The sequence below is a fragment of the Tindallia texcoconensis genome, from assembly GCF_055383815.1.
Window position 1 is genome coordinate 1,787,525 of the sequence record NZ_AP042431.1, and the last position, 461,373, is coordinate 2,248,897.

Annotated in this window: 414 protein-coding genes, 1 pseudogene and 7 riboswitches (2 of these 422 only partly in view); of the genes and pseudogenes, 328 read left to right on the top strand and 87 right to left on the bottom strand. The window is 40.8% G+C overall.

What is annotated here, in order from left to right:
* The 16 genes from ACZ47N_RS08030 to ACZ47N_RS08105 form a co-directional block, all read left to right on the top strand.
* Positions 1-1,558, top strand: partial view of a formate--tetrahydrofolate ligase gene (locus tag ACZ47N_RS08030; protein ID WP_464886039.1) — the 3' portion only. It extends 119 nt beyond the left edge of the window; the window shows 1,558 of its 1,677 coding nt (coding positions 120-1,677); its start codon lies off the left edge, out of view; its stop codon occupies positions 1,556-1,558.
* Between the two features lie 245 nt (positions 1,559-1,803).
* Positions 1,804-2,433: a cyclodeaminase/cyclohydrolase family protein gene (locus ACZ47N_RS08035; RefSeq protein WP_464886040.1), complete on the top strand. Its 630-nt coding sequence runs from the start codon at positions 1,804-1,806 to the stop codon at positions 2,431-2,433.
* Between the two features lie 81 nt (positions 2,434-2,514).
* Positions 2,515-3,366, top strand: coding sequence for a bifunctional 5,10-methylenetetrahydrofolate dehydrogenase/5,10-methenyltetrahydrofolate cyclohydrolase (locus ACZ47N_RS08040; RefSeq protein WP_464886041.1), 852 nt, complete (start codon positions 2,515-2,517; stop codon positions 3,364-3,366).
* Positions 3,367-3,780: 414 nt separating this feature from the next.
* Positions 3,781-4,629 carry a 3-methyl-2-oxobutanoate hydroxymethyltransferase gene (gene panB / locus ACZ47N_RS08045; RefSeq protein WP_464886042.1) on the top strand — a complete coding sequence of 283 codons (849 nt, stop codon included), beginning with the start codon at positions 3,781-3,783 and terminating at the stop codon, positions 4,627-4,629.
* Positions 4,630-4,713: 84 nt separating this feature from the next.
* Entirely contained in the window at positions 4,714-5,652 is a 939-nt protein-coding gene (locus tag ACZ47N_RS08050) for a hypothetical protein (RefSeq protein WP_464886043.1), read from the top strand.
* 112 nt (positions 5,653-5,764) lie between these two features.
* On the top strand, positions 5,765-7,006 hold the full coding sequence (locus ACZ47N_RS08055; RefSeq protein ID WP_464886044.1) for a Glu/Leu/Phe/Val family dehydrogenase: 1,242 nt from the start codon (positions 5,765-5,767) through the stop codon (positions 7,004-7,006).
* A gap of 131 nt (positions 7,007-7,137) precedes the next feature.
* Positions 7,138-7,950 (top strand): IclR family transcriptional regulator, encoded by an 813-nt coding sequence (locus ACZ47N_RS08060; protein ID WP_464886045.1) that lies wholly within the window; start codon positions 7,138-7,140, stop codon positions 7,948-7,950.
* A 92-nt stretch (positions 7,951-8,042) separates the two neighbouring features.
* Positions 8,043-9,266, top strand: a complete 1,224-nt coding sequence (locus ACZ47N_RS08065; protein WP_464886046.1) for a M20 metallopeptidase family protein — start codon at positions 8,043-8,045, stop codon at positions 9,264-9,266.
* 66 nt (positions 9,267-9,332) lie between these two features.
* Positions 9,333-10,469, top strand: a complete 1,137-nt coding sequence (locus ACZ47N_RS08070) for a TRAP transporter substrate-binding protein (RefSeq protein WP_464886047.1) — start codon at positions 9,333-9,335, stop codon at positions 10,467-10,469.
* A 77-nt stretch (positions 10,470-10,546) separates the two neighbouring features.
* Positions 10,547-11,224 (top strand): TRAP transporter small permease, encoded by a 678-nt coding sequence (locus tag ACZ47N_RS08075; RefSeq protein WP_464886048.1) that lies wholly within the window; start codon positions 10,547-10,549, stop codon positions 11,222-11,224.
* 15 nt (positions 11,225-11,239) lie between these two features.
* Complete coding sequence (locus tag ACZ47N_RS08080; RefSeq protein WP_464886049.1) at positions 11,240-12,517, top strand: TRAP transporter large permease; 1,278 nt, start codon at positions 11,240-11,242, stop codon at positions 12,515-12,517.
* A 119-nt stretch (positions 12,518-12,636) separates the two neighbouring features.
* Positions 12,637-13,368, top strand: a complete 732-nt coding sequence (locus tag ACZ47N_RS08085) for an aspartate/glutamate racemase family protein (RefSeq protein ID WP_464886050.1) — start codon at positions 12,637-12,639, stop codon at positions 13,366-13,368.
* A gap of 92 nt (positions 13,369-13,460) precedes the next feature.
* Positions 13,461-14,636: a M24 family metallopeptidase gene (locus tag ACZ47N_RS08090; protein ID WP_464886051.1), complete on the top strand. Its 1,176-nt coding sequence runs from the start codon at positions 13,461-13,463 to the stop codon at positions 14,634-14,636.
* A gap of 109 nt (positions 14,637-14,745) precedes the next feature.
* On the top strand, positions 14,746-15,264 hold the full coding sequence (locus ACZ47N_RS08095) for a GNAT family N-acetyltransferase (protein ID WP_464886052.1): 519 nt from the start codon (positions 14,746-14,748) through the stop codon (positions 15,262-15,264).
* 132 nt (positions 15,265-15,396) lie between these two features.
* On the top strand, positions 15,397-16,722 hold the full coding sequence (gene hisS / locus ACZ47N_RS08100) for a histidine--tRNA ligase (protein WP_464886053.1): 1,326 nt from the start codon (positions 15,397-15,399) through the stop codon (positions 16,720-16,722).
* A 29-nt stretch (positions 16,723-16,751) separates the two neighbouring features.
* Positions 16,752-17,321, top strand: a complete 570-nt coding sequence (locus tag ACZ47N_RS08105; RefSeq protein WP_464886054.1) for a GNAT family N-acetyltransferase — start codon at positions 16,752-16,754, stop codon at positions 17,319-17,321.
* Positions 17,322-17,367: 46 nt separating this feature from the next.
* Here ACZ47N_RS08105 and ACZ47N_RS08110 read toward each other — a convergent pair whose 3' ends face one another.
* Positions 17,368-17,826: an Lrp/AsnC family transcriptional regulator gene (locus ACZ47N_RS08110; protein WP_464886055.1), complete on the bottom strand. Its 459-nt coding sequence runs from the start codon at positions 17,824-17,826 to the stop codon at positions 17,368-17,370.
* 255 nt (positions 17,827-18,081) lie between these two features.
* Between ACZ47N_RS08110 and ACZ47N_RS08115 the strand changes: the two genes are divergently transcribed.
* Both ACZ47N_RS08115 and ACZ47N_RS08120 read left to right on the top strand, forming a co-directional pair.
* A complete protein-coding gene (locus ACZ47N_RS08115) occupies positions 18,082-20,667 on the top strand; it encodes a CheR family methyltransferase (RefSeq protein WP_464886056.1) in 2,586 nt (861 codons plus the stop codon).
* Positions 20,668-20,671: 4 nt separating this feature from the next.
* Complete coding sequence (locus ACZ47N_RS08120; protein ID WP_464886057.1) at positions 20,672-21,988, top strand: PAS domain-containing sensor histidine kinase; 1,317 nt, start codon at positions 20,672-20,674, stop codon at positions 21,986-21,988.
* On the opposite strand, the gene ACZ47N_RS08125 is transcribed toward ACZ47N_RS08120, so the two are convergent.
* The 3 genes from ACZ47N_RS08125 to ACZ47N_RS08135 all read right to left on the bottom strand — a co-directional run bounded on the left by ACZ47N_RS08125 (position 21,989) and on the right by ACZ47N_RS08135 (position 25,624).
* A complete protein-coding gene (locus ACZ47N_RS08125; protein WP_464886058.1) occupies positions 21,989-23,470 on the bottom strand; it encodes a phospholipase D family protein in 1,482 nt (493 codons plus the stop codon). It abuts the gene before it with no gap.
* Between the two features lie 142 nt (positions 23,471-23,612).
* Positions 23,613-24,353, bottom strand: a complete 741-nt coding sequence (locus tag ACZ47N_RS08130) for a TIGR03915 family putative DNA repair protein (RefSeq protein ID WP_464886059.1) — start codon at positions 24,351-24,353, stop codon at positions 23,613-23,615.
* On the bottom strand, positions 24,350-25,624 hold the full coding sequence (locus tag ACZ47N_RS08135) for a putative DNA modification/repair radical SAM protein (RefSeq protein ID WP_464886060.1): 1,275 nt from the start codon (positions 25,622-25,624) through the stop codon (positions 24,350-24,352). The genes ACZ47N_RS08130 and ACZ47N_RS08135 overlap by 4 nt, the downstream gene beginning before the upstream one ends.
* Positions 25,625-25,863: 239 nt before the next feature.
* Between ACZ47N_RS08135 and ACZ47N_RS08140 the strand changes: the two genes are divergently transcribed.
* The 43 genes and pseudogenes from ACZ47N_RS08140 (at position 25,864) to ACZ47N_RS08350 (ending at position 68,308) form a co-directional block, all read left to right on the top strand.
* On the top strand, positions 25,864-26,061 hold the full coding sequence (locus ACZ47N_RS08140) for a cold shock domain-containing protein (protein ID WP_464886061.1): 198 nt from the start codon (positions 25,864-25,866) through the stop codon (positions 26,059-26,061).
* Positions 26,062-26,333: 272 nt separating this feature from the next.
* Positions 26,334-27,824 carry a DEAD/DEAH box helicase gene (locus ACZ47N_RS08145; RefSeq protein WP_464886062.1) on the top strand — a complete coding sequence of 497 codons (1,491 nt, stop codon included), beginning with the start codon at positions 26,334-26,336 and terminating at the stop codon, positions 27,822-27,824.
* A gap of 132 nt (positions 27,825-27,956) precedes the next feature.
* On the top strand, positions 27,957-28,571 hold the full coding sequence (locus ACZ47N_RS08150; protein ID WP_464886063.1) for a 3'-5' exonuclease: 615 nt from the start codon (positions 27,957-27,959) through the stop codon (positions 28,569-28,571).
* Between the two features lie 235 nt (positions 28,572-28,806).
* A complete protein-coding gene (locus ACZ47N_RS08155) occupies positions 28,807-30,213 on the top strand; it encodes a sodium-dependent transporter (RefSeq protein WP_464886064.1) in 1,407 nt (468 codons plus the stop codon).
* 161 nt (positions 30,214-30,374) lie between these two features.
* Positions 30,375-31,187, top strand: a complete 813-nt coding sequence (gene kce / locus ACZ47N_RS08160) for a 3-keto-5-aminohexanoate cleavage enzyme (RefSeq protein WP_464886065.1) — start codon at positions 30,375-30,377, stop codon at positions 31,185-31,187.
* Positions 31,188-31,204: 17 nt separating this feature from the next.
* Entirely contained in the window at positions 31,205-31,849 is a 645-nt protein-coding gene (fsa, locus tag ACZ47N_RS08165) for a fructose-6-phosphate aldolase (protein WP_464886066.1), read from the top strand.
* A 118-nt stretch (positions 31,850-31,967) separates the two neighbouring features.
* Entirely contained in the window at positions 31,968-32,936 is a 969-nt protein-coding gene (gene glpX / locus ACZ47N_RS08170) for a class II fructose-bisphosphatase (RefSeq protein ID WP_464886067.1), read from the top strand.
* Positions 32,937-32,992: 56 nt separating this feature from the next.
* Positions 32,993-34,312: a transcription termination factor Rho gene (gene rho, locus ACZ47N_RS08175; RefSeq protein ID WP_464888422.1), complete on the top strand. Its 1,320-nt coding sequence runs from the start codon at positions 32,993-32,995 to the stop codon at positions 34,310-34,312.
* Positions 34,313-34,389: 77 nt separating this feature from the next.
* Positions 34,390-34,587, top strand: a complete 198-nt coding sequence (gene rpmE / locus ACZ47N_RS08180) for a 50S ribosomal protein L31 (protein WP_464886068.1) — start codon at positions 34,390-34,392, stop codon at positions 34,585-34,587.
* Positions 34,588-35,130: 543 nt separating this feature from the next.
* Complete coding sequence (locus ACZ47N_RS08185) at positions 35,131-36,480, top strand: dihydrolipoyl dehydrogenase family protein (protein WP_464886069.1); 1,350 nt, start codon at positions 35,131-35,133, stop codon at positions 36,478-36,480.
* Positions 36,481-36,533: 53 nt separating this feature from the next.
* Positions 36,534-37,412, top strand: coding sequence for a peptide chain release factor N(5)-glutamine methyltransferase (prmC, locus tag ACZ47N_RS08190; protein WP_464886070.1), 879 nt, complete (start codon positions 36,534-36,536; stop codon positions 37,410-37,412).
* Positions 37,413-37,504: 92 nt separating this feature from the next.
* Positions 37,505-38,575: a peptide chain release factor 1 gene (gene prfA, locus ACZ47N_RS08195; RefSeq protein ID WP_464886071.1), complete on the top strand. Its 1,071-nt coding sequence runs from the start codon at positions 37,505-37,507 to the stop codon at positions 38,573-38,575.
* 49 nt (positions 38,576-38,624) lie between these two features.
* Entirely contained in the window at positions 38,625-39,734 is a 1,110-nt protein-coding gene (locus ACZ47N_RS08200; RefSeq protein ID WP_464886072.1) for an L-threonylcarbamoyladenylate synthase, read from the top strand.
* Between the two features lie 40 nt (positions 39,735-39,774).
* Positions 39,775-40,251 (top strand): low molecular weight protein arginine phosphatase, encoded by a 477-nt coding sequence (locus ACZ47N_RS08205; protein ID WP_464886073.1) that lies wholly within the window; start codon positions 39,775-39,777, stop codon positions 40,249-40,251.
* Between the two features lie 2 nt (positions 40,252-40,253).
* Positions 40,254-40,697, top strand: coding sequence for a ribose 5-phosphate isomerase B (gene rpiB / locus ACZ47N_RS08210; protein WP_464886074.1), 444 nt, complete (start codon positions 40,254-40,256; stop codon positions 40,695-40,697).
* Positions 40,698-40,718: 21 nt separating this feature from the next.
* Complete coding sequence (gene upp, locus ACZ47N_RS08215; protein WP_464886075.1) at positions 40,719-41,348, top strand: uracil phosphoribosyltransferase; 630 nt, start codon at positions 40,719-40,721, stop codon at positions 41,346-41,348.
* The gene (locus tag ACZ47N_RS08220; protein WP_464886076.1) at positions 41,335-41,880 is read left to right on the top strand and encodes a deoxycytidylate deaminase; all 546 of its coding nucleotides are present in this window, start codon (positions 41,335-41,337) and stop codon (positions 41,878-41,880) included. The genes upp and ACZ47N_RS08220 overlap by 14 nt, the downstream gene beginning before the upstream one ends.
* A gap of 7 nt (positions 41,881-41,887) precedes the next feature.
* A complete protein-coding gene (locus ACZ47N_RS08225) occupies positions 41,888-42,916 on the top strand; it encodes an MraY family glycosyltransferase (protein WP_464886077.1) in 1,029 nt (342 codons plus the stop codon).
* Positions 42,917-43,174: 258 nt separating this feature from the next.
* Positions 43,175-43,756, top strand: a complete 582-nt coding sequence (locus tag ACZ47N_RS08230; protein WP_464886078.1) for a TetR/AcrR family transcriptional regulator — start codon at positions 43,175-43,177, stop codon at positions 43,754-43,756.
* Positions 43,757-43,818: 62 nt separating this feature from the next.
* Positions 43,819-44,478 carry an ABC transporter ATP-binding protein gene (locus tag ACZ47N_RS08235; protein ID WP_464888423.1) on the top strand — a complete coding sequence of 220 codons (660 nt, stop codon included), beginning with the start codon at positions 43,819-43,821 and terminating at the stop codon, positions 44,476-44,478.
* Positions 44,478-46,829: an ABC transporter permease gene (locus ACZ47N_RS08240; RefSeq protein WP_464886079.1), complete on the top strand. Its 2,352-nt coding sequence runs from the start codon at positions 44,478-44,480 to the stop codon at positions 46,827-46,829. The genes ACZ47N_RS08235 and ACZ47N_RS08240 overlap by 1 nt, the downstream gene beginning before the upstream one ends.
* Positions 46,830-47,323: 494 nt before the next feature.
* The gene (locus ACZ47N_RS08245) at positions 47,324-48,523 is read left to right on the top strand and encodes an efflux RND transporter periplasmic adaptor subunit (protein WP_464886080.1); all 1,200 of its coding nucleotides are present in this window, start codon (positions 47,324-47,326) and stop codon (positions 48,521-48,523) included.
* A 133-nt stretch (positions 48,524-48,656) separates the two neighbouring features.
* Positions 48,657-49,793, top strand: coding sequence for a non-hydrolyzing UDP-N-acetylglucosamine 2-epimerase (wecB, locus tag ACZ47N_RS08250; RefSeq protein ID WP_464886081.1), 1,137 nt, complete (start codon positions 48,657-48,659; stop codon positions 49,791-49,793).
* A gap of 120 nt (positions 49,794-49,913) precedes the next feature.
* Entirely contained in the window at positions 49,914-50,141 is a 228-nt protein-coding gene (locus ACZ47N_RS08255) for an AtpZ/AtpI family protein (RefSeq protein WP_464886082.1), read from the top strand.
* Between the two features lie 6 nt (positions 50,142-50,147).
* The gene (locus ACZ47N_RS08260; RefSeq protein WP_464886083.1) at positions 50,148-50,555 is read left to right on the top strand and encodes an ATP synthase subunit I; all 408 of its coding nucleotides are present in this window, start codon (positions 50,148-50,150) and stop codon (positions 50,553-50,555) included.
* A complete protein-coding gene (gene atpB / locus ACZ47N_RS08265; protein ID WP_464886084.1) occupies positions 50,556-51,266 on the top strand; it encodes a F0F1 ATP synthase subunit A in 711 nt (236 codons plus the stop codon).
* A gap of 45 nt (positions 51,267-51,311) precedes the next feature.
* The gene (gene atpE, locus ACZ47N_RS08270; protein WP_464886085.1) at positions 51,312-51,830 is read left to right on the top strand and encodes an ATP synthase F0 subunit C; all 519 of its coding nucleotides are present in this window, start codon (positions 51,312-51,314) and stop codon (positions 51,828-51,830) included.
* Between the two features lie 340 nt (positions 51,831-52,170).
* Positions 52,171-52,437 (top strand): ATP synthase F0 subunit C, encoded by a 267-nt coding sequence (gene atpE, locus ACZ47N_RS08275; RefSeq protein ID WP_464886086.1) that lies wholly within the window; start codon positions 52,171-52,173, stop codon positions 52,435-52,437.
* Between the two features lie 55 nt (positions 52,438-52,492).
* Positions 52,493-52,999, top strand: coding sequence for a F0F1 ATP synthase subunit B (gene atpF / locus ACZ47N_RS08280; protein ID WP_464886087.1), 507 nt, complete (start codon positions 52,493-52,495; stop codon positions 52,997-52,999).
* Positions 52,987-53,535, top strand: coding sequence for an ATP synthase F1 subunit delta (gene atpH, locus ACZ47N_RS08285; RefSeq protein ID WP_464886088.1), 549 nt, complete (start codon positions 52,987-52,989; stop codon positions 53,533-53,535). The genes atpF and atpH overlap by 13 nt, the downstream gene beginning before the upstream one ends.
* Positions 53,536-53,554: 19 nt before the next feature.
* Positions 53,555-55,057 (top strand): annotated as a pseudogene (gene atpA, locus ACZ47N_RS08290) (F0F1 ATP synthase subunit alpha); the annotation flags it as partial.
* A gap of 142 nt (positions 55,058-55,199) precedes the next feature.
* Positions 55,200-56,111 (top strand): ATP synthase F1 subunit gamma, encoded by a 912-nt coding sequence (atpG, locus tag ACZ47N_RS08295; protein WP_464888424.1) that lies wholly within the window; start codon positions 55,200-55,202, stop codon positions 56,109-56,111.
* Positions 56,112-56,154: 43 nt separating this feature from the next.
* Positions 56,155-57,552, top strand: coding sequence for a F0F1 ATP synthase subunit beta (gene atpD / locus ACZ47N_RS08300; RefSeq protein ID WP_464886089.1), 1,398 nt, complete (start codon positions 56,155-56,157; stop codon positions 57,550-57,552).
* A gap of 9 nt (positions 57,553-57,561) precedes the next feature.
* The gene (gene atpC, locus ACZ47N_RS08305; RefSeq protein WP_464886090.1) at positions 57,562-57,972 is read left to right on the top strand and encodes an ATP synthase F1 subunit epsilon; all 411 of its coding nucleotides are present in this window, start codon (positions 57,562-57,564) and stop codon (positions 57,970-57,972) included.
* Between the two features lie 135 nt (positions 57,973-58,107).
* Entirely contained in the window at positions 58,108-58,524 is a 417-nt protein-coding gene (locus tag ACZ47N_RS08310) for a NusG domain II-containing protein (protein WP_464888425.1), read from the top strand.
* Between the two features lie 180 nt (positions 58,525-58,704).
* Entirely contained in the window at positions 58,705-59,730 is a 1,026-nt protein-coding gene (mreB, locus tag ACZ47N_RS08315; protein ID WP_464888426.1) for a rod shape-determining protein MreB, read from the top strand.
* A 222-nt stretch (positions 59,731-59,952) separates the two neighbouring features.
* Positions 59,953-61,044 (top strand): flagellar hook-basal body protein, encoded by a 1,092-nt coding sequence (locus ACZ47N_RS08320; protein ID WP_464886091.1) that lies wholly within the window; start codon positions 59,953-59,955, stop codon positions 61,042-61,044.
* 290 nt (positions 61,045-61,334) lie between these two features.
* Positions 61,335-62,129, top strand: a complete 795-nt coding sequence (gene flgG / locus ACZ47N_RS08325; protein ID WP_464886092.1) for a flagellar basal-body rod protein FlgG — start codon at positions 61,335-61,337, stop codon at positions 62,127-62,129.
* Between the two features lie 199 nt (positions 62,130-62,328).
* Positions 62,329-62,688: a rod-binding protein gene (locus tag ACZ47N_RS08330; protein WP_464888427.1), complete on the top strand. Its 360-nt coding sequence runs from the start codon at positions 62,329-62,331 to the stop codon at positions 62,686-62,688.
* A gap of 425 nt (positions 62,689-63,113) precedes the next feature.
* Positions 63,114-64,277: a DUF3798 domain-containing protein gene (locus ACZ47N_RS08335; protein ID WP_464886093.1), complete on the top strand. Its 1,164-nt coding sequence runs from the start codon at positions 63,114-63,116 to the stop codon at positions 64,275-64,277.
* Between the two features lie 104 nt (positions 64,278-64,381).
* A complete protein-coding gene (locus tag ACZ47N_RS08340) occupies positions 64,382-65,992 on the top strand; it encodes a sugar ABC transporter ATP-binding protein (RefSeq protein ID WP_464886094.1) in 1,611 nt (536 codons plus the stop codon).
* Entirely contained in the window at positions 65,985-67,022 is a 1,038-nt protein-coding gene (locus ACZ47N_RS08345; protein WP_464886095.1) for an ABC transporter permease subunit, read from the top strand. Before ACZ47N_RS08340 ends, ACZ47N_RS08345 begins: the two co-directional genes overlap by 8 nt.
* On the top strand, positions 67,022-68,308 hold the full coding sequence (locus ACZ47N_RS08350; RefSeq protein ID WP_464886096.1) for an ABC transporter permease subunit: 1,287 nt from the start codon (positions 67,022-67,024) through the stop codon (positions 68,306-68,308). Before ACZ47N_RS08345 ends, ACZ47N_RS08350 begins: the two co-directional genes overlap by 1 nt.
* Positions 68,309-68,412: 104 nt before the next feature.
* Here the strand turns inward: ACZ47N_RS08350 and pdxS are convergent, their stop codons facing one another.
* Complete coding sequence (pdxS, locus tag ACZ47N_RS08355; protein ID WP_464886097.1) at positions 68,413-69,279, bottom strand: pyridoxal 5'-phosphate synthase lyase subunit PdxS; 867 nt, start codon at positions 69,277-69,279, stop codon at positions 68,413-68,415.
* A 163-nt stretch (positions 69,280-69,442) separates the two neighbouring features.
* On the opposite strand from pdxS, the gene pdxR reads away from it, so the two are divergent.
* From pdxR to ACZ47N_RS08480, 25 genes are all read left to right on the top strand, one after another.
* Positions 69,443-70,888 (top strand): MocR-like pyridoxine biosynthesis transcription factor PdxR, encoded by a 1,446-nt coding sequence (gene pdxR, locus ACZ47N_RS08360; protein ID WP_464886098.1) that lies wholly within the window; start codon positions 69,443-69,445, stop codon positions 70,886-70,888.
* 201 nt (positions 70,889-71,089) lie between these two features.
* Complete coding sequence (gene eutS / locus ACZ47N_RS08365; RefSeq protein WP_464886099.1) at positions 71,090-71,440, top strand: ethanolamine utilization microcompartment protein EutS; 351 nt, start codon at positions 71,090-71,092, stop codon at positions 71,438-71,440.
* A 13-nt stretch (positions 71,441-71,453) separates the two neighbouring features.
* Entirely contained in the window at positions 71,454-71,879 is a 426-nt protein-coding gene (locus ACZ47N_RS08370) for a EutP/PduV family microcompartment system protein (RefSeq protein WP_464886100.1), read from the top strand.
* 166 nt (positions 71,880-72,045) lie between these two features.
* Positions 72,046-72,615: an ANTAR domain-containing response regulator gene (locus ACZ47N_RS08375; RefSeq protein WP_464886101.1), complete on the top strand. Its 570-nt coding sequence runs from the start codon at positions 72,046-72,048 to the stop codon at positions 72,613-72,615.
* 16 nt (positions 72,616-72,631) lie between these two features.
* Complete coding sequence (locus ACZ47N_RS08380) at positions 72,632-74,038, top strand: sensor histidine kinase (protein ID WP_464886102.1); 1,407 nt, start codon at positions 72,632-72,634, stop codon at positions 74,036-74,038.
* Positions 74,039-74,151: 113 nt separating this feature from the next.
* Positions 74,152-75,591, top strand: coding sequence for an ethanolamine ammonia-lyase reactivating factor EutA (gene eutA / locus ACZ47N_RS08385; RefSeq protein ID WP_464886103.1), 1,440 nt, complete (start codon positions 74,152-74,154; stop codon positions 75,589-75,591).
* 15 nt (positions 75,592-75,606) lie between these two features.
* Positions 75,607-76,971: an ethanolamine ammonia-lyase subunit EutB gene (locus ACZ47N_RS08390; RefSeq protein ID WP_464886104.1), complete on the top strand. Its 1,365-nt coding sequence runs from the start codon at positions 75,607-75,609 to the stop codon at positions 76,969-76,971.
* Between the two features lie 21 nt (positions 76,972-76,992).
* A complete protein-coding gene (gene eutC, locus ACZ47N_RS08395) occupies positions 76,993-77,907 on the top strand; it encodes an ethanolamine ammonia-lyase subunit EutC (protein WP_464886105.1) in 915 nt (304 codons plus the stop codon).
* A 25-nt stretch (positions 77,908-77,932) separates the two neighbouring features.
* Complete coding sequence (eutL, locus tag ACZ47N_RS08400; RefSeq protein WP_464886106.1) at positions 77,933-78,586, top strand: ethanolamine utilization microcompartment protein EutL; 654 nt, start codon at positions 77,933-77,935, stop codon at positions 78,584-78,586.
* Between the two features lie 17 nt (positions 78,587-78,603).
* Positions 78,604-79,212 carry a BMC domain-containing protein gene (locus ACZ47N_RS08405; protein ID WP_464886107.1) on the top strand — a complete coding sequence of 203 codons (609 nt, stop codon included), beginning with the start codon at positions 78,604-78,606 and terminating at the stop codon, positions 79,210-79,212.
* Entirely contained in the window at positions 79,213-80,706 is a 1,494-nt protein-coding gene (locus ACZ47N_RS08410; RefSeq protein WP_464886108.1) for an acetaldehyde dehydrogenase (acetylating), read from the top strand. It abuts the gene before it with no gap.
* Between the two features lie 15 nt (positions 80,707-80,721).
* Positions 80,722-81,006 (top strand): ethanolamine utilization microcompartment protein EutM, encoded by a 285-nt coding sequence (gene eutM, locus ACZ47N_RS08415; RefSeq protein WP_464886109.1) that lies wholly within the window; start codon positions 80,722-80,724, stop codon positions 81,004-81,006.
* Between the two features lie 64 nt (positions 81,007-81,070).
* The gene (locus ACZ47N_RS08420; RefSeq protein ID WP_464886110.1) at positions 81,071-81,847 is read left to right on the top strand and encodes a cobalamin adenosyltransferase; all 777 of its coding nucleotides are present in this window, start codon (positions 81,071-81,073) and stop codon (positions 81,845-81,847) included.
* Between the two features lie 4 nt (positions 81,848-81,851).
* Positions 81,852-82,496 carry a phosphate propanoyltransferase gene (pduL, locus tag ACZ47N_RS08425; protein WP_464886111.1) on the top strand — a complete coding sequence of 215 codons (645 nt, stop codon included), beginning with the start codon at positions 81,852-81,854 and terminating at the stop codon, positions 82,494-82,496.
* Positions 82,497-82,507: 11 nt separating this feature from the next.
* Entirely contained in the window at positions 82,508-83,326 is an 819-nt protein-coding gene (gene eutJ / locus ACZ47N_RS08430) for an ethanolamine utilization protein EutJ (RefSeq protein WP_464886112.1), read from the top strand.
* 13 nt (positions 83,327-83,339) lie between these two features.
* Positions 83,340-84,017: a hypothetical protein gene (locus ACZ47N_RS08435; protein WP_464886113.1), complete on the top strand. Its 678-nt coding sequence runs from the start codon at positions 83,340-83,342 to the stop codon at positions 84,015-84,017.
* A gap of 18 nt (positions 84,018-84,035) precedes the next feature.
* Complete coding sequence (locus ACZ47N_RS08440; RefSeq protein ID WP_464886114.1) at positions 84,036-84,305, top strand: EutN/CcmL family microcompartment protein; 270 nt, start codon at positions 84,036-84,038, stop codon at positions 84,303-84,305.
* Positions 84,306-84,332: 27 nt separating this feature from the next.
* Positions 84,333-85,679: a 4Fe-4S dicluster domain-containing protein gene (locus tag ACZ47N_RS08445; RefSeq protein ID WP_464886115.1), complete on the top strand. Its 1,347-nt coding sequence runs from the start codon at positions 84,333-84,335 to the stop codon at positions 85,677-85,679.
* A complete protein-coding gene (locus ACZ47N_RS08450) occupies positions 85,676-86,224 on the top strand; it encodes a BMC domain-containing protein (protein ID WP_464886116.1) in 549 nt (182 codons plus the stop codon). Before ACZ47N_RS08445 ends, ACZ47N_RS08450 begins: the two co-directional genes overlap by 4 nt.
* A gap of 41 nt (positions 86,225-86,265) precedes the next feature.
* On the top strand, positions 86,266-87,369 hold the full coding sequence (eutH, locus tag ACZ47N_RS08455) for an ethanolamine utilization protein EutH (RefSeq protein ID WP_464886117.1): 1,104 nt from the start codon (positions 86,266-86,268) through the stop codon (positions 87,367-87,369).
* A gap of 31 nt (positions 87,370-87,400) precedes the next feature.
* Positions 87,401-88,549, top strand: coding sequence for a 1-propanol dehydrogenase PduQ (locus ACZ47N_RS08460; protein WP_464886118.1), 1,149 nt, complete (start codon positions 87,401-87,403; stop codon positions 88,547-88,549).
* Positions 88,550-88,817: 268 nt separating this feature from the next.
* The gene (locus tag ACZ47N_RS08465) at positions 88,818-89,531 is read left to right on the top strand and encodes an ATP-binding cassette domain-containing protein (protein WP_464886119.1); all 714 of its coding nucleotides are present in this window, start codon (positions 88,818-88,820) and stop codon (positions 89,529-89,531) included.
* Between the two features lie 17 nt (positions 89,532-89,548).
* Positions 89,549-90,661, top strand: coding sequence for a hypothetical protein (locus tag ACZ47N_RS08470; protein WP_464886120.1), 1,113 nt, complete (start codon positions 89,549-89,551; stop codon positions 90,659-90,661).
* Positions 90,662-90,676: 15 nt separating this feature from the next.
* On the top strand, positions 90,677-91,903 hold the full coding sequence (locus tag ACZ47N_RS08475) for an ABC transporter permease (protein WP_464886121.1): 1,227 nt from the start codon (positions 90,677-90,679) through the stop codon (positions 91,901-91,903).
* Positions 91,900-93,078: an ABC transporter permease gene (locus ACZ47N_RS08480; RefSeq protein WP_464886122.1), complete on the top strand. Its 1,179-nt coding sequence runs from the start codon at positions 91,900-91,902 to the stop codon at positions 93,076-93,078. The genes ACZ47N_RS08475 and ACZ47N_RS08480 overlap by 4 nt, the downstream gene beginning before the upstream one ends.
* A gap of 73 nt (positions 93,079-93,151) precedes the next feature.
* On the opposite strand, the gene ACZ47N_RS08485 is transcribed toward ACZ47N_RS08480, so the two are convergent.
* Complete coding sequence (locus ACZ47N_RS08485) at positions 93,152-94,531, bottom strand: alanine/glycine:cation symporter family protein (RefSeq protein ID WP_464886123.1); 1,380 nt, start codon at positions 94,529-94,531, stop codon at positions 93,152-93,154.
* 433 nt (positions 94,532-94,964) lie between these two features.
* On the opposite strand from ACZ47N_RS08485, the gene ACZ47N_RS08490 reads away from it, so the two are divergent.
* The 19 genes from ACZ47N_RS08490 to ACZ47N_RS08580 all read left to right on the top strand — a co-directional run bounded on the left by ACZ47N_RS08490 (position 94,965) and on the right by ACZ47N_RS08580 (position 114,129).
* The gene (locus ACZ47N_RS08490; protein ID WP_464886124.1) at positions 94,965-95,120 is read left to right on the top strand and encodes a Flp family type IVb pilin; all 156 of its coding nucleotides are present in this window, start codon (positions 94,965-94,967) and stop codon (positions 95,118-95,120) included.
* Between the two features lie 201 nt (positions 95,121-95,321).
* On the top strand, positions 95,322-96,023 hold the full coding sequence (locus ACZ47N_RS08495; protein WP_464886125.1) for a prepilin peptidase: 702 nt from the start codon (positions 95,322-95,324) through the stop codon (positions 96,021-96,023).
* A gap of 80 nt (positions 96,024-96,103) precedes the next feature.
* Positions 96,104-96,277, top strand: a complete 174-nt coding sequence (locus tag ACZ47N_RS08500; RefSeq protein WP_464886126.1) for a hypothetical protein — start codon at positions 96,104-96,106, stop codon at positions 96,275-96,277.
* 297 nt (positions 96,278-96,574) lie between these two features.
* On the top strand, positions 96,575-96,988 hold the full coding sequence (locus tag ACZ47N_RS08505; RefSeq protein WP_464886127.1) for a TadE/TadG family type IV pilus assembly protein: 414 nt from the start codon (positions 96,575-96,577) through the stop codon (positions 96,986-96,988).
* A gap of 28 nt (positions 96,989-97,016) precedes the next feature.
* On the top strand, positions 97,017-97,946 hold the full coding sequence (locus ACZ47N_RS08510; protein WP_464886128.1) for a pilus assembly protein TadG-related protein: 930 nt from the start codon (positions 97,017-97,019) through the stop codon (positions 97,944-97,946).
* 83 nt (positions 97,947-98,029) lie between these two features.
* Positions 98,030-98,788: a Flp pilus assembly protein CpaB gene (gene cpaB / locus ACZ47N_RS08515; RefSeq protein ID WP_464886129.1), complete on the top strand. Its 759-nt coding sequence runs from the start codon at positions 98,030-98,032 to the stop codon at positions 98,786-98,788.
* Between the two features lie 48 nt (positions 98,789-98,836).
* Entirely contained in the window at positions 98,837-100,027 is a 1,191-nt protein-coding gene (locus tag ACZ47N_RS08520) for a P-loop NTPase (RefSeq protein WP_464886130.1), read from the top strand.
* A 24-nt stretch (positions 100,028-100,051) separates the two neighbouring features.
* Entirely contained in the window at positions 100,052-101,419 is a 1,368-nt protein-coding gene (locus ACZ47N_RS08525; RefSeq protein ID WP_464886131.1) for a CpaF family protein, read from the top strand.
* 4 nt (positions 101,420-101,423) lie between these two features.
* A complete protein-coding gene (locus ACZ47N_RS08530) occupies positions 101,424-102,353 on the top strand; it encodes a type II secretion system F family protein (protein ID WP_464886132.1) in 930 nt (309 codons plus the stop codon).
* A 28-nt stretch (positions 102,354-102,381) separates the two neighbouring features.
* Positions 102,382-103,299, top strand: a complete 918-nt coding sequence (locus ACZ47N_RS08535; protein WP_464886133.1) for a type II secretion system F family protein — start codon at positions 102,382-102,384, stop codon at positions 103,297-103,299.
* A gap of 14 nt (positions 103,300-103,313) precedes the next feature.
* The gene (locus tag ACZ47N_RS08540) at positions 103,314-103,619 is read left to right on the top strand and encodes a DUF192 domain-containing protein (protein ID WP_464886134.1); all 306 of its coding nucleotides are present in this window, start codon (positions 103,314-103,316) and stop codon (positions 103,617-103,619) included.
* Positions 103,620-104,924, top strand: a complete 1,305-nt coding sequence (locus ACZ47N_RS08545) for a hypothetical protein (RefSeq protein WP_464886135.1) — start codon at positions 103,620-103,622, stop codon at positions 104,922-104,924.
* A 368-nt stretch (positions 104,925-105,292) separates the two neighbouring features.
* Positions 105,293-107,692 carry an AraC family transcriptional regulator gene (locus ACZ47N_RS08550; RefSeq protein WP_464886136.1) on the top strand — a complete coding sequence of 800 codons (2,400 nt, stop codon included), beginning with the start codon at positions 105,293-105,295 and terminating at the stop codon, positions 107,690-107,692.
* A 116-nt stretch (positions 107,693-107,808) separates the two neighbouring features.
* Positions 107,809-109,110: a hypothetical protein gene (locus ACZ47N_RS08555; protein WP_464886137.1), complete on the top strand. Its 1,302-nt coding sequence runs from the start codon at positions 107,809-107,811 to the stop codon at positions 109,108-109,110.
* Between the two features lie 61 nt (positions 109,111-109,171).
* Positions 109,172-110,035: a TSUP family transporter gene (locus ACZ47N_RS08560; RefSeq protein WP_464886138.1), complete on the top strand. Its 864-nt coding sequence runs from the start codon at positions 109,172-109,174 to the stop codon at positions 110,033-110,035.
* 28 nt (positions 110,036-110,063) lie between these two features.
* Positions 110,064-110,990: an HD-GYP domain-containing protein gene (locus tag ACZ47N_RS08565; RefSeq protein WP_464886139.1), complete on the top strand. Its 927-nt coding sequence runs from the start codon at positions 110,064-110,066 to the stop codon at positions 110,988-110,990.
* 188 nt (positions 110,991-111,178) lie between these two features.
* Positions 111,179-112,171, top strand: coding sequence for a signal peptide peptidase SppA (gene sppA / locus ACZ47N_RS08570; RefSeq protein ID WP_464886140.1), 993 nt, complete (start codon positions 111,179-111,181; stop codon positions 112,169-112,171).
* A gap of 17 nt (positions 112,172-112,188) precedes the next feature.
* Positions 112,189-112,695: an RDD family protein gene (locus tag ACZ47N_RS08575; protein WP_464886141.1), complete on the top strand. Its 507-nt coding sequence runs from the start codon at positions 112,189-112,191 to the stop codon at positions 112,693-112,695.
* A 132-nt stretch (positions 112,696-112,827) separates the two neighbouring features.
* Positions 112,828-114,129 carry a methyl-accepting chemotaxis protein gene (locus ACZ47N_RS08580; protein WP_464886142.1) on the top strand — a complete coding sequence of 434 codons (1,302 nt, stop codon included), beginning with the start codon at positions 112,828-112,830 and terminating at the stop codon, positions 114,127-114,129.
* 86 nt (positions 114,130-114,215) lie between these two features.
* On the opposite strand, the gene ACZ47N_RS08585 is transcribed toward ACZ47N_RS08580, so the two are convergent.
* Positions 114,216-115,706 (bottom strand): aspartate ammonia-lyase, encoded by a 1,491-nt coding sequence (locus tag ACZ47N_RS08585; protein WP_464886143.1) that lies wholly within the window; start codon positions 115,704-115,706, stop codon positions 114,216-114,218.
* Positions 115,707-116,162: 456 nt separating this feature from the next.
* Here ACZ47N_RS08585 and ACZ47N_RS08590 point away from each other — a divergent pair, with 456 nt between their 5' ends.
* The gene (locus ACZ47N_RS08590; protein ID WP_464886144.1) at positions 116,163-118,163 is read left to right on the top strand and encodes a methyl-accepting chemotaxis protein; all 2,001 of its coding nucleotides are present in this window, start codon (positions 116,163-116,165) and stop codon (positions 118,161-118,163) included.
* Positions 118,164-118,352: 189 nt separating this feature from the next.
* Here ACZ47N_RS08590 and ACZ47N_RS08595 read toward each other — a convergent pair whose 3' ends face one another.
* The 3 genes from ACZ47N_RS08595 to ACZ47N_RS08605 all read right to left on the bottom strand — a co-directional run bounded on the left by ACZ47N_RS08595 (position 118,353) and on the right by ACZ47N_RS08605 (position 122,026).
* Positions 118,353-119,015 carry an aspartate/glutamate racemase family protein gene (locus ACZ47N_RS08595; RefSeq protein ID WP_464886145.1) on the bottom strand — a complete coding sequence of 221 codons (663 nt, stop codon included), beginning with the start codon at positions 119,013-119,015 and terminating at the stop codon, positions 118,353-118,355.
* Positions 119,016-119,249: 234 nt separating this feature from the next.
* Positions 119,250-119,855, bottom strand: coding sequence for a 5' nucleotidase, NT5C type (locus ACZ47N_RS08600; protein WP_464886146.1), 606 nt, complete (start codon positions 119,853-119,855; stop codon positions 119,250-119,252).
* A gap of 185 nt (positions 119,856-120,040) precedes the next feature.
* Positions 120,041-122,026: a methyl-accepting chemotaxis protein gene (locus tag ACZ47N_RS08605; RefSeq protein ID WP_464886147.1), complete on the bottom strand. Its 1,986-nt coding sequence runs from the start codon at positions 122,024-122,026 to the stop codon at positions 120,041-120,043.
* 273 nt (positions 122,027-122,299) lie between these two features.
* On the opposite strand from ACZ47N_RS08605, the gene ACZ47N_RS08610 reads away from it, so the two are divergent.
* The 3 genes from ACZ47N_RS08610 to ACZ47N_RS08620 are packed head-to-tail and all read left to right on the top strand — an operon-like array spanning position 122,300 to position 125,584.
* A complete protein-coding gene (locus tag ACZ47N_RS08610; protein WP_464886148.1) occupies positions 122,300-122,686 on the top strand; it encodes a GntR family transcriptional regulator in 387 nt (128 codons plus the stop codon).
* The gene (locus ACZ47N_RS08615; RefSeq protein WP_464886149.1) at positions 122,683-123,585 is read left to right on the top strand and encodes an ABC transporter ATP-binding protein; all 903 of its coding nucleotides are present in this window, start codon (positions 122,683-122,685) and stop codon (positions 123,583-123,585) included. The genes ACZ47N_RS08610 and ACZ47N_RS08615 overlap by 4 nt, the downstream gene beginning before the upstream one ends.
* Positions 123,557-125,584, top strand: a complete 2,028-nt coding sequence (locus ACZ47N_RS08620; protein WP_464886150.1) for a DUF6449 domain-containing protein — start codon at positions 123,557-123,559, stop codon at positions 125,582-125,584. The genes ACZ47N_RS08615 and ACZ47N_RS08620 overlap by 29 nt, the downstream gene beginning before the upstream one ends.
* Before the next feature lie 14 nt (positions 125,585-125,598).
* Here the strand turns inward: ACZ47N_RS08620 and ACZ47N_RS08625 are convergent, their stop codons facing one another.
* On the bottom strand, positions 125,599-126,861 hold the full coding sequence (locus tag ACZ47N_RS08625; RefSeq protein WP_464886151.1) for an L-cysteine desulfidase family protein: 1,263 nt from the start codon (positions 126,859-126,861) through the stop codon (positions 125,599-125,601).
* A gap of 290 nt (positions 126,862-127,151) precedes the next feature.
* Positions 127,152-127,345, top strand: a riboswitch (cobalamin riboswitch).
* Positions 127,346-127,501: 156 nt separating this feature from the next.
* Here ACZ47N_RS08625 and ACZ47N_RS08630 point away from each other — a divergent pair.
* From ACZ47N_RS08630 to ACZ47N_RS08725, 20 genes are all read left to right on the top strand, one after another.
* Positions 127,502-128,008: a cob(I)yrinic acid a,c-diamide adenosyltransferase gene (locus tag ACZ47N_RS08630; RefSeq protein ID WP_464886152.1), complete on the top strand. Its 507-nt coding sequence runs from the start codon at positions 127,502-127,504 to the stop codon at positions 128,006-128,008.
* A 49-nt stretch (positions 128,009-128,057) separates the two neighbouring features.
* Complete coding sequence (locus ACZ47N_RS08635) at positions 128,058-128,216, top strand: DUF2292 domain-containing protein (RefSeq protein WP_464886153.1); 159 nt, start codon at positions 128,058-128,060, stop codon at positions 128,214-128,216.
* A gap of 119 nt (positions 128,217-128,335) precedes the next feature.
* Complete coding sequence (gene sucC, locus ACZ47N_RS08640; RefSeq protein WP_464886154.1) at positions 128,336-129,514, top strand: ADP-forming succinate--CoA ligase subunit beta; 1,179 nt, start codon at positions 128,336-128,338, stop codon at positions 129,512-129,514.
* The gene (gene sucD / locus ACZ47N_RS08645) at positions 129,514-130,416 is read left to right on the top strand and encodes a succinate--CoA ligase subunit alpha (protein WP_464886155.1); all 903 of its coding nucleotides are present in this window, start codon (positions 129,514-129,516) and stop codon (positions 130,414-130,416) included. The genes sucC (ACZ47N_RS08640) and sucD (ACZ47N_RS08645) overlap by 1 nt, the downstream gene beginning before the upstream one ends.
* Positions 130,417-130,678: 262 nt before the next feature.
* Positions 130,679-140,251 (top strand): leucine-rich repeat protein, encoded by a 9,573-nt coding sequence (locus tag ACZ47N_RS08650; RefSeq protein WP_464886156.1) that lies wholly within the window; start codon positions 130,679-130,681, stop codon positions 140,249-140,251.
* Positions 140,252-140,352: 101 nt separating this feature from the next.
* Positions 140,353-141,303 carry a DUF4430 domain-containing protein gene (locus ACZ47N_RS08655; RefSeq protein WP_464886157.1) on the top strand — a complete coding sequence of 317 codons (951 nt, stop codon included), beginning with the start codon at positions 140,353-140,355 and terminating at the stop codon, positions 141,301-141,303.
* Entirely contained in the window at positions 141,294-142,232 is a 939-nt protein-coding gene (locus tag ACZ47N_RS08660) for an energy-coupling factor transporter transmembrane component T (RefSeq protein ID WP_464886158.1), read from the top strand. The genes ACZ47N_RS08655 and ACZ47N_RS08660 overlap by 10 nt, the downstream gene beginning before the upstream one ends.
* Positions 142,169-143,824: an ABC transporter ATP-binding protein gene (locus ACZ47N_RS08665; protein WP_464886159.1), complete on the top strand. Its 1,656-nt coding sequence runs from the start codon at positions 142,169-142,171 to the stop codon at positions 143,822-143,824. The genes ACZ47N_RS08660 and ACZ47N_RS08665 overlap by 64 nt, the downstream gene beginning before the upstream one ends.
* 20 nt (positions 143,825-143,844) lie before the next feature.
* Positions 143,845-144,531 (top strand): ECF transporter S component, encoded by a 687-nt coding sequence (locus ACZ47N_RS08670; RefSeq protein ID WP_242870093.1) that lies wholly within the window; start codon positions 143,845-143,847, stop codon positions 144,529-144,531.
* 163 nt (positions 144,532-144,694) lie between these two features.
* A complete protein-coding gene (locus tag ACZ47N_RS08675) occupies positions 144,695-145,600 on the top strand; it encodes a phosphate ABC transporter substrate-binding protein (protein WP_464886160.1) in 906 nt (301 codons plus the stop codon).
* A 12-nt stretch (positions 145,601-145,612) separates the two neighbouring features.
* Complete coding sequence (gene pstC, locus ACZ47N_RS08680; RefSeq protein ID WP_176968353.1) at positions 145,613-146,497, top strand: phosphate ABC transporter permease subunit PstC; 885 nt, start codon at positions 145,613-145,615, stop codon at positions 146,495-146,497.
* A complete protein-coding gene (locus ACZ47N_RS08685) occupies positions 146,494-147,345 on the top strand; it encodes a PstA family ABC transporter permease (RefSeq protein ID WP_464886161.1) in 852 nt (283 codons plus the stop codon). The genes pstC and ACZ47N_RS08685 overlap by 4 nt, the downstream gene beginning before the upstream one ends.
* Positions 147,342-148,091 carry a phosphate ABC transporter ATP-binding protein gene (locus ACZ47N_RS08690; RefSeq protein WP_464886162.1) on the top strand — a complete coding sequence of 250 codons (750 nt, stop codon included), beginning with the start codon at positions 147,342-147,344 and terminating at the stop codon, positions 148,089-148,091. Before ACZ47N_RS08685 ends, ACZ47N_RS08690 begins: the two co-directional genes overlap by 4 nt.
* A 63-nt stretch (positions 148,092-148,154) precedes the next feature.
* Entirely contained in the window at positions 148,155-148,634 is a 480-nt protein-coding gene (locus tag ACZ47N_RS08695; protein ID WP_464886163.1) for an HAD family hydrolase, read from the top strand.
* Positions 148,635-148,719: 85 nt separating this feature from the next.
* Positions 148,720-149,265 carry a type 1 glutamine amidotransferase domain-containing protein gene (locus tag ACZ47N_RS08700; RefSeq protein ID WP_464886164.1) on the top strand — a complete coding sequence of 182 codons (546 nt, stop codon included), beginning with the start codon at positions 148,720-148,722 and terminating at the stop codon, positions 149,263-149,265.
* A 262-nt stretch (positions 149,266-149,527) separates the two neighbouring features.
* Entirely contained in the window at positions 149,528-151,213 is a 1,686-nt protein-coding gene (locus tag ACZ47N_RS08705; protein ID WP_464886165.1) for an ABC transporter substrate-binding protein, read from the top strand.
* 122 nt (positions 151,214-151,335) lie between these two features.
* Positions 151,336-152,307, top strand: coding sequence for an ABC transporter permease (locus ACZ47N_RS08710; protein WP_464886166.1), 972 nt, complete (start codon positions 151,336-151,338; stop codon positions 152,305-152,307).
* A 23-nt stretch (positions 152,308-152,330) separates the two neighbouring features.
* Complete coding sequence (locus ACZ47N_RS08715; protein WP_464886167.1) at positions 152,331-153,227, top strand: ABC transporter permease; 897 nt, start codon at positions 152,331-152,333, stop codon at positions 153,225-153,227.
* Between the two features lie 2 nt (positions 153,228-153,229).
* Positions 153,230-154,276, top strand: a complete 1,047-nt coding sequence (locus ACZ47N_RS08720) for an ABC transporter ATP-binding protein (RefSeq protein WP_464886168.1) — start codon at positions 153,230-153,232, stop codon at positions 154,274-154,276.
* The gene (locus ACZ47N_RS08725; RefSeq protein WP_464886169.1) at positions 154,273-155,286 is read left to right on the top strand and encodes an ABC transporter ATP-binding protein; all 1,014 of its coding nucleotides are present in this window, start codon (positions 154,273-154,275) and stop codon (positions 155,284-155,286) included. The genes ACZ47N_RS08720 and ACZ47N_RS08725 overlap by 4 nt, the downstream gene beginning before the upstream one ends.
* A 217-nt stretch (positions 155,287-155,503) precedes the next feature.
* Here ACZ47N_RS08725 and ACZ47N_RS08730 read toward each other — a convergent pair whose 3' ends face one another.
* Both ACZ47N_RS08730 and ACZ47N_RS08735 read right to left on the bottom strand, forming a co-directional pair.
* Entirely contained in the window at positions 155,504-156,370 is an 867-nt protein-coding gene (locus tag ACZ47N_RS08730; protein WP_464886170.1) for a Mu transposase domain-containing protein, read from the bottom strand.
* Positions 156,371-156,544: 174 nt separating this feature from the next.
* The gene (locus tag ACZ47N_RS08735; protein ID WP_464888428.1) at positions 156,545-156,649 is read right to left on the bottom strand and encodes a hypothetical protein; all 105 of its coding nucleotides are present in this window, start codon (positions 156,647-156,649) and stop codon (positions 156,545-156,547) included.
* 403 nt (positions 156,650-157,052) lie between these two features.
* On the opposite strand from ACZ47N_RS08735, the gene ACZ47N_RS08740 reads away from it, so the two are divergent.
* The 5 genes from ACZ47N_RS08740 to ACZ47N_RS08760 all read left to right on the top strand — a co-directional run bounded on the left by ACZ47N_RS08740 (position 157,053) and on the right by ACZ47N_RS08760 (position 163,804).
* Entirely contained in the window at positions 157,053-158,321 is a 1,269-nt protein-coding gene (locus ACZ47N_RS08740) for an amidohydrolase (protein WP_464886171.1), read from the top strand.
* A 74-nt stretch (positions 158,322-158,395) separates the two neighbouring features.
* Positions 158,396-159,928 (top strand): AbgT family transporter, encoded by a 1,533-nt coding sequence (locus ACZ47N_RS08745; protein ID WP_242870090.1) that lies wholly within the window; start codon positions 158,396-158,398, stop codon positions 159,926-159,928.
* Positions 159,929-159,975: 47 nt separating this feature from the next.
* Complete coding sequence (locus ACZ47N_RS08750) at positions 159,976-161,169, top strand: M20 metallopeptidase family protein (RefSeq protein ID WP_464886172.1); 1,194 nt, start codon at positions 159,976-159,978, stop codon at positions 161,167-161,169.
* A gap of 451 nt (positions 161,170-161,620) precedes the next feature.
* The gene (locus ACZ47N_RS08755; RefSeq protein ID WP_093313745.1) at positions 161,621-162,919 is read left to right on the top strand and encodes a helix-turn-helix domain-containing protein; all 1,299 of its coding nucleotides are present in this window, start codon (positions 161,621-161,623) and stop codon (positions 162,917-162,919) included.
* Between the two features lie 102 nt (positions 162,920-163,021).
* Positions 163,022-163,804 (top strand): MBL fold metallo-hydrolase, encoded by a 783-nt coding sequence (locus ACZ47N_RS08760; protein WP_464886173.1) that lies wholly within the window; start codon positions 163,022-163,024, stop codon positions 163,802-163,804.
* A 27-nt stretch (positions 163,805-163,831) separates the two neighbouring features.
* Here the strand turns inward: ACZ47N_RS08760 and ACZ47N_RS08765 are convergent, their stop codons facing one another.
* The 4 genes from ACZ47N_RS08765 to helD all read right to left on the bottom strand — a co-directional run bounded on the left by ACZ47N_RS08765 (position 163,832) and on the right by helD (position 169,182).
* The gene (locus ACZ47N_RS08765) at positions 163,832-164,878 is read right to left on the bottom strand and encodes a GGDEF domain-containing protein (RefSeq protein ID WP_464886174.1); all 1,047 of its coding nucleotides are present in this window, start codon (positions 164,876-164,878) and stop codon (positions 163,832-163,834) included.
* Positions 164,879-165,046: 168 nt separating this feature from the next.
* Positions 165,047-165,487, bottom strand: a complete 441-nt coding sequence (locus tag ACZ47N_RS08770) for a hypothetical protein (protein WP_464886175.1) — start codon at positions 165,485-165,487, stop codon at positions 165,047-165,049.
* A 105-nt stretch (positions 165,488-165,592) separates the two neighbouring features.
* The gene (locus tag ACZ47N_RS08775) at positions 165,593-166,879 is read right to left on the bottom strand and encodes an MFS transporter (protein ID WP_464886176.1); all 1,287 of its coding nucleotides are present in this window, start codon (positions 166,877-166,879) and stop codon (positions 165,593-165,595) included.
* Entirely contained in the window at positions 166,876-169,182 is a 2,307-nt protein-coding gene (gene helD, locus ACZ47N_RS08780) for an RNA polymerase recycling motor HelD (RefSeq protein ID WP_464886177.1), read from the bottom strand. Before helD ends, ACZ47N_RS08775 begins: the two co-directional genes overlap by 4 nt.
* A gap of 261 nt (positions 169,183-169,443) precedes the next feature.
* Here helD and ACZ47N_RS08785 point away from each other — a divergent pair, with 261 nt between their 5' ends.
* On the top strand, positions 169,444-170,940 hold the full coding sequence (locus ACZ47N_RS08785) for a protein adenylyltransferase SelO (RefSeq protein ID WP_464886178.1): 1,497 nt from the start codon (positions 169,444-169,446) through the stop codon (positions 170,938-170,940).
* Here ACZ47N_RS08785 and ACZ47N_RS08790 read toward each other — a convergent pair.
* The 4 genes from ACZ47N_RS08790 to ACZ47N_RS08805 are packed head-to-tail and all read right to left on the bottom strand — an operon-like array spanning position 170,937 to position 175,453.
* Positions 170,937-172,007, bottom strand: coding sequence for a sensor histidine kinase (locus ACZ47N_RS08790; protein WP_464886179.1), 1,071 nt, complete (start codon positions 172,005-172,007; stop codon positions 170,937-170,939). The genes ACZ47N_RS08785 and ACZ47N_RS08790 overlap by 4 nt on opposite strands.
* A complete protein-coding gene (locus ACZ47N_RS08795; protein ID WP_093313729.1) occupies positions 172,004-172,675 on the bottom strand; it encodes a response regulator transcription factor in 672 nt (223 codons plus the stop codon). The genes ACZ47N_RS08790 and ACZ47N_RS08795 overlap by 4 nt, the downstream gene beginning before the upstream one ends.
* Positions 172,676-172,692: 17 nt before the next feature.
* Positions 172,693-174,702 (bottom strand): FtsX-like permease family protein, encoded by a 2,010-nt coding sequence (locus tag ACZ47N_RS08800; RefSeq protein ID WP_464886180.1) that lies wholly within the window; start codon positions 174,700-174,702, stop codon positions 172,693-172,695.
* Complete coding sequence (locus ACZ47N_RS08805; RefSeq protein WP_464886181.1) at positions 174,686-175,453, bottom strand: ABC transporter ATP-binding protein; 768 nt, start codon at positions 175,451-175,453, stop codon at positions 174,686-174,688. Before ACZ47N_RS08805 ends, ACZ47N_RS08800 begins: the two co-directional genes overlap by 17 nt.
* A 390-nt stretch (positions 175,454-175,843) precedes the next feature.
* Here ACZ47N_RS08805 and ACZ47N_RS08810 point away from each other — a divergent pair, with 390 nt between their 5' ends.
* From ACZ47N_RS08810 to ACZ47N_RS08835, 6 genes are all read left to right on the top strand, one after another.
* Entirely contained in the window at positions 175,844-177,934 is a 2,091-nt protein-coding gene (locus tag ACZ47N_RS08810) for an ABC transporter substrate-binding protein (protein WP_464886182.1), read from the top strand.
* Positions 177,915-178,703 carry a Na-translocating system protein MpsC family protein gene (locus tag ACZ47N_RS08815; RefSeq protein WP_464886183.1) on the top strand — a complete coding sequence of 263 codons (789 nt, stop codon included), beginning with the start codon at positions 177,915-177,917 and terminating at the stop codon, positions 178,701-178,703. Before ACZ47N_RS08810 ends, ACZ47N_RS08815 begins: the two co-directional genes overlap by 20 nt.
* 322 nt (positions 178,704-179,025) lie before the next feature.
* Positions 179,026-180,390, top strand: a complete 1,365-nt coding sequence (locus ACZ47N_RS08820; RefSeq protein WP_464886184.1) for a uracil-xanthine permease family protein — start codon at positions 179,026-179,028, stop codon at positions 180,388-180,390.
* 2 nt (positions 180,391-180,392) lie between these two features.
* Complete coding sequence (locus ACZ47N_RS08825) at positions 180,393-181,232, top strand: FAD binding domain-containing protein (protein WP_464886185.1); 840 nt, start codon at positions 180,393-180,395, stop codon at positions 181,230-181,232.
* Positions 181,229-181,735, top strand: coding sequence for a (2Fe-2S)-binding protein (locus ACZ47N_RS08830; RefSeq protein WP_464886186.1), 507 nt, complete (start codon positions 181,229-181,231; stop codon positions 181,733-181,735). Before ACZ47N_RS08825 ends, ACZ47N_RS08830 begins: the two co-directional genes overlap by 4 nt.
* Positions 181,725-184,046, top strand: coding sequence for a xanthine dehydrogenase family protein molybdopterin-binding subunit (locus ACZ47N_RS08835; protein ID WP_464886187.1), 2,322 nt, complete (start codon positions 181,725-181,727; stop codon positions 184,044-184,046). Before ACZ47N_RS08830 ends, ACZ47N_RS08835 begins: the two co-directional genes overlap by 11 nt.
* A 144-nt stretch (positions 184,047-184,190) precedes the next feature.
* Here the strand turns inward: ACZ47N_RS08835 and ACZ47N_RS08840 are convergent, their stop codons facing one another.
* The 4 genes from ACZ47N_RS08840 to ACZ47N_RS08855 form a co-directional block, all read right to left on the bottom strand.
* The gene (locus ACZ47N_RS08840; protein ID WP_464886188.1) at positions 184,191-184,733 is read right to left on the bottom strand and encodes a cupin domain-containing protein; all 543 of its coding nucleotides are present in this window, start codon (positions 184,731-184,733) and stop codon (positions 184,191-184,193) included.
* 192 nt (positions 184,734-184,925) lie between these two features.
* On the bottom strand, positions 184,926-186,029 hold the full coding sequence (locus ACZ47N_RS08845) for a M24 family metallopeptidase (protein ID WP_464886189.1): 1,104 nt from the start codon (positions 186,027-186,029) through the stop codon (positions 184,926-184,928).
* Between the two features lie 34 nt (positions 186,030-186,063).
* On the bottom strand, positions 186,064-187,446 hold the full coding sequence (locus ACZ47N_RS08850; RefSeq protein WP_464886190.1) for a sodium:solute symporter family protein: 1,383 nt from the start codon (positions 187,444-187,446) through the stop codon (positions 186,064-186,066).
* A gap of 194 nt (positions 187,447-187,640) precedes the next feature.
* Positions 187,641-189,053 carry a YfcC family protein gene (locus ACZ47N_RS08855; RefSeq protein WP_464886191.1) on the bottom strand — a complete coding sequence of 471 codons (1,413 nt, stop codon included), beginning with the start codon at positions 189,051-189,053 and terminating at the stop codon, positions 187,641-187,643.
* Positions 189,054-189,517: 464 nt separating this feature from the next.
* Here ACZ47N_RS08855 and ACZ47N_RS08860 point away from each other — a divergent pair, with 464 nt between their 5' ends.
* The 5 genes from ACZ47N_RS08860 (at position 189,518) to ACZ47N_RS08880 (ending at position 194,624) form a co-directional block, all read left to right on the top strand.
* Entirely contained in the window at positions 189,518-191,317 is a 1,800-nt protein-coding gene (locus ACZ47N_RS08860; protein ID WP_464886192.1) for an Ig-like domain-containing protein, read from the top strand.
* 40 nt (positions 191,318-191,357) lie between these two features.
* Entirely contained in the window at positions 191,358-192,626 is a 1,269-nt protein-coding gene (locus ACZ47N_RS08865) for an FHA domain-containing protein (protein ID WP_093313705.1), read from the top strand.
* 196 nt (positions 192,627-192,822) lie between these two features.
* On the top strand, positions 192,823-193,095 hold the full coding sequence (locus ACZ47N_RS08870; RefSeq protein WP_464886193.1) for a hypothetical protein: 273 nt from the start codon (positions 192,823-192,825) through the stop codon (positions 193,093-193,095).
* A gap of 187 nt (positions 193,096-193,282) precedes the next feature.
* Complete coding sequence (locus tag ACZ47N_RS08875) at positions 193,283-193,720, top strand: hypothetical protein (RefSeq protein ID WP_093313701.1); 438 nt, start codon at positions 193,283-193,285, stop codon at positions 193,718-193,720.
* Between the two features lie 28 nt (positions 193,721-193,748).
* Positions 193,749-194,624 carry a DUF4198 domain-containing protein gene (locus ACZ47N_RS08880; protein ID WP_464886194.1) on the top strand — a complete coding sequence of 292 codons (876 nt, stop codon included), beginning with the start codon at positions 193,749-193,751 and terminating at the stop codon, positions 194,622-194,624.
* 158 nt (positions 194,625-194,782) lie between these two features.
* Here ACZ47N_RS08880 and katG read toward each other — a convergent pair whose 3' ends face one another.
* The 3 genes from katG to ACZ47N_RS08895 form a co-directional block, all read right to left on the bottom strand.
* Positions 194,783-196,981, bottom strand: coding sequence for a catalase/peroxidase HPI (gene katG, locus ACZ47N_RS08885; RefSeq protein ID WP_464886195.1), 2,199 nt, complete (start codon positions 196,979-196,981; stop codon positions 194,783-194,785).
* Between the two features lie 132 nt (positions 196,982-197,113).
* Complete coding sequence (locus tag ACZ47N_RS08890) at positions 197,114-199,936, bottom strand: bifunctional diguanylate cyclase/phosphodiesterase (RefSeq protein WP_464886196.1); 2,823 nt, start codon at positions 199,934-199,936, stop codon at positions 197,114-197,116.
* 62 nt (positions 199,937-199,998) lie between these two features.
* The gene (locus tag ACZ47N_RS08895) at positions 199,999-202,041 is read right to left on the bottom strand and encodes a methyl-accepting chemotaxis protein (RefSeq protein ID WP_464886197.1); all 2,043 of its coding nucleotides are present in this window, start codon (positions 202,039-202,041) and stop codon (positions 199,999-200,001) included.
* Between the two features lie 256 nt (positions 202,042-202,297).
* Between ACZ47N_RS08895 and ACZ47N_RS08900 the strand changes: the two genes are divergently transcribed.
* Entirely contained in the window at positions 202,298-203,347 is a 1,050-nt protein-coding gene (locus ACZ47N_RS08900; RefSeq protein ID WP_464886198.1) for a helix-turn-helix transcriptional regulator, read from the top strand.
* 69 nt (positions 203,348-203,416) lie between these two features.
* On the opposite strand, the gene ACZ47N_RS08905 is transcribed toward ACZ47N_RS08900, so the two are convergent.
* Entirely contained in the window at positions 203,417-203,956 is a 540-nt protein-coding gene (locus ACZ47N_RS08905) for a PDC sensor domain-containing protein (protein WP_464886199.1), read from the bottom strand.
* Between the two features lie 303 nt (positions 203,957-204,259).
* Positions 204,260-204,434: riboswitch (cobalamin riboswitch) on the top strand.
* A gap of 138 nt (positions 204,435-204,572) precedes the next feature.
* On the opposite strand from ACZ47N_RS08905, the gene cbiQ reads away from it, so the two are divergent.
* The 6 genes from cbiQ (at position 204,573) to ACZ47N_RS08935 (ending at position 208,337) form a co-directional block, all read left to right on the top strand.
* Positions 204,573-205,334, top strand: coding sequence for a cobalt ECF transporter T component CbiQ (gene cbiQ / locus ACZ47N_RS08910; protein ID WP_464886200.1), 762 nt, complete (start codon positions 204,573-204,575; stop codon positions 205,332-205,334).
* Complete coding sequence (locus ACZ47N_RS08915; RefSeq protein WP_464886201.1) at positions 205,322-206,113, top strand: energy-coupling factor ABC transporter ATP-binding protein; 792 nt, start codon at positions 205,322-205,324, stop codon at positions 206,111-206,113. Before cbiQ ends, ACZ47N_RS08915 begins: the two co-directional genes overlap by 13 nt.
* A 61-nt stretch (positions 206,114-206,174) precedes the next feature.
* A complete protein-coding gene (locus ACZ47N_RS08920; protein WP_464886202.1) occupies positions 206,175-206,660 on the top strand; it encodes a hypothetical protein in 486 nt (161 codons plus the stop codon).
* A 31-nt stretch (positions 206,661-206,691) separates the two neighbouring features.
* Complete coding sequence (locus ACZ47N_RS08925) at positions 206,692-207,297, top strand: CbiM family transporter (protein WP_464886203.1); 606 nt, start codon at positions 206,692-206,694, stop codon at positions 207,295-207,297.
* A gap of 22 nt (positions 207,298-207,319) precedes the next feature.
* Complete coding sequence (locus ACZ47N_RS08930; protein WP_464886204.1) at positions 207,320-207,736, top strand: hypothetical protein; 417 nt, start codon at positions 207,320-207,322, stop codon at positions 207,734-207,736.
* 130 nt (positions 207,737-207,866) lie between these two features.
* A complete protein-coding gene (locus ACZ47N_RS08935; protein ID WP_464886205.1) occupies positions 207,867-208,337 on the top strand; it encodes a hypothetical protein in 471 nt (156 codons plus the stop codon).
* 10 nt (positions 208,338-208,347) lie between these two features.
* On the opposite strand, the gene ACZ47N_RS08940 is transcribed toward ACZ47N_RS08935, so the two are convergent.
* The 3 genes from ACZ47N_RS08940 to pflB are packed head-to-tail and all read right to left on the bottom strand — an operon-like array spanning position 208,348 to position 212,066.
* Positions 208,348-209,070, bottom strand: coding sequence for a Crp/Fnr family transcriptional regulator (locus ACZ47N_RS08940; RefSeq protein WP_464886206.1), 723 nt, complete (start codon positions 209,068-209,070; stop codon positions 208,348-208,350).
* Positions 209,016-209,816 (bottom strand): pyruvate formate-lyase-activating protein, encoded by an 801-nt coding sequence (gene pflA, locus ACZ47N_RS08945; RefSeq protein ID WP_464886207.1) that lies wholly within the window; start codon positions 209,814-209,816, stop codon positions 209,016-209,018. Before pflA ends, ACZ47N_RS08940 begins: the two co-directional genes overlap by 55 nt.
* Before the next feature lie 3 nt (positions 209,817-209,819).
* Entirely contained in the window at positions 209,820-212,066 is a 2,247-nt protein-coding gene (gene pflB, locus ACZ47N_RS08950; protein ID WP_464886208.1) for a formate C-acetyltransferase, read from the bottom strand.
* Between the two features lie 712 nt (positions 212,067-212,778).
* Between pflB and ACZ47N_RS08955 the strand changes: the two genes are divergently transcribed.
* From ACZ47N_RS08955 to ACZ47N_RS08995, 9 genes are all read left to right on the top strand, one after another.
* Positions 212,779-213,723, top strand: coding sequence for a hypothetical protein (locus tag ACZ47N_RS08955; RefSeq protein ID WP_464886209.1), 945 nt, complete (start codon positions 212,779-212,781; stop codon positions 213,721-213,723).
* A 183-nt stretch (positions 213,724-213,906) separates the two neighbouring features.
* Complete coding sequence (locus tag ACZ47N_RS08960; RefSeq protein WP_464886210.1) at positions 213,907-216,036, top strand: ATP-binding protein; 2,130 nt, start codon at positions 213,907-213,909, stop codon at positions 216,034-216,036.
* A 110-nt stretch (positions 216,037-216,146) separates the two neighbouring features.
* Positions 216,147-217,052 (top strand): SIR2 family protein, encoded by a 906-nt coding sequence (locus ACZ47N_RS08965; protein ID WP_464886211.1) that lies wholly within the window; start codon positions 216,147-216,149, stop codon positions 217,050-217,052.
* A gap of 181 nt (positions 217,053-217,233) precedes the next feature.
* Positions 217,234-217,953 carry a hypothetical protein gene (locus tag ACZ47N_RS08970; RefSeq protein WP_464886212.1) on the top strand — a complete coding sequence of 240 codons (720 nt, stop codon included), beginning with the start codon at positions 217,234-217,236 and terminating at the stop codon, positions 217,951-217,953.
* Positions 217,954-218,255: 302 nt separating this feature from the next.
* Positions 218,256-218,564 (top strand): hypothetical protein, encoded by a 309-nt coding sequence (locus tag ACZ47N_RS08975; RefSeq protein WP_464886213.1) that lies wholly within the window; start codon positions 218,256-218,258, stop codon positions 218,562-218,564.
* A gap of 29 nt (positions 218,565-218,593) precedes the next feature.
* Positions 218,594-219,025: a PD-(D/E)XK nuclease domain-containing protein gene (locus ACZ47N_RS08980; RefSeq protein ID WP_464886214.1), complete on the top strand. Its 432-nt coding sequence runs from the start codon at positions 218,594-218,596 to the stop codon at positions 219,023-219,025.
* 194 nt (positions 219,026-219,219) lie between these two features.
* Positions 219,220-220,692 (top strand): potassium channel family protein, encoded by a 1,473-nt coding sequence (locus ACZ47N_RS08985; protein WP_464886215.1) that lies wholly within the window; start codon positions 219,220-219,222, stop codon positions 220,690-220,692.
* A gap of 263 nt (positions 220,693-220,955) precedes the next feature.
* Positions 220,956-223,052, top strand: a complete 2,097-nt coding sequence (locus tag ACZ47N_RS08990; RefSeq protein ID WP_464886216.1) for a hypothetical protein — start codon at positions 220,956-220,958, stop codon at positions 223,050-223,052.
* Between the two features lie 178 nt (positions 223,053-223,230).
* A complete protein-coding gene (locus tag ACZ47N_RS08995; RefSeq protein WP_464886217.1) occupies positions 223,231-223,986 on the top strand; it encodes a putative phage abortive infection protein in 756 nt (251 codons plus the stop codon).
* Positions 223,987-224,134: 148 nt separating this feature from the next.
* On the opposite strand, the gene ACZ47N_RS09000 is transcribed toward ACZ47N_RS08995, so the two are convergent.
* Entirely contained in the window at positions 224,135-224,485 is a 351-nt protein-coding gene (locus ACZ47N_RS09000; protein ID WP_464886218.1) for an integrase core domain-containing protein, read from the bottom strand.
* Positions 224,482-224,733, bottom strand: a complete 252-nt coding sequence (locus ACZ47N_RS09005; RefSeq protein WP_464886219.1) for a transposase — start codon at positions 224,731-224,733, stop codon at positions 224,482-224,484. The genes ACZ47N_RS09000 and ACZ47N_RS09005 overlap by 4 nt, the downstream gene beginning before the upstream one ends.
* 157 nt (positions 224,734-224,890) lie before the next feature.
* Here ACZ47N_RS09005 and ACZ47N_RS09010 point away from each other — a divergent pair, with 157 nt between their 5' ends.
* The 7 genes from ACZ47N_RS09010 (at position 224,891) to ACZ47N_RS09040 (ending at position 229,180) form a co-directional block, all read left to right on the top strand.
* Positions 224,891-226,246 (top strand): SIR2 family NAD-dependent protein deacylase, encoded by a 1,356-nt coding sequence (locus ACZ47N_RS09010; protein ID WP_464886220.1) that lies wholly within the window; start codon positions 224,891-224,893, stop codon positions 226,244-226,246.
* Positions 226,247-226,615: 369 nt separating this feature from the next.
* A complete protein-coding gene (locus ACZ47N_RS09015; protein WP_464886221.1) occupies positions 226,616-226,825 on the top strand; it encodes an integrase core domain-containing protein in 210 nt (69 codons plus the stop codon).
* A gap of 327 nt (positions 226,826-227,152) precedes the next feature.
* Positions 227,153-227,737, top strand: coding sequence for a hypothetical protein (locus ACZ47N_RS09020; RefSeq protein ID WP_464886222.1), 585 nt, complete (start codon positions 227,153-227,155; stop codon positions 227,735-227,737).
* Entirely contained in the window at positions 227,730-228,128 is a 399-nt protein-coding gene (locus tag ACZ47N_RS09025; protein ID WP_464886223.1) for a hypothetical protein, read from the top strand. Before ACZ47N_RS09020 ends, ACZ47N_RS09025 begins: the two co-directional genes overlap by 8 nt.
* Before the next feature lie 274 nt (positions 228,129-228,402).
* A complete protein-coding gene (locus ACZ47N_RS09030) occupies positions 228,403-228,696 on the top strand; it encodes a hypothetical protein (RefSeq protein ID WP_464886224.1) in 294 nt (97 codons plus the stop codon).
* The gene (locus tag ACZ47N_RS09035; protein ID WP_464886225.1) at positions 228,666-228,902 is read left to right on the top strand and encodes a ribonuclease domain-containing protein; all 237 of its coding nucleotides are present in this window, start codon (positions 228,666-228,668) and stop codon (positions 228,900-228,902) included. Before ACZ47N_RS09030 ends, ACZ47N_RS09035 begins: the two co-directional genes overlap by 31 nt.
* A 2-nt stretch (positions 228,903-228,904) precedes the next feature.
* Positions 228,905-229,180, top strand: coding sequence for a barstar family protein (locus ACZ47N_RS09040; protein ID WP_464886226.1), 276 nt, complete (start codon positions 228,905-228,907; stop codon positions 229,178-229,180).
* 23 nt (positions 229,181-229,203) lie between these two features.
* On the opposite strand, the gene ACZ47N_RS09045 is transcribed toward ACZ47N_RS09040, so the two are convergent.
* From ACZ47N_RS09045 to ACZ47N_RS09060, 4 genes are all read right to left on the bottom strand, one after another.
* A complete protein-coding gene (locus ACZ47N_RS09045; protein ID WP_464886227.1) occupies positions 229,204-229,716 on the bottom strand; it encodes a DUF4143 domain-containing protein in 513 nt (170 codons plus the stop codon).
* On the bottom strand, positions 229,717-230,643 hold the full coding sequence (locus tag ACZ47N_RS09050; protein WP_464886228.1) for a hypothetical protein: 927 nt from the start codon (positions 230,641-230,643) through the stop codon (positions 229,717-229,719).
* Between the two features lie 103 nt (positions 230,644-230,746).
* Positions 230,747-230,831: riboswitch (cyclic di-GMP riboswitch) on the bottom strand.
* 130 nt (positions 230,832-230,961) lie between these two features.
* Positions 230,962-231,390 (bottom strand): hypothetical protein, encoded by a 429-nt coding sequence (locus ACZ47N_RS09055; protein WP_464886229.1) that lies wholly within the window; start codon positions 231,388-231,390, stop codon positions 230,962-230,964.
* Between the two features lies 1 nt (position 231,391).
* Positions 231,392-231,709 carry a helix-turn-helix transcriptional regulator gene (locus tag ACZ47N_RS09060; RefSeq protein WP_464886230.1) on the bottom strand — a complete coding sequence of 106 codons (318 nt, stop codon included), beginning with the start codon at positions 231,707-231,709 and terminating at the stop codon, positions 231,392-231,394.
* Between the two features lie 320 nt (positions 231,710-232,029).
* On the opposite strand from ACZ47N_RS09060, the gene ACZ47N_RS09065 reads away from it, so the two are divergent.
* Together ACZ47N_RS09065 and ACZ47N_RS09070 are read left to right on the top strand one after the other, a co-directional pair.
* Positions 232,030-232,731, top strand: a complete 702-nt coding sequence (locus tag ACZ47N_RS09065; RefSeq protein WP_464886231.1) for a lysophospholipid acyltransferase family protein — start codon at positions 232,030-232,032, stop codon at positions 232,729-232,731.
* 213 nt (positions 232,732-232,944) lie between these two features.
* On the top strand, positions 232,945-233,379 hold the full coding sequence (locus tag ACZ47N_RS09070; protein ID WP_464886232.1) for an N-acetyltransferase: 435 nt from the start codon (positions 232,945-232,947) through the stop codon (positions 233,377-233,379).
* 472 nt (positions 233,380-233,851) lie between these two features.
* Here the strand turns inward: ACZ47N_RS09070 and ACZ47N_RS09075 are convergent, their stop codons facing one another.
* From ACZ47N_RS09075 to ACZ47N_RS09085, 3 genes are all read right to left on the bottom strand, one after another.
* On the bottom strand, positions 233,852-234,628 hold the full coding sequence (locus ACZ47N_RS09075; protein WP_464886233.1) for a hypothetical protein: 777 nt from the start codon (positions 234,626-234,628) through the stop codon (positions 233,852-233,854).
* A gap of 80 nt (positions 234,629-234,708) precedes the next feature.
* Positions 234,709-235,932, bottom strand: coding sequence for a copper amine oxidase N-terminal domain-containing protein (locus ACZ47N_RS09080; RefSeq protein WP_464888429.1), 1,224 nt, complete (start codon positions 235,930-235,932; stop codon positions 234,709-234,711).
* Between the two features lie 66 nt (positions 235,933-235,998).
* Positions 235,999-236,358 (bottom strand): hypothetical protein, encoded by a 360-nt coding sequence (locus ACZ47N_RS09085; RefSeq protein ID WP_464886234.1) that lies wholly within the window; start codon positions 236,356-236,358, stop codon positions 235,999-236,001.
* Positions 236,359-236,551: 193 nt separating this feature from the next.
* On the opposite strand from ACZ47N_RS09085, the gene ACZ47N_RS09090 reads away from it, so the two are divergent.
* Positions 236,552-238,276: a sensor histidine kinase gene (locus ACZ47N_RS09090; RefSeq protein ID WP_464886235.1), complete on the top strand. Its 1,725-nt coding sequence runs from the start codon at positions 236,552-236,554 to the stop codon at positions 238,274-238,276.
* Here the strand turns inward: ACZ47N_RS09090 and ACZ47N_RS09095 are convergent.
* Entirely contained in the window at positions 238,269-238,916 is a 648-nt protein-coding gene (locus tag ACZ47N_RS09095) for a response regulator (protein WP_464886236.1), read from the bottom strand. The genes ACZ47N_RS09090 and ACZ47N_RS09095 overlap by 8 nt on opposite strands.
* On the bottom strand, positions 238,909-239,889 hold the full coding sequence (locus ACZ47N_RS09100) for a hypothetical protein (protein ID WP_464886237.1): 981 nt from the start codon (positions 239,887-239,889) through the stop codon (positions 238,909-238,911). The genes ACZ47N_RS09095 and ACZ47N_RS09100 overlap by 8 nt, the downstream gene beginning before the upstream one ends.
* 409 nt (positions 239,890-240,298) lie before the next feature.
* Between ACZ47N_RS09100 and ACZ47N_RS09105 the strand changes: the two genes are divergently transcribed.
* Positions 240,299-240,739: a GyrI-like domain-containing protein gene (locus ACZ47N_RS09105; RefSeq protein ID WP_464886238.1), complete on the top strand. Its 441-nt coding sequence runs from the start codon at positions 240,299-240,301 to the stop codon at positions 240,737-240,739.
* 172 nt (positions 240,740-240,911) lie between these two features.
* Here ACZ47N_RS09105 and ACZ47N_RS09110 read toward each other — a convergent pair whose 3' ends face one another.
* Positions 240,912-241,799 (bottom strand): acetamidase/formamidase family protein, encoded by an 888-nt coding sequence (locus ACZ47N_RS09110; RefSeq protein ID WP_464886239.1) that lies wholly within the window; start codon positions 241,797-241,799, stop codon positions 240,912-240,914.
* A gap of 105 nt (positions 241,800-241,904) precedes the next feature.
* Complete coding sequence (locus ACZ47N_RS09115) at positions 241,905-243,263, bottom strand: MATE family efflux transporter (protein WP_464886240.1); 1,359 nt, start codon at positions 243,261-243,263, stop codon at positions 241,905-241,907.
* A 302-nt stretch (positions 243,264-243,565) separates the two neighbouring features.
* Here ACZ47N_RS09115 and ACZ47N_RS09120 point away from each other — a divergent pair, with 302 nt between their 5' ends.
* The 9 genes from ACZ47N_RS09120 to ACZ47N_RS09160 all read left to right on the top strand — a co-directional run bounded on the left by ACZ47N_RS09120 (position 243,566) and on the right by ACZ47N_RS09160 (position 256,821).
* On the top strand, positions 243,566-243,874 hold the full coding sequence (locus tag ACZ47N_RS09120; protein ID WP_464886241.1) for a hypothetical protein: 309 nt from the start codon (positions 243,566-243,568) through the stop codon (positions 243,872-243,874).
* A 119-nt stretch (positions 243,875-243,993) separates the two neighbouring features.
* Entirely contained in the window at positions 243,994-245,664 is a 1,671-nt protein-coding gene (locus ACZ47N_RS09125; protein WP_464886242.1) for a hypothetical protein, read from the top strand.
* A 68-nt stretch (positions 245,665-245,732) separates the two neighbouring features.
* Positions 245,733-245,825: riboswitch (cyclic di-GMP riboswitch) on the top strand.
* A gap of 7 nt (positions 245,826-245,832) precedes the next feature.
* A riboswitch (cyclic di-GMP riboswitch) is annotated at positions 245,833-245,960 on the top strand.
* Between the two features lie 122 nt (positions 245,961-246,082).
* Complete coding sequence (locus ACZ47N_RS09130; RefSeq protein ID WP_464886243.1) at positions 246,083-247,360, top strand: GGDEF domain-containing protein; 1,278 nt, start codon at positions 246,083-246,085, stop codon at positions 247,358-247,360.
* Between the two features lie 55 nt (positions 247,361-247,415).
* Positions 247,416-248,027: an ECF transporter S component gene (locus ACZ47N_RS09135; protein ID WP_464886244.1), complete on the top strand. Its 612-nt coding sequence runs from the start codon at positions 247,416-247,418 to the stop codon at positions 248,025-248,027.
* A complete protein-coding gene (locus tag ACZ47N_RS09140; RefSeq protein ID WP_464886245.1) occupies positions 248,028-248,561 on the top strand; it encodes a DICT sensory domain-containing protein in 534 nt (177 codons plus the stop codon). It begins immediately after the preceding gene.
* A gap of 220 nt (positions 248,562-248,781) precedes the next feature.
* Positions 248,782-251,865, top strand: coding sequence for an EAL domain-containing protein (locus tag ACZ47N_RS09145; protein ID WP_464886246.1), 3,084 nt, complete (start codon positions 248,782-248,784; stop codon positions 251,863-251,865).
* A 251-nt stretch (positions 251,866-252,116) separates the two neighbouring features.
* Positions 252,117-254,126, top strand: coding sequence for a methyl-accepting chemotaxis protein (locus ACZ47N_RS09150; RefSeq protein WP_464886247.1), 2,010 nt, complete (start codon positions 252,117-252,119; stop codon positions 254,124-254,126).
* A 272-nt stretch (positions 254,127-254,398) separates the two neighbouring features.
* Complete coding sequence (locus ACZ47N_RS09155; RefSeq protein WP_464886248.1) at positions 254,399-255,592, top strand: hypothetical protein; 1,194 nt, start codon at positions 254,399-254,401, stop codon at positions 255,590-255,592.
* A 41-nt stretch (positions 255,593-255,633) separates the two neighbouring features.
* Complete coding sequence (locus ACZ47N_RS09160) at positions 255,634-256,821, top strand: metal-dependent hydrolase family protein (RefSeq protein ID WP_464886249.1); 1,188 nt, start codon at positions 255,634-255,636, stop codon at positions 256,819-256,821.
* 69 nt (positions 256,822-256,890) lie between these two features.
* Here ACZ47N_RS09160 and ACZ47N_RS09165 read toward each other — a convergent pair whose 3' ends face one another.
* The 5 genes from ACZ47N_RS09165 to ACZ47N_RS09185 form a co-directional block, all read right to left on the bottom strand.
* A complete protein-coding gene (locus tag ACZ47N_RS09165; RefSeq protein ID WP_464886250.1) occupies positions 256,891-257,274 on the bottom strand; it encodes an FMN-binding protein in 384 nt (127 codons plus the stop codon).
* A gap of 106 nt (positions 257,275-257,380) precedes the next feature.
* Complete coding sequence (locus ACZ47N_RS09170) at positions 257,381-258,853, bottom strand: flavocytochrome c (RefSeq protein ID WP_464886251.1); 1,473 nt, start codon at positions 258,851-258,853, stop codon at positions 257,381-257,383.
* Between the two features lie 185 nt (positions 258,854-259,038).
* A complete protein-coding gene (gene rsiV / locus ACZ47N_RS09175; RefSeq protein WP_464886252.1) occupies positions 259,039-259,941 on the bottom strand; it encodes an anti-sigma-V factor RsiV in 903 nt (300 codons plus the stop codon).
* On the bottom strand, positions 259,941-260,447 hold the full coding sequence (locus ACZ47N_RS09180) for a sigma-70 family RNA polymerase sigma factor (protein ID WP_464886253.1): 507 nt from the start codon (positions 260,445-260,447) through the stop codon (positions 259,941-259,943). Before ACZ47N_RS09180 ends, rsiV begins: the two co-directional genes overlap by 1 nt.
* 119 nt (positions 260,448-260,566) lie before the next feature.
* A complete protein-coding gene (locus tag ACZ47N_RS09185) occupies positions 260,567-261,211 on the bottom strand; it encodes a helix-turn-helix domain-containing protein (RefSeq protein ID WP_464886254.1) in 645 nt (214 codons plus the stop codon).
* A gap of 354 nt (positions 261,212-261,565) precedes the next feature.
* Here ACZ47N_RS09185 and ACZ47N_RS09190 point away from each other — a divergent pair, with 354 nt between their 5' ends.
* The 6 genes from ACZ47N_RS09190 (at position 261,566) to ACZ47N_RS09215 (ending at position 269,486) form a co-directional block, all read left to right on the top strand.
* Positions 261,566-262,480: a glycyl-radical enzyme activating protein gene (locus ACZ47N_RS09190; RefSeq protein ID WP_464886255.1), complete on the top strand. Its 915-nt coding sequence runs from the start codon at positions 261,566-261,568 to the stop codon at positions 262,478-262,480.
* A 4-nt stretch (positions 262,481-262,484) separates the two neighbouring features.
* The gene (gene hypD, locus ACZ47N_RS09195; protein WP_464886256.1) at positions 262,485-264,866 is read left to right on the top strand and encodes a trans-4-hydroxy-L-proline dehydratase; all 2,382 of its coding nucleotides are present in this window, start codon (positions 262,485-262,487) and stop codon (positions 264,864-264,866) included.
* Between the two features lie 52 nt (positions 264,867-264,918).
* Positions 264,919-265,713 (top strand): pyrroline-5-carboxylate reductase, encoded by a 795-nt coding sequence (gene proC / locus ACZ47N_RS09200; RefSeq protein WP_464886257.1) that lies wholly within the window; start codon positions 264,919-264,921, stop codon positions 265,711-265,713.
* 190 nt (positions 265,714-265,903) lie between these two features.
* Positions 265,904-266,506: a xanthine phosphoribosyltransferase gene (locus tag ACZ47N_RS09205; protein ID WP_464886258.1), complete on the top strand. Its 603-nt coding sequence runs from the start codon at positions 265,904-265,906 to the stop codon at positions 266,504-266,506.
* Between the two features lie 174 nt (positions 266,507-266,680).
* Complete coding sequence (locus ACZ47N_RS09210; RefSeq protein WP_464886259.1) at positions 266,681-268,495, top strand: heme NO-binding domain-containing protein; 1,815 nt, start codon at positions 266,681-266,683, stop codon at positions 268,493-268,495.
* Between the two features lie 139 nt (positions 268,496-268,634).
* On the top strand, positions 268,635-269,486 hold the full coding sequence (locus tag ACZ47N_RS09215) for an undecaprenyl phosphate translocase family protein (RefSeq protein WP_464886260.1): 852 nt from the start codon (positions 268,635-268,637) through the stop codon (positions 269,484-269,486).
* 8 nt (positions 269,487-269,494) lie between these two features.
* Here the strand turns inward: ACZ47N_RS09215 and ACZ47N_RS09220 are convergent, their stop codons facing one another.
* A complete protein-coding gene (locus tag ACZ47N_RS09220; protein ID WP_464886261.1) occupies positions 269,495-271,522 on the bottom strand; it encodes a sigma-54 interaction domain-containing protein in 2,028 nt (675 codons plus the stop codon).
* Positions 271,523-271,763: 241 nt separating this feature from the next.
* On the opposite strand from ACZ47N_RS09220, the gene ACZ47N_RS09225 reads away from it, so the two are divergent.
* The 3 genes from ACZ47N_RS09225 (at position 271,764) to ACZ47N_RS09235 (ending at position 274,975) form a co-directional block, all read left to right on the top strand.
* Entirely contained in the window at positions 271,764-272,948 is a 1,185-nt protein-coding gene (locus ACZ47N_RS09225; RefSeq protein WP_464886262.1) for a M20 metallopeptidase family protein, read from the top strand.
* Positions 272,949-272,988: 40 nt separating this feature from the next.
* The gene (locus tag ACZ47N_RS09230) at positions 272,989-274,407 is read left to right on the top strand and encodes a YfcC family protein (RefSeq protein ID WP_464886263.1); all 1,419 of its coding nucleotides are present in this window, start codon (positions 272,989-272,991) and stop codon (positions 274,405-274,407) included.
* Between the two features lie 175 nt (positions 274,408-274,582).
* On the top strand, positions 274,583-274,975 hold the full coding sequence (locus ACZ47N_RS09235) for a hypothetical protein (protein ID WP_464886264.1): 393 nt from the start codon (positions 274,583-274,585) through the stop codon (positions 274,973-274,975).
* Positions 274,976-274,980: 5 nt separating this feature from the next.
* On the opposite strand, the gene ACZ47N_RS09240 is transcribed toward ACZ47N_RS09235, so the two are convergent.
* Positions 274,981-276,765, bottom strand: coding sequence for a sensor domain-containing diguanylate cyclase (locus tag ACZ47N_RS09240; RefSeq protein WP_464886265.1), 1,785 nt, complete (start codon positions 276,763-276,765; stop codon positions 274,981-274,983).
* Between the two features lie 236 nt (positions 276,766-277,001).
* On the opposite strand from ACZ47N_RS09240, the gene ACZ47N_RS09245 reads away from it, so the two are divergent.
* The 6 genes from ACZ47N_RS09245 to ACZ47N_RS09270 all read left to right on the top strand — a co-directional run bounded on the left by ACZ47N_RS09245 (position 277,002) and on the right by ACZ47N_RS09270 (position 285,214).
* Entirely contained in the window at positions 277,002-278,696 is a 1,695-nt protein-coding gene (locus tag ACZ47N_RS09245; RefSeq protein ID WP_464886266.1) for a tetratricopeptide repeat protein, read from the top strand.
* 47 nt (positions 278,697-278,743) lie between these two features.
* A complete protein-coding gene (locus ACZ47N_RS09250; RefSeq protein ID WP_464886267.1) occupies positions 278,744-279,226 on the top strand; it encodes a zinc ribbon domain-containing protein in 483 nt (160 codons plus the stop codon).
* 23 nt (positions 279,227-279,249) lie between these two features.
* Positions 279,250-280,743 carry a hypothetical protein gene (locus ACZ47N_RS09255; protein WP_464886268.1) on the top strand — a complete coding sequence of 498 codons (1,494 nt, stop codon included), beginning with the start codon at positions 279,250-279,252 and terminating at the stop codon, positions 280,741-280,743.
* Positions 280,744-280,763: 20 nt separating this feature from the next.
* The gene (locus ACZ47N_RS09260; RefSeq protein ID WP_464886269.1) at positions 280,764-282,200 is read left to right on the top strand and encodes a zinc ribbon domain-containing protein; all 1,437 of its coding nucleotides are present in this window, start codon (positions 280,764-280,766) and stop codon (positions 282,198-282,200) included.
* A 362-nt stretch (positions 282,201-282,562) separates the two neighbouring features.
* Complete coding sequence (locus ACZ47N_RS09265; RefSeq protein WP_464886270.1) at positions 282,563-283,735, top strand: NAD(P)-dependent malic enzyme; 1,173 nt, start codon at positions 282,563-282,565, stop codon at positions 283,733-283,735.
* A gap of 81 nt (positions 283,736-283,816) precedes the next feature.
* On the top strand, positions 283,817-285,214 hold the full coding sequence (locus ACZ47N_RS09270; protein ID WP_464886271.1) for a DEAD/DEAH box helicase: 1,398 nt from the start codon (positions 283,817-283,819) through the stop codon (positions 285,212-285,214).
* On the opposite strand, the gene ACZ47N_RS09275 is transcribed toward ACZ47N_RS09270, so the two are convergent.
* Entirely contained in the window at positions 285,215-286,108 is an 894-nt protein-coding gene (locus tag ACZ47N_RS09275; RefSeq protein WP_464886272.1) for a sensor domain-containing diguanylate cyclase, read from the bottom strand.
* A gap of 178 nt (positions 286,109-286,286) precedes the next feature.
* On the opposite strand from ACZ47N_RS09275, the gene ACZ47N_RS09280 reads away from it, so the two are divergent.
* A complete protein-coding gene (locus ACZ47N_RS09280) occupies positions 286,287-287,339 on the top strand; it encodes a DUF2399 domain-containing protein (protein ID WP_464886273.1) in 1,053 nt (350 codons plus the stop codon).
* Between the two features lie 14 nt (positions 287,340-287,353).
* The gene (locus ACZ47N_RS09285; protein WP_464886274.1) at positions 287,354-288,931 is read left to right on the top strand and encodes a hypothetical protein; all 1,578 of its coding nucleotides are present in this window, start codon (positions 287,354-287,356) and stop codon (positions 288,929-288,931) included.
* Positions 288,932-288,999: 68 nt separating this feature from the next.
* Here ACZ47N_RS09285 and ACZ47N_RS09290 read toward each other — a convergent pair whose 3' ends face one another.
* Entirely contained in the window at positions 289,000-290,598 is a 1,599-nt protein-coding gene (locus tag ACZ47N_RS09290) for a hypothetical protein (RefSeq protein WP_464886275.1), read from the bottom strand.
* A 287-nt stretch (positions 290,599-290,885) separates the two neighbouring features.
* Between ACZ47N_RS09290 and ACZ47N_RS09295 the strand changes: the two genes are divergently transcribed.
* From ACZ47N_RS09295 to ACZ47N_RS09325, 7 genes are all read left to right on the top strand, one after another.
* Positions 290,886-291,671, top strand: coding sequence for a DUF6063 family protein (locus tag ACZ47N_RS09295; protein ID WP_464886276.1), 786 nt, complete (start codon positions 290,886-290,888; stop codon positions 291,669-291,671).
* Entirely contained in the window at positions 291,628-292,347 is a 720-nt protein-coding gene (locus tag ACZ47N_RS09300) for a hypothetical protein (RefSeq protein ID WP_464886277.1), read from the top strand. Before ACZ47N_RS09295 ends, ACZ47N_RS09300 begins: the two co-directional genes overlap by 44 nt.
* Complete coding sequence (locus tag ACZ47N_RS09305; RefSeq protein WP_464886278.1) at positions 292,344-292,715, top strand: hypothetical protein; 372 nt, start codon at positions 292,344-292,346, stop codon at positions 292,713-292,715. Before ACZ47N_RS09300 ends, ACZ47N_RS09305 begins: the two co-directional genes overlap by 4 nt.
* 180 nt (positions 292,716-292,895) lie before the next feature.
* Entirely contained in the window at positions 292,896-294,089 is a 1,194-nt protein-coding gene (locus ACZ47N_RS09310) for an S-layer homology domain-containing protein (RefSeq protein ID WP_464886279.1), read from the top strand.
* Positions 294,090-294,532: 443 nt separating this feature from the next.
* On the top strand, positions 294,533-295,456 hold the full coding sequence (locus ACZ47N_RS09315; protein ID WP_464886280.1) for a copper amine oxidase N-terminal domain-containing protein: 924 nt from the start codon (positions 294,533-294,535) through the stop codon (positions 295,454-295,456).
* A 95-nt stretch (positions 295,457-295,551) separates the two neighbouring features.
* Positions 295,552-295,773, top strand: coding sequence for a hypothetical protein (locus ACZ47N_RS09320; protein WP_464886281.1), 222 nt, complete (start codon positions 295,552-295,554; stop codon positions 295,771-295,773).
* Positions 295,774-295,904: 131 nt separating this feature from the next.
* Positions 295,905-296,084: a hypothetical protein gene (locus tag ACZ47N_RS09325; protein ID WP_464886282.1), complete on the top strand. Its 180-nt coding sequence runs from the start codon at positions 295,905-295,907 to the stop codon at positions 296,082-296,084.
* Between the two features lie 112 nt (positions 296,085-296,196).
* Here the strand turns inward: ACZ47N_RS09325 and ACZ47N_RS09330 are convergent, their stop codons facing one another.
* Positions 296,197-296,946 carry a rolling circle replication-associated protein gene (locus tag ACZ47N_RS09330; RefSeq protein WP_464886283.1) on the bottom strand — a complete coding sequence of 250 codons (750 nt, stop codon included), beginning with the start codon at positions 296,944-296,946 and terminating at the stop codon, positions 296,197-296,199.
* 627 nt (positions 296,947-297,573) lie between these two features.
* Between ACZ47N_RS09330 and ACZ47N_RS09335 the strand changes: the two genes are divergently transcribed.
* From ACZ47N_RS09335 to ACZ47N_RS09350, 4 genes are all read left to right on the top strand, one after another.
* Positions 297,574-299,001, top strand: coding sequence for an alanine/glycine:cation symporter family protein (locus ACZ47N_RS09335; protein ID WP_464886284.1), 1,428 nt, complete (start codon positions 297,574-297,576; stop codon positions 298,999-299,001).
* 392 nt (positions 299,002-299,393) lie between these two features.
* Positions 299,394-300,632: an ATP-binding protein gene (locus ACZ47N_RS09340; protein WP_464886285.1), complete on the top strand. Its 1,239-nt coding sequence runs from the start codon at positions 299,394-299,396 to the stop codon at positions 300,630-300,632.
* Position 300,633: 1 nt separating this feature from the next.
* Positions 300,634-301,470: a DNA-binding domain-containing protein gene (locus ACZ47N_RS09345; protein ID WP_464886286.1), complete on the top strand. Its 837-nt coding sequence runs from the start codon at positions 300,634-300,636 to the stop codon at positions 301,468-301,470.
* A gap of 46 nt (positions 301,471-301,516) precedes the next feature.
* The gene (locus tag ACZ47N_RS09350) at positions 301,517-302,803 is read left to right on the top strand and encodes a glycine/sarcosine/betaine reductase component B subunit (RefSeq protein WP_464886287.1); all 1,287 of its coding nucleotides are present in this window, start codon (positions 301,517-301,519) and stop codon (positions 302,801-302,803) included.
* A gap of 38 nt (positions 302,804-302,841) precedes the next feature.
* On the opposite strand, the gene ACZ47N_RS09355 is transcribed toward ACZ47N_RS09350, so the two are convergent.
* Entirely contained in the window at positions 302,842-303,681 is an 840-nt protein-coding gene (locus ACZ47N_RS09355) for a hypothetical protein (RefSeq protein WP_464886288.1), read from the bottom strand.
* 232 nt (positions 303,682-303,913) lie between these two features.
* Between ACZ47N_RS09355 and ACZ47N_RS09360 the strand changes: the two genes are divergently transcribed.
* The 11 genes from ACZ47N_RS09360 to ACZ47N_RS09410 all read left to right on the top strand — a co-directional run bounded on the left by ACZ47N_RS09360 (position 303,914) and on the right by ACZ47N_RS09410 (position 312,489).
* Positions 303,914-304,489: an anthranilate synthase component II gene (locus ACZ47N_RS09360; protein ID WP_464888430.1), complete on the top strand. Its 576-nt coding sequence runs from the start codon at positions 303,914-303,916 to the stop codon at positions 304,487-304,489.
* 46 nt (positions 304,490-304,535) lie between these two features.
* Positions 304,536-305,906, top strand: coding sequence for an aminodeoxychorismate synthase component I (gene pabB / locus ACZ47N_RS09365; protein ID WP_464886289.1), 1,371 nt, complete (start codon positions 304,536-304,538; stop codon positions 305,904-305,906).
* Positions 305,907-305,952: 46 nt separating this feature from the next.
* On the top strand, positions 305,953-306,768 hold the full coding sequence (locus tag ACZ47N_RS09370; protein ID WP_464886290.1) for an aminotransferase class IV: 816 nt from the start codon (positions 305,953-305,955) through the stop codon (positions 306,766-306,768).
* 25 nt (positions 306,769-306,793) lie between these two features.
* The gene (locus ACZ47N_RS09375; RefSeq protein WP_464886291.1) at positions 306,794-307,531 is read left to right on the top strand and encodes a hypothetical protein; all 738 of its coding nucleotides are present in this window, start codon (positions 306,794-306,796) and stop codon (positions 307,529-307,531) included.
* Positions 307,532-307,565: 34 nt separating this feature from the next.
* Entirely contained in the window at positions 307,566-308,132 is a 567-nt protein-coding gene (gene folE, locus ACZ47N_RS09380; protein ID WP_464886292.1) for a GTP cyclohydrolase I FolE, read from the top strand.
* Positions 308,133-308,260: 128 nt separating this feature from the next.
* Complete coding sequence (gene folP / locus ACZ47N_RS09385) at positions 308,261-309,073, top strand: dihydropteroate synthase (RefSeq protein WP_464888431.1); 813 nt, start codon at positions 308,261-308,263, stop codon at positions 309,071-309,073.
* Between the two features lies 1 nt (position 309,074).
* Positions 309,075-309,440, top strand: a complete 366-nt coding sequence (folB, locus tag ACZ47N_RS09390) for a dihydroneopterin aldolase (RefSeq protein ID WP_464886293.1) — start codon at positions 309,075-309,077, stop codon at positions 309,438-309,440.
* Entirely contained in the window at positions 309,433-309,909 is a 477-nt protein-coding gene (gene folK, locus ACZ47N_RS09395) for a 2-amino-4-hydroxy-6-hydroxymethyldihydropteridine diphosphokinase (RefSeq protein ID WP_464886294.1), read from the top strand. The genes folB and folK overlap by 8 nt, the downstream gene beginning before the upstream one ends.
* 78 nt (positions 309,910-309,987) lie before the next feature.
* A complete protein-coding gene (gene citC / locus ACZ47N_RS09400) occupies positions 309,988-311,028 on the top strand; it encodes a [citrate (pro-3S)-lyase] ligase (protein WP_464888432.1) in 1,041 nt (346 codons plus the stop codon).
* A gap of 38 nt (positions 311,029-311,066) precedes the next feature.
* Positions 311,067-311,576, top strand: coding sequence for a citrate lyase holo-[acyl-carrier protein] synthase (citX, locus tag ACZ47N_RS09405; protein WP_464886295.1), 510 nt, complete (start codon positions 311,067-311,069; stop codon positions 311,574-311,576).
* The gene (locus ACZ47N_RS09410; protein WP_464886296.1) at positions 311,569-312,489 is read left to right on the top strand and encodes a triphosphoribosyl-dephospho-CoA synthase; all 921 of its coding nucleotides are present in this window, start codon (positions 311,569-311,571) and stop codon (positions 312,487-312,489) included. The genes citX and ACZ47N_RS09410 overlap by 8 nt, the downstream gene beginning before the upstream one ends.
* Positions 312,490-312,492: 3 nt before the next feature.
* Here ACZ47N_RS09410 and ACZ47N_RS09415 read toward each other — a convergent pair whose 3' ends face one another.
* Positions 312,493-314,109 (bottom strand): methyl-accepting chemotaxis protein, encoded by a 1,617-nt coding sequence (locus ACZ47N_RS09415; RefSeq protein ID WP_464886297.1) that lies wholly within the window; start codon positions 314,107-314,109, stop codon positions 312,493-312,495.
* Positions 314,110-314,410: 301 nt separating this feature from the next.
* On the opposite strand from ACZ47N_RS09415, the gene ACZ47N_RS09420 reads away from it, so the two are divergent.
* From ACZ47N_RS09420 to ACZ47N_RS09460, 9 genes are all read left to right on the top strand, one after another.
* The gene (locus tag ACZ47N_RS09420; RefSeq protein WP_464886298.1) at positions 314,411-315,073 is read left to right on the top strand and encodes a GntR family transcriptional regulator; all 663 of its coding nucleotides are present in this window, start codon (positions 314,411-314,413) and stop codon (positions 315,071-315,073) included.
* 251 nt (positions 315,074-315,324) lie between these two features.
* A complete protein-coding gene (locus ACZ47N_RS09425) occupies positions 315,325-316,371 on the top strand; it encodes a tripartite tricarboxylate transporter substrate binding protein (protein ID WP_464886299.1) in 1,047 nt (348 codons plus the stop codon).
* 135 nt (positions 316,372-316,506) lie between these two features.
* Positions 316,507-317,007, top strand: coding sequence for a tripartite tricarboxylate transporter TctB family protein (locus ACZ47N_RS09430; RefSeq protein ID WP_464886300.1), 501 nt, complete (start codon positions 316,507-316,509; stop codon positions 317,005-317,007).
* Positions 317,008-317,058: 51 nt separating this feature from the next.
* Positions 317,059-318,564: a tripartite tricarboxylate transporter permease gene (locus tag ACZ47N_RS09435; protein WP_464886301.1), complete on the top strand. Its 1,506-nt coding sequence runs from the start codon at positions 317,059-317,061 to the stop codon at positions 318,562-318,564.
* A gap of 77 nt (positions 318,565-318,641) precedes the next feature.
* Positions 318,642-320,960, top strand: coding sequence for a hydratase (locus tag ACZ47N_RS09440; RefSeq protein ID WP_464886302.1), 2,319 nt, complete (start codon positions 318,642-318,644; stop codon positions 320,958-320,960).
* A gap of 81 nt (positions 320,961-321,041) precedes the next feature.
* Complete coding sequence (gene citD / locus ACZ47N_RS09445; RefSeq protein ID WP_464886303.1) at positions 321,042-321,320, top strand: citrate lyase acyl carrier protein; 279 nt, start codon at positions 321,042-321,044, stop codon at positions 321,318-321,320.
* Positions 321,317-322,213: an HpcH/HpaI aldolase/citrate lyase family protein gene (locus ACZ47N_RS09450; RefSeq protein WP_464886304.1), complete on the top strand. Its 897-nt coding sequence runs from the start codon at positions 321,317-321,319 to the stop codon at positions 322,211-322,213. The genes citD and ACZ47N_RS09450 overlap by 4 nt, the downstream gene beginning before the upstream one ends.
* The gene (gene citF, locus ACZ47N_RS09455) at positions 322,206-323,762 is read left to right on the top strand and encodes a citrate lyase subunit alpha (protein WP_464886305.1); all 1,557 of its coding nucleotides are present in this window, start codon (positions 322,206-322,208) and stop codon (positions 323,760-323,762) included. Before ACZ47N_RS09450 ends, citF begins: the two co-directional genes overlap by 8 nt.
* A 107-nt stretch (positions 323,763-323,869) precedes the next feature.
* The gene (locus ACZ47N_RS09460; RefSeq protein ID WP_464886306.1) at positions 323,870-324,967 is read left to right on the top strand and encodes an AbrB family transcriptional regulator; all 1,098 of its coding nucleotides are present in this window, start codon (positions 323,870-323,872) and stop codon (positions 324,965-324,967) included.
* Between the two features lie 69 nt (positions 324,968-325,036).
* Here ACZ47N_RS09460 and ACZ47N_RS09465 read toward each other — a convergent pair whose 3' ends face one another.
* A complete protein-coding gene (locus ACZ47N_RS09465; RefSeq protein ID WP_464886307.1) occupies positions 325,037-326,386 on the bottom strand; it encodes an alanine/glycine:cation symporter family protein in 1,350 nt (449 codons plus the stop codon).
* 350 nt (positions 326,387-326,736) lie between these two features.
* Here ACZ47N_RS09465 and ACZ47N_RS09470 point away from each other — a divergent pair, with 350 nt between their 5' ends.
* The gene (locus ACZ47N_RS09470) at positions 326,737-327,348 is read left to right on the top strand and encodes a superoxide dismutase (protein ID WP_464886308.1); all 612 of its coding nucleotides are present in this window, start codon (positions 326,737-326,739) and stop codon (positions 327,346-327,348) included.
* 69 nt (positions 327,349-327,417) lie between these two features.
* On the opposite strand, the gene ACZ47N_RS09475 is transcribed toward ACZ47N_RS09470, so the two are convergent.
* Complete coding sequence (locus ACZ47N_RS09475; protein WP_464886309.1) at positions 327,418-328,044, bottom strand: TetR/AcrR family transcriptional regulator; 627 nt, start codon at positions 328,042-328,044, stop codon at positions 327,418-327,420.
* Between the two features lie 227 nt (positions 328,045-328,271).
* Between ACZ47N_RS09475 and ACZ47N_RS09480 the strand changes: the two genes are divergently transcribed.
* Both ACZ47N_RS09480 and ACZ47N_RS09485 read left to right on the top strand, forming a co-directional pair.
* Positions 328,272-330,083 (top strand): flavocytochrome c, encoded by a 1,812-nt coding sequence (locus ACZ47N_RS09480; RefSeq protein WP_464886310.1) that lies wholly within the window; start codon positions 328,272-328,274, stop codon positions 330,081-330,083.
* A 1,246-nt stretch (positions 330,084-331,329) separates the two neighbouring features.
* The gene (locus tag ACZ47N_RS09485; RefSeq protein WP_464886311.1) at positions 331,330-332,286 is read left to right on the top strand and encodes a hypothetical protein; all 957 of its coding nucleotides are present in this window, start codon (positions 331,330-331,332) and stop codon (positions 332,284-332,286) included.
* Between the two features lie 340 nt (positions 332,287-332,626).
* On the opposite strand, the gene istB is transcribed toward ACZ47N_RS09485, so the two are convergent.
* Complete coding sequence (istB, locus tag ACZ47N_RS09490) at positions 332,627-333,352, bottom strand: IS21-like element helper ATPase IstB (RefSeq protein ID WP_464886312.1); 726 nt, start codon at positions 333,350-333,352, stop codon at positions 332,627-332,629.
* On the bottom strand, positions 333,349-334,815 hold the full coding sequence (istA, locus tag ACZ47N_RS09495) for an IS21 family transposase (protein WP_464886313.1): 1,467 nt from the start codon (positions 334,813-334,815) through the stop codon (positions 333,349-333,351). The genes istB and istA overlap by 4 nt, the downstream gene beginning before the upstream one ends.
* A 226-nt stretch (positions 334,816-335,041) precedes the next feature.
* Here istA and ACZ47N_RS09500 point away from each other — a divergent pair, with 226 nt between their 5' ends.
* The 9 genes from ACZ47N_RS09500 to ACZ47N_RS09540 all read left to right on the top strand — a co-directional run bounded on the left by ACZ47N_RS09500 (position 335,042) and on the right by ACZ47N_RS09540 (position 346,981).
* A complete protein-coding gene (locus ACZ47N_RS09500; RefSeq protein ID WP_464886314.1) occupies positions 335,042-335,953 on the top strand; it encodes an SMEK domain-containing protein in 912 nt (303 codons plus the stop codon).
* A 239-nt stretch (positions 335,954-336,192) separates the two neighbouring features.
* Positions 336,193-337,143, top strand: a complete 951-nt coding sequence (locus ACZ47N_RS09505; RefSeq protein WP_464886315.1) for a hypothetical protein — start codon at positions 336,193-336,195, stop codon at positions 337,141-337,143.
* Between the two features lie 120 nt (positions 337,144-337,263).
* Positions 337,264-338,661, top strand: a complete 1,398-nt coding sequence (locus ACZ47N_RS09510; protein WP_464886316.1) for a hypothetical protein — start codon at positions 337,264-337,266, stop codon at positions 338,659-338,661.
* A gap of 250 nt (positions 338,662-338,911) precedes the next feature.
* Positions 338,912-339,018: riboswitch (TPP riboswitch) on the top strand.
* Between the two features lie 62 nt (positions 339,019-339,080).
* Complete coding sequence (locus ACZ47N_RS09515; RefSeq protein ID WP_464886317.1) at positions 339,081-339,677, top strand: YkoF family thiamine/hydroxymethylpyrimidine-binding protein; 597 nt, start codon at positions 339,081-339,083, stop codon at positions 339,675-339,677.
* Positions 339,678-339,695: 18 nt separating this feature from the next.
* Positions 339,696-340,322 carry an ECF transporter S component gene (locus tag ACZ47N_RS09520; protein ID WP_464886318.1) on the top strand — a complete coding sequence of 209 codons (627 nt, stop codon included), beginning with the start codon at positions 339,696-339,698 and terminating at the stop codon, positions 340,320-340,322.
* Positions 340,297-342,006, top strand: coding sequence for an ABC transporter ATP-binding protein (locus tag ACZ47N_RS09525; RefSeq protein WP_464886319.1), 1,710 nt, complete (start codon positions 340,297-340,299; stop codon positions 342,004-342,006). The genes ACZ47N_RS09520 and ACZ47N_RS09525 overlap by 26 nt, the downstream gene beginning before the upstream one ends.
* Entirely contained in the window at positions 341,999-342,805 is an 807-nt protein-coding gene (locus ACZ47N_RS09530) for an energy-coupling factor transporter transmembrane component T family protein (protein WP_464886320.1), read from the top strand. The genes ACZ47N_RS09525 and ACZ47N_RS09530 overlap by 8 nt, the downstream gene beginning before the upstream one ends.
* A gap of 229 nt (positions 342,806-343,034) precedes the next feature.
* Positions 343,035-344,729, top strand: coding sequence for an HD-GYP domain-containing protein (locus ACZ47N_RS09535; RefSeq protein WP_464886321.1), 1,695 nt, complete (start codon positions 343,035-343,037; stop codon positions 344,727-344,729).
* Positions 344,730-345,067: 338 nt separating this feature from the next.
* Positions 345,068-346,981 carry a stalk domain-containing protein gene (locus ACZ47N_RS09540; RefSeq protein ID WP_464886322.1) on the top strand — a complete coding sequence of 638 codons (1,914 nt, stop codon included), beginning with the start codon at positions 345,068-345,070 and terminating at the stop codon, positions 346,979-346,981.
* 32 nt (positions 346,982-347,013) lie between these two features.
* Here the strand turns inward: ACZ47N_RS09540 and ACZ47N_RS09545 are convergent, their stop codons facing one another.
* Complete coding sequence (locus ACZ47N_RS09545) at positions 347,014-348,300, bottom strand: Na+/H+ antiporter NhaC family protein (protein ID WP_464886323.1); 1,287 nt, start codon at positions 348,298-348,300, stop codon at positions 347,014-347,016.
* Between the two features lie 355 nt (positions 348,301-348,655).
* Between ACZ47N_RS09545 and ACZ47N_RS09550 the strand changes: the two genes are divergently transcribed.
* The 5 genes from ACZ47N_RS09550 to ACZ47N_RS09570 all read left to right on the top strand — a co-directional run bounded on the left by ACZ47N_RS09550 (position 348,656) and on the right by ACZ47N_RS09570 (position 355,062).
* Entirely contained in the window at positions 348,656-350,446 is a 1,791-nt protein-coding gene (locus ACZ47N_RS09550) for an SLC13 family permease (protein WP_464886324.1), read from the top strand.
* Positions 350,447-350,489: 43 nt separating this feature from the next.
* Entirely contained in the window at positions 350,490-351,941 is a 1,452-nt protein-coding gene (locus ACZ47N_RS09555; protein WP_464886325.1) for an MBL fold metallo-hydrolase, read from the top strand.
* Positions 351,942-351,956: 15 nt separating this feature from the next.
* Positions 351,957-352,463, top strand: a complete 507-nt coding sequence (locus tag ACZ47N_RS09560) for a YeeE/YedE thiosulfate transporter family protein (protein ID WP_464886326.1) — start codon at positions 351,957-351,959, stop codon at positions 352,461-352,463.
* 42 nt (positions 352,464-352,505) lie between these two features.
* Complete coding sequence (locus tag ACZ47N_RS09565; protein WP_464886327.1) at positions 352,506-353,045, top strand: YeeE/YedE thiosulfate transporter family protein; 540 nt, start codon at positions 352,506-352,508, stop codon at positions 353,043-353,045.
* Positions 353,046-353,343: 298 nt separating this feature from the next.
* A complete protein-coding gene (locus ACZ47N_RS09570) occupies positions 353,344-355,062 on the top strand; it encodes a sigma-54 interaction domain-containing protein (RefSeq protein ID WP_464886328.1) in 1,719 nt (572 codons plus the stop codon).
* A 69-nt stretch (positions 355,063-355,131) separates the two neighbouring features.
* On the opposite strand, the gene nhaC (ACZ47N_RS09575) is transcribed toward ACZ47N_RS09570, so the two are convergent.
* Positions 355,132-356,559, bottom strand: coding sequence for a Na+/H+ antiporter NhaC (gene nhaC / locus ACZ47N_RS09575; protein WP_464886329.1), 1,428 nt, complete (start codon positions 356,557-356,559; stop codon positions 355,132-355,134).
* Positions 356,560-357,132: 573 nt separating this feature from the next.
* Here nhaC (ACZ47N_RS09575) and ACZ47N_RS09580 point away from each other — a divergent pair.
* Positions 357,133-357,471, top strand: a complete 339-nt coding sequence (locus ACZ47N_RS09580) for a glutaredoxin domain-containing protein (protein WP_464886330.1) — start codon at positions 357,133-357,135, stop codon at positions 357,469-357,471.
* Between the two features lie 48 nt (positions 357,472-357,519).
* Here ACZ47N_RS09580 and ACZ47N_RS09585 read toward each other — a convergent pair whose 3' ends face one another.
* Entirely contained in the window at positions 357,520-357,891 is a 372-nt protein-coding gene (locus tag ACZ47N_RS09585) for a metallopeptidase family protein (protein WP_464886331.1), read from the bottom strand.
* Positions 357,892-358,054: 163 nt separating this feature from the next.
* Here ACZ47N_RS09585 and ACZ47N_RS09590 point away from each other — a divergent pair, with 163 nt between their 5' ends.
* The 6 genes from ACZ47N_RS09590 to ACZ47N_RS09615 all read left to right on the top strand — a co-directional run bounded on the left by ACZ47N_RS09590 (position 358,055) and on the right by ACZ47N_RS09615 (position 366,125).
* Positions 358,055-358,852: a DnaJ domain-containing protein gene (locus tag ACZ47N_RS09590; protein ID WP_464886332.1), complete on the top strand. Its 798-nt coding sequence runs from the start codon at positions 358,055-358,057 to the stop codon at positions 358,850-358,852.
* A 28-nt stretch (positions 358,853-358,880) separates the two neighbouring features.
* Positions 358,881-360,071, top strand: coding sequence for a coenzyme F420-0:L-glutamate ligase (locus ACZ47N_RS09595; RefSeq protein ID WP_464886333.1), 1,191 nt, complete (start codon positions 358,881-358,883; stop codon positions 360,069-360,071).
* 53 nt (positions 360,072-360,124) lie between these two features.
* Positions 360,125-360,946, top strand: a complete 822-nt coding sequence (locus ACZ47N_RS09600; protein ID WP_464886334.1) for a tRNA threonylcarbamoyladenosine dehydratase — start codon at positions 360,125-360,127, stop codon at positions 360,944-360,946.
* Between the two features lie 18 nt (positions 360,947-360,964).
* Positions 360,965-361,294 (top strand): tRNA-binding protein, encoded by a 330-nt coding sequence (locus ACZ47N_RS09605; protein ID WP_464886335.1) that lies wholly within the window; start codon positions 360,965-360,967, stop codon positions 361,292-361,294.
* Positions 361,295-361,802: 508 nt separating this feature from the next.
* Positions 361,803-363,011 carry an efflux RND transporter periplasmic adaptor subunit gene (locus tag ACZ47N_RS09610; RefSeq protein ID WP_464886336.1) on the top strand — a complete coding sequence of 403 codons (1,209 nt, stop codon included), beginning with the start codon at positions 361,803-361,805 and terminating at the stop codon, positions 363,009-363,011.
* Between the two features lie 3 nt (positions 363,012-363,014).
* Positions 363,015-366,125 carry an efflux RND transporter permease subunit gene (locus ACZ47N_RS09615; protein WP_464886337.1) on the top strand — a complete coding sequence of 1,037 codons (3,111 nt, stop codon included), beginning with the start codon at positions 363,015-363,017 and terminating at the stop codon, positions 366,123-366,125.
* Between the two features lie 29 nt (positions 366,126-366,154).
* On the opposite strand, the gene ACZ47N_RS09620 is transcribed toward ACZ47N_RS09615, so the two are convergent.
* Entirely contained in the window at positions 366,155-366,910 is a 756-nt protein-coding gene (locus tag ACZ47N_RS09620; RefSeq protein WP_464886338.1) for a GTP pyrophosphokinase, read from the bottom strand.
* Positions 366,911-366,954: 44 nt separating this feature from the next.
* Positions 366,955-367,650, bottom strand: coding sequence for a zinc metallopeptidase (locus tag ACZ47N_RS09625; protein ID WP_464888433.1), 696 nt, complete (start codon positions 367,648-367,650; stop codon positions 366,955-366,957).
* 276 nt (positions 367,651-367,926) lie between these two features.
* Here ACZ47N_RS09625 and ACZ47N_RS09630 point away from each other — a divergent pair, with 276 nt between their 5' ends.
* Complete coding sequence (locus ACZ47N_RS09630; RefSeq protein ID WP_464886339.1) at positions 367,927-368,610, top strand: response regulator transcription factor; 684 nt, start codon at positions 367,927-367,929, stop codon at positions 368,608-368,610.
* A complete protein-coding gene (locus ACZ47N_RS09635) occupies positions 368,607-369,920 on the top strand; it encodes a sensor histidine kinase (protein WP_464886340.1) in 1,314 nt (437 codons plus the stop codon). Before ACZ47N_RS09630 ends, ACZ47N_RS09635 begins: the two co-directional genes overlap by 4 nt.
* Here the strand turns inward: ACZ47N_RS09635 and ACZ47N_RS09640 are convergent.
* Positions 369,904-370,278 carry a permease gene (locus ACZ47N_RS09640; protein ID WP_464888434.1) on the bottom strand — a complete coding sequence of 125 codons (375 nt, stop codon included), beginning with the start codon at positions 370,276-370,278 and terminating at the stop codon, positions 369,904-369,906. The genes ACZ47N_RS09635 and ACZ47N_RS09640 overlap by 17 nt on opposite strands.
* A 100-nt stretch (positions 370,279-370,378) precedes the next feature.
* A complete protein-coding gene (locus ACZ47N_RS09645) occupies positions 370,379-370,948 on the bottom strand; it encodes a permease (RefSeq protein ID WP_464886341.1) in 570 nt (189 codons plus the stop codon).
* 58 nt (positions 370,949-371,006) lie between these two features.
* On the opposite strand from ACZ47N_RS09645, the gene ACZ47N_RS09650 reads away from it, so the two are divergent.
* The 9 genes from ACZ47N_RS09650 (at position 371,007) to ACZ47N_RS09690 (ending at position 379,498) form a co-directional block, all read left to right on the top strand.
* A complete protein-coding gene (locus tag ACZ47N_RS09650) occupies positions 371,007-371,162 on the top strand; it encodes a hypothetical protein (RefSeq protein ID WP_464886342.1) in 156 nt (51 codons plus the stop codon).
* Positions 371,163-371,221: 59 nt separating this feature from the next.
* Positions 371,222-373,045, top strand: a complete 1,824-nt coding sequence (locus tag ACZ47N_RS09655) for a thiamine pyrophosphate-dependent enzyme (protein WP_464886343.1) — start codon at positions 371,222-371,224, stop codon at positions 373,043-373,045.
* Positions 373,032-373,622, top strand: coding sequence for an indolepyruvate oxidoreductase subunit beta (locus ACZ47N_RS09660; RefSeq protein ID WP_464886344.1), 591 nt, complete (start codon positions 373,032-373,034; stop codon positions 373,620-373,622). Before ACZ47N_RS09655 ends, ACZ47N_RS09660 begins: the two co-directional genes overlap by 14 nt.
* Before the next feature lie 298 nt (positions 373,623-373,920).
* The gene (locus ACZ47N_RS09665) at positions 373,921-375,969 is read left to right on the top strand and encodes a methyl-accepting chemotaxis protein (RefSeq protein WP_464886345.1); all 2,049 of its coding nucleotides are present in this window, start codon (positions 373,921-373,923) and stop codon (positions 375,967-375,969) included.
* Between the two features lie 129 nt (positions 375,970-376,098).
* Positions 376,099-376,386 (top strand): 30S ribosomal protein S6, encoded by a 288-nt coding sequence (gene rpsF, locus ACZ47N_RS09670; RefSeq protein ID WP_464886346.1) that lies wholly within the window; start codon positions 376,099-376,101, stop codon positions 376,384-376,386.
* Between the two features lie 13 nt (positions 376,387-376,399).
* Positions 376,400-376,840: a single-stranded DNA-binding protein gene (locus ACZ47N_RS09675; protein WP_464886347.1), complete on the top strand. Its 441-nt coding sequence runs from the start codon at positions 376,400-376,402 to the stop codon at positions 376,838-376,840.
* 42 nt (positions 376,841-376,882) lie between these two features.
* Positions 376,883-377,113 (top strand): 30S ribosomal protein S18, encoded by a 231-nt coding sequence (gene rpsR / locus ACZ47N_RS09680; RefSeq protein ID WP_464886348.1) that lies wholly within the window; start codon positions 376,883-376,885, stop codon positions 377,111-377,113.
* A 22-nt stretch (positions 377,114-377,135) separates the two neighbouring features.
* Positions 377,136-378,806, top strand: coding sequence for a glycoside hydrolase family 26 protein (locus ACZ47N_RS09685; RefSeq protein WP_464886349.1), 1,671 nt, complete (start codon positions 377,136-377,138; stop codon positions 378,804-378,806).
* A gap of 47 nt (positions 378,807-378,853) precedes the next feature.
* Positions 378,854-379,498, top strand: a complete 645-nt coding sequence (locus ACZ47N_RS09690; protein WP_464886350.1) for a 50S ribosomal protein L25 — start codon at positions 378,854-378,856, stop codon at positions 379,496-379,498.
* Between the two features lie 52 nt (positions 379,499-379,550).
* Here the strand turns inward: ACZ47N_RS09690 and ACZ47N_RS09695 are convergent, their stop codons facing one another.
* Entirely contained in the window at positions 379,551-380,192 is a 642-nt protein-coding gene (locus tag ACZ47N_RS09695) for an N-acetyltransferase family protein (protein ID WP_464886351.1), read from the bottom strand.
* 168 nt (positions 380,193-380,360) lie between these two features.
* Here ACZ47N_RS09695 and ACZ47N_RS09700 point away from each other — a divergent pair, with 168 nt between their 5' ends.
* The 7 genes from ACZ47N_RS09700 to ACZ47N_RS09730 all read left to right on the top strand — a co-directional run bounded on the left by ACZ47N_RS09700 (position 380,361) and on the right by ACZ47N_RS09730 (position 386,774).
* A complete protein-coding gene (locus tag ACZ47N_RS09700) occupies positions 380,361-380,651 on the top strand; it encodes a metal-sensitive transcriptional regulator (protein ID WP_464886352.1) in 291 nt (96 codons plus the stop codon).
* Between the two features lie 55 nt (positions 380,652-380,706).
* Entirely contained in the window at positions 380,707-383,193 is a 2,487-nt protein-coding gene (locus ACZ47N_RS09705; RefSeq protein ID WP_464886353.1) for a heavy metal translocating P-type ATPase, read from the top strand.
* 18 nt (positions 383,194-383,211) lie between these two features.
* Complete coding sequence (locus ACZ47N_RS09710) at positions 383,212-383,427, top strand: heavy-metal-associated domain-containing protein (protein ID WP_464886354.1); 216 nt, start codon at positions 383,212-383,214, stop codon at positions 383,425-383,427.
* A 425-nt stretch (positions 383,428-383,852) separates the two neighbouring features.
* Positions 383,853-384,818 (top strand): rhodanese-like domain-containing protein, encoded by a 966-nt coding sequence (locus ACZ47N_RS09715; RefSeq protein WP_464886355.1) that lies wholly within the window; start codon positions 383,853-383,855, stop codon positions 384,816-384,818.
* A 97-nt stretch (positions 384,819-384,915) separates the two neighbouring features.
* Positions 384,916-385,983 carry an FMN-binding protein gene (locus ACZ47N_RS09720; protein WP_464886356.1) on the top strand — a complete coding sequence of 356 codons (1,068 nt, stop codon included), beginning with the start codon at positions 384,916-384,918 and terminating at the stop codon, positions 385,981-385,983.
* Positions 385,984-386,108: 125 nt separating this feature from the next.
* The gene (locus tag ACZ47N_RS09725; protein ID WP_464886357.1) at positions 386,109-386,351 is read left to right on the top strand and encodes a hypothetical protein; all 243 of its coding nucleotides are present in this window, start codon (positions 386,109-386,111) and stop codon (positions 386,349-386,351) included.
* A gap of 66 nt (positions 386,352-386,417) precedes the next feature.
* Positions 386,418-386,774 (top strand): C-GCAxxG-C-C family (seleno)protein, encoded by a 357-nt coding sequence (locus ACZ47N_RS09730; protein ID WP_464888435.1) that lies wholly within the window; start codon positions 386,418-386,420, stop codon positions 386,772-386,774.
* 127 nt (positions 386,775-386,901) lie between these two features.
* On the opposite strand, the gene sdaAA is transcribed toward ACZ47N_RS09730, so the two are convergent.
* A complete protein-coding gene (gene sdaAA / locus ACZ47N_RS09735) occupies positions 386,902-387,783 on the bottom strand; it encodes an L-serine ammonia-lyase, iron-sulfur-dependent, subunit alpha (RefSeq protein ID WP_464886358.1) in 882 nt (293 codons plus the stop codon).
* A gap of 38 nt (positions 387,784-387,821) precedes the next feature.
* Entirely contained in the window at positions 387,822-388,490 is a 669-nt protein-coding gene (gene sdaAB, locus ACZ47N_RS09740) for an L-serine ammonia-lyase, iron-sulfur-dependent subunit beta (RefSeq protein ID WP_464886359.1), read from the bottom strand.
* Positions 388,491-388,681: 191 nt separating this feature from the next.
* Here sdaAB and ACZ47N_RS09745 point away from each other — a divergent pair, with 191 nt between their 5' ends.
* Positions 388,682-389,725, top strand: coding sequence for an EAL domain-containing protein (locus tag ACZ47N_RS09745; protein ID WP_464886360.1), 1,044 nt, complete (start codon positions 388,682-388,684; stop codon positions 389,723-389,725).
* Positions 389,726-389,833: 108 nt separating this feature from the next.
* Positions 389,834-391,747 carry an LTA synthase family protein gene (locus tag ACZ47N_RS09750; protein ID WP_464886361.1) on the top strand — a complete coding sequence of 638 codons (1,914 nt, stop codon included), beginning with the start codon at positions 389,834-389,836 and terminating at the stop codon, positions 391,745-391,747.
* Between the two features lie 45 nt (positions 391,748-391,792).
* Here the strand turns inward: ACZ47N_RS09750 and ACZ47N_RS09755 are convergent, their stop codons facing one another.
* The 3 genes from ACZ47N_RS09755 to ACZ47N_RS09765 are packed head-to-tail and all read right to left on the bottom strand — an operon-like array spanning position 391,793 to position 395,758.
* Positions 391,793-393,133: an ABC transporter permease gene (locus ACZ47N_RS09755; RefSeq protein ID WP_464886362.1), complete on the bottom strand. Its 1,341-nt coding sequence runs from the start codon at positions 393,131-393,133 to the stop codon at positions 391,793-391,795.
* Positions 393,126-395,135, bottom strand: coding sequence for a COG1361 S-layer family protein (locus ACZ47N_RS09760; protein WP_464886363.1), 2,010 nt, complete (start codon positions 395,133-395,135; stop codon positions 393,126-393,128). The genes ACZ47N_RS09755 and ACZ47N_RS09760 overlap by 8 nt, the downstream gene beginning before the upstream one ends.
* Positions 395,132-395,758 (bottom strand): ABC transporter ATP-binding protein, encoded by a 627-nt coding sequence (locus tag ACZ47N_RS09765; protein ID WP_464886364.1) that lies wholly within the window; start codon positions 395,756-395,758, stop codon positions 395,132-395,134. Before ACZ47N_RS09765 ends, ACZ47N_RS09760 begins: the two co-directional genes overlap by 4 nt.
* 324 nt (positions 395,759-396,082) lie before the next feature.
* On the opposite strand from ACZ47N_RS09765, the gene ACZ47N_RS09770 reads away from it, so the two are divergent.
* Positions 396,083-396,676, top strand: a complete 594-nt coding sequence (locus ACZ47N_RS09770; RefSeq protein ID WP_464886365.1) for a DUF3793 family protein — start codon at positions 396,083-396,085, stop codon at positions 396,674-396,676.
* Between the two features lie 84 nt (positions 396,677-396,760).
* On the opposite strand, the gene ACZ47N_RS09775 is transcribed toward ACZ47N_RS09770, so the two are convergent.
* Complete coding sequence (locus ACZ47N_RS09775) at positions 396,761-397,480, bottom strand: TVP38/TMEM64 family protein (protein WP_464886366.1); 720 nt, start codon at positions 397,478-397,480, stop codon at positions 396,761-396,763.
* A 185-nt stretch (positions 397,481-397,665) separates the two neighbouring features.
* Between ACZ47N_RS09775 and ACZ47N_RS09780 the strand changes: the two genes are divergently transcribed.
* From ACZ47N_RS09780 to ACZ47N_RS09835, 12 genes are all read left to right on the top strand, one after another.
* Positions 397,666-397,851, top strand: a complete 186-nt coding sequence (locus ACZ47N_RS09780; protein WP_464886367.1) for a hypothetical protein — start codon at positions 397,666-397,668, stop codon at positions 397,849-397,851.
* 92 nt (positions 397,852-397,943) lie between these two features.
* Complete coding sequence (locus ACZ47N_RS09785) at positions 397,944-398,777, top strand: ABC transporter ATP-binding protein (protein WP_464886368.1); 834 nt, start codon at positions 397,944-397,946, stop codon at positions 398,775-398,777.
* A 21-nt stretch (positions 398,778-398,798) separates the two neighbouring features.
* The gene (locus ACZ47N_RS09790) at positions 398,799-399,689 is read left to right on the top strand and encodes a substrate-binding domain-containing protein (protein ID WP_464886369.1); all 891 of its coding nucleotides are present in this window, start codon (positions 398,799-398,801) and stop codon (positions 399,687-399,689) included.
* Between the two features lie 15 nt (positions 399,690-399,704).
* Complete coding sequence (locus tag ACZ47N_RS09795; RefSeq protein ID WP_464886370.1) at positions 399,705-400,328, top strand: class I SAM-dependent methyltransferase; 624 nt, start codon at positions 399,705-399,707, stop codon at positions 400,326-400,328.
* A complete protein-coding gene (locus tag ACZ47N_RS09800; RefSeq protein WP_464886371.1) occupies positions 400,328-401,332 on the top strand; it encodes an ABC transporter substrate-binding protein in 1,005 nt (334 codons plus the stop codon). The genes ACZ47N_RS09795 and ACZ47N_RS09800 overlap by 1 nt, the downstream gene beginning before the upstream one ends.
* Positions 401,333-401,349: 17 nt before the next feature.
* On the top strand, positions 401,350-402,375 hold the full coding sequence (locus ACZ47N_RS09805; RefSeq protein WP_464886372.1) for a FecCD family ABC transporter permease: 1,026 nt from the start codon (positions 401,350-401,352) through the stop codon (positions 402,373-402,375).
* A 22-nt stretch (positions 402,376-402,397) separates the two neighbouring features.
* Complete coding sequence (locus tag ACZ47N_RS09810) at positions 402,398-402,541, top strand: hypothetical protein (RefSeq protein WP_464886373.1); 144 nt, start codon at positions 402,398-402,400, stop codon at positions 402,539-402,541.
* Between the two features lie 24 nt (positions 402,542-402,565).
* Entirely contained in the window at positions 402,566-403,555 is a 990-nt protein-coding gene (locus tag ACZ47N_RS09815; protein WP_464886374.1) for an ATP-binding cassette domain-containing protein, read from the top strand.
* A gap of 95 nt (positions 403,556-403,650) precedes the next feature.
* Complete coding sequence (locus tag ACZ47N_RS09820) at positions 403,651-403,776, top strand: hypothetical protein (RefSeq protein ID WP_464886375.1); 126 nt, start codon at positions 403,651-403,653, stop codon at positions 403,774-403,776.
* 66 nt (positions 403,777-403,842) lie between these two features.
* The gene (locus tag ACZ47N_RS09825; protein ID WP_464886376.1) at positions 403,843-404,181 is read left to right on the top strand and encodes an ArsR/SmtB family transcription factor; all 339 of its coding nucleotides are present in this window, start codon (positions 403,843-403,845) and stop codon (positions 404,179-404,181) included.
* Positions 404,182-404,220: 39 nt separating this feature from the next.
* Positions 404,221-405,180, top strand: a complete 960-nt coding sequence (locus tag ACZ47N_RS09830) for an ABC transporter ATP-binding protein (RefSeq protein ID WP_464886377.1) — start codon at positions 404,221-404,223, stop codon at positions 405,178-405,180.
* Positions 405,173-405,907: an ABC transporter permease gene (locus ACZ47N_RS09835; protein WP_464886378.1), complete on the top strand. Its 735-nt coding sequence runs from the start codon at positions 405,173-405,175 to the stop codon at positions 405,905-405,907. The genes ACZ47N_RS09830 and ACZ47N_RS09835 overlap by 8 nt, the downstream gene beginning before the upstream one ends.
* Positions 405,908-406,004: 97 nt before the next feature.
* Here the strand turns inward: ACZ47N_RS09835 and ACZ47N_RS09840 are convergent, their stop codons facing one another.
* On the bottom strand, positions 406,005-406,175 hold the full coding sequence (locus ACZ47N_RS09840; protein ID WP_464886379.1) for a DUF362 domain-containing protein: 171 nt from the start codon (positions 406,173-406,175) through the stop codon (positions 406,005-406,007).
* A gap of 348 nt (positions 406,176-406,523) precedes the next feature.
* On the opposite strand from ACZ47N_RS09840, the gene ACZ47N_RS09845 reads away from it, so the two are divergent.
* The 4 genes from ACZ47N_RS09845 to rocF all read left to right on the top strand — a co-directional run bounded on the left by ACZ47N_RS09845 (position 406,524) and on the right by rocF (position 410,696).
* Positions 406,524-407,159, top strand: coding sequence for a tetratricopeptide repeat protein (locus ACZ47N_RS09845; RefSeq protein WP_464886380.1), 636 nt, complete (start codon positions 406,524-406,526; stop codon positions 407,157-407,159).
* A 70-nt stretch (positions 407,160-407,229) separates the two neighbouring features.
* Positions 407,230-408,630: a Na+/H+ antiporter NhaC gene (gene nhaC / locus ACZ47N_RS09850; protein WP_464886381.1), complete on the top strand. Its 1,401-nt coding sequence runs from the start codon at positions 407,230-407,232 to the stop codon at positions 408,628-408,630.
* 112 nt (positions 408,631-408,742) lie between these two features.
* Entirely contained in the window at positions 408,743-409,705 is a 963-nt protein-coding gene (locus ACZ47N_RS09855) for a threonine ammonia-lyase (RefSeq protein ID WP_464886382.1), read from the top strand.
* Positions 409,706-409,790: 85 nt separating this feature from the next.
* On the top strand, positions 409,791-410,696 hold the full coding sequence (gene rocF, locus ACZ47N_RS09860; RefSeq protein WP_464886383.1) for an arginase: 906 nt from the start codon (positions 409,791-409,793) through the stop codon (positions 410,694-410,696).
* A 52-nt stretch (positions 410,697-410,748) separates the two neighbouring features.
* Here rocF and ACZ47N_RS09865 read toward each other — a convergent pair whose 3' ends face one another.
* Positions 410,749-411,609 (bottom strand): ATP-grasp domain-containing protein, encoded by an 861-nt coding sequence (locus ACZ47N_RS09865; RefSeq protein WP_464886384.1) that lies wholly within the window; start codon positions 411,607-411,609, stop codon positions 410,749-410,751.
* A gap of 158 nt (positions 411,610-411,767) precedes the next feature.
* Positions 411,768-411,951: riboswitch (cobalamin riboswitch) on the top strand.
* A gap of 297 nt (positions 411,952-412,248) precedes the next feature.
* Between ACZ47N_RS09865 and ACZ47N_RS09870 the strand changes: the two genes are divergently transcribed.
* From ACZ47N_RS09870 to ACZ47N_RS09905, 8 genes are all read left to right on the top strand, one after another.
* Positions 412,249-413,157: an ABC transporter permease gene (locus ACZ47N_RS09870; RefSeq protein ID WP_464888436.1), complete on the top strand. Its 909-nt coding sequence runs from the start codon at positions 412,249-412,251 to the stop codon at positions 413,155-413,157.
* A gap of 22 nt (positions 413,158-413,179) precedes the next feature.
* Complete coding sequence (gene nikC, locus ACZ47N_RS09875; protein WP_464886385.1) at positions 413,180-414,127, top strand: nickel transporter permease; 948 nt, start codon at positions 413,180-413,182, stop codon at positions 414,125-414,127.
* Positions 414,128-414,190: 63 nt separating this feature from the next.
* Positions 414,191-415,765, top strand: coding sequence for an ABC transporter substrate-binding protein (locus tag ACZ47N_RS09880; RefSeq protein ID WP_464886386.1), 1,575 nt, complete (start codon positions 414,191-414,193; stop codon positions 415,763-415,765).
* Positions 415,743-416,558, top strand: a complete 816-nt coding sequence (locus tag ACZ47N_RS09885) for an ABC transporter ATP-binding protein (protein ID WP_464886387.1) — start codon at positions 415,743-415,745, stop codon at positions 416,556-416,558. The genes ACZ47N_RS09880 and ACZ47N_RS09885 overlap by 23 nt, the downstream gene beginning before the upstream one ends.
* Positions 416,551-417,321 (top strand): ABC transporter ATP-binding protein, encoded by a 771-nt coding sequence (locus ACZ47N_RS09890; RefSeq protein WP_464886388.1) that lies wholly within the window; start codon positions 416,551-416,553, stop codon positions 417,319-417,321. Before ACZ47N_RS09885 ends, ACZ47N_RS09890 begins: the two co-directional genes overlap by 8 nt.
* 179 nt (positions 417,322-417,500) lie before the next feature.
* Positions 417,501-417,929, top strand: coding sequence for a flavodoxin (locus ACZ47N_RS09895; protein ID WP_464886389.1), 429 nt, complete (start codon positions 417,501-417,503; stop codon positions 417,927-417,929).
* A gap of 235 nt (positions 417,930-418,164) precedes the next feature.
* Positions 418,165-418,656, top strand: a complete 492-nt coding sequence (locus ACZ47N_RS09900) for a MarR family winged helix-turn-helix transcriptional regulator (protein ID WP_464886390.1) — start codon at positions 418,165-418,167, stop codon at positions 418,654-418,656.
* Positions 418,657-418,669: 13 nt separating this feature from the next.
* Entirely contained in the window at positions 418,670-420,091 is a 1,422-nt protein-coding gene (locus ACZ47N_RS09905; protein ID WP_464886391.1) for an MATE family efflux transporter, read from the top strand.
* A gap of 562 nt (positions 420,092-420,653) precedes the next feature.
* On the opposite strand, the gene ACZ47N_RS09910 is transcribed toward ACZ47N_RS09905, so the two are convergent.
* The 3 genes from ACZ47N_RS09910 to ACZ47N_RS09920 all read right to left on the bottom strand — a co-directional run bounded on the left by ACZ47N_RS09910 (position 420,654) and on the right by ACZ47N_RS09920 (position 422,659).
* Positions 420,654-421,016, bottom strand: coding sequence for a hypothetical protein (locus tag ACZ47N_RS09910; RefSeq protein WP_464886392.1), 363 nt, complete (start codon positions 421,014-421,016; stop codon positions 420,654-420,656).
* 110 nt (positions 421,017-421,126) lie between these two features.
* On the bottom strand, positions 421,127-421,342 hold the full coding sequence (locus tag ACZ47N_RS09915) for a hypothetical protein (RefSeq protein WP_464886393.1): 216 nt from the start codon (positions 421,340-421,342) through the stop codon (positions 421,127-421,129).
* Between the two features lie 285 nt (positions 421,343-421,627).
* Positions 421,628-422,659, bottom strand: a complete 1,032-nt coding sequence (locus tag ACZ47N_RS09920; protein ID WP_464886394.1) for an IS1595 family transposase — start codon at positions 422,657-422,659, stop codon at positions 421,628-421,630.
* Positions 422,660-422,884: 225 nt separating this feature from the next.
* Here ACZ47N_RS09920 and ACZ47N_RS09925 point away from each other — a divergent pair, with 225 nt between their 5' ends.
* The 11 genes from ACZ47N_RS09925 (at position 422,885) to ACZ47N_RS09975 (ending at position 429,109) form a co-directional block, all read left to right on the top strand.
* Positions 422,885-423,190, top strand: coding sequence for a DUF5320 domain-containing protein (locus ACZ47N_RS09925; protein ID WP_464886395.1), 306 nt, complete (start codon positions 422,885-422,887; stop codon positions 423,188-423,190).
* Between the two features lie 26 nt (positions 423,191-423,216).
* The gene (locus ACZ47N_RS09930; RefSeq protein ID WP_464886396.1) at positions 423,217-423,573 is read left to right on the top strand and encodes a DUF134 domain-containing protein; all 357 of its coding nucleotides are present in this window, start codon (positions 423,217-423,219) and stop codon (positions 423,571-423,573) included.
* 31 nt (positions 423,574-423,604) lie between these two features.
* The gene (locus ACZ47N_RS09935) at positions 423,605-423,973 is read left to right on the top strand and encodes a NifB/NifX family molybdenum-iron cluster-binding protein (protein WP_464886397.1); all 369 of its coding nucleotides are present in this window, start codon (positions 423,605-423,607) and stop codon (positions 423,971-423,973) included.
* A 1-nt stretch (position 423,974) separates the two neighbouring features.
* A complete protein-coding gene (locus tag ACZ47N_RS09940; protein ID WP_464886398.1) occupies positions 423,975-424,829 on the top strand; it encodes a nucleotide-binding protein in 855 nt (284 codons plus the stop codon).
* Positions 424,807-425,676, top strand: a complete 870-nt coding sequence (locus ACZ47N_RS09945) for an ATP-binding protein (RefSeq protein ID WP_464886399.1) — start codon at positions 424,807-424,809, stop codon at positions 425,674-425,676. Before ACZ47N_RS09940 ends, ACZ47N_RS09945 begins: the two co-directional genes overlap by 23 nt.
* Before the next feature lie 20 nt (positions 425,677-425,696).
* Positions 425,697-426,500, top strand: a complete 804-nt coding sequence (locus ACZ47N_RS09950; RefSeq protein WP_464886400.1) for a P-loop NTPase — start codon at positions 425,697-425,699, stop codon at positions 426,498-426,500.
* Positions 426,497-426,856, top strand: a complete 360-nt coding sequence (locus ACZ47N_RS09955) for a NifB/NifX family molybdenum-iron cluster-binding protein (protein WP_464886401.1) — start codon at positions 426,497-426,499, stop codon at positions 426,854-426,856. Before ACZ47N_RS09950 ends, ACZ47N_RS09955 begins: the two co-directional genes overlap by 4 nt.
* The gene (locus ACZ47N_RS09960) at positions 426,834-427,106 is read left to right on the top strand and encodes a hypothetical protein (RefSeq protein ID WP_464886402.1); all 273 of its coding nucleotides are present in this window, start codon (positions 426,834-426,836) and stop codon (positions 427,104-427,106) included. The genes ACZ47N_RS09955 and ACZ47N_RS09960 overlap by 23 nt, the downstream gene beginning before the upstream one ends.
* 80 nt (positions 427,107-427,186) lie before the next feature.
* Positions 427,187-427,960 (top strand): type I 3-dehydroquinate dehydratase, encoded by a 774-nt coding sequence (gene aroD / locus ACZ47N_RS09965; RefSeq protein WP_464888437.1) that lies wholly within the window; start codon positions 427,187-427,189, stop codon positions 427,958-427,960.
* Between the two features lie 86 nt (positions 427,961-428,046).
* Complete coding sequence (locus ACZ47N_RS09970) at positions 428,047-428,736, top strand: Pr6Pr family membrane protein (RefSeq protein ID WP_464886403.1); 690 nt, start codon at positions 428,047-428,049, stop codon at positions 428,734-428,736.
* A gap of 22 nt (positions 428,737-428,758) precedes the next feature.
* A complete protein-coding gene (locus tag ACZ47N_RS09975; protein WP_464886404.1) occupies positions 428,759-429,109 on the top strand; it encodes a response regulator in 351 nt (116 codons plus the stop codon).
* A gap of 61 nt (positions 429,110-429,170) precedes the next feature.
* On the opposite strand, the gene ACZ47N_RS09980 is transcribed toward ACZ47N_RS09975, so the two are convergent.
* The gene (locus ACZ47N_RS09980; protein ID WP_464886405.1) at positions 429,171-430,079 is read right to left on the bottom strand and encodes a DMT family transporter; all 909 of its coding nucleotides are present in this window, start codon (positions 430,077-430,079) and stop codon (positions 429,171-429,173) included.
* 86 nt (positions 430,080-430,165) lie between these two features.
* A complete protein-coding gene (locus ACZ47N_RS09985) occupies positions 430,166-431,326 on the bottom strand; it encodes an MFS transporter (protein ID WP_464886406.1) in 1,161 nt (386 codons plus the stop codon).
* Positions 431,327-431,440: 114 nt separating this feature from the next.
* On the opposite strand from ACZ47N_RS09985, the gene ACZ47N_RS09990 reads away from it, so the two are divergent.
* From ACZ47N_RS09990 to ACZ47N_RS10010, 5 genes are all read left to right on the top strand, one after another.
* A complete protein-coding gene (locus ACZ47N_RS09990) occupies positions 431,441-432,706 on the top strand; it encodes a TraB/GumN family protein (RefSeq protein ID WP_464886407.1) in 1,266 nt (421 codons plus the stop codon).
* A gap of 126 nt (positions 432,707-432,832) precedes the next feature.
* Positions 432,833-434,860 carry a sigma-54 interaction domain-containing protein gene (locus ACZ47N_RS09995; RefSeq protein WP_464886408.1) on the top strand — a complete coding sequence of 676 codons (2,028 nt, stop codon included), beginning with the start codon at positions 432,833-432,835 and terminating at the stop codon, positions 434,858-434,860.
* A 282-nt stretch (positions 434,861-435,142) separates the two neighbouring features.
* Entirely contained in the window at positions 435,143-436,540 is a 1,398-nt protein-coding gene (gene dcuC, locus ACZ47N_RS10000) for a C4-dicarboxylate transporter DcuC (RefSeq protein ID WP_464886409.1), read from the top strand.
* Positions 436,541-436,665: 125 nt separating this feature from the next.
* On the top strand, positions 436,666-437,787 hold the full coding sequence (locus ACZ47N_RS10005) for a M20 family metallopeptidase (RefSeq protein WP_464886410.1): 1,122 nt from the start codon (positions 436,666-436,668) through the stop codon (positions 437,785-437,787).
* Positions 437,788-437,836: 49 nt separating this feature from the next.
* Entirely contained in the window at positions 437,837-439,144 is a 1,308-nt protein-coding gene (locus tag ACZ47N_RS10010; RefSeq protein WP_464886411.1) for an amidohydrolase, read from the top strand.
* Positions 439,145-439,413: 269 nt separating this feature from the next.
* Here the strand turns inward: ACZ47N_RS10010 and ACZ47N_RS10015 are convergent, their stop codons facing one another.
* The 3 genes from ACZ47N_RS10015 to ACZ47N_RS10025 all read right to left on the bottom strand — a co-directional run bounded on the left by ACZ47N_RS10015 (position 439,414) and on the right by ACZ47N_RS10025 (position 441,781).
* The gene (locus ACZ47N_RS10015; RefSeq protein ID WP_464886412.1) at positions 439,414-440,241 is read right to left on the bottom strand and encodes a peptidoglycan-binding domain-containing protein; all 828 of its coding nucleotides are present in this window, start codon (positions 440,239-440,241) and stop codon (positions 439,414-439,416) included.
* A 110-nt stretch (positions 440,242-440,351) separates the two neighbouring features.
* On the bottom strand, positions 440,352-440,963 hold the full coding sequence (locus ACZ47N_RS10020) for a stage II sporulation protein M (RefSeq protein WP_464886413.1): 612 nt from the start codon (positions 440,961-440,963) through the stop codon (positions 440,352-440,354).
* A 14-nt stretch (positions 440,964-440,977) separates the two neighbouring features.
* Entirely contained in the window at positions 440,978-441,781 is an 804-nt protein-coding gene (locus ACZ47N_RS10025) for an alpha/beta fold hydrolase (RefSeq protein WP_464886414.1), read from the bottom strand.
* Positions 441,782-441,988: 207 nt separating this feature from the next.
* On the opposite strand from ACZ47N_RS10025, the gene ACZ47N_RS10030 reads away from it, so the two are divergent.
* The 3 genes from ACZ47N_RS10030 to prxU all read left to right on the top strand — a co-directional run bounded on the left by ACZ47N_RS10030 (position 441,989) and on the right by prxU (position 444,366).
* Positions 441,989-443,251, top strand: coding sequence for a DNA polymerase Y family protein (locus tag ACZ47N_RS10030; protein ID WP_464886415.1), 1,263 nt, complete (start codon positions 441,989-441,991; stop codon positions 443,249-443,251).
* 16 nt (positions 443,252-443,267) lie between these two features.
* Entirely contained in the window at positions 443,268-443,543 is a 276-nt protein-coding gene (locus ACZ47N_RS10035; RefSeq protein ID WP_464886416.1) for a hypothetical protein, read from the top strand.
* A 106-nt stretch (positions 443,544-443,649) separates the two neighbouring features.
* A complete protein-coding gene (gene prxU / locus ACZ47N_RS10040) occupies positions 443,650-444,366 on the top strand; it encodes a thioredoxin-dependent peroxiredoxin (RefSeq protein WP_464886417.1) in 717 nt (238 codons plus the stop codon).
* A gap of 47 nt (positions 444,367-444,413) precedes the next feature.
* Here the strand turns inward: prxU and sucD (ACZ47N_RS10045) are convergent, their stop codons facing one another.
* Together sucD (ACZ47N_RS10045) and sucC (ACZ47N_RS10050) are read right to left on the bottom strand one after the other, a co-directional pair.
* Positions 444,414-445,280 (bottom strand): succinate--CoA ligase subunit alpha, encoded by an 867-nt coding sequence (gene sucD, locus ACZ47N_RS10045; protein ID WP_464886418.1) that lies wholly within the window; start codon positions 445,278-445,280, stop codon positions 444,414-444,416.
* Complete coding sequence (sucC, locus tag ACZ47N_RS10050) at positions 445,280-446,455, bottom strand: ADP-forming succinate--CoA ligase subunit beta (RefSeq protein WP_464886419.1); 1,176 nt, start codon at positions 446,453-446,455, stop codon at positions 445,280-445,282. Before sucC (ACZ47N_RS10050) ends, sucD (ACZ47N_RS10045) begins: the two co-directional genes overlap by 1 nt.
* 161 nt (positions 446,456-446,616) lie before the next feature.
* Between sucC (ACZ47N_RS10050) and ACZ47N_RS10055 the strand changes: the two genes are divergently transcribed.
* The 10 genes from ACZ47N_RS10055 to ACZ47N_RS10100 form a co-directional block, all read left to right on the top strand.
* Positions 446,617-449,544, top strand: a complete 2,928-nt coding sequence (locus ACZ47N_RS10055) for an AAA family ATPase (RefSeq protein WP_464886420.1) — start codon at positions 446,617-446,619, stop codon at positions 449,542-449,544.
* A 96-nt stretch (positions 449,545-449,640) separates the two neighbouring features.
* Positions 449,641-451,164 carry a histidine ammonia-lyase gene (hutH, locus tag ACZ47N_RS10060; protein WP_464886421.1) on the top strand — a complete coding sequence of 508 codons (1,524 nt, stop codon included), beginning with the start codon at positions 449,641-449,643 and terminating at the stop codon, positions 451,162-451,164.
* A 156-nt stretch (positions 451,165-451,320) separates the two neighbouring features.
* Positions 451,321-452,634 (top strand): Na+/H+ antiporter family protein, encoded by a 1,314-nt coding sequence (locus ACZ47N_RS10065; RefSeq protein ID WP_464886422.1) that lies wholly within the window; start codon positions 451,321-451,323, stop codon positions 452,632-452,634.
* Between the two features lie 110 nt (positions 452,635-452,744).
* Positions 452,745-453,587, top strand: a complete 843-nt coding sequence (locus ACZ47N_RS10070; protein WP_464886423.1) for a hypothetical protein — start codon at positions 452,745-452,747, stop codon at positions 453,585-453,587.
* A gap of 126 nt (positions 453,588-453,713) precedes the next feature.
* Entirely contained in the window at positions 453,714-454,196 is a 483-nt protein-coding gene (locus ACZ47N_RS10075) for a (2Fe-2S)-binding protein (RefSeq protein ID WP_464886424.1), read from the top strand.
* Positions 454,193-455,071, top strand: a complete 879-nt coding sequence (locus ACZ47N_RS10080; protein WP_464886425.1) for an FAD binding domain-containing protein — start codon at positions 454,193-454,195, stop codon at positions 455,069-455,071. Before ACZ47N_RS10075 ends, ACZ47N_RS10080 begins: the two co-directional genes overlap by 4 nt.
* Complete coding sequence (locus tag ACZ47N_RS10085; RefSeq protein WP_464886426.1) at positions 455,061-457,352, top strand: xanthine dehydrogenase family protein molybdopterin-binding subunit; 2,292 nt, start codon at positions 455,061-455,063, stop codon at positions 457,350-457,352. The genes ACZ47N_RS10080 and ACZ47N_RS10085 overlap by 11 nt, the downstream gene beginning before the upstream one ends.
* A gap of 1 nt (position 457,353) precedes the next feature.
* Positions 457,354-458,856 (top strand): HAL/PAL/TAL family ammonia-lyase, encoded by a 1,503-nt coding sequence (locus ACZ47N_RS10090; protein WP_464886427.1) that lies wholly within the window; start codon positions 457,354-457,356, stop codon positions 458,854-458,856.
* A gap of 69 nt (positions 458,857-458,925) precedes the next feature.
* Entirely contained in the window at positions 458,926-460,623 is a 1,698-nt protein-coding gene (locus ACZ47N_RS10095) for a BCCT family transporter (protein ID WP_464886428.1), read from the top strand.
* A 160-nt stretch (positions 460,624-460,783) separates the two neighbouring features.
* Positions 460,784-461,373 carry the 5' portion of a BTAD domain-containing putative transcriptional regulator gene (locus ACZ47N_RS10100; protein WP_464886429.1) on the top strand. Its footprint extends 2,479 nt past the window's final position, so the window shows 590 of its 3,069 coding nt (coding positions 1-590); its start codon is at positions 460,784-460,786; the stop codon falls past the right edge of the window.

A 461,373-nucleotide genomic window follows, 5' to 3' on the forward strand; every position in this document is an offset into this window, starting at 1 on the left:
ATCTGGAGAACATGTAAAAAAAGCCAAAGAATCAAAGAAAGCCAAGTTGATCCTGACCACGGCTATTAATCCCACTCCAGCTGGTGAAGGAAAAACCACCACTACCATTGGTGTGGCCGATGCTCTGAGCTATTTAGGCAAGAAGACCATTGTGGCCCTGCGTGAACCTTCTCTGGGACCGGTATTCGGTGTTAAAGGCGGCGCTGCTGGTGGAGGATATGCTCAGGTGATCCCGATGGAAGATATTAACCTACACTTTACTGGCGATATTCATGCCGTAGGTACGGCTAATAATTTATTGGCTGCTCTTATTGATAATCATATTCAACAAGGCAATAAGCTAGGCATCGATAATCGAAAAATTACCTGGAGACGAGCCATGGATATGAATGATCGCCAGCTGAGAAACATGGTGAATGGCATGGGCGGCAAAGGAAATGGCGTCCCACGAGAAGATGGATTTGACATTACAGTAGCTTCAGAAGTCATGGCTGCCTTTTGTCTAGCCACGGACTTGAAAGATTTGAAAGAGCGATTGTCCCGCATGGTAGTAGCCTATACCAGAGACGATCAGCCTATCACCGCAGGTGACCTCAATGCTGCTGGTGCTTTGACAGCTCTATTAAAAGATGCCTTAAAACCAAATCTAGTACAAACCTTAGAAGGCACCCCTGCCTTTATCCATGGGGGTCCTTTTGCGAACATTGCCCATGGGTGCAACTCTTTAGCCGCTACTCAAACCGCCATGCACTTTGCCGACTATGTTGTGACGGAAGCAGGCTTTGGAGCGGACCTAGGTGCGGAGAAATTTATTGATATCAAGTGTCGTCAAGCTGGGATTCAACCGGATGCGGTGATGATCGTTGCCACCGTAAGAGCTCTGAAATCCCACGGCGGCGTGAAAAAAGCTGACCTCAACGAAGAAAATCTAGAAGCCCTGAAAAAAGGAATACCAAATTTGATGAAGCATGTAGAAAACATGACCGACGTCTTTGGCCTACCTGTAGTTGTAGCCATTAACCGATTCCCTCTTGATACAGAAGCGGAATTGGCCATGGTACGTGAAGCGTGCCAAGCACAGAACGTCAATGTAGCTCTTTCGGAAGTTTGGGCAGAAGGCGGAAAAGGCGGCGTAGAAGTAGCCAAAGAAGTACTTCGTCTTATTGAAAACAATGACGGTTCAAGCTTTAAATACACCTATGAATTGGATCAGCCTATTGCCAAGAAAATTGAAGCCATTGCTACTCGCATATACGGCGCCGATGGCATCACCTTGGCTCCGGCTGCTGAAAAAGAAATTGCTAAATTAGAAAAACTAGGGTTTGGTAACCTACCTATTTGTATGGCGAAAAGCCAGTATTCCTTATCTGATGATCCAACGAAACTAGGCCGACCAGAAAACTTTACCGTAGCCGTTCGGCAGGTAAAAGTATCTGCTGGTGCTGGCTTTATCGTGGCCTTGACGGGAGACATCATGACCATGCCTGGTCTGCCCAAGGTTCCTTCTGCAGAGCTGATTGATGTGGATGAAGACGGCATGATTCAGGGATTGTTTTAAAGGAGTAGAAAGCAGAAAAGTGGAAAGTGGAAAGCAGAAAAGTGGAAAGCAGAAAGTAGAAAGTAGAAAGTAGAAAGTGGAAAATAAGAGGTACTAGGAATGAGATAAAACCCATAAAAGGGCGGGGAAATCCCCGCCTTTTTTGAAACCAAGGAAATAGTAGAAAAATAGATTGGAAGCTTCTTTGTTCTGCAGGAAGCTTCTGATATTTGTTAAAAAGTTAACTAGACGAGGGGGAAAGAGAGATGAAATGGATTGATCGAAGCGTCAATGATTTTGTAACAGAGTTAGGCACCAAATCGGCGGTTCCTGGTGGTGGTGGAGCGGCAGCCTTGTTAGGCGGGGTTGGTGTGGCTTTGGCTGGAATGGTAGCCAATTTGTCTTCAACTAAAAAGAAAACCGATGAACAAAAGGCAAAAATTGCAGAGCTGTTAGAAGAAAGCAAGAAACTGCAGGATCGATTTCTGGAACTGACAGATTTGGATGCAGAAAACTTCCTTCCTTTATCCAAAGCCTATGGATTGCCAACGGAGACAGAGGAACAAAAGCAGGAGAAAGAGCGAGTCTTAGAGAGTGGACTAAAAAAAGCCTGCGAAGTTCCTTTGGAAACCGTGATCATTTGTTATAAAGGAATTGAGATTCATCACCAACTGGTGCACTTAAGCTCTAAATTGGTGATTAGTGATGTTGGTGTAGGAGTCCAGGCTTTAAAAGCAGGGATGCTAAGTGCGGAATTGAACGTACAGATTAACTTAAAATTAATTAAAGACCAAGCATTTATCCATACAGCTCGGAAGCAGATAGATCCGCTGATTCCGCAGGGTATTAAAAAGGCGGATCAGGTATTTGAAATCGTTAGCAATGCCATCAAGTGATTTGGGAGATGAAACTCCTTCCTAAGCAGCTATATAAGGAAGCATTACTGTTCACAAAAGGAATTGAAAGGATGGTTGAATATGAGTGAATTATTAAAAGGAAAACCTGTTGCAGATGCCATTGTAGAAGCGTTAAAGAACGACGCTACGGTGTTGGAATCCAAGGATATTAAACCTTGTTTGGCTCTGATTCGGGTAGGTGAAAAAACCGATGACATTGCCTATGAGCGTGGAATTATCAAACGCTGCGATGCCGTTGGTATTGAGACTCAAAAAGTAGAACTGCCAGAGAACATTAAGCAAGAAGCCTTTCTAGAAGCCTTGGAAAAAATCAATGAGGATCAGGGCGTTCATGGCATCTTGATCTTTAGGCCACTGCCCAAGCAGCTAGATGAAAAAGTCATTGAAACCCATATAGCACCACAGAAAGACGTGGATTGTTTGCATCCAGAAAACACAGCAAAACTTTTGACAGGAGATGAAAGCGGATTTGTTCCGTGTACGCCCATGGCTGTAATGGAAATATTTAAGCATTATCAAATTCCACTGGAAGGAAAAAATGCCGTAGTATTAGGGCGTTCCATGGTAGTAGGGAAACCAGCAGCATTATTGTTATTGCAGGAAAATGCAACAGTGACAGTAGCACATTCTAGAACCCAAGAATTGGAGAAAATTACCTCTAGTGCAGACATTTTAGTGGCAGCCATTGGCCGTTCAGAATTTGTAAGAGGAGCCCATATTAAAGAAGGTGCGGTGGTAGCAGACGTGGGCATCAACGTAGATGAAGACGGGAATATGACAGGAGATGTTCACCAAGAAGAAGTCAAAGCCAAAGCAGGTGCTTTTACACCTGTGCCTGGAGGCGTAGGTTCTGTCACCACAGCGGTCTTAGCAAAACAAGTGATTAAAGCTTGCAAAATGCAACATGAATAAGATCCAAGTGTTATGACCGAGTTCAAATTGCTTTGTCTATAACCTGAAACCGCCTAGGGCGGTTTTTTTCTGTCAAGAATCTAAGTTCCTTGGGGATAGGATTTTTGAGTCTTCTTCTGTCCTTGAATAGGAGCAAATTGTCCGCCTAATCAAAAAAATTGGATTTATCCAAATTTATTCCGAAAAACCATTGACATAGGGACAGAATTATCATATTATTTAATCATTAGAACGGCGTTCCAAAATAACGGAGAATGCCTAAGGGCTTTATGGGAACCGGAAAAACTTTCGGGACCAAGCCGCTGGACCTTTTAACAACTAATATCGGGATGTTTCGGAGAAACAAGGGGCATTCTGAAATGAAAAGGTGTTCTGAAAGAAAACGTTTACAGGAGAAAAAGGAGGAAATCATCAATGGCAAAAAAGAAAAGTATTCTTGATCTGATGAAGATGAAGAAAGCAGGAGAACAGGTGGCATGGATCACCGCCTATGATTACCCCACCGCGATGTTTGCGGAAGCAGCCGGCATGGATATGTTGCTGGTAGGCGACTCTCTGGGAATGGTTACTTTAGGATACAACGGCACGATTCCGGTAACCATGGAAGATTGCATCTCCCATTGTCAAGCTGTACGAAGAGGTGCGCCGAACACTTGGATCATCGGAGATATGCCTTTTGGCTCTTATCAGGCATCTGATGAGCAAGCGGTTAACAATGCAGTTCGTTTTATGAAAGAGGCGGATACGGATTGTATCAAGCTAGAGGGTGGCGTTCGAGTTCAGAGTCGAATTAGAGCCATTACGGATGCAGGCATACCCGTTATAGGGCATATTGGATTAACGCCACAAAGTTCTGGTCAATTAGGAGGCTTTAAAGCTCAAGGAAGAACTGTGGATAATGCCAGAGGCGTTATTGATGATGCCTTGGCAGTCCAAGAAGCCGGTGCCTTCGCCATTCTGGTAGAGGCAGTACCACCAGAGTTAACAGAATTTATCACGAAAAAATTGGATATTCCAGTTTATTCCATTGGCGCTGGTGCTTGCGATGGACAACTGCTTATCAGCAGTGATATGGTCGGGAAATTCCAAGCCTTCACTCCCAAGTTTGTAAAGAAGTATGCGGAAGTAGCAGAAGTGGAAACCAACGCCTATAAAGAATACATCAAAGACGTAAAAGAAGGCGTCTTCCCATCCGACGATTATGTATACCACATTACAGATCCTATAGAAGCCTTTGAAAAACTTTTCAAAGAATACGAATAGAAAGATAAACAGCAGGAACAGTGTATCTGATCCCATGCCTACTCAACAGAGAGGCACCAACCCAATTCTAAGGAGGAAATAATAATGACAATGAAAGCCATCGAAAAATATATTCAAGAAAAAACAGTATTTCCATTGAAAGATCTTCATGACATGCCTTCTTCAAAAGTAGCCTTTGAAGGTGGAGCTCACTATCGAATGGAAGTACCTGGAATTGAAAACGCAGCCAACTTTGAAGTATTGGTAAAAGAAGCACAAGCAAGAAAGCTACCGATTCATCGTGTGATTGGAACCGTAGGTGGCTCAGCTGTACTGGATAAGCAGGAGCTAAAGCATTACGCGCAAATTGGTGCAGATGCGAAAATGGAAACTCTTGTTAACCCAGTTCCAACAAGAGCATGGGATACTGGGAAGCAATATGGAACTCCAGAAGGTTATGTTTCTGGCATGCGTGTACGAGGTCAAGACAACCTTTATATGTGGCTTCGAGAAGTAAGTCGATGCATCGATGCTGGGATCCGTGGATTTCTGATTCCAGATGAAGGCATGCTTTATTTAGCTCATAAACTGCGAGCAGATGGTGTGATTCCTGCCGATGTTAAATTCAAGGTTTCCGTGTTTGCTGGCCATGGAAATGCCGTAGGCGCTAAAATGTTGGAAGAGATGGGAGCAGACAGCTTTAATCCTTTGGCGGATCTTTCTCTGGCCATGTTTGCTTCCATTCGAAGCGTCACGGACATTCCATTGGATGTATACATGAGCATTGTGGATTCCATGGGTGGAAACCAACGTCACGTAGAAGCCGATGAAATAGCTCGAATTTGTTCGCCGGTATACTTTAAGTTTGAGCCGGGTAAAAACGAATGCGATCTTTATAATGCATGGCATGATGATGCCACCTTAAATCACTTGGTGAAAGTAAAAGTAAGAATGGCGCAAGTGTGTAAAGAATGGTGCGATGAAAGCGATTACGACCTTAAATTCAATGATTACACAGAGGACCTTGCTATTCCAAAACCATAGCTTCAAGGAGATAAATAGAAAGACTTTTTATTAAGAGATTCTTCACACCGCTTCATGGCAAAAGTGCCGGGGAGCGGTGTGAGTACCCTAGACCCAAGATTGGAGTGATTTGATGAGCAAAAACCCTTTTGAAACAGCCTTGACTACATTAAATGAAGCCGCTAAAATGGCAGATGTTGAGCCAAATGTCATAAAAATCCTCAGCCAGCCTAAACGAATTTTTGAATTTACGATCCCGATGAAAATGGATAATGGGGAATTGGAGATTTTTACGGCCTATCGAGTGCATTACAACGACGCTTTAGGGCAAGTGAAAAACGGACTTCGGTTTGTGCCGGATCTGGATCTGGACACGGCTAAAGCCCTTGGTTTCTGGATGACGATTAAACATGCCGTGGGTGGGATTCCTGCTGGTGGAGGGAAAGGCGGCGTTCGTGTGGATGCTGGCAAACTTTCTGAAGGTGAATTGGAAAGACTTTCTCGAGCTTATATTCGAAAACTGCCAATGAAAGGAGCCTGGGTGGATGTTCCTGGTGCAGATATTGGCACCAGCGCCAAGACCATGGCTTGGATGTTGGATGAGTACGAAGAGATTAATGGATTTCATAGCCCAGCGGCCATTAATGATAAACCAGCTGAAACCAGCGGTACTGTAGGTAGTATGGAAGCTACGGGAACAGGCGCCTTCTTTGTGACCATGGAAGCAGTGCGTGATTTGAATATACCAAAAGGGTCCACGGTAGCGATTCAAGGATTTGGAAATGTAGGCCGAATTGCGGCACGGCTCCTTCATCAAGAAGGGTATAAGATCATTGGTGTAGCGGATTATTTTGGTGGTGTCTATGATGCCAATGGTATTGATATCTCTCAGTTGGAAGCCCATGTAGATAACCATCCAAATCGTTCCGTAGAAGGGTTCCCAGGACAAAAAGAAATCAACAAAGAAGAAGTCTTGGAATTAGAGTGTGATATCCTGATTCCGGCGGCAGTCCAGAGTGTTATTCATGAGGAAAATGCTAAGGATATTAAGGCAAAACTCATTATGGAAGCAGCCAATGGGCCGGTAACACCAGGAGCAGAAAAAATGTTACAGGAAAAACAAGTGCATATTGTACCTGACGTGCTGACCAATTGCGGAAGTGCCATTGTATGTTCTTTTGAGCGAACCCAAGGCCTGACGGATAGCTACTGGGATATAGAGACCATTAATTCTAGATTGAAAGAACAAATTACAAAAGCGTATCGGGATACCATGGATACGGCTCAAGCAAAAGATACGTCTATGCGCAACGCTGCCTGGATCAATGCCCTTCAAAAACTGGCTAAATCCATGAAAGCCAGAGGCTGGGTATAGGATAAAACTGAAAAAAGGTTTTCTGAAAAGAGAACCTTTTTTCGTCCCTTCTTCAGTAAGTTCATTGGCGGGCAAGAGGTGGCTCTATGCATTGTTAGGTTAGAATAGCCTTCTAAAGGAATGGTGATGAAATGAGTCAGGAAAAAACACATCAAACAGCTCGATATCCGGTGCAAACCATTGATAAAGCCCTGGAACTTTTGGAGATATTAGCGGATGAAGGATTTCAGGAAGGGCTGGGAGTCAGTGAACTCAGCCTTCGCTTAAATATTGGGAAAAGCACGGTGCACCGGATTTTAGACACGCTGATGTCGAGGAATTACATTGAACAGTGTGAAGACAGTAAAAAATATCGACTTGGATGGAGGCTTTTTGAAATTGGCAATATCATCCCCCGGCAACGAAATTTATATAATTTCGACGTGGCCATCCTTCAAGATCTGTGTAACCAATACCAAGAAACAGTAAACCTTGGGGTGCGGGTGGATGATAGCGTGGTGACGGTTTCGAAAGTAAGTCCCAAAGCGTCCTTGATCGCTAATCTGCAAATTGGTTCTCGGGAATCTCTTCATGCCACCGCCATGGGTAAAGCGTTGATTTGTGAAATGACAAAAGAAGAAGTGCTTACTATTTTTGGAGATCGAGAGTTGGAAGCCTATACATCCGCCACTATTACAGATATGGATGCCCTGATGCAAGAATTGGCCCGTATTCGAAAACAAGGCTTCAGCGTTGATGATGAAGAATTCTGTGCTGGTTTAACCTGTGTGGCCATGCCTGTACGGGATTTTAAAAATGAAATCGTAGCAGCTATTAGCGTGAGTGGGGCCAGCATTCGACAAACCTACTCTAAAATTCAATCCATCAAAGCGGGTTTGAAGGAAGCTTCCGATAAATTATCGACCTTTCTTGGGTGGCAGGGGGACAGTGAAGATGTAAAATGAGTCCTCCCAAAAGCCAAGGGCTCCAAGGTTTAAAGAAGGAAGAAACATGGAATCGTAGTTATTTTGAACACGTCTAAGGGGGGGCCAGGATAATGGATCCCATTAAAAATGAAATAGCAGCCTTGAAACAAGAGTTAATTGCTCTTCGAAGAGATTTTCATGAATATCCAGAGTTAGGGTATCAAGAACATCGGACGGCACAAGTGGTAGAAGAATACCTACAAGCACTGGGGATAGAAACCTGTCGAATGACACAAACTGGTGTGGTTGGGATGATTGAAGGAAAAGCAGAAGGTCCTGTATTAATGTTACGAGCCGACATGGATGCATTGCCTGTTCAGGAAGAGAATAAACTTCCCTACGCATCCAAAACACCGGGCGTCATGCATGCCTGTGGCCATGATGCCCATACGGCCATGCTGTTGGTAGCGGCCAAGGTGTTGGTGGGGATGAAAGACCAGCTGAATGGAAGCATTAAACTGGTGTTTCAGCCTAACGAAGAAAATGCTGGGGCCCTGCCCATGATCAACGAAGGGGTGTTGGAAGCCCCGAAAGTAGATGCCGCCGTAGGGGTTCATATTTGGGCGCCGTTGCCATCGGGAACCATTGGCTTGTCGGCTGGTGGCGTTATGTCAGGACTGGATATTTTTAAAATTTTAGTGCGTGGGTACGGTGGTCACTCTGGATATCCGGAAACGGCTATCGACCCTATTATAGCCGCATCAGACATTGTACTATCGGCACAACGGGTTCAAACTCGGGAGATTAGTTGCATGAAACCAACCACCATGTCCTTTGGGAAAATAGAGGGGGGGACAAAAGCCAATATCATTCCAGATTTTGTTACCATTGAAGGATCCATTCGAACCCTTTATGACGATGGAGACGACAAAGCCGTCATGCGGTTAAAACGAGTGGCTGAGAAAGTGGCAGAAACCCATAGTTGCCAATGTCAGATGGAATGGTTCCGTGAAAATATTGCACTTATCAACGACGAAAGCATGGTAAAGGTCATGATGGCAGCAGCCAGAGAAGTTGCGGGAGAAGACGAAAAAGTGGTCCCCCATTCCAATATGGCCAGCGAAGATTTTTCAGAGTTTACCGCCTTGGTGCCTGGGGTATTCATATTTTTGGGTACCGGTAATGAAGCAAAAGAAACACATTATCCTCATCACAATCCCAGGTTTAACATCGATGAAGATGTGATGCCACTGGGTGTGGAGTTGTTCGTGAAGGGCACCCTTTCTTACTTTAAACAGCAAGCTGCTATTAGCAAAAGAGAAGAAGAGGAAGAAAACCTGGGATCGAGCAATTGATAATTCCAAGGATTGACAAGCCGGGAAAAAGTGAAAAAACCAGAAAGAAAAAGAGGAGGAAATTCAATGAAGAAGAATTGGAAAAAGAAATTACTGGCATCGTTACTGAGCTTGGTACTGATAAGCACTTTGGGACTGGCTGGTTGCGGCGGTGATACGGCTCCTGCAGATGATCCAGAAGAAGCCCCTGCAGAGCGAACAGGAGAAGAAACCCTTGGCGAACTTTTAAATGCACCACTACAGCCACGATTTGCGTCTGAAGAAATAGAAGGCGACTTTATGACGGTATGGGCAGAGCATTATGCAGACCATATGAGAGACGTAACAGATGGGATGTATGATGTAACGGTATATCCTTATGGAACCCTTGGAGATACGCGGGACATCAATGAGTTAGCTCAGCTTGGTGTGGTGGAGTATGTATTCACAGACTTTGCTTGGATTAGTGCCTTCGTTCCAGAAGCTCAAGTGTTGGCGCTTCACTATTTATGGCCACCAGATCATATGCCAGAAACCTTGGATTGGGTTGTTCGAAACGGAGATTTTATGGACGTGTTGGAAGAAGCCTTCCGTCGGAATGGTTTGGTACCCCTGAGTGTGCTTTATGAAGGATGGCAAACCATCAGCTCCAATAGACCCATTAGAACCGTAGAGGATATGCAAGGATTTAAAGTGAGGGTAATGGGATCCGCATTGTTGGTAGAAGATTATTTAGCCTATGGAGCAGCTCCTACCCCTATGGCCTATGGTGAAATATACGGTGGTTTACAGACGAATTTGATCGATGGACAAGTAAACCCCATCTTTGCCATTAGAAGCATGAATTTTTATGAAGTACAAGACTATTTGACAGACATTTTTGCAGAACCGTTTACGGGAATACCAACGGTGAATATGCAGTTCTTTGATTCCTTGCCACCAGAAGTGCAGGAAGAAATGAGAACGTGGTGGGTAGAAGCCATTCTTCCTTCTGCAGAGTGGATTGATGAGCGTCATGAAGAAGATTTGGCTTATATGCTAGAAGCTCGACCAGATATGGAATACCATGAAGTAACAGGAGAAGAGCTAGAAGCATTTAAAGAAGCAGCACTACCGGTTTATGATGAGTTCCTTGAAATTGGTGGACCTCAGGCAGAAGAAATTCTTGAAACGCTGTTGAATGACATTGAAAATGCCAAAGAAGCCCTTGGTATAGAAGACTAATGAATTCTCTGAAATGAAGGAAGATGGTTCCCTGCGGTGCTATGAGCACCGCAGGGATTTTAGAAAGGAGCGTTGATATGGAAGCCAATCAAAAGACAGGCTCCACCACTCTGATTCAGAAATTGGGAAAAAGCGTGGAGTACTTTGAAGTCGTTGTGCTGTCTGTTTCGGTCTTTGCCATGGCTGCTCTGGTTATTGCAAATGTTTTTGCTCGAACTTTTTTTAGTAGTATTTACTTTGCGGAAGAAATAACCGAGTTATTTACCATTCTAATTACCTTTGCTGGGGTAAGCTATGCGGTTCGAAAAGCTCGGCACATACGGATGGGCGCTTTTTTCGATGCAGCCCCCTTGAAACTTCAAAAAGCAATGATTCTTGTTATTTGTACCATCAGTGGTCTGGTTATGTTTATGATGGCCTACTACTCCTATGGCTATATGGCTCAGGCAAGAAATATGAGCCATGTGACACCGGCATTAAGACTACCTTACTGGACTTTTTTAGCGATTATTCCCTTAGGTTTCTTTTCTGCAGGTGTTCAATACCTTCGAACCATCATCAAGAACATCAAAGAAAAGGAAGTTTGGCTTTCTCCTGAACAACAAGGGGAATACGAAGCCGAAGAATTACAGCAAATGGCAGAAGAGTACCAAGCAGTAGGAGAAAAGCTGAAAGCCGAAACCATGGCGGAGGATGGTGGAGAGGACCTAGACTCTGAAGAGGACGCTGAACTGGACGAAGAAAAGAAACCCTAAAAGAGAGGTGGTTTTATGCCATTATTAGTTGGTAGTATGATCGTTAAGCTTTTGTTTGGGTTTCCTTTCATGGTGGTATTGTTAGGATCCCTATTGCTTTATATTTTAGTGTATATGCCAGGATTTAATATGAACGTCATCGTACAGCAGGTGGTAACGGGAATTATCCCTCCTTCTCTGGTGGCTGTCCCTATGTTTATCTTGGCTGCCAATATTATTACGGCTGGTCAGGCAGCCCGTAGATTGATTCGGATGGTCAAAGCGTTTCTGGGACATATTCCAGGAGGCCTTGCCATTACCACCAATGCAGCCTGTACCCTTTTTGGAGCTGTTTCCGGATCTACCCAGGCAACGGTTGCAGCCATTGGCGGTACGATGCGGCCTATGTTATTAGAGGCTGGGTATTCCAGTTCCTTTACCCTTGCATTAATTATCAATTCCAGTGACATCGCTTTTTTAATTCCGCCTAGTATCGGCTTTATTGTCTATGGAGTAGTCACAGGAACTTCTGTAGGAAAGCTATTCCTGGCAGGCGTGGGTCCAGGATTACTGATATTTTTCCTTTTTTCAGTGTATGCGTTTATTTATTCCAAGCGAAACGGCATCGCTGGAGCGCCAAAGGCAGACTGGCAAGAACGAAAAGATGCCATGAAGAGCGGTGTGTTAGTTCTTGGATTTCCTTTAATCATTATTGGTGGGATTTATGGTGGTATCTTTAGCCCTACAGAAGCGGCGGCGGCATCCGTGGCCTATGCACTTTTCTTAGAAGGATTGATCTATAAGACCGTAACCTTTAATGCCATGATCGATCACTTTCTTCAAACTGGTGTTATTACCGGCGTGGTATTTGTACTGGTTGGTGCTGGCAATGCTTTTTCTTGGTTGCTATCCTTTCTTCGAATTCCTCAGACCTATTTACCCTTGGTGTTTGGAGAGGACCCAAGTCAGTTGTACGTTGTCTTTGTAGTGGTAGCCGCTTACTTTATTGCATGTATGTTTGTGGATCCTATCGTAGCCATTTATGTATTGAGTCCGGTATTTGCCCCTTATGTACTGATGACGGGCATAGATCCCATCCTACTGGGGGTTCTGGTGGTTTTACAGGCGGCCATTGGATCCGCAACTCCTCCTTTTGGATGCGATATTTTTACAGCACAGTTGATATTCAGAAGGCCTTATTTAGAAATTATCAGCCATACCCCACCTTTTGTGTTTATTTTGCTTCTTGTTACGGTATTGCTGGTGTTCTTTCCACAAATCGCTTTGTTCCTTCCTAATGCAGCCTTGATTTAAAAGGAAAAAAAGTTAACCAATGCTTCGACAGAGGTACTGGGGGTACGGAGGTTCTTAAACCTAGTTTTTTTAGGGAAAACACCTCCGTGCCACTGTTATTCTTGGAGGGGGAGAAGGCTTTGATCTATCATGTTAAACCGGGACAAGTTAGTTATGGAGAATCCATAGGCATTCTTCTTATAGATAGTGAAGCTCCTTATATTCCAGGAGATGTGGCCAATGCCACCACTTACGATTTTCCCGTTCGATTTCAGCGGGTTTCAGGCCTTACGGTAGATCGGATTTTAAAACACGATATGACAGCCTTGAAGGATGTTGTGGCGGCTGGAAAGGAACTTCAAAAAGAAGGAGTTAGAGCCATTACTTCGGATTGTGGATTTATGATTTTGTATCAAGAGCAGTTGGCCAGGGAGTTAGAAGTTCCAGTATTTCTCTCTAGCATGCTTCAGATTCCCTTTATGCAACAAATCTTACCCCAAAGAGCCAAGGTAGGAATTCTAACGGTAGACTCGGATTCATTAACAACCGATATATTGGAAAAGACAGGTTCCACAAAACTAGATCAGTTATGTATCCAGGGTTTGCAGGAAAAACCCTTCTTTTCTGATGCGTTTCTTCGAGAAACAGGAACCTTGCATTATAAAGAAGTGGAGAAAGAAGTGGTAGAGGCTGCGGTAAAGCTTCAGCAAGCCCATGGGGATTTGGGTGCCTTGTTGCTGGAATGCAGCGTATTGCCGCCATATGCGGCGTCGGTGCAAGAAGCCACCGGATTACCAGTTTTTGATTTTGTGACCATGATCCGATATATGCATCTTGCTGTCCTACAAGAAAGGCGAAAAGGATCTATGTGAAAAGTCAGGTAAAAGTTGTAAAAGCTGTAAAAACTGTAAAAGCTGGGAAGAGTTGGTATTTAAATTCATAAGAATTAAGGGAGGGGAAGGCCATGCATGTGTTCAGCAGAGAAGAGTATCTGGAAAGAGTTAGAAAAACCAAAGAAAAAATGGCTGAATGGGGAATAGAATTATTGTTCATTTCTCAGCCAGCCAATATGAATTACCTGACGGGCTATGATGGATGGAGTTTTTATGTGCATCAGTGTTTATTGGTATCCTTAGACCAAGAAGAACCCGTCTGGATTGGTCGGGGAATGGATGCCAATGCAGCTCGGATCACGAGCTTTCTTTCGGATAGGAATATTTACCAATATGCCGACGACTATGTACATTCTCTGGTAAAACATCCCATGCATTTTATGGCAGATGTCATCAAGGAACGAGGATGGGATAAAAAGATCCTAGGCGTAGAAATGGATCAGTTTTACTACCCTCATCGAGCTCACCTAGAGTTGGAAAAATCTCTTCCTAATGCCACTTTCAAAGATGCGAATACCTTGGTGAACTGGGTTCGAGTCATTAAATCAGAAAAAGAAATCCAGTTTATGAAGATTGCAGGAGAAATTGCATCTAAGGTAATGGCAACGGCCCAGAGAGAGATTGCGCCTGGTGTTCGAGAGTGCGATGTAGCCGCTAAAATTGCTGAAGCTCAATATGCTGGAACGGCGGAACATAGTGGCGATTACCCAGCGATAGTTCCCTTAATGATGGCGGGAGAGGCAACAAAAACCCCACACCTTACCTGGACAGAAAAGAAATATGAGAACAATGAAGCGGTGCTCCTAGAACTTTGTGGTGTGTATAAGCGGTATCATGTGCCAATTGCCAGAACCATGTACTTGGGAGAAGACCCTCCTCAATTGATGAAGGATACAGGTAAAACCGTCCTAGAAGGATTGGCAGCGGCACTGGAGATGATTAAACCAGGAGTGCTGGTGGAAGATATTGAAGAAACATGGCGTAAAACCATTGCAAAAACAGGCTTGGTGAAAGAATCTCGGATTGGTTATTCCATAGGAGTCAACTATCCACCAGATTGGGGTGAGCAAACCATTAGCGTTCGTCCTGGGGATAAAACCCTTGTGGAGAAAAACATGGCACTGCACCTGATTCCAGGTATTTGGTTGGATGATGTTGGTTTTGAAGTAGATGCATCCTTCTATGTAACAGATACAGGTATTTCCCATTTCTTTGAGGATTCTCTGGAAATCTGCGTAAAAAAATAAAGACATTGAAAAACTTCGGCTTTCTGCCTTTTTAAACTCATTGTAAGGGTATAAGAAGAGTAAGAGTCGGGGTTTTTTTAAAAGAAAAAAAAGAAAGGAGTTCTAAGGGATGTCAATCATAGTGATCGAAAATGAAATCCTTCGCCTTCGGGAAACAACACCAGAGGATTTAGAGCTGGTATTGGCCATAGAAAGACATGAAGAGAATCGAAGGTATGTTTATAATTGGCCTAAAGAGAGGCATTTAGAAGCCATTGAATCTGAAGATGAAAAACATTTTATGGTGGAGGAGCAGGAAAAGGGCCAAGTGGTAGGGTATATTATCTTGTCTTCCATCACAAGCCCTCATCATGTCATTGAATTTGACCGTATCACCCTATCGGAAAAAGGAAAGGGCTATGGGAGACAGTGCCTTCGACTGATTAAAAAACTTTGTTTTCAAGCATACGGATGTCATCGTCTATGGTTGGATGTGTTTGATGATAATCCCAAGGCTCGAAAACTCTACGAATCCGAAGGTTTTATTTTTGAAGGGACCCTTAGGGAATGCAAAAAGTATGCAGAGGGGTATCGCTCCATGCATATCCTTTCGATGCTTTCTTATGAATATGAAAGAGTAGGGGAATAGGGAATAGGGAATAGGGAATAGGGAATAGGTTATAGGGGATAGTCTTGTCTTATCAGCTTGGTTTCCCTTGCAATTTACCCATCAAATGATAAAATGAGGGTATCTTTAAATGGAAAACAGGGAGGCAGGCATATGGCTGAGAAGAATAAAATTGTAAAACCCTCAACATTACCAGGATTTATGGAACTTCTGCCAGCGGAGCAGATTAAGTTCAATCAAATGCGTGATACCATAAGAGAAGTATATGAACGATATGGGTTTATCCCTTTGGATACACCAGTGATTGAAAAATCTGATGTGTTGCTGGTGAAAAGCGGCGGTGAAACAGAAAAGCAAGTATATCGGTTTATGAAAGGCGATACGGACGTGGCAATGCGGTTTGATTTAACCGTGCCTTTGGCTCGTTATGTTGCCCAGCATATGGCGCATCTAACGTTTCCTTTCCGTCGATATCAGATTGGAAAAGTTTATCGGGGTGAAAAAAACCAGAAAGGCCGTTTTCGAGAATTCTATCAGTGTGATATCGATATAATTGGTCGAAACACCTTGGAAGTAGTGAATGATGCAGAAATTCCAGCCATCATCAACGACGTTTTTACAAAGCTAGGGCTGCCAGAATTTATCATACGGATCAACAATCGAAAACTCATGAATGGACTTTTCCAACACTATGGATTAGATGGCCGGCCAGAAATACTGAAAGCCATCGACAAGTTGGAAAAAATCGGATTGGAAAAAACGCGACAAGAGTTGATGGATGCAGGGATAGAAACACAAGCCATTGACGCGGTTTTGAATTTTATACAGTTGAAAGGGAGCAATGACCAGATTCTGGAAGGTTTGAAAGAAGCCGCCATAGAGAATGAGCTTTATCAGACAGGGCTTCAGGAATTAGATCGAGTGACTCGGTTGATTCGAGCCTTTGGCGTTCCAGAAGAGCATTTTAAACTGGATTTAACCATTGTAAGAGGGTTGGATTACTATACTGGTACGGTGTACGAAACTTTATTGAAAAACTATCCAGAAATTGGATCTATTTGTTCCGGTGGACGTTACGATAACTTAGCAGAACACTACACCAAGGAAAAACTGCCGGGAGTTGGAATTTCCATTGGATTAACTCGACTTTTCTATCAGTTGAACGAAGCTGGACTATTAGGGAATATGAAGGAACAGGTATTAACCCAATTGCTAGTGGTGCCCATTGGCGATACCTTGGAAACCTGTGCAGCCATTGCCAGACGATTCCGAGATGCGGGAGTTGTGACGGAAGTGTTTTTGGAAGAAACAAAAATTGGAAAGAAGATGAATTACGCGAATAAACAAGGGATTCCTTGGGTAGTCTTAGTAGGAGACGAAGAAGTGAAGGATGGCTTGGTAGTCTTGAAAGATTTTGAGAGTGGGGATCAGATTCGGATGTCTTGGGAAGAGGCCCTAGAGAAAATAATCGGATCCTAATAGAATAGATAGGGAAGGGGGCGACAGTAATGGAAGACCGGAAATGGGAAGAGGGATTGATCCTAAGGCCTGAAACGAAAAAAGAACATAGAAGGATTCGACAGCTGGTTCAGGAGGCCTTTGATCCAATGCCTTTTAGCACAGGCAAGGAATGGCAGCTAGTGGAAGCCATTCGATCTAGCCGTGGCTATGTACCTGAGTTGGCCTTAGTGGCGGAGTTTGATGGCCAAATCATAGGCCATTTAATGGTATCGGAAGTGATTATCCATAGAAAAAGTCATAAGATTCCAGCCTTAATCTTGTCTCCGGTGTCTGTCTTGCCCCAATATCAACGACAAGGTGTTGGTCAAGTCTTGTGTCAAAAAGCCGTGGAGGAAGCTTGTAAAACCGACTATCCTGTGATGATTGTTATCGGAGATCCCAATTATTACAAGCGATTTGGATTTAGGCCAGCAGTACCAGAGGGAGTCTATTTGCCCTTTGGTTTTGAAGAAGAATACCTTCAAATGATGCCGCTGCAAGATGGAGCCTTGGAAAAGGTGTCTGGTGCTATACAGTTTCCATCCTGGTTTTTTGATGCAAGAGGCGAATTATTATAAGTTTGATGAAACATTAAAAACTCCCTTAATAGGGAGTTTTTTTTTTCTAAAAGTCCCATCCATAATCTCTTTTTAAATAATCCATCACTACAGACGTATCCGTGTGGGTAACGCCGTCGATTTTCCAGATTTGATTTTTCAAGAGACTTTGCAATTCAAGGATGTTTTTTACATACACCTCTGCATGAAAGGTTGAAGCACCAGTAGAGAGGGTTATGTACCAGAGGGCTTCGATTTTTTTTAGTTCCGTGGCTACGTGATCCGCCTTTTGTATATCCACATGAATCTTGATGGAAGCGGCGATATCCAGTCCCAGTTTAAAGGGGTCGGCTACGGCGACGATTTGGATGACGTCCTTTTCAATAAGCCGAGCAATACGGTTACGAACCGTTGATTCTGAAACGTCCAATGATCGAGCGATATCCGTATTGGGGGTCCGACCATCACGCTGCAGAATTTTGATGATCTTTAGATCAACATGATCCAGCCCGTAGGTATTTTTCATAAGCACCTTCCTTTGCAAAAAATTGGTGGATTCTGACGGTTTCATTATAACCCTAAGAGTGCCATGAATCAATGAAAAAGGCTGAATTTTTAAAAAATGCATCTTTGAAACCTATTGCAAAAAGAGACTAAGCCAAGAATCTGCAAAAAATAGAAAATTAAAAGAAAAGACGAAAAAAATGAAAATACCTAAAAAGGATGGGTATTAAGTATTCTAGAAAGATAGATTTTATGGTCGGAGAGGAAGGAAAGAACCATGGGAAAATCAAAGGAAAGATCAACGGTAAAGCCTGTCTATTACGTAGGGGTAGGGGCTTCTGCCGGTGGGTTGGAAGCGCTGCAGGATTTTTTTAAGACAATGCCGGACGATACGGGAATGGCCTTTGTGGTGATTCAACATCTTTCGCCAGATTATAAAAGCATGATGGATGAGCTCTTGGCACGGCATACAAATATGCCTATTAATATTGCTGCGGATGGGATGGATGTATGGGCAAACACCATTTATCTAATTCCACCTCGGCATAACTTGATGATTTTTCATGGAACACTTTATTTGGAGGATCAAAAACCAAAAAAGACCCTTAATCTTCCTATTGATATCTTTTTTCGCACCTTGGCCACGGATCAAGGAAAAAAAGCCGTAGCCGTGGTACTTTCTGGTACGGGAAGCGATGGCACCTTAGGCATTCGAAGCATCAAAGAAGCTGGCGGCATGATTATGGTCCAGGATGAGAAAAGTGCAAAGTTTGATGGAATGCCTAGAAGTTCTGTTTCTACTGGGCTGGTAGATTATGTTGTACCACCGGATAAAATGGCGGAGGAATTATTAAATTTTATCAAACATCCATTTATTCAAAAAAGCAAATCCCTTGAAGAGACTTTGCCGGAAAATTTGGATACCTTTGCTAAAATCACCCTCATTCTACGAAATTATACGGGAGTTGATTTTTCGTATTACAAGGAAAATACCATTGCCAGAAGGTTGGAACGGCGGGTTAGTATCAATCGGTTTCAAAAATTGGAAGATTATTTGGCGTTTCTATCGGAATCGGATCAAGAAAAGGAAATTTTGTATCGGGAGCTATTGATTGGAGTCACCAGTTTTTTTCGGGATGAAGAGGCCTTCAAAAGCCTGAGAACAGATGTATTGGCTAAGCTTGCCAAGAAAGAAACCCTTCGTATTTGGTCCGCAGGTTGTTCGACAGGTGAAGAAGTATATACGCTGGCTATGCTGTGCCTAGAAGAAATACGCAAGAAAAATCCAGACTGTGAGATTAAAATTTTTGCCACGGACATCGATCGACATTCCTTAGATGTAGCCAGTCAAGGATTTTATCCAGACAGTGTTCTTTCGGATGTGGACCCGGAACTGCTGTCTAAGTATTTTACAAAGGTAGACCATGGATATCAGGTCAATGAAGAAGTGCGGAAAATGGTGGTGTTTGCTACGCATAATTTGTTGAAGGAACCCCCTTTTTCCAAGCTGGACTTGATGGTATGTCGAAATCTATTTATTTATTTCAAACCAAGTATGCAGCAAAAAATCCTTAATATGTTTTATTACGCCCTTAATCCTGGTGGGTTTTTATTTATGGGGAACAGTGAATCTCTGGGAGAGATGAGTGAAGGGTTTACGACCATCAACACCAAATGGAAGATTTATCAATATAAGGAGGGGTATCGACCTCCTGTTACCAATGAAATCCAAAGCCTAACAACACGTAGCAGTGATCCCGTGGGCACACGGTTGTTGGGAGAGGAAAAGGAAAAAAGCCGGCGAACAGGTCGCATTTTTGAAGGGGTACTGCAGGCTGCCTTGCCACCCTCCGTAGTCATTGATGCCCAGGATCGGATTTTGCAGGTGATCAACGATATGAGTCCTTTTTTTGAATTTAAAACAGGGCAATTTTCTCAAAATCTATTCAGCAACTTATCCTCGGAATTATCGGTTTATGCCAGTGGGTTGGTCCGTCGCTTACGCCAAGGACAACAACAACTTGCCTACGAAAACCTTAGCCATATGAATCGGTATCCAGGGGAACAAATCACCTTGGAAGGAAGAAGTATTCTAGTGGATCATACTCGTTACTACTTGATTTCCTTCGTGAAAAACCCTTTGGCGAAGAGTATTTCCAGTGGGATCTCTGCTGATGAGTCCTGTCTTCAAGGAGAAATGAATCAACGGATTCAAAAATTGGAAAAAGAGCTGCAGGCTAGTCGAGAAAACCTGCAGGCTACGGTGGAAGAGTTGGAAACCTCTAACGAGGAACTCCAATCCTCTAATGAAGAGCTGGTGGCCTCTAACGAAGAATTGCAGAGTACCAATGAAGAATTACAGTCTGTTAATGAAGAACTTTATACGGTTAATTCTGAATATCAGTTGAAAATAGATGAATTGGTCCAATCCAATAATGATCTAAACAATCTATTGAAGAATACAGAAATTGGTGCCATTTATTTGGATCGAAAACTATGCATTCGTCGGATGACGCCGGTGCTATCACAGATGAGCCACATTAGGGAGTCGGACATAGGGCGCCCCTTGGCTCATATTGCGATGATGCCTAATTATCCGGAAATGATGGAAGATGTGGAAACGGTTGTAGAAACACTCCAAAGCATTGATCGGGAAATACGAGCAGAGGATGGAAGGGTCTGGCTTGGGAGGGTTAGGCCGTATCGAACCGCTTACCATGCGGTAGAAGGGATTTTGATTACCTTTGTAGATATTTCAAAACTAAAAAACATGCAGGCAGATTTGGATGAAGTGTGTCGAAGCTTGTATGAGGAAAAAAAGATTGGAACTGGGAATGGATCTAAGAAAGCTTCTGAGGAGTGATGGCATGGAGCAAAACCATGAAAACAGAGTGAAGTTACAGCAGTCCATTGAAAAAGTATTGGAAAGTAGAGAAATTGATGAATCTTTCATCAATCAAAAAAGCTTGGATGAAATTCTGGAGGAATTTAGTATTTATCATCAAGAGCTGGAATATCAAAATGAGGAATTAAGAAGAATTCAGGCGGACTTGGAACAATCAAAGGACCATTATGCACAACTTTTCAATGATGCACCAGTGGCCTATGTCATGGTTAATCGTGATCAAGAGATACTGGAGGCAAATCATCTTTTTTGTGAGTGGACTGGGATAGAAGAAGGATTTTTAAAGAATCGAAAAATTCAAGAGTGGATTAGTCCGGAAAGTCAAGATCCCTTTTATTTTCATATGCGTACTGTTTTTCAAACCGGTAAGAGGAGAGGGCTAAAGCTTATGATGGCAATGCCAGATGGAAATAAACCTGTTAAAATCCAAAGCAACCGGATGAAAAAAGACATAGAGCAGGAGTTTGTTAGGATCGCCATAGTGGATGTTAGCAGGGAAAAACAAATGGAAGAAGCAATGCTTCGACAAAACAAGGAACTAGAAGTGGCAAGAAAAAAAGCAGAATGTGCCAGTCAAGCAAAATCTCAGTTTTTAGCCAATATGAGCCACGAAATCAGAACGCCTCTCAATGGAATGGTAGGCTTTCTTCAATTGATGCAGGAAACAAAAATGGACTCGGAACAAAGAGAGTATTTAAGTTATATCCACTCTTCAGCCCAAAGCTTAGTCAAATTGTTGGCGGATATTTTGGCCCTTTCCAGTATCGAAGCCAAAGAAGCCATGATGTATCATCAGTGCTTTAGCATAGTGGACCTACTCTTGATGATCACTGAAAAACACCGCTACGATATTGCGAACAAGCAAGTAACCATTGATCTCCATTATGATGAAAAGATTCCGGAGGAGGTACTAGGGGCTCAGAGCTATTTGCAACAGATTCTCAATAATCTTATGGAAAATGCCCTTAGATTTACGGAAGAAGGAAAAATAATCTTGGAGGCTAAGGTGTTAGAAAGGACAAAAGAGCAGGTTGTCGTAGAATTTTTAGTCAAAGATACGGGCATAGGGATTCGGGAGGAGGATCAGCATTTGATTTTTGAATCCTTTACCCAAGTGGATAATTCCAATACCAGAAAGTATGGCGGCAGTGGATTGGGGCTGACCATTAGCAAAAGGCTGGTGGAAGTCATGGGAGGCTCTATTCGGATAGAAAGTCAGGAAGGTGTCGGCAGTTGTTTTGCCGTCACCCTTCCCTTTGAATCAACCGTGTCCTGTTAATTAAAAGGTGGAAAAACCGCTCCACTCTTGAAAACGATATAAAAGCCTTTTGGGGAAAGAACTATGGCCAAACTCAGCATAATCCAAGGTATACTGGCCTTCTTGATTTTCCCAAAGTCTTAAAAAATACCGATGAACCTCCTGTGAAAATTCGTGATCCGCAGGTGCTAGGATTCGAATACAGGTTTCTAGGTTTTTGTCCTGGATATTGCGGGAGGTAAAATTAGCAGAGCCGCCAAGGACTTGGATCTCTTGACCTCCAGATAAAAAGATAAGTTTGCTGTGATACTGTTCTCCTTGGGTGTTATACCAACGTACATGGATTTGATCCGGGGAATGACGAACCAGTTCTGTGGCTACAGGTCGATTGGGTATACCAATCTTACGCATTCCAAAAGCATCTCGATTTGGATCCAAGATCATTCGAATTTCCACCCCTCGATGGGCTGCGTTTTTTAGGGCTTGGATGGTTTTGCGGTCGCTTATATAAAACTGACCTATCCAAAGTGTTTGGTCGGATTCTGCCGTGTCAATGATATCCAGCAGCCTCTGCTGGATTTTCCCTTCTGTTAACACCTGGGCTTGGACTTCTGTGGTTTCCAAAGCCATGGAAGGGGAACGCAGATCCGGAAATTCAAAGCCAGAAAATCCAGCTACGGCCTTTTCTGTTTCCAACAAATCTCCTAGGATAGGCCCATTGAGCTTAAAGCCAATATTGGAATGGAAGGCACTGGCGTCATGGGGATTTGCAGAGGTGACCAGAGCTCCATTCTCAGTAAGAAGCACTTTTCGGTGATTTGCTTTGAAGTTCAGAAGTTTTAAGGTGGCATTTAAGGTAACTCTGGGCGAATCTGGACTGAAAGGATTGGGGAAAATACCAGGGCCCGTAGGGTCTAATCGGTGAAAAAAACTTCGCCATATTCCGGTATACAGAGGGTTAGAGTTTCCAATCTGATCTAAATCCGTCAGAATCACAGAGATTCCAGCATCTCGCAGTGTGTCCAAGTGGGAGGCGGTGTAAGCGCCATAAAACTCATTTATTTCATCTGTGATGAGGATGATAGGCATGTCTGGTGACTTTCTACGCTTATCCAGCAGGGCTTCTGTTAACTGGCGGGTAAGATCCGGGAAAGTAAAACTTCGATCGTAATCATCATTAAAGAGGAAAAAGTCCATGACAATAAAAGATTCTGCTTGGGAAATCATAGCTAATTTTTCATCGAATAGTTGCGGTTCATGAACGGTTTCACCTCGTTGCTGATAGGTGAGGTCATAAAGAAATTCGATATGGGGGACTCGGCGCATGGGTCCTTCAAAAGAAGTCCCTTTAGGAAGGGAAGAACTCCATCCATTCATAAGAATCACTCCTGCTAATAAAATGAGTATGAGGGCGATGGCTGGTCTTTTGCACCGCTCTTGCCAACTTTGTTTTCGTGGAATAGTTTCTAAAAATAAACGCTTATTATCGCTGAATTGTTGCATGGTTCGGCCTGCCTTTCCTGCGTTAGTGATGAATGAAACAGTAGTAAGGATACAAGATGTATGCAAGAACATAAAACGCGTATGAATGATCTTGGATGTAAAGGATGAATTAAAGAATACCATAGTGGAAGCAGGCTGACAATTATTCCGTGAACTCTGTTAGGTGCTGTCGATATTTTTTGGGAACAAATTGTTGTTGGAGCTTAAGATTTTCTCGTTCTTGGATCGAAATATGCTTAACATATTGGCGCCATAATCCTTGGAAATGATGCTCTGATTCGGATAGCTGAAGCTTTCCATCTTTGGATAAGGGGGAAAGAAACCACTTGTGAGTATCCCAAAAAGCCGCTTGTTCTCGTTGGCAATCATGGATGATCCAAGGCAGATGGGAGAGTCGGCGGGAAAAATGGCCTGCCAGCAAAGGGGTTAAATGAGCATCTGGGCTATAGGTAGCATAATGGGTTTTGTTTTGAAGGCACTGAAATCGTAAGAGACCAGTCATACGATGGTATTCTCGAAGTACCTGACGACAGGCTTTAAGGACTGGATATACCACTGGATCTGTAAGGTGTTCATTAATACGAGGGCCTAGGCGAAATCCTTTAAGAAGGTAAAGATAGCTTAAAGTGCCTACATTCCCTGGCTCTGACAAAAAAAGATGGTACAGGTTTTCAAGGCTTTGTTGGGAAATTCGGCGAGGAATTCCTTGATACATGCGTTGGCTCAGTTGGAAATCTGTAGCCACAGCCATGGGCTGAGAGAATAAATCTGGTTGGTATTGGCTGGTGACTTCGATGGTATTCTCTGGGTTTCCATCGCTTAAGGCGTGATACAGAGCCGTTAAAAGGCCGTCAAAGGAGCCGTCATAGAGAAAGGTTTTCATGAGAGAGATCCCTCCTTCCAGTCTTCCATAGACATTTGATACCCTGGGGAAGGGTTGATGGTTAACCGATGCTCTCGGCGTAACACTTGATAAATTCGATCTGGTTGAAAATCACGGCCAGCTTCATAGCGACCCTGACAAGTAAGAAAGTAGCGTGCTCTCTTTAGCACTACACCGGTACGGCTGAGATCCTCATAAGAGAGGGTGCTGGTTTTTCTGGCAGTGACAATCCTTCTGGCAGAAACCGGTCCTACCCCAGGAACTCGCAACAATGTTTGCAGACTTGCTGTATTTACTTCCACTGGAAAAAAGCCTGGATTTCTAAGGGCCCAGATGCATTTAGGATCTAAATCCAAATCTAGATCTGGATTTTCTGGTTGGAGCAGTTCTTCTGCACGAAAACCATAAAAACGAAGAAGCCAGTCTGCCTGATAGAGTCGATGTTCCCGTAATTGCGGCGGTGGGCTGGTTGGAAGCGGTAGCCGCCCATGGGTATTGACAGGAACATAGGCAGCATAATAGACTCGTTTCAAGCCAAATCCTTGATAAAGGCCTTGGCTGAGACGAAGGATCTGGCGATCATTTTCTGGGCTGGCGCCAATCATCAATTGGGTGCTTTGGCCAGCCGGGGCAAAATCTGGGGCCGAAGAAAACCGTCGTTTTTCCTGTTGAAACTGGAGGCTTTGTTGGTGAATTTGCTTCATAGGTAGCAGGATGCTTTCTCTTTTTTTCTGTGGTGCTAAAAGCTGAAGGCTTTTTTCTGAAGGGAGCTCAATATTGATGCTGATTCGGTCTGCCAAGAGGCCAGCTTGGTGAATCAGGCGGGGGTTGGAGCCGGGAATGCCCTTTATATGGATATAGCCATTAAATTTATGTTCTTCCCTTAATAACCGAAGGACTTGATTCATTTTCTCCATGGTTTGATCTGGATGTTCCTCGATGGCCGAGCTTAAGAAAAGGCCTTCTATATAATTTCGCTGATAAAAACCTATGGTAAGGGTCGCTAGTTCTGAGGGCGTTAAGCTAGCTCGAGGGAAATCATTGGATCGTCGGTTTGTGCAGTAGGCGCAGTCGTATTGGCAGTTATTGCTCATGAGAATTTTTAACAGGGAAATACAACGTCCATCCGCAGACCAGGAGTGACAAATACCAGCTTGTGCCGTGTTGCCCAGACCGCCAGTGATATTTTTTCGTCGACTTCCACTGGAAGAGCAGGAAACATCATATTTGGCGCTTTCGGCTAAAATGTTGATTTTCTCAGAGAGTTCCATTTTGATCACCTCCATTTCAGTATAGCATAAAAAGAAGGAGCCTGAACATACGTTCCGAACAAGAGGATGTGAAAAATATTTCTGCAGAAAGCTTGCATTCCGTTAAAATCTGTGTTATATTAATCCTGTAGTTAAAAAGTAAAAGAACAAAAAGCATTTGAAGGCCTCTTGTAAGAAGGCAATATCAAAGTCTTAGTAGTTTATTTTGCTTTTAACAGAATGAAAAAGGAGGCCAACAAATGACTGGCAAAGTAAAATGGTTTAACGCAGAAAAAGGTTTTGGATTTATTGAAAGAGAAGACGGTGACGATGTGTTCGTGCATTTCTCAGCTATCCAGAGCGACGGTTTCAAGACTCTTGACGAAGGTCAAGAAGTTGAATTTGAAGTAGTGGATGGAAACAGAGGTCCTCAAGCTTCTAACGTAACCAAGCTGTAGTTATAAAAAACAGACCGAAAAAAAGGCAATCCGTTCTGCGGAATTGCCTTTTTTTATGGCGGTTTGAGGTGCAGGGTAGGTGAAGAAATTGGGAATGATGAATTAAGCATGGAGAATGCTTGTATTTTCAAAGAAGAGCATTCTTTGTTCCTAATTCATTATTCCGATGCTGTGTGTGGTTAAGATTGAAACTTTCCCTGTAACAGGAATGCTTGAGACCAGTGAAGGATTATTTTCTAGGAATGAACATTAAAAGGAGATGAATGTTTTAGATGAAATTATTTAAAGAACTAGGTGTAGGAGAAAAAACGTTAAAAGCGTTGGAGAATATGGGATTTGAAGAATCAACACCGATTCAGGAATCAACCATCCCATTATTACTAGAAGGAAAAGATGTTATTGGACAAGCGCAAACAGGTACTGGTAAGACAGCGGCTTTTGGGGTGCCTATGGTAGAAACCATGAACCCAGCGGAAAGTATGGTCCAGGGACTAGTAGTAGCCCCTACCAGAGAATTGGCAGTTCAAGTGGCGGAAGAAATTAATCGAATAGGCCAAATTAAGGGAATTCGAGCATTGCCGATTTATGGTGGACAAGATATAGGTCGACAATTGCGATCTCTGAAAAACAAGCCGCATATTGTGGTGGGGACACCAGGAAGACTCATGGATCATATGCGTCGGAAGACGATTCGATTGGAGAAAATATCCATGGTGGTGTTGGATGAAGCCGATGAAATGCTAAACATGGGCTTTATTGAAGATATTGAAACCATTTTAAAAGAAGTGCCAGCAGAGCGACAAACCTTATTGTTCTCGGCTACTATGCCAAAACCCATACAACGACTTGGCGAAAAATTCATGACAAACCCTGAGTTGATTCGGACCAAAGCCAAGGAAATGACCGTAGATCTAACAGAGCAAAGCTATATTGAAGTGATGGAACGGAAAAAGTTTGATATCCTATGCAATTTATTGGACATTCAATCTCCAGAACTGGGCATTGTTTTTGGAAGAACTAAAAAACGAGTGGATGAAGTTCATGAAGCCCTGCAAAAACGTGGTTATTCTGCAGAAGCGATTCATGGAGATTTAAATCAATCTAAACGAGATCAGGTGATTAGTCGTTTCAAGCAGGGATTGGTAGAGATCTTGGTGGCTACAGATGTGGCGGCTCGTGGCTTGGATATCAGCGGAGTGACCCATGTCTATAACTTTGACGTGCCTCAGGATCCTGAGAGTTACGTTCATCGAGTAGGTCGAACGGGGAGAGCGGGAAAAACGGGAGAAGCCATTACCTTTGTGACTTCTCGTGAAATGGATCATCTGCGAATCATTGAGCAGAGCATCAAAAAGAAAATTCAGCGCAAGTCGGCTCCAACCTTATCGGATGCCTTGGAAGGCCAGCAACGGGCAGCTGTGGACGGATTGTTGAGAATCATTGAAAATCAAGAATACTTGTCTTATCAGGAAGTAGCCAGAGAGATGTTGGAAGAGCATGATTCCACATTAATGGTGGCGGCTGCCTTGAAAATGATTACCAAAGAACCCGTAACCACGCCAGTAAAGATTACGGAGCAGGACCCATTGAGAAAAGGACGTAAATCTAGTGGGGGATACAAAGGGAAAAGTAGTTATGGCAGCGGAAACAAAGGGGGCTACAAGGGAAATAAGCCAGGCGGCAAGAGCCGATGGAATTCCAGCGGTGGTCGTAAGAACGACAAAGCCCGCGGTCAGTCCCAGTCCAAGAGCAAATGGCAATAAAGACCCAAGCCTTCTCAGTTTTGAGAAGGCTTTTTCTTTTCAAAAAAGAGGTCATGAGATACAATGGATACGTAGAAAAAACAAGAAGAACAGAATCTCCTTTTGTTGGGAGAAAAGGAAAAGGAGTCGAAGATGAAACGAATTATATATGATCTGGAGTTTAATACGGCTTTTTCAATTGACAAAAAAACAAAGCAACTGAAAAAAGGAAATGCCCATCCAGCATGTCCTCAGGAAATCATTGAAATAGGGGCGGTAAAAGTAGATGAAAACCTTCAGATAGAAGATCTGTTTCAAGTGATGGTAAAACCATCCTTGTATAGGCGCATGCATCCAAAGGTGAAACAAAAAACGAAAATTACTCGAGAGATGCTGGATACAGGGATTCCTTTTCCTGAGGCCATAAATCTTTTTAGAGAATGGATGGGAAATCAAGAAAAAAGTTTGTGCTCTTGGGGGATAGATGATTACCATGAACTCAAAAGAAACTGTCAATACCACGAAATGGAGTTGACTTGGGCAGATAATCCATGTGATATCCAGAAAATGTGTATGACTTTTTTAAAGACCCCAAAAGGCCAGCAAATAGGGTTGAAAAAAGCAGTGCTTCAATTGGGGGTAGAAACAGATGGACGTTTTCATAGTGCCTTAAATGATGCTATATATACGGCAAAGGTGCTGGAAGCCATGGAACTTCAGAGGAAGTGTCAGAAAGAAGAAAGTCTTGTCCCTATCCTTGGACAATAAAGGGGATAGGGAGGAGGTTATTTGACAAATGATTAACAAATTAACTGGAAATTAAGACGATTTAGAATAGTCCTTGTTTAGAAAGGGTTTCTGTGGTATACTTTATTTAATTTTATTGAATTTTTAACGGAAAAGATATCTCATTTTTCTGACACAGAGTTCTTTGGGGGGTGCTTAGCAAAATAGCGTAACAGTAGAAGGATGGATAAAACGTACATTTTAAAGGAGGTATCTTATGAAACAGAGAGAAAATTGGGGATCGCGTATTGGGTTTATCATGGCAGCGGCAGGTTCGGCTGTTGGGCTTGGTAATATTTGGCGTTTCCCGTACATGACGGGTGAAAATGGTGGCGGTGCATTTATTTTAATTTACTTAGCATTTGTATTTGTAATTGGTCTTAGCGTTATGATTGCTGAATTTGCCATTGGTCGACGAACCGGATTAGCGGCGGTAGGTGCGTATAAGAGTTATAGTGATCGGTGGACCTTTGCCGGTGTGATCGGAGTTGTTTCTGCTTTCTTTATTATGGGTTTTTACCCTGTGGTAGGTGGTTGGTCACTGGCCTATGTGTTTAAATCTTTAACAGGCCTGCTGGGAGATCCTGCAGGTATTGGAGATGTATTTGGTGGGTTTATTACTGGGTCTGTAGAGCCTTTGGTTTGGATGTTGGTCTTCCTTGTGATGAACATTCTGATTGTTGCTAAAGGCATTGCAGGAGGAATCGAAAAAGCAGCTCGTGTTTTGATGCCTGCCCTTATTATTCTGTTAGGTTTAATCACCATCAGAAGCGTTACCTTGCCAGGTGCCAGTGAAGGACTGGAGTTCCTTTTTAAGCCAGACTTTTCCATGGTGACGGGTCAAACCCTACTAGGAGCATTGGGACAGGCTTTCTTCTCTCTTAGTCTTGGTATGGGTTGCATGATTACCTATGGTAGTTATTTGAGTAAAAAAGAAACACTTCCTAATAATGCACTAATTGTAACGGCTTTGGACGTAGGGGTGGCCTTGTTGGCAGGACTTGCTATTTTTCCTGCACTCTTTGCCTTCGGCATGGAACCAACAGCAGGACCAGGACTTGTCTTTGTAGTAGTTCCTTCTATCTTTGCAGAAATGGGTGCCATTGGAACGTTGTTTTCCGCCATTTTCTTTATTGCCTTAACCGTGGCGGCGCTGACGTCTTCAGTGTCCTTGCTGGAAGTTGTAGTAGCCTATCTGATTGATCAGCGGGGAATGGAAAGAAAGAAATCCGTTTATTCAGCAGGCGGGATTATGGTGGTGACAGGGATTCTTTCTTCCTTATCTCTTGGCGTCATGGCTGGATTCACCATTTTAGGAGTGGGAGTCTTTGACTTCTTTGATATCCTGACAGATAAAATTTTCTTGGCCATTGGTGGAATGTTGCTAGCCATCTTCGCTGGATGGGTGGTTAAAAAAGAAGATTTATATAATGAACTAACCAATGAAGGTCAGAAAGAGTTCGGATTGTTTAATATTTGGTATAATCTTATTAAGTTTGTCATTCCAGTAGCCGTTGCTATTGTAGCGGTTATGGGGATTTTAGACATCGAGCAAACTGGGCTAATGTTGTTTGGACTAGGCGTTATTGTCGTATTGGCTATTTTTTCGCCAAAGCTCTCTTAAGAAAAAAGAAAGAAGAAAAGACACAAAAGAAACCCCCTTCTCTTCGGAGGAGGGTTTCTTTTATGTCGATGTTCCTTTTAAATGCAGGGGAATCCTGTTATAATAGAAAAAGCATAGGATACTTAAAGGACTGGAGCTATAAGGGTGAAAGGAGAGATCTTTTGGAAAAACTAATTATTACGGCGGCCTTAACAGGTGCGGAAGTAACCAGAGAAAATCAGCCGGCATTGCCATTGACTCCGGAGGAAATAGCGGCGGAAGCCAAGGCTTGCTATGAAGCAGGAGCCTCTATTGTGCATATTCATGCCAGAGACAAGGACGGGAATCCAACCCAGGACAAGGAGATCTACGGTCAGATCAAAGAAAAAATCGAGTCCTGTTGCGATGTCATCTTTCAACCATCTACGGGAGGGGCTGTGTGGCATAGTCCGGAAGAACGATTACAACCTGTGGAGCTAAATCCAGAAATGGCTAGTTTGACCAGTGGTACCTGTAACTTTGGGTCCGAAGTCTTTATGAATACAGAAAGTATGATGGAGCAATTTGCAACCACCATGCTAGAGAAAAATGTGAAACCTGAAATTGAAATATTCGAGCGTGGATTTATTATTAATGCCCTGAAGATGCTAAAAAAAGGATTGTTAAAGGAACCTATTCACTTTGATTTTGTGCTTGGGGTACCAGGGGCCTGCCCAGCAACACCAGAAGACTTGATCGCAATGAAAAATGCTATTCCTGAGGGTTCTACTTGGACAGTGGCTGGCATTGGACGGCACGAGTTGCCCATGTCCGTAATGGCCATTATTCTGGGAGGTCATGTGCGAGTAGGATTTGAAGATAATGTATTTTATCGAAAAGGGGAACTGGCCACATCAAATGCTCAGTTAGTAGAGCGTGTGGCACGGATCTCTAGAGAGATGGGCAGAGAAGTGGCTACGCCTGAAGAGGCAAGGGTCCTACTGGGAATTAAATAGAATGAGGAGATGATGGAATGAAGCTCTTTATCGATACAGCCAACATGGATGAGATTAGAGAAGTGAATAGTTGGGGGGTTTTGGAAGGGGTGACAACCAACCCATCCCTAATTGCCAAAGAACAAAGAGATTTTAAACAAACAGTTCAGGAAATTGCTGAGTTGGTTGATGGCCCTATTAGTGCAGAAGTAGTCAGCCTAACGGCGGAGGAAATGGTGGAAGAGGCCAAGGATTTAGTTGGGATTCATCCCAACATTGTGATTAAAGTGCCAATGACGGAGGAAGGCTTGAAAGCAACCCGTATTTTTTCTGAACAAGGTATCAGTACCAATGTGACTTTAGTTTTTTCAGCGGCCCAGGCCTTACTGGCAGCGAAAGCAGGAGCGTCTTACGTGAGTCCATTCTTGGGAAGGTTAGACGATGTAGGACATAATGGCATGGCCTTGATTACGGAAATTGTGGATATTTTCGATCGTCACTTAATTGATACGGAAATTATTGCGGCCAGCATTCGTCGCAACACACATGTGACAGAAGCGGCTGTGGCAGGGGCACATATTTCTACTATTCCCTATGCTGTCTTTAAGCAAATGGTCAAGCATCCCTTAACAGATCTAGGGGTTCAACGGTTTCTAAAAGACTGGGAAAATGCGGTGAAATAAAGTAATAAAGTAATAAAGGAATAAAGGAATAGAGCATGGATGATTGTAAACATGAGTATTCCATAGGAATGTTTCATTCATTGCTCTTAAGGTACTAGGATACAGGAGGTGTGACCATATGGATCGAAATCTGGCCTTAGATTTGGTACGAGTAACAGAAACTGCGGCCATTAGAGCGGCTAAGTTTATGGGACGTGGTGATAAGAATGCAGCAGATCAAGCCGGCGTTGATGGAATGCGGCGCATGTTCGACACCGTGGATATCCAAGGTGTGGTAGTGATTGGGGAAGGGGAGATGGATGAAGCCCCGATGCTTTACATCGGTGAAGAAGTAGGAAAAGGGGGTCCCAATGCACCAAAGGTAGATATTGCCGTGGACCCAGTAGAAGGAACAGAAAGTGTAGCCAATGGGATGCCCAATGCCATTGCGGTTATTGCTATGGCGCCTAGAGGTACGATGCTCCATGCCCCAGATATGTATATGGACAAAATTGCCGTGGGTCCCAAAGCCGCCCCCTATATTCATTTGAACGCTCCTGTAGAAGACAATCTAAAGGCAACGGCGGGTGCTTTGGGAAAGAGCATTCAAGACCTGACGGTGGCGATTTTACATCGTGATCGACACGCGGGAATTATTGAGGAGTGTCGTCGTGCGGGAGCTCGCATTAAACTTTTTGAAAATGGCGATGTAGATGCTGCCTTAGCCACCTGTGTAGAAGAAACCGGTGTGGATATGCTGCTGGGCATTGGCGGTGCTCCGGAAGGGGTTATTGCAGCGGCGGCGATCAAGTGTATGGGTGGCAATTTTCAGGGGCAATTGGTTCCTTTTGAAGAAGAAGAAGGGCTTCGTTGTCAAAAGATGGGAATAGATGTGACGAAAATATTAACCCTGGATGATTTGGTGAAGGGGCCTGAAGCTTATTTTGCAGCAACAGGTATTTCTAATGGAGCCCTATTAAAAGGGGTAAACTTTACTGGAAACGGAATGGGAAAAACCCATTCTGTGGTTATGCGATCTGAAAGCGGCACCATCCGTTTTGTTGAAGCTGTGCATAACTTTAATAAAAAGCCGCTATATGCGTTTTAGGAGGTGTCGGCTTGGACCGAAAGGGACTTGAAGACAAGAAGCTCCAGGATTTGCGCATGATCGCAAAAACCATGGGAGTAAAAAACTTAGCTCGTTACCGAAAACAAGAATTGGTGGATATCCTTATGAATATCCACCAGGAAACAACACCGGATAAAGAAACAACACCGGATAAAGCAACAACGCCGGATAAAGAAATAGCGGTGAAAACAGAACAATCTGATTTACCTCAACATCTTTCGGAAGAGATTCCAGATGGGGAAGAGGCGAATCAAGCCCAAGGCATTTTAGAAATCATGCAAGATGGGTACGGATTTTTACGAAGTGACAACTATCTTTCTGGAGATGCAGATATTTACATGTCTCCCTCTCAAATTCGTCGCTTTAACATGAAAACCGGAGATTTGGTGACGGGGGTGACGCGTCCACCCAAATCAGGAGAAAAGTATAAAGCCTTGCTATATGTGCGAAAAATCAATGGATTTGATCCAGACGCCGCCAGAAAACGTCCCTCCTTTGAAGAATTAACTCCCATATATCCCCAAGAAAGGTTAAACCTTGAGATACAAAACCGTGACTTATCTACCCGCCTCATAGACCTTATGGCGCCTGTCGGAAAAGGTCAACGTGGCCTAATTGTTTCTCCCCCCAAAGCAGGTAAAACCATTTTACTTCAAAAAATTGCTAATAGCGTAGCCATCAATAACCCAGAAGTGGATATTATTGTTTTGCTGATAGATGAACGGCCGGAAGAAGTGACAGATATGAAGCGATCCATCAAAGGGGAAGTTATCTACTCTACTTTTGATGAAATGCCAAGCCACCATATTAAAGTGGCAGAAATGGTGCTGGCCAGAGCTCAACGATTGGTGGAACATGGAAAAGACGTATTGGTCTTGTTGGATAGCCTGACTCGTTTAGCTAGAGCCTACAACTTGACGGTGCCAGCCTCTGGCAGAACTCTTTCTGGTGGGTTGGACCCTGCGGCACTGCATCCGCCTAAAAAGTTTTTTGGTGCAGCGCGAAAATTGGAAGAAGCAGGAAGTCTTACTATTATGGCGACAGCCCTTGTGGATACAGGAAGTCGGATGGATGATGTGATCTATGAAGAGTTCAAAGGAACTGGAAATATGGAACTTCATCTGGATCGGAAACTTTCGGAAAAACGAATTTTCCCAGCTGTGGATATTAATCGATCTGGTACAAGAAGAGAAGAATTACTGCTAAGCCAACCAGAGTTAGAGACCATTTGGCGTATTCGAAGAGCCCTTAGCAGTAGCTCTACTCAAGAAGTGACAGAAACTGTTATTAAGCTGATGACAGACAGTCGAAACAATCAGGAATTTATTGACATGGCTGGTAAGAAGCTGTTATAATGGTAGCGTTCTTTTCAAACCAATTCGCCCTGAATTGGCGGGGCTTTCAAAGTACCATTAGGAAAGAGGTGAAAGATATGAAAAAGGGAATTCATCCAGAATACAAAGAAGTAAGTGTGCATTGCGCCTGCGGAAATGATTTTACAACTAGTTCAACCAAAGATGAAATTCGTGTTGAAATTTGTTCAGATTGCCATCCTTTTTACACAGGTAAACAAAAAACCATGGAAAAAGGTGGACGTGTGGAAAAATTCAAAAAGAAATACGGTGTATAAACAACATCGAAGCCGACTGGAACTTTCAGTCGGCTTTTCTTTTATGGATAAGGAAATAGGATGCGTTAAAAAAGGTTAAAAGGTTTTGAGATAGTTTGAAAAAAATTCAAAAAAATGTTTAAGAAAAGCATTGGGTGGTATGATAGTAATACAATAGATTTCGGTAGCTTCCTGCCATTCGCAGAAGACACCTAAAATTGTTCTGATGAATCCATCAGACAACAAAGCGGTATAAAGCCTCGAGACCTAAGTCCGAGTCCAAGGAAAAGCAAGAAATCAGAAAGACCTTTATGGAAGAAGGATTCCAAATATCTGTTGAAAGGCGTTGGTCTATGAAATCAGAGCAGAGTCCACCACCAAAGCATGAAAGAGAATGGCATAGCTACTTCCGAATCTATTATGGATAACGAGCTTCTCACTTAAAAAGTGCAGAGGCTCGTTTGATTTTTTGTGGTATAATTTTACAAAGCGATAAAAGCAGTAAAACCTAGGAGTTATTTCCTAACATAAAGGAATAAAAAAGAATCCATAGGAGGGAAAAGGATGATCGAAATAAAAGCAGATGTGATTATTTTGGGTGGTGGTACTGCAGGTTATGCCTGTGCCTTAGAGTGTGCCAACCATGGATTAAATACGGTGATGGTGGAAAAGGATGGAGCACTTGGAGGAACTGGTCTTCGGACCGGATGTCTGCCGGTGAAATTCCTGTTGGATCAAGTGAAAACATGGATTAAAGCAGAAAGAGCTGGAATGAAAAGGGATTTTCATGGCCATGAACTGTTTGGAGAATGCAGAAAATACATAGAAGAAAACAGCAAGCGAATGGAAAAAGAGTTGAAAGCCAAAGGGGTTCAATGTTTTTTTGGAGAAGGACATTTTGTAGATGAATACACCTATGTATTGGAACAGAAGGAAGGGGAAAAGCGTCTTGTAGCGGATAAAATCGTTGTGGCTACAGGGACACGTCCAGGACACCCTGATGCCTTGAAACCAGATGGAGATAAGATGATTACCCATAGGGAAGTGGCTGCCATGGAAAAAGTCCCAGAAACTCTATTGGTCCTTGGTGGCGAGGTGGAAGGGTTAGAATATGCTTCGTTATTTTCAGAACTTGGCAGTCGTGTCACGGTATTGGAAATGATGCCAGGATTTTTAGCGGGGATGGATAAAGATTTGAGGGACCCTTTGCTCTGTCGGCTGAAGAAGAATGGGGTGCATCTCCGGAGTGGATGTCGGGTGGTGAGGGCGGATATCCAGGAGGATGTTGTGGTTATTGGCACCGACACCGGGGAAGAATTTAGAGGAGAAAAAGCCCTGGTGGCTATGTCTCGGAAAGCCAATTTTCCTAAGGGTATAGAAGGCCTTTCTTTGGAAATAGAGGAGGAGCGGTTAAGGGTCAACAACAATTGTCAGACCTCCGTCAGGAGTATTTATGCCATTGGCGATATCAATGGGAGAATGGAAATGGCCCATACGGCTTGGCAGCAAGGCGTGTTCTTGGGGCGACATTTGGCTAGGGGAACGGAAATTCCCTGGGAATACGACGCCCTGCCTCGAGCTATGTTTACCATACCGGAAAATGCAGGTGCTGGAAAACAAGAAATAGACTTGAAATCAGAAGGAATTCCCTACCGAAAAGCCATGGTGCTTTGGAAGGATACCTGGCGAGGGGCCGTTCAGCCATGGGTAGAAGGGCATGTTAAAGTATTGGTAGGAGAAGACCATCGGTTGCTTGGAGTCTGGATGACGGGTCTGGATATTGGGGAGCAGGTAGGATTTTTGGGAATGATCATTCAACAAAAAATGAAGATTCAGGACTTGGAAAAGCATTTGGTCATCCATCCAACCTTGTCAGAAGGAATCTTACAGGCAATTCATAAGAGTGGGCTTTAATAGATCCCCTCTCCCTAGACAGGAGAGGGTTAGGGAGCGAGGTGCATTAAAAAGTGACACGGAATCAATGGATTCAATGGGCCACCAAACAATTGGCGGCATCGGCCATAGAAACTCCAAGACTAGACGCAGAGATTTTATTAGCCTACATCCTTGAGATACAAGCCATACAACTTCATATGTATCCAGAAAAACCAGTGGAACTGGAAGAGGGAGAAAGATATAAACAACTAATCGACAGGCGTCAGCAACATTGTCCTGTCGCCTACTTGACGGAAGAAAAAGAATTTATGGGTTTACCCTTTGGAGTTTCTCCGGCGGTGTTAATTCCCAGACCAGACACAGAAACCTTAGTGGAATTCCTGCTTCGGTGGGTGGAGGAATGGCGAAAAGGGGAGAAGCTTCTGATGGCGGACATTGGAACAGGCAGCGGGGCTATTGCTGTGAGTCTTGCTTATTATGCCCCTGAAATCCAGGTGTTGGCCACGGATATATCGGCAAAAGCATTGGAAATAGCAAGGAATAATGCACAGCGAAATAATGTATCTCACCGAATCACTTTTTTGGAGGGAGATTTACTGGAGCCCATCGCTCATAAAATAGCAGGGTTGGATGCGTTGATTTCCAATCCGCCTTATATAACGGAACAAGAAATGAAAAGCCTACCAGTGTCGGTTAGAGAGTACGAACCTAAGATGGCATTGGAGGGAGGGGAAGACGGATTAGATCCTTATCGAAGGATTTTGCAAAAGGGGATACCTCTGTTGAAACCTGGGGCGTTGGTAGCTTTTGAAATGGGATGGCAGCAGGGCGAGGCTCTAAAAACCCTGATGGAAGCCTCTGGATTGGTGGGGCTCCGTATTCTACAAGATTTGGCTGGATTAAATCGGGTGGTCATAGGCTTCAAAAAGAACTGGAAATCTGAAGATTGATTTGATATAATGACTCGATGGGTAATACGCTGTGTCTCAATAGGAAATAGGGATTCCGTAATGAACGGATTGAAGGAAAAGGTGATGAAAAAATGTTAGATAAGCTCTCGTTCATGGAAGATAAGTACGAAGATTTAGGGAAGAAATTAAGTGATCCAGAAGTCATCAATCAGCAGGATTTATGGAGAAAGCTAATAAAAGAACATGCAGAATTAGAAGAGATCGTGATGGTTTCTAGGGAATATAAGGAAGTGCTTCAGGGCTTGGAAGAAACCAAGTCGATTCTTTATGATAAAAGCAGCGATGAGGAACTGAAAGAAATGGCTCGTGGAGAATTAGACGAGCTAGAAGAAAAAGAAGCTACCCTGCGGGAAGCAATAAGGGTAATGCTATTGCCTAAAGATCCCAATGACGATAAAAATGTAATTGTAGAAGTTCGTGCTGGAACAGGTGGCGATGAAGCGGCTATTTTTGCAGCGGATCTTTTCCGGATGTATTGCCGATTTGCAGAAGATCAAGGCTGGAAGGTGGAAATGGTTAGTGCCAGTGAAAGCGGCGTAAATGGATACAAGGAAGTTGTTTTTATGATCAAAGGAAAAGGAGCTTATTCCTTGATGAAATTTGAAAGCGGCACACATCGAGTACAGCGGATACCAGCAACCGAGTCTAGCGGGCGAATTCATACATCGGCGGCGACTGTGGCCGTACTACCAGAAGTAGATGATGTGGAATTTGATCTTAGTCCCAATGATGTAAGGGTAGATGTTTTTCGGGCTTCGGGCCATGGTGGACAAAGTGTTAATACAACGGATTCTGCCGTTCGAGTGACACATTTGGAGACTGGTGTGACAGCCAGTTGTCAAGATGGAAAGTCTCAGCTGAAAAACAAAGAGAAAGCCATGAAAATATTGAAAGCTCGTCTTTACGATAAAGTGGCCCAGGAACAGGAACAGTCCATTGCGGAAAATCGGCGTAGTCAGGTGGGTTCTGGAGATCGAAGCGAACGTATTCGTACCTACAACTATCCCCAAGGCCGTGTGACGGATCATCGCATTAATATGACCCTTTATCAGTTGGATTCTTTTATGCAGGGAGATATTACTCAAATGATCCATGCCTTAATCACAGAAGATCAAGCGGAACAAATGAAAGAAATGGCGTAAAGGAGCGGATTCAAATCTCTGCTCTTTTTTGCTGCCCCAAGGAGAAAAAATGAAAAATACACTCATTGCATCCCTAGATAAGGATGCCTTTCAAGAAGAAACATTAAAACCCTTTGCGAAGATGCTAAAACAAGGAAAAACCGTAGCCTTCCCAACAGAAACCGTATACGGATTAGGGGCGAATGCCCTGGACCCTCAAGGAGTGAAGGCTATTTTCAAAGCAAAGGGACGCCCTTCAGACAACCCTCTCATTGTTCATGTGGCCTATGAGAAAGATCTGGAATCACTGGTGGAGGAAATAACCCCCCTAGCTGCAAAATTAGCCAAGGCTTTTTGGCCAGGACCTTTGACGATGATTCTCAAAAAAAAGTCCGTGATCCCCGCCTCTGTGACGGCAGGTTTGGATACGGTGGCGGTTCGAATTCCATCCCATCCCATAGCCCGGCGTCTTATTGCCTTGGCAGGGGTGCCGGTGGCGGCGCCTAGTGCCAATTTATCAGGGAAACCAAGCCCTACCCGGGGGAGTCATGTGATCAAAGATTTGGATGGTCGAGTGGATGGCATCATAGACGGCGGCATGGCCATGGTGGGTTTGGAGTCTACTGTGGTGGATGCTACGGGAGAGCATCCGGTGATCCTGAGACCAGGTGGAATCACCCAAGAACAAGTGTGGGCAGCGGTGAATTTGCCAGAAAAAAAGCAAAGGACCATATCCAAGACGATCCTAGAAAGCGCCCAAACAACAGCCCCCCTTTCCCCAGGGATGAAGTATGCTCACTATGCACCAGAGGCTCCGGTATTGCTTGTGGAATCGTCTGAAGAGGGTATAGAGGAAGTTATCAAAGGTCGAGCCAAGCTGTTTCAGGCAGATGGAAAACGCGTAGGCATCCTCTGCACAGAAGAGACCCTAAGAAAAGCATGGCCTTTGTTGTGGAAAGATGGAGACCCTGAGATACAGCGAGTAACGCCTGAAGGCATTCGAATTGTATTGATGGGTAGTCGGGAAAAACCAGAAACCATGGCAGCAAGATTGTTCGATGCACTTCGATCCTTTGATGATACGGATGCAACGGTGATTCTAGCAGAGGCAATCTCGGAAAAATCTCTGGGACATGCCATTATGAATCGTTTGCTAAAAGCATCTGGATCCCAAGGGTAGGTGGGGAGAGCGGGATGATTTTCAGGAAGGAGGGGATAGGATGAAACGAATACTCTTTATCTGTACTGGGAATACGTGTAGAAGCCCTATGGCGGAAGCGTTGACTAATCATTATATTCAACAAAACCATCAACTGAAGGACAAAATAAAAGCCAGTTCAGCCGGTATTTTTGCTTCTGAAAGTGATAGGGCAGCTTATGCATCCCTTCAAGTTATGAAGAAAAAAGGCATTGATTTAATGGGTCATAAAAGCCGTCGGCTGACTTCTAAGGATCTTGCAAAAGCCGATGTGGTATTGGGTATGACAGGAAACCATAAAGAATCCGTATTGCTGATGGAACCTCGGATGGAAGGAAAAGTCTTTACGCTACCGGAGTATTTAGGTTTGGAAAATGAAAAAGATATTCCGGATCCTTTTGGCCAAGGCCAAGAAATATATCAGAAAACGGCAAAGGAATTAGAAGGATTCATTCTTCAGATGATAGAAAAATGGAAAGAGGAAACAGAGGAGGCATAAGGATGAAAATTGCCATTGGAAGCGATCACGGAGGCTATGCTTTAAAAAAGTTAATTTGCGAAAACTTGGCGAAAAAAGAAATAATGGTGACAGACTTTGGAACAAAAGACGAGACTTCCACGGATTATCCAGATTACGCAAAGCAAGTTTCCGAAGCTGTGGCGGCCAAGGAATATGATTTAGGTATTTTAGTTTGCGGCACAGGCATTGGAATGAGCATTGCAGCCAATAAAGTGAAAGGCATTCGTTGTGCGTTGGTGTCGGATTGTTTTTCTGCCAGAGCTACTAGACAGCATAATAATAGCAATATCCTAGCCTTGGGCGGTCGTGTTTTGGGACCGGAACTGGCGTTGGAAATTGTTGATATTTGGTTGGGAACAGAATTTGAGGCTGGACGACATCAGCGAAGAATTGATAAAATAACCGAGATGGAAAACAGGGATTAGGAAGAATGAGGAGGAAGGGATATGGGGAAAGTAGCAGTGATGGATCATCCGTTAATACAACACAAATTAACAATGCTTCGAGACAAAAACACAGGATCTAAAGATTTTCGGGACTTAACCAAAGAAATAACCATGTTGATGGCTTATGAAATGACACGAAGCCTTAATTTGGTGGAAGTAGAAATTGAAACGCCTATGTGTAAAACAAAAGCAAAAGCCTTATCGGGAAAAAAACTTGGGATTATTCCCATTCTTCGTGCTGGTCTTGGCATGGTAGATGGGGTACTACAATTGGTGCCAGCTGCCAAAGTAGGCCATATTGGCCTATATCGAGATCCGGAAACGCTTCAGCCAGTAGAATACTATTGCAAGCTTCCTTCGGACGTGGAAGAAAGAGAATTGTTTTTACTAGATCCCATGTTGGCAACCGGAGGATCTGCTAATGCAGCGATTCAGTTTATCAAAGATCGAGGGGGTGTCAATATACGGTTAGTGTCTCTCATTGCAGCACCAGAAGGTGTAAAAACCGTTCAAGAGGCCCATCCGGATGTGGACATTTATATTGCTGGAATGGACGAAAAGCTCAATGAAAAAGCCTATGTGGTACCAGGCTTAGGAGACGCAGGGGATCGGCTTTTTGGAACTAAATAGATCAAAACCGACGGAAGACCCTAAAGAGTTAAAAGACCCTTCGCCCATGGCGGGAGAGGGAAGGGGGGATTGCATGAGACCAGATTGGGACAGTTACTTTATGGAAATGGCAATGGTGGCAAAAAAGCGATCTACCTGTCTTCGGAGACAAGTGGGGGCGGTTTTGGTGAAGAATCATCAGATTTTAACCAGTGGCTACAATGGAGCGCCGGCAGGTCTTTCCCACTGTCATGAGACCGGATGTCTTCGTCAAGAAAGAAATATTCCCTCTGGAGAAAGACACGAAATTTGTCGAGGCCTTCATGCAGAACAAAATGCCATTATACAGGCAGCCCAGTATGGAGTCTCCGTCAGAGAAAGTACTATGTATATCACCCACCATCCTTGTGTGATTTGTGCTAAAATGATGATTAACGCTGGAGTGAAAGCCGTGGTATTTAGTGGTGATTATCCGGATGAATTATCAAAAAAAATGTTAGAAGATGCTGGGATTAAGATGAAATGGTGGAATCCGGCAGATTCTTGGGAGTGAATAAAGCGTGATTCAGCGAATGATACTGGCTCTGATTGTATCTGGAGCAATTTCTTATTTAACAACCCCTAGAGCCCTAAAGATTTCCCACAAGTTGGGGGCCATCGATATCCCAAAAGACAATCGGCGCGTTCATAAAGACCCCATTCCAAGATTGGGTGGTTTAGCTATTTATGCAGGCTTTACCCTTAGTTCTTTATTGCTATTGAATTTGGATCGAGAATTAGCCGCACTTTTGGTGGGAGCCACCTTAATGATGGTTCTAGGTGTCATTGATGATTCTCGAAGCCTTTCCGCCAAGGTGAAACTGGCAGGACAAATTTTGGCGGCGATGATTGTGATTTATAGCGGCATACGCATTGAGTTTATCACTAACTTTCTTTCGCCAGCTAAGAATATTTTAGCACTGGGTTGGTTAAGCGTTCCTATCACTTTATTCTGGATTGTTGGCATTACCAATACCGTTAATCTCATCGATGGATTAGACGGCTTGGCGGCAGGGGTTGCTACCATTGCCTCCTTATCCTTGGCAGCAGTAGCTTACTTAAACGGAATGCCGGAAGTGACCATGATGTTATTGATCCTAGCTGGGTCTTCTATGGGTTTTCTACCCTATAACAGTCATCCAGCTCGGATTTTTATGGGAGATACCGGGTCTCTCTTTATAGGTTTTGTACTGGCGGTAATTTCCATTGAAGGCGTTCTAAAAAGTGCTACTACCATTGCCGTAGCCATTCCAGTGATGGCTCTTGGAGTGCCTATTGTGGATACTACGTGTGCCATAATACGTCGATTGTTAAACAAACGACCTATTATGGAAGCGGATAAAGGCCATCTACATCATCGATTGTTAGAGCAGGGATATTCCCATCGTCAAACCGTATGGATCCTCTATGGGATGAGCCTATTTCTTGGTCTGGGAGCCATCTTTATTTCTGATGCGGACAGGATTCCTTCCATCATTGTATTATTCATGGTGGTGGCGGTGGTAATGACTGCTTTGGTTCGAATAGGCCTTTTGAGGAAAACATCCTAAACAAGTTATTGGGAGACCCTAAAATAAAATAGTCTAAGAGAATGTCCATAGATGAAAAACCCCTGAAGCAAAGTGCTTCAGGGGTTTTTCTGTCAATAGCGTCTTTCGTATGTTTTTTCTTGACAGAAGAGAGGGATTCATAGATAATTAAAATGGACTATAAAAGTAAAAAAGTAAAAAGATGAAATAGTATAAAATCTTAGGCGAAAACCACTACTAAGGGGAAAAAGAGAAAAAGGAAGAATGGAGGGTATATTGATGGCAACTCAGGCAGAGATTAAATACCAACGGCTAATGGAGCAGGCGGAAACCCTGTTTGTTACCCAAGGATTTAAAAATGTCACCATGGAAGCAATAGCCGCTGCAGCTGGAATAAGTAAAATGACCATTTATAATCACTTTGATTCCAAGGAGGATTTGGTAGAAAAGATTATGGTGGATATGATTGGTCGCTTTAATCAGGAAGTAGACATGTTGTTAAATAACGCCAAGGATACCTTTGAGAAATTGGAGATCTATTTTGCCGAAGGGCAGCGAATTTCTGAGGATTTCTCAGCAGCTCTCTATAAAGATTTGTACGAATCGCCATACTTGCTGGAACGCATTGGGTCATTTAAGAAAGAAACAACCTTAAAAACCTTGTGGAATATTTTGGAAGAAGGAGCAAAGAAAGGAGAAATACGAAAGGTAGACCAAGGGTTTATGGTGATGCTGTTGGATATTATCAGCGCTGGGATGGTCCAATCGATGCATCAGTATGAGGAGGAAACAATGCTCCACTTTAATCACCAACTAACAGAGTTTATTAAGCGGGGATTGATGTCGACGGAAGGAAGGTGAAAGGATTGGGAGAAACAGCAGATGTCTTAATAAGGGCAGAGAACCTTAGTAAGGTTTACGATATGGGAGAAGTGGAAGTACAGGCGCTAAAACAGACTAGCTTTGAAATTTTAAAAGGTGAATTTGTGGTGATTCTGGGTCCTAGTGGTTCTGGAAAAAGTACATTGCTCAATATTTTAGGGGGGATGGATAGTCCTTCCTCAGGTAAAATTTTAGTCCAAGGACAGGATATCACCAGCTTTAGGGATAGACAGTTAACCCAATATCGAAGAAACAAGGTGGGATTTGTGTTTCAGTTTTACAATTTAATGGCGAATTTAACCGCTAGAGAAAATGTTGAATTGGCAACAGAAATCTGTGACACATCCCTGGATTTGGATGAAGTCATGGAAAAAGTTGGGCTGGCAGAAAGAACCAGTCACTTTCCTTCTCAACTTAGCGGAGGAGAACAACAGCGGGTGGCCATTGCCAGAGCCGTGGCGAAAAATCCATTGTTGTTGCTTTGTGATGAACCGACAGGAGCCTTAGACTTTGAAACAGGTGTTAGAATCTTAAAATTGCTAAAAGAAGTGAATCGAAGCTATGAGAAAACCGTAGTGATTATTACCCATAATATGCCAGTGGGCGCAATGGGGGATCGTGTCCTACGGATGCGAAGTGGAGAAATCACAGATAGGACCATCAATAAAAATCCGATAGATCCTGAAAGGATTGAATGGTAATGAGTCCTCTAACACGTCGATTGTTTCGAATGATGGTGAGTATGAAAGGTCAGGTTATTTCCATTGTGGTGGTCATAGCTCTGGCACTAATGTCCTTGATCTCCACTCATATGACAGCGGTGAATTTGGAAAACTCCATGAATCGCTATTATGAGGAAACCAATCTGGCGGATGTTCAAGTGGAGGTAATCCGTATTCCGTCTTCTGCCATTTATGAGGTGGAGAGATGGCCGGAGATTGATAGGGCACAAGGAAGGATTACGAAGGAAGTGCCTTTGGTGGTGGAGGATCCAAAGGAGCGAGTGCGGGTGAAGCTGGTTTCTGTGCCAGACAAAGATAGAAGCCTCAATGCCTTGTATCCCATTGCTGGTAGCATGGTGCGACGAGAAACCAACTACGTCACTGTATTAGAACAGTTTGCCGTTGGAAGGTCAATTGAAATAGGGGATCGAATGACACCGTATATCAATGGACGGGAAGTCCCCTTAGAAGTCTTAGGGATCGCTGGACAGCCAGAGTTTGTTTACTTAATGGAGGACGAACAAAATTTACTTCCAGATCCCACTGGGTATGGGGTTTTGTTTGTTTCGGAAGAACTGCTGGCTGGATTAACTGGTTATAGGGACAGCTATAATGAGGTCTTGATTACGCTAAAACCAGGGGTAGATCCAAAAGTAATGGCAGATCGGCTGGAGGATGAATGGGATCGATACGGCCTTCGTAGAGTCCTCCAACAAGAAGATATGTTGAGTTACAGCATGATGGAAGAAGAACTCAATCAAGTTCGAGGGATGTCTAGGGTATTGCCAATTCTATTTATGTCTGTCGCTGCATTGATCATCTATATTGTTTTATCAAGAACCGTGAAAAACGATCGAATGGGAATTGGTATTCTTAAAGCTTTAGGATATTCTCATATACAAATATTGATGCACTACGTCCAGTTCTCTCTTTTATTAGGGCTGGCTGGAGGGGTTTTGGGAATTATCAGTGGGACTTGGGTTTCGGCAATTTTTATTGGGCTCTATATTCAATTTATGAATATTCCAGTCCTGGAAATGCGAATATTACCAGAATCCTATGTCATGGCCTTGGCGGCGACTATGGGTTTTTGTACTGTAGCAGGAGTGGTAGGAGCAAGAAAAACCTTGAAAATTCATCCTGCGGATTCCATGAGGCCAGAGCCACCGGTGGATGGACACCGGCTTTGGATAGAAAGAGTAGCTTTTGTGTGGAATCGGATTGCCTTTAGCTGGAAAATGGTTCTACGAAACTTATTTCGGAATAAACGGCGATATATCACCTTGGCCTTGGGAATTACCCTGACCTTTGGGGTGACCATGGTGGCCATTAATATGGGTGGCGTATGGCAAACCTTGTTTGAACAGCAATATGGGCAAATCTATGCCATGGATTATAACGTAGATTTTGATGGGATGAAGAGTTATGGTGCTTTGAGAGAAATACAGCAGATGGCCAAAGTGGATAAGATAGAACCACGGCTTGAAATGCCCGTAGAAATACGTCACCACCGAGAACGAAAGTCCCTTAGCATTATTGGAGTTCCTAGAGAAAGTCAGATGTATCATTTAGAGAGCCAACCTGGGGAAGCTTTGGAAATGAAAGACGGCCTGCTCTATATCACAGAAGGCTTGAAAAAGACCATGAACATTCAACAAGGCCATCAGGTATTAGTGCGGAATTTTTTGCCGGAACGAGATGATTTTTGGATTGAAGTAGGGGAGCCTGTTCTGCAATATCTTGGGTTTAATGGCTATATGACCCTCAAGACCATGGAAGAACAGATCGCATTGCCACATCATATCACAGGCGTATCCTTAACATCAGAAGAGGATATAGCAGCTACTCTGGAAAAGGCTGATTTGGTTCGGCAGGTTCAGTCTGTGGGTCAGATGAAGGAAATGTTTGAAGAATTCTCTGAGATGATTGTTGTGACCATAGGGATTCTGGTGATCCTAGGCGGTATTATTGGTTTTGCCATTGTTTATAATATTACCTTGATCAGCATCAATGAACGGATAATGGAGTTTTCCTCTTTACGAGTATTGGGCTTTCACCGTCGTGAGATTTTCCGAATGATAAGCCGTGAAAACGCACTGGTGACCAGTCTAGGCATTCTACTAGGAATTCCTTTTGGCAGAATACTGGTGAAAGCCATGATGGAAAGCATGGCCACAGAGGTTTATTATATGCCAGTGGAAGTAGGGGGAGGAGTGATCATACAAACCGTAATAGCGGTGGTCTTTTTTGTGGTCATAGCCCAATTGGCTACTTTTGTAAAAATAAGAAACGTGAGTTTTATAGAAGCCTTGAAAAACAGAGTAACTTGACATTCTCCCCACCACTAAAGTAGGGGGATTCTTGAGTGATGAAACACCAGTCTATTTCTAGTAGGTGAGTATGACCTCAAGCTTGGGGGATGCCATTGCCCTCCTAGAACAGTACCTATAATACCCTAGGCTGATAGACTGTTACCACCTATCACAGTCTGTTTATTGACGGCTGACTAACGTCTAGCATTGAATATTTTACGTTGAGAATGGCTACTCCCAACAACCACCTATATTCAGCTTTAGCGTTTTAGAGTCTTATGCTTGACTATGAGAGCAATATAGGGTTTTCAAAACTAATGATCAAGACCTTGCCTTATATCCCCATTGTTAAAACTAGGGGCTTTAGGGCAAAACTGGTAATAGAAGTAGAAAGTAGAAAGTGGAAAGTGGAAAGTGGAAAGTGGAAAATGGAAACGTGCAAGGTGATGGGGTTGTCGGTTTGGTGGCTGGTTGGAAGAAATGAATGTGGGATAAGGGCAGGAGGAGCAGGGATGAAAAAAAGAAAAACAGCACCTTATATAATGGGAGCATTACTAATCCTATTGGCAACGGCAGTCTATTTTTGGTTGAGTCAGCCAGAGCTGGAGCCATGGACGGAAGAAGTTCAGCGGGAAAGAGTAGAAAGCTTAGTAGAGGAAATAGGCGAAATTAATGCGGAAAATCGAAGGAAGGTAGTTGCGAAACGTGGTGGAGAAATAAGAAAAATGGTCGTTGAAACTGGGGATTTGGTCGAAAAAGGAACTGTTTTGGTAGAAATTGACAGCGATGATTGGCGGACTTCTATTCAACAACGATCCGATGAAATTTCAGCCCTTAGAAACGAATATCAGCAGTTTTTAGACCGTGGGGCAAGGGCAGAAGAAGTTGAACAAAAAGTTTTGGAATTAGCAGAAAAACAACTGGAAGAAGAAAGGGATCAGCTAGAGCGTATCCAAACCTTGTATCAGGCAGGTGCAGAGACACTTCAGCAATTAAAGGCTGTGGAGTTGGAAGTGGCCCGTCTTGAGAATGCGGTCCGGCAAGCTGAATTAGCATTAAAAATTGCAGAAGAAGAAACATCGCCATCGGCACAGGAAAGTTATCTGGCAAGGATTCGACAGTTGGAACGGGAGAAAAATCAGCTAGAGAACCGATGGGATGGGTACTATGTCCAAGCTCCTGTGGCAGGCACTGTTCTAAGAAAGCTTGTGGAAGAGGGAGACTATATACAACCAGGTCAAGCACTCTATGAAGTGGGAGATCTTAGGAATTTATATGTAACAGCAGAGCTTTTGACCAGGGAAATGCAAGGAATAGAGCTGGGGATGCCGGTGAGGATTATTCATCGAGATTTAGGCATAGAGCCGGTGTATGGGACCCTTCGAAAGATTGATCCCTTAGCCGTCCCCATTCTTTCGGAACTGGGAGTAGAACAGAGACGAGTCAAGGTGGAGATTGTCCTAAAAGGACAAGTAGAATCTTGGAAACCAGGCTATGAAGTGGACGTGGAGATTATAAAACAAGTCCAAGAAGAAGCAATGGCAATTCCGGAGCCTTCGATATTCTGGAAAGATGAAAAACCCTATGTACGGATATGGAAGGAAGGGAAAGTCAAGGAGAGAGCAATAGAGACAGGACTGGAGGGGCAAGGACGAATAGAAATAATCTCTGGGCTAGAAGTAGGAGATTTAGTGATAATGGATTCTTTCTGAAGAAGAAGGGGGTGGAGTCCCATGGATTTATCTTGATTTTTTCTTTAAAAACGGTTAAAGTAGTGTGGTAGATCAAAACACTATTCTTTCCATAGATGGAATTGACAGAAAACAGAGACGAAAGGAAATTTCCATGAATAAAAAGAAAATCAAAATAATGAGTATTTTTGGAACAAGACCGGAAGCTGTTAAAATGGCTCCCTTGGTGAAAGCCCTGGAAGCGGAAAAGCAAGTCCATTCAATGGTTTGCGTCACAGCCCAACATAGAGAAATGTTGGATGCTGTTCTAGAACTCTTTCAAATAACGCCGGATGAAGACCTGGATATTATGGAACATGGACAAACTATTACAGACATCACTGTCAGAGTCCTAAAGGGACTGCAAGAAATCTTGCAAAAAACAAAGCCGGATTATGTATTAGTACATGGAGATACAACGACTACCTTTGTAGCGTCCTTGGCAGCTTTTTATGAAAAAATACCCGTAGGCCATGTAGAGGCCGGTTTAAGGACGGGGAATCCATATTCCCCGTACCCGGAAGAGATGAACCGGAGGTTGACCGCCGACATCGCCAATATACATTTTGCGCCTACGGAAAAAAATCGGGACTATTTGATTAAGGAAGGCATTCCAGAGCAAAAGATTCATGTAACCGGCAACACGGTTATTGATGCCTTGTTAAGGGTGGTAGATCCAGAATATGTTTTTGAAGAGCCGCTTCTCAATGATCTAGTACGAGAGGCAGAACAGAACCCTCTTGTGGTGATGACCTGCCATCGTCGAGAAAACTGGGGAAAACCCATGGAACAGATTTTCCATGGAGTTAAAGAAATCGCCAGAAGTTATTCAAACCATCGGTTTGTTTATCCAGTACACATGAATCCAGCGATTCGAGAGATGGCGACAACCATTATGGGCAAGGAAGATAATATTTTTCTAATAGAACCCTTGGATTATGCGCCTTTTGCAAATTTGCTGGCTAAAGCTCGATTGATTCTCACGGATTCCGGTGGTATTCAGGAAGAAGCACCAGCCTTAGGGGTACCTATTCTGGTATTGCGGACAGAGACAGAACGCCCAGAAGCCGTAGAGGCGGGGACAGTTCGTGTGACAGGGGTTCGAAGGGAAGATATTATTCGGGATACAGCTCAGCTTTTGGACTCTGAAACTGCGTGGAAAGCCATGGCCAACGCCGTAAATCCATATGGCGATGGGACTGCCTCTCAAAAGATTGTGCAGGCTTTAATAAGGGAATTATCAGAAGAGTAATCAGAGTCCCATTAGTGAAGGATATTAGAAAAATCAGGGTTCAGTGAAAATTGATAAAAAAATAACAACTCCTATGCCCCATGGCTATAATTTATGATATAATAAAGGCGGATTTGTATAATGAGAAGAACTGGAAGCGCGTTAGAAAACTTAGCCTTGGTAAGTTACATAGGCATTGCCATGATGGTTCCCATCCTTGCTGGAGTATATGGGGGGCGTTGGATGGATCAACGATTTGGTACAGAACCCATCTTATTGTTTCTCTTGATCTTTGTAGGGATAATCGTTGGATTTCGAAATGTTTATGCCATTACGACCCGCAATTTACCACCCCGAAGAAGAAGGTGAAGCCGGATGACAGATGTAGAGCGTACCCAAAAGGAAATCCAGCGGCAGGTCTTAGCCATCAATATGACTGTCGGATTGATTGGAAGTATTTTTATTCGTCCCGTGCTACCCCTATGGATGGGGCTTGTATTTGGAACCGTGGTTTCTCTTCTAAACTTCAGGCTTTTATACCTGACCATCAATCGTGCCGTCACCATGGCACCAGGAAAAGCACAAAAATATACAACGTCACGCTATATGATCCGTTATTTTCTAACGGCAGCGGTTATCGTTGTTTCGCTTAAATCTTCAGATATAAATCCACTTGGAACCGTCATTGGTCTGCTGATGATCAAGGCAGTAATTTTAAAGCAGAATCTTTTCAATGACGCCACATATTTCAAGAATATATTTTCAGGAAAGGAGGAAAAATAAATGCAGCCAATTGCCTTTGGCCCACGGGTGATTTTTGAATTGCCCTTTCTGGATGGAATTCCTGTAACAGAAACCGTCGTCAACACCTGGTTAATTATGATTGTTCTGGTGGTCCTTTCAATTCTAGGAACCAAAAAATTCGAAAGCGTACCAAAAGGAAGACAGAACGTGACAGAAATTGTTGTAGAGGCTCTGAACAAGCTGACCATTCAGACCATGGGCGAAGACAAAAAAGCCTTTGCACCGTACATGAATACCCTTTTTCTGTTATTGCTCTTTATGAATTTACTGGGACTCTTAGGGCTCAGACCACCTACGGCAGATCTGAATACCACTATGGGGATGGCCGTGATGACTTTTTTCTTAATTCATGGTTCCGGAATTTGGAAAAAAGGAGCATGGACTTACATGAAAGGGTACGCAGAACCTTTTGTTTTTATGGTTCCCCTCAACATTATGGGGGATCTGGCGACGCCTATTTCCCTGTCCTTCCGTCTTTTTGGGAACATTGTAGGTGGTGTTATTGTTATTGCACTGACCTACAGTGGGCTGATTGCCTTAAGTGAATCCTTAGGATTAGCCGCATTACCAATATTCCAAGGAGGGATTCCTGTAGTCCTCCATGCGTATTTTGATATTTTTGCAGGGGTGCTTCAAAGCTTTATCTTTGCCATGCTGACCATGGTTTTCGTCGCACTGGCAATGGAATAAACAACGCTTATGTTTCAAGAATTTTGTAAAGAAGGAGGAATTTCAATGGAACATTCAATTGACGCCCGAGCCATTATTTTGGCAGCCTCAGCCATTGGCGTCGGATTTGCCATGATTGCCGGAATTGGACCGGGAATCGGGCAGGGTTTTGCGGCAGGCAAAGGCGCTGAAGCCGTCAGCATCAACCCTAAAAGTGGGAAGCAGTCTACTATGATTATGCTTTTGGGAGCGGCTGTTGCTGAGACCTCCGGTATTTTGGCCTTGGTGGTAGCATTGATTATGTTGTATGCCAATCCGTTGATTGGTATGACTACAGGAGTAATTGTAGTAGCGGCATCGGCCCTTGGTGCAGGCTTAGCCATGATCGCTGGGATTGGACCTGGAATTGGTCAGGGTTATGCGGCAGGCAAAGGAACCGAAATGGTAGGAAAGAGACCGAGCCTGCAAGGACCAATTGTACGAACGATGTTTTTAGGTCAAGCAGTGGCTCAAACCACAGGGATTTATGCATTAATTGTGGCCTTGGTGTTACTGTTTGCCAATCCACTGATCAGATTGCTTTAAAAGCAGTTGAGAAGCAAGTGAAATGCAGTTAAGAGTTAAGAGATGGAAAAGCAGTTGAGAAACAAGTGAAATGCAGTTAAGAGATAAGAGATGGAAAAGCAGTTGAGAAGCAAGTGAAATGCAGTTAAGAGTTAAGAGATGGAAAAGCAGTTGAGAAACAAGTGAAATGCAGTTAAGAGTTAAGAGATGGAAAAGCAGTTGAGAAGCAAGTGAAATGCAGTTAAGAGTTAGAAAGAAAGAAAAATAGTACAAAAGTAAGCAATGAGTTAAGCATAACAAAAAGAAGATGGGTAAGACCAGGCAATACCATTATATTGAATGATAAAGGAGGAAACATCATATGGAACCAATCACAGGAAAAGCATTAATTTTAGCTGCTTCCGCTATTGGAGCAGGATTGGCTATGATTGCAGGAATTGGACCCGGAATCGGGCAAGGCTATGCAGCTGGTAAAGGGGCAGAAGGGGTTGGACGTCAACCGGAAGCTCAAGGAGATATTGTAAGAACGATGTTGCTGGGAGCGGCTGTAGCAGAGACTACGGGGATTTATGGGCTAATTATTGCATTGATATTGTTGTTTGCCAATCCTTTGATAGGCCTGCTGTAAACAAAAAGCCAAATCAAGGCATGAACTGCCTAAAGCAATGAAAGGAGGCAACGAGATGCAGCAGGGACTGGTGGAACTGAACTGGACCTTTGTTTTTCAGATTGTAAATACCCTTGTGATATTTCTGCTGTTGCGGCACTTTCTGTTTAAGCCAACAACGGAGTTTATGGACAAGCGAGCCCAAGGGATAGAAAAAGAAATCCAGGACGCTGAGCACATGAATGAAGAAGCCAAAGCTTTAAAAGCCAACTATGAGGAAAAACTGGCCAATATTAAACAGGAACGAAGCGATATGATGAAAGAAGCTTCTCGTAAGGCGGAAGAAAGAGCCGATGGAATTATTCGAGAAGCACGGGATGAAATTAGAAAAATGGAGGAACGCTCTCGAATTGATCTGGAGCGAGAACAAGCGAAAGCCATTAATGATTTTAAAAATCAAATTTCCGAACTGGCAGTACTGGCGGCTGCAGAAGTAATGAAGCAGGAACTGGATGCAAAATCACATGAAAAAATGATCCAGGACTTTATTGAACAGGTAGGAGAAGAACAATGGCGGCATTAGTAGAAAAAAAATATGCCAGAGCCTTATTTGATGCAGTGCTGGAATCCGATGGGTTGGAACCGGGTGCAGCACTGGAAGAACTAAATGCCATTACCGCCAGTTTTGAAGAAGTGCCAGAATTCTATAAGCTTTATGTATCGCCAGTGATCAGCGACGATGAAAAAAAGAAAATGCTTGGAACTATTTTCAAAGAAAGAGTAGCGCCGGAAATCTATCATTTTCTGTTGGTGCTGATTGATAAACAACGGGAAATACATTTTTTAGATATTCGGAATGTCTTTCAGAAACTGACGGAAGAGCATCAGAAGCAAATGAAAGCCACGGCGGTAACCGCTGTTCCCTTAAGCGAAGAAGCTTTTCAGAAGTTGAAACAAACCCTAAGCAAAGTCACTGGTAAAGAAGTAGAACTACTTAACAAAGTGGATGATTCCATTATCGGAGGCGTAAAGCTTCAAATGGGGGATCAGATCATAGATGGAACCTTGCAACGAAGGCTTAACATCATGAAAGACCAACTAACGCAAATCATTGTATAAGAATAGGGGTGATTGAAAGATGAATCTCAGACCCGAAGAAATATGTTCTGTGATTAAGGAACAGATTAAACAATATGAAAACCAGCTGGATTATCAAGAAGTGGGAACTGTTATTCAGGTTGGAGACGGAATCGCACGGATTCATGGGTTAGAAAAATGTATGTCCGGTGAACTTTTAGAGTTTCCTGGAGAAGTATATGGGATGACGCTGAACTTAGAGGAAGACAATGTAGGCTGCGTTCTGATGGGATCCGACGAACATATCAAAGAAGGCGACACGGTGAAACGAACTGGTCGTATTGTTGAAGTACCAGTAGGAGATGCCATGCTGGGTCGCGTAGTGAATTCCCTGGGACAACCAGTGGATGGAAAAGGACCTATCCAATCGGATAAATTTCGAATGGTGGAACGAGTAGCCCCAGGCATTATTTCCAGAAAGTCTGTAGAAGAACCTTTGCAGACCGGGTTGAAAGCCATAGACTCTATGATACCAATTGGTCGAGGCCAACGGGAACTCATCATTGGAGATAGGCAGACAGGGAAAACAGCGATTGCCATCGATACGATTATCAACCAAAAGGACACAGATGTGATCTGTATTTATGTGGCCATTGGTCAGAAAAATTCAACGGTTGCACAAATCTATGATGTCCTTAACAAACACGGCGCCATGGATTATACCACCATCGTAGCTTCTTCTGCCAGCGAAATGGCACCACTTCAGTTCTTAGCACCTTTTGCTGGATGCGCCATCGGAGAAGAATTTATGGAAGAAGGAAAACATGTACTGGTGATTTATGATGATCTTTCCAAGCATGCGGTGGCTTACCGTGCCATGTCCTTGTTGCTGAGAAGACCACCAGGACGCGAGGCTTATCCAGGAGATGTTTTCTATTTACATAGTCGTCTTCTGGAACGGGCTGCAAAATTAAGCGATGAATTGGGTGGAGGCTCCCTGACGGCACTACCGATTATCGAAACCCAAGCAGGGGATGTTTCAGCGTATATCCCAACCAATGTGATTTCCATTACAGATGGTCAGATTTTTCTGGAAGCGGAACTTTTTTACTCTGGTGTACGGCCAGCCGTTAACCCAGGAATATCCGTATCTCGTGTAGGTGGAAATGCACAGATAAAAGCCATGAAAAAAGTAGCTGGAAAGTTACGACTGGAGTTAGCTCAATATCGTGAACTGGCAGCTTTTGCTCAGTTTGGTTCCGAATTAGATCCAGAAACCCAGGCAAGATTGGCCCAAGGGGAACGTATTCTTGAAATTTTGAAACAACCACAGTATAAACCCATGTCTGTAGAAGAACAAGTGATGATGATTTATGCCGTGACCAATAAATTCCTAGTCGACATTGAAGTAGAAGATGTAGTGGAATTTGAAGCGGAATTCTTGGAATACATGCGTAATAACTTTAAAGAAGTAGGCGAATCTATTGTTGCAGAAGGAAGCATGAACGAAGTAACAGAAGAAAAGCTAAAGAAAGCCTTAGAAGAATTTAAGCAAGAATACAAGCGGGAACGGGATCATTATCAAGAAGAAGAAATCCTGGAAGAAAAAGAAGCAAAAGAAGAAAAAGCCGAAAAGCCTGACCATGAGGCAGAAACGGCCTAATGCTGGCTGAAGAAGTAAACCTGGAGGTGATCCATTGGCCGGAATGGGCATGCGGGATATAAAACGCCGCATAAAAAGCGTCGGAAGCACCAAACAGATTACCAAGGCGATGGAAATGGTGGCTTCGGCAAAATTAAGAAAGACAAAGATGCGCCTAGAAGAGTCCAGACCATTTAGTTTGGCATGGAAAAGGGCACTTCTCAGTTTTCTGGGGGATTTACAGGGTGTGGAGCATCCTATGATTACCCCCAGAGAAAAAATACGAAAAAGCGGGTATATCGTTATTACAGGTAACCGTGGTTTATGTGGTGGCTACAATACCAACGTGATGAAGGCAGCCTTAGAACATATGAAAACAAAAAAAGCTGCCTGCGTAGTAGCCGTGGGACAGAAAGCCAAAGACTTTTATAGTCGCAGAGGATATGACATACCGAAAGCCTACCTTGATTTCTCTGAAATGCCAGATTTTATGGATGCCAAAGATATACGTCGATTCTGTGTAGAGAAATACATGGAGGAAGAAGTGGACGAAGTCTATTTAGTCTATACCCAATTTGTCAGTACCATTAGTCACAAACCAAAGATTGTGAAATTAATACCATTAGACGATGAAGCCATTGATAGCTGCGTGGCCAGCGATGAAAGTTTAAAACATCCTAAAGTCTTGGCAGAACAAGCCAAAGAAGAAAAGATTCATGAAGTAATGAATTACGAGCCTACAGTTCCTCAAGTACTGAATTTGGTAGTGCCCAACTACTTTGACAGTATGATCTTGGGAGGGTTGTTAGAATCCTCCGCCAGTGAACAAGGGGCTAGGCGGGTGGCCATGGAAAATGCTACCAGTAATGCGGAAGAAATGATTGAAAGACTGCAGCTTCAGTATAATCGAGCACGTCAGGCCGCCATTACCCAAGAAATATCTGAAATTGTTGGCGGAGCTGAAGCGTTGAAATAACCACTGATTTGATTGCAGTGATGAAACTGAAGGAGGGTAAGGAATGCCCAAAGGAAACATAGGCAGATTGGCACAGATTATTGGGCCGGCACTGGACATTCGGTTTAAGTCTAATGAGTTGCCGGAACTAATGAATGCCATTGAAATTTATAACGGGGAAGATCGAATTATCGCCGAAGTAGCCCAACATTTGGGAGATGATACGGTTCGTTGCGTTGCAATGAGTTCGACAGAAGGATTGGTACGAGGAATGGAAGCTACGGATACAGGGGCTCCCATTACCGTACCAGTGGGAAAAGCTACCCTGGGAAGAATTTTAAATGTACTAGGAGAAGTGGTCGACGAAAAAGAACCAGTTGTATCAGAACATAGGTTACCGATTCACCGTCCTGCTCCTAGTTTTGAAGAACAGGAAACCTCAACTGAAATTTTGGAAACCGGCATCAAGGTAGTGGATCTGATAGCACCTTATGCAAAAGGTGGAAAAATTGGACTCTTTGGTGGTGCTGGTGTTGGGAAAACCGTTATTATTATGGAGCTTATTAATAATATTGCCAAGGAACACGGTGGCCTTTCGGTTTTCTCAGGAGTTGGGGAGCGAACCCGAGAAGGGAACGACCTATATTATGAGATGATAGAATCTGGTGTTATTGATAAAACCACCTTGGTTTACGGGCAAATGAATGAACCGCCTGGGGCTAGAATGCGTGTAGGCTTAACAGGTCTGACCATGGCCGAGTATTTCCGGGATGAAGAAGGCCAAGACGTACTCTTGTTTATCGATAATATCTTCCGATTTACCCAAGCAGGCATGGAAGTTTCAGCCCTGCTAGGCCGTATGCCAAGTGCCGTTGGATATCAGCCAACCTTGGCAACAGAGATGGGGGTATTGCAGGAACGAATTACTTCCACGAAAAAAGGATCCATCACATCCGTGCAGGCCGTTTACGTGCCAGCGGATGACCTGACAGATCCAGCTCCGGCCAACACCTTTGCCCACTTGGATGCTACAACGGTTCTTTCTAGACAAATTGCCGAACTAGGCATCTATCCAGCCGTGGATCCCTTGGATTCCACCTCTCGTATTCTGGATCCAGCCATTGTGGGACAGGAGCATTACGATGTAGCACGTGGAGTGGAATCTGTGTTGCAGCGGTATAAAGAACTTCAGGATATTATTGCAATTCTGGGGATGGATGAATTATCAGAAGAAGATAAGCTCACGGTTTCTCGAGCTCGAAAAATCCAACGATTTTTATCCCAGCCATTCCATGTTGCCGAGCAGTTTACAGGGATGGAGGGAAAATATGTCCCGTTGAAAGATACCATCCGAGGATTCCAGGAAATTCTGGACGGCCAACATGATGACTTGCCGGAATCCGCTTTCCTTTTCGTAGGAACCATTGAGGAAGCACGGGAAAAGGCAAAATCCGGAAAGTAGGTGACGGAAATGGCAAATAAACTGCATCTTGAAGTAATCTCTCCAGATCAGATTTTTTGGGATGATGAGGTAGATACGGCTGTTGTCCGAAGCATTGAAGGCGACGTCGGCTTAATGAAGGATCACCTGCCTCTGGTTTCACCACTGGCGGTTGGTCGGATCAAGATTATTAAAGATGGAAAACCTCGAGAAGCCTCTTGTGCAGAAGGTGTTATTAAAATAAGAGGAGACCACGCTCTGGTTATTACAGAAGCCGTAGAATGGATTGATGAAATAGATCTCCATCGGGCCAAGAAAGCAAAGGAGCGAGCCGAGGAACGATTAGCGGCAAAAAAGAAAGATGTGGACTTGGATCGGGCAAATATTGCCATGACCAAAGCCCTAAATCGCATCAAACTCTATGAGCGATCACAAAAATAAGGATGCTTACATTCCTAAAACCCGCCGGAAAAAACGGCGGGTTTTTTCTTGCGTGGACACCGTAGAATCAGATATAATCAAGATGCAAAGGGAATAGGAATAGAAAGAGGAAGGAAGCAAAAAAACGTGAAAAATATGATGAAAATAGGCGATTATGTAGTGATACTGCTGGTAGTTGTTTTAAGCATCACTGCTTTTTTAGCCATACCAAGGCTGCTGACTCAGGAAGCAGAAGAACAATATATTGTAGTGACCATGGACGGGGAGGAAATCCATCGTTTTCCAATGGAAGACAGAGGAGCCCCCTATTTTATCGACTTCCCTTTTGAATACGGCGGAAAAACCTATACTGGAAGATTGGAAGTGGACGATGGAGCTGTTCGTCTTCATCGATTGCCAGAAGAAATCGTACCCTTATCCATACATGCGGATATGGGATGGATTCGCGAAAGCTATCAAATGATCGTATCCTTACCAGTCCGCATGTATATAAGCCTTGAAGCCCAAGAGGATGCTGAAGATCATGGGGATATAGATGTGTTTGCTTTTTAAAGACAGATGCTGATAAATATGGAAAATTCAAATGGAAAGATGCTTGGCAATAAGGATTAGAATCTGTTATACTTAGGGATGTAGTTCAACAGGAAATTAGGATAAAAGACAAGGGACAAAATTACGGATCGATTAAGATACGATCACAATGAAATTACGATAAAGAGGTGGAGCAAAATGATGGGATTATCTCCAGATATTGGCATCGATCTTGGGACAGCTAGTGTGCTGGTTTTTGTGAAAGGAAAAGGAATTGTGCTACAGGAGCCTTCTGTGGTAGCCATTGATAAATACACCAATAATGTGCTAGCCGTAGGAAGGGAAGCAAGAAGAATGTTGGGAAGAACCCCAGGAAACATAGTGGCTATTCGTCCCTTAAAAGATGGTGTGATTTCTGATTATGAAATCACAGAAAAGATGCTGAAATATTTTATACAAAAAACCGTTGGAAAAAAATTGTTTTTCAAACCGAAAATCATTGTATGCGTTCCTAGTGGTGTAACAGAAGTAGAAAAAAGAGCTGTTATAGATGCCACCAATGAGGCTGGGGCACGCACCACTTACTTAATCGAAGAACCCATTGCAGCTGCCATTGGTGCAGGACTGGATATTACACAGCCTATAGGTCATATGATTGTCGATATTGGTGGTGGAACAACGGATGTGGCAGTGATTTCCCTAGGAGGAATTGTGGTAAGCAATTCCATTAAAATAGCAGGGGATAAATTTGACGAAGCCATTATCCGATATATGCGTAAGAGTCATAATATCATGATAGGGGAACGCACGGCAGAAGAACTTAAAATTAATATCGGTGGAGCCATCAAACGCACGGAAAAAGTCACCATGCATGTTCGGGGACGAAACCTAGTATCTGGCTTGCCAGTCAATATAGAAATCACCAGCGAAGAAATTATGGATGCATTGGAAGAAAACATTGCTAGTATTTCCGACGCGATCCATTCTGTGTTGGAAAGAACGCCACCAGAAATGGCCTCAGATATTGCGGATCAGGGCATTATTATGACTGGTGGAGGAGCCTTGTTGCACGGCTTAGACGAATATGTTCAAAATAGAATGGGAATTCCAGTTACGGTGGCGGAAGATGCCATTAGTTGTGTAGCAAAAGGGACAGGAAAAGCACTCAACTCTATTCACGTGTTGGCACAAGCTCGTGGTCAACGCAGTCGACAAACAGATCGTTAAAAGTAGTTAAATCCTAAGCGTGATCATAAAAGAGTAGAACATCAAGGATTTTTCTCTCTTAATAGAAGAAGATGCTAAAGCATACAACAAAAGTGCCGATAACCTTAGAGAAAGGTCTATTCGGCATTTTTTTGTCTTGACAAGGAAATAGCAGAAGCGCCCTATTTCCAAGGTGCAAGATGCTCAGCGTCTGAGTTCTTGGCTTAAGAAAGGATGAAGTTTATGTTCAGAGGCTTATACAACGCCGTGTCTGGAATGCAGACTGCAGAAAAGAGATTAGATGCGGCTTCTAATAATATGGCAAACACCAATACCACTGGATACAAACGGGATTTGGTGATTACGGAAGCTTTTCCAGAAGTCTTGATCAGTAAAATCAACGCAACAGAGCCAGCTTTTCCTCATAGTAGAAATTTAGAAGTGGAAGTAGAGGAAGATCAGGAAGGATTTCGACTTTCCACTGGAGGAGGTTTTTTTGCGGCTTCCACCCGTACAGGAATTAGCTATAATAAAACCACAGCTTTTGCCAGAGATGAAGATGGATTCTTACGAACCTACGAACGAGATGGAACCGGAGCCATTACCACTCGATATGGAAATCGAATACTAGATGCTACGGGACAACCGGTACAGGTAGAGAATGAGGATTATGAAATTGATAATCAAGGACGTGTCTTGGATAACGGCCAAGTGGTGGCCAATTTAGTGCGGCGTACCGGTGGCAATGTTATCGGAACCATGAGCGCTGGAGTTCGATTAGAAAAATTTGCTACAGATTTTACTCAGGGTTCTCTGGAACAGACAGAGAGTCCCTTGGATTTTGCTTTGGAAGGAAGCGGTTTTTTTATGGTGTATGATCCAGAGGATCCAGAGGCAGACCCTTTGTTTACTAGAGATGGTCATTTTACCTTGAATGATAATGGAGATATTGTAACGAGAACAGGTCATTTTTTAGCTGGTGTCAACGAAACGTCTATTATGGTAGATGGAGAAGACTTTCAAGTAAAACCAGATGGTAGAATTCTTGTGGATGGTCAGCTTCGAGATGAAATTGCAGTCTTGGACTTTGCAAATACCCAAGACATGAGAAAAGTAGGACAAAGCTTGTACCGTTTTGAAGAGGGCTTTCAGCCAGAAGCCATTGATTTTCAAGGACGAGTAGTACAAGGATTTGTAGAAAACTCCAACGTAGAGGCAGTGGATCAGATGGTGGAAATGATCAATGTGATGCGAGCCTATGAATCTAATCAAAAGGTGGTACATACCTACGACGAAATGCTACAAAGAGCCGTGAATGATATTGGTAGAGGATAGAAGAGCAGGTTGAAATAGAGCAGTTAAAAGTTAAGAGTTAAAAGTTAAAAGTTAAGGGTTAAGAGTTGAATCCCTTCTGTATGGGCCAGAATTGTACTTGCATTGGATATGATTGCAGCAATCCCCTCTCCTCCGGCGGGAGAGGGTTAGAGTGAGGGGACACCCTGTAGACAATGTGATATTCAATGGATCATGACCCACGTAGCTTAGTGATATTTAGGATAGATGTACGTTTGGGCTAGGGATAAAAAGTAAAATTAACGATAAAGATGAAAGAGGAGGACTTTCCAATGAGAGCCTTATGGTCAGCAGCAACCGGAATGAAATCTCAGCAGATGAATATGGACACCATCTCAAATAATTTGGCCAACGTCAATACAACGGCCTATAAAAAGCAAAAACTTGAGTTTAAAGACCTTTTGTATAGCAATATTCGTCGTAATCATCTTTTGGAAGGAGAAGGCAGCCCGGTACATCTTCAAATGGGTCATGGAGTGATGCCTATTGCAACTTCTAGGTTATTTTTGCAGGGAAGCATGGAAAATACGGATAATCCATTGGATGTGGCTTTACAAGGGCCTGGCTTCTTTGAAATAGAAGGACCGAACGGCGAACTGTCCTACACGCGAGATGGTTCTTTTAAGCTTAGTGTGGATGGAGATGAACTGGCCCTCGTGACTTCTGATGGTTATTTTGTCATGTCAGAATTTGACGATATCATCGTTTTTGGTGAAGAGGTTGGACCCCTAAGCATTTCAGAAAGCGGCATGATAACAGCAGAAAATGAAGATGGAGAAATTGAAGAATTAGGAACGTTGAAAGTAGTCCAATTTTTAAATCCTCAAGGATTAGAAGCTAAAGGACAAAATTTGTTCAAAGCAACAGCAGCTTCTGGAGAAGCCATCCCTGAAGAAAACGAAGAAATGGATACGCGAATTCGGCAAAACTATTTGGAAACTTCCAACGTTCAGATTGTCGATGAAATGGTTCGGATGATCACAGCCCAACGGGCATACGAAACCAATTCAAAAGCAATTCAGACTTCGGATGAAATGATGAGCATGGCCAACAACCTGAAACGATAAGGAACAAAATAATTGATAATTGACAATTGATAATTTAGGTCAAAAGAGTAAAGGCAAGGGATGATGGATCATTAAGGTTAAAAGAGTAAAGGCAATTGATAATTGACAATGGATAATGGATGATGGATTATTAAGGTCAAAAGAGTAAAGGCAAGAGATTAGGCCACAAGTACAGGTGAGGTGAGCTAAGGTGAAGGCGATGAATATGAATGAAGCCATGATGCGAGTACAGTATGACAACCAACAACCATCTGTAAACTCGCAACAAGGTTTAAAGGGAAAAAAAGATGAAACCTTAATGGCGGCTTGCCGAGAATTTGAGTCTATTTTTTTACATATGATGATTCGGCAGATGCGGAACACCATTCCAGAGAATGATTTGATAGAAAAGAGTCATGCCAGAGAGATTTTCGAAGACCTGCATGATGAAGAGTTGGCTAAGAACATGGCTGAAGGCCAAGGGATTGGCCTAGCAAAGCAAATGTACCAACAAATGTCTCGGAGGGAAAGTCCCGTTGTGAGTCAGGAAATATCCAATAATAAGGACGAAGATCAATGATGTCAACCTCAAAACCGCCTATGGCGGTTTTTTTATGTCTAAGGAAATAGCATGCGCATTTAACTTGTGGATTATTTTGTGACTTTGACTTTGCTTTTCCTTTCCAACGAACCAACTTTCCAACTAACAAGACGCGAAGCGTCTTGTTTATGTCTAATCTAAGGAAACAGCAGGTACCTAGCGGTTCTATGGTCAGGCGTTAAACTAATGGGAATAAACTTATGACATCCGCTTAGAAGGCGAAACAAAGGCATTCTGGAACAAATGTCAGAATAAAAATATTACTTGATTTTTTTGAATCTTTAAAGTAAAATTGTATAAGGACGCGTGTAACATTTGATAAATAGATATATGAAGAAAATTCATCTTCATAATCGATATCGGAAGCGTCCACAGGTGTCCACTATCTAAAGGGAGGAATTTGAATGAAAAAAGCATTGGCACTATTGTTGGCATTGATGATGGTTTTAAGTCTTGTGGGATGTGGAGGCACAGAGCCAGCTCCAGAACCAACAGAAGGCGAAGAAGTGGAAACAGGGGAAAATGGAGAAGAAGCAGCTTCTAATTACAAAATTGGTATTATGACAGGTACGGTTTCTCAAGGAGAAGAGGAGTTTCGTGCAGCAGAAAATATGAAAGAGCGATATGGCGATATGATTGTATTATCCACGTATCCAGACCGCTTTATGCAAGAACAAGAAACAACCATTACCAATATGATGGCAATGGCATCCGATCCAGACGTAAAAGCCATTGTAATGGTGCAAGCAGTTCCAGGAGCAGCAGCAGCCATTGCTCGTGTTCGAGAAATAAGAGATGATATTTTGATCGTATTAGGCGTTCCTGGGGAAGATCCAGATGTTATTGCAGATTATGGTGATGTGATCATTCAAACAAATGACTTAGCAAGAGGACCACAAATTGCCCGACAAGCACAAGAAATGGGAGCAGAAGTGTTGGTTCACTACTCCTTCCCAAGACATATGTCTTACGAAATGTTAGCATCCAGACGTGATTTTATGAAAGAAGAAGCGGAAAAAATCGGTTTAACTTTTATTGAAGAAGATGCACCAGATCCAACTGGAGATGCAGGAGTTCCGGGAACGCAGCAGTTTATCATGGAAGATGTGCCTCGGAAAATAGCAGAATTTGGAGAAAACACAGCTTTCTTTGGTAGTAACTGTGCCATGATGGAGCCTATGATTCGACAAACCGTTGAGCACGGTGCTCTTTATCCAGTACAGTGTTGTCCATCTCCATATCATGCATTGCCAGCAGCCCTTGGTATTTCAGTTTCGGAAGAACAAGCTGGAGACTTGGATTATATTCTAAGTGAAATCGGAGAAAAATGTTCTGAAGCTGGTATGGAAGGCCGCGTAGGAACTTGGTCTGTTCCTGTTAACATGATGTATGTAGAAGCAGGCGTTGAGTATGCCATTGAATACTTAGAAGGCAATACGGATGGCATGGTAGATGCAGCGGTATTAACATCCATTATGAGTGAAATTGCTGGAGGGGATATTGAGTTAACCAACTACGAAGGCTACGAGCATTTCTTCTTATACTTGGGAGCACCAATCATTTTTTAATAAATAAACTTAAGAAGGAATAAGGATGTGAGATAAGTGTGCAAGGTTCCTTTCCTTGCACACTTTTACATGATGGGAACTCTTTAATATGGGAGGTAGGCTCTTTGAACAATTCAGAATATGTTCTCGAAATGAAAGGCATTGGCAAAGAATATTATGGAACTCGTGTTTTGGAAGATATAAATATTGCTTTAAGGCCTGGAGAAATTCATGCGGTGCTTGGTGAGAACGGAGCTGGAAAGTCCACCATGATGAATATTTTGTTTGGGATGTCTGTGATTCATAGTACTGGTGGCTTTGAAGGTCAGGTCTTAGTAGAGGGTCAGGAAATCCAAATAAAATCTCCGGTGGAAGCCATGCATAAAGGCATTGGAATGGTTCATCAAGAATTCATGCTTATTCCTGGATACTCCATAACGGAGAATATAAAACTAAATCGAGAAATCACCAATCCCAGCATTTTAAGTCGGTTTGCTGGAAAGCGGTTGGAAGTGTTAGACTTTGATGCTATGAATAAAGATGCTCGGAAAGCATTGGATAAATTGGGGCTTAATGTAGAAGAATGGGTTCGGATTGCAGGGTTGCCAGTTGGTTATATGCAGTTTGTAGAAATAGCAAGGGAGTTAGATAAGAAAAACCTCAAAGTCTTGGTTTTTGATGAACCAACAGCCGTATTAACAGAAAACGAAGCCCAGCGTTTGTTGGAATCCATGAAACTCATTGCTTCGGAAGGAATCGCTATTTTATTTATTACCCACAGACTAGATGAAGTGAAACAAATTTCAGACCGTATTACGGTCTTGAGAGATGGGAAGCATGTCATCACCAAAGACACCAAAGACAGTGATGTCATGGAAATGGCGAGCCTAATGGTAGGTCGAGAAATAAAAATGGATCAAAACATTGCCCAAAGTCAAAAAGATGGAAAAGTCAAACTCTCGCTTCGAAATCTATATGTGGATATGCCTGGAGAAGAAATTAAAGGCATCGATTTAGATGTGTATGAAGGGGAGATTCTTGGGATTGGAGGCCTTGCAGGCCAAGGAAAAATTGGACTTGCCAATGGGGTCATGGGGCTTTACCAGACAGAGGGGGAAATCGTGCTGGATGATCAGCCCATTAAGCTCTCAGATCCTTGGGAATCCTTGGAACGTGGCCTTGCCTTTGTATCCGAAGATCGACGGGGCATCGGGCTGCTTCTAGACACCTCTATCGAAATGAATATTGTGGTAACAGCCATGAAAATTCAACAACAGTACTTAAAACAATATGGTCCTTTTTCCCAAAAGGATACGAAAAAAATTCGTGAACATGCTTTGAAAATGATTAAAGAGTTGGATATTCGATGCACAGGTCCAGAGCAACCAGTCAAGCGATTAAGTGGTGGAAATCAACAAAAAGTATGTATTGCCAGAGCCTTAACCCTAAATCCAAAAGTCCTTTTCGTATCAGAACCTACACGTGGAATCGATGTTGGTGCAAAAAAACTGGTACTGGATACATTGAAACAATTAAACAAAGAGTTTGGAATTACAGTGATTATGACGTCTAGTGAGCTGGCAGAACTTCGTCTCATTTCTCATCGCATTGCGATTATCAATGAAGGCAAGTTGGAAGGAACACTTTTACCAAATGCTCCTGATGTTGATTTTGGATTGATGATGGCTGGAGAATATCACAAGGTAAGAAGCGGGGAGGTGGAGAGTGGTGAATAAGGCAAAAGACTACATCAATAAAGTAGGATTACCTCGTGTCATTATTGTAGCATTTCTGATATTCCTCTGTGGTGCTGCCATCATGCTGGAAATACCCATTACAGATCTGTTTTCAGATGCTTTGGTTCGTACGGGGATGAATGGTGTGTTGGTACTGGCAATGGTACCAGGGATTTTGGCTGGAATTGGCCTGAATTTCGGAATTCCCATTGGGATTGTGTGTGGGCTCCTTGGAGGACTCATTGCAATCGAAATGGACTTAGTAGGCTTTACGGCCTTTTTTGCAGCCGTTGCTATTTCAATCCCCCTGTCTATTGTTGCAGGGGTGTTATATGGTCTTTTGCTGAATCAAGTAAAAGGGTCGGAGATGACCATTGCCACCTATGCAGGGTTTTCTATTGTATCCCTTATGAGTATTGCTTGGTTGGTACTTCCTTTCAAAAGTGAAGACATGCGATGGCCTATAGGAAGCGGATTGCGTACGACAATTACACTTCAAGGACGCTATGAACGAATTTTAAATCAGTGGGCCTCTTTTGATATTATGGGCGTAACGATTCCCACAGGTTTGCTGTTGTTCTTTGGAGCTTGTTGTTTTTTAATGTGGCTTTTCCTTCGAAGTCAGACGGGGATTTCTATGAAAGCCGTTGGGGACAACCCACGATTTGCCATGGCTTCTGGTATTCATGAAAATAGGATGCGGATTGTTGGAACCGTGCTATCAACCGTACTAGCGGCGGTTGGGATTGTGGTATACGGACAAAGCTTTGGCTTTATTCAACTGTATCAAGCACCTATGTTTATGGGTTTCGCAGCTACGGCAGCGGTTTTAATTGGTGGTGCATCCATTAAAAAAGCAAATATTTCCAATGTGGTTATTGGAACTTTTCTCTTTCAATCCTTGCTGGTGGTGTCCCTCCCTGTGGCTAATAAAGTGATGACTTTAGGCAGTTTAGCCGAGATTACACGGATTATTGTGAGCAACGGCATCATTCTTTATGCCCTGACGCAAATAGGAGGTGGCGAATAATGGAAAATGAAAAAAACATCATACCACCAGCACTAACTGGGCCACAAAAACTGAAACAATTTATAGTAGGCAATATGGTTACGATTCTCTTTGTGATTATTTGCTGGATTGGATTTCTGTATTCTGGGCTAACGTTTTCATTTCTATTGGATGATGTCATTACTCGGATGGTTCGAAATAGCTTTTTGGTATTAGCCTTGCTATTGCCTGTTATGGCTGGTATGGGGTTGAACTTTGCCATTGTACTGGGGGCCATGTGTGCTCAAGCAGCTGTGATTATGGTAACTCACTGGGGAATTCCAGGGATGAAAGGGATTCTTCTGACGGTTTTACTGACCACTCCCTTAGCCATATTATTAGGGTACTTAACAGGAAAACTATTTAATCGAACCAAAGGCCAAGAGATGATTACAGGCTTGATTTTAGGATTCTTCTCCAATGGGATTTATCAGTTTATTTTTCTTTTGCTACTAGGGTCGGTTATTCCATTTGAGAATGAAACCCTGGTGCTTAGTTCAGGGGTTGGCCTAAGAACAACGATTGACTTAGCTGGTGGCTTGCGTTACGCCATTGATGATGTCTGGTACTTATCCTTTACGGCAACGGCTATTTTATCCGGTATTGCCGCCTTAGGCCACGGGATATATCGATATCTCAAAGGCATTCCTGGGGGAATTCAAGAACCAGGTGCAAAGAAGTATTTAGCTTCTGCTGCCTTAGGCATTTTGCTCATCGGATGGTGTTTGTATATCCGAAGTACAGACTCCTACATTAATTTCATTACGGTTCCAGTATTAACAGTAGCCCTTATTGCTTTGCTTTGTGGCTTTACATCATTTTTTGCTCGGACTAAGCTGGGACAAGATTTTCGTACCGTAGGACAGGATATGCATATTGCTAAAGTATCTGGGATTCATTCAGACAATACCCGACTATTAGCCATGATTCTTTCTACCACTTTAGCTGCTTGGGGGCATATTATTTTCTTGCAGAACTTAGGGACATTTAGTACCTATGGAAGTCATGAGCAGATTGGTCTGTATTCTGTAGCCGCATTACTTATTGGTGGAGCATCTGTCACCAACGCTAAAATCAGCCATGCGCTGTTGGGGACGTTTTTATTTCATACCCTCTTTATTGTATCGCCGCTGGCAGGCCGAAACTTATTTGGAGATGCCCAGCTTGGTGAATACTTCCGTGTCTTTGTAGCCTATGGCGTGATAGGTTTGTCCTTAGTGATGCACGCTTGGAAAAAACAACTACAAACACGCAAACGCTTAAGCTAAATAAAAGGTAAGGAAAAACCATAAGGAAAAAGGGCTTCTCGTGAAGGATTCGAGAAGCCCTTTTGTTGTAGGTTTTTCTTATGGGGACTCATGGGATAAAGGGATTAGCGGACAGCCATTTGAATATCCAGTTCCGAGGCGTTGATCCCAACCATGGCTTCCCCTAAATTAGCCGAAACGCTAGCCAGCACCTTGGGATCTTTATAAGCAGCAACCGCTTGAACAATAGCGGAAGCACGTTTTTCTGGATCGCCAGATTTGAAAATACCAGAGCCGACAAAAACACCATCTGCCCCTAATTCCATCATCAAGGCTGCATCTGCAGGTGTTGCGACTCCGCCAGCCGCAAAATTTACTACTGGAAGTTTTCCTGTGTCATGAACAGTTTTTAAAAGTTCATAAGAGACTTGCATGGTTTTGGCCATATCATATAATTCATCTGGTTTTAAATGAACAACCAATTTGATTTCTTGTTGGATTTTTCGCATATGCTGGACAGCCTGTGACACATCCCCAGTGCCGGCCTCGCCTTTGGTACGAATCATGGCAGCACCTTCAGCAATACGTCGTAAGGCTTCGCTTAAGCTTCGAGCACCGCATACGAAAGGTGCTTTAAATCCGTTTTTGTCGATGTGATATTGATGGTCTGCAGGCGTTAAGACTTCGCTTTCGTCTATCATGTCAATTCCAAGGGATTCTAATATATGGGCTTCTACAAAATGACCAATGCGAACTTTAGCCATAACAGGAAGGGAAACTGCTTCCTGGATACCTTGAATCATGGCGGGATCACTCATTCTGGAAACTCCACCACTGACTCGAATGTCAGCGGGAATACGTTCTAGGGCCATGACGGCACAAGCACCAGCTTTTTCAGCGATATGTGCTTGTTCCTCAGTGGTGACATCCATAATAACGCCGCCTTTTAGGGTTTCACCTAATTGTTTGTTAAATTCTTTTGATGAATGCATCTTGATCGACTCCTTTGGGATGATAGTGTGTGTTTTCTCTATTCCTAGTGTAAAGGAAATCTGATATCCTTGTAAGCATCAGAAAAAAATGTTTTAATGGTATCAGATTACCGTGATATAGAATGGTTTAGGGAAAAAAGCAAATACAAAGGAGTGAAGGAGCATGAGAGAAAATTGGGATTCTTTAAAACTGGATGCAGCTGCAAAGCAACCATTATATCAACAGTTATATGAATACCTAAGAACTCATATTTTGGAGGGGCGAATAGAGGCAGGAAAGAAACTTCCTTCTAAACGAAAATTTGCAGCCCAGCTAGGGATTAGCCAAAATACGATTCAAACAGCTTATGGCCAATTGTTGGAAGAAGGATATATCTATTCCGTAGAAAAAAGCGGGTTTTTTGTGGAATCCATGGATCATATCCTCCATTGGAAAACAAATTGCAATAAAACCATTGGTTACGAAGAGCGAGAGAACAAGCCTATGATTGATTTTTCTTATTACGGAGTTGATCAGGAAATAAGTCCCTTTGGAGTGTTTAAAAAATTAAGCAAAGCCGTCATAGAAGAACAGGATGTAGGGTTTTTAAAACGGGTGGAAGCCCAAGGATATGTAGGACTTAGGAAAGCCATTGCTACGTATCTTCGTTTCTCTAGAGGCATTAAAGCCACACCAGAACAAGTGGTGATTAGTTCTGGCACGGAATTTTTATTTCAAATCCTATTCCAACTTTTACCAGCAAAAAGCATCTATGGCATGGAAAATCCTGGGCCAGAGCGTTTGCCTAACTTATTTAAGAATCATAGCGTAGGCTTCTCTCCTATTGCTGTGGATTCAGAAGGAGTGGAATTAAAAGCCGTGGAAAGATCTGACGTAGATATTCTATGCATTACACCATCTCATCAATTTCCCACAGGCGTGATTATGCCTGTGGGAAGACGTGCTGCCTTGTTGAAATGGGCAACGGCCAAAGAGGGCCGTTATATTGTGGAAGACGACTACGATAGTGAGTTTAAGTATAAAGGGATGACCATTCCTGCACTACAAGGGTTGGATAGTCAGGAAAAGGTGATTTATATGGGGTCTTTTTCCAAATCCATATCCCCAGCGGTACGTATTAGCTATATGATTTTACCAGATCATTTACTGCAAGAATACCATGAAAAAATGACATATCTTGTGTGTCCAGTTCCTTTACTAGATCAAAAGATTATGGAAGCATTTATGGAAGGCGGATATTTTGAAAAACATATCAATCGAATGCGAACCTGTTATAAAAAAAAGCGGGGCGTTTTGATAGAAGAGCTGGAAAACTTAGGAGACATCATAAAAGTATTAGGAGCAGATGCTGGCCTGCATCTAGTGTTAGCTGTGCACAACGGAATGTCCGAAGAAACATTGGTAAACAAAGCGGCTGCGGTTGGTGTAAAAGTATATGGCATGAGCCACTACGATACGGAGAAGCCACATAACTTTGGGTGGGCTCCTCCGAAAATAATGATGGGATTCGCTTCATTAAAAGTAACGGAAATCGTACAAGGGATCGAAAAACTAAAACAGGCCTGGCTAGATGAAACGAGGCATTGTTCTGATTTTTCAATAAAATAAACATAGAGCATTGCAGAATAATCGAAAAAAAATGTAAAAATCCTTGTCAAGAAAAATTAATTATGATAGTATTAAGAAAATTGGTGGTCGCACAACGGCGTGCGATTTTACAAAGCGATGAAGCTTACAAAACAAAAATGGTATTTTTGTTTGTGAGCTTTTTTTTGTTCTTCTATTTTTATGGAGAAAAGGAGCATGGATATGCCGACGGAAGAAAAACAAAGGATGGTTCAAGAATATGTGCCGGGTAAGCAGGTAACCTTAGCACATTTAATTGCTCATCCACAACAGAGTATTTACAAAAAACTTGGATTGGTGGAAGGTCAATACGATGCCATAGGGATCTTAACCATTACGCCTAGCGAAGCCGCTATTATTGCTGCAGATGTGGCAACTAAGCTGGCCAGCGTTGAAATTGGATTTTTAGATAGGTTTAGTGGTTCCTTAGTGATTACAGGAGATGTTTCCAGTGTAGACACTGCCTTACAGGGAATCATAGATTGTTTAAGCCAAACCTTGAATTTTACTCCCACAACCATTACACGCACATAGGATGAGGCGAATCATGAAAAAAATTATATTAATTGGGAAAACAGAAAATGGAAAAACAACCCTTCGGCAAAAACTAAATCAACAAGCAGTGATGTATCAAAAAACCCAATCCATGGAATACGAAAATTCAATTTTGGATACGCCGGGTGAATATATGGAAAACAGAAGATTTTACAATGCCTTGATTACAGGATCTGTAGATTGCGATGTCATTGGACTGGTACAGGCAGCAAACGAAACTTATCTCACCTTTCCGCCTGGTTTTGGAAGTATGTTTAATAAACCCATTATTGGGATTATTACTAAGGTGGATTTAGTGAAAGAAATCACAGAGACAGAAAAACATTTGAGACAGGCGGGTGCAGAACGTATATTTCTATTTAGTGCAGTAACCGACGAAGGGTTGAAAGAAATACAAGCCTATTTACAGAAAGCCTAAAAAGGGCTAGTATGATAGAAGACCTATACATAAAAGAATCCAGATAGACACAAGTTTTAGGAAGTGTTATGTCAACAAGCAATTGTGAAAAGGTTTGCATAAACGGTTAATCGGTTTTGATGGTAATCAATGAAGATTACTTGGCGATAATGAAGGAGGAAAATCCATGGGCAATAGAGTAGTGATAGTCGATGATGAACCTATTACTAGGATGGACATAGCGGAAATGTTGGTAGAGGAAGGCTACGACGTTGTGGCAGAAGCCTCGGATGGATTTGATGCCATTGAGTTATGTCAAAAGCATAAACCAGACTTAGTGCTGATGGATGTGAAAATGCCTTTATTAGATGGATTAAAAGCTGCTGAAATGATTCACCAAGATAAATTAGCCAGTTGTATTGTGCTGATAACGGCCTATAGTGGCAAGGAATTTATCGAGAAAGCCAAAAAAATCGGTGTCATGGCCTATGTAGTGAAGCCTATTAATGAAAAAAACCTGCTTCCTACCTTGGCTGTAGCCTTATCTAAGAGTTTAGAATTTGAAGAAATGGAAAAAGAAATTGAAGAAACAAGAAACAAACTGGAAGATCGAAAACAAATCGAAAAAGCAAAGGGTCTTTTAATGAGAAATGAAGGTATGTCTGAAGAACAAGCCTATAACGAAATTAGAAGCTTGAGCATGTCTAAAAGACGTTCCATGGGAGAAATAGCAAGAATTATTACAATGAATCGATAACCTAAGAGGTGAGCAGATGCTTCGAGAACTGTGCAAAACCTATACACAATTATCTGAAGAAGAAGTACTGGTTTTAGAAAAAATGGAAACGGCATTGCCACTTATTTCCAGATCGATTCAAGGAGATGTTTTCATTGATTGTCTAACCAATATTCCGAATATCGCCATAGTGGTTGGGGAAGCAAGACTGGGTAAAGGGCAGTCCATGTATCAAGAGTCGGTATTGGGAGAATTTGCTTTAAGAGAAAATGAGCCAGCGGTGTTGAGGACATTACAAACCGGAGTTGCTTCTCGAAATCTAAAGGCTCGGACCCAAGAAGATAAACGAGTCAGCCAAATAGTGGAGCCTATTCGAAATGCAGAAGATCAAACCATAGGGGTACTCATTATTGAGCAGAAGAGTTTGAGTGCTATACAAGCAAACCAAGACATTAAACAGTTGCTTGAGCCAGTAGAGAGATCGTCTCAACAAGAAAAAATATTTAATGTGCCAGAAACCACAATTATTCATCATGTGAAAGAAGCTATTATTGTTTTTGACCCACAGGGGATGGCAACTTATTGCAATCCAGAAGCAAATCGGCTGTATAAAAAAATGGGATATCAAGATGAAATTATTGGCCTTTCCCTTCATAACTTGACCCTGGGAAAAGTAGACTTTGATGGGGCTAGTGAAGATCAACTCATCAACACCACAGAAATTAGAGCAGGCGATTTATCCTTAAGAGTCAAATATTTAAGAATGGATGACAAGGACCAAGTCATTGGGTTTATTATGATCATTGATGATATGACAGAAGTAAAAGAAAAAGAAATGGAATTAATTTCAAAATCCGTAGCCATGAGTGAAATTCATCATCGAGTGAAGAATAATTTGCAAACCATTGCCAGTTTATTAAGGCTTCAGGCTCGGCGAGTTGAGGATCAAAAGGTAAAAAAAGCCTTTGGAGAGAGCATTAATAGGATTTTAAGCATCGCCATTACCCATGAACTATTAGCACAACGAGGACTAGACGATGTAGATTTAATGACCATCCTAGAAAAAATACGAGAAAGCGTTGTGGGGTATGTACTATCATCAGAAAAAAACATCAAGATACACATCAAAGGAGAAACAGTACTGGTTAATTCGGATAAAGCAACATCCATTGCGTTAGTAGTCAACGAATTATTGCAAAACTCTTTGAAGCATGGATTTGATGGAAAAGAAACTGGTGAAATAAATATTGAAATTTTCAAAGGAAAAGTATGCACAGAGATTACGATCCAAGACAATGGCGTTGGGTTTGAGGGAGAGGATATAAAGAATGACAGCCTAGGCCTACGCATTGTTAAAAGCATTATTCGAGAAAGATTGTATGGGAATTTTCATATCAATAAAGTAGAGCAAGGAACCAACATAAAGTTTAGTTTTAAAAATTAATAAAAAAAGTACAACGGCGTACTTTTTAAGGCGACGAGGCCAAAGATCTATGTGTGGGTACACATGGGTTTTTGGTCTCTTTTTATGAGTATGCTGAGGGAAAGAGGTGGCGTATGCGAGAAAATATGTTGAGTGTGGGAATTGATATTGGAACGTCAACAACCCAGTTGGTGTTCAGTAGATTTTCTATCGAAAATACGGCTTCGAGTATGGCGATTCCCAAAATCCAAATCATTGATAAAGAAGTGGTTTTTCGTAGTCCGATCCACTTTACACCGTTGCTATCTGAAACAAGAATAGACGGCGATGGAATTAAAAACATCCTGGAATCAGAGTATAAAAATGCAAATATTTCTTTTGGAGAAGTGGATACTGGTGCCGTCATCATTACTGGAGAAACCGCTCGAAAAGAGAATGCCAACGAAATTCTAACGGCTTTGAGTGGCATGGCTGGTGACTTCGTAGTGGCAACGGCTGGACCAGACTTAGAGAGCATTATAGCAGGCAAAGGTGCTGGAGCAGGGAAAATATCACGAGAAAAAAATGCATGTGTGGTTAATTTAGATATAGGCGGTGGCACCACCAACATCGCCGTATTTAAAAAAGGTGAAGTGGTGGACACCACCTGCTTAGACATTGGTGGTAGGTTGATCAAGTTCGAGAAAGACTCTTCAGTCGTAAGGTATATTTCCAATAAAATGAAGATTTTAGCCGAAGAAGTAGGAGTAGACCTTCGGGTTGGAAAAACCTTGTTAGCAGAAGAAATGGATCGGATATGTCAACGAATGGCCTCTATATTAGCAGAAAGCATAGGATTGATTCCAGAAACACCTTTACTGGAAAAAATGATTACCACCAAAGGTCTAAAACAGTCTGTGGAGATAGATTACCTTTCTTTCTCTGGTGGAGTGGCGGATTGTTTATTAAATAAAGGAGATAAACTTCCTCTTGAATACGGAGATATTGGCGTTGCATTGGGAAGAGCAATTTATGGATCTTCTTGGGTTCAAGAAACAAAAGTAGTGCTTGCGGCAGAAACCATTGGCGCTACAGTCGTAGGGGCAGGAACGCATACCACAGAAATTAGTGGAAGCACCGTCACCCTGGCGCCTTCCTTGTTGCCCATGAAAAACATTCCCATTTTAAGGCTAAATCCCGAAGAAGAAGCATTAGAATACCAAGCCTTGAGCCATAGGATTTCGGAAAAATTGGACTGGTTTTCCTTAGAACGAGATAGTCAGCAAGTGGCATTAGCCATGAAAGGCATCAAAAATCCCAGCTTTAGCCATATTCAAGGATTGGCAAAAGCCATTATTAAGGGCATGGCATTGAAATTAGAGAAAGATCAGCCTATGATCCTTGTCATTGAAAAGGACATGGCTAAGATTTTAGGCCAAAGCATTAAAGCTCATTTGGAAGAAAAAAGAGAGGTTATCTGTATTGATACCATCAAAGTGGATAATGGAGACTATATGGATATAGGGAAACCCATGGCCCATGGCAAGGTAGTGCCAGTGATTATCAAAACACTTGTATTCAATGATGAAAAATAGAAGGGAGATAAAACAATGCGATTAAAGACAAAGGTTTTTGGCACTGTCTATCAGTTTAACAGTGTAAATGAAGTGATGGCCAAGGCGAATGAAGAGAGGTCTGGAGACAAGTTGGCTGGACTGGCTGCAGAGTCAACAACAGAGCGAATTGCCGCCAAAGAAGTCTTAAGCCAATTAATGCTAAAAGAAATTCGAAACAACCCAGCCGTTCCTTATGAAACAGATGAAGTGACCAGAGTAATTCAAGATGGCATTAATGAACGCATTTATGCGGAAATTCAAAATTGGACGGTGGCAGAGCTTAGGGAATGGATTTTAAAGGATCAGACTACCGGAAGCGATCTTCAAAGAATTGGACGAGGATTAACCAGCGAGATGGTGGCTGCAGTGGCCAAGCTTATGTCCAACTTAGACTTGGTGTATGGAGCTAAAAAAATCATTGTGACAGCCCATTGCAATACGACGATTGGAGAGAAGGGAACCCTAGCCTATCGCCTACAGCCCAATCATACGACGGATAATATAGAAGGCATCAAAGCCTCCTTATTTGAAGGACTGAGCTATGGAGCTGGAGATGCGGTTCTGGGATTAAATCCTGTAAACGATACCGTCAGCAGTGCCAAACGAGTAATGGAATTATTTGAAAGTGTCAAGCAAGAGTGGAAAATTCCAACTCAAACCTGCGTTTTAGCACATATAACGACACAAATGGAAGCCGTGAAACAAGGTGCTCCTACAGACATGATTTTTCAGAGTATTGCTGGAACCGAAAAAGGAAACGAAGCCTTTGGAGTGGATGATGCCTTATTGGGAGAAGCACGGGAACTGATGCTTAAAGAAGGAACCTCTACAGGCCCTAATGTGATGTACTTTGAGACAGGCCAAGGATCCGAATTGTCTTCTGACGCCCATATGGGAGTGGATCAAGTAACACTAGAAGCAAGATGCTATGGATTAGCCAAAAAGCATAAACCATTCCTAGTCAATACGGTAGTAGGGTTTATTGGTCCAGAGTACTTGTATAACAGTAAACAAGTGATTCGAGCAGGGCTAGAAGATCACTTTATGGGAAAACTTTCCGGAATTCCTATGGGAGTTGACGTATGTTACACCAATCATATGAAAGCGGATCAAAATGATATTGAAAATTTGAGCATGATGCTAGCCAATGCCGGATGTAACTTTTTAATAGGAGTGCCAGCCGGGGATGATATTATGCTTAACTATCAAAGTTCGAGTTTTCATGATGCAGCTACCTTGAGGGAATTATTGAATTTGCAACCTATTCAAGCATTCAAAGAATGGTTGGAAAAAATGGGGATTTATGAAGGCGGCAAACTTTCCAGTCGAGCTGGAGATGCATCGATTTTTCTAAAATAATAGACAAGGGAGGCAATTCTATTGATTTCTGAAGAAGCAGTTAAAGGGATGGTTCGGCAAATAATAGAGCAATTAGCGACAGAGAACGCAGAAAATTCCAGAGAGAACACAATGGAAAAGAGCAAAACAGAGAATCAACCCAAAGAAGCCATGGGAATAGATGGCATAGAAGATGGAGACCTACATGATTTAACGGATGTTCGCATGAAGGATTATTATGAAGTTCCAGATCCAAAAGCCAAAGAAGCTTATATGGATCTTAAGGAAAATACCCCTGCCAGGGTAGGGATTTGGAGAACTGGATCTCGGTATACAACGGATACCTTGCTGAGATTTAGAGCCGATCACGCCGTAGCCATGGACGCAGTATTTACCTATGTATCAGAAGATTTATTAAAAGAAATGGAGTTATTCTCTATCAATACCTTGTGTCGTGATAAAGATGAGTATATTACAAGACCAGATTTAGGTAGAAAATTTAGCGAAGAAAGCCTTAAATGCATCAAAGACAAATGCATTCAATCTCCACAGGTACAGGTATATGTATCCGACGGATTGAGCTCAACGGCCATCGAAGCAAATATCAAAGAAATTTTGCCTTCTCTAATGCAAGGATTGGAAAATGAGAATATTAAAGTAGGAACCCCATTTTTCGTGAAACATGGAAGAGTACCTGCTATGGATACTATTTCGGAAGTATTGGATGCAGAGGTGACGGTGGTCTTGATTGGAGAAAGACCAGGTCTGGCTACAGGAGAGAGTATGAGTTGTTATATGGCCTATCGAGGAACCGTAGGGATGCCGGAGTCTAGAAGAACCGTTATTTCCAATATCCATAGTGGAGGCACATCCGCTACAGAGGCAGGGGCACATATAGCGGAACTTGTGAAAGAAATGTTAAAGCAAAAGGCCAGTGGCTTGGATTTCAAAGCATAAACATTAAAAGAATGGAGTGAAAAAAATGAAGAATGATGCATTACGTGCCTCGGTGTTAAGCATAAAAGTGATCCCAAACGTATCTACAGATTTAATAAAAGAATTAAAACTGGAGTCAGGCCATCGAAGCATCGGCATTGTCACGGCGGATAGCGATGATGTTCTTTACACCGCCTTAGATGAAGCCACCAAAACTGCAGATGTAAAAGTAGCCTATGCCAAATCTTTTTATGGTGGTGCCGACAACGCAAATACCAAACTAGCAGGAGAAGTGATTGGCATTATCTCTGGACCTAATCCTGCAGAAGTACGAAGTGGTATCGATTCCGTTGTCTACACCGTAGAAAACGATGCATGCTTTTATAGTGCCAATGAAGATGATTCTATTATTTACTATGCTCATTGCATCTCTAGAACGGGTTCTCATTTATCAAAAGAAGCTGGTATTAAGGAAGGAGAAGCCTTGGCCTACTTAATTGCCCCTCCTTTGGAATCCGTATATGCCTTGGATGCAGCCATGAAAGCGGCAGATGTGGAAATGGTGAGTTTCTTTGGTCCTCCTTCAGAAACAAACTTTGGTGGCGGTTTGCTAACAGGAAGCCAATCTGCTTGCAAAGCAGCCTGCGAAGCTTTTGCTGAAGCAGTGGTATTTGTGGCAGAAAACCCTAAAAAATATTAAAGTGAGTTGGTGATCAAATGAACCAAGCATTAGGGTTATTAGAAACCTATGGATACCTAGCGGCGATTGCAGGCTTAGATAGTGCATTAAAATCTGCTAATGTGGCATTAAAAGAAGTGCAACGATCCGGTGGCGGGTTAGTGACCATCATCCTAGAAGGGGATGTAGGGGCTGTGCAAGCTTCCGTTGAAGCTGGCAGTGCGTCTATTAATACCCTAGGCACCCTTGTTTCCCAACATGTGATCCCCAGGATCGATGCACAAACAGCCATTCTTTTTGGAAAAACAGAAATCTGCCAAGAAGCAAGTTCTATGGATCCGCCGGAAACCATTTGTGAATCAGAAACCATTCAAGCATCAGAAACCATTCAAGTATCTGGAACCATCGGTGAATCGGCTACCCAGGAAAAAATGAAAGCCTACGAAAAAAGCTTGGTGGAAAAATTCCAAGAGAAAAAAGCAGGGGGATCTTCTAAAAAAGAGCTTCATGAATTAAAGGTGACAGAATTAAGGAGAATTGCAAGGAATCTCCATCCCTTTTCCATGAAAACCACAGCCATAAAATTTGCAAATAAAGCCCAGCTGATTACAGCCATAGCAGCACATATTAAAACGGAGGTGGAATAATTGGCATTGCAAGATAAAGACTTACTTTCCATACAAGAAGTACGAGATATGGTTCAAAAAGCCAATAAAGCACAAAAAGAGTTTGCGGCCTTTTCGCAAGAAAAAATAGATCGGGTTATTGAAGAGATGAAAGAAGTAGGCTATCGACAAGCTGAGTATCTAGGCCAAATGGCTGCAAAAGAAACAGGATTTGGAAAATGGCAAGACAAGAAAATTAAAAATGAACTTGCCAGCCTTGGGGTGTATGAGTATATCAAAGAGATGAAAACCGTCGGCATTATTAAAGAGGAAGAAGAAAAAGGCATTGTTGAAATTGGTACACCAGTTGGCACAATTGCAGCTTTGATTCCCTCGACCAATCCAACGTCCACGGTAATTTACAAAGCTATGATTGCGTTGAAATCTGGAAATGCCATTATCTTTAGCCCACATCCCAGTGCGTTGAACAGCATTTTGAAAACCGTTGAATTACTGAATAAAGCAGCTATAAAAGCAGGAGCACCCAGCGGTTTAATACAATCCATGACCGTTACAACCTTAGAAGGAACTAGCCAGCTGATGAAGCATCAAGGGGTAGATTTAATTCTGGCCACAGGGGGATCGGCTATGGTAAAAGCGGCTTATAGCTCTGGAACCCCAGCTTTGGGAGTGGGTCCTGGGAACGTACCAGCATTTATAGAAAGAAGTGCGGATATTCAAGACGCGGTTGCAAAAATAATCTCCAGCAAAACCTTTGACCATGGCACCGTCTGCGCTTCGGAGCAAGCCATCGTAACCGAAGATTGCATTGAAAAAGAGGTCAAAGAAGAGTTGAAACGACAAGGGGGATACTTTTTAACAGGCGAAAAACGTGAAAAAGTAAAAGCCATTATGGAGACAGCCAGCGGCGGCATGAACCCCAAAATCGTGGGACAGTCAGCCAAAGCAATTGCAGAGATAGCAGGCATTGAGATTCCAGAAGGGACTATCCTCCTGTTGTCTGAAGAAACAGAAGTAGGCAAACAGATTCCATTTTCTAAAGAGAAACTTACGGCATTACTGGCATTCTATAGTGTCGAAGATTGGAAGCAAGCCTGCACATTGTCTTATGATCTTTTGAAAAATGGTGGCCTTGGCCATACCCTAGCCATTCATTCTCATAATCAATCTGTTATTAAAGCCTTTGCCTTAGAGAAACCAGTATCAAGATTTTTAGTGAATACGCCGTCTACCCACGGAGCTGTTGGAATCAGCACCCACTTAGCGCCATCCTTCACCTTAGGTTGCGGGGCTATTGGAGGCAGTGCCACGTCAGATAATGTAGACCCAATGAATTTGATTAATATTCGAAGAATGGCTTATGACAAACACGATTTAGAGAGAAAAGAAGTGGCTCAAAAGGTAGTAAGTAAAAAAGAAGATACTTCTGGAGAAACATCAGAAACCTTAAGCAAAGAAGCCATTGATCAGATTACACAGTTGGTAATGAAAAATTTAAATAATAACACAAACTAAAAGGAGGAATTTCAAATGGCAACATTAAATGCGTTAGGAATGATCGAAACAAAAGGATTAGTAGGTGCAATTGAAGCAGCAGATGCAATGGTGAAAGCAGCCAACGTAACCATCGTAGGAAAAGAACAAGTAGGTGGTGGTTTGGTAACCGTGATGGTACGAGGAGATGTAGGAGCTATTAAAGCAGCAACAGATGCTGGTGCAGCCGCAGCAGAAAGAGTAGGAGAACTATTATCCGTACATGTGATTCCAAGACCTCATGGAGAAGTAGAATCCATCCTTCCACAAATCAAAGAGTAGTTTTCGTTTCTTCCCAGATCTCTTGGAGATCTGGGAAGGTTAAACGACCTAAAGGAGGGAGTCTATGAAGGTTTTAACCGAATCGGGACTTCGAATGGAGTTTAAAAATAAGTTTCCCCAACGCTATGTGGTGAGTCCTAAAACCATGGTGACGCCATCGGCAAAAGAATTTTTAAAACAAAAAAAGATTGAATTGATATACGAAACAGAAACAGAAACAGAAACAGAAACAACCCAGCAGGCCACTAGCCTGTGGTCAACAAAAGAGCAACCCAAGGAGAAACGATATAAGGATTATTATCATGGCGGATATTTTCAAGAAAAACCGGAACATTTAACCCAACTTTACGGCAATGTCTTGGTGCGTAAAGATGATTTTCGAATACAACTTAGAGGTAAACTGGATAGTTTTCAAGCCCAAGTCTTGGAAGTCCAGATCTTTCTGGAAAAGGAAAAGGAAAAAAAGTTATTGGAAGAATTAACAGAAGTCCTAGATTTTGCCAGAAATATTTTGCGGGCCGAAGTGTTAGAAGAACCCTTTGAGCAGTGGGAAATAGCAGGGATGGATCAAGCTTTCTTGCGAAAAGCATCCCATCATCCTCAGAAGTATCTTCAGGTAGAGCATATTTTACCAGATTACAGCATGGGGCCTGTGCTCATCAAGTTGAATACCTTGCGTAGTTTAGCAAGGGAGTTAGAAATTATTGGAATACAAGCCTTTGCTACCAAAGAAGGAAAAATCCAGCGGCAAGACCTTCTCCAAGCGTTAAATCGTTTGAGTAGTGGCATCTATGTCATGATGTGTCGATGGAGAGGAAATTATTATCAAAAAAGGGGGTGAAGCCATGATAAACGAGGCTATGGTGGAAAAAATCATCCATGACGTGATAGCAGAAATTCAAGGATCCCATAAAAATGCTGCAGAGATCCCAGTAGAGACATCTGCAAGGCATGTGCATTTAAGCAAGGAACATATCGAATTCTTGTTTGGAGAAGGACAAGCCATTCATGTACTGAAAGAATTGTCTCAACCAGGACAATTTCAAAGCGATAAGCGAGTCACCTTGGTAGGTCCCAAGGGAGTCATTCATAATGTCGCTATATTGGGACCTGCCAGAGAAAGAACTCAAGTAGAGATATCCTATACAGATGCCAGAACTTTAGGCATTCAACCGCCATTAAAAGAGTCGGGTAAACTCCAAGGATCGGAAGGCGTTATTATTGCGGCAGGCAAAAAGGCTTTAACCTTAGAAGAAGGCGTTATTGTAGCCCAAAGACATATTCATATGACCAGTAAAGATGCAGAAAACCTAGGAGTTCAGGACGGACAACAGGTAAAGGTTCGCATCAAAAGTAAAAGGCCTGCTGTTTTAGAAGACGTCTTAGTGCGAGTGAAAGACACCTATCGTCTTAGTATGCATATAGATCATGATGAAGGAAATGCCACCGCCTATACCCCAGGGACGATGGCGGAACTTATAAAGGAGTAGGAGGGAAGGCCGTGGATTTTACAAAAGTGAACCAGCAGATCAAAGAAGTGGAAAAATCACTTGATGAAACCGGCACCTTCGATCCTGAAAGCCAACTTCTTTTAGGTGTAGATCTTGGGACGGCTTATATCGTCCTAGTGTTATTGGATCAGCAGCATCGACCCATTGCAACAGAGATGGCCTTTGCTCAAGTAATCAAAGATGGCTTGGTGGTAGACTATCTGGGAGCCACCGCCATTGTACAATCCTTAAAAGAAAAAATAGAAGCAAGAATTGGAAAAAAACTCATGAAAGCGGCTATTGCCGTACCACCAGGAACAAGCGAAAAAGACAGTAAAACTCATGGCTATGTGGTAGAGGCTGCTGGGTTAGAAGTAGTAGCCCTGGTGGATGAACCTACGGCAGCCAATCATGTGTTACAAGTGAAAAATGGGGTTATTGTGGATATTGGTGGAGGAACTACTGGTTTATCGATTCTTAAAGAGGAAGCCGTCGTGCATACCGTAGACGAAGCCACAGGGGGCACCCATATCAGCTTGGTCCTTGCAGGAAATTATGGTGTCTCCTTTGAAGCAGCAGAAGCTTTAAAAAAAGACAAATCCAAGCAAGGGGAAGTACTGCAGGTGGTAAGGCCGGTGATTCAGAAAATGGCTTCCATTGTAAAGACCCATATAGTTCATCATAATATTGAGGCTGTGTATTTAGTAGGCGGTACTTGTTGTTTAAAGGATTTTGAAAAAGTCGTTGAAAAAGAATTAAAGATTTCCACGTATAAACCGTTGAATCCATTTTTAGTAACCCCCTTAGGGATTGCTATGAACTGCAGATAATAGGAGTGAAACCATGGAGATAGAAACCTTAGTAGGAAAAATCACTCAAGAAGTTATGATGCAAATAAAAAAAATGCAGATAGAGCCTGGTCATCCTAGAAAGGCCCTTGCCATGATTTGGGGGGGAGAATCATCTGTAGATCAAAACCGCATTAACTCTTTTTTACAGCCTCGGGGCATACAGAGTCATTTTGTAACCTCCTACACCATCCAAGACCTGATGACTTCAGATTTCCTTGTGATTCCTGCGTTATCCGTATCTAGTTTGGCATGGATTGCACAAGGTATTAAAGGCGATGAAACATCGACCTTCGTCCTGGAAGGCCTCTTGCATGGAAAAAGAGTATTGGTTTTAGAAGATGGACTGGAATATAAAAGGTTTAAACAAACTTGTCCTTCTGGCCTCTATGCACTTTATGAATCTTATGGGGAAAAGCTAGGAGTCTTGGGGGTACGAATTGGAGAATTAAAAGAACTGACAGAAGGAAAAACCCTTTCTACCCCAGATGTCTGTGGGGATGAGGAACAAAGAACACCCATCAGAATGGAAGAGAAAGTGATTACGGAAAAAAAGTTAGAAGCCCTAGATTGTCAAGACCGTAGTCTTGTTTCCATCCCAGCAAAAGCCATTATTACTCCAATGGCAAAGGATTACATTCGAAAGAAGCATATTCAAATAGCAAGGGCTTAGCCAGGAAGGAAGAGGCTATTGATCATTGGCGAAGTAGTAGGAAATGTATGGGCCACCCGAAAAGATGAAACCCTAAACGGATTAAAACTATTGGTGGTTCAAGGAACCAATCAAGAAAACAAAAAAATCGGAGACCCTTTTGTAGCGGCGGATAGCGTAGGGGCAGGATTTGGAGATCAAGTGCTGATTGTCAAAGGAAGCGCTGCAAGAAAAGTTCTGGGAAAAGAAGCCCTAGCCATTGATGCTACCATTGTGGGAATTATTGACGAAGTGGAAGGTAGATCCTAGAACCAAGGGAAAACAAGGGGCGGTAAGATGGATATAATCAATCAAATTAAAGCGGCAGGGGTGGTAGGAGCCGGTGGTGCTGGATTTCCAAGTCATGTGAAATTTAGCGGGGAGGCCGAGTACTTCCTCATAAATGCAGCAGAATGCGAACCTTTATTAGGAACGGACAAATATTTAATGCGGCACAAGAGTCGAGAAATAATTGAAACCATTGAACTACTAGGAAAGCACCTTGGTGTAAAAAAAGCCATCATAGGCATTAAGAAAAAAAGCACCCAAGAGATTCAAGCTTTACAAGAGGCCATTCAGCATCTAGATGCATCTGTTACCATCCATGAGGTGGAAAACTTCTACCCTGCTGGAGATGAGCATATTTTAGTATATGAATTGGTAAAGCGACAAGTGCCGCCTGCTGGAATCCCCAAAGACGTAGGCGTTGTGGTATCCAATGTAGGGACTCTCCTTAGCATCAAAGAAGCATTGGAAGAAAAACCAGTCACCCATAAATTGGTCAGTGTAGTGGGAGAGGTGGAAAATCCTTCCTTATGGGAGGTGCCGATTGGTACTTCTGTTGACACTTGTGTGAAGATGGCAGGTGGAGCCACCCTTTCAGCCTATAAAGGTATCTTAGGTGGCCCAATGATGGGAAGGATTTTAGAGGCAGAAGAGCTTAAAACCCAAGTAATTACCAAAACCACAGCCGCTATTATTCTATTACCTTCGGATCACAGTATTTTCAAAAGACAGGAACAAAGTTTTGGTCAAATGATAAACAGGGCTCGTTCCGCCTGCATCCAATGTTCTTTATGCACAGATTTATGTCCTCGCAATATGATTGGCCATCCTTTAAGGCCTCATAGAATTATGCGATCCTTGGGGATTGATTATCAGCAAAAAGAAACCTTAAAAGAAGCACTCTTGTGTTGTGAATGTGGAGTTTGTGAGAGTTTTGCCTGTCCCATGGGTCTTTCGCCTCGAAGGATTAATGGAGAAATCAAAAAAATGCTGATGGAAAAAGGCATCAAAGGATGGGATCCCCTTGATTTATCAGAGATACATCCTATGCGAGGGTATCGACAAGTGCCTGCGGAAAGGCTGATGGCTCGATTAGATATTTTGGGATATGAAGCAGAGCTAGAAGATTGCAGTTGGCTACTAGAACCTAAGGAGGTTCGAATTCCCCTAAAACAACATATTGGAAACGTAGCCACGCCGGTGGTAAAGGTGGGAGACTTGGTTGAACAAGGCCAACTGATTGGAGATATCCGTCAAGATAGCTTAGGAGCCAAGGTTCATGCCAGCATTAGTGGACGGGTTACCAATATAGAGGAAGCAATTTGTATTGAGGTAAAAGAGAAGGTGGGAGTTTCATGATTAAAACCATAGGATTTATAGAATTGAATAGTATTGCAAAAGGCATTGAGGTAGCCGATGCTATGATGAAAATAGCGGAAATTCAGCTATTAAAAGCCCATTCTGTATGCCCTGGAAAGTACATAGTGCTACTATGTGGAGAAGTAGGAGCTGTTAAAGCCGCCATAGAAGCAGGGCAAAATACAGGCAAGGCTTATGTGGTAGATCACTTACTGCTTCCCAATGTACATCCTCAGCTTATACAGGCCATTGAAGGTCTAAGCATAGTACCTAAGAGAGGAGCCTTAGGGGTATTGGAATTTTTCAATATTGCAACCTCCATTGTAGCGGCAGATGCTGCTGCAAAAGCGGCTGCTATCACGCTGATCGAAATTCGATTAGGGCTGTCTATTGGCGGAAAATCCTTTATGACCTTCTGCGGAGATACCAGCTCGGTGCAAGAAGCGGTACAAGTGGGGGCTTCCATTGCCAAGGAAAGAGGAATGCTTGTGGAAAAAACCATGATTCCTTCTCCTTCCAAAGCGCTATTTGAAACATTATTATAAATCCTGCATGGATTTTAAAATTTAAAGAGAGAGGTGTTTTGATGAATATTAATGATATTATCGTATATATGATGGTCTTTTTTATGATCTTAGGAGCCTTGGATAAAATTATTGGCAATAAATATGGATTAGGAGAAAAGTTTGACGAAGGAATTATGGCCATGGGGTCACTGGCTGTGGCCATGGTAGGGGTGGTTTCTTTGGCACCAGTGCTAGCCACTATCCTAGAGCCAGTGGTGGTACCCGTATATACTTTTTTAGGTGCAGATCCAGCGATGTTTGCAACAACCTTGTTAGCCAATGACATGGGTGGTTATCCTTTGGCCATGCAATTGGCACAAACCCAAGAAGCTGGTTTGTTTGCAGGATTAATTGTAGGCGCCATGATGGGGCCAACCATTGTATTTACCATTCCTGTAGCCTTGGGAATTATTCGGAAAGAAGACCATAAATTTTTAGCCACGGGAGTATTAGCAGGGTTGATTACGATTCCCTTTGGAGCTTTAGTTGGCGGATTAGTGGCAGGATTTAGCCTTGCCATGATCTTGACCAATTTAGTACCGATTATTATTGTGTCCTTATTACTTTCCTTAGGACTATGGAAAATGCCTCAACAAATGATTAAAGGATTTACTGTTTTTGGTAAAGGGGTTGTAGTGGTGATCACTGCAGGCTTAGCCGCTATTATTGTAGAGACATTAACAGGATTTGTGGTGATTCCTGGCATGGCACCAATTTCTGATGGGATAGAAATTGTTGGAGAAATTGCCATTATGCTAGCAGGAGCCTTTCCTATGGTGTACGTCGTTACAAAAGTATTCAGCAAGCCATTGATGAAAATGGGGAAAGTGCTGGGAATGGGAGATGTGGCAGCAGCAGGGATGGTAGCCACCTTAGCCAATAGTATTCCAATGTTTGGTTTAATGAAAGACATGGATCAACGAGGAAAAATCATCAATGTTGCCTTTGCAGTAAGTGCTTCCTTTGTATTGGGAGATCATCTTGGCTTTACGGCTGGCGTGAATCAAGATATGATTTTTCCCATGGTAGTAGGAAAAATGGCCGGAGGAATAACGGCGGTCATGGTAGCCTTATTTATTGTGAATAAAACCATTGGAAAAAACGGTGAAGAAACTCAAGGGTAATCGGATTTTTTAGGGAAAAGGTGGTGATAAGATGAGGAGATTCAAAGAAAAGACGGACATTATCCATGGCATGGATGCTCTTCAGTATCTAAGCGGGTTGAAAGGGACACGGGCTTGCATTGTGACGGATCCTACTATGATAGAGCTGAACATGGTAAACAAAGTGACGTTGCTATTGGAGGAAAAAGGCATTGAGTATGAAGTGTTTTCCGAAGTAGAGCCAGACCCTTCTTTTGACATTGTATACAAAGGCCTAGGGCATATTTTAGAATATAAACCAAGCATATTAATTGCCCTTGGCGGCGGATCAGCTATTGATGCTGCAAAAGCCATTATGTATTTTTGCATGAAGATGAAGGAAAATCTAACAGGCATCGAGACGGTTAAAAAGCCATTCTTTGTGAGTATTCCAACTACCAGCGGAACAGGATCTGAAGTGACTGCCTATTCCGTGATCACAGATAAAGAAAAACAGAAAAAATACCCTATTGTGGATGAGGTCATGGTGCCAGATGTGGCCATATTAGATCCAAGTTTTACAAGTTCCATTCCAGCCGCTATTACGGCCGATACAGGAATTGATGTGTTAACCCACTGTTTAGAGGCGTATGTGGCCAAAGATGCATCAGATTTTACGGATGCCTTGGTAGAAAAATCCGTTGCCTTTGTGTTTGAATATTTATTACAAGCCTATGAGGCAGGCAGTCATATAGAAGCACGAGAGAAAATGCATAATGCGTCCTGTATGGCAGGCATCGCCTTTAATAATGCGGGATTAGGTATCAATCATAGCTTAGCCCATAGCTTGGGAAGTTACTTTAAAATTCCTCATGGCAGAAGCAACGCCTTGCTACTTCCTTATATCATGACGTTTAATAGCAAGGGAGATGCTAGGGTCAAGCAAAAATACGCACAATTAGCAAGAAAAATAGGCTTTCCCGCCAGCACCGAAGATCAAGGTGTCTTAAGCCTTATTCAAGGGATCAAGGTATTAAAAGAAGCTATGTCTCTTCCACAAAAAATTCAAGACTTAGGGATTCAGCAAGAAGAATTCAGTCAAGTAGTGGAAGAAATGGCCCAGGTGGCACTACAAGATATTTGCACTGGAGGCAATCCCATACAAGTCACCCAAGAAACCTTAGTGAGTATTTATTGGGAAGCCTATAGGGGAACCGTGTAAGGATATAAAAAGCCTTGGAAAACCATTTATGAAGCGAAAGAAAAAACATGATCCATCGGCTAAAGAATTTTTAATTCTTAGGAAAAAAGCCGGTGGGTCATGTTTTGTTTTAAAAAGAATAAAAAAACGAATCTCAAAATAAACTAAATTGACTAGTTAACGTAGTAATAAAAGGTGGTATAATTGTTATTTGCCTAAGCGAATAAAAAATTATCCGCTTTTCATAGTATTAAAAGAAGATGGCGGGTTAAGGAAAGGAGGTGGAAAATTGAAAGCACTGGAACTGAGAGATGTAAGCTATTCTTACGATGGAAAGCACAACATCATTGATCAAATCAGTTTTGGTGTTGAGCTTGGTGAAGTGGTCAGTCTAATGGGTTTAAATGGAGCAGGAAAGACAACGTTGTTGAATATAATTGCTACCTTAAAAAAACCAAGGAGTGGTCGGTGTTTCTATTTTAATGATGGAGACATGCCCGTATCACAAATTAGAAAACAAATAGGCTATGGATCACAGGAAGTGGCACTTTATCATCACTTTAGCATAGAAGAGAATCTTCATCTTTTTGCAAAACTGTATGGATTATCCAAAGAAAAAAAGAAAGAGCAGATGGACAAGTTGTTTCAATGGCTGAAACTGGAAGGACAGGAATCCGTAAAAATTAAGCATTGTTCTGGAGGAATGAAGCGAAAAGCCCATTTAGCGGCGGCGTTATTGCACCAGCCTAAGCTGTTGCTATTAGATGAACCAACAGCCGGTATTGACGCCCCAACGGCCATGCAAATCATTGAATCCCTACGAAACTTGTCCAAAGAAGGGGTTGCTATTGTCTGTGTTGCTCATTCCTTTGAGGAAGTCCTGGCATTAGGTGGAAGAGTCCTTTGGTTAAAGAATGGTCGCAAACACCAAGAAATAGACTTAGAAGATGTTTCCGTTAACGGAAAAGAAAAAATAAAAAGCATGTTTGCAGAGAGCATATAGAATAGGAGAGAATGAATATGAGAAAAAAACAAATAATAAGCTTGATCCTTTCCATCTTTTTAGTGATGGGCGCCGTAGGGTGCAGTTCCCCCTCGGATGAAACACCAAGAGAAGCTTTGGAAAAAGCCTTTGAAAAAGAATTGGAAGTAGTAACCAGCGATACAGAACTTGACTTAAATCTGTCTTTTACAGCAGACGATGCTTCAGGACTTGATCCAGAGGCAGCCATGATGTTAGGGGCTATGGAAGATCTGCGGCTTAATATGAGAATGCAAGGCGATATGGAAGCTGGAAAAGTGGCGATGCAAGCAAAAGCCTATGCCGCTGGCATGAATGTGGATTTCGACTTGATCATCACAGAAGAAATGATGGTGGCTCAGATCCCAATGTTAGCCATGGTTTTACAAGAACCTATGTTAAGAGACGGATATATTGTTCTTCGATTAGATGAGTTAATGGATGATTTAAGTGCCCTTACTGGTGAAGACATGGGAGACATAGCCGAAGAATTCAATGAATCCTTGACGTTTTTTCCAGAACATGAAGAGATAGAAGAGATTACCCGAGTTGCCTTGGATCTTTTGCTAAATGCCTTGGAAGATGAAGCTATGGAGAATTTAGGAGACGTTGAAATTAGCATAGATGGAGAAGCAACTTCTGCTACACAAATTACCATCACCATTGGAGAAAAGGAAATAAAAGCCTTAGGGGATATGATGGTAGATTTATACGAAACAGAAGAAATGAGAGACTTTATGTTTGAGATGTCGGGACAGTTTGAAGCAGACTTAACCCGAGAAGCCTTTGAAGAAGAAATGGATGAAATCACCCAGGAAATGCGGGAAGATATTCATATGTTTATGGAAGAGGTAATGCCATTAATGGACCATGAAGCCTCTGATATAGCATTAAGTTTTTACTTGGACGGAGATTATCAGATTATCCGAACAGCAGTAAATAGTTTGATCGTATTGGAGCCAGAAGAGGAAGTGCGTCTCACCATGGATGCAAACTTTACAGTAGATGCCATTACGATTAATGAACCTGTAGAGATTGAAATTCCAGAATTAACAGATGAAAATTCTATCGATTTGATGCAATTGATTTTCCAGATGATGTTTGCATTTTAATCAGGAGTGTTGATGATGTCCAAAGTACTCGGCCTTGCATTATGCCACCTAAAACAAAAAATAAAACAGCCAGGATGGTGGCTGGCTGCTATGGTACTTCCCATCTTAATGATGTTTTTGTTAGGAGCAGGCTTCGCTGGATTTTTTGAAGAAGGCGTTTGGCTGGATCCCTTCGATGTCATTTTGGTGAACGAAGACGATCACACCATTATGCAGTTAACCCAGCAACAAATTCTTAATGATGAGGCACTGAGTCGCTTAGTAACCATTAGCTTAGCCCAAACAGAGGCCCAAGGCTACGAGTTGATGGAAGAACAACAAGCAGCAGCCTTAGTGCTGATACCAGAGGGAATGATCCGAACCTTGGAAGCTGGAGACAACAAAGAATTATTATTGGTGCTGGATCCAGCCCAGCCATTTGAAGGACAGCTTGTTAAAACCATTATGGAACACTCAATGAAAAGCGTTTCTGGAGGTCAATCTGCAGTCTATGCAGTATGGAACTATTATGAAAAACTCGGATTTTCTCAGGCTCAGCGGGAAGAAAAAATAGTGCCAGTGATGGAAGAAATCACCTTTCGTGCCTATCGCATCCGAAATCAATTGCTAGAACCCCTCGTTATAGAAGACATGAGGGGTTTTGGCCCTATTCAATATTATGGGACAGCCATGCTTGTGCTGTTTTTGCTTTTTTTAGCCGTTGCAGAAAGTAGAGAATGGTTGCGAGAAAGAGCAACTGGAATAACCCAGCGGATTTTACTCAGTGGCATGAGCACTTGGCAGTACATGGGGGTTCAGTTCTTTCGTGTGTTTTTTGCAGCGATTCTACAGAGCCTTGTGATGGCTGGTTTTTTATGGCATCTTTTATCAGCGGAAGCCAGTATGTTGATTTGGTTTGTAGGGTTGTATGTCTCCTTCCTGGTGTTGTTGAGTAGCCTTAGTTTACTTGTAGGGGTGTGTATTCAACAAGAAGAGACATATCAAACGAGCTTAACAGGTATTTTACTCATTAGTGCCTTAGTGGGGGGAGGTTTAATTCCCTTGCATTATTTGCCGGATTTTTTAAGACCATTTTCTTGGCTTACACCCCATTATTGGATGCTGACAGCGAGTTTTCAGTTTCAACTAGGGAATGTAAGTGATGTACAAAAAATGGCCCTTGGTTTTTGCTTGCTGGGTGGTGCTATGGTCTTTCTGGCAGGCCGTCTCTTTCGTAACAAACAGGAGGTGGAAGCTTCATGAAGGGTCACTTAATGGGAGCTATGGGAAGCAGGTTGTTTTATCAACCAGGCTTTTTTGTGATGATACTAGTGTTGCCGGTGTTGTTGTCTGCTGTCATGGGATTTGTCTATCAACCACAGCAAGGTGGTGCCATCCCCATTGCATGGGTGGATGAAGACCAAAGTCAGGCCTCTGTTTTTCTGACAGACCTAATGCGTCAGGAATTTATGGTGCGATTAGTGGAGACAGATCGTGATGATGCGATGGATCGAGTTCGAGGCTATGAAGTTGAAGGTGCTTATATTCTTCCTAAAGGCTTTGAAGAAACCATGAAGAGAGAATTAATTCCAACCATACAAATCCATCGTTCTGCCAGTTCTCTTGGAGCCGATGCCGTAGGGGAGTTGATGGCTTCTGGTGTGATTCGGATAGCTAGTCATCATCGTGCAGCAGGGATTATTATACGAAGCTATGAGGAACAAAACCTTAAGGTAGAAGACAAAGAAGCCTTGCGGAATGAAATCATAGAACATGCCGAAACTTATTGGGAAGATGGACCGCCGATTCCATTGAAAGTCAAAGAGGAAAGCAGAGGATTTGGAGAGCCTCAGCAAGTGCCAAGAGGAATCTTGGCAGCCCCTTACGGTGCATTAATTGCCATGATGACTTTTTTTGCAGCCAGCCTGCCTATGGTGATTCAGCATGAAAAAAGAGCAGGTACATGGCAACGTGTGATGTTGATTACAGGAACAGAAAAAGCGGCTTATATGGCTACGCTGTATCTGTATACCCTAATTCAAGGGGGAATGGCCCTTGTGACCCTCTTAACCTTGGATACGTTTTTTGCCCTAAGGTTTTGGGGAACCGCAGGGATCGCTGTGTTTGTGTTGACGATGTATGGTTTTTTGACAACCTCCCTTTTCATCTTTATAGATAGGTGGGGAAACATTGCCAAGTATAGCGGGAGTACAACCTTTGTTGTGTTATTGTTATGTTTGGTGGGAGGATGTTTTTGGACAACGGCGATTTATCCTGCTGGGATTCAATCTGTTATAATGATTTTGCCACCAGCCATGGCCATGGCCATGATGGAAAAAGCCCTCATTAATGATTTCTTCCCTGTTGGGATAGGGATGCTACTTTGGCTAGGCCTAGGAATGAGCCTTGTGAAAAAAGGCTTAAAGACTAGGATATAGAAGAAACACGAAGATGGTAGAAACCCCCATGACAGCCAATGAGCGCTGTTATGGGGGTTTTTCTATTAAAAAGTTAAAGTCTTTCCTTGTTATTTTTTAGATATAATTGTTTTTCAGCGACTAAAACACCAGAAAGCAATAATAATGCTACTAGATTTGGAGCAATCATTAACCCATTAAGAGTATCGGCGAAACGCCAAACAGCTTGCAGTTCAAAATTTGCACCAATATATAGAAAAAGTAAAAAGAATATGCGATAAGGCAATACAATTTTTTTGCCAAATAAATATTCCCAGCTTTTTTCACCATAATAACACCACGTTAGCATGGTCGTATAGGCAAAAAAGATAATGGAAATCAAAATGATATAGCCACCTGGTCCAGGCAAGCTATGATAAAAGGCTGCGGCAGTAAGTTCAGCGCCTGTATGTCCAGAGTCAAGGACGCCGGTAGTTAAGATGACTAAGGCCGTCATAGTACAAACAATCATCGTATCAATGAAAACTTCCCAAAGCCCCCAGAATCCTTGTCCTATAGGTTCGTTTCTGGCTTGAGCATGGACAATAGAAGAACCACCAAGGCCAGCCTCGTTAGAAAAAACACCACGGGAAACGCCGTATCGAACTGCATGTGCAACTGTAATACCAACCCCACCAGCACCAGCGGCATAAGGATTAAAAGCATAATAAAAAATACTCTGAAAGGCTTGGGGGATAGCGGAATAGTTAAGCAATAGAATCGTAAAAGAACCAGCAAAATAGATGAGGGACATGGCGGGAACCACCATCTCGGCAGTTCTGGCTATCCGTACAATTCCACCAAGGGTTACAAGTCCCACGAATAGAACGATGGCAATTCCAGAAATAGTTGGAGAAACACCAAACTCCTCTAATGCAACGGCTACAGTGTTAGACTGAACCATGTTTCCAATGCCAAAGGCAGCCAAACCAGCAAATAAGGCATATAAAACGGATAACCATTTGAAATGGTGGCCGATACCGTTTTCAATGTATTGCATAACACCTCCAGAGAAAGAGCCATCTGCATTTATATTTCGAAATTTAACACCTAAAGTTGCCTCTCCAAACTTAGTGGCCATACCGACTAATGCAGAAACCCACATCCAAAAAATAGCACCTGGACCACCTAACACGAGGGCAGTGGCAACACCTGCAATATTTCCCACTCCTATGGTGGCTGCCATAGCAGATGTCAAGGATTGGAAAGAAGTAATAGCTCCGCTGTTGTGATCATCTGCATCTTTGCGGAACATTTTTCCGAAGGTTTTGTTCCATGCAAGCCCCATGAGCGTAAATTGAAGAAATCCAAGACGAATCGTTAAATAAAGACCAGTTCCTATCATTAATAAAAGAAAGGGAGTTCCCCAAACCAAGTTTCCAATATAGGAATTGGCTTTTGTTAAAAAAGTAAGAATATGATTCAGAATATCCACAATAATCGCCCCTTTGATAGTTTGTTTTTTCTAAATTATCAATAGTGTACCAATAATTTAGAAAAATGTCACAATTCAAGACGATTAGCCAGGTCCTAGAGAAAAGGAAGCACTATAGAGCTTGGAAATAGAGAAAACATACTTTAGCACAGAAAGTAAAACAGGAAAATCCCTAGAAAAGTCCCGAAAATAATGGGGACTATAGAACTAGAAAAGGACAATAAGCAGAAAAATACGACAAAAATTGTGAATCAAAATGACAAAAATCGTCCAGAAAATCGAATCCTCCTATGCTATTATTTATGAAGTCAGCTGACACTATTTGGACTCCTAAGGGATAGCGTAATGTTATGAAATGGAAGTAGCATTGCCCCGAACGGTTAGCTAAAAATGCAGAATGTTCAAAATAAACGAAGCAAAGGAGGTGAAGAGAATGAATTGGTTATTACAGGAAGAATCTGGACAAGGGATGGTAGAGTATGGATTGATTTTGGTACTGATCTCTGTTGCTGCTATTGGAACAATGACTCTAGTAGGAGACTCACTATCAGATATGTTTGATTCAATCAAAGATACACTCACTCCATAAGCTGGAGTCCTAACTCCTAAGATGTTGAAGTCAAAAGTTCGTAAGGGAGGGATGGTGCACCCTTCCCTGCGAACTTTCCAGAAAACACTATGTATAAGTACGAATTATTGTTGGAGTGTTTTAAAATAGCACATGATTGGAAACGATTGGTAGGAAGAATCTACATCTACTCTAAAAATAACGAATAAGGGCTGGGTGATTATGGAAAGAGTGTTAGAGGTGCTTCTGTATTTTTTCGTTGTTTTTGCAGGCTGGAAACTTGGAAAGAACATTTCAGTTTTGACTAATTGCATCATAAGATGGAAACAAAGGAAAAGGACAGAAGCATATAGAACGTTTCGAAAAGAAAAACCTTTTGATAAAATAATCGACTCAATTCTTATAACTGTTGGGATTGTAATAGCAGTTACATATATGCCAATGACGGAAGCTGTATTCACTTCATTAATGACTGGGATGGCATTGTTATTGGTACGAATAGACCAACGCATAAGAATTATTCCCAATGAACTAGTATTACTCTTGTTATTAGTTGGTTGCATGAAACAAATAGCACTTAAAGGAATAATCGGTTTGGGTGAAGGACTTATAGCTGCACTGATAACGATGAGTATCATGTTACTCGCGGCATTTTTGAATAAACTGTTTTCAGGTGCAATGGGCGTAGGTGCTGGAGACATAAAATTGATGATAGCGTTGTCGATGATGATAGGGATTCATCAATTACCCAATTTGTTTATAGGGATCAGTACTACGTTGCTTTTATACCTAGTGTATTTAAAAATAACAGTGGGGTTTTTTTTGAAACAAAGCTTTCCGATGGCGGTGCAGATTATGGGTGGTTTTATTCTAGCAATGCACCATACGTTGTTAATAGACATGATAAAAATCGTGATTAAGTAAAGGCTCGATTGGTTTTATTGTGTAGCAGACAAAACAAGAGGACCTGTGAAAAGTGAAACTGACGATATGGAGGGTGATGAATGGGAATGAAGTTGTATGGAGCAAATGCTGTATATAAAAAAGAATCGGGACAAGGTATGGTGGAGTATGGACTGATACTGCTTTTGATCACCTTGGTGACAGTAGGAGCACTAAGTGGTGTTGGTGATATAGTAAAAAACTTCTTTGATGTTGTGGACTATCTTAATCCATAATGATCTGACTAAATGTTTGATTTTGATCTTTAAAAACACAAAAGGTTGCAAGAATAAGAGGATACCTTGGATAAAAAACATCACGTCTTTTGTAGACAAGCTTTTGAGTAGGTTTAGATGTAAATTCAAAAAAGCTAGATACTTCTTCGAAAATAATACGGTACAACCTATTTTCAACATTGATAATTAAACCTATTAAGTAAGATTAAATTGAGCAAATTTTGAATACCCTACAAATGGTGCGAATTAGCTTGTGAATAGATTTAATTCTGAAATTTTTTTTAAGGAGATATAGATATGATAAAAAATAAAGGGACAATAAGTTGTATAAAGAATAGAAAGGGACAAGCTATAGTCGAATTGGCCTTGATATTGCCTATTCTCGTGCTCTTGATATTCGGTTCTATGGAGTTTGGTAGGGTGTTTCATTCTTATATCAACGTAACAAGTGCTGTACGAGAAGGCGCAAGATTGGGAGCGGTAGGTGGTGATAATAGCGAAATTGAAGATAGGATTCGAGATGCTCTAACTTTAGATGAATCATATCTTAGTATTGAGCGTATATACCCAGTCAGCCAAGATGACCGAACGCCTGGCACTAAGTTGGAGATAGAGATTTTATACGAATCACCACTAGTGGTTCCGTTACTGGAAACCATTCTACCTAATCCAGTACCCTTAAGAGCTTCAGCAACCATTCGATGTGAATGAAGCCGTATAGATGAGAGGTGTGTATAAGATGAAGTATGTGCAACAATCGAATCAAACCCTTCTAAAGGAAGATGGAAGTGTATTAGTCATATTCACGATATTTCTGATAGTGCTATTTGGGTTTGCAGCACTGGTGATAGATTATGGCGGTTTAAAGCTTGAAGAACGGCGACTAGTGAACGTAGTAGACGCTGCAGCACTGGCAGGAGCTTGGGAACTGCCCAATCAGAATCAGGCAGAAAATGTTGCGAAGGAATACGCTGAATATAACGGTGCTTCAGATCAAGAAATCACTGTTACCTTTCCTAATCATGGTGAGATTCAAGTGGAAGCTCGAAGGGAAAAAGAGTATTTCTTTGGAAGGGCTATTGGAACGCCTGTAGGAAACGCTAGAGCGGTTGCTACAGCAATTCGTGGATCTGTTAGTAGTGCGAAAGGGATAGCTCCTTTTGGTATTCCAGAGCAAATACTAGACTATGGGGTAGAATATGAACTGAAATCTGGAGACATTAATAGTCCTGGGAATTTTGGAGCTCTGGCGCTTGGTGGTAGAGGAGCACGTATTTATCGCGATAATATTAAGTACGGCTATGGAGGCATTGTCAGAATAGGAGACACAGTTGAGACACAACCTGGAAATATTTCTGGACCAACGAGTCAAGGTGTGAACTATCGAATTAACAGGTGCACACATACGCCTGCTTGTACCTTTGATGAACATCATAGGGAATGTGAAAGAATCATCATAATTCCTGTTTATGAACCACAAGTCAGCCAAGGAAGAGATGAAGTGGTCGTTTCTGGATTTGCGGCATTCTTCCTAAAGGGGGTTGATGGTCAGGGAAATCAAAGTATTGTCAGGGGGAACTTTATCGAGATGGTACCAGAAGGGTACTACGTTGAAATAGATCCGGATCAAGACTCATACGGAATGGAAAAAGTTAAGCTAATTCAATAAAAGCACATTAAACAAAACTGTTGAACTATGCGACTGAATAGAATCGCTAAGAAATAAAAATGAACAGAAAGCAGGGAGTAAAGATGAAGATAATAAGAATAGCAGCGTTGTTGGTGGCAGTATTGGCTTTCGGTTATGTCCTTGTTTTTACTGGTAGCAATGAAAAGGCTGATGAAGTGGCAACTACCGTTGAAGTTTACATAGCGGCACAGGAAATTCCAAAGCAAACGACCATACAAGAAGAAATGGTGACAATGGGAGAAATAGAAGCTGACAAAATAGAAAATTATTACATAAGAGATAAAGAATCTATTGTTGGCAGTGTTGCGTCAGAGAATATTTACCAGGGTGAACTATTTCGGGCAGAAAGAATTGATAATACTGGTTATATGAGCACTGGACTTGGCTATATGGTTCCAGAAGGAATGAGGGCCATAACCATCAATGTCCATTACAATACAGGGTTGGCAGGACTTTTAGAAGTTGGGAATAAAGTGGATGTTGTCTCAGTCTTTGAAGCAGATGAAATAGAGGGCATGGATGCTCATGGGAGACCCCATTTTGCTGATGACGGCGAATCAGCGGCGGCTGCCATGACCTTACAAAACAGAGAAGTAATAGCCCTTGATCAGAATATAGCCACTGATCATGAGTATATTGGCAGCGAATATGTCACCGTGACCTTGTTGGTGACGCCGGCAGAAGCCATTGAAACAGCCCTTTTTCACACGGTTGGAATGAGTAATTGGTTGGTAGCAAGAAATCAGGAAGATCCAGAGATATTGGATACAAATCTCATTAAAAATGTGTTGCTTCGAGAGATACCTTTTCACAACAGGTAAGAACGTATAAGGTTGGATTTCACTAAAAATTATAGGTAGGAGGATCTTATGGCTGCGAAATTAATGATCTTTGCGGATGGCGAAACGTCACAATATTTTCAACAATTGTTGACGGATGAGGAATTTCAGATTGTAGGTACAACCGATGATGAAAGTCAGGTATTAGAAAAAATAACGCAAACGAAACCTGAAATAGCCATTATAGCGGCTAATCAGTTGAGTACTACAACGCGGGTAGCTCAACAGATATATTTGTTACGTCCTAACGTAACACCTGTAGTCATTACAAAAGAATACAATTACGAAGTGATGCAACAAGTAATGCAAGCCGGTATTCATTATATCTTGCCTTTTCAGGCAGAAAAAGACTCTCTGATGGCTCAGCTTAAGGGAATCCGAAGCAATGAAATGTCCCGATTGGCAGCTTTGCAGCATACGACAAGTAGTAATTACAAATCAAGAGTGATTACGGTATGCCGTTCCAAAGGAGGTGTGGGGGCAACTACTATGGTGGTGAACTTAGCCACAAAACTTGCCCAGTTAAAGCGAAGGGTAGCAATTTTAGATTTTGATCTTGAATATGGTGAAATAGCGTATGATATGAGGATGAATCCAGAAAAAACCATTGCGGAGCTGTTGGAAGATCAACCGACGCTAAATGCGGATAATGTAAGAAAGTATATGGGGACACATACTTCGGGTGTTAGTGTATTAGCTGCTCCTAATAGCCCAGAATTTGTAGAAAATATTTCTTCTTCTCAAACAGAAAAAATAATATCTTTACTGCGAACTTACTTTGATTATATTCTTATCGACACAAGTATTGGATTTAATTCCGTCAACTTATCTTGCTTTGATCTGTCTTCTTCAATTCTATTTGTAACGGGCATGGACTTAGCCTCTTTACAGAGATCTAAGAAAGGCTTGTCAATTGTTCATTCTCTCGTACCCGCAGAAAAACTTAAACTAGTTGTGGGCAAAGAGGAAACTGGGCGTGTAAAACTCCAGGATGTGGTTAAAACCTTAGAATGTCCAGTGTTTACTTCCATCCCTTATGATCAAAAAGTTGCCAACGAAGCCGTCAATCAGGGAAGACCCATTGTGATGGAAGCACCTAGCTCTAAAATTGCAGAAGCCTATGAATCCATGGCGAAGGAAATAGATAATACTGGTACAGAAGATTCCTCCGAAAAGAAAGAAAGTGGAAGAAAAAAGAAAAAAATTGGTTTTTTCAAATGATAAACAAGGAAAGGAGGTAACGGGATGAATTTATCTGAAAGATTAAAACGTGCCAAAGCAGGTGGAGACGCTTCCAATGCCATTACGGATATAATGGATTTCACCAAAACATCAGAGGCGCTTAAACAGTCGGAAGAATTAGAAGGATATAAACAATCCATCCATCAAACAGTTATCGATGAGTACAATCGACAAATCAGAGAAAACGATGGGGATGATCAGGCTGTAGATGTACGCTTAATCATATCCAACGCTATAATAGACTCTGGGAAATCCTTTACTAAGGCAAGGCAAGAGATCCTTATTCAGGAAATCTATGATGATGTGATGGGATTAGGTCCGCTAGAATCCTTGTTAAGAGATAACAACATTTCAGAAATCATGGTCAATGGACCCAAAGATATTTATATCGAAAATAAAGGGAAAATTGAAAAATCTGGCATAACCTTTAAAGACGATCAACATGTACTTCGAATAATCAATCGAATTGTATCGCCTATAGGAAGGCGTTGTGACGAAGCTACTCCCATGGTTGATGCCAGACTCATGGACGGATCACGGATCAATGCCATCATTCCTCCTGTAGCCTTGAATGGACCGACAATAACCATAAGAAAATTCAATTCGGTCCCTTTTCGAGTCAAAGATTTAATTGATTTCAATACCCTGTCTTTTGATATGGCATCTTTTCTAGAGTCTTGTGTCAAAGGAAAATGCAATGTCATGGTTTCGGGAGGAACGGGAAGTGGAAAAACAACCTTATTAAATGTACTTTCTAGTTACATACCAGGAAATGAAAGAATTGTGACGATAGAAGATGCGGCGGAATTAAAACTTATGCAGCAGCATGTGATTCGTTTGGAGTCAAGACCTCCTAATATAGAAGGAAAAGGCCAAGTAGCCATTAGAGATTTGGTGAAAAACTCATTGAGGATGAGACCGGATCGTATTATCGTAGGTGAGGTTCGTTCAGGCGAAGCTTTAGATATGCTACAGGCAATGAACACCGGCCATGATGGGTCTTTGGCTACAGCACATGCCAACAACCCGAGAGATATGATTTCCAGATTAGAGACAATGGTTTTGATGGCAGGCATGGACTTGCCGATTAAAGCCATAAGAGAACAAATCACATCTGCCATTGACATCATTGTTCAACAGTCACGTTGTAGGGATGGGTCGAGGAAAATAACAGCGATTTCCGAAGTTACAGGTATGGAGGGAGACGTGGTAAGTTTGCAGGATATATTTGTGTATAAGCAAGATGGGTATGATGCTTCTGGACGGATACGTGGTAAGTTTGTGGCAACGGGAGTTCGGCCTTATGTGGTGGAGGGCTTAAAAGAAAGTGGAATCATGATAAAAGACGAATGGTTCTCGAAAACAGGGTGATAGGATGAAAATATTAATTGCTTTTCTATTAGCTTTTTTAGTGTATATTGCAGTAGATGCGTTGATTAAAGTGTTTTATTGGCGCATATTAAATTTTAACCACCGCCGTACAGAAATACAAAAGTTGAGCTTAACAGGCTATCAGGGACAGTCTACTTATCTTAGTAGGAAGAAAAAAAATAAACTACCTGTACCAGAGAAAATAAGAAAAAGTCTTGTTGGTGCTGGGATACATCTGAAGCCAGAGGAATTTCTAAGTTTATGGATAGGATTGACAGGGGTGATCTCGATGGTATTGCTTATTGCACAAGCACCTATAATGACGGTAGTAACTATTTTGATTCTTGTTTCACTTGCGCCGCCGATATTTGTCAGCATTAAAAGCAAAAAAAGAAGAGAAAAATTTAGCGTTCAGTTAAAAGATGCCCTCATGGTTCTCTCCAATAGTCTACGTGCGGGTTTCACCTTTGAACAAGCTATTAGCACTGTCTCTTATGATTTACCAGATCCAATAGGAACAGAATTTAGACAGGTGTTCAGAGAGGTTGAATTAGGAGATACGATAGGGGCATCCTTAGATAGGGTAGCAGAGCGGATGGAGTCAAAGGATTTAGAAATGGTGAATATAGCCGTGGCCATTCAAAAGAAAGTTGGAGGGAATTTGGCCACTATTTTGGACAATATTAGTGAGACACTTCGCGAAAGGATGCTGATGAAAAAAAAGATTAATGCATTGACAGCACAAGGGAGAATTAGTGGACTAATTGTGGCATTGATTCCTGTTTTTCTGTTAGTAGTAGTAACACTTATAAATCCATCTTATATGGAGCCGATGTGGACTACAACCTATGGGCATGTGTTATTAGGCATAGCCCTTGTGCTTGAGATTCTAGGTTACGTAATTATTCGAAAAATGATTAATATCAAACTATAAGAAATAAACCCGCAGGGGGTCTGGAACAGTGGAACACGGAATAGTTAGAATTATAGGGATTATCAGTGTAGTGGTATTTGTATATTCCTGGATCAAAGGAATGGAGAGTCGGGGACAAGTATTTAATAAAAGATTGATGGAAATAAAAAACTTCAATGTACCTAAAAGACATATGATTAAAGATACCATGGATTTAAGTTTTAATGAACGATTTTTACAGCCTATGGCCCTGGGCATCATAAGAGCTATAAGCTTGGTGATGCCCTTTAGGGAAAGTACACAACGAGAATTAGGGAAGAAATTGGCTAAAGCGGATATAAGAATGAATCCCAAGGATTATCGTTCTATGAATCTTGTTATTATTCTTGGTTTGGGAATCCTTTTTATGATATGTACAAGTGGCGGCATAGGGCATAAGATTTTGAATTTCATCATAGGTGTGTTGGCTGGATATGTTTATAGAAGATGGGCCTTGGAAAGCGTCATTACAAAACGAAAAAATATGATAAAAGGTCAACTACCAGAAACGATTGATTTATTGAACGTTTGCGTTGTCGCTGGCTTAAGTTTTGATCAAGCACTAACCTATATTCTAGAAAAAGCAGAAGGACCATTGATTCATGAATTTAGTGTTGTTAAAAGAGAAATAATGCTGGGGAAACGTAGGAAAGACTGCTTGCAAGCAATGAGTGAACGGTGTGAAGTTGATGAAGTATCAAATTTGGTGAATGCCATCATCCAAGCGGAGGCGTTGGGGATTTCTTTGCAAAATGTACTGGACACCCAGTCACGTACCATACGGGAAATCTATAAACAAGACATGGAAGAGCGAGCTGGAAAAATCCCTATTAAAATTCTCTTGCCAATGATTGCGTTTATCTTCCCGGTTATCTTTATTGTTTTGTTAGGTCCAGCGGTACCAGTGCTAAAAGCAGCCTTTCAGTAGGGAGGTATCCAATAGTGAAAATAATAGTTAAAGAAGCTACTACATTTAAACAGCGATTAAGAGGACTTATGTGGAAAAAGGAGATGGACCACGAAGGCCTCTTACTCAGAAACTGCGCTCAAGTGCATACTTGTTTTATGAAATTTGAAATATGCATCTTGTTTTTGAATGAAAAGGACGAGGTCTTAGATCACCAAAGGCTCCAACCCTGGGGAGTCAGCAAAAGAGTAAGGGGCACGAAGCATATTTTGGAAACGATATGGAATACAGAACAAGCCAAAGGAATGGCTGGCAAATCAATCGAAATGGAGGTGCTTTAAATGTATTATAAAGGATATGGAGTAGGCGATTTATACGATAAAAAAGAGGAAGATAAAAGTCATGTTGAAAGATTGTGTGACAGCGGGACGCTGAAAAAAGTAATGGGTGGCTATTCGAAAAAAAGTGTTGAAGAGTATATTAACTCCTATAAAGAGACAGCAGAGCAAATGAGGGAGAACTTAGAAGACCAACTGAATCATACCTTGTCGGAAAAAGAAATGCTTCATCAAGAAAACGAATTATTAAAGAAACAATTTGAAGACGTGGAAAAACGTGTTTATAGCTTGAAAGAAGAATACGATCAAGCAGTACAAGAGAATACAGAACTGCAGAGCAATCTTCAAAAAGAACAAAAAGAGGCTCAGGAAGTATTAGAAAAATTAAATAGTCAAGATGAAAGAATGGAACAGGCGATCAAAAGTAAAGAAGACGAAATAGAGCAATTGGATGCAAAAATGATAGCCATTGAAGCTGATTTAACCGAGTCCAAAGCAGAAATGGAACGGCTCAGAGTACTTCTAAAAGAAAAGGAAGAGCTACTCCAAGCTAAGGATACCCAGATCCAAGAATTATCTGAAGCGATGCAGGAGAAGGACAATGAAATCCTTGTGTTGGCAGAGCAGTTACAGAAAAGTGAAGACCAACTTAATGTTGCAAATCAAACTTTAGTAGAGTACCAGCAACAGCTTGAAGATTTACAAAAACAACTGAATGAAGCTGAAGTGCCTGATAGTGCTGTCAATGAGCAAATTGCGGCAATGGAACAAGAAGTAGAAGAACTCCAGAAGGAACGAGATCATATTAAAATGGAGAAGGAACGAGCTTTGCAAAGCTTTAAGCAGAAAGTAGATGAGGTAACAGAAAAGCTACAAGAGAAAGAAGCCCAAGCCAATGAATTGCAAAACTCAGTGAACAGCATGCAGGAAGAGCAAGAAACATTAGAAGTAGACATTCAAATGCTACAAAATAGATTAGATCAAAATGAAATAAATGAACGGGAATATTTATTACAGAAAAGAAAAATAGATGGCTACAAAAGTCAGCTAGAATCTATGGAAACATACCTACAAAATTTACTTGAAGAAATTGGAATCAAAGAAAAAATGATTAAAGAAGCTATGGAGCAACATGAAAATGATCAAGCGAAAATTCGAAACTTAATGGAAGAAAAGATAAAACTAAAATCTGAAAACATCGAGATGCTAGATGAAATTGATTCATTAAAAAACGAACTAACTGAATATAAAGGAAGTGAAGCCAATGATATTATTAAATTCTCAGCCAAAAAGGCAGCAGAACGTTAGCAGGTAGAGTATCTGCTGGTTACTATGATACCATTGAAATAGCAAATAAATTCTTAATATACTGAACAGACTAAACTAATTTGGATAATTTTTAGAGAATAGGTGAGAGTGGAAAATGGGGAGAGGAACAGTAGTTAAAGATGGACGCCTTATACTACTGTGATCCAGTGGCGTAACCGACAGATAAGATTAATCTGTCCTTTTTTGTATAGAATCTGTTTTTGACGGAAGTGTGATTGACAGCAAGGATAGTAGGCTGAAGGTAAGGGTGGATCCTGTATGAGTCTTTACTGTGTAGTAGGGTTGTATAACCTTCCGGAAATTTAAAAGCATTCTAAAAGAGGCAGCAAACTAGGAGGGGGAGATGCATGTTGATGGATGTCAAAATGAACACCTCTGAGGACGCCTTTAGTATTATATCAAGCAGTATGGATTTTTTAGTAGCGAAAAAACAACACTCATATAAAGCTTCTTTAGTACAAATTCAGCAGGAAGTTTTTTCTGTTCATCAGGAAGCAGAAATATTGTATATTGTGAGAGGAACTATAAAGCTTCAAACGAAGTTAGGTGAAAGGGTTCTTAATCAAGGAGATCATTGTTTAATTAAACAACGAGCGGCACATAAAGTAATACCAGTATCAGAAGACAATATTGTTTTTGTTTTTCAAATGGATGACGAACAAATTAAGGATATTGGTTATAAAGATGTGTGTGCACATAAAATACGAGTAGATTCAAAGGATACCCATAAAGTGCTTTTTGAAAAAATTGCTGAATTATACTTATGGCAAATTAGAGGTAACGGTAAAGATATTAATATAGATCAAAATGTTCATATGGTAGGGCACTGCGTAAACAAGCTTCTTAAAAGGCGTGCAAGTTCTTCAATTGAAGGGAATGATGAGAGTATACAGACTGTAGTTTTTGATGTAGCAGAAACCTATATTAGGCAATCTGATTTTGAAAAAACATTAGAAGAAGTGGCTGTAGAATACAAACTTAGTTATTCGTACCTTTCGAGAATGTTTCGCGAGGTGACGGGTTTAAGTTTTACCCGATTTGTAACGAGAGTAAAGCTCTCTTTGGCTGCAGAAAAAATTCTAAGCACAGAGGATCCAATTGTTGAAATAGCATATCAGTGTGGCTATAAGGAATCACGAACGATGAATCGAGATTTCAAGTTATTTTTAAATATCGCACCACTTTCCCTAAGAAACAAATACAAAAAATTGCATTTAGATGCGGATGAGTGCTGTTTGCAAACGATACCAGAAGTAAAACCGTTTATCAAAGAAATCGAAAAAAAAGGCTTTCTGAAAAGCGAAAGTTTTATGAAAAGAAGAAATCATACGATTCATACGGAGAAGCCCATAGGCATTATGCAAATGAAATGGGGCGTCGTCGCCGATTTTGAGAGCTGTATGATGGATCGGGAAATAGATTTTAACGAGTCGATGATAAAATGTGTAAAAACCCTATCGAAGGAGTTGTCGACGCAATTTATTCGATTTAAACTTAAGTATAGTGATGAAAAGTTTTATGTATCCCTTGCTAATGATGAAAAAACACTATTTGATGAAGAGAATATCAAAACATTAATGATATTAGCTGGACAGTTATCGGTGACACCGATTTTCTCCATTGATTTTGGGGTTAATTATGACCAGTGCGAACAGCCTCCTATAGGTGATAAAGAAAGATACCTGGATCTGCTTGGGAAGTTTGACCTCTTATTTAAACGTATAACAAAAACGCAACTGCGCCAATGTCGTTTTGAACTGAATTTAGAAGGGTTTAACTCTATTTTTAGTGAAGACTATTTGGAGACAATGGATCAAGCGATTCAGTGTTTCGTTGAATTGATAAAAGGGAAGGTATGTCAAGACATACAGTACAGAGGGTTACATATAGGTGAATATGTCATTAGTAACCAACGACTAAGGGGTCGATGCTTGAAGGTTCTAAAATACAAGTTAAAGCAATTTGATTTTTTCAGTGCACGCTTCATATATCAAGAAAAAAGTCCAGATATAATGTCTGATCCTGAAGGCATACAAGAACAATACACTGCAGCAGAGGAAAAAATAAGTAAACTGCTGCCTAAAACATCCAATAGTGATAATCCTCACCTAATCGTTGATTTAACATATGAATTCCAAAAGAATCTTAAAAAACACACCAAAACAATGATGGGCTACCATATTTTGCTGGAAACTGCTTTATCAAAGACATGCAAAGCTGCATCAGTCGTTTCCTTATTTCAAATTAGATGGACAGAAAATGGCCATAAAAAATGGCGTGACTTTGGGCGTATTGATAAAGCATTCAGAAGACCCTTGTACTACTTGTTAAATCTTTATCAATTCCTTGCAGATAGCGAAATACTTGTAGAAGAAGAAGGATGCGTAATTTCTCAAAAAAAAGATAGTATTTTTGGTTTTTTTTATTTAGGACAGAAAGGTCGTTGGGAAGCAACTGGATTACAGAGCATACCAAAGAGTAGGCAATATCAAATTGTAATTCCTAAGAGTATGAAGAAATACAAAGTGTCGGAATACACTTTTAACGAAAGCGTTTGTAGTGAAAATCAAGACTACACCTCTTTTACAGGGGAAGGTTTTTTAAAAGAAGAAGAATATCATTATATTCAAAAAACGATGATGCCAGAATTAGCAATAGAATGTAAGGAGTATGAGGATGAAACATTCCATACGGTTAATGTTCAGCCTCATGATATATGTATTGTTAGAATCGATAAAATGGACTGATATGGCAGGGGATTTGGTGGAAATTACGTTGACAAAGATCAGGAAATATAGCGAAGGGCTTCTTGAAGTAAAGAGGTTGTAGAGCGTTAAATTAGAATGAAGAGGAGGGCGATGAAATGAAATACGTAATAATAGGGATAGGAGCTTTAGTATTAGCTATATTTCTTGTGATTTTGAGACGAGCCAAAAGGATAAAGAACAGGAAAGAAAAGCATATTCTTTCTGACAAGCTTGAGCAGCCATATCGTGGCGTATATTCTGAAGGAAGCGTTGAAAAACATCTTGGGAATTATATTAAACAAACAGAAGAAATGCTTAAAAGCCTTAAAAATCAGTTGAAAGAAGGCCGTGCTGAAAAAGTATTAGCTTTTCATGAGAATAAACTTGTGAAAAAACAGTTAAAAGAAGTAGAAGAATATGTACTGACTATAGAACAAGAGTACGATATGATGTTGGGGAGTACACTGGATAATACGGGTGAATTAGCAGCAGAATGGGGAAATCAAAGGGATTCTATAGATGAATTTGAAAAGTCTGTAATGGAGAATGAAAAAATAGAAACGATGAATCAAATGTTACAGCGACTGCGTGTGTACAACAATGAATTAGCTTCGTTTCGGGATTGGATTGAGGAAAAAAGCATACGGTTGGCGCTAAAGAATAAAGAAGTGGATACATTACGAGAAGCTATTCAAAATAAAAATAATGAAATCAAAGCCTTAAAAAAGGATGTACACTATACGGATCAGGCAGCGAATGAAGTGCATAGTAGGCTTATAGACTACGAAGAACAAATAGAAAAATTAAAAAAATCCGCAGGAAGTAAGGGATTAGAATACGCGGTTTTGGACAAAAATAAAAGACAATTTCAAGGAGTATTAAGAAAATTAAAACAAGAAAAAGATTCGTTTTTAAGCATTAAATCGAAAGCAACGCAAACCTATAGAGGAAGAATTAAGTTAATCCAGACAAACGTAAAGGATAAAAATGATGCGATTGATACATTGAATCAAAAAATAGAATTCATGAAAGAAGCACGTCAGTTTTATGAAGTTGATCTACAAATCCTTCAAGAGAGAATAAGAAAAAGTGAAAAAAACCGCTATCAATTTGAATACCTCTCTCGAAAAAGAAAAGCATATCGGCACAAGGTGAACCTTGTCAAAAATTTTGTTAATGTAGTAACAGAACAAATTAGAGATAAAAATGAGTGCATTGAAGCCTATCGCTTTAAATCACAGAAAGAAAAATCTTTAATTAATGAATTGATAGAAGAGAATACTGCATTGAAACTGGATAACACGCTTATGCAAGAGGAAATAGAAGAGCTTAAACATTTAAAATCAGTTCAGGATAAAGAACGGCTCACCCAAGAGGAAAATCAGGCTAATAAAGGATCTGAAGAGTATTCAGCCTAGGTACCGTTACGTATTAGTACACTAGATTTAGCCTATGCCGTTAAGAGTAGGAGGATAATGGATGATTATAATTGGATTTTTAGCTGTTCTTGGTGTCATGACATTTTTGTATATTATAAAATGGGGACAATCGCTCTTTCACTATTTTGAAGGTTTTCCATCGGTGCATATGATACTAATAGGGTTTGTTACAGATTTTTTTGATTCTTTAGGAATAGGGAGTTTTGCTCCAACGGCTTCTTGGTATCGACATACGAAGTTAGTGAAAGATCGGATTATACCTGGAACAATGCTAGTAGGGCATACATTGCCAGTGGTTACAATGGCATTTATATTTATACGACGAGTAGAGGTAGATCCCATAACACTCATACTGATGATTTTGGCAGCTGCAATAGGAGCTCACCTAGGGGCGGATATTGTTTCTGGACTTTCAGAAACTAAAGTTCAATTTGGAATGGGTTTTGCGTTGATCATTACAGCGATTATCATGATATTGGGAACAGATGTGATTCAAGCGATGCCTTCTGCTGGAAATCAGATCGGGTTAAGTGGAGGGTCTCTGCTGATTGCTGTGATGGGCAATTTTGTTTTAGGAGCGCTTATGTCGCTGGGAGTAGGGTTATATGCTCCGTGTATGGCATTAGTTTATTTATTAGGAATGGATCAACTGGCGGCATTTCCAATTATGATGGGTTCCTGTGCATTTCTTATGCCAATAGGAAGCATAAAGTTTATCAACCATGCAGCCCTCGATGCCAGAGCGGCACTGGGTTTGGCCCTTGGCGGCGTTCCAGCAGTCGTCCTTGCTGCTAATTTCATATCGGAACTTCCTATGGAAGTACTTACATGGTTGGTAATTGCGGTTATTAGCTACACGGCGTTTAAGATGCTAAGAGCGGCCTTACCCAAAGAACACTTTTGATGAGAATATGGACAGAAGGAGTAGTCTATTGGATAAATACATTGATGAGCTCACTATGACTGGAATGCATAAGCAGAACATGGCTTTTGATCAAAAGGATTTACTAAGATTGATAAATGTTGAGGAAGATAAATACATCAAAGATCGGATTTTCAGGATATTAACTCTCTTTTGTTATGAAAAAAGCGTTTTCAACTCTGAAAAAAAAGCAAGATCCCTTTTAAATGGAAAAGAATTTGGAGTTGACGGGAATATTTGGGCTTTCGTGGTTGAAGCAATGAATTCTATGGATCAAGAACAGTTGAAAGGGCTTTTGCCTAGGGATCAGTATCAAAATAGCGGGAACCTAATTGTTCTGTGTCAAGAAAACCATAGGGTTAACGGGATACGTCGAAAAAAAAAGTTATCTCCGTTGGATTGTATCAACATTTTACTTAATGAAATTGATCCTGAAGTGTTAAAGCATAGCACTAGAATGAATAAAATGGCTATACGATTTGGGAAAGAACTGAATTTAGAGGGGATAGAACTAAAAAAAGTAGCTTTGGTTGCAGAACTGCATGATTTAGGAAAAATTGGGGTAGAAAAATCTATTCTTCAAAATATAAATGGGTTGACTGACTGTGAATGGGAAGCATTAAAAAAGCACACAATAGTTGGATTTCAAATAGCAAAGCAGATAACGAAAATTCCAGGAGTGGCTGAAGGCGTGCTTACTCATCATGAAAAATGGGATGGGAGTGGCTATCCACTTGCTCTAAAAGAAAGGAATATTCCTTTTTTAGCAAGGGTGATAGCAATTATAGATGCCTTTGATGCAATGACCTTTGATAGGAATTATAGAGAAAAATGTAGTCCCAAGGAAGCAAAGAAGGAGTTAGAACGATGCTCTGGTTCTCAGTTTGACCCTGAATTAGTTGAAGTGTTTTTAACAAAAGTGGTTGCGTTGGCATAACCATGTATAGGGATAAAAAGGTGAAGTAGAAAAAAACGATGGTTTTTTGGAAACTAACGTTTAAATGTGATAAAATCGGATAGGAAATCTCTTTTTATTTTCTTTTGGGTTGATGGTATGATTCGGAAGAATAGAAAGAAGAATGGATCAAAAGAGAGGATTAACATTTTGAGGTCAGGGAGGTTTATATGAATAAAAAAAGGTGGATTGCTAGTGGATTGTTTGTAGTGATTCTGATGATTTCCGTGGTGATGGAAACATCAGGCAGTGTGGATAAAAAATTATTGGCAGATGAAGAGTGGGAAGAAGTAACGCTTGAAAAAGGATCTGATGCTGTGGTGGCAGTACTAGAAGTCACAGGAATCATTACTTCTCGAGATACAAGTGGGGTTTTCGATGAACCAGAGTATCAGCATCATTCATTTCTCAAAAGACTAGAAACTGTATATGAAGATGAGAAGGTGAAAGCTATTGTTCTGTACGTGAACTCACCAGGTGGTGGAGTTTCTGAGAGCGATGAAATCTTTCAGCGAATTATGACTTTAAAAGAAGAAAATGAAAAACCCTTGGTGGTCTTTATGGATCAGGTAGCTGCATCTGGCGGTTATTACATTGCGGCACCTGCGGATCATATTATGGCGACTCGAAACACGATTACTGGATCTATTGGTGTCATTATGCAGAGTATTAATTTGCATCAATTAGCAGAGCGTTGGGGGGTAGAGGATGCAACCATCAAAAGTGGGGACCTGAAAGACTTGATGAACCCCTTAAGACATATGGAACCTGAAGAGCGAGAAGTGATGCAGAGTATTATTGACGAAATGCATCAGTATTTTGTAGAAGCAATTGTAGAGGGCAGAGGGATGGAGTCGGAGAAAGTAGAAAAGTTAGCCGATGGCAGAATCTACAGCGGAGCTCAAGCTTTGGAAAATGGGTTAATTGATTCTTTAGGGATGTTTGAAGATGGGATTGAAAAAGCAAAGCAGATGGCGGATCAAGAAGATGCAACCGTGGTTATTTTAAGACAACCAAGTTCTTTTAGCTGGCAAAGGCTCTTAAATTCAAATCAGCGTTTATCCATGCTTGAACAGTGGTTTAGAAAAGAGTCGAAGTCCAGTTATCCCATTCCTTTGTCCATAGACAGTCCTCCAGTTCCCATGTACTTATGGACAAATTAAAGGAGGCGAATCAATAAATGGATACATCAATGATTGACCAAGAAACCCACTCTTTGGAAGAGCCTTCTGATTGGGAAGAATATAGGATTGCACGTATTTCGGATCGAGTAAAGGCCTATCTGATTGATATGGTCATGATAAGTGGAATAGGGACCATATTGGGAGCCGTTACTGGTGGTATTTTATTGGAGATCCCATTGTTTGCAATGCACTTGATGACAATAGGAGTCGTAGGAGCCATTTATTTTTCTGTTTTGACAAAAATATGGGGACAAACCATCGGAAAAATGATGGTGGGAATACGAGTTGTTCAAGAAACGGCAACGCCGCTTACTTGGAAAACCGTTTTTCTCAGAGAAGTTGTAGGGCGAACCGTAGCTCAATTCTTGGGGACTCATTTTGGGTATATGTGGGGAGTCATCCATAAAAAAAACCAAGGGTGGCATGATATCTTGATAGACACCTATGTGGTTGAAGATCCGGAAATCCAAAGCCATCGGATGCTTCGGATTCCCAAACAGTAAAAACAAAGACATTACTAGGATCATTAATAAGTGAGAGTGTCTGTTGCATCGAACAACTGATAAGTTGCATTCCTTTGATATAATGATATAGGTAAGCTATGGAAATTAGAGGAAGTAAAAAGGAGCGGTTTGATGAAACAGCAACATGCAGAAAAAGGTTTTAAAGGAATTACAGGGTCCCTTACACTTAAGTTTATTGTGGTCATAGTCATTGCACAGCTGATTACCCCATTTCTGGCAGGCTTTATTAACCAACAAATTGAGAGAATGGGTGTTGCGAATATCGGCATTATAACAATGATCACCTCGTTTACCAATTTGATTATTCTAACCATATTTATGACCTTTGCCATAAAATGGATTATTTTAAATCGGGTCAGTGCATTACAAAAATTTGCAAACAACGTTGCAAATGGTGATTTAAGAGAAAGACTAGACATAACCAAAGAAGATGAAATCGCTAGTCTTGGGAGAGGGATTAATGATATGGTAGACAGCTTGTCAGAGATGGTAAGGCAGTCTACGGTTTCATCAGAACAAATGGAAGCTGCCAGTCAAGAGTTGAGTAGCAATACGGAATTAATTTCACGAACCATGGAAGGAATAAAAGACCGTACGGATAATATTGAAAGAGAAGTTGGAAACACCATGCAGGCAGTGGAGAAAGCATCTCAGGATTCTGAGTTGCTGAAGAATCGTAGTGAAAAAATCATGGCCTCTTCTGAACGGATTTTGGAAAGATCAGAAGATGCAAGAGTTCTAGCTGAAGAAGGTCAGAATGCGGCTCAGGGCGTAGAGGATAGAATTCATAACACCACTGCATCCTTTGAGCGTTTGGCAAAAACCACAGAGGTGTTACAAGAATACTCAGAAAAAATCACCCTAGTCACAGAAACCATTCAGAAGATTTCACAGCAAACAGGAATTTTAGCCATTAATGCTAAAATAGAAAGTGCCCGAGCTGGAGAAGCAGGAAAGGGATTTGCCGTTGTAGCCGATGAGGTAAATTCCTTAGCAGAGGAAACTGGATCTTCGGTGGAAGCCATTGAAAAAACAATGGAAGCTTTAAAAACCGGCATTATGGAGTTGGGGAATGAAATGAAAGAAGCTTCCGAGACTTTAGGTGAAATAAGAGATGCTTCGGATAGGACGAAACAAACATTGACAGGCATTGTTGGTCAAATTGAGAATGTAGATCATCGAATTCATGATATAAATGAAATCAATCAAGAGCAGGCTGATTTTTCCCAGGAGTTTGGCCATCTGATTTATCAGATTACCAATAAAACAGAGTCCATCAATGAATCTGTTCAAGCCACCAATGAACTGGTGGAAACTACTAGTGGTACTTTAATAGGAATTAACAAATCTACTGATGGGATGACCGCTCAAGCTACGGCTACCAAAGAAAAACTGATGAAAATAAAGATCTAGAAAAAAATCATCGAATGCGAAGAAAACCCCTTGTTATGGCATGTATCCATAAGAAGGGGTTTTTAGTGAAAGGAAATTTAGTTTTTTTATGCTTGGCGAAGGCCTATGCCAATGAGATGCTTTCCTGCGATACCAGGCTCCGTCATTTCTTTTGCTTGTAGAATATCATCTAAGTCAGACTCACTTAACAATCCTTTTTCTAAGGTGACCTGGCGAACGCTATTCTTTGTTTGGAGCACTTCTTTGGCAATTTCTGAAGTGGCTTCATAGCCCAAGTGTGGATTTAAGGCAGTGGCTAAAGCAACGCTGGATTGAACTTTTTCATGACAGGCTTCTTTATTGGCTGTGATGCCTTTAATACATCGCTCTGCAAAAGCTTCTGCTCCATAAGTGATGATATCTATAGATTCAAATAAATTCTTGAACAGAACAGGCCCCATAACATTAAGTTCAAATTGACCTGCACCAGAGGCCAATGAGACAGTATGATCATTTCCTTGGACTTGGAAACAGATTTGGTTTATCATTTCTGCCATGACGGGATTAACTTTTCCAGGCATGATAGAAGAACCAGGCTGTACGGGAGGAAGATTTACTTCCATTAATCCGCAGGAAGGACCAGATGCTTTCATCCGCAGGTCGTTAGCCATTTTGGACATACTAAGGGCACAGTTTCTTAGGGCACTAGACAAATGAATATAGCCATCGGTATTTTGCGTTCCGTCCACCAAGTGTTCGGCTACCTGTAGGTCTAATCCTGTTACAGAACGAAGCTCATCAATAGCCGCTTCTATATAGGCAGGGTCTGCATTAAGGCCAGTTCCAACAGCCGTGGCACCTAAATTCACAGTATGCAGAGATTTCATGGCTGCTTGAATCCGTTCTATATCACGACGGAGCACACGAGCATAAGCACCGAATTCTTGACCTAGTCTTATGGGAAGAGCATCTTGCAAGTGAGTGCGGCCCATAACCAATACATCATCAAATTCCTTTTCTTTTGCTTCGAGTTCCAGACAGAGCTTTTCAAGGTTATCAATTAACTTTTTCTCCATGGATAGAACCGAAACTTTAAAAGCCGTCGGCACCACGTCGTTGGTAGATTGTGCCATGTTAACATGGGTATTGGGAGATACAACATCATAGCGGCCTCGCTCTACGCCTAAAATTTCAAGGGCACGATTGGCTAATACTTCATTGACGTTCATATTAATAGAAGTACCAGCACCACCCTGAATGGCTTCTACAATGATCTGATGATCAAATTCTCCATTGATCAGTTCAACACATGCTTTTTTGATAACGTTTCCAATTTGCTCTGGAATAGCATTGGTTTCAAGGTTGGCAGCAACACAAGCATACTTTACTTGGCCCATACTTTGGATCAACTCTTGATGGACCTTACCCACTGGCAGGGGAAAATTTTCTTGAGCTCGCTTGGATTGGATGCCATAGTAAGCCTTTGCAGGGATTTCCATAGTCCCTAAAGAGTCTTTCTCAATACGCACCTCTGGGGCAGCGGTGCGATCGGCTACTTTTTGAAGCGTGTTAATTTTATTCATTTTGGTTTCGAACATGTAAATACCTCCTATTCATCCTAATTTATGTGTTGGTTACGAGTACGATACAAATGACAAAAGGATTCATGAACGATGCTCCAATTCAGATTGATAACATTTTAACATAATTGATTAAAAAAATAGTAGAATTAGTTTTGGGCATTGTTAATATGAACCTACTATTAGTATAACATGAATATAGAAAAAGCCAATATACGAAAATATAGTCGGAAGATTCTAACGATAATTTGATATCGAGGTCGTAAAATCCGCATGGTGGGAAAATAAAAAGTTAAAGAATTAACGAAATAAACCCTAGAGGAGGTTTGACGCTTACAGAAGCATTTGTTATTATTGTGCTTTAGGCCATAAAAGATCCATAAGAAAGGAGTGGTTGAGAAAAGGACAATCCCTTCATTTAAGGTTGCTTTGAATTATGGACAGCGTGAAAACAAACAGAAAAGGGGGACTATGATGAAGTTTCGAGGAAGATTAACGATGATGCTTTTGCTGGTTTTTGCAATGATTATTACAATTACTTCTGTCATGGGGTATACCAACGCAAGAAACAATTTGCAGGAAAGTGTTTATGCAGACGGAGAGGCTGAAACCCAGGCGATGGTAGACTATATTGAAGCTTGGCTGGGACAAAAGGTGGCTTCTGTTGCTACGGTAGCAGGCATGGCAGAGGATCCTTACATAATGGAACGGGTATTAGAAAATCCATTAGAGAACGAGTATTTAAAACCAACTGGATATGATGAAGATATGGTCCATTATTATTTGGGTTTTGTGGACGGTACCTTTATTACAGGCAGTGGATGGGTGCCACCAGAGGATTACGATATGACGGATCGGCTTTGGTATCTTGCAGCCAAGCAGCAAGGAAAGCCAACGGTTACAGAGGTATATCAGGATATGAATACAGATCAGTATATGGTATCGGCAACGGCTCCTTTTTACGGATCAAGTGGAGAATTTATGGGTGCAGCCGTAAGTGATATTTATTTGGATACCTTAACAGCCACCATTGATGATATGGAAATGGGTGAGTCTGGATATGGATTTTTAGTTGCTGAGGATGGTACCGTCATGGCCCATCCATCAGAGGAACTGGTGAATACCAATTTTAATGAACATTCTTTTTTTGCGGAAGTGTATGGAAGAGCACAAGAGAAAGAGCGGGGCCTTCAGTATTATCATGAAGGAGGCATGGATAAAATTCTGTTTCATCAGGAAGTTCCATCTACTGGTTGGACCCTGGGAGTAGTTCTGGACGAAGAAGAAGTATACCAGCCATTAGCCAGCCTTCGGAATCAGTACTTGTTGATTGGCGCCGTTGGGATGATCATTGTGGTGTTGCTATCCTTTCTGATTGCACAAAGAACCGTTACCCCGATTAAAAACATTTCGGAAATTATTGATGGATTGGCAAATTATGATCTCACTATGGATAAAAAGAGTAAATTGGGAGCTCATTTAAGTCGAAAAGATGAAATAGGAGAGATGGCTCGTTCCTTAGGAATTATGCAGGAAAGTTTTGCGAAACTAGTACAGGATATCACAGGGCATTCACAACAACTGGCTACGTCGGCAGAAGAGTTAACTGCCACGAGCCAACAATCATCTACGGCTTCTCAGGAAGTGGCTAAAACCATTGAAGGCATAGCAGAAGGTGCAACAGAGCAGGCGGAAGAAGTGGAAACCGCAGCACAAAATGTGAAAGAGATGGAACGTTCATTAGTTCAAAACAATGAATATGTTCTGTCGGTTAAGCGTATTACAGAAGAAATTCAGCGACAAAAGGATCAAGGAATTAAGGTGATGGATGAATTATCAGGTCTGATGGAACAAAGCAGCCGCCTAGTGGGAGTTATGGGGGAAGCCGTTCAGAGCAATCAAACCAGCGCCGATAAAATTGATAATGCTAGCAGCATGATTCAAAACATTGCAGATCAGACCAACTTACTGGCCTTGAATGCAGCCATTGAAGCAGCCAGAGCTGGAGAAGCGGGTAGTGGATTTGCAGTAGTAGCCGAAGAAATACGCAAATTGGCAGAGCAGTCCACTACCTTTACTGGGGAAATCAAAGGGATTATTGAAGAACTCAAAGAAAAATCCAATACCGCCGTTGAGGCCATGAAAGAAATCGATCAGGCTATGGAAGTGGAGAAAAAGAGCAAACAACAAACCGAAGGCCAGTTTTCTAAAATTGCAAATTCAGTTGAAGAAGCAGGCCAATTAGTGGAAAATCTAACAAAATCCAGCAAGATTATTGAAGCCAACAAGGATCAGTTAGTGACCATTATGCAAAATTTAGCGGCTATTTCCGAAGAAAATGCAGCAAGCACAGAGGAAGCTTCTGCTTCTGTGGAAGAGCAAACAGCGTCTATGGAAGAAATTTCCAGTTCCAGTGAAATGCTAGCAAATATGGCTTCAAAAATGGACGAAGCTGTTAAAGTGTTTAAGATATAAGGAACCTATGGCTTTAGAAAGCGAAAGTTTGCATGAGAGGGTGAAGACAAGACCCTCTCATGCAAGTAAAAAAGGAACGTCTCCTTCTATTTCAGCGGAGAGGTTCCTTTTTCAATGAAAGAAAGTATTTTTAAGGGGAGTGCATATCACATACCCAATAGATAGTTTCTTTTGTTTATAAAAGGGCTTCTAATGGGATAGAATAAGGCGAAGCATTTCTTCTGCAGGATCAATAATAGGAAGAGAGGTATGAGCAGCCAAGACATCCTGCAAATATGGGAAATGGGTACAGCCCAGAATAAGGGATGAAACGCCAACGGTTTCAAAAAAACGAAGAAGAGGCAAAAGGCCCTGTTCTTTGAAAATGACAGTGGGAAGAGCACCGGTTTCAATGTGAATAACCAGTTGGAGCAAAGCAGTCCCCACTACTTGAGCAGACTCGTTGGATTCATGAATAATTCTTTCAATGCCTCGTAAAGACTGGCAATTAGCCGCCAGCAACCCAACTTTTTGAAATTGACCTGCAGTTTTCCGATAAACATCTAAGGGGGTAACAATGGGAAGTTTTGTTTCTTCTTCAACTTCCTCGACACGAATAGCAGCACTAAGAGAATTACAGTAAATACAGATGGTGTTGACCTGTTGTTCTTTTTTCATACGCAAGACTTCCTTGACTACGAGTCGTTGAAGTTTAAAAGGGTGAAGTACCTGGAGAGTGGTGGCTTCCTCTGGTGTGTGGGAGATGCCAATGCCAACGGGTTGTAAACCTTGTTCCTTGAAATAATGAATGCCCATTTGAGCATCCACGTGGGTGCCACCAATAATTCCAATTGGATAGGATTGCGTTGTCATAGGACTCCTCCTTTAAGGCTTCCGTTTTTGTAACCCATGTGTGAAGATCATTCTATCCCAAGTCTACGTGAAAATCAATTAAAAGATGGAAACGGATCTGCAGCTACTAAAACAGTTGAAACAGCTCCTGCAGGAGAAAATGGAACTGGATTTCAAGTGGTGCAAAGGAAGTTCGTTTGCTTTCGGATGAAATAGAAATATCTGTTCAACAAATTGTAGAGTAAAAAAAGCCTTCTACGCAATAATGCGATGAAGGCTTTTAACGCCATTTTTTTCCATAAAATGGATGGCGGTTTGGACTTGCTGCCAGTTTTCTACGCGTTTCATATTAGGAAGCATTTCTAATCCTCGGTTATAGGTACAGTCCATGAGTAAAACATCTATGCCTGTTTCCGCAATGGCCCTAGCGTTTTCATACCGGTCTTCTACGAATAAATCACATTCCAGTTCCTGTGCTTTTCCTACTTTGTCGTGGCTTCCGAGTAGATGTAAGCCATGGACAGGGATGTCATGACGATTCAGCCAGTTCTCTGTGACGTGTTGCAGTTTAGGATGGCGGGCTGTGATATAGTATAGCCGATGATTTAAAGCTAAGCCGTGGAGAATACTAGGTGCTTCTTTTCGTACGGGACTGTATTCATGAATCGCTTCACCATATTGATTGTAGAATTTCAAATACTCTTCTTCCGTAATCCTCAGAGAATCTGCTAAATCGTAGCAGGTGATGTCTTCTGGCTTTTGGTTCAATCCAAAGTGTGCATTGGTCCAGGGCAACCAGTAATAAGGTTCTGTTAATGTGGCGTCAATGTCGATGCCGATATTAAGGGAATGTATTTTCATAAAAACCTCCTTGTAAACCTTTGTGTTTTCTTTCCTTGTAAACCTTTTTGTTTAGGTCCTATGAGATGTTTTTGTTGGGTAGGCTTGGCTTTATTATATCAAAGGAGGTCAACTCTGTGTTATGGATAAATGAATTCTAGGTAAAGTTTTTTTAATGACGGCGTTCATCCACTGGTGATGCCCTCTTATAACTTGAACTGTTGAATGGCTTGATTCATTTCTTCTGCTAGGGTAGAGAGATGGTGGCTGGCGTTGGCGATTTCTGTCATAGAAGCCGTTTGTTCTTCTACGGCAGCCGAAGCTTCTTCAGTACCTGCTGCATTTTCTTCTGCAATAATCGATATTTTTTCAATGATGTTAAGCATATGCTCTCGCTTTTCCTGCATAATCTCACCAGAAGCGTTCAAATCCTTTAGAGACAGTTTCATCTCTTCTAACGAGCTGGCAATTCCCTGGAAATGTTGGCTGGTTGTTTGCACTTGTAGTTCTTGTTTTTCTCCCACTTCATTAACGTGAGTCATGGTTTTAACTGCATCCTCTACTCGATCTGTTAATTCAGAAATGACGGTGGCAATCTCATCTGTGAAGTTGCTGGATTGTTCGGCTAATTTTCTTATTTCTTCAGCCACCACTGCAAAACCACGGCCTGATTCGCCTGCCCGTGCAGCTTCAATGGCTGCATTAAGGGCCAGTAAGTTGGTTTGCTCGGCAATGCTGCGGATCATTTCGCTGGCCGTATCAATTTTCTCCGCACTGCTTTGTGTTTCGTTAATGACTCCCTGAACGCTTTGTGTGGCGGAACGGGTATCGGAAGTGGTTTTCAAAAGACCTGTCATAGATTCATGGCCTTTGTGCTGATAGCCTTCTACTTTTAACAGTTCTTGGTTTAAGGCTTTTAAACAAAGCTGATTTTCGCTGATTACCTGATTTAAATCACCAACAGCTTGAGCTCCTGTGGTGGTGTCGTTGGCTTGTTGAGTGGCACTTTTGGCCATGTCTTCAATGGTTTTAGCTACTTCGTCTGCAGCTTGAGAGGACTGTTCGCTGGTGGTATTCAAGTTTTCTGAGGAGGTGGCTACATTTTTAGAAGCCCCAAGGACGCTTTGCAATAGCTCAACGATATTTTCTTGCATACGGGTGCTAGAACGAATCATATCACCAATCTCATCAGGACGTTCCTGATAAAGGTTTATGGCATCTTCGGGTAACGTTCTTAAATCGTAAGCTGCCATTTTTTCAAGTTTTTCAGCGACGGCTTTCACTGGTTTAATGGTGTTTCCACTAATCCAAAGACCAGCAAGGCCACTTAGGAGGATGGCAACGACCATAATACCCATAACGGTACTTCGGAATGTAGCTAATCCAGAAAGTAGTTCGGCTCTGGAAACCTCGACCATTAGGTGCCAACCAGGCGTTCCTTCGATAGGAGCATTGAGCAAAATCATGGACTGTCCATGGATATTTATTTCCTGTGAATCTGCCACTCCCATCTCAATAGAGGAGGCGTCTAAATGCTGATACGCATCGATAGAAGATAAAGAGTTTCCAAGCATATCTTCGTCTGGATGAGCTAAAACAGTGGCATTGTCTGAAAGAATCCATCCAAAACCAGCATCGCCGATAGAGATGGATTCAACAATTTCGGTGATTTCTGAAAGATAAATGGAACCAGAAATAGCACCTACTCGATTACCAGCCATGTCATCAATACCATGAGCAATAACCGTTAACATTCTTCCGTCAATGGAACTGGGAAAAGGATTGGTAACGTAATGGTTGACCCCCTGTTTGAAAATGGGATCCATGTAGGCACTGGAACCGAAATCATATTGTTCTAAATCACTGTCGAAGGCCGTTCCATCTGGAAAGACCATGGACAGTGTACCGAAATCCGACTGCTCCAGAATCTTTGTCATAAATGGTTGTGCAGATTCTGGATCCATGTTTTTAACGGCTTCCTGTTCAGAGATAATCATGGCCTCGGAAATTTTTCTTTCTAATAAAGATTCAATATTATGAGAAAAGCTGCCCATCATTTCTTCATTTAACTCTCCAGCTACCTTGCTCACCATGGTGGATGCTAAAGAGTATAAAATGATGCCTGCACCTAATAGGAGTAGGATGCTGGTTGCCAAAAAAGTCATCATCATCTTTGTTTTTAAACTTTTCATATACGGGTGGCCTCCTCTTTGAATCTAAGGTTTGGTGAAACACAGTTATCTGTTAGAAACATTCTAATGGAAAAAGTAATAGGAAACAAGGTTTTTTAACTAAGAGTAGAAAAATAGGGAGTGAACACTAGAAGCATCAAAGAAAACAAGAAAAATATAACTTGACAAGTTGAAGTGAGCTGATTATACTAAGAGCGTACTAACTGTACTACTTTTAATAGTACAGACAATTCACCCAAGGAAATAAATGAAAATGCGAAACGAGGTGAAGCGATGTTTGAATTGGATTTAAGGAGTAGGATTCCCATCTACGAACAATTAATAGACAAAATTAAGGAGATGATTATTACGGAGCTACTTGCTACAGATGAACAGCTGCCATCGGTTCGATCCTTGGCGCAGCAGCTCACGATTAATCCGAACACCATTCAAAAAGCATATAGAGAGTTGGAAAAGCAGGGCTATGTGTATACGGTGCAAGGAAGGGGGAATTTTGTAGCGCCAGTGATGGAAAAAATGCAAAAGGAAAAAAAGGAACAGTTACGAGGGCAAATCAAAAAATTGGTGACAGAGGCATTGTTTCTTGGAATGAATAAAGAAGAATTAGCAGAGATCCTTCAAGAAGTGGAGGATCAGCAAGAGGGGAGGCGATCAGTATGATCAATATCAGTGGTTTAACCAAACACTTTGATGATATAGAAGCATTAAAAGGTTTAAGCATGCAGGTGAAAAAAGGTTCTATCTATGGGTTGCTGGGATCTAATGGAGCTGGAAAAACAACGCTGCTAAAAACCATCGCAGGTATTTATCGGGAAGATGGCGGAGAGGTGCAGATAAAGGAAGCCTCTGTTTTTGAAAATGAAGCTTTAAAACAACGTCTCATCATGATACCAGATGCCTTATACTTTTTTCCAGGTTTTACGGTGGAAGAAATGGCTGGGTTTTATCGAGAAACATACCTACATTGGAATGAAGAACGATATCGACAGATGGAATCGGTTTTTGGTATTGACCGAAAGCAAAAAATCCAAAAACTTTCCAAAGGCATGCAGCGACAAGTTGCTTTTTGGCTGTCCATGGCAGCTATGCCAGAGGTGATGATTTTGGATGAACCGCTGGACGGGTTGGATTCTGTGATGCGTCAAAAAGTAAAAAATTTGCTGGTCCAAGACGTAGCAGAGCGAGAAATGACCATTATTATTTCTTCCCATAACCTGAGAGAAATGGAAGATTTTTGTGATCATGTAGGGATTTTACACCAAGGTAAATTGTTGTTGGAAAAAGATTTGGATGAGTTGAAAAAAGATATTCACAAGATTCAAGTTGCTTTTAAAAAAACGCCGCCAGAAGAATGGCTTCAATGGATGAACGTACTTCATGTCGAAAAACGGGGAAGTGTTCATCTCATGATTATTCGGGGGGAAAAAGAAAAACTAATGGAGGATTTTAAAGTGTTTCAACCAGTGCTACTGGACATCTTGCCATTAACCCTAGAAGAAATATTTATTTATGAAATGGGGGATCACGCATATGAAGTGGATCAAATCATTTTTGCATAAAGGAATTATAGGGGTTGCATTAAAACGCTTTGTATGGGTAGGCGGAAGTTATTTTATGGCACTGATGCTCCTATTACCTCTACGGATCATGATGCGACTACCATCCCATGAAGAACCTCATTTTTACCCAGAAACATTTACGAGAATGTATGAATTTAGTGGAGAGCCTTTTCAGATGTTTTTAATGCTGACGGTGCCTTTTATTACGGCAATCTTAGTATTTCAGTATTTACAACAGAAATCATCCTCAGACTTTCTGCATAGCATTCCAATGACAAGAAAAACTATGTTTTGGAGCCATCTCATCAGTGGTGTATTGTTGTGGGCCTTGCCCGTAGCCTTAATAGGTGGCATCAGTTTTCTTATCCGAAGCCTGACAGTGCTTAACCAGTACTTGGCAGTAGAAACTATTTGGCAATGGATGGGTACCACATTATTGATGAATTTCGTCATCTATCTTTCCACCGTAACCGTAGGAATGTTTTCCGGTGTGGTATTGGCCCAAGGGATTTTTGCGTATATTCTATTGCTATTACCAGCTGGAATGCTGATCCTAATGGCATATAATCTCAACATTTTACTGTATGGATTTAGTGGAGATTTTTTAATGCAGGAAGAATACTTGGTTTTTTCACCGATCATTCGGATCTTTGGATTGTATGCAGAGTCCTTAAGCTTCTCGGAAGTGAGAGGATATTTGGTAGCCTGCGTTCTTTTGCTTGTTGCTTCTCGAACTCTTTACCAATATCGGCGGATGGAAAGATGTCGTCAAACGGTGGTATTTAATGGAATAAACACTATTTTTCTATTAGGGATCACCTTTTGTGTGATGCTCACTGGAGGACTTTACGCCGAAATCGCTAGTAGGGGCAACGTATTTTGGATTTTGATTGCTTACGCTCTCTTTGCAGTGATCGGTCATTATATAGCCTTGGCAGTATTGAATAAAAGTTTTAGAGTCTTTAATAGGAAAAACCTTAAAAGTTTTGCCATCTATGCAGCCATCACAGGGATGATCATGACAGGAATTGTAACGGATGTGACTGGTTATGAGCAACGAATTCCCAAGGTAGACGACATTGAAAAAGTTTATTTTGACGGAGCTTTTTGGCGGTATGAAAACTGGAAGACTGCTTCTGAGCAAGAGGAGTGGGATTATTTTTATCGTCAATCCCAGAGTATAGAAAGAATTCTAAAACTGCATGAAGCGATTATTCAGGAATCCAATTGGTTCCGTTTTAAAGGCAATCAATATAATTCGGATACAAGGAGAGTGGCACTGGCGTATCATTTAAAAGACGGAAGTCGTCAAGTTCGTGAATATAGGGTGTCTCACCATGATTTCGAGGAATATTTTCAATCCATCCAGGGTCTTATGGAAGACAAAGAAATGGAATTCCCAGTACTCCGATTACAGCCAGAAGACGTATCTCATATAGAATTTAGAGCTGGAGAAATGGACAAAAGAAAGATCTTGCAGCAGGAAGAAGCAGAAGAAGTCCTAAGTATTATTCAGGAAGAAATCAAAAGAGCGGATTATGATACGTTATATGGTCCAAGTGATTCAGAAGGATCTATTCGTATTCATTTAACAGATCGCAAACAAAAATCAATGCCTCCCTATTATGGTGATCGCGGCCAGTTATATGTTGATCGAAACCGTAATTTTGAAGCACTAGATCAGTGGTTAAAAGACAAGGATCACTATGATGAGGTTACGGTAGTTCCAGAAGATATAGCCCAAGTATCTGTACGGATGGTGGAGTCGGAAAATGAAATGGAAGTCATAGAGCGAAATGGGTTTATAGAAATAGGAGATGGGATTTCCACCAAGGATGTAGAGGAAATTGAAGCAAGCTTAAATCGCTCTTCATCTTTCTGGAGAGCCCGTGAATATTATCCTGTGTATGTAGTTGGTTTTTTTGATGAATTTGACAATCAATTATTTATAAGAGCCTTTGAACCAGGTCAACTACCAGAATTTATTTATATGCAGTAAAAAAATCCTGAAGATCAGGATTCAATCATGATCTTCAGGATTTCTACATCGGTTTCTTTCATTCCAATTTTGGCCATTCGGCAAACACTGCGAATGGTTTCTTCAATATCTTCTTTAAGGAGGCCATCACCGGCTTCAAAGTACTGATCTTTTTCAGCCAAGCGGAATGATAATATAGCTGCATCGACAGAACAAGCAATTTTAGCGGCACAAGAAGCTTTGGCACCATCGCAGACAATACCAGAGGTATTCGCCAGCGTATTTGCAATAGATCTTGTTATTACAGGAAAGGGAGCTTGGTGTAAATAGGCAATGGCAGCCGTTGCACCGCAGGAAGCACTGACAGCACCGCAGAAAGCAGATAACTTTCCAATACCTGTTTTGATATGAATCGAAATAAGGTTGCTTAGAGCTAATGCTCGATACAAGACTTCCTCCGAAACATCTAGATATTCGGCAAAAACAATAACCGGCAAAGAAACCGTTAAGCCTTGATTCCCGCTACCAGAGTTGATAACTACAGGCTTGGAACAGCCGCTCATCCGAGCATCAGATCCAGAGGCAGCATAGGCTTTAGCCTTATTATCTACGGCATCACCATAGAGTTCCAGCAGTGTTTTTCCCACGTTGGCTCCATAGGGGTTTGCAAGTCCATCTTCAGCGATGGCACGGTTCATGGTTACTTGATCTTCTAAAACAGGTTTTAATGTTCCAGCATCTACGGTTTGAATATAATCGTAAATCCCTTGGATGCTTAAAAAGCTTCTGTCCACTTGTTGTTGGGTGGCATGTACATCAATCGTGGATTCCTTTTCAATAATTTGTTTGTTTTTAGTGATTTCAATAATACCCGTATGGCAATCTTTTAAAGTAACGCTGGCTTCATCATTGGCAGCCTTAACAAACACTTTAATATAAAGACCTTCTACTCCTTCTGCTAATGTGACTTGGCAAATTTTCTGTTCCAAGAATTCTTTTGTTTTGAGAATATGTTCCTCCGTAACAGCCGTTAACACTTCTAATTTCCTGGAAGAATCTCCTCCGACGGCTCCAAGAATAGCACTAGCTTCAATGCCTTTCATGCCTGGAGTCATAGGAACCGTAACTCCTTTTACATTTTTGATCACATTTCCGCTGGATTCAATCTGGATGGACTCGGGCATTTGCCCCAGCACTTCTCTGGCTTTAGCGGCGGCATAAGCAATAGCAATAGGTTCTGTACATCCAAGGGCTGGCACTAATTCTTCCTTTAAAACTTCGATATATACATCCTTCAATGGGATAACCACCTTTCCGTTAGGGTTCTTCCTTCTATTCTTATACAAATAAAGGAGCCTGTCAATAAATAGAAGCAAACTCATGTACTACAAGGTGCTTCTTCGCCATAGACCATTGAAAAACCTCCAAGAATCAGTAGGGTCTAGGGGATGATAGCCATAGAATTAGAGGCATCTAGATACTAATCCCAGGGAAAACAAAAGCAAATGAGAGGATGAGGGAGATAAAAAGGAACTAAGAGGATATAGCTTGAATTGGGTATAAAGATATGCTATGCTTATGTTGATAGAATTGAATATTATTTTATGGTGTCTGTTTGATTACGAGAACAGATTAAAAGGGAAGATGGGTGTAATGCCCACGCGGTCCCGCCACTGTAATGCTGAGCCACCAATCATATCCACTGTTGATGAACAACAATGGGAAGGAGATTGGTATGCAATGAAGCTAAGCCAGGAGACCTGCCATAGAATACTCTGGATTTCTCACGGGAGATGGGAAGGAGACTGAGTGGATACAGAAAGTTCCTAAATATCTGTATGCTCTGAATGCAATCATTCCGATAAAACTTCTCCCTGAATTCCTGGAGAAGTTTTTTTATGCCAATAGACATGAAAGCCACAGTAGGAGGGATAAAGGATGAGGATTTATACACGGAGCGGAGACGGCGGAGAAACGAGTTTGTGGGATGGGCAACGAGTGACAAAAGATGAAAGTCGAGTAGAGTGTTATGGAACGGTGGATGAGTTAAACAGCTTTATCGGCGTGGCTAGGGCAACTATTGAGAATCAGGCAGTAAAAGAAGTTTTGGAAGAGATTCAAAAGGAACTTTTCGTGGCAGGTGGAGAGCTTGCTACTCGGGACCCAGAAAAGCTTCGAGAACAGATCACAGAAGAACATATCAAGAAGCAAGAAGGGTTTATCGATGCATATATGGAGAAACTGGAAAAGCCCTTAGGTTTTGTAGTGCCTGGGAACAATCTCTCTTCAGCCAATTTGCATGCGGCAAGAACCATTTGTCGTCGCCTGGAACGAAGAATCATATGGCTTATGCGAGAAGAAGAGGTGAGTGAGTGCTTGTTGCGATATTTTAATCGTTTATCCGACACTTTGTTTGCACTGGCTGTGGCGGAAGAAAATCGTTAATGGTGGGGAAACGTCCCATGGATAAAACATACCAAAAGGAGGAAGCGATATGTTAGCGGAAAGAAAGATGGGAATAGAGGAGTTGTCACAAAGAGAACGAAAGCTGCTGAAAATGATTCGTGAGACAAGGCATGGAGAAATGCGTTTGGTGTTCCAAGACGGACAGGTAGTTCGTGTTGAAGAATGGAAAGAGTCGATAAAACTGTAAACGTGATCAATTAAATAGTGTGAGAACTGACTGGAAAACCAGAGGTCCTTTAAGAGCAAGTCTTAGGGATTTCTGGTTTTTGTTTTTGGAGAAAATAGGCAAAGAAAGGAGGTTGAAAGATGAATATTCATGAATATCAGGCAAAAACTTTATTAAAGCAGTATGGGATACCCGTTCCCAAGGGGTTTGTTGCCGGAACTTTAGAAGAGGTGGAAAAAGCAGGCTGGAGCATAGAAACAGACAAAGCTGTTGTCAAAGCACAAATACATGCTAGAGGCAGAGGAAAAGCTGGCGGGGTAAAAATGGTCAGTAATTTGGCGGATTTGAAAACTGAAGCCGCACATCTTTTGGGAAAAACTTTGGTGACCCACCAAACGGGTCCAGAAGGTCGAGTAGTAAAAAAACTGCTGATTGAAGAAAGCTGCGAAATATGGAAAGAGTACTATATAGCCATTACGCTGGATCCTGAAGCTGCAAGGGTGATGATAATTGCTTCAGAACAAGATGATGCCCATATCAAGAGCTTTGCAGCGGAAAATCCTGATAGAATCCATAAGGAAATCATCGATCCTGTAACAGGACTGGCGGAATTTCAGGCACATCGAATCTGCCATGGGATTCAAATACCACCAGAGCAACTTCGAGATACCGTAGACCTAATGAAAAATCTGTATCGATGCTTTATCGAACAAGATGGCTCTATGGCAGAAATTAATCCATTAGTCATTTCGAAAAGTGGAGAGGTACAGGCCTTAGATGCAAAACTTAGTTTTGATGACAATGCTCTTTTTCGTCAGCCTCACCTAAGGAAATATTTGGATCTCAATGAAGAAGAAGAAAAAGAAGTGGAAGCGGCATCTCATGGATTGGCATATGCTTCTTTGGAGGGCAATATTGGCTGTATGGTTAATGGAGCAGGTTTAGCCATGGCCACGATGGATATCATCAAGCATTATGGTGGCCATCCTGGGAATTTTCTGGATATAGGAAGTGGAGCCACAGAAGAAACAGTTAAAGCAGCTTTCAAAATCCTTATGTCAGATTCAAAGGTATCAGGAATTTTGGTCAATATATTTGGAGGCATTATAAAATGTGATGTGATTGCCAAAGGCCTTCTTAATGCAGTAAAAGACATAGAGCTTCAAGTGCCTATAGTCCTTCGCTTGGAAGGAACGAATGTAGAGGAAGGTCTTAAAATTCTCAAATCCTCTAACTTGGAAATTGTAACAGTGGCTAATATGAGCGAAGGTGCTCAGAAAATTGTTGAATTAGTGGAAGGGAAAAGAGGTGCGGCTTAATGGGGATTTGGGTGGATGAAAAGACAAAAATCATTATTCAAGGCATTACAGGAAAAACAGCCCAATACCATACAAAGCTTATGCAAGACTATGGAAGCAACATTGTTGGAGGCGTTAGCCCTGGAAAAGAAGGCCAAGCACTGTTGGGAGTCCCCATCTTTAACACAGTGGAAAAAGCCGTTGCAAAGACATCGGCAAATACTTCGGTGGTATATGTCCCCGCCCCCTTTGCAGCCGACGCTATTTTAGAAGCCGTACAAACAGAATTGGATTTAGTGATTTGCATTACAGAACATATTCCTGTGATGGATATGATCAAAGTAAAAAAATATATGGAAGGCAAAAAAACTCGTTTAATTGGCCCGAATTCACCTGGTATTATTACGCCTGAAACATGCAAGATTGGGACTATGCCAGGATATATTCATCAAAAAGGAGAAATAGGGGTCGTTTCTCGCTCAGGTACCCTTACTTATGAAGCGGTTTATCAGCTTTCTCAGCGAGGAATCGGACAATCAACTGCCGTAGGAATTGGTGGAGATCCGATTCAGGGCACCAATTTTATCGAGGTGCTTCAGGCTTTTAATGAAGATAAAGAGACGAAGGCAGTTGTGATGATTGGTGAAATTGGAGGGAAGGAAGAAGAAAAGGCAGCAAAATGGATTAGAGCCAATATGAAAAAGCCAGTAGTAGGATATATCAGTGGTGAAACCCTACCAACCAGTAAACCCATGGGTCAAGCTGGAGCTATTATTGATGATGGAAAAGGAAGGGCTAGAGAAAAAATACAATCCATGAAAGAAGCAGGTATCTATATGGCAGATAAACCCACGAGCATCGGAAAAACCTTAGTGGAAGCTTTAAAACAAGAAAACCTATGGGTGAATCAATACGAATCCTGAAGGAGGAGGAGCAAAGTAGAATTTTTCTTACTGGCGGCAACGCCAGCGGGGCTAAAAGCTCATGTATCCGATGATTATCATCGTAAACCATTTTTAAAAAGGAGATAAGCGGTGTTGCGTTTTTGGATAACAATGAGTTTTTAGCTACCTCTGGTTTTTTATATATAGCATCATCTGAATTACATAGAGGAAAGGGGCGGATGTAGGAAGCGGTGCAAGGATAAGGGCAAGAAAGAACAGCAAAAGAAAAGGAGGCATAAGAATGTCAAAAATGGTATGGAAGCAACGTATTGCGTTGCTAGTAACCTTAAGTATGGTACTACCTTTGTTTAGTCCATTTGTAGCATGGGCGGAAAAAGATTTGGTGGAGAAACATACTGAATCAACGAAAACAACAGTTACGGAAAAGGTTTACCAAGAGGTGGATCAAATCCCTGAAACGAATGATTCGGATGATCAGAGTGATAGGAAACATCTGGATACAAAGGAAGAAAAGCCAGAAGAAAAACAGGAAGATGCAGCTTATGAGGAAGCGAAAGAAACAGAAGAGACAGAAGAAATAGAACAAATAAAAATGCAAAGCAATGATGAATTTGAGTTTGATGAAGAAAAAGGAATTATTTTAGGATATCGAGGAAAAAATCCACCAGAAGAGTTAATCATACCATCTACTATTAACGGAGTGGATGTGAAAAAAATAGGTGAAAAAGCTTTTCACTTCTCTTCTTTTGGCGGAAGTATTAATAGTCAGATTAAAACACTTGTGCTACCAGAAGGGCTTGAAGAAGTAGGTCCATGGGCATTTCAGGGGAACTTGATTGAAGAACTGAAATTGCCTAACACCTTGAAAACAGTAGAGAAACGAGGGTTCTGGGGGAATCAGATTAAAGAAATTACCTTCTCTGATCATTTGGTGAAAATTGGAGAGGATGCTTTTGAAGGCAATAAGTTGAAAGAAATTCACCTTCCTGAATCCTTAAAAGAAATAGGAGCTATGGCTTTTAAGGATAATGAACTGGAGCATGTGACGTTATCTTTGGGACTTGAAAAAATTGGACAGCAGGCATTTACCTTCAATGCCCTGGACGAAATTATTTTGCCTGATAGTGTGAAGGATTTTCCATCCAATGGAAGAATTTTCTGGCGGAGCAATACAAAGAAAGAGGATGGAATCCAGCGATATACAAAGATTTATAATAATGGGGATGCAACAGACTTAAATACTCAAGGAATTGTTAATCCTGCTTCTCTGACGATTCATTATGTAGATGAACAGGGGAAAAGCATCAAGGAAACGGAAGGGATTACAGGTCAGGAAAAGCATGCTGTATGCGATGAAAGCTGGAGTCTGGTAGTGGGTAACCAACGCTACTTGAAAGATTATAGAACCAGTACGGGGAATTTTAGGGACTATAATTTTACAGAATCCTTGGGAGAAAACTATTTCCGAATAGGAGATACGATCACCTTTGTACCAAAAGAAATTCCTGGGTATCTAGCTCCAGAACCTATTGAAATAACACTAGAAGAAAAGCATAACGAAAGCAATGTTGTTTATCAGGAACTTGGCTCTATCGCTTTGTCGTTGGAAGGTGAAGGTGTTAAAAGCCTGCCGGAATCCGGCACTATAGGGATAAATCAAGACGTAAGGATTTATGTCATTCCTCCGGAAGGCAAAGAGATTGATCAGTTTTTAGTCAATGGTGAAGACAAGCAAGAAAGGTTGGAGTATAGGAATTTACGCTATGAATATTCGTTTAAAGCGATAAAAGATACAGATGTAGAAGTAACTTATCGTAGCGTTGGAGAATCGACCCAAGAATTGGAGATAAAAGTAGAAGAAAAAGCTTTTTTACTTGGAGAAAAGGCCCAGATCACATTAGCCTATCGGGGTGAACTGGTAGAGCCACCGTTTGACGGGATTCAATGGAACGTTGATGATGAATCTGTGGCATATCTTGATGAAAACACTGGAGAAATAATAGCTCTTAAATCGGGTACATTTATTTTAACAGCTATGTTAAAGGATGACAGTACCCGTCAGGATCAAATAGAAATAGAAGTATTATCTTTTCCCTCATCGATCCGGATAGAAGCGAATGATCATACGATGGTGCCGGAAACAGAGGTAGAGATTTCTTCCTTAGATCTAAGTCAATATGGCATTAGTCGAGAATTTGACGAAGTACGGCCTATTCATGTTATTATTGCCGGACTGGAAAGTGTTGGCATAGATTGTAGTGATAGTCAAAAGGGACTTAATCATAATAATGGTACCTACATTGATATGATTGATGGATTAGCTACCTTTAGTACCGGCCCTGGAGATGGGTGGATGTATTATGTGGACCATCAATGGGCCAATTTAGGGGTAGATAATTATCCCATCCATCCAAACCAGGAAATTGTTATGTTCTTTGTGGAAGACTATATGGATAACACCTATAGCTGGTTTGAAGAAAAAAGGATCTATACATCAACAGGAGAAGCAACAGAACTGGTGTTGACTGGATCTCATTATGATATGTGGACAGATGAAACAACCACCGGACCTGTAGAAGGTGCAAAGATTCTACGGGAAGAAGAAGCTTTAGAAATAGATGGCGAAACTTTTACCACCGATGAAGATGGAAAAGTATCCATCGTTTTTGCCAAGCCGGGAACCTATCATCTATCGGCTGAAAGATTTTCGACAGAAGGTAAACGAGATATTTCCAGACCTTATGTAAAAGTAATGGTGGAAGGAGAAGAAAAAGAGCCCACCCCCTTTGAAGTGGAAATCAAAGGGTTGACAAATCCCTCTTATCAGTCAAAAGTTACAGCTGAAGTGGAGTATCGGGGCGATTTTCAGAAGCCGGTATCGGTTCAGTTAGAATATGATGGTCAAATCATAGAAGCTGAATCATCAGGCGAATATGTGCTGAATCTGGCGGAAGGCATCAATGTGATTACGGCCAAAGCTACCGATAACCAGGGGAATGAAGTAACTGATAGAAAGATAATAAACTATAGCCAGATCAAGGTAGTGGATTTTAAACCAGCTCCTGGCCAGTTTACCAATACAAACTGGACAGATGCCAGTAAGCTTCGCTCTGTTCCGGATGCGGGTATTTCACTGGGTGCTTTTGGCGGATATGTCATTGTCGAATTTGAAGAACCTGTGAAAAATGATCCAAGAAATCCATACGGCATGGATTTTACAGTGTTCGGAAACCCCTTTGAAATAGCAGGACAACCGAATATCTACAATCAGGAACCAGGTATTGTAGAGGTAAGTAACAACTTGGAAGGACCATGGTACGTACTGGCAGGTTCGGAGCATGATCAGGAAGATACGTACCACGATTATCGGGTGACCTATACAAATCCGAAAAAAGAAAAAGCTACCAATGTTCCATGGCAGGACAATAAGGGAAATCAAGGCCATGTGAAAAGAACGATTTATGATAATCCTATGTATCCTGAGGCTGAAGCCTTTCCAAACATTGATCAGAATCAATATACCCTGACAGGCGTATCGATTCTTAATAATTTGGCAGGAACGGAGGTAGGAACCAAAGCGTATCAGGTAGGATTTGGATATGCGGACAGCACTCCTACTGCTTCTGGTGCAGATTTTCAAGGCCCTCCCAACAATCCTTACCGATTGGGCATTCAAGGGTACGGTGGCGATGCCATGGACCTTCGTTGGGCTGTGGACCAACAGGGAAATCCGGTAAAACTAGATGAAGTTCGGTACGTAAAAGTGTATACAGGACTGATGAAGCATGCCGGAGGATTTGGCGAAATTTCCACAGAAATAACCGGAATACGTCCCAGCACTCCGGTGGAAAACAAGGTTCATCGCATTGAGATTGCAGGAGATTTAGAATTAGAGCCTGGCCAGAACAGTCAGCTATACGTAAAGGCTTTTGATCAAGCAGGAAAGGAAACCATTTATCAGCAAATAGACTGGAGCATTGAGGATAGCAAAGTAGCCGATATCCGAAAAGAAGCTGGGCTTGTAACCGGTTTGCAGGATGGCAAGGTTCAAGTAACCGCTACTTTAGCAACAGATCCAACGGTGCAGGATACTGTAGAGCTGGTAGTTGGGTCGCCGGAAACGGTTATTCCTAAAAGCCTTCACATCACTAATCCAACAGGAAATAACACCCTACAGGTGGGTGGAAAAACACGGCTTACACCGGTAGTATACGATGAGGCAGGTCATATCATTGAAGGAATTGAAGACGATGCCTTTGTTTGGGAAAGTCAGGAAGAGAGTATCGCTTCGGTAAAACCATGCTCCATATTTGAAGGACGGTGGGAAGTTGAGGGCCACAGTGTGGGATACACGACTATCCAGGCTGTTTATGAAGGGATAGAAGGCTCGGCCGTCATTCGGGTCCTTGAAGAAGAACTTAATGTACGTACGGATGATAATCGCAGGATTGCCGAAAACGCTTGGAAAAACGCTTTGAAAAATGCAAAAACCTTGCAAAGTGAAAAAGTATATTTAGGCGTTATCAATACGAAGCGTGACCGGGAAGGGGAGATTCTTCGAATACCGGTGGCATTTTTGCAACAAGCAAAAGAACAAAAAGTCACGTTGGTAGTAGAGGCTAAAGATTATGGTCTGGTCATTGATCCAAAAGCCTTTGATCTGTCGCCCTATGAAGCAGATTCTGCAGAACTGCGGATTAGGACCAGCATGATAGAAGCTGAGAGCCTACCAGCTTATCAGGGAAAAGAAACACTGGGAAGAACCTGGAACCTGGCAATGAGCTTTTATGATGGAGAACAGATCCTAGAAGAAATCAGCCAGTTTTCCGCAGGCACAGAGGTTCAGTGGAGGATGAAATACTGGGGTCATGAAGGGGCAGATCAGGAAGCCAGCCGCATGCATCCCTATATTTTGGAAGATAATCAAGAGGCTTATATTGGACATTCCGAATATCATACTGAATCGCAGCAACTTCGATTCTCCTTAAGAAAACCAAGTACCATAGGGACTGTTTTAGGAGAGTACGAACCAGACAAAGAGCCAGAGGAAAAGCCGATAGAAGTCGATAAAACCCTATTGCAATCAAAGTTAGATGAAGTTGAATACGTTGGGGTATCAGAAAATGGCTTGGATATCGAGACGGATCAGCAATGGACAACCAAAAAAGATAGAGAAATATTTGAAGCTGATGTCAAGAAAGCCCAAGCTGTACTTGAGGACGATGATGCAACACAAGAAATGGTAGAAGAAGCGATTCAAAGGCTTAAACATGCCATAAATATCTATGAAACAGCAAAGCAAGAAGGAATAGAGTATGTAGAGCCAGGAAGCGTAGAAGAAGCTACCCAACAATTGGTGTACTACTATCGGAACCAGCAACCCAACAGTCCCACCAACGATTGGGAAGCCTTTGTAGGCCTTTGGGGACTTGGGGAAAATTTCCGGCAAGCGCCATGGCCAGTCTATGGATGGCAAGAAAAAGATCCAGGATTTGACGCCATCACCTTCGGAAACGCCCATATTCATCATATATACAGTCTGTTAGGAACCGGGCACAATCCAGCAGAAGCTTTTGAAACCAATCGAAATCTTTTTTCAGAACTGGCCCAACAGCAAAATGAAGATAGCGGTTATTTCGGAAATCTTGGAAAACATATCTGGGCGATGGTAGCTCTGGATATTGGATTAGATATTGATGCTGAAATACCGGAATGGAATGCAGCGGCAAGGCAAAAAGCTATTGACGCTTTGCTGGCTCAACAAAATACAGACGGCAGCTTTGGCCGATTTAGTCATATTGACTATACCGGTTGGGCATTAATACCACTTTCTCGGTCAGAGGGTGTTGCTGTAGAAAAAGCCATTCAAGACGCTAAAAGCTACCTGAAATCCATGCAGGAATCTGATGGAGGTTTTGGTGGCACAGGTAGTTGGGATGTGGCCAACTCCAACAGTATTGCATGCGTTATTCAAGGGTTGATAGCCCTTGGAGAAGACGTTCAGAATCCAGAAGGCCCATGGGCTAAAAATGGCAATACACCAGTAGATGCTTTGCTGAAATATCAACGAGAAGATGGGGCTTTTAATTGGAAAATGGATGATGAAGGCTCCATTGGCATGGCAACCAAACAAGTATCCGTAGCTTTATCGGACTTGAAATCAGAAAGATCTACTTGGTATCAAATGGGCACAATCTCCTTTGAAACCGTTGATGATTCAGGCCTTACAGCCCTCATTGAAGAAGCAGAGGAAAAAGAAAACGGGCAATATACTGCTGTTTCCTGGCAACGAATGAATCAAGCATTGGAAGAAGCGAAAGAACTGGTGAAAAACCAGTCGGCAACACAGGAAGCCGTAGATCAAGCGGCAGAAAAATTACGGGAAGCCCTTCATCTGTTGGTCAGACGAGTAACCCTGTCCCAGGAGGAAGGAAGCCATCGGATTAGCCTGGAAGACATGGAGGAAGAAGTAGAAATAGAAATAAGTCCAGCCGATAGTCATAAGGAAGTAGAAATTCTGCTTTCTTCGATAAAGCCGGCAAGAATGAACCTGCCAGCCGACACTCCCCTTCCTGGGATAAGGGCAGAAAACGGGAAAAGCGTTTTTGAGATAGAAAAAGGAACACAGATCACAGAGGGAGACAGCTCTCGATTTGACCTGTTAATTGAAAGACCGGAAAAAGAAAGCGAGATAGAATCGCTTTTGAAGAAACACTTAACCAGCAACGGAAGTCGTTCTTCCATAAAGACTGTTGGGAAGGCTCTATCTCTTGGAAATGAAGAAAGAATAACCTTAGATCAATACGCAACCCTTACGTTTCAGGGCGAAAGTGGCAAAGAAGTAGGTTATCTTCAAAATGGCACTCTGAGTCTTGTTGAAAAAGTAAGCAATATAGAAGAAGCTGAAAAGCAGGGCATGGAAATCTTTGCTTATGATAACGGAGAAAACCTCTTGCTTCGCACCACGCACTTTACAGATTTCTTTGTGTACAGCTTGGAAGAAGATGAGGAAGATGAAGAGGACACCGGCTCAGATCAGGAAGATGAAGAGGACACCGGCTCAGATCAGGAAGATGAAGAGGACACTGGATCAGATACCGGATCAGATACTGGCAGTGGTGGCCCAGGTGGTGGCGCTGGCGGTGGTGGCGGTGTGGTTCCAAAACCGGAAAAAGAAACCGTAACCATCTCTATTGATAAAAAAACCATAGATAAAGGATATGTCCTTCGTCCTGTCGAAGTGGAGTTAAAAAAAGGAGATTCAGCCTGGGACGTATTAAAACGGGAAATGGATCGACGATCCATAGCCTATCGGTATAGCTTCTCCGAACAATACAATAGTGTTTATGTAGAATCCATTGCAGGAGATGGCGAGTTTGACCATGGTGAGTTCAGTGGATGGATGTACAATGTTAATGGATGGTACCCTAACTATGGTGCCAGCCGATATGAGTTAAGGCATGGCGACAGAATGCAATGGCGCTATACCACCGACTTGGGAGAAGATCTTGGAGAGGATTTAAGCAAGTGGGAGAATGATGGCGACAGCGGCCATACGGTTGAAATAAGAGCAGGTGAGAAAAAGCCGGTTCTTCAGATTCCGGAAGATATTAAAGAAAAATATGTGATTAAGATTGATGAAAAATTAAAAGATATTGAAGTTCTTCGCATTGAAATACCAGAAACAGAGGAAGTAGTAGCACTTAACCTGGCGGAAAGCAAAGACGCCCTGCCAGCCATGATCGCTGTTAAGGAAGACTGGGAGTTGGAAATCGAAAAAGATACGGCTTTGCTTTCAGAAGAAACAGAAGTACAACTCTTTAGCTTGGTAGAGCAAGAAGCCATTGAATGGCTGGAAAATCAGTGGGTAAACTCAGATACAGAAGAAGAAAAAGTAGTTAAAAAAGCGGTGATGATGGGACATCCAGAGAAAAAGATATCCTTCAGCATACCGGTTACGCTTAGTTTGAAAAATGGCCGGAACTTACAGGTCGTCGTAAAGAGTGAAGAAACCTTAAGAGAAATTCCTGTCTATGAAACAGAGGAAAAAGCCAAAGAAGCATTAGCGGAAGAAAAAGAAGGTAAAGAAGCATATGCCTATTTGGAAGGAGATACCCTTCGGGTAAAAACCCTTCACTTTAGTGATTTCTTCTTTTATCAACGGGCAGAAGAAGTAGAAAAAGTCGAAAAAGTTGATGAAGCAGCTGAAGCAGAGAAACGGCGACAAGAAAGACTAGAAGCCCTGCTTCTATACGAAGATGAGGCGCAAATATCAGATTGGGCTAGGGAAGCCATGGCAAAAGCCGTAGATACGGGAGTGATGCGAGGCTATTCACAGCAACTTCGGCCACAGGATGCGGTAACCCGGGCAGAGTTTGTTACATTGCTGACAACGGTTGTAGAAACCGCTGATCAGCAAAGAAGCCTTCATTTTCATGACGTTGCATCGGATCATTGGTACTATCAACCGGTGATGAAAGCCGCCGGTAGTGGATGGGTATCTGGTTATGGCGATTCCTTTAACCCCCAAGCCCCTATTAGCCGTGAAGAAATGGCAGTAATGCTGGCGAAAGCCATCGAATTAGAATACTGGAATTCAATCGTTGACACTTCTGACGCTGAACTGGTTTCTCCCTGGGCAGCAGAATCCGTATCCGCAGTGATGGCACATCGTTATATGAATGGAAATGGCCATCAGTTTATGCCAAAAGAAATCACAACCAGAGAGATGGCTGCGGTTGTGGTCATGAAAGCCTTTGACAGAGAAACAGAGAGGGAGCAAAAGAATATCAGTGCTGCTTCTGACCTGACAGATCCAGTAGAAGAGGAAGAAGCGAAGGAAGACGAAAAGGTACAAAAGGAAAAAAGGAAGGAAGATAAAGACAAAGACAAAGCAAAAGAAGCAAGTGAAGAAACAACCATAGGACGGCGTGAAGCCGTCCTCCAGAAAAAAATAGAAGAGACCGCTTCTTTTATGAAAATCATGGTGCCAGATCCCCAGGTAGCCAGTGTAGGTGGAGAATGGACGATTTTTTCCATTGCTAGATCCCATGTGGAAGTACCAAAGACCTATCAAGAAAAATACCTGAAAAACGTGGAAAATACCATGAGAGAAAAGGAAGGGATTCTTCATCCTATTAAGTATACCGAGTATGATCGGGTCATTCTGGCCCTTACTTCTCTGGGAATACCCGTAGAAGATGTGGCCGGCTATAGCTTATTAGATCCCTTAGCAGATTTTGAAACCGTATTAAAACAAGGGCTGAACGGGCCTATTTGGGCATTAATTGCCCTAGATACTGGCGGCTATACAATTCCTCAAATTCCAGATTTTCCTACCCAAACCAGCAGAGAAAAGTTGATTAAGGAAATACTGGACCGGGAGTTACCTGGAGGTGGCTGGTCGTTGACAGGAGATTTGCCGGCAGATACGGATATTACTGGAATGGCTATTCAAGCTTTGGCACCTTATCAAGATCAATCGGCGGTGAAAAAAGCTACTGAGAAAGGATTGGATTTTTTATCTCGGGAACAATTAGAGGATGGGAGCTTTCAAAGTGCCTGGGGCAACGAAGCCAGCAGCGAAAGTATTTCTCAGGTTATTGTGGCATTAACGGCTTTGGGGATCCATCCAGAAGAAGATCAACGTTTCATTAAAAATGGGAACAGCCCCGTAGATGCCTTGTTAAGCTTTTACGTGGAAGGTGGAGGATTTCGCCACATTCAATCCGGAGAGGTAGACCCCATGGCAACGGATCAGGGAATGTACGCATTGGTGTCGTATCATCGATTCTTAAAAGGATTGCCAAGGTTGTATGATATGACTACTGTTACTAGGGACGGAAAAGAATGAAGAAAGCGTTGTTTAAAGGAAAAAGAACCCTTTTAGATAAAAGAAAATAGAAAACAGGCAGGGGCATATAATGTCGCTGCCTGTTAGTAGGTGGTGAAAAAATGATCAAAAAAAGATGGAAATGGTTGTTGGCAGTGGCTGTGATACTGAGTGCTTCTTTTTTGATAGATGATTTTCAGGCCTGGCGTTATGAAATAGCACCCCGGGTAACCGTGGAAGATTTAGAAAAAAATCCGGCACCGGTGATGCCCCATGAAAAAACAGATCAGGAGGAAGAATCATTTTCGGATCAACTTAATAAAGGAAATGATGCATCCGATGAAGAGGCAGAAGAGCCGAAAGAAGAGCCGAAAGAAGAAAAGGTAGAAAAAGCTTCGCCAGAAACGATAAAAAAAGATGAAAAAGAAATACAAGAAGAAGTGACGGAAGAAAAAGCAAAAGCAGAAGAGAAGGACAACTCAAAAGCAGAAGAGAATGAAATAGTAATAGAAGAAGATAAAGAAGAGAAAAAAGAAGTAGAAACAAAAAAAGAGGAAAAGAAGCGAAGAACCGAGCAAGATCAGTACCTTACGGATCCAGTGCCAGAAGGAAAACCAGAACCTGTTGAGTGGCAAGAAACACAAGTAGATTATGGAAAGAAGAAAACTGTTATCCTGTCGGTCACTTGTCATACTATTTTGGAGAATTTGGAAATATTTAATCCAGACAAAATGGAGGTACTTCCAAGGGATGGCATCATTTTTCCGGAAAAGGAAGTTGTTTTTTATCCCGGAGAATCTGCCTTTGATGTGACCCATCGGGAACTAAAAAATGCAGGCATTCATATGGAGTTTAGCATGACTCCGATGTACAACAGCAACTATGTGGAAGGCATTCACAATCTTTATGAATTTGATACGGGTCCGTTAAGTGGTTGGATGTATGCGGTGAATGGCTGGTTTCCCAACTATGGTAGCAGTCGTTATTTGTTGGAAGCCGGAGATAAGATTGAATGGAAATATACTTGTGACTTGGGAAGAGACTTAGAAGGAGGCGCTTCCTCATGGAATTAGCAAAGAATCACGGTTTTTCCAATAGCCATCCTGTTGTCTTAATGACTTTCTTTATTGGGGTACTGGGAGTAACCATGTTTCACATGCATCCAGTATTCTTGCTAATGTCCCTGATTACTGGTTTTATCTATAACTGGAAACTCAGAGACCGGGCTTATGTGAAAAAGCAAAGTGTTTTTCTGGTAGTGATTATGGTGACCACGGCCCTTATGAATCCAATGTTTAACCATGCTGGCGTAACCATTTTGTTTTATACTAGAAACGGAAATCCTGTTACCGCCGAATCCATTTTTTATGGCCTAGCATCGGCAGTAATGTTTGCTGCCGTTATTTTATGGTTTTCCTGTTTTAATGCCGTCATGACTTCAGACAAACTAGGCTACTTATTTGGAAAACTTTCTCCCGCTCTCGGGATGATTTTTTCCATGGCATTACGATTTGTACCTCTTTACCAGCATCAAATCAAACAAATTGCCATGGCTCAAAAAGGGATCGGTAATGATTTTACCCAAGGCTCCTGGATTCAGAGGGGAAAAAATGGCATTAAAATCCTATCCATTATGGTTACCTGGGCCTTGGAAAGCGCCATTGAGACGGCAGATTCAATGAAAGCCAGAGGCTATGGAACCGGAAAAAGAAGTCATTTCTCTATTTATTCATGGAGTTTTCGGGACAAGGTTTTATTGACATGGATTGTCCTGTTTTTCTTGGCGATGCTGGCAGGTGGTGTGGAAGGATATGTGCAAGTCCGTTACTTTCCCAGCTTTCGCTTGGCAAGCTTTAATGGAGTTCATAGTCTTCTTCTCATATGCTTTTTTTGCCTGTGCAGTTTGCCAATTTTTGTCACCAGATGGGAGGAATATCAATGGCGTTGTTTGACATCCAGAATATCAACTTCTGGTATCCCGGACAAAATCACCCAGCTTTAAAGGAAGTAAACCTATCCATTGACGCAGGAGAAATGCTGGTTCTTTGTGGTGCGTCTGGTTGTGGAAAAACCACCTTGTTGCGGCAATTAAAGCCAGTCTTAACGCCCCATGGCAAGAAAGAAGGCGACATTCTTTTTAAGGGAGAGTCCTTAGCATCCTTAGAAATGAAAGACCAGGCAACGGCTATAGGCTACGTGCTTCAAAGTCCAGAAAATCAAATAGTGACGGATAAGGTGTGGCATGAATTGGCCTTTGGCTTAGAATCTTTAGGTGAAAAACAGGAAGTGATTCGCCTCAGGGTAGCTGAAATGGCCAGCTTTTTTGGAATCGAAGACTGGTTTCACCGATCGGTACATCATCTCTCTGGGGGACAAAAGCAATTACTAAACCTGGCGGCTGTTATGGTGATGCAACCAGAAGTGTTGATTCTGGACGAACCCACAGCACAGTTGGATCCTATTGCAGCCGTTGAATTTTTAGAAACTGTTCAAAAAATAAACCGGGAGCTGGGAGTAACCGTTCTCTTATCGGAGCATCGGCTGGAAGAGGTGATTCCTATGGCAGATCGGTTAGTTTTGATGGAAAAAGGAGAAGTTAACTTGAATCTTTCTCAGGAACTACTTCGAAAAAATAATTTCACCAAAAAGCAGAAAGACTATGTGACAACGACAGCAATGCGGATTTATGGAGAGGTAAGATCTTCGGAGCAAGGAATGGAATACGGTCCGGTTACAGTGAAAGAAGGGCGGCAATGGCTGGATACAATCCAAAGACAGGTATCGGCAGACTTGGGAAAAAAGCATTCAAATTCCTTGAAAAATAAAGAGAATTCCTTGGATAATAAAGAGAATTCCTTGGAATGTCAGGATCTTTGGTTTCGTTATGAAAAAGGTGGAAAGGATGTGTTAAGGAGTTTTAATCTTTCAGTTAAAAAAGGAGATTTTCATTGCTTACTGGGAGGCAATGGAGTTGGCAAGTCTACTTTTTTACTTTTGGCAGCAAAGATCTTGGAAGCTTATAGAGGAAAATTCAAAAGGAAGGATAAAAGAATCGCTTTATTGCCTCAAAATCCTAAAAATCTTTTGGTGAAAAAAACCTTGATAGAAGATCTGGAAAGTATGGAAATAGATGGAGGCCCGCCATCTTCCCAGCAAATAACTAGCATGCTGGAGTTTATGGGCTTATCAGATCTGACAAAGGCTCATCCATACGATCTGAGTGGTGGAGAAATGCAACGGGCGGCTTTGGCAAAAATATTAATGATATCACCGGATTTACTGCTGTTGGATGAACCTACGAAAGGCTTGGATCGTCCCTTTAAGGAAGCCTTAGCGAAACGGCTGATCGCCTTAAAAGATCAAGGGATGACGGTTCTAATGGTTTCTCATGATATTGAATTCTGTGCCCGCTATTCGGATACCTGTTCGCTTATTTTTGATGGGCAGGTGGTTAGCACAGAACCATGTTACCAGTTTTTTGCTGGAAACCGATTCTATACCACAGCAGCCAATCGCATGGCACGTCATGTAATGCCGGCGGCCATTACGGAAAAGGATGTGATTCAAGGATGCAAAGCTCTTTTTTGTCCCTGAAGAAAGCTAGGTGGCGCCTAGTGATATCAGCCGTAATGATCCTGCTATTGATTCCGGCCACCATTCTGTTGGGAGTGATGTACTTAGAAGATCGGAAGTATTATTTTATTAGTATGTTAATCATATTCTACACCTTACTTCCTTTTGCTCTTATTTTTGAAGAAAGAGAACCACAGGCCAGAGAGCTAATGATTATTGCAGTACTAACCGCTTTGGCAGTAGCAGGAAGAGCTGCTTTTTTTATGTTGCCTCAGTTTAAGCCGGTGGTGGCGATTGTGATTATTGCCGGCATCAGTTTTGGTGCAGAGTCTGGGTTTTTGGTAGGGGCCATGGCTGGCTTTGTTTCAAATTTCTACTTTGGTCAGGGTCCATGGACGCCTTGGCAAATGTTTTGTTTTGGGATCATAGGATTTTTGGCTGGTCTTATTTTCTTTAACGGGAAAATACGAAAATCAAAAAAGAATCTATGTATTTTCGGGGTGTTGGCAACCTTTTTTATCTATGGAGGGATTATTAATATCGGTGCCCTGTTTATGTTTATGCCTGTATTTTCTTTGGATGCTTTACTGGGAATGTATGTAACCGCCTTTTGGTTTGATGTGATTCATAGCATTGCTACCGGTTTTTTTCTGTTTTGGTTGACGGATCCGATGACGGAAAAGTTGGAACGGGTAAAGACAAAATATGGTTTGTTGGAAGATCGGTAAAGGAGAAGTGTGGTTGTGAAAGTTGATTAATAGACATTCTCTATCGAAGTGAACGAATAAATAGAGAATATCTATTGGACTGATATTCCTTCTTTCTGCTATTATTAGGTGTATTGGACAAATGTCAGATAAGCATACATATCAAGTAAAGTGAGGGATTAAGATGAAAAAAATGGCAAAGATAGTAGTAATAGGATTGATGATGGTGACCATGGCTGCTTGTGGCAATGGAGGTGGCAGCGGTGATACAGCCGCAGAAGATCAAAACTTCGACGGAGAACTGCTTTTTACTGGCTCCTCTACCCTGGCACCTACGATTTCTCAGATAGCCGATGAATTTCAGAATGAATTTGGAACCTGGGATCAGGTAGAGGACTCCTTGCCGGCGGAAACCATTCAGATCAGTGTATCTACTGGTGGATCCGGTGCTGGAGCAAAAGCTGTATTGGATGGAACAGCGAACATAGGAATGTTGGCTCGTCATGCACGGGAAGAAGAGAGAGAAGCTTTAGAGGAATATCAGGAAGCCATTATCGGCATGGATGCATTACTGATGGCCGTTAATCAGAATAATCCCCTAGGGCAGAATCGTTCTGAAATTACAGCGGAAGAAGTGCAAAATATTTTCTCAGGCGAATGGACTCATTGGAACCAGGTAGATGAAAACCTGCCAGAAGAAGAAATTGTGCTATTGGTTCGTGATGTAGGCGGCGGTGCTCATGGAGTGTTTCAAAATGCTATGATGGGCGAAGTGGATGTGACCGAAACGGCCATTGAAGTTCCTTCCATGACAGGGTTAGTGGATCGATTGATGGATAACCCATTAGCCATGGGATATGCTTCTTTTGGTGTGGCAGAAATGCATCAAGATGATTTGGTAGCTTTTGTTTTGGATGGAGTGGAGCCAAGTCTTGAAAACATCCTTGATGGAACCTATCCAGTAGCCAGACCTTTAGTATTGGTATGGAATGGAGAATTGAATCCAGCAGAAGCTGCATTTATGGAATATATTAAATCTGAAAAAGGCATCCAGATTCTTGATGAAATGGGATTTGTGCCAGTTCAATAAGGAATGAAAAAAATGTTCTATCATCGATTGGAAAAACTTTTTGCCACAACGGTACGTGCCTGTACTGTTGTGGCAGTATTCATATTAGCCCTGGTGATTTTTTTGATTTTCCGGGAAAGCCTGGCGATTTTTCAGGAGGTGTCGGTGAAGGATTTTCTCTTTGGAGCCGAATGGAGGCCTGTGTCTCACCATCCTAGGATTGGTCTGAGGCCAATATTGGCAGCAACTTTAGCCTTGCCACTGGTGGCTCTTGTGCTGGCACTGCCGATGGCGGTGGGGGCCGCTTTGTTTTTTGCATATCTTTGTCCCGGGCCTCTAAGAAGACCATTACGAAGCCTTATTGATATCATGGCTGGTATCCCCTCGGTTATTTATGGAATGCTTGGTTTGGTATACCTAATTCCTCTAATGGAAAATCTTTTCTCCATGAGTTCCGGAGATTCCTTACTGGCCGGTGGTGTGTTATTGGCGATTATGGTACTTCCCTTTATGATTTCTGTTATGGCAGAAAGCATGGAAGCAGCAGGCAGTCAGTATCTGGAGGTTTCTAAAACCCTGGGCGTTTCCCATTTGTATATGTTACGGGAACTTATTTTACCCTTATCCTTAAAAGGGATGATTGCCGGAGCTGTTTTAGGGACTTCTAGGGCTATGGGAGAAACCATGGCGGTGATGATGGTGGTAGGAAACTCACCCCTGATGCCAGATTCTTTGCTGGGCAGAGTCAAGCCGATTCCCTCACTTATTGCTCTGGAGATGGGGTCCGCACCCTTGGGAAGTCAGCACTACCATGCTATTTTTGGAGCCGGTTTTGTATTGCTGATGTTGCTTTTAGGGATCAACCTTCTTTTTTACTGGCTGCGCAGGCAAATAGAAAGCAGAGGTGAAGTTTCATGAAAGAAGGTGTGAAGAAACATTGGAAAGACTATGTTCTTCAGAGCTGGATCTATGCTTCTCTTTTGGTGGTTATGGCCGCAGCCGCTTTTATTTTTGGAAGCATTTTTATCCGGGGGTTTTCAGCGATTGATATGGAATTTTTAACCGCGTCACCGCAGGGAAGGCCACTAGGCAGTGAAGGCGGTATTTTCCCCGCCATGATGGGTTCTTTAGCCTTAGGGCTGATCAGCACCTCTTTGGCAACTATCTTAGGGTTGTCCGTAGCGGTCTACCTTTTCTTGTATAATCAGTCTGGTAAAATAGATGCCTTTGTCCGGCTGATTGTTCAGTGCATTGCTGGAATACCTTCTATTATTTTAGGATTGTTCGGATATACCTTTTTTGTAGTTCTTCTTGGATTTGGCCATTCTTTGCTGGCTGGCGGACTGACCTTATCCATCATGATTTTTCCGGTCATCGTGATTAATACGGAAAAAGCTTTGCGGGAAATGGTTGCTCATCAAATGATGGCTTCTCATGCCCTGGGGGTGTCAAAATCCTATAGTTTTTTTAAGTTGGTATGGCCGGCACGAAAAAAAGATATTCTTTCCGGAATCCTGCTAGGGACGGTTTATGCCATGGGAGCGACAGCGCCTATTATTCTAACAGCGGCGGTTGTATCCGCTTCTGTACCGAACTCCTTGTTTCGTCCAGTCATGGCCTTACCCTATCATTTGTACTTTATGGCAGCAGAGCGGATCTCCATGGAAAACGCTTTTGGAACCGCCTTGGTGCTGCTGAGTATGTTTTTTATAGCCTATGGGATTTCTTTTTATTTATTTCAGGATAGGAAGGAGGAAGAAAAATGACCCAGGCCATCGCTATTAAGAACTGGCATGTTCATTATGGAAAAACAGAAGTATTGCAAGATATTTCTTTAGAAATACCAGAAAAAAAGATTACGGCTCTGATTGGCTCCTCCGGTTGTGGCAAAACCACTTTGCTGAAATCCATTAACCGACTAACAGAAGAAGAGCCGACAGCTACTACTCGAGGAGAAATCCAGTTAAAAGGAACTTCCATTCAAAGCCTGCCTCTGGAAATCCTTCGACGACGTATAGGGCTGGTATTTCAAACACCGACACCCTTTCCCTTTTCTATCAAAAAAAACATGGAATATGGCATTCGATACCATGAAAAATTAACGGCCAAAGAAGAAGTCATGCTGATTGAAGAAAAATTGAAAATGGCTGGGCTTTACGAAGAAGTAAAGGATCGGATGAACTTGTCGGCCGTAAGGCTTTCAGGAGGACAGCAACAGCGTCTTTGCATTGCCCGTTCCCTAACCTTAAATCCGGATGTATTGCTGTTGGATGAACCTTGTTCTTCTTTAGACCCAAAATCCACGGCTGTTATTGAAGAAACCTTGAGACAATTAGCAAAGGAAGTGAGCATCGTTATTGTAACCCATAACATGGCTCAGGCCAAAAGGATCGCTGATTATACCGCTTTTATCAATAATGGAGTTTTGGTGGAGCGACAAGAAACAGAAGCTCTTTTCAAGCATCCCCATCAAGAAGAGACCCGTCATTATTTGGAAGGATTGGTAGGGTGAAAAACCATAGAACACCAATCAGAAAGCCAAGGAGCATTAATAAGCTGGGAAGGAATGAAAAATATGTCCATTAATTTAAAGATACCAGGAGATCAAACCTATGAAATAGAATATATTGTATGCGACCTGAATGGAACCCTTGCAAATGGTGGAAACTTACTAGATACAACCGTAGAAAAATTAAAGAAGCTGTCAGAAAAGGCGACGCTTTATATTATTACAGCCGATACCCATGGGACAGCACCTCTCATTGAAAAACGTCTGGAAGGTGCGGCTTCCGTAAAAGTGGTGAGTGGCTCTCAAACGTCCGAAGACAAGGAAAAATTTATTGAATCATTGGGAGGTTCTTGTACGATTGCCGTTGGGAATGGAGCCAATGATGTGGAAATGTTTAAAAAAGCAGCCATCTCCATTGCGATAATTGGAAGAGAAGGAGCCTTTGCGCCTCTTTTATCCGTGGCAGATGTAGTCGTTACACAAATAGAGGATGCCTTGGAATTGTTGCTGGAAACAAAAAGAATGGTGGCAACATTGAGAAGATAACCCTGTCCAAGGCATTGAAATATAAGTCAAAATTTAAGATTAGTAAACCGAGTCAGCGGGTAGACTTAAACCAGGAGGTGCTAAAATGAATCAAGAAATTAAAAAAGGTAACATACTCCAACTGGTGGAGGAAAACTTTGAAGACTTGGAGCTTTGGTATCCAGTGTTAAGAGCCAGAGAAGCAGGATATAACGTTGTGCTGGCAGGAAAAGAAAAAAACAAACAATACATGGGGAAGTATGGAGTGCCGGCTACCACAGAGATCAGTTTTGCGGAAGTGAAAGCTGGATCATACGATGGCGTATTGATTCCCGGTGGATGGGCACCGGATAAACTGCGGCGTTATCCTGAGCTATTGGAAATCATCCATCTGATGGAAAAAGAGAATAAAGTCATGGCTCAAATATGTCACGCGGGATGGGTATTGGTATCGGCAGACATTTTGAAGGGGAAAATCGTAACCAGTACCCCTGCCATTCGAGATGACATGGTAAATGCTGGTGCACATTGGAAAGATGAGTCTGTGGTTGTTGACGATTACCTTATTTCAGCCCAAGGGCCAAGGGATCTGCCAGATTATATGAAGGCAGTCTTGGAAAGGTTGGAAACAAAACACGCTAAAAAACTTTGAAAAACAGTATTATGCATATATGAATAATGATAAAACAGGGCATAAGCACTAGAAAAACTGGTCTTTAATGAAAGAGACCAGTTTTTCTATGCATAAAAAAAGGAGGAAACAACGGAAAATTGCGAATTTCGCAAACAAAGCATTTTGTATAAATATACACCGCAGGAATAAAAGATAATTTGACAGAACTGACTGAAAAATGGTAGAATAGCCGTGTTACTAGGAAAAGTAAAAATACATAAGATGGAGGAGGAAGGCAAGGATGAAAAGATTAAAGCAAAAAAAAGCATGGCTAAGCTTGTTGTTGGCGGCTGCATTACTGCTCAGTGCGTGTGGGGGCGGAGGAACATCAGAACCAGCAACACCTGCATCAGACATTCCAGATGAAGAGATGGGAGAAGTTGTACCGTCCATTACCATTTATAGTTCCCTACCAGAAGACAATATGGTTAACTATGAAATGGCACAGGAAGTAGCAGAAGAGCTTCAGAAATTAGGAGTCGATGCTGTTTCTCAGCCAATGGACTTTGCCGTATTATTGGATGTACTATATGGAGAAGATAGTGACTTTGATGCCTATACCATTGGTTGGTCTGGACGAATCGAACGTTTGGATCCGGATATGTTCATCCATTCCATCAATCATTCATCAAACGCTGAACCAGGTGGCAACAACACCAACCGATATCGGAATCCTGCATTTGATGAGGTAGCTGATGCCCAGCGTCGTGAAATGGATTTGGAGCAACGAAGAGAGTATGTTTTTGAAGCACAGCGAATTTTAGCAGAAGATGTGCCTAAAATAACACTTTATTCAAGAGCTAACATGCAGACATATAACAAAGATTTATTTGAAGATGTCATCAATATTCCTGGTGAAGGGCTTTTTAATGAGTGGACTCCTTTCTCCATCAAGCCTAAAACAGACAAAACCATCTTAACGGTAGCCAGCAATGTGAACATTGACGACATGAACCCAATGAGTTCGAGAAGTGTTTATGGATGGAGAAATCTGCGACTCATCTACGATAAATTGGTGCGAATCTCGCCTGATATCGAGCCAGTGCCTTGGGCTGCCGAAAGCTGGGAAGTCGTAGAAGATCATATTATAGATGTGGTCCTACGAGAAGGAATGACTTTCCACGATGGCCAGCCAGTTACTGTGGAAGATGTGAAGTTTTCCTATGAATTATTTATTAATGAAAATGTAGAGTACTTTGCTTCTTTTACAGATCCAATTGAAAGCATTGAAATTACGGAAGAAAATACAGTTCGATTTATCTTGGAAGAGCCTTATGCACCTTTCATTACCAATACTTTGGCACAAATACCAATTTTACCCAAGCATATTTGGGAAAACATTGAAAGTCCGGTGCAATATGGCAACGAAGATGCCATTGGAAGTGGTCCTTTCAAGCTGGATCGGTTCCAGACAGGCGAAGAGCTAGTGCTCTCTAAGTTTGATGATTATTTTGAACCGGTACACATTGATGGATATATTTTCCAAATCTTTGCTTCTCCAGAAGGCGTCTTGACGGCTTTGGAATTAGGTAATGTAGATATGGTATCTTACGATTTAGTTCCTGCTCATACGGAGCAAATAGCCAATAATGTAGATGGTCAATACGATCATTTGGAATTAACAGAAGCAGATGATATTGGTTTCTTCTACCTTGGCATGAACTTGGATCGGCAGCCATTCGGTAATAAAGATTTTAGAATTGCCATGGCCCATTTGGTAGACTATGATCTAGCTTTAGATGTACACTTAAATGGATATGGTGCTCGTGGTGGCGGTGGATTAACCATTGTGGAAGCCAATGAATTTTGGCATAATCCAGATGTGCCTATTTATGACACCTATGACCCAGAAAAAGCTAAAGACATATTGTTGGAAGCTGGCTTTACTTGGGACAGCCAAGGGAAACTTCGAATGCCTGTAGAGTAACAAGGATAAGAACTTAAAAGTGCTAGTAATCAATAGTAAAACAACATGAAAGTCGAGAAATCGGCTTTCATGTTTTACATAACAGAACTTTATAAAGGAGTTCAAAGAAAGAAGGTGGCGAATTGTTAAAATATTTTGTGAAAAGGCTTATCGTGATGCTGATGATGATCTTTTTAGTGTCGACCATGATTTTTTTCCTTTTCCGAACGATGCCAGGAGATCCAACGGCTTTTGTGGTAGATCCATCCATTCCATCGGAAGCAAGGCAACAATTATTAGAACGCTATGGATTAGACGGAAGTCTCTGGGATCAATATAAAGTCTTTGTATCTGACTTAGTACGATTGGATTTTGGTGATTCTTTCTTTTATAATCGTCCAGCTGTTGAAATTATCCAAGAAAAGTTGGCAGCAACATTGATTCTTATGTTGACAGCCATGGTCTTTGCCTACACCATTGGAGTTTTTGGAGGTGCTTGGATGGCCTGGCGTCGTGGCTCTCGATTGGAGTCCTTGGGAATTACGATTTCCCTTATTTTTCGTTCAGCACCCACATTCTGGGTAGGCCTTATGATGATTATGCTCTTTTCTGTTCGATTGGGCTGGTTCCCAGCTCAGGGAATGCGTACTGCCGGAACAGGCGGTGGAAGTTTAGCAGAAATGTTTTTAAACCTTGACTTTCTAAAGCATCTGATTTTACCAAGCTTAGTGGCAGGTCTTTACTTCATAGCAACGCCTATGTTGATTATGAGAAACAGTATGTTGGAAGTAATGTCTGAGGACTATATTGAGATGGCCCGGGCTAAGGGCACAAAAGAGCGCCATATTCTTTATCGACACGCAGCTCGAAATGCATTGTTGCCTGTGGTGACAGCTGGAGCCCTCTTTATTGGCTCTTCCATCGGTGGGCAAGTTTTGATAGAAGTGGTCTTTAGCTGGCCAGGATTAGGTAGAGAAATTGTTACAGCCGTGACTCGTCATGACTACCCCTTGGCTCAAGGATGTTTTATTATTATCTCAGCCATGGTGATGTTTATGAACTTGGTTGCAGATATGCTTTATGCATTCTTAGATCCACGTATTTCTTATAAATAATTTAGAGGAGAAGAGGTGAATATATGAACGTTGCAGCATTAGAAAAAAAGGGGAACAGTAAAAGTGTCTTTCGATTGTTTTTCAAGAACTTACGCCGCGATAAATTGGCACTTATAGGAGTTGTCTTACTCATATTCTTTTTAACCGTAGCAGCTTTTGCAGATGTAATCGCACCACATGGCCCTCGAGATCGGCATTACGATGAAGAGGGAAGCATCCGGCGTTTGGAAGCCCCATCAGCCGCCCATCCCTTTGGAACTACAGACGTAGGACGAGATATTTATTCCCAGGTAGTACTGGGAACCAAAACGGCATTAATGGTTGGTTTATTGGCAGCCCTACTAGTAACTGTAGTAGGATCCGTGGTAGGGATAGTTGCAGGATTCTATGGAGGATGGGTAGATACCCTGGTTATGAGGGTGGTTGACTTTTTTTACGCAATTCCCTTTATTCCCTTTGTGATTGTACTCTCGGCGGTGCTGAGTCCCAGTATATGGAATGTTATTTTAGCGGTGTCCCTCTTATCCTGGCGAACCGTAGCCAGACTGGTGCGTTCTCAGGTTTTATCAATTGCAAAAAGGCCATATATAAAAGCTGGTAGGGTAGCGGGAGCCAGCAATATTCGATTGATGTTTAAATATATTTTGCCTAATGTTGTTCCATTGATTTTACTGGAAATGGCCTTCATGGTGAATTGGGCAATTGCAGCGGAAGCCAGCATAGCTTTCCTTGGATTTGGAGATCCTTCGGTGCCTAGTTGGGGACAAATTCTTCATATCGCTTTTAGTACCGGCAACTCACGAGTTGCTTGGTGGTGGATTACAGCTCCAGGTGTAGCGATTGTGCTCCTCCTGCTGTCCATCTTTTTCCTGGCTAGAGCCCTAGAAGAAGTAGTAGATCCAAGATTGAGGAGGCGATAATCATGGCGTTGCTGGATGTGAAAAATGTAAGCATTGAATATACAACAGAAGAAGGCGTGTTAAAAGCGGTGGACGATGTTTCTTTTTCTCTGGAAGTTGGAGAAAGCGTAGGCCTTGTTGGAGAGAGTGGATGTGGTAAAACCACGATGGCCAAATCTATTATGAGGCTTCTTTCCAAAAACGGCAGAATAAGTGAAGGACAAATGATTTTTAAAGGAGAAGATTTGGTAACAAAAAGTTCAGAAGAGATACGAAAATTGCGTCTGACAGAAATCGCCATGGTTGCCCAAAGTGCCATGAATGCTCTGAATCCTGTGCAAACCGTAGGAGATCAGTTGATCGACGGCATTCAGATTCATACGGATATGAGTCGGGAACAGGCCAAAGACCGAGCCATTGAAGTCTTTAAAATGGTAGGATTAGAAGCCAAGCGACTAAAAAGTTATCCGCATCAGATGAGTGGCGGCATGAAGCAGCGAGCGATTATTGCCATGGCCTTGACATTAAACCCATCCTTGATTATAGCAGATGAACCAACCACCGCCTTGGATGTAGTGGTGCAAGATCGGATCCTACAACAAGTGATTGATATTCAGAAAAAAATAAATAGCTCCATGATTCTTATTACCCATGATATTTCTGTTGTGTCGGAAACCTGCGAAACGATTATCGTTATGTATGGTGGTAAAGTGATGGAAAAAGCTTCTACCAAAGCCTTTTTTACAAAACCAATGCATCCCTATTCCCTAGGGCTTAACAACGCTTTTCCGAGTATTCATGAAATTGGGGAGGAATTAATTTCTATTCCTGGTGCACCGCCTAATTTGATGGTGAAACAGACTGGGTGTCGTTTTCAAGAGCGCTGTCCTTTCAGAGAAACCATTTGTCAGGAAGAAGTTCCAGAACTGGAAGAAGTAACGCCGGGTCACTGGTCCGCCTGTCATTTCAATACAGAGGTAGAAAAGTTTAGGGAAGCGTGTCAAAAAAGAGAAACTTGGGAAAGCGTGCGAGATCGCATTATTGAAGATTTAAGGAGGGATGTTTCATGAGTGGAAGCCCTTTAATTCAAATAGAAGGCCTAAAAAAATATTATCCGGTCAACAAAGGATTGAAAGATATTTTCAATAAAGAAAAAGTCTATGTAAAAGCCATTGATGGGATTAACCTGACTATCGACAAAGGAGAAATCCTAGGATTGGCGGGGGAAAGTGGTTCAGGGAAAACCACTACTGGAGAAATTTTGGTAAGGCTTCAAGATGCTACAGAGGGAGACATTACCATTGATGGACATCCTTTAAACATAAAGGACAAGGCATCACAGAAGAGCTTTCGAAAAGAAGTGCAGATGATTTTCCAGGATCCATACGAAACCTTGAATCCGCGTTTTGATGTTTTTGAAACCATCGCAGAACCCCTTCGAATTCATGGGCTGAAAGATAAAACAAAGCTTTATGAGCGAGTGTTGGAAGTATTGGAAATTGCAGAGTTGAAACCAGCAGAGCATTATGTACACCGATACCCACATGAACTATCGGGAGGCCAGCGGCAGAGAGTGGCCATTGCAAGAGGGATTGTGGTAGATCCCAAGGTGTTAGTAGCAGACGAGCCTGTATCCATGTTGGATGTTTCTATCCGAGCGGATATTTTGAACCTTTTGAAAGACTTGAGAAAAAAAATGGGCTTAACCATGCTCTATGTTTCACATGATCTTTCTACGATCAAGTACTTATGTGATCGTATTGCCATTATGTATCTGGGAAAAATCATGGAAATTGGGCCTGTGGATGAAGTAGTGAGAAATCCTCAGCATCCCTATACCCAAGTGTTATTATCAGCGGTACCGGTAGCAGATCCAACCTATGTCAAAGAACGAATCCTTATTGATGATGAAGCACCGGATCAAATCAATTTGCCAGAAGGTTGTCGTTTTGGGCCACGTTGTCCTTACGTCAAGGAAGCGTGTAAAACCTGTAATCATGATTATACGGAAGTATCAGAAGGTCATGAACATGCCTGTATTTTTGCCAAAGAAGAACAGATTAAAAACGAAGACCACTAAAAAGGGCTATCATAAGAAAGAGGAAAGAGATGGTCTGAACTGACCATTGTCAAGTAGATAAGTAATTGAAAAAAACTATGATATTAGTGCTTGGCTTCGATCTCCACTGGAGCTAAGCGCTTTAGGCTTTTTTGAAATCTGTTTTGTTTGTAAAACTTAAGCTACAGACTCCGATAAATGAATCAGTTTAACACTTAATACAAGCTTTGAAAAAAACTTATTCATAGCCGCATGTTCTGGTATGTCTAAGTGTTTTAACATTATCATATAGTTCTAAAAGGTCTATGAAATCCTTGGGATTTTCGGTATAATGATAATTGTATATGGATTGAAGCGTGGGGTTCATTTGTTGCATGGCTGTGCTCGAATGAAGGGACCCAGGCTTCTTTTTTATGGTGTTGAAGTAATGCTGGATATTGATACTCCAGGTGTGTGCACCATAGCTTCGCAAATGTTCGGCTACCAGCTTTTCCTGATGATACAGTAAGATTTTTTCCGGATATACTTTAGCAAAAACAAACCGGCCCACTAAGTCATCGGGAACAGAATATTTGTTTTCATCGATACTGACCACGGCGTATTTATTGACTCTTAGTTCAGAGGTCCTTGCCGTATCATAACTTGGCCTCCATTCAAGCAGATAGGGCTTTTCGTTCCCACTGCAAATATTGCAAAACTGATATTGAAAGCCATAGTACAGCGATAACTTTAACAGATCTTCCGTCTCTTTCTTTTGAGTTCCACTGATAAATCTTTTGACCGCCACCTTCATATTGTCATAAACCACCGTCTGGTAAACTCCTTCAATCTCATTAAAGAATTTCACATGCACATCAAAAAAATTCTCTATCTTTTGACTGTGATACAAGTTCGCATACCGATAATTGCCTTTAGCGCTAGTAAAAGCGGCCATTTGAACCGTCCTAGGTCTTCCATCAATCGTTAAGTGAACATACCCACAATCAAATTCGCAGATCTCTCCTGGCTGATATTCCTGCCTGACATAGGCTTCCTTGACAGTCTCCGTATGTTTTTTAATGTAATTACAAACGGTTGTATAGTTAATGTCAAACCCTTCATCCACTAAACACTCATAAATATCAATTTTCTTCTTCTGCTGTTTGCTCCTTCCTATTGATTTTTTCTTTGCATTCTCTCTTATGAAAAAGTGAATGCGATCAATGATTTAATCCGTCAGCTTCTTTCGTACACGATTGCTACTATAATATTTAGGTGGTGCCATAAAGTCATTGATGATTTATTTATCTTCTGGATCTCCCTCAAAAACTCTTTGTTTTTGTTCTTTATATTTTTGAATATACTTCCGGATCGTCTTTCTGGAAATATCTGTTTCTCTGCTAATATCTCTCTGTGATTTCCCTTCCCTAAAATGTTTTTAATATGATTTCCTGTTTTTGCACTAAATGGATCATCCTCTTAGCCCCTTATGAAATGTCATAGGGTTAATTGTACTTCTTCTGGGGAATTTTTTAACTAATATGGTGGGGTGCTTTTAGATTATCATAAACATGTGAAAAATACGTTTGAAACCTTATTGAAAAAATAAAGTAAAAATAAAAATAAAATAAAAATAAAAGAGGAATTTCAAAATAAATGTCGAATATTAAGATACATAAGGACATTTCCATAAATAGACCGTAAATGAACAACCTTATAGGAAGGGGGACAGGTTTAAAAAACATTATAAATTGGTAAGGGAAAAAAGAAAGTATTTTAGGTTGGATGCCAGAAAGGATGTGATAGAAGTGGAAGAAAAAGTTATTGGCTATAGGAGGGAGTTCCATCTTTATGCAGAATCGGGATGGAAGGAATTTCGAACAACATCCAGAATTATTGAAATATTAGAAGAATTAGGATTGGAAGTGAAGTATGGCAAAGAAGTTATTCATATACCAATGGTGATGGGAAGGGACGCTGAGCAAGAAATTTCAAATCATATTGAGCGTGGTATAAGACAAGGTGGAAACTCAAAGTTTATTGAAAAAATGGAAGGGTATACGGGAGCTGTTGGAATTTTAAAAACTGGAAGGCCCGGACCAGTTATTGCGATTCGTTTTGACATAGACGCTAATGACGTGATTGAGCGAAAAGATTTGGAGCATAGACCTACAAAAGAAGGGTTTGCGTCTGTCAATGAAGGGATGATGCATGCCTGTGGACATGATGGTCATACCGCTATGGGACTAGGTTTAGCAGAATTGCTGATAAAAGAAAAAAAAAACCTAACGGGTACTATCAAACTTATTTTTCAACCAGCGGAAGAAGGCGTAAGAGGTGCTAGAGCGATGGTAGGGAAAGGTTTATTAGAGGATGTGGACTATTTTCTAGCTGGGCATTTGGGGTTTAATCTTCAAACTGGATTCATTGCCCCTAAAACGACAGGTTTTTTATCTACGACTAAGATGGATGCATATTTTTATGGAAAAGGATCTCATGCAAGCAATGCACCAGAAGAAGGAAAAAATTCACTTTTGGCGGCGGCTACGGCAGTGCTTAATATTCATGCGATTTCACCTCATAGTAAGGGTACAACTAGAGTTAATGTAGGGGTGATGCAAGGAGGAGTAGGGCGCAATGTCATTCCACCAGCAGCTACTTTGAAAATTGAAACTCGTGGTGAGACACCTGAATTAAATGATTATATGTATGATAAAGTCGCTGGAATACTGAATTGTGCTGCAAAGATGTATGGCAATAGCGTCTCTATGAAAAAAGAGGGCGAGGCACTTGCGGCTGATTGCGACGAGGCATTAGTTGATATTGTTAAAGAGGTAGCACTGGAAAATAAAGAAAGAATCACAGGAGTCATTAATGAAAAGTATTTGGGTGGAAGTGAAGACGCGACTTTTATGATGAAATCAGTGCAAGAGCGGGGCGGCTTAGCGACTTATATCTTTTTTGGTGCTGAAACGAAAGCTGCTCATCATAACGAAGGATTTGATTTTGATGAAGCAGTTTTAATGAAAGGGATATGTCTTTATAAGGATGTCATACTCAAAATAGCAGGAAGGTAGAGAGGTCGAGAAATATTTAGGACGAAAAGTTGTACTTGTAGCAGATAAAAATAAGATTTTAGGAGGTAATGCCAGTGAAGGTACAAATAGAGCAAAGATCTATGCTGAACAAATTTCTTGATTTTGTAGAAAGGTCTGGGAATAAATTACCACACCCTTTTACTTTATTTGTTATACTATGTGTCGTAGTTATGATGATTTCTTTGGTTGCCAGTCATATGGGCATTTCTGTTATCCATCCCATTGATGGTCAAGAAATAATAGTCAAAAATTTACTGTCTGGTGATGGGCTGCAATGGATGGTATTGAATTTGATTAGCAACTTTACGGGTTTTGCGCCCCTGGGACTTGTGCTGACGATGGTACTGGGGATAGGGCTTGCTGAAAAAGTAGGTTTTATGTCAGCCTTTATGAAGAAGGTTATGTTAGGAGCACCTGAAAAACTATTACTATTATCAGTTTTTTTTATCGGGATTGTAGGAAATATTGCGTCTGACGCGGCTATTATTATTGTGCCACCCTTAGCAGGAGCGCTTTTCTATGGAACGAAAAGAAACCCTTTAGTGGGTATAGCGGCTGGATATGCAGCGGCATGTGCTGGCTTTACAGCAAATATTTTTATTGCTGGTACGGATGCGTTGCTTGCTGGGATTACTGAGGAAGCAGCACAAACTATACAACCTGGTATTGAAGTTTCACCAGCTGTTAATTATTATTTTATGATTGCATCCACATTTGTTCTTACGGTGGTAGGGGCGTATATTACAAAAAGGTTTGTTGAGCCGCAAGCGGGCGAATATATACCTGAAGAAGATTTTGAGTTGGCAGAAGATGAATTTAAGGTCTCGGCGATTGAAACAAAAGGTCTTTTAAGATCAGGAATTGCAAGCTTAATTTACTGGATGGCAATAGTGATAATGTTGATTCCCCAAGACTCTCCTTTTAGAGGGGAAGGTGGTACCCTTGTGCCGTCACCATTTTTAAGAGGGATTGTACCCTTCATACTATTCTGGTTTATCGTTATAGGTGTGGTTTATGGAATAACGGTGGGTACTATTAGATCTGAATCAGATGTTCCGAAGTTAATGACAAAGGCAATGGAAGGGATGGCTGGGTATATCGTATTGGTTTTTGTCATTGCTCAATTTGTTCAGTATTTTAACTGGACGAATATAGGTATGATCTTAGCGGTCAGTTCGGCAAATCTGATAGAAACATTGGGCTGGTCCGGATTACCGATGGTATTAGGAGTTCTTTTGGTGAGTACTGTGGTCAATATTTTTATTGGAAGTGGTGCTGCCAAATGGGCATTGCTGTCACCAGTGTTTGTGCCAATGTTCATGCTGCTAGGATACTCACCAGAGTATGCTCAGCTTGCTTATAGAATTGGTGATTCAGTAACAAATGCGATTACGCCTATGTTCCCGTATTTTCCAATTGTTTTGGGATTTTTTGCTAAATATGACAAAGAAAAAGCTAAAATCGGGACGGTTATGTCTATGGTCATGCCTTATACAATTGCATTTATGGTAGTATGGATGATTATGTTATCGGTATGGCATATACTTGGATTGCCGTTAGGTCCAGGCGGAAGTATTCTGTTGTAAGTACGATTGGTTAAAGATGGACAATATTAAAAAAGAGGCTGATAAATATGAATGAAATTGTTAGAGACAAAATAGAAGCGAACGAAACATGGATTATTAATCATCGAAGAGCTCTTCATCAGATCCCTGAAAAAAGTAAGGAAGAATGGAAAACAAAAGAATATATTAAAAAGTCATTAACAGACCTGGGAATTGAAGTTAAGGAAGGATATTACAACACTGGTTTAGTTGGAGTAATCTACGGAGAGCAGGCAGGACGTACCATTGGAATTAGGTTTGATATGGATGCGTTGGAAATGGAAGAAAAGGTAGAAACTGAATTTAAGTCATTGAATAAGGGGCTTATGCATGCTTGTGGGCATGATGGTCATATGGCTATGGGACTCGGCTGTGCCAAAGTCTTAAATGAGATGAAAGATCAGATATGTGGTGTTGTGAAGCTTGTGTTTCAACCAGCCGAAGAGGATGCTACGACAGGTGGTGGTGCACAACATATGATAAAAGATGGTGTGCTTTCAGATGAGCCTAAAATAGAAGCTATGGTGGGAATGCACATATGGCCTAAATTGAAAGTAGGGGAAGTTGGATCGCGAGTGGGTCCCATAATGGCGGCCTCAGATCCATTCAATGTAGAAGTTGTTGGAAAAGGGGTTCATGCATCACTCCCCTATATGGGAATCGATCCTATTATAACGGCTTCGCAGATTATTGTTAATCTTCAGTCTGTGATTAGTCGAAATATAAGTCCTTTCGAACAAAGCGTTATGTCGATAGGGATTATGCAAGGTGGAACTCAGTACAATACTATTCCGGAGAGGGTGCACTTTTATGGAACAGTACGAAGTTTCAACGAAGAAACACGTCTTCGAATTCATGATCGAATGAAGACTGTCATTGAAAAAGGTGCTGAGGCAATGAATGCAAAAGCAAAATTTAACTATACCTTTGGATATCCAGCTGTGATAAATAATGAAAAAATGGTAAAAATTGCAAAGTTTTCCACTGAGGAAATGCTTGGTGAAGGATCCTATATAGAAGTAGATCAACCTGCTCCGGGTGGAGAAGACTTTGCTTTTTTTGCTAAAGAAGTTCCTTCGGTTTTTCTTTGGCTAGGATACGGAGAAGAGGAAGAAATTCATCCACCCCACAGCCCACATTATGAGTTTAATGAAGCAATACTGGCTTTAGGGACAAAAGTTCTTTGTAAGACAGCCTTAGAGTGGTGTCGGTTAAATAAATAATAAAAAAACCCTTTTGAACCACTATATGTGGTTCAAAGGGTTTTTTTTATAAGGAAATATCTGAAGAAGTGTAATGAAAACCTGATTAGATCTTCTCTAAGTGGATAGAATAATAGAGCTCATGTATTCTAGTAAAAGATGATGGAAGAACATAAAATGATGTATAATAAATCAACAGTAAGGTACTGTAAAGGAGCACATGAAAACCGAGAAAACAAAAATTCAGAAACAATTAGAGCGAGAAGCAATTGATTAATCATAATGAGATGGCATATAATTGTAACCATAGTGACACCCTTTCTTTTTGGTAGAGGTTTACTTGTGGTGACTCAATTATACTGCCTCAAAGGGGGTGCCACTATATTTTTGTAAAACTCGCTAAAAGCAATAGATATATGAAGTTTGAAAGTGATTTAGGTTACAATACGAACAGTAAAATGAGGTGGTAACATTGAAATTTACAATTGGATTAATTGGAGCAGAGGACTCAGTAACGATAATGGATAAAGTTTCGAAAGAATATGAAAAAGAAGCAGTGTTTATTCCTCTGCCGTATAGATGCAAAGAAGATGCTATATGCCTGGCAGAACAACATATCGATAAAATGGATGCAGTTATTTTTTCAGGGCATGTACCATATTACATTGTGATGAAAAAAATGAAAATGGAAATTCCTAGTCTTTACTTACCGCATAGCGGAACGAGTATTTACCAAGCGCTTCTGAAAATGAAGAATAGTGGCAGGAACATTGAAAAGGTGAGTTTTGATAATGTTTCAACAACAGAAATGAATGAAATTTACGAAGATTTGGAGATGTCCAGTAAAAATGTTTTTATAAAAGAATATGAGCAAAATTTAAAGTATCAAGAGTGGGCAGATTATCATACGAATCTATTTAGAAATGAAAAAACCGAAGCAGCTGTAACCTGTCTGAAAGAAACAAGCAAGATTTTACAAAGGGAAGGGATACCAGTGTACAGAGTATTAGTAACTCGCCCTCTAATTCGACAAGTAATTGAATCAGCGCTATATGAGGTTAAAGCTAGAAAACTTAGACATAATCAAATTGCTGTGTTGGTAGTAAATATAGATGAATTCAAAAAAGAAATCAAGAAATTCCCTTCAGAATATGGAGTGCAAAAGCTTAAGCTAGATTTTCATAGAATTCTTTTAGACTATGCTGAAGAAACTAAAGGTAGAATTTTCTCAATGGGAAATGATGAATACTTGATTTTTACTACGGGTGGATCTTTAGAAAACTCTTCAAAAAACCATGGTGAAATAACACTCTTAGATATAATCCGGAAAAAGCTGAAGATGAGAGCAAGTGTTGGTATAGGGTTTGATACTACTGCCTATGATGCTGAGCATAATGCACGAATTGGTCTTGAACATGCAAAAAAATATGGAGGGGATTGCCTTTTTATAGTTGATCAAAATCATAGAATCAAAGGACCGCTTGGAAAGGAGCATCAGCTTGAATACAGGCTGGCTTCGCTTGAGGAAAAAATTATATCTGTAGCTGAAAAAACAAAATTAAGTGTAAAAAGTGTTAATCGAATTGTTGCTATGATGGATAAACATGGATGCAAAGTTACGGCAAAAGAGTTTGCCCACTATTTGAGAATGACTGAACGCAGTGCTCGTCGAATTTTAGGTGCTTTAGAGGAAAAGGGATATTCTAAGATTGTTGGAGAAGAAAGTGAAGGAAAAGGAAGGCCTAGAAAGATATATGAGCTACAATTATAGCACAGAGACACTTAGATTATGTTGATCGATATGCAAATAAAGCCTTGTTGGTATTATCATAGAGAAAGGTTGAATAATCAGAAGGAAACGAGAGGTGAAAGAATGCGTTCTTGTGATTGGCAGGAAAAAACAGAAAGGATTCAATATATTGCAAATTCAGGAGTATTAGTGGAAATAGGGAGTAAAAGGATCCTCATTGATGCCTTGACTAAGTCGAAGATTCCCATGTTTAAAAGTACGCCGGAAGATATTTATCAGCAACTACTGAATCAGGAACCACCTTATGATCAGATCGATTTTTTGCTAGTGACGCATCAGCACAGCGATCACTTTGATGTAGAGCGGGTGCTTTCTTTTTTAAAAAATAGTCAAAAAACCAAAGTCATTGCACCGGAAGAAGTGGTTTTTGCCCTTAGGAAAGAGGCACCAGATGTTTTGTCAGAAAGATTATATGGAATGAATCCTGCTTTGGGACAGAGCGAAACCATCTACTTAGAAGGGCTTCGAATAAAAGGGATGGCCATGCGGCATGAAGGGGAGACGGATACGGTGATCTTTCACTTAGCCTATCTGATTGATGGAGGAAAAAAAGTACTTCACTTAGGAGATGCAGCCCCAGTTTCGGAAAACTTTGAAGGCTTTCATTTGAGGGAAGAAAAGATCCAGGTCTTGTTGGCGAACTTCCCATATGCTGGGATTCCAAGAGCCAGACAAATAATTCGAGACTTTATTGAGCCACAAAGAATGGCCGTTATTCATTTACCGGATCCCAATCAAGATAGATGGGGATGGATTAAGGCGACACAGAAAAGTTATCAGCGAAATAGGAAAGACTTTGTTTCAACAGACTTTTTAAAAAATACGGGAGACTGGATTCTGGTTTAAAGGGAGATACATAAGAGGGGTGGCAGATTATTTGATGGAGGCCACCCTTTTTTTAGAAGCATCTTTGTTGTTGTAAAGGACATCATCGGCTAACTTGATGACTTCGTCCGCTGTTTCAGAAGAGCAGGTGGCTTTGCCAAAACTCACGGATAATGGAATAGTAGGATATTTTAGGCAAATAGGATGAAAGAGGTCTTTGATTCGATTTTCAACCAAAGTAATGCCTTCCTCATTGGTATCCATTAAGAGCAGTAAAAATTCATCTCCGCCAAATCGTATCACGATATCGTTTTTTCTAGACGCCGTTTCTAAAACCCTAGCAAATTCTTTTAGAACAAAATCTCCTTCTGGATGGCCATATAAGTCATTAACTTGCTTAAAGTTATCTAAGTCCATCAATAGAAGAGAGTAGGAAATAGGAGAAATCATATTGTTCTCCATAATACGGGTAAGAAAGTGATGTAAATACCTGCGATTGTATAAATTCGTGAGTGGATCCGTAATGGAAAAACGGTAAACACGGGCATGTTCATCGGAGAAAGAGTTGTTTAATATAAATATGAGTGCAAATAGAGTAATTGAAACCAAGAGGAAATTCAAGGATAAATCGAAAGCTCGATGCTGAGGGTCTGTATAGAAAGTATACTGATCTGGCCGGAGAAGCTCCATATGAAGAAGTAGTATGGTGGTGATGGTGAACAATATTGGAAAAAGGTATTCCCATGTTTTTTGGATTACAATGTAACAAATAAAAAGCAAGAGTACCGCATAAAAAGACATGGCACTGTAAGAGCCAGGAGAAGTGAGCCAGGCAATGGGTAGATATCCAACGCATAAGAAGAGTAAAAAAACCAACCGAACAAGGTTTTTGTTGCAAGAACGGTATAGATAATCCAAAATAAAAATGAAAACGGCAGCAATCATAGGATAAACAATATTGATGAATGGCCGGTTGTTCAGCAGGTTAACAAAAGCTCCCATAAGAAATGCAGCAGTTGAAATTCGGAGTATGGTAAGAAAAATACTATTTTTCATTTTAGTGAGATGATCGTTTTGGGGCATATGCCAGTTCATGCCCATTCCTCCAATGAAAGATAAGTGTTCCTGTGGTTAACGGATGCCTTCATAAATATAGTACTATTATACTATATTTTCTATATATAGCAATGATAAAGTAGTATTTTTATAATGGAATAGTAGGAGTAGAATGTGGGCAAAGAACAAAAAAATTCCTGAAACGACCTAAGTTCGTTTCAGGAATTTTTTAATGGACTGAAAGTCCTTGGAAGGATAATACTGGGTCTGTTTTCCATTTTTGACCTTAAAGCGAAGTTCTGTCAAAGATTTTTTTTCTACACGTAGGTCCTCTAAATCCTCCCATTTTTCGATTTTTCCCAGCAAGGTGACACCGGTAAAACGGAGAATGCCATTTTCATGGATCCCTGCAGTCATTACACTCGAAAGGATATAGACGCTAGCAGCCAATACCAACAAGTAATTGGTCCAAAAGTGACCGGTGGTATAGGTGATTCCAAGGAAGACAAGAGAAGATAGGCCTACGGTGGTGAGATGTTTTTGTGTCAGCACACTTCGATAAACACAGCTTCGGCGTTTTCTGAAATTCTTAAAACTACCAGCCATAAAGGCCAACAATAAAACGAAGAATAAGGGTAAACTTTGCATGATGAAATCCTCCATTCTCTCAAATAAAATTCATTTTGCTATTCATAAAACAGCGTGACGGATGGTTTCTGAAACCTAAGGCTTAAAAATAACCGATGTTTATTTTTAGGATTGTTGAGGAGGCGGTGAGATAAGAGCAGCACCAAAAGCTAAAAGGGGAAAAAGAAGCATGGTTAACAAAATAAACTGATAGTCGCCAAAGGTATCGTAGGCAAAGCCAAAAGGCAATGGTCCCAAAGCCGAGCCAATGACCATGGCAGTCATGCCCATTCCTCGAATGGTGGCCAGATGCTTTCGACCAAAATTCCCAGGCCACCAAGCGCTGGTGCTGACATGGTCGGCACTGATGGAAATGCCGTGAATCACCGCATAAAGAATCAAAAATGGCTTTGTGGGGCTATAAAGCAACAATAAAATAGCGGCGGCCATCAACAGATAATTAAAGGCTTTTAATTTGTAGACAGGAAACCGATCGCAAGCCCAGCCAATTAAAAAAGTAACTGGTAGTTGTACCGTTGCCGTGATACTCAAGATCAAGGCTGCGAAGGTCACAGGAAATCCCTTTTCACTGATGATAGAAACAATATGAAAGGTGATCCCTGTTGTAATCATAGAGGGGACCAGCATACAATAAATCATCATCCAAAAAGTTCGGGTCTTCGTCGCGTCTCCAGGTTCCCAATCCGGGGTCATAGGGGCCGTAGGATTTGTCTCTTTAGAGGAAGTGATGTCTTTGGAATCTGCTTCATAAGCCATTCTGCCATCGGGTGCCATGCCGATATCTTCTGGCCGATTCCGAATCAACAAGGCGGCCAAAGGTACCATCAAGGCTAAAAGCCAGAAAGCCCAGAAACGCCAGGCAAGGCTGGCACCGTAATGGAGAATGAGATAAGTACTGATGATGGGAATTAAAGCAGGACCAGCGACGCCGCCTAAGGAAGCAATGCTAAGAGCAATGCCTTGCTTTCGATGAAACCACTGTGGTGTCAGAGTCGTGGAAAGCAGTGTCATAGAGCCTTGCCCAAACAGTCGGATCATTACAAAGCCCAGTACCAACATCCAAGGGGCTTGCATAAAACTCATCCAAAAACAGGCTAGAGCAAGGGATCCAGCAATAACTGGTGTCATAAAACGATGGCCTTTCTTGTCGATCAATCTGCCAGAAAAAGGCATTAAAAGACCTGCCGTTAAAGTGGCGGCAGAATAAAATCCAGAAATGGCAGAGCGACTCCAGCCTTCAGATTCAATGTAAGAGTCGATAAAAACAGAAACATTATACGTTTGGCCCGGACCAGAGAAAAAAAGGATTAGGCCACTGAGGAGGACAATGATCCAGCTATATCCAGGAAAAGCCAGTTTGCTTTTAGGTTGAGTATTTGTGTGGGTTTTCATAAAAGCTCCTTAGGGTGGTATGAGTCAATAGAATAGTCTAGGGTTCCTTCTGTATAGAAGAAAGATAAACGGTGCAGAGCTCTGGTCATGGCAACATAAAGCAATTTCGCATCCAAAGCCTCTAGGGTAAATCGATCTTCTAGGGTCGTAATGATAACGGCATCGAATTCCAGTCCCTTGGATAGATGAGCGGGAATGACAAAAATGGAATGGTCAAAATGAAGGGTTTTTTCCGTCACCAAGACCGGCTTCAAGTCAGTTTTCTTCACAAGTCTTTTATGAAGGTTGGTGGCTTCTTCTTGAGATTTGGTAATAATGGCAATGGTGGTAAAAGACGCTTCCTTTAGGGACTTCACCTGCTCATGGATGGCATGAATCACTTGAGAAGTTTCTTGGAAACCCTTTATTGTTGGCTCTTGGCCGTGGCGTACCACTGGTTTGGCTTTAAGCAGGTGCTCTGTAGCCGACTGACTTAGTACCCAATTGGCCATATTCATGATTTCGATGGTGGTTCGGTAGCTTTGCTCCAAGGTTAAATAATTGGCTGGGTCTTGAAAAACATGATGTTGAAGGTAAGACCAATCCGTGATGGATCGGTACATATGAATTCCTTGAGACAGATCACCCAGGATCGTAAATTGATCTGTTCCTAGAACTTCTCGAAGCACATGGAACTGAAAATCACTGAAATCCTGGGCTTCGTCTATGACGGCATACTTTATGTCCAAATCTTCCTTTAGGCCGAAAAGCTGGTAGTGAAGGTAAGCCATAGGAGCTAAATCTTCAAGTTCCAGCTTGTTGCTGGCAAAAATTAAGTTGCTTTCCTCCAATAGGGAGCCAAGGGTTTCTGGATTTGAAAAAGTAGTGGCTTTTTCCCATAAAAGATTCTGGGAAAAAAGAGATTGATAGAGATTCAGCAAGGTGTCTTTTGGAATTTTTTTAATGTAGTGATTGGCAGCATTTCGAACCTCTTTTTTAAGAGCCTCCAGTTTTTCGTCCCTTTCATTCATGAGGGATACCAGTTTATCTGTCCGTTGATCCGACGGTTCTTCCTGGCTACGAATACGGTCTAGGAGGACATCATACTCATGTTCTAAAGAGGCTAAGATTTTTTTTGAGACATTTTTCGCTTCCTTGGAAAGCATTTTTTTTAGGCGGTCAATTCGTTTATAAAGAGGTAAGTAGGAAAAATCCTCATGGACCATCTGGTGAATCGATTGACGGGTGAGCAGAACCTTATCCCCTATACAAAAGTCTTCTTCTGGCAGGAGAGTATCCTTCAATTGTTGGATATAAAGATCCAACAATTTCTTCATGTCCATGGAATTTTTGAAGGCGGCGGCTTCTTGCATGGATTTTTTGGCGGAAGCCAGATCTCCGGCAGGGTCATTTTTTACCAAAAATCGTAGTTTTTCATTGGAATCCGTCAGTCGATGTTTCTTACCAAGGATGGAAAACATCAAGTCGATATAAGTGGTCTGATGTACCCGTTCTGCTCCCAGCTCTGGTAAAACCCCAGAGATATAATCCAAGAACAGATGATTGGGAGCTATAATCATAAAGTCTTCTGGTACAAAAGTATCCGAGTAGGTGTAGATCAAGTAAGCAATTCGATGAAGGGCAATCGTTGTTTTTCCACTGCCGGCAACGCCTTGTATAATCAGTGGCTTTGTGATATCAGCTCGAATAATGGTATTTTGTTCCTCTTGAATCGTGGAAACAATATCCTTTAATTTTTCACCAGCATGATTTTCCAAAGAGGCCTGTAGAAAAGCATCTGATGTAGAAATATCTACGTCCATATACTCCTGCAGGTTTCCTTCTTCAATGGTGTACTGGCGTTTTTTATACAAATCGATGGCATAGGTACCGCCGGAGGCTTTGTAGCTGGTTTCTCCAAGGCGACCATCGTAATAGACACTGGCAATAGGAGCTCGCCAGTCCACTACCAGAGGGGTGTCCATGGTTTCGTCAAATAAAGAGACTTTTCCAATATAAAAAGCTTCTGTTTGCTCCTTGCCTTTTTGTTTCAAATCCATTCGTGCAAAATATGGTTTTTGACGAGATTTCATTAAGAGGGCAAAATTCTTTTCTAATTCATCCAGCATCTTTGAATTAAGCATAATACTGGAATAACTTAAACTGCTGTCTAGAAAATCTAAATGAAGATAAGCATCTTTTATTTCTTCCTTGAATTTTTCGCGGCTGTTTAAAAGGGTTCCAATGGTTTGCTCTAAATAATCTTTCGTTTCTTCTAAACGTTGTACTTCTTGGGGAAAATCTTCTTTATGGTCTTTGGGCATGAATAAGTCTCCTTCTGTAGTTTCCATTAGCCAAAGGCAAGAAAAAGCTGCTTCTCATTAAAAAACGAAGCAGCTGCCTTTTGAGAAATGGCTTTACCGTACTAATTGTACCCGATACAAAGGATTATTGTCAACAAAGGAACCTTTTATGCCCAAGTTGTTCAGGGTGTTCAATATTTCAATGGGAGAAAGGGTATCTATTAAAAAAGAAGCCTGGGTAGGATCCTTGACCCTAGGTGTCAGAAAGAGAAGGTGAGAGAGATGACCAAGAAAAAAAAACAGAAGGAACTACTTGGATGGAAGCTAGAAAATAGTTATGCTACATTGCCGGAAAGCTTTTACACAAGACTGAAACCAGAGCCCGTCCCTTCCCCGCAGATGGTGATGCTCAATAAAACATTAGCAGCGGATATTGGATTGAACCCAGAAGAATTGGAAAGCCAAGAAGGAATCCAAGTATTGGCAGGAAACCAGATTCCAGAAGGTGCGACTCCTGTAGCTCAAGCTTATGCGGGCCATCAGTTTGGTCATTTTACCAGGTTGGGAGATGGTCGGGCAGTGTTGCTAGGGGAGCAAATCACTCCAGAAGGAAAGAGGGTAGACTTACAATTAAAAGGATCGGGACAAACGCCGTATTCACGAAAAGGGGATGGACGAGCGGCCTTAGGACCAATGCTACGGGAATATATCATTAGCGAAGCCATGCATGGTCTCGGTATTCCTACAACAAGAAGTTTAGCCGTGGTGAGTACAGGGGATCCAGTGTTTCGGGAACATCGACTTGCTGGTGGGATTCTGTGTCGAGTGGCGGCTAGTCACATACGAGTAGGTACCTTTGAATATGTGGCTAAATGGGATACAAAGGAGCATTTAAGACAACTGGCGGAGTATACGTATCATCGTCACTATGCTGGTTTGGAGTCGGTGGAAAATCCGTATCTTTCCTTGTTGAAACAGGTGGTAAACAGCCAGGCAGCATTAATAGCTAAATGGCAGCTGACAGGTTTTGTTCATGGTGTTATGAATACAGATAATATGGCTATTAGCGGAGAAACCATCGATTATGGACCCTGTGCTTTCATGGATACCTATCATTCATCCACAGTCTTTAGCTCCATCGACTACTATGGTCGATACGCCTACGGAAACCAGCCCACTATGGCTGGTTGGAATTTAGCTCGATTTGCAGAAACCTTATTGCCCTTATTGGATCCGGATGAAAAAAAGGCCCTTGAAGTGGCCCAAGAAGTGCTGGCACAATATCCGGTTTTATTTCGTCAATATTGGCTGGATGGGTTTCGGAATAAACTGGGAATAGAGACCGGGTCGCCACAGGATATTAAACTGGTAGAAGATTTACTTCAATTAATGGAAAAAAACCAGATGGACTTTACCAACACCTTCCGTAATCTGACGTTAAACATAGCGAAGGAAGAAGCCAATATTGGAATCACTCCAGGAGAAAAGAAAGAAGAATTTAATCAATGGCTTCAGCGTTGGAGAAGACGGATAGCCCATCAAAGGATTCCTTTACCTCAAATAGCTACCAAAATGAAAGAATCCAATCCTTCCGTAATTCCTCGGAATTATTGGGTGGAAAAAGCCTTGGAAGCCGTAGTGACACAGCAGGATTTCACCCTTATGGAATCCTTGTTAGAAGCACTTAAAAATCCTTATGCGTATACAGATGACCAAGAAAAATATGCCCAAAGTCCACCGCCCTTTGACAAGCCATACAAAACGTATTGTGGCACCTAAGAAGAGGAATTCCCCTCTTCTTGGGTTCTGTTATTAGGTTGATTGAACTCCAACAATACCTCTGTTCGTTTTTTATCCAAGGGGAACCCCAGCATTACTGTAGTACCTTCCATGGGCTTGGATATAATTTCCAAGGAAAGGCCCAATTGAAGGCATAATTTTTTGGAGAGATAAAGACCCATGCCAGTGGCGCTGCCCAAACGTCTGCCATTTTCTCCTGTAAACCCTTTATCAAAAACCCGATTAATATCACGTTCATTGATTCCAATACCAAAGTCTTTAATCATTAAAATCAGCGCGTTAGGCCGTTCTTCGCAAAAAATCTCAAGTCGCCCACGGTTTTCTTTACTGTAATTGATAGCATTGATGAGAATCTGTTGAACAATAAATTCTACCCACTTATAATCGCTATAGACAATATAATCTACTTCTTTCATGTCGATGGTTATTTTTTTTGCGATAAAATCCTTGGAATTATTTTTTAAGGCGGAAACTAATAAGGATTTCAGGGGAAAGGCTTTAATCAAATAATCCTCTCGTACGGTGTTGCTTCTGGCGTAGTAAAGAGCTTGCTGTACATAGCCTTCAATTTTTTTGAGTTGACCTTCGATTTTTTCTGTGGTGGGATTTCGTTGGTTTTCAATAATTAATTTTGAAGAAGCAATGGGGGTTTTAATTTCATGGACCCATCCCTCAATATACTCTCGATATCCCTGTTGCTTATCTCTGTGATTCTTTACCTCTTCATGCATATCTCGACAGAGGACCCCTAAAATGTCATTCAGGATTTGCCCGGTGATAAAGGTGCTTTTTTCCATTACTTCAGGCAATAAGTAGGTGGAATCCAATTCCTGTAAAGCGGTTTGGATCTGGTCATAATATCTTTTGAGCTTGATGGCTTCTAGCAGCATATGAGAGGTGAGAGGTAGAAACCATAAAACAAATAGCAATAAGATGAGTTGTGGATTTAATCCTCCGATGATCATGATCATGGTTAAGACAAGGAATAGAAGGAAATTAACCATCAAAAACAAGGCTTTATCTTTCATATACGCATAGAGGGTCATTGGATGAGATACCCCATTTTTCGTTTGGTTTCGATGATTCCTTCTTTACCAACTTCCGTTAGTTTTTTTCTTAATCTAGTGATGTTTACGCTTAAGGCAGCATCATCCACAAAGGAATCTGTACTCCAAAGATACTCCATAAGGGTTTCTCTGGAAACAATCTTTCCCACATTGTTTAAAAGATAGGAGAGGATCCTGATTTCGTTTTTTGTAAGTTCTACTTGGGAATTTTCATAGCTCAGAACAGCTGTGGATAAATTAAGCTGTAATCCGTCATGATGGATCATTTCCTGCTGTTGCATTTGTTTTTGACTTCGCTGAAGAATGGCGGCAATTCTAGCCAATAAAATCTGTGTGTTGTAGGGCTTGGTGATAAAATCATCTGCACCTAAGTTCATGCTCATCAGCTCATCTCCTTCGCTATCTCGACTGGTGACTACCACGATGGGGGTATCTATTGTTTTTCGAAGTTCTCGACAAATATGATAGCCGTCGTAATAAGGAAGGTTGATATCGAGTAGGATCAAATCTGGCATTTCTTTCTTTATTTCCTCCACTGGATTTTCGAAAGAATCCATAGCCTTAGGATCATAGCCATATTTACGCAAGAATATTTCTAGTTCTTCCCGAATAACCTGATCATCTTCGACAATGATAATTTTTTTCACCAGAGCACCTCCAGTTCTTAGTTGTTGCTATGAATAATAGTTCGATACCCCATATAAGTAGCCATAAAATATCCGCTATAAATCACTATAAACAACATGGCTGTAATCAAGGCACTTTTTCCTATGTTTACAGGATAAAAAAGTGCAATAAAACGATTCATCACATGGATGGCAATAAAGGAGTGAAGGATAGCGACTATAAGGGGCAATGCAAATTGGATACTAATTTGTTGGAAAATACTTTGATGGATCATTTGATCCGTTGCGCCTATTTTTTTCAAGGAACGATAGCGTTCAATACTATCTCCAGCTTCTGAAACTTGTTGAAGGCCTAAAATCGCCATGCTGGTTACGAGGAACACGATGCCTAAGTAGATTCCAAGAAAAAGAACGATCGTTGTCAAGCCAGTGTTAGAGATCAACATAGATTCTCTGGTGTCTCCTATGATAAAGCCAGAGGTCTTTTCTTGGAAAGTACCGTCTTTATACTTGGAAAAGATCTGTCGATATTTTTTTTCGGATATTTCCTGATAGTCCTCATGATACATGATGTTGAAGTGGCGTTCTTGAATGGGCAGACCTTCTATTTCTTCATCATGAAAGACAAGGGTTGGGAATAAAGATGGCATAGGAGTATTGACCAGATTATCTTCTAAAAGCACTTGGTTTTTCAGTGTATATATTTGTTGAGGCAGTGTTATGGTCGTTTCTTGATCCATATATTGTTGTAATACCCCTTTTACTTCAGAAAAGTTACCTAATAGCAATACTTCATTTTTTTCTAATTCCATTGGTGCCTTTCCTTGTAGTGTTCTTCCTTTATTATACTCTGAAAGCTTGACGGCGGATACCTCTAGATCATAAAGGCTTAAGGCGTTGGAGCCATCCTCTAATGCGAATACTTCCATGGTTGTTAGGCCGAGGCCATATACATCGATCATGCTATATTGTTCCTGGTGATCCAAGCGTAATCCTACCTCTTTTAAAGAAGCGTGAATATCCGTGATTTCCTCTTCCGTCCTATAAGCCGATGCACTGGCGTCAAAAGGTGCGGATGTTTCAAAACTCTCTTCCATGGCTTTATGAAAGCTTAATCCAGTGGAAAGGACAGAAATGGTAATCAAAAGCATGAAAGTAATCATGGACATAGCTAAAAAGTTTGTATTCACTTTACTGCTTAGTTGTTTGATTGTAAAGATATTAATTCCTTTCAAATAAAATAGTGTACTTTTTCGTAAGATAAAAATCATCAACCCAGAAAAACTAAAGAAAAAAAGGATTGTTCCAAGAATTCCCAGGGCTAAGGAAAGAAGGAAGCTTGTTTCCATGGGCCGAAAACCTACGGTTAAGACTAGTTTGTAAGCCTTAAAAAGGAGGGCGATGGATGTCAAAAAAAACAAGATATATAAGGGGGAACTTTTGATTTTCATTTCTTCATTGATCTTAGAAGCCCTTAGAAGTTTAAGGACACTTACCTTGGATAAAGAACCTATGGTAAATAGAAGAGACACAAGAAACACAATCCCAAAATAAAAGAAGGTTTTCTTCATGGCTTCCAAAGAAAGCACAAAGGCATAGTCCTTCATAGGGATTTCAAATAAGATGGTGGTAAAAAGAGAGATACCTTGGGACACGAAGAGGCCTAATATTAATCCGCTCATAAGGGAAGCCATGCCAACCATTAAGGTTTCAAAAACCAATATTGTTGATACCTTCCACTTGCTCATGCCTAAAATCATATAGGTTCCAAATTCTTTTTTTCGTCGTTTAATCAGAAAGCGATTGCCATAAATCACCAATCCTCCTACGATAAAAGATATAAAGATGGAAAGATATCCAATCATAGCGGTCAAATCAGCAATGATATCCATTTCCATTCCTTCTAGGGAAGCAAAAGCTTTTTGAGAACCAATGGAATTAAAGCTGTAGAATATGCAGACCGCTAAAGTAAGGGTCATAAAATAAATAGAATAATCTTTAAAACCCTTTTTCACATTTTTTAACGCCATCTTAAAGTACATGCTCATCATCCCCTCCTAACAAGGTCATCACCTCTATAATCTGTTGAAAAAAAGCCTTTCGAGATTGATTTCCTCGAAGGATTTCACTAAATAAGGTACCGTCTTTAATAAACAAAATTCTTTGGGCATAACTAGCAGTAAATGCATCATGAGTGACCATTAGAATGGTGGAATTTAGGTCTTTGTTAAGGCTTTCAAAGCATTCTAGTAATAATCGTGCGGATTTAGAATCCAATGCACCTGTAGGTTCATCTGCTAGAATTAAGGATGGGTCTGCGATAATAGCTCTTGCAGAAGCCACCCGTTGCTTTTGTCCACCTGATAGTTGATAGGGATAGTGTTTTAGCACAGATTCGATGGCTAAATATTTTGCGACTGCTACGGTTTTATCATGGATAAGATGACTTTTTTCTCCCTTGATGGTTAAGGCTAAGGCTATATTTTCATAGGCGGTTAATGTGTCTAAAAGATTAAAATCTTGAAATATAAATCCTAATTCATTTTGGCGAAAATGGTCCATAGCCTTGGCCTTAAGCCGTGTAATATCTTGTCCCTTGACGTTAATACTTCCAGTGGTGACTTGATCAATGGTTGAGATGCAATTAAGCAATGTCGTTTTTCCACTGCCTGAAGCACCCATAATTCCAAGAAATTCCCCTGCTTCTACGTCGAAACTGATACCATCCAAGGCTTTTGTCACATTGCCTTTATTGCCATAATATTTTTCTGCATTTTGGACACTTAATAATGATTTCATATGGATCCTGCCTCCTATTTCTTTTCCTTGTTATAAAACAGTATCCCTAAGGACACGTTAGTCATGACGATGAGTAGGTTCCTACCCTCATAGGCTTATTATACGTTGCTTTGGAAATACCTGCCATGGATTTACCTTACAGGAAGCTTTCATTTTTGTAAGGTTTCTGTGAGCTCCTTGGTGGTTTCTGTGAGCTCCTTGGTGGTTTAGGATGGTGACTGGTTTGTCATAAGGAAAAAACCAAAAAAATCACATGACTTCCCCCTAAAATAGGAGCCAAAGGAAAAAGAGGATATGGAAGAGTTTTGTCGAAGAATGCTGGAGAGAAAGAAGCCTTCCATAGATCCGTCAAAGATATTTTGGTTTAAAGGCAGCAAAGGAGGGACCCAAATGGCCGCTGATTTCAAAGAGTGTTTAAGGAAAGAAGAAAAGCTCCTTATAAGAACAGTAGCCTTGTTTCTTAGGGTAGTGGTATTCATCCTAGGAGTGGGGATAATAGGAGCGATCCATGTATCTACAGAGACAGCCTTTGGCTTTTATCCTGAAATACCACATGGCTATGAATTGGAAACCAGAGAGAGCGCAGAAGAAACCATGGAACATCCGTCACCTTCTGCAAATAAACAATCCGTTGTTCTGCAACTTCGATGGGAGCCTCAATTTCAGTTTGCTGGCTATTATGCGGCTTTGTGGCAAGGGTATTACGAAGAAGCTGGTTTGGATGTTACCATTCGTTCTGCTTTTGATGAGACAGGCAATATCCGGCAAGCTACAGAAGAAGTACAAGCTGGAAGAGCGGATTTTGGTGTAGGAGCTGTGGATATTCTGTTTGCCAACGAGAACGGAAAACCGTTGTCGGTGGTAGCCGCTATTTTTCAGCGAAGTGCCGTAGCTTACTATCGGTTGGAAGAAACTAAAGTCAATAACGTGGTGGATTTATTAGATCGGAAGGTAGCCCGGCGTCATTTAGACCTGTTGGATGTAGAACTTCAGGCAATGTTGATCGCTGAAGGCATTGATCCGGTACAGTTGCCCTATACGGATAAAAAAAGAAGCTTTACACTGGAAGATCTGACCAGTCGTCGCTATGAGATTGTGCCATCCTATCTAGACAGCATTTTATTGGAGGCTCGGGAAGCGGAAGTGGCGGTTTCTGTCCTTCGACCACTGGACTATGGAATCGATTTTTATGGAGACTCGGTGTTTACAACGGTAAGGCTAACACAGGAAGATCCGGAAATGGTAGAAGCTTTTCGGAAAGCTACGCTGCAAGGATGGCGTTATGCTTTGGAAAATCCCTTGGAAATGGCAACCCTCATTACAGAAAGCTTTGAGCATACCAGGATTGATCAAGGTTACGCCAGCGGTCATGCGGGGTATGATTACTTCATGTATCCCAGCGAATTTCTGGAATATAACAAATTTCAGGCACAGCAGGTCATGGAATTAACCTATTATCCGGTGGTAGAACTGGGAAATCTTCATCCTTTCCGATGGGAAGAAACCCATCAGGCACTCAGTCAACTCGGTTTAATCACCAAACCTTTAGATAGGAACTCCTTTATCTTTGATTATGAAACTTTGGAACAGGAAAAACAGCAACAACGGCAGCAGCGGCTTTTATTCTTATTACGACTGGGTCTTTTACTACTTATAGGATTTTTGCTGGTGGCGGTGTCTTTTCGAAGTGCAGCTCATCGAATGGAAAGACTATTTCAGCAGGAGCGGGAAGAAAACCATCGTAAAGAAGGGTTAATGCTTTATCAAGCAAGAATGGCGGCTATGGGTGAAATGGTAACGCATATTGCCCATCAGTGGAGACAGCCTCTTAACAACTTGGGGCTGGTGTTAGGAAACTTGGAAGATGCCTATTGGCATGGGGAACTAGATGAAAAACAACTGACACATTCCGTAGACAGCAGTCGAAAACTAATCCACCGTATGTCTAGTACCATAGACGATTTTATGCAGTTTGCTAATCCTAAGATTCAGCGTGATGTTTTTGATGTAGAGAAGGCAATTCAGGAAGTCTTAGATTTAATGGAGGAACGATTTCGTGCCCATGGGATTCGAGTCGTCATGGAAGCAGAAGAAAGGCTATTTGCCTACGGATATCGAAATCACTTTTCTCAGGCTGTTTTTAATCTAGTAGCGAATGCGGTGGATGCTTTGATGGAGCAGGAGTCCACCAAGAGAGAGATTCGGATTGGTATGGAGGAGGATTCGACTCAAATGCATATTTCTATTGGGGATACGGGTGGTGGTATTCCGCCTTCTATAGGGGAGCGTATTTTTGAACCATACTTTAGCACAAAACCACAAAAACAAGGCACTGGCTTAGGTCTTTATATGACCAAGACCATTGTGGAAAATAGCCTAAAGGGCATTCTTTCCTGGGAAAATAAAGGACAGGGTGTGACTATGACGATTTCGATTCCTGGAGCAAAGGAGAGAGTACTTCATGACAGAGAAAAAGCCTAAAGCATCTACCGTCTTAAATCAGTTGTATGTTCTTTATGTAGAAGATGATCTAGAAACACGTCACCAGCTGGCCATCTATTTGAAACGACGGGTAGGTCGTCTTGGATTGGCGGCTAATGGCATAGAAGCCCTTCGTTCCGTAGAGGAGCTGCCACCAGAGTTAATCATAACCGACTTAAAGATGCCAGAAATGGATGGCCTAAGGTTGGTAAAGGAAATTCGTCAGATGGGATTAGATATTCCAGTGATTATTACGTCGGCTCTTTCAGACAGCGATACGCTTATTCAAGCAGTGGGAGTGGGAATTGTTCGGTATATCGTAAAACCTATTGATCTAGAAGAATTGTTGGAGCAGATGCATCAGGTGGCCCAAGAAATTGTGAAAAAAGAAAATTGCTTAGTGGTATTAGGGGAAAAGTGTTTGGCAAATGCCGACGAACTGGCAGAAATGGAGATGAAAATCAAGCGGGAAATGACTTATTTTATGAAACAAGCCATGGGGAAAGGCCCCAGAGATCTTCATGTTTCTCTTAGTGCTGGTGCCATTGAGATTCGAGCTAGAGGATGCCTAACTCGATTGGAAGAAGGGATTTTGATCAATCGTCGACATTACAGTTTGGTAGATTATCACCGCCGTCTCTTTTATACGGAAAATCAACAGGCCTTGATAAGTTGTTTGTCCCAAGTAACGGAATGCTCTCTGCGTCTTAGGGAAGTAGCCTGCGATAGCAGTAAAAATCAAGAAAAACTGGTGCTGGAGATAAAATAAAATGCAAAGGATTTCCTTTCTGTGTTGCCAGAAAAAGAGGAGTATGATAAACTGATGTCAGAAACTTAAGAGTATTCTACCTTAGGGGACGGAGCGCCTACTGAGGAGCTATTCTATCAGACAAGATACAACTAAATAATGCGGACGGTAGAGACAGAAGATCATTGTTAAATGACGCTTCAAGTAGCCGGCACCATGAGGGAAAATCCCTCGGTTTGTGCTGGCTTTTTTGTATGCCAAAAATCAATGAAAAAGCCTTGGTACAGACCAAGAAAACAGGCAAGGTCAATGGATAGGGAAGGAAGAAAAAGGAGGAAAAACAATGGAAAAAGCTGTCAACAATCAATCGACACGCAACACCTCTGTTTTTGATGTCAATGGAATTCCTACCATGGGAAAAGCAGTTCCACTGGGATTGCAGCACGTTTTGGCCATGATTGTAGGAAATGTGACCCCAGCCATTATTATTGCCGGAGTAGTGGGGCTTAGCTCATCAGATCGTACGCTACTTGTGCAGTGTGCCATGTTTATTGCGGGCATAGCCACCCTATTGCAACTATATCCTATTGGGAAAGTGGGATCCGGTTTACCTGTGATAATGGGCGTAAGTTTTGCTTATGTGCCTACGATCATTGCCATTGGTGCTCAGTATGGCATAGCTGGTATTTTTGGTGCTCAGCTGGTAGGTGGTGGAGTAGCTGTGGTAGTAGGGATTTTTATTAAGCATGTGCGGCAATATTTTCCACCTTTGGTGGCAGGAACCGTTGTGTTTACCATTGGCCTTTCTTTATATCCCGTGGCCATTAACTATATTGCTGGAGGGGTTGGTTCTTCCACATATGGGTCTTATGCCAATTGGTTAGTGGCTATAGTAACCCTTTCTGTAGTACTCTTTTGCAATCAGTTTACAAAAGGATACTTTAAACTGGCGTCCATCTTAGTGGGCATTGTTGCTGGATATATCATTGCTTTTTTCTTTAATATGGTTAGCTTTGCACCAGTAGCAGAGGCTTCCTGGTTTGCCGCACCGAGACCACTGCATTTTGGGATTGAATTTTATCCACCAGCGATTCTGAGCATGGTGATTATGTATATTGTAAACTCTGTCCAGGCCGTAGGCGACCTATCAGCCACTACCGTAGGCGGCATGGGACGGGAAGTAACGGAAAGAGAATTATCTGGTGGAATTATTGGGAATGGTGTTGCCAGCATAGCCGCTTCTTTATTTGGTGGATTGCCTACGGCCACCTATAGCCAGAATGTAGGGATTGTAGCCATGACCAAAGTGGTTAGTCGATTTGTACTGGGCATTGCCGCCGCATTTATTCTCTTAGGAGGCTTTGTACCGAAATTTGGTGCTGTGATGACTACAGTCCCACAGAGTGTTCTGGGGGGAGCTACGATCACGGTTTTCGCCATGATCACGATGACAGGGATAAAGCTTATTATTCAAGATGAACTGTCTGGTCGAAATATGTCCATAGTGGGTCTTGCCGTAGCTTTGGGAATTGGGATTACACAGGTGCCTGAGTCTTTAGCACTTTTTCCTGACTGGGTCATGATGGTTTTTGGGCAATCGGCGGTTGTGATTGCCACGATTGTTGCCTTTACCCTTAACTTAATATTGCCGCAAAAAACCCTGGCAGATGAACAACAGGAACGAAAAGAAATGGAACAGGAGGGCTAGAGATGATCACCGTTCGTAAAGTCGTCACACCTTCAACGACGAAAGAAGCCTTTGAAGCCTTGCAACAAAATCGGTTTGCTACCCTCTTGGGCGGCGGTGGATTTTTGCGGATGGGAAGCAAAAACATTACCACCCTCATCGACCTTTCTCATTGTGGATTAAATAAGATTATCGAGCATGATCATTACTGGGAAATCCGAGGGATGGTAACCTTAGGAGAGTTGGAAAGGCATCAGGAGTTAAACCGCCAGTATGATGGATTGTTGGCCGCCGCCGTCCGAGAAATCGTAGGCGTGCAGATGCGGAATGTGGTGACGGTGGGAGCCAGTGTTTACGCTAGATATGGGTTTTCGGATCTGATCACTGGACTACTAACCTTACCAGTAACCCTTGGACTCCACCAAGGAAAAGAACCATCTTTGGAAAGCTTTTTACTGGAGGGAACTGAAGGAAAAGAGTTGTTGGAAGCTATTTTTATTGAAAAAGGCCAATGTAAAGCCAGTTTTACTTCTTTTCGAAAAACCGCTGGAGACTATGCGGTACTTAACACAGCATCCGCTGTGGTGAAGGGACAGTTGAAAATCAGCGTAGGAGCCCGACCTGGTCGGGCGGCCTTAGCCCATAAAGCCATGGCATTTTTGCAACAAGGCATAGAACAAGTGGGAGATTCTTGGCGGATTCATTGGACGGAAATGGATATGAAACAGGCAGCCGAAATGGCGGCTGAGGAATTGAGGTTTGGCACCAATAGTCGTGGCAGTAAAGAATACCGAAGGCATCTGTGCAAAGGGCAGGTAGAAAAGGTTCTTCAAAGGAGCAGGCAAGGAGGCGATCTAGTATGAAACTGAATACTACCATTAATGGAGTGTCTAAAACCATGGAGATTTCTCCAGATGCCTATCTAGTAGAGGTGCTAAGGGAAAATGGGTATATAGGCGTGCGACAAGCTTGTGATACGGGAAATTGTGGTGTATGTACGATCCACTTGGATGGCAAAGCAGTTCTTTCTTGTGTTTTACTGGCCATCAAAGCCGAAGGCAGAGAAATAACCACCATAGAAGGCGTTCCAGAGAAAGCAAAGACCATTGCCAGATTTTTTGTAGAAGAAGGAGCAGATCAGTGTGGCTACTGCACGAGTGGAACCGTGATGAATATCCTTTATCTGGAAGCCCTTCAGCCACAACCCTCCACCTTAGAAATCACGCATCATTTAAAAGGGAATTTATGTCGCTGTACAGGGTATGCTAGTCAAATGAGAGCCATAACAGCCTATTTTGAATCCAAAGCAAATCTACAGCAAAAGAAGGTCCTTCTAAAGAAAGGAGGAGAATCCTATGACCTTTAAAATGGTTAAGCAAAGTGTTCCTAAAATGGATGGCATGAGCCTAGTCACGGGGAAAGGCGTATATACCGATGATCTGGCACCTAGAGATGCTTTGGTGGTGCGGGTGTTACGTAGTCCCCATGCCCATGCGAAAATAACGAAGATCAATAAAGTCCAAGCTGAAAAAGTGTCTGGAGTGGTATGTATTCTGACCCATGAAGAGGTGGGGCGGAAGGCTTTTACTCGTGCAGGACAATGTTACCCTGAGCTTTCTCCTCACGATAAGTTTTTACTGGATCATACCGTGCGTCACGTAGGGGACGATGTAGCCATCGTCGCAGCAGAAAGCCAGCAGGCAGCAGAAAAAGCATTGAAACTCATAAAAGTCACCTATGAACCACTGCCGCTGGTGTTGGATATGGAAAAAGCCGAAGAACAGCCGCCTATTCACCCAGAACCAGAAATTCTGGCAAAAGCAAACTTTGGATTTGATCCACAACGCAATATTGCCGGAACCGTAGACTTTGAACTGGGAGAAGTGGATGAGGTGCTATCAGACAGTGAAGTAGTGGTCACTCATACCTATGGAACCCAAGGCCAAGCCCAAGCCATGATGGAAAGCCAACGGAGCTTCAGTTATTTAGATGTTTATGGTCGTCTGGTGGTGGTAAGCTCTACCCAGATTCCCTTTCATGTACGTAGGATTTTAGCCAATGCCCTAGAGATGCCGGCTTCTCAAATTCGTGTCATTAAACCACGCATAGGAGGTGGCTTTGGCTCTAAACAGACAGTACACTCAGAATTTTATCCAGCGTTGATTACTATGAAAACAGGTAGGCCAGCTAAAATTGTATATACTCGTAGAGAAGTGTTTCAAGGAACCACGTCTCGTCATGCCATGTCTTTTCAAATAACCCTGGGTGCCTCTAAGGAAGGCAAGATAAACGCCATTGATATGAATGGCATATGGGATACAGGTGCCTACGGCGAGCATGCATCCACCACCTTAGGAAGTGCAGGGAAAAAAGTATTGACTTTGTATAATCGAGTTAAAGCCTGTCGCTTTCGTGGCAAAGCCGTGTATACCAATCATGTGCCAGGTGGTGCCTTAAGAGGGTATGGCGTGACCCAGGGAATTTTTGCCTTGGAATCGGCCATCAATGAACTGGCTCATCAGTTAAATATAGATCCAGTGAAGCTGCGAGAAAAAAATATGATTCGTCAGGGGGAAACTACTCCTTTGTATAACATGGTGACAAAGGGCGCCGGGAAAGAACCAATGATTATGGACAGTTGTATGCTGGAAACCTGTGTGAAAAGAGGGAAACAACTGATAGACTGGGAATCTAAATATCCTCGCCGTAAAATGGATGATCAGCGAATTAGAGGAGTAGGAATGGCTATTTCTCAGCAAGGATCAGGATTACCCAACATCGATATGGCTGCTGCTAGCATCAAACTTAATGAGGATGGTTTTTTCAGCCTGATGCTGGGAGCTACGGATATTGGAACAGGCTCCGATACCATACTGACCCAGATAGCAGCAGAAGCCTTAGGGGTTTCCATGGAACAAATCCTTCTGTATACGGCAGATACAGATATTACCCCTTATGATAGCGGAGCCTATGCATCTAGCACCACATATACCACTGGGAATGCTATTTTAGATGCGGCGGATAAAATGCTAAAAGAAATAGTGAAAATCGGCGCCGAATACTTTGATACAGAGGAAGAAAATATTGATTTTGATGGAAAGAATCTCATTTGTCGAACCCCCTATGAAACCATTAGCCTACAAGAGTTTTCTAGAAAAATTATGTATCAGGTCATTCATAAACAATTGTCGGTTACGGGATCCTTTGTGCCTAAAAAAGCAGCCCCTCCCTTTATGGCTGGATTTGCAGAAGTTGAAGTAGATTTGGAAACAGGACAGGTAAAGGTAGAAGATTTTGTAGGGGTAGTGGATTGTGGGACTCCTATTAACCCCATGTTGGCGAAAGTACAGGCAGAAGGTGGGATTGTCCAAGGCATAGGCCTGGCTCTTTACGAAGAAGCCGAGTATACCGAGAAAGGCAAATTAATACAGGATACGTTTATGCAATATAAACTGCCAGGACGGTCGGAGGTAGGAAACCTGAAGGTAGAAATTCTAGAAGGTTTTGATGATACGGGTCCTTACGGGGCTAAGTCTATCGGTGAAGTCGTAGTCAATACCGTAGCGCCTGCTATTACAGAAGCCATTTACAATGCCTGTGGGGTTCGAATAAGAACCTTACCTGCCACTCCAGAAAAAGTGTTTCGTGGCTTGAAGGAAGCTTCAGAATCGATGTAGAGGAGCTGCTATTAAAAAATTTCCATAGAGTCAGAAAAAAGATTGAGTAAAAAAATCCGATGGCATACAGGGCCATCGGATTTTTAGAAAGCAGCCCATAGAATGAAAGGTACGGAGAGTTGAATCTAGTGGGAATTGCTTTACCTATAAGACGATTGGTGTCAGCACACATAAAAAAGTAGTCTTTTGATCCAGTAAATTCGTCCAAAAATGAGGCTTGCCAGAAGGATAATGAATCGAAGAACCTGCATTTACCATGTATTCCTCTCCATCAATCATTACGGCTAAGGAACCGTGCAACACATATAGAAATTCTTCGCCTTGATGACTAAATTGGTGGCCGTGGGATTCTTTAGGTTGCAAGGTGATCATTAAAGACTCTAACACTCGATCTTGAAAAGTACCACTCAGCTTAACATATTCCGTCGAAGCACCTTCTATCAAAAAAGGCTTTTGTTCTTCTTTGGAGACTAAAAAATGTTCGTTATCATAGGCCTTGAAAAAGGTGGTAATGGGGACATGCAGAGAGTCTGCAATTTTCTTCAGGGATGTAATAGCAATGGATGACGTTTCTCTTTCTACTTGAGATAAGAAACTAATGGAAAACCCTGTCCGCTGACTTAACTCTTTTAGGGTTAGATTTCGCTCTTTTCGTAATTCCCGAATTTTTTTTGACACTTCTTGCATGAAGGCACCCCCATCATGTTTATTGGATAAGAAAATAGCATACACAGAATACTGTGAATAGCTTGAAACAAAAGGTTCTCACTTGTTGTAGGTTGTTATGATTTATCATTGGATGGTTTGTTTTTGAATTTAATTATCCAATAGCACAATAGCAATGCTTAAGGATCCATTACAATAGCCGCGAGCGTCTTTTTATCTAAGGCATGGATTTTTTGTAAATTGGTTTAGGACTTGGCATCCAGTATCTGTTACCAGGACAATATCTTCGATACGAACACCAAATTTGCCTGGCAGGTAGATACCTGGTTCGATGCTAAAGAGCATGCCTGGTTTCAGTATCCCATCGTTTCCAGCAACGATATAAGGGGTTTCATGGACTTCCATGCCAATACCATGGCCAGTTCGATGAATAAAATAATCCCCATAGCCATTGCGTGTAATTTCTTCACGAACAATAGCATCAATAGATTCGGCGCTGACATTAGGACCCACGGCTTCTATTCCTTTTTTTTGTGCACCCAGGACGATTTCATAGACTTTCATAAATAATTCGTCTGGTTGGTTTCCAAGAAAAATGGTACGAGACATGTCAGAACAAAAGCCATTCCAAATACCACCAAGGTCCATGAGCAAAGGCTGGTTTTCCTTAATGGAATCCAAGCCGGTTTTGTGATGAGGCGATGCACTATTAGCCCCAGAGGCAATAATCGGACTAAATGAAGGCCCTTCCATGCCGCTGCGTTTCATTTCATATTCCAATTCTGCTGCAAGTTCTGCTTCGCTACGTCCGATAATCTCCTTCTCTAGTATAACTTTTTTTAGAATATTATCAATAATATGAGCAGATTTTTTTAACAATTCAATTTCAGCGTTATTTTTAATTTCTCTCAAGTCTTCAAAAAGATGGTTGGCTAATCCGAAGGTTGTGGCAGGAAGCTGTGCTTGCAATGGTACTATAAAAGCCGCCGGCATACTGTTTTCTGTAGCAATGGAACCAGATGCCATGCCACATTTTTTCATTTCCCTCAGCACGATTTCATGGGGATTGTCTTGATCTTCCCAAAAGACTTTATGATCAATGGGGGTAGTGGCAACAAAAGCTTCATAAAGCTTTGGTGCCACAAAAACAGGTTCTCCTTTTGACGGAAGAATCAATAAAACCAGTCGTTCATCCATTTTTGCTTCGTAACCCGTAAGGTACTTTAAATTGATAGAGGGGGATAGGAAGAGACAATCAATCCCCTGGCCGATCATTTTTTCCTGCACTTTTTGAATCCTGTTGAAGTAGATGGACATAGGCTTCCTCCTAAGGTCTTTTTCTTTTGGCAACTTACTCCTTGGCAGTGAGCAAAGAAGTGATAATCAACACAGCAAAGGCAACCGGGATGGATACTACAGAGCTATTAAGATCAAAGGGTTGCTTTAACACAATTTCCCATACTAATGTGGTGATCACTCCAGCAGACATGGATGCAAGCCCACCTGCCTTGGTGACTTTTTTCCATAGGAATACGGCTAAGACGGCTGGCGTAATGCCGGCGGCATAAACCGTATAGGCATACATTTGTACAGATAGAATGGTGGGAAAGTACCGAATAAGGGAATAAGAGAGCAACCCTAAAACCGGGATTAATATTCTGGTAAAAAGTAACTTTTGTTTATCCGTTGCATTGGGATTGATGTATTTTCCATATAAATCATAGGTGATATTGGTAGAAGCAGATAATAAATAGGAATTGCCTGTGGTGATAATAAAAGCCGCCGCCGCCGCTAAAAGCAATCCACCAATAAACGTTGGCAAAATAGTGGTAGTAGCGATTAATGCCATTCCAGGATCAATATTTGGAAAGGTTACTCTTGCTGAAAAAGCAATAATGGAAACAGCGGGATAAATAAATAAAACACCTATTAACCATCCAACAGATCCAATTCGAGTAGCTCTACCGCCACTGGAAGCTGCCAGGCGTTGGTACATATTTTGATCCCCCAGCAACAGAAACAAAGAAGGAATCAAATAGCCTGTAAGCTGAAGCGGAGTAAGGCCCCCTAAGACTTCAAGACTTGAGGGAGGGACTGTTTCAGTAATGTTGGTCCAGCCGCCAGCAGCACTAATGGAAAAAGGAATTCCTACCCCTAAGCCAATGAGAATGACAAAGGCTCCAATAGCGTCGGTGGCAGCGACGGCTTTTAGACCGCCAGCCGCCGCAAGGAAAACAATGAGTACGGCTGCGATGATGGTTCCAGTATGTACGGGAATCCCAGTTGTTACATTTAAGACAAAGCCAAATCCTTGAAACTGATAACTAACAATGCCTACATAGGCCAACACAATGATTACAACCGAAAGCATTCTGGCAGATTCTCCGTACTTAGTTTCTAAGATTTCACTGATGGTGTATTTACCAAAGCTTCGTATTCGTTCTGCAATGAAAAAGAGTAATCCAATGCCAATAACCGCAGAAGCACTTTGTAACATGGCTGGCCAAATGCCAAAGCTATAGGCGAGGGAGTTGCTTCCACCTGTAATGGTACCACTGCCTACCCAAGTAGCAATAAGGGTTCCCATGAGTACAACGGCTCCCAGAGACTTGCCTGCTAGAATAAAGTCTTCACTGGTAGAAATTTGCTTTGAATAAAAAATTCCCATTGCTAACATAATGACCCCATACCCTGCCAAAAACCATAGTAGGGTGGGGTTGTGCGTTAATTCCATTGTTATAATTCCTCCTTGAAATATAAGATTGATTCATTAATTACCGTAATTGTTACACCAATACTGTAATTAATGTGTAAAAAAAAGGTGCGCACCTAACTTTGTTTAAATTGTAACATAGTCTGGGAAGAGAGTCTATCTGGAAAAAAAGCGCCTCTCGGTTATGAGAAGCGCTCAGAATCAATAAAATGACATTAAAAGGGTCCTAGCTCTATTGTTTGTGCAATAACGATGAAAACTCCAGCGGTAATGGTCCAGAAGAAAAATAATGGTAAAAAGAATCTGGCCCATTTTCCCCAAGAGATACCAGAAGCAGCCAACACTCCCATTAGAATTCCATTGGTTGGGTATAGGTAGTTGGTAATCCCATCTCCTAATTGGGAAGCCAGGCAAGCTACCTGACGGGTAATGCCACCCATATCAGCAAGCGGAATAATAATTGGCATGGTAATCATCGCCTGGCCACTGCCGGAAGGTACGACGACGTTAATGATGGTCTGTACCACATAAATCATAAGAGCCGATACATTTTTAGAAGTTCCCATAATTAAGTAAGAAAGGTTGTGGATAATGGTATCGATAACCATGGCATCTTCTAATACTACCAAAATGGATCTTGCAAAAAGAATGATCAGTACCATTCCTAGTACATGCTGAGCCCCTTCAAGAAAAGCCTGACAAATTTTATTTGTATTAAAGCCAGCAATGTATCCTACGATAACAGTTTTTGCTACAAACACGCCAGAAATTTGAGGGAAACCAAACCCAAACTTAAGGGTACCCAGAATCATCAGTCCAAATAAAAGTAAAAAGGCAATACCGGCTGCTTTTAGCCGTGGGGTCATGGTTTGAACTTCCATAGAATTTTCGTGTTCAGATGCGTCAAAATTTATTTCTTCGTCAGCCACTAAACTTAAGGAAGGATCTTTTTTTACTTTTTTTGCATATCTGGTTACATACCATAATCCGGTAAACAGAAAAACAATGGTAATTAATCCCCGGTAAGCAATGGCAGAATAAATAGGCAGCTCAGCAATTTGATGAGCAATACCGGTAAAAAATGGATTAGCCACAGCAGGAGCAAAACCGGCAGCTGATCCAACTAGGACAATACCTAGGGCTGTCATTGAGTCATAGCCAAGTTTTAACATAATAGGAATCAGCAGCATAATAAAAATCATATCCAGTTCCCTCATGCCGGTAAAACCACTGTTAATAGCAATAACCGTCATGACCGCCAAAGCCAGCACACCAATTCCCTTATCTTTCAGTTTTTCAGTCAATCCCTGGACTCCTAAATCGAGTAGTCCGGATTTTCTTAAAACACCAAAGGTTCCTCCGATAAAGACGATGAGCGCCATAGCGCCAGCGCCTCTTTCAAAACCATAATAAAAAGACTGGAAAAAATCGCTGATGCTAGTAGGGTTGCTTTCTACATACTGAAAACTGCCTTGTTCCACGATGGTTCGGCCATTGACTTCTGTTCGCTCAAATTCTCCTGCTGGAATAAAATGAGTTGCAATGGCCACTAGAATAACCATGATAATGAGTGGTAAAAATGGATGTAGACTCTCTTTCTTTTTTGGTTCATTTACAGATGTCGTCATGAAAAGCCTCCTATATTAGTTAGATTTTAAACCAAAAATGCCTCTGATGTCCCTCCTTTAGCCTTGGATATAATAAATTGATGCATACTATGTAAGCCATTGGGTTCAATGGGTTACAATAATAGAATATAAAGAAAATTCTACATACAGCAGGATCCTTAGGGGAGCATGGTGGATAGAATAAAGCAAAGCCATGCCAATAGAACAAGAAAAGAAAGGAATAGGAATTATTACCGTCACATTTTAAAAAATGTCTATAATTGAAGTGATGCTTTAACACACAAATCCTATTCTACCATCTTTCTTTGGAAAATGTCTATGGCTTTAACAAGCATTTTTGAATGTATTTTAGAAAAAACAAGATATAATTTTCTGAAAGATTGCAATTTAACGAAAATAACAGTAAAATAAAAGAGATACGGTGCTCAAAACAAAAGAGATGGGCCTGGAAAGGGTGTGCTGTTATGAAGGGTTTCAAGAAAGCGTTGGTCTTGGTATTACTGATGAGCATAATGAGTCATGCAATCTTTCCGGGCTTTACGTGGGCAAATGCAGACCAACCTGGAATGAATTGCAGAATTAGCTTGGATGCTGGCTCGATCATTGTGATGCAAGGTTTGCACACGGAATTAAGAGCTACAGCTTTGCCGGTGGATAGATGCTCACAACAGTTCATCTACGCTTCGGCAGATGAAAGGGTTGCTAGGGTGGATACCCTTGGTGGTGTTGGATATGTATGGGGAATGACACCAGGACAAACACAAATTACTGTGTCTTCAGCAGAAAACAGGAGTGTTGTTACACGGATTGATGTTATGGTGATCCGATACGAAGGCATAGGCCAGGCTGAAATTCAAGAAATAGAGCAGGGCGGCGGGCCAGAATGGGTTCAAGGACCATCTCCTTGGGATCGCCCCTTCAGAGTAGACAAAGAGGCAAGAGAAGGAGCCAATTGGATTGACGATAAAGTAGCAGATTACTTGATTCCTTACAAAAACATATTCAATGCATTTAAGGAAGTGTTATGGAGAGACGATGTTCCGCTGCCAGTTCGGCTTTTGAATGCGGTGAAAGAGTTGGGATTTGGTCTTTTAGGGGCAGCAGGAACGTTCTTGGATCATGTCCTCCAAATTACGGTTGGGGAAGACTGGTTTGCGATGCCCTATACCGTTATGATGGATCAAATGGATTATGTTGGTCAAATGATCCAACAATTTCTACAACAGTATGCAAATCCGACGGTCAGCATTCATGGAGAACGAGAAATAAATAAGTTAGAAGGGACATACACCTATACGGCTTCTGCTACACCAGCTAGAGAGGATTATATATATATTTGGAGGATAGGAGATCGGGAATATAGCGGCTCTTCCGTAGACATCGATTTTAGCAATCATGTATCCGTCCTTTCCAATAGAGCCGAAGTCCTTTTGACCCTTCAAGTGAAAGGCTCTGCAGATGGAGAGGTGCTGGATTCAGAAGAGGCCGTCATTCGGATCAATAGAGTTTATCCCATCATACTGGGCGAAAGGGAAATTAGACATAATTTGGAAGAAGGAGATGTGGTAGAACACTCTTTTGCAGCTCAGGCTAATATTAGCGGTGATTACACCTATGATTGGGATTTTGGTGATGGAAGAAGCTGGAGCCATAGTCCAGGAGTTGGGGCGAATTCTAGTGGGACCGTAACCTATGATTATGATCATTTTGATCAAAGTACGATCTTATACTTACAGGTCAGGCTTAAGAGTAGAACGAACCCAGAAGAAGTTTATGGCAGCGATTTGGTACCCATTAATATTCTTCTGGATGAGGAAGACGATGAATTTGAAGACCGAGAGGATGCCATCGAAAGGTGCAATGAGTGGTATGAGTCTGGCAGTGGTGGAGCAGGTACAACAAGAACCAATTACGATATTAGTATGTTGCCAGTAGGAGCCAGTTTTGATATGAGATTTAATGCTTATGGAATTCCAGATCGCTTTATTGTGGAATACGAAGGAGCAGAAGTATATAACTCCGGTTGGCGTGGGAATCCAAACAGAGCAGCCTCTAAGCCGGATTTGTATCCTGGAGGAGTCTCAGGGCCTGGATCTGGCAGTGTTATGGGAATGTTTGCTAAAAACCAAGAAAATCATTTTACCGTAACGGTAATAGGACCTGAATCAGGAACTGCCTGGGAATATGCCATTCGGGCTAATTGCATCATGATGGAAGAAGTAGAAAGGGTCCCAGAGGCTGATGAAGCCATGACCCTGGAGTAGATGTAAACCCAGACAGGGAAGAGGGAAAGGAGGATCATCCATGAGCTGGTATATAGAGGTAAGGGAAGGCTTTGATCAAGGAAAAAAAATTACATTAAACAATGGACCCGTGGTCATCGGCAGAGATCAAAGTCGATGCAACCTGATTCTTTCGGATGAGAATATTTCACGAGTACATGCCAGAGTGACAATGGATATTGCTGGGAGTATTGTAATTGAAGATTTAGGAAGTACTCATGGAACCCATGTGAATAGGCAGCAAATTCATGAACCAAGGGTTATTACAGCGGAAGATTCTCTGGTTCTGGGAGGCTGCAGCATTGGATTAGTTTGGGAATCATCCGTAGAAACAGAAAGAACAGAAGGAGGACAGAATCCTCCACTAGATGTTTTTCTGATTGGACGTGATCCATCCAATCAGTTGGTGATTGATGATCCAAAAGTATCTCGAAGTCATGCCCGTATTGAATGCCGACCAGAAGGCTATTACTTGACAGATAGCAACAGCACTTATGGTACCAGCCTTAATGGAAAGAAAATAAGCGGCACTGTACTACTTCCCATGGCATCATGGATCAGCATTGAGAAGTACCACTACTATTTTGATGGCGAAAAATTGATGACAGAAAAAGGAGAGACAGTAGCGGTATTGAATCCTAGGGTTCGTTCTTCCTCAGAGATGTTGATGTTTTCAGAGATTATGGCAATACCTTTTAAAGCAACAGACGTACTAAAGTGGGGAATCGGATGTCTGCTGTCCATGATTCCAATTATTTCTTTTTTCGTTAGTGGTTATCGATACAAACTCTATCAAAATGGTATGAAGGGTTCTCTTGAGATGCCAGAATGGAACGACTGGAAAAATCTTTTTGTGACTGGATTCTTTTTTTCTCTTATCAAGTTTCTCTATTTTTTGCCGCCGACCCTTTTATTACTCGCCATGACCTATATAGCCGCTAGTAGAGTAGACTTTACGACAACAAGGTTTATTATTGCTATTATTCCAGGGAGTTTGGCATGCCTTGGCATGGGGCTGATGCTGCCGATGGGATGGGGTCGTTATGTAGATAGTGGAAAGCTTGGAGATGCCTTTCGTTTTACGGAAATAATAAACGGAATTAGAGCGGTTTCTACCCACTACCTGAGAGGAGTAGCAGTGGTGATAGGGATGTTAATAATCATGGGTATGCTCTCTTGGATTCCCTATTTTGGAGCCGTATTGTTGGTCGTAAGTTCTTTCTTTCTTATGGTTTTTTCCGGTATTCTCTTTGGAAATCTCTATCGCCTTAGTCAGCAATACCTACCATAAACCAGATCTCATTATGAAAGAGAAAAGGAAACCTTAAAGATCCAGTGAATCCATTATGAAAATTTTGGACAGGCGGATTGGAAAGGTTTCTTTTTTATGGAGTTGTCCAAGATTGGATAGACAAGGGACACCCGAAGAGATATAATTCGTGTTATTGATAATGAAAATCAATAACACATTTGAGAGGATGGATAGAATGAAAGCACTAGTAAAGAAACAAGTAAGTGGTAAAAGAATAGTGTGCCTACTATTGGTGGGTATGATTCTTATGATGGTAATAGCCCCTTCAGCATATGCTCAATTAACCTTTGACCAAGGGGAAGAAATCATTCATGAGCTGGAGGAGATAGCCCATGAGCTAGAGCATGTGGAAGAATGGCTTCAGTTAATGATGATTGCCAGTTTTGGGATTTTAGTTGTTTTAGCAGGTCAATTGGTAGTTCAATACATGGAGTACAAAAAGAAGTAGGAGTCATTATAAATAATTCTAAGGTTTTGGTACAGGTAAGTACCTATAGATATACGGATGGAGAAACAGGAAATTACAGATTGATTGGAAGGTTAGGAAAAGTGAGGCAAGAAATCCACAGTAATTAAAGGGATTCTGATAGGAACACTGGTGATGAGTGTACTCAGGCTAAAAAAGGAGTATGTTTATGAAGGCTAAAAAACAATTGATACCAATTTTAAGTTTAATATTTATTTTATTACTGACATCAACTGCGTTTGCTCATCGTATGTTGATAGAGATTGAAAATGAAGGCTTATTAAAAGTAAAATACGATGACAATACTTCAGCTGGTTTTGCAGACGTTCAGCTATTCGATGAAGATAATCAATTGCTTTTAGAAGGAAAGACCGATGAGAATGGTTATTTTCAGTATGACACAGCGATAAAGTTTTATCGGTTAGTAGCAGACGATGGGCTAGGTCATCGTGCTAGATGGCGAGACGGGCAGACGGAGTCACTGCATGGTGTGCCTATTTGGATGAGTACATTATTAGGAATATCCTTTTTTCTATTAATTGCGGCGATCATTCATTATCGCAGTAATCAAGGAAGGAAAACTCCTTCTTACAAAAGTAAAGTATAAAACATAGCATTCAAAGGAGATGTTGGAAATGAAAAAACAAATAAAAATATTGATCATGATGTTCGTATTAGTAATGGCTTTTAGTATTACAGCTTCTGCACACGAATTATGGATCGAAACAAATGAAGTTGGAGATGGAGAAGAAATAAAGGTTGAAGTGCTTTGGGGACACAGAGGAGATTTTTTAGATAATGCAGATCATGAAAACTATCGATTATTTGTGAGATATCCGAATGATACAGTAGAAGAATTAGAGTTAGAAAGAAGAGGAGTACAACCAAGAAGCTTTATAGTACCTACAGAAAAGGGTGAATATGTATTTTGGGCCGAAAGAAAGCCAAGCGCTTTTACACGAGAGGATATAACAACTTTAAGTGTCCAAATGGCAAAAAATGTGTTTAGATTTGGGGAAGGAAATACAACATTAGAACAGCCTACGGATATGCCGCTGGAAATTATCCCATTAAGTAATATTGATAGGGGAAACTTTAAGGGGAAGGTTTTGTTAGAAGGTGAAACAGTCGAAGGTGCATCAGTTAGTGCTTATGGACCTGGAGAATCAACAGTTATGACTGAAAGTAATGCGGAAGGAATCTTTGAAGTAGACATTAGAGAAGCAGGCAGTTGGTTAGTGAAGGCTAACATAGCAACAGAAGAAGAAGGGGAAATGGAGGATACAGCGTATACTCAAGTAAGCCGAACGACAACTTTAGTGTTTGATATAGAGCAAGAGGAGTTAGTAACAGATACTAATTCTGAAGCAGTTGCTACTGATGAAAGTATAATTAATACAAGTAATTCCAGCACAAATATGATATTTCCTGGAGTTATAGGATTGTTTTTAGGGGTTGCTGCTACATTAGTGTTTACGAAAAAAAAGAGCATGAGTAATATTGATAAGTAATTAAATTTGTCAATGGAAAATTAAAATATAATGCTTGAGAATCCATTCTCAAGCATTATATTTTTAGGTAAATTGATTCTTATCCTTTTTGGGGACCACTTTTTGTGATGATAGATCTAAAAAACAGTAAGACAGTATGAGATTCATTTGAAAAAAGGCTAAGACAAATCAAATCGATCTGCATTCATTACTTTGTTCCAAGCGGCCACAAAATCTTCAACAAACTTCTCTTTGGCGTCTTCACTGGCATATATTTCGGAAAGAGCTCTCAGTTCAGAATTAGATCCGAAAATTAAATCTACACGAGTACCTGTCCATTTTATTTCGCCAGTCTTACTGTCACGACCTTCGAAAACATCTGCATCTTCATGGCTTGGCTTCCAGACCGTTTCCATATCCATCAAATTGACAAAAAAATCGTTGCTAAGTGTTTCAGGCTGATGGGTGAAAACACCATGGGGAGATTGGTGGTAATTAGCATTTAAGGTGCGCATGCCACCAACTAACACGGTCATTTCTGGAGCGGTGAGCCCCAGTAGCTGGGCTTTGTCTATCAACATTTCTTCTGCTTTGATGCTGTACTTTTTCTTTGTGAAATTACGGAAACCATCGGCTAGTGGTTCTAAGACAGAGAAACTATCTATATCGGTTTGATCATCCGTGGCATCCGTACGGCCTGGTGAGAAAGCTACGGAGATAGGATGTCCTGCATCTTTTGCAGCTTTTTCAATAGCGGCGCATCCGCCAAGGACAATTAAATCTGCCAAGGATACTTTTTTGTTACTAGATTGAGGACGGTTAAAGTCTTCCTGAACTTTTTCCAAGTTGTTTAGTACTTTCTCTAGTTGATCTGGTTGGTTGGCTATCCAGTTTTTTTGGGGTTCTAGTCGGATACGGCCACCGTTGGCACCGCCTCGTTTGTCGGAACTCCGGAAGGTGGAAGCAGCAGACCAAGCCGTGTAAACCAAGGCTGGAATGCTTAACCCAGTGTCCAGGATTTTGAGTTTAAGATCTGATATATCATTTTCATCGATGAGTTCATAATCCACAGAAGGGACAGGATCCTGCCAGATCAAGGATTCTTCTGGAACTTCTGGCCCCAAGTAACGGCTGACAGGGCCCATGTCACGGTGGGTCAGCTTAAACCAAGCTCGAGCAAAGGCATCTGCAAATTCCTCTGGATTCTCTTGAAAACGCTTCGCTATTTTTTTGTATATTGGATCATACCGCAAAGTAAGATCTGCGGTGGTCATCATGGTTTTTACTTTTTTAGAAGAATCATGGGCTTGAGGGGCTAAGTCTTTTTCATCTGGCTCCACAGGAACCCATTGATAAGCACCAGCGGGGCTTTTTTCCAGATTCCAGTCGTACTTAAATAAAAGATCTAAATAGCTATGATCCCATTTGGCAGGAGTTGGCGTCCAGGCACCTTCGATTCCGCTGGAAATGGTGTCGTCGCCTTTTCCAGATCCATAGCCACTTTTCCATCCAAGGCCCATCTCTTCCAGAGGAGCGGCCTCGGGCTCTGGACCAACGTGTGTAGGGTCAGCGGCTCCATGACATTTACCAAAGGTATGGCCTCCAGCGATGAGTGCTACGGTTTCTTCATCATTCATGGCCATACGGGCGAAGGTTTCTCGAACGTCTCTGGCAGATTCTAATATGTTAGGCTCGCCATTGGGTCCCTCTGGATTAACGTAGATGAGTCCCATTTGGACAGCAGCCAGCGGATTTTCTAGATCTTCTCTTTCGCCTTCATAGCGTTTATCACCAAGCCATTCGCTTTCAGCGCCCCAGTAGATGTCTTCTTCTGGCTCCCAAATATCCTCTCTGCCACCGGCAAAACCAAAGGTTTGAAAGCCCATGGATTCCAGTGCGCAATTTCCAGCTAAAATCATTAAATCGGCCCAGGATATTTTTTTTCCGTATTTTTTCTTGATAGGCCATAGTAATCTTCTGGCTTTATCTAAATTAATATTGTCTGGCCAGCTATTTAGGGGTGCAAATCGCTGAGATCCTGATCCGGCACCACCACGGCCATCGCCCATACGGTAGGTTCCTGCACTATGCCAAGCCATTCGAATAAAAAGACCACCATAATGACCATAATCTGCAGGCCACCAGTCTTGGGAGTCGGTCATTAGTTGGTATAAATCCTCTTTAATCGATGGAAGATCTAGTTGTTGAAATGCTTCTGCATAATTAAAATCTTCTCCCAAAGGATTTCTGCTCGGTGGGTTTTGATGGAGCATTTTAAGATTTAGCTGATTAGGCCACCAGTCACGATTGCTGGTTCCTCCACTTGTTACAGTTGGATTGGTCATGCCAGTTACGGGACATTTTCTTTCTTCGCTCATAAAATTATCCTCCTTCTTAATCGGGCCAACAACGATAAAGTACGCTCACAATAGTGCTTTCGCTAATAAAGTATAAAAGCACAGCTATAGTAGTTGTACCCTTTATGAAAGAGTTGAAAACAATAAAATAGATTACTTCTTACTTTTCAATTTTTGGAGTACTTCCTCTTTCCCTAGAGGTTTAGAATAATAATATCCTTGGGCGATGTGGCAACCTTCTGCGATTAAAAAAGAATTTTGAGCTTCTGTTTCCACGCCTTCAGCTACAACTTCCATTTCCAGGGATTCTGCCAGTTCGATAATGATTTTAGCAATGGTGCCATCATCATCCCTGGGAATATCTTTGACAAAAGAGCGGTCAATTTTGATTTTATCTACCTTAAATTTCTGTAAATAGGAAAGAGAAGAATAGCCTGTACCAAAATCATCGATGGAAACTTTAATGGATTTACTCCGCAGTTCTTCTAAGAGCTTGGTTCCTTCTTTTTCGTTGTTCATCAAGAGGCTTTCTGTGATTTCCAATTCGATGTATTTGGGAGAGACACCAGTTTCCTCCATTATTTTTTCCAGTATTTGAATCAAGTAGGGATAGGTAAACTGCATGACAGATAAATTGATGCTGACGGTAATGGGAAGCTGTTCTTGCTGAAGAATGCGGGCAAAACTGCAGGCTTCTTTGAAAATCCATTCTCCAAGAGGTAAGATCAGCTCCGTTTCTTCTGCCAGAGGAATAAAGATATCTGGTGGCGTCTTTCCGTCCTGGTTTTTCCAGCGAACCAGCGCCTCTAACCCTACCCATTGATTGGTGTGCATATTGATGAGCGGCTGGTACTCCAAATGAAATTCTTTGTTCTCTAGGGCTTCAGAGAGTTTGTTTCGCAATTCAAATCGCTGAATAGAACGTCGATTTAATGTTTCGTTAAAAAATTGAACCCATTCCGAACCCATTTCCTTAGCGTGATTCAAGGCAGAAGTAGCGCCGGTGATGAGACCACTATAGTGTTTTGCGTCATCTGGATAGATAGCAACGCCTATGGCAACTTTGAGTTCTACTGTTTCATCGCCGATCCAGAACCGTTTTTGCAGTTCATCGCTAAGGCCTTTGACACGTCGAAACAACTGCTCCTTTTGATCTGCCTCGCTGATGAACAAAGCGAATTCATCTCCGCCTACTCGCCCGAGGATATGGGTTTTGTGGGTGCTTTTTTTCAAATGGTCTGCAACTTTAATTAAAACTTGATTGGCGTAATGATGGCCTCGTGCTTCATTAATGTGTCGGAATTCTCGAATGTTAATCAGTAGATAGGCGAAGGATTGATCAGGGTATTCCTGAAGGGTTTCGATGATTTTGTTTTCTAGGTAGGAAGTAGTATATAGTTGGGTCAAGGGGTCTATATTCTGAAGCTGAAAAATAGCCTTAGCCTGTTTTTGTTCTTCGGTGATATCTACTAGGTACCCTAAGTAGTAAACGGTGTTCATAAACCATAGGGACTCGATCCCCAGATGAAACAGAATTGGATCAGACTCTGATTGGTGCTTCAAGGTCACTTGAGCTTGGTATAGTCCATGACTTGTCTTAGACGGCAATTTTTTGGCATCGATATTAAAAAAGGTTTGGAGAATTTCTTGGCTTTCTAATGTATCTGGTGATTGCTGAAGGGTCTTAAAAAAAGCATCATTGCCATAAAGAAGGGTTCCTTCTTGGGTTAAAATAAAAGTGGATTCCTGGGTGCCGGCTAAGAGTTGTAGAATGAGTTCTAGTCTTTGCTGGATTGTTTTTCGGTGTTCTGTCTCGTCAATCAATTCTTCGTTTTGTGCCTGCAATTCTTCTGTGTATTGGCTGATGGTATGGCTCATATCGTGAAGTCCGCGTACTAGATGGCCTAGTTCATCTTTTCTCTGATAATAGGTGGATGGAAAGGACATCATATGTTTTTCGTGTTCATATTGGTTGATTTGTTCTGTGATGGTAGTAATAGGCTTGGACAGCCGGTTACTAATCCATAAAGCCATGAATACCGCCAGGCCCATGATCCCAGACATAAGCAGATAATAGCGGGATTGCAGCGCTTGAAGCGGAGCCATCACTTCTTCCTTTGGCATCATTAAAACCACTTGCCAAGGGAGATTCTCCAGGGAAGTATTGGCAAAATACCAGAGTTCATCTTCCTTATGAAATTGCCTCACAGCAGGAGGCTCAATGAGTGCAGCAGCAAAGGAGTTAGGGTAAAAGGCTTCTAAATCATACTGACCTGGCATGGATAATACTGGTAGATCAGGATGGTAAATAACTTCTTCCTCATGAGAGGCAATGAGGGCATAGCCATGGGACCCTATCTGAAAAGAATCCATTAGGCTATAGAGGCTTTTGATTTCCACATTAAGGGCCATTGCGCCCAGTGCTTTGTCCTGGTCACGGATGACTCTAGCAATAGAAACGATCATTTCGCCAGTAACAAAGTCTAAATAAGGTGAGGTAATGACTGTCTCCAGAGAGGCAAGGCTTTCTTGATACCATTCTCGGCTTTGGAGATCATATTGAGGACGAATAAAGTAATGATACCGGTCTGTAATTAAATCGTTGGCATCAGCCAAGCCTAAGATTACCAAAGAAATATGGGGCCTTTGTCTTTGGAGGGATTGAAGCTGTTGAACTACCTGTTGATAGAGGGGGTGATCCCTCTTGGCATAGCCATCCTCCACTTCCTGTAAGATAGTGAGAAAATCCTGGTTGGTGGTCATGGTATCCACCATGACCAGGTATTCCTTAAACCAGGCATCTAGGTCCTTTTGAAGATTGGTAACCTCTGTCATGAGGCGGTGGTAGTTTTCTTCACGCAGATGTTCTGCTGCTTGTTGTTTCAAAACGGCTCCTGCAGACCACAGAAAACCCAGCAATAACACCATCATTAATAAGGCTATTTTTCTTGAAATTCTAGTTTGGAACCACTTCATGTTACCACCACCTCGGGGGTATTTTAAGTTGTTAATGGTAGAATATAGGTTCGGAGATTGAACTAATGAACTTTAAAGTGATTAATACTTTCCTGCATGCCTTCTGCTAAGGTGACAAGATCATGGCTGCCATCAGAAATGCCGTTTATCGTTTCAGATTGTCCTGTTACAGAGGCCGTAGCTTCTTCTGTGCTGGCGGCGTTTTCTTCGGCAATGGCCGACAAGTTTTCTATTACGAGGACGATCTCATTTCGTTTATCCCCTATGGCAGTACTGGATTGATTTAAATCTTCCATGATAGAGAGCATTTCTTTTAAAGCCTCTGAAATGCCATCGAAATTAGTATTCGTAGACTGAACCCCTTGGGTTTGTTGTTGGCTTAACTGGCTAATTTCATCCATTTTTTCGACGGCATGGGAGGTGATTTGATTCAGGGTAGTGATAATGTGATTAATTTCTTCTGTAAATGAATTGGAGTCTTCAGCAAGCTTTCTGATTTCTTCTGCTACCACCGCAAATCCTTTGCCTGCTTCTCCAGCTCGTGCTGCTTCAATACTAGCATTCAAGGCTAATAGATTGGTTTGTTCAGCAATGCTTTTAATACTGGTACTTTTTATCTGGATTTCTTTAGCGCTTTCGTTTGTCCGAGTAATAATATCTTGGATTTCTTGAGCAGCTGAATTACTAGAGGCTGTTTGCTCTACTAATTGAGAGACGGTCTTCACGCCTTGTTCTTTCATTTGATTTATTTTTTCCGCCGCCTGATTTAATCGACTTCGATGTTGATTATCGGATTCGATCAACTGGCTGATTTCCTGGATATGTTGAGAACCGCTGGAAGTGTCGTGGGCTTGGCTTTCTGCTCCTTTGGCAATTTCTTCAATGGCACCAGCTACCTGGGATGCGGCTCCAGAAGCTTCTTCGGTGGAGGCCGTTAACTCTTCGGAGGATGCGGCCAATTGATCGGCTCGATCCATAATATCGCTGATTAGGGTTACCAAGTTTTCACGCATTTCTTGAAGTGCCTTGTTAATTTGGCCAATTTCATCAGAGGAATTGGTATCAAAAGCAACCATCAAATTTCCTTGGCTCAAGCTCTTCACGCCCTCGAGGGTTTGAGGAACCGATTTAAGAGAGCGTTTAACGGAAAAGACCATGGCTAAAAGCAGCAAAACAATGGTTCCCACCAACATCCCTTGGTTTACAGTCATAAAGGCCCTCACGGGAGCCATGACCTCATTGCGTGGAATCATAGTGGCTACAGACCATCCTACAGATTCTACAGGTGTATAGAATATCATTCGTTGGGTTCCGTTAAATTCATATTCTGCAAATCCAGATTCCCCAGCCACCATGTGTGTGCCTGCCTGTCCTAGAGCCCCTTCCATATCAAGGATATTGCTTTCCATAATCATAGTTTCATCCGGGTGGTAAACCGTTAGCCCTTCATGGTCTACCAAAAAAGCATACCCGGTATCACCCATTTGGTATTCTCCCATAATATTTTGAATTTGATCAATGTAGATGTCAATGGATACGCTGCCTAAGTCCCGGGATCCTTGCATAACAGGAGCCGCCGCTGTAACGACTAATCCACCAGTTACAGCATCCAGATAAGGAGCGGATACATAAGGACCACCTGCGCTAAGGGTCTCCTGATACCATCCTCGGCCCCTTAATACATAGTCTGGCGCAGAATCGTAGTCATACACGTCAGCAAAAAGGTCGCTGGCTTCTGCCAGACCTAAAAAAACAAAACCTATAGTGTCGTCCATTTCATTAATAGCCACCAACTGTTGGTGCACGCGCTGGGTAAGGGGATGTTCTCTTTTCATGTCTCGAGTGGTGACATCCCTCATGTACTCTACAAAATCTTGGTTGGTTTCCATTTGCTCAACAATGGTTAGGTATCGATTCATAAAGTTATCTAATTCGGATGCAATATGAGCCGCATCCCCTTGCATTTGTTCTCTGATTTGTGCTTCGAAAAAATGGCTCACCTGTCGGTTCAGTGTAACGCCATAGACACCGAAGGTGACCAAAATCACTACCAATAGAATAGCCACTAGCTTTCTTGCCAGTCCTGATTTAATCCAATTCATCATATGACTTCCTCCCCTTTCTGATAATGGATAAGGTAAAAGTGAAATAAGATCTTATCCAAAGAGACCTTCAAAGTACTAGCAATGGATATAGGATTTATTACCCAAATTCAAGGAGGAAAAACCTAAAAATTCAGATAACTATATAAGGGAGTAGATTTAATGGGATTCAATGAGTGACATTGCCCTAGAGCGGGTAAAGGATTATAATGAACTATAAAGAATAATTTGAAATTTAGAGAAACAAGAAAGGAACCCTATGATTATTCGATGTGGTATTATTGGACATGCCTATGATAGTTGGATGGACGAGTGGTTTTCCCATTATAAAAGTGTTGTCTTTAAGAGAAGTTATATGGATTTTTCTAGCGATGAAATGGAGGATGCGTATTGTAAACGTCTTGCCAATCGCTATGATTTAATTATGATGGAAGAAGAAGTCTACTTTTCTGTGGAGCCACAGTACCGATGGTTTCTGGCGGCGAATAGCACCTTGATTATTTCTGGAAATACCATGGATTACAAACGTGTCAGAAGGGTATTTCTAGATGGCTGTTTTGATTATATAGAAGAAACCATGGATTCCTCAGAGTTGCAAGCATTGATCATGCGTTTATCAGAGCATTTTCTTCAAGATGAGCGAAAAAGGATTCAATTGGCAAAGGCCATTGCAGAAGAAATAGCGGCGGTGTATCCTAAAACGGAAAAACTATTTTTAGAATATTGGACGCAAATAGATGCTCAAAAGCAAGGGGCGGAGTATCATCAAAATGATTACGCTAAAGCCATGGAGAGATTGATTGAGTTTTTGCCTTTGAAGCCAATACGCTTGCCCTTAATAGACTTGGCTCAAGGGGCAGCAGAATGGATTTGTCAGGCAGCGTACTCTCAGGAGCGTTTTATGGCGACGATGATTTTTATTCAGCAATCATACCGGGATGTGTTTCTTCCTCACTGTAAACACCCTTTGGTGCGTCGTGCCATAGAATTGTATCTAGATGAACAGTTTGATGTGGAAACTGTGCAGGATCTTGCGGATCATCTCTATGTAAATCGAAGTTATTTAAGCAAAACCTTTATTGCGGAGAGTCAGACGGACTTAACGAGGTATATGATGCGTACTAAGATGTACGGTGCCCGATTATTATTATTAGACCCTAGGTTAAGCGTTTATGACGTGATGGAGTACCTTCGATATACGGATTATGGACACTTTAGAAAAATCTTTAAAAAATATACTGGCATTACTCCCAGTGAATATGTGGCTACTTTTCGAGAACGATTTTCCGTAGAAGTAGCACAAAAATAAATCCGCCGGCGGGAAGCATTTCCTTGCAGGCGGATTTTATTCTGGGTGTAGGGGGCTGAGGACCGTTTTTTAATTGGCTCTTCTGGAGGCGAAAAGAACGCCTGCTAAATTATCCTTAAGATAAACAGGAGTGGCATAAACAACAATGGATTCTCCTGATTCTTTGCTAACTAAAACATCTGAAACATTAGGCTCTCCAGCCAAGGCATTTTGGAAATACTGGCGGTCTGCTACATCGAATGCGGTTCCCTGTTGATCCAGGGCAAGGGCTTGTCCCTTCAAGTCAGCAAATCGAAAGCCGATGTATCCAGCTTTTTGAGCTTCTGCTTCAAAGAAAGCCATTTTCTCTTCGTGTGGAACCTGATCATCCAACACAATTGGATGTACAGATACAGCATTTAAATAAACTAGTTCTGCGGCATCGAAGGAAGAAATAGGAACTCGCTGTGTTTCATTGGAAACCGTGGCTTGACCATGGGCCTGACTAGTAAGGTTTACGTTAAGGGTTTCACCGATGGATGCACCCAGGCTGGTGGTTGTCATGATGACAGCCAACCCTAAAATAGCAGCAGTGGATAGTAAAGTTGATTTTGTGTTCATTAATTTCATTGAAAACACTCCTTTTCGAATTAGATTCATGGTAAACAGTAGGGGATTCGTCGGATTCACCTCATTTCGGATCTATTGTTATTTCCGAGAGTTTGATTTTCCTAACCGCTAAGGTGACGTGAAACGTCTTTATTGGCGGCCTCATACCACTTATGATTCTACAGGTTTAAAAAAGTTTTACCATGGGTTTTTGTTGGGGCTCATAGAGGGTTTTGTTGGCAGTGAACCAGGACCTTACGCCCCATTGGGTTGACATAGAAAAACTTTAGTGTCATAATCATTATGAAGTAAGTATCCAAAATAATTTCATAGATCCATTCAGGTGCCCGTAAGGGAGAATAGGGAAATCGGTGAGAGTCCGATGCGATCCCGTCACTGTAAGCAGGAACCAACCTCGCAATACCACTGGCCTTAAGCCGGGAAGGAGAGGAAGGTGAGGACTGCAAGCCAGGAGACCTGCCTGAATGCTGATGCGTTACCCTTCGAGTGAAAGGGCTGGTCGCGATCCATGCACTTGCTTTCTATTTAGTGTGAGACAAGTGTTTTTGTGTGGACAATTCCGGTACTTCATGGCGAAGTCCGGAATTATTTTTTGAAAAAAAGGAGTTTAATACCCATGGGCGGCCACCACTCTTCAGCATCAAGGTTTAAAAAAGAAGATTTTAATGCAGCAAAAAACCTATGGAATCCACGTACCAAGTTGATAGCTGGTTTGATTTATGTATTTGGAGTGATTAGTTTAGGCGATGTAGGACTTCTAGTGGTAGCTTTGGTTTTTGCAGCTTTTTATGCACTCTGGGCTGGACTTTCTGGCCTTCAGTTGCTAAAAAAATTATCCGTGCTCATGCCTTTTTTGGCGCTGATGAGCCTTCCTCTTATTTTTAGTGGAGGAATTCCTCCGGCAGCGGATCGGATTGAATTTGCGGCTCTGATTGTGCTGAAAGCATTAACCGCCATGACCTTCACCCTATCAGTTTTCATCAATCAGCCTATCGAAGAAATGCTAGAAGCTATGGAACACCTTAAAATGCCAAAAGTGATTACCACCACCATTTATCTGGCTTATCGGTATGGATTTCTCTTTATTCAGGATGTGCAGACAACCATGAGAGCTCTGAAATCCAGACTATTTCAAGCCCAAGCCAGCCGATACTCCCTTGGTATCTATGGAGAAGTATTTGGGGGATTGTTCATTAAATCCATTAATCGTTCAGAAACAGTGTATCGAGCCATGGTATCTCGGAGTTTTCAAGGGCAAATTCCCATTGGGAAGCCACGAAACATCACGGCTGCGGACTGGATACGGGCTAGCATTCCTATTGTATTCATGATCGCATTAATCAGTATAGACCAGGGGGTGCTTTTATGTTTGCCATAGAAACCGTTGGCTTAAGCTATGTTTATCCAGATAAAACACCAGCCTTTCAGGATATTAATTTGCAGATCAAAGAGAAGAAAAAAACTGCTATCCTAGGGGTGAATGGCAGCGGAAAAACCACCCTTATTTACCATTTGAACGGTGTTATTCCAGCCCAACAAGGACACGTAATCCTCCAAGGAGTATCTGTTGAAAAGAAGCATATGCAAGAAGTACGAAAAAAAGTGGGATTGCTTTTTGATAATCCAGATGATCAGCTTTTCTCTACGACCATCTTAAATGATATCGCCTTTGGACCTAGAAACTTAAAATTGGATGCAGAAACAGTTCATCAAAGAGCCATGGAATCTATGAGTCGAGTGGGTATCGAAGACCTAGCAGAAAGACCACCCTATAGCTTGAGTCTGGGTCAAAAAAAGCGGGCCGCCATTGCTGGTTTATTAGCAATGAAACCAGAAATACTGGCTTTTGATGAACCTTTTTCCGGCTTGGATCCTGAAGCAGCGGTTCACTTTAGAGAGATCTTAGATCAATTGGTGCAAGAGGGTGCTACCTTGGTATACAGCACCCACGATGTGGATGTGGCCTATGGATGGGCAGATGAAGTGGTGATTATGAAAAGTGGAAACATACTAGATTGTGGAGGATATGATTTGCTGCGGAATGAAGCGGTTCTCCAGGAAGCTTCTTTGCCTATGCCAACCTTAGCAAAACTATTTGGGCATTGGGAGAAACCACCACGAACCGTGGAAGAAGCACAAAAACGCTTTGTGCTTTAAAGAGATGTTGAGCATGGAAAATGCTTAATATAAACTAAAAAAAGAAAGAGGAGGATGTAGGATGAAAGGAACAAAGAAAAGTATCTTTATAGGGGTTGTTTTATTCGTAGGGCTCCTTATGTTTACAGGTTGCTCTGGAGAGACAGAAGCAACAACAGTGGAAGAACCAGTAGTAGAGGTGGAGCAAGAAGTGGTTGAAGGCATTAATGTTTTTGAAATTATTGATCGAAGAGAAGATGCAGTTGTTGCAGACATGCACGACGACCATTGGCATGGAAGTCTTCCTGAAATCCCACTAGGAGAAAACATTTCTCTAGGCGCTTATATTGAAGAAAATGGGGAAGAAGAAGTTTTGGATGGAGAGCATCATGCATTAGGCGTTGCACTGGCAGAAGGTGCCGAAGAAGGGATTGTAAGCATTGACCTTCATGGCGACCATGCTCATATTACTGGAGAACAAGAAGGTACTACTCAGGTAGTATTCCAGTTTATCCACGATGGAGAGATAGAATTTGTTACGCCTGCAATAGAAGTACACGTGCAATAGAAAGGTATAGAGACAGAAAGAGGTTGATGAAATGCATATTTCTGATGGAGTCTTAAATACACCTGTGGCGGTAGGAACTACCGCCATTACGGCGATTACCCTGGCCTATGCGGTGAAGGGAATGAAAGAGGAAGAAATACCGAAAACCAGCTTGATGGCCGGCGCTTTTTTTGCCGTAGCGCTGATCAGTATTCCTATTGGTCCCTCTACCATTCACCCGCTTTTTTCTGGCCTGATGGGAGTCATGCTAGGGAGAAGAGCCCCCTTGGCTATTTTTGTTGGACTGTTGTTACAGGCAGTTCTTTTCCAGCATGGTGGATTAACTTCTCTAGGTGCTAATACACTAATGCTGTCGGTTCCAGCACTCTTATCTTATAAACTTTACCATAGGATGGCAAATTCTTCGGTATTTATAAGAGGTGCCATAGTAGGGGGCTTATCTGTGGCCATTACAGTGGTACTACTCATTATCTTATTATTTTTAACAGATGCACGCTTTGGTGAAGGCGCTATGTCTGTGATTAACCTTTTGGTGGTAGGACATATCCCCTTGGTATTGATTGAAGCAGTGGTAACCGGATCCGCCCTTCAACTAATACAAAAATCCAAACCAGAAATGCTAATACACCAAGCATAACATACACAAAGAGGTGATAAAAATGAAAAGGAAATTTTCTGTAATCTTAAGCATTGCCATGGTCATGGCCATTCTTTTTTCGTCTGTTTTCGTATTTGCCCATGCCATGATCATTGAAACCGTCGAAGAAGGGAAAGTTAAAGTTGTCTTTGATGACGGTTCACCAAACCGTCATGCAGAGGTTACGGTCTTCGATGAAGAGGAGAATGAGATTGCCCATGGAGAAGTAGATGAGGAAGGTTACTTTAGCTATGATCCAACAGGTGCAGTTCTTTTGGTAGCTCAGGACAACATGGGTCATCGGGCGGAATATGTAGTCGGGGAAGGCATGCGTCGTTCCTTGCCTCGTGTCCCCACTATTGGTGCAGCTTTGCTTATTTTTGCTCTTGTTGCCGTTGTTTTCCGGTATCGGTCGAAAAAACGAAGTGTCACCGAATAAGAAGTTTTATAAAAAAACACCCTAAGGAAAGCTAACTAGGGTGTTTTTTTATAAAGAAAACTCTTGCTGTTATGTCCTGGGCTATAATGGTAAAATGGTGGAAGCAGCATAAAAGCGAAGGAGGAAAAGGATGAGTACAATAAAGAGGAAACTCCTAATAGCAATGGTGGCAGCCTTGTTTTTGGTGGCTTGCGGAGGTGGTTCAGTGGTAGAAGAACCAGTCGTTACTGGTGCAAATGAAGAGACCAGTACCACTGCTTACGAGTTTCAGATCATCAACACTCAGGAACATGACGTAGTGGCATATGTTCATGGAGACCACTGGCACGGTGGAATTCCCTGGATTAAAGAAGGTGACAATGTGTTGTTGGCCGCCTATGTCGAAGATGCGGAAGGGAAGACCATGAATGTGGATGGAAGTCACTACACAGTGAATGCCAGCCTAAAGGAAGGATGTGAGGTGGTAAGTTTTCAATGCCATGGAGACTATTTTCATCTGGCAGGCGAAGCGGTGGGAGAAACACAAATCGTATTACAACTACTACAGGAAGACCAAGTCCTTTATGAAACGCCGTCCATTGCTGTTCGGGTCATCGAATAACAACGAAAAATTATTCTTCGTTCAAGATAGAACGCAGCGCCTCCAGGTCTTTAATAAGAACCTGCCGGGCGCTTTTTAATTGAATATAGCCTAGTTCATCAAACAAGTGAAGTTTTCGACTCATGGTTTCACGGGCGATGCCGGAATAACTGCCCATATCCTCTCGGCTCATGGTCAGTTTCAATAGTATTCCTTCCGAGGTATGGGTTCCGAAATCTGGCACCATATTAAGAAGAAGACCAGCCACCCGGGCATCCAGGCTGGAAGTGGATAACCGTTCAATAAGGGTTTCCAGCTTTCGGATTCGTTCGTAGGCTTTTTCAAAGACCTTGAGGGTGATCTCTGGATGTGAGAGGATAATGCGGTCAAACTCAGACTTAGACAACATACTGACCTGGCTGTTGGTTAAGGCTTCCGCCGTAGCGTCAAACCTGTTTTCCTTCAATAGATTAAAGGCACCGAAAAAATCGCCGCCTTTTAAAATATAGAGTATTTGCTCCCGTCCTTCAGGGGTATGGCTTACTAATTTGACTTTTCCACTGCAGACAATATAGAGCTGGTCGGCTTTCTCACCAGCTCGAAAGAGGATCTCTCCCTTTTGGAAAGTTTTAAAGGAAACACCAGTAGAAATCTTTGCGGCTTCTTCATCCGTAAGGCTGGATAGCAAAGGAATTTGGTTTAAGCAAGTGGTGCCCTCGCAAACTTCGCAGCGGCACTCTGGTGTTCTTGGCACAATAATAACCTCTCTTTCTCTTGGAAGGCTCTCAATCGATGCATTAATTGAGTCTCCCATAGTTCAGCCTGCTGAGGGTCCATTTCTGGGATGCCAGCCAGTGGATCCAGAATCCCCAGCTTTGAATATTTTTCAAGGCCCTTCTTATGATAAGGCAATAGCTGAACTTTTTCAACCGCTGGAAGCTGACAAGCAAGTTGAAAGAGATTTTCAAGATTTTCTTGGTGATCTGTAAATTCTGGAACTACCACATGGCGCAGCCAAACAGAACCGTGATAATTGGTTAATCGTTTCCAAAAAGCATCTCGGCCGCTGATGGGCTTTGCTGTCAGTTCCAAGTGGGTAGATTCATCCGTGGCTTTAATATCCATGAGAACACAGTCGGTTACGTCTAAAAGGGAATCCATCCAGCTTTCTGGTCCAAAACCGCAGGTGTCCATGGCGGTATGAAAGCCTTCCTGTTTAAGGAGTGCCAGAGCTTCATGCAAAAATTCGCTTTGCATAAGGGGTTCTCCCCCAGAAAAGGTGACACCTCCTCCAGTTTTTTTGTAATAAGGTTGGTATCGTTTGGCAATGCGAAGCACTTCTTCAGCAGACATGGCATGACCGCCACAACCGGACTGTGAGTCCGGATTGTGGCAGTATTTGCATTGGAGAGGACAGCCCTGCAGGAAAAAAACCGTTCGGATGCCAGGGCCATCCGTAAGTCCCAGGGTTTCCACAGAATGAATTTTTCCTAGTTTCATGGCTTACACCGCCTCATGGAAGGTTCGCTGAATCACTTCTTGCTGCTGTTCTTCTGTTAATCGGTTGAAGTGCACTGCATAACCAGAAACCCGAATGGTCAGGTTGGGATACTTTTGGGGATGTTTCATGGCATCTAGCAGTTTTTCTCGGGATAGGACGTTGATGTTCAGATGAAAGGCTCCCTGGGAGAAATAACCGTCTAGAATGCCAGCCAGATTTTGGTAACGAGTTTCGGAATCTTTTCCTAAGGTTTCCGGTGTGATGGAAAAAGTATTGGAAATACCATCTTGGCAAACATCTTTGTACTTCAGCTTAGCTACAGTGTTAAGAGATGCCAGAGCCCCCATTTGATCTCGGCCATGCATGGGGTTGGCGCCGGGTGCAAAGGCTTCACCTTTTTTTCGGCCATCTGGTGTGCTGCCGGTTTTCTTTCCGTAGACCACGTTGGAGGTAATGGTCAGAATGGACAGCGTATGCTCTGATTCACGATAAATGGGGTTGGATTTCAGCTCGTTGCTGAAGTACTCAATCACATCGACCGCCATCTGATCTACCCGATCATCATCGTTGCCATAGGCAGGGAAATCTCCCTCAATCACAAAGTCTTCTGCAATGCCAAAACGATTTCGGATAGGCTTCACCCGGGCATGTTTAATAGCACTAAGGGAATCCGCCACAATGGAAATACCAGCGGCGCCGAAGGCCATAAACCGGTGAACAAAGGTGTCATGAAGAGACATTAATCCAGCTTCGTAGGCATACTTATCATGCATATAATGAATGGTGCTCATGGTATCGGCATAGAGTCGAGCCAAATAGGTAAGGACTTTTTTGTAGTTTTCCATAACCTGATCATAATCCAGCACTTCCCCCTTTAGGGGCTCAATGCCTTCCACCAGTTTGTAAGGAGTTCCGTCGGCCTTGTACTTAAGTTCATCCATGCCACCATTTATGGCGTACAGCAAGGCTTTTGCCAGATTGGTTCTGGCGCCGAAGTACTGCATCTGTTTGCCAATGGCCATGGCAGATACGCAGCAGGCAATACCATAATCATCGCCATAAATTGAACGCATCAGCTCATCGTTTTCATATTGTAGAGCACCAGTTGTTTCCGATTGCTTCATGCAATATCGCTTAAAGGCTGCAGGTAGATTTTCATCCCACAGAATGGTCATATTTGGTTCTGGAGCAGGGCCTAAATTGGTTAAGGTATGCAGAAAACGGTAAGCCGTCTTGGTGACATGATGGCGGCCGTCTAGGCCAATACCGCCGATGGATTCCGTTACCCAGGTGGGATCGCCGGCAAATAAGGCATTGTAATCTGGTGTCCGAAGGTGGCGAACCATGCGAAGTTTAATCACCAGTTGATCAATTAGTTCTTGAGCTTCCACTTCTGTCAGGTTGCCTTCCTGCAGATCCCGCTGGATATAAATATCCAGAAAAGCCGTATTGCGTCCCAGAGACATAGCGGCTCCGTTGTTTTCCTTCACTCCTGCCAGATAAGCAAAGTAGAAGAATTGCACCGCTTCCCTAGCATTGGTTGCCGGCGCTGATAAATCCACGCCGTACTTGGAGGCCATGCTTTTGATAGCCTTAAGAGCACGAATTTGTTCACTTACTTCTTCCCGCAACCGAATTCTGCTTTCCGTGGCAGTTCCATCCAAAAGCTCCTTCTGATCTCGTTGTTTTTCGGCAATAAGAAAATCCACTCCATACAATGGAATACGCCGGTAATCGCCAATAATACGGCCACGTCCATAAGCATCCGGCAGCCCAGTGAGCAGACCGGCAGAACGAGCTTCCTTCATTTCCGTGGTATAGGCATCAAACACTCCCTGATTATGAGTTTTTCGTACCTGTTGAAATACTTCCGCCAACTCCGGATTCATCTCATATCCATAAGCATCCAAGGAATCCTGTACCATTCGATAGCCACCATAAGGATTGACAATCCGCTTCAGGGGTGCATCGCTTTGAAAACCAAGGATCACTTCGTTTTCCTGATCCATGTAACCAGGTTCAAAATTGTCTATGCCGGAAAAATGCTCTGTATCCACATCCAGCACACCTGCTTCAATCTCCTGTTGAATCAACTCATCTGCTTGGTTCCATAGCTTCTTGCTCTTTACAGAAGCTTCTTCTAAGAAATCTTCATTTCCGTCATAAGGTTCGTAATTTTGCTGAATAAAATCTCGGACATCCACCTGTTTTTGCCACTCGCCATTTTTAAAGAGCCTCCAAGGCTTCATGCGATCCACTCCTTTATCTGATTCATTGTATTTTATGGTTATAGCTTCAGTATACAGAAGAAAAAGAGAATTGACTGTGACGGCGAGCACAAATGGAAAAAGAAGTAAAAAGAGCGAAATACTTGCAAAATTCAAAAGGATTTTTGGGGCTGGTGTCGAAAGAGATGGGAGGGGAATTTAGTATAGGTTAGAGAGATTTGTGAAGGGAAAAGTATACTCCCTGGATAGTCTTTATTTTCCGGAAGCATAGGTGGTGAAAACTTTTTCAATTTCTTCGAAGAATAACATGATTTCTTGACGAATTTAAACAGTGAATGTTCTGTCCTTTCTCTGTGAGGTGTGGTTATTCTTATGGAAAAAGCTGATCATTTTTCAAGGTTTTTAGTCATATTTCAGTTTGTCTTGACGCATAAACCATTGACCTACGAAATACCAAGACCTAAAAAAGGGAATAAGCTTCCTGAAGTCTTGAATAATTGAAGAAGAGATTGCTCTTTTAAGCAAAGTGAACAACAGGAGTCTTAGAAAAATTCAGAGTCCGTTGGATAGGTTGTTGGAAGACAGAAGTACAATGGGTTTGTATTGCTAGTGATTACAGCAAGAAGTCGATATTAGCGAACCAAGGTTCGCAAATACCTATTGAAATGGAAGAGAAAGCGAACTGAGTGGCGGGAATAAGACGTTAGGCGAAATAAAAATTATGGAGGGCAGAATGAATAAAATATTAAAAGTCAATCAATGTGCGAGTTTTACAGACTTGGAAATCATTTTAGAAAATATTGATGAGAAAATTCTATTTGGTAGTGAACATGGGTTAAGGCATCCGAAGGCTATTTATACAGTATCCTCTACGAAGGTATATAAATCATTCAATAATTTTTTTGATGAATTCAATAAAGATAGTTATGATAAGAAGAAATTGTGTGATTGCCACAAAGAGATTACTGACGCTCTGATGGCATATTGTGATGACATTTATCATATTGCGAAATGTTTTACACCTAAAAGTGACAATACGAAAAATGATATATTTGCAGATAAATGGATTTCGAGAGTTTACTCAAAAGAAATTAAAGATTACAAGGAACGAATTTCACCATACAGAGAGAGAATTGCAAAAATAAATAACAGAATTAAGCATAACCATGGACGATATTCTATAGTAGAAATGAAACCCAATTATGGTAGTGTAATTGGCTATTTTATAGACGGTGTTGATCAAAGTGGCGCAATAGTTCCTTTTGAAGACATACATCCAAAACATGAGGGCAAACATACAGCCACGTCGTTTAATAAAGAAATCGCCGATTTTGTTTTATCATTTGTTATGATTTCAAATTTTGCTAAACGTCTGATTTACAGCATTGTGAAGAAAAAGCACGGAGTTGAATTGATAGAAAAGAATCCTGTTGAAAATAAAAATGGAAAAACTTTATATGAAATAATAAGCAAAGTATCAAAAATGAAAAAAATGTATTTTCCGAATGAATATAGTAACTTAGTTGAATTACATATTAAAGAGAAAGATATTGAGTTTGTAATGCCTGCTAGACAATCGTATGTTAAGAAGATTCCTCGAATTACTAGTGCTAAATTTTCAACAGAATTTGTAGCTGATGGAGTCAGTAGAACATGGGGATTGCCATACTTTGGGTAATTCTTACTTCGCCTAACAAAACATTTGCATAAAGGTGCTGGCAGCACGTTTTTCGGGCAGGTTCAGCACCACACCTTCTCACTGGGAGCGGAGCTCCGCTATGGGGTATTCCTATATGGTCCAGTTCGAAGGCGTTGCAAATGCAAAACGTTAGCTGAAATTATTCTAATAGGAGGAATCGAGATGAAGCTAAATATTAGACAAAGGGTAGCAACATTTATAATCTATTTAGTAGCATCGTATTTTTTGTTCGCTTTTATTACAGAGAATTGGTTAATTAAGACAGGAAATAATAGCGTTTGGTTTGTAAGTGTGGTGGCATATTTTTTATATTATCTATTTGTTACCTACTATTTTGTAAAACCACAAGATTCTTTAGCTACTTCAATTACGACATTTTTCATCTTAGTCACTTTAGATATAGCGGATGTTAGCTATAATGCTATAATTCTAAGAACCATAGGAATAGTTATTTCTCTAAGTATTATTATGATTTCAATTTTAAACATTACAATTCATAAATCAGAGAAATGGTTAAGGTTAAATAAAGTCACTTACAAAATTTGTCAATACATGGGTAATGGAGAAGTATTATTTTTACCAATTTTATTATTTTGCAGCCTAACTTTTACTAATATAGATGCTGTTGTTTGGTTGAATAGTTATTGGTTTTTCATAATCATGTCAAGACCAATTGAATTATTATTCATAATATTTGAAAAAGTTAATAAAAATCAGGAAGTATCAATTGGAAAGATAACAAGAGTTGATAGTCCAAATCTAGTGCGTGTAGAGTTGAACTACGGTTGCGAGTGGGAACATGATAATTATATTTCGCAACTTCCGAATGAAAAATGGATTAGAATTATGCCGGTGGATAAGCAATTTCATAGTAATAAATTGTTGGGGACAGGAATATATTGCGAGTGCCCTAAACCAGATGACAGCTACATTATTAATATGAATATGTTAGGAGAAGTATGCAGAGCAACTGATAGAAAAGAAGTTGCTGAAATAATCCTCGGTGAGAAGACAAAAGACATAGATTATTTAGGTTTTATTATAGAAAATTCAAGTATTTCTACTGTGAATATTGAAATTACAAATGATGTTGATGTTGAAGAGGGTTATATTCTATTTGTAAAGCAACGGAATTGTTGTATTTACTATCAAATAATTGATGGCATTACAACTGAGGAAGTATTTGCTAACAATCCTAAAGGAAAGACAATTATTAGAGCGTTTCAGTTAGGGGTGTACTCTAATACAAACGGATTTAGTAAGTATTCGTGGGTTCCAGCTATGAACACACCTGTATTTCTAGTGAAAAACCCCAATAGCGCAAGACAAGAGCTTCAAACTAATGAAATAGGAATTATACCAAATTCTAATATGAGGATAAAAGTAGATTTAGATGATTTGGTTACATATCATTCTGCAATATTAGGTGTTACAGGAACTGGCAAAACGGAGTTAGCTTTCGACATAATCAAGAAGAATATTAACAGAGGAGTAAAGGTGTTTTGTGCTGATTTTACAGGTGATTATAAGGTTAGGTTAAAAGACCTTGAACCAACGATAATTAGTCTTAAAGAATCAACTTGTGAGGAACTGAAAGGACTTATCGAAAATGTTGAAACTGGTAAGTATGGTGGTAGCGATGAAAAGAAGAAACTTAATCAATATTTATCAAAATTAGGTCCGTTTATTTATAAACAAGTAATTGATTACATTGATTCATCTAGCAATTTAGCGATTATTGAATTACCTGAGATTTCAAATACTAGAGCATCATTAAAAATTACTGAAATGTATTTATCAAGTTTATTTAATTGGGCTAAAAATAATCGGAATTCAAAAATCATACAAATTGTGCTGGAAGAGGCTCATACAATCATTCCAGAAAATAATATGTTTAAATATGATAAAGTTGATACTGACTCAGTAATTGGTCGGTTATCTCAAATTGCTTTACAGGGGAGAAAATATGATGTTGGATTAATGTTGATTTCTCAAAGAACTGCATTGGTTAGCAAGACTATACTATCTCAGTGCAATACTTTCTTTACGTTTAATCTAATAGATAAAACAAGTTTAGATTTTTTAAGTAACGTATATAGTAATGACCATGTTGACACAATAAAGAATTTAAAAAAGCTACAACTGCTGACTTGTGGAAAAGCCATTAAAAGTGAAAACCCCGTGATAGTTGAAATACCATATGATACTAAAAAAGAGGAAGCAAGTAGAAATATAAGTAATAAAGAAGTTGTGAATACTGAAGAAACTGTGGCAACGAATAACATCAGCTAACAGAGGCTTATCAACATCGGTAAGAGGGGTTTTGCAGGAAAGTCCGACGTCGCTAAGCCTCGAGACGTTAGAAGAAATTTTTAAGTCAAAATAGATATGGAGGTTATAATATGAAAAATACAGTACTAATTGGCAACGGTTTTAATAGATGTGAAAAATCAAATAAATCTTGGGATGATTTACTTATCTCTTTATCTTCAGAATATGGAATTAGAATTAATGATGAAATAAAGCAGAATTTATATACCTTCTTTTATGAAAGAGTTGTATTATCCTCAAATCATAATGACGAATTGCGTGCGAAAGAAGAAGATATTAAAAAGAAAATTGCAGCTGAAATGGAGAAAATGGTTTCAAGTGACTTGTATGATAAATTACATGAGTTGAAAATAGATAATTACATAACAACTAATTATGACTATTGTATTGAGAATACTTTAAAACTAAAAAAATTTGAAAAGAAAAATAATGATGCGAGCGAAAATATTTACAGTATAAGAAGAAATATAGAGTTTGAAAATAACTCTGGAGAACAACGTAAAATTTGGCATGCTCATGGTGAAATAAGTTATCCTAGAACTATTATGCTTGGATTAGATCATTATTGTGGTTCTATTGCAAAAATGGATTCCTATGTAAAAGGAACTTATTCATTTAAAAACAATGGTAAGGATGTAAGAACTGAGAGTATTCTTTACAAGCTAAAGTCTAGGGAAGCTGAGTATGATAATTTTTCGTGGATTGAACTCTTTTTCAATTCTAATGTTCATATAGTAGGATTTGGACTAGATTATTCAGAAACGGATATATGGTGGATACTAAATAGACGGGCAAGAATCATAAAAGAACTGAAAATGAAATCAGAAAATATTATTTACTACTATGGAAGAATTGATAAGACCAAAGCCAATTTATTGAAAGATTTTGAGGTTGAATATATAGAAGTTGAATTAAAAGACAAATCTTATTATGAACAAAATTTGAAAATACTTAAAGAGGTCACAAAACGAATATGAAACTTAAAAACTACTTCTAACACGCCGATTACCTAAATCACTCTAATGTCACAGCCCTTGCGGAGCAAGGACGGCGCCACTTTTACCGCTAAGGCGTTAAAAGAGAGTGACTTCGGTAACCGCGGAAACGTTAGGTGAAATTCATGTCTTGTTAGAAAGTTTAAATTGAAAGCGGTGAATTATGGAAAATACAGACTGGAGTATAAAAGAATTTAATGCGATTTCTAAAAGACAACTATCTTCTGATAAGGTAGAAAAATTAAAATTACCAACCGTTTCTATACCATGGAAATATAGGATATGTCGCTATCATATTGAAGAGTATGAGCGGATAATGAAAGAGTCTATTACTGACGGACCAGGTGATGATATAGTACAAGCTGTTGGTAAAATCCTTAAGCAAGCTGCTGGTACAGATGAAGGTCATGACTTTATGATAGCACAATTTACAGCTGAAGCACATGTTATAGCTTTTGCACAAACACTTCATTCTACGGCAGATATTCTTGCTAATATTTTGTCTATAAGTCTTGATATAAAGCCTACAAAACAGCGTAATATAACACTACACAACGTCAAAGAAGAAATGAAGACACAAAAAATTGCACCTATTGTATATAAACAAGTGGAAAAATTTTATGACTCTGATGAGTTTCTATATCTTGCTGCGTATGTAAACACTGTTAAACATAAGAGTTTAGTTAAGGCAAATTATAGTGTTAAGTTGAATCTTGGAGAAGAGTATCACGGTCTAAAAATCAAATCATTTAGCCGAAACTCAAGAAAATGGAATAGTAAATGGACTGATGAATTTGTAGATAAAGATTTTAAAGAAATTTCTAATATGTTTGGATCAATTGGGTGCGCATTAAACAACTACTTGGATAATGCTGAAATATAAATTCGTTTGTCAGAAATATGTGACATCAGTACTATTGTCCTAGGTTGCCAGAATAAGAGAGAAAAATTAAGGATTTTGAATCTAGTACAAGAAAGTAAGATAGTTTCCTATAATTGCCATGAGAACATCACCTAACAAAACATTTGCATAAAGGTGCTGGAAGTAAGTGTCAAGGGAAAGGTCAGGCACCACACCTTCTCACTGGGTGCGAGCACCGCCAAGACGGTCTATCTTTGGGGTCCAGTTCGAAGGCATCGCAAATGCGAGACGTTACAGGAAATTTTTTTTGAAAGGAAATTTAAATGGACAAAATTGAGAGATTAAAAAACTTAATTGAAAAAGGTAACGGAGTTCTACACAGTCATAAACCAAATTCACCAGGAGTAATAGGATTTCCAACATTAGACCACGGTATGTTCACGTCATGGAAATCACAAGTTTTAAATTTTTTAAAAGACTTTATTGGTAATGAACATGAATATTATAAGGCTTTTAGCGAAAGTGTAGATAGAGGATATCAATCATCTGCAAAAGCTGGAATTGAAATTCTCAAAAATATCAAAGAAGATTACAATAATGGATATATAATTTTGATAAACAAAAAAATTTAGAGATAAATCATTTTGAAGTTTTAGAATTATTGTTTAATAGATTTCATTATGTAGTAAAACAATTAAGAAATAGGTATGACGAACGAGATTCTTTTGAAATCAATGATGAATATGATGTACAAGATTTATTACATGCTTTACTAACAATTTACTTTGAAGATATTAGAGCAGAAGAATGGACTCCTAGTTATGCAGGAAAGTCAAGTAGAATGGATTTTTTATTGAAAAACGAAAATGTTGTAATTGAGGTAAAAAAAACTAGAAAATCACTAAAAGCAAAAGATTTGGGAAGTCAATTAATTGAGGATATAGCAAGATATGAAGTTCATCCTGATTGCGATTATTTAGTTTGTTTTGTATATGATCCTGAAGGATGGATTTCAAATCCAAAAGGAATTGAAAAAGATCTTTCAAAGAGTAATTCAGAAATGAAAGTGAAAGTTATGATTAGACCAAATTAAAAAAACTTCCTATAACACGTCAGTTACCGGAAATTCATCTAATGTCATAATCCCTGCGTGGCAAGGATTACGCCACTTTTCCCCTAAGGGTGAAAAGGATGAACTTCGGTAACTGCGGGAACGTTATCGGAAATTGGTCGTTATGGCAATGGCGTCTTGGCGCGGTTATAGCAAATTGTAGGAGAGGATTGCATATGAAGAAAATTGTTATAGAATACATTGATAATGATGATAAGATATTTTGGATTAATGAACAAAAAATATCAAACATACACGAGGGAAGAATTTATCCTACAAAAGTATCTGACATTATTACTTTAAAATCAGTTGCAATTTACAGCGTAAGTGATGTCGGTAATAAGGTGCAGATTGCTCAACTAGCATGTGTTGATTATGAACTGCTTAAAAAGAAATACAATTCAGGAGAAGTAATTAATCTCAATTACTGTTATATTGACGATTTCTCCTGGTACGGAACAAATAAACTTTATGAAGTTGATGAAACCAATTTTAGAGAAATCTTAGGTATTACTGCTTGTTGTTCATTTTGGAATGCAGATAATTCAGAAGATAATTTAGTAACGTTAATGCAGTTAAATGTAATAAATAGCGATGTTGAATTCAATTACTCGATTTTTTATAAAACAAGATTTTGTTTAACGAATATAAATATACTTAAAGGTAGTCTATGGTTTGATTATGCTAAGTTTTGGGGTGTGGATGTAAGTTTAATGTCAGTAAGTTGTAATAAAACTAATTACTTTAATCAAATGGTCTCATTCAATTATACAGAGTTTAGTAATTCATCCATTGACTTCATGTTAATGAAGAACAATGTTGATATTAGCTTCCTTCTAACAAAAATGAGCAATACAAAAGTAGATATTAACAATGCAATGAATAATATTGGAAATATTTGTTTAACTAGATCAATAATTGATAAATTTGAAATAAGTCATTGTAAAGTTGATGGAATTGATGCAAGGGAATGTCAGGTCAGTTTGTTATGTTTTAAGGGTTGCGTTTTAGAAGGTTTGTGTGAAATTGAATTAAAAACTAGGTCAGAAATATTTTTTGAATCTTGTATACTTAATTCTACACTAAAGCTTGATAGTTTAATTGAACCCCAAACAATAAGTTTTGAGAATACTGTAAATAATGGACGAATATTTTTTAATAACTTTCAGAAAATGTACAATGCTATACTTGAAAGTGTTAATGAATCTAAAGATATTAATCAATTATTGATGTTAAAAGAGAATTTTCGAAGTATAGGTGAATATACAAATGAAGATATATGTTATTCAAAGTATAGAGCGATACAAAATAAACTATATGAGAAAAATAAGTTTAAAAAATTTGGTAATTTCTTAACATCTTGGATTAGTGACTATGGTACAAAGCCGGCAAGAGTTTTCTTATTTATAATTATACTAATCCTAGGATTCTCTATTTTTTATTACTTGTGTCCATTAATCTCATTTAGCAACATGGATTCTTTTATTGATTATATCTATATTAGCGGAATAACTTTCTTTACAGTTGGTTATGGTGATATTCTTCCTCTTAACTCAACAACAAAGTTAGCTGTACTTGCAGAAGCATTTCTCGGAGTTGCTACAATGAGTTATTTTTTAGTTATTTTATCAAGGAAGATTATCCGGTGAAATACAAAATGGTTCAAAGGGGTAAACTCCTGTGGCGAACACTCTGAGGGCGACCAACTTCACTTAACAATACATTTGCATAAAGGTGCTGGAAGCACGTGTCACGGGAAAGGTCAGAGCACCACACTCTTCTCACTGGGTGCTAAGCACCGCTAAAGTGTTTCGCTTTGGGGTCCAGTTCGAAGGCGTTGCAAATGCCAGAACGTTATATAAAACTTTTAATCTATACACACTCAATATAAAATTATACGGAGGGAATAAATATGAGCAACGCATTAGAATTAGTAGCAATGTCAGAAAGAATTGAGGAAGCATTTAAGTCATTAATTAAGAGCGGTCGTCCTGATATTGTAAATGAAAACTCTGAAAGTATGATTAAAGACTTATACGTGGATATATTTGACAATGAATATGCATTAAAACAAGTCTTGGATGATAATCATCTGCTCTTAAAAGGCAGAAGAGGTACTGGGAAATCAACAATATTTCTTAGAGCAGAGGAAATACTTCTGGATAAGGAAAATCATATTCCCATCTACTTAAACCTACAAACTATAAGCGCAGAATCACCAGATGCCGCAACAGATAAAGGTAACGAAGAGTTTATATACTACAGAACATACATGAATTTTATGCTTGCAATTCTCACAATGATAAAAGAAGAAATTGAGAAGAAAGCTAAATGGGTCGACAATGACAAATTAAAAAAAATATTTGATGATGTAGTAAACGGAATCCATTATGACAAAGATTTTGAAAGCAGTATTGAAATAACTTCTACTAAAAAAAGTGGTCGTACATCTAAATTGGAAGGTGCATTAAGCACTGTAGCTGCTGCTTTTAGGGGAGAGTATGGAGAAAGTCACACTAATGAAGAAGTAACTCATGAAGTTAAAACAGAAAAACGAATATTTTCTATTCATCAAACTTTGAATGATTTAGTGGCTTTACTAAAACGTGAGAATGACATAAAAATATACTTGTTACTTGATGATTTTAGTGAGTTAGATGAAAGTGCACAAAAAATTGTAATTGATAGCCTTGTAGCCCCAATTATTTCGTCATACAATAAGTATTTTAAAGTAAAAATTGCTGCCTATCCAGGTCGAGTTTATATTGGAAATATTGATACAACAAAGCTACCATCATTATCTCTTGATTTTTATGATGCTTTTGAAAGAATTTTACATCATAATAAGTATACAGAAATTGAAAAATTTGCAATGGATTATATTGAAAGAACATTAAGAAAAAGAATTGATGTATATACAGACTATAGTATTTCATTAGAAGAAATATTTGATGAAAAAAAAGGTGATCTAAATGAGTATATGAAACAAATGTTTTATGCTACAGCATGTATTCCAAGAGCGATGGGTTTCATTTTGAATTACTGTTATTTGAGTTCTATTAACAGTGGAATACGTATTACACCTACTCACATTGAGAATGCAGCAGTTAAGTATTTTGAAGAAAATATACTTAATGATTTCCAAAATGACATTAGATTTAAACAATCATTTTATGATGATGATGAAATACTAAATCATTTTGCACAAATAAATCTAAAAAATAAACTTGTAGAGAAATCGAAAAATATTAAAAAAGAGATTGTACAACTCTATAGAGATGGCAATGCTAATAAATTATTTGCGGAAGTATTAGATAAAAGAGTCGGAAGCTCGTATTATTTCCCTACATCACACTTCTATATAAATACAAAAAGAGAAAAATTGCTTAAAACTCTTGAACTGTATTTTATAGTTTCAAAGTTCAATCAAGGAAGTTCAAGAAATCAAGGTGAAAGAGAGTCATTTTATGCACTAAATTATGGGTTGTGTATGCTTGAGAAAATTGATTTTGGTAAACCAGAAAACATGCGACGTTCTTACGATTACTGGAGACAAGAAGAATTTGATTATAATGAGTACATCACTACTTCACTTAGTTTAATAGAGGAAATAAGATGTGTTGAATGTGGTGATCAATACTCTGAACTTGAATATGAAATTTATCAGAAGAGGAATAACTGTCTTGAGTGCGGTGAGCATGATAGTGTAAAGAAAGTAAATAAGTTTGCTGCTAAGTTTAAAGAAAAAATTGAAGAGTGGAATAAATATGCAATGCCAGATTCATATATTGAAATTCTACGTGTATTATTTAATAATCGAGGTAAAAAACTTTCTGCTTATGAAATTGCATTACAAATTGACAAACACCATGCAACTGTAACTCACGCTGGCAATTCATTGAAGTCTAAGGGGTTACTTACGTATACCGTTTATGATAAAAGATACTACGAGATAACGGATATTGCTATTTCGCATTTTTTCACAAAGGAGCTTAGTATAGTCGATTAAAAGCATCATATAACACGCCATTTTCCTACATTTCTTCCGATGACACGGTTTTTGCGAAGCAAGCACCGCGCCATTTTTTCCGCTAAGGCGGAAAAAAGAAGGAACGTCGGAAACTGCGGGAACGTTATATGCAATAACGATATCAAATTGAAAGAATACTAAGTTTGGGGGTTTCAGAATGAAAAATATTAAAACATCAAAGATATTAATTCGGTTAGCAATACTTACTGCAATAATTGGAATTATTATACCTTTTTTTATGCATTATATGAATTTTAGTACAAGCGAAAAAGAAAATATTTTGTCGTGGGTTGGTAGCTTTAGTATGCCATTTCTTACTTTTTCAACAATTCTAATATTAATAGGTACTATGTGTTCTCAAAAGGAGGAAACTAAGTTTCAAAAATTCGAAAATACCTTTTTCAAATTAATTAACTATAATCATGAGATAGTAAATTCTATTGATATTAAAGGTGAATTCAGTGGAGAACGTAAAGGAAGGCAGTACTTCATGAAAACTTATTATAATTTTAAATCTTTTTGTGACAAGAAAATAGGTGGAATGGGATATGAATTCATAATAGACTCTAAAGGATATTTAGATATGAAGGAGCAAATTATTAAGGTTTATGAAGAATTTTTTGACATGGAAGATGGAAATTTAGGACACTATTTTAGAAATCTATATCATATTTTTAAGTTTATTGATAAGCAGACAATATTAGATGAAGAAGAGAAGCTATACTATGCATCTCTTGTAAGAGCTCAATTATCTGCATACGAACTATTATTATTATTTTACAATGTTTTGTCAAAACATGGAGTATCAAAGTTTAAACCTTTAGTTGACAAGTATGATGTATTACAAAATATGAACCCAAATAAGCTAATACATATAAAGCATTTTGAAATCTATAAACGATATGCAAAATGATAGTGTTCATTTGTTACTGCCGGTAATTGTCAAGAAAGATGTCGCATTTTCCAACTAAAATTCAACTGAGTAAACCGTGCGTTTAAGTGAACATAAATTAAGTGTCGATGTGTTCCTATACAAATAAATAGTTTTCACGAAAGGTTGATTATGATGTCTTTACGGCTTCATCTTCCTCCTTTTTCACCGGGTTCAACCAGACTCTTTCCGGCAAGGACCAATCTCTTGTTTTACCAGTCCAACGCTCTGGATGCTCTGCTTTGGCTTTCTCATAGGTTTTTATGCGTTTATCCAGAATGGCCTGGGCTTGGCCGGTATGACGCTCATTCGGACTAAGAAACTGGATACCACTGTGTTTGTGCTCATGGTTATACCACTTACTGAAACGATGAGTCCACTCTCTTGCTTTTTGAAGGTTGCTGAATCCTTTGGATGGAAACCCGGGGTGATACTTGTAAGTTCGGAAGATGGATTCGGCATAAGGGTTATCGTTGCTCACTCGTGGTCGGCTTCGTTAAGGCTGGCTGTTTCCAGTACCACCTGAAACTTATCCTGGGTGCTCCATGCTTGTGCATTAGGTTCACCATCCGGGATGACGATGCCTTTAGCTTTGGCTTCTTTTTTCCACTTATATAAAGTGCCTTCGGACATGCCAGTTTCTTGAGCTATGGTGGATACTTTCTGATTTTCAGGCGGCATCATCTTTTGCATGATGGACATTTTAAATGATTCGCTGTATCGGGCCATGTTTGTCCTCCTCCAACTCTTCTTGGTACTTACTATACTTTAGTTGGAAGGCTATGACAACTATCCTAACACAGGGGGAAGGTTGAATGCCACACGTCGCTAATACGCACCACGTTAGGCGAAATCTGTAAAATAATTTGAGGTTGGGGGGAATCGTATGAGTAATTATCAAGATTATAAAGAACGAGCTATGAATGAAATCTCAACAGTTTTAGAGGAAATGGAGTGTTTACCGATTCTTTTTGTTGGAAGTGGATTGTCAAAGCGCTATTTCAATGCACCAAATTGGGATGAATTATTATCAATTATGGCTGAAAAAAACCCGAAATCTCGCAAATATGCTTTTTATAAACAACATTATGGAGATAGTTGTGATATAGGGTCTCAACTTGCTCAAGAATATAGCGAATGGGCATGGGAAGACGGGAATGATAAATTTGATGAGGCATTATTCTCTGAAGAGTGTAGGTTAGATGTTTTCCTAAAAAGCAAGGTTTCAGAATATTTTATTGATATTACACCTAAAACATTAGATGCTGTTTTCGACGAATTTCAGAATGAGTTAAAGTTATTACGTGAAATTAGTCCTCATGCAATAATTACAACAAATTATGATACATTTTTAGAGAATATATTTTCAGATTACGAATCTATAATTGGACAGCAAATACTTAAAACTCAATATCAAAGCATTGGTGAAATATTTAAGATTCACGGATGCGTATCAAAAATAGAAGATATGATACTCACACGTGAGGATTATAATGGATTTATTAAAAAGAAAAAATATTTATCAGCAAAATTATTAACCTATTTTCTTGAGCATCCTATTTTTATTTTTGGGTATAGTGTTAATGATCCAAATATAAAAACTATTCTTTCGGATATTGATGAAATACTTTCTAGTAATGGGGAGTTAGTGCCAAATATTTTTCTAGTTGATTATAAGAAAGAAATAAATGAAGATAGAAGTTATCCAAATGAGAGCCTAATTCACTTAGAAAATGGAAAGAGTTTAAGAATTAGAACTATTATAGCTTCAGAATTTGATTGGATTTATAAAGCTTTATCACTTGATACCCCTATTGAGAAAGTTAATCCGAAATTACTAAGAGCCTTATTATCACGTACTTATGAGTTGGTTAGGACAGATGTTCCTAGAAGAAGTGTGGAGATTGATTATGCGGGTTTAAAAAGTGCATTAAGTGATAGGTCAGAGGTAGGTAAAATATATGGTATTACTACCTTAACAAACCCAAGTGCTTTTAATTTGAGTTATCCTTACAGCCTTACAGATGTAGGCAAAGCTATAGGTTATGATAATTGGCACTCTGCAAATTGGTTGCTCGATGTAATCAAAAAAAATGATGGAGTATGTATCAAAGAAAGTGATAATAGATATCATATAGCGATTATGAATGGTGATACTATTGTTGCAAGAAAGTATTCTGAGGAAATAATAGAATTATTGAAGAAAGTGAAAAGTGGTGAGCCATACTCTGTTGAGGTATAGACTCCGCCTAACAAAATGTTTTTGCAGGGGTGCTGGTAGGCGTGTTCAGAGAAAGGTCAGCGCACCACATCCCTTCACCGGGAGCGGAGCTCCCCCAAGTAGTAGGGACATGTGAGTCCGGTTCAGGGACGTCGCAAACACGGAATCGAATTCGAATCAACCAGGCAGCTGAGCAGAGCCCTTGGTGTTTACATAGATGAATACACCACGTATCGACCGCATTCATCCCTTGGTGGTTTATGCCCAGAGGTATTTTACCAAAAAACCAGCTAAACCTTGTTTCACAAAAGTCACAAATCTGGAAAGGAGCTTAACTTAAATAATTCCATTTTGTGTCTTGACAATGGGGTGCATTATATCCGTATTTCCATGGATGGTAAAGGTCAAGCACTGGATAACGTTCGAACAGAGCGATTCTTTCGGACTCTGAAGTACGACTTGATTTACATTAGTGAATTCGAATCACCCAGGCAGCTGAGCAGAGCCCTTGGTGCTTACATAGATGAATACACCACGTATCGACCACATTCATCCCTGGGTGGTTTATGCCCGGAGGTATTTTACCAAAAAACCAGCTAAACCTTGTTTCATAAAAGTCACAAATTTGGAAAGGAGCTTAACTTAAATAATTTTATTTTGTGTCTTGACAATGTGGAGCATTATACTCTATGAGTTCCAAAAGCTCTCGGTACTTAGTCATTTGATCAACCTCCTGATACATAATTTGTACAGTGTTGTACATGGATTCATTATATATCAGGTTGCTCTCGTCAGGACCATCGTGGCTCCTTATGACGAACATGGTGGCTCTATTTTGTCACACATGTGGCTCATTTTGAAAATATTACTCAGGAATTGTGGGAACGTTATCTGAAACAAAAATCTAGTATACGAAAGGAGAAAAGTATGACTATTAGCTTAAAAATTGAATTGAAAGAGGAAGAAAAGAATTTATTGAAAGAGATATTTTCATGTTCAGAGGCTGAAATCATGAATAAAATCGAAAGTTTCTGTTTGGCAGCGGCTGAGGAGTATCTTAGAATGTTTTTGGGGCAAAAGATATTTACTCGGGGATCTGATATGAAAGAATATCGTCTTTACTTACTTATTAGACATCTTTTTCATGGAAGTATACCAGATGAACAAACGATTACTACACTTTTCCAAACAACTAGTAGTGAGAGTAAATCATTATTGAAGTCAGTACTAGCAAAATATCAATATGAGTTGAAGAGTAGTATTAGCAATACTATAAAAGACATACTAGCAAGACAAGTTCATTATGATGAGCAACTTGATTTGCATCTCGTTTCAAATATATCAGTAAATATTGTAGAAGAGATGAATAAAATTTTAAGTGGGATAAATGGTGCTTTGAGTCAGATTTCTAGAAAGAGAGGTGCTCTTCAAACGTTTGAAATAAAACCTTCTTCTTATAACGAATTAATGAACCATTTTAAGTTAGATGTTGAGGAGAATACTGATGAGTGATATTCTTACAGTTTTCGGAATACTTTTAGCGGTTTTTACTTATATTGAATCACTTTATCATGCAGAGATTAACTGGGTTATCAATTTAGTATATGTTGATTCAAAAATTAAGAGAAATAACAAATCGAATTATGAAAAAGCTAAAGCAATATTAATTAATAATCAAATACCACTATTGATTTTATCGTTGGTTATTTCATTTTTAATGTTACCTGAGTCCATTAGGCTGGTTGTTGGTTCTTTTAAATATATGACAAATGGTACGGCTGAGTATGATGTCGCTATAGCAGCTATTATTTTTATAAATGTATGTTTTGCTGTTATATCAGCGGTGCAAATTAGAAAGACTATTGATGTAGCTAGAAAATTAAAACAATTACGTTATGAGTAACAGTTTTTGCATCAGATAACAGTCAATTACCAAAATGGCTGAATATAATGAACCCATAGAGTGAGACACATAAAAACGAAATTTAAGTTATACTGTACTTATGAGAAAAAGAACCCATTATTCAGCCGAATATAAAACCAAAGCAGTTCTTGAATTCCTCCGAATATAGCTGTTCTTTTTTATTGGCGGTCACCAGGTAGGTAGGTGATGGGGATGCCGTTGGTTCAGGTGAAACCAGTGGCATATCCAGTGGAAAGTGAGGATTTAACAAATAATGATAGAACTAATCAAGTGGAATAATCGAAGTAGCATCCTATTCTTTTTCTTGGCATTGATGATGGCCATTTCTCTGTTGTCGGGATGCAGTTTTGATAGCATTGATAGCAGTGGAGAAGAAGAGATAATCTCCATGGAAGAAGTGATGCTGGATCTGGAGGGATCCTATACTGCTGTAGAGGAAGTGGCGCTATACCTTCATCAATATGGAGAACTACCCCCAACTACATTACCAAGTCGGAAGCCTCGCAGCGTGGGTGGGTGGCCAGTGAAGGAAATCTATGGGAAGTAACAGAGGAAAAAAGTATTGGAGGAGACAGATTTGGAAACCGGGAAGCCCTTCTGCCGGATAGGAGGGGCCGGCAGTACTACGGGTGCGATGTCAACTATGATGGTGGCTACCGTGGACCGGAACGCATTGTCTATTCCAATGACGGTCTGATTTATTATACAGCGGACCACTATGAAAGCTTTGAGCTGCTTTATGGGGAGGAATAATCATGCGAGTTGTTGTCCTTAACGGAACTACCATTGAATCCATAGAAGAAGCCCATCTTCGGATACAAAAAAACCTTCGGTTTCCCGATTATTACGGAAAGAATCTGGATGCTCTGTATGATCTGCTGTCGACGGAAGATCGACGGACAATGATTTTATTCTTTGACACCAAAGGACTGGTTAAAAAATTGGGAAAAAGAGGAGAGATGCTGCTCCACACTTTCGAAGAGGCTGAGATGGATAATCAGCAGCTATCTTTTCTGCGTATTGAAAAATAGGAATAAACACGAAAGGTGGAAGGCTATTCAAGCAAGAAATCGATGATGTTTTTAACCTTAATTCCGGCATAGTCGTTAAAGATGGTTTGATCCATGGTTAAGATATATTTAGGATAGTTATCCGCGATGGCTTTTAGAGGGCGCAATTCTCGTTCTCTGGTGGCTTCATCCATAATGGTGGAGGAAACTTGGTAATAGATTCTTTCATTGGTTTTAGTCGCGACGAAATCAACTTCTAACGTACCGATTTTACCAATGGTAACCTCGTATCCACGCCGTAGAAGTTCCAGAAACACAAGGTTTTCTAAAATATGCCCATAATCCGTATTGCGGAGTCCTGTGAGCTTATTGCGAATGCCAATGTCAACAATGTAGTATTTTTCCAGGGTCTTAAGAAACATCTTCCCTTTCAAGTCATAGCCCAGAAGAACGTAGTGCAGTGTTGAACTATTCGGAAGATGATCTATCGTCAAAAAATAAATAAAGCGGATCATCCACATATTGATGATCCGCTTTGTTTTTACTGCAAATTTCAATTAACGATTGTTGCCTCTACCTCTGTTACCGCTATTTCCTCTATTGCCGCTGTTGCTATTGTTACCGCTGTTTCCACTGTTACCGCTGTTGCTATTGTTACCGCTGTTTCCACTGTTTCCATTGTTACCGCTGTTTCCATTGTTGCCGCTGTTGTCACGGTCACTGTTATCTGCTTCTTGTTGAACTGTTTGGGTGAGGATTTCCATCTCTGTGTCTTCTTCCTCGTCTTCTGATGCAGCCTGTCGATCAGCTTTGCGCTCTGCATTCACCGCTGCCATGATTTCTTTGACTGACTTATCCGCCCAATCTGCGTAATCGATTTGAGCTTCGTCACCGTAACCTTTTCCCAGTTTTTCCAGCAGGTTCATTTTACCTGGCGTTATTTCCAGTTCCTCAGCCATGGCAAAACGCTGGGCCAGGGGATGAGTGGAATCCATTTCTTCAATTGACTCCGGTTGTAGCAATTCGCTGTAGTGTTCATCAAGGAGTTTTTCTAACTCGGCGATGAATTCTTGGTTTTCAGAGTCAATGACGATGACATAGCCTTCTGTCTCTTCCGGGTCCAAAAGCTCTTTTAAATCGTCGATTAGGGATTCGCCCACCAAATCCGCCAGAGAATCATTTTCTTCGGCTTCCTCGGGTTCCTCTTCAGTAGGTTCCTTAGTCTCCTGGTCATTATTCACGTCTTCATCTTCTTCATCAGCTTCATCTTCTTTGTCTTCCTCGGTTACTTCTTCGTTCTCTTCCAACTCACTTACATATTCCGCTGAGAGGATATTTCCTTCTGCGTCAATGGTCAGCAAAATGCCACCATCTTTTTCAAGATAAATGGTTGCTGTTTCTTCGGCTGCAAATCCTGTGATAACCATCATTAATACCAGCAGTATTGCCAGGGTGACTGTCGTTAAACTGCGTTTGTGTTTCATCAAAATTCCTCCTTCATGTTTTTTTCATCCGAAGGGCATGAGAAAAGCTCAAATAAAAAAATCTCCCACCCATAAGGCAGAAGATACAGATTAGCATGCTATCTTCGACAGCTGGCTGCCACTTCAATACGAAGGAAGGCCCTTTAGCTTTGCGTCCCAGGTTTTCACCTGGTTTGCCATTATCGGTTGATTTTTATTTTATCACAGTTTTGAAGGAATGTCCAGATAAATTGACAGAAAAATCAAAAGAGTAACGCCTTCGTTTTGAATAAAGGAACATTAGATCCAGAATTAATGAGAATCGCTTATATAAATCAATTACTCAGCCAAACGTTTTTCCCAAAAATATATGATGACGCTGTATATCAAAAATAGAACCAGCGTGCCAAGGAATGCACCTGCGAAGCCACCTAGTATACGGTTATAGGGCACATCATCCTTCAAAAAATACAGAATTATGGCGGTTAGAGTTCCGGTGGCGAAAGGAAACAGAAAAACAAAATAAAGCTGTTCTTTTTTATTGGCGGTTATCGGGTAGGTGATGGGGATGCCTTTGGTGGCCAAGGTGAAAAATTGGGCTAAGGAAGCGGCCATCCAGACTAGAAACACATCCAAAACCTCCATTAGGCTTTGGTTTAGGTGAAACCAACGATACAGAAGAAGGGCAAAAATACCAAACCAGAAAACAGAATACCCAAGACTTTTTGATTTCTTCACATCAGTATGAATTCTTTCATCATGATTCATGTTAATCCTCCTCTAACCAAAACAGTTGATCCAGCGACTTATCCAGAACTTGACACAGTCTTAAACACAACGCAATGGTTGGATTGTACTTTTCTTTTTCAATTAATCCAATGGTTTGCCTGGTAACACCTGCACTTTCAGCAAGGACTTCCTGTGTCATTTCTTTTGCAATACGACTCTTCTTAAGGCTGTTTTTAACGATATGAATCCCCCCTTCGACCCAGGACGATGCAACATATATATTCCATATAAGTGTAATATATATATTGCATTGTGTCAAGTTTAAAAACGGTTGTTTGAAATCGTGACGAAGGAGCATATGATTCTTTTTCTTAGCATTTATGATGGCCGTTTCTCTGTTGTAGGAATGCAGTTTTGAGAAGGTTGATAGCAGCGGAGACGTAGAAATAATTTCTATGGAAGAGGAAACTCTGGATCCGGAGGGTGCCTACATTGCTGTCCTCCTGTGTTCGTGTAGTTGTCATAGGACTCCAACTAGAGTATAGTGTGTACCAAGAAGGGTTACAGGAGGGAAATATGCCCCGTTACAAAGACGGTCTGATTTATGATACAGCGGACCACCAAGAATTAACTGGAAGACATAATTTTAAACATAGATCCATTCAGGAGGAATAAGGAATGATATCCACAACAACAGCAAAAATAATTAATATTTTACCCGATCAATTTGTCACTTATGTTTCTAAAAGAATTGTGGACAGATACTTAAAAAAATATGCTAATATTAGCATCGATGGGAAAGAAAACCTCAAGGGAATTGCAACACCCACTATTTTCATATGTAATCATTTAAGCAATTCTGATGGATTGGTATTAGATAAGGCTTTAAAAGAAATCGATCCCACTTTTGTTGCTGGTGTGAAGCTTTCAAGTAACGCTATTACAAGTATAGGGGTTCATGTACTTAAGACTACCAATATAAAACCAAATACTGCTGATAAAGAGGGCCTTAAGAAGATCAATCAGCTTGTTAAGCAAGGGGAAAGCTTATTGGTTTTCCCGGAAGGGACCAGAAGTAGAGATGGGAGTTTGATAGAAGCAAAGAAAGGGATTCTTCTTATAGCAAAAATGACAGGAGTACCTATTGTGCCTGTTGGATTATATGGGACAGAAAAACTGTTGCCGATCAATAAAGAAGGAGACATGAGTGCAGAAACCTTTAGCGATGCAGATGTGCACATTAATATTGGGAAACAATTTGAATTTCCAAAGAAAGAAAAAGAGCAAGATAAAAAGGAATATGAAGAGTTTGCCGTAAACTATATGATGAAGAAAATAGCAGAACTATTACCTGAGAAATACAGGGGAGTATATAAGTAGGTAGCACGGGAGTCCCGCCATCTAATTCATAAGAGGAGATTAAAGAAAAACATTGAAAAGCTGGAGATGGATATTGAGAGAATACGTGAAAAAGATCCTAGGCTTTCGGAAAAGAGATTTGTTCCCAGATCGGTGATTGAAATGGAAGCTCACAATAACCGTCCGGTTATCGTCGGGGAGCACTGGACGGAAAAATTAGAAGGAGGCAGACTATTGATACGAAGGTTTAAGAAAAAGGATTTGGAAAGCATTATGAAAATATGGCTTGAATCCAACATTCAAGCACATAGCTTTATAAATGAACAGTACTGGAAAGACAACTACAAAACAGTAAAAGAAATGATGCCAGATGCAACTCTATTTGTTTACGAGGAAAGTGGAAAGATCAAGGCATTTTCTGGATTGATCGACAATTATATTGCAGGAATATTTGTTGTTCCTGACTCCCAAGCACAGGGAATTGGCAGATCGCTTCTACAACTCATGAAAGAAAAATACACGGAACTATCCCTGCGTGTTTATCAGAAAAATAATCGTGCAGTGGAGTTCTATCGAAGAGAAGAATTTATTCTTTCAGCGGAAGAAATTGATGAAAACACAGGAGAATTAGAACTCGTTATGGCCTGGAGAAAAGATGGAAAAGTATAAGGAATTACTTTTTCTGGTTTGAATGGATGCACTATAAGATTTTCCGAGAAAAGGAAAAGGTGTTCAAGGATGAAGAAGAGCTATTCATGGAGCAAAAAAGAAAATGTGCAGATGAAGGAAAAAACAAGTTTGATAGGATCCTGGACCAGGAAATGGCAGATGGTATTCGACAAATGGCATAAAATTCGCTGGATAAAAGGATTCTTATTAGGGAAGCCTTCTTGGGTATGTTCCAAAGCATTGGTGAAGCGCCAGTGGTGAAAATAAAAGGCAATCATGAAGCATTATTTTTTGATCCGGAAGGGTATGCAAAAGCACTTCTTCAATGTTTATAAGAAAATGGGACTCATAAAGAGCCTTGGTGGCGGATGCGGCTTAATGTGATCCGAAGGAAGGGTTGGAAGAATTATATTGGAAGAAATAATCAGGACGAGAGAAATTTTCTCTCGTCCTGCCCTCGTCCTAACATTTTTTATTGAGCATCTGCTTCGGTTTTTTCATAAAGTGCTCTTAAGGCATTGCCATCTACCGGTCCTCTGGATAGATAGGTATAAGTGGTTTCTGACGCCTGACCGCTGTTCATGTAAGGAGTAGAAATGCTTAAGCCTTCTAACAACCCATCTACAATGATGAAAGTTTCTACCGTGGGGTCTTGTTTGGAGTTTGGCAGCTGGGTTTTAACCGTGACCTCTGTTGATCCACCTTCCTGGTTCATGGTCACATCCAGGACTTCCCACTGAGCAGATGCACTGTCTTCATACAGACTTCCGGAGGAATGGGCCTCCAGCATGCCCATCAGATATTGCAGGTATTTTCCCGCCAGATCCAGGCCAGCGTCCGGCATTTCATTGTCATAAATTTCCGAGACTTCGCCTTCCACCATGTTGACATGGTAGTTTTTCTCTCCCATCAGTCCGATGTTGTAGGTGACCATGAAGCCCTCCGCGTCAGGATCTCCGGACATGACATACTGTCCCTGGCGGGTGATGGAATCCAGGCCTCCCCACATGCCTTCACCCTGGTAGTGGTAGCCCTTTTCCACAGCTGCCAAAATGTCATTGGCCAAGGCCTGGTATTCCGATGATAAGCTCTGTGATGATTCTGTTGAAGTACTATTCTCGGTAGTCTGAGATTCCTGATCAAGCTGATTTTTTGTATCATTTTCCACCTCGGATGCATTGCCGCCACAAGCTGTCAAGAATAGAAATCCCACAACTATAAACATTAGTTTTTTCAGTTTCATGTTCATTTATCTCACTCCTTTTACCCATAGTTTGCGATTTATTCATGAAAGAATTTCTCTTTCTGTGATAATAGGATGGTTCTATGTTATTTAGTATAGACGATAACAATTTCTCGGGTACTGTTGATCCAGTCGGCTTTGGCGTCCAGGTTTTCTGAAGCAAAACGTACTGGGACAAAGGTACGTCCCCCTTGAGAAACGGGTTCTACATCCATTTGAGCGGACACTCCGTTACGTCGGACTTCTTTATTGTTTAGCCACATTTCCACGGATTGACCCCGTGCATTCAAGCTGATTTTGCTTTCACTGCCTTCCCAACCCACATTACCACCCATGGTTTCTACGATGGCTCTAATAGGCACCATACTTCTTCCGGAGATGACAATGGGGCTAGTGCCACGCCCTGGATCAATTTCTTGTTCTTCACCATTTACAACCATCATCGGATTGTCCAACTGCAGAATAATAAACTTTTTTTCACTGCCCGCATGGGTAATCTTGGTGCCAGTTCTTCTGGAAAATTTGGCAATGGCATTTCCTAACTGCTCTTCAATTCCTTCCATTGGTCTTGCTTCTGCCAATACTGGCAGCACCGTATAATGATATTCGGTATTCGGTGCTACATTTACGTCCACAAAGCGTGTGGCGGTAATGTAAAAGTCGGTGACAGAGATGCCCAGGTCTTCTCGACTGGTAGATCGAAACACCCGATATCCCATAGCGTTGGCTTCACGGGACCATCCCATCCGTACCCCTGAGTCAAAAACTTCATTGTTGGTGTCTACCGGCTCAGTGACGGGTTGGGTAGGCTCTAGTTCTTCTTCCGTAGTTTCCGTTACTGGAGGAATGGGATCTTCCTCTATTGGTGCAGGTGCGTCACCCAAACGTTGGTAAGTACTAGTTCCTCTTTGTTTCTTTCCCGTAAATGGATGGACGGTGATGGAATTGATGACTATTGATTGGCCGTCATCCCGAAGGGTCAGTGTAGCTGTTTCTGACCATTCTACACGACGGTTCCCGGCCTGCTGAAAATACCCCAGGGAATCAAGGGACCATTCATATTCACTACTTCGGACGATATTTCGTAACTGTTGATCCCCCACCGATACAGGGTATATCCGCCAAGCCGAGTTGTTAATTTCCTGAAAAAACCCTTCGTCTCCTGTAATGAGAAGCACCTGCCCATCATTTCGCTCCCACAACCCATCAAGGGGCTGAGTGTCGGCTGATGCAATCATAAAACCTCCGCCAATCAGGAAGAGAGATGCCATTACAGCCACCAATAATTTCCATCCATATTTTTTATTCATCACTTTCATCCTCCTTTTTTCACTTGTTGAATTTTTTTTCATAATCATCCTAGTACCACCCTTGCATTAGGTTAAGTCAATAATTTTCGATATCTTCGAAGTCATTTTTAGTGCAACAATGGCTTCTTGACAAGCTTTCATTGTTTGGAATGGCATACTAGTCATAATCAACCCCCCTTTCACTCCATACACATGAAACGTATAATGACAAAAGGAATCTTCTTTGATCAGGAAACATGGGTAAGACAAACTTGTATCATCGACAATGATTTCAGAAATGTCACTGAATTTTCGAAGCTGGACAATACTGTCTTCCAATAATGATCGTTCCACATAGCTTTTTGATACAATGCAAAATTGATCTCCCTCTAAAAAAACAAAGTAGAATAGACCAGATGGATTCATTTTAATTTGAAAGACTCCCATTCTGATGGATCACCTCTTCCACGAAGGTTTGTGATTACCCATAAAGAAGCTATCTTTTCTGACTAGTTTCCCTTATAATAAGAATATAGAATTGCGTGTCATTTATATAGTGCCTATTGGCATATAAAAAGTCACACAATAGTAGCAGTAGTCATGTTTATGCTACTATTTTGTGACTCTAACGAGGTGACTGATGACTTTTACCCCTGCTCAAACCTTTGGAAAATATACGAACTTATCGGCAAACCTTTTGGCATCCATCGCAATGGTTATGGTAGTGTTGTATTTTTATTACCGTTCTAAGAAATCGCCCCTTCTTTTTGCCTACTTGTCAATTCTCGGTCTGTTGACTCTTTGGACTGTTTCTAAAATATTTAAAACCGTGACACCCAACGTAACCCTTCGTTGGTTTTTTGTAGTTATTCAGTATTTTGGCGTGCAATTTTTAGGATTTGCTATCCTTCTCTTTGCCATCCTTTATGCTGGCTATCCTATCCCTGGAAAAAAATGGATTAGCCTCCTTTTAATTCACCCTTTTGTCAGTTTTCTGATTGTTTTAACCAATCCTCTCCATATGAGCTTTTATTCTGTATTTACTTACAATCGTACCCGTTTTGGCTTCTTTTTTTTACCCAGTCAAATCATTCTTTATGCGTATATTATTATTGGAATGATCTTACTGGTTCGCAGATCATTCGAACCTAGCTTTCATCGAAAAAAAAGAATCATCAGCCGAATATTTGCTTCCTTGGCGATAGCGCCTCTGTTTATTAATTTCTACTACATTACTTTTAAACTCACAGATATCCCGTGGATCTTTCCTTTTCGTCCCTTTGATATAACACCAATAGCCATGGCTTTATCGATCACTCTTTTTGCTATTCCTGCCATAAAGTACAACTTTCTTGATATTTCCCGTTTGTCATATCATCATCTCTATCAACATATGAATCAGGGAATTATCCTCTTCAACCATCACCTTCAAGTGTTGGATATGAATCAGCTAGCAAAAGAAACCTTTCCATGGCTACAAACAAATGAACACCTATCCATTCTTTCTAACAAATTGTTTGGAAGGAATCAGCCCCATATAGAGGAAGCCTTGAACACTTTTATGGCACAAAAAGGCAAAAACCAACCCCCTCTCCTTACCTCGCATAATCAACTTTTCTATAAATGGCGCATAGAAGCTCTGGACGATAAGACATTTGCTTTACTCGTTATTGATATCAGCGAAATAGTCAATTTGCAACATGAGTTGGAAAATTTACAAGAAAATTTAGATAAGATTCACCAAGAATTGTTACTGTTGACAGAAAAAGAAAAAGCGCTGGCTATGTTTCGAGCCCGCGCAGTTATTTCTCAAAATGTACATGATATCGTTGGTCATAGTCTTACGGTTGTTATGGGAACTTTAGAGCTTGCTTTGCTAGAAAAAACCCTAGAAGGAATTGATGAAACACTTGCTCAAGGAAAAGAACTATTGCTGAACAGCCTATCCGATCTTCATCATTCTCTGTCTAACAGTGCTTGTCCAGACATCCCCAATCTTCTGGAAGCCATTATGAGTTTGGAAGGAACCGCATTGGCCTTGGATCTAAATTGCCATGGAAAACCGTTTCCCTTAGATTCCATGAAAAACCATGCGATCTACAGACTCTGCCGAGAAGCTGTTACGAACACCATGAAACACAGCCAAGCTACAACCATCCATATTTTCTTGCGTTACCAGCCAGACCAAGTTGAGATCTATGCTATTGACAATGGCGGTGGTTGCTCTTCCATCCAAGAAAGCCTGGGATTAGCAGGGATTCGGGAAAGAATCACCTTGCTTGGAGGAGATGTCTCTTTTGGAACAGTTCCAGGCAGCGGTTTTCATATCCATGCGAAGCTGCCCATTGGTGCACCATCTAAATAATTTGGTTCTTTAGTGCATAAATAGATATTTGAGTTCGGTCACTAAGACCAGTTTTTGACAACAATTGTGAGACTCTGTTTTTTATGGTTCCTTCACTGTAATTCAGTGCTATAGCGATTTCTTTGTTTGTTTTTCCCTCTGCAATGAGTTTGATCACTTGAATGTCGATGTTGGTGAATCGAGTCCCTTCTACTTCCATTTGAATACTCGAATTACAACTATGCTTATTCTCGATATTGAGTCCTGTCTCATAAATTTCTCGATGAACCACCATCATCTCATTAGCAACACAGTAAATAGAGGATAGGAGAGCTGCTGGCTTCATATTTTTGAGTAAGTAAGCATCTGCTCCAGCTAAAAATGCATTGTTGATACTAAAAGGATCTTCAAATGTTGTCAGCATCATAACTTTAACCTGTGGGTTAGCCAGCTTGATCTTCTGTAACGCTGAAAGGCCATCCATTCCAGGCATCCGGATATCCATCAAAACAACATCTGGGTGAAGTGTATCCACCCTCTTTAGGGCTTCCAACCCATTTTGAGCACAGCCTACCAATTCAAACCGCTCATCTGCACGAATGACTTGTTCCAGCATGGTTAAAAAAAGGATTTGATCATCTACTAATAACACCTTAATCATCTGAAATCACCTTATCTTTCGTAAGCATTTGCCTGACTACTTGTCGTATTTCTTTGTATAAGGAGCTTACTCCATCGATAAGAGAAGCCACTCGTTCTTTTTTTTCATCAATGTTCATCAGCGGATCTTTTTGTATGATTTGTATTTCTTGTATATACTGATGAATCCCTTCCACAATGCTCTGATTTACCTCTCTCAGCAGCAGATCTTTTTCTTTCTCAAATCCAAATTGATCCAATTTTTTTAGAGATGCATCTAGTTGATGGTTTAAATCAGAACGTCGCTTGTTGTGGCTTTTAATGGATTCAATTAATTCAATTTCATCGATTGCCTGATGGATCAACATAACAGTACCCACCCAATCCTTATCTTTATTAAAAACCTTGGATAATATAACATAGCTTTTATAGCTGGGGATTAATAACTTAAAATGATTGAAGGCTTGTTGCTGCTTGGGATGCTGAAAAAAATCATTCAGTTCTCTTTCTTGCGCCGCTGTCATTACAGATGCATGACCATTCAAGTATTCTTTCAAATTGGGCTTTTCTTTGCCCACAAACCCTTTCAATTCTCTTTCATTATCTTCAACTAAGCTAAAATCGCTATCATAGATATATACTCGATCTTGTATGGAATGAAAAACAGCTTTCAACATATCTGTTTTTTCTGATTTTATTGAAGGAAATGGCTGTTCTTTTCGATAAGCGATTCCCGCCATCCCATAAGCCATCATCGCCACTAGCAAAGAAAAGATCTGGATTTTTTGATGGGCGGTCCTCATCGGCAATTCCAACAGAACAATGATCATTAAGTGCATCATTAAAGAAATCACCATGGCAATAGAACCCAGATGAAACCATTGTAACCACTTTAAAGATCCATATTGATGATTCCATCGAAAGTTGAGCCAGAGGATCAACATAAGCGGAATCACTGCAAAAATGGCACTTAGCAACGATGTCATTGTATACATGGTTCACTCCACCCTTATTTTCTTCGGATGTTTCGCTCCAGATTCTTTGAATCCAGCAAGGTCTACTGGCTTAAGGTCGCTCATTACTTCTACTATGATGTCAATCACACCGTGGATCCTCCGAGTCTGTAGAATGTTGACAGACTGCCAGTATGAACACGGATCCATTTATGTCATTATTATAATTTATATTGGCACAATTGTAAAAGAGCAGTATTTGTCCTTTAGAGATATGATTCGGCAGATTAGTCATCAAAGAGCACAGAATGGCATATTGCTATATAAAGTTGACCTAAGGTATGAAGGTCGATATACTTAGCTGAAGAAGAGTAGTAAAGTTGAGTATGATATATGTTTGCTAGTTGATGAGGTATAATAGCCTTACCAAAATACAGGGAGGTTATTGAAAATGGAATACGAAATCGTTACACTGAAAGAAAAGACAGTGGTCGGAGTAAGTGAGAGGATCAGCAACAAGGATCCCCAAATGGGAGAAAAGATTGGCGGATTGTGGGAAAAGCTATACCAGGGTGGTGTGAATGCAACCATCAAGAATAAGATTAATGATCATGCCATCGGCCTTTACTCAGATTACGATAAGGATCAGTATTGTGTTACCGCAGGCAATGAAGTTTTGAAGGCGGAGAATGATGAGCTGACAGTGAAAACAATTCCTGCAGGTACCTATGCTAAATTTTCAGTACATGGTCACATGGTGAAAGCAGTAGTGGAAGCCTGGGAAGAAATATGGAAAATGGACCTGGACAGAAGCTTTACCGGAGATTTTGAAGAATACCTCAACAGCGACTGGGAAGAGGCCGACATTGATCTATACATCGCGCTGAAATAAAGAGAGAGTTTTTTGATGGGACGTCACTCCCTACATGATCAGAGGAAAAAAGGAAATGTCCCGGATGATATTCTGCGGGATCTGATTTATCGATCTCATCAGTTGATTTTAACGTCCCTGTCGAAAAAAGTGCAAAAGGAAATAATGGAAGAACAGTAGAACTATGAGTTAACTACTGAAGCGCCTTCAGGATGTCTTTGGACAATCCGAACCGGGCTGTCAGCAGCGGATCCACCACCTGGCAGATTTCCGTACTTCCAGCAGCACTGAGGAGCATTCCTGCCTCATTAAAAGAAAGACCCGTTTCTGCCATGATCCATTGATGCATATCTTCCGTAGCTGTTTTGACGGCTTTTAGCAGATCTTTGTCAGAGGCTATGGTGTAAAGGTGGGTATCGTTTTCTAGCATGGGGTTTTGCTGTTTTCGGTTTTTTAGAACGCTGACTCGAACCGTTACAGAACCAGCAACTTCCAGTCCAGTGACCATGATCTCTCCATCGCCGATAAGGCCATGAAGATCTCCTATGGAAAGTAGTGCGCCTTCCACCCAGACAGGCAGATACAGAATACTGCCGGTTTGGGTTTTTTTGTTATCCATGTTTCCGCCGTGATGATCAGGGGCACCACAGGGAATGGCACCAGTTTTGGGAGCTACGCCAATCACGCCAATGCTTGGTGTAATTGGAAGAGACAGTTTGTCATTGAATTTGGTCATACCATTTTCGATGGGCATCACTTTGATTTGGGAAGTTGTGACTTGATCTCCCAGGAGTCCTGCGCCGGGAATAGCCGCCATTACTCCTTGATTCCCAATGGCGATACTCAAGATTTCCACTTTCAGCACATCTCCAGGGGCAGCTTCTTCCACATAAAGAGGCCCAGTGGCTGGATTGATCTGCTCCCAGTTCACGCTGTCTATAGATTGGGATTCGTTGGTGATTTGGTTTTGGAAACAATCACAGGTTTCGAAAACTACTTGGCTTCCGCTGGATACAGACATCACTGGTTCGTTGTTTGCATCCATGGCATAGACGACCTGAGAGTTACGAATTTTATTCAAGCGAATTCCTCCTTTAGGTGTGTGGATTACTTTGCCTATTCATCAATGACATGATTAATTAACTGTATTGTATCTTACCATCAGAAGAAATAAAAGGAATTTTATTCATGCTTTTGTGGTAGAAGCAGCAACTAATTTTTTGATCCAACGGTTGGATTTGTATCTTTTTTGAATGATAATCCCTTGAATCACGGATTCAACAAATAATACACTAACTACCACTGGTAGTTCCCAACCGAGTACATTGGCGGCTACATAAGTAAGGGGAATTCCCACACACCACATTACAAGACCTTGGGTGACGGTACTGAACATGGCATCGCCACCACCTCGCAAGATTCCTACAATCATAATCATATTGACCATTCGAAGCGGAAAGAGAACGCTATGAACACGTAATACCGTTGTCACAAGCCATTTGACTTCTGGGGTGACATTAAACATATTGCTGAGAGAGGGAGCAATGAAAAATAACAAAACTCCCAATCCAACACCTACTTTCCAACCAAGAGCTCTTATTTTTTGGCTGGCCCAAAGAACCTTCTCTTGATTTCCTGCACCTACATCGTTTCCTATAATGACCAATGCGGAATAGGCTAATCCAAAGGCAATAACCATAAAGAGATTAATAACTGTGCTGCAAACTTGAATAGCAGCCGCTTGTGGGATACCTAGACGGGCATACAACCCAACATAGGTAACCATACCTAGGCCCCAGCAGGCTTCGTTACAAAGAATCGGCAGAGTTACTTTGTGCAAAATGTTTTTAGTGGCTGAGTGAAGATTGGTAAAATCTTTGAGGCCGAGGGTTAGCTCTGGTACTTGATGGCTCACAAAATAAATGAGCATCAAGCATTCTATACCACGGGCTACTAGTGTAGCAATAGCCGCTCCTTGTACACCCATTGGCATGAAACCAGCTCGCCCAAAAATAAGCATATAATTGAGGATGATATTGGTAATGAGTCCGATGACGCTGGCATACATTGGAATCTTAGTATGGTTAACACTTCTAAGTCCAGCGGCCAATACAAAAGAAATGCTGGTGAATAAATAGCCAATGAGAGTAATGTTTAAGTATACAGATCCGTGATAGAGCACACGTTCACTACTATTAAAGAGGCTGATAATTTCTTCTGTAAACATGTAGCCAGTCGTCACAAAAATGCCTGCGATGATTGAGGCATACATCAGGGAATGGGCAAGCACCTTTTTAATCTGCCTACGGTCATTGTGACCCCATAATTGAGCTATAAGGACAGCGGCTCCCCCTGCAATACCAAAAATAAAAAGTGAAAACAGAAAATAAAATTGATTGGCAATTCCTATTGCAGCTAACTCACTTTCTCCCACACGACCAATCATAAAAGTATCAATTAAATTAAGACTAGTCGTAATTAGATTCTGGATAATAATTGGAAGTGTGAGTGTTAACAAATAGCTGGTAAACGATTTTTTTTTCATGACCATTCTCCTTATTGGGAATTGACGCAAAAAAAAACATCCTTTGAGTTTTTTTCAAGTGGATGTTCTACACTTTGCGCCAGAGTGACCTGACCCGATTGTTTATTTATTTATAACTGATTTATAATACCATCATTGTAGAAATAAGTCAACTTATTTATCGACTAATAAACTTTGAACAATCGTTTATTGAAAGGAGTAAAGGAGTAACGTATAATGGATTATGAGTTTGATAGAAAGCGGTAAAGCTTAGGGCTTATCTTGCTTCATAGAGTGAAAATATAGGAGGAAGGGGGGAGAAATTGAAAATTACATTAGAGCACGAATCAGGAGTACAAAAACAAGTTAAAAAAGGTTTTTCGTGGACGACGTTCTTTTTTGGTTTTTTAGTGCCTTTAATAAGAGGAGATTTGAAGTGGGCAGCGATTATGTTTATTGTTGCTGCTGTGATTGCGCTTCCAACTTTCGGTTTAGGTGTTTTTGTGGTTGATCTAGTTTTTGCATTTATCTATAATAAGACTTATGCCAAGGAATTGTTGGAAAAGGGGTATAAACCAGCGACGGACAGTGATCGAGAAATGCTGGTGGAGTATGGTGTGTTTTCAAGCTAAAAGCAAGGTGGTATATTGAGTTAAATGAGTTTGATTATCAAGATGAATAGAACTGGCGTTTTTTAAGTGCTTTTTGTATGGTGGGCACATCTGTCATTTTATGCCGAAGGAGAGATCCGATGACCAATTTTTATGAAGAATTAGAGCTTAGTCAAGAATTATCTACGGATGCGTTACGGGAGAAGATTCAAGAAATTTATTCTGTGGCCTTGCGTAGGCTTAATAGTACGGTGGGAGATGCTGACCGTGAATATAATGTTCGCAAAACCCTGGAAAAAATTGAAGAAGCTTTGGCAGTCTTTGAAAATGATGAAAAACGCCAGTCTTACGATGAAAGATTGATGCAAGCTAGAGATAGATCCGGCTATTTGATGCATGAAAAAATTCAAGCCTATCCCACAGGGGAAATGGGGCATCCTAAGACGGAAAAAAATCCTAAGGAAAGAATTTTGACGGAAGAAGAAAGACATCAAGAGGAAGAGAACAAGAAGCTGCAAGAAATAATGTTAAAAAAATCAATAGCAGAAGCCATTAAAGAACAACAAGCCCAACAAACAGCACCCGTAGAAGTTTCTATTCAAAAAGCATCCAACTATGTGACGCGGGCACAACAAAGCTTAGAGGATGGCAAATTAAAAGATGCCTTTGATTTTATAGAGAAAGCATTGGATGAAGAAGCTACCTATGGACCAGCCTGGGAAACGCTGTTTTATTATCATGTAGTCAAGCAAATCAGTGAAGATGGTCATAGGTACCATGGAGGGCCATTTCAATTTCCTTTGTTTGGCGACGATGAAATTCCAGAATCATCTGCAGAGATCTCAGCATTTTCTGAGCACCTTGCAATGGAAGCAAAATATAAAGCTCTCAACGATCTAAGCAATGCATCTCTAAAGAAAGATCTTAAACAATTGGAAAAAATGAAGAGCATCCTTTCTGAAATCAACCAATGGCTGGATTCAGATGGAATAAAGCGAAGAGTGTATGCAGTGGCAGAGTATTATCAGCAAGAGTTGATGACAGGTGGAAGTGAATACTTAGCACAAAATGCTTATATACGAAAAGATGCTTGGAGTGCGAAGAAAAAAATGGAAGAATATTTTTTACCACATGAAAAAACAGAGATGCATCAGAGAGTCTTTGAAAAACTGAAACAAATCTGGATGGACAAATTAACACAAAATACAGACCAAGCACTTCGTATGGCAGAGGAAAAAAAGGAACAACGGCGGGTGCGGTTGAGATACTTTACTCCTGCACTAGAGAAATCATTACAGGAAGCCAAAAGAAGCAAGTCTTTGGTCCAACCCATGGTTGGTGTTATCTTGTTTATGATTGCCCTGCTTTTTCAGGCGATTAAATTAAATTATTATGGACTTGAGCTGGCCTATACGCTGGTTCAGTTCTATGACCAGGTACTGTTTTTTAACCTGGGTGTGGTGAAGATTATTTATCAAGCCATAGGGTCTGGAGGCATTCTTACCTTTCATGGTTCAACATTGTTGATAATGTTACTAGGATTTAAAGGGATTACAGCCATGCGAATTCCATATCTTGGGTATATTCAATGGGGTACGGTATTGTTGACATTAGCATATGCTATATATGGAGCTGCATGGCAAACCGCCTGGTCCATGGGTTTCTTCAATACGATATTTCTCACAGTTCTTTATGTATATCTGCTTAAAAACTGGGTTAAATTGTTTAAAATGGCGGCATGGGATGATCCAGTTCATATTTCGGGGAAATCCGTGACCTATTTAGAGAAAATTTTTGGGTTCAAGCGTTAAGTAGGCCTGGAAAAATATTTTTAGAAAATTTAGAAATATATGTTTAAGACTGAAGCTTATGGGTATTTTATTATTAAAGGCAGACTATTTGAAAAAATAGGGCGCAAAGTTACGACCTAAACAACAATTATAAATTGTTGCATGGTGGACGGACTACCTGAAAACCTTTCGGTATAATGGCAAACTATTCGAAAGAATAGGACGCAAAACTAAAGGGTCTACGTACAGAATAATCGAATAAAGAAATGAAGATTTCTTTAAAAAGATAGATCTGTATAGGATCGCCAGTAGCCGAGAAGGGTTTTTTGTTTTTTGCTTTTTTAAGAGGTTTCCCAATTCGTCTCATAGAATAGGACTGGCGGTTTATGTTATATTTCGGTATGATAATAGACAACTCTAATGGAAAGGGATTGACATTTTGAAAGGATTGCGCCAGTTTATCATTCGATTGATTCATCCATTGATACCCTTTGCTTTGGTTCTGCTCCTTACAAAAACAGTAAAAGGAATTTCTGACTTTCTAGATTCATGGCACTCCTTGCTTCTTCAGGTACCCTTATGGTTGTTATTTATTGGGGTGTTGCTTTCCTGGCGTTTTATGAAAAGCAATCGGATCTTTATTGCTTTGATCCTTGGAAGTTTTTACATAACGGTGATGCCACATGATCAGATACTCCCAACGTTCCTTCAGCAATTTTTGGTTTCCATGCCCCAGATTACTTTTCAAGGTTCATTGGAAGCAACAGACCCACGTATGTTTCTGTTGCTTCCAATGATGAGTGTGAACCTATTGCTTTTTTCCTGGGTAAAGGAGCGAGGGTTTTGGACCTTTTGGGGACGGATTAAAATCCTTTGCCTGCTTATTCAAGGCCTTAGCGTTGTTTGGATTGGGATTCGGTTTCCTACTTGGTTTCAACAAGGGATTCGGTGGCAAATGCCATGGTCTTTTGATGGTGTTTGGACTTTTTTGCCCCATGGAGCCTTGCTAGTAATGGGAATAGTTATTTTTGTTTTTGTGGTACGCTTGTTTCTGCGCCCCACCTGTCTTCTACATACGTTGCTCATAACTATTTTATTACTCCCTACCATGGCAACAACCACACCTATAAAGGCAGCCTTGAGCGGGTGTGTTATTGGAGGGCTGTTAGTTATTTCTATTCTTCATGAATCCTATGAGATGGCTTATATCGATGAATTAACACAGATTCCATCGCGCCGAGCCTTAGAAGCGTCTATGTTAAAGTTGGGTGGCACTTATAGCATAGCCATGCTAGATATTGACTTTTTTAAGAAGTTTAACGACCGTCATGGACATGACATAGGAGATGATGTACTGGCTATGGTGGCCAGAACTCTCTACCGCAACGCTGGAAAAGGGAGTGTTTTTCGTTATGGTGGAGAGGAATTTACGGTGCTTTTTCCAAACCAGTCCTTGGAACAGGTAAAGCCTCAATTAGAGCAGTTACGTCTTTTAGTAAGTCAACAAACCCTCACCAAGAAACCCTCCTCTAAAAACAACAAAAGGAAAAAAGGGAATAGCAAAGCCACAGGCCAAAAACTTCGAGTAACGATTAGCGTTGGAGCATCGGAAAAAAACGCTGCTTCTTCAACGCCTGAAATGGTTCGAACAGAAGCGGATAAGGCACTTTATAGTGCCAAGAAAAAAGGAAGAAATTGTGTGAGTGTGAAAACCTAGGGGCAGAGCTGTTTTATAGAAACTCTTTAGGGTATTCATGTATTGGCGAAGGGATGTGGAGCGACTGGAAAGAAATACTTTTTCAACTAAAACATTGGTGTGGTTATCAAATCTTTCTGCTTTAGGCTTCGTATTAATGATTATGAACACGGCGTTGCCTTTTTTTCCAATGTTTTTACGGATCGATTTAGGCGATTTGCCGGTTTTGATTGCATATCGGGTATACGGTTTAAAAGCTGGTATATCCGTAGCCTTTATGAAAAATGTTCTACATCTTTTTTTATCTCAAACCCTTGGAATTGGAGAATTGATGAATTTCACCCTCTCCGTCACCTTTATACTATGCTTATATTTTTTATCAGAAGGAAAGATAATTAGAAGAACAAGTAGAAGGACATTATGGAGAATTATATGTTTAGGGTTAGCCAGTATTACTACAGCCTTTGCAGCAGTGATGGCGAATTACTTTATAATGCTTCCGTTGTATGAAGTTTTTTTAGGTATTACACCAGAAATGATCTTATCGATGGCGAAGGTATTTAACCCCACCATTGATGGGTTGTTTGGTTATTTTATTTGGATCTTGTTTCCTTTTAATTTACTGAAGTTTGGCGTCTTAGCAGCAATCTATTATTTTATAGAAAAAAACTTAAGGAGCGTGGTGTAAATGAAAGAAGTATCATTGTATGAAGAACTTTTTGGTGACATTGATGGTCCAGTTGAAAAATTAGAGGATGACGCGACGGAGGCTAAGGTATCCATTACAAACATTAAGTACGAAACAAAAATACCAAATTTAGAAAAAATGTGTTATTTGATGGAGAGCGTCGTACTGCAGAAACAAAGGGAAGGGACTGTATATGCAGGGTTTCAGAAAATTTCTAGAGCGGAAGCCATATGGGATCGCTACTTGAAAATGGCAGATAATGTAGATAAAATATATGTTTTTGGCGAAAAAGATAAAGCACTCGCCCCTCATCCTAAGATTGAGATCGTTCCATTGAAACCGGGGCATCCTCTTATTAGGGAATGGTTTTTGGTGATGGATATCAAATTTGGCAAGAATATGATGACCGCCTACGATTTAGATGGGTTTGGTGTTTATCAAAATGAAAAAGATCGAAACTTTCGTGGTGGAAAAACTGTGAATAAAGAAACTGTTGAAAAAGCAGTTGGGATTTTAAAAAAAGCCATGGAGTAAAGAGAAAAGGATTTCCAGTGAGGAAGTCCTTTTTTTTTTAGACTAAATTAGGATCAACGGCAGTTTTATGAACAAAAGAAATGCTTTTGTGCCTACAGAAAAAACTTACGAAAGCTTTAGTTTTGTGATATTATTGGTCTGTAAATAAAGGATTCATTGAAATCAGAAAACGTAAGCATCAGGATACAAGGTGAACGTAGTATGAAGGGAGACCTTTACCATGGCTAGCCTGTTCTCAACAGGATTACTTTTGACAGCTACGTTTTATATTATTTTTGGAGTCTATACGCTGACGCTGAATCCCAAGGGATTACTGAATCGCTTGTTTCTTGTGGTGTCCTGCTTACTTGCCATTTGGTCCTTTTCCTTTGCCTTTGCCCATACATCGCCTAATGTTCATAGGGCCATTTTTTGGTTTCGCTTGGGTAGCTTGGGCTGGGGGGCTGTACACAGTGTATTATTACACTTTTTTTTGGTGTTGACTGAACGGAGAGAACTATTAAATAAAAAATGGATAAAATGGATGTTGTATCTGCCTGCTGTGGTTACAGTTGGACTATTTGGGGCAGTTACACCATTGGTAAGCCAACACTACCAGCTGGTTCCTACGCCCATTGGTTGGGCTAATCTGGCAGAGACAAGTCTGGCAGATCTTTTTTTTCATGCCTATTACCTATCTTTTTCCTTAGTAGGCCTTTGGAGTCTTTGGACATGGGAGAAGATAAAAAGACATTCGAATGCAAGGAAGACAGCTTTCTTAATTAGCGTATTTTATGGGCTTGCCTTACTATTGGGGACTGTGACAGATATTTTGTTGAATCGATACTATTCTTTTGAAATTCCACAAATGGGTTCTATGTTTGCCTTTATGACAACAGTTGCTTTCTTTTATGCGGTGAAAAAGCATGGACTTATGAATACGATGCCAAAACCCAATGCAGCTGCAGAAGGGGAAATACTTAGTGAACAAAGACGAGTGCAGTTTTATGGAATATTAGGAATTGCCTTTGTCCTAGGCAGTGTTTTGAATTATGGGAACCATCTTTCTGGAGAAACCTCTTTTTTAACAGCAAATTTATTTAGTTTAGCTCTGTTTTTATTCGGAACCTTCATCATGATCCTTCCCCACTTATCTTGGTCCAATCAATTAAAAGAGGTGGTCATGATGACTCTGGTGACGATCTCCATTCCTCTTACGATGCTGAACTACCTCCATTCTTCATCTAGTAATATCATATGGCCAGCACCGCTTATTTTCATGATGATATCAGCTGTTTTCAATAGAAAAAACATGCTGGTGATGGTGACGGGATCAGCCATTGTTAGCCAGCTGTATGGTTGGTATAAGGTGCCGTCTCATATGGTGCTTGTCAATTCAAGTGATCATATTTCAAGGCTGAGCATTTATTTATTAGGTGCTTTCGTGGCTTTCTATGTGAACCGTATTTACCTTAAACGATTGCAAGAAAATGAAGATAAAACAAGGCTTCAACGAATGATAGCCGAATTATCTTTGGATTTTATTAGCGTTAGCCCAGAAACATTGGATCAGCAGATTGATGCCTTGTTAGAAAAATGCGGTACATTTTTTGAAGTGGATCGATGTTATCTTTTTACCTTTTCTGAAGCTGGAAGCATGGTAACCTATACCCACGAATGGTGTGGAGAAGGCATAGAGTCAGGGATGGATAAGGTGGGTACGTTTCCTGCATCCGCATTTCCTTGGTGGATGCACCAGCTTGAAATCAATCACTCTGTTTACATACCAGACATACAAAGAATGCCATTGGAAGCACAGGCAGAAAAAGAAATCCTAGCCATACAAAATATTCAATCTTTATTGTCGCTCCCTGTCAGCAGTCAGGGGAAAATCAAAGGCTTTCTTGGTTTTGATTCTGTAAAAATGAAAAAACAATGGCAAGCCGGGCATCGGGAAGCCTTGCAAATTCTGGCGAACCTCTTATCGGATGCGTTGATAAAAGTAAATGCAGTCAATGAAATTAGCCAAATGGCTTATTACGATAGCCTTACGGGACTCGGTAATAGAAGAATGTTTAAACAGCGTTTAACAGAAGCTGTTTCCATGGCGGAACGCAGTGGTAAAATGATTGGTGTGTTGTTTTTGGATTTAGATGGCTTTAAGACGATCAATGATACCATGGGCCACGAGAAAGGCGATTTATTGTTGCGAAATGTAGCCAAAAGAATCTCTGCAAAAGTTAGGGAACATGATATTGTATGTCGTTTTGGTGGCGACGAGTTTGTGATCATGTTTTCTCAAATTGAAAACACAACTCAAATAATGAAAGCAGCAGAAAAAATAATTGATGCGTTTCAGAATCCAGTATTCATAGAAGAAAGGAAGTTTTTTGTCACTGCCAGTGGTGGTGTTGCTGTTTATCCAACAGACGGTTTAGAGGCAGATACACTTATAAAAAATGCAGACCTATCTATGTATGCATCAAAAGACCAAGGGAAAAATCAAATTAGCTTTTGTACAGCGGCTATGAAAGAACAGATAAAGGAAAGGGCATCCCTAATGCGACATTTGCACTATGCATTAGAAAGAAAGGAATTTATCTTGCATTATCAGCCTCAAGTAAATGTTGCTACGCAAAAAATAGTGGGATTAGAGGCCTTGATCAGATGGAATCATCCAGAAAAAGGCCTAATACTCCCAGGAGAGTTTATTTCTTTGGCGGAACAAACTGGTTTGATCAAGCCAATAGGGAGATGGGTCTTGGAAACCGCTTGTCGTCAAGGAAAAGCCTGGCAAGAAATGGGATTCGGAAATATGTTTATGAGTGTGAATTTATCCGTGGAACAACTTCGAAAAGATAACTTGGTAGAGGTAGTAACACAATCTTTGGAAGAGACAGGACTGGATCCTTCTTTGCTGGAGCTAGAAATAACTGAAAGCATTGCCATAAAAGAACCAGACTATATTATAAAAACCCTGCATGATCTCAAAAAACTAGGGATTACCATTTCGATAGATGATTTCGGAACGGAATATTCTTCCTTGAGCCGGTTGAGAGAATTGCCTATTGATCGAATTAAAATGGCCATGCAGTTTGTTCATGCCATCACGAAAGGACCCAAAGATGAAGCGATTGCAGGTGGCGTTATTAATTTAGCTAAAAGCATAGGCCTCAGGGTGATTGCAGAAGGAGTGGAAATTGAAGAACAACTTGCATTTTTAGCAGATAAAATCTGTGATGAAGCTCAAGGTCACTATCTCTATCATCCGATGCCAGCAGAGGAAATAGAAAAAATGTTTGTTAAATACTGGGATGTTGGCTAAAGAAATGGTCGGAGGTTTTTTTAGGACCTTTACAAAGAATCATCTGAATAAATAGGTCTTTTAGCTTATTTTATGAAAGTGCATGTTTGGAATGAATATTTTAGGAAGCTATGGTGTATAATATAATTCGCATGTAAAATGTTGGAATTAAAAAGTAGACATGGATTTCCATGCCAAAGGGAGTAAATCCGTTGAAGCACAAAGGGGTATAATGAGCAAACAAGAAAAAGAATGGGAACTGGAGGATGGTTATGAAGTCGATTAAGGTGAGATTGTTAACGGTTTTTACGTCATTGATTGTGGTACTGATTGCAACAACTGGATTTTTTGCTTTGAGAATGGCGGAAAATGCTTTGATGGATAATGCTTTTGAAGAAGTAGAAACCGTTGCGACATCAGAGGCGAAATACGCACAGGCATTAATTGATGGGCAGTTAGCTTATATGGAAGGTTTGGCGGAAAACCCAATGGTTTTAGATGAAACCTTGTCTTGGGAAGAACGCAGTGAGTATATGATGAAAGAAGCACAGCGAGCAGGATACGATGCTTTTGTTTATGTGGAACCAGATGGAAGTGCGCGTTCCATGGATCATGTGGATCAGCAAGGAAATGTTGGACAAAGAGACTACTTTCAGCAAGCCTTAGCAGGCAGATCTACGGTATCCGACGTATTGGTAAGCATCGAAAGTGGCGATATTATTTTTAACTATGCAGTGCCGATTCAACAGAATGGTCGCCAAGCCGGGGTATTATATGGCAGGCGTTCTGCCCAGGCGATGTCAGATGTTGTAAGAGATTTTGAGTATAACGATACCGGTTTTTCTTATATCGTAAACAAAGAAGGAAGAATCGTTGCAGATCGAAATACTGATATGGTGCTGCAGCAGGTAAACCTCTTAGAAGAAGCAGAAAAAGATGAAAATCAAAGCCAACGAGCAGCGGTTTTAAGAGAGATGCTACAAGGGGAAGCGGGTTCGGGGGCATACCCTTATCAAGGAGTAGATCAAATTTTAGGGTTTGCTCCTATTGAAGGAACCCCTTGGATTATTGCAGTTGGAATTCATACAGAAGAAATATTAGAAGGGATGGGAAGCTTGCGAAAGGCTTTAATGGCAGCAGTTTTGCTATCGGTTGTCATCGGCATAGTGATCACTTATGTTGTGAGTGCCTCTATTGCCAAGCCTATTCTAGCCACCACAGCAGCCATTGAAAAATTTGCAAGGTTAGATTTTGCTAAGGATGAGAATCAAGCAGGCTATCGATATTTAGGTAGAAAAGACGAAGTAGGTGTGATGCTAAACGCATTGGTTCGAATGCGCATAAGCATCAGTGAGTTCATAGTAAAAACAGCGAATTCTGTGGAACAAGTAGCGGCTGCCTCTCAAGAACTAACAGCCACCAGTCAACAATCTTCCATGGCAGCAAATGAAGTAGCTAAAACCATTGAAGAAATTGCAAAGGGAGCTACAGATCAAGCCAAAGATACGGAAACCGGCGCTGGTCATGTGGAGGAGCTAGGTCGCTATATTGAGTTGAATGTTTCAAAAATGGAAGGCCTCAACGAATCCGCCTCTAAAGTAATCAGCTCAAAAGATCGAGGAATAGAGACATTAAAGGACGTATTAGAGCAAACAGAATCCATGAAAACAGCCATTAAAGAGATTGAAACCATGATTCGGGAAACCGATGATAGTAGCCAAAAAATCACAGAAGCAAGCAAAATGATTAGCAGCATTGCGGAACAGACAAATTTACTAGCCTTGAATGCAGCAATAGAGTCTGCACGAGCTGGAGAAGCAGGGCGTGGATTTGCAGTCGTAGCAGAAGAAATACGAAAGTTGGCAGAGCAATCTAGCCAGTTTTCTCAAGACATAGGAACCGTAGTAAACGAGTTAACTGTCAATACAAAAGAAGCCGTTAGTTCCATGGAAGAAGTAGAGGAGGCGGCAAATAGACAAGATTCCGCCATTAAAAACACGAGTCATAGCTTTGATGAGATAGAAGGAGCCATAAGCGTAACCTTAGGTTCTATTGAAGAATTGAATGAATCAACGAAGTCTATCGAGGGCCAAAAGGATGCTATTATATCAGTGATAGAAAACCTATCGGCTATAGCGGAAGAAAACGCCGCAAGCACAGAAGAAGCCTCGGCTTCCGTAGAAGAACAAACCGCTTCTATGGATGAAATTGCGAACTCCAGTAGCGAACTAGCAACCATTGCCCAGGAATTGCAGGAAGAAATATATAAGTTTAAGGCATAAAGATCAAAAAGAACAACCTCTGCATTAGCCAGAGGTTGTTCTTTAATATAAGGAAGAAAAAAAGGAGAGCCATCCTTTTGAAGGGGATAGAGAAGAACGGAGAAGCAAGATTAGGAACATAGACTCAAGAAAAGAAACTAAAGAAGATGTTGCGAAGGAACTGAGAAGGGTGTTATAATACTCAAATTAGTATCTTTTAGAAAAATTGATTTTGAAGTAGATGCACAGAGGGAAGACTAATTATAAAAAGGAAAAAAAGGAGTGAGTCATCTGTGGGAGGCTTGTTGGCATTAGTGGTGGTTTGTATTATTTTTGCGATAGGAGATTATGTATCGATTAAGACAAAAGCTATTTGTTCCATGATGTTTGTATCCTCGTTAATCCTGTTAATAGGTTTTTGGGTTGGACTACCAACCAGCATTTTTAATGATGCTGCCTTACTAGGAATTGGAGGGATTTTAGTTGGATTTTTGATAACGCATATGGGAACTTTAATGAATTTAGAGCAGTTGAAAAAACAATGGAAAACTGTGGTAATAGCCGCAGGTGCGGTCATAGGAATTGGATGTTTTGTGGTTTTCTTGGGAACTCCTTTATTAGGACGAGAATATGCAATAGCAGCAGCACCGCCTATATCAGGTGGAGTTGTAGCCGCCATTATTATGGGCGAAGTGGCAGAGGCAAAAGGATTAGAAACCTTAGTTGTGTTTACGGCTTTGCTAGTGGTGGTACAAGGTTTTTTTGGGTATCCAGTAGCATCTGTTATGTTAAGCAAGGAAGCTAAAAGAATTGCAGCGCTATTTAAAGAAAACAAGCTACCCTTTCAGGTGGATGAAAAGATAGAAATGGAAGATGTTATCCATGAAAAGCCAGCGTCCAAATACAAACTATTTCCACCAATGCCTGAGAAATTTCAAACCCCTTTTATCTATCTTGCAAAGCTAGGAAGTGTGGCGTGGTTAAGTTACGTGATCGCAGATTTTACCAATGACGTGGTACATAGGTTGGTTATATGTCTAGTGATGGGGATATTAGGAAGAGAAATAGGGTTTTTAGAAGAAAATATTATGGTGAAAGCCAATGCTTTTGGGTTGGCTATGGTAGCGTTAATGGCGGTTATTTTTGCAAATTTAGTGAAGGCTACGCCTGAAATGGTTTTGTCTTTGTTGGTTCCGATGGCAGTAAGCTTAACCTTAGGGGTTATTGGTATTGCTATAGCAGCAACTATTTTTGGGAAGTTGGTGGGCTATAACAAAGAAATGGCTATATCTATAGGCGTATCTGCTTTATTTGGTTTTCCGGGAACTTTTATTATTTCGAATGAAGTTGCCAATGCTATAGGCGAAACCGAAGAAGAAAAGAAGGCGATCTTGGATGAAATACTGCCTAAAATGTTGGTAGCAGGTTTTGTGACGGTAACCATTGCATCTGTGGTGCTAGCAGGGTTTATGGCAGGTATGCTATAAAGACAGATATTATAATGACAAAGAAAGAAGGAGAGAAAAGCATGAAGACCACATTGTTTACGGGAGTTACCATAATAGACGGAACTGGAAGAAGGCCCATGGAAAATGGAGCTATGCTGGTGGAAGAGAATAAGATTAAAAAAATTGGCAGTAGAGAAGAAGTGCTAGGGGATCCGTCTACTCATGTGGTAGACTTAGGCGGGAAAGTCATGATGCCTGGCCTAATCAATGCACATGTGCATATTGCCATGGAACCCGTAGGAGATCCTTTTTCCTTAATGCTAAAAGAATCCCAAACTAAAACGGCGATCAGAGGAATACGAAATTTACAAAAACAGCTACAATCAGGAGTAACCTACTTTAGAGATTTAGGTGCAGTGAATTATATTGACTTAGAGCTTCGAAAGGCTGTGACAGAAGGCCTTATACAAGGGCCAGACTTTTTAGCTTCTGGAAAAGTCATTGCTATGACCGGCGGCCACGGATGGCCAATGGGGCGTGAATGCGATGGGATTGATGAAGTGAGAAAAGGAACAAGAGAACAGCTTAAAGCTGGTGCAGATTTAATTAAAATTATGGCTACAGGCGGAGTAATGACCGATGGCGTAGAACCAGGTTCTCCCCAACTAACCCTTGAAGAAATGAAAGTTGCCGTAGAAGAAGCAAAAAAAGCTGGCAGAAAGACGGCTGCCCATGCTCAAGGAGCTACGGGGATCAAAAATGCAATTCTAGCTGGAATAGACTCTATTGAACATGGAATATTTTTAGAGGATGATATTATTGAACTGATGGTTGAAAAAGATGTTTATCTGGTGCCAACCCTTGCGGCTCCCTATTGCATTATTGAAGCTGGTGAAGAAAATGGAATTTCATTACAAGCAATTGAAAAATCCAAACGCATTATGCCAACCCATGTTGAAAGTTTCCAAAAAGCAAGAAAAGCTGGTGTTAAAATTGCTATGGGTACAGATGCAGGAACGCCTTTTAATCTTCATGATAAGAGCGCATTAGAGTTGAAGCTAATGATGGATGCTGGAATGACAGCTATGGAAGTAATTGTGGCTTCAACAAAAGTATCGGCAGAACTTCTGGGCATAGAGAGAACACATGGGACATTAGAAGAAGGAAAAGCAGCGGATTTTCTAGTGCTACCCGAAAGTCCCCTTGAAAACATAGATGTTTTTTATGGGATGGAGGCTGTGTATAAGAATGGAAAGCGAGTAAAATAATATAACGGAATAAAAAAGACCTGTCTATGAATATTCGTAGACAGGTCTTTTTTTATGTCATAGCAGCATTTATGATTGAGACAGTGCATCTTCTACAGCGTCTAGAAGTCCTTGACTTGATCCAGTCGCACCTGAAACAACATCAATTCCTTCGATGCTTTGGTTTTCAATAATTTTTTCGATAACCGCATCAAAAGCACCATCGGCAAGGCCTGGGGTATCGGAGGACTCCGTTACTTCGATGCTTTGGATAGCATCTTCTAGCATTTCAACTTCTACAGTAATGGTGCCAGCATAGCCTTCGCCCGAACCTGTCAGCGTATAAGGTTCAGAAGCTGGGGTTTCTTCTTCCGTGGCAGTATCGCCACAGCCTGTGAAAGTGATGGCTAAAAGCAAGACAAAAGCCACAGCGATGCCAGTTTTAACCTTTGGTTTTTGAATAAAGGATAACATTTTAATCCATTCCTCCTCAATTGTTTTCATAAGATACCTAATTTTTATAAAGGCGACCCGCCTTTAAGAGTTCCGAAGGCGGGCCACTAAGAAACAAAGACTATTCTTATTGGGCTGCAGATTGACCTGCAATACGTCCGAATACAATAAGATCTGTTAATGCATTTCCGCCTAGTCGATTTCCACCGTGGATTCCACCAGTTACTTCGCCAGCTGCAAATAATCCAGGAATCGCTTCTCCGTTTTCATCTAATACTTCTGCATTAGGAGAAACATGAACGCCTCCCATTGTATGGTGTACAGCAGGACCTACTTCGATTAGGTAGAAAGAAGGACCTTCAAGACTAACAGGCATATCACTTCTACCAAAAGCCTCATCAGTTCCAGATGCCACCGCTTCGTTATAACTGTCTACAGTTGCTTGCAATACTTCTAGATCCATTTCCATTAAATCTGCCATTTCTTCTAGGTCTTCCGCTTCTGTAACAAGTTCTCTTTCGATGTAACCTTCGATAGCGCTTAAGCTTTCTCGCACTTCTTCACCAAAGAAAAGAAATCCAGTCTGACCTTCTTGAGCTAAAGTAGCTTCTGATACGACATCACGGGTACCCATTTCATCCGTAAAACGTTCACCAGCACGGTTAATAAGGATAGCTCCATTTCCTCGTACGGCTTCAGTAATCATGTAACCAATTTCTGGAACCACTGTAGGATGAGTTTGAATTTCAATCATGTCTACTAAATTAGCTCCAGCTGCTTGAGCCATAGCGATGCCTTCTCCTGTAGCTCCAGGATGATTCGTAGTTCCAAATCCTTCTAATCCTTCATCTAAATCAGCGATCATAGTTGTGTTGGCACCAAATCCACCAGTTGCTAAAATTACAGCGTCTGCAAAGATGGAGTAAGTTTCACCTTCTTCGTTTTCAACGAGGACACCAGTAACGGCTTCATCGTCTTTTAAAAGTTCAACAGCAGCAGTGTTAAGGAGAATGTCGATTTCTCTCTCTGCACATGCTTCCTGCAATACTTGAACTAAATGGCCACCTACAGGGGCACCACCAGTTGGTCGATGGGTACGATTATTGGAAGAACCGCCTAATCGTCCTACGTCTGATAAGTCAGCGCCAAGTTCGATAAGCCATTCTACTGCTGGTGCTGCTTGGCTGGTAAGAATTTCAACCAGTTCAGGATCATTTAACTCATAACCACCAGTCATAGTGTCTTCGTAGTGAGTAGAAGCGTCATCCTCAATGTCTAATGCTTCTTGTGAAGAAGTACCAGCAGCGTTTAATCCACCAGTAGCACGGAGGGTGTTTCCGCCAGCTAAAGGCATTTTTTCAATAACAATTACGTCTTTTCCTGCGTCGCTGGCTTCGATGGCAGCAGCTAAACCTGCGCCTCCTGCACCGATAACCAGTACTTCTGTGTTGAGATCTACTGCTTCCTCTACAGCGGCTTCCTCTGTTACGTCTTCTGCTACATCTTCAGCATCATCTGCTGTGCTTCCGCATCCTGTGAAGATGCTTAAGGTAAGCAAAAGAGTTAGTAAAAGGGCCAACCATTTTTTGTGATTCTTCATTGTGTAATTCCTCCTCTTTTCTTGTTGGTTAACATTCAACCGAAAATTATTATATAGATCAAATTCATATTTGTCAATTTTTCTCAATATTGACATTCTTTCGTCTTTGTCTAGAGACGTTAGATTAAAGTAGAAAAGAGAAGAAAACCCACCTAAATTAGTGGGTTTTCCGAAAGCGGTGGATTTTATTTAAGGTATGCATCGCTGACTAAAAGAGCTTGGAGTAGGCTAGTAGGAATTTCGAATTCCACAACCCCCATGTAGCCAGGAGCTACCTCATATTTATCAAAAGAGATAACAAGTGTATGGTCTTCGTTGATATAGAAATTTTGGTGAGGATCAATTTCTTGGAATACATCAACTAGATCTGGTTCTTCCATGATTTCCTCAATCCAGTAAATATTATTAGGGTCTTGACTATGTTTTGTTATCATTTCTTCTTTGACAAATTGGCTAATGACTTGGATATATTGTTCATCTTTAAATAAGCTGGGAAGGGTGATCAATACTTCTTTGTTGGTATCAATGGTGTCGTATTGATGGGTAGTAGAAGAAGAGCCAATAGTGTTAACGACTGTACGGCGAATAGATAGAATCTGTTCATTATCCGTAACGATTTCGTAATCACTATATACACTGAGGTGGCCTCCACCAGCTTCTTCCATTTCTTCCATATCCTTCATAAACTGCTGATAGCGTTCCTGGTTATCCTCAAGATACTTTTTGTTTAGGGTCGCTTCGAGGGATTTGTTTTCTAGGCCTTGGATGGCAGGGGTTGAGATGTCTGCCATATAGCGGTTTTCATCAAATTGATAATCTTTAATAGTAAGGACTTGCACCACCCGATTTATAAGAGGTACCTCTGTAAAAGAAGCAGCAAAAGCTGGGCTGCTGTTGAGGGCCACAGTAAAGAGAACTGTGGCAGCTGCAGCGAGGGTTCCAGTTCTTTTAATCATTTTTTTAAAGCGGTTTCGCTGTTGTTGCTTTCTGCCTTGCTGCAGTCCCTTTTGGATTCTGCTTTCCAGCTCCGGTGGAATGGGTGGATTCATATATTCTTTTTTGATGGATTCTAAGGATTCTTTGTTCATTATAAAACCTCCTGATCTTGTTGGATTTCCAGTCGAAGCATTTTTAGGGATCGATAAAGACGACTTTTGATGGTGTTAATATTTTCGTTTAATACATCAGCAATTTCTTCGATTTTTAAGTCTTCGAAAAATCGTAGGATAAGAATGCTGCGATAGTGATCTGGCATGTCTTGTAAAGCTCGCTGAAGATCAATGTTTTCATAGCGATCCTCAGTTCCTTGATCAAAAATATCCAAGGTTTCTTCATCCATAATAAGCAGTCGTTTCCGTTTTCGTAAAAAATCCAGCGCCGTATTGACTAAAATTCGGCAAAACCAAGGTTTGATTTGCTGAATATTATGGAGGGAGTGTATGTGCAGAATGGCTTTACAGGAAGCTTCTTGGATAATATCCAAAGCATCCTCTTTATTTCGCACATAACTGTAGGCCAGGCGATAGTGCATCTTTTGGTTGTCTATCAAGTAAGACTCTATTTTTTTTTCAAGCGTGGGGTTGGTTTTGCTCATTTGTTGCTCCTTTCAAAATAATTGGTGCGCACCAATAAACTTAGACATAGATATAACGCCTAAGAAAGGAATAAAGTTTCAATGTCTATGATTTTTTAGAGAAAGTTTTAAATGATTGCTTATTCTCCTTTTTCTCCTTGGGCTTCTTGAGGTGGATGGAGGTGGTCTGATTCAGTTGCTCTTTTAAGGTTGCTTTTATTAAATGGATTCGGAATAGAGATGCATAGGAGTTTCACATTTTTATTCGTATCATTGGCCCAATTATGAGGAACGTCAGAAAAATACTGAGCCGAATCACCAGGATATAAATGATGCTTCTCATCCCGATAAAGAAGCGTGAGGATGCCCTCTAAGACATAGATAAACTCTTCTCCTTGATGAGGGTATGTTTGCAGGGCTTCATTCTTTTCAAAGCTAGGTAAGATTTCGATCAGCCTAGGATATAGGGAGTGGCCTGTATTGTTGGTACAGAGAGAGGTGACAATGTAATGTTCTCCAATAACGTCTAAAACTTCCTGCTCATAACTTTTTAAGACGATGGCATTTTCTTTAGCGTTACCTGGAAAGAAATAGCTTAAGCTCACATTGTAAACTTCTGCAATTTTCCCTAAGGTATCGACGGCAATGGTGTTAATTCCTCGTTCGAATTGTGATAGGTACCCTACAGATAAATTGGTTTTCTCGCTTAACTCTTTAAGGGTGATTTTATTTTCTTGTCGAAGGTGTTTTGCTTTTGCTCCTATTTGCGTTTCGATTTTTAGCATCGAATCTCTCCTTGCCAGTATTGTCGTGGGGAATAGGTGCTATGAATCTATTCCATCATGATTATACTATACCATGGCTATGAAACTCCAGAAAGGACTATAAAAACCCTAAAGCTGCAAAGAGGATTTTCATCAATGAACGATAAAACAAAGTTAAATTTCACTAATTAATTAAAAACAAGGAATAATTTTCACGTTATAGACATATACGCTTGACTATTTCATAACAGGTGGATATAATGATAATTAAGTAGCAAATAGGCGTGTTGTGGCTTAAAATGACAAATAATTAACAAAATAAGGTTTGCGAATCACCAAGTGCGCTGGGAGATCCGAGAAAGGGTGTGATTTCATATGGAAAAAGCATTCGTTTTCAATATACAACGTTTTTCCATACATGATGGTGACGGAATAAGAAGCACCATTTTTTTCAAAGGATGTGGGCTTCGCTGCAGGTGGTGCCATAATCCAGAAAGCCAAAGCTATGAAAAACAAGTTATGCGTTATGCAGAAAGGTGTACAACCTGCAGTCTTTGTATGTCAGCATGTACAAATCAGGCCATCAGCCTAGTGGGAGATAAGTTGGTGCTGGATCGTGATCGGTGCACATCCTGTGGCAAATGTCTGGATTATTGTCTGCATAATGCATTGGAAATGGCAGGAAAAGCCTATACGGTCCATCAATTGGTGGAGATTGTCAAAAGAGATAGAATACTATACGAAGAATCCGGCGGAGGCGTGACGCTTTCTGGTGGAGAAGTCATGTCTCAATCCATAGATTTTCTACTGGAGTTATGCAAGAAGCTAAAGAAGATTGGAATTTCTGTGGCTGTAGATACTTGTGGCTTGGGGCCCAAGGAGTCTTTTGTGAAAGTAGCTCCCTATGTAGATGCTTTTTTATACGATATCAAAACCTTAGACAATAAGAAACATCAAGAATTTGTTGGAAAAGGACTAGAAAAAATACTAGAAAATTTAAAAGAAGTGAACAAAACAGAGGCTCATCTCTTTATTAGAATTGCCGTTATTCATGGATTTAACGAAAAAAACCATGAAATGTTAAAAATAGCTCAGTGGTTGGTAGATCACAACATAAAGGTGCAAGGTATTCACCTGCTTCCTTATCATCCGGCGGGATCCGTCAAATATCATCGATTAGGACGAGTATATAACGAAGATGGCATAGGCACTCCCACAGAGAGTGAAATGCAAGCAATAAAGAGTATTTTTATGAACAAAGGATTTCAAAATACACAGATAGGGGGATAAAAAGATGGAAAGAAGAGGAATGAATGAAAGGGTAAAGAGGCTAAGGGAGCAAAGTGTTACCACAGAACCAAGGATTTATATGGAACGAGCTGATTTAATGACAGATGCCTATAAGCAATACGATGGAACGGTTTCTATTCCAGAAATGAGAGCCTTAGCATTTAAGTATTATATGGAAAACAAAAAGTTATGCATTAATGAGGGAGAACTAATTGTTGGCGAAAAAGGCGATGGGCCACAAAAAACACCAACTTTCCCTGAATTATGCTGTCATACCATAGAAGACATGAAGATTATGAACGAAAGAGAATTGATAGGTTTTAAGGTAACCGAAGAAGACCTTAAGAGACAAGAAGAAAAAATTATCCCCTATTGGGAAAAAAGATCTATTCGTCATCGGATCCTAACATCCATGAAAGATGAATGGAAAGATTGTTATGAACTAGGAATTTTTACGGAGTTTATGGAGCAAAGAGGTCCAGGGCATACAGTAGGATCTGTTGCCATTTATGAAAATGGTTTCAAAGACTATAAAGAAAAAATTAAAAAGCAGATTGAATCTCTAGATTATATGAAGGATCCAGAAGCCTATAAGAAGGCAGAACAACTAAGAGCCATGGATATTTCCTGTGATGCCATTATTATCCTAGGCGAAAGATATGCTGCTTTTGCCAGAGACATGGCAGCAAAAGAGTTGGATCCCATAAGAAAAAAAGAACTGCTGCAGATAGCAGAAAATTGCGAAGTCGTTCCTGCTCATAAACCAGAAACCTACTGGCAAGCCATTCAAATGTACTGGTTCGTCCATTTAGGCGTATGTACAGAGTTAAATCCATGGGATGCCTTTAGTCCTGGAAGATTAGATCAACATTTAAATCCTTTTTATCAAAAAGAAGTAGAAAAAGGAACCCTGGATGAAGAAAAAGCCTTAGAATTATTGCAATGTTTATGGGTTAAGTTTAATAATCAGCCAGCACCGCCTAAGGTAGGCATTACCTTAAAGGAAAGCGGTACCTATACAGATTTCGCGAACATTAATACTGGTGGCATTACAGCCGATGGGCAAGATGGAGTAAATGAAGTCAGTTATTTAATATTAGATTGTATGGATGAAATGAAACTTTTACAGCCCAGCTCAAATGTGCAGATAAGCCGTAAAACGCCCCAGCATTTCTTGAAAAGAGCCTGCGAAGTATCGAGAAGAGGATGGGGCCAACCAGCCTTCTATAATACGGAAGCCATTATGCAAGAGCTGTTAAATGCAGGGAAAGCCATAGAGGATGCCCGCCTGGGAGGAACCAGTGGATGCGTAGAAACCGGAGCTTTTGGCAATGAAGCGTATATATTGACTGGGTATTTTAATTTGCCCAAAATATTGGAAATTACGCTCCATAATGGCTATGATCCAGTAGGGAAAAAACAATTAGGGTTAAAATTAGGGAATGCAGAGGATTTTAAAAGTTATGAAGAGTTGCTGGAAGCCTATAAAAAGCAAATCAAACACTTTGTGGACATAAAGATTAAAGGATCTAATGTCATCGAAAGTATCTATGCCCATTATATGCCGGCACCGTTTTTGTCTGTCATTACCAATGATTGCATTGAAAAAGGAAAAGACTATAATGCAGGTGGTGCCCGTTATAATACCAACTACATTCAAGGAGTTGGTATTGGAACCATCACAGATTCCTTGACAGCTATTAAATACAATGTATACGATCACCAAAAATTCACAATGAAAGACTTGGTAGCAGCCATCAAAGACAACTTTCAAGGCCACGACCTTGTGTCCCATCTTGTGAAGAATAAAACTCCTAAGTATGGCAACGATGACGACTATGCAGATGAAGTTATGAAGCAAGTATTTCATGGGTATAAAGAAGCCGTTAATGGAAGACCCAATATGAAAGGTGGCGAATATCGGATCAATATGCTTCCAACCACTTGTCATGTATACTTTGGAGAGGTGATGTTGGCAAGTCCTAATGGACGCTTGGCTCATAAACCGCTTTCCGAAGGGATTTCGCCAGAAAAAGGAGCCGATACATTAGGCCCGTCTGCGGTTATTCGCTCAGCAGCAAAAATGGATCATTTAAACACAGGGGGCACCTTGTTAAATCAGAAGTTTACGCCTTCGGTTGTTCAGGGTCAAGAAGGATTAGAGAATATGGCAAGCTTGGTGCGAGCTTACTTTAATATGGATGGACACCACATTCAGTTTAATATCACAGATCGAGAGACCTTAATTAAGGCTCAGAAAAATCCAGAAGACTATCAAGATTTAATTGTGCGAGTGGCAGGGTACAGTGATCATTTCAGAAACCTAAGCAAAGTCCTTCAAGACGAAATTATTGGTAGAACAGAGCAGTCTTTTGACCAAGTATAAAGAATAAAGAAACCCTTTCACTCATAAAACTCAAGGAAAGGAAAGGATACGAATGAAACTGGGATTTATTGGTTGTGGCAATATGGGACAAGCCATGATGGCAGGAATCGTTGAAGGAAACCTGATTGATTCCAATGAAATCATGGCTTCAGACGGGTACAAACCAAGTTTGGAAAAAGTCGAAAAAGTCTTTGGGATCAAGACCACTATGGATAACAAAGAAGTGGCAGCTCAGAGTAACATCATTGTACTATCCGTTAAACCACCGCTTTATGATACTGTGATAAAAGAAATCTCACCGGTTATGGCAGAAGATAGCCTAATTGTAACCATTGCCCCAGGAAAGGAACTGGATGCCTTGGAAAAACAGTTTGGGAAACCTGTGAAAATTATTAGGACAATGCCAAACACTCCAGCCATGGTTGGAGAAGGCATGACTGCTATGTGTGCCAATGCCCATGTAGATCAAGAAGAAATAAATGAAGTGAAACGAATTTTAGAGGGCTTCGGCCGTGTAGAAATAGTATCAGAAGAGATGATGGATGGGGTTGTAGCCGTTAGTGGTAGTTCGCCAGCCTATGTGTTTATGCTTATTGAAGCCTTGGCAGATGGAGCTGTGCTCCAAGGTATGAGTAGAGCTCAAGCTCAAGGTTTTGCCGCCCAGACAGTCTTGGGGAGTGCTAAGATGGTATTGGAGACAAATCTTCATCCTGCGGCTTTAAAAGACATGGTTTGCTCTCCTGGTGGGACTACCATAGAGGCCGTAAGAACCCTTGAAGCAAAAGGATTTCGAAGTGGAATTATCGAAGCCATGGCTGCCTGTGCAGAACGATCGAAAAACATATAAAAGCCTAAAAAAAGAGTGGTATCAATATCACCGCCTTCAAAATGAGGGCGGTTTTTTCTTGTTTTTAAGGAAAAAAGAAGAAAAATAAAATAAAAGATTTGAAAGTGATCAATGAACTGATATGATGAAGTAATAGATTTTTTAATTCAAACACCTTCGTGGATAAGGAAAAAAGAAAGGAAGGCTTACAATGAAACAAACAGAATCCGATTATGAAGTGCTTCGAGATACCCTACTGTCCCAAGGAAGAGTGCTGGGAAAAGACATATTAAAAGTCGATAGCTTTTTAAACCATCAATTAGATGTGGATGTTTTGAATGCCATCGGGAGGCTGTTCTATCATAAGTTCGGACATTTAAGCATTGATAAAATACTGACTGCAGAAGTTTCTGGAATTGCGATTGCTGCCATTGCAGCCCAGTATTTCAAGGTTCCAGTTGTTTTTGCTAAAAAAACCTTATCTAAGAATTTAGACCCAGAAACCTGGGAAGGAAGCGTCTATTCTTATACAAAGCAACAAGAATACCAGATTCGAGTAGCCAGACGCTATCTGGGAAAAAAAGACAAAGTACTCATATTGGATGATTTTTTAGCCAATGGACAAGCTATTCAAGGAATGAAACAGATTATTGATGGAGCACAAGCTGAGCTGATGGGGACCGGTGTGGTCATAGAAAAAAGTTTTCAGCCAGGAAAGGAAATGCTGCTTAAAAAAGGAGTGGAGGTTCATGCCCTCATAAAAGTAGCATCCCTGGAGCAGCAGAAAATACAGTTGGACCCTTTGGAAGGCTAATGAATACAGTGCTTTTCAAGAGAATGCAATACTTAAGATTGAGAACCTGAGCTTAATGAAGTATAATGAAATTATAGGCAAAAATTATTGAAGACTTACGAATCCGAGGATATCAATAGAATATCAAGCCAGAGGCATGTTTAGGCTAATGAGAAAGGTGAAAGGGTGGAGACATTGAAAGGTACTGTTGTGAACGTTTGGATCAATACCATGAGCAAGCTATACGGAGAAGAGACGAAAAATAAGATACTATTGGAAGAAGGATGGAATCCTCAAAAAGTCATTACACCACTAGAAGAAATTGAAGACAAACAAATTTTTCGCTTAATAGCTGCTTTTGCCAAGAATGCAGGGATTACTCCAGAAGAGCAGTGGAAAAAATTAGGCCAAAACAATATTCCTGCTTTTTATGATTGGTTTCCATCATATTTTAGCACCAGCAGTGCCATGAATTTTCTTCTATTGATGGATAAAGTTCATCTTCAGTTAACCAAAATGATTCCTGGAGCTCATCCACCACGGCTTATTCCAGAAATGATCGATGACTATACCATGGGGATGACCTATAAGTCCAAAAGAGGATTGCATCATTACCTATTAGGGTTGTTAGAAGGAGTAGCAGAGCATTTTGGTGAAAAGCTGAAGACGGAGGTAGTGAAGGAAAACAAAAAAGAAGATGGCACCTATGAAGTAGAATTACATATTGTTTTTGAAAAAACCTCTCTTCATCGGAAACGCTATCCATTTTCACAGTTGCTTTCTTTTGGTGTCTTTAAAAATCTTTCCTTTAAGATTGTCTTGATTCCAAGCTTAGTAGCTCTTTTATTGGTGTTTTTACTAAATGGGATGCAGAGTATTCCATTGTTGATTGGGGTGCCGACCCTCCTACTTCTATCAGGTTTATGGACAGGTACCATTGTAACAAAGCCTATGATGGCCATGCAGGAAGAGTTAGAATCTATGAAAACCATGGATTTTTCCAATAGCCTGAGGGTTCAAACCGGTGATGAAATCGAAACCCTATATCAGCAGACTACAGCAGTTAAAGAAGCACTACGCGAAGAATTTACGTATTATAAAGGTGGAATGGATGATCTGTATTCCTTTATTGATAAGTTCAGTGGTGTGGCAAACAATATGAGCGATATGGCCAATACCATTGCCGATGCAGTTCAGGAAGTAGCAGAAGGAGCCGTACATCAAGCTACAGAAACAGAAAGTTCTGTGGCATTGTTGTCAGAAAACATCGAAACCCTTAACGAAATCAGTCAGCAGGAGCTAGAAGGAAAAGATAGCCTAGAAGCAGCAGTGAATCAGATAGAAGTATCCTTTACAGATTTAGAAGCTGTTTCAGAAAACATGAATCAAGTCAAAGAGCAGTTTGCTCATGTGAATAAACAAGGAACCGATTTGGGCCATAAAGTAAAAGATATTATTACTATTGTAAGCACCGTGGAGAGTATTGCAGAGCAAACCAATTTATTGGCATTAAATGCTTCTATTGAAGCAGCACGAGCTGGCGAAATGGGTAGAGGATTTAGTGTAGTAGCAGAAGAAATACGAAAACTGGCAGAAGATTCAAAGGAAGCCGTTAACACCATTAATGTCAGTTTAAATCAATTTATTGAAGAGGTTAATCAGATGGTGGGGCAGGTAAATCAACAATTTATCCGCTTAGACGAAGGAACTAAAACCATGAATCATGTAACAGAGGAGAGTCGAAAAGCCTCTACTCGAATCGAAGAAGTATCCGATACGATTGTGGATATTTCTAAACGACTTTCTTCAGAAACAAATCGAATTAACCAAGTTTTTGATAATATGAACACCTTGGCGGCCATTGCAGAAGAAAATTCGGCTACTTCGGAAGAAATGAGCGCCAATGTTACTAGTTTCTCTGGGGAAATCAGAAAGTTGACCAATAATATTGATGATCTAGAAAAAGTAGTGCTTTTTCTTAAAAAAGAACTGGAACGCTATCAGATATAAGGATAGAGAAGGATGTGCTTTATATAAAGAACAAAAAACCTGAAGGAGACAAATGGCTCTTTCGGGTTTTTGTGTGAGGAGAATCATTTTTTATACAGGGATAGAGCCAGGCTGAAAATATGTTTAGGGGACCGTTAAAATGAAAAATGAAATGAAAAAAGGAATGGAGATTGGCAGGAATCAAGTTTTGTTATTGATAAAAGGAATGGTTCTAGGCATGGGTATTATCATTCCTGGTATTAGTGGTGGAACAATTTTAATTGCCTTCGGGATGTATGAAAAAATCTTAGAAGATATATGGAAATTAAATATCAAGCCGTATCTAATGTTGGTATCTGGGGCAGTGTTAGGTGTCTTTATAGGGAGTTTTTTATTTTCCTTCCTATTCCAGTTCTATGGAAACCCAACGAAAGCCTTTATTTTGGGATGTCTATTAATGTCCATTCCTTTTATACTAAAAAGAAGTAGTGGCTATTCAAAAAAAAACCTGAGTTTACTTCTACTGGGCGCTTTGTTGGCATATGCCTTGACAAGGATGCCTACCCTAATGGATGGTGGCAACTTATCCTTTAAGGACGTTTTCTTGGGAGGAATACTTGCCAGTGGCACCATGATGATTCCTGGAATTTCTGGCAGTTCGGTGTTGATCGTTTTAGGAATGTATGAAGCCATGCTGAAGGTGATCAATGAATTGATGGTGCCTTATTTAAGCGTCTTTATTCTTGGAGCGTTTTTGGGAGCTTTCCTATTGGCGAAGCTATTGAAAACTATTTTTGCTACCCATCAATCAGAAATATTATTCTTTTTCTCTGGTTTGATTCTAGGATCAGCTACGATGCTCTTTCCAGAGACCCCTTCAGCCTCAGCGGCAGGAGCCTTTTTAATAGGCGCTGGGATCGTGTATCGATGGGGAAATTATAAGTATCGCAAGAACAGTCCTTTGATGGCTCGAACCATAAAACGGCTTAAGGGGAAAGGCTCTAACAAATAAGTCTTATGCTAGATAGAGCAAGAAAACTTAGTGGTAGAATTGGCTGATAGCTGACGCGCTAATTCAAATCCTGTTTGTGTTAAAGAGGAGCCTTGTCTTCCTTTACCGATTATAATGAGTCCTTCTGATTCAAGTCGAGTTAATTGGTTGCGAACAAATCTTTCGGTGATGGAGAAGCCATGATGCTTCAAGAGTTGCAACAGTGTTTTTCGGCCAGTTTTAAGATGGAGTTGTTGGCGATTTAAAAAAAGCAGAAGAACAACAGTATCTATGTCGGAAGAGGGCACTGAAACTGGATGGATAGGGGAATTATCTAGAAAACTAGGTGGTAAATCAGAAGGTTGAATGCAGGCACCGCTCATTTGAGACAAATACTCTGCAACATTTCGAAGTTCTCTAATATTTCCTGGCCAATCATAAGTAATTAAAAGGTCCATCAAGGAAGTCGAAGCTTTTTTATGACAATGCAATCCTTCTAATAGATGCTGAAACAGCACAGGGATATCTTCTTTACGCTCCCTTAAAGTGGGTAAGTGGAGTGGGAAAACATTTAAACGATAATAAAAGTCCCATCGGACCTCATTATTTTGAGCCAACTGGAGCAAATTTTTATTGGTAGCAGCGATGATTCGGACATCCACACTTCGAACCCTGTTACTTCCTAAGCGTATCACTTCTTGGGATTCTAGCACTCGCAGCAATTTTGCTTGTAGTGGAAGGCTCAGATCACCAATTTCATCAAGGAATAAAGTGCCTAAATGGGCATCTTCAAACAACCCAGATCTACCTGATTTAGAGGCACCTGTAAAGGCTCCACTTTCATAGCCGAACAATTCGCTCTCGATTAAACTTTCTGGTAAAGCAGCACAGTTAATAGCGATGAAGGGAAATTTTTGCCTCTTACTTTCGTTATGAATGGCTTGGGCGAAGAGTTCTTTACCTGTTCCACTTTCTCCAGTAATAACAATGGTCGAGTCAATAGCGGCCATTTTTTTTGATGCATTTTTAGCCTTTTCTATGGGCAAACTAGAACCCAAAATGCTATCGAAAGTATACTTGGCAGTATGTCCTTTTTTTAGAGTGTTCTGTCTCACTTGCTCCTCTAGCTTACGTAGTTCAGTGACTTTCTTTAAGGTGACAATACTACCGATTTTTTCATCAAAAATATGAGTAGGTCGGGAGGAAAGGATTAATTGTTCATTTCCAACATGAATAAGGTAGTTGTCAACAGGATTTTCTGATGTTTCAAAAGGCAATTGAAGTACATTGTTGAGGGGCTGTTGATACAAGGCCTCTTTTTGTTGATCAAGGATTTCTGCGGCTTTATCATTCACCATCGTAATGTGATTGTTATTGTTGGTTCGAAGGACCCCTTCATCAATTAAATCTAAAACAGCTTGCATTTCATATTGGTTAGCAACGTTTTCACCTAAGAGGGAATGAATGCCAGTTTCGTTAGTTACCACTTGTTTCTCATAGTGGTAAAGAATTCTATTTTTAACAGATTGATCGATGCTGAGATTTTCTAATATTTCATTGATGGTTCCTAGAGAATAGACCATATGTCCAATATTGTAGGTGTGAGCAACAAAATCTGGCACCAAATTAACCTCATTGGTGGTGATAGCTGTATTGATTTTTAGTGAGGTTGAGGAATCAGGATAATGAGGGTAGAGTTTGAAATTGAATCCTAAGGCATAAATTAAAGCAATCGTTTCGAAGGTAACATCAATTCCATTGTTAACCACAAGGATGTCTTGATCCGAAGGGATACTCTTTAAAATTCGGTAATTTTCACGGGAGAAAGTTCGAGTGATCGGAATAATTTTAGTTGTAGGATGAATGAAAGATTTCATTTCATTGGCAATAAAAGGGGTGGAAATAAGAAAAATATCTGGACAGATAGGGTCAGGTTGTGGATCAGATAGATTATACGAACGAATGGTAACGTCTGACCCTAGAATATCTCTCAGAAGATTTTCATAAAAAAATCTTGAATAATTGAACTTGGCACCAATACCGATTTCTTGTTTCACGATCAAAACTCCTATTCTTTAAAGATAGATGACCAGGTTGAAAAAGAACAATAGGCAGAATGGGACTTTTGGGACCAGATTTAGCCTATTAAGTCCAGTTTATCATAAAAAAGAGGATAATTGCAGTAAAAGAGAGGGGAATAAGCCTTTTTTAAATATGGATTTTTGGCATGTGAATTGCATTATAGAGAGATGATTCGAAAAAATAAGTTTTTTCGAAAAAACTAATAGGAGGGCACATATGGAGAGGGAAACTTTATTCAAAGAAGTGTTACAAGAAGCAGATACGATTATTAGTTGGAGAAGGCATTTTCACCAGCATCCAGAAGTAGGTTTTGATGTTGAAAAAACAGCTAACTTTATAGGGCGACATTTAGAAATGTGGGGATTGGAGGTGAGGGAAAATATTGGGAAAACAGGTGTTGTTGGAAGGCTCAAAGCCAGTGGTGGAGGAAAGACTATTGCATTAAGAGCAGATATGGATGCACTGCCCATTCAAGAGGAAACAGAGACAGTCTATCAGTCTAAAATAACTGGGAAGATGCATGCTTGTGCCCATGACGGTCACATGGCTATGCTACTTGGAGTTGCCAAAGTAATGGCCCAACACAAGGAATGGCTGAAAGGCGATTTAGTATTTGTGTTTCAGCCAGCAGAAGAAGGGCCATCGCCAGGTGGTGCAAAACTAATGATTGAAGAAGGCGTGTTGGAAGGAGTTGATGTTATATATGGGGCGCATCTACACTCCTTGAAACCAGTTGGAACCGTGGGAATTAACCTGACAAACATGATGGCTTCAACGGACAACTTTTCTATAGAAATGATGGGGAAAGGGGGACATGCTGGACTGCCCCATGAATCCATTGATGCGATATCAATGGCCTTTAGGATGTACCAAGAAATTCAGTTGCTGATGAGCCGTCATCAGGATCCCTTAGAACCGCTGGTTATTAGTGTAGGGACCATTCATGCTGGTGTCGCTACCAATGTCATTGCAGACAAATCGGTGATGACAGGAACCATCAGAACTCAATCCCAAGCCATTCGTGAAAAAACACTTGAGCAGTTGGAAACCAAAGCGAAATGGATTGCTGAAGGTCTGGGGGGCGGATGTCGAGTAGAAATAGAAAGAGGCTTACCACCATTGGTGAATCATAAGACCCATGCCATGCAAGTAAAAACGGCTGCAGGGAAAGTAGTCGGAGATGAAAATGTTTATGTATTAGAAAAACCAAACATGGGAGCCGAAGATTTTGCCTACTATCTAGAAAAAATTCCAGGAGCCTTTTATTGGATTGGTGCAGGAAACAAAGAAAAAGGAATGGACTACGTGATGCATCATCCAAAATTTGATTTTGATGAACAAGCATTGGTGATGGGCACACAAATTTTCATCCAAAACATCATAGATTCATGGGAAACTTAATCCTTGGGAGATCCTAGAAGACCATAAAGGAGAGGGTATCATGTTATTTAAAAGACAAAAGAAAAAAGAAAGAGCTTTTCCCCACTTATTTGTTATCCTGATCAGCGTTATTATAATGGCGACAGTATTGACGTACGTCATTCCAGCGGGTAATTATGAAAGAATGGTAGATGAAGCAACAGGTCAAACGATTATTGATCCAGCTTCTTTTGAATATGTGGAACAAACACCAGTAGGTCCGTTCTCTATGCTGCTAAGCGTTCAAGAAGGCTTAATTCAAGCGGCTCCTATTACTTTTTTGGTATTTATGGCCTTTGCATCTTTGTACTTGGTGCAGGAAACGGGTGCAGTGGATGCCAGTATAGCTTTAATGGTAAGAAAAACAAGGCAAAACCCAAAAGTAGCTAATATTACCATTGCTCTTATTATTTATATATTAGCGGCTTGGGGATCCACAGGTACAATTTCTTATGAGCAAATTATAGCGTTTATTCCAATATTTTGCACCTTAGCCATTGCTTTAGGATATGATCCCTTAGTTGGCCTTGGTATGTCTTTTCTACCAGTGGGAATGGGTTTTGCGTCCTCGACGGTAAATCCGTTTACCATTGGAGTGGCCCAAGGTATTGCTGAGTTGCCACTTTTTTCAGGTATTATGTTTAGGCTGGTAGTTTTAGTGGTGATGAGTACTTTAACAGTGGTATACGTGCTTTGGTATGCAAAGCGTGTGAAGAAAGATCCGACCAAAAGCATTGTAGCCGGAATGGATTTTGGTGAATTAGAAATTGATGAGACCAGACTATCCACAGAATTTACAGGGGCAAGGAAGTGGACGCTGGTCATCTTGCTCTGTGGTGTGGGAATTATGGCCTATGGCCTTAGTACACAAGGATGGTATATCAATGAAGTAGCATCTATCTTTGTTGCTATTTCCATTATTTCCGGATTTGTTAATAGATGGAGTCCTAATAAAATTGCAGAAATATTTGTAGAAGGCCTTTCAAAAGGAGTGCTTTCTGCCTTAGTGGTGGGTGTAGCTCGTGGGATTTTGGTTGTAATAAGTAAAGGGAATATTCTAGATACGATTATTTACGCGGCATCAACCCTATTAACAAATTTTGGGCTGTATTTAAGTGGCATTGGCATGTTGATTGTACAGAGTTTATTAAACTTCTTAATTCCTTCTGGCAGTGGACAGGCAGCAACGTCCATGCCTATTATGGCACCATTGGCCGACTTAATAGGCATGAACAGACAAATATCCGTATTGATTTTTCAATTTGGAGATGGGTTTTCCAATTTAATCTGGCCTACCAGTTTCATTCTAATTGCATGCTCCTTAAGTAAAGTCCCCTTGAGCAAATATTATAAATTTGTTCTGCCTTTTCTAGGGATCGCATTTATTTTTCAAGTATTATTCATTATGCTGGCAATTCACATTAATTATGGACCCTTTTAAGAAAAAATAGAAGCAAAACTTGTCTAGGGACTTCATCTCAGAAATACGCTTGCGTAATCTTGGTTCGTATATCATAATAGAAGTATCGAGGCAAAAGAGATGGATATGAATTTTGCTTGGAATGCGATATTTTATGACGAGCAGCGTATAACACAGACAGAGAGAAGGGGTTTGGATGAACTGGATACAGCGTTTTATGATTGGGAGGCATGGTGCAGATCAGCTTTCTGCTTGTTTATTGATTTTATCCATTATTTCAATGTGGATTGGTAGGCTTGTTGGAATAGGTCTGATGGCCACGGTAGGTTACCTTTTACTGGGATTTGGATTTTATAGAATCTTATCGAGAGATCTTGGAAAACGCCGCAGAGAAAATAACGAGTTTCTTCAGAAAAGCGCTCCCCTAAGAAGGAAGCTAGGGTTTTTGACAAGGAGTATGAAGGAAGGAAGTAGTCATCGTCACTACGTGTGTACCCAATGCAATAAACAGCTTCGGGTGCCACGAAACAAAGGAAAAAAAGTGATAAAAGTGGTATGCCCTGCTTGTCGCAATCAAATGAAAAAATAACTACTTTAATCCGTTGATATTACCAAATTCCCACCTCTCTTCTTTGCTATATAGAGGCGTTGGTCTGCCTTAGAAAGGAGATCGTTGGGGTGGGATGGATCTAATTGAGCAATGCCACAGCTTAAGGCCATATGCAGTTGATGGGTTCCGAAGCGGGTAGAGGCTACCTTTTTTCTAATGCGTTCAAATACAAAAGCTCCTTCCTCTAGCTTAGTTTCAGGAAGCACTACGGCAAATTCGTCGCCACCATAGCGGCCCACAATGTCCGTATCTCGGCAATTACTTTTAAGTAATTCCGCAAGCTGTATTAAGACTTGGTCCCCGATTCCGTGGCCATAGGTATCGTTGATATCTTTGAAGTTATCAAGATCGATCATTCCAACACAAAGATCACGGTGGTAGCGTAGAGCGGCCTTCGTCTCCCATTCTAGGGACTGATGAAAATGCTTATGGTTATATAATTTAGTTAATCCATCAATCTTAAGTAATTGTGACAAAAGATAATTCTGTTCTTCTAGCTTTAATTTACTTTCCTCTAGTTCAGTAGTGACGGTTTCCGTTAAATGAGTAAGTGCTTTCACAATGCGGATGTAATGATGATCAACCGGAGAGTTGACATAAAAGATGTCCATGGGACTCTCTTTTTTTTGTGATATTTTTTCCTCGGAAAGAAGGGTGACGGTCATGGTCATATTCAACAAGTGATGCCGTTGGTTTAGATGATAGAATTCGCCGTAAGTAAAAAGACCTGTCAAAGGTGCTTGTTGCGCCAGAGGAAGTAGTTCGGCAGCGGCCTGGTCTTGAAGCAAAGATTTTCGTGCAGCACAGGAAAAAACCAGAACCCCCTGTGGTTCAAAAGAAGCGGCTTGGCGGCAATCTTCTTCCAAACTTTCAAAAATCAAAGGAATATGGCCATAGCTGAAATGAACTTGTTCACCAGTATGGATATCCCCTGCATAATGAATGCCGCCATTCGTATCTTGACCAATGACACCTCTAGTAATTTTCATGCCCTTTCGTTGGAAAAACAGTGGGAATTCGGTTCCGCCTTGTTCGGTTAGCTTATTGGTAATATCATGGCCTAAATAACGTTGGTATACCTGAAGAGCAGGTTCGCCATCAATGGTGTTGACAACGTTTTCCTTTGCGTCGGTGATGGTCATAGCTTTGCCGATTTTTTTCCAGTTTAGACGATAAAACTGGTGGACTCGAAGAGCCTCACCATTGAGAGCGATGGCAACCGTCCCTTTTTGAAAGGCTTTGGCTCCATAAAAAATAGAAGTATGCATAAATCGAAGTCCATCGCCAGCTTTTCCTCCGGCCACAGGCAAGTCTGGTGCCAAAGCAGATAACTCATCTAAAAGATGATGGGCATCTGTATGGAATCCATCTGTAAACAAAAGCAATAGGCCTGTGTCTGGAGTAATAAGATCTTTGTGGATTTGGTGGGCAGTTTCTGAGGGGGTAAATTTTTCTAAAGGATAAACGCCTCCCATAGGAACCGTAGCATCAAATTGGAGAAAAGAAAGAAGGATGTTTTTATCCTCGATTTTTCCATGATTAAAAGCACCAGCAGTAGTTACACCAGCAATCACAGACTTTGGAAGAAGTTGCTTGAGCTGGCGAATAACTTGGAGCACTTGTTCTTGTTCTTCTGTGTTATTGCGGTACGCTTTTGGATCACAATCACTAAAGACAAGAACCACTAAATTGTCATCAAGGATATCCTGTTTATGAATCATCGCTGTAAGGTTATCGCCAGGTTGGTAAACGGAATTAAAGAGTTTCATCTATTTCCAACTCCCCAAAGAAAAAAATAGGTCTTTATTACTAAGTATAGCATAAAAGGATTTTGTTGTAATGGGTTTATGAAGAAACTGACTACAAAGATCCGCAGGGTTCCAAGAATGGCTGTTTACAAGATCAAAGGATTCATATAGAATAATTTTTTGATGGTACACAAGCCCTTGATGAATAGGCGATAAGAATCCTTAATAACGAGAAAACGTGGGAAGAGGAGGTAAAAATGATAAAGAGACTAAGTAAAAAAGTGGTTTTGATGATAGGGTGTGTGATATTGTTGGCTGGTTGCAGCAACTCTCTGGAAAAAGCCATGGAAGAAGCCCAGAACTTACTGGATACAGGACAATACCAAAAAGCAGTAGAGCAGTACGAGGCCTTAATAGAGGAGTATCCTGAAGAAGAGACGGTATATTCTGGAATGGCAAGGGCTCTGAAGGGACTTGGAAACCTTCAAGAAGCCGCAGAAACCCTAGAAAAAGGAAAGGAGTTCTCTGATAATCCAATAGACCTGAGCAAGGAAGTGGCATCTCTTTATGAACAATTAGAAGACTACGAAAAAGCATTACCATTATATTTGCACATATTGGAAGAAGAAGATTCAGAAGAAATAATGATTCATACGGCTGTTGCTTACGCAAAGTTAGGAGAAAGCCAAAAGGCACAGGAACTTATTAATAGGATTACACCAGAAAATCTGGAAAACCCGGAAACCCTGGGTTTGCTCATGCATTACTACTTAGGTGAAAGTCGATTGGAAGAGGCAGCGGATATTGCGAAAATAGGCCAGCGAATAGATGAAAAAAACCATGGTTTTTTAAGTGTGATACAGATCATGGAAGGATGGCCAAATTACTACCTTATCGATATGAAAACCGCCGATTATACTGGGGATGATAGACAAGAATCTGCATTTTTGCTGAGCGATGCCCCACAAAATTCCCATGCATCAGAACTACTACTGCTTATTACAGAATCAGATACTGGAAAGGTCATGGATAGATATCAAGGCGCAATAGGTGGGTATCCATGGGCGTTGACGGTACATGATTTTACGGGCAACTCGGCAGCGGAGATCTTAATGGCGGCACATAGTGGTGGGAGTGGAGGAGGTATTTTTTATAACCTCATTAGCTTTGAAGGTGCTGAAATGAAAGAACTGAAACGACCAGCGCCAACTCTGAACCATCGTTTTAAAGATAATTATAGGGCCGTTATTTCCTCGCCAGAAGTTGGAGAAAGCTATTCCTTTAAGCTAAACAACTCTCAGCATTATGAAGACGTAGGAGCTTATTTTCAAGGGGTTGTCATTGATCCTATCATGAATGGCTTTGCAAGGTCCTTTAGGCTAAATCCTTACTTTTCAGATCATGAAGGCAGATATGGCTTAGAATATGTTGCACCACTGGTAGCTGGTCCTGCCCTGGCAGATGAAGTGGCAGATGTACATCTATATTTTCTGTGGAAAGATACGGGATGGCAAGCAGTAGCCATGGAAGTGAAACCTTATCATGGAGAAGCTGAAAAAATCCCCTATGATTCCTTGGAAACCTCCGAAGCGGATGGGAATTTGATGCAGCTTTTGGGAAAAAGCCTCAAGGAAATTTTAGAAAGCTACGGCAATCCTGTGGATACAGGCTGGTGGCGAGGAGATTACTACAGTTTTGATGGCTTTACGGTAGTGGTAGATGATAGAAATAATGTAGGAATGGTTATGGTGGATGAATGGATGGGCGTATCTCGAGGCGATCATGTGAGTAGCGTAAAAGAGATATTAGGGACCCCAACCATAGAGGAAGTAGATGATATGGATTTTTATGAACATTACCTTATTTATGAAATAGGAGATAGATATGTCGTTCATTTTAATGCGGATATTTACAGTGGAGAGATTTACAGCATTCTAATGATGTTGGATTAAGAAACTTATTTTTAAAAACCCTAGGAGCGGAAGGAAAGGATGATTTGATGTCGAATTTTCAGTCAAAAATGGAAGAAGGACTCTCAAAATTTCAAGGTGGGGTAGAGCAAAGCAAAGCAAAAATCTCGACTCTGCAGGAATTGGCTCGGTTAAAGAAGTCCCTGAAAGAAAGCTCTGAGGAAAAAGCGATGCTTTTATTAGAATTGGGAGAATTAGCACATCTGAGGATACGAGAAGAAAAAATTAAAGATCCGGATATGTTAGAAGTCACAGAAAAAATCTGCCAAAAAGATCAAAAGATGTATCAATTGCAAAAAACAATTAGCCAGCTAACGGAAAAACAAGAAGAAGATAAAACATGTCAATGCGGAGCTCAGATTACAGAGACAGATAAGTTTTGCGGAGAATGTGGTACACGAGTGAATCAAGTGGAGAAGGCAGAGGAAGTGGCGGTAACAACTTGCGCGACTTGCGAAATGGAAGTTTCTGCGGCAGGTAAGTATTGCAATTGCTGCGGAGCTATTTTATAAAGTTGAAGACAGGAGGTGAAACTTTGTATTGTAAAGTATGTGGACATAAAAATGAAGGAACCGCATTATATTGCAGCCATGATGGTGTCGCATTGGGAGGAGAATCTGGGAAAATTCGATTTAGTGAAGGGCTGGCTGGATTCTGTAATGGATGTGGCGAAAAGAACCAATCAAGCCATATATATTGCAGCAGTTGTGGGAAGTCTCTGAGGAAAGCCCATGCAGAGCAGGATAATCGTGAAACCATCACAAAAGGCGTTACGAAGATATCAACCATAAAAAAACCGGATATCACCAATGTGGCCAAAGGCATTAACGGAAGCGCCATTAGAGCTGTGATTCCAGGAGCGGCACTAGCGGCAGGCATTGTTTTGGTCTTATCTTTTATTATTGGAAGTGTTTTAACAGAAGGAATCAACCAGGTCCTCTACGAAAGCCTACGCTATGATAGGGACTTGGCTTTTATCATACAGGAAATGAATCCTATTAGTGCAGCAGGCATTTTAATGTACGCAAACCTTGTGGCATCAAAACTTGCAATGAGCGTTGAGTGGTTTGCTGGTCCGGCTATCTCTGGAACACTGTCTATGAAAGCAGGGCTATATATTTTATTATTAGTGCCACTTATTGGTCTTATTAGTGGTGGATATGTCAACAGGAAAAAACAAGGAGATATCAGTAGTACAGAAAAATTGGTCTTGTCCATTACCACAGGAGTTCTTTATGCAGCATTTTTGATCCTGATATCGTTTTTTGCAAAAAACTCCCTCAACATGCCAGCTGAAGGGCTGAAAGTTTCTTTTGGGTATTCTTTTTTAGGAAGCATATTCAGTGGACTTTTCCTTGGAAGCCTCTTTTCTTATATAGGCATGGAGTTGGCAGAAAAAAAGGCATCTAAAGAGGCTTCTCAAATCCAAGAGTCAAGGTTGGGGAAATCACTTTTCCTTGGAATGGAAACGGTTCTTTTAGGCTTGGCTTTATCGATTGTCTTTGTGTTTGTGTTGTTGCTGATAGAAGAGGGAGGATCCATACTGGATGAGCCTGTTCTTTTGATGGTGTTACTACCTCAAATAGGGGCATATTTCTTTAATATGGCAAATTTAGGATCCTTATCCATGAGTTCTTCAGTAATGAGTTATGAATCATATAAGATTTCTCTTTTTGGTGAAAGCGAAGCCATGGGTGGCTTTGTTCCGATGATGGGAGAAGTAGGGATTTTGAGATTTGCCATTCTCCTTATTCCTTTGATTTTATTGGTTAAAGCTGGGAAAAAAATGACCTCAGACTCAGCAGAAGAAGGATTGAAACCCATCCTTCTATTCAGTGCGGTTTATGCAGGCTTTATGTCTATATTAGCCCATTTAACAAATCTTAATGTGAGTGGATCGGGTCAAGTGTTTTCATCTGCACATATGGGGAACGTAAGTTTTTTTGTTGGGTTTTCCCCAGTACCGTTGTTTCTAACTGCATTTTTAATGGCCGTAGGCCTATCGTTTGTTGGGAATAAATACCTATAAAGCCAAAGGAGAGGATACTATTGAAGTTTTGCACCAAATGTGGAGAACAAGTGGATCCAAACAAGAATGCTTGCGATGCTTGCGGTGAAGTTATTAAGGAAAAAAAAGAAGAAAAAATTGAAAAAAAGCCGTTGAACACGCGGAAAATATCTTTTACACTTTCGAAAAAACATAAATGGATAGCAGGGATTCTTGCTTTCTTATTGGTGATTGGCTTTGCGGGTATTCGGATTGGAGGTTCCCTAACATCGCCGGAACGTTTTGTAGATAAATTTCAACAAGCTTTGATAGAAGAAGATATGGAAGCTCTTCAAAGCTTCGTTTACTCCAGCGATCCTAGGGTAACAGTAGATGAAAATAGTTTAGGGGCATTTGTTCAATACCTAAAGGATCATCCATCTGTTTTTGGCAACCTAATAGATGATTTGATGATGCAAGCTGAAGCATTACAAATACAAGAAGGTGAGGAAGAAGAAAATCCGTCCTATGCAAGGGATTATTCCTTATTAAGGCTGGAGAAAACAGGAAAACAAATGTTGTTTTTCAATCGTTATCAAGTGGAACCAATGACATTTTATATGGTGCTATCTACCAATCAGGAAAATGCAGCATTATATATCAATGATGAACATGTAGATACGGCTAATCAGGAGAATTTTGAAAAGGAATATGGTCCTTTTTTACCAGGATATTATCAATACAGAGCTGTGTTAGAAGGCGATTATGTAGAGTTGGAAACAGAGAAAGAAGAAGCTGTTTTTGATCCATATTATCAAAAGGTATATATTGATTTGTCTCTTCATGGAAATTATATTAACCCAGTGAGCAATATGAATCGTGCTACGTTGGTAGCAAATGGCCAAGATACTGGTTTGCTAATTTCTGAGACCAGTAGCTTTGGTCCGGTTTCAACAGATGGTAGTTTGGAGCTGCAGGCAACCGTCGAATTGCCTTGGGAAGTCTTGGTTAGTGAGGAAATAGTTGTGGAGAACCAATCGCGGGTGGATCTTCCTTTAGAACCCTTAACAGATAAGCTAACCATGGATTTGATGGAAGTAGTGAATGAATATATGCTGACTAGAATAGAGGCTTTAAAAGAACAAGATACTTCAGGTATAAAAAATGCAACAGAAGAGATACTGGCGGAAACCAGAGACATATACGTAAATTATCAAGAAAAAGGATATGATTTTGACGGGAATCTGCTGCATATGCGTTACGACCTTAACAGTTTTTCTTTCCGAGAGCAGCAGGGCCAGTACACTGTAACCGTAAATCTTCAAGTTGACATGGAGAGTAGCTGGCATGTATCTGGAGAAGAATATTCTCTTTCGGAAAAAACCGAGAATTACACCATCACCCTTGGTTATTCAGAAGAAGAAAGTAGCTGGATGGTGAGTAATGTTAGTTCTGCTTGGAGAATCAATACAAGCAATGTAGAAGAGTTTTCATTTTAAAAATGCTTTGTTAGAAAAGAAGATTGGTTTGAGACCATCCTGATGCAGTAGGATGGTCTTTTGCATATATGAAAGAAGAAGGCTGATGAAAACTTTCTGTTTTCAAGATGTGAAGCCTTGGGATATTCAAAGGCCAATCCACCAGAATGGTAACCATAGTTTAAAAAAACAATAGGAAAAAGTAGAGATTTAGTACATGAGCTAAGGTGTTAAGCAGATAAAGATGGTATAATAGCCACAGGCCACTGTTGGAGGATTGGCGTCGCAAGGCATAATTAGCGATATATAAAGATCGTTTTATACCATAACCAATACAAGTATAGCATCCCAAAATCAAACAACTGAGAGGAGATGAGATTGAAATGAATACAAAGGAAAAGAGTTTGAAGCTGCACGAAGAAAACAAGGGAAAAATCCAAGTGACCTCCAAGGTAAAAGTAGAAAATAGAGAAGATTTGAGCTTAGCCTATACTCCTGGGGTTGCTGAACCTTGTCGCAAAATTCATGAAGAAAAATGTCGTGTATACCAATATACAGCAAAAGGAAATATGGTAGCCATCGTTACGGATGGAAGCGCCGTATTAGGATTAGGAGATATTGGTCCAGAAGCCAGTCTTCCGGTAATGGAAGGAAAAGCCATCTTGTTCAAGGAATTTGGGAATGTGGATGCCTTTCCAGTATGCCTTGATACCAAGGATTCAGATGAAATTGTTAAAACTGTTGAGTATATGGCACCGGTTTACGGTGGTATTAATCTGGAAGATATTGCGGCCCCTCGATGCTTTGAGATTGAAGAAAAGCTTAAAAAAACCTTGGATATTCCAGTTTTTCATGACGATCAGCATGGGACAGCAGTAGTCACCCTGGCAGGTACCATTAACGCACTGAAGCTAGTAAAAAAAGAATTTAAAGACTGTCGTTTTGTCATCACAGGTGCTGGTGCTGCAGGTGTAGCCATTGCCAAATTGCTTCATCATATTTGCGTCAAAGATATCTTTCTGCTTAATCGAGATGGCATTATTTGTGAAGGCCAACAACATAAAAACCCATATGTGGCCGAAATGGCAGCCATCACCAACCGAGAAAAGCGCCAGGGTGGCCTGAAGGAAGCCTTTAAAGGAACGGATGTATACATTGGTGTTTCTGGACCAGACATGGTTACGAGAGAAATGATCGCAGACATGAATAAAAATGCCATTGTCTTTGCCATGGCAAATCCAATTCCAGAAATCATGCCGGAAGAGGCAAAAGCCGGCGGAGCAGTAATCATTGGTACCGGCCGTTCCGACTTCCCGAATCAGATCAACAATGTATTGGCTTTTCCAGGAATTTTCAGAGGTGCTTTAGACGTTAGAGCTTCTGATATTAACGAAGAAATGAAAATCGCTTCAGCACAAGCCATTGCCAATATCGTTACAGATCATGAGCGAAAACCAGAATACGTGATTCCAGATGCCTTTGACACCCGTGTAGTAAAAGAAGTTGCAAAGGCCGTTGCAGAAGCAGCAAAAAAAACAGGAGTCAATCGAATATAAACTCATTCCTTCTCCTTTATGATATAATGGAGCGACGCATTTTCACGAAATTGAAAAACAAAGAGAACAGGAGATTGTATAATGGCATCAAGCTTTAAATCCTTGGGTATTAATAGACAGTGGATAGAAAAATTGGAGAAGGAACAAATTACGGTTCCGACTCCTGTACAGGAAAAAGCCATCCCTTCTTTGCTAGAAGGAAAAGATGTGATCGCACAAGCACAAACAGGAACAGGAAAAACCTTGGCTTTTTTACTTCCAATAATGGAAGGGATCAATACGGAAAAAGCCCAGGTACAGGCTTTGGTCGTCACACCAACAAGAGAACTGGCGATTCAAATTACGCAAGAAGCGAAAAAATTGACAGAAGGAACTGAAGTTCGGATTTTAGCAGCCTATGGCGGTCAAGATGTTGAAAAACAGTTGCACAAACTGAAGGGAAATATTCATTTGGTTATTGGGACGCCAGGAAGATTACTGGATCATATGCGTAGAGGAACACTAGTCCTTAAGAGCCTAAGAATGCTCGTGTTAGACGAGGCAGATCAGATGCTTCATATGGGTTTTTTGCCGGATGTAGAGGCGATTTTAAGCCACACTTCGAAAGAGCGGCAAACCATGCTATTTTCTGCTACTATTCCAGCTGGTGTCAGAAAGTTGGCTGGAAAAGTCACCAGAGACCCACGAAATATCAGCATAAAGAGTGAAACAGTAACACTGGATGCCATCGCTCAATTGGTGGTAGAAACAACAGATCGGAAAAAACAGGAAGCCCTCTGTCAAGTCTTAGGGGAACAGAGACCCTTTATGGCCATTGTTTTTTGTCGAACCAAACGAAGAGCCCATGCCCTCAATATGGCTTTACAGGAGTGGGGCTATCTGTCAGACGAGCTTCATGGAGATCTGACCCAAGGAAAAAGGGAAAAGGTCATGAAATCTTTTCGAAAGCTAGAATTACAACTTTTAGTGGCTACAGATGTGGCAGCTAGAGGATTGGATATTGATGGAATCACCCATATCTATAACTATGACATGGTGCAAGATGTTGAAAGCTATATTCATCGAATCGGGCGTACCGGTAGGGCTGGAGAAGTGGGTATGGCTGTGACGTTTGTGACCCCTAGAGACAGAGACTCTCTTCATTTGATTGAAAAAGGGATTGGGATGAAACTGGATAGAAGACAGATTGGCATGGAAAATCATCAAGACCGAAAACCAGAAAAGCCAAAGCATTCCAGCAAGCCAGAAAAGCCAAAGCATTCCAGCAAGCCAGAAAAGCCAAGATACTCCAGTAAGGAAGAAAAACCAAAGCGTTCCAGTAAGCCGGAAAAGTCAAAGTATTCCAGTAAGCCAGAAAAGCCTGGAAGACCAGAGAAAAAAACAGGAAAGTTTTCCCCTGGATATGAAGGAAAAAGCAGTGGAAAACCTCGAGGAAAAAAAGAAAATCCAAGTAGAAAAAAAAGTCGAAGACCAAAATAATTATGGTTCTTGACGAAAGGGATTGCGGCGAATTCTTCGCTGCTTTTTTTCTTCGTACATTTTTTTGTCGGCAACAGAAATCAGTTTATCTGCATCTTTGCCATCTTCAGGGAAAGAGGCAGTTCCCATACTGGCTAAGATGTTCAACGTCTTAGTGCCGAGTAGATAGGGTTTATTCAAGGCGTGTCGAAGGCTAGTTTCGAGGGCTTGACTAATACAGTGGTTTCCTTCTTCTACTAATAAAAGAAACTCATCGCCCCCAATACGAGCGACTTCACCATTTTCGCCAATAGTGGTGTTTAATCTTCTAGCGGCTTCCTTTAAAACCTCATCGCCAGCTTCGTGGCCATAGGTGTCATTGATTTCTTTAAACTCGTCTAAATCCAAATAAAACAGCACAAAAGGGTGCTGATCTTGCTGAATTTGTTCATGAATACGTTCATAAATATATTTTCGGTTATAAAGATTGGTCAGGGGATCTATATGAAGTAATCGGTTCATTTCTCGAAGCGTTTCTTCTTCCACACGAATATCCCGATACATGGCAAAGAGACCTTGTACTTTTCCATCAAGAATAACAGGGCTTCCCACCGCTTCTACGTCCAAAAGAATCCCATCTTTGTTTTGTCGCTTTGTTTTACTTCGCATGGTATTTTTTCCGAAAATAATACGTTTATAAGTAGTGGCTTCCAGCTCATAGGTTTCTGGAACAATCAAATCATTAATGAAAAAACCAATGGCTTCTTCTCTTTTATAGCCAAAAAGTTGTGAGAACTGGAGGTTTATGTCCAAGACGATTTCCTGCTTATCCAGAATAGCCGTTGCAAATAAAGAGCGTTGAAACAATTGTTCTAAAAACTTTGCTTTATGATCTTGAAACCACTGAGCATTCACAGCAGCCACCCTTTCTGCTAAAAAGCCGAATATTCTTTAAGCATTATACCCAGTTCAAGAGGAATTATGCGAAAGATCTGAAAGTTTAGTGAGTAATGGATAGGGTGTGGTAGAATAGGATGAACAACATAGAGAACTCCTGCAGAAACATAGAATTTGAATCGGAAGGAGAGTCGTTATGAAGTTAAAAGAGCACTATATCAAGCAGCTACAAAAGCACCCATACAAAACCATTGCATTAATTCAGTTGGAACAATGGTGTCCTGTTAGTTTGTCGTATACAGATTTTTCCAGCATGATACGTTTGCTGATGCAAGAAGAGATCTTAGTGGCCATCAAAACCTCAGGAGAAAATGGAAAAAGGCCATCCCTTCCCTATAAATACAGAATTCAGCTTTATAGGATGCAAGCAGAGATTCAGCAACAGATTAAAACTCAAGCCAAGGACTTTCATCCTGCCATGAATCTGAGCCGTTATTATCGTCAGCATGAAAAGGTGTGGAAACGGGATTTACCTATATTACATAAAATAAATGAATATTTGCACCAATATGGAGAGGTCTTTACGGGTCATTCATTGCCAGAGCTTTCTTGGAAGCTAACAGGCAATGAAAAATGGTTGGAAGGTGAAGGTCGGAAAATTTTGGAAGGCATAGGGCTTTGGAAACAAGTAGAAAAGCAGATACAGCCAGATCCTTTAATGATGGCGGTGAATTTTGGCATAGTCTTGGAAAGCACTAAAAACCATGCCGGAAGGATGCTTCATCTAGTGGTAGAAAATAAAAGCATTTATTACAGACTCTTGCCCTATTTAGCCAGCAGCGGAATGACCACATTGATTTATGGCGCTGGGAGAAAGATTGTAGCTGGCCTTTCTCAATTGCCTCGCCAGTTAGGCGTTGAGTCATCAGACGATATTCATCATAAGATTCAATATTTTGGAGATTTGGATTGGGAAGGTATCGCCATTTGGCATGATCTACACAAACGATATGTCCATCAGCCCAATTGGCAGTTGACTCCAGCCATTCCTTTTTATCAGTCTCTGGCTCAGTGTTCCTGGAGTCAGGGAAAAACAAACCAGCGTCAGCAAGAAAAAGCCCTGAAAGCATTTCTTACGCATTTTTCATCCGAAGAAGGAGAGAGGTTTCGCTGGCAACTGGAGTCTGGTTTTTACTGCCCTCAAGAAGCCTTGGAAGAAGGGCTGGAAACTTTGATAAAGAAGGGGTAAAATGGAGTCAACACGTGTTTGAAAGGAAGGACACCATGGAGGCATCTCTTCGGACTATTACAGAGGGCTATGGCGAACGCATGGCTCGATTGGCTCTTTTTGAGCCTTTGATGAATCTGAAAAAGAAAACACGCAAGGACAACCAAGGAGCAGAGATCGATTTTTACGGTCTAGGTCTGCTGACTTTGTTGTTCTTTTTTGAATGCCGATTATTAAGGCAACGGCATACAGGCGTGGCGGAACTGGCCAGATTTCTGAAAGACGTGCAGCGCCAGTTTCCAGAACCGCTGCTGGACTTGGAAGACCCACAGTATGAAAAAATAGCCCGGGAGCTGGTGGAAACCTTTCGTCCTCCTGGAGGCAGAGGATTGCAGGTTTCTTTCTTCAATTATCATACTGGGCAGCAGGAAACTGTCAGCCTTAGTATTCTAAAGGCCGGTGCTTCGGATACGGATGCCAACACCCAATACTACACCTTGGATGAAGATGGTCTTGCTCTGGTTTTTGCCACCCGAGAATATTACGCAGAGTTTCAGATTTCCATCAATCAGTTGGTAATTAGAAAACAGCTGGAAAAAGGTGAGTTTGCCAGTGCTCTACGTCAGATTGACGAAATGCGTATGGCCGTGGAAAAATTGTCGGATAGCATGGTGCGGATCCGCCACGAAGTGAATCGGAACATCGTTTCCGATGACACCTATCGCCGCTATCGATCCTTGGTGGAAGATACCTTTCAGCGGCTAACTCGGGAAAACGAAGAATTTGAAGAACTGCAGGTCTTTGTGATGGAAACACGACGCCGGCTGGATCAGGATATCTCTGCTCGAAAGCATCCCCAGGCCTATGAGAGAATCGGTCGTATCGAGCAAGAACTGGCTTCCGTCCACCACAGCCACCGGCTCCTGCTGCAAGATTGCACCAAACTGAAAAACACGGCGGTGGACGCCTTTTATCAGATGCTTCTTTTTAGTGGGGTGGATTCCTTTAATTTTGATCAGGAAATCACCGCCCGCCTCTTGTCGGTTCCCCTCCCTCTGGAAGCAGCTCGTCAATTGGTAAAGCCATTTTTGCATCTGGAAAAGAGCCAGGTCTGGTCACCTTTGACGGTCTTTGCACCACAACGGATTACCGGCGAAAAGAGCCAGGAAGAAGACCAGGTATTTCTAGCTGCCTCTGGTGGCCGACGGATTTCCAGACGTCAATATGAATTGAAAAAAACATTTGTGCAATGGATGGAACTGTTGCTGGAAGTTAGCATTGATTCAGAAAAAAAGACCCGGCCTCGCCTTTTATCGGAAGCGGTGGCAGTTATGGAACAGCGACAGTCGGAATGCACCGCCAAGCCTTCCTTTTTTGGATTCTGGATCTGGTTGCATCACCAGGCACCCCTAAAGCTATATGCCGAAAGCCCTTCGTCTCAAGAGTCCTTAGAGGAAACCCTATTGGAAAAACCCTTGGCTGAATTGCTGCGTCAGGCAGGGGTCCAGTTATGGCTGGAAGAAACCAGCGAAGTTCTGACCTATGGGAATCGTTTCCAAATACAGGAAATGAAATTGATCTGGGAGGAGGACTATCTGTGGACAGCACAGTAGCTATGTAGCCCACATCCTTGATAGATACTTACGAAAAAAATCTGAATTCAAGGATGTGGGAAGGGTCTTTAAAAAAGAGGACCTATGAATTGATGGGTAATCACTCCAACTAGGAAACTTATCAATCCAAAGAGAGCAGCGGCACTCATTTCGTAGGCAAACCGATGTGTAATATTGTTTTGAAGGAATCCTTGGGTCATTTTATGAAAAATAGATGAGATGAAGCGGATCAGCACTCCAAAGCCTACTAATGCAATGACGGAGGGAATAATAAAAGAAAAAAATCCAAAAGAGTAGCGGCCTATTAATGGGATACTAGTGTATTGCAATGCAAACACTAGCAAATAACTAAACAAACCCATGTTGCTAAAGGCTTTTTTTAACTTCATTTCAATAGAAGCATATTTTTCTGCTATGATTTCGTTGGAATTAGATGTTTCAACTTCTTTTAAACGCAACAAACGGTGATAGGCTAAGGTTTTTTCTTTGCTTTCTAAGAGATGGTCTACCTCCTTAAGGGCTTGACTTAAATAGTCATCAATAGGGCTTTTCTGGTAATAACAAAGAAGTGTTACAGGATCTATCATCAATAAATAGGATTGCTTCTCTAAGGTATACTGCAATTCAACGATTGGCTTTGAGTAATAGGAAGTTTTGATTCTTCGCAATACTTGATTGTATGTGAGATCTATCATGGCTTTTAATTCTTTTTCTACTCTTGTGCAATCAATTTCGAAATCAGTGGAGTGGGTCCGACATCGATCTATGATAGCAGACGTACTAAAATGTGATTCAATAATGGTTTCCTCTATCAACAGGTCCTTCGTTAAACCATTGGATCGTATAGCAGATAGATTTCCATAAGGTGCCAAAGATTCTTCGTATTGAGGCAGGATTACTTTTTGGTTTGCGGTATAGTGTTGTTGCAAGTAATAATAGGCTGCAACACCACCATAGCCATTGCAGCAGCTACAAGTGATAGAGCCACTACCACTACAGGGGTTGCAAGTTACTTCGCCGGACCCATTACACACAGGGCAAATCAAAAAACCGTTTCCACAGTCGCATTCTCCAGAACGACAATGATGACAATCTTCTTTAACATCGACATAATAGATGTCTCTATGCAGGGTGCCTTGGGCATCTCTGTGTTCATCGATTCTTTGTTCGTTACGAATGTTATAACCATAGCCATTACAATTACTACATTTTCCCGTGCCACCACAGAGATTACAGTATACATCTCCTGATCCACCGCAGTTATTACAGGTGTTAGAGCCTTTTCCATTGCAGGTAGAACATTCTTCAGTACCGTGGCCATGACAATTAGAGCAGATTTCAGCCTGTGTGGAATTATCGATGCGATATTCTTGAGAAAAGGATTCAAAGGAGTCTAGTTCATGCAACTTTGAGTCCCACACATTGAAAGTTTCTGGTGAAAAAACTTTATAGGCCTTATTGATTTCTGAAACATCACCTGCATTGACGGATTCCTGCCCTTCTTTTAAGTGACGCTCTTCTTTTAAGGAATCTACCCTTAAGAAGACTAGATTTTTGGTGGAGCTAGATTCTACGGAAATACCCTGAATAATCTCTTTTATTTCTGGCAATTGTTCTCTGTTGGCCCATTGAGTAAGTGCATGTTTAACAATGAGATCTGTATTCATTGAATGCCTCCTATCTTTATTTTGGGAATAGATTTCTAAGTGTTGACCGCATGATTTATTTAGAAAACGCCCTAGAATATATCGAATATTTTAACATTTTGACGTTTTTTTCTCAATGTTATTTTGACACAAAAGCAAAAATCTTTCATTTTAAAAAGGCTATGAAGTAGTTTTTCGTATCAATAGCAAGATAAATAAAGAAACTAGATCAAGCAACGGAAATACTAGCAGATGTAAATAAATGAGGATGGGTTATGAATAGAAATGACAGGGGAGGAAGCTTTTTTATGGATAAAGTAATCATGGATGCATTTCGATTGTTCAGCCACCTGACATTGAAGGGGGAAGCCGGTCGGGAAGAACAGCGCCGATACTTGGCAGAAGAGGATCTAAAAGCCTTGGTGGATGATTTTGCTGAAGAAGTTAGTTCTTTGGTGCTGGTTTCTGGTGAGGGATTGTACCTGGTGCCTAAAACCGTAGAATCTGTGCATCATCTCTCCAACGAAAAAATGAAGGAGCTGTACCTGCCGAAGCGGGCCACCAATGAGGATCTTTACCTGATGTATGTGGCCATTCTGGTGTTTTTTGGACAGTTCTACGACAGCTACCAGACCACAGAGCCAACTAGAGACTTTTTATCCATGGAAGACTGGCTGGACGCCATGAACCAACGATTGGACAGTTTGGCGTCTATGGAAGAAAATCAGCTTAAGTGGCATGAGAAAGATCAACAGATCAACTGGCTGGCGGTGCTTCGCAAATGGGGTGCTCTGGATGACCTGAAGGAGAAGGTGAAAGTACAGGACGCCAAAACCAACAGCCGCATGAGTTTTCTCAACAGCGTCCGTGGATTTCTGTTGGAGCAAAAATTAGTGCTGGATATTGGAAATAAGGAACTGGAAATAACGGAAAAAGCCCGTACCATTGTGCAACGCTATTACATGGACGTGGAATACAATCGAAACCTGCTGGAATTCATGTTCCAGCTCAGCGAAGAAAGAAACCGTCAACAGGAAGGGGGCGAAGCGGATGCCAGCTATCTCGAAGGTGAGAATGACCAACATACAGTTTGAAGGCGGTCATAAACGAATCAACGATGTGCTATACCGTTTCGATGGCCACAACGGTGCCTTGCTGCTGGAAAATGGCGGCGGGAAAACCGTGACGGTGCAAACCATTCTCCAGACGGTATTGCCCCATGTGACGGTTGCTGGTCGAAAAATCCGGGAAACCCTGGTGCTGGATAATACAGCCGCCCACGTGGCGGTGGAATGGATTCTTCAGGATCGGCCCCGGCGCTACGCCTTAACCGCCGTCAGCCTGTATGCCGACGACAGTGGTGTGAAATCTGAAAAATTCGTGGAGGAATACGAAGGTGGTGACCCTCATAGCATTGAGCATCTTCCCTTTGTACGAAAGACCCGAAACAACCAAGAACGGCCAGCGGCCCGCCAGGAAATGCACGATTATTACCTGGAACGGCAGCAAAGCCGAATGACAGCCCGAAGCTTCAATACCCTGCACGAGTACAACGGCTACCTGGAGGAACACTTTGGCATTCGCAAAAAAGAATGGGAATCCATCGTGAAAGTCAACAGCGATGAAGGCGGCGTGGAAGCTTTTTTTGAAAACTGTCGCACCACAGATCAATTGGTGACTCGTCTCCTAATTCCTGCCGTGGAGGATACCCAGCCAGTTGGGAAACCAGCAACCAATGGTCCGGCGGTGAAAAATGGAGCAAAAACATGACGCTTTTCCTTGGGATCCTCAACTATTTGGCAGAAAAAAGCCAAGGCCATTCTGGTGCCTTGGGCCGACGTGCCGTTATTCTGGACAATCCCTTTGGTCAGGCTTCCAGTGACCACGTGCTGGCCCCAGTTTTCTTTGTAGCCCAGCAATTGGGTTTTCAACTGCTGGTGCTGACGGCCCACGGCGAAGCTGCCATGCGGGATGCCTTTCCAGTGGTCTATAGTTGCCGCCTGCGGCTGGCAGAAGACGGCAGCAAACAGATTATGAATACCAGCCAGGACTTGCACACGGCTTACTTTATGGATCGAGACCCCACTGCTTTAGATCGTCTGGGCGGACATCAACAGATTACCCTGGAAGAGTTGTGATGGGGGAGTGACCTCGCGTCTGTCTTTTTCCTCGGGATCGCCCCTGTTACCGCAGGGGCGATTTCTGAAAGGCATTTAGTAATTAATAACAACTATTCCAATTAGCCGTTACATGTATTAAAATAGAAAAGAACGTGTCTATTTCAAAATGAGAATTTAGTCAAAACGGAGGAGAAGAATGTGAAGAAGAAAACTATTATTGGTTTATTTGTTTTAGGCTTGGTGCTAACTTTTAATATCACAGTTTACGCGAATTTCAGTGATATTGGAGGACACTGGGCACAAGAATTTGTTGATGAAATGGTTGAAAGAGATATTATAAGTGGTTATTCGGATGGAACATTCAAACCGGATAATACAATTACCGTAGCAGAATTTTTAGTTGTATCTTTGAAGATGAAGGATGCTAACTTGGGAGAGGGCAGTGGAGAAGCTTGGTATTCAGCCTATGTAGATTATGCAAAAGAAAATGGAGTTATAACGGAAAATGAGATCGATAATTATGATCGAGCAATCACAAGAGAAGAAGCCGCTAAAATAGCTGTTAAAGTTTTGGATCGTGGAATTAAAATAAACAACGTACAATTTACCGATGGAGAAGAAATTGGAAGCACGTTTAAAGGGTATGTATCAAAAGCAAATGAGTTGGGACTACTAACAGGGTATCCTGACGGTTCATTTAAACCATCAAACAGTATTACAAGAGCGGAGTCAAGTGTTGTAATTTCAAAAATGATCGAGGTTGACGAGGGTATCGTTGAAGAAGTTGTAGAGGAAGATATAGAAGAAGAGGATACAGAGGAAGTTGTAGAAGAAGACGTAGAAGAAGATGTAGAAGAAGGTATACAAGAAGTCAATACAAATAATAAGGATGAACTATCTGATTGGGAAAAGAACGCACTGTTCGGCGATTATGAGTGGTCAGAAGAAGAAAGAAGTCACTATTTACCTGTTAATATACATGAGGTTGTGAAGACAAACATCGGAGATGATTTTATAGAGCCTGAGATTGTAACTTACTTCAATACATTCGAATGGAACGGTAGACATCTTGGGACATTATTAGCAAATATAATGGATTATAAAAATTCAGGTGAACCTTACGAATTACGAGCAAGATTTATAACTCCAGATATTGCGAATATAAGACAAATGCCAATTCCTGGAGCAGAGCCACGGAGAGTGGATGGTTGGAGAAACATGATAGATGAAAATGATAGTGGTAATATAGTTACACTTCCAAGGACAGATGGAATCCGTGGAGGCGGGGTTGATTTCCATTATGAGGTAACCATAAGAAAAGGTAATCAAGAATATAAAATCATTTATAAAGATACATTTCCTTACAAGCCTTTAAATCCACACATGAGATAAAACAAAATCAATTATAGGGAACAAAATATAAAGCGCATAAAAACACTGGATTTGCAGGGATCCAGTGTTTTTATGCTTAAGTATAAGCGTAATTTATAAGTTAAATATAGATAAATTAACGTGAGGGGTTGAGTTTATGAAGAATACACATTCATCGAAAACATCCACGCACCTGAGTACGATCATATAGACGAAATGGGCGACGTAGTAACAATAAGTAGAGATTCAGACGGAAAACTTCAAAGTATCACTTTTCAGGTATCGTCAACTGGTGGGCATAGTGCGAGGACGTATAGGACAGAGAAATTCTGATTCATATACTACATAAAGATTGTAGCTCGTTGAGATTTGATAAGTTTGAAATAATAAAACATCAGCGTTGATTTGGATGTTGATATGAAGTATAGATAAAATTACAACCTGATCATGGAGGGGGACTTCAAATGAGCAAAAGATTTATGGGAGTTAAGAAAGTAGTAATACCAATGATGGTGATGTGTGTCCTATTGTTACAGGGAGGAATTTACAACGTATCAGCAAATGATTTAACAAACTACAGCGGCTCAACAGCGGTAGTGGAACAAATGCAAGTCAGTGAAGAAAACGTTGCATATAATTCAGCATTAGGCGTTGTTGATGGTGGGGTTTACGTAGATGGAACGAAGTTAGATTTCAGAGGCGTAGAACCATTCATCAGAGATGGAAGAACACTCGTACCAATCGCAGTTATTGCAAGAGAACTTGGAGCGGAAGTAGAATGGAATCCAGAAAATAGAATCGTAGGTTTTGAGAAAGACGGAGATATTATACTATTACAAATCGGAAGTAGGCAAGTAACAGTAAATGGACAGAGACAACAAATAGAAGTACCAGCAGAAATCAATGATAGTAGAACCTACGTACCATTAAGGTTTGTCAGTGAACAATTAAAAGCAAGAGTCGAATGGGAGAATGATACAAGAACGATTCGAATTTATACTGATGGTGAGGAAGAAACTGAGGTACCGCCTGTGGTAGAGGGTGAAGAATTGAGTGTTGAAGAAAGCAAGAGGCTTTATGAAGAGCATTTTGATGTGATCAACAACAGCGGAGTTTATAAAAATCCAGGGGCTATTGATGAAAGTATACGTATAGAGGTAGTAAATTTCATTCAAAGCAATTCAGAATACACAGCTAAAGTCGCTCAAGGAGCAGTTGTACAACTATTAAACGGAAGATATTCAACGTATGGAATTGCAGAAAGAAACAACAATGGCAAAATAGAGCAAGCAGACGCTGTTTTCACAGTATCTGATGGATATCATGCAGGAGAAGGACATAATGGTTTTGTAAGCGTTAACAGTACAATATTATCTGATTGGAGATAGAGTAACACCAATAATGGAGGTGAGTACAAATAATGGTTAAAACAAAACACAGAATAAGTAGTTTATTATTATCGACAATAATAATAATTGTATTAATGGCAATTTCTGTATCAGCAGTACATGATCATATAGGTTTTGATGACGATGATGAATACCAATTCATCGAAAACATCCATGCACCTGAGTACGATCATGTAGACAAAATGGGCGATACAGTAACAATACGACGCGAGGGTGGCAAACTTCAAAGTATCACTTTTCAGGTATCGTCAACTGGTGGGCATAGTGCGAGGACGTATAGGACAGAGAAATTCTGATTCATATACTACATAAAGATTGTAGCTCGTTGAGATTTGATAAGTTTGAAATAATAAAACATCAGCGTTGATTTGGATGTTGATATGAAGTATAGATAAAATTACAACCTGATCATGGAGGGGGACTTCAAATGAGCAAAAGATTTATGGGAGTTAAGAAAGTAGTAATACCAATGATGGTGATGTGTGTCCTATTGTTACAGGGAGGAATTTACAACGTATCAGCAAATGATTTAACAAACTACAGCGGCTCAACAGCGGTAGTGGAACAAATGCAAGTCAGTGAAAAAAATGTTGGGAGTGGACTGTAAACCACTCCCAGAAGATGATTAAAGAGAATAAAGGTTGGTTTTTTAGGATTGATAGCTTTATTGATGTGAGATTTTCGCCTGATTCACATGGTTATAATAAATTAATAAAACATCATTTTCTTACAGCCAATCCAGCAACAGGGTGCTTTGGATGTGGAAAATTATATTTTGCATAGGTGAAATGACCAATATATTCATTCTCTCCAGAATATAAATAGCTGGGTTTCAGATACTTAAGTTCATGGTGGTTTTTTTGAAATTGTTCAGCCTCTTCTTCAATCCAAGATCGTGCCACTTGATGTCGTACGAGACCTCTGGAACAGAAGTATACTTTTTTTCCCTTAAGAGCAGGTTGGTACTGCGAAAATTGTTTTGTGAGATACCGCGTCAGTTTTTCTAGGTTATAAACTTGCTGAATATTGACCGCACCACATTTCCAAAGAGATAGAAGTTCTGAATGGTCTATATGTGGAAGGTTGCAGATTATATGATAATGCCAGCGAGAAGTGTTTTCATGATTAGCGATTTCCATGATGGAGACATATCGGTAGTGATGATAACGATATTGAATACGTTTGATGAAGTTTTTGAAGGGGCGATGGTCGATTGATGGAGGAAGGCATTCCTCCGAAAAAGTAAGCGTGATAAAGCGACTGGTAGCCTTATCAAAATTATTTTCAAGTAATTCCTGGATAGTCTGTCTTCTAATTCTTTGTCGTTGTTCATAGTTTTCTTGGTGATAAACTCCCGTGGTGATGCCTTTTGAAGGTTGATAGCCACCTTGCTCAGGTGGATGACTCATATGCGAATAAGTCATCGAGGTGGCTGAAATACGACCGTGTTTGAGTTTCATTAAAGACATAGTAAAATCCCTCCATTAGTAACCAACTGGTTTGTTTAACCAGTTATATGAAGGGAGATTGTTTCGAAGTCGTCATTTTAAATTTGTAAGGATGTCTCATTTTTAAAAAAGATCCACTTTCGGGTTTGGAAGTATGCTGTGATTTGACAGTGTAGTGTATTTAAATTGGAAAACCATTGAAAAGACGCGTGAAAATGGACTGTATGCGTATATACTCATGCTCTATGCAAAGTATTGTATATTGAAATAAAAATGACATAGTATTGTTATCCGGAAGTTGGGAGATAGAGGTGGTCAAAAGACGAATATTTTTACTAGCGTTGAGCTAGGAAACAAAAGTTTTTTGCTTCATGTCCAAATCGATTAAGGGTTAAAGAGTATTCATCACCTTGAGTAGTGTTTTTGAATCAACACCTTTGCGAATGCTGTTATTCCTGCATATTTACCTTGGTATTCAAATAGACTCTGCTTGAAAACCATATGGTTGTCCTACGTCTGGCTGAATTGATCATATATTGTAAAAATAAAGAGAAATGGAAATTTTTTACGAGTCATTTGATACGTAATGAAGTTTGATGAAGTCCGTGTTTTATCCTGTACCTGAGCAAAAAAAAGGGAGGATAAAATATGCTTTTATTTCAAAGTTTTGTTGCGAAAGGTGCAGAATTGGCCTGGGGTTCCTTTACTATCATTCTGCTAGTAGGGACAGGTATTTATCTTAGTATTGGTACCAGGTTTGTGCAGTTTCGTAAAATTGGTACAGCAGTAAAATCACTTTTTCAGAAGAATGATCATCAAGAAGGAGACATCAGTTCCTTTCAAGCACTTACGACCTCTTTGGCAGCCACCATTGGAACAGGCAATATTGTCGGTGTATCTTCAGCTATTGTTTATGGAGGCCCAGGAGCCGTTTTTTGGATGTGGGTCAGTGGCACCATCGGTGGAGCAACTCGTTTTGCCGAGGCATTGCTAGCGGTTAAATATCGTGTGACCAATGAAAGCGGAGAAAAATCAGGTGGACCGATGTATTATATTGAACATGGAATGAAAGAACGTTATGGGATAAACATGGCTTGGTTGGGAGCCTCATTTGCTTTCTTTGGATTTTTGGCTTCTTTTGGTACTGGAAATATGGCTCAAGCCAACTCAGTTGCCCAATCCTTGCAAGTCACTTTTGGAATAAATACGATTATCTCTGGTGTTATTATGGCAGTTTTATCCGGATGTGTTATTTTAGGAGGGGTAAAGAACATAGGGAAAGTCACGGAAAAAATGGTGCCAACCATGGCATTCATCTATATTGCTGGATCCCTCGTGGCAATTATATCCAACTATCAGCTTATTCCATATGTGTTTAATTTAATTCTTGCAAACGCTTTCACTGGTGCTGCAGTTGGTGGTGGGGTACTCGGAACCGTTTTGCGGATGGGCATCGCTCGCGGTGTTTTCTCCAACGAAGCAGGGCTTGGTAGTGCGCCTATTGCCCACGCTGCTTCTAAAAATGAAAATCCCGTTACAGAAGGAATTACAGCATCTCTCAGTACTTTTATTGCCACTTTAGTGGTATGTTCAATGACCGCATTTGTCATTTTAATTTCACCTTTAGTAGTAATGAATGATGCTGGTGCTATGGTGATTGAAGAAAGCCTAAGAGGGGCAGCACTCACCACAGTAGCCTTTGATACATTATTGCCTGGTGTGGGCGGGTATATTGTGTCCCTAGGCTTGATATTCTTTGCTTTTTCTACAATTATAGGTTGGTATTATTATGGAGTGAAATGTGCAGAATATATTGGAGGCCTTAAAATCACTAAGTTTTATACATGGGCATGGATTATTCTAGTGTTTGTAGGTGCGGTGATTCCATTGGAAATTGTTTGGGGGCTGTCGGATATGTTTAATGGATTAATGGCTCTTCCCAACTTAGTAGGGCTAATTGGATTAAGTCCCATTGTCTTTGCAATGCTTAAGGAATACGACGAAAAAGAGGCACTTCGATCTCCGCATATCAAGCCAGTGCCAAGAAAGCAAAAGGAAGGGGTACATCAGAGTTAAATTCACTGATTTTCCTAACACCGTTGAACTAAGGAATTGGTCATAAAAATCCTTAGAAGAAGTTTTGACGTATAAGAAGCCCTAAACATTAGTTTTTTTCTAGTGTTTAGGGCTTTGTGTTATAGTTGAAAAACATCCTATAGTCATGGGTTTCTCATCATAAAATAGGTCTTGGTCATTCATTGAAGAGTTGCAAGCAAAAAATGCCAGACTTTGGTAAAATAAAAGACAAGATCCTAAGAATTTTGAGAAAAAGGATGGATTCATCGTGATACACTAGAGAGAAGAGAATGACCGGCAGAAGAGATTTTGGAAGGAAGATAGGATGTTGTTGGCATGGCCTTGAAGATCTTAACAACCAATTTTACAAATGTAACGTAAGAGGTGATCAATTGAAACGGGTAAAAAAAATGCTGTTTGTAGCACTGCTGATTGGAGTTGCTTCTCAGTTTTATATTAACTTTTATATTTCGAACTTTAAACTTTCCTTTGCCGCTATCTTGTTTCCTGTTTTTTTATACCTGTATGATGAAATAAACCCTCTATTCCTTGGTCTGGCATCCAGTATTTCCTTTTTTGCATTTCGATTGGTGGCAGGTCAACAGGTAGTAGATATTTTTCCGGAAATGACATTCTATTTGTTATATGGCTTCATTTTTTTCCTCGCCCAAAAAACAAAAAAAACAATGCAAATAGATGAGCTATTTTCATTAATCTTGTTCTCAGATTTTTTTGGAAATGTATTAGAAGTGTACCTGCGGATTGGGAATCCATTCTTTACGGAAAATGTATTTATTTTACGAGGGCTTGCTATGGCGGCTTTGATACGGGCCAGCATTGCCATTCTCTTGATTGTTGGGCAAAAACATTATCGAATGTTTCTGATTCGCGAAGAACACGAAAAACGGTATAAAAAACTGCTTTGGTTTACGGTTCGGCTTAAAACAGAAGTATACTGGATGGAAAAAAATATGGACCATATTGAAAAAGTAATGAGCAATACCTATGATCTTTTTACGAAAATTTCAGAAGAAAAAGAACCAGACACCTGGGAAAATCAAGCATTAGATATTTGCAAAAATATCCATGAGATAAAAAAAGAATCATTGGTGGTGGTACGAGGCATGGAAAGTGTACTAAAAAATCAAATGGTAGATCCAGGCATGAATTTTCATGAACTCCTTCAAATATTAAAAGAAAGTATGGAGATTCAAGTACAAGAAACAAATAAAAAAATTAGGTTGGAATTTACATATCAGGATGATTTTTATACAAAGCATCATTATTATTTAATGTCGCTCTTTAGAAATTTAATTACCAATGCCATAGAAGCAATTTCCAAGCAGGGACGTATTGATTTTTCTCATCGGAAAACAGGAGGCTTTCACTATTTTTCCTTTCAGGATAATGGTTCTGGTATTTCGGAAGAAGATCGCCCGCATATTTTTAATCCAGGTTTTTCATCAAAAATTGATTATAGGACAGGGGAAGTTAATCGTGGATTAGGCCTTAGTCTTGTAAAGAATATTGTGGTAGACTGCTTGAAAGGTTCCATAACAGTGAATTCTAAAGAAAGTCAGGGGACCTGTTTTGAAATTGCTATTCCTGTTGAACAACTGGAGGGAGAATAAAATGAGAATATTTCTTTTAGATGATGATATTCATGTAGTACGCATCTTAAAAAAAATTATTCAAGATTGTCACCTAGGAACCATCATAGCTACCTCTACCTCTGCTCAGCAAGGGATAGAGGCCATTTACCAGACCCAACCAGATTTAGTGTTAATTGATTTATTGATGCCAGAGAAAGATGGCTTGTCTATTGTTAAAGAAGTGAAGACAAAATATCCGGAAATGGAATTTATCATGATTTCTCAAGTATCGGCAAAAGAAATGGTGGGGAAAGCATACTCCTATGGGGTGGAATACTTCATTCATAAGCCTGTGAATGCCCTGGAAGTAGAAAATATTCTTCTTAAAGTCAAGGAGCGAATGGAAATTTCTAAAACCATTAAAAAAATCCAATCGATTATGGTTCAAAAACCCTCAGTCCATAGTGCCCAAGAGGACCAAGTATGCATAAAACCTTTAGAAAATGTGCTGATTCAGCTAGGGGTTATGGGAGAAAAAGGAAGTCAGGATATCATACGAATTTGCCAGTATTGTTTAGAAAACAAAATAGATTTATCGAATTTGACTTTACGGGAACTATGTCAAAAAGTTTCGTCGAAGCCAAAGTCTATGGAACAGCGAATGAGGCGTACAGCCTCCTTGGCTATGTCAAACATTGCTCATTTAGGGATTGAAGATTATATGAATGAAACCTTTGTTGAATTTTCCAGCACGCTATTTTATTTTGAACAGATTCGAAAAAGAATGGATTATATCCGTAAAAAATCCAATAAAGACGGAATCGTCAACATTAAAAAATTCATTGCAAATTTAATTGTTTACTGCGAAAATAAGTAACAAAACAGGAAGAAAAGCTAGGAAAAAGGTTTAAAGGAGGATAATGATGAAGTTGATTTTGGAAAAAGTACTAGTAGAGGATTTGGTTTTCAGCGAAAGTACCAGGATGAGAGGCACCACCTTGATGGTGAATAAAGAGGAAATTATCGGTAAAATCAAGGAAGATGAACGCATTGCCAGCGTCACCATGGATATTGTAAAGCCAGGGGAATTGGTTCGTATATTCTCTGTAAGAGATGTTATGGAGCCTCGGGTAAAAGTCGAAGGTGAAGGAACTGTGTTTCCGGGTTTGGTAGGCAGTGGGAACCAAGTGGGGGAAGGTGTTACCAAAGTATTTAAAGGTTCTGCCGTAGTAATCACGGAAAAAAAGCTTGATGCCAAGACAGGTATTATAGACATGTCTGGTCCGGGAGCAGCCTATACACCATTCTCTAAAACCAATAACCTTGTATTAGACTGTGATCCGATTTCTGGTTTAGAAAGCTCCCAATATGAAGAAGCCTTACGGTTGGCGGGTCTAAAAATTGCTCAGTATATCGGTGAAGCATGTCAGAAGGCGATAGGACAGGAAAAAGTCGTCTATGAAACCCTTTCCATAGAAAAACAGGAGAAACAATATCCAGAATTGCCTAAGGTAGGTTATGTCTACATGCTTCAAAGCCAGGGGCTTTTACAGGATACCTATGTCTATGGTGAGAACGTCAAAGAACGACCCCCTACCTATATTTATCCAACAGAAGTGATGGACGGGGCAATTGTCAGCAGCAATATCACCATCCCCTGTGATAAGAATACCACGTATCATCACTTGAATAATCCCATTATAGAAGATTTATATGATCGACATGGCAAAGATCTTAATTTTTGTGGAGTAATCATCACCAATATGAACGTAACGTTGAAAGACAAAATCTCTGCCTCTGATGATACGGCAAAATTGGTAGAAGAATGTGGATTTGACGGTGTCATCATTTCAAAAGAAGAGTACGGCAACACGGATGCTGATTTAATGATGAATTGCAGGAAAATTGAAGCAAAGGGGATCAAAACAGTGCTTGTAACAGACGAATATGCAGGCCGGGATGGGTCTTCTCAATCCTTGGCAGACGCAGACCCTCAAGCAGATGCAGTGGTGTCCACTGGGAATGCCAACGAAACCATCATACTACCCTCTATGGAGAAAGTGATTGGGAGCATCCAATCAGAGGATCCGACTGCCAGTGACATCGAAAGTGAAAATACTTGTAAGAATAGCATTGAAGTTGAAATCAATGCCATTATGGGGGCTACCAATGAATTAGGCTTTAATAAAATGAGGGCTATTGGATTATAAACGCCCATGTTTTTTTATTGCGGATCACGCGGCCGTCTTTAGCTAGGGAAATCTTGTTTGTAAAGAAGATCTTTTTGGAGCATATCATAATAAGATGTGCATCCATGGGCAAGAAGCTCATGAACGATAGGCACGTGAGGGTGGATCTCTTTAAGGGTTTTGACTTGATGGCTGAGGTCAATTTCACTAGACCATAACGGCAAATGGTCGGTTTTTTTGTCTTTATAATTTCCAAAACCGTGAATATGGCCGATCAGTACTTTTTCCAAAAAGAACGGAGGGGGTAAGTCGCTGGATTCATCGTTTCGGAAATCATGCACCATATCCCAGCAAATGCCTAAATTAGAGGCCTGGAATTCATAGACCAGCTCTTCAACCTCTATTCTTCGGCTGCCGAATTGGTTTGTAGAGTGGTGAAGTGTTTCAATGGCTAAGGCAAAGGGCATCTTAACCTGTGTAAAAAGATTCAAAGCAAAATCACAAAAGTAGCGGGTTGTCTCCTTTGCAAGAGAGGAAGTGCCAGGGATTTGTTTGGCGCCATGAAAGGTAATAATAGGAGTGTAATCCATGGCAGCGGATTCATGAAGCCTTAAAAGTTGATAGAAAAATGCTTCGTAGTTCTTTTGGATGTCACTATTTACCAGCCATTGTTCAATGGCGAATTCATTTTTAGAGATAAAATCTGGAACATGATAGTTAAAAAACATCTTGTGGGAGGAAAAGTAGGTTAGAAAATCGCGGTACTGTACCATGGGCAAAAGGGCTTCGTGGACAGCAACTTCAAAACCCCTGAGACCAGAACCTACCATCCATTCTTTAAAGGTTTCTGGAGAAATAGATTCAAAAATGCCTTCTTCAAAAGTAATATAATTAAACATAAAGTCGTCTCCTTTCACAGCAAGCAGTAGTGCGGGGAACTACCATTTTTTCATTCATCTGGTTGACGCTGTGCAAAAACAAAGGGTATAATCGAGGCATTGAGATGGATGCAAAATTTGAAATAGTGACAAATTAAGATATGTTCAATGATACAATACTTTATGCGAAGAAACTACTCTGATTTTCCAGAGCAAGTGAAGAGAAAAATTGGGAGGCGATTATTTGATTTTAATGATAGATAACTACGATTCCTTTGTATATAACTTGGTGCACTATTTAATGCGATTGGGAGAGACCGTAAAAGTGGTTCGGAATGATGCCATTTGTATTGAAGAAATTGAAAGCATGAATCCAGAAGTTATTGTTATTTCCCCGGGTCCTTGTACACCCAATGAGGCAAGAATAAGTAAAACTGTGGTGGAAGAATTGAAAGGCACGTATCCGATACTAGGGATTTGCTTAGGCCACCAGACCATAGGGCAGGTTTTTGGTGGAAAGGTGATACAAGCCTTGGAGCCAGTTCATGGAAAGGTTCACCCTGTCAAGCATGATGGGAAAGGCGTGTTTAAGGGGTTAAAGAATCCTTTAAACGTGACACGATACCATTCCCTAATTATAGAAAAAGAAAGTCTGCCGACATGCCTTTCCGTAACGGCAACTACAGAAGATGGGCAAATCATGGGCTTGAGACATAAGGAATACATGATGGAAGGGGTTCAGTTTCATCCTGAAGCCATTCTTACGGAACAAGGGCTGGAATTACTAGATAATTTCATACAAGAAGCTAAAAACAGGAAGCAACAATGAAATCCAGAGGTTGAACAGAATATAACAGGAACAGGTAGGTGAAAGAATGATCATTAGAGAGATTGAGACAGCCCTAGACAGTTTTGGTATATTCACCGCTTTCAAAGACGGACCCTATGCCTTTTTTTTAGATAGTGGGATGAACAAAGGCGGACTGGGGAGATACTCTTTTATTGGGAATAATCCGTTTAAAATCTTTAAGGCTAAAAATGGGAAGCTAAGCTGGATTGAAAAGGAACACACCAAGGAGGAGAATGGGAATCCTTTTAAAGCATTAAAAGAGCTTTATCACCAGTATCATCATCCTTATCACAGCTTTTTGCCGTTTATTGGCGGCATGGTAGGTTTTTTTGGCTATGATTTATGCCATCATATCGAAAAGTTTAATCCTACCACCATAGACGATGTAGAGATACCAGATTTATATCTGGGATTTTATGATGGCGCTGTGGTCATTGATCATGAAGCGGAAAAGGTGTACATAACCGATGCAGGTGTTCGAGAAGGAGCAGAAGAAAGGGTTAGACATTTACATGAAATCATAAAAGAGTTTGAGAAAAACCCTAAACCAGTAAACCCTCAGTTCAAGGAAGAACCAGTATCCTTTGAACAAAACTTGACAAAAGACCAGTATAAAAAAGCCATTAACGATGTAAAAGCCTATATTCAGGCCGGAGACATTTATCAAGCCAATATGACCCGACGGTTTAAAGCCCCTCTTCGAGACGAGCCAATTGAACTGTATAAAAAACTGCGGGATATCAATCCAGCCCCCTTTGCCAGCTTCATCGACTTTGGAGAAGGGCATATCGTTTCATCTTCACCAGAACGATTTATTAGTTTGCGTAAGGGGATCATCGAGACCAGACCCATCAAAGGTACTTGTCCAAGAGGAAAAAACGAAGAAGAGGATAAGGCCCATTATGAAGCACTGTTACGATCGGAAAAGGATCGCTCTGAGCTGTTAATGATTGTAGATTTGGAACGAAATGATCTGAGTAAAATTGCTAAGGTAGGGACAGTAGAGGTGCCAGAACTTTTTGTGATAGAGAAATATGCAACCGTATTTCATCTGGTAGCCACCGTGCGAGCAGAACTTGAAGAAAATAAAGACCCAATAGATTGTTTAATGGCAACTTTCCCAGGCGGTTCTATTACAGGAGCTCCTAAAATAAGAGCCATGGAAGTCATCGATGAATTAGAGCCAACACAGCGGAATATTTACACAGGCTCCATTGGTTATATTGGTTTTAATGGAGAGATGGATTTGAACATTGTCATTAGAACCATTGTATGCAAAGAAAATACGGCTTATTTTCAAGTGGGGGGCGGTATCGTATGGGATTCGGATGCAGAAAGCGAATACCAGGAATCGATGGACAAAGCCAAAGCCTTGATGGAAGCCCTTAGATACTGAAGACTTCATAGCGAATGGCCTAGGCTATTGAGAGAAAGGAACCAGTATGTTTGTATATAATTCAACGTTGTTTTTAGAAGAAAAAATACCCATGGATATTCATTCGCCGTCCTTAGGATATGGGTTATCGTTGTTTGAAACCATCAAACTAAAAGAGGGAAAGCCTGAATTTTTAGCAGCTCATATTCAACGGATTAACGGTTCCTTAAAGGTTTTGGGGTCGGAAAAGTGTTTAGAAATACTTCGTGTAAAAAAGGATATCCACCAACTTACAGAAGCTTTTGCTGTGAAGGAAGGTGCCATTAAACTGATGGTAATGGATTTAGGGGAAGGCGATCATGTGTTATTGACCTACAGCCCAAGGGTTTATCAGCCATGGGTTTATGAGAAAGGATTTTCCTTAAGATTTGCAAAGTCTATTAATGATGAACAAAATGTATTAACCTACCATAAAACCAGTAATTATGGAAACAAGATTATTGAACTACGTCTAGGGAAACAAGATTTATACGATGAAGTTCTATTTCTCAACTCCCAAGGATGCATCACAGAAGGTGCCACTACCAATGTATTTTTGGTGAAAGAAGACAAAGTGTATACACCTTCTCAAGAATCAGGGTTGCTTTGTGGCATTATGCGACAGGCGGTCATAGAACTGCTGAGAGACATGGGAAAAGAAGTAGTGGTAGGGACCATGGAAAAAGATTTTTATCTGGGTTGTAAAGAAGTGTTTGTGACCAATTCCTTGATGTGGGCCATGCCAGTTCGACAGATTGAAAATACCAGATACGATATAAGGGAAAACCATACGGCCTCCCAAATGAATAAACAGTTACGCGGGAAGCTGCAAAATAGCCTTTAGAAGCTGGAAAGAGAGGGTATAAGGGATGCTTACAATAGCCGAAATCGTCATAGAAAGACTGAAAAAAGAGCATCCAGAAAGTGTAATTGGAAGCCTTGGAAAAAAATCCAAAGAAGCCTTGGAAAAAAGAAACCCTGTGGTAAGAGATCTAGACCTGCTCGTTATGGATTCCAAATACGCTGTTTTTCACAGGGAAGTGTTTCAAGAAGAAGGATTGGAATTTGATATTTCCTATATTTCAGAAGAACTCCTTCGGGACCAACTTCAGGTGAAATCAAGGATTTGGGTAGATGCTATCAAAGGATTTTCGACACTTTATACGGGTGATCCAGCCCTTTCTCTTGGGATAACTGATTTGAAGAAGCAGGTCAAGAAAATGGAAGCAGAGAATCCCAAGGGAATCCTCCATCAAACATCTGATGCAGAAATTAGATTTATTCGATTTGATTTAAGTCAAAAGTTGAAAGACCTTTTTCATCAAAAAGAAGATAAAGTGCAATTTAATTATTTGAAAAACAGCTATGTAATAGCCTTGATAGAAAACTATTTCCAATTATGGCATCGGATGATTCCCAAAAGGAAAAAGCAGTTAAAGCAGTTGAGTGGTGAAGAGCCAGAACTGTATCAGATGATTCAAGATTTTTATGAGGCAGATTCGGAACAAGCCTATGAAGTTCTAGAAAAAATGACAGAATATGTATTGAAACATGTAGGCGGAGGGTTACAGACATTTGAAAAAGATGTCTATCCGATCGATCGGTAAGGATGGAATGTATCTGGGAGAGGGGTAGGGATAAATGGATAAAAAAAGAATAGAAAATGCCGTAAGAGAGATTCTACACGCCATAGGAGAAGATCCAGATCGAGAAGGTTTAGTGGGAACACCAGATCGGATCGCTCGAATGTATGAAGAAATTTTTTCTGGTCTAAAGGAAGAGCCACAAAAACATTTGGAAGTATATTTTCAGGATGAAAAACATGAAGAGTTAGTAATCGTCAAAGACATTGCCTTTCACTCTGTTTGTGAACACCACTTGGTACCTTTTTTTGGTGTAGCTCATGTAGGGTATATTCCTAAAAATGGAAAACTTACTGGTCTAAGCAAACTGGCAAGAGTCGTGGACACTATTGCCAAAAGACCACAGCTTCAAGAGCGGTTGACGTCCACTATTGCAGACACCATTCAAGAGAAGCTGGAGCCTTATGGTGTGATCGTAGTAGTAGAAGCAGAGCATATGTGTATGACAATGAGAGGGGTTAAGAAGCCAGGATCAAAAACCGTAACCTCAGCTGTGAGAGGCATCTTTAAAAATGATGCAAAATCCAGGGCGGAAGCCATCACATTGATTGAATTTGGACGATAAAGAAACAAGAACAGATGAAGGGTGAGATGGCCAATATGATAGAAAAAAAGAAAAAAAAGGAAAAGATAGAGCCATTAGAACTGCTCCAGCAGATAAACGAAAAAAACCTACAGAAGTCAGGGTTTCAGATGGATCTACGAGGATATTCCTTGCCCATAGGACAACGAACCTTGATGATGGGAATTTTAAATGTAACCCCAGATTCCTTTTCGGATGGAGGATTGTTTACCAATCTGGAAGAAGCCCTGCTTCATGCAAAAAAAATGGTTGCAGAAGGAGCAGATATCATCGATATAGGGGGAGAGTCTACCAGACCAGGAGCTGAAAAAGTGGGAGAGGAAGAAGAACTTCGGAGAGTGATGCCGATGGTAAAGGCTTTGGTAGAAGCATTGGATGTCCCGATATCCGTAGATACCTATAAATCACAAGTGGCAAAAGTCGCATTAGAAGCTGGAGCTCATATGATCAATGACGTGTGGGGACTTCAACAAGATGATCAAATGGCATCTGTGATAGCATCCTTTGGTGTACCAGTATGTATGATGCATAATCAGGAGGGGACCGTATACACAGAAGACATGGTAGATGCCATGAAAAAGTTTTTCGAAAAATCCATTGCCATGGCCCAACAAGCTGGGATCAAAGATAAAAACATTGTATTGGATCCAGGCATTGGATTTGGAAAAACACCAGAACAAAACATTCATCTCATGAGTAGGTTATGGGAATTTCAAGAGTTTGGGTATCCGATTTTACTGGGAACTTCCAGAAAATCTATGATTGGAAAAATCTTAGAGGTTGAGCCAGAAGAAAGGATAGAAGGCACCTTGGCTACCAATGTAATGGGAGTTTATCAAGGGGTTGATATCATAAGAGTTCACGATATCAAGGAAAATCTAAGAGGCATTAAGGTAGCGGATGCCATTCTAAGAGGGGTTTAATATGGATAAAATTTTGATGCACCACCTTCAGTTTTACGGGTATCATGGCGTATTGGAAGAAGAAAAACGCTTAGGGCAAAAATTTATAGTAGATGTAGAATTATTCCTAGACTTAAAAGTGGCTGGCACTACAGACGATGTAAAAGATACTGTGAGTTACGCCGATGTGTATGCCGATGTTAAAAACCTGGTAGAAAACCAGCAGTTTCATTTGATCGAAGCCCTGGCTGAAACAATTGGAGACAGCATTCTGAAGCAATATCAAAGCCTTAGGAAAGTAATGGTGCGGGTAAAAAAGCCAGAAGCCCCCGTAAGAGGAATTTATGATTATTTTGGAGTCGAAATAGAAAGGGCAAGACATGAATAATGTTTACTTGAGTTTAGGCAGTAATATGGGAGATCGGAAAAGGTATTTAGAAGAAGCCGTTGATAGAATTCAAATCCATCCAAAAACCGTGAGCTGTCGCAAATCCTCCCTTTATGAAACCGATCCAGTAGGGTATGTAGATCAGGATGCTTTTCTCAATATGGTGGTGGAACTAACAACTAAGTTAGAGCCTTACGAGTTATTGGCATTTTGTCATGAAATAGAAGCAACCCTTAAAAGAAAGCGTATGATTCGATGGGGACCACGTACCATAGACGTGGATATCCTACTATTCAATGATCTCACCAGCAAGGAAGAGGCATTAACCATACCCCATCCTCGAATGAAAGAACGTGGATTTGTTATTGTACCCTTATATGAATTGAATCCAAGGCTTATGATTGATGGGGAGGAAATTAAAACCCTTTACCACCGTCTTTCTTCAGAAAGCATTCGCAAGATTCCTTAATAAAATAAAATGTTTATGCCGACTAAAAAACTATTGGAATAAGTGGATATACTTTCATAGGGGGAGGGAGTGAAGAAAATGAATATGGCTTCTGGATTTTCCTTAAGGGAAATGAACACAGACAGAGAAAAGAAAATTGTTTCATCTTTTCTGATGGAGCAAGGATTAGCCTTGGAAAAAGATGTAGAATATACAGTAGGTGTATTTAAAGCTACAGAAATCATAGCCACGGGGTCTTTAAGCAGGAATGTGTTGAAGTCTCTGGCAGTTAAACCAGATTATCAAGGAGAAGGAATAACCAATACAATAGTCACACAACTGATTAATGAAGCGTATCAGCTTGGAGAAACACATCTTTTTATATATACAAAACCAGAAAATCGTCGAATGTTTGAAGACTTGGGGTTCTATACCATAACGGAAGTGAAGGATCATGTATGTTTACTGGAAAACAAGAGGAATGGGATAAAGAACTATGTGAAAGAATTGCAACATAAAAAGGTAAACGGAAATGTTATAGGATCCATAGTGATGAACTGTAATCCCTTTACCTTAGGGCATCAATATTTAATTGAACAGGCAGCAAAGGAATGTGATGTGCTTCATCTATTTATTGTATGGGAAGATCGTTCTAGCTTTCCAGCAGAAACCAGGTATGAATTGGTAAAAGCTGGTGTAAAACATCTTGAAAATGTTCAATTGCATAAAGGCGATCACTATGTCATTTCAGCAGCTACCTTTCCTAGCTATTTTTTAAAGGGAGAAAAAGTAATACGCTCACATACCTTACTAGACCTGAAAATTTTCACCGAATTTATTGTGCCAGCATTGAATATACAGCGAAGATATGTAGGAGAAGAACCATATTGTCCTGTAACGAAAATGTATAACGAAACGATGCAGCAGGTTTTACCAGAGGCTGGTGTCGAGTTAAAAGTATTTGAAAGAAAGAAAAAAGATGACTTCTGTATTAGTGCATCCTTAGTACGGAAAGAATTAGCAGCAGGTAATCTAGCTACCATACGACAACTTGTACCAGAAAGTACCTATCAGTATTTACGAAGGAAGGAAGGACAAGAAATAATTGAAGCCCTCAAAACTAGAAATAGCCGACATTAGAACATACTGTAAAAATCAGATTAATGGAGTGAAGGAAGATGGATCACCTAAGGACAAGAGTATTAGAGGCAAAAGAAGAACGGAGTACTTTTCAAAAAGAACTGATAGCTCGACACCAATTACCGATTATTTCCTTGACACTTAATCTACCAGGAGGTTTTGAACTTTACAGGGACTGGAAAAGTGTATTTGAAATGGCGATCAATGCCATAGAGAGTACATACAATCATCGTATTATGGATAGGCATAATAGAGTGGGAAAATGGGGGCCAGAGGCTTTTTGGGCTATTAAAGAATCAGCAATCCAAGTGAAAGAAAAAGCCATTGAACTGGAAAACAAGCATCCAATGGGAAGGATCTTTGATATCGACGTGCTAGAGGAATCCGGAAGAGTACTTTCCCGTAAGGATTTGTTGATGGAAGGACGAGACTGTATGGTGTGCCATGATTCCGCCTTGTTTTGTTACCGGGAAAAAACACATAGTTATGATGATGTGAAAAAGAGCGTTGAAAAAATAATCTCTAAAGGATTGGTAGCTAATGAATGAAACGCAGTGGAAACTATCCAAAGAAGCCTTAACCATTGGACAGGCCATGACAGCCGGTGTGCTTTTAGAAGTGTCTTGTGAACCATCACCAGGCCTGGTAAGTCCAAATTCTATGGGAGCCCATAAGGATATGAATATGCTTAGTTTTCTTTTAAGCAGTGCGGCCATAGCCCCCTATTTTTCTATTTTTGCACAAAAGGGTTTGGACTGTACAATGGAAGAAAAGCTACTCCAAGATCTACGGCCGCTAGGAATAGAAGCAGAAAAAGAATTTCTTTCCTTTACGGGTCAGGTGAATACCCAAAGAGGAATTTTGTTTCTTGGGGGAATCGTAGCTGCTGCAGCTGGTCTTGCGACTAATTTAGGAGAAAAATCAATGGAACATATATGCGATAACGTGGCTTTGATATGCAAAGGAATTATCAACAAAGAACTAAGCCCTATGGATGCAGAAACAGTGAAAACAAATGGTGAAAATTTATACTTAAAACATGGATTAACCGGTATTAGAGGTGAAGTAGAGCGGGGGCTTCCTTCCATAAAGAAAATCGGATATCCTATTTTCCGAGATAGTGTGAATAGTGGAATGGGAGTTAATGATGCCATGGTACATACGTTGCTACACTTGTTTTCTCATGTGGAAGATACTACGGTTGTTTCTCGAGTTGGTCTAGAGGGACTTCAAAAATGCCGTAAGGCATCGGTGGATGTCCTTGCAAAAGGTGGGATGAAAAATCATGAAGGTCGCCGCGCTGTCTTAGAACTGAATACTTATTTTAGGAACCAAAACATCAGTCCTGGTGGATGTGCGGATTTATTGGCCGCAACGGTAGCTATTTATCTGATGGAAGGACGCTTCTTAAAGCTGGAAAGCATCATTGGTGGATCCCAGCTAAAAGAAACAATCCGATAAAAACTAAACCTTAAACTTAGCTAATTCATTATTAAGCTTGATGGAAATAGCGTTTAACGCTTCGGCTTCAGACGCAATTTCATCTACGGCAGATGCCTGTTGATGCATGGATGCATTGACTTCTTCAGAAGTAGCCGCCGCTTCTTCAGATACAGCGGATATACTCGTCATGGTATTTACAATTTCAGATACAACAAGTGCCAAATCATCAGAGGATCCTTTAATGCTTTGAATTCCATGGGTAATGCCTATGATGGATTCGGATATTTGGTTAAACGATTCCTCCATATGTCCTACAGCATCCTTTTGCTCAGTAGAAATTTTCCTAGCTATTTTCATGGTTTCAACCGTTTGACCACTTCCATGGATAATAGCAGTCGTAATCCCGCGAATTTGATCTACAGCTTCACTGGAATCCTCTGCAAGTTTACGGATCTCTTCTGCAACCACAGCAAATCCCTTCCCTTGTTCTCCAGCCCTAGCAGCTTCTATAGAAGCATTTAAAGCTAATAAGTTTGTTTGAACAGCAATGGAACTGATGGAGTCAAGAATACTGCCAATAGATTGTGAATCATTGTCAAGTTCAGATATTGCTTGTTCAACACCTTCGTTTGTATTCTCTGCTAATTCAGACTTTTCCTTTAGGTGTTTGATTGCCATACGACCACGCTCTTCCTCACCTACTATTTTTTCAGAAAATAGATTCATTTCAGAAGCCTTATCATCCATTTTTTTAAAAAACTCAGACAGTTTTGAGACGGTTCGAGAAGCATACTCTGTATCTGTAGCTTGAGCACAGGCACCTTCAGCAATTTCATCAATGGCTTTAGATACTTCTTCCACCGTTGCGCTTGCCTTCTGTGTGGATGTAGCTAGTGTTTCCGCTGATCCCTTAGCATCTGCAGATACCTGCATTATATTCCGCAGCAAACCATTTAATACTTGTATCGTTCCTAAAACAATGTTCTGCTTTTCCTCCGAAGCTGGGCTTATCTCTATTAAATCAATGGTTGCGGCTACAATGCCATGAAACCTACCATTATTTTCATAAGGTGCTGCAACAATAATAGCAAGTCTATTTTCTCGCTTAGAGAAGGTGCATTTTGATATTTGGATGTTTCCAGTATTTTTTGCTTCTTTAAAATAGGAACGATCCCCATTAAATAATAATTTTTTGGGATCTGTTACAGCCGAATTAAAGAGTTGCTGCCCATTTTCGTCGGTTATAAAAATTCGCTTAATTCCTTTATGGTTACGAATAAAGCCTTCGTAGTCGTAAGCTTCTTTTAGGTGCATGGTTTTTGCAGATGAAATCCTGGAAGCAATTTGATTCACTTTCTGTGAGTAAGAGAGGATAACTGATTTTGTTTCTTCGCCAAGTTCGGAGGATACGACTAAGTTTCCCCCAGCAACATCAGTAAGATAACTCAAAACTTGGTCGTCATTGCGTATGAATCTGGTGGAGATAAAAAAATAAACCCCCATAATCAACCAGCAATAGACACCATAGAATAAAAGAGTTTTATTGTAGGGTAGTGCAATAAGTGGGACCGAAAAAAGTAAAAAAACAAGAACGATCTTTAAGGGTATAGCACTTGAAGACAGTCGCTTTTTTAACATGGATAGGACCTCCTAAATAATAAGCTAGTGAAATTTATTTTCTGGAACAGAAACATGGAAAAGATAAAAGCATTGACAAAAGAGAAAAGGATTTCTTGCATACAGTATACAGAATTCATTATAAAATATAAAAAAATAAATAGCAACGATGAACTTCAACCATAAATTTTTGTTTATTTTGAAATTTTGTTGACAAGCCATCACCCAAAGAAGTATACTGTATACAATAAACAAGAAATCGTTTGCAGAGGTTCTAAGGAACAATGTTAATAGATTATCATTCTAAATAGAGGTGTTAATAATGAGTGCAGCAATTAAAGTGGAGAACATACAGTCCATAAGTGATATGGTCTATAGCAATTTAAGAGACATGATTTTTAGTCAAGACCTTAAGAATGGCGATAGATTGATAGAGAGTAATATTGCTGAAGAAATGAATGTCAGCAGAACGCCGGTAAGAGAAGCAATAAAAAAATTAGAAGCAGAAGGATTACTGGAGTATAAACCTCGAAGAGGGGCTATTGTAAAAGGAATCAGTAAAGAAGATATCATTGAAGTTTACTCTATCCGAAAAGCCATTGAAGTCTTGGCGGTGGAATACTCCGTAGACAATATTACCTTAGAGGAATTAGATAACCTTAGAGAATTATCCAAAAGATCTAAAAAACACGCGGAAGCAGGAGAAACAGAGTTGTTTAATAAAGTGCTGAAACAATTTAATCAACAATTGATAGCAACCAGTAGAAAGCCAAGGTTGATACGACTTATAGATATACATTTAGATTACTTAGAAAGATTCCGATTAGCCAATAGAGGTCAAATCAACAGAAGAAAAGAAGCCATTGAAGAGCACGATGAAATCATAGAAGCAATCTCCAAAAAAGACAAAGAAGAAGCACGGAATGCAGTGATCAGTCATTTAAATAATGCTCAGAAAGCCTATTTAGACGTGGTTTTAGAATAAATAAGTGTAAGTGTAAGTGGATGGCCAAGAGCCATCAACTTTGCCTTAGATTGTATACAGTATACTGAACGGAAATTGGAAAACGTTTCACCCTGCTATTGGACATGTCAACTATGAGAAACAAAAAAATGAAATAAACCCAAAAAACTCTTTGCAAGGTAATTGCAAGACAGGAAGAGGAGGGGATGAAAAGCCAATAAAAAGCCAGGTATTAGATCAACGAATTAATAAAAAGAATGAGGAGGGTTACAATGTTTAAAACAAAAAAGTGGAGTATGATAACGATTCTAGTGGCTATTTTGATGGTGAGTATGATGTTAGCAGGTTGTGGTGGTTCTCAAGAAGAAGCAGCACAAGAAGCTAATGGACAGGAAACTGCCGGAGGAGACGGTTACCCAAGTAGAAATATTGAATTAGCGGTACCATTTTCTGCTGGTGGCGGAACGGATTTGGCGGCCAGGGTAGTTGCGCCATATTTAGCGGATGAAATAGGAGTTAACGTCTTAGTTGAAAACAGAGAGGGCGCTGGAACGCAAATTGGAATTACTCACTTATTGCAGTCGGGAGATGGAGATGATGGTTATTCGCTTCTTTTTGCCACCCAACCCCATGCCAGCAATACCATTATTGGTCAGGGAGCCGAATACTCCATCGAGGAAATCCATTGGTTAAACTTCCATCATATTGACCCAGTAGCGGTTAATGTTGCGGAAGATGCTCCATGGGATGACTTGGGAGAATTAATTGAGTATATCGCAGAAAACCCAGGTGAAGTTTCTATCGGTGTTGCCCAAATGGGTGGTGGCCATATATTCATGGAGTACCTTATTGATAAACTGGGAATTGAGCCAATTATGGTACCCTATGATGGTGGAGGAGATGTTAGAACGGCTTTTCTGGGAGGACATGTTGATGTTGCCTTTACCAACGTGGCTCCAAGCGCGCAGCTCATTGATCAGTCAAAATCTTTAGGTGTTGGTTGGAATGAAAGAAGTTCTATCTGGCCAGATGCACCAAGCTTTGATGAAATCTTTGATGACGAGGAAATTATTGAAACAGCCATGGGACTAGCATCTTGCAGAGGAATTGCCGTTACAACAGTATTTAAAGAGACTTATCCAGAGCGATATGAAATGTTGCTAGCAGCTTACGAGGCAGCTTTCAATCATGACGATCATATTCAGGAAATGGTAGACAATGGTCAAATGCCTATTTCTCAGTGGATTGGACCAGAAGAAGCTAATAGAATTGCGGCATCAACCCATCAAACACTGTCACAATTTGAACATCTATATTAAACAAGCAATCAAAAATGACTGAATAAATAATCCCCCTTTATTGATTGAAGAACGTCACCTTAGAAAAAACAATTAGAAGTTATCAATTGTGCTGGTGACGTTCTTCAACAGTTTAATGGGAAAAAGGAGGCAAAAATGAAAATAGGGAAGTATTATATCTATATTAAGTCCAAAGGAGAACTACTTCTTCCTGGTATCATGCTGATTTTTTCGTTTATGTATCTGCGTGAAGTCATGAGGTTAATGGGTACTGACTCAATGCTGTTAGTTCGTTTTGTCATAACTGCTGTCATAGGGCTTTCACTGTATATGATGATAAAAGAGATTAAAATTACCAGTCAAGAAAAACCAGCAGTTAAAGGAAAGACTAATTTCAAAGAACTCCTATCAAAAAAAGAAAACAAAAATATTATCATCTTTGTGATCATGACAGCCATCGCCGTGAGCGTTATTATGACATTGGGGTATGTGATTACATTTGGAGGCTATTTAATCATTATGATGTACCTACTGGGAATAAGAGATTATAAGCTATTAGTCGGCGTGCCTGTCGGACTTATTTTGTTTCTTTTCCTTCTTTTTCAACTATGGTTAAGGGTACCACTGCCAAAGGGAATTTTAAGAGGGATCATGTAATATCTAATCGTATAAGGATGAAGAAACTGAAATTAGAGGAGGGTCTAGGGTATGATTGAATGGTCAGCTTTTTTAGGTGGGGCATCCCAACTTATGAGCTTTGAAATTGCTCTTATTATAACTTTTGGAGTTTTTTTTGGCATTATTGCGGGAGCGATTCCAGGGTTTTCCTCAGCGATGGCGATTGCAATATTGTTGCCAGTTACATACACGATGGATGCCTTAACAGCAATGGTTTTTCTGGCATCTAATTACGCAGGGTCAACGTATGGCGGTTCTATCGCTGCAATTTTGTTGAATGCACCAGGAACACCTGGGGCAGTAGCAACAGCCTTTGATGGATATGAAATGACAAAACAGGGGAAATCCAGTGAAGCCCTAGGTTTAGCTATTGGATCATCCGTAGTGGGAGGAGTTATAAGCTATGCATTGCTATTAGTGGCAATGTATCCTATTGCAGGATTTGCGATTCGATTTGGAGCACCCGAAATGTTCTTGTTAGCCGTTTTAGGCTTAACCATTATTGCTAGTATGAAACAAGGAAGTTTTACAAAAGCAGTTTTAGCAGGGCTCTTTGGAGTTTTGATATCCGCCGTAGGGATTGCACCAACCGGAGCAGTGAGAGCCACATTTGGATTTACAAACCTATTGGATGGGGTATCACAGATGCCTGCCATTATTGGTTTTTTAGCGTTTACTGAACTCTTTAGTATGATTAATAAAGAATATGTTACTAGTGGGTCTGAAAAAGTTGAGAGAAGCTACAGAGAAATGCTTCTTGGAACGGTGAAATGCTTGAAATCACCCATCAACCTCCTTCGTTCAAGTGGAATTGGTACGTTTATTGGGGCTGTACCAGCGGCAGGGGCCACTATCGCCAGCTTCATAAGCTATAACCAGGCCAAACTGTCTTCTAAGGATCCAGATAGCTTTGGAAAAGGCAATCCAGACGGAGTCATTGCGGCAGAATCATCTAACAATGCCTCTACAGGTGGTGCGATGATTACCATGTTAGCATTAGGGATTCCTGGTGGGGGCACAACCGCTATGATGTTAGGTGCTTTAATGCTTCACGGCCTTCAACCAGGCCCAAGATTATTTATGAATCAGATGGACTTCGTATATGCAATTATCATTGCACTGTTTTTGAGCCAGATCGTTATGTATATTGGTGGAATATTTTTTTCTTATACATTAACAGGGGTACTTAATATTTCAACAAAAATACTAACGCCCTCCATTGCAATTCTTTGTATCGTGGGTTCCTTTGCATTATCCAATAGTATCTTCGATGCTCGCATTATGTTTGTATTTGGATTTTTAGGATGGATGATGAAAAAATATGATTATCCAGCCATTGCCGTAGTACTGGGAATCGTCCTTGGACCCATGGCGGATGCACATTTTATTAGAACCGCAATTCGTTATGGTGGTGATTATACCGTATTTTTTACCCGTCCTATAAGTTTGGCATTACTTATTAGCATTGTAGTGCTTTCGATAGCTCCATTTATAATGAAAAAAATAAGAGAAAGCAAAGATCCAAAATTTGAATAAATCCACAGAAAACAATGATTAAGGAATGAAGCCAAGAGTAGGAAAGTAAACGCATGTTGTCCTAGGGAGGAGCTCAAATGGTAAAAAAGTATAGTCAAGGGGTTTACTTGGTAAAATCCATGGATATTGTGGAAAAAGATGAAAATGCACCTCAAAGACTCCGACAATTCATAGGAGATGAGGTCACAGAAGCCATAGCAAAAAGAGAGACCATGACCTACAGCATTCTTGAATCACATAATACCTCAGAAGATATGGTAAACTTAAAATTGAAATTTGACTCTATCACCTCTCATGACATTACTTATGTTGGCATCATTCAGACTGCACGAGCAAGTGGGATGAAGAATTTTCCCTTACCATATGTCTTAACAAACTGTCACAATTCCCTATGTGCTGTGGGTGGTACCATCAATGAAGACGATCATAAATTTGCCTTGTCTGCTGCTCAAAAATATGGTGGCATTTATGTTCCCACGAATCTGGCAGTTATCCACTCCTATAACCGTGAAATGATGGCAGGATGTGGGAAAATGATTTTAGGTTCTGATAGCCATACTCGATATGGAGCACTTGGTACCTTAGGAGTAGGAGAAGGTGGAGGTGAACTGGCTAAGCAGCTAGTGGAAAAAACCTATGATATGACGTATCCTGGCGTTATTGCTATATATCTTGAAGGAAAGCCTAAGCCAGGCGTTGGTCCACAAGACGTTGCATTAACAATCATAGGTGCTGTTTATGCCGATGGGTTTGTTAAAAATAAAGTAATGGAGTTTGTAGGACCAGGACTTAAAAACCTCTCTGTGGAATATCGAAATGGAATAGATGTTATGACAACAGAAACAACTTGTTGGAGTTCCCTATGGTGTACAGATCATCACGTTAAAGAGTACCTGATGATCCATGGGCGATCAGAGGAGTATAAAAAAATGGAGCCAGGACCAGTGGCTTATTACGACGGCATGGTATATATTAATCTGGATAAAATTGAACCAATGATTGCCTTACCCTTTCATCCAAGCAATACCTATACCATTAGGGAATTGCAAGACAATGCGGCTGATATTTTAAACAAGGTAGAAAAAGAAGGTCTGGAACTTTTTGATGTTCCCAATCTAACCATCGACCTTACATCTAAATTGCGTGGCAAAGAAATTTACGTAGACCAGGGAATAGTCGCAGGCTGTTCTGGAGGTACTTTTGATAATATTGTAGAAGTGGCAGACATTATGGATGGCAAGTCTACTGGAGATTCTACCTTTTCCATGAGCGTTTACCCAGGAAGTCAGCCAGCTTATATAGAATTGGTGAGAAATGGCTCCATTGCTAAAATTATGGGTGCAGGTGGTTTGGTTCGAGAAGCCTTTTGTGGCCCTTGCTTTGGAGCAGGAGATACCCCTGCCAATCATGAGTTGTCCATAAGGCATACAACTAGAAACTTCCCAAATCGAGAAGGCTCCAAGCCAATGGATGGACAGATCTCCTATGTCGCCTTAATGGATGCACGATCCATTGCAGCAACAGCCATTAACAAAGGCAAGCTAACTTCAGCAACAGATATAGACGTCGAATACTCAAAGCCATTCTACTTTTTTGATAGAAATATTTACGATAAACGGGTATATGATGGTACTGGTAAACCAAAGGAAGAAATAGAGCTAGTCTTCGGACCCAACATTAAGAACTGGCCGGAAATGCCAGAACTGACAGAAGATTTACTATTAAAAGTGGTGACCTATATTAAAGATCCTGTTACAACCACGGACGAATTAATACCGTCAGGTGAAACATCCTCCTATCGATCTAATCCAATTAAATTGGCTGAGTTTACTTTGAGCAGAAAAGACCCTGAATATGTCTCGAAAGCCAAAGAAATCCAACAACTTGAACGTATGAGAGAAAACGGTGAAGATCCAGCAACCGAGAGGCAGGATGTAAAAATCATTTACGATAAAATTAGCGAAATAAATAAAAATAGAGTGGATACTCTATCCTCCATAGGCATAGGGAGTGCTGTATTTGCCATTAGCCCTGGAGATGGTTCGGCTCGGGAGCAAGCGGCATCCTGCCAAAAGATATTAGGAACCTGGGCGAATTTTGCAAATCAATATGCAACGAAACGCTATCGCTCAAATTTGATTAATTGGGGTGTTCTGCCCTTTCAGTTAGAAGGGGAACCAACCTTTGAAAAAGGGGATTATATCTATATTCCCCAAATAAGACAAGCGGTTCTTATGGGTACTTCAGATATTCAGGCCTATGCCATAGGAGAGAAGGTTAAGGGGTTTAACGTAAACCTAGGCCATTTATCAACGGAGGAAAAGGAAATAATTCTTGCAGGATGTCTGATCAATTATTACAGAAAAGCAAACCCCTGCGTCTCTCCCAAAAAGTAAAGAGACGTAGACAAATAGCATTAATAGAGAGGAACCCACATATAGGAGAAAGATTTTTTGGATTAAGAGAGGAGGAGCAAGATGGAGCATCCTACAAAAGGAATAGCAGGTACATTGGAATCTAATGACCTAATGGTTACCGTAGAACTCCGGGCAGAGGGAGCCCTTGATATTGACCTTGAAAGTAATGTTATCAATCAGTTTGGAAAAATCATTGAAAAAACAGTAAGAGTTACTTTAGAAGAAATGGGTGTGCAACATGGTCTGGTTAAGATTGTCGATAAAGGTGCCTTAGACTACGCAATACGTGCGAGGGTTATCACTGCGGTGAATCGGGCACGAAGGAGGGAAGTCTTGTGAAAAAGCTGAGAAGATCCATGCTTTTTGTCCCAGCCAACAATCCGGGCATGATATTTCAAGCGCCTGTTTTTTCTCCTGATTGCATTATTTTTGACCTGGAAGATGCAATACCCGTTAGAGAAAAAGATAGTGCAAGAGATCTGCTGGTGGAGGCTATTAAATCAATTAATTTCGGTACATGCGAGATATTTACACGTATCAATCCTCTTTACACACCGTACGGAGAGGCGGATGTTAGAGCATTAGCATATGCTGGTTTGAAGAACTTTCGCCTGCCTATGACGGAATCTCCTGAGGATATTCAACGAATGGACCATTTGCTGACAGAACTTGAAAAAGAGATAGGACTAGAATCAGGAAAATTGAAGATCCTTGGTGCCATTGAAACAGCCAAAGGAGTGCTTAATGCACCAGCGATTGCTGTTTCTAGCCAGCGTCTCCTAGGGATTTCTTTTGGTGCAGAAGATTTTACGCGAAGCATTGCTACAGAGCGAAGCAAAACAGGAGAAGAACTTTATTGGGCTCGCTCTCATATTGTGATGGCGGCAATGGCTGCTGGCATCGATGCCATCGATACGGTTTTTGCAGATTTAGAGGATACAGAAGCATTTGAAAAAGAATTGAAAATGGCAAAACAGTTAGGGTTTTGTGGGAAGTCGCTCATCCATCCAAGTCAAATAAAGTCAGTTCACACCATTTTTTCTCCTGGAAATGAAGAAGTCTACCATGCGAAAAGAATCATTGATGCCATGGAAGAAGCAGAAGAACGAGGAGCTGGTGTCATTGTTGTAGATGGAAAGATGGTAGATGAACCAGTTCTAACCAGGGCCAAAAGAGTGATGGAACTGGCTATAGCCAGCGGTATGGAAGGAGGAGGGGATAAAGATGCATAGCTTCGTGAAGAATGCCATAGGGAGAGACGTACCATCCTTTATTGATGGCATTGGCGAATTGAAACCTTTTGCCGGTGCATTTGCTCATACAACACAAAATTCAAACGCTTCAATACCTGCATCAAGCCACCGACCAGGAGATGAAAAACTGGTGAAGTCCATTAGAGAAGCCCTTGAAAAATCAGGCTTAACCCATGGGATGGTCTTATCCTTTCATCATCATTTTAGAAATGGCGATCATCTAATGAATATGGTGATGGATCAAGTAGCTGAAATGGGTATTCGAGATATAACCATTTCACCCAGTTCTATGCAAAGTGTTCACGATCATTTAATTTCCCATATTCGGAATGGTGTCATCACTGGAATTCGAACCAGTGGTCTTAGGGGCGAACTAGCCCGACAGATTTCAGCAGAAGGCATTCTTCCGACGCCAGTGATCATCCGTTCTCATGGTGGACGTCCCAGGTCGATTGAATCAGGTGATTCAAAAATCGATATTGCCATCATTGGAGCACCAGCTTCTGATCAGCATGGAAATGTAAATGGAGTGGAAGGGCCTAATGCTTGTGGATCCTTGGGGTATGCCATGGCGGATGCAGCTTTTGCCCAAAAAACAATCGTAGTCACAGATTACCTTGTAGCTCACCCTGTTCACCCTATCAGCATTCCACAGACACAGGTGGATTACGTAGTGGTGACAGAAGGAATTGGAGATCCGAAGGGTATTGTTTCTGGTGCTACACGAATCACACGAAATCCATTGGAGTTGCTTATAGCAGAAAAAGCATGTCAAACGATTTTGGCATCCGATCTAGTTAAGGAAGGCTTTTCCTTTCAGGCAGGCACAGGTGGATCCTCCTTAGCAGTGGCACATTTTCTACGTCAATATATGAGAAAACATTCTATAAAGGGAAGCTTTGCATCAGGCGGGATCAATGGGTATTTGGTAGACATGTTGGAAGAAGGACTGTTTAATTGCCTGCTAGATGTCCAGTGTTTCGACCTAAAAGCCATAGAATCTATCCGAAAAAACCCCCATCATTTGGAAATGTCAGCTTCTTATTATGCAAATCCTCATAACAAAGGTTGCTTGGCCCATAATCTAGACATTATGATATTAAGTGCAACAGAGATTGATGTAAACTTTAACGTCAATGTTATTACTGGATCCAACGGCATTATGATGGGAGCCTCTGGTGGACATTGCGATACCGCAGCTGGATCTAAACTTTCCGTAGTGGTGGCCCCTCTATTTAGAGGCCGAACCCCTATTGTATTAGACGAAGTGACCACGGTTATAACTCCAGGGGAGTCCATTGATGTGTTGGTAACAGAATACGGTGTGGCTGTGAATCCAGCTCGTAAAGATTTAAAGGATCGGTTCCAAGATCAAGGGCTTTCTGTCTTAGAAATTCATGATTTGAAGGAAATGGCAGAGAAAATAACTGGAAGGCCAGAAAAGCCAAGGGTGACTGAGGACATAGTAGGACTGGTAGAATACAGAGATGGAACCATTATTGACACCATCAAAAAAGTAATTATCTAAAAGGGATGCTGGCCATCATTGCTTGATATAAAGAGCGTTTTTTCACTCCGATGGATACGGTTTTGAGACACCCCATGAAAAAGACCAACATAAGGAGTAAAAATATTATGGGACTATATGGAATGCTTTTGCTAATCATCATCGGATTAGCCGGTTATATCTTATTTTATATGTTAGGGTTACCAACCCCCGCGTTGTTGGGCCCTTTCTTTTTCGTGATGGTAGCCATCGCCTTAGGATGCCCGTTAGAATCAGTAGATCCAGTGGTTAGCCGAGGACTTCAAGTGATATTAGGGACGTTTATTGGTTTTGGCATCAATGGAAAAGTGCTTGAGAATATGAAAAAGCTACTTATTCCATCGGTGCTCATTGTGTTATGGACGCTGGTCATTACCTTTGGATTAGGAAGCATCCTTATCTATTTTTTTGACATTGATCCAGCCACTGCATTTTTAAGCACAGCACCTTCCGGTCTTGCAGAATCAGCCATGCTAGCGATAGAAGTAGAAGCAGATGTAGGGATGGTTAGTATGTTTCAGCTTACTAGGTTTTTACTGACGCTGCTCCTTTTTCCCCTTGTTATTAAACTCATGCAAAAAGAAACGACCGTTTCCAGTGAAAAGAACTATTTTTCTATGGTGCTGGAAAGATGGAGAAAACTGTTTTTGAAAAGCCAAGATCCCCCAAAAGGTAAAATAAGCAGCCATGAGAGACTTTTACAGATGAAAACACTGAGCATTGGAACCCTAGGAGCCATGGCAGGCATTCTCCTTTCCATTCCAGCAGGAGCACTAATGGGTTCGTTTTTATTGGTTACGGTCATGTCTTTAAGTGGTTCCAATTTGGGGAAACCACATGAACACATCAGAACATTTATGCAAATAGGAGTAGGGAGTACCCTGGGACTTAATGTATCTCAAGCTTCTTTAGCCGATTTAAAAGCAGTTATCATACCGATGATTGCTTTTACGGCACTCATGTTTTTAACCAGCTATGGACTGTATCTTGTTTTAAAGAAACGAACAAACTGGGATCATTGCTCCTGTATTATTTCAGTAGCACCAGCAGGAGTGACACCAATGTCAATCCTTGCTTATGAACATGCCAACCACCCTCTAGAAGTAAGTTTATTGCATATGGTTAGACTAATGACTGTTAAAGTCTTTATACTTCCAGCACTCGTCATGTACTTGATGAGCGTATAGAAAGAGAAAAGAAAAACCCTTCCTCACCTAATGATCATGGGATGAGGAAGGGTTTTGTATGCCTATAGACTACTTATCTAAGTCGCTAGATTCATAATTTTCAAGGCTTTTAATCACGACGGCACTAAGTCCAAGCAAAGCAATAAGATTTGGTATAACCATTAAACCATTAAATAAATCCGCCAGTTCCCACACATCTTCAACTTCAATTAATGTACCAAGAACAATACACATTAAAACGATTACTTGATACGTACGAATCCCTTTTTGACCAAAAAGATATTTGATATTTCCTTCTCCAAAATAGTACCAAGCAATAATCGTAGAAAGAGCAAAGAAAAAGAGAGAAATAGCAATAAAGTATTCACCATAACCCACCAAACCAATGGCAAAACTTTGTTGAGTTAACTGAATGCCAACCAAGCCAGTTTCATAAGTTCCAGTAATAATAATGATTAAGGCCGTAAAGGTGCAAACAACTAACGTATCAATAATAACCCCCATAATAGCAACAAAACCTTGTTGCGAAGGATGAGCTACTTTGGCGATAGCATGGGAATGAGGAGTAGAACCCATTCCAGCTTCATTTGAAAAAAGACCTCGGGCAATGCCATAACGCATCGCTTCTTTTACGGTAACTCCAATCACCCCACCTGTAGCAGCCATAGGATTAAAGGCACTGTGAATAATTAGTTTAAAAGCAGGAATGACTTCACTAAGATTCATAAAAATAATGACTAAACAACCAATAATATAAATTCCTGCCATGATGGGTACGATGGTAACAGCAAAAGAAGCGATTCGAGAAATTCCACCCATAATAATGGCGCCAACAACTATAGCAGTAATAATTCCTAGGACGATATGAGGAATCCCAAAAGCTGCATGCATAGAATCTGATACAGAATTAGACTGTACCATATTTCCAATAAACCCTAAAGCGATGATAATAGAAATGGCAAAGAAGCCAGCTAAAGCAGGACTACCAAGACCATGTTTGATATAATACGCAGGCCCCCCTACTTTTTGACCATCTACTCGTTGATTATAGGTTTGACCAAGGATAGCCTCAGCAAAAATAGTTCCAGCACCAAAAAAACCACTAAGCCACATCCAGAATACAGCTCCAGGTCCACCAGCAGCAATAGCCGTTCCAACCCCCGCCAAGTTTCCTGTACCAACCTGAGCAGCAATAGCCGTTGCTAATGCTTGAAAAGAAGACATTCCATGCTCATCTGCTTTTTCATTCTTTTTGAAAAGATCGCCAAATGTTTTCTTGAAAACTAATTTAATTTTACGAACTTGAACAAAACGCAAGCGAAGAGTAAACCAAATTCCAGTACCAAGCAAAAGCGCCAACATCGGGGGCCCCCATAATAAACTATTGAGATAGGCCACCACATTAAAAAAACCTTCCATCTGCAAAACCTCCTTATGATTAGATGAATAAATGCACTTACAAGATTTGATAGAGGATCTCTATAAGAAGAGAATACTATTTTGTTAACGAATTAACAAGATGCAAAAAAGAAGTCGGCAAATTTTTCGCAAAAATCCCTGTAAACAAGCAATAAAGTTGAATTGACGGATAAAATCCGCTCTTCGGAAAAATCCGAATTGATGCATAATAATTCATACTACCTGAGATAGAAAGAAACCCCAAAGAGAGCTAGAAGAAAAATAATAATTAAATGAAAATGATTATCATTTAATTTGACGGGTATAAAGAAAATAAGCGTTATTCGAAACCAACTTAAGGAGGTAGCAAAATGAAACATACATTACCAGATCTAGGATACCAGTACGATGCTTTGGAGCCCCATATCGACAAAGAAACCATGGAGATCCATCATAGTAAGCATCATCAAGCCTATGTGACTAAATTAAATCAAGCCCTAGAAGATCAAGAGGATTTCAAGGAAAAGGACATGGAAGAGCTTCTTGTTTCTCTAGAGAAATTGCCTCAAGAAATCTATTGGGCTGTGAGAAATAATGGCGGTGGTCATTATAATCATGGCTTGTTCTGGAAAGCCTTATCCCCCAATGGCGGAGGTGAACCTAAGGGAAAACTACTGGAAGCCATTCAGAAAAGCTTTGGTAGCTTTGAAGCCTTCAAAGAAATCTTTAATAAAGCAGCTACCACACGTTTCGGTAGTGGCTGGGCCTGGTTAATCCTCAACGAAAAGAATGAATTAGCCGTAACCTCAACACCTAATCAAGACAACCCTTTGATGGAAGGAAATAAAATACTTTTAGGCCTTGATGTTTGGGAGCATGCGTACTACCTAAAATATCAAAACAAAAGACCAGATTATATTAATGCATGGTGGAATGTCGTTAACTGGGAATATGTCAGCCAACAGTACGAAAATCTCCAGTAATCCTACCATATACGAAGCCCCCCATAAAAAAAGAGACCTATCTGGTCTCTTTTTTTTTATGGGGGGGCTTCAGATGTGACTCTCTGATAGGGAATCAGATTTTTTTGTTTCTTCAATAAGATATGGAATTAAGAGTAGACGGGTATAGGCTGAAGTGGCTTGGGTGAGAGAGTATTCGCCATCATGCAAACACCAATCATAGACTAATCCCCGTATTGTTACGAATAGAAACCGGTTGATTACCTCAGCTTCAACAGTAGAAATAATCTCGCCTTTTTCTTGGCCTTCCCTTAAAATACTGGACAAAACCTTCTGCATGGCACGTCCTTTTGTAGCAAAAAGATTGTTTTTACCAGTATAGAGCTGCTTCACAAAGTCTAATCCCCGGTCTGTATTATATTCAGCATAATAGTGAAAGAACTGAAGGACCTTTTCTTTGGTGGTACCGTTTTTTAGCTGTGGAGCCACTTGATTCTCAAAATAATCATCTGCCATTTTAAAAACCTGACCTAGAATATCGTTCTTTGACTGGAAGGCATTATAGAAAGAACCGACGGAAACCTCTGCATCTTTGCAGATATCTTCGATGGTGATGTTGTCGAATCCGTGCTGCTCTATCAAAGAGATGGCAGATCGGTAGATTTTGTCTTTGGTATGTTGGGCCTGAATTTGTCGCTTGGTGGGTGTTTTTTTCATCCTATGTTCCTCTTTTCCTGCTGTGAATGATTCTGGAGACGCTTACATTATAGCAAAGAGACTATTATCTGTAAACGAAAGGCAAGTAGTCGTAAAAAGATTGGTCGATAGAAAATTCACAAGAAATATTGACGAAGGATAAACAATGTTTTATAATGAATGCATTCACTGAACGTATTCAGCGAATGCATTCATTATAAAACATAAAAAAATTAGGAGGAATCACAATGCTTACAAAAAGAAAAGGACGATGGATTTTACTCTGTTTACTACTTGTTTTTGCTTTGGTTGGCTGTCAAAATGATTCAGTAGAATCATCAGATCAGGTAGATGAAGGGGCGGAAGCTATATTTGCAGCAGGAACGTATATTGGTGAAGCGGATGGACATAATGGACCGATTTCCGTTGAAGTAACCGTCAGTGATTCAGAAATTACTGCAGTAGAAATTCTTAGCCACAACGAGAGTCCAGGTATTACGGATGCCGCCTTAGAACGAATTCCACAAGGCGTTCTTGATTATCAATCCCTTGCCATTGATATGGTTTCTGGGGCAACGGTTACAAGTAATTCAATTATAGACGCGATTACTGACGCATTGAGCCAAGCTGGTGCCGATATCGCAGCTCTCCAAGTACGTGGAGATAGAGAAGTGGTCCAGGGAGAGGCCGTTGAAATGACTACTGATGTCGTGGTTATTGGAGGAGGAGGAGCTGGATTAGCCGCTGCAGTCACCGCCCATGAAAATGGTTCGAATGTTGTTGTTTTGGAAAAAATGCCTCGCCTTGGAGGAAACACCATTTTATCTGGTGGCGCTCTTAATGCTTCGGAGTCTCCTCGACAGGATGCCCAAGGAATTGAAGATTCTGTGGAACATCACTTTACACAGACCTTTGAAGGTGGAGATGAACTTGGAAATCCAGAATTAGTTCAAATACTGGTAGAAAATGCTTATCCTGGTGTTGAGTGGTTGGAAAGTCATGGAATGGAATTTGAAGAAGAGGTATTTACAGTTCTTGGAGGACTATGGCCACGAGCGCATAAACCTGTACAACCATTGGGAACTGGATTTATTGAAACATATAAGAACTATATCGATGAACATGATGGAATTGAAGTGTTGCTTGACACGGAAGTTCTAGAATTAGTAGTGGAAGAAGGGGTAGTTGTTGGAGTGGTAGCCAAAGGCTTAGGTGGAGAGGTGCTTGTTCATGCCAACAACGGTGTAGTTTTAGCAACTGGTGGATTTGCAATGAATAACGATATGCTGAATGAGTATAATAAAAACTGGCCAGATCTTGGAAATGTTATGAGTACAAACCATCCAGGTGCAACGGGTGACGGTCATATAATGGCTGCGTCTATTGGTGCTAATTTGATTGGAATGGAACATCTTCAACTGCTTCCCCTTGGGGATCCTAACTCTGGGAGCCTTAGTGGAAACATTGAACAAGGTGTGGAAAATCGAATTTTTGTGAACAAAGCAGGAAATCGCTTTGTCGACGAAGGTGCAAGAAGGGATGTTATGACAAAAGGCTTACTTGATCAGGAAGATGCATGGTTGTGGGTTGTATTGGATGCTAAAAATTATCCGACAGAAGACACGACCAATAACTTCAATGAAACCATTGAAGAATTAATTGCCCAGGGAAGAGCCTTTAAAGGGGACAGCCTTGAGGAATTGGCAGAACAGATTGATGTAGATCCTGAAAATCTTATAAATGCAGTTGAAGAATTTAATCGAGTGGTAGAAGAAGGCGGACCAGATAAGTTTGGACGGACTCTTTTTGATACTCCCATCGACACCCCACCTTTCTATGCAGGACCACGTGTTCCAACAGTGCACCATACTATGGGTGGGGTAGAAATCACTGAATTAGCACAGGTGTTAAGCACAGATGGAAATGTTATTCCTGGCTTGTATGCTGCAGGTGAAGTAACTGGAGGAATTCATGGAAGCAACCGTTTAGGTGGAAATGCATTGCCAGATATCCTAGTTTTCGGTCGCATCGCAGGAGAAAGTGCTGCCAATCAGCGTTAAAGAATCAGTAATGAAGGATATGGAATTTTTCCATAGGAGTAGATAGACATGCTTACTGTGCTGACTTGACTTCTTGGGTTAAGCATTACTAGCCTATTCTTGCAGAGGTGAAGAGGGGCCGATAAGTCGGCACTATATCTTTTCATTGGCACAACATAGACCTCTTGGAAATCTTTCGGATGTTTAAAACTAGTCCAGATGAAGATTTTGATATACTAAACTGTCTGAAAGGAGACGTTTCTTAATGTCTATAGGGGACATTGTATGCAGATGGGCAGAAAAAAATCGTATCTAAGATTAATAGCCTAAGAACACAGAGGGGACGCATTATGCGTCCCCTCTGTGTTCTTAGTCGTAATGGCTTTTACAGCAAATCAGAACGCTCATGTCAGGGTAGTCATCCACTGCATAGCAGGAGAACTTATTATTCATCCTCCATACCCTCAAGATCTTCTAAACTGATCATAAACACATTATTTTAATCCTTAGGAGTCGCGATGACTGCTACATTCTTTTCAGCCAAAACGAAGGTTAGAATTTGTTTGGAATTCATTAGGCACGCTTTCCTGTAGGATTATAATTCGAGGAAGATATGTATATCCGAAGATTTGTTAAATAATTGTTATGAGTGGGGCTGTTATCACAAGGCGACGGAAGGCTGGTCGTGCCTTGTGTTGGCTTTTGTGTTCTTGGCAAGAAAAACTCAAAAATTGGATAAAAACAGAATTTTATGTTCAAATTGATGGATTTACCAGTATAACTAAGGCATAATAGAAGTAATGGTAATACGTTCATGAAGACTAAATCCATTTTTGACTGAAGGTGACGTACTGATATTAATAAGAAGGCATCAGGGATACGTTGAGATATTTTTGTAACACATTTACGTGAAGGTTGAGCAAATCGCCAGTATCTCTATGGATTGCAAAGGAATAAGAGTTTCTGAACCATTGGATAAAGATAGGTGAGCAATAAAAGACTTAGCAAAATTCAGAGTCCGTTGGATAGGTTGTTGGAAGACTGAATTACAATGGGTTTGTATTGCTAGTGATTACAGCAAGAAGTCGATATTAGCGAACCAAGGTTCGCAAATACCTATTGAAATGGAAGGGAAAGCGAACTGAGTGGCGGGAATAAGACGTTAGGCGAAAGAATCAATTAGGTTTCTATTTATACGCAGTTTTCCATAGGAGAGAATAGTTTATTTTAAAGTATTAAAATACAATATAGGAAGAGGGAGGATAATATGAAAATTATAGATTTTAATTTTGGTAAAGAAGATAATTGTGGATGGGGACATCTAGACATTAAAGAAGAAGATTTTAAGTTTTATTATGATTTTGTAGAAGATTTTGTAAAAACTTTTGAAGAAGGTAGACATAAAAATATTTTAGTAGAAAAATTGAATAATATTATTCCTAAAATTAAAGAAAAAAATTTATTGAATGTGGATATTTTTAGTCAGTGGGCAGGTTTTTTATTTTCTGAAGGAGGTTTTTCTACAATTACAATAAATGCTAAAGTGTCTCAAGGCATTCATAATAATTTAAGTTCAGAAATAAGAAAAGATATAAGAAAAAATTATCAAGACTTTGGTAGGGATTTTATGTCTAGAAATAAAAATAGTTCAGGTCAATTTCAAGATAGATTTAGACATATTTTAAAGAAACATTACGATAAATTAGAATTATATAAATTAATAGGAGTGGATTACATAGAATTTAAGGAAGGTAAAGAGACATATAGTCTCCATTCTTTAATGTATATATTGTGTTGTGGAGCTATGATTAATGCGTATAAGATAATAAATAGTAATATAAGAGAAAAAAGAATTGATGATTTGGAACAAAAAAAATTTAAAGAAATAAGCGAACTAACTTTGAAATTTGCTATTATATTTGAACTGTTTGTTATTAATGATTCAACTATAAATAAAAATATAATTTGTAATTTGAAAAAAGTTTACAAAGAGAAAAAACAAGTTTTAGTACAAAATGAAAAAAAATACCAAACAAGCATGTCTGGATTAGCCGAAAAACATAATCTGAAATTTTCTGAAATTGAATATAATAAAGATGATTTTGAAGTATTAATGGACACTATTACTATTAAACAAATGAAGAATCCATCTCGTGAATTTGTAGAATTACTTTGTAGTATAGATTATTTTTATATTGACCATAGTCAAATAAAATATATGTAAAAATTCAATATTTAATTAATTTTTATGATATTTTACTTATCGATATAAGAAGATTTTGATTAATTATTATTGGCAGTTTCTATTGTCCGGATGTCAATAAATTTTTGAGCCATGTGCTGATTAATTTTTGAGCCACTGTGCTATTGAATAAATGAGCCAGTAAGCTTGAATTTTTTCTCTTTTGATCTTTGGCAACCAGAAATAATCAAAAAGTCCGTCGCCGAGGCTGTTAAGATGTGGTCAACGCCAAAGGCGTTTTCCAAGCAGTTGTGGGCTCTGTGGGTAACTCCTGTAAGGGAGTTATCCATAGAATCCATAACTGCGGCATCTTAATGGCCCTTCATCCCTGCTCCATTCGGTAGGAGGGGTTGTTCATGTTAATGATATGGGACCGAAAAGTGAGGCGATCGACTAAGGCAGTGATCAGGGTAGGATTTTCAAAAAGTTCGGTCCACCTTGAGAATTCCAGGTTACTGCTGATGATGACACTGCTTTTTTCCGCCCGGTCAGAAATGACCTTGAAGAGAAGTTCGGATTGATGGCGGTTAAAACTCAGATAGGACAGTTCATCAATGATTAGCAGTTCTGTTTTTTGAAGCTGTTTTTCTAATTTTTGCAGTTCCCGTTGGTCTTTCGCTTCTACTAATTGTGTGCCCAGGTTGGCAGCTGTAAAAAACTTGACCCGAAACCCAGCTTCGCAGGCTTTTAGACCAAGGGCAATGCTCAAGTGAGTTTTGCCGCCGCCTGAACTGCCGATCATAACGATGTTTTGTCGGTTTCGGATGTAATCACAGGAGGCCAGTTCGTGGATAAAGGCATCTTCCACGTGGTGCAGTCGTTTCAGATCCAGTTCATCCAGAGTTTTGAGATAGGAAAACCCGGCTGCTTTGATTCTTCTTTTCTCTTGATTGATCCGGCGGGATTCCAGTTCTTGTTTCATGATGGCCAGGAGAAAATCTTCATACCCCGGCTGGTCTGTTTGACGGAGCACTTCCTGATACCGGGAAAAACTGGGAATTCGCAATTGCTTAGCATACAGTGCGATGACTTCTTTTTTTCCTTTCATTGAGCCACCACCTGGTATTTTCGGTCATAGGCTGACAGATCCACGGGATGAACGGGGATGTCGGTAGGAAGACTTGTAATAGGTTCCATGGGTGGACTTAGCTCACTTCTGACCAGTTCAATAGTGGGTTGAATGCCTGTTGGTAGCCTATCTCGGATGGCCAGCAGGCGGTCAACACCATGATCGACACTCAGTTTTAACAGTTTGACAGTGTCTTTGGCCTCGTTGGGAAAGGTTCTACCCCAATCAAGGAGGGCGATTGCCTCGGACTTGCGAACAGGCTTTGCGTGGTATACGGACCGGGGTTTTTGTTCCAGCAGGGGCAGGTAGTGCTCCAACTGGTACAAGACATCTCCCCGCTTGTAACTTCGTTGATGGATAGCGACTTTCTCTGCCTTGTAATAGCAGATAACTTCGTTACCGTAGGCTTTGACGCTGATCTGACGATCGACCAACTTGACAGGAACGGAGTAACGGTTTCGATCAAACTGAACAGTGCTGTCATCATAGACCCTTGCGCTGGCTGTTCGACTGGTGTCAAAGGTGTAGGCCGGTAATTTGTGTAGGGCGTGGCAATCCGCTGTTGATTGTTCTCCCACGGTTTGGTTTCGGCCTTGTATTTGGTGTTGTCGGTATTCCAGGCAGCCGGTTCTAAAAAGCTGGTTAAGCTCATCGATACTGTCTACTCGTGGGATCGGAACCATCAGGTTGCGGCGAAACCAGCCCACCAGGTTTTCCACCAAGGATTTTTCGTTGCCGCTGTTAATATTGGTAAAATGCATCTCAAAGGCGTAATGGGCACCGAGTGCTTGGTAGGCAGCTTGTGGTTTAGCATGAAAGCCGAAGCCTTCTTTTACCGCAACCCGGGCGTTGTCGAAGATGACTTTACCAGGAACGCCGTTAAAGTGGGTGAAGGCATCTACGTGGCCTTCTAAAAAAGATTCCTGGTTCTGCCGATGAAAGGCTTTCACATAGATGTCTGCACTGTAACATAATCGGTAACAGAACAGTTGGATTTTGGTTTTGACGCCTTTCAGATAGATGGTAGCTTCACCCCAATCCACCTGGGCGGCTTCACCGGGATCGAATTCCAGGGGCATAAAGGCTTCTTTATACTTGGGCCTCATTTCTTTGACCATATTGCGAATGGTGGACTCGCCACCAGTGTATCCTTTTTCTTTCTTCAGGCGGTGATAAATCCTTCTCGCGGTATGGCGCTGTTTTTTCAGGCCTTCTGTTTGGTCTTGTTTCAGGCAGTTCTGAATGAACTCTCTGACTTCTTCTGTTACAACAGTGGCTGCTCGTTCATAGGATTTTCTCTCCCAGGGTACATGGTCGCCTTCACAGTATTTTTTTACCGTGTTTCTTGATATACCCAGCCTGCGGGCTATTTCACGTTGACCGATGCCTTCCTGGGTATGCATATGCCGGATTCGGCCATAAATGTCCACGTCCACGATCACACCTTTCACACTCCTGTCAATTGAATTATTTCTCTCAATTGTATCGGAGTTTGGGTTTGGTGGCTCACTTTTTCGTCAGCATTTTTGTTGTTAAGATTCGCGGAGTGGCTCACTTTTTCATCAGCACAAGAGCTGTTTTTGGCTCACTTTTAGATTAGCATACGCACTATGACATACGCTAAAGAAAATGTATCTTTCATGGTGCATATAAATAAGGAGAAGTAACATGCTTAATAGACAAAAATATCTAGATGAAATAATTGAAAAACTAAATCAAATACGTTCTGAAATAGAAAGTAAAGCAAAACTTAATTTAACTGATGGAAATATTCATTTTGAAGAATTTATATGTGGATTACTTAATATCATTTATGGCATCAATTTAAAATGTCTTAATAGAGTAAAATCAAACTTTCCTGGTATAGATTTGGGAGATGAAAAACTTGGGCTTGGTATTCAAGTGACTTCAACAAAGAAAAGCAAGAAAATTGATCATACAATTAAAACATGTATGGACAATAAATGCTACGAAAAATATCCTAATTTAAGGTTTTTTATTACAACTAGGAAACAAGGTTCTTACAGTATTGCGACAGGCTATAAAGGAACAATAAAATTTGACCCATTAGAAGACATTTGGGATTTTGATGATATTTTCAAAGAGATTCAAACAAGCGAGATTGAGATTCTTGAACATGTACATGAATATGTGATAAAAGAAGTGTATCGTGTCTCAGATGGTAATGTACAAAACAAACTTACGAGACCATTTGCAAGACTTTTATATAATGACATTAGAAGTATGATTTCTGATTTAATTCGAATCAATAAAACCAATAACATATACCAAATAAGTGCAGTAGACCGATGGGAAGAAAAATTTGCTGAGATAAGTCATTTATTGAGCCAAGATGAGGCAAGTACACTTATTACATTTTATAAAATGATTGACGAATTGAAGTCAATAATTGTAAAGTCTGAAGATTTCATGGACAGGACATATAGAATTAAACCAATTGGTCCAATAATGGATGCGAGATATTCAAAATTTGTGCGTGCTTACCACAGGACGATAGAAGATATTTTAAAATTAGAATATGTGAGATTGATAGAAAAGCTTGAACAAATCAGTAATTGAGCATTTGATTTTTTCGGGCGCACGCTGAGTTTGCAGCCTTGTACGTCATAGAACAATGTGTTTGCAAGAGGTGCGGGTGGGAAAGTGTCAAGGGAAAGATCAGCGCACCACATCTCTTCACCGGGAGCGAAGCTCCGACAAGGGGTAGGGTCAGGCGGGTCCGGTTCAGAGACGTCGCAAACACGGAGATGTTAAGTGAAAGTGGCAACATAAATTTGGAAGAAGGAGAACATAAGATAATGCAAAACATATTTGAGACCATAGCAGATGGTGACAATTATAAAGTTGTATATTTCGATATTCATGTTCTAGAACGTTACTTCAACAATCCTAAATATCATGTATTCTACTCAGGATATCGTGGATCTATTTCAATTAAAGATGAATATTTTGATGATAACACAGAGACTGAATATATTAAGAACTTTGGTCTTGCGTATGAAAAAAAGGATCGAGAAAAAAGAGCCATTGCTACATTTGCATCTGATCTTGCAAAAATATCAAAAAAAGCTCAGGGACATTGGTATTCATACTTACTAGAGAATTCTGAGGATTACTATCTTAATAATGGATTTATTAAAAATCTTATATATGGTGAGTGGGTTGAGGAGATATCAATTTTTGATGCTCTTTTAATGGAGATTCATTTTATCAACGAAATGTGTGAGAGCATTCAAATCTATAAGATGTATAAGGAAAAGTTCAAATATAATACGATGAACAAAGAGGATAGACCTATAAACTATCATATCGTTTTATTGCCAACGAGAGATAACTATTATAATTTTATTAACACTTTAGAAAAGCTTGTTGTGAATAATGTGGAACCCAAAACATTCACTCAAGATGCTTTTCTTATTAAAGGTGTTGAGAGAAAAACTAAAGAAGGGTTTAATAAAGGGACACTGGTTTTATTAAGTGAATGGCTTCAGCGAAATGTTCAATCTGATGATATAGAAAAGAAGGTAATAAAGCCGCTGAAAAAGCTTAGAAAAATCAGACAAAAACCTGCTCATCACTTATACGATAATGTGTATGACGAGCAAATTTGGATAGATCAAAAGATGTTAATGCATGATGTTTATACAGCTGTGAGAAACATTAGACTATTACTATCTAGTCATCCATTTGCTAAGGATGTTCAAATTCCTAAAACCTTATTTGAGGGTAAAAAAATAGTTCAGTACTAGAAAATATCGCCAACTTCACTTAACAGCGTATTTCCAACACAACGGGAAAGCGGTAGGATCGTTGCGTAGCAAACACAGAGGCGTTAGACGTAATTATTATCTCAGTATTGGAGGAAATTTATGGAATCAAATATTTTGATGGATAATGCAACATTAACAAGTATACAGAGAGCATTAGGTTTTATGAAGACTAAGAATGATTCTGTCTTTGATTTGGAGTTATCAAATCTGGAGAATCTATGTGAAACATTGTTATTTAACGATGATGTATTTATACCTCATGACATATATATTAGTGATTTTATAACGGAACGGAAAGCGTTGTTTAGTGATATTGGTATAAAGAATCTTGAAATAAACCCAGAGTTATTAGCTGATGTTGAAGAAATAGCATCAAGAGAGTTTTCTAGGTGGTATCTTGACTATCAAGATGATCAAGAAGGTTTATTTAATAGGATAATGAATATGATGGATATCTATATGAAATTTGTATGGAACTATCGGTCATCTGAGTATTGGTTAGTACTTAGAGCATTTCAATCTGCCGAAAAAACTAGTGAGCAAAGAATACCGATTTTTGAATCAATATTAGGTGATTCTAATAAGGGGATTTGGACACCCTATAACAAAAATAAGCATCATGCGATTTTAGATGTTTATGGTAGAGAAATGACTGAAGATAAGCTTCAAGATGGATACAATTTAATGGTGGGGCCAAAGAAAATGATGGCTGCAATTTCATGGAATGTGTATCGATCAATTTATTATAGGATAATCGCTACATTAAATGATTTAACGTACTCGCCTCATTCATTAAGGGGAATTGGCGCAGTAGTAGATGCAATAACAGCTAATGAGAAATGTGTAACAGGTGATTTGCTGAGTCAATATGGATTTCCGAAGTCGAGTAAAACAATAACTGATTCTCTGCAGGAGATAATGATTTCACAAAAGAAGGAGCTATTTAATGTTGGTGCTATATCTGGCGCAAACACTGTTGCTTTACCAGCGATGCTAGCATACGTGATAGAAAAAGCAGGCTCACGAGAAGAGTTCTTTGAAGTGTTGACAGAATTAAAACAGCATAAACGTTTGATAGATTTAAGAGCTGGATTGAGAGGGTTTGAATCTGCTGTTAAAAGTGGAGATAATAATGGTATCAGAGCATGGAATGGAGAGCTGGGTAGAGTTTCTATTGCAGTAAGGAAAGAGATAGGTATTGATGACTCTCGTTTAGAGCTAAACCCATTATCGTATATATCTGGAGGTAGTGTGAATGCCGAAGGTTTAGGTATTCCTATTCCAAAATCCTTGAATAGAATAGTAGGAAGGCCTTCGAGTTGGAAACTATGGTACAGAGAAGTTGTGTTATCAATAAGAAATGTAGCTAGAATTGGTAATAATTATGAAAAGGTTAAGTCGTGGGCTACATTTGAAGATACTGAGGGAAGTAACTGGTACTCAAAGAAAGATTATCCTATGAAGTACACCCAGACACTAGATCAAGGTATTAGCTAGTGTAGGATAATAACTACGCCTAACAAGTAAATCCACCATTAGGGGCATCTATTTTTGCATTTTATCCATTTAAGATTCAAAAAAGTTCGAGAAAGCCTGTAACGTTTTGCCTCTCGTAGTGTTTAAGGAAAAAAACATACAATAGCACTCAGCAATTGCAGAATGCAGAAAAGAAATACGGATTGGTTTCAATACAGACTGGTTCATTTGACACTCCATCGATAATAAAATATAATCAGGCTACAACTTCATGTTTTTCTAGGGGAGCCAGCAAGAGCGGCTGAGAGGATGAAAGAATCATCGACCCTTTAACCTGATCTAGGTAATACTAGCGTAGGGAAGGCAGTAGGCGTAGTTTATAAAGCCCGGTTCCTTGCCGTGGCTTTTTTTTAATGAAAAAAACAGAAAGGATGAACAAAATGAAAGAAAATCCAATGGGTTGTGGCAATTCACCGTTTTTTGGTTGTCGCTTTTCTCTGTACCCGATGACAAATCAATTTGTACCTGTTATTTTAGAGGCCATCGAAGAGATGAAACGTCCGGGAATCAAGGTGGAAACGGATGTGGTCAGTACCTGCATGACGGGTGTGGAGGTCAATGTATTTGCGGCTTTGCGAGACGGACTAGCCAGTGCGGCGGCAATAGGCCAGCATGTGGTCATGTCTACCACCTTTTCCAAAGGTTGCCCTGGTGAAGGGATGGTAAATCTGGAGGAATATGATTTTCCGGCAGATACAGACTTCTCAGCAAAAAAGGGTAGTGAGTTGGAAGTGAGTTGCCAGTTTAGCCTATACCCTTTAGGCCATGAAAATTATATGCAGATGATTAATGAAGTGGTGGACATGGTGAAAGAAGCTGGTATTTATAACGGCTCTGCTCATTTTTGTACGAATTTGGAAGGCAGCATTGAAGAGGTGTTTCGTGTGCTTGAAGAAGTGTTTGCCTATGCAACAAAGCAGGTTGGCCATGTGGTGATGACGGCAACGCTTTCCTGTAACAGTCCCAGCAAAAAATAAGGAATGGAGGATGAATAAATGTCTGTTTTACCTAAAACCCATAAATGGCAGTTAAAAGAAATAATTGTCATGAGTGCCATTGGGGTGGCTTTTGCACCTCTTTACATGGCTTGGATTCAAGTTTGGGCCATTGCTACTGGATTACTGGGGCCCATTGGGCTGGATATTGTTTTTGGATTTTGGTTTGTAGTGTCCATTATCTGTGCCCATATTTTTCGAAAGCCGGGAGCGGCTTTAATCTCCGAGTGGATTGCGGCGGTTGTTCAAATACCCCTTGGTTCGCCTTCGGGAGCATGGCTTATTTTATCCGGTTTTATTCAAGGCTTTGGCGCAGAAGTCCCTTTTTGGTTAACCAAGTATAAACGGTTTAATACAGGGATCCTGATGCTCTCGGGTGTAGGGGCTTCGATTGCCAGCTTTGCATACAATTGGTTTCGGTTTGGATATGCGGGGCTAGCTCCCGGTCTTCTGATAACCATGTTGGTGATCCGCATTATCAGTGGTGCTGTCCTTGCTGGTTTATTAGGGAAGGGAATTGCCGAAGGACTAGCGGCTACTGGTGTGTTAAACAGTTTTCCCTTAGGCAAAGAATGGCGTGAAAAAAGGAGTAAAGCGGTTCATGAAAAATATACTAAGGATTCATAATCTCTCTATCCAATATCCTTATACGGATCAGCCCACACTCTTTCAGATCTCCTTCTCGATAGCCCAAGGAGAATCCTTGCTGATTGTGGGAGCCAGCGGCTGTGGCAAGAGTTCTTTAGCCCTTGCCATAGCAGGGCTTTTTCCCAGATCTATTGAAGCGGATCAAACAGGGAGCATATATTTGAAAGATAAAGACGTTGGGGACTTGGCACCAGGAGAGGTATGTCAACAGGTAGGACTGGTTTTTCAGGATCCGGAAGCTCAGTTTTGTATGCTGACGGTGGAGGATGAAATTGCTTTTGGATTAGAAAATGCAGGCGTGTCTCCAGATATTATGGATAGCCGCATTGAAGAAGCCCTTGAAATGGTAAATCTGACAGAGCATCGCCACAACCATACCCATCGATTATCTGGAGGAATGAAACAACGGGTGGCTCTGGCCTGCGCCTTGGCCATGCATCCCCCCATCCTTATTTTAGATGAACCCACGGCTAATCTGGACCCGGCGGCGACGGAAGATTTTTTTCAGTTGTTGGAAACCTTGGTGGCGAAAAAGCAATATACGATTCTTCTGATAGAACACAAACTGGAAAAAGCTGCTACGTTGATGGATCGGGTTTTGGTCATGGACCAGGGAAAGGTGATTGCCGATGCACCGCCTCGTCATGTGTTTTCCAAGCAAAGCCAGTTGCTGATGGATATTGGTGTTTGGCAGCCCTATGCTAGTGAACTGGCTGGCATTCTGAAGCAAGATGGGATTACCATGACGCCATACCCCCTGACGGTTCCGGAGCTCATAATGGATGGGGAAAAGCATGAGGGGAAACGAAAAGCACTTTTAGAGCAGGTAGCCTATAGAAAGGATTCATCCGTTGCTGCTACCGAAGAAGGGAGTCTGCCGGCTATCGATTGCCAGCAGGTTTCCTTTCGCTATAAAACGCCTTTTCAGGAAGTGCCGGTTTTGGAAGATCTTCAATGGCGAGTTGAGCCCGGTAGTTTTGTAGCGCTTCTTGGGGAAAATGGCATTGGTAAAAGCACTTTGGCTCGACTGACCTTAGGGTTGATTAAACCCACAGCAGGCAGCATCTCTTTGTTTGGGAAAAAAACCAAGGCGTTATCGCGGCGAAAAATTGCAGAAATGGCTGGCCTGGTGTTTCAAAATCCAGAGCATCAGTTTATTACAGATTCGGTTTGGGAAGAAATTGCTTATTCCCTAAAGCTGGCAAAGGTACCGGGATCGGAGATTATGCCACGTGTGGAAGAGTTGTTAACAGAGTTTTCTTTGGAGAAAAAAGGGGATGCGAATCCCTTTACCCTTAGTCAGGGTGAAAAACGTCGGTTAAGCGTGGCTTCTATGTTAGCTACGGATCAACAATTGCTATTGCTGGATGAGCCTAGCTTTGGCCAGGATTATACCAACACCTATAAGCTGATGAATCTGATCAAGCAGCGACAAGTAAAAGGTTGTACAGTGGTTATGATTACCCATGATATGCGATTGGTTTGGGAATACGCCACGGAGGTTGCCTTGTTGTCGGAAGGGAAGATCCTTTATGCTGGAACCCCGCAAGGTCTTTTTAGTCAACAACCGCTCTTGGAAGCCTGCGCATTAAAGCCGCCACTAGCGTTGACCATTCTGGAAAAACTACAATCCAAGGAAGAAGTAGGTGTTCTGAATGTTTAATTATTATGAAGGGCAGTCCTTACTCCATCAAATGAACCCGGTATTAAAACTGGGAAGTATAGGGATCAGTATGATCTTCTTGACCTTTTCCTTTGATCCCTTTGTGCCATTGACCTTGCTCATCATCATGCTTACTTTGTCCTACTGGATAGGAAAAGTGCCTTTAGCGGCGATGCTGAAAGGATTGCTGCCTTTTGTTTTGCTGGCTTTTGGCTTTTTTATGATGCAGGTACTGTTTCCTCGAAGCACCGATGATCCGGTATTTATTAGCATGGGACGTATCATGATTTCTCAACAAGCTTTCTTTCGTGGCTGTGCCTTGGCCTTTCGGGTCTTGGCTTATGCGGCCTATGCCCTGTTGTTTGTTGCCACCACAGACCCTACGGAGTTACTGCTGAGTTTGATGCAACAAACCAAACTCTCGCCTAAATATGGCTATAGCATGTTAGCCGCCTATCGTTTTTTTCCTTTATACCAATCAGAGTTTGCTACCCTGAAAGAAGCTCATCTGGTTCGTGGTGGAAGGGAGCGAAAAGGACTGAAAGGAAAAGGGGAACAATTGTACCGTTATGCTATTCCGCTGCTTGCTCAGGCCATACGCAAAGCAGAGCGGGTGGCTATTGCCATGGAAGCCAGAGGATTTACAGGTGAAAGCGGACGTAACTATTTTAAGAAAATAACCGTCACTCCCATGGATTGGGTACTGGCTCTGTTTTTGTTTGCATTGGTACCTGTGGTTATGGTGGTGATGAATCATTTTCAGGTACTATATGTTTGGGACGGGTCTTTGTTTTTCTAAGGAAACAATAGATAGGTTTAGGCTTAAGCCCCCAGAAGCGTTTGGAAAATTTAGGGTCTTGTGATAAAATAAGTAAAAAGTCCCGACTTCTTTATTCTGTAGTAGGACGTCAAGGACAGGAGAAGTACAGTCCAAAGATCCTAGCTAGGATTATCTCAGAAAAAAAAGAAGGTTTTAAGGAAACATTCCAATGGGTATCTTGGAACTAAAAAAATTCTGGGGGTGAAGTATGTTAGGGAATATTCTAAAGACAACTCATCAGACCTATGATGTACAAGTGGAAAAGATCATTCATTGCATTCAAGAAGCACTAGGAATAGAAGACGAAAAATTTGACGTCTATGGAAGGGTGTTTCCCAGCCATAACTTCAACAAGGAATTATGTTATTTATTTCAAGGCAAAGCCTTTAAAGCAATAGACTCGGAGGTTAGCCAAGAAGAATATTTGAAAGTCAATGAAGGAGAATATTTTACAGAGCATAAAATATATAGAAGTTCCCATCAACTTACTTGGGAAATAAGGATCTATACCTCTGATATTCATAAAAAAAACATGATAGGAGAGTTTTTAATAGAAACTCCTCCGACGGAAGCAATTCTTAAAGGGATTCAAGGCTTATGGGACAGTCAATTATTCGAGCAATCCATTACCATGACGATTCAATATATTTATAACAGAATTATGCTGGGAAATTCCTTCCTATATAATATTGAAATATACATTGACCTTCTTTCTATTCGAGATCCTTATATGCCTTATCATGCACAAAATGTTTCGGATTTTGCACTGATGATTTATGACGCCTTGAATCTGGAAAAATCCTTGGTGGGTCGGTTGAATCTATATATTGCTGCACTGCTACATGATATTGGAAAATTGGTGGTGCCAGAAAATATTTTAAAAAAATCTTCTGTGCTCACCAAAGATGAGTATAAAAAAGTGAAAGATCATCCTAGTCTGGGCTATGAGATCATGCGAAATCAAGTGATTGGATTAAAATTGCTACAGGATGTACCTGTGTATATCAAACATCATTCAGAATGGTATGATGGCAGTGGATATCCTGAAGGCCTTGCAAAAAAGGATATTCCATTGTTTAGTCGTATTATTATGGTGTCTGATGCTGTAGATGCAATGCTATCACAGAAGGAATACCGAGAATCCTTTCGGGTAGAAGAGGTGATTGGGGAACTGAAAAAATATGGCGGCAAGCAGTTTGATCCCATAATAGCGGATAAAGCCGTGGAGTTGCTGAAAAGCAAAAATCGATTTTTAGATATTACAAAAAGAATGGACACTGCTTTTTTGGGCGATGTATCCTTGAGTGTAATCAATAAAGAGGTTAATGGCATTGACACCTTTCAAGGACATTTATTTTATGGCAGAAGAATTTCTTCCTTGAGACTAAGCAAAGGATGGCAAAAGGAAGAAACATCGATACATCCAAAGAATGGAATTCTCAGTTTTTTTGTTCAAAAGACATTTGTTCAATACGAAGTGAGTATCAAAAAAATAGACCAAGAAAGCATTGCTTTGGAATCTTTTGTTTGGAAACCCACAGACAAGTATTTTTCTATTATGTGGGAAGAAGAAGGATTTATTAAAAAGATCAAACATAAGAGGATCCCCATAACCATTATCAGGGTTGGTGGAAATTCACTTACTTTCCAAGTCAAACAACCGAGTGGTCTTGATGAACGTCAAGCTAGGGAATTTAAATTAAATGATTTTGTAGAAATTCATTTCACCTTGGAAATAGATGAGTTGAAGGAGTCTTTTATGGTGGATAGCCTTATAATGGATATTCACGAGTTTTCTGAAAGAAGATTATATAGTGTAGAATATCAAGATATCCTAACAAAGGATCAGGATCGTTTGTTTAAGTTGATGTTTAAAAAACAAATGAGTCAAAGAAATTCCTAAGGACATAGAGATCATCGGGAATCGCGTATATTTCTCTGTTTCTTGGACATCCTTTTAAAGCCTTGGTAAAGAGGACGGATTTTAGGTGTATTCACGAACCTACCCAAAATGGGTAGGTTCTTTTTTTGCGTAAGCGTTAAAAACCACCCTTTTTGTGTCTGGTGGTTCATCGTATGGTTGTGTAATCTCAAAGGAACAACTGGAAGTAGTGGAAGATTGGATGATAAACCTAGGGGGGTGCTAATTTTAGGAAAGGATATGGAAGGCAATAAATCGAAGAAGATGGATTTGATGCAGGAAGGGAAGACATAGGGTAAAAGTGGTGAAAGGAGATTATTATGAAAAGAAGAATGATGGTAGTTATGTTCGCCATGGCTTTGCTTGTTTTCTTGTTGCCGGGGATCGTGGAGGAGGTAGAAGCTACTAATTTGGCTAGGGATTTAATTGTTGAATATGATTTTTCGGGAAATCTTACAGATAGGTTAGGCAATTCCACCTTAAGGACTTTTGGACGTGAAAACGACGGGAACAATCGTAATAATGCTACATCGGGCTACGGAAGAGATGGTAATGGAACATATTGGCAATGGACTTCCACTGAAAGTAGAGGGGGAGGGTTTTGGATTGATATTGATCGGGATATTAGCGAAAACTATACTGTAGGAGTTCGGTTTTCCTTTGAGGAAACAGGGCCTTCTTGGAAAAAAATTATTGATTATAAAAATAGTGCCAGCGACAATGGATTCTATTTTTACGACAATGGGAAACTACAGTTCTACCCTCACTCATCCTTAGGAGAAACCCGAATTTCCAATAATCAAGTGGTTGATGTGGTTGCAAGTCGATCCTCTAATGGAGAGTTTAGTGCCTATTTAGTTCGAGGCGGAGAAGCCTATAAAGAACTGAGTGTAAACGATTCGAGACAAGATGCAGTTCCAGCGGTGATTGATGGCAAAACGCGGTTAGGGTTCTTCTTCGATGACATTAGAACTTCCAGCGAAGCCACTTCCGGTGGGAAAGTCTATAGCATCCGTGTGTGGGATGAACCTATTGAAGAAAGACAAGTAGATGTTGCTTTGGAGGAAGATGCATCTAGGGCACCGACGGCTCCTACGCAGGAACCAGTGGCTACGGCAGGCCAAGAAGAGAATAACCTGATCTTCGATAATAATAATATCGCTGGGGTAATCAACGGACCTACCACCCCTACGCGTTTTACGATTCATCAGCCACATACCATTACAAAAGTAGAAACCTACCATTGGAATAATCAGCAAGGAGCTCCTGCAGGAAGCATTGGTCTGCAACATGGGGATGGAACCATGTATGGCCCATGGCGAGCAACAGCACGGACAGGCTATTTGGAAACTCAAAATGCCTATTGGTTTGTAGAGCCTAATGTTACTATCAAAGCAGGCACCTATACGGTCATCGATTCCGATCCTTCCACCTGGTCACAAAACAGTCAATCCAACAATGAAGGTTTTGCCAGGGTCTGGGGAAATGCTGAAGGTACCGCTCCTGCAAGTCCAAGTCCAGATCCGGAACCACCAGCAAGTGGAAGTCCTGAGGTAGAAGCAACGGATGCTGGAAATAGAATGGAGTGGCCGAAGGTCTCTGGAGCCTTAGGATACCGGATATTCCGATCTACGGATGCCAACATTTTGGGGGATTCGGTTACGGATTTCTTTATTGAAGAACTACCGTTTATAGATGTGAATATTCAGCCTAATACAGATTATTACTACACAGTAAAACCAGTGCTTCGAGAAGCAAATCCACTACAAGACATCGAAGAAGAACTGGGTGAGGCCATTGCCACGTACAGAGTACGTAGTAGTTCAACTATGATTGCCAGCAGTCAGCAACGAAATTTTATCATTCTGACCATTGATAGACCAAATATGATTGTTAATGGAGTATCTGAAGAAATAGACCCAGGTCGGGGGACGGTGCCAGTCATAACCTCTGGTAGAACCATGGTACCTATTAGAGCCATTGTAGAAGCCATGGGCGGCTCTGTTGCCTGGGATGGAAGTGACAATAGAATTACCTTGAATGCCAGAGGAAATCAGGTGGAAATGTGGCTGAATCGAAATGAACTTCGTGTGAATGGAAGGATGGAAAGAATGGATGTAGCACCGGTTTCCATTGATGGAAGAACTTTTGTACCACTTCGGTTTTCAGCAGATAATCTGGATGCTACAGCAGAGTGGATCAATTCTACCAGAGAGGTAGTCATTATTTTTTAGCCGACTGGATCGGATAAAATCATAGTCGTTGACTAAGCTTGTTCATCATTAAGAGGTGTAGTGCAAAGGGATTTAGTGGGGGATAGAGACTGAGGTTTCTTGATCCAATAGCTAAACCAGCTACAAAGCGGCAGTACGTATAAGTAAAAGGCAAAGGGCAAAAAAGCAACTCGGTCCACTTGAAGTACGGTGGTAGGAAACATGGCTGCAATATTCCAAGGGATTAATGCAGCAATAATGACAGAGCTGTCCTCCAGGTCTAGGGCCAAGCGTTGTTGGAAATCTGGAAGCCATTGATAGTTATCTTGCATGACATTTGCTGTGAAAACAATGGAAACCGTTTGGTTTCCACCGAAACCTGCAGTAATAAAGCTGGTGAGGATCATGTAGCCAAATCGCTTAAAGCCGGTAATGGAGCCGGTAATTCGTTGAATAACAGGATCGAGAAAGTGGGAGCCATAGATGACCTCTGCTAGCATACAGGACGTTAAGACAATGACTGCCGGCAATGCCATGGAGACTAGTCCACCGCCTTGTATTACTTCATAGAGCGGATTGGATGCTGGTAGAGAAAAACCTAAGACCATAAACCTAAAGGCTTCGGTTAGAGAGTAGTGTTGATGAAAAACCGTTACTGCCAGGGCGGCAACTAAACTGCTGCCCATGGCAATTTTTACGTTAATCTGAAAAAACGAAAGTAGAATCATTATAATGGCAGGAAGAAGAGCCTTCCAGCCTATCTGAAAGGATTCTAATAATTCATGGCTCATGACTCCGTCGGCAGGCTGTAGGGGAAAGCCTATGGATAATAGGGTATAGAGCACAACTGTAATCAGGAAGGGGAGAAGCATGGTGCGAGCCATGTTTCTTAGGTTTTCAAACAAATTGGTTCCAGTTAGAGTAGCTACTAAATTGGCACTTCCAGACATGGGAGAAAAGCGATCCCCAAAGTAAGCTCCAGCAATAATAGCACCTGCAGCCATGGCTAAATTGGCATCGCCACTGCGAGCCAGAGTGATAAGGGCGATGCCCATAGTGCCACAGGTACCGAGGGCAGTGCCAATAAGCATAGAAACCAAACAACAGGCAAGAAAAGCGACCAGATAATACAGGGATGGGTGCAGGATTTGTAAGCTATAGTAAACGATGGCGGGTACAGTACCAGCGGCCATCCAAGTACCGGTAATACCGCCGATGAGGACAAAAATTTTTAGAACTGGCAATGATTTTCGTAGGCCTGTTGCTAAAAAAGCCGATAGTTGACGTTGGTTGTGGCCATAGTGCAAAGATAGAAGGCTAAATAACAGCAAACCAGCCATCAGCGGGTATCCAACAAAAAGGCCGAAAGAAAGGCTTGCAAGGATCAATAAGAAAGTGAATAAAAAGGTTAGAAAAATCAGCATGAGGATACCAGCCTTTCATGAAGTATTGTGGACGCACTAGTCTTCCTTATTATAACATTTGATTAAGGCTTAAGCCACCGGCGGAAATCCGTAAAAATCATAACCATATCGCGTTTCTTTAGAAATAGATTAATCCATAGGGGTTGATCTTTTTTGATTGACAAAAACAGTGCTAGGAAATATACCGAGTTACCATAGGTATAGGGTTTATATTTGGATATACAGGGTATTTGTTTTAAAAGCCAAGGATCAAGGAAAGAGAGGCGATTTCATGGAAGCTCCGATGATATTGGTATATGGGCTGCTAGTATTTACGATTGTCATGCTAGTATTGGATCTTCTGCGGATTGATGTAGTCGCCATAGGGGTGATGCTCACTTTAGGATGGACAGGTGTTTTGACAACGGAAGAAACCTTTTCTGGATTTTCCAGTAATGCAGTGATGGCGATGATTGGCGTTATGATGATGAGCCATGGCTTGTCTCAAACCGGTGTTATTGATCGACTGTCCCAACGGATTGTAGAGAAGGTGGGTGCTGAAAAAAAAAGGATTTGTTTTTTTATTTCCATGGTGGCAGGAATTTTATCAGGCTTTATGATTACCGTGGGCGTTGCCGCTATTTTTTTGCCAGTGATTCTTCGGATCTCAAGAAAACAGAAAATTCCAGCATCTGATTTAATGATTCCTATGGGGTTTGGTGCCATTTTGGGAGGGAACCTTACCATGGTAGGATCTGCACCACTCATTGTTTTAAATGATCTTCTTCTTAAGGATGGGGTGGAAAGTTATGGGTTGCTGGCAGTATCGCCAGTGGGAATAGGGCTTTTATTCTCGGGTCTATTCTATTTTTGGGTGGGAGGTCAGTGGCTCTTACCTAAAAGAGAAGATCAGAGCAAGAAAGAGTCCATCCAAGAAAAGCTCATGGAGCAGTTAGATTTGTGTGGCAATATCGAATACTATCAAATACCTAAAGAATCGGCTTTGGATGGAAAGACCGTAGAAGGGTCTGGCATTTGGAAAGAGAAACAGATTCATTTGTTGGGGATTGCAGGAAAAGAGGGAATCACCTGTGCTCCTTGGCGGGGTGCGCCCCTTTATGAGGGCCAGTATCTGGCTATTCAGGGAGAGGGAAAAATTCTTGATAGGTTTGCTTATCAGTATGGATTGAAAAAAACTAAGGAAAGGAATTTGTTTCCATTGTTGGCAGATTCGGAGGTTTCGGGTTTTGTGGAAGTGGTGGTACCCCTAAGGTCTAAAATTGCAGGAAAAACCCTTCGGGAGTTTTCTCTTCGTAAGAGGTATGCGGTGGAGCCGTTGATGTTATTTAGACAAGGTGAAAGAATAGAAGAAGATTTATCGGATTATCAAATTCATCAAGGAGATACTTTGGTACTTCATGGATTATGGGATCACATAGAAGAACTTGATAAGAGTGAGGATTTTTTGGTTATTACGCCTTTTGAGAAAAAGACACAAGTGCCTGGAAAAACTCGGATATCCATAGCTTGCTTCCTGGTAGCCGTGGCATTGACATTGATGGGAGCACCGGTATCCATGGCGTTTTTAACTGGTGCAGTCTTAATGGTGTTACTGGGAGTTTTGAAAATAAGCGAAGCATATCAGGCCGTAGATTGGAAAGTGATTTTTTTGTTGGCAGCACTGATTCCCTTGGGGACGGCCATGCAAAATACAGGTGCGGCGGAATGGTTGGCAGAACAGGTTATGAAGACCATCCAAGGTGGACCTCCCATTTTATTCTTGATAGCCGTAGCCCTAATGGCTAGCTTTTTTTCGCTATTTATGTCTAATGTGGGGGCGGTAGTAGTGTTAGTGCCCCTTGTAACCAACATGGCTAATATTGCTGGCCTAGATCCCAGACCAGTGGCACTTTTGGCAGCGGTGTGTGCCTCCAACTCTTTTATGTTGCCAACGCATCAAGTCAACGCATTGCTGCTATCACCAGGAGGCTATCGAAATGCCGACTTTATGAAGGCAGGAGGTGGGATGACGCTTATCTATTTGGTGGTGGTGGTGACAATGTTTTATTTGTTCCTTATGTAATGCTGGTTTTTATAAAAAGGTGAACATAGAAAGGGGAAAAAAGATGCTTTTAAAACATTATTTTACGGAGAAAATTGCCCATAGTTCTTATATTTTAGCAGGACAGAAATCTTGTGCTGTTATTGATCCTCAGAGAGATGTGGATCATTATATTGAAGAGGCTCGTGGAAAAGGGTTAGAGATAACCCATATTATTCAAACACATCTTCACGCAGACTTTATTTCTGGTCATATGGATTTGGCTGAAAAAACAGGAGCGACTATTTATGTAGCTAAATCCGCCAATTGCACTTTTGAACATGTAGGCCTTTCTCAAGGAGACACCATTGAACTGGAAGATATGGAATTGCAAGTATTGGAAACTCCGGGTCATACACCAGAACATTTAAGTTATGTGGTAGTGGATAAATCTAGATCAGATAGCCCAGTGGGTGTATTTACTGGGGATACATTATTTGTTGGAGACGTAGGTCGTCCGGATCTTTTTCCGGATAAAGCCCAAGAGTTGGCAGATAACCTTTATCATAGCCTTCATGATAAACTTATGCAGTTGCCAGATTATTGCGAAGTTTATCCAGCCCATGGTGCGGGCTCTCTGTGTGGACGTGCGATGGGAGCTAAATGGCGAAGTACCATTGGATATGAGCGATGTTTTAATCAAGTGCTTCAGATAAAAGATAAAAAAGAGTTTATCAAATCCCTAACGGAAAATATGCCTCCAGCACCAGATCATTTTAGTCGATGCAGCGATGTGAATCGAAAAGGACCAGCGAAGCTAAAAGAACTGCCTCTATTAGAGGAATTGTCTCCTAGGGATTTCTGTCAAAAAATCCAGGAGGATGAGTATGTGGTATTGGATACGCGAAGCTATTTGGCTTTTGGAAGTCAACATATTCCAGGAGCGTGGCATTTGGATTTAAGCGGGAATTTTCCAACTTTTGCCGGGTGGGTTCTTCCGACAGACAAAAAAATCTTATTAGTAGCAGATGACTTTAGCAAAGCTCAGGAAGCAGTATTATGGGCAAGACGTACTGGTGTTGATAGGATTGTAGGATATCTAGAGGGCGGATTGACAGGTTGGGCTACATCTGGTCTTAGGACGGCGTCTGTTCCTCAGATTTCAGCAGAAACCTTGCATGATATGGTGGTAGGTGAGGGAGATTTTATCATGTTAGATGTTCGGGCTCCTGGAGAATTTGAAGACGGCCATATTCAAGGCGCTGTAAATATTCCTGTAGCAGAATTGCGAACACGGTACAAGGAACTGGATCCAGAGAAAAAAATGGTTTTAGCTTGCAGTTCTGGAAATCGATCTAGTTTGGGTACGAGTATTTTAAAACAACGTGATTTTCAAGATGTTATTAATTTAGCTGGAGGGATGACAGGCTATAGTGCGGCAGGGCATGCCAAGGAATGTCGTGCATGTGTAAACCCTCATGGTTCTAGGTTTTACACAGCTTATCGAAAAAATCCTGCGGAGAACATGGAAAGCTAACGGGAGGGTCGTTGGATGAATTTTTTGATGGAAGTAAGTTGGTCGCCTTATGTGGTAGGAATAGGGATTGGAGTCCTTAGTTGGTGCACCTTTCTAATATCCAATAAACCCATCGCTTGTTCTACTACTTTTGCTAAAAGCAGCGGAATGATCGAAAAATTTTTTCGAGGAGAAAAAGTGGCTGAAAAAGCCTATTACGAAAAAATCAATTTAAAAATAGATTGGCAGTTTATGTTGGTGATTGGTATTGTATTAGGATCTTTCCTTTCGGCAATGCTTTCCGGAAGTTTTGAACTGCAATGGGTACCGAACTTATGGGCCAGCACCTATGGTGCTAATCCAGTATCACGCCTTGGTGCTGCAATAGTAGGAGGTGTTTTTCTGGGATTTGGTGCCCGTTGGGCGGATGGATGCACCAGTGGCCACGGGATTAGTGGAACCATGCAGTTGACTCTTTCTAGCTGGGTTTCGGCCATCAGTTTTTTTGTTGGTGGAATTCTAGCAGCTCGGCTTTTATTCTAGGCCATGTAGGAACCTAGATAGAAGAGAGAAAGGAGGGATAGGTTGAAAAACAATAATCAGTTGATATGGGGGCTTGTTTTTGGTATTCTGTTTGGTTTTTTGCTCCAAAAAGGTGGGGCGACTCAATACGATGTCATCGTTGCTCAGTTATTACTAAGGGATTTTACGGTTCTGAAGATAATGCTATCCGCCGTAGTTACTGGGATGATTGGCATCTACTTTATGAAGCATAAAGGATGGGTTCAACTGCACCCTAAGAAAGGATCTGTCGGTAAAAACCTTATAGGCGGTTTGATCTTTGGAGTTGGCTTCGCTCTACTGGGATACTGTCCTGGAACTATCGCCGGTGCCGTTGGAAATGGATATCTGGATGCAGCCGTTGGTGGATTGATTGGGATCTTTATTGGAGCAGGAATTTTTGCTGCATATTATCCACGGCTTAAGGATGGAATTCTTCAAAAAGGGAACTATGGAGAGGTATCTTTGCCACAGCTGTTTAAAGTCAACGATTGGGTGGTTGTTATTCCGGTGGCATTGTTGATTATTACGCTGTTGTTTTGGTTAGAAGCTAAGGGATTATAATAGAGTTAGCAGGATGATCCTGCTAACTCCTGTTAAGGCTAAGGATAAGGTGCAAGGGAAAAGAATCTTGCACCTTGTCTTATTGCGTAAGGATAGGGTGGATAATTTTTTAATGGGTTTTTTGAGGAGAGCTAAAGACGAATACCCATTGTGATGTTGATCCTTAACCTTGACAATCACTATAGACAGAAGAATGTCTAATAAGGATTGAATAAACCTATTCATCTGTGTATACTAAAAGGTAATTGCGGTAAAAGCTCTTTATGCAAAATCCAAGCAGAGACTGGGGTGGAAGATAGTGACCTTATTGAATTTCGAAGATTTAGAATCCGCAATGAAGGCTATGGATATTGGGTTGATTTTGATGGATAGCGAAGGCGTGATTACGGCTTTTAATAAGACGGCTGAGAAAATACTTCAAATTTCACGTGAGAGTGCGTTGGATTCTAAGTGTTCTGAGGTTATTCCTCAAATTCAGATCTGTGATTTGCTGCAAAGTGAGAAGAAGGATATGACAGAACAAATTTTGGTTGGGCAAGAACGGATTAAAGTAACGTCTTCTTCATTAAAGCAAAAGGAACAAATAATGGGTGTTATAATCTTTTTGCGACGAATATCAGATGGACAGAATCTTGCGGAAGAATTGGTTCAATCCAAGACCATCAATGAAGAACTGAAAAAAATTATTGATTATTCCTATGATGGTTTTTGGATAACAGATGGAGAAGGCTATACCATTATGGTGAATAGTGCGTATGAGCGAATCTCTGGTGCCAAGGCCAAAGATCTGGAAGGGAAGCACATGAAAGAATTGGAGGCGGAAGGTTTTTGCTCTGAATCAGTAACTCTGAAAGTGCTTGAACAAAAAGTGCCCGTCACCCTAGTACATGAATTGTTTTCTGGGAAAAAGGTGATGGTAACTGGAAATCCAGTATTTGATTTAGAGGGCAACATTACCAAAGTAGTGACAAATGCTCGAGATATATCGGAATTGATTGAGTTAAAAAACAAACTGGAAAAAACACAGGCCTTAACGCATCATTATCAGAAAAAAATGAGTGAAATCCAAGCAAAGTGCGGCGAATATGAATTTGTTGCCAAAAGCAAAGAAATGATCACCTTAATGAATCAGGCATCCAGATTGGCTGAGTTTGATTCAACAGTTCTCATCACAGGAGAAACCGGCGTTGGTAAAGAAGTAATTGCTCGATTTATTCAGAAAAACGGCAATCGAAAAAACAAACCCTTTGTGAAGGTGGACTGCGGAGCCATTCCTGAGAACCTTTTAGAAAGTGAACTGTTTGGTCATGAATCTGGTGCCTTTACGGGAGCCCTTAAAAACGGAAAGCCAGGGAAATTTGAAATGGCGGATACAGGCACTATCTTACTAGATGAAGTGGGGGAATTGCCAAAAGACCTTCAGGTAAAAATACTGAGAATGATTCAAGATTTTGAGTTGACAAGAGTAGGGGGCGTTACGCCTCAAAAGTTGGATGTTCAAGTCATTGCATGTACAAATCGGAATTTGGAAGCTATGGTTGAAAAAGGAGAATTTAGGGAGGATTTATACTACAGGTTAAGCGTGGTACCAATTCATATTCCACCTCTTCGGGAAAGAAAAGCGGATATTCCATTTCTTGTTCGTCATTTTGTTCGGCATTATAACGAAAGATACAGTGTGAACAAAGGGGTTTCAGCTTCGGCGATGGAAGCCATGGTAGCTTACTCATGGCCAGGGAATGTTCGAGAAGTTGAAAACTTAATTGAAAGATTAATTATCATGACACCGCATAATACCATAGAATACCAAGATTTGCCGCCTCAACAAAAATACAGTGAAAATAAATCGATGAATAAACTGTCTCTGCCAGAAGCTGTAAGTAGCTTAGAGAAGAGAATGTTACAAGAAGCGGCAGAAGAACTGGATTCAACAAGAGAAATAGCCCAAAAACTAGGCGTGTCCCAGTCTACGGTAGTTCGGAAATTGAATCGGTATGGCTTAGGAGTAAGAGAATAAAATAAGAGGGTTGCCTTAAGGCAACCCTCTTATTACTTGCTGAAGTATTTGTTCAAAGGAAGTGGTACATTAATCTGCTAAGATTCCTTTAGCGGCATCCTTTGGATCGTCTACTTTAGCCACATCAAATCCTACTAATGCAAAGATCAATGAAATAGCCATTGCAGCTAGAATGAAAAATGCGTAGGGTGCATATGCAAAGGGGTGGATTCCATAAAGACCGTATACAAAGACACCACAGGGGCCCCAAGGGATCAATGAGGAAGGTAAAGTACCCCAGTTTTCAGAAATTCTGGTAACATTTTTTGCGTGCATGCCTTTTTCTTCAAATGCATGTTTAAAGGTTCTACATATTAATGTATGGGTTAGGTAGTGAGATAGAACCGTTACAATGAGGAATAGGGTAGTAAAATGAGCAGAAATCAAAAGTGCTTTCGGTGTTTTTGCTATGCTAAGCAGTTTTTCAAGGATGACTTCAGTCATTCTCGTGTGTTCAATGATTCCGCCAAACATTAAGGTGATCAATATCATTGAAATAGTCCACATCATACTGTGGAGTCCACCTCTGGAGAGAACGCCATCAACAACTTCCATACCACTATCCATTACATAGCCATAATGCATTGAAGTCATAACAGATCCGAAGTTAGATCCTTGGAAAATCATAGCCCAAAGGCCTCCAATAATAGCACCAAGCGATAAGGCTGCAATGGGAGGAACTCTTTTGAAGATCATTATAAGTACTAAAATTAAAGGCAGGAACATAATGGGATTAATATTAAAGTTCGAGGTCATAGCACCGCTAATTTCTGCAACTTGACCATAATCCATACCTGAGTCTGCAAAACGCAAACCTATGATTCCAAAAAGAACTAAAGCAATTACATAAGCAGGACCTGAAACCTTTAGCATATGTTTTATGTGGTCATAAATATTAACGCCACCAGTACCAGAGGCAACAACTGTAGTATCGGATAGCGGAGATAATTTATCGCCAAAGTATGCACCAGATACGATAGCCCCTACGGTTATGGCACTAGGTACTCCCATTCCCTCGCCGATTACAAACATAGCAAGTCCAACGGTACCCAGAGAGTTCCAAGAGCTACCGGTAAAAACAGATACTAGAGAACAAACAATGAGAGTAGCAATCAAAAACACCTGGGGTGAAATCATTTGCAAGCCATAATAAACGATTGATGGAACAATGCCTCCTTCAATCCAGGCACCAACTAAAATACCAACAATGGTTAGAATTAAGACGGCATCAAGGGCGAAGTTAATTCCTTTAAGCATTCCCTCCTGTACAGTACTCCATTTATGGCCCATCCAAAAGATGGCTACTGCTGCTGCAACGACGACAGCGAAAAACAATGGGATATGAGCGTCAACGCCATAACCTTGGTAGCCAACCATAACAAGAATCACTAAAGCAATAAAAGGTGTAAAAGCTTGAATCGTAGTTGGTTTAGAAAAATGTTTATTATTATTTTCCATTTAACAGACCCCCCTATAAATTATAAATGCGTTTTAAATCATAAAGATTAAAAATGTGCTTAATAGTGCTTTGGTTTATCCTGCTTTAGTTTGGTTAAATTATTTTAAATGATCGACCTCCTTATATTCCCGTGGCTTCAAGTCTTTTTTCACCTCCGTGGATATTGAGTTTATAGGATTTATTTGTTCATAGATTAAATTGTTGCAATATTCATGCCACTGTTTCGATTCCCTAAGGCAATGGGTTCACGGTCTTAGATACAAGGCTTTGAACTGTTTGTGAATCAAGAAAGACAGTAATTTTTTTTTATTAAGGAAGAAAGGCCTATACATTCATGTATTTTCAAACGATTCAGAAAGTACTCAGCTGATTCTAAATTGAATCATTTGCCAGTATTTACTGAATATAGCTGCAAAACTTCATGGATTGGAAAGCATAGGGAGCGAGATTTCTTGTTATGCTGCATTTGTGTGGGAAGAAGTGATAGAATAAGAGTAGAGACAGGAGAAAGAATAGGTTTATGATAAAAGCAAAACAAAACAAAGCAAAGCAAAGCAAAGGGAGTGAATGATGTGAAAAGAATTACGGCATATACCACAAACTCGTGTCCCCACTGCATTAAAGCCAAAGAGTATCTTGCTAAAAGTGGGTATCTGTATCAAGTAAGGGATATAGATAAAGATCCAGGGGCTAGGGATGAATTCTCTAAACTAGGGGTACAGGGGGTTCCGGCTTTTGAGATTGGAGGAGAATTGGTGGTGGGCTTAGACCCAGAAAAACTGGAAAAGCTTCTTGATTATATCATCAAACCTTGTCATAATTGTCACCGTAAAATGAGAATTCCAAAAGAGAAAGGAAAAATTCGGGTTACATGTCCTCACTGCAGTCACAGATTTGTCATCCATACCTAGAGGAAACTGAAAAGACAGAGGGATGTAGTACGTAAGATTGGATTGTTGCTATTTTAAATAGCGATGCATTTGTTCTTCATCTTTTTTTTCCAGCCCTCGTTCTCCAGCTAGGTTTTCCAAATGATGCGTAAATTCATGAAGCAGGACATCTTTTATCTTTGTATAGAGTCTTTTTTCAGATAAGTGAGGATAAATCTTCCGAAAAGAACCATAATAGAGGGTGATTTGTCGGCCAGTTTGGTCGCGTTTATATTCACCCATAATATAGAGCGGTTGTCCAGGCTTAGTTTGTGCATGTTTTTTAGCTCTTTCCAGCAAAATGATGCCTCCATTAAGTTCCTTGAAAAAATCTGGAGGTATTTCTTCTGCAATAAGGTTGAGCATTTCATGAAAACTGTCTATAGTGGGAAATTTTTGCATGATAATCCTCCTACTCTTTTTTCTTATTGTATGTCATGACCAGGACTTTTTTCAAGGAGACATTTCACCCAATGTCTTTCTTTTTGTATTTATTCTTAAAGGACTTTTGTGTTATGATGGATTGTGATTGAAAAATTTTTTACCATAAGGAGTATCCTGTTCAATGAAATGGATTAAAAAACTAATCGGAAAGCTTATCTATGGATTGGCCAAAGGGGTTTCTCATTTTCTAGATGGATTTATTTATATGATTGAAACTGGCATTCTTTTAGCGAAGAGTTTTATGAAAGGATGCGCCCTGCTTATCAGCATGGGAGGATGCCTTTTTTTTCTGTTGATGATTGGACCTCTGGGATCTCTTTTGCTTCGGAATCCAGGAGTACTTTTCTTGGCAGCGCTTATCATGATATTTCCCATACTGGGTGCTATTTCCATCGTTTATCTAAAATATTTTAAATATGTTGTTACGAATTACCTATTTCATTTATCGTCTTATCTTATGGGGGAGGAAAAGCTTCAGTACCGACGATTTAGAGCCTTTAAAGAGGACTTTAGAAAAGCTGAAGAAGAAAAAGCTCGAAAAGAGCGGCAGCGACGTTATGAACAGCAAAGGCAATGGGAAGAACGATTTCGCCAATGGAATCAACAAAATGCTGGTTGGGGACGTGGCGGGCATCAAGGAAGTTTTGGTGGTGGATATGGAGGCCAAGGAGGTTTTGGTCATACGGGAGGCAACCCTTATGACGCTTTTAAAAAGAAGTATCAGGAAAGTTGTGAAATTTTGGGCGTTTCAGATCAGGCGGATCAGTATCGGATCAAATTAGCTTATCGAAAAAAAGCAAAAGAATTTCATCCAGATGTGAATAAGCATCCAGAAGCAACCCAGCAATTTCAGAAGATTAACGAAGCGAATGAGTTTTTAACTGAGGAAAATATTAAACGATATCAACAGATAAAATAAAAACAAAACAGGTGAAGGGGAATCATTCATGAAACGATGTGTTGGCACCGTTGCAAGAGGCATACGTACACCGATTATTAGTCAGGGAGACTGCATAGAGGATATGGTTGTTCAGAGTCTTCAACAGGCGGCGGAAGTAGAAGGGTTTGAGATTAAGGATAAAGATATTATTGGGATTACAGAATCTGTTGTGGCAAGGGCCCAAGGCAATTATGCCAGCGCAGATCAGATTGCTGCAGACATAAAGGAAAAGTTTAACGGTGATACACTGGGGCTGCTGTTCCCGATTCTCAGTCGTAATCGATTTGCGGTATTGTTAAGGGGTATTGCCAGGAGTACGAAACATGTAGTGCTGATGTTTAATTATCCTTCAGATGAAGTAGGCAACCCCTTAGTGGATATTGATGAACTAGATGCCAGAGGCATTGACCCATGGACGGATCATTTAACGGAAGAAGATTTCCGAAATACTTTTGGCGTAACAATCCATCCTTTTACTGGTGTAGATTATATTCAGTACTATCGTTCTATCATTGAAGAAAGCGGCGCTGAATGCACGATTCTTTTTTCAAATCGAGCGGAAACCGTACTCCAACATACGGATCAAGTGCTGACCTGTGATGTTCATACGCGCTTTCGTACGAAAAGGCAACTATTAAAAGCCGGCGCCAAAAAAGTGCATGGTCTTGATGAAATTCTGACACAATCCGTTGATGAAAGTGGCTATAATCCAGGATATGGGCTGCTAGGGTCCAATAAAGCAACGGAAGAAACCGTAAAACTGTTTCCGAGAGATTGTCAGACATTGGCAGAGTCAATTCAAGAAAAATTGAAGGCAAAAACCGGAAAAACTGTGGAAGTCATGATTTATGGAGATGGTGCTTTCAAAGATCCTCAGGGAAAAATCTGGGAATTGGCGGATCCGGTAGTGTCACCAGGCTATACCGCAGGGTTAGAAGGAACACCTAATGAGGTGAAGATAAAGTATTTAGCAGACAATGATTTTTCGGATTTAGCTGGGGACGCTTTACAGGAAGCTATTTCCAATCATATTAGCAACAAAAAAAAGGATTTGGTAGGCGCTATGGAAGCACAAGGGACTACGCCTCGAAAATTGACGGATTTGATTGGTTCGCTTTGTGATTTAACCTCTGGAAGTGGAGATAAAGGTACTCCTATGGTCTATATTCAGGGTTATTTTGACAGTTATGCGGAATAGCATAGGCTAAAACAAACAAAAGAGGACGTTATCATGGAATGGGATGTGAAAAAATGCTACATGCATTTTCGAGAAGTGAAATGCTATTGGGAAAAAATGGATTGGACCAATTGGCAAACAGTCAAGTTGCCATTTTTGGCATTGGTGGTGTAGGCGCCTTTGCGGCGGAAGGATTGGTGCGATCTGGCCTTGGTAGATTTATATTGGTGGACGATGATGAAGTATGTCTGACGAATTTGAATCGTCAAATCCACGCAACACGAAAAACCATTGGGAAATCAAAGGTAGAAGTGATGCGTGAAAGAATTCTGGAAATCAATCCAAAAGCCGAAGTGATTACTTGGAAGCGATTCTATATGGAGTCTAGAGAAAAGTCTTCTACTAAGCTGGCATCAGTGGATAATCCTCTTTACTGGGAAGAAGTGCTGGGATTTCATGAAAGACCAGGTCAGTCCATTGATTACATAGTAGATGCCATCGATACGGTTTCTGCAAAATTAGATCTGGTTACGAAGGCCTGTGAAACGGGAATCCCTATTATCAGTAGTATGGGGGCTGGAAACAAATTGGATCCGACCAAGTTTCAAGTGACGGATATTTACAAAACACAAATCTGCCCTCTGGCTAAAGTGATGCGAAAAGAGCTTCGAAACCGAGGGGTGCCAGGGTTAAAAGTGGTTTACTCTCAGGAAGAGCCTATTAAGCCGATCATGGAAGAAGAGAATAGTTGCATCAGTAATTGCGTTTGCCCAGAGGGAACAAGTCGTACCTGTTCTACCCGAAGAGCAATTCCTGGTAGCGTTTCTTTTGTTCCTTCCGTAGCTGGAATGATTCTTGCTGGAGAAGTAGTGAAAGCTTTAATAGAAAAACCTTAAGCGTAAGGAGGGATGGGGATGGCTGGCTTTGAGGATTTTATGAAGTTGGATATCCGAGTGGGAGAAATTATTGATGCGTTGCCTTTTGAGAAGGCAAGAAAACCATCCTATAAGCTGTGGGTAGATTTTGGAAATGAAATTGGCCTTAAAAAAACAAGTGCACAAATTACCGATAACTATACTTTAGAAGAGTTAAAAGGGAAACAAGTGCTAGGTGTAGTGAATTTTCCGCCCAGACAAATTGCTAACTTTCTTTCAGAAGTATTAGTGTTAGGGGTTTATCATGATGGTGGAGTAGTGCTGATTCAACCTGATCAAAGGGTGAAAAATGGGGATAAGCTAGGATAAGCAGAAGTTATTTTTTGTTTTGTAGAAAAAGACAGCCTGGGTGAAAATCTGCAGGCTGTCTTTTTAAATCAAAAAAGGGATAGCGTATCAATATTAAACTTTATAGTTGGCTGATTTTAAAAAGGCATAACCAATAGCGTAGAAGAAAAGTGGGATGGAAGCGGTTAAGCCGATGGATAAAGCAACGCTGAAAAGCATTTCTCTCATTTCTTATCACACTCCATTGTTTAATCGTTGGATTTCAATCTTTCCGAAATAACGGTGCAGGAAAGGTCGAGTTTTTGGGTTTTCCTATGCGTAGGGAATCATTACCCATATACAACATAACAAGAGACCATGAACTGAATATGAACTACCTCCAAAACCTACCATACTAGAAAAAATAAATAAATTTTTAATGAAGAAGGATTTTAATAAAACAAAATACGGAGAGATTCGTAGAGTTAATGAAGCGTCTGCATACATAATACATACGTGTTTGTAGGAATTTATAGCTGGAGGGGAAAAGATGAAGAAAAAAGTAATCATAACCATATTGGTAATAGCAGTTCTTGTTGTAGGACTTGTAGGGCTTCGATTGAGAGGGAGAGGCCCAGAAGTAGAGCAAGAAGAAATGTATGTTCCGGTAGAAGTAGAAAAAGCAGTGAAAGAAACCATTGGCAATCGGATCCTGTTGAATGGAGCCATTCATGCCAAGGATGAAGCAATGGTTATGCCCATGATGCAGGGGAAAGTAGAAGTTTTGCATGTGAAACTGGGAGACTATGTTGAAAAAGACCAGATTCTGATGGTGGTGGATCAGGCAAATAGTTTAAGAAGCTTGGAACAAGCAGAAAAATCCATGGAAATGGCACAGCAAGATGCTGAAAGAGCAGAAGCTGGAGTGGAGCAAGGAATCATAGGGGTGGAAAATGCAAGGGATCAGTATGAAGATGCCCAGGCTACCCTAAAGCGAGTTCGTTCTTTATATGAAGCGGGAGCTGCCAGTCTAAGGGAGCTGGAACAGGCTGAGTTGGCAGCGAACAGCCGTCAATTGGAAAGTGCAGAGAGTCAGCTTCGTCAAGCAGAGATTGGATACCAACAAGCGCTGAATCAGGTGGCACAAGCAGAAATAAGTTATCGGCAAGCAACAGATGCTTTAGAAGATACAGTGGTACGTGCTCCAATGAGTGGGGTTATTACCAGTTTGAATGTGGTGGCTGGTGAAATGGCTGGTGGATCCCAACCAGTGGCAGAAATTGCGGATATTGATTCCGTATACTTTCAGGCAAACGTGGCAGAAAATATCATTAATAATATGGAAATAGACGATAAGGTTATGATCAAAATTCCAGCATCGGAATTGGAAATAAGTGGAACCGTTGGTTTTATAAGCCAGACACTAGATGCTGAAACGCAGCTTTATATGATCCGAGTATATCTAGATAATCAGGACCGACAGATTCGTACTGGCATGAGTGCAACGGCAGAAATGAATCTGAATATAAGAGAAGGTGTTTTAGCTGTGAATAGGCGTGCCGTCATAGAACGGGATGGAGAGACCTATGTGTTTATTGTTGAAGAGGATAGGGCTATAAGAAAAGATGTATCCCTTGGTTTGGAAAGCGATACGGTGGTTGAAATTCTTGAGGGATTAAACGAAGGGGCATCTGTTATTGTGAAAGGCCAGCATTATCTTTCTGATGGAGATGTTATTCGTGTAGTGGGAGGGGAATAGTGAATGAATTTATCAAAGCTTGCAGTTAAACGCCCTGTCACTACAATTATGGTCATGCTTGTCATTATTTTGCTGGGAGTTGTTTCTCTAACACAACTCCCCTTGGACTTAATGCCAGACATTGAAATACCGGTTGCACTTGTTGCGACAAATTACTCGGGGGTAGGGCCACAGGAAATGGAAAATTTGGTCACAAGGCCCATTGAGGATGCGGTGGCAACGGTTTCTGATCTTGAAGGAATTAACTCGGTCTCCTCGCAGGGGAATTCTATTGTGGTAGCACGGTTTGATTTTGGAACGGATATGGATTTTGCTGCCCTAGACATACGAGAAAAAGTGGATATGGTTCGAGGTGCTTTACCAGATGGAGCGTCAGAACCTTTGGTGGTACAATTGGATTTGGACGCAATGCCCATTGTGGTTCTCTCTTTATCTGGAGATGAAGATATGTTTGAATTACAGGCATTGGCAGAAGATGTGATGAAACCTAGATTAGAACGAGTAAATGGCGTTGCTTCCGTAGATATTGCCGGAGACTATGTATATGAAGTGGAAGTAAAAGTCAATGAACAACGGCTAAATGCCTATGGCATGGATGCAGGTCTTATTGCTCAAACCATACGGGCATCAAATCTTAATATGCCAGGTGGTACGGTGGAAAGAGGCTTCGATAAATTAACCGTTCGGACTATGGGTGAGTTTAAAACCGTGGAAGAAATTGGTGAACTACCTCTGAACTTGCCCAATGGCTCTCTTATCAAAGTAAAAGATGTAGCAGAAGTTCAGCGAATTCCAAAGGAACTTAGCTCACTTTCCAGAACAAATGGTCAAAATGGCATTGGGATTATGATTCAGAAACAGTCAGGAACCAATACGGTGCAGGTAGCCAATGATGTAAATGCAGAAATAGAGAAGCTCCAAGAAGAATATGGTGAGAGTAGTATGACGGTTATTATGGATCAGTCTGACTTTATTCGTGAAGCCATAAACTCAGTTGTCCGTAATGCCGCGGTAGGTGGTATTTTGGCAGTGTTGATTTTATACCTATTTCTTAGAAACATACGAAGTGTTTTTATTATTTCAACGGCATTGCCTATTTCGATCATTGCAGCATTTATGTTATTGTATTTTAATGATCTGACCTTGAACCTTATGTCCTTAGGAGGATTGGCCCTGGGCATCGGGATGTTGGTAGACAATTCTATTGTGGTGTTGGAGAATATCTATCGATTTAGAACAGAAGGAAGATCACGGATCGATGCAGCTATTGACGGAGCTTCAGAGGTTTCGATGGCCGTCACTTCTTCGACTTTAACCACGATTGCTGTTTTTTTACCAGTGGTATTTGTGGGTGGTCTTACTTCCATTATTTTTGGAGAATTTGCCATGACCGTAACCTTGTCGCTGATTGGGTCATTATTAGTAGCGCTAACGCTGATTCCTATGCTAAGTTCTAAGATTTTGAAGGTAGATAAAGACCGATTATCCCAGCGAACAGGAAAAGAAAAAATGACTACTCGTGCCCATGATTCTTTTGATAAAGTGTTCAAGAAGGTAGAAGCTAATTATCGTTCTTTCTTGAAGTGGGCCTTATCTCACCGGAAAACAATGATTGCGGGAGCCGTAATTGTGTTTATTGGAAGCATCAGTTCTGTCTTTTTGGTTGGAGCTGAATTTTTTCCATCAGCAGATCAAGGGCAGATCGATATTCATGTTTCCTTGCCAAGAGGATCTCAGTTGAAGGAGACAGATGAAGTATTTCGAAAAATCGAGTCTGAATTACAGGAAGTTAAAGAAGTAGATATTGTATATTCGGCCATCGGAAGTGGGATGGGATTTGATTTAGGTGGAACAGGAGAAAGTGAAGGCAGTATTATGGTGATACTGGAGGATTTGAAAGAGCGACATCGAAGTGACCTTGAAGTAGCTGCAGAAGTTCGTGAGAGAGTCCGTGATATTGCTGGAGCAGAGATTAGCGTAGCTGTCGCAGATGACACAGCTATGGGTGGCACTGGTGGCGCTCCTGTTGAGTTAAAAGTTAAAGGGGATGATCTAGAAACGCTGGAAGAAATCACAGAGGATCTACGACGACTGATAGCTGGAGTAGAAGGAACCTATGATACGGAGACTAGTTTTTCGGAAGGGTCGCCAGAGCTTCGGGTTGAAATAAATAAGTATATGGCATCTACCTATGGATTAACAACATCACAAATTGCAGATACCATTCAAAAATATGCACAGGGTTCAACGGTTTCTTTTTTTAGAGAGGGAGACGGTAATGAACTGGATATTATCATTCGTGGAGAAGAAAAAATTAGACAGGATATAGCAAATTTTCAGCAGATTGGCATTCAGACTCCAAGGGGTAGTGTAGTGCCATTGTCTCAGGTGGCTTCTATAGTAATTGCAGAAGGACCTACTTCGATTTCTCGGGAAGATCAGCAAAGAACAGCAAGGGTTAGTAGTCAATTGAGTGACCGAGATTTAGGAAGTGTGATGGGAGATATACAAGATAAACTTAATGACTATGTGATGCCAGAAGGGTATACTCTTGAAACAGGTGGTGAATTTGAACAGATTCAAGAAGTATTTATGGATATGGCACTGGCGATTACCATGGCCATTATCTTGGTCTATATGATTATGGCTTCTTTGTTCGAATCCCTTATGCATCCATTTACCATTATAATGTCGCTACCATTGGCTTTTTCTGGAGGGTTTCTTGCCCTATTTGTAACTGGTAGAACCCTTAGTGTTCCAGCATTGATTGGTTTCTTGATGTTATCTGGAATTATTATTAACAATGGGATTGTGTTGGTAGACTACATTAACACCCTAAGATCTCATGGGAAAGAACGTCGAGAAGCCATTGAAACCGCAGGACCTATTCGCTTGAGGCCTATTTTGATGACGACGCTTACTACGGTTTTGGCCATGCTTCCTATGGCTATTGGAATTGGAGAAGGAGCTGAGACACAGGCACCTATGGCAACAACGGTGATTGGAGGGTTACTACTCTCTACTATATTGACGTTGTTAGTAACGCCGGTGATTTATACTATTACGGATGATGTTTCGGTATTTGTAAAAAACAAGCTTCAGAAGTTTAAATAAAAAAAGCCCCTCCATATGGAGGGGCTTTTTCACATAGGATCACCAAATAAAATAGAAAGACAACTCATTGAAAGATTTTCCATTTGTTTTTCAGGGGTATCGCCATGGGGTGTTTGAGAGGAATGATAGTCATTAGAAATCTTAAGTTGTTGCATTTCTTTATGAATGCCTTCCATTTTTTGGTCTAAAAAAGCAACGGTGTCAGCCGCATCCTTTAGATCGTCTCGCAGTTTTTGCGGCACTTCTTTATCGTATTTATAATAGATTTTATGCTCAAGACTAGCCCAGAAATCCATGGCAATAGTTCGTATCTGAATTTCTACATATACTTGTTCAACACGGTCTGACATAAAAACTGGAACTTGAACGACCAGATGTAGACTCTGATAACCATTGGGTTTGGGCTCTTCGATGTAATCCTTGTACTCTACGATGGTAATGTCCTTTTGCTGCATAAGCATGCCAGCCACTCGATAAATATCTGATGTAAAGGAACAAATGATGCGGATGCCAGCAATATCACGGATGTTCTTTCGAATGGATTCAATGGTAAGGTCGCATTCTTTTCGATGAACTTTTTCAAAAATGTTCTCTGGGCTTTTTAGTCGCGATTTGACATGTTCAATGGGATTATATGCATGCATATATTCAAACTCTTGTTTGAGAATATCAATTTTTGTGCTGATTTCATCCATGCCAAATTTGTAGTACATCATAAATCGCGTTAAAGAGTTTCGAAAAGCCTTAAGCTGCTCCATACCTGAATAGTATTTTTTGTTTTCCATGCTGGAGTCTGTCGCCTCCTCCTAGGTTGTGGTTATGCGGGTTTCTATCTTCTTCCTCTGATGAGCAATAATCGAATTAATTGGGCAATTCCAGTGGCCATAGCTGCTACATAGGTGAGGGCCGCAGCGTTCAGCACTTTTTTAGCCCCACCGGATTCGCTGGTGGTAATAAAGCCATGGGTATCCAATAGCTGCATTGCACGGGTACTGGCGTTGAATTCTACCGGCAACGTAACCACTTGAAAAAGAACAGCGGTTGCGAAAAGCAAGATGCCTACATCAAAAAGGGTGGTAAAGGCTGGTAAGATCAAGCCGATAATGATGAAAAACCAGGCTGCTGAAGAACCGAAACGAGCAATAGGAAATAATTTATTCCTAAGCAAAAGTGGCTTATAGCCTAAATCGTGTTGAATAGCATGGCCTACCTCGTGGGCCGCTACGCTAACGGCGGTGATAGAACTTTCTCGATAGACTTCAGGAGACAACCGTAGTATTTGACGCACAGGATCGTAATGATCGCTCATTTGGCCAGGAGACACTTCGATAGGAATGTCATTAAGTCCATTTTCGTTTAAGAGCATTCTGGCTACTTGAGCGCCAGTATAGCTTTTTCGTGTGGGAACCCTCAAATATTTTGAAAAATTTGCTTTAACTTTTCCTTGAGCATAGAGTGTTAGTAAAATGGCAGGGATGAGGATCAGCATCGTTGGATCCAAGAAACCAAAACCATAAGGGTACATCATGTGAATACCTCCTTTTTTTATTGAAAATATAACTATTGATAGGATCATTGTAATATGGAATTATGAATTTATCATGAACTTTTTCTTTTTTAAAAATATCGGTGGAATTCATAATGAGTTCATAGAGAAGAGATAGAATAACAACCAATTAAATAGCTGTCCTTTCCCTAATATAGCCAGGCTGTGAACCGGAATAAAGTCGGTGAGTAGTCTGGCACCTTTTTGAAATTTATGGGATAATATGGAGATATAACAAAAGATGGGGGGGTTAAGATGTTTCGTATCCTTGTGGTGGAAGATGATAAAAACTTACAGCGACTAATGGAAGCTGTATTAAAACAAAATGGCTATCAAGTACTTTGTGCAGCAAACGGTGAAGAAGCGCTGGAGTTGATGGACCACCATCATATCGATTTAATGATCAGCGATATCATGATGCCAGAAATGGATGGGTATGAGCTGACGGACTCATTGAGAAGGGCGGATTATCAACTACCTATCCTGATGGTGACAGCAAAAGAAAGCATGGAAGATAAAAAGAGGGGTTTTATGTCCGGTACGGATGATTATATGGTGAAGCCTATTGATATGGATGAAATGCTGTTAAGGGTGGCCGCTTTATTGCGTAGGGCACGTATTATGAATGAACATCGGATTACAATAGGAAAAACCGTATTGGATTATGATACATTAACCGTTAGTCGTAACGGCCAACAGATGACCTTGCCAAACAAAGAGTTTTCTTTACTGTTTAAGTTGCTGAGTTATCCTCGACAAATCTTTACACGACAGCAGTTAATGGATGAAATTTGGGGGTTGGAAGCAGAAAGTGATGAAAGAACGGTTGATGTTCATGTGAAACGATTGCGGGAGCGTTTTTCTGAATGGCCTGACTTTCAAATCCTTACGGTGCGTGGGTTAGGTTATAAAGCAGAAAAGCAGGAGGGTGGATCGTGAAGCGAATTTCTTTTAAGTTGGCGGTTGCTTTTATTGTTTTGATTGTATTGTCATCCTTGCTATCTTTTGTGACATCGGCAGTTTTTATGCCGAATTTGCAACATGAAATTCGAGAAAGTCAAGAAGCCATTGCCACGCTTATTATGGATTTATCAAAAAACACGACCTTAACCAGTCAGGAAATCGTTGAAATGACTTCTTGGTTCACGTACCATACCCGTATAGCAGGAGACCTGGAAGTTAAGGCCTTAGAGGCGGCAGAGATAGACATCATGGAACAGGGTGGAATGGTGAATAAGCCAACCAGAAGATTTCGAGGGGTTAGTACCTACTTCATGGTGGGCGATGACTTGATACAGATTCAGATGGAGCCGGATAACACCCTATGGAAAATGGCAGCCTCTCGAATTTGGTTTTCTGGGATCTCCTTTGTGATTATCGGCTCGGTTTTAATCATATTTGCTATTCGTCATAGCGTAAGGCCTATTATAAAACTTACGAATGCCACAAGAGAAATTGCCAATGGAAATTTTGATGTTGAAATAAATCATCAAAGTAAAGATGAAATAGGGCAACTTACCAATAATTTTAATCAAATGGTCAGTGAATTAAAGCAAATGGATACCTTGCGAAAAGACTTTGTTAGCAATGTTTCTCATGAATTTAAAACACCTATTGCATCCGTACAAGGCTTTGCTAGGTTGCTGCAGAAAGATGACTTGTCCGATGCGGAACGAAAGGAATATGCTCGAATTATTGTAGAGGAATCAGGGCGTCTTTCTCACTTGACAAGTAATATGTTGAAACTTTCTAAGCTGGAAAATCAGGAAATTATTCAAAAACATCAACGTTTCTTTTTAGATGAGCAAATTAGAAAGTCTATCTTGCTATTAGAGCCAGAGTGGGAAAAGAAAAACATTCAATGGGATATTGAATTGGATAGGGCCATGATTTGCGGCGATGAAGAATTATTGCAGCAAGTTTGGATTAATCTGATCGGCAATGCCATCAAATTTTCCCCGGATGGAAGAAGGGTTTTTGTTGGCCTACAGCATATGGAGCTTGGGGTTAGGATTTGCGTGAAAGATGAAGGGCGTGGAATGACGGCCCAGACAAAAGCACGAATATTCGAGAAGTTTTATCAAGGCGAAGAAGCCCACGGGGTGGAAGGCAGTGGGCTAGGACTTTCCTTAGTTAAGCGGATTCTTGAGCTCCATGATGGAAAAATAGAAGTGGAAAGCCAAGTGGAGCAAGGGACGGAATTTATCGTGTTGTTACCTATACAAGAAATATTTACGGACCAAAAATAAGGTTAGCAAGAAATCCTGCCAGGGTTGGAAATAAAATATAAATACTATATTTAAGCAGGATGAAACGAGGTCCTAAAAAAGCTGCCTCATAAGGTAAATGGCCTACATTGATCATTCCCCAAGCTGTAATCATGGCAACGGCCGTACCAGTGGTAACAGAATCCCGGAAGACGGAATCAAAAAGTGGGAAAAAGGCGAAGGGGCCTCCTTGGACTAGGGCTCCGATGGCTGGGCCAATAAAGAGTCCTTTCCACCCAGCTTCTGGGCCTAGCCAACTCTGCAAGACTTCTTTGGGAACCAGGAGATTTAGATAACCAACCAAGATAAAGGCAAAGAACAACAAAGGCAAAACCTTCACGAACAAGTTAAATCCACTTCGGAGCCCTTCTAAGTGCAACCCCTTTGGAAGTGCCACGAAAAAAAGAAGGAAAGCCATTATAGTTAATACGATTAACGCATCAGTCAACGGAGTCACCTCGATTCTTTGACTGTTTTTTTTGTTGAAGTCGCTGAATGTCTTGTTTGATTTTTTTCGCTAGTTCTGGAAAGAAAATATTCACACATGTTCCTGCCAGCACCGGGAAAGCTGCGGTAATTAAAAATCGAATAATGGTTAACTCGAGCCCAACAAAAGCAATTTCGATAGGGAGTCTTCCAATATTCCAAAGGGTTTTGGCTGCTACAAAACTGATCATAGTGCCGACACTGGCGCCGGACATAATAAGCGTAGCCATCAGAGGATAAAAAAAGAAGGGGCCACCAGGAACCATAGCCCCGATAACAGTTCCATAAAAAGGCCCCTTCCATCCAGCCTCTGTTCCTAGCCATTTGGAAACCGAATCTTTGTTGATCAGGACGGATACGAGACCAGCTACGGCAAAGGCAGCAATGAGAATGGGAGTAATACCTACTAAGGTTTGCATGCCAAGAAATATGCCTTCTGCTACCATAGGAAACCCATCTTGCCTATAAGCGGTAGCAGCCATGAAAAAGGCGATGGTAGCCATGCCAACGATGGTTTTGTTCATTCAGGAACCTCCTTACATAGTTGCAATCCACCTACCCATTTGCTTAGGGAGTGATTTTGTGTCTAGTACAATCCTACCCACTTTGTGTGTGTTTAAATGTTGGGACGATGGAAGTGGTGATTTAAATAAGGTGCTTCAAGAAGCAATTGGAAGGTTGGGGAGGGTAGAAAGTGGCAATGAGAAAAAAGAGCGTGATCTAACCAGAAAAAAATAGAGCGGAACCGTTGGGTTCATAAGGTAAAAGGGTAAGTAGCATATGAGGAGGGAGTATCAATGAGCAAAAGTAATCAAAAAATAATGACAGGTAATCAAGCCATTGCCCGTGGGTTTTATGAAGCGGGTGGAGTAGTGGCGGCTAGTTACCCAGGTTCACCTACGGTGGAAATACTAGAATCTGTTGGAGAATATCCAGAGATGGATGCCGAGTTTTCGGTCAACGAAAAAGTGGCACTAGAGACTGCTATTGGGGCTTCTTTTGCTGGCGCAAGAACTATGGTCAGCATGAAACATGTAGGTGTGAATATTGCAGCGGATCCCTTAATGACATTTACTCAGACACCAGTGCGAGGAGGTTTTTTACTAGTGTCTGGAGACGATCCAGGGATGCACAGCTCGCAAAATGAACAAGATAACCGAAACATAGCTAAATTTGCAAATATGGCTGTTTTAGTGGCAGCAGATAGTCAGGAAGCAAAAGATTATACCAAAAGGGCCTTGGAAATCAGTGAAACCTATGAGATGCCGGTCATGCTTCAGATTACCAGTCGAGTATGTCATAGTCGGTGTTTAGTAGAAGTTGGAGAAAGAAAAGAAGTCGTTAAAGAAGCATTTCCAAGAGATGTTCCTTCTTATGCTATGATACCGCCTAATACCTTTGATAAGCAATATACAATGAAAGAGCGGTTGGAAAGATTGGGGGAAGATCCAGAAATTCTATTTTTGAACCCATTGGAGAAGGAAGAGGGAGCCAAAACCTTGATTGTTACCTCGGGACTGCCTTATTATCATTTGAAAGAATTAGGGGAATTGGATAATCCGGTGGATATTTTGAAACTTGGAATGGTTTACCCGCTCCCTAAAACATGGTTGAAAAACCAAATGAAGGACTATGAGAAGGTAGTGGTCATAGAAGAAATGACACCATTTATTGAGAATGAACTTAAGTTGATGGGGATCTCTTGTACAGGAAAAGAATATTTTCCATTTACTGGGGAGTTGAGCCAAGAAGTACTCTGGGAGGGTCTTCAGAAAGCAGGATTGGTGAAAAAGGATGAAAGTAATGAGAAGCTAATGACCGCTCAAGATCTTTCCGTAACGCCAAGACCTCCACTTTTTTGTCCTGGATGTCCACACCGACCCATTTTTGATGTTTTAAAGAAAAGTAAAGTAATGGTTAATAATGATATAGGATGTTATTCTATGGGTTTATTCCCTCCTTTTGATGCGGCACATTCTCTGATTAGCATGGGAGCTACTATTGGCATTTCCACAGGGATGCTAAAAGCAAATCGAAAAGCGGGAAGAGATATTCCCTTGGTGTCGGTGATTGGAGATGGAACTTTTTTTCACTCGGGAATGCCAGGAATGATAAACCTGCTTTCTCATCTTCATCCAGAAGATAATTTAACCATCTTAATTTTGGATAACGGTACAACAGCCATGACTGGCGGACAGAAAAACGCCTCTACTGGAAAGCGTCTTTCAGAGAAAGCGAAGCATGTGGAGATTCCTCAACTTTTAAAGGCTATGGGAATTGAAGAGGTTCAAGTATTGGATCAATTTCAGTATCAAAAAACCAGTGAAGCTATGAAAAATGCCATTGCTACTCCGGGACTATCGGTTTTGGTAATGACACGTCCCTGTGCACTGCATTTCAAAATCAAGGAACCAGTATACCAAGTAGATCCAGAGATTTGTATTGGGTGCAGAACCTGCATTAAGACAAATTGTCCTCCTCTTCGAATGAAAAAATACGAAGGCAAGGAAAAGTTAAAATCATCTATTGATCCATCGATGTGTGTTGGATGTAGTATCTGCGCTCAGGTTTGTCCTGTGGATGCGATTAAGAGAAGGGGGGAACAGAATGAAGCCAATTAATATTTTGATTGCTGGTATTGGTGGACAAGGCCTTGTTATGACGACGGATCTAATTTGTCAGGCTGCCTTTTTAGAAGGATATGAAATGAAAAGCAACGATGTAATTGGTCTCGCCCAAAGAGGAGGGCGGATATGGGGATCTGTACGCATAGGCACAAAGGTATTATCTCCTGATATACCCGTGGGTACAGGCGATATTTTAATAGGGGTCGAACCCATGGAAGCCTTGCGTTGGAGAAATAATATGAAAGCAGATGCAAAAATAGTATTAAATCATCATCAAGTGTATCCAACAAATGTTCAGCAAGAAAAAGAGAATTACCCAGATGAAGCTATTCATAAGATGTTAAGTGACTTCGACAGTTTAGAAGTAGATGCAGGATTGGAAGCTAGGAAATGTGGAAATGAAAAAGCAGCCAATACGTTGATGTTGGGGTGTGTTTCTGAGTTTTTACCGATTAGCGAAGAAAAATGGATGGAAGCAATTCGTCGTACCTTTCCAGAAAAAGTACATGCAGTAAATGAAAAAGCTTGGAAAAAGGGGAAACAAATGGCTGGTGAAGCTGAATTTAGATAAATAAACGTGTTGTATTGAATTCTAGAAAAATACACCTGTGTTAAAGAGTTGTGAATAAACGCTTAAAAACTACGTATAAATAGTTTTTAAGCGTTTTTCTTTTTAGGTTATTATCCATTGGAATAAACGAGGGGTGTCTTTTTGGGTAAGAAGGATAGGGTTTGCTTTAGAAATGGATTTTGAAGCCTATGTTGGTTCATAGGAACTCAAAATTTAGAATTGTTCCACAGGGTCAGCTATGTTATGATGACAGCAATGAGGTTAAGTTGATTAAATATCATTTAAAGGAGAATGCTTGGTGAGTATATTTAAAAAGAGTTTATTTCTAAGGCTGATGGGGTTTTTAGTGTTAGCGGGGGTTATTATTTTTGGGGTACAAATATACATTAGTAGTACCTATTATGGCGACAATATGAGGACGGAGGCTGAAAACTATCTAAGGGAAAAGCTGAAAGCTGAATCTAGTTTTTTGAATAGCGAATTAGCGGTAAGTGAAACCGCATCGGAGAATATTGCAGCTTTGATATCCAATGATGTGAGCCATAACGAGGAGCTTTTATTCAATTACTTTGAAGATGTCATGCAGAGCAATTCGATGATTGTGGGTGGTGGTGTATGGATGGAGCCAGGAGAATACGTGGAAAATCAGGAATACTACGGACCGTTTTTATATTTAGAAAATGATTCTATTGTAGTATCTTGGGAATATAGCAATCCAGAAGGCAACTATTTTCAGTATGATTGGTATCAGGATGGTTTAGGAGACGAGTCTGTATGGTCTGAACCATATATTGATCCGATTTCTGAAGTACCAATGATTACAGTGTCTTCACCAGTTAGAAGAAACAATCGAGCCATAGGTGTGGTTACATTGGACCTTGGATTAGATAGAATGCAAGAACATATTAGAGGCCTTGAAATTGGGGACAATGGGCAAGCGTATTTAATTAGTTATCAAGGAGATTTCGTTGTTAATGAGAATATAGAAAACCCTATGGAAACTAGCATTACCGACTCTGAGAGCTCTTTGGAGCCGGTTGGAGAGCGCATTATCAGTGCAGACCAGCCAGGGTTAATGAGTGCGGTCATAGGGAATGAACCTTCTCTCTTATCTTACCAAGAAGTGGGAAACAGTGGATTGAAGTTGATTTTAACACTTCCTGAAGCGGAGCTAGGAATTACTCAGAGCATCATAAACGCTTCCGTTATATCTGTGGTAGCTATGTTGATTTTTTTGATTATTATTTATGTACTAATCAAAAACTTAGTGCTTAAATATTTAAAAATGGCTGTAGAACATTCAGAAAATGTGGCTTCTGGAAATCTGAAAGCAGAGTTGCCCATAGATTTTGTGGATAGAGAAGACGAATTTGGTCGTTTGGGTTCTTCACTGCAAAATATGACGGATAATTTAAAGGGCATCATAGCTCAAATACAGTCCATGGCAAATCAGGTAGCTACTTACAGTGGGGCGTTATCTGTTTCTGGCGATGAAGTTGGAAAGGCAGCTGAGGAAGTTGGAATTGCCATTCAGAGTGTTGCGGATGGAGCGGGAAATCAGTCCCTTAGATTAGAATCCACTACGAAAAATATAAATGATCTTAGTGCTAAAGTTCAAACAGTCGAAGTGCAAGCTCAAGAAATGAATCAAGTTTCCAGAGAGGTCTTAGAAGAAATCGAGAGTGGTCAAAAATCGATTAATGAATCCATCGATCAAATTTCGAAGGTTGAGAAAGATACGAAAGAAGTAAGTGTTGTTATTGAAAGATTAGGACAGCGCTCTGTAGAGATAGGTGAAATAGTAGGATTGATTAATAGTGTATCTAGTCAAACGAATCTACTTGCCTTGAATGCAGCTATTGAAGCAGCTAGAGCTGGAGAGGCTGGGAAAGGTTTTTCTGTCGTGGCAGATGAAATCAGAAAACTAGCAGAAGAGTCTTCGAAGGCTACGGAGAACATTGATGAACTCATCAGCGCGATTCAAAAAGATGTTAACTTAGCAGTTGATCAAATGGATAAAAGCAGTGATCGAGTTCATCAGAGCTCCACAAAAATCAACGAAAATGGCGCCATTTTTGATCGGATCAGCAGAGAAATTGATAAATTGATAAAGACTATCTTTAGTAGTGTGGAAAGAATCAATCAAGTTGCCGATACCAGTCAAAAAATTGAAAATGAGGTAGATGAGATCAATAAAATTAGTCAAGATTTCGCGGAAAATTCAGAAGTTGTAGCGGCTTCCAGTGAAGAACAAATTGCTTCAACTGAAGAGATCGTAGCATCAGCAAAAAAGCTAACAGAAATGGCAGAAGAACTAGCAAAAACGTCAAATAAATTCAAACTATAAGGACATTTATATCAGAGAGAAAAAAGTTGTTTTTTTCTCTCTGATATGTTATAATGCCTTGATGTGAGAAAATCATTTCTCTGCCCTGTGTAAGCAGGGCCGTTTTTAGTCCAGAGGGAGGTGAAACAAATGAATAAATACGAATTAATGTACGTGCTAAAACCCGCTACGGAAGAGGCGGAAAGAGAAACGTTGCTGGAAAAGTACAAGGGCATAATTGAAGAGGCTGATGGACAAGTGGATACCATTGAAGAATGGGGTATGCGTAAATTGGCTTACGAAATTAAAAAAGAAACAGAAGGTTTCTATATGCTCATGAACTTCCAGTCTGACGTGGATGTTCCGACAGAGCTGGATCGTAACATGAAGATCGCAGATGCTGTTATCCGCCACATGATCACCAGAGTCCAAGAGTAGGGGGTTTTTTTGCGTGAATACTGTCATACTGATCGGAAATCTGGCAAGAGATCCTGAGTTGCGCTATACCAGTAATGGTAAAGCCGTAGCCAACCTAACAGTTGCCGTTAATCGCGGATTTGGAAAAGACAATGAAGCTGATTTTATTCGGGTTGTTGTATGGGAAAAGCAAGCAGAAAACTGCGCTAATTTTTTAGCGAAGGGCAGAAAAGTGGCAGTTCAGGGGCGACTACAAGTTAGCTCTTATGAAGCCAAAGATGGGTCCACTCGCTATAATACAGATGTAGTAGCTAATCTTGTGGAATTTCTTGGTGGGGAAGGGTCATCGGGAGGTTCTGCGCCAACGCCAAAACGTCCTAGCAGTCCAGCAACTTCTACGGATTTCAATCCGGAAGAGGAGATTAACGTGGAGGATTTTAAGGCCATGGATGATGATGAAGACCTGCCATTTTAGTGAAACAAGGAATACATTTAAGGTAAAGGAGGGAATCCCCTTATGATGAATCGAAGAAAGAAAAGAAGTAAAAAGAAAATATGTACTTTCTGCGCCGATAAAAAGGCCAAAATAGATTACAAAGAAATTGGTCGACTTAAAAAATACCTGACAGAAAGAGGTAAAATTTTACCTCGTCGTGTTAGTGGCAATTGTGCCATTCACCAACGTGACGTTACTCAAGCCATTAAACGTTCAAGATTCATGGCATTGCTGCCATATACCGTGGATTAGTCCGTCGGAAAAGGAGCATTTCATGAATAAAAAAATTGCTGGTTTACGACGAATTTCAATAATTTTAGTCGTATCAATGCTTATGACTGCAAGTGTTTATGCAGATACAGCAGAAAGCGAGTCAACTGATGAACAATGGTTGATTGTTAACAATCAACCAACTCAGGTCATAGAGTTTAATAGCCATGATGATGTTCAGCAGGTACGGCGCATACAACCGAAACACAAAGAGTTGATCAATTACTCTTCTGGATATACCCTTCAGTACCCAGAAACTTTTGCAGAAGACTTTTCTCTTTCCAAGGTACGAGGTGTTCTAGAAGATGAAAACATACGGCTGGAGATTTACCATGATCAGTTTGAAGGGACAAAACATTCAGCCAACAGTTATGTAAATTATAGTCGTGGATTTTTGCGCAATAGACAAGATCACCATGTTGGCAGATCTGAAGTAATGAAAAGGAATGGAATGACGGTTCATTATTTAGAATGGAACCGAACTCCCTTGGAAGCCATTTCGGAAGATCGCAACTACTATGCAAAAGCAGTTTTTGTTCCTAATTCCAAGGAAGTCTATACATTGTTATTTAAGTCCCAAGAAGCTTTAACGGATCATTGGGAGATTATTGATAGCTTCCAATTAACGGAGAAAAAAGCAACCCCTAGCATCCATCAACGATATTATCCAGTTGAAAGAGACTGGAGTGAGGAAACGCTTGCTTTTTACAATCAATATTTTATAGATAGCAATGAGTTGATTTGGGGTATTTTTGAATATTCAGCACCTGGTTCTTTTACAGATCTTTTTCAATTAGAAAGAAAACTGGAATATGAGTTTCCTTTTTTATTGCATTATAAAAATTTTGAGCGAGATTTTCCTCGTGAAGAATTAGAAAATGCAAGAAAGGAAAATCGAAATGTGGTGCTCACCCTTCAAACAAAACATCGAGACGATGAAAAAAATCGACGCGTCTTATATGATGTATTAGAAGGAAAGCATGATGACCACATCGATATGTATGCAAGGGAATTGAAAGCTTTTGGTGATCCAGTTCTTTTTCGTCTCAATAATGAGATGAATGGAGACTGGTGCGTCTATTCGGCTTACCACAGTTCTATGGATACAGATGTTTTTACAGCAGCGTGGCAATATGTGTACCATCGTTTTGAGCAATATGATTTGGATAACGTGCTGTGGGTGTGGAATCCCCATGATTTGTCTTTTCCTGGTTTTCAGTGGAATCACTATCTGACATACTATCCGGGAGATGAATACGTAGATATTATAGGGATGACTGGTTATAACCCTGGGACCTATTTTTCTGGTGAGCGATGGAAGTCTTTTTTAGAGATTTACACTGATTACTATGAAGAATACAGCACCTTGTTTAATCAACCATTGATGATTCCAGAGTTTGGATCAAACTCTGTAGGCGGAGACAAAATTGCTTGGTTATGGTCTATGTTTTACCATATGCCACGGTATGAAGACATAAAAGTGGCTATTTGGTGGAATGGTATTGATCGTGACGAAGAAGGGAATCCTGGTAGAATATACCGACTGGATGAAACTCCAGAAATGATCCAAACCTTTAGAGAAGGATTAAGTCGTTTTACGGTGCCGGAGCCCAACTGGCGAGAGGTACCAGAAGAAAAAGATGAAAATGAAGATAGCGTAAATGAGGAAGAATAAGACCCATTGCCCTTGATGGCAAATGGGATTGAAAGGAGTGTGAAACCATGGCAGTACCACAACTGACATTGGTTCCCCGAGAAACCATACAGGATAAAAACGTAAAAGCTGCTCGTAAGGATGGTAATATCCCAGCAGTTGTTTACTCCAAAGGCAAAGCCACCAAAGAGGTCTTTGCAGATGAAAGAGAAATTGTGAGACTTTTAAATGAGTTTGGGAGTAATCGAAAGATTACGCTGAACTTAGGTGGAGAAAAAACATTTGGGATTATCAAGGAGATTCAGAAAGACTATATGAAGAATCAATTGATTCACCTTGATCTGCAGGCTCTAGATGAGAATGTTAAGTTAACCATGACGATGAACATTCATATTGCAAATCGAGAGGCAGTGGAACAAGGAGATTATGTACTTCAGGTGCAGGCAAATGAAGTGGAAATTGAAATGTTTCCTAGGCATATGCCTGAAGCCGTTGAAGTGGATGCTTCCTTGCTGAAGAATCAGGACAACTTAACCATGGCAGATTTAGATATTGCTAAGGATGAAAACATTGAAATCATGGATGATATGGATACGGTGATTGCTACCCTATCTTACATTCAGGAAATGAAGGAAACAGAAGAAGGCGAAGAAGTAGATGCAGGAGATGTGCCTACGGTTGGTGAAACTAACCAGTCGGAAGATGGAGAATAATCAAAACATAAAAAAAGACCTCGTGTTTACATTGTGAACACGAGGTCTTTTTTTAATGAAAATTTGAAATATCTTTGTAGTAAATAAGATCTGTAAACATTTCCCCAATGTAGTCTTCATAGCGAACACCAGCCAAAAAATATTTCTGTTTTTTTCGAAATGCTAGAGAGGCAAAATTGGGAGTTGGGCTAATGATAGTTTCTGCAAGTATTGTTTCGATATCTTTTGCCCGAAGGTCAGAGATTAGTCGCTTATATAATTCGCTTCCGATACCGTGGCCTGTCAGATGGGATTGAATGGCAGTTTTGTCAACAACCAAAAAATCATTTAGCCGATTTTGGTCAAAGGAAGGATGCCAATGTACATCCTCTATCCAAGTGGGGTTATCTTCGAGCCACTGTGCTTTTGTATAGCCAATTAAAAATCCGACAATTTGTTTTCGTCTTTTTCCGATGACGTTTTCGGCGACATAAAAATGATCCAGGCGTTTGGCGAGCTCTTTGAATTTATCTTTGTGGTAGGCTGGATCGGCAGAGTAGTTGTCAATTAAAAAGCCTTGTGAAGAGTCTTTTTCTCCTGTGCCGACAGAAGCAGCGATTTGGAAAACAGAATCTATATCGTCTTCCTGGACTCGACGGACTTTGATATAACTCCTAAACATGATTTTTTCTTTTCCGATGGAACCTGGAATCATTTGAGTCCCTCCTTTATAGAGATATAGGGAACAACAGAGATCAAAGGAAGACCCCTATTATGCACAATCGTATAATAATTATAGTATAGGGAAGAAATTATGTCAATCTTTCAAAACTTTACATACAATAGGGGGGTATGGTATAATATGTTTCGAGGAGGTGAACCCATGGAATCCATGAAAAAACCATCTTTGCACTCAGCTAAAGTGCAAAAAAGCCTATTGAATCGATTGAATAGAGTGGAAGGACAAGTCAGAGGGATTAAAAAACTTATTGAAAGCCAGGCTTATTGCGATGATGTTTTACATCAAATAGAAGCTTCTCGATCAGCGCTAAAGGCAATAGAAATGGTTCTCCTAGAGAGTCATATGAAGCATTGTGTGATGCATCAATTAAAAGAAGGAAATGAGTCCGTAATAGAAGAAATACTTACGACATTAAAAAAAATTTCGAAATAAAAGAAAGAATACATGGATGAAAAAAGTTGAAATTTGAAAAAAAGGAAGGATGCCAATGATGAAAACAACACTTAAAATCAACGGGATGTCCTGTACCAGTTGTTCGGCAGCCATTGAGCGTGAATTATCTAAATGGGATAGTATCCAAGAAGCAACAATCAACTTCGCAACAGAAAAGCTCCATGTTACCTACGATGAATCCAAAGTAAGCATAGAGGAGATTGGTCAGGCCATCGAAGACTTGGGGTATCATCCAAAGAAAGGGGAGCAAGAGGACGTATCAGAATCCTCAAGTCCGGTGAAACCAATTAGAAAGACTGTAAAAGTTTCTGGGATGACATGCACTGCATGCTCAAAAGCCATTGAAAAAAGTCTTGGGAAAATGGATGGGATACAAGAGGCTACGATTAATTTTGCGGCTGAAAAGCTGACGGTTACTTTTTGGCCTAACCAAGTTCGAATGGTAGAAATAGAGAAAAAAGTATCAGATCTTGGATATGAATTAATGGAGGAGAAATCCAAGGGTGAAAATAAAGATGAAGATGAAATGATGATGCGTAAATCATGGAATCAGATGATGCGGTCTGCAATGCTATCGGGTACCATTATGCTACTTATGATGATTCATATGGTTGTAGGTATTGACATTCCATATTATTTGGTGATAGTCAACTTATTAGCATTCCCGAATATTTTTTGGCTTGGACGCTCGGTGCATAAAGCCAGCTATCATGCTTTGAAAAATCGCAGGCCTAATATGGATGTACTAGTCTCTTTGGGATCGCTTCCGCCCTACTTGATTGGTTTGATGGCATTTGTGTTTCCACTGCAGGCGTTTACAGAAATGGCTAGTAGTATTATGACTTTTCATTTGATTGGAAAATACTTGGAAAGCCGTGCAAAAGGACGGGCCTCTCAGGCAATTCGAAAATTAGTGGAAATGGGGGCGAAAACAGCCCGGATTTTGTTGAAGGGAGAAGAGGTGGAAATTTCTGTAGAGGAGTTGCAACTAGGGGATATAATGATAGTAAAACCTGGTGAAAAAATACCGACGGATGGAGAAGTGATAGAAGGCAGAAGCACTGTGGATGAATCCATGGCGACAGGAGAATCTATGCCTGTGAAACGAAAGGCTGGAGATCAAGTCATAGGAGCAACCATAAATAAACAGGGATTGTTAAAAATAAAAGTAACGAAACTGGGAGATGAAACATTTTTGTCTCAAGTGATTCAATTGGTGGAGGCATGCCAAGGTTCTAAGGTGCCGATTCAAGAATTTGCTGATCGGATAACAGGGTATTTTGTGCCAGCTATTTTAGTTATTACAGCCCTGGTATTTACCTCTAATTTAGTGTTTGTGGATGTTCATCAATCTATTTTGCAATGGGGTGCTGGTTTTCTTCCTTGGGTGAACCCAGAGGCAGGTCCATTGTCCATCGCTTTTGTTACGGCGACAGCGGTACTGGTGATTGCTTGCCCTTGTGCTTTAGGCCTTGGCACCCCCACAGCCTTGATGGTAGGCAGCGGCATGGGTGCTGAGAACGGCATTCTAATTCGGAATGGAGAAGCGGTGCAGACTTTCAAAAATCTTAAAATGGTTATTTTTGATAAGACCGGCACCTTAACCCATGGAAAGCCAGCAGTAACAGACTTATTTACGGAATCTGGATATGAATTAGAAGAGCTGATGGAAGTGGCTGGATCCTTAGAAAAAGGGTCTGAACACCCTTTGGCGTATGCGATTTTAGAAGCTGTACGCAAAAAAGGAATCCATACAAAAGCCATCGAAAATTTTGAGGCCATTACTGGGATGGGAATTGAAGGAAGGCTAGATGGTCAAAAGGTGTTTATGGGAAACCGAAAACTAATGGAAACCTACGGGGTAGCGTATGGACACATGGATGAAAGAATAATTCAATTGGAAAAAGAAGCTAAAACCGTAATGATGGTGGCACAGGAAGATCAATTGCTGGGCGTGATAGCCGTGGCAGATCCTGTTAAAGAAGATTCTGCTAAAGCAGTTAAAGAATTACAAGAAATGGGTATTCAAACAGCAATGGTGACAGGGGATAATCAACGAACAGCCAATGCCATTGCGAAAAAAATCGGTATAGACTATGTGATTGCAGATGTATTGCCAGAGGGGAAAGTAGAAGAAGTGAAAAAACTTCAGGAAAAATTCGAAACCGTGGCCATGGTAGGTGATGGAATTAACGACGCTCCTGCTTTGAAACAGGCGAATATCGGCATTGCGATTGGAACGGGTACAGATGTTGCCATTGAAGCGGCAGACGTGACGTTGGTGAAGGGTGATTTGAGTGGTATTATATCCGCGATTCTCTTGTCCAGAGGAACCTTCCGCAAAATAAAGGAAAATTATTTTTGGGCATGGTTTTATAATGCCGTTGCTATTCCGGTGGCAATGTTGGGTCTGCTTCACCCAATGATTGGAGCTGCAGCCATGTCTGTCAGTTCATTAAATGTGGTGTACAACTCCTTAAGGTTGAAAAAAATCAATATCAAACCAGTCTTTAAACAATGAGGAAAAAGGAGGATTATCATGAAAAAGCTTATTAAAATCGAAGGAATGACCTGCGGACATTGCTCTGCACGAGTCGAGAAACAGTTGAAAAAAATTGAAGGAGTCGAAGACGCTGTAGTGGATTTAGAAGCTAAAAATGCGATCGTAACGTTATCGGCTGATGTCCTTAAGGAAGTGATTGTAGAAGCAATTGATGAAGCGGGATATGACGTTATGAACATGCTAGACGTATAATAGAACCTTAGAAAAGAGAAAGCGGATCCTGTGGGTCCGCTTTTTTGTGCCCAAAGTGATAGAGGGCTTTGCGTAGAATTTCCGAAAAAAAGTGCGTATATGCAAAGATATGAAAAATTTAGATTGATTTTTATGAAGAAATAATATATGATAAAGCTAAGGAAAAGGTTATCCTTAGCGTATAAAGACCTTAAAACCCTATGAATACTAGAGTGCATGATGAAATGCTTACCAGAACAAACAATACTCTCTGCGAAACCATACGGGATATTTCAACTGATGCAATGGGTGAAGCTAGGGATAGAAAATTATTTTTTAACCAAGTTTGTCTTATATTTCACAAGTAATTATGTGGTTTATCCATAGAGTGAGTGATGAAGCTTGTGAATTAAAGAATAATAATAATGAAAAAGGAGGAGATTTTTTTGAAACAACAAAAATTATTAAGTTTACTAGTAGCATTATTAATAACCCTCTCATTACTTGCTGGGTGTGGATCGCCAGCGGAAGAGCCGGCGGAAACCGAAGAACCAGCCATCGAAGAAACTGTAGAAGAATCTGTAGAAGAACCTGAGGAAGAACCTGAAGAACTGGATGAAGCTGCAGTTATTTTGGAACATACAACAGCCTACTTTGACTCCATTACAGCAGACAACAGCACTTGGAACATGGTGGCCTTTGCTGAGGCACTTCCAATGATCCAAGATAACCCAGAAGCTGTATTCATCGTAGATATGCGCGGTGCAGATAATTATGCCGAAGGACATATTCCTGGTGCCGTTCACATCCCCTATAATGAAATTGGAGAAAAAATGGATGTATTACCAGCCAACCGTCAGATCATGGTTTACTGTTTTACCGGTCAGACTTCTGGTCAGGCAGTGGCAGCAATGCAACTGATGGGCTTTAACGCCGTATCCCTTCAGGGCGGCATGAACTTTGGCTGGGCACCGCTGGAGCTTGGCGAAGACACCCTGGAAACAGAAGTTAACGAATTACCAGAAGCTCATGGAGATTGGACTGCTGAACAGGAAATCTTGCTGGCAGCTATCCAACATCATTTTACCCAAGGAACCAACTATATTGTGCGACCACCAGAAGTCAATGACTTAATTCAAGGAAACCCAGAAGCCATAGATATTGTTGATATCCGCCATCAGGAAGCCTATGATGAAGGACATATTGAAGGAGCTGTACTGATACCTTTCGCAGAAGTTGGCGAAAGAATGGATGAATTCTCCACAAACAAACCAGTTTATGTTACCTGTTTTTCAGGACAGACAGCAGGTCAAACTATTCTAAATCTACGTCTTAATGGAATTGATGCAATGCCCATTTATAGAGGCATGAGAGGTTGGATGGAAGATGAAATGCCAGTGGTAACGGAATAGCATTAAGACTCATCGAGGGACGCCTTTGGAGCAAATAGTTATGCCAAAGAGTGTGGCTTGTAGACATGGGAAAATAAAGGAGAAAGGAAGGATAAACATGGATAGAGAGCAAATAATGGCATCCGTTCTTTTGGTGGTTTTGAGTGTTGGGATACTCTTTGGATGTAATGCCATTGGTGAGAGCGATACGGGTTCTGTCTCAGGCTATGAAGTAGTAGCAGAAGGCTATGCCGGTCCAGTTCGACTTTTTGTTCACATTGACGGAGAGGAAATAATAAACATTGATGTGATAGAACATAGCGAAACCGAAGGATTGGGAGACACGGCCATCGAAGCAATGATCGTAAAGATTATCGATAATCAATCGGTGGATGTGGATGTTCATTCTGGAGCTACAGAATCATCCAACGCAGTTATTACAGCAGTAAGCAGTGCTCTTGAGGAAGCTGGCATATCACTTGGAGAGGCTTCCGCAGCTACTGATGATACTGAAGACGAATCAACTCTGGTTGAATATGAAGCAGAAGGTATTCTTGCCATGGCATCCGGCTATGGTGGAGACGTCGTGCTGGATGTAATAATGGACGGAGATGAAATAGTAGATATTCAGGTGTTGGATCAAAGTGAGACTCCGGATCTTGGAGATGTAGCCATTGAAGCTATGATCGCAAAAATTCTTAGCACCCAGACCACAGAGGGAATAGATGTTGAGACCGGTGCCACTGTTTCATCACAGGCTGTTCTAAAAGCGGTAAGTGAAGCTACTGGAATGGAACTGTCCGAGAGTGAAGCGCCAGAAGATCCAGCAGCAAATTATGACTTAGCAACCTATGAACCGGAAGGAATTATGGTGTCTGGCAAAGGCTTCCAGGACCGTTATGACATTCATTTAGATGTTCTATTCAATGGAGACGAAATTACAGAAATTCGCGTTATTGAACATGGAGAGACCAAAGGATTTGGTGACGGAGCTTTGAGAGCAGTACCAGAGAGAATGATCCGTCAACAAAGTGCGGAAGTAGATGTTCAAACAGGTGCTACATGGACATCGAATTCAACCATGGAACTGGTGAAAAAAGCCGTTGAAGAAGCGGGGGTTGTTCTTACGGAAAGAGAAGGCGAAGAAGAAGCAACACCAACGCCAGCCCCTAGTGCCGGTGGCTGAAGTTAGCAAAAACATCTACGGTTCGTAGATAAAAAAGACCGAAATACGTAAAGGTGCAGCTATAGTTGGTAACATACGTGATTGAATGTATCCGAAAAAAAGGTTCCAAGAAAAGGAGGGTCATCATGAGTAATGATAATAGTAGAAATGAAAATAAAAGCTTAAGCCGTAAAGATTTCTTAAAGGGAATGGGCACCACTTTGGCGGGAGTTACTCTTTTCGGAGGAATGGGCACAGTGCTGGCTACATTCAACGAAGCTGAAGCCGCAGAAAAATCTGATATTGCATACCCGCTTCCCTATAAAAGAATAGATCCAGATAAAGCAGCAGAAAGAGCGTACAAGTATTATAAAGAACAAGGGGGATGAGGTGTCGGGACTGCCGAAGGTCTTTTCGGCTACTTAGCAGCAGAAGCAGGATATCCCTATAACCAAATTCCAACCGGAATGTACCGTTCTTTTGCAGGAGGATTTGCCTTGGAGGCATCCCTGTGCGGGACATTGGCCGTTGCATCTGGATTTATCGGTTTGTTCACCGCTGACAGGCAAAACGAACTTGTGAAGGAATTGTTTGATTGGTACAAGCAAGCGGAACTGCCAATATATAACCCTGACTTTCCGGATCATGCCGTAACAGTTGCGGAGTCGACTATGTGCTATGATTCAGTTTCAAAGTTTATCCGAAAAGAAGATGTTGCTTTCCAATCTCCGGAACGATCCAGTCGTTGTGCTGGAGTTGCAGCCGAAGTGGTTCGGAAAACTGCAAAAATCTTAAATCGTGAATTTGCCTAAGCAATTAAGAAGGTAGATAGAAAAGAGGGCGGAGTTTACTCCGTCCTCTTTTTTATGGATAAGCTTTTTATGGATCAGTGTTGTATGGTTTTGATTTTGGTTTTTCAATTTTGGTATTTCTTAAATATTATTTACGGATATTTTCTTTAAGTTTTTCCTTATATAAGCATCCGGTGGGAGTTGCAGCTACACCGCCCAGTGCTGTTTCTCTGAGGGACTCTGGTAAGCTACGACCGACATGGCCCATGGCTTCCACTACTTCATCAAAGGGTATAAGGCTGGGGATACCGGCCAGAGCCATTTCTGCACTGATCAGGGCATTGGCAGCTCCAATACCGTTTCTTTTTTGGCAGGGAGCCTCTACTAATCCAGCAATAGGATCACAGACCTGCCCCATGACATTCTTTAAACAGATGGCAGCAGCGTGGAGGCTAACCTCTGGCGAAGCTCCCATTAGTTCGCAGATGGCTGCGGATGTCATGGCTGCAGCAGACCCAGTTTCAGCTTGACATCCGCCTTCGGCTCCTGCGACGGTGGCTTTTTCGGAGATAATAAGGCCGACGGCAGTGGCACAAAACAGAGCAGCTGTCATTTCCTGATCATCCCAGCAATATTTTTCCTGTAAAGCTTTTAAAGTTCCAGGGAGAATTCCAGAGGAACCTGCTGTAGGAGCCGCCACTATGACTCCCATAGATGCATTTACTTCCAAAACACCCATGGCGTACGCCACTGCTTTGGCCGTAAGATCACCACAAACAGACTCACCAGAGCGTTGTCTCTTCATTAGTTTTTTTGCTTCGCCTCCGATGAGCCCTCCCATAGAAGTAAGGTCTTGAGTTAAAGCATTGGATACAGAAGCTTCCATTACCCGCCATTGTTGGAGCATTCGCTGCTTTACAGTTTCTGGAGGTGTTTCAAAAAGTGAAGATTCTCTTAGTATCATTGCTTGGGAGATTGGTATATTTTTTTCTGTGCAAAACAATAGCAATTCCTGTCCATTTCCAAACATGTGCTCAGTCCTTTCATAATGTCTGATTCAATGCACCCTTATAAGTCGATGATAAATACATCGTTGATATTCTGATTTTCTAGAATTTGGTTCACTAAGGTTTGACTTAAAGCTTCGTCTGTTTCTAAGATGGTGAAAGCCCGGTTGTCGCGCTGTTCTCGGTACATTCGGATGGTTCCGATATTGACACCTGCTGTAGCTAAGATACTGGTAATATGGGCCACGACACCAGGTCGATCTTGTTGTTGGACGATGAGAGTAGGATATTCACCAGTAAAAGAAACTTGGATTCCATTGATGGCGTGGATCATCACTTCTCCTCCGCCAACAGAGGCTCCGGTTAAGGATAATGTTTTTCCAGATACTCCTTGGACTTCCAAAGCCACGGTATTTGGATGCATTCCTTCGACAAGCTTGGCAGGATGGAATGAAAAATGTATCTGTTGTTTATCGGCGAGTTGATAGGCATCTCGGATATCTGGATGGTCCGTGTCATATCCCATCATTCCAGCTAATAAAGCTCGATCTGTGCCATGGCCTTGGTAGGTTTCAGCGAAAGAACCATATAGATGAAAAACAACTTTTGTTGGTGCTTCGTTTAAGATGCGGGCTGCAATTTGAGCAATTCTTAAAGCGCCAGCAGTATGAGAACTTGATGGGCCAATCATAATAGGACCCATCACTTGAAAAGCACTAACACGTTTCATGGGGACTCCCTCCACTTCTACATTCTTGGTTAAATAGTATACAGTTTCATTATACAGGAAAAACACTAAAAATTCGATTCGAATTGGGTTGAGATAGATAAAATTTAATTTTGATAAAGAATAGAGTGAACTTTGTTTTATGAAGGGTATTGTTTATACAAGAGATATTTAAAAATGAAAGGTGGAGTAAGATGGAATGCAAGCGATGTGCAGTGATTCCTAATATAGATAAGAATATTCGATTTGTGTATATAGTATTGCCTACGCATCATCACGTAGAAGTATTGGAAAAGGCTGCTTCTGTCATGGGATTTCATGTTGAAAAAAAAGCCGATGGATATTTAGTGGAGCTTCAGGATTTTGAAGAATGGGTACTAAACATAACACGAGACTTCTATAACATGTTAGAACAAGAGGATATCTATGTATTGCCTCTGGAGAAGCCTATGATTTCTTTTGAGGTTTTAAAACAATATAAATCTCTTCGGTACTGGAGGGACTTATATTTAGGGGTTGATTTACTGGAAATACTCAGCCATAAGCGTATCAAAACTGTGTTTCATCCTATTGTAAAGGCGAAGGATGGCAGCCTTTATGGCTACGAGGCATTAAGCAGAGGGGTAAAAAAAGATGGAAGTATAATGTCGCCAGCTGAAATGTTTTTAAGAGCTAAAGATATGGACTTAATGTTTTACCTAGATCGATTATGTCGTGAAAAAGTCATAGAAGCAGGGGCCCAACATGGGATTAAGGATAAACTGTTTATCAACTTTATTCCAACGTCCATCTATGATCCCAGCAAATGTCTTGAGACGACGGATGCTGCCATTCAAAAATATGGTTTAAATGCAAGGCAAATCGTGTTCGAAGTGGTGGAAACAGAGCGTGTGGATGATTATAAACACTTAAACCATATTCTTCGATACTATCAAGACAAGGGGTACGCAACGGCTTTGGATGATGTAGGGAGTGGGTATGCCTCTGTAGGATCTTTATTGGAATTAAAGCCAAATTATATGAAAATAGATATGAAAATAATTAGAGGGATACATAAAAATCGAGAACAGCAACGAATTTTACAGGATTATATGGGTCTAGCACAAGAAAACAATATTATGGTACTGGCGGAAGGAGTAGAAACAGAAGGCGAACAGAAATACTTGAAAGACAATAAGGTGGATTTTCTTCAAGGATATTATTATGGTAAACCTACAGAAATTCCTCGGAAGCTATAGTGTCCGGAAGGCATCCTTGGTTGACTGATAAAGGGCGAGTATGAGATAATAGGCGATATTTTAAAGTGATAAGGGAATTGGTTTCTGGATGTTTTAAGGAGGGATTGGATGGATTGGGGCAAGAGAATGGCAAGGCCGGATTCTCAAATTATTGGAATTATCATGGTTTTTGTGATGACGCTGTTGGCAAAAATGATGATTTTACACTGGGTAATGGGCGTACGCTGGTATTTTATATACGCAGCATTAATGAATTTTGTGACGCTGGCGGCCATCTATTTTCTGATTTTTTATCTATTTCCTAAAAGATATCTTAGTGTGTTTTGGGGACTTCATTTGTTCATTACTGGGCTGATTTTTGTGAATACAGTTTACTTTAGTCATTTCTTTACCTTGATTCCAGCGGGAAGTGTTTTTCAGGTTGGTCAATTAGGGGGTGTTTCTGAAAGCATATGGGCACTTATAAGACCTCTGTATTTTTTGTATTTTGTGGACACGGTTCTTTTACGAATTTGGATGCATAAACGAAAGAAGCGAAGAGTTGGAATCTATGGCGTACCAGTATATAGGAATGGTGTGTGTGCCTTGGTCTTTGTGTTGTTATCCATGAGTATGATTGGAGCTACTCATTTTATGGCTCATAGTACCGAAGGGAATTTAAGGCCAGCAAACTTAGGAATGATTAATTACCATCTTTATGATTTGTTTCGATTGGCTCAGCCAGCTCCGGCTGTGGATCCAGATCTGGCAGAAGAAGTAGTGAGTGCCATTGAAGAGGAAGAAGCAGAACGTCGTTATGAAGGATTGCTGGAAGGAAAAAATATTATTGTTATTTTAGCGGAATCTTTGCAGACTTTTCCGATGGAACACCAGTTAGCTGGTCAAGATATTACGCCTGTGCTAAATGAACTGATTTCCAAAGAAACCTTTTATTTTTCGAATTTTTATGAACAGGTAGGGTGGGGAAATACATCTGATTCAGAGTTTGTGGTACATAATGGTTTTTATCCGTCCACCACTACGTATAGCTATCAAGCATATGAAGGCAATGATTTCTACACCTTGCCAATACACCTTAAAAAACAAGGATACTCGACTATGGTTTTTCATGGAAATGATCCGGATTTTTGGGGACGACGAGAGGCATACCCTGATCAAGGCATCGATACTTTTTATAGTGCAGAAGAATACGAGATGAATGAAATTATTGGATTGGGTCTTAGTGATTATGAATTGTTCAAGCAATCTATTCCATGGCTTCATGAAACACCAGAACCATTTTACGGGTTTTATATTACGGTGTCCTGCCATCATCCTTTTATTTTGCCAGAAGAGTATCAGTGGCTCGATATGCCGGAGGAATATGAAGATACTTACTTAGGGAATTATTTGCAGTCCGTACATTATATGGATCGACAAATTGGGTACTTCCTTAATGTGTTAAAAGACGAAGGGTTTTATGATGATTCGGCTATTATTATTTATGGAGATCACCAAGGTGTTGATATGAGGAATATAGAGATAGAGGAACAGGTTAGTCGTTTTATGAAAAAACCATATGAAGAAGATGAAATGTTTCGAGTACCCCTACTCATTCATGTGCCAGGAAGTGATGTGAATGAAGAAGTAACCATTGCAGGTGGACAGATTGACTTTTTTCCCACGATAGCTAATTTGGTAGGGGAGCCATTAGCACCTGATGCAGTGTTAGGGCAGGATCTTTTGAATATTAAGAAGGGGTTCGTAGCAAAACAAGTCCATGTTTCTGCAGGGTCTTTTATTGACAATGAAAAAATATTTATTATGTCGCCAGAAGGGTTGTATGATAACAGTCGAGCCTGGGATTTGGAGACAGGGGAACCTATTCCTCTTGAAGAAGCAAGGAAAGGATATGATCGAGCCTTAGCTGAAATTACACTTTCTGAATATGTGATGGAGAATAATTTAATTGGAAGGGTTCAGAAACATGGATTAGGTGGAATTCTTGATAATATTCGATTTTTATTGGAACTAGGTAAATAAAAAAGTGGCCATCATGGATTTTGATGGCCACTTTTTAGTGGCAGGTTAATCATTTCGAATTGCCTCTAAAGCACTAAGCTTCATGGCTCGCCGAGCAGGAGAATATCCTGCAATTAATCCGACTATAGTGGAAAACAATAAGGCCATTAAGGCAAGGGAGATGGGGATGATAGAAAGGCTTTGAGTGCTTCCAGGCCCCATAAACCCAGCACCTAACTGGTTTAACCCGTAGGAAATGAGGTAACTGAAGAAAACGCCAATCAAACCACCACCAAATCCAATCAGACCAGCTTCGATCAAAAAAAGGCCTTTTATATCCGTTAAAGTAGCGCCAATTACTTTCATAACACCTATTTCACGAGTTCGCTCATAGATACTCATAATCATTGTATTGGTAATGCCGATAGCGGCTACTAGCAAACTAACTGCGCCAATGCCACCTAAGATTCCTTGAGTCATTCGTGCGGTGTTTTTCATGTCGTCTAGAATCTGAAGAAGGCTAAAAGTCTGAAATCCTTGGTCTTGCAATACCTTCTGTATCCTTTCCACTTCATGGATGGAAGTAGCTTTAATTTGTACCCCGTCGTATTCATCATTACGAGATCTGTTTTGGGTATCTCGACTATGGCGTTGCTCTTGCTCTAAAATAGTCTCTAAAGCATGTAAAGTCATAAAAACTTGGTAGTCTTTTTGATCATGAGATTCCTTTAAAACGCCTACTCCACGAACATCGTGTTTTAAGGGATCTTTTTCTTCGGTTGCATCTGGTCGGTCTGTTTGCCGTTCTCCGTAGCGCATATCCGTAGTGAGGAGCATAGAAGAAGTAAGCACATCTACAGGCGGAGGACCTTCACCAGGAGGTCCGTAGTAAGCTGATTGTCGTAGTCTAGGATTATTGAACTGATAAGGAATAGCATGACCAAAAATAACAGAATCTCGATCATTGGAATGAAGTAAACGCCCTTCACTAGCGGTAAAACCAAAAGCTTCCATTACTTCTGGATCAATCCCTACCACATTAGCATTTGCAATATGTCGACCAGCACCAATACGCATATAGGTTTCGCGAGTAGCCATGACGGCTTCTACACCAGGTATTTTTTTGAAAGAAGCAATGGTGGCGTCATTTAATTGTGTTTGACGCTGTTGGGTTCTAGAACCTGCAGAACTACCTGCGAAATGTCCTTGTTGATGGATTTCAATAACCGTCAAATCACCCATTTCCTGGAGAAAGTCTTGAAACCCTCGATCCATTGCGATACCCAAAGATAACATAACGATAATAGAGCAGGTTCCAATGACAACGCCAAGAATGGTCAGAATCGTACGGGTTTTGCGTCGCAGTAAACTGTCCCAACTCATTTTGAATAAATCCAGTTTATTCATGATCCTCAACATCCTCCAAGTCTGCCTCTGTTTTCTTTTTCTTTCTTCTTCGATACCAGAATGCAGCTCCACCACCTATCATTAAAACAAAAACCATAAGCCAATAGTTTCCAGAAGACGAAGACTCAGGTTCTTGCATCATAGCATCATCAAAAGAATCATCTGGCATCATCATTTCCATCACTTCAAGAGAAAACTCCTTTTCAAGGCGGTGGGATTGATTAATCTCATCGTCGTATTGAAAGATAATGATTCCTTCCATCGTCCCTTCCTGTAAAGGGATTAACGTTGCATCATAGTAATTATTGGCACCAGGATCCAGATTTCCGATATAAAGAGATCCATCTTGCGTATCAAAATCTCCTTCAATAGAGATGGTTAGATTTCGAATAAGGCCTCTCCCTACGTTATAAAAATCGATGCTGATGGGGACTGGATCACCGACAAAGGCATCCATGCTAGTTTCTACATCGCTTAAGGAAAGACTCGTTTCTTGAACTACTGGTATGCCAACTAATTCTCGTGTTTCATATTCTTTTCCTGACGAATCTTCATACTTGATATCCGCATACAGATTGTGAGTTTGAAAATCCGCATCTGGACTGGGTCGTAAGGAAATTTTCTGGATGGATTGTTGTGTTGGTGCAATCTGAGAAATGTAAAAAGAATTGCTGCTGTTAACAGGTGCAAAGACTTCTCCATCAGAAGTAATAGAAATCTGAATGTTTCTTATGGTTTCGTTGGCATGGGTATTGTAAAAGGATAGGGATAATGGGAATTCTTCGCCGGCCTTAACAAATTCAGCCTGATAATCGTAATGGTCAATGATGATTCTAGGAGTGCTTCCAGTGGTTGGTGTTCCAACCATGACGCCTGTATATTGTATTAATGGATCTTGTTGACTTCCGGCGGATTCTACTTTTATTTCTAGTGGATAATTGCGAGACTCTAACCCGTCCGTAGGGAAGTAGGTAAAGCTAAAACTTTTGGCTTCTCCAGGCATAAGTTGTTGCACATGGGTTTTAGAAGGAGTTTTGGGCAGCAAAGCATCCTTTCCGTCCGTAAGGATGCGAAGGCCTTCTAACTTTCGGTCTGTGTTGTTGTGTATGGAAAAGGAAAGCGTGAAATCTTCGAAAGCTTCTAAAGAATGGGTTGGGATTAGAATATCTTGGATTTCAACGCCTTGGGATAGTACTCCTTTTTTGATAGGCAATGTAAGGGGTTCTGTTACTTCATAGGTTTTTCCATAGTCATCCTCAAATTGGAGGACAAGATCTAGTTCAGCATTTCGTTGTTCTAAGGATTCAGAAGGGTTAACAGAAAAAACAATATTTTGTGTAGCTTCTGGATCTAGACTTTCATAATGCTGTTTACGGTGCGATGGATTAATGTTTAGTGCAGTAGCATCGCTTCCTTGAAGTTCTAGATTCAAGTTTTTAATGGCTAAATCGCTGCTGTTTTTAAGAAGGATTCCAATAGTTTGATTTTCTTCTAGTAGGAGTTGTTCATTAGGAATGTTCACTTCTTCTATGTTAACAGATGGCATTTTTAGATTGTTTTTAACGTTAATATGCACTTCGGCAGAAAAAGATGAACTTGAGCCAAAGTTTCGATCCGTATAGGTTACTGAAAAAGGGACAGCGTAAGTTCCCGTAGGAATATTGCGTTTCAGTGTTATATCAAAAAAAATGACTTTTTGATCATGGCCGTTAATTTGAGAATGGCTTTTTCGCATATCGGATGTTTTAATATCAATAGGGTTTTGTGAGTCGTCGCCAGTTTCTAAGGAAATAATCAAGTTTCTAGCCGATCCTAAACCACTGTTTTGAATAGGGATGGGTAGACGAATCGATTCACCTGCCTCTGCTGTAACCGTAGATGCCCGGGAAGAGAGAGTAAGGTTTGGCTGATGACTCATGGCTAGGCTTTGAAAAGGTAAAATAAAGAAAAATAAAACAGTGCATAAAATACAAGGGATTAACATGTTCTTGTAACGATTCATATCATTTGGTCCTCCTGTTCAATGTTTCCGTCTAAAAATGTAAAAACGCGATTGGCATGTTTGGAAATGCCGGGGTCATGGGTCACGATAATTAGTGTTTGTTGTTCTTGCTTTGCCATCTCCAACATGATTCCTAAAACCTCTTTGCTTGTTTTAGAGTCTAGGTTACCAGTAGGTTCATCGGCAAAGATAACAGGGGGTTGAGCAATAAAAGCCCTGGCAATGCCAACACGCTGCTGCTGACCACCGCTCATTTGGGATGGACGATGGTCCACATATTTTGCCAGCCCCACGTCTTTTAGCATTTTTCTGGCTCGTTGAAGTCGCTCTTTTTTAGGGACACCACGGAAAGTGAGTGGAAGGCTCACATTTTCTTCCGCTGTTAAGAGCGGCATTAAATTGTAAGACTGAAACACAAAGCCAATGTTTCGTTGCCTGAAAAAAGCTAACTGTTTTTCGTTCATCAAATCAATTCTTCGCTTTTGAATGCTTATGGTGCCTTTGGTTGGTTTTTCCAGTCCTGCCATTAGGTTTAAAAGCGTTGATTTTCCAGAACCAGAAGTTCCTAAAAAACAGCATACCTCCCCTTTTTTGATAGAAAGGGAAATTTTATCTACAGCCACTACTTTCTCGTCGCCTAAGCGGTATACCTTCCTAACATTTTCTAGCTGAATAATGACAGACACCTCCTTTCTTAAATGATAGGGGCTACTTCAGTGGGAGAACAAGGCTTTGGTTTCAAATCCTTGCGGCCCAGGAATAGGTAATCAAGTGTACTAAAACAGATAGTACAGATAGATTATAAGACCTTTTTTCCAAGATGTCAACAAGCATAAAGGCGGATCTTTACCAATAAAGAGAGGTAAAATATATTTTGACTTTTCAGTGCAGGGATGATATTGTTAATGAAAATCAATATCATTAACATGCGGCGGGAGGCTATGAAGATGAAACATTGTTATTACCATGACCTAAGGGATTCTAGAGGGTTTCAACACTGGATAACAGAAAAATTGGCTCCAGTATTGTTGGCGGTGAAACCTGCCGAACTACTTTGTTTTTCTGGTGACGATGAAGAAGGGAAAACAAGAATTGCGATGATTCAGGAGTACATTAGAAAAATTCCTTGTGTGGGATTTCGTAAATTTTTGATGAAAAATGGCAGACAAAAGATTCTTTTTTATCATGGTGCTGCATTAAAAGAAAAGTTAGAAGATAGCCGAAATCATCGATTTCTTATGCAACAAGGCTACCCCAAAGAAGTGAATATAGAAGCATATATGGATATCTTAGTGTTGAGAATTTCTTCTGGGGAAATGCCTCATGAAATTGGCGTATTTCTGGGGTATCCGCTGAAAGATGTACTGGGATACATAGGTCATCCTTCTCTAAAGCTGACAAAAGTCAACGGTTGGAAAATCTATGGAAATCCCATGCTTTCGGATCGAACTTACGAAAGAATAGAAAATGCAAAAACCTTTGTAAGACAACAGTTGGCCCAGAAAGAGCCGGAGATGGTAATTCAACAGTTTTGCTCCTAATAAAAAATAAAAAGACAAAAAACGTAAAAGCCTTGGGTACACTGTACCCAAGGCTTTTATAGAAAGAGTTATTTATAGAAAGAGTTATTTATGGAAAGGAAGCATATGTTTATGTCTGCCGTTAGTCTTTTGCAGGGCAAAACTTGATAAAACAGGTAAGAAAGCAAGAATCCCAAAGGAAATCAAGACTGGAATACTGACTAAATCTACTAACTGGCGAACCGTGGCGATTTGAACTCCAATATGGGTGAAAAGTATGATTCCTGGAAAAGCTCCCAGTAGAGTGAAGAAAAAATAGACACGAGGTTTCATATCGGTTAAGGCGAAATAGGAGTTAACAACGAAGGACGGAACGATTTCAATCATTCGCAACATAAAAAGCAAAGTGGGGCCGTGACAATTGGAAATTTGTCTGATGCGTTGAAAAGAACCTTGGAATCGTTTTTCAACACAATCTTTAAAAGCGAAGCGAGTTAAGAAAAATACAATCATATAGCCTGTCGTGTTGGCAAAAAGCACTAAAAGGGACCCAGGGAGCCATCCGAAAATTGCGCCACCAGCCAAGGTGATTAGACCCCCTCCTGGAATTGCCAGGGAAGCAAAAAGAAATCGAAGCAGCAAAAAGGCACAGGCAGCTTTCAAGAAGAAGTGTTGCTGATAGTGCTGTAACTCTTGGATAATTCCATGAAGGCAAGCATCATGACGGTGATGGGAATAGAAATAAATACTAAGCCCAAGGATAAGAAATATAAAATAAAGAAATTGGGCTACTCTTTTTTTATGGGAAAGCATAGGTAAAATCAACGTGGGATACCTCCTAGGAATAAAATTATTTGAGTGTAAGACAATTCTTATCATAGCACTAAAGAAAACGATTATCAATATCGTGTTGTTGAAAAAAAGGAGAAAAATTCTTGACAAAATGACAAATGCCCTTTATGCTTTAGTGTGTAGAATGATTATCAATTACATTTAAGGTGCTGATGGAAATGCCAAAAGAAAATGAAGCGGTCTTAGAGTCAATTAAGCAAATATATTATTCTTTGTTTCAACACGATGGCTTTGGAGAGATGAAAATAGAAATGAGATTTCTCAAGAAAAGTCAGAAAGAAGTGATTATTCATTGCGGGAAGCAATATCGATATGTAGTGGAATGGCCAGAAGAAAAAGAATAAATGGAAGGTGGTTCTGTGGGTGAACCCTTCACTTTAAGCGATTTTATACGCTTTTGTGGAGGGTTTTTTTATGAAGCAAAGGAGGGGAAATAATGTTGTCTGTTCAAGAATTGAATTACTCTTATGGCCAGGATCAAGTGCTTTATCAAGTTTCCATGGTTGCCAAACAGGGGGAAATCATATCCTTGATAGGGCCCAATGGATCAGGAAAATCCACGTTGCTTCGATGCATCAGCGGTTTGTTGAAATTGGATAATCCAGCATGTGTTCAATTGGATGGAAAAAAACTGAAGGCGTATAAACGAAAAGAATTGGCACGAATGGTGGCTTTCTTGCCTCAGTTCCAAGAAAAAATGCCAGGCGTCACGGTTGGTGAATTAGTGGCATTTGGAAGAACTCCACATCAGCGTACAGGCTGGATGTTATCGGAAAAAGACAAGGAAGCCATTGGATGGGCTTTGGAATATTTAAAACTTGAAGCCTTTGAAAATCGGCTGGTCGATCAATTGTCTGGCGGCGAACGTCAACGTGCATGGATTGCTATGGCTTTGGCCCAGGATACTCCCATCATTCTGCTGGATGAACCTGTAACCTATATGGATTTAAAACATCAGTGGGAGTTGCTTGAAATCATCAACCGACTGAAAGAAAAGTTTGGGAAAACGGTTATTTCTGTTTTTCATGACATTAACCATGCATTGGAAGTGTCGGATCGAATCTGTTTACTGCATCAGGGAAAAGTACATCAAATGGGAAATTCAGAACAGGTGGTGACAGAAGAATCTATCAAACAAGTATATGGTATTAGAGCACAAGTCTGTAGAACAAAATCTTGTTGCCGATCTGTTGTAGTGCCAGAAGGCAGAAAAAGAAAAACGATGGATATGCAAAAAGAACTCAGCACCCTAAAGTGGCTCAGTTCATGATCATTAGAAAGGATGGATGAGATGGAAGCGTTACTTCATATACCAATGAATTTACGAGGTTATGTCATGGAAGAAGTGGAAGATTTTCTTTTTAACCAGAGAGGGAAGGGGAAAACTCCACCTGTTGTCAGTCAGCCGGCTCATGATCATTCTATCAGCTGGCTGGAAGAAAGAATAAAAAGCCGAGACATACCAGATATGGCCATGGCGCATATTAGCGATTTTTCCAAGGCAAAAGACCTGGGAGCGGACTTGTTTTTTCAGCCAAGCCCAATGGACCTAACCGCATCCATACGACCTGAATTTCAAAAATTTTATCAGCGGGAGAGCATGTATACACCCATCTACTTCATGCCTGCAGTTTTAATTATGAAAGACACTGGGGTAGAATCAGCATCATCTATTTATTCTTGGGAAAAAGTAGCACAAATGAATACCCCTATTGCCATGCCGGATAGTGATACACCTATCTCAAAAGTGGTTTTAAGTTTTTTGAAAAAGCATTCACCGCTTCTTTACGAAGCCTTTCTTTCGAAGGTGACATTTGTAGGCTCTCCACCGCAGGTTATCGAAAAGGTGATTGCAGGTGAATTTGAAATAGGCGTGGCTAACCAATCTTTTTCTTTGATGGGTGAGTCGAGAGGGATTCAAATTCTTCCAGTAGAAGAAGGGGCGATTCCATTGCCGCAAGTGATGGTTCAAAAAAGAAATAGCAGGATTACTAACCCCATGGAAATTAGTATGAAAGCCTCTCTTCAGCAATATATTCAAAAACAAGGAGCCTGGCCTGCTATGGGGAAAGATGAATTATGTGGATTTCAAAAGGATAATCAGTGGATTGCTGAATGGGACAGTTGGGAAGAAATGTTGAAAATAATTGGGTCAGTGGAAAAAGATTTGAAAACAAAGTAAAGGAGAGATGAGGGCATGTTAAAGAGCTTTTACCCGATGTTACAACCCATTTACCCCCTTTTGGCCCAACAGTTTGTAGACGATTATTCCTTGGATGGTGGTATTGCTGTTGATATTGGAACCGGTCCTGGATATTTGGGTCTGGAACTGGCGAAAATAACCAATATGGAAATGTATTTTCTGGATTATGCCCCTGAAGCCATAGAAAAATGCAAAGCAAATGTTTCAGCTTGGGACTTAGAGAATCATCTTCACTTTATAGAAGCAGATGTTGCTTCAATACCCATGGATAGTGATACTGTGGATTTTGCCATGAGCAGAGGTTCTTTGTGGTTTTGGGAAGAACCAGTAAAAGGACTACAGGAAATTGCCCGTATTTTAAAGCCGGAAGGCATTGCTTTTATAGGGGGTGGATTGGGACGTTATGCACCAGACACAATGCGCAAGAGACTATTAAAAGCAAATCGGGAAGCCAGAGAAAAACGAGGGGATGGGCCTCGGCCTTCCTTGGAGAATGTCCGTCAATGGGCAAAAGAAGCCTTTGATGGAATGGAAAATATAGAGTATCGGGTCATTTCGGATGATGTAGAGGAAAGAGATGGAAAATGGATTGAAATTAAAAAAGGAGTTGTGAAATAATGACGGTAAAACGGAAGCATAAGTGGTTGATTTGGATGATTGTTTTGATCCTACCAGGGATGATATTATTCGGTTGTGGTAATACAGATCAAAGTGCTGAGGTTGTAGAGGCGGAAATTTCCCAAGAGGAGGAGGCGATGGAGTCGGAGCCAGAAAGCAGTGATGGAAATCTGGTGACAGATCATATGGGAAGAGAAGTGGAAATCCCAGAGGACATAAAACGCCCTGTTGCCCTAACGGCTAATTTAATGGAAGGGCTTTATATTATTGGGATGGAGCCGGTAGCGGCTGTGGACAATTATCGCATTCGTCCGGAAGCAGAAGAACTGCCTAAAATAGGGGTCCAAGGGAATGTTAATATTGAGGCGATTTACGCAGTGGAGCCGGACTTTATTGTGGCTCACTATCGTCATCAGGGACAGATGGTAGAATCTCTGGATGAAATAGGAGTACCAGTTTTCGTGTTGGATCCTGCCCAAGTAGGAGAAGCACCACTTTATGATTCGGCTTTGTACTTAGGAAAGCTTTTGGGACGAGAAGAAGCAGCCATGGCTTTTGTTAGCGAAGTAGAAGCGATTGCTGCAAATTTGAAAGAGGAGATTCGTGAAAAAACAGAGATACAAACCGGCTTAATTTTGGAAGATGGAGACAGCATCAGAGCGGCACAGACAGCTTCAGGAATTGGGGCGATTTTGACGGGACTTGGGATTGAAAACATTGTACCAGAAGACATGCCAGGTGCTGGACAGGAAACTTTTATTTCCTTCGATATAGAGACGATTGCGGAAGCGGATCCGGATGTGATTCTAATCCGACCTGCCAGCAATGATAAAGAGAATAATGAGCAAAGGCTTGCCAGCTATAAGGAAAATCCTTTGTGGGCGGATCTATCAGCAGTGAAAAATAATAATATTCATATGCTTCCTTTTCGGTTGCATCCAGGACGTGCCACAGTAGGAGAAATGTACCAGATGGCGGCTGATGTGATCTTATCCAAGGAATAAAAGGCGGGAGCAGACTTATGGAGGTTTTGAAAAAAAACACAAAGATTCAAAGACGGCGTATGGTAAGAATGGGAATGGCTTTTGCTGTTTCCATTCTTCTGGCTTTATATGGTATAGCCAATGGAACCATTGATTTTACCCTTCAACAGGTTTGGGATGTCCTGATGGGACAGCAGACAGAAGGGCTGGCAAATCAGATTATCTGGAATGTTCGGCTGCCCAGAGTTCTTACGGGAATGTTGGTGGGTATGAATTTGGCCGTAGCTGGATCTTTGTTGCAGGGAGTTTTGCGTAACCCCATGGCTTCTCCCAATATCATTGGCGTAAACGCTGGAGCTGGGCTGGCCGCCGTAGTGGTCATGGTCATTTTTCCGGGGGCCATCCAATACGTGCCTGTGGCATCCTTTTTTGGTGCGCTGGTGGCGGCAATGTTGATTTACTTACTGTCCATGAATCGGCAAACGGGTTCGGCTACGGTGCATCTGGTGCTGGCGGGAGTGGCGATGTCCGCTTTTTTTAGTGCGTTGACTTCGGGATTGATGACACTCAATGCGGATGAGTTGGAAGTTACCTACAGTTGGCTCCTGGGAAGTCTTTCTGGGAGGAGTTGGCCTTACTTCTATACCTTATTGCCCTATAGCATGGTCGGATTACTGATGGCTATGGTCATCAGTCCAAAAGTGAACATTTTTGCACTGGGGGAAGAAATGGGAAATAGCATAGGAGTGTCTGTTCATTGGTATCGCACCATTATTATTGCTATTTCAGCGATTTTAGCTGGGAGTGCCGTTAGTGTGGCTGGCACAATTGGATTTGTAGGGCTTATAGCGCCCCATATGGCCAGGCTTATTATTGGATCAGACTATCGGTATCAAATTCCTATGGCAGCTATTATAGGAGGAGGGTTGCTGATGTTTTCCGATACGATTGCCAGGGTCATCTTTCAACCTTTTGAGCTTTCTGTGGGCGTCGTTACATCCATCATGGGAGCTCCGTTCTTTTTATATTTACTCTATCGAAAACGATCTTCTACCATATTTTAACCTTTAGGAAAGGAAGTGAAGCATGAAGCTGATTACAGTAGCCGGGCCTCCTTCTTCTGGCAAAACCTCCGTAACCTTAAAAGCCTGTAAAGAGCTTAAGAGGGAGGGGTGGCGTATTGGTATGATTAAGTTGGATTGTGTGTCGACCCAGGATAAGGAAAATTAATTTGGAAAACTAAAGGGGATACCTATGAAAGAACTGGACATATCAATTAAGGCGTTGTTAGAGCAGGAACCTTATCTGGAAACCTACTTTACCAGTCATGGGTTAACGTTGAACAATTCAGATCTGAGTTTTGGGGAAGTGATTTGTGGACTAAGGCGACGTGAATTGGAAGACATTGGCACCAGCAGGGAATCATTGAAAGATGGATTTGAAGCCTTTGTAGAGCATGCTAGGAAGGTTCGAAATACAAAGGCTTTTCACGTGGAGTCTGTTCGGTTGATGGGTGGAACTCATAAGGATGGATCTACTGAAAACCTGGATCTGGAAATGGTGCCTGGGGATATTTTTTGCTTAGTGGGAGAAACTGGTTCTGGTAAAAGCCAGCTATTAGCGGATATTGAGTGGATGGCACAAGGAGATACCCCTACCAACCGAAAAATTTTAATCAATGGGAAAAAGCCAGATAATGAGTGGCGGTTTTCTGTTGAGCATAAGATGGTAGCGCAATTGTCACAAAATATGAATTTTGTAATGGATCTTTCTGTAAAAGAGTATCTTCAGTTGCATGCAACAAGTCGAATGATTGAAAATGATGAGAAAGTGATTCGTCAAATATTGAAGAAAGCCAACGAATTATCTGGTGAAGGTTTTGATGAAAACACCTGCTTAACGGCATTGAGCGGTGGACAGTCTCGGGCGTTAATGGTGGCGGATACAGCTCTTTTGAGTCAAGCTCCTATTGTTCTAATTGATGAACTGGAAAATGCAGGGATTCATCGTGGGAAAGCATTGGAACTTTTGTTGGGGGAATCTAAAATAATACTAATGGCGACCCATGATCCAGTGTTAGCCATGTATGGACAAAAAAGACTGGTTTTGAAAAACGGTGGGGTGGAAAAAGTCATTGTAGCCAGTGATGAAGAACAAATGCTTCGAAATCAATTGGAAGATATGGATCAACAAATGATGCTTTGCAGGAAGGCGTTGAGGCGGGGAGAAAGATTGAAACTGTAAACCAACATAGACACCTTGACACTTAGTTAAGAAAATGCTACTCTATTTAAGCAAACACTTAAATAGAATAGCGTTTTAAAATGGAGGGATTACGAATGAGTGAAGTAAAATGTGAGCATCCAGAAAGATTAAAAGGCAAAAAACCTGGTGAATGTTGTGAGAAGCAACAAGAAATCTGTCATGGACATGAAAAGAAGCAAGAAGAATCAAAGGAAGAGTAAGGGAAATAAAGAGAGTTCAAAAGCGCCTGATCTTTCAGGCGCTTTTGACTAGGATGGGGTGAAAGGATGGAACAACTGCTGAATCGGCTACGTGCCCTGGCGGATGAAAATCGCTTAAAAATGGTGGTACTGCTACTGGAAAAAGATTATTGTGTAGGTGCTTTGTCAAAGAAACTAGGTATTTCAAAGGCAGCTGTTTCTCAACATATGAAAATCTTACGGGAAAATGGCATTGTCAAAGGAGAAAAAAGAGGTTACTTTACTCATTACGAGGTTCAAAAAGAACAAATAAGAGGAATTTCGGAAGAGTTGGAGGAGATTTCCCGTCGGGAATTCCCAAGGGACAGACTGGTGCATTCCTGTCAGAAAGATGGAGATTGCCACGAATATAAACAGGATTCTTAGGCTCTGATAAGAGGAAAAACGTAAAAAGGGTGATTCGGCATGGAAGCAATCAAAGTAAGAGGACTGGTTAAAAACTATGGCAAAAAGGAAGCTGTAAAAGGTATTGGTTTTGATGTGAGTAGAGGGGAGATTTTTGGATTCCTAGGCCCTAACGGAGCCGGAAAAACCACCACCATCAATATGATTATTGGGTTGTTGGAATTCACAGAAGGTTCCATCGAAGTATTAGGAAAAAACTTAATTACAAAGACAGAAGCCATTCAAGCTGAAATAGGGGTGGTTCCGGATGAAAGTAATTTGTACCCAGAAATGTCAGGATTGGAAAATTTAACCTTTTGCGGTAGCCTTTACGGGATGAAAAAAGTAGATCGAGAAAAAAGAGCGTTGTATCTTTTGGAAGCGTTTCAGCTTTATGATGTGAAGGATAAATCTTATAAAGCATACTCTAGGGGTATGAAGCGAAAACTCACCATTGCAGCGGCTATGATGCATGAACCTAAGATTCTTTTTCTGGATGAACCTACTTCTGGCATTGATGTAGCTAGTGCTCGACAGATTCGAAAAATGATAGAAGAACTGCATCAGCAAGGCACTACCATTTTTTTAACCACTCATTATCTGGAAGAAGCAGAACGTCTCTGCCAACGCATTGCATTTATTGTGGATGGCAGAATTGTTCGTACAGGCAGCATAGATACATTAAAAGCTTCTTTGAGAGATCAATCCAGTTTGCAAATTCACTTGGATGGATCATCCGAAGCCTTCATAGAGGCTTTAAAGAATGAGATGAAAGTATCTAAGGTAGAGGTGATTAGGGAGAAAGTCCTTAAAATATCATGGCCACCAGAGCGGGAGTTGAGTTCTTTGGTTGATTTTATTCAAAGCCAAGAATACCATCTTTATGAAGCAAAAAGAATAGAACCCACCATGGAAGAGGTTTTTGTCTCAATTACTGGCATCGATGATTTCTCTAGAAGGGAGATGCCTAATCATGAATAAATACATTATTCTTATGAGTATTTTGAAAAAAGACATACAAACGTATTACTTAAAACCTCCGAATATCAGTTGGGGAATGATTTTTCCATTAGCCTGGACTCTTATGTTTGTTTTGCGCAGTGAAACCCAGGTGGACTTGATGGAAATATTGCCGGGAGTCATGGCTTTATCCATTCTTTTTGGGACCACCTCCATGTTGGCAGTGACCATCACCTTTGAAAAAAAACAAAAATCTTTTGAACGGCTAATGCTTGCTCCTGTCAGCTTGTACGAATTGATGTTCGCTAAGACTGGTGGAGCTATTGTTTTCGGAGTATTAAATGCTATGGTTCCTCTGGTTTTGGGGATGTATTTAACAGATTTAAGCCAGGTTAACTGGCCTGTTTTATTGAGTGGGGTTTTGCTGATAGCTATTACAAGTACTTTTTTAGGACTCATGATTGCTGTAGCAGCAAAAGAAGTGTTTGAAGCTCAAACATTCTCGAATTTTTTTCGTTTTCCAATGATCTTTTTATGTGGGTTATTTATTCCAATTAAAGATCTTCCAGCATTATTGAGGCCAGTTTCCTATCTGTTACCCCTAACTTATGGGGTTGATTTGTTACAAGAAGCGCTTCGAGCAGAAGGTATTCTACCTGTTTTTTTAAGTGTAGGCCTGTTGCTTATTTTTTCCTTCGCACTTTTTGGGATTAGCATTCATCGGATGAAAGCTAATTGGCTTCAGTAATTTCTATTAACGATAGGCGATAGGGAAGTTCTGCAATTTCTATAGTCACTAAAAAAGAGCGTCCTATTTAAAAATAGGACGCTCCAGTGTTATGGTCTTATTCTGGGTTGATCGCATCTACTGGACAAACATTAGCACAAGCACCACAATCAATGCAAGATTCAGCCTCGATTACGTACATGTCATCACCAGCGGAAATGCAGTCTACTGGACATTCTGGTTCACATGCTCCACAAGAAATGCAGGAATCATTAATTACATAAGCCATTATATTGCCTCCTTTCAATTGAATGATGGATGATCAAAAGTTGTTTCTCTAAGAATAATTTTAGTATAACAAGATATTTTTACGAGAACAAGAAATAATCCATGCAAAATCAAAAAAAACAAGGTAATATAATGAGAATCATTTTAAATAAGCCTTGAGCGGCAAGGCGATGGCTTGTCACTTATGATAGTTGGAAAATTGCGTCAACTGTCATACTATTGACAAATAGGGTTGCGAGAAGTATAATTTTTTTAACTATTCAAATATTTCGAGAGGAATGTTGAAATGTCATAAACATCTTATTCGTATTGCAAAAAAAGTGCAAACATTTGTTGGAATGGAGGATGTATGGCAGAGCATAAGAAAAAATCAAAAAAAGAAAAAGGACTGGAAGTCATTGGGAACCCAGTTATAAATCAGTTCTTAACTGGAAATTTGGAGGTTGGTGCAAAAAGTAGTCCGTACAAGGTGCAAACACTTATGGGGTTTGTGGGGATAGGACTAATTTTTAGCAGTTTTCGATATCCTCCCATTTTTTTTGTAGGTGCTGGGATCTTGTTTTTAAGGAGGATGTGGCGAAAAAAAACGGATCAGAATCAAGTCTACTATCAAGATGCAAAGGTAGCTTTGAAAAAGAAAAATTATCAACAGTGTATTATAAATCTAGAAAAAATAACCAGTGCTTTCCCTAAAGCAAAAGAACTACTACTGGTACAGGCGAGCTGTTATTTAGAGCTAGAGGACACACAGAAAGCCTACGTGATCTATAAAACTTTTTTTCAAAGCATTGACGAAAACCAATACAAAGAAGAGATATATAGCCCTGCGGAGGAAAATGCTTTATTACTAGCGCTGGAAGAGCAAGACATGGGTTTTGCAAAGCAGCTGATTCAAAGAATGACTCGCTGCAACCGTGATGGAACCATGCTTGCTCCTTTGATAAAGCGATTTCAAGAACTAGGGGGTGAATGGATAGAAGAATAAAACGAAGGTCGGTTTATCTAGCAAGAACAGAAAGGGCTCATGAAGAGGTTTAACTAAAGGGGGACTGAGCATGTTAGAGAATAAAGAACCGAAAAAAGCCAGCTTAGGACAAGCGTTATTTGTTATTGTATTTTTAATTGTTACTCTGTATGTTTCTTTAGTAAGAATGGGACAGGATCCCCATGTACCACTGATTATTGCTTCCATAGTGGCAGGATTGATTGGAATTGTATCTTTAGGTTTTAAATGGTCAGACTTAGAAGAAGCGATGATTCAGTCGATTAGTATGGCGATGCAAGCTGTGTTGATTCTGATGATTATTGGATCAGTCATCGGTACGTGGATTCTAAGCGGTACGGTGCCTAGTATGATTTATTATGGATTACAAGTACTATCGCCAGGGATATTTTTAGTGGCCACCGCTATTATTTGTTCTGTTGTTTCAATCTCTACTGGAAGCTCATGGACTACGGCTGGAACTGTTGGTATAGCTTTGTTAGGAGTAGGAATAGGTCTGGGAATCCCTGTAGGAATGGTAGCAGGTGCCATCGTTTCAGGTGCTTATTTTGGAGATAAGTTATCTCCTTTATCGGATACGACTAACCTAGCGCCGGCCATGGCAGGCTCCACTCTTTTTGATCATATACGAAGTATGATCTGGACTACCCTTCCAGCTTTTGTTATTTCGATTATTTTATATGGGATTCTTGGATTAAGATATGCTGGCCAAGAACTGAATGCTGAAGAAATTAATAGGATGCTCTCTACCATGAATGAGAATTTTATGATCAGTCCATTGCTATTTATTCCACCAATTGTTGTTATTATTATTGTTGTTAAAAAAGTTCCAGCGTTACCAGGATTGTTAAGTGGGGTTGTTCTTGGTGCTATATTTGCAGCTGTTTTTCAAGGAGCCAGCTTGGGTGACGTTATTGAAGCGGCACATTATGGCTTTTCTATGGACAGTGGCTATGAAGTGGTAGATGATCTATTGAGTCGTGGTGGTTTGGACGGAATGATGTGGACAATATCGCTGATTCTAATTGCCCTCTCTTTTGGAGGAATTCTAGAAAAAACTGGAATGCTTCACGCTATTGGAGAATATATTTTGAGGTTTGCAAAAGGAACAGGATCTTTAATTGCCGCTACAGTACTTACTTGTTTTGCGGTTAACTTCTTAGCGGGAGAACAGTATATCGCATTAGTCATTCCTGGACGGATGTACCGTGATACGTACAAAGAAAAAGGAATTCACCCTAAAATTCTATCCAGAGCACTGGAAGGCGGTGGAACTGTCACATCTGCCTTGATTCCATGGAATACGTGTGGTGTGTTTATGTGGGGGACACTAGGGGTTCATCCTTTTGTCTATGCGCCCTATGCTTTCCTAAATATTCTTACGCCAATTGTTAATATTGTTTATGGATTTACTGGATGGACCGTTGACAAAATCGAAGAAGAAGAGGAATAAAGAGTGATGTTGATAGTCGTAAAAACGTGATTTAATAAGGATATTAGTATATAATACTAGTATCCTTATTAGTGTGTAGAGAGAAATTTAAGTTGTGGAAGAGAGGTAAAAAATGAGTTTGAAGTATGCTGAAGTGGTAGAGGCTTATCGTCGTATTCAACCCTATGTGCGCAAAACACCTTTGGAAGAATCAATTTATTTAGGTGGAGAAGGCCAGCGAATATTTTTTAAGTTGGAGTCTTTGCAAAAAGTTAAAAACTTTAAAATACGTGGAGCTTTTAATAAAATCCTCAGTTTGTCCGAGGAAGAAAAGCATCAAGGCGTAGCCACGGTGTCTTCTGGCAATCACGGTAGTTCTGTCAGCTATGCGGCTAATTTGCTGGGAATACAGAAAGCCATTGTGTTTGTTCCAGAAATGACTCCTCAAAGTAAAATAGATAAAATAGAGTATTATGGAGCTACAGTAATAAAAATTGGGAAAAATTATGATGAGGCCCATACTTTGGGGAATCAATATATTCAAGAAGAAAAAATGACATACATTGATTCCTATCATTCAGACAGGAAAGTACATGCTGGCCAAGGTACTATTGCTATTGAGTTATTGCAGCAGAACAGTCAAATCGATACAATAGTAGTGCCGATTGGAGGAGGCAGTTTAATTAGTGGAATTGCAGTGGCAGCAAAAACGATTAAACCAAGCATTAAAATTCTAGGAGTACAGACAGAAGCATGTCCCGCAATGATCCGATCTTGTGAAGAAGGGGTTTGTCATGAAAAATATCCGACAAAGCCTTCTTTATGTGATGCATTAGTAGGTGGAGTGGGTCCCTTAGGGTATCACATGGTATCTTCTTATGTAGATGATCTATTAATGGTATCTGAAGAGACCATTGGTAAGGCTGTGAGTCTAATGGCCAAGAAGGAAAAACTGATTGTGGAAGCAGGCAGTGCTACTACGGTAGCTGCTGTGATGGAGCATGGTGAGAGTTGGGATGGGAAAAACATTGCCTTAGTGATCTCTGGTGCCAACATTGATGGAGATATACTTGCTAGTCTTTTACAGCGATACTAGGAAGGAAAAGGATACAGGATAAAAGCTGAAAACATTGATAAACATTCAAAAAATGTACAGATGAATTTATTTTAGGAGGGATACAATGAAACAAAAAAATGTATCGATTATCGGGGTGCCAATGGATTTAGGCCAAAATCGAAGAGGCGTTGACATGGGTCCTAGTGCTATGCGATATGCTGGTGTTCAGTCACGAATTGAAAAGCTGGGACACAAGGTTAGTGATGATGGCGATGTCCTTATTGAAGCTTTAGGGCATAAAGAAGAGGCAGAAAAATCTAATCTTAGAAACTTAGTGGAAGTAGAAAGAGTGAATGCAGCATTAGCCAAAAAAGTAAGTGGAATTATTGCTAAAGGTTGCTTTCCTCTGGTCTTAGGTGGTGATCATAGCATTGCTATTGGAACGATTGCAGGAGTAGCAGACCATTATGAAAATCTAGGGGTTATATGGGTGGACGCCCATGCTGATTTAAATACAGAAGAAACATCGCCGTCTGGTAACATACATGGGATGCCTTTAGCCGCAAGCTTAGGAATTGGCAATAAGCTTCTGACAAACCTTCATCAACCAATCGCAAAAGTAAAGCCGGAGAATGTAGTGATGATTGGACATCGGGCTTTAGATGAGGGCGAAAAAGAGTTGGTGAAAGCACAAGGAATCAAAATGTACACCATGCATGAGATTGATAGAATGGGCATGGCTAAAGTAATAGAAGAGTCCTTGGAATATTTGAAAGATAAAACAGATGGTATTCATCTATCTTTGGATTTAGACGGATTAGATCCTGGCGATGCCCCTGGAGTAGGGACTCCGGTTATTGGTGGTATTAGCTATCGGGAAGGACATCTTGCCATGGAAATGCTGGCAGAATATGATGGGATTGTTTCGGCTGAATTTGTGGAAGTAAATCCTATTTTAGATGAAAAAAATAAAACAGCACAAGTAGCTGTCGCTTTAATAAGTTCTTTGTTGGGAGAAAGATTGTTATAAAAAGGATTAGTAGATAAAAGCGAAAGGCTTCAGAAAAATATTCTGGAGCCTTTTATCGAATCAGGGCATTACAAAGCTTTTTAAGGCCCAAGGGGTTTCGAGACAAGTACAAATTTGGTTCGATCATTTCAAGTTCAAGCAGTAATGGTTGTTGTTGTTCATCGTACAAAAAATCTACCCGCATAAACATTGGAATTGGGTTAAGAACCTTAATTAAGTGTTTTAAAAAAAGACGATCTTTATGGGTTAGAAACGTTTCAGAGTAAGTTCCACCCCAGTGCTCATGGACTAAAAAACCATTCTCGGCAGGCTTTTTTTTCATAGCAAAAACCGGGTCACCATCAATAATCACTGCTGAACGTTCACCATCAGTTTGAACGCTTTTTATAAATGGTTGTAATACGGCTGATTGATTACGAGTTAAATGAAGAACATGCTTTTTAATGGAGTTAAAATCCTGGGCGTCTACCAAATAAGTATGATGGCCGCTTGCTCCAATGCTGGGTTTCACAATAACTTTATCAGTAGAGAAATTCCAACAAAATGGCGTTAAGTTCATGTGATCATCAATAAAAAAACTAGGAACAGTGGGAACTTCATGGTCTGATAGCCATTGAAGATAGCGCTTATTACTGTTCCAAATAATGGTAGAGGCATTATTAACAAGGCGACAGTGTTGTTCAATTGCTTGCATACGTTTAATAAACTCAGGTAATCGATGTTGGTAATCCCAGCATGAACGAACGACAGCGGTATCGAATTGCTGGTAGGAAACAGATGTATCATCCCATGGTACAATAGAAGCATTGCAACCAAGTTTGTGTAGAGTTGATTGTAAGGCGAGGTCATCTGGATGATGGCTGAGTGAATATTTTTGGCTTACTAGAATAGCAAAGGTTGGCTTTGAGTTCATTTGCATAGGAACCTCCTGAAATTGAGAGTAATTTTAGAACATAGTAAAAGATGCAATGGAAAGTGACGCATTTTCTTGTAGAAGTATAGCATAAAAGTCAATAAATGATAAGCTTTATCATTTATTGACTTTTATGCTTGTTCATGATAATATTTAAATAATTAAATATTTTTTATGGTGTCTATTTTTAAAAAATAGACAAAGGGGAAGTAGGTGTAATTCCTACGCGGTCCCGCCACTGTAATGCTAAGGGAGATATCCTGCCACTGTTATAAAAATGGGAAGGGGGATATCTTTACGATGATGCTGAGCCAGGAGACCTGCCGTAAAATGCTCCGAAGTTTCCACGGAAGATGGGAGGGAGGTCGTACTCGAATATTTTAGGCGCTTAGTGATCCACTAACTTCAGAATAAATTGAGTAGCTGAAACCTTTTCTACTAAATATGGGAAAGGTTTTTTTATTGAAAAAAATCCAATAGACTGAAGGTGACAAGGTCAAGCATTACGCTTATAGAGAAGTATCGGATTGACAAAGGGAAAAGTATCCTAATGAATCAAATACAAACGAAATGAATTATCAATAAAGGGTGTTTAAATTGAGGAAGGTATTAATAACTAAAGCTTTTCAGCTGTTAGTTGTGCTCATATGTACCACGTTTATTACATTTTTACTTTCCTATTTCAGTCCTGGAGATCCAGCAGAAAGGAGACTTATGTCGAGAGACGTAGTCCCCACAGTCGAAACGCTGGAAAGAACCAGGGAAGAAATGGGGCTGAATCAGCCCTTTTTAGTTCAGTACGTACGCTGGGTCTCTGGATTGCCCCGTGGCGACTTAGGGGAATCATATCATTTTCGAAAACCAGTTGGCTCGGTTCTTTTGAACAGGATGCCAAATACCTTTACTTTGGCATTGGCTTCTCTCGGCCTTATAGTGGCAACTTCCTTGCCTTTGGGAATGATCGCTGCCGTGAAACGAAATCGTTTAATAGACTATTTAATCAGGATTATTACATTTTTTTCTTTATCGATACCAGGCTTTTGGCTTGGGTTAATGCTTATGTACATAGTTGCAGTGCGATTTGGATTGGTTCCTATTATGCAAGGGAGCGGCGCTATTGACTTGTTGCTACCTACCATTACCCTGTCTGTGCCATTGATTGGTCGATATGTTCGAATAGTCCGCACGGTCATTCTGGAAGAACTCTCCATGGATTATGCGATTAGTGCAAGAGCTCGGGGAATTTCGGAAATTTGCATTTTAATATTTCATGTACTGCCGAATGCGTTGCCTGGATTACTAACATTAATAGGGATGACGATTGCATCTCTATTAGGAGGAACTATTGTTGTTGAACATCTTTTCATGCGTCCCGGATTGGGTTCGATGGTCCTGCAGGCCATCAGTTATCGTGATTACCCACTGTTGCAGGGGTTTGTGCTTCTAATGGTCTTAACCTATGTGTCGATCAGTTTTCTGGTAGACATTTTAACGAAATTGCTGGATCCACGAATTTTATTAATAGATAGAAAAGAGGAAATTTCTTGAAGGGGAAAAAGAGGTTGAGGCAATGAAAAAGTGGTGGCCTTTGATATTGGTAATTGGATTATTAGTATTTCTTTTTGTAGCACCTGTTCTAGCACCCCATGATCCCATAGATACCAACTTGAACCATGTTTTGCAGGGTCCCAGTGATGATTTTCCTCTCGGTACTGATCAAGTAGGACGGTGTTTGCTTTCGCGTATACTTTATGGTGCTCGAATTTCTGTTGGCTCCACTATAGGCCTTTTGTCGGCAATGGCTTTAACTGGTCTGATAGTAGGGGTTACTGCCAGCTATTTTGGAGGTGTGGTTGATCAAGGGATTATGAGAATTTCAGATGCTGTGTTGGCTTTTCCGGACATGGTGTTTGCCATTGCAGTAGCAGGCTTGATAGGCCCAGGGCTTCGCAACACACTCATTGCCTTATCAATTATCTGGTGGACACGTTACGCACGGCTGATACGTGTACTTACAGCCCGACTCTTGAACCGTCCCTTTGTTGAAGCTGCACGAATGGCGGGGGCGAGTCCTCTGAAAATAATAAGACGTTATATTTTACCTAATCTCTTCCCTACGTTAATCGTCCAGTATGTAACAGATATAGGAAGCATCATGTTGGCAATTGCGAGTCTTTCTTTTGTTGGTCTTGGTGTACAGGCACCATTACCAGAATGGGGAAGCATGTTAAATGAAGGGAGACCTTATTTGCAAACAGCCCCCTGGCTTTTGATTTATCCAGGAATGGCTATTTTTTTCGTGGTGTCTATTTGTAATATCACAGGTGATCTATTGCGAGATAAAATGGATCCTCATGATAGTTCGAAATCAGAAATGACAAATATGTACCCGCAAGTAGGAAAAAGACACTTATTTAGAAAATTGTTTGTGAAGGATGAAAAATGTAAAGAAGGCGGAAAAAAGCAAAGATACTACCAGGAACTAAAAGAAGGCAGAAAAGGTGGTGAAGCCTGCTAATAATAAAAGGATTAGATTTTGTGTTTTATTCATTTTTAACGGAAAAAATAGGAGGCGTACATAGTGATAAAAAAAATGCTGGTATTGATGATTTTTATATTGATGCTTATGATGGGATGCTCTGATACAGATAGCGATTTGGAGATGTCTGAAAAGGAGTCAATAGAAAATGGAGTACAAAATGCAGATCATGAAAATACTCATGTGAATGTAGGATTGTTTTGGCTAGATGCAGACCTGGAACCAACAACTGCTTGGCATGGATGGGCACTAGCGCGTTTGGGTGTTGGAGAAAATTTGATCCAATTGGATGAAAATATGAATTTTATGGGAAAAATTGCAGAAGAATGGGAAATGAAAGATGATCAAACAGCTGTATTTAAGTTGCGTCAGGATGTATATTTTCATAATGGGAAACAAGTTGATGCGGAAGCGGTGAAAGCTTCAATTGAGCGTGCACTGGAGATGACGGATCGCGATGATGTGAAATTTCCTGTTGAAACAATTGAAGCAGATGAATTTACGGTGACGATCCGTACCCAAGAGGCTTGGCCAACGTTGCTGAACCTTTTAGCGGATCCTGTATATATCATTGTTGATGCTGAAGCGGCACAATCACCTGATTTTGCAGTTGAGCCTATTGCGACGGGTCCATTTAAAGTGACTGGATTTACTTCGGATGAGGGTTTTGCATTGTCTCGTCATGATGATCATTGGAATGGAGCAAGCAGCATCGAAACAATAGATGCACGATATATTCCTGATGCTTCGGTTCGGGCAATGGCACTTCAAACAGGAGAAATTGATTTCGCCACACAGTTGAACCATACAGATCTGACGCTTTTTGAAGATAACGAAGAGTATGAAGTTCTCAAAGGGCCAAATCTACGAATTTTCCAAATGAGATTAAACATGAACAAACCCTATATGCAATACCCTGAGTTTAGGCAAGCACTGGTGCATGGGATTGATCAAGTCAGCTATGCGAAGAAATTGGCAAATGGTGTGCCAGCAAAAGGACCTTTTACTTCTCAGCTAGCTTTCGGTTATGATGGGGAGATTCCTTACGAATTTGATCCAGAAAAAGCTAAAGCCTTACTTGATGAGATTGGTATGGTTGATACAAGTGGTGATGGATTTCGTGAATATCAAGGAGAGAAAATAAAGTTAAACTATGTAGCGAGAACCGATTTAGGACAAGTTCCCAACACAATTGGTTCTGCGATGCAAGCTCATTATCGAGACATTGGTTTGGATATGGAACTACTTTTAGTGGAAAGCGATACCGATCTGGTGGAAAATAGAGAATATGACATGCGATGGGAACGCTGGACTTCAGCTCCTACAGGGGATCCACAAAGCTTTCTGCAAGCAAGCTTTGGAACGGATGGTGTTGGGAATCGTGGAGATTACAGCAATGCTGAACTTGACAGTTTAATTGAAGATTTGATGCAAACAACGGAAAAAGAAGTGCGGGATGAGATTGGAAAGCAAGCTTCGGAAATTCTATTAAAGGATGTGCCAGCCTTATTTCTGTATTATGGAGAAGGAAACGTTGTGCACAATAGACGGTTGTCTGGTATAAAGAGATTCACTTCAGAGGTGTATTACCTTGATGAACGGGCAAAACTGCAATGAAAAACAGCCACTATTAAAAATTGAAAATCTTACGGTGGCATATGGTCATGAAATTGTTTTAGAACAAATCAATTTACAAATTTTTCAAAAAGAAATTCTAGCTATTGTGGGGGAAAGTGGAAGTGGTAAGTCTACTTTAGCGCGAGCTATAATGAACCTTCTACCTGCTGGCGCTCAAAGGCTTTCTGGTCAGATTTATTTTCAGGGTGAGGATGTATCTCGGTTTTCGAAAAGAGACTGGCAACGATTCAGAGGTAACGATATTGCTATGATCTTTCAAAATCCGTCTGGATATTTGAACCCAGTACGACGAATAGGAAAACAGTTTATTGAAAGCATTCGAACTCATCACGGGGGAACGATTAAAGAGGCGGAGAAAAAAGCAGTGGATACCCTTAGGAAACTGGATTTGAAAGATCCAATGCGTGTCATGCAAGCATATCCTTTTCAATTGAGTGGTGGTATGAATCAGCGAGTTGCTATAGCGATGGCCACAGCAATGGCTCCTCGTCTTGTTATTGCAGATGAACCAACCAGTGCACTAGATGTGATTACTCAAAGAAAAATTGTTGAAGAGATGAAAAAGCTAAGAGAACGGGAAGGTGCCAGCATCTTAATGATCACCCATCATATTGGTTGTGCAGCATTTTTATCCGATCGCATTGTGGTAATGAGAGAAGGCTGTATTGAAGAAGAAGCTTCGACAGAAATTCTAACAAAGCACCCCGCAACCGACTATACCCACCGTCTTTTGGAAGCGGTACCCAAATTGGGAGGAAGTGAGCATGATTAATGATGCAACGTTGCAAATAGAAAACCTGTCGAAAAGTTATCCTGGGAAGCAGCAAAAGAGCCTGAAAGCAGTTAACTCTGTCAGCTTAAGAATAGCGAAAGGAGAAGCCATAGGCTTGGTGGGGGAAAGTGGTTGCGGAAAAAGCACTTTGGCGAGGATAATCTGTGGGCTTACAGAGGAAGACGAAGGGGATGTTCTTTTTCAAGGAAAATTTAGGAGTTTTAAGAATCATAAAGATCGCAAAGCATACTATAGAAAGGTTCAAATGGTATTTCAGGACCCGATGTCTATATTTAGTCCGCGAATGCGTATTGGAGAATACTTAGCAGAACCTTTTATAAACTTTGGTTTAATGAAACAGAAAGAAGCACAAAGATTCAGCAAGAACCTTTTGAAACAAGTGTATCTTCCTGAGGAAATGATACTACGATATGCAAGTGAACTTAGCGGGGGACAATTACAACGAGTGGTTATTGCGAGGGCAATCGGATTAAAGCCAGTGTTATTGGTATGTGATGAGGCGACATCGAGCCTTGATGTAACAGTTCAGCAGGAAATAGTCAGATTATTGATGAAGCTAAAGAATCAACAATCTATGTCAATGCTGTTTATCACACATGACTTGGCATTAGCCCAGCAAGTGTGTGGCCGTTTGTATGTTATGAAATCTGGGGCAATAGTTGAAAATATTGAAAGTTGTCGTTTGAATGAAGCGCAACATCCCTATACAAAGTCACTAATGAAAGCGGTCTTTACCCTATAAAGGCCGCTTTTCCTATGAAGCAATTAAGTAGTTGATTGAGACATATAGTTGTTTTGGAGCTATTGAATTAAAGATGTTAGGTTAAAAATGTTTGTACTTTAGCTTGACAAAGCAATGTCAATCTGAAATAATGATATTGATAATCAGTATCATTGAAAAAATCTAAGGAGGCGTTTTGAATGAAAAATGTGGCCATCATCTTTGGTAGCACCATGGGAAATACAGAAAGAGTAGCAGAAATCATCAAAGATACTATGACAAATTGCAAAGTCTCCATTACCGATGTTGGTAATGCAGAAGATGAAACCGTTAAATCGGCTGACCTTGTTCTCTTGGGATCATCCACTTGGGGTTATGGCGATATTCAAGATGATTTTTTGAAGTACTATGAGTCCATGAGTAGCAATCTTTTCAGTGGAAAGGATGTTGCGGTGTTCGGTTGTGGAAATAGCGAAGACTATCCAGACGTATATTGTGAAGCTGTGAACTTGATAAAAGAAAAAGCTTCTCAATGTGGCGCTAATGTCATAGGCGAAGGCTTAAAAGTTGATGGAGATGTAGAAGACAATACATCGGAAATAGAAGCATTTGCTAAATCTTTTTGCTAAAGAGAAACCATGCAAGTCATTTCCGTACTGGATTATGAGAAGCATGTAAGTTGTTAAGCTGTTCCCAAGGGAACAGCTTTTTTAGTGGATTTTTTGAGGAAATAGAGGTGTGAGTATTACACGATTTGTATTTTAGAATAGGGCCGGATACGAGTGAATACTAAAATGCATTGACAGTGAAATGAATTTAGATTAAAATAGTTTTACAATAAAACTAATTGAAAGGAGAAATAAAATGTCCTTAAAAAAATATGATTCAAATAGCTTAAGAACAGAAGCAGAAAAAATGATGGAACTCTTGAATCTATTGACACTTTTCAGCAGAAAAACATTGTTAGAGTGGTTACCCTCTGTAACAGCTGAGTTTGGTTTCAGCGAAGAGAGGTTCATGGTACTGTATGAATTGGATCTGCAGCCTAATAGCAGTTTGAAGGATTTAGCCAGAAATTTGATGGTATCTTCCTCCAGTTTATCTATTATGATTAACGCTTTGGTGGAGCAGGAGCTGGTGGAACGAGTGACAGATCCTCTAGATAGGCGACGGGTATTACTTAAATTGAGTCATTACGGAGAAACGATGCTTGGAAAAGCGAATACCTATCTGGTTCAATGTTTTCAGGAGTACCTAAAGGGATTAGCACCAGAAACTAGAAGGGAATTAGAAACTGCTGGGGATGCTATGGCTGTGGCTGTAAAGCATGTAATGAAAGAATCTATGGAAGCCTAAGGGGTGGTGATTCATGAATAGGGAATCGTTTTTAACCGAGCCATTGGGAAGGTTAATCAAAAAAAATGCCATGCCAGCGGTAGCATCTATGCTCTTTATGGCATTGTACCAAATTATTGATGGCATAATGATAGGAAGACGATTGGGCGCAGAGGCACTGGCATCCGTTAATCTTTTGTATCCCATTATAGCACTATTGGTAGGACTAGCTGTCATGTTAGGGGTGGGTGGAAATGCTAGAATAGCCATTTTGTTAGGGGAAGGAGATTCTTACAGAGCCTCTCGGGTATTAGGGCTTATTATTATTCTGGGGATTGGATTAGGAGTTTTAGGGAGTGTTGCATCCGTTCTTATGATGCCAAAAATCCTGAATTTTCTTGGCACATCTGGCGAGCTTGGTACACAGGCAGGATCTTACTTAAGTGGAATGTCTCCTTTTTTTGCGTGGATGATTGCTATTTTTATTCTTGAGCAATCTGTCCGAAACGATGGACAGCCGAATCTGGCTAGTGGTGTTATGGCGATGGCGGCAGTCTTAAACATTGGGTTGGACTATCTGTTTTTATATGTATTAGATTATGGAATAAATGGAGCTGGAATGGCTACAGGCATTTCTCAGAGTGCTGGAGCCATAGTGTTCATGTTCTATTTTCTTAAGAAAACTTTTCGAAAAGATAAGGGGCTACGTTTTGCAATACCAGATAGAAACCTTGGAACATGCAAAATTATTGTTATTAATGGTGCCTCTGAACTGTTTAATAGTTTGGCCATGGGAGTAGTAACCTTTGTTATTAATCGAAGTATATTAACCCATATTGGTGGACTAGGAATAGCCGCTTTTACTTTGGTTCAATATGTAATGGTGGTAGCCATGATGATTATGACAGGTATTGGGAATGGAACTCTGCCTATTTTCAGTTATAATCATGGTGCTGGTTTTTCGCATCGTGTTCAAGGAACCTTATGGCGAAGTTTGCTGATAGGGACGGTTGTAGGAGGAATCTTATTTGGACTGATGTCTTGGCAGATGGAAGGGATAGCAGAGTTGTTTCTGCCGGATCAGCCAGAGGCAGTGGTCTTGACACTAGAGGCAGCCAGTTATTTGCGTTGGTCTTTATGGTTTATGCCAACGGCTGTACTTGGCTCTATTTATTTTACAGCATTAGAACAGGCGGCTAAATCTATGAGTATTGCCGTTTCTAAAAGTCTTTTATTTCCTTTGGTTGGACTATGGTTGCTCCCTATATGGTTTGGCACAGATGGTATTTGGATGGCTCTGATTGCTACGGATTTATTAGCAGCAGTGGTGGCTGCTGTTTGTTACTGGTGGAGAAGAAGGGATGAAAAAGAATTGTTTAGTTTTTGTTTAGAAACATATGCTATTGTAACTAATCGTGGGCGATTTCAATTTTTACGAAAATCAGCAGAGAAATAGCCTATAACGAGCACAAAACAAGGAGGTTTAAGGTGAAAGAGTGGTTAGTTGATATCATTATTATCTGTGTAAAGTTAATGATTGATCTCATTTTGAAAGTTGTATAAGGGATAGTCTCTTAATACGATTTTATCGAATGTCGTTACATTCATTAAAGGGGTGAAGATAGATGACCATGGTGCGGTGCTTGGTGGAACATCCAGAGCTTTCGAGGACGAGGAATGGTTACTCCAGTAATTTGACTGGCACAAATAACACTTTTCGTTTTTGTAGATTTCTCTTTTAGTTGGAGGGAGGCAATCTTTTGGTGATGGTGTTAGAAAGAAAACGCAGCCATTTTTCCAATATAACTAACAGAAATAAAGAAGAAGAGACGTTCAAATGGAAGCGTCTTTTTTTATGCTAGACTCTGTTAAAGTTTATTGTTGATTTAGATAAAATATTAAAACGATAGCTAATTTGCTACCGCTTTAAGTCACATAATATAGAGGGTGCGTCACTATAAATTTTGTATAAATTTAAAATTTACCTATTTCTTGAAAAAGCCTCATTATAGATTTGGTTAAGGTTCGATTAAGTGCTTCTTTAAATCATCTATCCATATACTAAAAAAATTCTTATATTTGCATTCTATCTTGTTATTAACACTTAACCCTATGTCTTTACTAATGTTTACAATTATATTTGTTCCTTTTTCTAATTCTTGCAACTCAATTGTTATCGTTTTCGGTAAATACTTTGTAGGCGCCAGGAAAGTTCCTAATACACTAGTTATCAGGTGCGAGCCCTGTTTAGCAGATATAGTGCTTTGATTTTTTTCTACAATAACCATTCTATGTTGTTCGATAAAATGCAGGATTTTATCATACACGTTGCTTTTCTCATTTTCCACTACCCATGATCTGCTTAATTTAGCATTGGACATAAAACTAAACCTCCCGAATGACAGTATAAAGCCAAGTAATCCCTTCCACTCAATTATTTAGTTTCATTGATTTTTCTCTCAATAGTACAAGCTGCTTTTCTCTTCAAAAACTATCCGTTCTCCCCATTTATCTCTTCAAAAACTAACCTTTCTTCGTCTGTTAAAATAACGATGTCATTTCGATATCGAGCATATGGAGAGCCTATTTTTATTCCATAATACCCACTCATATTTATTTGAGCATCTTCTTCTGGGAATTCATTTAAAGGTACTTCCGATTCAATTTCGCCGAGAATATCATCTTCGCTAATTTTATCACTACTCACAGTTCTATCCCGAGCACTGGACATAGTATAAATAGTACCATCTACCATAATAGAGGGGGGTCGAGCATCTGGAGTATCTGGTGGGGTACCTGGCGTTAAATCGCTGCTTTCGCTACCACACCCATAAAATCATCAAACAAACCAACATCAATAACGATATAACAACCTTTTTCATAACACTCACCCTTTCTTATAAAACTACCCTCTAATCTAAGGTGCATTAACTATCTTATGCGAAACAATCCATTCATTGCCATTTTCACATGGAATAGTAATAATTACAACCTAAATCGAATTGAATTTCGAAGTTCTGATGGAATCATACGTGTCATTAATTTGGTATAAGCATATTCTTACAAGAAACTCTTTAATGTTGTTGATAGTATTCTCATGACCGATTGAATCAAGGAAGTTGTACCATGACAGATAATTATCCAAATACTTCGAGGAAATCCCTTTGAATTTATTAATGAACTTCTTTAACTGAGAGTGGAAGCTGTTAACATTTTGGATATGGTATATTCCTTTAATGACACGCCCAGTATCTCCAGGTTTGAGTTGATAGAGTTTAACACCTTTTTCTTCACAGAAAGTTCTATATGCACGCCATTTGTCAGTACAGATTATATTTTCTTGTGAAATATAATCACCGATTACTTCATCAAGCATTTGTTTTTTTATTCGTCCCATGCAGCCAACTTTAGCTATAGTATTTTTCGTGCGATCTCTAGCTACGACCACGCATACTTGGTCTTTACTAATGCCCCTGTATTTTGATTTACCGCCCCTTTTACGAGGTTTTCTAGTAACTTGTTTTTTACCCTTTTCAGAGTATAGAAAGTAGGTTTCGTCAATTTCTACTATACCTTCAAAATCGTCTATTTCATCTTGCTTTAGAGCATTTAATATTTTATGTTGCCAATAAAACACTGTAACCAGAGTTAATCCAACAATATTGGCAGTAGCTCTTAATGGTCTGCCTTCAAACATACATTCAATAAACAGCAACCACTTTTCAAGGTGTTTGGTTCTATAGAAGGGTGTCTGAATGAAGTCATTAAAAGTTTTTTCACAATATTTACATTTATATCGCTGACGGCCTTTGTATTTACCATAACGGACACTTTCTTCAGCGTTACAATACGGGCAGATCAAACCCTTGTTAAATATAGTTTCTTTAAGCTCGTTCATAACTTCCTGCTGGTCTAGGTTATTCGAATCGACTTGTTCTTGTAGAATTGCATAAAGCTGTGCTTTGTGATTGGTGTCTAGCTTGTCTATAAATTTAACTAGTTTATAAAACCTGTTATCATCCATAGCTTCCACCCCTTGAACAGAACATACGCTCCCTTTAAGTATAACATATTAATTTGTAACTCTCTAGGAATCCACAATTAACTCTACAGAGCCTTATGCTAAAAAACCGGAGGTGATTATTGACATATGTCAAATAAGATGTATAATGAAATTATAAATGACATATGTCATTTATAAAATTACTTTACTAAAGGTTAGAGGTATGGATCAAAGGAGGAATGAAAAATGCCAGGAAGAGATGGAACAGGACCACTGGGAAGAGGAGAAGCTACTGGTAGGGGAATGGGAACTTGTGTGATACCGAGAAAAATACTTGGAAGACGAGGAATGGGACGAGGAATGGGAAGAAGCGTGGGAAGAGGATCTGGTGCCAGCTTTAGATTTGGACGTGGCATGGGGTTTTGCAGGGTCCCGCTGACGGAATCAGAAGAAAAAGAATGGCTGAAACGGGAAAAAGAAATACTGAAAGAAGAACTGAATTATGTCGAACAGGAACTTGGAAGCCAGTCTGACAAAGTAGAAGAAAAATAATAAGAGGAAAGAACGAGGTGGAGCCTATGCCCAGACCCCACAAATGGAGAAGGGTTTGCGGACTTCCGGAAAGTGATTCCTTCGGTCCGCAGACCGATTCTTTTAAATCAGTCAAAACGATGATGATGTCAGTAGAGGAATATGAAACCATTCGGCTCATCGATGTGGAAGGATTAACCCAGGAAGCATGTGCGAAACAAATGGAAGTCGCCCGGACAACGGTACAAAAAATCTATAATGATGCACGGAAGAAAATCGGTGAAACATTGGTTTACGGTTATAATCTGAAAATAGAAGGCGGCAAATACCAGCTTTGTGAAAGTGTGGAGCAGCTACCCGGTTGTGGACGATGTCGTCGGCGTCGGCACGGAAAAAAGGAATAAGCAGCGCAGATAAAAAACGGAGGTGGAAGAGATGAGAGTAGCAGTACCAGTAGAACATCAGACATTGAAGGCAGAAGTTTGTCCTTCTTTTGGAAGGGCGCCCTTTTATGTTATTTATGACACCGAGAAAAAAACAACGGAGTATCTTCAGAATACAGCGACGGGAAGCCAGGGCGGAGCTGGCGTCCAGGCGGCTCAGCTAATCGTGGATCAGCAGGTAGATGCCATTATTACGCCCCGCTGTGGTAAAAATGCGGCTGCCGTGGTTCAGGAAGCAGGAATTAAGTTGTATCGTTCCATCAGCGGTTCTATTGAAAGTAATTTGAAGGCTTTTGAAGAACAGAGCATGTCCGTACTGGAAGAAATACATGCTGGATTTCACCGTCATGGAGGGCGGTAGCATGAAAATTGCCGTTTTAAGCGGAAAAGGCGGAGCCGGGAAAACTCTGGTGGCAGTAAATTTGGCGGTGGCGGCTCAGAGGGCCGTGTATGCCGATTGTGATGTGGAAGAACCTAATGGCCATCTTTTCTTTCAACCGCAAAGAATTGAATCGGAGTCCGTGGAGGTGGATATTCCTGTTATTGATTTTGAAAAATGCACCGCCTGCCGTAAATGTGTTGATTTCTGCAGATTCAATGCTCTAGCAATGATTGCTGGAAAAGTAATGGTATTTGAGGAAATATGCCATTCCTGTGGTGGCTGCCAGCTGGTATGCCCAGAAAAAGCCATTCATGAAAATAAGCGAAGCATTGGAACGGTGCAAACCGGAGACGATGGAGACATAATGGTGTTGACAGGAATGCTTAATCCCGGCGAAGCGGCAGGAGTTCCAATTATCAAAGAGATCTTAAAAAAGATTCCATCCAGAGGAAAGGTTCTCATCGACTGCCCGCCAGGAAGTGCCTGCAGTGTAATGGAAAGTATTCAGGAAGCGGATTATTGCGTGTTGGTGGCGGAACCCACTATTTTTGGTCGGGATAATCTGGCGATGATTCATGAACTGGTTACTATTTTTGAAAAGCCCGCCGGATTGCTTCTGAACAAGGTGACGGAAGGTGAAAACCCATCCCAAAGCTATGCTAAGGAGAATAACCTGCCCATTTTAGGCAGCATCCCTTTTGATCGGGAATTGGCTTCCATCAATGCTTCCGGAAAAATTGTATCCCGGGAAATGCCTGAATACAAGACGTTTTTCCATGAATTGTTGCAAAAGATTGAAAAGGAGGCATCCTATGAAACAAATACTGGTGCTTAGCGGAAAGGGAGGAACCGGAAAAACCAGCATAACGGCGGCGCTTATTCATTTGATGAAGGCAAAAGCTTATGCCGACTGTGATGTGGATGCACCCAATCTTCATTTGCTGATGAAACCGGAAGATGAAGCGGAAGAGGATGTTTTTTACGGCCTTCAGAAAGCAGATATTCATCAGGAAAAATGTTCTCAATGTGATCTTTGCAGACTGCACTGCCGATTTGAAGCCATTCATAAAGAGCCACACTATGAAGTGGATGCTTTTGCCTGCGAAGGCTGTGGCGTGTGCCAATGGATTTGCCCGTCACAAGCCATCACCATGGAGCCGTCAAAAGCTGGTGATTTGAAAAGATACTGGAAACCAACCCTCTTTTCTACAGCGCAGCTGAGGATGGGGAGCGGAAACTCAGGGCTATTGGTAACAGAAGTGAAAAAACGCATGAAAGAAGGAGTAGAATCCTTATCTGAAAAAACATCGGTTGCGTTGATCGATGGTTCTCCAGGAATCGGATGCCCGGTCATTGCTTCGATTACCGGAACTGATTTGGTTCTAATTGTAGCAGAGCCATCCGTTTCTGGCATTAGTGATATGAAACGAGTGATCCAGACAGCAGCTGGGTTGAATGCGCAATTAGCCGTTTGTATTAACCAGTGGGATAACAGTCTGGAGCACTCGCAGGCGATTAGGGATTTTTGCAAAGAATATGATTTACCTTTGTTGGGAGAGATTCCCTATGATCCGATGGTTGTGGATTTAGTGAATCGAGGGCTCAGTATGACAGAAGAAGACTGCGTAGCAGGAAAAGCGGTGCAGCGTATTTATGAGAAAATAATGCAGATGATGCATTAAAAAATACAGGAGGCGAAAGAATGAATGGGACAACAAAGCAGGAGCCTGTTGATTTTACAGCAAAATTAAATAACAAAAGTAGCATAAAAAAAGTAATTGGTGTGGTCAGCGGCAAAGGAGGTGTTGGGAAATCTCTAGTAACGGCTATGTTGGCTTCGGAAATGAGTCGTCGGGGATTTCGTGCCGGTGTTTTGGATGCAGACATCACTGGGCCTTCGATCCCTAAGGCTTTTGGAATTCATGGAAAGGCCGTTAGTCACGAAGATGGAATTTTGCCGTTAATGACGCCGGGAGGCATTAAAATTATGTCCATTAATTTACTGTTGCCTAAGGACACAGATCCGGTAGTATGGCGTGGTCCATTGGTGGGTGGAACTGTTAAACAATTCTGGACAGATGTTGTTTGGGGAGATTTGGATTATTTATTCATAGATATGCCGCCCGGAACGGGAGACGTCCCTCTAACAGTTTTTCAGTCCATTCCAATGGATGGTATTGTAATGGTAACATCGCCGCAGGAGCTGGTTTCTATGATCGTATCCAAAGCAGTTCAAATGGCAGAAAAAATGGATATCCCCGTTTTGGGTCTGGTAGAAAACATGGCTTATTACGAGTGCAGCGAATGCGGCAAAAAACATTCTATTTTTGGTGAAAGTCATATTGATTCTATTGCCAGCGATCATGGATTAGCATTGGTTGGAAGAATACCAATTGAACCAGAAATTGCAAAATTTTGCGATGAAGGAAATATTGAAAAGCTGGAAACACATTATTTTGACACATTAATTTCTGTAATTGAAAATAGAAAGGAGCCGATCGCATGAGAATCGCTGTAGCAAGTGATGGGAAAATAGTATCAGGTCATTTTGGTCATTGTGAGGGGTTTCATGTTTTTGAAACAGATGGCAAACAAATTCTGGAAGGGAAGATGGTGTCCAGCCCTGGACATCGACCCGGATTTTTACCAAATTATCTGAACGAACTGGGGATCAACGTCATTATTTCCGGTGGTATGGGAGGCGGTGCCATTGATATTTTTCAGGAAAAAGGAATTCAGGTCGTAACAGGAGCAACCGGAGAAGCGCGACAAGCGGCAGAAAAATTTCTGGAAGGTTCTTTGGCTCCGGGTGTTTCTGTTTGTCAGCAACACCAGCATCATGAAGAGTGCGGGGATCATTGATGTAGCTTTAATAAGTGATCCAGGTGTTTCGGAGGCTCATGAACGTTTAAAACCAAAAGAAACTCATTTCCAATGTATTCAATGTCAAAAAATACAAGAGTATGATGATCCTTATATTTTCAAGGAAATGTTACGCCAGAAAGAGTATATTGAAGAAACCTATCAGGATATAATTGACGACATCACCATTGTTACAAAAGGGACTTGCAAAGACTGTGGTATAAAAGCCCTATTCTCTTTGTCAACATAAGAGACGATATGATATAATAGTCGATATTGCTTAGGGTGACTAGGGTGAATGTTTTGAAAAGGATGAGGCTATTGAAAAATGTGATTGAAGTAAAAGGTGTTAGGATTGGTGAAGGGCCTCCGAAAATTTGTGTTCCTATGGTGGGGATGAACGTAGAGCAACTCATGGGGGAAGCAGACAGGATAAACGGGATTCCTTGCGATTTAGTGGAATGGAGGGTGGATTTTTTTCAGCAGGCTAAGGAGAAAAAAGTGGTGCTGGAAATGCTGGGAAAAATCTGTGGAATTATTCCAAACAAGCCGATCCTCTTTACTTTTCGCAACAAACATGAAGGTGGTCATCAGGAAATCACGCCTCAATATTATTGGGAATTGAATGATGCCGTGATGGAAACTGGTAAGGTTGATCTGGTGGATGTGGAACTCTTCAGTGATGCAGAATTGGTGCGAAAACTGGTCAAGGCAGGTAAAAGGAATAAGGTGATGATTATTATCTCTAATCATGATTTCCATCAAACGCCTTCAGTGGAAGAAATGATCAATCGAATGCTTAAAGCGGTGGAATTGGGTGCAGACATTGGCAAAATAGCTGTAATGCCAAAGGATGCTGCTGACATAGTGGCTCTACAGGAAGCCACTAGACGTGTAAAGGTAGACCATGGGCTGGGACCCCTCATTACCATTGGGATGGGTGGACTTGGCGTTGTTACCCGTTTTTCTGGAGAGGTTTTTGGATCGGACATGACTTTTGGAGCTCTGAGCAGATCCTCGGCGCCTGGCCAGATTGATGTTGTGGAACTGCGACAGATCATTGAACTGTTGCATGTCAACATGCCGAAAAAAATAGAGGCTTAAATAAAAAGTTCGGAGTTGCTTCGGACTTTTTTTCAGTGATAGCAAAAGTTGGTGAGTGGGAGAGTAAACTAGAGAGGGAAATAGAGATGAGGAGTGAAACGAAAAAGGGCTTAAGGATTTTTCGCTGGTGTTATGGGCTTATGGGAGGCTTTGCTCTGGCGGCTAGTTATCTTTTCATGATGAATGGTGTTCACCATGAATATGGTCCTATAAGAGCAGCTGGAAGTGTTTTTCGGCTTTTTACCAATCAAAGCAATCTATTGGTAGTTGTTTGGGTGTTTGCTGAGTTGATGAGAACACACAATAATAGAAAGAACACACAAAAAACTGTTGCTTATTCCTTTTTTCGTGGTGGGCTAACGGTCTACATTTTTATGACATTCTTGGTCTATCATATTTTTCTGAGGCATGCCTATCTGGTAGAAGGTCCTAATGCCATCATCAATATCATTACGCATTATGTAATACCAGCAGCGTATATATTGGACTGGTATTGGACAGAAGAAAGACAGATATATCGAATGAAATATGTGCTGTTTTGGATGGTCTATCCCAGCTTATATACGTTGGTAGGCATTGTTTATGGAAAAATAACCGGCACTTTTCCGTATGAATATCTTAACTGGGAATTAGAAAGCTTTGGATACATAATACTTTACGGCATAATGGCATTGATGATTTTTGTGATAGCAGGTATTGTATGTGTGCTGGTGAACCAACAAACCTTAAGAACGTGTAGCAAAAAAAATACTAGCCATGGAGATCCATTAAACTAGAGTGAGAAAAGGAGAAATACGCATGAAGGTGTTAATTGTAGACGATGCAACGATTCTTAGAAAACTTCTGGGGCTTACATTAGAAGAGATGGGGCATGAAATAGTGGGCGAAGCTGAAAATGGATTTAAAGCTATATTGAAATGTGCAGAATTGAAACCAGATGTTATTTTTTTGGATATTACAATGCCTCAAATGGATGGGTTGACGGCTATTCCAAAACTTATTGCCAAGCACCCATCCGTAAAGATTGTTGTTTGCAGTGCTTTGGGCCAGAAGGGTATGATTATACAAGCCATTAAAAGTGGGGCGGTTAATTTTATCGTCAAACCTTTTGAAAAAGACACGATTAGAAAAGTCATGCAATCCCTATAAAGGAAAATGGATAGTAGTGATCAAGCATTGCTTTTAACAAATTGGAGCAAAAACATCTCCATTATTTAGGAGCGTGTTTTAGGAGTGGTTCTTGCACAGGTTTTTTGAAGTTTACTTCGACCATGAGAATAGCGATAAATATTAATCCACACCCAAAGAGCATAGCCATGGTCATTTCTTCTTGTAAGAGCCAGACGCCTAGCACCGCAGCAAATACGGATTCTAAGGACATAATAATAGAAGCATGGGATGAAGTGGTATATTTTTGAGCGATGGTCTGGACTGTAAAACAGCCAAAAGTAGAAACTACGGCCATGTAGATAATGGCAGCCCAAGCTCGGGAGGATAAAGGTCCTGGCGTTGGTTCGAAAAGAAGGGCTGCGGCAATGAACCAAAGGGCAGCAACGGAAATTTGTATAAAAGCAACTTTGAATACGTGAATGGTTTTTGTATAAAATTCAATAGACAGAATATGCATCGCAAAAAAGAGGGCACAGAGTAATGTTAACCAATCTCCTTTATTCAAAGAAAGAGTTGAATCCAAGCCAATAAATCCGATGCCTATCAAGGTTAAGAAACTTCCTGCAAACACTTTGATGGGAGGTCTTTTTTGATACAAGATCCAGTAAAGAAAAGGAACCATAATCACATAAGTGGCGGTCAGAAAACCCTGTTTTGAAGCAGTAGTGTACTGCAGACCGACGGTTTGAGCTGCAAAAGCAAGGAAAAGAATAGTCCCTACAACAGCACTGTTTTTAAACTCTCTTTTAGAAATTTTTCCAATCCAGCGATGTAAAGCAGCGTAAACAACGATGGAAGCCAGGGTGAATCGAAAAGCCATTAAATACATAGGTGTAAGGCTGTTAAGAGCATCTTTGACGGCAACAAAGCCACCACCCCAGGCAAAGGCTACAAATAACAAGCTGAGGTCAGATATATATTTTTTTTGTTTTGAGCTGAGTCGGCTCATAAAATACCTCCTTTGTATAAAGCATCCTTCCTTACTATAACAAATTCTGTGTAATTCGAAAAGAAAAAAGAAAATAGGAGATATCTTTAAGGTTTTGGGGAATGATGAGAGCCAGGCGATAGAGCGAAAAAAAACATACACAGAGCCGTTATGCAAGAAAGAAAGCCTATCCCGAAAAATGCAGTGGAGAGGTTTGCGAAACTGGCCATGAAGCCAACGACTAAAGAAATAAATCCGATAGAAAAATCAATAACGCTTTCCTGAATAGATAGAACAGATCCTCGGGTGTTCATAGCAGAAAGGTCTACCAGCCAAGCAGAAAGAACGGAAAGACCAGCATTGAAACCAATGCCAGATAAAACACTGCTTAATACTAAAAGTGGAAATGGAAAAAATTCTATCCAAAATAAAGAAGCAACTCCAATGCCTAGCAACATAATAGCTGGCCAGGCAACGTGGCTTCGACCTAGCCGATCTGAAAGTTTGCCAGATAGGATAGTGAAAAAGAGACTTGAAAAAGCGAAGAAAGTAAAATAAATGCCTGGATTTCCAATGGTGGTTACACGAGAAATATGGATAGCGGCAAAAGAAACTAAAGATCCATAACACATGGAAGTGAGAGTGATGCCTAAGTACACTGGTTGATATTTTTTTGTTTTAAAGATTTCAATCATAGGATGTGATCCTTTCAGATGGACCTCTTCAAGAATAATTGGAAATTGAATCAAATATAAAGTGCCGATGGAGAGAAGGCCTAAGGTTGTACATATTAGAAACCAGGCATCATAGCCATAGGTTTTAGCGACGTATATAGAGGCCATAGGACCAGTTAAAAAGGACAGCGTACTGACAATACGATAGATGGACATATAAAAGCCAATTTTCTGGGAAGGAGCCATATCTGCTACGGCAGAAATGGCACTGGATATAAAAGCGGCAAATCCGATGCCTTGAAGAATTCGAATGCCAGTAATCATGGCTAGGCTGTCACTGAAGACATAAAGAAATGAGGTGATGGTAAAAATCGACAGTCCTATTAGGATGGCGATTTTTCGTCCTGCTCGGTCTGTTAAGGGGCCAAAATAAAACCGAAAGAGAATGGCAGTGCCATAAAAAGCCGCTGCCTGAACTCCAGCAAAAAATTCTGAACCACCTAAATCTAAGATATAAAGTGGCAGAAGGGTAAAAGTAGAATTGAAAATAGTCATCATTAAAAAGGTAACCACAAACATGAGCCATAGGTTCACTGATTTTATCCTCCTAGGGGGAATTCCTGATTAAGTATCTACAAGAATGCTTTCTTATGGTACAATTATGCCATAAACCAGATGGCTTTGAAACCATCAAAAGGAAGGTAGAAAATGACAGAAGAGATAATCGGAAAAATTGGCAGAGACGAAACATCGGAGACATCCTTTCAGGAAACCTTAGAGGAAAAGATGGTAGAAAAGCCACTAGACGATGATAATATTACACGCTTATATTTGGAAGATAAGGAGATTATTCTGATCGGAACGGCCCATGTTTCAAAAAAGAGCGCAGAGCAGGTAAAAGAAGTGATTGATTACGAAAAACCGGATTCTGTTTGTGTTGAACTAGATCGACAACGATATCAATCAATTGCAGACGGAAACAAATGGAAAGAAACGGATATTTTTAAAATCATGAAAGAAAAGAAAGCGACTCTTTTATTGATGAATCTCATGATTTCCTCTTTTCAAAAACGAATGGCAAAACAATTTGGTGTAAAGCCAGGCCAAGAGATGATTCAAGGAATCGAATCCGCCAAAGAAAATGGTGCCAGATTAGTTTTGGCAGATCGCAATATTCAAGTAACTTTTGCTAGGGTATGGCATGGTCTTGGAATAAAAGGAAAAGCACAGTTAATCGTACAAATTTTCTTTAGCTTATTTGAAGGCGATGACATCACGGAAGAAGAGTTGGAGAACTTAAAATCAAAAGATATGCTGAATGCCATGTTGAAAGAGTTTACGGAGGCATTCCCTCGCCTAAAAAAGCCTTTAATTGACGAGAGGGATCAATATTTGGCACAGAAAATCAAAAACGCCTCTGGGGATAAAATCATTGCTGTACTTGGCGCTGCTCATGTACCAGGAATAAAGGAACAGATTCATTATGAACATGATTTGCAAGCTTTATCTCAAGTACCCCGAAAGAAAAAAAGTTCTAAAATCATACCTTGGCTTATTCCAGGGATAATTCTTGGAATGATAGGTTATACTTTTTATCTTAACTTTGATGCAGGAATTCAACAATCGATCACCTGGATTTTGTGGAATGGAAGTTTTTCAGCTCTGGGAGCGGCGATTGCTTTTGGTCATCCGCTCACCATTGCCTCGGCGTTTTTGGCGGCTCCACTCAGTTCCTTAAATCCGATGTTGGCAGCTGGATGGGTAGCGGGTATTGTGGAAGCGTTGATTCGCAAGCCTAATGTGCAAGACTTTGAAGATTTGACAGAAGATCTGCTTAGTCTTAAAGGATTTTGGCGTAATAAAGTGACTCGAGTCTTGTTGGTGGTAGCCCTAACCAATGTGGGAAGCAGTATTGGTACTTTTATTGGTGGTGCCAATGTAATTCGTTTGTTTTTAGAAACCATTGGACTATAGCTTAAGACTAGGGAGAGCCCTTCGTGGAACATAAGCGAAGGGTTTTTTGATGGATAAGGAAAAGGCCTATGGCATGTATCGTTGTTCTGTGTGAAGCTTAAATCAACAAATAAGGAGATTAGAGTCATGAAAAACATTGCATTGATTACTATTGGTAAGCCAACAGCAAAAGTGATTAAAGAACAGCTAGAAAGTTTATTTGGAGAAGATATTAAAGTGTCGTGTTATTTATTAGCAGATCAAAAGGCGATTCTTCAAGCCAAAGCAGATCTGTTTTTATATACAAAAGGATGTATAAGATATTTGGTGTTGGAAGGAGATCCGATTCGCAGGCCATATCTTGAGACAGAAAGAGTCATTAACCATAAAAAAATCAAAGAGATTATATCCATTCCAGAAGGCCTTGACGTATTACTAGTGAATGATTCTGAAAACACGGCGGGTGAAGCAATTCAGCAACTTAAGCTGATTGGTCTTGATCACCTTCAGTATCATCCATTTTTTCCAGGATGTCGAAAAAAAGTGGAAACTAGTATTGCGATCACACCTGGTGAATCGCATTTGATTCCAGATAAAGTAGAGCATGTAATTGACTTGGGGAGTCGAATACTGGATATTAGCACCATTCATGACATCATTTCTGCCTTAGAGCTAGAAGAGAAAATCGAACAAAGTTTTTTGATGGAGTATCTTCGTAATATTGTGAAAATATCAAAACTCATTGATGAGAGTAGGCGAGATGCACAAGAGTCGGAAAAATTGCTGGAGCGGATTGTTAATAGCATTGAGCATGGCATTGCTTATATAGGTGAAAACAATCGAATTATTAATGCAAACACAAATTTCGAAATGATAATTAGCAAAAACAAATCCGAATTTATTGGAGCGGAAGTTTCTTCCTTAATGGAGATCCCTAAGGGTGAATTGAAAGATCAATTAACGTGGATCACTGAAATAAACTCTGCGGAAATGTTGGTGGACGTACAAAAGATCGATTTTGAGTATCATGCAGGATATTTGATGACCATACAATATACAGATCGAATTTCGAAATTAGGGCATCGCATACGTCGGAATCAAGAGAAAAAAATAAAGCAACAACTTCATTCTTTTGAAGATTATTTAACTGAAAATCAACAAACAAAGCAAATGGTTGAAAAGGCAAAGAAATTTTCTATTACAGAAGCAACCATCCTTATTCAAGGTGAAAATGGAACTGGAAAAGAAATATTGGCCCAAGCGATTCATACGGCGTCCAAGCGACGAAAGGGAGCCTTTGTACCTGTGAACATAGGAGCATTATCGCCAAGTCTATTAGAAAGCGAGCTTTTTGGATACGAAGAAGGGTCTTTTACCGGGGCTTTAAAGGGCGGTAAAATGGGCATTTTTGAAATAGCTAACGGAGGGACAGTCTTTATTGATGAAATTGGAGATGCACCCTTGGAGTTTCAGGTAAAACTCCTAAGAGTGCTAGAAGAGAAAAAAATAAGAAGGGTGGGCGCTCTGGAAGAAATACCTGTAGATGTACGGGTAATTGCTGCGACGAACAAGGACTTGATGGAGCTGATAGATAAAGACATATTTCGTGAAGATTTATTTTTTAGATTGAATATTTTGCCTTTGCATACCATCCCTTTAAGAGAGAGGAAAGAAGATATTCCTTATTTATTAAACGTGTTTATGAATCAGAAATTTACAGGTGCACATCGGATGGATTTGTCGGATGTTTGTGAACCGCAGGTCATAGATCTATTGATGAAATACCATTGGAGGGGTAATATACGAGAACTACTGAATTTAGTAGAATATCTCTCGATTATTTATGAAGGGACTCCTATTCAATGTCAAGATTTACACCCTCATATGTTAAAAACACCTGAAACACTAGGAGGGGATGCATTGTTTTTAGAAGAAAATGCGGTGTGGATTTTGTCCAAGTTGAAGGCAGTGGAACCAGATTCCCTAGGAAGAACAGCCCTTAGGAATCAGGCTGAAAAAGAGCATTACAATCTTGGGGAGGGGAAAATTAGGCGCTTGTTAAAAGAGCTAGAGGCAAAAGAATTGATTGTTGCGAGAGGTAGCAAAAAAGGATATGAAATGACGGAATTAGGAAGGAAAGTTTTAGAAAATTACGTAAAAACACTAAAGGGATAAAAGTTGGTTAATACAAACCTACGATGGATAAAAAAAGCCGATGCGAGAAGCGTCGGTTTTTTCTTTGGAAGAATAAGATTTTTTAAACGTAGGCAAACCAAGAAAGAACTTTGGAAAGCCAAAGAAATGGACGTGCAAAGCTTTCTTATGAAAAGGAGGGGCCGTTGGCATAAGAATTGCATATATAAAAGAAATGAATGTATAACTATTTTTTTGAAAAAAGGAGGCAAGGGATCAAGGAAGATTGTGAAAAATATATTAAAGTTTAAAGGAGGATATTAGATGTTTGGTGTTATTATTGCGTTAGTGGTCACCGGATTTGTAGCGAGAATGATCTTAAAAAAGTATAAGCCACAGCCTGTATTGATGCTTGGTGGAATGGTGTTAATGAGTTTAGCCATTGTTTTGGGAACGGGTGAAATTGTTGCAGAAGACTCCAGTACTGGATTTATTTGGTTTGATATCTTTGAATTTATAAAAAACACCTTTAGTAATAGAGCGGGAGGCCTTGGTCTGATTATTGTAGCAGTAGCTGGCTTTGCTCGTTATATGGATCATACAGGTGCCAGCAAGGCATTGGTGGGCCTGACGATTAAACCGCTACAGAAGTTGAACAAGCCTTACTTGGTATTGGCCCTTGGTTATATTGTAGGGCAAACATTGAATATTTTTGTTCCGAGTGCAACGGGAGTTGGTCTTTTGCTGATGGTTACCATGTATCCCTTGCTGATTAGTTTAGGTGTAAGCAAATTGGCTGCTACAGCCATGATAGGAACTAGTGCCTGTATGGATTTGGGACCGGCATCTGGAAATTCCAACTTAGCCGCTGCAACGGCGGAATTGGATGTAGCGGTTTATTTTGCACAATACCAGATTCCAATAGCCATTGCGGTTGCCATCACCATTGCAGTGCTTCATTACTTTACGCAAAAACGATTTGATCAAAAAATAGGCCATGATGCAGTTCAGGCAGCATCAGAAGCAAAAGTAGAAATAGAAAGATTGAGAGCTCATGAAGATACTGATGGGGAAGATATGCCGCCGATGATTTATGCAATTTTGCCATTGATTCCTTTGGTTTTGATCTTTACTTTCAGTAGCATGGTGATTGATACGATTAATATGCATGTTGTAACGGCGATGCTAATTAGTTTATTTGTAAGTATGGTTTTTGAGTTTGTTCGGTACAAAAATGCGGAGAAAGTGCTGGGAAGTATTATGGTTTTCTTTGATGCCATGGGAACTTCTTTTGCTCGTGTAGTTACCTTGATTGTTGCGGGTGAAACCTTTGCACGTGGACTTACAAGTATTGGTGCTATTGATACCATCATTAGTGCTTCACAAGACGCTGGTTTTGGACCAGTCCCGATGATTCTTATTATGACGACTATTATTGCTGCATCAGCTGTTGTGATGGGGTCCGGCAATGCGCCTTTCTTTGCCTTTGCGGCCTTGGCACCGGACGTATCTTCTCAGGTAGGAATAGCAACCGTGGTTATGGTGCTTCCTATGCAGTTCGCAGCCAGCATAGCCAGAAGTGTTTCGCCAATTACGGCGGTGATTGTAGCTGTTTCTGGCGTTTCGGATGTTAATCCAGTAGATGTTGTGAAAAGAACGGCGATACCAATGACAGGAGCACTTCTTGTCACCGTGATTGCAAACTTTATCTTATTTTTGTAAATGGGTTTTAGTGGAATGGGGTCAGATTCTACCTCGGACTGAAGAATGAAGGATGCTTGATAAAAAAGGGCGAGAGAATACTCTTGTCCTTTTTCATAAAAAATATCCCAGGAGGGCAACCAATCATGATGAATTTTGAAAAGTATCTAGAAGAATTGGAATATCTTGTTAACATTGATAGTGGAAGCAAACATCCAGAAGGTACAGAGAAAATAGCGTCTTTTTTTTCGGATAAGTACAAAAAATTAGGCTGGAAAGTGGAAAAGATAGACCTTAGCGATGAAGTTGGTCCTGTTCTAAAAATAGTTAATAAAGAAAAAGGAGAGCCCTATGATGTCTTGCTACTGGGCCATATGGATACGGTTTTTCCTGTAGGAGAAGCAAAAAAATGGCCTTTTAAAATAGAAGGAAACAAAGCTTTTGGCCCTGGTGTGAATGACATGAAAAATAGTTTGTTGGCAATGTATTACAGCCTGGAGCAATTGCAAAAGGAAGATAAGCTAAGGGAATCTTCTGTATGTATTCTTTTGAACAGTGATGAAGAAATTAGTTCGCGTTATTCCAATACCCTTATTAGACAAGTAGCTAGACAATCCTCCTGTGTTTTTGTTTTAGAACCAGCTAGAGCGGATGGTTCTATGGTAAATGAGAGAAAAGGCGTAGGAAGATACTTTCTTGATTTTAAAGGAAAAGCTGTTCATGCAGGAGTGGAACCTGAAAAAGGAATTAGTGCCATAGAAGAAATGGGTAGGTGGATTGTGGAACTTCACAAAATGACGGATTTTGAGGTAGGTACAACTGTTAATGTAGGCGTTGTTTCTGGTGGAACGGGAGCCAATGTAGTGGCAGAAAAAGCCAGTGCGGAAGTAGACCTTCGCTTTAAAAATGTGCAAGAGGCGGAGAGGATTGATAGTATTATTCGAGAGATGCAAAAAAATCCCTTTGTAAAAGGTGTTGAAGTGGAGATTAGGGGCGGTGTGACAAGACCTCCAATGAATCCCAGTCAAGCGACAATACAGCTATGTGAAAAAATATCGAAAATAGCCGATGAATTAAAAATTGAAACAAGGTGGATTGCTACAGGAGGTGGATCTGACGGCAGTCTTACAGCGGCAGAAGGAGTTACAACGGTGGATGCTATTGGACCTGTAGGCGGTGGATCCCATGGAACCGGTGAATATATTTTACTAGATTCCATAGAACCAAGAATGCAATTACTGATCAGGAGTTTAGAACTTGTACTTTAATGCAACGATCCTTTGAAGGTAGATGTTTTTATGCATAGCATAGAACAAGATGAGGGGTGATCTCATTTTAAATGAAAAAGTAATTGCCTATCGAAGAGAGTTTCATCGCTATGCAGAATCAGGATGGCGTGAATTTCGAACAACGTCAAGAATTGTTGAAGTTCTGCAGGCTTTGGGATATGAAGTGAAATATGGAAAAAGGATCCTGCATATTCCTTCTGTCATGGGCAGAGAGGAAGAGAGGGATATTGATCATCAGATTAATCGTGCCATTGAACAGGGCGGAAACCCAGAAATCATTAAAAGAATGGAGAAGTATACAGGTGCCTTGGCAATTCTTGAAACTGGGAAACCTGGACCAACGATTGGGATACGCTTTGATATCGATGCCAATGATGGGGTAGAAAGGGACGATGAAGCTCATCGTCCCCAAAAACAAGGATTTCGATCTTTAAATGAAGGAATGATGCATGCTTGTGGCCACGATGGACATGCAGCTATGGGCTTGGGCTTGGCGGAGGTATTGATAAAGGATAGGGAACACTTAAGAGGTAGGATCAAGCTCATTTTTCAACCAGCTGAAGAAGGGGTACGAGGAGCTAAAGCAATGGTTGATAAGGGTTTGCTGAAAGACGTAGATTATTTTTTTGCAGGACATGTAGGCTTTGGCTTGGAGACAGGCACCTTAGCTCCGAAAACAGAAGGGTTTTTATCCACGACAAAGATAGATGTTGAATTTACTGGGAAAGGAGCTCATGCAGGGAAAGATCCTGAAAAAGGAAAGAACTCCCTGCTAGCTGCAGCAACGGCTGCCCTGAATATTCACGGTATTTCGTCACATGGTGATGGTGTTACTAGAGTTAATGTGGGAGTAATGGAAGCTGGTGTAGGTCGAAACGTGGTTCCTTCTAAGGCGATACTAAAAATTGAAACGCGAGGGGAAACATCAGAACTTAACGCTTTTGTCTATGAACAGGCGATCAAAGTCATAGAAGGTGCAGCACATATGTATGATAACCAATATTCAATTACAACAATGGGGGAAGCCATTACGGCAGTTTGTGATGATGAATTAGCAGAAATCGTGGAAAAGGTAGCGAAAGAAAATCAGCTTATGGAGGTGGGGAGCGTCCTCTCCTCAATGTACTTGGGCGGAAGTGAAGATGCCACCTTGATGATGAAAGAAGTTCAGGATCAGGGTGGAAAGGCCACTTACCTTTTTTTTGGATCAACTACTTCAGCAGGACACCATAATGAAGGCTTTGATTTTGATGAAACGGTGTTGATGGAAGGTGTAAACTTATACCATGCAGTGATTAAAAAGATTCAGATGATTCATTTAGGTTTTGGGGATTGAAGTGTTAAGACTCTTGAGAGATGGATGGATTCAAATTGCTTTAAGATGCTGAAAGTTGCTGGGAGCCAGAGAAGTTGCTAAAATACCCTATGAAAAATGGTTGAAATTCGTAATGCCTATTTTGGAATATGGACTGGTATTGCGGCTGTGTCTATTGGATTTGAAGCTTTGATCGGGTGGAGTTAAAATAAAGCACTTTATCGAAAAGACCCTGCTTTTCTTCATAAGAAAAGCAGGGTCTTTGTTTGTGAGGATATTCCTTTGAGTGCTTATTGAGATTGGTAAGCTTTCTGAATGGCCTGTTGATGGTCTGAACAAATGGTATTGCTGCCGTGTGTACGACTACCTTTAAAATGAATGTCCATATGGCCATCCATTCCATTGCCATGTATTGCATTTAAGTTGGTACCAGTTCCGAAGCCGCCACTTCGATTGTGAACGGTCTGATTGGTTGGAAGTCCGTCAATACCAGCATGAGGCATAGGGGCAATAGAAGCGGCAATGCGGTGGCCGTGTATTTCCACAATGACAGGAATGCGTTGCCAACTCCAATTACCGCCAGCTATTTCCTTTAGGATGCGCGTATCTTTTTTGGTAAGAGTTTCGACATCGGCATGATTGCGGCCATATGTACGCTGAACCTTAAAGCTTCGTCCAGAAGCAATATCTGTGATAACGGCATTTTCGCCGCGGTTCCATAAAGGTTTAACATCGTCAAACCAAGAAAGCATCTGAACTTCTGATCCTTTGGTTGACTCGGACCTTGAGGAGCCTCGAGAGACAGATGCTTGAGTGTTTTTAGATGTTTTTAAAGCCTGGATTTTTTGGATCGTACTGGAACCAACGAGACCATCAGCGGTTAAGCCATGTTGTTTTTGAAAACTTTTAACGGAAGATTCAGTGATGGTACCAAAGTATCCGGTAGGATCAACAGAGAAAAAACCCAAAGATTGAAGATCTTGCTGTAGCTTCATTACATCAGGATTTTCCATTTCGTAGCGCAAAAGGATTCCTTCGGAATATGCATTGGCTGGGATGGTAGCCATAAAAAGTGCTGCGAGAATACCCAGTAGAACAATTGATTTTTTGGTAAACATAAGAAACCTCCTAATAAATAGGTTGGTCGCATGATGCTTGCGACACATCGCTTCATAGTTTACCATATTCGGCTAGGGATGACAAATTTAATGGTGTAAGCTATGGAAACTTAAAGATAAAGCTGCATTAACCAAGGTGTTACAAATACTTCGACAATGGCTGCTATGGATAAAAGTAAAATAATAACAGGAAGGCTCCATAGAGCAGCTTGATAATTTTTCTTTAATCGGTGTTTTCGAGTTTGACCTAGAGGGGGTGAAATAAGTTCTGCAGAGATTTTTAGACCGATGGCTCCACTTAAAAGAATAGCGGGAATTTCGAAAATGCCGTGAGGAAGAATTCCGACGACGTAAAAGCCAAATAGACTAATGGTTCCATCCGTGGTAATTAGTGTTGATACAGCCCCAACGAGACCGCCGTTTATAATAAGTCCAAATATAGGAAACACAAGGAGGATACCACCTAGTAGCATCATTAAGGAGGCGCGTAGGTTGTTGGCAAAGAGAATGCCTGCGCCATGCCACATAGAAGATCCAGAAAAAACATCTGCGGCTAGCTCCTCCAGATCATCCAAAAAATGACTGAAAAATCCAAGGATTTCTTCGTAATAGATAAAAGACAGGGTCTTAAAAAGCAACAAGGATCCCATGAAAATAATGAGTGATGCCATGAACCATTTACGGTGGCGAGTAAATGGTTGTTTAAGGATTTGAAAAAGCATGAGGAACACCTTCCTTATAGTTCGCGCTTATAGGTTAGTTGATTTAGAAATGTTTCCAACTCTCGATTAAAAAGGGTTGGTGCATCCATATTTGCGTTGTGCCCTGAGCCTGGAATAATAACAAGGCGGCTGTTAGAGGATACTTCATGCCATTCTTCGGCTTCCGTCAGCAGGGTTGCTGGGGAATCGTGTTCACCATGGCAAATCAGCAATGGATGTGTAATGGGAGCATCAATCCCTAACTCGAAACTTTGCATTAACCCTCGCCAGACAAAGAAAAACTGTTTGCGTCCCATTTTAGTTAAGGATTCTTCGTAAAAAGTTCGTGCTGCTGGTGTCGTAGCTTTGCTAACAGCAATGCGGTAAAAAAACTTTTTTTCTGGAACCATTCGAAAAAACATGGGCATCAGCATGAACATAAATCGTTGAAATCTACTTAATTGTTCTGTTTTCAGTTTTGAGCCACCAACGCTGACGATGCCCTCGATCTGGTTTGGGTAAAGATGAGCCGTGTATTGACTGATCATGCTTCCCATGGATTGACCAATTAAAATAGCCTTGGAAGCCCCGATGCTGTTTACCATACCAAGAATATGTTTTGGCATTTCTGTAAACTTGAAATTTTCTTGTAAGTCATAGGATTTTCCATGTCCAGGAAGATCCCATACCAGGCATCGATAATGATCCTTAAAAGCCTCTACTTGCTTTTGAAACATCAGGTGACTTAGTCCTGCACCATGGGTAAAAACCAAAACTGGTGCCTTTTCTGGACCAATGACATCATAAAACAACTCACCATCCCTGGTGGAATATTTCATTCTTAAAAACTCCCTTCGCTGTCGATTTAAGCTTTTCACCCGTAAGATCTATAATCCATCATCCAGAAAACATCATTTTTATTAGATTCAGAGGCGAGGGCTTTTGATCGGTTCATCTGCTATTATAGCATAGAGAAGCCTTAGAATGAAAAGCGAGTTGACAGAAAACGTATGTTCTTGTATTCTATTTATATAGGAGAGGATCGTATGTTCGAGATTTTTCATATAGACGTCAATAGTGCTTACTTATCTTGGGAGGCGGTTGATAGACTACAGCATGGTGCTAAAGTGGATTTACGAGAAATACCAGCCGTGGTTGGTGGCAATGAGGCTAGCCGTCATGGGATTGTGTTGGCGAAGTCGATTCCAGCAAAAAAACATCAGATAGAAACGGGAGAAACGCTTTTTAGTGCTAGGCAAAAATGTCCTGAGCTGGTAGTGGTGCCACCAAACTATGCTTTATATATGCAATGTAGTGATGCCATGAATAAAATCTTAAGCCAGTATTCACCAATCATCCAACGATATTCCATTGACGAATCTTTCCTACATTATCAGCAACCTGCTGCCAACAAGGAAAATTTTCAGAAGCAAGCAATGGAAGTAGCCCATCAAATAAGAAGAAGAATCAGAGCAGAATTGGGATTTACAGTGAATATAGGGATTGGACCCAATAAACTTTTGGCAAAAATGGCCTCGGAATTTAGAAAACCTGACAAAGTACATACCTTATACCGTCATGAGATAACTGAAAAAATGTGGCCGCTACCTGTGGGTGAATTATTTTTTGTTGGGAGGGCAACGGCAAAAAAACTTTTTCGATATAATATTATAACCATAGGCGATTTGGCCAGGACGGATCCAGACTTAATACATCAGTGGTTAAAAAAGCCAGGGGTACTAATTTGGCAATATGCAAATGGACTGGATAACTCGCAGGTAATAGAACAACCAGTTCCGATTAAAAGTATCGGTAATTCTAATACGTTGGCTTTTGATGTTGTGGATCGTAAAACAGCTCATCAGATTCTTTTGGCCCTTAGTGAAACCCTGGGAAAGAGGATTCGACATATGGAGCGGAGCGGACGTGTGGTTTCGGTGACCCTGCGTTCGGCAGAATTGTTCACCTATGGAAAACAAAGTAGCTTAGAAATTCCAATTGATTCCACCACGCTTATTTGGAAGGAAGCCTGTAGAATTTTTGATAAAGCATGGAAAGGGGAAGCCTTGAGACATATGGGAATTCATCTTTCGGACTTATGTAGGAATGACTATAGCCAGATGTCATTCCTACAGGAACAAACAGATCGATTGAAGCGATTGGATCAAACCATTGATAAAATTCGTTGTCGATTTGGGGATACCTCACTCTTTCGTGGATGTTTTTCTAACTCGTCGATTCCGCCCCTTATGGGAGGGATTGTTCAGGAGGAGGAAGCTGAGTATCCCATGATGTCCAGTTATTTGTAAATAGGAGGAGCAGTAGATGAAAATATGGATGCAGCCTATTGAAATGATTGCCTTTTTTGATGCCAAGGGCAGTCCAAGGCCGTTACGATACCGATGGGAATCGCCTCTTAATTTTGGAGATAATGGGCTTCACGTCATTAAAGTGGATCGGATCATTGAGTATCGGGAAGAGAAACTGGCTGGAAATCGGATGATTGTATACCGGTGTCAAAGCATGATCGGTGATTTGGAAAAAGTATATGAATTAAAATACGAATATAAGACGTGCAGATGGTACTTGTATAAAATGTAAATGATACCAAATTGCCATTTAATGTGTTTGAAAAGCAAATAAAGGGTATATGTTGGATAGAGATTCTGAATAACTATATACACATTACCTATAGGAGGTGGAGGAATTGCCAGAAGATTTTAAACCAGGATGCAAGCGACCACCGATACAGAAGAAGGAAAGCGTCGCAATAGAAACGGAACCATCCATAGACACGTCAAAGGAGGAAGAATCAATGATTAAAGTCGGAAAACCAGCCCCGACATTTGCGGCACCAGCCTATTACCAGGGGAAGTTTGTTAACATTAATCTAGAAGAGTATAAAGGAAAATGGGTACTGCTTTGTTTTTATCCAGGAGATTTTACTTTTGTCTGAGCTACGGAAATTTCAGCAGTTGCTGAAAAACATGATGAGTTGCAAGCTCTAGGAGTAGAAGTATTATCCTGTAGTGTAGATAGCATGTTCGTTCATAAAATGTGGAATGATCATGAAATTTCTAAGATGGTTCATAAAGACGTTCCCTTCCCAATGCTAAGCGATGGTGGCGGTGTCATAGGAAAAATGTATGGTATTTATGATGAAGAAGGTGGAGTAGAAACACGGGGTCGCTTTATTATTGATCCAGATGGCAATGTTCAGGGATTTGAGGTATTGACACCTCCAGTAGGAAGAAATATTGCTGAAACCATACGTCAAATTCAAGCCTTCCAGCTAGTACGTGATTCTAAGGAAACCAAAGCAACCCCAGCTGGATGGAAGCCGGGAAAACAAGTGTTGCAACCAGGACCAGACCTAGTAGGTAAGGTTTGGGAAGAATGGAAAGTAGAAGAAGCCTTTAAATAAAATTTTTATCAGAAAAGCCCCATATAATATGGGGCTTTTCTATGCTTCTAAAGTGCTTGTTTCAGTAGTGGCACAATTTCAGAGATTCTACGGGCGACACGAATGCCGTAGCGTTCCATTTCAATGATTTTACTTTCGGCGGTTCCGCTGGAACCAGAGACAATGGCGCCTGCATGTCCCATTCGTTTGCCTGGTGGTGCTGTGATACCGCTTACAAAACCGATAATGGGTTTGGTCATATGTTGTTGAGCCCATCGAGCTGCATTTTCTTCTGCATCACCACCGATTTCTCCGATCATGATGATGGCGTCGGTTTGACTGTCTTTCTCAAAAGACTCTAAGACATCGATAAAGTTGGTTCCGCTAATGGGATCGCCACCAATACCTACGGCTGTAGATTGGCCGTAACCAGCAGTAGTCAGAGCGTGAACGGCTTCGTAGGTAAGGGTGCCAGATCGGGAAACCACACCGATACGACCTGATTGATGAATATGTCCGGGCATAATGCCAATTTTACAGACGTCTGGAGTGATAATGCCAGGGCAATTGGGGCCGATGAGTCGAACTGGACGGGATTTAAGGTAATGGGAAACCATAATCATATCCTGTACGGGAATGTGTTCCGTAATACATAGAATTAGGGTGATGCCTGCGTCGGCTGCTTCGATGATAGCATCAGCTGCAAAGGGCGCCGGCACATAAATAACGGATGTATCTGCATGGGTAGCATCCACCGCTTTTTGAACAGATCCATAAACCGGAACACCTTCTACTTCCTGCCCATCTTTACCAGGTGTAATGCCACCTACTATTTTTGTGCCGTAGTCCAGCATCTGACGCGTATGCAATTTGGCGGCAGAACCGGTAATCCCTTGGACCAATACTTTTGTGTGTTCAGTTACCCAAATGCTCATTACACAACCCCTCCTGTTTGAATCATTTTAACGATGGTGGCAGCGCCGTCATCCAGACTTGAAGCCGTAGCGATATTTAGGCTGGAATTTTTTAAGATAGCGGTCCCTTCCTGGGCTTGGTTTCCTTCCAATCGAACGACCATAGGAACATCAATTTGTTGAGCCTTGGCAGCTTGGATAATACCCTTTGCAATGGTGTCGCACTGCATAATCCCGCCAAATATATTAATGAAAATCCCCTGAACACTTTGGTCTGAAAGAATAATCCGAAGTGCTTCTGTTACGTTTTTTACCGTTGCACTTCCGCCTACATCTAAGAAATTGGCAGGTTGACCACCTTCGCTGTAAATGGAATCCATGGTGGCCATGGCTAAACCAGCCCCATTTACAAGGCATCCGATGGTTCCATCCAAGGCCACATAAGAAAGACCGTGACCGGCGGCCTGAATCTCTTTTGAATCTGACTCCGAGGAATCTCTCAAAAGGCTGATGGAGGGTTGTCGGTAGAGTGCGTTATCATCAAAGTTTATTTTCGCATCTAAAACAACAATTTCTTGAGACTGGGTTAGGACTAAGGGGTTTACTTCTAACATATCGCAGTCCATGTTTATAAAGGCGCTGTATAGACTCTTTAAATGGGCCTCCATTTTTTGATGAGCTGCCTTAGGGACATCTAGGATTTCTAGCACTTGGCGGATTTGATAATCCCTTAGATGAGCAAGAGGATCTATGGGGATGGTTAAAATTGCTTCTGGGTTCTTTTGAGCAATGGATTCGATTTCTACGCCGCCTTCTTTTGATGCAATTAGAGAAATACATTTGTTTTTTCGATCCACGACTAGACTCAAATAGTATTCTTCGGAGATGGAACACCCCTCTTCAAAATACACTTTTTTTACGGGGACACCATTTTTTCCAGTTTGGGGAGTGATCAGTTGCATGCCAAGCATTTGCTGACAAATTTTCACGGCTTCTTCATGACTGTGTGCGAGTTTAACGCCGCCAGCTTTTCCCCGCCCTCCTGCGTATACTTGGGCTTTTACCATTATAACATCCGTTGTTATAGTCGATGCTTTTTCAGCCGCTTCGTCGATATGTTCAACTAATACTCCTTTTAAGACATGGACGCCGTATGGTTTTAACAGTTCTTTGGCTTGATACTCATATACATTCATCTATTCATCTCCTTATCTCAGTGGATTGAGAGTAATCCATGATATGATCCTATTACCCTAAAAAACACAAGATCAAAACATAATGCTCAGAAAGGTTATTTTTGATATAATAAAAAGAAATGAAAAGAATCGATCTTTATAGAGGAAAGGAGGAAAAAAGAATGCCAACAGTAAAGGCAACATTATTGAAAACACCATCCATGACCTTGGATAGCGAAGCCATAAGGCTTCCTTATCGAAAAGCAGAGGCCGCTTTTTATTATTTGCTGGTTAATCGAAAAGCGTCCCGTTCAGAAATGATGCATTTACTGTGGGGAGATTTTCCGGAAGAGACGGCTCGTAAAAATTTGCGGAATGCACTATACAAAATTCGGAAAACCTTAGGCGAACAAGTGGTGCTGGCACCCAATCAAAAAGAGTTGATACTAAATCCAGAGTGGCAATGGCATACAGATTTAGAAAGTTTTTTTTCAGAAGGAAAAAATGCATGGAAAGAGTATCAACAAGGTTTTCTAAAAGGATTTTCTGTTAAGGATGCGGAAGAATTTGAAAACTGGATGATGGAAAAACGCCAGGAATGTGAAGAAATATATTTGCGAAAGTTACATCAGGGAATAAAAAAGGCAGAAGACGATGGAGATTTGGAACGGGTTCTAGAGTTGGGGAAGGCCTTGATTCGTCAAGATGAATTTGATGAAGAAGCTAGAAGGAAAGTAATGGAAGCGTATACTAAAAAAGGTCAGTATCATAAAGCTATACAAGAATATGAAGAAACTGTCAACATACTAAAGGAAGAACTGGGGATTCAGCCAGAAGCTAAAACTAAAGAGCTGTATAATCAAGTATTTAAGCAGCGGCAGCCCCAAGGGTCTGAAGAAACAAGAAAAGAAAAATTTCAATTGTTTGGTCGAAAAAAAGAATGGCAACAGCTTTTAGAGCAAATGGATGAATTTTATCGGCATAAAACACCAAGGTTGATCATGGTGTGTGGCGAAGCGGGAATTGGAAAAACCTTGTTGGTTCAGGCTTTTGTAGAAAATGAAGCTTCTTTAGAAATAGAGGTTTTGGAAGCGAACTGTTATAAGCAAGAAGAACATTTTGTATTAAAACCGTGGCAACCAGTGTTTTCTCAGCTCATGACCCTTATAGAAACTCAACAGATTGAAATCCCCGAATCTTGGATTTATCAGATATCAAGACAGTTTCCTATCTTTGAGTCTTTGTTAACAAAGAAAACAGATAGACTCCATTCATCAATTCTCGAAGAAAGTCAACGATTGAATGTGATGGAAGCAGTTGTGGGAATGCTAAAAAAAGTAGCCAAAACTAAAAAACTACTTTTTATTTTTGAAGACCTGCACTGGATGGATTCTGTTAGCCTACAGTTAATGCGTAGGATTTTGCAGGAAAAAACGTTGCCGATTCTATTCTTAACAACGCTTCGGGATGGGCATGAAGATCGAATGACCACTTTAACAGCGTCTATGAGTCAAAAAAATAATGTGACGCGAATTTCATTGCAGCGGTTCAGTTTCCAACAAACCCTTCAATGGATTAAACAAGAGTCAAACTTTCAACAAATTGACAAAAAAATAGGAGAAAAAATATATGAAGAAACACTAGGAAATCCATTTTTTGTGGCGGAGTACTTGCACGCACTGGAAACTTATGGGAGTACAGAAAAACTATCTGAAAAAGCCCAGAATATTCTTCAAAGTAGGTTGCAAGAAATACCAGAAGAAACTAGAAAACTATTGGAACTCATCTCGCTTTTTTTTCATCGAGTATCGGTGAGCCAAGTAGCAGGGATAAGCAGTGCAGATGAGGTTGAAGTAGCAGATATGCTTCAAGAGTTGGTAGATCGTGGCGTTTTAAGAGAAGTCATTGAGGGGAAAAAAACCAGTGTAGAGTTTACGCATCAAAAATTCCGTGAATATGTGTATGAACAGCAATCTCAGTCGAAAAGACGTTTACTGCATCAACGGATAGGACGCCAGTTGGAAAGTCAACTTCGGGATAATACAGGAGATGTGCTTCGCTATACGGATTTAATTCATCATTTTAAGCAAGGTGGCGACTATTCTCATGCTCTAAAGTATATTATGAAATACTTGAATAGTTATTTGGATTACTATCATGAACTATTTCCTAGTGCCATTCATTTGCGTAATTTACCAAGACAGTCTGTTTTTTTGAGTAGAGAAGAGACAATGAGTTACTTTGAAGAAGTAGAAGCCATTATGCAGGGCATGGATCTAGAAGAGTTGCAGGAAGAAGAAGTTCGCTTCTGGCACCTATCTTTCTTGCACTTAAAAGGTCGACTCTTGATAAGAGAAGGGGAATATCAGCAAGGGGTTCAAACGACAGAAAAAATGATTCGCTTAGCTTTGGAAGCAGAGAGTTGGGATCACGCTATCGGTGGATATCAACAGCTTGTATATTACGGAATTCAAACCCAGAAGCCAGAAGTAATGATTAAAAATATTGATCAGGCCGTTGCTTTGGCAGAAGCTTATCATTACTCAGAACGGATTCCGCTTTTTTTAAGGTTGAAGGGATTATATCTTATGATGAGCCAAGGATTTGACGAAGCAGAAATTGTGCTTAACCAAGCGATAGAAGCTGTGGAAGAAATAAAAACCAAAGATCGACAACATGTAGTCCATGTGGCAGCATGTCACTACTACAAAGGTGAAATGCATCGCAATCGAAAAGAATATGATCTAGCGATAGAACAGTATCAACACGCGGTAGACGACTGTTCTCAGAAGGATGTGCGACACCACTCTATTGCCGTATTCTACACTGGGATGGGCCTGGCTAGCTATCAGATGGGAAAACCCGAAAAAGCAGAAACATATCTTTGCAAAGCACTGGATTACTTTGGTGAATATGAAATCTTTTGGAGACGGTCTATTGCAAATCTATATATGGCATTGATTCAATTTGAAAAAGGAGAAAGAAAAAAAACCAGTCAATTTTTAAAAAAAGCAGAAGAGTATGCCAACATGATTAAAAACCCCTATGAATTAAGTGTATTAGAGCGAATAAAAAAAGAAATAGAAATGAAAACGTCTTCACGGTATTGACGATTTGAAGACGTTTTTTTGATACAGTAAGATCAGATAAAAATTATTATGAGATGATAGATGAATAAAGCTGAAAGAATCAGAGGAGGTAGAACAATGAAAGAAATCAGAATTGATGGAAATAACCTTGGGATTGAAGATGTGGTTCAGGTGGCTCGTGAAAACATATTCGTGGCACTGACAGAAGAATCTGTAGAAAAAATCCATCGATCTCGCAAGATTGTGGATGATTTTGTGAATGAAGAAAAGGTGGTTTACGGAATTACCACAGGCTTCGGAAAATTTAGTGATGTAATGATCTCTAAGGACGAAGCCAAACAATTACAAAAAAACTTGATTATGAGCCATGCCTGCGGTGTTGGTGAGCCACTTCCAGAAGAAACCTCTCGAGCGGCGATGCTTTTAAGAGCAAACGCCTTAGCAAAAGGATTTTCTGGTGTTCGATTGGAAACGATTCAGACGTTGTTGGATATGTTGAATAAAGGAGTTCACCCAGTTATACCAGAAAAGGGATCCTTGGGTGCCAGTGGTGATCTTGCCCCACTTTCTCATATGGTCTTGGTGATGATGGGGATGGGAGAAGCTTTTTATCAGGGAAAACGGATGAGTGGACAAGAGGCTATGGAAAAAGCGGGCATAGTACCTGTTGAACTTACATCAAAAGAAGGACTAGGCTTGATTAATGGGACACAAATCATGACGGCCGTAGGCACTTTATGCTTTTATGACGCAATGATGCTGATGAAGACCGCAGACATTGCAGGAGCCATGACATTAGAAGCACTTCGTGGAATAACAGATGCCTTTGACGTGAGAATTCATCAAGTAAGACCTCATGCAGGACAGTTACAGAGTGCAGCGAATGTCATGAAGCTCACAGAAGAAAGCCAACGAACAACGCGACAAGGAGAGATTAGGGTACAGGATGCCTATACATTGCGTTGCATTCCCCAAGTCCATGGTGCTTCACGAGATGCATTGGAACATCTAAGAGGAAAGCTAGAAATCGAAATCAATTCTGTAACAGACAACCCCATCATTTTTGCAGATGAGAAGGAAGCCATTTCCGGCGGGAATTTTCATGGTCAACCCATGGCGCTGGCTTTCGACTATTTGGGCATTGCCATTGCCGAGTTGGCGAACATATCGGAACGCAGAATTGAGAGGCTTGTTAACCCTCAGTTAAGCGAACTTCCTGGGTTTTTGACTCGTAATGGAGGATTAAATTCAGGCCTAATGATTGCTCAGTATTCAGCAGCGGCCTTGGTATCTGAAAATAAAGTTTTGGCACATCCTGCCAGTGTAGATTCAATTCCATCGTCGGCTAATCAAGAGGATCATGTCAGCATGGGGACTATTGGTGCCAGAAAAGCACAGAGCATCCTATCCAACGCACAAAGTGTTATTGGAATTGAATTGATGGCGGCAGCCCAAGCCATTGATTTAGATAAAGAAGGGAATCCAGGAAGAGGAACTCATGTAGCCTATGAAACTTTGAGACAGCATTTAGCGACATTGGAAGAAGATCGAGTCCTATATGACGATATACAATTGTGCACATCTATGGTTGCCAGTGGACAAATTGCAAAAGCAGTTGAAAAAGAAGTGGGAGAACTGTAAAATAGAAGAGAATCTTCTATAAAGAATCTATGGCCAGGGTTCTGAAGCAGTGGTTGCTTTAGAATCCTGGATAGCATAGAAAAGGCATAGAATGATTGATTAATTTTGTGCTGAATTATCAGAAAAACAAAAATGTTGAAAAAGGAGGATGCAAACATGTTGACAAACCCGGTATTATTATCTGTATTGATTATGATTGTTCTTTGTCTGCTAAAGCTGAATGTATTGCTGTCTCTTATTGTAGCAGCTCTAGCAGGAGGTGTCTTAGCAGGGATGCCCCTGGGGGAGACTATGGGAGTAATGATTGATGGAATGGGAGGTAATTCTAGTACAGCCCTCAGTTACATTTTATTAGGGACCTTAGCCGCGACGCTTCACAAAACTGGAATAGCAACTATTCTATCTAAGAAAATCGTAGAGTGGGTTAAGGGGAAAGGGATTATTCTGGTTCTCATTATAGCAGCCGTAGCTTGTTTATCACAGAATCTGATTCCGGTACATATTGCCTTTGTGCCTATATTAATTCCGCCATTGGTAAAAGTAATGAACAAATTGAAAATCGACAGACGTGCCGTGGCATCTGCACTAACCTTCGGGTTAAAAGCCCCTTATGTTGCACTACCAGTTGGATATGGATGGATTTTCCACGGGTTAATTAGTGATAATATGACGGAAAATGGGATGGAAATTGCTCAAGGCTCAGTCTGGCATGTCATGTGGATTCCAGGTGCAGCCATGTTGGTTGGTCTTTTGGTTGCCGCTTTTATTACTTATCGAAAAGAAAGAGAATATGAGGATATTGAGCCCAAGGAAGGTGAAGTTCTTCCAGAAGAAGAAATGGAAGTGAAAATGACTGGAAAGCACTGGGTTGCCCTTGTGGGTGCTATATCAGCTTTAGCAATTCAGGTAAGTCCTCTTGGTTCTCTTCACATTGGTGCCTTGGTAGGGATCACGATCATGTTGGTTGGTGGTGCCATTAAGTGGAAAGACCTAGATGAAATGCTCCACAGTGGGATAGGTATGATGGGTTTTATCGCTTTTGTAATGTTGGTAGCGGCTGGTTACGGGTCTGTTATTCGTGAAACAGGTGGCGTGGCTGAATTGGTGGAATCCGCAGAAGCGATGCTTTCAGGAAGTCAGTTTATTGCTGCTACAGTTATGATTCTTATTGGACTATTTATTACCATGGGTATTGGAACTTCTTTTGGAACCATTCCTATTATTGCAGCTATTTATGTTCCAATGGCAGTAGCCCTTGGATTTAGTCCGCAGGCCACCATTCTTTTGATTGGTACAGCCGCAGCTTTGGGCGATGCTGGTTCCCCTGCATCGGATAGTACCCTTGCTCCAACAGCAGGACTGAATATTGACGGACAGCATGATCATATTTGGGATACTTGCGTTCCAACTTTCTTGCATTACAATATTCCCATTATGATTTTTGGGATTATTGGAGCGGTAATTTTGTAACATAGTCGGTCTAATGAAGAATCTACTGTTATTTAAGGCAGGTAGCTTTTAGCTGCCTGCCTTGTTTGGTCAAGCATCCGTAAACACAAGTGAAGACGGGAGGGGAAAGGGTGAAGCTAACTTTTTATAAATGTAGCCCTGCAGAAAACATGACAGTGCTGGTATGGGATTCGGTGGAGCCATCTGGCCAAGCTGAAATAGCAAATGAAATAATGAAAGAAAATCATCTTCATGCGGAGCAGGTAGGGTTTGTAACAAAACCAGTTCGCCAGAATTCAGAAATCACTGCCAGATTAGAAATGATGGGTGGTGAATTTTGTGCCAATGCAGCACTTTCCTTGGCAACGGTTTTAAGTGTTCGAAATGAAGGTCTTAATTATAGGGAAAACAATAGACATGAAATTTATTTGGAAACTAGTGGAATCAAGGAACCTATCACTTGCTATGTTGAAAACGATGACTCTGAATGCAGGCGGAAGGTGACCCTCCAATTACCTTTACCTGAAAAAATATCTTCTATGAATTTTTCCTCTGAAGAAGAGGATTTTGAGGGGGTATTGGTGGAACTGCCGGGTATAGCCCATGTAGTGACAAAGATTAAGAAGGGCGATAAGTTGGAAGCTTTTTTCATGGCGGTTCAGAAACAACTTGACCATAGAGGGTTTGATGCACTGGGAGTAATGTTTTTTGATGAAGAAACGTGTTTTATGAGACCTTTGGTATGGGTTCGGGCAACAGACAGTCTACTTTGGGAAAGAGGCTGTGGCTCTGGAACCGCTGCCCTAGGGGTTGCAATGGCAGCTCAAAAAGGAAAGTCCCTGGCATTGGAAGTCAATCAACCAGGAGGGACGCTTGGTGTCGATGTAGATTGGCAAGATGGGCAAGTCAAAAGCCTGTGGCTTTCCGGAGAAGTGAAAATCGTTGCGGAAGGAATTGCATACCTGGAAAGATGAAAAAAGTTAATTAATAGAATATGGAACATTGTTAGAAAATTTTTTGGCAAGGAGTGATTCCTTGTCTTTTTTTTGACTTTTTTTGATTATAATAGCAGTAATCATTGGAGAGAAAGGTGGAAGGACATGAAGCTTGACTTTATCGTTAATGGAAAAAGCTGTTCCATGGAAGTGGATCCGAACATAAGATTGCTTGATATACTACGGCAAAACATGGGGCTTACCGGCCCTAAAGAGGGATGTGGAGAAGGAGAATGCGGTGCCTGTACTGTTATTATGGATGGATTGGCTATTAATGCCTGTCTGGTACTGGCTCACCAAGTGATGAATAAAGAGGTGATCACCATCAAAGGGTTGGAAACCAATGGGGAACTGGATGTGCTGCAACAGTCCTTTATGGATAACGGAGCGATTCAATGTGGTTTTTGTACACCTGGGATGATTATGTCCGCAAAAGCATTATTGATAAAAAATCCGGAACCCTCACGAGAAGAAATTAAAAAGAGTATCGAAGGGAATTTATGTCGGTGTACCGGTTATTTGAATATCATTAAAGCCATTGAAGAAGCCGCTCTGAAAATCAAAAAAAGGAGGGCAGAACAAGAATGAAGCAGAATGCATTGCAGGTAAATTGCCCACAAAGCTTAATAGAGTTAGTTCAGTACCTTGAAAAAGCCGATGAAAAGACAACGATTTTGGCTGGGGGAACTGATTGGATGCTCCAATGGAAACAGGGAGAAATTCATCAAAATAGGATCATCGACATTAATCGAATACCAGAGACCAAAGGAATTCGAATTGAAGAGGATATGGTTATTGTAGGTGCTACCAGTACATTTAACGAAATCCTATCGAGTCAAGCGTTGCAAAGATGTGCCAACATATTGGTGCAGGCTGCCGAAAGTGTGGGTTCCACACAAATCAGAAACGTGGCAACGGTGGGTGGGAATATTGTTAATGCAGCACCTTGCGCTGATTCTGTTACGGCGCTAATGGCGCTCGATGCAAAATTACGGATGATCAATGGAAAAGGCGAATTCAGGGAGACTGAACTTGCTGATGTGATTCACAAACAAGGCGATTTAGCAATGAAACCCGATGAAGTGTTAATAGAAGTATTTTTTCCAAAGCCTCCTTTGGGAGCTTACAATGGGTTTGCCAAATTAGGGGACCGTTCGACAGTATCGATTTCAAAATTAAATGCAGGATTATCCATCTGTTGTAAAGAGGGAATAATAAAAAAAGCCAGCATTTCGCTTGGAGCCATTGGGCCAAAAGCGTTTGTTTCAGAAACGATAGGACAAGAGCTGATGGGAAACAAGATGGATGAAAAAATGAAGAAAACTCTTATACAATCAGTGGTACAGCTGGTGGATCGATCCATCAGCGGAAGAAAGTCGCATCCCTATAAAAGAGAAGCGGTGAAAGGATTGATGGAAGATCTGATAGCGAATCTGAAGGAGGTGGTTAAGCATGAATCCTGACATAAAAAAACAAAAGGAAAAATATGTTGGAACCTCTCCGGTGATCCACGATGCAAAAGAAAAAGCTACCGGGAAAATTCCTTATGTTGGAGACATGAAAAGAGCTGGAATGCTCTACGCCAGACTGGTTCTAAGTAACGTAGCTCATGGAAAAATTCTTCGTATTAATACTCAAAAAGCCGAAGCACTGCCAGGGGTTGTGAAGATATATACGGCTCAGAATACTCCGAACACCCTTTACAACTCCCATCAGTGGAACTCAGGACTGGATGTTTCAAAAGATGAACGACTCTTTAGTGAAAAGGCTCGTTTTGTAGGAGATCGTATTGCGGCTGTAGTGGCAACGGATCCATATACTGCCAAGAGGGCGGCGCAGATGGTTGAAATTGAATATGAGCCTCTCGAGCCGATTCTGACCATTGAAGATGCATTAGACTCAGAAAAACCACCTATTCACGAAAATAGTTCGAATCATGTCATGCACAAAAAAATGCAGGTAGGATCACTGGAAGCGTTGGATGAAAATGAATATATCACCATTGAGAGTGAAATGGAAACGCCCAAAGTTCATCATGCAGCAATGGAGCCCCATGTTTGTCTGGCGGAAGCCGACTATTCCGGGCATGTGACCATATGGACACCCTGCCAGGTAATATTTCAGGTACAATTAATTACCGCTCAGGCTGTTGGGTTGCCATTGGCGAAGGTGAGGGTAATAAAAGCACCAATGGGCGGTTCTTTTGGCGGCAAAGGTCAACCGATTTTGGAACCGGTATGTGCCTACATGGCTCATGACCTTCGCAAACCGATACGCCTTGAAACGGATCGCCGTGAGAGTATTCTTGCCAGTCGAAGCCGACATCGTATCAAAGGGAAAACAAAGACAATAGTCAGCCAGGAAGGGAAAATTAAAGGGAGAGAAATAGATCTTGTAGTAGATTCTGGTGCCTACCTTACCAATGGCGAAGCATTATTTATGGCAATGGCTAAGAAGGCGAACCGGCTCTATCGAATACCGCATCAAACAGTGAGCGGGGATGTGGTTTATACCAATACACCGATTGGAGGTGCATGCCGAGGATACGGATCTCCCCAAATTCATGGGATTACAGAAGTCAACATAGATAAAACGGCGGCTGCGATTGGATGGGATCCGGTGGATTTTAGAATAAAAAATTTAATTCATCCATTTGACGAAGACCCGACGGGTGGACCAAATCTTGGTAATGCCAGAGTATTGGACTGTGTGCGTAAAGGTGCTGAAAAATTCAATTGGTATCAACGTCGCCAACAGGTGGAAGAAAACCAGAGTGAGCGGTATTCCAGAGGTGTTGGAATGGCCTGCGCAACCCATGGGAATGGATACTACGGAGCTTATCAGGATTTTATTACACTAGATATGAGAATGACAGAGGACGGTGATTTGATATTAAAATCCGGAATTCATGATCTTGGATGTGGAACAGTCACCATCATGAAGCAAATTGTGGCAGAAGTCATGGATCTTCCGCTGGAAAAAATTGAGGCGATGGAAGGAGATACGCTGGTCAGCCCCTATGATTCTGCGGGCACTCAGGCCAGTCGCGTCACCTATGTCTGCGGTGCTGGAGCAAAAAAAATCGCGGAACTGCTAAAGGATAAAATGGTTGATAGTGCAGCCTGCATTTTCGATGTGGACTCAGGAAGGATAGCACTTCGGAACGGTAATGTTATGATTAAAGATGAAGATAAAGTGCTGACAAGTTGTGGGGAGCTTGTTATGAAGATGAAAGAAATTCAAAAGAAGGATGCTCAAATTGTATATACCTATGAATCACCGGCAAATCCTGGAGTTTATGGAGCGCATTTTGTCGAAGTGGAAATTGATCGGTTGACAGGCCTGATGAAGGTTTTGGATGTGCTGGCAGTTCATGATATAGGAAAAGCCATTAACCCTGGCTTTGTGGAAGGACAGATTCATGGTGCCGTTCAGATGGGAATCGGACTGGCTGTTTCGGAAGATCTTAAAATCGATGAAAATGGACAAGTAAAGGGAGATAATTTTAGTCGATATCATGTAGTCAATGCGCCGGATATGCCACTAATTGAAGTGATTTTGATAGAAGATGGAGATGAACATGGACCCTATGGCGCCAAAAGCATAGGGGAAGTTGCGACCGTTCCTGTGACACCAGCCATTATTAATGCGGTCTATCACGCGTTGGGTGTTGAAATAACAAAACTTCCTGCGATTCCTGAACGAATAATAGAGGCCATCAAGCATAAAGAAGAGGGGGAATAGAATGCCGAAAGAATGCATCACCCTGACAGGAAAGAATTTAACTTTGCGTGAAGTGGAAATGGTTGCCTGTCAAAAGGTGAAAGTAGAAATTGAATCGGAAGTGATGGAACATATCGATGAGTGTCGAAAAATCGTCTACGAACTGGCAGATAGCGAAACGCCTGTCTATGGATTCAATCGTGGTGTTGGAATGAATAAAGACAGGGAGGTGATGGGAAAATACTTTTCGGATTACAATCGAAATCTGATTCTTGCCCATTGTGTCAGCGTTGGAGAACCTGCCCCAGAGGTAGTCACAAGAGCAGCGATTTTAGCCAGACTTAATACGTTTCTGATTGGCTGTACTGGAATACAACCGGATATTGTCCTGATGTACAAGGAGCTCTTGAACCGGGAAATACATCCTATCATACCGAATAAAGGGTCCATAGGAGAAGGGGACATTGGATGTCTTTCCCATATTGGACTGGCAATTATTGGCGAAGGAGAGGTAATGTACAGGGGTGAACGAATTTCTTCCAGAGAGGCACTGGAAAATGAAGGACTTACCCCTATTGTTTTAGGACCTAAGGATGGGTTGGCTATTGTCTCATCCAATGCCCTCTCTGCCGGTAAAGGTGCTTTAGTGCTGAGAGAAATTGAAAAACTGGCAGATATGCTGGACTTGGTCTATGCCATGTCTTTGGAAGGGTTACGGGGGAATGTAACGCCTCTGGAAGAAAAACCCTATGAGTACAGAGGATTTCCAGGTCAGGCAGAAAGCATGAAACGAGTACGGGAATTACTGGAAGACAGTTATCTGTGGCTTCCCGGTGTAACGGAGTCACTCCAAGACCCACTAAGTTACAGAGGTTCCTGCCAGCTTCATGGATCCTTAAGAGATGCTCTTGAATACACACGCCACTATCTGAACCTGCAGTTGAACACGTCAGATGATAATCCTTGCTTATTAAAAGATGAAAAGAGAATTATCTCTTGTGCGAACTACGAACCTACTACCTGGGTTCTTGGCTTCGAAATGTTGGGTGTTGCATTAAGTCATGTTTCAAGAAATGCCTGCTACCGAACCATAAAGCTATCGAACCCGAAGTTTACAGGATTATCAAGGTTTCTGACACCTTCAGATACACGTGTGATTGCCTATGGCACCATCCAAAAGACTTTTGCAGCACTAGACGCAGAAAATCGACATTTATCCAATCCGGTGAGTGCTGATTATTTATCACTGGCAGGTGATATGGAGGACAGAGGGACCAACAGCGTTTATGTGGTAGATAAAACAGAAAAAATAATTGACAATATCTGGTGGATTCTGGCGATTGAATTGATGCATTCAGCACAGGCGATAGACCTTCGCAAAGCAACTCGCCTTGGAAAAGGAACGGGGCCAGCATTTAAAAAAGTAAGGGAAACGATTTCCTTCCTGGAAGAGGATCGAAATCTAACAAAAGATATTGAGAAAGCGTATAAGTTATTAAAAAATGGTGAACTATTAAATATTTGACTTTTTTCAGACGGAGGCATGTTAATTTAAAGTCAATCAAAGATTACTATTTAGTATGAGGAGGTTGTGATGAAGATGGAAAATAATGATGTGCGTATTCGAAAAGCTATTTTTATTCCGATGTCTATTATTTTTTCGTTGGCTGTTATTATGGGAGCTTTTTTTCCGGATCAATTTCTTAAGGGTGTTAATACCATCGTAATGTTTGCTAATGATTCCTTTGGATGGCTGTTTCTGCTGGCGGCGGTGATGTTTCTGGTTGCTTGTCTCTTCCTATTCTTTTCAAAATTTGGAGCTATTCGTTTGGGAGGACCTGATGCAAAGCCAGAATACAGTAATTGGTACTGGTTTGCAATATCACTGACAGCGGGAATCGCTACTGGCATCCTCTTTTGGGCCATTGCAGAACCGATTTTTCACTTTATGGCTCCGCCAGAAGCCCTAGGTCTTGAACCAGGATCCGAAGCAGCGGCAATGTTCTCCATGGGCATCTCCTATTTACATTGGTCTTTTGTTCCGTATGCTATGTATGGGATCTGTGGAATAGGCATTGCCTATGCCGTCTACAATATGAATTTACCCTACAATGTTAGTTCAACATTGTACCCGATTTTCGGCAAAAAGACACAAGGTTCTGTAGGTGCGGTTGTTGACAATCTATGCCTTTTTGCTATGGGTGGTGCTGTTGCAGCCATGCTTGGGGTAGCAACGTTGGCGATAGGAGCTGGGCTTGAAGTAGTGTTTGGTATTTCTCAGTCAAGAATTCTTTGGTTGGCGATTATGATTGTCATTGTACTCAGTTATGTTATTTCCAGTTATACCGGGCTGAATCGCGGAATTAAGTGGCTGGCTGACAAGAACTCAAAACTGTTTATCATTATGATGGGCTTTGTCTTTATTATAGGACCAACTGCGTTTATTCTGGATATTGGGACCCAGTCCTTTGGCTATTTTATGCAAAACTTTTTGACTCTTGCAACCTGGACAAGTCCAATTGAAGGTTCCAGTTGGCCTCAATGGTGGCCGGTTTACTACTGGGCAATTTGGATTGCGTATGCGCCATTAATAGGAATGTTTCTTGCTCGATTAGCAAAAGGGCGTACGATTCGTCAGTTTATGACAGTTAACCTTTTTATCCCAGCGTTCTTTGGCATTTTCTGGTTTGCTGTTTTTGGAGGCACTTCAATTTACTACGAAATACACGCGCTGAGCCTTTGGGATTCGATTCAATCCCTTGGTTTGGAAGTAGCTGTGTTTGCTTTCCTTCAAAACCTTCCATTTGCAACATTATTGAGTGTTGGATTCATTTTTGCACTGTATATTTCTGTGGTAACACTGGCGGACTCCATGACCAATACCGTAGCCTCTCTTTCTACAACAGCCCATAATCAGGAAGAAAAAGAACCGCCGGTGAAGATTAAATTTTTCTGGGGAATTGTGATGTGTTCATTGACCTTCGTTAACCTGGCACGAGCCGGAGAGGGTTCCATGGAAGGAATAGATGCAACAAAGGAAATTGCAACTGTTGCAGGATTTCCAACGCTCTTTCTAATGATCCTGATGACCGTTGCAATCATTTATATGATTGTGAAACGGGAGAAATTTGATATGGCCTATCATCCGGAAACAGCAAAAGCAACCTATGACAGAGGCGAAGGAATAATGGCAGATATAAGAGAAAGCTTTGCAAAACCAGTAGAGGCACCGGCCTATAGCAGCGTTGCAAAAAAGGCTGATTTATCAGAAACAGAAGTGACAGCTGAATAAGACTCTTTATCATTGCACAGAAAGGGAGCTCCTGACTCAGGAACTCCCTTTTTAAAAGTGATAAAAAAGAATGTGGAGACAAGGTTGTCTGCATAGAATGGAATCGATATAATGAAAATGTAAGGACTGGAGCAAAAACGATTGGGGGAGCGAGAGAACTATGAAAATTTCTGTAAATTATTTAGGGATTCCTGAAGTGCTTGCCGATGGAAAAGTGATCTCGTTTCCTTTTAAAAAAGCGGAAATGATCTTCTATTATATAGTCTTAGAAAAAAAAGTATCAAGAGAAAAATTGGTAGAGTTATTTTGGCCAGAAGCTGATGAACTGGCAGCAAAAAAAAACTTGAGAAATGCTGTGTATGTCATTAAAAAGTTGTTGGGAAACGAACTGTTTATATCTGCTAAAAGACATGTGATTCAACTAAATACGAGTATAATTGTAGAAATAGATCTGGAAGCTTTTGTTGATAAAGTCGATGAGGAAGCAATTCTTTATTATCGAGGAGAGTTTCTTGAAGGCATTCATATTAAGGATGCTGATTCTGTTGAAAACTGGCTGTTTCAGAAGAGACAGGAATATCATGAAATGTATTTATCAAAACTCAATCAGCTAACAAAAATATCTCTGGATGCCAAAGCATATCAACAAGCAGAAAGCTACGGAAAAAAATTGGTGTCTCAGGATCTCCTTAACGAAGAATCTTATCGATTACTAATGGCTGTCTTTTTACAACAAAAAAAGATCAATCA

Excerpts from the sequence above, each read along its gene's own strand:
- ACZ47N_RS08035 (WP_464886040.1), top strand. The coding sequence starts at position 1,804 with ATGAAATGGATTGATCGAAGCGTCAATGATTTTGTAACAGAGTTAGGC.
- ACZ47N_RS08040 (WP_464886041.1), top strand. The coding sequence starts at position 2,515 with ATGAGTGAATTATTAAAAGGAAAACCTGTTGCAGATGCCATTGTAGAA.
- panB (WP_464886042.1), top strand. The coding sequence starts at position 3,781 with ATGGCAAAAAAGAAAAGTATTCTTGATCTGATGAAGATGAAGAAAGCA.
- ACZ47N_RS08050 (WP_464886043.1), top strand. The coding sequence starts at position 4,714 with ATGACAATGAAAGCCATCGAAAAATATATTCAAGAAAAAACAGTATTT.
- ACZ47N_RS08055 (WP_464886044.1), top strand. The coding sequence starts at position 5,765 with ATGAGCAAAAACCCTTTTGAAACAGCCTTGACTACATTAAATGAAGCC.
- ACZ47N_RS08060 (WP_464886045.1), top strand. The coding sequence starts at position 7,138 with ATGAGTCAGGAAAAAACACATCAAACAGCTCGATATCCGGTGCAAACC.
- ACZ47N_RS08065 (WP_464886046.1), top strand. The coding sequence starts at position 8,043 with ATGGATCCCATTAAAAATGAAATAGCAGCCTTGAAACAAGAGTTAATT.
- ACZ47N_RS08070 (WP_464886047.1), top strand. The coding sequence starts at position 9,333 with ATGAAGAAGAATTGGAAAAAGAAATTACTGGCATCGTTACTGAGCTTG.
- ACZ47N_RS08075 (WP_464886048.1), top strand. The coding sequence starts at position 10,547 with ATGGAAGCCAATCAAAAGACAGGCTCCACCACTCTGATTCAGAAATTG.
- ACZ47N_RS08080 (WP_464886049.1), top strand. The coding sequence starts at position 11,240 with ATGCCATTATTAGTTGGTAGTATGATCGTTAAGCTTTTGTTTGGGTTT.
- ACZ47N_RS08090 (WP_464886051.1), top strand. The coding sequence starts at position 13,461 with ATGCATGTGTTCAGCAGAGAAGAGTATCTGGAAAGAGTTAGAAAAACC.
- ACZ47N_RS08095 (WP_464886052.1), top strand. The coding sequence starts at position 14,746 with ATGTCAATCATAGTGATCGAAAATGAAATCCTTCGCCTTCGGGAAACA.
- hisS (WP_464886053.1), top strand. The coding sequence starts at position 15,397 with ATGGCTGAGAAGAATAAAATTGTAAAACCCTCAACATTACCAGGATTT.
- ACZ47N_RS08105 (WP_464886054.1), top strand. The coding sequence starts at position 16,752 with ATGGAAGACCGGAAATGGGAAGAGGGATTGATCCTAAGGCCTGAAACG.
- ACZ47N_RS08110 (WP_464886055.1), bottom strand. The coding sequence starts at position 17,826 with ATGAAAAATACCTACGGGCTGGATCATGTTGATCTAAAGATCATCAAA.
- ACZ47N_RS08115 (WP_464886056.1), top strand. The coding sequence starts at position 18,082 with ATGGGAAAATCAAAGGAAAGATCAACGGTAAAGCCTGTCTATTACGTA.
- ACZ47N_RS08120 (WP_464886057.1), top strand. The coding sequence starts at position 20,672 with ATGGAGCAAAACCATGAAAACAGAGTGAAGTTACAGCAGTCCATTGAA.
- ACZ47N_RS08125 (WP_464886058.1), bottom strand. The coding sequence starts at position 23,470 with ATGCAACAATTCAGCGATAATAAGCGTTTATTTTTAGAAACTATTCCA.
- ACZ47N_RS08130 (WP_464886059.1), bottom strand. The coding sequence starts at position 24,353 with ATGAAAACCTTTCTCTATGACGGCTCCTTTGACGGCCTTTTAACGGCT.
- ACZ47N_RS08135 (WP_464886060.1), bottom strand. The coding sequence starts at position 25,624 with ATGGAACTCTCTGAGAAAATCAACATTTTAGCCGAAAGCGCCAAATAT.
- ACZ47N_RS08140 (WP_464886061.1), top strand. The coding sequence starts at position 25,864 with ATGACTGGCAAAGTAAAATGGTTTAACGCAGAAAAAGGTTTTGGATTT.
- ACZ47N_RS08145 (WP_464886062.1), top strand. The coding sequence starts at position 26,334 with ATGAAATTATTTAAAGAACTAGGTGTAGGAGAAAAAACGTTAAAAGCG.
- ACZ47N_RS08150 (WP_464886063.1), top strand. The coding sequence starts at position 27,957 with ATGAAACGAATTATATATGATCTGGAGTTTAATACGGCTTTTTCAATT.
- ACZ47N_RS08155 (WP_464886064.1), top strand. The coding sequence starts at position 28,807 with ATGAAACAGAGAGAAAATTGGGGATCGCGTATTGGGTTTATCATGGCA.
- fsa (WP_464886066.1), top strand. The coding sequence starts at position 31,205 with ATGAAGCTCTTTATCGATACAGCCAACATGGATGAGATTAGAGAAGTG.
- glpX (WP_464886067.1), top strand. The coding sequence starts at position 31,968 with ATGGATCGAAATCTGGCCTTAGATTTGGTACGAGTAACAGAAACTGCG.
- rho (WP_464888422.1), top strand. The coding sequence starts at position 32,993 with ATGATCGCAAAAACCATGGGAGTAAAAAACTTAGCTCGTTACCGAAAA.
- rpmE (WP_464886068.1), top strand. The coding sequence starts at position 34,390 with ATGAAAAAGGGAATTCATCCAGAATACAAAGAAGTAAGTGTGCATTGC.
- ACZ47N_RS08185 (WP_464886069.1), top strand. The coding sequence starts at position 35,131 with ATGATCGAAATAAAAGCAGATGTGATTATTTTGGGTGGTGGTACTGCA.
- prfA (WP_464886071.1), top strand. The coding sequence starts at position 37,505 with ATGTTAGATAAGCTCTCGTTCATGGAAGATAAGTACGAAGATTTAGGG.
- ACZ47N_RS08200 (WP_464886072.1), top strand. The coding sequence starts at position 38,625 with ATGAAAAATACACTCATTGCATCCCTAGATAAGGATGCCTTTCAAGAA.
- ACZ47N_RS08205 (WP_464886073.1), top strand. The coding sequence starts at position 39,775 with ATGAAACGAATACTCTTTATCTGTACTGGGAATACGTGTAGAAGCCCT.
- rpiB (WP_464886074.1), top strand. The coding sequence starts at position 40,254 with ATGAAAATTGCCATTGGAAGCGATCACGGAGGCTATGCTTTAAAAAAG.
- upp (WP_464886075.1), top strand. The coding sequence starts at position 40,719 with ATGGGGAAAGTAGCAGTGATGGATCATCCGTTAATACAACACAAATTA.
- ACZ47N_RS08230 (WP_464886078.1), top strand. The coding sequence starts at position 43,175 with ATGGCAACTCAGGCAGAGATTAAATACCAACGGCTAATGGAGCAGGCG.
- ACZ47N_RS08235 (WP_464888423.1), top strand. The coding sequence starts at position 43,819 with ATGGGAGAAGTGGAAGTACAGGCGCTAAAACAGACTAGCTTTGAAATT.
- ACZ47N_RS08240 (WP_464886079.1), top strand. The coding sequence starts at position 44,478 with ATGAGTCCTCTAACACGTCGATTGTTTCGAATGATGGTGAGTATGAAA.
- ACZ47N_RS08245 (WP_464886080.1), top strand. The coding sequence starts at position 47,324 with ATGAAAAAAAGAAAAACAGCACCTTATATAATGGGAGCATTACTAATC.
- wecB (WP_464886081.1), top strand. The coding sequence starts at position 48,657 with ATGAATAAAAAGAAAATCAAAATAATGAGTATTTTTGGAACAAGACCG.
- ACZ47N_RS08255 (WP_464886082.1), top strand. The coding sequence starts at position 49,914 with ATGAGAAGAACTGGAAGCGCGTTAGAAAACTTAGCCTTGGTAAGTTAC.
- ACZ47N_RS08260 (WP_464886083.1), top strand. The coding sequence starts at position 50,148 with ATGACAGATGTAGAGCGTACCCAAAAGGAAATCCAGCGGCAGGTCTTA.
- atpB (WP_464886084.1), top strand. The coding sequence starts at position 50,556 with ATGCAGCCAATTGCCTTTGGCCCACGGGTGATTTTTGAATTGCCCTTT.
- atpE (WP_464886085.1), top strand. The coding sequence starts at position 51,312 with ATGGAACATTCAATTGACGCCCGAGCCATTATTTTGGCAGCCTCAGCC.
- atpE (WP_464886086.1), top strand. The coding sequence starts at position 52,171 with ATGGAACCAATCACAGGAAAAGCATTAATTTTAGCTGCTTCCGCTATT.
- atpF (WP_464886087.1), top strand. The coding sequence starts at position 52,493 with ATGCAGCAGGGACTGGTGGAACTGAACTGGACCTTTGTTTTTCAGATT.
- atpH (WP_464886088.1), top strand. The coding sequence starts at position 52,987 with ATGGCGGCATTAGTAGAAAAAAAATATGCCAGAGCCTTATTTGATGCA.
- atpG (WP_464888424.1), top strand. The coding sequence starts at position 55,200 with ATGGGCATGCGGGATATAAAACGCCGCATAAAAAGCGTCGGAAGCACC.
- atpD (WP_464886089.1), top strand. The coding sequence starts at position 56,155 with ATGCCCAAAGGAAACATAGGCAGATTGGCACAGATTATTGGGCCGGCA.
- atpC (WP_464886090.1), top strand. The coding sequence starts at position 57,562 with ATGGCAAATAAACTGCATCTTGAAGTAATCTCTCCAGATCAGATTTTT.
- ACZ47N_RS08310 (WP_464888425.1), top strand. The coding sequence starts at position 58,108 with ATGATGAAAATAGGCGATTATGTAGTGATACTGCTGGTAGTTGTTTTA.
- mreB (WP_464888426.1), top strand. The coding sequence starts at position 58,705 with ATGGGATTATCTCCAGATATTGGCATCGATCTTGGGACAGCTAGTGTG.
- ACZ47N_RS08320 (WP_464886091.1), top strand. The coding sequence starts at position 59,953 with ATGTTCAGAGGCTTATACAACGCCGTGTCTGGAATGCAGACTGCAGAA.
- flgG (WP_464886092.1), top strand. The coding sequence starts at position 61,335 with ATGAGAGCCTTATGGTCAGCAGCAACCGGAATGAAATCTCAGCAGATG.
- ACZ47N_RS08330 (WP_464888427.1), top strand. The coding sequence starts at position 62,329 with ATGAATATGAATGAAGCCATGATGCGAGTACAGTATGACAACCAACAA.
- ACZ47N_RS08335 (WP_464886093.1), top strand. The coding sequence starts at position 63,114 with ATGAAAAAAGCATTGGCACTATTGTTGGCATTGATGATGGTTTTAAGT.
- ACZ47N_RS08350 (WP_464886096.1), top strand. The coding sequence starts at position 67,022 with ATGGAAAATGAAAAAAACATCATACCACCAGCACTAACTGGGCCACAA.
- pdxS (WP_464886097.1), bottom strand. The coding sequence starts at position 69,279 with ATGCATTCATCAAAAGAATTTAACAAACAATTAGGTGAAACCCTAAAA.
- pdxR (WP_464886098.1), top strand. The coding sequence starts at position 69,443 with ATGAGAGAAAATTGGGATTCTTTAAAACTGGATGCAGCTGCAAAGCAA.
- eutS (WP_464886099.1), top strand. The coding sequence starts at position 71,090 with ATGCCGACGGAAGAAAAACAAAGGATGGTTCAAGAATATGTGCCGGGT.
- ACZ47N_RS08370 (WP_464886100.1), top strand. The coding sequence starts at position 71,454 with ATGAAAAAAATTATATTAATTGGGAAAACAGAAAATGGAAAAACAACC.
- ACZ47N_RS08375 (WP_464886101.1), top strand. The coding sequence starts at position 72,046 with ATGGGCAATAGAGTAGTGATAGTCGATGATGAACCTATTACTAGGATG.
- ACZ47N_RS08380 (WP_464886102.1), top strand. The coding sequence starts at position 72,632 with ATGCTTCGAGAACTGTGCAAAACCTATACACAATTATCTGAAGAAGAA.
- eutA (WP_464886103.1), top strand. The coding sequence starts at position 74,152 with ATGCGAGAAAATATGTTGAGTGTGGGAATTGATATTGGAACGTCAACA.
- ACZ47N_RS08390 (WP_464886104.1), top strand. The coding sequence starts at position 75,607 with ATGCGATTAAAGACAAAGGTTTTTGGCACTGTCTATCAGTTTAACAGT.
- eutL (WP_464886106.1), top strand. The coding sequence starts at position 77,933 with ATGAAGAATGATGCATTACGTGCCTCGGTGTTAAGCATAAAAGTGATC.
- ACZ47N_RS08405 (WP_464886107.1), top strand. The coding sequence starts at position 78,604 with ATGAACCAAGCATTAGGGTTATTAGAAACCTATGGATACCTAGCGGCG.
- eutM (WP_464886109.1), top strand. The coding sequence starts at position 80,722 with ATGGCAACATTAAATGCGTTAGGAATGATCGAAACAAAAGGATTAGTA.
- ACZ47N_RS08420 (WP_464886110.1), top strand. The coding sequence starts at position 81,071 with ATGAAGGTTTTAACCGAATCGGGACTTCGAATGGAGTTTAAAAATAAG.
- pduL (WP_464886111.1), top strand. The coding sequence starts at position 81,852 with ATGATAAACGAGGCTATGGTGGAAAAAATCATCCATGACGTGATAGCA.
- ACZ47N_RS08435 (WP_464886113.1), top strand. The coding sequence starts at position 83,340 with ATGGAGATAGAAACCTTAGTAGGAAAAATCACTCAAGAAGTTATGATG.
- ACZ47N_RS08445 (WP_464886115.1), top strand. The coding sequence starts at position 84,333 with ATGGATATAATCAATCAAATTAAAGCGGCAGGGGTGGTAGGAGCCGGT.
- ACZ47N_RS08450 (WP_464886116.1), top strand. The coding sequence starts at position 85,676 with ATGATTAAAACCATAGGATTTATAGAATTGAATAGTATTGCAAAAGGC.
- eutH (WP_464886117.1), top strand. The coding sequence starts at position 86,266 with ATGAATATTAATGATATTATCGTATATATGATGGTCTTTTTTATGATC.
- ACZ47N_RS08460 (WP_464886118.1), top strand. The coding sequence starts at position 87,401 with ATGAGGAGATTCAAAGAAAAGACGGACATTATCCATGGCATGGATGCT.
- ACZ47N_RS08470 (WP_464886120.1), top strand. The coding sequence starts at position 89,549 with ATGAGAAAAAAACAAATAATAAGCTTGATCCTTTCCATCTTTTTAGTG.
- ACZ47N_RS08475 (WP_464886121.1), top strand. The coding sequence starts at position 90,677 with ATGTCCAAAGTACTCGGCCTTGCATTATGCCACCTAAAACAAAAAATA.
- ACZ47N_RS08480 (WP_464886122.1), top strand. The coding sequence starts at position 91,900 with ATGAAGGGTCACTTAATGGGAGCTATGGGAAGCAGGTTGTTTTATCAA.
- ACZ47N_RS08490 (WP_464886124.1), top strand. The coding sequence starts at position 94,965 with ATGAATTGGTTATTACAGGAAGAATCTGGACAAGGGATGGTAGAGTAT.
- ACZ47N_RS08495 (WP_464886125.1), top strand. The coding sequence starts at position 95,322 with ATGGAAAGAGTGTTAGAGGTGCTTCTGTATTTTTTCGTTGTTTTTGCA.
- ACZ47N_RS08500 (WP_464886126.1), top strand. The coding sequence starts at position 96,104 with ATGGGAATGAAGTTGTATGGAGCAAATGCTGTATATAAAAAAGAATCG.
- ACZ47N_RS08505 (WP_464886127.1), top strand. The coding sequence starts at position 96,575 with ATGATAAAAAATAAAGGGACAATAAGTTGTATAAAGAATAGAAAGGGA.
- ACZ47N_RS08510 (WP_464886128.1), top strand. The coding sequence starts at position 97,017 with ATGAAGTATGTGCAACAATCGAATCAAACCCTTCTAAAGGAAGATGGA.
- cpaB (WP_464886129.1), top strand. The coding sequence starts at position 98,030 with ATGAAGATAATAAGAATAGCAGCGTTGTTGGTGGCAGTATTGGCTTTC.
- ACZ47N_RS08520 (WP_464886130.1), top strand. The coding sequence starts at position 98,837 with ATGGCTGCGAAATTAATGATCTTTGCGGATGGCGAAACGTCACAATAT.
- ACZ47N_RS08525 (WP_464886131.1), top strand. The coding sequence starts at position 100,052 with ATGAATTTATCTGAAAGATTAAAACGTGCCAAAGCAGGTGGAGACGCT.
- ACZ47N_RS08530 (WP_464886132.1), top strand. The coding sequence starts at position 101,424 with ATGAAAATATTAATTGCTTTTCTATTAGCTTTTTTAGTGTATATTGCA.
- ACZ47N_RS08545 (WP_464886135.1), top strand. The coding sequence starts at position 103,620 with ATGTATTATAAAGGATATGGAGTAGGCGATTTATACGATAAAAAAGAG.
- ACZ47N_RS08550 (WP_464886136.1), top strand. The coding sequence starts at position 105,293 with ATGTTGATGGATGTCAAAATGAACACCTCTGAGGACGCCTTTAGTATT.
- ACZ47N_RS08555 (WP_464886137.1), top strand. The coding sequence starts at position 107,809 with ATGAAATACGTAATAATAGGGATAGGAGCTTTAGTATTAGCTATATTT.
- ACZ47N_RS08560 (WP_464886138.1), top strand. The coding sequence starts at position 109,172 with ATGATTATAATTGGATTTTTAGCTGTTCTTGGTGTCATGACATTTTTG.
- sppA (WP_464886140.1), top strand. The coding sequence starts at position 111,179 with ATGAATAAAAAAAGGTGGATTGCTAGTGGATTGTTTGTAGTGATTCTG.
- ACZ47N_RS08575 (WP_464886141.1), top strand. The coding sequence starts at position 112,189 with ATGGATACATCAATGATTGACCAAGAAACCCACTCTTTGGAAGAGCCT.
- ACZ47N_RS08580 (WP_464886142.1), top strand. The coding sequence starts at position 112,828 with ATGAAACAGCAACATGCAGAAAAAGGTTTTAAAGGAATTACAGGGTCC.
- ACZ47N_RS08585 (WP_464886143.1), bottom strand. The coding sequence starts at position 115,706 with ATGTTCGAAACCAAAATGAATAAAATTAACACGCTTCAAAAAGTAGCC.
- ACZ47N_RS08590 (WP_464886144.1), top strand. The coding sequence starts at position 116,163 with ATGAAGTTTCGAGGAAGATTAACGATGATGCTTTTGCTGGTTTTTGCA.
- ACZ47N_RS08595 (WP_464886145.1), bottom strand. The coding sequence starts at position 119,015 with ATGACAACGCAATCCTATCCAATTGGAATTATTGGTGGCACCCACGTG.
- ACZ47N_RS08600 (WP_464886146.1), bottom strand. The coding sequence starts at position 119,855 with ATGAAAATACATTCCCTTAATATCGGCATCGACATTGACGCCACATTA.
- ACZ47N_RS08605 (WP_464886147.1), bottom strand. The coding sequence starts at position 122,026 with ATGAAAAGTTTAAAAACAAAGATGATGATGACTTTTTTGGCAACCAGC.
- ACZ47N_RS08610 (WP_464886148.1), top strand. The coding sequence starts at position 122,300 with ATGTTTGAATTGGATTTAAGGAGTAGGATTCCCATCTACGAACAATTA.
- ACZ47N_RS08615 (WP_464886149.1), top strand. The coding sequence starts at position 122,683 with ATGATCAATATCAGTGGTTTAACCAAACACTTTGATGATATAGAAGCA.
- ACZ47N_RS08620 (WP_464886150.1), top strand. The coding sequence starts at position 123,557 with ATGAAGTGGATCAAATCATTTTTGCATAAAGGAATTATAGGGGTTGCA.
- ACZ47N_RS08630 (WP_464886152.1), top strand. The coding sequence starts at position 127,502 with ATGAGGATTTATACACGGAGCGGAGACGGCGGAGAAACGAGTTTGTGG.
- ACZ47N_RS08635 (WP_464886153.1), top strand. The coding sequence starts at position 128,058 with ATGTTAGCGGAAAGAAAGATGGGAATAGAGGAGTTGTCACAAAGAGAA.
- sucC (WP_464886154.1), top strand. The coding sequence starts at position 128,336 with ATGAATATTCATGAATATCAGGCAAAAACTTTATTAAAGCAGTATGGG.
- sucD (WP_464886155.1), top strand. The coding sequence starts at position 129,514 with ATGGGGATTTGGGTGGATGAAAAGACAAAAATCATTATTCAAGGCATT.
- ACZ47N_RS08650 (WP_464886156.1), top strand. The coding sequence starts at position 130,679 with ATGTCAAAAATGGTATGGAAGCAACGTATTGCGTTGCTAGTAACCTTA.
- ACZ47N_RS08655 (WP_464886157.1), top strand. The coding sequence starts at position 140,353 with ATGATCAAAAAAAGATGGAAATGGTTGTTGGCAGTGGCTGTGATACTG.
- ACZ47N_RS08660 (WP_464886158.1), top strand. The coding sequence starts at position 141,294 with ATGGAATTAGCAAAGAATCACGGTTTTTCCAATAGCCATCCTGTTGTC.
- ACZ47N_RS08665 (WP_464886159.1), top strand. The coding sequence starts at position 142,169 with ATGGCGTTGTTTGACATCCAGAATATCAACTTCTGGTATCCCGGACAA.
- ACZ47N_RS08675 (WP_464886160.1), top strand. The coding sequence starts at position 144,695 with ATGAAAAAAATGGCAAAGATAGTAGTAATAGGATTGATGATGGTGACC.
- pstC (WP_176968353.1), top strand. The coding sequence starts at position 145,613 with ATGTTCTATCATCGATTGGAAAAACTTTTTGCCACAACGGTACGTGCC.
- ACZ47N_RS08685 (WP_464886161.1), top strand. The coding sequence starts at position 146,494 with ATGAAAGAAGGTGTGAAGAAACATTGGAAAGACTATGTTCTTCAGAGC.
- ACZ47N_RS08690 (WP_464886162.1), top strand. The coding sequence starts at position 147,342 with ATGACCCAGGCCATCGCTATTAAGAACTGGCATGTTCATTATGGAAAA.
- ACZ47N_RS08695 (WP_464886163.1), top strand. The coding sequence starts at position 148,155 with ATGTCCATTAATTTAAAGATACCAGGAGATCAAACCTATGAAATAGAA.
- ACZ47N_RS08700 (WP_464886164.1), top strand. The coding sequence starts at position 148,720 with ATGAATCAAGAAATTAAAAAAGGTAACATACTCCAACTGGTGGAGGAA.
- ACZ47N_RS08705 (WP_464886165.1), top strand. The coding sequence starts at position 149,528 with ATGAAAAGATTAAAGCAAAAAAAAGCATGGCTAAGCTTGTTGTTGGCG.
- ACZ47N_RS08715 (WP_464886167.1), top strand. The coding sequence starts at position 152,331 with ATGAACGTTGCAGCATTAGAAAAAAAGGGGAACAGTAAAAGTGTCTTT.
- ACZ47N_RS08720 (WP_464886168.1), top strand. The coding sequence starts at position 153,230 with ATGGCGTTGCTGGATGTGAAAAATGTAAGCATTGAATATACAACAGAA.
- ACZ47N_RS08725 (WP_464886169.1), top strand. The coding sequence starts at position 154,273 with ATGAGTGGAAGCCCTTTAATTCAAATAGAAGGCCTAAAAAAATATTAT.
- ACZ47N_RS08750 (WP_464886172.1), top strand. The coding sequence starts at position 159,976 with ATGAATGAAATTGTTAGAGACAAAATAGAAGCGAACGAAACATGGATT.
- ACZ47N_RS08760 (WP_464886173.1), top strand. The coding sequence starts at position 163,022 with ATGCGTTCTTGTGATTGGCAGGAAAAAACAGAAAGGATTCAATATATT.
- ACZ47N_RS08765 (WP_464886174.1), bottom strand. The coding sequence starts at position 164,878 with ATGAACTGGCATATGCCCCAAAACGATCATCTCACTAAAATGAAAAAT.
- ACZ47N_RS08770 (WP_464886175.1), bottom strand. The coding sequence starts at position 165,487 with ATGCAAAGTTTACCCTTATTCTTCGTTTTATTGTTGGCCTTTATGGCT.
- ACZ47N_RS08775 (WP_464886176.1), bottom strand. The coding sequence starts at position 166,879 with ATGAAAACCCACACAAATACTCAACCTAAAAGCAAACTGGCTTTTCCT.
- helD (WP_464886177.1), bottom strand. The coding sequence starts at position 169,182 with ATGCCCAAAGACCATAAAGAAGATTTTCCCCAAGAAGTACAACGTTTA.
- ACZ47N_RS08785 (WP_464886178.1), top strand. The coding sequence starts at position 169,444 with ATGACCAAGAAAAAAAAACAGAAGGAACTACTTGGATGGAAGCTAGAA.
- ACZ47N_RS08790 (WP_464886179.1), bottom strand. The coding sequence starts at position 172,007 with ATGACCCTCTATGCGTATATGAAAGATAAAGCCTTGTTTTTGATGGTT.
- ACZ47N_RS08800 (WP_464886180.1), bottom strand. The coding sequence starts at position 174,702 with ATGAGCATGTACTTTAAGATGGCGTTAAAAAATGTGAAAAAGGGTTTT.
- ACZ47N_RS08805 (WP_464886181.1), bottom strand. The coding sequence starts at position 175,453 with ATGAAATCATTATTAAGTGTCCAAAATGCAGAAAAATATTATGGCAAT.
- ACZ47N_RS08810 (WP_464886182.1), top strand. The coding sequence starts at position 175,844 with ATGGCCGCTGATTTCAAAGAGTGTTTAAGGAAAGAAGAAAAGCTCCTT.
- ACZ47N_RS08815 (WP_464886183.1), top strand. The coding sequence starts at position 177,915 with ATGACAGAGAAAAAGCCTAAAGCATCTACCGTCTTAAATCAGTTGTAT.
- ACZ47N_RS08820 (WP_464886184.1), top strand. The coding sequence starts at position 179,026 with ATGGAAAAAGCTGTCAACAATCAATCGACACGCAACACCTCTGTTTTT.
- ACZ47N_RS08825 (WP_464886185.1), top strand. The coding sequence starts at position 180,393 with ATGATCACCGTTCGTAAAGTCGTCACACCTTCAACGACGAAAGAAGCC.
- ACZ47N_RS08830 (WP_464886186.1), top strand. The coding sequence starts at position 181,229 with ATGAAACTGAATACTACCATTAATGGAGTGTCTAAAACCATGGAGATT.
- ACZ47N_RS08835 (WP_464886187.1), top strand. The coding sequence starts at position 181,725 with ATGACCTTTAAAATGGTTAAGCAAAGTGTTCCTAAAATGGATGGCATG.
- ACZ47N_RS08840 (WP_464886188.1), bottom strand. The coding sequence starts at position 184,733 with ATGCAAGAAGTGTCAAAAAAAATTCGGGAATTACGAAAAGAGCGAAAT.
- ACZ47N_RS08845 (WP_464886189.1), bottom strand. The coding sequence starts at position 186,029 with ATGTCCATCTACTTCAACAGGATTCAAAAAGTGCAGGAAAAAATGATC.
- ACZ47N_RS08850 (WP_464886190.1), bottom strand. The coding sequence starts at position 187,446 with ATGGAATTAACGCACAACCCCACCCTACTATGGTTTTTGGCAGGGTAT.
- ACZ47N_RS08855 (WP_464886191.1), bottom strand. The coding sequence starts at position 189,053 with ATGACGACATCTGTAAATGAACCAAAAAAGAAAGAGAGTCTACATCCA.
- ACZ47N_RS08860 (WP_464886192.1), top strand. The coding sequence starts at position 189,518 with ATGAAGGGTTTCAAGAAAGCGTTGGTCTTGGTATTACTGATGAGCATA.
- ACZ47N_RS08865 (WP_093313705.1), top strand. The coding sequence starts at position 191,358 with ATGAGCTGGTATATAGAGGTAAGGGAAGGCTTTGATCAAGGAAAAAAA.
- ACZ47N_RS08870 (WP_464886193.1), top strand. The coding sequence starts at position 192,823 with ATGAAAGCACTAGTAAAGAAACAAGTAAGTGGTAAAAGAATAGTGTGC.
- ACZ47N_RS08875 (WP_093313701.1), top strand. The coding sequence starts at position 193,283 with ATGAAGGCTAAAAAACAATTGATACCAATTTTAAGTTTAATATTTATT.
- ACZ47N_RS08880 (WP_464886194.1), top strand. The coding sequence starts at position 193,749 with ATGAAAAAACAAATAAAAATATTGATCATGATGTTCGTATTAGTAATG.
- katG (WP_464886195.1), bottom strand. The coding sequence starts at position 196,981 with ATGAGCGAAGAAAGAAAATGTCCCGTAACTGGCATGACCAATCCAACT.
- ACZ47N_RS08890 (WP_464886196.1), bottom strand. The coding sequence starts at position 199,936 with ATGAAGTGGTTCCAAACTAGAATTTCAAGAAAAATAGCCTTATTAATG.
- ACZ47N_RS08895 (WP_464886197.1), bottom strand. The coding sequence starts at position 202,041 with ATGATGAATTGGATTAAATCAGGACTGGCAAGAAAGCTAGTGGCTATT.
- ACZ47N_RS08900 (WP_464886198.1), top strand. The coding sequence starts at position 202,298 with ATGATTATTCGATGTGGTATTATTGGACATGCCTATGATAGTTGGATG.
- ACZ47N_RS08905 (WP_464886199.1), bottom strand. The coding sequence starts at position 203,956 with ATGAAATTAATGAACACAAAATCAACTTTACTATCCACTGCTGCTATT.
- cbiQ (WP_464886200.1), top strand. The coding sequence starts at position 204,573 with ATGGGCGGCCACCACTCTTCAGCATCAAGGTTTAAAAAAGAAGATTTT.
- ACZ47N_RS08915 (WP_464886201.1), top strand. The coding sequence starts at position 205,322 with ATGTTTGCCATAGAAACCGTTGGCTTAAGCTATGTTTATCCAGATAAA.
- ACZ47N_RS08920 (WP_464886202.1), top strand. The coding sequence starts at position 206,175 with ATGAAAGGAACAAAGAAAAGTATCTTTATAGGGGTTGTTTTATTCGTA.
- ACZ47N_RS08925 (WP_464886203.1), top strand. The coding sequence starts at position 206,692 with ATGCATATTTCTGATGGAGTCTTAAATACACCTGTGGCGGTAGGAACT.
- ACZ47N_RS08930 (WP_464886204.1), top strand. The coding sequence starts at position 207,320 with ATGAAAAGGAAATTTTCTGTAATCTTAAGCATTGCCATGGTCATGGCC.
- ACZ47N_RS08935 (WP_464886205.1), top strand. The coding sequence starts at position 207,867 with ATGAGTACAATAAAGAGGAAACTCCTAATAGCAATGGTGGCAGCCTTG.
- pflA (WP_464886207.1), bottom strand. The coding sequence starts at position 209,816 with ATGAAACTAGGAAAAATTCATTCTGTGGAAACCCTGGGACTTACGGAT.
- pflB (WP_464886208.1), bottom strand. The coding sequence starts at position 212,066 with ATGAAGCCTTGGAGGCTCTTTAAAAATGGCGAGTGGCAAAAACAGGTG.
- ACZ47N_RS08955 (WP_464886209.1), top strand. The coding sequence starts at position 212,779 with ATGAATAAAATATTAAAAGTCAATCAATGTGCGAGTTTTACAGACTTG.
- ACZ47N_RS08960 (WP_464886210.1), top strand. The coding sequence starts at position 213,907 with ATGAAGCTAAATATTAGACAAAGGGTAGCAACATTTATAATCTATTTA.
- ACZ47N_RS08965 (WP_464886211.1), top strand. The coding sequence starts at position 216,147 with ATGAAAAATACAGTACTAATTGGCAACGGTTTTAATAGATGTGAAAAA.
- ACZ47N_RS08970 (WP_464886212.1), top strand. The coding sequence starts at position 217,234 with ATGGAAAATACAGACTGGAGTATAAAAGAATTTAATGCGATTTCTAAA.
- ACZ47N_RS08975 (WP_464886213.1), top strand. The coding sequence starts at position 218,256 with ATGGACAAAATTGAGAGATTAAAAAACTTAATTGAAAAAGGTAACGGA.
- ACZ47N_RS08985 (WP_464886215.1), top strand. The coding sequence starts at position 219,220 with ATGAAGAAAATTGTTATAGAATACATTGATAATGATGATAAGATATTT.
- ACZ47N_RS08990 (WP_464886216.1), top strand. The coding sequence starts at position 220,956 with ATGAGCAACGCATTAGAATTAGTAGCAATGTCAGAAAGAATTGAGGAA.
- ACZ47N_RS08995 (WP_464886217.1), top strand. The coding sequence starts at position 223,231 with ATGAAAAATATTAAAACATCAAAGATATTAATTCGGTTAGCAATACTT.
- ACZ47N_RS09005 (WP_464886219.1), bottom strand. The coding sequence starts at position 224,733 with ATGGCCCGATACAGCGAATCATTTAAAATGTCCATCATGCAAAAGATG.
- ACZ47N_RS09010 (WP_464886220.1), top strand. The coding sequence starts at position 224,891 with ATGAGTAATTATCAAGATTATAAAGAACGAGCTATGAATGAAATCTCA.
- ACZ47N_RS09015 (WP_464886221.1), top strand. The coding sequence starts at position 226,616 with ATGGATGGTAAAGGTCAAGCACTGGATAACGTTCGAACAGAGCGATTC.
- ACZ47N_RS09020 (WP_464886222.1), top strand. The coding sequence starts at position 227,153 with ATGACTATTAGCTTAAAAATTGAATTGAAAGAGGAAGAAAAGAATTTA.
- ACZ47N_RS09025 (WP_464886223.1), top strand. The coding sequence starts at position 227,730 with ATGAGTGATATTCTTACAGTTTTCGGAATACTTTTAGCGGTTTTTACT.
- ACZ47N_RS09030 (WP_464886224.1), top strand. The coding sequence starts at position 228,403 with ATGATAGAACTAATCAAGTGGAATAATCGAAGTAGCATCCTATTCTTT.
- ACZ47N_RS09040 (WP_464886226.1), top strand. The coding sequence starts at position 228,905 with ATGCGAGTTGTTGTCCTTAACGGAACTACCATTGAATCCATAGAAGAA.
- ACZ47N_RS09050 (WP_464886228.1), bottom strand. The coding sequence starts at position 230,643 with ATGAAACACAAACGCAGTTTAACGACAGTCACCCTGGCAATACTGCTG.
- ACZ47N_RS09055 (WP_464886229.1), bottom strand. The coding sequence starts at position 231,390 with ATGAATCATGATGAAAGAATTCATACTGATGTGAAGAAATCAAAAAGT.
- ACZ47N_RS09060 (WP_464886230.1), bottom strand. The coding sequence starts at position 231,709 with ATGCTCCTTCGTCACGATTTCAAACAACCGTTTTTAAACTTGACACAA.
- ACZ47N_RS09065 (WP_464886231.1), top strand. The coding sequence starts at position 232,030 with ATGATATCCACAACAACAGCAAAAATAATTAATATTTTACCCGATCAA.
- ACZ47N_RS09075 (WP_464886233.1), bottom strand. The coding sequence starts at position 234,628 with ATGAACATGAAACTGAAAAAACTAATGTTTATAGTTGTGGGATTTCTA.
- ACZ47N_RS09080 (WP_464888429.1), bottom strand. The coding sequence starts at position 235,932 with ATGAATAAAAAATATGGATGGAAATTATTGGTGGCTGTAATGGCATCT.
- ACZ47N_RS09085 (WP_464886234.1), bottom strand. The coding sequence starts at position 236,358 with ATGGGAGTCTTTCAAATTAAAATGAATCCATCTGGTCTATTCTACTTT.
- ACZ47N_RS09090 (WP_464886235.1), top strand. The coding sequence starts at position 236,552 with ATGACTTTTACCCCTGCTCAAACCTTTGGAAAATATACGAACTTATCG.
- ACZ47N_RS09095 (WP_464886236.1), bottom strand. The coding sequence starts at position 238,916 with ATGATTAAGGTGTTATTAGTAGATGATCAAATCCTTTTTTTAACCATG.
- ACZ47N_RS09100 (WP_464886237.1), bottom strand. The coding sequence starts at position 239,889 with ATGTATACAATGACATCGTTGCTAAGTGCCATTTTTGCAGTGATTCCG.
- ACZ47N_RS09105 (WP_464886238.1), top strand. The coding sequence starts at position 240,299 with ATGGAATACGAAATCGTTACACTGAAAGAAAAGACAGTGGTCGGAGTA.
- ACZ47N_RS09115 (WP_464886240.1), bottom strand. The coding sequence starts at position 243,263 with ATGAAAAAAAAATCGTTTACCAGCTATTTGTTAACACTCACACTTCCA.
- ACZ47N_RS09125 (WP_464886242.1), top strand. The coding sequence starts at position 243,994 with ATGACCAATTTTTATGAAGAATTAGAGCTTAGTCAAGAATTATCTACG.
- ACZ47N_RS09140 (WP_464886245.1), top strand. The coding sequence starts at position 248,028 with ATGAAAGAAGTATCATTGTATGAAGAACTTTTTGGTGACATTGATGGT.
- ACZ47N_RS09145 (WP_464886246.1), top strand. The coding sequence starts at position 248,782 with ATGGCTAGCCTGTTCTCAACAGGATTACTTTTGACAGCTACGTTTTAT.
- ACZ47N_RS09150 (WP_464886247.1), top strand. The coding sequence starts at position 252,117 with ATGAAGTCGATTAAGGTGAGATTGTTAACGGTTTTTACGTCATTGATT.
- ACZ47N_RS09160 (WP_464886249.1), top strand. The coding sequence starts at position 255,634 with ATGAAGACCACATTGTTTACGGGAGTTACCATAATAGACGGAACTGGA.
- ACZ47N_RS09165 (WP_464886250.1), bottom strand. The coding sequence starts at position 257,274 with ATGTTATCCTTTATTCAAAAACCAAAGGTTAAAACTGGCATCGCTGTG.
- ACZ47N_RS09170 (WP_464886251.1), bottom strand. The coding sequence starts at position 258,853 with ATGAAGAATCACAAAAAATGGTTGGCCCTTTTACTAACTCTTTTGCTT.
- rsiV (WP_464886252.1), bottom strand. The coding sequence starts at position 259,941 with ATGAACAAAGAATCCTTAGAATCCATCAAAAAAGAATATATGAATCCA.
- ACZ47N_RS09180 (WP_464886253.1), bottom strand. The coding sequence starts at position 260,447 with ATGAGCAAAACCAACCCCACGCTTGAAAAAAAAATAGAGTCTTACTTG.
- ACZ47N_RS09185 (WP_464886254.1), bottom strand. The coding sequence starts at position 261,211 with ATGCTAAAAATCGAAACGCAAATAGGAGCAAAAGCAAAACACCTTCGA.
- ACZ47N_RS09190 (WP_464886255.1), top strand. The coding sequence starts at position 261,566 with ATGGAAAAAGCATTCGTTTTCAATATACAACGTTTTTCCATACATGAT.
- hypD (WP_464886256.1), top strand. The coding sequence starts at position 262,485 with ATGGAAAGAAGAGGAATGAATGAAAGGGTAAAGAGGCTAAGGGAGCAA.
- proC (WP_464886257.1), top strand. The coding sequence starts at position 264,919 with ATGAAACTGGGATTTATTGGTTGTGGCAATATGGGACAAGCCATGATG.
- ACZ47N_RS09205 (WP_464886258.1), top strand. The coding sequence starts at position 265,904 with ATGAAACAAACAGAATCCGATTATGAAGTGCTTCGAGATACCCTACTG.
- ACZ47N_RS09215 (WP_464886260.1), top strand. The coding sequence starts at position 268,635 with ATGAAAAATGAAATGAAAAAAGGAATGGAGATTGGCAGGAATCAAGTT.
- ACZ47N_RS09225 (WP_464886262.1), top strand. The coding sequence starts at position 271,764 with ATGGAGAGGGAAACTTTATTCAAAGAAGTGTTACAAGAAGCAGATACG.
- ACZ47N_RS09230 (WP_464886263.1), top strand. The coding sequence starts at position 272,989 with ATGTTATTTAAAAGACAAAAGAAAAAAGAAAGAGCTTTTCCCCACTTA.
- ACZ47N_RS09235 (WP_464886264.1), top strand. The coding sequence starts at position 274,583 with ATGAACTGGATACAGCGTTTTATGATTGGGAGGCATGGTGCAGATCAG.
- ACZ47N_RS09240 (WP_464886265.1), bottom strand. The coding sequence starts at position 276,765 with ATGAAACTCTTTAATTCCGTTTACCAACCTGGCGATAACCTTACAGCG.
- ACZ47N_RS09245 (WP_464886266.1), top strand. The coding sequence starts at position 277,002 with ATGATAAAGAGACTAAGTAAAAAAGTGGTTTTGATGATAGGGTGTGTG.
- ACZ47N_RS09250 (WP_464886267.1), top strand. The coding sequence starts at position 278,744 with ATGTCGAATTTTCAGTCAAAAATGGAAGAAGGACTCTCAAAATTTCAA.
- ACZ47N_RS09265 (WP_464886270.1), top strand. The coding sequence starts at position 282,563 with ATGAATACAAAGGAAAAGAGTTTGAAGCTGCACGAAGAAAACAAGGGA.
- ACZ47N_RS09270 (WP_464886271.1), top strand. The coding sequence starts at position 283,817 with ATGGCATCAAGCTTTAAATCCTTGGGTATTAATAGACAGTGGATAGAA.
- ACZ47N_RS09280 (WP_464886273.1), top strand. The coding sequence starts at position 286,287 with ATGAAGTTAAAAGAGCACTATATCAAGCAGCTACAAAAGCACCCATAC.
- ACZ47N_RS09290 (WP_464886275.1), bottom strand. The coding sequence starts at position 290,598 with ATGAATACAGATCTCATTGTTAAACATGCACTTACTCAATGGGCCAAC.
- ACZ47N_RS09295 (WP_464886276.1), top strand. The coding sequence starts at position 290,886 with ATGGATAAAGTAATCATGGATGCATTTCGATTGTTCAGCCACCTGACA.
- ACZ47N_RS09300 (WP_464886277.1), top strand. The coding sequence starts at position 291,628 with ATGCCAGCTATCTCGAAGGTGAGAATGACCAACATACAGTTTGAAGGC.
- ACZ47N_RS09305 (WP_464886278.1), top strand. The coding sequence starts at position 292,344 with ATGACGCTTTTCCTTGGGATCCTCAACTATTTGGCAGAAAAAAGCCAA.
- ACZ47N_RS09315 (WP_464886280.1), top strand. The coding sequence starts at position 294,533 with ATGAGCAAAAGATTTATGGGAGTTAAGAAAGTAGTAATACCAATGATG.
- ACZ47N_RS09320 (WP_464886281.1), top strand. The coding sequence starts at position 295,552 with ATGGCAATTTCTGTATCAGCAGTACATGATCATATAGGTTTTGATGAC.
- ACZ47N_RS09325 (WP_464886282.1), top strand. The coding sequence starts at position 295,905 with ATGAGCAAAAGATTTATGGGAGTTAAGAAAGTAGTAATACCAATGATG.
- ACZ47N_RS09330 (WP_464886283.1), bottom strand. The coding sequence starts at position 296,946 with ATGTCTTTAATGAAACTCAAACACGGTCGTATTTCAGCCACCTCGATG.
- ACZ47N_RS09335 (WP_464886284.1), top strand. The coding sequence starts at position 297,574 with ATGCTTTTATTTCAAAGTTTTGTTGCGAAAGGTGCAGAATTGGCCTGG.
- ACZ47N_RS09345 (WP_464886286.1), top strand. The coding sequence starts at position 300,634 with ATGAGAATATTTCTTTTAGATGATGATATTCATGTAGTACGCATCTTA.
- ACZ47N_RS09350 (WP_464886287.1), top strand. The coding sequence starts at position 301,517 with ATGAAGTTGATTTTGGAAAAAGTACTAGTAGAGGATTTGGTTTTCAGC.
- ACZ47N_RS09355 (WP_464886288.1), bottom strand. The coding sequence starts at position 303,681 with ATGTTTAATTATATTACTTTTGAAGAAGGCATTTTTGAATCTATTTCT.
- ACZ47N_RS09360 (WP_464888430.1), top strand. The coding sequence starts at position 303,914 with ATGATAGATAACTACGATTCCTTTGTATATAACTTGGTGCACTATTTA.
- pabB (WP_464886289.1), top strand. The coding sequence starts at position 304,536 with ATGATCATTAGAGAGATTGAGACAGCCCTAGACAGTTTTGGTATATTC.
- ACZ47N_RS09370 (WP_464886290.1), top strand. The coding sequence starts at position 305,953 with ATGTTTGTATATAATTCAACGTTGTTTTTAGAAGAAAAAATACCCATG.
- ACZ47N_RS09375 (WP_464886291.1), top strand. The coding sequence starts at position 306,794 with ATGCTTACAATAGCCGAAATCGTCATAGAAAGACTGAAAAAAGAGCAT.
- folE (WP_464886292.1), top strand. The coding sequence starts at position 307,566 with ATGGATAAAAAAAGAATAGAAAATGCCGTAAGAGAGATTCTACACGCC.
- folP (WP_464888431.1), top strand. The coding sequence starts at position 308,261 with ATGGATCTACGAGGATATTCCTTGCCCATAGGACAACGAACCTTGATG.
- folB (WP_464886293.1), top strand. The coding sequence starts at position 309,075 with ATGGATAAAATTTTGATGCACCACCTTCAGTTTTACGGGTATCATGGC.
- folK (WP_464886294.1), top strand. The coding sequence starts at position 309,433 with ATGAATAATGTTTACTTGAGTTTAGGCAGTAATATGGGAGATCGGAAA.
- citC (WP_464888432.1), top strand. The coding sequence starts at position 309,988 with ATGAATATGGCTTCTGGATTTTCCTTAAGGGAAATGAACACAGACAGA.
- citX (WP_464886295.1), top strand. The coding sequence starts at position 311,067 with ATGGATCACCTAAGGACAAGAGTATTAGAGGCAAAAGAAGAACGGAGT.
- ACZ47N_RS09410 (WP_464886296.1), top strand. The coding sequence starts at position 311,569 with ATGAATGAAACGCAGTGGAAACTATCCAAAGAAGCCTTAACCATTGGA.
- ACZ47N_RS09415 (WP_464886297.1), bottom strand. The coding sequence starts at position 314,109 with ATGTTAAAAAAGCGACTGTCTTCAAGTGCTATACCCTTAAAGATCGTT.
- ACZ47N_RS09420 (WP_464886298.1), top strand. The coding sequence starts at position 314,411 with ATGAGTGCAGCAATTAAAGTGGAGAACATACAGTCCATAAGTGATATG.
- ACZ47N_RS09425 (WP_464886299.1), top strand. The coding sequence starts at position 315,325 with ATGTTTAAAACAAAAAAGTGGAGTATGATAACGATTCTAGTGGCTATT.
- ACZ47N_RS09430 (WP_464886300.1), top strand. The coding sequence starts at position 316,507 with ATGAAAATAGGGAAGTATTATATCTATATTAAGTCCAAAGGAGAACTA.
- ACZ47N_RS09435 (WP_464886301.1), top strand. The coding sequence starts at position 317,059 with ATGATTGAATGGTCAGCTTTTTTAGGTGGGGCATCCCAACTTATGAGC.
- ACZ47N_RS09440 (WP_464886302.1), top strand. The coding sequence starts at position 318,642 with ATGGTAAAAAAGTATAGTCAAGGGGTTTACTTGGTAAAATCCATGGAT.
- citD (WP_464886303.1), top strand. The coding sequence starts at position 321,042 with ATGGAGCATCCTACAAAAGGAATAGCAGGTACATTGGAATCTAATGAC.
- citF (WP_464886305.1), top strand. The coding sequence starts at position 322,206 with ATGCATAGCTTCGTGAAGAATGCCATAGGGAGAGACGTACCATCCTTT.
- ACZ47N_RS09460 (WP_464886306.1), top strand. The coding sequence starts at position 323,870 with ATGGGACTATATGGAATGCTTTTGCTAATCATCATCGGATTAGCCGGT.
- ACZ47N_RS09465 (WP_464886307.1), bottom strand. The coding sequence starts at position 326,386 with ATGGAAGGTTTTTTTAATGTGGTGGCCTATCTCAATAGTTTATTATGG.
- ACZ47N_RS09470 (WP_464886308.1), top strand. The coding sequence starts at position 326,737 with ATGAAACATACATTACCAGATCTAGGATACCAGTACGATGCTTTGGAG.
- ACZ47N_RS09475 (WP_464886309.1), bottom strand. The coding sequence starts at position 328,044 with ATGAAAAAAACACCCACCAAGCGACAAATTCAGGCCCAACATACCAAA.
- ACZ47N_RS09480 (WP_464886310.1), top strand. The coding sequence starts at position 328,272 with ATGCTTACAAAAAGAAAAGGACGATGGATTTTACTCTGTTTACTACTT.
- ACZ47N_RS09485 (WP_464886311.1), top strand. The coding sequence starts at position 331,330 with ATGAAAATTATAGATTTTAATTTTGGTAAAGAAGATAATTGTGGATGG.
- istB (WP_464886312.1), bottom strand. The coding sequence starts at position 333,352 with ATGAAAGGAAAAAAAGAAGTCATCGCACTGTATGCTAAGCAATTGCGA.
- ACZ47N_RS09500 (WP_464886314.1), top strand. The coding sequence starts at position 335,042 with ATGCTTAATAGACAAAAATATCTAGATGAAATAATTGAAAAACTAAAT.
- ACZ47N_RS09505 (WP_464886315.1), top strand. The coding sequence starts at position 336,193 with ATGCAAAACATATTTGAGACCATAGCAGATGGTGACAATTATAAAGTT.
- ACZ47N_RS09510 (WP_464886316.1), top strand. The coding sequence starts at position 337,264 with ATGGAATCAAATATTTTGATGGATAATGCAACATTAACAAGTATACAG.
- ACZ47N_RS09515 (WP_464886317.1), top strand. The coding sequence starts at position 339,081 with ATGAAAGAAAATCCAATGGGTTGTGGCAATTCACCGTTTTTTGGTTGT.
- ACZ47N_RS09520 (WP_464886318.1), top strand. The coding sequence starts at position 339,696 with ATGTCTGTTTTACCTAAAACCCATAAATGGCAGTTAAAAGAAATAATT.
- ACZ47N_RS09525 (WP_464886319.1), top strand. The coding sequence starts at position 340,297 with ATGAAAAATATACTAAGGATTCATAATCTCTCTATCCAATATCCTTAT.
- ACZ47N_RS09530 (WP_464886320.1), top strand. The coding sequence starts at position 341,999 with ATGTTTAATTATTATGAAGGGCAGTCCTTACTCCATCAAATGAACCCG.
- ACZ47N_RS09535 (WP_464886321.1), top strand. The coding sequence starts at position 343,035 with ATGTTAGGGAATATTCTAAAGACAACTCATCAGACCTATGATGTACAA.
- ACZ47N_RS09540 (WP_464886322.1), top strand. The coding sequence starts at position 345,068 with ATGAAAAGAAGAATGATGGTAGTTATGTTCGCCATGGCTTTGCTTGTT.
- ACZ47N_RS09545 (WP_464886323.1), bottom strand. The coding sequence starts at position 348,300 with ATGGCTGGTTTGCTGTTATTTAGCCTTCTATCTTTGCACTATGGCCAC.
- ACZ47N_RS09550 (WP_464886324.1), top strand. The coding sequence starts at position 348,656 with ATGGAAGCTCCGATGATATTGGTATATGGGCTGCTAGTATTTACGATT.
- ACZ47N_RS09555 (WP_464886325.1), top strand. The coding sequence starts at position 350,490 with ATGCTTTTAAAACATTATTTTACGGAGAAAATTGCCCATAGTTCTTAT.
- ACZ47N_RS09560 (WP_464886326.1), top strand. The coding sequence starts at position 351,957 with ATGAATTTTTTGATGGAAGTAAGTTGGTCGCCTTATGTGGTAGGAATA.
- nhaC (WP_464886329.1), bottom strand. The coding sequence starts at position 356,559 with ATGGAAAATAATAATAAACATTTTTCTAAACCAACTACGATTCAAGCT.
- ACZ47N_RS09585 (WP_464886331.1), bottom strand. The coding sequence starts at position 357,891 with ATGCAAAAATTTCCCACTATAGACAGTTTTCATGAAATGCTCAACCTT.
- ACZ47N_RS09590 (WP_464886332.1), top strand. The coding sequence starts at position 358,055 with ATGAAATGGATTAAAAAACTAATCGGAAAGCTTATCTATGGATTGGCC.
- ACZ47N_RS09595 (WP_464886333.1), top strand. The coding sequence starts at position 358,881 with ATGAAACGATGTGTTGGCACCGTTGCAAGAGGCATACGTACACCGATT.
- ACZ47N_RS09600 (WP_464886334.1), top strand. The coding sequence starts at position 360,125 with ATGCTACATGCATTTTCGAGAAGTGAAATGCTATTGGGAAAAAATGGA.
- ACZ47N_RS09605 (WP_464886335.1), top strand. The coding sequence starts at position 360,965 with ATGGCTGGCTTTGAGGATTTTATGAAGTTGGATATCCGAGTGGGAGAA.
- ACZ47N_RS09610 (WP_464886336.1), top strand. The coding sequence starts at position 361,803 with ATGAAGAAAAAAGTAATCATAACCATATTGGTAATAGCAGTTCTTGTT.
- ACZ47N_RS09615 (WP_464886337.1), top strand. The coding sequence starts at position 363,015 with ATGAATTTATCAAAGCTTGCAGTTAAACGCCCTGTCACTACAATTATG.
- ACZ47N_RS09620 (WP_464886338.1), bottom strand. The coding sequence starts at position 366,910 with ATGGAAAACAAAAAATACTATTCAGGTATGGAGCAGCTTAAGGCTTTT.
- ACZ47N_RS09625 (WP_464888433.1), bottom strand. The coding sequence starts at position 367,650 with ATGTACCCTTATGGTTTTGGTTTCTTGGATCCAACGATGCTGATCCTC.
- ACZ47N_RS09630 (WP_464886339.1), top strand. The coding sequence starts at position 367,927 with ATGTTTCGTATCCTTGTGGTGGAAGATGATAAAAACTTACAGCGACTA.
- ACZ47N_RS09645 (WP_464886341.1), bottom strand. The coding sequence starts at position 370,948 with ATGAACAAAACCATCGTTGGCATGGCTACCATCGCCTTTTTCATGGCT.
- ACZ47N_RS09655 (WP_464886343.1), top strand. The coding sequence starts at position 371,222 with ATGAGCAAAAGTAATCAAAAAATAATGACAGGTAATCAAGCCATTGCC.
- ACZ47N_RS09660 (WP_464886344.1), top strand. The coding sequence starts at position 373,032 with ATGAAGCCAATTAATATTTTGATTGCTGGTATTGGTGGACAAGGCCTT.
- rpsF (WP_464886346.1), top strand. The coding sequence starts at position 376,099 with ATGAATAAATACGAATTAATGTACGTGCTAAAACCCGCTACGGAAGAG.
- rpsR (WP_464886348.1), top strand. The coding sequence starts at position 376,883 with ATGATGAATCGAAGAAAGAAAAGAAGTAAAAAGAAAATATGTACTTTC.
- ACZ47N_RS09685 (WP_464886349.1), top strand. The coding sequence starts at position 377,136 with ATGAATAAAAAAATTGCTGGTTTACGACGAATTTCAATAATTTTAGTC.
- ACZ47N_RS09690 (WP_464886350.1), top strand. The coding sequence starts at position 378,854 with ATGGCAGTACCACAACTGACATTGGTTCCCCGAGAAACCATACAGGAT.
- ACZ47N_RS09695 (WP_464886351.1), bottom strand. The coding sequence starts at position 380,192 with ATGATTCCAGGTTCCATCGGAAAAGAAAAAATCATGTTTAGGAGTTAT.
- ACZ47N_RS09700 (WP_464886352.1), top strand. The coding sequence starts at position 380,361 with ATGGAATCCATGAAAAAACCATCTTTGCACTCAGCTAAAGTGCAAAAA.
- ACZ47N_RS09705 (WP_464886353.1), top strand. The coding sequence starts at position 380,707 with ATGATGAAAACAACACTTAAAATCAACGGGATGTCCTGTACCAGTTGT.
- ACZ47N_RS09710 (WP_464886354.1), top strand. The coding sequence starts at position 383,212 with ATGAAAAAGCTTATTAAAATCGAAGGAATGACCTGCGGACATTGCTCT.
- ACZ47N_RS09720 (WP_464886356.1), top strand. The coding sequence starts at position 384,916 with ATGGATAGAGAGCAAATAATGGCATCCGTTCTTTTGGTGGTTTTGAGT.
- ACZ47N_RS09725 (WP_464886357.1), top strand. The coding sequence starts at position 386,109 with ATGAGTAATGATAATAGTAGAAATGAAAATAAAAGCTTAAGCCGTAAA.
- sdaAA (WP_464886358.1), bottom strand. The coding sequence starts at position 387,783 with ATGTTTGGAAATGGACAGGAATTGCTATTGTTTTGCACAGAAAAAAAT.
- sdaAB (WP_464886359.1), bottom strand. The coding sequence starts at position 388,490 with ATGAAACGTGTTAGTGCTTTTCAAGTGATGGGTCCTATTATGATTGGC.
- ACZ47N_RS09745 (WP_464886360.1), top strand. The coding sequence starts at position 388,682 with ATGGAATGCAAGCGATGTGCAGTGATTCCTAATATAGATAAGAATATT.
- ACZ47N_RS09750 (WP_464886361.1), top strand. The coding sequence starts at position 389,834 with ATGGATTGGGGCAAGAGAATGGCAAGGCCGGATTCTCAAATTATTGGA.
- ACZ47N_RS09755 (WP_464886362.1), bottom strand. The coding sequence starts at position 393,133 with ATGAATAAACTGGATTTATTCAAAATGAGTTGGGACAGTTTACTGCGA.
- ACZ47N_RS09760 (WP_464886363.1), bottom strand. The coding sequence starts at position 395,135 with ATGAATCGTTACAAGAACATGTTAATCCCTTGTATTTTATGCACTGTT.
- ACZ47N_RS09770 (WP_464886365.1), top strand. The coding sequence starts at position 396,083 with ATGAAACATTGTTATTACCATGACCTAAGGGATTCTAGAGGGTTTCAA.
- ACZ47N_RS09780 (WP_464886367.1), top strand. The coding sequence starts at position 397,666 with ATGCCAAAAGAAAATGAAGCGGTCTTAGAGTCAATTAAGCAAATATAT.
- ACZ47N_RS09785 (WP_464886368.1), top strand. The coding sequence starts at position 397,944 with ATGTTGTCTGTTCAAGAATTGAATTACTCTTATGGCCAGGATCAAGTG.
- ACZ47N_RS09790 (WP_464886369.1), top strand. The coding sequence starts at position 398,799 with ATGGAAGCGTTACTTCATATACCAATGAATTTACGAGGTTATGTCATG.
- ACZ47N_RS09795 (WP_464886370.1), top strand. The coding sequence starts at position 399,705 with ATGTTAAAGAGCTTTTACCCGATGTTACAACCCATTTACCCCCTTTTG.
- ACZ47N_RS09800 (WP_464886371.1), top strand. The coding sequence starts at position 400,328 with ATGACGGTAAAACGGAAGCATAAGTGGTTGATTTGGATGATTGTTTTG.
- ACZ47N_RS09805 (WP_464886372.1), top strand. The coding sequence starts at position 401,350 with ATGGAGGTTTTGAAAAAAAACACAAAGATTCAAAGACGGCGTATGGTA.
- ACZ47N_RS09810 (WP_464886373.1), top strand. The coding sequence starts at position 402,398 with ATGAAGCTGATTACAGTAGCCGGGCCTCCTTCTTCTGGCAAAACCTCC.
- ACZ47N_RS09815 (WP_464886374.1), top strand. The coding sequence starts at position 402,566 with ATGAAAGAACTGGACATATCAATTAAGGCGTTGTTAGAGCAGGAACCT.
- ACZ47N_RS09820 (WP_464886375.1), top strand. The coding sequence starts at position 403,651 with ATGAGTGAAGTAAAATGTGAGCATCCAGAAAGATTAAAAGGCAAAAAA.
- ACZ47N_RS09825 (WP_464886376.1), top strand. The coding sequence starts at position 403,843 with ATGGAACAACTGCTGAATCGGCTACGTGCCCTGGCGGATGAAAATCGC.
- ACZ47N_RS09830 (WP_464886377.1), top strand. The coding sequence starts at position 404,221 with ATGGAAGCAATCAAAGTAAGAGGACTGGTTAAAAACTATGGCAAAAAG.
- ACZ47N_RS09835 (WP_464886378.1), top strand. The coding sequence starts at position 405,173 with ATGAATAAATACATTATTCTTATGAGTATTTTGAAAAAAGACATACAA.
- ACZ47N_RS09840 (WP_464886379.1), bottom strand. The coding sequence starts at position 406,175 with ATGGCTTATGTAATTAATGATTCCTGCATTTCTTGTGGAGCATGTGAA.
- ACZ47N_RS09845 (WP_464886380.1), top strand. The coding sequence starts at position 406,524 with ATGGCAGAGCATAAGAAAAAATCAAAAAAAGAAAAAGGACTGGAAGTC.
- nhaC (WP_464886381.1), top strand. The coding sequence starts at position 407,230 with ATGTTAGAGAATAAAGAACCGAAAAAAGCCAGCTTAGGACAAGCGTTA.
- ACZ47N_RS09855 (WP_464886382.1), top strand. The coding sequence starts at position 408,743 with ATGAGTTTGAAGTATGCTGAAGTGGTAGAGGCTTATCGTCGTATTCAA.
- rocF (WP_464886383.1), top strand. The coding sequence starts at position 409,791 with ATGAAACAAAAAAATGTATCGATTATCGGGGTGCCAATGGATTTAGGC.
- ACZ47N_RS09865 (WP_464886384.1), bottom strand. The coding sequence starts at position 411,609 with ATGAACTCAAAGCCAACCTTTGCTATTCTAGTAAGCCAAAAATATTCA.
- nikC (WP_464886385.1), top strand. The coding sequence starts at position 413,180 with ATGAAAAAGTGGTGGCCTTTGATATTGGTAATTGGATTATTAGTATTT.
- ACZ47N_RS09885 (WP_464886387.1), top strand. The coding sequence starts at position 415,743 with ATGAACGGGCAAAACTGCAATGAAAAACAGCCACTATTAAAAATTGAA.
- ACZ47N_RS09890 (WP_464886388.1), top strand. The coding sequence starts at position 416,551 with ATGATTAATGATGCAACGTTGCAAATAGAAAACCTGTCGAAAAGTTAT.
- ACZ47N_RS09895 (WP_464886389.1), top strand. The coding sequence starts at position 417,501 with ATGAAAAATGTGGCCATCATCTTTGGTAGCACCATGGGAAATACAGAA.
- ACZ47N_RS09900 (WP_464886390.1), top strand. The coding sequence starts at position 418,165 with ATGTCCTTAAAAAAATATGATTCAAATAGCTTAAGAACAGAAGCAGAA.
- ACZ47N_RS09905 (WP_464886391.1), top strand. The coding sequence starts at position 418,670 with ATGAATAGGGAATCGTTTTTAACCGAGCCATTGGGAAGGTTAATCAAA.
- ACZ47N_RS09910 (WP_464886392.1), bottom strand. The coding sequence starts at position 421,016 with ATGTCCAATGCTAAATTAAGCAGATCATGGGTAGTGGAAAATGAGAAA.
- ACZ47N_RS09920 (WP_464886394.1), bottom strand. The coding sequence starts at position 422,659 with ATGGATGATAACAGGTTTTATAAACTAGTTAAATTTATAGACAAGCTA.
- ACZ47N_RS09925 (WP_464886395.1), top strand. The coding sequence starts at position 422,885 with ATGCCAGGAAGAGATGGAACAGGACCACTGGGAAGAGGAGAAGCTACT.
- ACZ47N_RS09930 (WP_464886396.1), top strand. The coding sequence starts at position 423,217 with ATGCCCAGACCCCACAAATGGAGAAGGGTTTGCGGACTTCCGGAAAGT.
- ACZ47N_RS09935 (WP_464886397.1), top strand. The coding sequence starts at position 423,605 with ATGAGAGTAGCAGTACCAGTAGAACATCAGACATTGAAGGCAGAAGTT.
- ACZ47N_RS09940 (WP_464886398.1), top strand. The coding sequence starts at position 423,975 with ATGAAAATTGCCGTTTTAAGCGGAAAAGGCGGAGCCGGGAAAACTCTG.
- ACZ47N_RS09945 (WP_464886399.1), top strand. The coding sequence starts at position 424,807 with ATGAAACAAATACTGGTGCTTAGCGGAAAGGGAGGAACCGGAAAAACC.
- ACZ47N_RS09950 (WP_464886400.1), top strand. The coding sequence starts at position 425,697 with ATGAATGGGACAACAAAGCAGGAGCCTGTTGATTTTACAGCAAAATTA.
- ACZ47N_RS09955 (WP_464886401.1), top strand. The coding sequence starts at position 426,497 with ATGAGAATCGCTGTAGCAAGTGATGGGAAAATAGTATCAGGTCATTTT.
- ACZ47N_RS09960 (WP_464886402.1), top strand. The coding sequence starts at position 426,834 with ATGAAGAGTGCGGGGATCATTGATGTAGCTTTAATAAGTGATCCAGGT.
- ACZ47N_RS09970 (WP_464886403.1), top strand. The coding sequence starts at position 428,047 with ATGAGGAGTGAAACGAAAAAGGGCTTAAGGATTTTTCGCTGGTGTTAT.
- ACZ47N_RS09975 (WP_464886404.1), top strand. The coding sequence starts at position 428,759 with ATGAAGGTGTTAATTGTAGACGATGCAACGATTCTTAGAAAACTTCTG.
- ACZ47N_RS09980 (WP_464886405.1), bottom strand. The coding sequence starts at position 430,079 with ATGAGCCGACTCAGCTCAAAACAAAAAAAATATATATCTGACCTCAGC.
- ACZ47N_RS09990 (WP_464886407.1), top strand. The coding sequence starts at position 431,441 with ATGACAGAAGAGATAATCGGAAAAATTGGCAGAGACGAAACATCGGAG.
- ACZ47N_RS09995 (WP_464886408.1), top strand. The coding sequence starts at position 432,833 with ATGAAAAACATTGCATTGATTACTATTGGTAAGCCAACAGCAAAAGTG.
- dcuC (WP_464886409.1), top strand. The coding sequence starts at position 435,143 with ATGTTTGGTGTTATTATTGCGTTAGTGGTCACCGGATTTGTAGCGAGA.
- ACZ47N_RS10005 (WP_464886410.1), top strand. The coding sequence starts at position 436,666 with ATGATGAATTTTGAAAAGTATCTAGAAGAATTGGAATATCTTGTTAAC.
- ACZ47N_RS10010 (WP_464886411.1), top strand. The coding sequence starts at position 437,837 with ATGAGGGGTGATCTCATTTTAAATGAAAAAGTAATTGCCTATCGAAGA.
- ACZ47N_RS10015 (WP_464886412.1), bottom strand. The coding sequence starts at position 440,241 with ATGTTTACCAAAAAATCAATTGTTCTACTGGGTATTCTCGCAGCACTT.
- ACZ47N_RS10020 (WP_464886413.1), bottom strand. The coding sequence starts at position 440,963 with ATGCTTTTTCAAATCCTTAAACAACCATTTACTCGCCACCGTAAATGG.
- ACZ47N_RS10025 (WP_464886414.1), bottom strand. The coding sequence starts at position 441,781 with ATGAAATATTCCACCAGGGATGGTGAGTTGTTTTATGATGTCATTGGT.
- ACZ47N_RS10030 (WP_464886415.1), top strand. The coding sequence starts at position 441,989 with ATGTTCGAGATTTTTCATATAGACGTCAATAGTGCTTACTTATCTTGG.
- ACZ47N_RS10035 (WP_464886416.1), top strand. The coding sequence starts at position 443,268 with ATGAAAATATGGATGCAGCCTATTGAAATGATTGCCTTTTTTGATGCC.
- sucD (WP_464886418.1), bottom strand. The coding sequence starts at position 445,280 with ATGAGCATTTGGGTAACTGAACACACAAAAGTATTGGTCCAAGGGATT.
- sucC (WP_464886419.1), bottom strand. The coding sequence starts at position 446,455 with ATGAATGTATATGAGTATCAAGCCAAAGAACTGTTAAAACCATACGGC.
- ACZ47N_RS10055 (WP_464886420.1), top strand. The coding sequence starts at position 446,617 with ATGCCAACAGTAAAGGCAACATTATTGAAAACACCATCCATGACCTTG.
- hutH (WP_464886421.1), top strand. The coding sequence starts at position 449,641 with ATGAAAGAAATCAGAATTGATGGAAATAACCTTGGGATTGAAGATGTG.
- ACZ47N_RS10065 (WP_464886422.1), top strand. The coding sequence starts at position 451,321 with ATGTTGACAAACCCGGTATTATTATCTGTATTGATTATGATTGTTCTT.
- ACZ47N_RS10075 (WP_464886424.1), top strand. The coding sequence starts at position 453,714 with ATGAAGCTTGACTTTATCGTTAATGGAAAAAGCTGTTCCATGGAAGTG.
- ACZ47N_RS10080 (WP_464886425.1), top strand. The coding sequence starts at position 454,193 with ATGAAGCAGAATGCATTGCAGGTAAATTGCCCACAAAGCTTAATAGAG.
- ACZ47N_RS10085 (WP_464886426.1), top strand. The coding sequence starts at position 455,061 with ATGAATCCTGACATAAAAAAACAAAAGGAAAAATATGTTGGAACCTCT.
- ACZ47N_RS10090 (WP_464886427.1), top strand. The coding sequence starts at position 457,354 with ATGCCGAAAGAATGCATCACCCTGACAGGAAAGAATTTAACTTTGCGT.
- ACZ47N_RS10095 (WP_464886428.1), top strand. The coding sequence starts at position 458,926 with ATGAAGATGGAAAATAATGATGTGCGTATTCGAAAAGCTATTTTTATT.